The organism is Roseateles sp. PN1 (assembly GCF_038419725.1).
Lineage (GTDB): Bacteria > Pseudomonadota > Gammaproteobacteria > Burkholderiales > Burkholderiaceae_C > Paucibacter_A.
The window spans coordinates 228716-688023 of sequence record NZ_JBCARA010000001.1; the positions used below are offsets into that span (position 1 = coordinate 228716).

General features: G+C 64.6%; 369 protein-coding genes, 2 tRNA genes and 2 riboswitches (2 of these 373 running past the window's edge). Of the genes, 201 read left to right on the forward strand and 170 right to left on the reverse strand.

Annotated features, from left to right (window positions below):
- The 3 genes from AABB87_RS00820 to AABB87_RS00830 form a co-directional block, all read left to right on the forward strand.
- On the forward strand, window positions 1-81 hold the 3' end of the coding sequence (locus tag AABB87_RS00820; RefSeq protein ID WP_341969222.1) for a hypothetical protein. The gene continues 480 nt to the left of window position 1, outside the view; 81 of the gene's 561 nt are visible here — the last part of the coding sequence; the start codon falls outside the window, past its left edge; the stop codon is at window positions 79-81.
- A 187-nt stretch (window positions 82-268) separates the two neighbouring features.
- Window positions 269-2848 (forward strand): zinc-dependent metalloprotease, encoded by a 2580-nt coding sequence (locus AABB87_RS00825; protein WP_341969223.1) that lies wholly within the window; start codon window positions 269-271, stop codon window positions 2846-2848.
- Window positions 2849-3054: 206 nt separating this feature from the next.
- Window positions 3055-4326 carry a Glu/Leu/Phe/Val family dehydrogenase gene (locus tag AABB87_RS00830; RefSeq protein ID WP_058721241.1) on the forward strand — a complete coding sequence of 424 codons (1272 nt, stop codon included), beginning with the start codon at window positions 3055-3057 and terminating at the stop codon, window positions 4324-4326.
- Window positions 4327-4431: 105 nt separating this feature from the next.
- Here the strand turns inward: AABB87_RS00830 and AABB87_RS00835 are convergent, their stop codons facing one another.
- On the reverse strand, window positions 4432-5151 hold the full coding sequence (locus AABB87_RS00835; RefSeq protein ID WP_341969224.1) for a substrate-binding periplasmic protein: 720 nt from the start codon (window positions 5149-5151) through the stop codon (window positions 4432-4434).
- Between the two features lie 248 nt (window positions 5152-5399).
- Between AABB87_RS00835 and AABB87_RS00840 the strand changes: the two genes are divergently transcribed.
- The 5 genes from AABB87_RS00840 (at window position 5400) to AABB87_RS00860 (ending at window position 11072) form a co-directional block, all read left to right on the forward strand.
- Window positions 5400-6389, forward strand: coding sequence for a KpsF/GutQ family sugar-phosphate isomerase (locus AABB87_RS00840; protein WP_341969225.1), 990 nt, complete (start codon window positions 5400-5402; stop codon window positions 6387-6389).
- Window positions 6389-6973 (forward strand): KdsC family phosphatase, encoded by a 585-nt coding sequence (locus tag AABB87_RS00845; RefSeq protein WP_058721238.1) that lies wholly within the window; start codon window positions 6389-6391, stop codon window positions 6971-6973. The genes AABB87_RS00840 and AABB87_RS00845 overlap by 1 nt, the downstream gene beginning before the upstream one ends.
- Window positions 6973-7680: an LPS export ABC transporter periplasmic protein LptC gene (gene lptC, locus AABB87_RS00850; protein WP_341969227.1), complete on the forward strand. Its 708-nt coding sequence runs from the start codon at window positions 6973-6975 to the stop codon at window positions 7678-7680. Before AABB87_RS00845 ends, lptC begins: the two co-directional genes overlap by 1 nt.
- Window positions 7677-8456, forward strand: a complete 780-nt coding sequence (locus AABB87_RS00855; RefSeq protein WP_341969228.1) for an SDR family oxidoreductase — start codon at window positions 7677-7679, stop codon at window positions 8454-8456. The genes lptC and AABB87_RS00855 overlap by 4 nt, the downstream gene beginning before the upstream one ends.
- A gap of 282 nt (window positions 8457-8738) precedes the next feature.
- On the forward strand, window positions 8739-11072 hold the full coding sequence (locus AABB87_RS00860) for a carbohydrate binding family 9 domain-containing protein (RefSeq protein ID WP_341969229.1): 2334 nt from the start codon (window positions 8739-8741) through the stop codon (window positions 11070-11072).
- A gap of 169 nt (window positions 11073-11241) precedes the next feature.
- On the opposite strand, the gene AABB87_RS00865 is transcribed toward AABB87_RS00860, so the two are convergent.
- Window positions 11242-11730, reverse strand: a complete 489-nt coding sequence (locus AABB87_RS00865; RefSeq protein ID WP_058721234.1) for an RNA recognition motif domain-containing protein — start codon at window positions 11728-11730, stop codon at window positions 11242-11244.
- A 244-nt stretch (window positions 11731-11974) separates the two neighbouring features.
- On the opposite strand from AABB87_RS00865, the gene AABB87_RS00870 reads away from it, so the two are divergent.
- From AABB87_RS00870 to AABB87_RS00885, 4 genes are all read left to right on the forward strand, one after another.
- Entirely contained in the window at window positions 11975-12922 is a 948-nt protein-coding gene (locus AABB87_RS00870) for a hypothetical protein (protein WP_341969230.1), read from the forward strand.
- Between the two features lie 14 nt (window positions 12923-12936).
- Window positions 12937-13716, forward strand: a complete 780-nt coding sequence (locus AABB87_RS00875) for a helical backbone metal receptor (RefSeq protein WP_341969231.1) — start codon at window positions 12937-12939, stop codon at window positions 13714-13716.
- Window positions 13717-13769: 53 nt separating this feature from the next.
- Window positions 13770-14408 carry a MarC family protein gene (locus AABB87_RS00880; protein ID WP_058722430.1) on the forward strand — a complete coding sequence of 213 codons (639 nt, stop codon included), beginning with the start codon at window positions 13770-13772 and terminating at the stop codon, window positions 14406-14408.
- 89 nt (window positions 14409-14497) lie between these two features.
- A complete protein-coding gene (locus tag AABB87_RS00885) occupies window positions 14498-16171 on the forward strand; it encodes a GMC family oxidoreductase (RefSeq protein WP_341969233.1) in 1674 nt (557 codons plus the stop codon).
- 36 nt (window positions 16172-16207) lie between these two features.
- Here the strand turns inward: AABB87_RS00885 and AABB87_RS00890 are convergent, their stop codons facing one another.
- Together AABB87_RS00890 and AABB87_RS00895 are read right to left on the reverse strand one after the other, a co-directional pair.
- Window positions 16208-17605, reverse strand: a complete 1398-nt coding sequence (locus AABB87_RS00890) for a leucyl aminopeptidase family protein (RefSeq protein WP_341969234.1) — start codon at window positions 17603-17605, stop codon at window positions 16208-16210.
- Window positions 17606-17726: 121 nt separating this feature from the next.
- Window positions 17727-18104 carry a thioredoxin family protein gene (locus tag AABB87_RS00895; protein WP_341969235.1) on the reverse strand — a complete coding sequence of 126 codons (378 nt, stop codon included), beginning with the start codon at window positions 18102-18104 and terminating at the stop codon, window positions 17727-17729.
- 151 nt (window positions 18105-18255) lie between these two features.
- Between AABB87_RS00895 and AABB87_RS00900 the strand changes: the two genes are divergently transcribed.
- Window positions 18256-18429, forward strand: a complete 174-nt coding sequence (locus AABB87_RS00900; protein WP_156422087.1) for a hypothetical protein — start codon at window positions 18256-18258, stop codon at window positions 18427-18429.
- A 105-nt stretch (window positions 18430-18534) separates the two neighbouring features.
- On the opposite strand, the gene AABB87_RS00905 is transcribed toward AABB87_RS00900, so the two are convergent.
- Window positions 18535-21435 carry a DEAD/DEAH box helicase gene (locus AABB87_RS00905; RefSeq protein WP_341969237.1) on the reverse strand — a complete coding sequence of 967 codons (2901 nt, stop codon included), beginning with the start codon at window positions 21433-21435 and terminating at the stop codon, window positions 18535-18537.
- A 71-nt stretch (window positions 21436-21506) separates the two neighbouring features.
- Between AABB87_RS00905 and AABB87_RS00910 the strand changes: the two genes are divergently transcribed.
- Both AABB87_RS00910 and AABB87_RS00915 read left to right on the forward strand, forming a co-directional pair.
- Entirely contained in the window at window positions 21507-22748 is a 1242-nt protein-coding gene (locus AABB87_RS00910) for a hypothetical protein (protein WP_341969238.1), read from the forward strand.
- A gap of 11 nt (window positions 22749-22759) precedes the next feature.
- On the forward strand, window positions 22760-23419 hold the full coding sequence (locus tag AABB87_RS00915) for a tRNA-uridine aminocarboxypropyltransferase (RefSeq protein WP_341969239.1): 660 nt from the start codon (window positions 22760-22762) through the stop codon (window positions 23417-23419).
- 14 nt (window positions 23420-23433) lie between these two features.
- Here AABB87_RS00915 and AABB87_RS00920 read toward each other — a convergent pair whose 3' ends face one another.
- Entirely contained in the window at window positions 23434-25296 is a 1863-nt protein-coding gene (locus AABB87_RS00920) for a B12-binding domain-containing radical SAM protein (RefSeq protein ID WP_341969670.1), read from the reverse strand.
- Window positions 25297-25452: 156 nt separating this feature from the next.
- Window positions 25453-26868, reverse strand: coding sequence for a TIGR03790 family protein (locus AABB87_RS00925; protein ID WP_341969240.1), 1416 nt, complete (start codon window positions 26866-26868; stop codon window positions 25453-25455).
- Between the two features lie 537 nt (window positions 26869-27405).
- On the opposite strand from AABB87_RS00925, the gene AABB87_RS00930 reads away from it, so the two are divergent.
- Window positions 27406-28167, forward strand: coding sequence for a sulfite exporter TauE/SafE family protein (locus AABB87_RS00930; RefSeq protein ID WP_341969241.1), 762 nt, complete (start codon window positions 27406-27408; stop codon window positions 28165-28167).
- A 169-nt stretch (window positions 28168-28336) separates the two neighbouring features.
- Window positions 28337-29155 carry an HDOD domain-containing protein gene (locus tag AABB87_RS00935; RefSeq protein ID WP_058721225.1) on the forward strand — a complete coding sequence of 273 codons (819 nt, stop codon included), beginning with the start codon at window positions 28337-28339 and terminating at the stop codon, window positions 29153-29155.
- A 93-nt stretch (window positions 29156-29248) separates the two neighbouring features.
- Here the strand turns inward: AABB87_RS00935 and AABB87_RS00940 are convergent, their stop codons facing one another.
- The 11 genes from AABB87_RS00940 to recA form a co-directional block, all read right to left on the reverse strand.
- Window positions 29249-30358, reverse strand: coding sequence for a GGDEF domain-containing protein (locus tag AABB87_RS00940; RefSeq protein WP_341969242.1), 1110 nt, complete (start codon window positions 30356-30358; stop codon window positions 29249-29251).
- A 154-nt stretch (window positions 30359-30512) separates the two neighbouring features.
- On the reverse strand, window positions 30513-31172 hold the full coding sequence (locus tag AABB87_RS00945) for an FHA domain-containing protein (RefSeq protein ID WP_058721223.1): 660 nt from the start codon (window positions 31170-31172) through the stop codon (window positions 30513-30515).
- Between the two features lie 187 nt (window positions 31173-31359).
- Complete coding sequence (locus AABB87_RS00950) at window positions 31360-32148, reverse strand: Stp1/IreP family PP2C-type Ser/Thr phosphatase (protein WP_341969244.1); 789 nt, start codon at window positions 32146-32148, stop codon at window positions 31360-31362.
- Entirely contained in the window at window positions 32145-33230 is a 1086-nt protein-coding gene (locus tag AABB87_RS00955) for a serine/threonine-protein kinase (RefSeq protein ID WP_341969246.1), read from the reverse strand. The genes AABB87_RS00950 and AABB87_RS00955 overlap by 4 nt, the downstream gene beginning before the upstream one ends.
- Before the next feature lie 14 nt (window positions 33231-33244).
- The gene (locus AABB87_RS00960) at window positions 33245-33988 is read right to left on the reverse strand and encodes a TerC family protein (protein ID WP_341969247.1); all 744 of its coding nucleotides are present in this window, start codon (window positions 33986-33988) and stop codon (window positions 33245-33247) included.
- 137 nt (window positions 33989-34125) lie between these two features.
- Entirely contained in the window at window positions 34126-35019 is an 894-nt protein-coding gene (gene sucD, locus AABB87_RS00965; RefSeq protein ID WP_058721219.1) for a succinate--CoA ligase subunit alpha, read from the reverse strand.
- 73 nt (window positions 35020-35092) lie between these two features.
- Window positions 35093-36253: an ADP-forming succinate--CoA ligase subunit beta gene (gene sucC, locus AABB87_RS00970; protein WP_058721218.1), complete on the reverse strand. Its 1161-nt coding sequence runs from the start codon at window positions 36251-36253 to the stop codon at window positions 35093-35095.
- 25 nt (window positions 36254-36278) lie between these two features.
- The gene (locus AABB87_RS00975; RefSeq protein ID WP_341969248.1) at window positions 36279-36884 is read right to left on the reverse strand and encodes a DUF2889 domain-containing protein; all 606 of its coding nucleotides are present in this window, start codon (window positions 36882-36884) and stop codon (window positions 36279-36281) included.
- Window positions 36885-37056: 172 nt separating this feature from the next.
- Entirely contained in the window at window positions 37057-37626 is a 570-nt protein-coding gene (locus AABB87_RS00980) for a regulatory protein RecX (protein WP_341969249.1), read from the reverse strand.
- A gap of 95 nt (window positions 37627-37721) precedes the next feature.
- Window positions 37722-38096, reverse strand: a complete 375-nt coding sequence (locus AABB87_RS00985; protein WP_341969250.1) for a nuclear transport factor 2 family protein — start codon at window positions 38094-38096, stop codon at window positions 37722-37724.
- A gap of 51 nt (window positions 38097-38147) precedes the next feature.
- On the reverse strand, window positions 38148-39188 hold the full coding sequence (gene recA, locus AABB87_RS00990) for a recombinase RecA (protein ID WP_341969251.1): 1041 nt from the start codon (window positions 39186-39188) through the stop codon (window positions 38148-38150).
- A gap of 151 nt (window positions 39189-39339) precedes the next feature.
- Between recA and AABB87_RS00995 the strand changes: the two genes are divergently transcribed.
- Together AABB87_RS00995 and AABB87_RS01000 are read left to right on the forward strand one after the other, a co-directional pair.
- Window positions 39340-40011: a response regulator transcription factor gene (locus AABB87_RS00995; protein ID WP_058721213.1), complete on the forward strand. Its 672-nt coding sequence runs from the start codon at window positions 39340-39342 to the stop codon at window positions 40009-40011.
- Between the two features lie 30 nt (window positions 40012-40041).
- Entirely contained in the window at window positions 40042-41550 is a 1509-nt protein-coding gene (locus tag AABB87_RS01000; protein ID WP_341969252.1) for a sensor histidine kinase, read from the forward strand.
- Window positions 41551-41577: 27 nt separating this feature from the next.
- Here AABB87_RS01000 and rodA read toward each other — a convergent pair whose 3' ends face one another.
- From rodA to AABB87_RS01025, 5 genes are all read right to left on the reverse strand, one after another.
- Window positions 41578-42732 carry a rod shape-determining protein RodA gene (gene rodA / locus AABB87_RS01005; RefSeq protein ID WP_341969253.1) on the reverse strand — a complete coding sequence of 385 codons (1155 nt, stop codon included), beginning with the start codon at window positions 42730-42732 and terminating at the stop codon, window positions 41578-41580.
- Window positions 42729-44855: a penicillin-binding protein 2 gene (mrdA, locus tag AABB87_RS01010; RefSeq protein ID WP_341969254.1), complete on the reverse strand. Its 2127-nt coding sequence runs from the start codon at window positions 44853-44855 to the stop codon at window positions 42729-42731. Before mrdA ends, rodA begins: the two co-directional genes overlap by 4 nt.
- Window positions 44855-45376, reverse strand: a complete 522-nt coding sequence (mreD, locus tag AABB87_RS01015; RefSeq protein WP_341969255.1) for a rod shape-determining protein MreD — start codon at window positions 45374-45376, stop codon at window positions 44855-44857. Before mreD ends, mrdA begins: the two co-directional genes overlap by 1 nt.
- Window positions 45373-46425 (reverse strand): rod shape-determining protein MreC, encoded by a 1053-nt coding sequence (gene mreC, locus AABB87_RS01020; protein WP_341969256.1) that lies wholly within the window; start codon window positions 46423-46425, stop codon window positions 45373-45375. The genes mreD and mreC overlap by 4 nt, the downstream gene beginning before the upstream one ends.
- A gap of 136 nt (window positions 46426-46561) precedes the next feature.
- A complete protein-coding gene (locus AABB87_RS01025) occupies window positions 46562-47605 on the reverse strand; it encodes a rod shape-determining protein (protein ID WP_058722426.1) in 1044 nt (347 codons plus the stop codon).
- A gap of 356 nt (window positions 47606-47961) precedes the next feature.
- On the opposite strand from AABB87_RS01025, the gene gatC reads away from it, so the two are divergent.
- From gatC to gatB, 3 genes are read left to right on the forward strand one after another with little or no spacing between them, the layout of a single operon-like run.
- Window positions 47962-48261, forward strand: a complete 300-nt coding sequence (gatC, locus tag AABB87_RS01030; protein WP_058721208.1) for an Asp-tRNA(Asn)/Glu-tRNA(Gln) amidotransferase subunit GatC — start codon at window positions 47962-47964, stop codon at window positions 48259-48261.
- Window positions 48261-49760, forward strand: coding sequence for an Asp-tRNA(Asn)/Glu-tRNA(Gln) amidotransferase subunit GatA (gene gatA, locus AABB87_RS01035; RefSeq protein ID WP_341969257.1), 1500 nt, complete (start codon window positions 48261-48263; stop codon window positions 49758-49760). The genes gatC and gatA overlap by 1 nt, the downstream gene beginning before the upstream one ends.
- 1 nt (window position 49761) lies before the next feature.
- Window positions 49762-51222, forward strand: a complete 1461-nt coding sequence (gene gatB / locus AABB87_RS01040) for an Asp-tRNA(Asn)/Glu-tRNA(Gln) amidotransferase subunit GatB (protein ID WP_341969258.1) — start codon at window positions 49762-49764, stop codon at window positions 51220-51222.
- A 57-nt stretch (window positions 51223-51279) separates the two neighbouring features.
- Here gatB and AABB87_RS01045 read toward each other — a convergent pair whose 3' ends face one another.
- The 3 genes from AABB87_RS01045 to AABB87_RS01055 form a co-directional block, all read right to left on the reverse strand.
- Entirely contained in the window at window positions 51280-52071 is a 792-nt protein-coding gene (locus AABB87_RS01045) for a hypothetical protein (RefSeq protein WP_341969259.1), read from the reverse strand.
- Window positions 52071-52748: an orotate phosphoribosyltransferase gene (gene pyrE, locus AABB87_RS01050; RefSeq protein WP_156422084.1), complete on the reverse strand. Its 678-nt coding sequence runs from the start codon at window positions 52746-52748 to the stop codon at window positions 52071-52073. The genes AABB87_RS01045 and pyrE overlap by 1 nt, the downstream gene beginning before the upstream one ends.
- A gap of 265 nt (window positions 52749-53013) precedes the next feature.
- Window positions 53014-55254: a TonB-dependent receptor gene (locus tag AABB87_RS01055; protein ID WP_341969260.1), complete on the reverse strand. Its 2241-nt coding sequence runs from the start codon at window positions 55252-55254 to the stop codon at window positions 53014-53016.
- Between the two features lie 332 nt (window positions 55255-55586).
- Between AABB87_RS01055 and AABB87_RS01060 the strand changes: the two genes are divergently transcribed.
- From AABB87_RS01060 to AABB87_RS01075, 4 genes are all read left to right on the forward strand, one after another.
- Window positions 55587-56387, forward strand: a complete 801-nt coding sequence (locus tag AABB87_RS01060; RefSeq protein WP_341969671.1) for an exodeoxyribonuclease III — start codon at window positions 55587-55589, stop codon at window positions 56385-56387.
- Window positions 56388-56467: 80 nt separating this feature from the next.
- Entirely contained in the window at window positions 56468-57730 is a 1263-nt protein-coding gene (locus AABB87_RS01065; protein WP_341969261.1) for an efflux RND transporter periplasmic adaptor subunit, read from the forward strand.
- Between the two features lie 64 nt (window positions 57731-57794).
- Window positions 57795-58964 carry an ABC transporter permease gene (locus AABB87_RS01070; protein WP_341969262.1) on the forward strand — a complete coding sequence of 390 codons (1170 nt, stop codon included), beginning with the start codon at window positions 57795-57797 and terminating at the stop codon, window positions 58962-58964.
- Window positions 58961-59695 carry an ABC transporter ATP-binding protein gene (locus tag AABB87_RS01075; protein WP_341969263.1) on the forward strand — a complete coding sequence of 245 codons (735 nt, stop codon included), beginning with the start codon at window positions 58961-58963 and terminating at the stop codon, window positions 59693-59695. The genes AABB87_RS01070 and AABB87_RS01075 overlap by 4 nt, the downstream gene beginning before the upstream one ends.
- A gap of 78 nt (window positions 59696-59773) precedes the next feature.
- Here AABB87_RS01075 and AABB87_RS01080 read toward each other — a convergent pair whose 3' ends face one another.
- Complete coding sequence (locus AABB87_RS01080) at window positions 59774-60457, reverse strand: TetR/AcrR family transcriptional regulator (RefSeq protein WP_341969264.1); 684 nt, start codon at window positions 60455-60457, stop codon at window positions 59774-59776.
- A gap of 94 nt (window positions 60458-60551) precedes the next feature.
- On the opposite strand from AABB87_RS01080, the gene AABB87_RS01085 reads away from it, so the two are divergent.
- From AABB87_RS01085 to AABB87_RS01120, 8 genes are read left to right on the forward strand one after another with little or no spacing between them, the layout of a single operon-like run.
- A complete protein-coding gene (locus AABB87_RS01085; RefSeq protein WP_341969265.1) occupies window positions 60552-61895 on the forward strand; it encodes an NAD(P)/FAD-dependent oxidoreductase in 1344 nt (447 codons plus the stop codon).
- On the forward strand, window positions 61892-62752 hold the full coding sequence (locus tag AABB87_RS01090; protein WP_341969266.1) for a DUF1365 domain-containing protein: 861 nt from the start codon (window positions 61892-61894) through the stop codon (window positions 62750-62752). Before AABB87_RS01085 ends, AABB87_RS01090 begins: the two co-directional genes overlap by 4 nt.
- Before the next feature lie 12 nt (window positions 62753-62764).
- On the forward strand, window positions 62765-64024 hold the full coding sequence (locus tag AABB87_RS01095) for a cyclopropane-fatty-acyl-phospholipid synthase family protein (RefSeq protein ID WP_341969267.1): 1260 nt from the start codon (window positions 62765-62767) through the stop codon (window positions 64022-64024).
- Window positions 64021-64581 (forward strand): chalcone isomerase family protein, encoded by a 561-nt coding sequence (locus tag AABB87_RS01100; RefSeq protein WP_341969269.1) that lies wholly within the window; start codon window positions 64021-64023, stop codon window positions 64579-64581. Before AABB87_RS01095 ends, AABB87_RS01100 begins: the two co-directional genes overlap by 4 nt.
- Entirely contained in the window at window positions 64578-65831 is a 1254-nt protein-coding gene (locus tag AABB87_RS01105; protein WP_341969270.1) for an MFS transporter, read from the forward strand. The genes AABB87_RS01100 and AABB87_RS01105 overlap by 4 nt, the downstream gene beginning before the upstream one ends.
- A gap of 12 nt (window positions 65832-65843) precedes the next feature.
- Window positions 65844-66377, forward strand: a complete 534-nt coding sequence (locus AABB87_RS01110; protein WP_058721197.1) for a DUF3833 domain-containing protein — start codon at window positions 65844-65846, stop codon at window positions 66375-66377.
- 20 nt (window positions 66378-66397) lie between these two features.
- Window positions 66398-67189 carry an SDR family NAD(P)-dependent oxidoreductase gene (locus AABB87_RS01115; RefSeq protein ID WP_341969271.1) on the forward strand — a complete coding sequence of 264 codons (792 nt, stop codon included), beginning with the start codon at window positions 66398-66400 and terminating at the stop codon, window positions 67187-67189.
- Window positions 67190-67199: 10 nt separating this feature from the next.
- The gene (locus AABB87_RS01120; protein ID WP_341969272.1) at window positions 67200-67679 is read left to right on the forward strand and encodes a nuclear transport factor 2 family protein; all 480 of its coding nucleotides are present in this window, start codon (window positions 67200-67202) and stop codon (window positions 67677-67679) included.
- Window positions 67680-67694: 15 nt separating this feature from the next.
- Here the strand turns inward: AABB87_RS01120 and AABB87_RS01125 are convergent, their stop codons facing one another.
- The gene (locus tag AABB87_RS01125) at window positions 67695-68828 is read right to left on the reverse strand and encodes an HD-GYP domain-containing protein (protein ID WP_341969273.1); all 1134 of its coding nucleotides are present in this window, start codon (window positions 68826-68828) and stop codon (window positions 67695-67697) included.
- Between the two features lie 375 nt (window positions 68829-69203).
- Between AABB87_RS01125 and arsC the strand changes: the two genes are divergently transcribed.
- A complete protein-coding gene (gene arsC, locus AABB87_RS01130) occupies window positions 69204-69632 on the forward strand; it encodes an arsenate reductase (glutaredoxin) (RefSeq protein ID WP_341969274.1) in 429 nt (142 codons plus the stop codon).
- Here arsC and AABB87_RS01135 read toward each other — a convergent pair.
- The gene (locus AABB87_RS01135) at window positions 69606-71378 is read right to left on the reverse strand and encodes an N-acyl-D-amino-acid deacylase family protein (protein WP_341969275.1); all 1773 of its coding nucleotides are present in this window, start codon (window positions 71376-71378) and stop codon (window positions 69606-69608) included. The genes arsC and AABB87_RS01135 overlap by 27 nt on opposite strands.
- A gap of 128 nt (window positions 71379-71506) precedes the next feature.
- Here AABB87_RS01135 and AABB87_RS01140 point away from each other — a divergent pair, with 128 nt between their 5' ends.
- Window positions 71507-72559 carry an AraC family transcriptional regulator gene (locus AABB87_RS01140; protein WP_341969276.1) on the forward strand — a complete coding sequence of 351 codons (1053 nt, stop codon included), beginning with the start codon at window positions 71507-71509 and terminating at the stop codon, window positions 72557-72559.
- On the opposite strand, the gene AABB87_RS01145 is transcribed toward AABB87_RS01140, so the two are convergent.
- Window positions 72514-73956 carry a coniferyl aldehyde dehydrogenase gene (locus AABB87_RS01145; RefSeq protein ID WP_341969277.1) on the reverse strand — a complete coding sequence of 481 codons (1443 nt, stop codon included), beginning with the start codon at window positions 73954-73956 and terminating at the stop codon, window positions 72514-72516. The two genes, AABB87_RS01140 and AABB87_RS01145, sit on opposite strands and share 46 nt — an antisense overlap.
- A 300-nt stretch (window positions 73957-74256) precedes the next feature.
- Here AABB87_RS01145 and AABB87_RS01150 point away from each other — a divergent pair, with 300 nt between their 5' ends.
- The 5 genes from AABB87_RS01150 to AABB87_RS01170 all read left to right on the forward strand — a co-directional run bounded on the left by AABB87_RS01150 (window position 74257) and on the right by AABB87_RS01170 (window position 79438).
- Window positions 74257-74847: an HD domain-containing protein gene (locus AABB87_RS01150; RefSeq protein ID WP_341969278.1), complete on the forward strand. Its 591-nt coding sequence runs from the start codon at window positions 74257-74259 to the stop codon at window positions 74845-74847.
- Window positions 74848-74927: 80 nt separating this feature from the next.
- Window positions 74928-75701 carry a class II aldolase/adducin family protein gene (locus AABB87_RS01155; RefSeq protein ID WP_341969279.1) on the forward strand — a complete coding sequence of 258 codons (774 nt, stop codon included), beginning with the start codon at window positions 74928-74930 and terminating at the stop codon, window positions 75699-75701.
- Window positions 75702-75950: 249 nt separating this feature from the next.
- On the forward strand, window positions 75951-77492 hold the full coding sequence (locus AABB87_RS01160; protein ID WP_341969280.1) for a peptide MFS transporter: 1542 nt from the start codon (window positions 75951-75953) through the stop codon (window positions 77490-77492).
- A 420-nt stretch (window positions 77493-77912) separates the two neighbouring features.
- Entirely contained in the window at window positions 77913-78578 is a 666-nt protein-coding gene (locus tag AABB87_RS01165; RefSeq protein ID WP_082680131.1) for a helix-turn-helix transcriptional regulator, read from the forward strand.
- A gap of 218 nt (window positions 78579-78796) precedes the next feature.
- Complete coding sequence (locus tag AABB87_RS01170) at window positions 78797-79438, forward strand: Crp/Fnr family transcriptional regulator (RefSeq protein ID WP_341969281.1); 642 nt, start codon at window positions 78797-78799, stop codon at window positions 79436-79438.
- A 27-nt stretch (window positions 79439-79465) separates the two neighbouring features.
- On the opposite strand, the gene AABB87_RS01175 is transcribed toward AABB87_RS01170, so the two are convergent.
- On the reverse strand, window positions 79466-80404 hold the full coding sequence (locus tag AABB87_RS01175; protein ID WP_341969282.1) for a M48 family metallopeptidase: 939 nt from the start codon (window positions 80402-80404) through the stop codon (window positions 79466-79468).
- A gap of 92 nt (window positions 80405-80496) precedes the next feature.
- Here AABB87_RS01175 and AABB87_RS01180 point away from each other — a divergent pair, with 92 nt between their 5' ends.
- A complete protein-coding gene (locus tag AABB87_RS01180; protein WP_058721186.1) occupies window positions 80497-81003 on the forward strand; it encodes a flavin reductase family protein in 507 nt (168 codons plus the stop codon).
- Between the two features lie 25 nt (window positions 81004-81028).
- Here the strand turns inward: AABB87_RS01180 and AABB87_RS01185 are convergent, their stop codons facing one another.
- Genes AABB87_RS01185 through AABB87_RS01195 form a run of 3 tightly spaced genes read right to left on the reverse strand, consistent with a single transcriptional unit; the run spans window position 81029 to window position 83801 of the window.
- Entirely contained in the window at window positions 81029-82513 is a 1485-nt protein-coding gene (locus AABB87_RS01185) for a hypothetical protein (RefSeq protein ID WP_341969283.1), read from the reverse strand.
- 2 nt (window positions 82514-82515) lie between these two features.
- Window positions 82516-83403 carry an ABC transporter ATP-binding protein gene (locus tag AABB87_RS01190; protein WP_341969284.1) on the reverse strand — a complete coding sequence of 296 codons (888 nt, stop codon included), beginning with the start codon at window positions 83401-83403 and terminating at the stop codon, window positions 82516-82518.
- Complete coding sequence (locus AABB87_RS01195; protein WP_341969285.1) at window positions 83400-83801, reverse strand: GntR family transcriptional regulator; 402 nt, start codon at window positions 83799-83801, stop codon at window positions 83400-83402. Before AABB87_RS01195 ends, AABB87_RS01190 begins: the two co-directional genes overlap by 4 nt.
- 168 nt (window positions 83802-83969) lie before the next feature.
- Here AABB87_RS01195 and AABB87_RS01200 point away from each other — a divergent pair, with 168 nt between their 5' ends.
- Window positions 83970-85712: a PglL family O-oligosaccharyltransferase gene (locus AABB87_RS01200; protein ID WP_341969286.1), complete on the forward strand. Its 1743-nt coding sequence runs from the start codon at window positions 83970-83972 to the stop codon at window positions 85710-85712.
- Between the two features lie 3 nt (window positions 85713-85715).
- Here AABB87_RS01200 and moaC read toward each other — a convergent pair whose 3' ends face one another.
- The gene (gene moaC / locus AABB87_RS01205; RefSeq protein WP_341969287.1) at window positions 85716-86198 is read right to left on the reverse strand and encodes a cyclic pyranopterin monophosphate synthase MoaC; all 483 of its coding nucleotides are present in this window, start codon (window positions 86196-86198) and stop codon (window positions 85716-85718) included.
- 103 nt (window positions 86199-86301) lie between these two features.
- On the opposite strand from moaC, the gene AABB87_RS01210 reads away from it, so the two are divergent.
- A complete protein-coding gene (locus AABB87_RS01210) occupies window positions 86302-87936 on the forward strand; it encodes a M48 family metalloprotease (protein WP_341969288.1) in 1635 nt (544 codons plus the stop codon).
- A 16-nt stretch (window positions 87937-87952) separates the two neighbouring features.
- On the opposite strand, the gene AABB87_RS01215 is transcribed toward AABB87_RS01210, so the two are convergent.
- Window positions 87953-88309: a phage holin family protein gene (locus tag AABB87_RS01215; RefSeq protein ID WP_058721180.1), complete on the reverse strand. Its 357-nt coding sequence runs from the start codon at window positions 88307-88309 to the stop codon at window positions 87953-87955.
- 472 nt (window positions 88310-88781) lie between these two features.
- Here AABB87_RS01215 and AABB87_RS01220 point away from each other — a divergent pair, with 472 nt between their 5' ends.
- From AABB87_RS01220 to AABB87_RS01255, 8 genes are all read left to right on the forward strand, one after another.
- A complete protein-coding gene (locus AABB87_RS01220; RefSeq protein ID WP_341969290.1) occupies window positions 88782-89747 on the forward strand; it encodes a TerC family protein in 966 nt (321 codons plus the stop codon).
- A gap of 248 nt (window positions 89748-89995) precedes the next feature.
- On the forward strand, window positions 89996-90829 hold the full coding sequence (locus tag AABB87_RS01225; protein ID WP_341969291.1) for an energy transducer TonB: 834 nt from the start codon (window positions 89996-89998) through the stop codon (window positions 90827-90829).
- A 58-nt stretch (window positions 90830-90887) separates the two neighbouring features.
- The gene (locus AABB87_RS01230; RefSeq protein WP_341969293.1) at window positions 90888-91664 is read left to right on the forward strand and encodes a MotA/TolQ/ExbB proton channel family protein; all 777 of its coding nucleotides are present in this window, start codon (window positions 90888-90890) and stop codon (window positions 91662-91664) included.
- Window positions 91665-91668: 4 nt separating this feature from the next.
- Window positions 91669-92088 (forward strand): ExbD/TolR family protein, encoded by a 420-nt coding sequence (locus AABB87_RS01235; RefSeq protein WP_341969294.1) that lies wholly within the window; start codon window positions 91669-91671, stop codon window positions 92086-92088.
- A gap of 134 nt (window positions 92089-92222) precedes the next feature.
- Window positions 92223-94457, forward strand: a complete 2235-nt coding sequence (locus AABB87_RS01240) for a TonB-dependent receptor (RefSeq protein WP_341969295.1) — start codon at window positions 92223-92225, stop codon at window positions 94455-94457.
- Window positions 94458-94543: 86 nt separating this feature from the next.
- Window positions 94544-95227 (forward strand): Fe2+-dependent dioxygenase, encoded by a 684-nt coding sequence (locus tag AABB87_RS01245; RefSeq protein WP_341969297.1) that lies wholly within the window; start codon window positions 94544-94546, stop codon window positions 95225-95227.
- A gap of 14 nt (window positions 95228-95241) precedes the next feature.
- Window positions 95242-96357 (forward strand): alpha-hydroxy acid oxidase, encoded by a 1116-nt coding sequence (locus tag AABB87_RS01250; RefSeq protein ID WP_341969298.1) that lies wholly within the window; start codon window positions 95242-95244, stop codon window positions 96355-96357.
- A gap of 216 nt (window positions 96358-96573) precedes the next feature.
- On the forward strand, window positions 96574-97005 hold the full coding sequence (locus AABB87_RS01255; RefSeq protein ID WP_058722418.1) for an SWIB/MDM2 domain-containing protein: 432 nt from the start codon (window positions 96574-96576) through the stop codon (window positions 97003-97005).
- Window positions 97006-97131: 126 nt separating this feature from the next.
- Here AABB87_RS01255 and AABB87_RS01260 read toward each other — a convergent pair whose 3' ends face one another.
- Window positions 97132-97527 (reverse strand): response regulator, encoded by a 396-nt coding sequence (locus tag AABB87_RS01260; RefSeq protein ID WP_341969299.1) that lies wholly within the window; start codon window positions 97525-97527, stop codon window positions 97132-97134.
- A 344-nt stretch (window positions 97528-97871) separates the two neighbouring features.
- On the opposite strand from AABB87_RS01260, the gene AABB87_RS01265 reads away from it, so the two are divergent.
- The gene (locus AABB87_RS01265; protein ID WP_341969300.1) at window positions 97872-98639 is read left to right on the forward strand and encodes an MHFG family PEP-CTERM protein; all 768 of its coding nucleotides are present in this window, start codon (window positions 97872-97874) and stop codon (window positions 98637-98639) included.
- Window positions 98640-98714: 75 nt separating this feature from the next.
- Here the strand turns inward: AABB87_RS01265 and uvrA are convergent, their stop codons facing one another.
- Complete coding sequence (uvrA, locus tag AABB87_RS01270; RefSeq protein WP_058721171.1) at window positions 98715-101654, reverse strand: excinuclease ABC subunit UvrA; 2940 nt, start codon at window positions 101652-101654, stop codon at window positions 98715-98717.
- A 289-nt stretch (window positions 101655-101943) separates the two neighbouring features.
- Between uvrA and AABB87_RS01275 the strand changes: the two genes are divergently transcribed.
- The 3 genes from AABB87_RS01275 to AABB87_RS01285 all read left to right on the forward strand — a co-directional run bounded on the left by AABB87_RS01275 (window position 101944) and on the right by AABB87_RS01285 (window position 108550).
- On the forward strand, window positions 101944-103947 hold the full coding sequence (locus AABB87_RS01275; protein ID WP_341969301.1) for an ATP-binding protein: 2004 nt from the start codon (window positions 101944-101946) through the stop codon (window positions 103945-103947).
- Window positions 103948-104049: 102 nt separating this feature from the next.
- Window positions 104050-105276, forward strand: coding sequence for a hypothetical protein (locus AABB87_RS01280; protein ID WP_341969302.1), 1227 nt, complete (start codon window positions 104050-104052; stop codon window positions 105274-105276).
- Window positions 105277-105442: 166 nt separating this feature from the next.
- A complete protein-coding gene (locus tag AABB87_RS01285) occupies window positions 105443-108550 on the forward strand; it encodes an ATP-binding protein (protein ID WP_341969304.1) in 3108 nt (1035 codons plus the stop codon).
- A 19-nt stretch (window positions 108551-108569) separates the two neighbouring features.
- Here AABB87_RS01285 and AABB87_RS01290 read toward each other — a convergent pair whose 3' ends face one another.
- Window positions 108570-112127: a hypothetical protein gene (locus tag AABB87_RS01290; protein ID WP_341969305.1), complete on the reverse strand. Its 3558-nt coding sequence runs from the start codon at window positions 112125-112127 to the stop codon at window positions 108570-108572.
- Window positions 112128-112426: 299 nt separating this feature from the next.
- On the opposite strand from AABB87_RS01290, the gene AABB87_RS01295 reads away from it, so the two are divergent.
- The 7 genes from AABB87_RS01295 (at window position 112427) to AABB87_RS01325 (ending at window position 121203) form a co-directional block, all read left to right on the forward strand.
- Window positions 112427-112645, forward strand: a complete 219-nt coding sequence (locus AABB87_RS01295; protein WP_341969306.1) for a hypothetical protein — start codon at window positions 112427-112429, stop codon at window positions 112643-112645.
- 102 nt (window positions 112646-112747) lie between these two features.
- Window positions 112748-114730, forward strand: a complete 1983-nt coding sequence (locus AABB87_RS01300; protein ID WP_341969307.1) for a hypothetical protein — start codon at window positions 112748-112750, stop codon at window positions 114728-114730.
- Window positions 114731-114936: 206 nt separating this feature from the next.
- On the forward strand, window positions 114937-115233 hold the full coding sequence (locus AABB87_RS01305) for a hypothetical protein (protein WP_341969308.1): 297 nt from the start codon (window positions 114937-114939) through the stop codon (window positions 115231-115233).
- A gap of 120 nt (window positions 115234-115353) precedes the next feature.
- Complete coding sequence (locus AABB87_RS01310; protein WP_341969309.1) at window positions 115354-116292, forward strand: ABC transporter ATP-binding protein; 939 nt, start codon at window positions 115354-115356, stop codon at window positions 116290-116292.
- 16 nt (window positions 116293-116308) lie between these two features.
- Complete coding sequence (locus AABB87_RS01315) at window positions 116309-117619, forward strand: ABC transporter permease (protein ID WP_341969310.1); 1311 nt, start codon at window positions 116309-116311, stop codon at window positions 117617-117619.
- 185 nt (window positions 117620-117804) lie between these two features.
- Entirely contained in the window at window positions 117805-119658 is a 1854-nt protein-coding gene (locus AABB87_RS01320) for a DUF1800 domain-containing protein (RefSeq protein ID WP_341969311.1), read from the forward strand.
- A 6-nt stretch (window positions 119659-119664) separates the two neighbouring features.
- Complete coding sequence (locus AABB87_RS01325; protein WP_341969312.1) at window positions 119665-121203, forward strand: DUF1501 domain-containing protein; 1539 nt, start codon at window positions 119665-119667, stop codon at window positions 121201-121203.
- Window positions 121204-121275: 72 nt separating this feature from the next.
- On the opposite strand, the gene recQ is transcribed toward AABB87_RS01325, so the two are convergent.
- Window positions 121276-123156: a DNA helicase RecQ gene (gene recQ, locus AABB87_RS01330; RefSeq protein ID WP_341969313.1), complete on the reverse strand. Its 1881-nt coding sequence runs from the start codon at window positions 123154-123156 to the stop codon at window positions 121276-121278.
- 29 nt (window positions 123157-123185) lie between these two features.
- Between recQ and AABB87_RS01335 the strand changes: the two genes are divergently transcribed.
- The 17 genes from AABB87_RS01335 (at window position 123186) to AABB87_RS01415 (ending at window position 143064) form a co-directional block, all read left to right on the forward strand.
- Window positions 123186-123677 carry a cupin domain-containing protein gene (locus tag AABB87_RS01335; RefSeq protein WP_341969314.1) on the forward strand — a complete coding sequence of 164 codons (492 nt, stop codon included), beginning with the start codon at window positions 123186-123188 and terminating at the stop codon, window positions 123675-123677.
- A gap of 69 nt (window positions 123678-123746) precedes the next feature.
- Window positions 123747-124313, forward strand: a complete 567-nt coding sequence (gene ssb, locus AABB87_RS01340; RefSeq protein WP_341969316.1) for a single-stranded DNA-binding protein — start codon at window positions 123747-123749, stop codon at window positions 124311-124313.
- A gap of 474 nt (window positions 124314-124787) precedes the next feature.
- Window positions 124788-126110, forward strand: a complete 1323-nt coding sequence (locus tag AABB87_RS01345; RefSeq protein WP_341969317.1) for a serine/threonine protein kinase — start codon at window positions 124788-124790, stop codon at window positions 126108-126110.
- Between the two features lie 15 nt (window positions 126111-126125).
- Window positions 126126-127250 carry an AAA family ATPase gene (locus AABB87_RS01350; RefSeq protein WP_341969318.1) on the forward strand — a complete coding sequence of 375 codons (1125 nt, stop codon included), beginning with the start codon at window positions 126126-126128 and terminating at the stop codon, window positions 127248-127250.
- Window positions 127247-128593, forward strand: a complete 1347-nt coding sequence (locus AABB87_RS01355; protein WP_341969319.1) for a hypothetical protein — start codon at window positions 127247-127249, stop codon at window positions 128591-128593. The genes AABB87_RS01350 and AABB87_RS01355 overlap by 4 nt, the downstream gene beginning before the upstream one ends.
- A 7-nt stretch (window positions 128594-128600) precedes the next feature.
- A complete protein-coding gene (locus AABB87_RS01360; RefSeq protein ID WP_341969320.1) occupies window positions 128601-129113 on the forward strand; it encodes a hypothetical protein in 513 nt (170 codons plus the stop codon).
- 365 nt (window positions 129114-129478) lie between these two features.
- Entirely contained in the window at window positions 129479-133267 is a 3789-nt protein-coding gene (locus tag AABB87_RS01365; protein ID WP_341969321.1) for a hydantoinase B/oxoprolinase family protein, read from the forward strand.
- Window positions 133268-133463: 196 nt separating this feature from the next.
- Window positions 133464-133925 carry a type II secretion system major pseudopilin GspG gene (gene gspG / locus AABB87_RS01370; RefSeq protein WP_341969322.1) on the forward strand — a complete coding sequence of 154 codons (462 nt, stop codon included), beginning with the start codon at window positions 133464-133466 and terminating at the stop codon, window positions 133923-133925.
- Between the two features lie 67 nt (window positions 133926-133992).
- A complete protein-coding gene (locus AABB87_RS01375; RefSeq protein WP_341969324.1) occupies window positions 133993-135207 on the forward strand; it encodes a type II secretion system F family protein in 1215 nt (404 codons plus the stop codon).
- Window positions 135204-136736, forward strand: a complete 1533-nt coding sequence (locus AABB87_RS01380; RefSeq protein WP_058721155.1) for a GspE/PulE family protein — start codon at window positions 135204-135206, stop codon at window positions 136734-136736. The genes AABB87_RS01375 and AABB87_RS01380 overlap by 4 nt, the downstream gene beginning before the upstream one ends.
- The gene (locus AABB87_RS01385) at window positions 136717-138195 is read left to right on the forward strand and encodes a hypothetical protein (RefSeq protein ID WP_341969325.1); all 1479 of its coding nucleotides are present in this window, start codon (window positions 136717-136719) and stop codon (window positions 138193-138195) included. Before AABB87_RS01380 ends, AABB87_RS01385 begins: the two co-directional genes overlap by 20 nt.
- The gene (locus AABB87_RS01390; RefSeq protein ID WP_341969326.1) at window positions 138192-138803 is read left to right on the forward strand and encodes a hypothetical protein; all 612 of its coding nucleotides are present in this window, start codon (window positions 138192-138194) and stop codon (window positions 138801-138803) included. The genes AABB87_RS01385 and AABB87_RS01390 overlap by 4 nt, the downstream gene beginning before the upstream one ends.
- Window positions 138800-139351 (forward strand): hypothetical protein, encoded by a 552-nt coding sequence (locus AABB87_RS01395; protein WP_341969327.1) that lies wholly within the window; start codon window positions 138800-138802, stop codon window positions 139349-139351. The genes AABB87_RS01390 and AABB87_RS01395 overlap by 4 nt, the downstream gene beginning before the upstream one ends.
- Entirely contained in the window at window positions 139348-141534 is a 2187-nt protein-coding gene (locus AABB87_RS01400; protein ID WP_341969328.1) for a secretin N-terminal domain-containing protein, read from the forward strand. The genes AABB87_RS01395 and AABB87_RS01400 overlap by 4 nt, the downstream gene beginning before the upstream one ends.
- Before the next feature lie 32 nt (window positions 141535-141566).
- Window positions 141567-142040, forward strand: a complete 474-nt coding sequence (locus tag AABB87_RS01405; protein ID WP_156422077.1) for a type II secretion system protein — start codon at window positions 141567-141569, stop codon at window positions 142038-142040.
- Between the two features lie 5 nt (window positions 142041-142045).
- Entirely contained in the window at window positions 142046-142435 is a 390-nt protein-coding gene (locus tag AABB87_RS01410) for a type II secretion system protein (protein WP_341969330.1), read from the forward strand.
- Window positions 142436-142437: 2 nt separating this feature from the next.
- Entirely contained in the window at window positions 142438-143064 is a 627-nt protein-coding gene (locus tag AABB87_RS01415; protein WP_341969331.1) for a hypothetical protein, read from the forward strand.
- A gap of 102 nt (window positions 143065-143166) precedes the next feature.
- On the opposite strand, the gene AABB87_RS01420 is transcribed toward AABB87_RS01415, so the two are convergent.
- The 8 genes from AABB87_RS01420 to AABB87_RS01455 form a co-directional block, all read right to left on the reverse strand.
- On the reverse strand, window positions 143167-144657 hold the full coding sequence (locus AABB87_RS01420) for a PA domain-containing protein (RefSeq protein WP_341969332.1): 1491 nt from the start codon (window positions 144655-144657) through the stop codon (window positions 143167-143169).
- A gap of 8 nt (window positions 144658-144665) precedes the next feature.
- Window positions 144666-145103: a post-PEP-CTERM-1 domain-containing protein gene (locus AABB87_RS01425; RefSeq protein ID WP_341969333.1), complete on the reverse strand. Its 438-nt coding sequence runs from the start codon at window positions 145101-145103 to the stop codon at window positions 144666-144668.
- Window positions 145104-145206: 103 nt separating this feature from the next.
- The gene (locus AABB87_RS01430; protein WP_341969334.1) at window positions 145207-145848 is read right to left on the reverse strand and encodes a choice-of-anchor J family PEP-CTERM protein; all 642 of its coding nucleotides are present in this window, start codon (window positions 145846-145848) and stop codon (window positions 145207-145209) included.
- Between the two features lie 585 nt (window positions 145849-146433).
- A complete protein-coding gene (locus AABB87_RS01435; RefSeq protein ID WP_341969335.1) occupies window positions 146434-146910 on the reverse strand; it encodes a hypothetical protein in 477 nt (158 codons plus the stop codon).
- A gap of 91 nt (window positions 146911-147001) precedes the next feature.
- A complete protein-coding gene (locus AABB87_RS01440) occupies window positions 147002-148171 on the reverse strand; it encodes an ABC transporter permease (RefSeq protein WP_341969336.1) in 1170 nt (389 codons plus the stop codon).
- Between the two features lie 160 nt (window positions 148172-148331).
- Window positions 148332-149489 carry an ABC transporter permease gene (locus AABB87_RS01445; protein ID WP_341969337.1) on the reverse strand — a complete coding sequence of 386 codons (1158 nt, stop codon included), beginning with the start codon at window positions 149487-149489 and terminating at the stop codon, window positions 148332-148334.
- A gap of 44 nt (window positions 149490-149533) precedes the next feature.
- A complete protein-coding gene (locus AABB87_RS01450; protein ID WP_341969338.1) occupies window positions 149534-150244 on the reverse strand; it encodes an ABC transporter ATP-binding protein in 711 nt (236 codons plus the stop codon).
- A gap of 15 nt (window positions 150245-150259) precedes the next feature.
- Entirely contained in the window at window positions 150260-151576 is a 1317-nt protein-coding gene (locus AABB87_RS01455) for an efflux RND transporter periplasmic adaptor subunit (RefSeq protein WP_341969339.1), read from the reverse strand.
- Between the two features lie 202 nt (window positions 151577-151778).
- On the opposite strand from AABB87_RS01455, the gene AABB87_RS01460 reads away from it, so the two are divergent.
- On the forward strand, window positions 151779-152306 hold the full coding sequence (locus tag AABB87_RS01460) for a CAP domain-containing protein (protein WP_341969340.1): 528 nt from the start codon (window positions 151779-151781) through the stop codon (window positions 152304-152306).
- 50 nt (window positions 152307-152356) lie between these two features.
- Here AABB87_RS01460 and AABB87_RS01465 read toward each other — a convergent pair whose 3' ends face one another.
- The 4 genes from AABB87_RS01465 to AABB87_RS01480 form a co-directional block, all read right to left on the reverse strand.
- The gene (locus tag AABB87_RS01465) at window positions 152357-153055 is read right to left on the reverse strand and encodes a response regulator transcription factor (protein ID WP_341969341.1); all 699 of its coding nucleotides are present in this window, start codon (window positions 153053-153055) and stop codon (window positions 152357-152359) included.
- Entirely contained in the window at window positions 153052-154332 is a 1281-nt protein-coding gene (locus tag AABB87_RS01470) for a sensor histidine kinase (RefSeq protein ID WP_341969342.1), read from the reverse strand. Before AABB87_RS01470 ends, AABB87_RS01465 begins: the two co-directional genes overlap by 4 nt.
- A gap of 11 nt (window positions 154333-154343) precedes the next feature.
- On the reverse strand, window positions 154344-155480 hold the full coding sequence (gene mnmA, locus AABB87_RS01475) for a tRNA 2-thiouridine(34) synthase MnmA (RefSeq protein ID WP_341969343.1): 1137 nt from the start codon (window positions 155478-155480) through the stop codon (window positions 154344-154346).
- A gap of 76 nt (window positions 155481-155556) precedes the next feature.
- A complete protein-coding gene (locus tag AABB87_RS01480; protein ID WP_341969345.1) occupies window positions 155557-156057 on the reverse strand; it encodes an NUDIX hydrolase in 501 nt (166 codons plus the stop codon).
- 150 nt (window positions 156058-156207) lie between these two features.
- Between AABB87_RS01480 and AABB87_RS01485 the strand changes: the two genes are divergently transcribed.
- From AABB87_RS01485 to AABB87_RS01510, 6 genes are all read left to right on the forward strand, one after another.
- Window positions 156208-157350, forward strand: coding sequence for a Re/Si-specific NAD(P)(+) transhydrogenase subunit alpha (locus AABB87_RS01485; RefSeq protein WP_341969346.1), 1143 nt, complete (start codon window positions 156208-156210; stop codon window positions 157348-157350).
- Between the two features lie 9 nt (window positions 157351-157359).
- Window positions 157360-157677 (forward strand): NAD(P) transhydrogenase subunit alpha, encoded by a 318-nt coding sequence (locus tag AABB87_RS01490; protein ID WP_058721135.1) that lies wholly within the window; start codon window positions 157360-157362, stop codon window positions 157675-157677.
- Entirely contained in the window at window positions 157674-159101 is a 1428-nt protein-coding gene (locus AABB87_RS01495) for an NAD(P)(+) transhydrogenase (Re/Si-specific) subunit beta (protein ID WP_341969347.1), read from the forward strand. The genes AABB87_RS01490 and AABB87_RS01495 overlap by 4 nt, the downstream gene beginning before the upstream one ends.
- 163 nt (window positions 159102-159264) lie before the next feature.
- A complete protein-coding gene (locus tag AABB87_RS01500; protein WP_341969348.1) occupies window positions 159265-160941 on the forward strand; it encodes a long-chain-fatty-acid--CoA ligase in 1677 nt (558 codons plus the stop codon).
- Between the two features lie 221 nt (window positions 160942-161162).
- On the forward strand, window positions 161163-161699 hold the full coding sequence (locus AABB87_RS01505) for a hypothetical protein (RefSeq protein WP_341969349.1): 537 nt from the start codon (window positions 161163-161165) through the stop codon (window positions 161697-161699).
- A 127-nt stretch (window positions 161700-161826) separates the two neighbouring features.
- Window positions 161827-162597 carry a 16S rRNA (uracil(1498)-N(3))-methyltransferase gene (locus AABB87_RS01510; protein ID WP_341969350.1) on the forward strand — a complete coding sequence of 257 codons (771 nt, stop codon included), beginning with the start codon at window positions 161827-161829 and terminating at the stop codon, window positions 162595-162597.
- On the opposite strand, the gene AABB87_RS01515 is transcribed toward AABB87_RS01510, so the two are convergent.
- From AABB87_RS01515 to argS, 8 genes are all read right to left on the reverse strand, one after another.
- A complete protein-coding gene (locus tag AABB87_RS01515) occupies window positions 162589-163899 on the reverse strand; it encodes a THUMP domain-containing class I SAM-dependent RNA methyltransferase (protein WP_341969351.1) in 1311 nt (436 codons plus the stop codon). The genes AABB87_RS01510 and AABB87_RS01515 overlap by 9 nt on opposite strands.
- 157 nt (window positions 163900-164056) lie before the next feature.
- The gene (locus AABB87_RS01520; protein WP_341969352.1) at window positions 164057-166873 is read right to left on the reverse strand and encodes a bifunctional diguanylate cyclase/phosphodiesterase; all 2817 of its coding nucleotides are present in this window, start codon (window positions 166871-166873) and stop codon (window positions 164057-164059) included.
- A gap of 65 nt (window positions 166874-166938) precedes the next feature.
- Window positions 166939-168459, reverse strand: coding sequence for an RNA polymerase factor sigma-54 (locus tag AABB87_RS01525; RefSeq protein WP_341969353.1), 1521 nt, complete (start codon window positions 168457-168459; stop codon window positions 166939-166941).
- On the reverse strand, window positions 168459-169238 hold the full coding sequence (lptB, locus tag AABB87_RS01530) for an LPS export ABC transporter ATP-binding protein (RefSeq protein WP_058721129.1): 780 nt from the start codon (window positions 169236-169238) through the stop codon (window positions 168459-168461). Before lptB ends, AABB87_RS01525 begins: the two co-directional genes overlap by 1 nt.
- Window positions 169235-169909 carry a lipopolysaccharide transport periplasmic protein LptA gene (lptA, locus tag AABB87_RS01535; RefSeq protein ID WP_341969354.1) on the reverse strand — a complete coding sequence of 225 codons (675 nt, stop codon included), beginning with the start codon at window positions 169907-169909 and terminating at the stop codon, window positions 169235-169237. Before lptA ends, lptB begins: the two co-directional genes overlap by 4 nt.
- A gap of 139 nt (window positions 169910-170048) precedes the next feature.
- A complete protein-coding gene (locus AABB87_RS01540; protein ID WP_341969355.1) occupies window positions 170049-170714 on the reverse strand; it encodes a thiol:disulfide interchange protein DsbA/DsbL in 666 nt (221 codons plus the stop codon).
- 54 nt (window positions 170715-170768) lie between these two features.
- The gene (locus AABB87_RS01545; RefSeq protein WP_341969356.1) at window positions 170769-171488 is read right to left on the reverse strand and encodes an SPOR domain-containing protein; all 720 of its coding nucleotides are present in this window, start codon (window positions 171486-171488) and stop codon (window positions 170769-170771) included.
- Window positions 171485-173206 carry an arginine--tRNA ligase gene (gene argS, locus AABB87_RS01550; RefSeq protein WP_341969357.1) on the reverse strand — a complete coding sequence of 574 codons (1722 nt, stop codon included), beginning with the start codon at window positions 173204-173206 and terminating at the stop codon, window positions 171485-171487. The genes AABB87_RS01545 and argS overlap by 4 nt, the downstream gene beginning before the upstream one ends.
- A gap of 66 nt (window positions 173207-173272) precedes the next feature.
- Here argS and AABB87_RS01555 point away from each other — a divergent pair, with 66 nt between their 5' ends.
- From AABB87_RS01555 to AABB87_RS01570, 4 genes are all read left to right on the forward strand, one after another.
- Window positions 173273-174637: a serine/threonine-protein kinase gene (locus tag AABB87_RS01555; protein WP_341969359.1), complete on the forward strand. Its 1365-nt coding sequence runs from the start codon at window positions 173273-173275 to the stop codon at window positions 174635-174637.
- A gap of 115 nt (window positions 174638-174752) precedes the next feature.
- A complete protein-coding gene (locus AABB87_RS01560; RefSeq protein WP_341969360.1) occupies window positions 174753-175127 on the forward strand; it encodes a hypothetical protein in 375 nt (124 codons plus the stop codon).
- A gap of 159 nt (window positions 175128-175286) precedes the next feature.
- Entirely contained in the window at window positions 175287-178382 is a 3096-nt protein-coding gene (locus tag AABB87_RS01565; RefSeq protein ID WP_341969361.1) for a chemotaxis protein CheB, read from the forward strand.
- 7 nt (window positions 178383-178389) lie between these two features.
- Window positions 178390-180735: a putative bifunctional diguanylate cyclase/phosphodiesterase gene (locus AABB87_RS01570; protein ID WP_341969362.1), complete on the forward strand. Its 2346-nt coding sequence runs from the start codon at window positions 178390-178392 to the stop codon at window positions 180733-180735.
- Between the two features lie 3 nt (window positions 180736-180738).
- Here the strand turns inward: AABB87_RS01570 and AABB87_RS01575 are convergent, their stop codons facing one another.
- Window positions 180739-181659 carry a LysR family transcriptional regulator gene (locus AABB87_RS01575; RefSeq protein WP_341969364.1) on the reverse strand — a complete coding sequence of 307 codons (921 nt, stop codon included), beginning with the start codon at window positions 181657-181659 and terminating at the stop codon, window positions 180739-180741.
- 167 nt (window positions 181660-181826) lie between these two features.
- Between AABB87_RS01575 and AABB87_RS01580 the strand changes: the two genes are divergently transcribed.
- The 9 genes from AABB87_RS01580 (at window position 181827) to AABB87_RS01620 (ending at window position 198197) form a co-directional block, all read left to right on the forward strand.
- The gene (locus AABB87_RS01580; protein WP_341969365.1) at window positions 181827-184010 is read left to right on the forward strand and encodes a malate synthase G; all 2184 of its coding nucleotides are present in this window, start codon (window positions 181827-181829) and stop codon (window positions 184008-184010) included.
- A 650-nt stretch (window positions 184011-184660) separates the two neighbouring features.
- The gene (locus AABB87_RS01585; protein WP_341969366.1) at window positions 184661-187462 is read left to right on the forward strand and encodes a TonB-dependent receptor; all 2802 of its coding nucleotides are present in this window, start codon (window positions 184661-184663) and stop codon (window positions 187460-187462) included.
- 517 nt (window positions 187463-187979) lie between these two features.
- Entirely contained in the window at window positions 187980-190949 is a 2970-nt protein-coding gene (locus tag AABB87_RS01590; RefSeq protein WP_341969367.1) for a TonB-dependent receptor plug domain-containing protein, read from the forward strand.
- 223 nt (window positions 190950-191172) lie between these two features.
- A complete protein-coding gene (locus AABB87_RS01595) occupies window positions 191173-192387 on the forward strand; it encodes an NAD(P)/FAD-dependent oxidoreductase (protein ID WP_341969368.1) in 1215 nt (404 codons plus the stop codon).
- A gap of 14 nt (window positions 192388-192401) precedes the next feature.
- On the forward strand, window positions 192402-193157 hold the full coding sequence (locus AABB87_RS01600) for a class II glutamine amidotransferase (RefSeq protein ID WP_341969370.1): 756 nt from the start codon (window positions 192402-192404) through the stop codon (window positions 193155-193157).
- Between the two features lie 119 nt (window positions 193158-193276).
- Window positions 193277-194380 carry a sensor histidine kinase gene (locus tag AABB87_RS01605; protein WP_341969372.1) on the forward strand — a complete coding sequence of 368 codons (1104 nt, stop codon included), beginning with the start codon at window positions 193277-193279 and terminating at the stop codon, window positions 194378-194380.
- Window positions 194381-194428: 48 nt separating this feature from the next.
- Entirely contained in the window at window positions 194429-195595 is a 1167-nt protein-coding gene (locus AABB87_RS01610) for a sensor histidine kinase (RefSeq protein ID WP_341969373.1), read from the forward strand.
- A 14-nt stretch (window positions 195596-195609) separates the two neighbouring features.
- Window positions 195610-196413, forward strand: coding sequence for a LytR/AlgR family response regulator transcription factor (locus AABB87_RS01615; RefSeq protein ID WP_341969375.1), 804 nt, complete (start codon window positions 195610-195612; stop codon window positions 196411-196413).
- Window positions 196414-196493: 80 nt separating this feature from the next.
- Entirely contained in the window at window positions 196494-198197 is a 1704-nt protein-coding gene (locus AABB87_RS01620; protein WP_341969376.1) for a M14 family zinc carboxypeptidase, read from the forward strand.
- A 388-nt stretch (window positions 198198-198585) separates the two neighbouring features.
- Here AABB87_RS01620 and AABB87_RS01625 read toward each other — a convergent pair whose 3' ends face one another.
- Complete coding sequence (locus tag AABB87_RS01625; RefSeq protein WP_341969377.1) at window positions 198586-199290, reverse strand: PEP-CTERM sorting domain-containing protein; 705 nt, start codon at window positions 199288-199290, stop codon at window positions 198586-198588.
- 320 nt (window positions 199291-199610) lie between these two features.
- Here AABB87_RS01625 and AABB87_RS01630 point away from each other — a divergent pair, with 320 nt between their 5' ends.
- Window positions 199611-201992: a winged helix-turn-helix domain-containing protein gene (locus AABB87_RS01630; RefSeq protein ID WP_341969378.1), complete on the forward strand. Its 2382-nt coding sequence runs from the start codon at window positions 199611-199613 to the stop codon at window positions 201990-201992.
- 72 nt (window positions 201993-202064) lie between these two features.
- Here the strand turns inward: AABB87_RS01630 and AABB87_RS01635 are convergent, their stop codons facing one another.
- Together AABB87_RS01635 and ypfH are read right to left on the reverse strand one after the other, a co-directional pair.
- Window positions 202065-204833 (reverse strand): ImpA family metalloprotease, encoded by a 2769-nt coding sequence (locus tag AABB87_RS01635; protein WP_341969380.1) that lies wholly within the window; start codon window positions 204831-204833, stop codon window positions 202065-202067.
- 234 nt (window positions 204834-205067) lie between these two features.
- Window positions 205068-205820: an esterase gene (gene ypfH, locus AABB87_RS01640; RefSeq protein ID WP_341969382.1), complete on the reverse strand. Its 753-nt coding sequence runs from the start codon at window positions 205818-205820 to the stop codon at window positions 205068-205070.
- Window positions 205821-205897: 77 nt separating this feature from the next.
- Between ypfH and AABB87_RS01645 the strand changes: the two genes are divergently transcribed.
- The 5 genes from AABB87_RS01645 to AABB87_RS01665 all read left to right on the forward strand — a co-directional run bounded on the left by AABB87_RS01645 (window position 205898) and on the right by AABB87_RS01665 (window position 210041).
- Entirely contained in the window at window positions 205898-206371 is a 474-nt protein-coding gene (locus tag AABB87_RS01645; protein WP_341969383.1) for a (2Fe-2S)-binding protein, read from the forward strand.
- On the forward strand, window positions 206368-208662 hold the full coding sequence (locus AABB87_RS01650) for a xanthine dehydrogenase family protein molybdopterin-binding subunit (protein WP_341969384.1): 2295 nt from the start codon (window positions 206368-206370) through the stop codon (window positions 208660-208662). Before AABB87_RS01645 ends, AABB87_RS01650 begins: the two co-directional genes overlap by 4 nt.
- Window positions 208659-209024 (forward strand): nuclear transport factor 2 family protein, encoded by a 366-nt coding sequence (locus tag AABB87_RS01655; protein WP_341969385.1) that lies wholly within the window; start codon window positions 208659-208661, stop codon window positions 209022-209024. Before AABB87_RS01650 ends, AABB87_RS01655 begins: the two co-directional genes overlap by 4 nt.
- 76 nt (window positions 209025-209100) lie before the next feature.
- Window positions 209101-209478: a SirB2 family protein gene (locus tag AABB87_RS01660; protein ID WP_341969386.1), complete on the forward strand. Its 378-nt coding sequence runs from the start codon at window positions 209101-209103 to the stop codon at window positions 209476-209478.
- Window positions 209479-209588: 110 nt separating this feature from the next.
- Window positions 209589-210041 carry a hypothetical protein gene (locus AABB87_RS01665; protein WP_341969387.1) on the forward strand — a complete coding sequence of 151 codons (453 nt, stop codon included), beginning with the start codon at window positions 209589-209591 and terminating at the stop codon, window positions 210039-210041.
- A gap of 53 nt (window positions 210042-210094) precedes the next feature.
- Here the strand turns inward: AABB87_RS01665 and AABB87_RS01670 are convergent, their stop codons facing one another.
- The 5 genes from AABB87_RS01670 to pyrF form a co-directional block, all read right to left on the reverse strand.
- Window positions 210095-211639, reverse strand: coding sequence for a methyl-accepting chemotaxis protein (locus AABB87_RS01670; RefSeq protein ID WP_341969388.1), 1545 nt, complete (start codon window positions 211637-211639; stop codon window positions 210095-210097).
- A 117-nt stretch (window positions 211640-211756) separates the two neighbouring features.
- The gene (locus tag AABB87_RS01675; protein ID WP_341969389.1) at window positions 211757-212236 is read right to left on the reverse strand and encodes a cache domain-containing protein; all 480 of its coding nucleotides are present in this window, start codon (window positions 212234-212236) and stop codon (window positions 211757-211759) included.
- Between the two features lie 129 nt (window positions 212237-212365).
- Window positions 212366-212836: a cache domain-containing protein gene (locus AABB87_RS01680; RefSeq protein ID WP_341969390.1), complete on the reverse strand. Its 471-nt coding sequence runs from the start codon at window positions 212834-212836 to the stop codon at window positions 212366-212368.
- A gap of 421 nt (window positions 212837-213257) precedes the next feature.
- Window positions 213258-216545, reverse strand: a complete 3288-nt coding sequence (locus AABB87_RS01685; protein WP_341969391.1) for a PAS domain-containing hybrid sensor histidine kinase/response regulator — start codon at window positions 216543-216545, stop codon at window positions 213258-213260.
- A 247-nt stretch (window positions 216546-216792) separates the two neighbouring features.
- Window positions 216793-217644 (reverse strand): orotidine-5'-phosphate decarboxylase, encoded by an 852-nt coding sequence (gene pyrF, locus AABB87_RS01690; protein ID WP_341969392.1) that lies wholly within the window; start codon window positions 217642-217644, stop codon window positions 216793-216795.
- A 65-nt stretch (window positions 217645-217709) separates the two neighbouring features.
- Between pyrF and AABB87_RS01695 the strand changes: the two genes are divergently transcribed.
- The 4 genes from AABB87_RS01695 to AABB87_RS01710 are packed head-to-tail and all read left to right on the forward strand — an operon-like array spanning window position 217710 to window position 221512.
- A complete protein-coding gene (locus tag AABB87_RS01695; RefSeq protein WP_341969393.1) occupies window positions 217710-218663 on the forward strand; it encodes a GNAT family N-acetyltransferase in 954 nt (317 codons plus the stop codon).
- A gap of 51 nt (window positions 218664-218714) precedes the next feature.
- Window positions 218715-219422, forward strand: a complete 708-nt coding sequence (locus tag AABB87_RS01700; RefSeq protein ID WP_341969394.1) for a response regulator transcription factor — start codon at window positions 218715-218717, stop codon at window positions 219420-219422.
- Between the two features lie 10 nt (window positions 219423-219432).
- Window positions 219433-220809 carry an ATP-binding protein gene (locus AABB87_RS01705; RefSeq protein ID WP_341969395.1) on the forward strand — a complete coding sequence of 459 codons (1377 nt, stop codon included), beginning with the start codon at window positions 219433-219435 and terminating at the stop codon, window positions 220807-220809.
- 34 nt (window positions 220810-220843) lie between these two features.
- On the forward strand, window positions 220844-221512 hold the full coding sequence (locus AABB87_RS01710) for a hypothetical protein (RefSeq protein WP_341969397.1): 669 nt from the start codon (window positions 220844-220846) through the stop codon (window positions 221510-221512).
- A gap of 282 nt (window positions 221513-221794) precedes the next feature.
- Here the strand turns inward: AABB87_RS01710 and purB are convergent, their stop codons facing one another.
- Entirely contained in the window at window positions 221795-223174 is a 1380-nt protein-coding gene (purB, locus tag AABB87_RS01715) for an adenylosuccinate lyase (RefSeq protein ID WP_341969399.1), read from the reverse strand.
- Between the two features lie 233 nt (window positions 223175-223407).
- On the opposite strand from purB, the gene AABB87_RS01720 reads away from it, so the two are divergent.
- Window positions 223408-223800, forward strand: a complete 393-nt coding sequence (locus AABB87_RS01720) for a DUF6500 family protein (RefSeq protein ID WP_341969401.1) — start codon at window positions 223408-223410, stop codon at window positions 223798-223800.
- A 162-nt stretch (window positions 223801-223962) separates the two neighbouring features.
- On the opposite strand, the gene AABB87_RS01725 is transcribed toward AABB87_RS01720, so the two are convergent.
- Complete coding sequence (locus AABB87_RS01725; RefSeq protein ID WP_341969403.1) at window positions 223963-224277, reverse strand: EthD family reductase; 315 nt, start codon at window positions 224275-224277, stop codon at window positions 223963-223965.
- Between the two features lie 97 nt (window positions 224278-224374).
- Window positions 224375-224953 carry a GNAT family N-acetyltransferase gene (locus AABB87_RS01730; protein ID WP_341969404.1) on the reverse strand — a complete coding sequence of 193 codons (579 nt, stop codon included), beginning with the start codon at window positions 224951-224953 and terminating at the stop codon, window positions 224375-224377.
- A 210-nt stretch (window positions 224954-225163) separates the two neighbouring features.
- Here AABB87_RS01730 and AABB87_RS01735 point away from each other — a divergent pair, with 210 nt between their 5' ends.
- Window positions 225164-225793, forward strand: a complete 630-nt coding sequence (locus AABB87_RS01735) for a glutathione S-transferase family protein (protein ID WP_341969405.1) — start codon at window positions 225164-225166, stop codon at window positions 225791-225793.
- Window positions 225794-225818: 25 nt separating this feature from the next.
- Here the strand turns inward: AABB87_RS01735 and AABB87_RS01740 are convergent, their stop codons facing one another.
- On the reverse strand, window positions 225819-226484 hold the full coding sequence (locus AABB87_RS01740; RefSeq protein ID WP_341969407.1) for a hypothetical protein: 666 nt from the start codon (window positions 226482-226484) through the stop codon (window positions 225819-225821).
- A 212-nt stretch (window positions 226485-226696) separates the two neighbouring features.
- Between AABB87_RS01740 and AABB87_RS01745 the strand changes: the two genes are divergently transcribed.
- The gene (locus AABB87_RS01745) at window positions 226697-227335 is read left to right on the forward strand and encodes a glutathione S-transferase (protein WP_341969408.1); all 639 of its coding nucleotides are present in this window, start codon (window positions 226697-226699) and stop codon (window positions 227333-227335) included.
- Here AABB87_RS01745 and AABB87_RS01750 read toward each other — a convergent pair.
- The gene (locus tag AABB87_RS01750) at window positions 227318-228973 is read right to left on the reverse strand and encodes an FMN-binding glutamate synthase family protein (protein WP_341969409.1); all 1656 of its coding nucleotides are present in this window, start codon (window positions 228971-228973) and stop codon (window positions 227318-227320) included. The genes AABB87_RS01745 and AABB87_RS01750 overlap by 18 nt on opposite strands.
- Before the next feature lie 157 nt (window positions 228974-229130).
- Between AABB87_RS01750 and sppA the strand changes: the two genes are divergently transcribed.
- From sppA to metW, 4 genes are all read left to right on the forward strand, one after another.
- On the forward strand, window positions 229131-230990 hold the full coding sequence (sppA, locus tag AABB87_RS01755; protein ID WP_341969411.1) for a signal peptide peptidase SppA: 1860 nt from the start codon (window positions 229131-229133) through the stop codon (window positions 230988-230990).
- Window positions 230991-231054: 64 nt separating this feature from the next.
- On the forward strand, window positions 231055-231927 hold the full coding sequence (locus tag AABB87_RS01760; protein WP_341969414.1) for a substrate-binding periplasmic protein: 873 nt from the start codon (window positions 231055-231057) through the stop codon (window positions 231925-231927).
- A 270-nt stretch (window positions 231928-232197) separates the two neighbouring features.
- A complete protein-coding gene (gene metX, locus AABB87_RS01765) occupies window positions 232198-233310 on the forward strand; it encodes a homoserine O-succinyltransferase MetX (RefSeq protein WP_445944825.1) in 1113 nt (370 codons plus the stop codon).
- A complete protein-coding gene (metW, locus tag AABB87_RS01770) occupies window positions 233307-233894 on the forward strand; it encodes a methionine biosynthesis protein MetW (RefSeq protein WP_058721087.1) in 588 nt (195 codons plus the stop codon). The genes metX and metW overlap by 4 nt, the downstream gene beginning before the upstream one ends.
- Window positions 233895-233966: 72 nt before the next feature.
- On the opposite strand, the gene AABB87_RS01775 is transcribed toward metW, so the two are convergent.
- The gene (locus tag AABB87_RS01775) at window positions 233967-235355 is read right to left on the reverse strand and encodes an acyl-CoA thioester hydrolase/BAAT C-terminal domain-containing protein (protein ID WP_341969417.1); all 1389 of its coding nucleotides are present in this window, start codon (window positions 235353-235355) and stop codon (window positions 233967-233969) included.
- Window positions 235356-235543: 188 nt separating this feature from the next.
- Here AABB87_RS01775 and AABB87_RS01780 point away from each other — a divergent pair, with 188 nt between their 5' ends.
- Both AABB87_RS01780 and AABB87_RS01785 read left to right on the forward strand, forming a co-directional pair.
- Window positions 235544-235912 carry a VOC family protein gene (locus AABB87_RS01780; protein WP_341969419.1) on the forward strand — a complete coding sequence of 123 codons (369 nt, stop codon included), beginning with the start codon at window positions 235544-235546 and terminating at the stop codon, window positions 235910-235912.
- A gap of 206 nt (window positions 235913-236118) precedes the next feature.
- Window positions 236119-236979, forward strand: a complete 861-nt coding sequence (locus AABB87_RS01785) for a substrate-binding periplasmic protein (RefSeq protein ID WP_341969421.1) — start codon at window positions 236119-236121, stop codon at window positions 236977-236979.
- Window positions 236980-236996: 17 nt separating this feature from the next.
- Here AABB87_RS01785 and AABB87_RS01790 read toward each other — a convergent pair whose 3' ends face one another.
- Entirely contained in the window at window positions 236997-237965 is a 969-nt protein-coding gene (locus AABB87_RS01790; RefSeq protein ID WP_341969422.1) for a succinylglutamate desuccinylase/aspartoacylase domain-containing protein, read from the reverse strand.
- A gap of 164 nt (window positions 237966-238129) precedes the next feature.
- Between AABB87_RS01790 and AABB87_RS01795 the strand changes: the two genes are divergently transcribed.
- Both AABB87_RS01795 and AABB87_RS01800 read left to right on the forward strand, forming a co-directional pair.
- The gene (locus AABB87_RS01795) at window positions 238130-238465 is read left to right on the forward strand and encodes a hypothetical protein (RefSeq protein ID WP_341969423.1); all 336 of its coding nucleotides are present in this window, start codon (window positions 238130-238132) and stop codon (window positions 238463-238465) included.
- Between the two features lie 149 nt (window positions 238466-238614).
- The gene (locus AABB87_RS01800) at window positions 238615-239034 is read left to right on the forward strand and encodes a carboxymuconolactone decarboxylase family protein (RefSeq protein ID WP_341969424.1); all 420 of its coding nucleotides are present in this window, start codon (window positions 238615-238617) and stop codon (window positions 239032-239034) included.
- Between the two features lie 44 nt (window positions 239035-239078).
- Here AABB87_RS01800 and AABB87_RS01805 read toward each other — a convergent pair whose 3' ends face one another.
- From AABB87_RS01805 to AABB87_RS01825, 5 genes are all read right to left on the reverse strand, one after another.
- Window positions 239079-239714, reverse strand: coding sequence for a glutathione S-transferase family protein (locus tag AABB87_RS01805; protein ID WP_341969426.1), 636 nt, complete (start codon window positions 239712-239714; stop codon window positions 239079-239081).
- A gap of 61 nt (window positions 239715-239775) precedes the next feature.
- On the reverse strand, window positions 239776-240678 hold the full coding sequence (gene yghU / locus AABB87_RS01810; RefSeq protein WP_341969427.1) for a glutathione-dependent disulfide-bond oxidoreductase: 903 nt from the start codon (window positions 240676-240678) through the stop codon (window positions 239776-239778).
- An 89-nt stretch (window positions 240679-240767) separates the two neighbouring features.
- Window positions 240768-242600: an MORN repeat-containing protein gene (locus AABB87_RS01815; RefSeq protein WP_341969428.1), complete on the reverse strand. Its 1833-nt coding sequence runs from the start codon at window positions 242598-242600 to the stop codon at window positions 240768-240770.
- Between the two features lie 44 nt (window positions 242601-242644).
- On the reverse strand, window positions 242645-243973 hold the full coding sequence (locus AABB87_RS01820; protein ID WP_341969430.1) for a hypothetical protein: 1329 nt from the start codon (window positions 243971-243973) through the stop codon (window positions 242645-242647).
- Window positions 243974-244013: 40 nt separating this feature from the next.
- Entirely contained in the window at window positions 244014-244847 is an 834-nt protein-coding gene (locus tag AABB87_RS01825) for an enoyl-CoA hydratase-related protein (RefSeq protein ID WP_341969431.1), read from the reverse strand.
- Between the two features lie 171 nt (window positions 244848-245018).
- On the opposite strand from AABB87_RS01825, the gene AABB87_RS01830 reads away from it, so the two are divergent.
- Entirely contained in the window at window positions 245019-245888 is an 870-nt protein-coding gene (locus AABB87_RS01830; RefSeq protein ID WP_341969432.1) for an alpha/beta hydrolase, read from the forward strand.
- A 62-nt stretch (window positions 245889-245950) separates the two neighbouring features.
- Window positions 245951-247432, forward strand: a complete 1482-nt coding sequence (locus tag AABB87_RS01835; protein WP_341969434.1) for a M20 family metallopeptidase — start codon at window positions 245951-245953, stop codon at window positions 247430-247432.
- Between the two features lie 145 nt (window positions 247433-247577).
- On the opposite strand, the gene AABB87_RS01840 is transcribed toward AABB87_RS01835, so the two are convergent.
- Window positions 247578-248639 carry an aminoglycoside phosphotransferase family protein gene (locus AABB87_RS01840; protein ID WP_341969436.1) on the reverse strand — a complete coding sequence of 354 codons (1062 nt, stop codon included), beginning with the start codon at window positions 248637-248639 and terminating at the stop codon, window positions 247578-247580.
- Window positions 248640-248882: 243 nt separating this feature from the next.
- Here AABB87_RS01840 and AABB87_RS01845 point away from each other — a divergent pair, with 243 nt between their 5' ends.
- From AABB87_RS01845 to rsmA, 3 genes are read left to right on the forward strand one after another with little or no spacing between them, the layout of a single operon-like run.
- Window positions 248883-251276 (forward strand): LPS-assembly protein LptD, encoded by a 2394-nt coding sequence (locus AABB87_RS01845; RefSeq protein ID WP_341969437.1) that lies wholly within the window; start codon window positions 248883-248885, stop codon window positions 251274-251276.
- A gap of 1 nt (window position 251277) precedes the next feature.
- Entirely contained in the window at window positions 251278-252597 is a 1320-nt protein-coding gene (locus tag AABB87_RS01850; RefSeq protein ID WP_341969439.1) for a peptidylprolyl isomerase, read from the forward strand.
- Complete coding sequence (rsmA, locus tag AABB87_RS01855; RefSeq protein ID WP_341969440.1) at window positions 252597-253364, forward strand: 16S rRNA (adenine(1518)-N(6)/adenine(1519)-N(6))-dimethyltransferase RsmA; 768 nt, start codon at window positions 252597-252599, stop codon at window positions 253362-253364. Before AABB87_RS01850 ends, rsmA begins: the two co-directional genes overlap by 1 nt.
- 253 nt (window positions 253365-253617) lie before the next feature.
- Here rsmA and AABB87_RS01860 read toward each other — a convergent pair whose 3' ends face one another.
- The 3 genes from AABB87_RS01860 to AABB87_RS01870 all read right to left on the reverse strand — a co-directional run bounded on the left by AABB87_RS01860 (window position 253618) and on the right by AABB87_RS01870 (window position 257079).
- Window positions 253618-254013: a barstar family protein gene (locus AABB87_RS01860; RefSeq protein ID WP_058722401.1), complete on the reverse strand. Its 396-nt coding sequence runs from the start codon at window positions 254011-254013 to the stop codon at window positions 253618-253620.
- A gap of 72 nt (window positions 254014-254085) precedes the next feature.
- On the reverse strand, window positions 254086-254436 hold the full coding sequence (locus tag AABB87_RS01865) for a ribonuclease (protein ID WP_341969675.1): 351 nt from the start codon (window positions 254434-254436) through the stop codon (window positions 254086-254088).
- A gap of 318 nt (window positions 254437-254754) precedes the next feature.
- Entirely contained in the window at window positions 254755-257079 is a 2325-nt protein-coding gene (locus AABB87_RS01870; RefSeq protein WP_058721069.1) for an NADP-dependent malic enzyme, read from the reverse strand.
- Window positions 257080-257265: 186 nt separating this feature from the next.
- Here AABB87_RS01870 and AABB87_RS01875 point away from each other — a divergent pair, with 186 nt between their 5' ends.
- The 7 genes from AABB87_RS01875 (at window position 257266) to AABB87_RS01905 (ending at window position 263732) form a co-directional block, all read left to right on the forward strand.
- The gene (locus AABB87_RS01875) at window positions 257266-259317 is read left to right on the forward strand and encodes a sensor histidine kinase (RefSeq protein ID WP_341969444.1); all 2052 of its coding nucleotides are present in this window, start codon (window positions 257266-257268) and stop codon (window positions 259315-259317) included.
- A gap of 38 nt (window positions 259318-259355) precedes the next feature.
- The gene (locus AABB87_RS01880; protein WP_058722399.1) at window positions 259356-259973 is read left to right on the forward strand and encodes a response regulator transcription factor; all 618 of its coding nucleotides are present in this window, start codon (window positions 259356-259358) and stop codon (window positions 259971-259973) included.
- A 55-nt stretch (window positions 259974-260028) separates the two neighbouring features.
- The gene (locus AABB87_RS01885; RefSeq protein ID WP_341969445.1) at window positions 260029-260607 is read left to right on the forward strand and encodes an NnrU family protein; all 579 of its coding nucleotides are present in this window, start codon (window positions 260029-260031) and stop codon (window positions 260605-260607) included.
- Window positions 260608-260667: 60 nt separating this feature from the next.
- A complete protein-coding gene (gene thiL / locus AABB87_RS01890; protein ID WP_341969447.1) occupies window positions 260668-261630 on the forward strand; it encodes a thiamine-phosphate kinase in 963 nt (320 codons plus the stop codon).
- On the forward strand, window positions 261627-262175 hold the full coding sequence (locus AABB87_RS01895) for a phosphatidylglycerophosphatase A family protein (protein ID WP_341969448.1): 549 nt from the start codon (window positions 261627-261629) through the stop codon (window positions 262173-262175). Before thiL ends, AABB87_RS01895 begins: the two co-directional genes overlap by 4 nt.
- Window positions 262176-262269: 94 nt before the next feature.
- Window positions 262270-262770 carry a CinA family protein gene (locus AABB87_RS01900; protein ID WP_341969449.1) on the forward strand — a complete coding sequence of 167 codons (501 nt, stop codon included), beginning with the start codon at window positions 262270-262272 and terminating at the stop codon, window positions 262768-262770.
- On the forward strand, window positions 262767-263732 hold the full coding sequence (locus AABB87_RS01905; protein WP_341969450.1) for a 2-hydroxyacid dehydrogenase: 966 nt from the start codon (window positions 262767-262769) through the stop codon (window positions 263730-263732). Before AABB87_RS01900 ends, AABB87_RS01905 begins: the two co-directional genes overlap by 4 nt.
- 67 nt (window positions 263733-263799) lie before the next feature.
- Here AABB87_RS01905 and AABB87_RS01910 read toward each other — a convergent pair whose 3' ends face one another.
- From AABB87_RS01910 to AABB87_RS01945, 8 genes are all read right to left on the reverse strand, one after another.
- Window positions 263800-266253, reverse strand: coding sequence for a putative bifunctional diguanylate cyclase/phosphodiesterase (locus tag AABB87_RS01910; protein ID WP_341969451.1), 2454 nt, complete (start codon window positions 266251-266253; stop codon window positions 263800-263802).
- A 93-nt stretch (window positions 266254-266346) separates the two neighbouring features.
- Window positions 266347-267429 carry a DNA polymerase III subunit delta gene (holA, locus tag AABB87_RS01915; RefSeq protein ID WP_341969452.1) on the reverse strand — a complete coding sequence of 361 codons (1083 nt, stop codon included), beginning with the start codon at window positions 267427-267429 and terminating at the stop codon, window positions 266347-266349.
- Window positions 267430-267446: 17 nt separating this feature from the next.
- Window positions 267447-267944: an LPS-assembly lipoprotein LptE gene (locus AABB87_RS01920; RefSeq protein ID WP_231741444.1), complete on the reverse strand. Its 498-nt coding sequence runs from the start codon at window positions 267942-267944 to the stop codon at window positions 267447-267449.
- Window positions 267945-267946: 2 nt separating this feature from the next.
- A complete protein-coding gene (gene leuS / locus AABB87_RS01925; RefSeq protein WP_341969456.1) occupies window positions 267947-270592 on the reverse strand; it encodes a leucine--tRNA ligase in 2646 nt (881 codons plus the stop codon).
- 169 nt (window positions 270593-270761) lie between these two features.
- Window positions 270762-271187, reverse strand: coding sequence for an ExbD/TolR family protein (locus AABB87_RS01930; protein WP_341969458.1), 426 nt, complete (start codon window positions 271185-271187; stop codon window positions 270762-270764).
- A gap of 163 nt (window positions 271188-271350) precedes the next feature.
- Window positions 271351-272007: a MotA/TolQ/ExbB proton channel family protein gene (locus tag AABB87_RS01935; protein WP_341969459.1), complete on the reverse strand. Its 657-nt coding sequence runs from the start codon at window positions 272005-272007 to the stop codon at window positions 271351-271353.
- A complete protein-coding gene (dapB, locus tag AABB87_RS01940; RefSeq protein WP_341969460.1) occupies window positions 272007-272810 on the reverse strand; it encodes a 4-hydroxy-tetrahydrodipicolinate reductase in 804 nt (267 codons plus the stop codon). The genes AABB87_RS01935 and dapB overlap by 1 nt, the downstream gene beginning before the upstream one ends.
- Before the next feature lies 1 nt (window position 272811).
- A complete protein-coding gene (locus AABB87_RS01945) occupies window positions 272812-273381 on the reverse strand; it encodes an outer membrane protein assembly factor BamE (protein WP_341969462.1) in 570 nt (189 codons plus the stop codon).
- A gap of 104 nt (window positions 273382-273485) precedes the next feature.
- On the opposite strand from AABB87_RS01945, the gene fur reads away from it, so the two are divergent.
- Window positions 273486-273914: a ferric iron uptake transcriptional regulator gene (gene fur / locus AABB87_RS01950; protein ID WP_341969463.1), complete on the forward strand. Its 429-nt coding sequence runs from the start codon at window positions 273486-273488 to the stop codon at window positions 273912-273914.
- 66 nt (window positions 273915-273980) lie between these two features.
- On the opposite strand, the gene hprK is transcribed toward fur, so the two are convergent.
- From hprK to hpf, 3 genes are all read right to left on the reverse strand, one after another.
- Window positions 273981-274943: an HPr(Ser) kinase/phosphatase gene (gene hprK / locus AABB87_RS01955; RefSeq protein WP_058721056.1), complete on the reverse strand. Its 963-nt coding sequence runs from the start codon at window positions 274941-274943 to the stop codon at window positions 273981-273983.
- Window positions 274944-274988: 45 nt separating this feature from the next.
- Complete coding sequence (locus tag AABB87_RS01960; protein ID WP_058721055.1) at window positions 274989-275459, reverse strand: PTS sugar transporter subunit IIA; 471 nt, start codon at window positions 275457-275459, stop codon at window positions 274989-274991.
- A 252-nt stretch (window positions 275460-275711) separates the two neighbouring features.
- The gene (gene hpf / locus AABB87_RS01965) at window positions 275712-276053 is read right to left on the reverse strand and encodes a ribosome hibernation-promoting factor, HPF/YfiA family (RefSeq protein ID WP_058721054.1); all 342 of its coding nucleotides are present in this window, start codon (window positions 276051-276053) and stop codon (window positions 275712-275714) included.
- Between the two features lie 475 nt (window positions 276054-276528).
- Here hpf and corA point away from each other — a divergent pair, with 475 nt between their 5' ends.
- The gene (gene corA, locus AABB87_RS01970) at window positions 276529-277503 is read left to right on the forward strand and encodes a magnesium/cobalt transporter CorA (RefSeq protein ID WP_058722396.1); all 975 of its coding nucleotides are present in this window, start codon (window positions 276529-276531) and stop codon (window positions 277501-277503) included.
- Window positions 277504-277527: 24 nt separating this feature from the next.
- On the opposite strand, the gene AABB87_RS01975 is transcribed toward corA, so the two are convergent.
- The 5 genes from AABB87_RS01975 to AABB87_RS01995 all read right to left on the reverse strand — a co-directional run bounded on the left by AABB87_RS01975 (window position 277528) and on the right by AABB87_RS01995 (window position 283796).
- Window positions 277528-279033 carry an ArnT family glycosyltransferase gene (locus AABB87_RS01975; RefSeq protein ID WP_341969471.1) on the reverse strand — a complete coding sequence of 502 codons (1506 nt, stop codon included), beginning with the start codon at window positions 279031-279033 and terminating at the stop codon, window positions 277528-277530.
- Between the two features lie 761 nt (window positions 279034-279794).
- Entirely contained in the window at window positions 279795-281342 is a 1548-nt protein-coding gene (locus AABB87_RS01980; protein WP_341969473.1) for a methyl-accepting chemotaxis protein, read from the reverse strand.
- A gap of 288 nt (window positions 281343-281630) precedes the next feature.
- Complete coding sequence (locus AABB87_RS01985; protein ID WP_341969474.1) at window positions 281631-282518, reverse strand: hypothetical protein; 888 nt, start codon at window positions 282516-282518, stop codon at window positions 281631-281633.
- A 40-nt stretch (window positions 282519-282558) separates the two neighbouring features.
- Entirely contained in the window at window positions 282559-283443 is an 885-nt protein-coding gene (locus tag AABB87_RS01990; protein WP_058721050.1) for an ABC transporter ATP-binding protein, read from the reverse strand.
- Window positions 283440-283796 carry a GntR family transcriptional regulator gene (locus AABB87_RS01995; RefSeq protein ID WP_295077404.1) on the reverse strand — a complete coding sequence of 119 codons (357 nt, stop codon included), beginning with the start codon at window positions 283794-283796 and terminating at the stop codon, window positions 283440-283442. The genes AABB87_RS01990 and AABB87_RS01995 overlap by 4 nt, the downstream gene beginning before the upstream one ends.
- Window positions 283797-284151: 355 nt before the next feature.
- Between AABB87_RS01995 and AABB87_RS02000 the strand changes: the two genes are divergently transcribed.
- The gene (locus AABB87_RS02000; protein WP_341969478.1) at window positions 284152-284946 is read left to right on the forward strand and encodes a substrate-binding periplasmic protein; all 795 of its coding nucleotides are present in this window, start codon (window positions 284152-284154) and stop codon (window positions 284944-284946) included.
- Window positions 284947-284991: 45 nt separating this feature from the next.
- On the opposite strand, the gene AABB87_RS02005 is transcribed toward AABB87_RS02000, so the two are convergent.
- The 6 genes from AABB87_RS02005 to glnE form a co-directional block, all read right to left on the reverse strand.
- Complete coding sequence (locus AABB87_RS02005; protein WP_341969480.1) at window positions 284992-286218, reverse strand: hypothetical protein; 1227 nt, start codon at window positions 286216-286218, stop codon at window positions 284992-284994.
- A 319-nt stretch (window positions 286219-286537) separates the two neighbouring features.
- A riboswitch (cyclic di-GMP riboswitch) is annotated at window positions 286538-286636 on the reverse strand.
- Window positions 286637-286885: 249 nt separating this feature from the next.
- Window positions 286886-287554, reverse strand: a complete 669-nt coding sequence (locus AABB87_RS02010; RefSeq protein ID WP_341969481.1) for a glutathione S-transferase family protein — start codon at window positions 287552-287554, stop codon at window positions 286886-286888.
- 102 nt (window positions 287555-287656) lie between these two features.
- Window positions 287657-288523: a hypothetical protein gene (locus tag AABB87_RS02015; protein WP_341969482.1), complete on the reverse strand. Its 867-nt coding sequence runs from the start codon at window positions 288521-288523 to the stop codon at window positions 287657-287659.
- Window positions 288524-288689: 166 nt separating this feature from the next.
- The gene (locus tag AABB87_RS02020; protein ID WP_341969483.1) at window positions 288690-289601 is read right to left on the reverse strand and encodes a DMT family transporter; all 912 of its coding nucleotides are present in this window, start codon (window positions 289599-289601) and stop codon (window positions 288690-288692) included.
- The gene (rrtA, locus tag AABB87_RS02025) at window positions 289591-290196 is read right to left on the reverse strand and encodes a rhombosortase (RefSeq protein WP_341969485.1); all 606 of its coding nucleotides are present in this window, start codon (window positions 290194-290196) and stop codon (window positions 289591-289593) included. The genes AABB87_RS02020 and rrtA overlap by 11 nt, the downstream gene beginning before the upstream one ends.
- Window positions 290193-292940 carry a bifunctional [glutamate--ammonia ligase]-adenylyl-L-tyrosine phosphorylase/[glutamate--ammonia-ligase] adenylyltransferase gene (glnE, locus tag AABB87_RS02030; RefSeq protein ID WP_341969487.1) on the reverse strand — a complete coding sequence of 916 codons (2748 nt, stop codon included), beginning with the start codon at window positions 292938-292940 and terminating at the stop codon, window positions 290193-290195. The genes rrtA and glnE overlap by 4 nt, the downstream gene beginning before the upstream one ends.
- A gap of 164 nt (window positions 292941-293104) precedes the next feature.
- Here glnE and AABB87_RS02035 point away from each other — a divergent pair, with 164 nt between their 5' ends.
- The 4 genes from AABB87_RS02035 (at window position 293105) to AABB87_RS02050 (ending at window position 299308) form a co-directional block, all read left to right on the forward strand.
- Window positions 293105-297325, forward strand: a complete 4221-nt coding sequence (locus AABB87_RS02035; RefSeq protein WP_341969488.1) for a YhdP family protein — start codon at window positions 293105-293107, stop codon at window positions 297323-297325.
- Between the two features lie 24 nt (window positions 297326-297349).
- Entirely contained in the window at window positions 297350-298195 is an 846-nt protein-coding gene (locus tag AABB87_RS02040) for a carbon-nitrogen hydrolase family protein (protein ID WP_341969490.1), read from the forward strand.
- Window positions 298196-298230: 35 nt separating this feature from the next.
- On the forward strand, window positions 298231-298797 hold the full coding sequence (locus AABB87_RS02045; RefSeq protein ID WP_341969491.1) for a hypothetical protein: 567 nt from the start codon (window positions 298231-298233) through the stop codon (window positions 298795-298797).
- A 172-nt stretch (window positions 298798-298969) separates the two neighbouring features.
- Window positions 298970-299308 carry a DUF2185 domain-containing protein gene (locus AABB87_RS02050; RefSeq protein WP_341969492.1) on the forward strand — a complete coding sequence of 113 codons (339 nt, stop codon included), beginning with the start codon at window positions 298970-298972 and terminating at the stop codon, window positions 299306-299308.
- A gap of 2 nt (window positions 299309-299310) precedes the next feature.
- Here the strand turns inward: AABB87_RS02050 and AABB87_RS02055 are convergent, their stop codons facing one another.
- The 3 genes from AABB87_RS02055 to AABB87_RS02065 form a co-directional block, all read right to left on the reverse strand.
- The gene (locus tag AABB87_RS02055) at window positions 299311-300606 is read right to left on the reverse strand and encodes an FAD-dependent monooxygenase (RefSeq protein ID WP_341969495.1); all 1296 of its coding nucleotides are present in this window, start codon (window positions 300604-300606) and stop codon (window positions 299311-299313) included.
- Window positions 300607-300713: 107 nt separating this feature from the next.
- Window positions 300714-302246, reverse strand: a complete 1533-nt coding sequence (locus tag AABB87_RS02060) for a hypothetical protein (protein WP_341969496.1) — start codon at window positions 302244-302246, stop codon at window positions 300714-300716.
- Window positions 302247-302393: 147 nt separating this feature from the next.
- Window positions 302394-304154 (reverse strand): alkaline phosphatase D family protein, encoded by a 1761-nt coding sequence (locus tag AABB87_RS02065; protein WP_445944820.1) that lies wholly within the window; start codon window positions 304152-304154, stop codon window positions 302394-302396.
- A gap of 245 nt (window positions 304155-304399) precedes the next feature.
- Here AABB87_RS02065 and AABB87_RS02070 point away from each other — a divergent pair, with 245 nt between their 5' ends.
- Window positions 304400-305380 carry a potassium channel beta subunit family protein gene (locus tag AABB87_RS02070; RefSeq protein ID WP_341969498.1) on the forward strand — a complete coding sequence of 327 codons (981 nt, stop codon included), beginning with the start codon at window positions 304400-304402 and terminating at the stop codon, window positions 305378-305380.
- A 77-nt stretch (window positions 305381-305457) separates the two neighbouring features.
- Window positions 305458-308766, forward strand: a complete 3309-nt coding sequence (locus AABB87_RS02075; protein ID WP_341969499.1) for a two-component regulator propeller domain-containing protein — start codon at window positions 305458-305460, stop codon at window positions 308764-308766.
- 10 nt (window positions 308767-308776) lie between these two features.
- Here AABB87_RS02075 and AABB87_RS02080 read toward each other — a convergent pair whose 3' ends face one another.
- From AABB87_RS02080 to AABB87_RS02100, 5 genes are all read right to left on the reverse strand, one after another.
- The gene (locus tag AABB87_RS02080; protein ID WP_341969500.1) at window positions 308777-310690 is read right to left on the reverse strand and encodes a sensor domain-containing diguanylate cyclase; all 1914 of its coding nucleotides are present in this window, start codon (window positions 310688-310690) and stop codon (window positions 308777-308779) included.
- A gap of 87 nt (window positions 310691-310777) precedes the next feature.
- Window positions 310778-311503: a nucleotidyltransferase family protein gene (locus AABB87_RS02085; protein WP_341969501.1), complete on the reverse strand. Its 726-nt coding sequence runs from the start codon at window positions 311501-311503 to the stop codon at window positions 310778-310780.
- Window positions 311504-311543: 40 nt separating this feature from the next.
- On the reverse strand, window positions 311544-313730 hold the full coding sequence (locus AABB87_RS02090) for an ATP-binding protein (RefSeq protein WP_341969502.1): 2187 nt from the start codon (window positions 313728-313730) through the stop codon (window positions 311544-311546).
- Complete coding sequence (locus AABB87_RS02095) at window positions 313723-315222, reverse strand: HD domain-containing phosphohydrolase (protein WP_341969503.1); 1500 nt, start codon at window positions 315220-315222, stop codon at window positions 313723-313725. The genes AABB87_RS02090 and AABB87_RS02095 overlap by 8 nt, the downstream gene beginning before the upstream one ends.
- A gap of 180 nt (window positions 315223-315402) precedes the next feature.
- Window positions 315403-316011 carry a hemerythrin domain-containing protein gene (locus AABB87_RS02100; RefSeq protein WP_341969504.1) on the reverse strand — a complete coding sequence of 203 codons (609 nt, stop codon included), beginning with the start codon at window positions 316009-316011 and terminating at the stop codon, window positions 315403-315405.
- 178 nt (window positions 316012-316189) lie between these two features.
- Between AABB87_RS02100 and tkt the strand changes: the two genes are divergently transcribed.
- From tkt to AABB87_RS02120, 4 genes are all read left to right on the forward strand, one after another.
- Complete coding sequence (gene tkt / locus AABB87_RS02105) at window positions 316190-318241, forward strand: transketolase (protein ID WP_341969505.1); 2052 nt, start codon at window positions 316190-316192, stop codon at window positions 318239-318241.
- A gap of 288 nt (window positions 318242-318529) precedes the next feature.
- A complete protein-coding gene (locus AABB87_RS02110) occupies window positions 318530-319552 on the forward strand; it encodes a hypothetical protein (protein ID WP_341969506.1) in 1023 nt (340 codons plus the stop codon).
- 103 nt (window positions 319553-319655) lie between these two features.
- On the forward strand, window positions 319656-320654 hold the full coding sequence (gene gap / locus AABB87_RS02115) for a type I glyceraldehyde-3-phosphate dehydrogenase (RefSeq protein ID WP_058721027.1): 999 nt from the start codon (window positions 319656-319658) through the stop codon (window positions 320652-320654).
- Window positions 320655-320857: 203 nt separating this feature from the next.
- Complete coding sequence (locus tag AABB87_RS02120; protein WP_341969508.1) at window positions 320858-323002, forward strand: S8 family peptidase; 2145 nt, start codon at window positions 320858-320860, stop codon at window positions 323000-323002.
- 40 nt (window positions 323003-323042) lie between these two features.
- Here the strand turns inward: AABB87_RS02120 and AABB87_RS02125 are convergent, their stop codons facing one another.
- The 3 genes from AABB87_RS02125 to AABB87_RS02135 are packed head-to-tail and all read right to left on the reverse strand — an operon-like array spanning window position 323043 to window position 325272.
- Window positions 323043-323852, reverse strand: a complete 810-nt coding sequence (locus tag AABB87_RS02125; RefSeq protein ID WP_341969511.1) for a hypothetical protein — start codon at window positions 323850-323852, stop codon at window positions 323043-323045.
- A 2-nt stretch (window positions 323853-323854) separates the two neighbouring features.
- Entirely contained in the window at window positions 323855-324739 is an 885-nt protein-coding gene (locus tag AABB87_RS02130) for a biotin--[acetyl-CoA-carboxylase] ligase (RefSeq protein WP_341969513.1), read from the reverse strand.
- Between the two features lie 17 nt (window positions 324740-324756).
- The gene (locus AABB87_RS02135; protein ID WP_341969514.1) at window positions 324757-325272 is read right to left on the reverse strand and encodes an SET domain-containing protein; all 516 of its coding nucleotides are present in this window, start codon (window positions 325270-325272) and stop codon (window positions 324757-324759) included.
- A 136-nt stretch (window positions 325273-325408) separates the two neighbouring features.
- Between AABB87_RS02135 and AABB87_RS02140 the strand changes: the two genes are divergently transcribed.
- The 9 genes from AABB87_RS02140 to AABB87_RS02180 all read left to right on the forward strand — a co-directional run bounded on the left by AABB87_RS02140 (window position 325409) and on the right by AABB87_RS02180 (window position 339717).
- Window positions 325409-328120 (forward strand): DNA topoisomerase III, encoded by a 2712-nt coding sequence (locus AABB87_RS02140; protein WP_341969515.1) that lies wholly within the window; start codon window positions 325409-325411, stop codon window positions 328118-328120.
- Window positions 328121-328256: 136 nt separating this feature from the next.
- The gene (locus AABB87_RS02145; RefSeq protein WP_341969516.1) at window positions 328257-330083 is read left to right on the forward strand and encodes an ATP-binding protein; all 1827 of its coding nucleotides are present in this window, start codon (window positions 328257-328259) and stop codon (window positions 330081-330083) included.
- Between the two features lie 192 nt (window positions 330084-330275).
- Entirely contained in the window at window positions 330276-330992 is a 717-nt protein-coding gene (locus AABB87_RS02150; protein ID WP_341969518.1) for a hypothetical protein, read from the forward strand.
- On the forward strand, window positions 330993-332168 hold the full coding sequence (locus tag AABB87_RS02155) for a M48 family metallopeptidase (RefSeq protein WP_341969519.1): 1176 nt from the start codon (window positions 330993-330995) through the stop codon (window positions 332166-332168).
- Complete coding sequence (locus AABB87_RS02160; RefSeq protein ID WP_341969520.1) at window positions 332165-332773, forward strand: hypothetical protein; 609 nt, start codon at window positions 332165-332167, stop codon at window positions 332771-332773. Before AABB87_RS02155 ends, AABB87_RS02160 begins: the two co-directional genes overlap by 4 nt.
- A gap of 107 nt (window positions 332774-332880) precedes the next feature.
- Window positions 332881-335736 carry a M16 family metallopeptidase gene (locus AABB87_RS02165; RefSeq protein WP_341969521.1) on the forward strand — a complete coding sequence of 952 codons (2856 nt, stop codon included), beginning with the start codon at window positions 332881-332883 and terminating at the stop codon, window positions 335734-335736.
- A 128-nt stretch (window positions 335737-335864) separates the two neighbouring features.
- Window positions 335865-336860 carry an AEC family transporter gene (locus tag AABB87_RS02170; protein WP_341969523.1) on the forward strand — a complete coding sequence of 332 codons (996 nt, stop codon included), beginning with the start codon at window positions 335865-335867 and terminating at the stop codon, window positions 336858-336860.
- The gene (locus AABB87_RS02175; protein ID WP_341969524.1) at window positions 336853-337404 is read left to right on the forward strand and encodes a GNAT family N-acetyltransferase; all 552 of its coding nucleotides are present in this window, start codon (window positions 336853-336855) and stop codon (window positions 337402-337404) included. The genes AABB87_RS02170 and AABB87_RS02175 overlap by 8 nt, the downstream gene beginning before the upstream one ends.
- Window positions 337405-337794: 390 nt before the next feature.
- Entirely contained in the window at window positions 337795-339717 is a 1923-nt protein-coding gene (locus tag AABB87_RS02180) for an ABC transporter substrate-binding protein (protein WP_341969525.1), read from the forward strand.
- 520 nt (window positions 339718-340237) lie between these two features.
- Here AABB87_RS02180 and AABB87_RS02185 read toward each other — a convergent pair.
- Window positions 340238-340666 (reverse strand): CBS domain-containing protein, encoded by a 429-nt coding sequence (locus AABB87_RS02185; RefSeq protein WP_341969526.1) that lies wholly within the window; start codon window positions 340664-340666, stop codon window positions 340238-340240.
- Window positions 340667-340969: 303 nt separating this feature from the next.
- Here AABB87_RS02185 and AABB87_RS02190 point away from each other — a divergent pair, with 303 nt between their 5' ends.
- Window positions 340970-342283: a glutamate-5-semialdehyde dehydrogenase gene (locus AABB87_RS02190; protein WP_341969528.1), complete on the forward strand. Its 1314-nt coding sequence runs from the start codon at window positions 340970-340972 to the stop codon at window positions 342281-342283.
- An 88-nt stretch (window positions 342284-342371) separates the two neighbouring features.
- Here AABB87_RS02190 and AABB87_RS02195 read toward each other — a convergent pair whose 3' ends face one another.
- Window positions 342372-343076, reverse strand: coding sequence for a hypothetical protein (locus AABB87_RS02195; protein WP_341969530.1), 705 nt, complete (start codon window positions 343074-343076; stop codon window positions 342372-342374).
- A gap of 312 nt (window positions 343077-343388) precedes the next feature.
- On the opposite strand from AABB87_RS02195, the gene queC reads away from it, so the two are divergent.
- Together queC and AABB87_RS02205 are read left to right on the forward strand one after the other, a co-directional pair.
- Window positions 343389-344120 (forward strand): 7-cyano-7-deazaguanine synthase QueC, encoded by a 732-nt coding sequence (queC, locus tag AABB87_RS02200; protein WP_341969678.1) that lies wholly within the window; start codon window positions 343389-343391, stop codon window positions 344118-344120.
- Window positions 344117-344662 carry a LemA family protein gene (locus tag AABB87_RS02205; RefSeq protein WP_341969532.1) on the forward strand — a complete coding sequence of 182 codons (546 nt, stop codon included), beginning with the start codon at window positions 344117-344119 and terminating at the stop codon, window positions 344660-344662. The genes queC and AABB87_RS02205 overlap by 4 nt, the downstream gene beginning before the upstream one ends.
- Before the next feature lie 18 nt (window positions 344663-344680).
- Here the strand turns inward: AABB87_RS02205 and AABB87_RS02210 are convergent, their stop codons facing one another.
- Together AABB87_RS02210 and folE are read right to left on the reverse strand one after the other, a co-directional pair.
- On the reverse strand, window positions 344681-345103 hold the full coding sequence (locus AABB87_RS02210) for a BLUF domain-containing protein (RefSeq protein WP_058721010.1): 423 nt from the start codon (window positions 345101-345103) through the stop codon (window positions 344681-344683).
- 23 nt (window positions 345104-345126) lie between these two features.
- Window positions 345127-345849, reverse strand: coding sequence for a GTP cyclohydrolase I (folE, locus tag AABB87_RS02215; protein ID WP_058721009.1), 723 nt, complete (start codon window positions 345847-345849; stop codon window positions 345127-345129).
- 207 nt (window positions 345850-346056) lie between these two features.
- Between folE and rsmB the strand changes: the two genes are divergently transcribed.
- The 5 genes from rsmB (at window position 346057) to AABB87_RS02240 (ending at window position 351233) form a co-directional block, all read left to right on the forward strand.
- A complete protein-coding gene (gene rsmB / locus AABB87_RS02220) occupies window positions 346057-347397 on the forward strand; it encodes a 16S rRNA (cytosine(967)-C(5))-methyltransferase RsmB (protein ID WP_341969536.1) in 1341 nt (446 codons plus the stop codon).
- Between the two features lie 118 nt (window positions 347398-347515).
- Entirely contained in the window at window positions 347516-348091 is a 576-nt protein-coding gene (locus AABB87_RS02225) for a DUF4390 domain-containing protein (protein ID WP_082680101.1), read from the forward strand.
- A 3-nt stretch (window positions 348092-348094) separates the two neighbouring features.
- Window positions 348095-350362: a sensor histidine kinase gene (locus AABB87_RS02230; RefSeq protein WP_341969537.1), complete on the forward strand. Its 2268-nt coding sequence runs from the start codon at window positions 348095-348097 to the stop codon at window positions 350360-350362.
- 11 nt (window positions 350363-350373) lie between these two features.
- Complete coding sequence (locus AABB87_RS02235; RefSeq protein WP_341969538.1) at window positions 350374-351087, forward strand: response regulator; 714 nt, start codon at window positions 350374-350376, stop codon at window positions 351085-351087.
- Between the two features lie 70 nt (window positions 351088-351157).
- Window positions 351158-351233: transfer RNA gene (locus AABB87_RS02240), tRNA-Phe, on the forward strand.
- Window positions 351234-352038: 805 nt separating this feature from the next.
- On the opposite strand, the gene truD is transcribed toward AABB87_RS02240, so the two are convergent.
- A complete protein-coding gene (gene truD / locus AABB87_RS02245; protein ID WP_341969539.1) occupies window positions 352039-353058 on the reverse strand; it encodes a tRNA pseudouridine(13) synthase TruD in 1020 nt (339 codons plus the stop codon).
- A gap of 319 nt (window positions 353059-353377) precedes the next feature.
- On the reverse strand, window positions 353378-353794 hold the full coding sequence (locus AABB87_RS02250; RefSeq protein ID WP_341969540.1) for a tellurite resistance TerB family protein: 417 nt from the start codon (window positions 353792-353794) through the stop codon (window positions 353378-353380).
- 381 nt (window positions 353795-354175) lie between these two features.
- Between AABB87_RS02250 and AABB87_RS02255 the strand changes: the two genes are divergently transcribed.
- From AABB87_RS02255 to AABB87_RS02265, 3 genes are read left to right on the forward strand one after another with little or no spacing between them, the layout of a single operon-like run.
- Window positions 354176-355264, forward strand: a complete 1089-nt coding sequence (locus AABB87_RS02255) for a DUF3616 domain-containing protein (protein ID WP_341969542.1) — start codon at window positions 354176-354178, stop codon at window positions 355262-355264.
- Window positions 355265-355299: 35 nt separating this feature from the next.
- Entirely contained in the window at window positions 355300-356310 is a 1011-nt protein-coding gene (locus tag AABB87_RS02260) for a diacylglycerol/lipid kinase family protein (RefSeq protein WP_341969544.1), read from the forward strand.
- Complete coding sequence (locus AABB87_RS02265) at window positions 356307-357104, forward strand: metallophosphoesterase family protein (protein WP_341969545.1); 798 nt, start codon at window positions 356307-356309, stop codon at window positions 357102-357104. Before AABB87_RS02260 ends, AABB87_RS02265 begins: the two co-directional genes overlap by 4 nt.
- 78 nt (window positions 357105-357182) lie before the next feature.
- On the opposite strand, the gene AABB87_RS02270 is transcribed toward AABB87_RS02265, so the two are convergent.
- A complete protein-coding gene (locus tag AABB87_RS02270) occupies window positions 357183-359816 on the reverse strand; it encodes a cation-translocating P-type ATPase (protein ID WP_341969547.1) in 2634 nt (877 codons plus the stop codon).
- A 325-nt stretch (window positions 359817-360141) separates the two neighbouring features.
- Between AABB87_RS02270 and AABB87_RS02275 the strand changes: the two genes are divergently transcribed.
- Both AABB87_RS02275 and AABB87_RS02280 read left to right on the forward strand, forming a co-directional pair.
- Window positions 360142-362097, forward strand: coding sequence for an ATP-dependent helicase (locus tag AABB87_RS02275; protein ID WP_341969548.1), 1956 nt, complete (start codon window positions 360142-360144; stop codon window positions 362095-362097).
- A gap of 45 nt (window positions 362098-362142) precedes the next feature.
- Entirely contained in the window at window positions 362143-363198 is a 1056-nt protein-coding gene (locus AABB87_RS02280) for a DMT family transporter (protein WP_341969549.1), read from the forward strand.
- An 18-nt stretch (window positions 363199-363216) separates the two neighbouring features.
- On the opposite strand, the gene AABB87_RS02285 is transcribed toward AABB87_RS02280, so the two are convergent.
- Window positions 363217-363771 carry a thermonuclease family protein gene (locus AABB87_RS02285; RefSeq protein WP_341969550.1) on the reverse strand — a complete coding sequence of 185 codons (555 nt, stop codon included), beginning with the start codon at window positions 363769-363771 and terminating at the stop codon, window positions 363217-363219.
- Window positions 363772-364118: 347 nt separating this feature from the next.
- Between AABB87_RS02285 and AABB87_RS02290 the strand changes: the two genes are divergently transcribed.
- Both AABB87_RS02290 and pepF read left to right on the forward strand, forming a co-directional pair.
- Entirely contained in the window at window positions 364119-364469 is a 351-nt protein-coding gene (locus AABB87_RS02290) for a hypothetical protein (RefSeq protein WP_341969551.1), read from the forward strand.
- 280 nt (window positions 364470-364749) lie between these two features.
- Window positions 364750-366666 (forward strand): oligoendopeptidase F, encoded by a 1917-nt coding sequence (gene pepF, locus AABB87_RS02295; RefSeq protein WP_341969553.1) that lies wholly within the window; start codon window positions 364750-364752, stop codon window positions 366664-366666.
- An 87-nt stretch (window positions 366667-366753) separates the two neighbouring features.
- Here pepF and AABB87_RS02300 read toward each other — a convergent pair whose 3' ends face one another.
- The 5 genes from AABB87_RS02300 to AABB87_RS02320 form a co-directional block, all read right to left on the reverse strand.
- Window positions 366754-367200, reverse strand: a complete 447-nt coding sequence (locus AABB87_RS02300) for a VOC family protein (protein WP_341969555.1) — start codon at window positions 367198-367200, stop codon at window positions 366754-366756.
- Window positions 367197-368510 (reverse strand): acyltransferase family protein, encoded by a 1314-nt coding sequence (locus AABB87_RS02305; RefSeq protein WP_341969556.1) that lies wholly within the window; start codon window positions 368508-368510, stop codon window positions 367197-367199. The genes AABB87_RS02300 and AABB87_RS02305 overlap by 4 nt, the downstream gene beginning before the upstream one ends.
- Before the next feature lie 68 nt (window positions 368511-368578).
- On the reverse strand, window positions 368579-369049 hold the full coding sequence (locus AABB87_RS02310) for a RidA family protein (RefSeq protein WP_341969557.1): 471 nt from the start codon (window positions 369047-369049) through the stop codon (window positions 368579-368581).
- Window positions 369050-369062: 13 nt separating this feature from the next.
- The gene (locus tag AABB87_RS02315; protein ID WP_341969558.1) at window positions 369063-369830 is read right to left on the reverse strand and encodes a LytR/AlgR family response regulator transcription factor; all 768 of its coding nucleotides are present in this window, start codon (window positions 369828-369830) and stop codon (window positions 369063-369065) included.
- Window positions 369827-370981: a sensor histidine kinase gene (locus AABB87_RS02320; protein WP_341969559.1), complete on the reverse strand. Its 1155-nt coding sequence runs from the start codon at window positions 370979-370981 to the stop codon at window positions 369827-369829. Before AABB87_RS02320 ends, AABB87_RS02315 begins: the two co-directional genes overlap by 4 nt.
- A 231-nt stretch (window positions 370982-371212) precedes the next feature.
- Here AABB87_RS02320 and AABB87_RS02325 point away from each other — a divergent pair, with 231 nt between their 5' ends.
- Entirely contained in the window at window positions 371213-372133 is a 921-nt protein-coding gene (locus AABB87_RS02325; RefSeq protein WP_341969560.1) for an alpha/beta fold hydrolase, read from the forward strand.
- Here the strand turns inward: AABB87_RS02325 and AABB87_RS02330 are convergent.
- A complete protein-coding gene (locus tag AABB87_RS02330) occupies window positions 372102-373346 on the reverse strand; it encodes a CaiB/BaiF CoA transferase family protein (protein WP_341969562.1) in 1245 nt (414 codons plus the stop codon). The genes AABB87_RS02325 and AABB87_RS02330 overlap by 32 nt on opposite strands.
- A gap of 90 nt (window positions 373347-373436) precedes the next feature.
- Between AABB87_RS02330 and AABB87_RS02335 the strand changes: the two genes are divergently transcribed.
- Window positions 373437-374429: a 2-dehydropantoate 2-reductase gene (locus AABB87_RS02335; RefSeq protein ID WP_341969563.1), complete on the forward strand. Its 993-nt coding sequence runs from the start codon at window positions 373437-373439 to the stop codon at window positions 374427-374429.
- A 1-nt stretch (window position 374430) separates the two neighbouring features.
- Here AABB87_RS02335 and AABB87_RS02340 read toward each other — a convergent pair whose 3' ends face one another.
- From AABB87_RS02340 to AABB87_RS02360, 5 genes are all read right to left on the reverse strand, one after another.
- On the reverse strand, window positions 374431-374919 hold the full coding sequence (locus tag AABB87_RS02340; protein WP_445944821.1) for an LEA type 2 family protein: 489 nt from the start codon (window positions 374917-374919) through the stop codon (window positions 374431-374433).
- 69 nt (window positions 374920-374988) lie between these two features.
- Window positions 374989-375651, reverse strand: a complete 663-nt coding sequence (locus tag AABB87_RS02345) for an alpha/beta hydrolase (protein WP_341969564.1) — start codon at window positions 375649-375651, stop codon at window positions 374989-374991.
- A 171-nt stretch (window positions 375652-375822) separates the two neighbouring features.
- The gene (locus AABB87_RS02350; protein ID WP_341969565.1) at window positions 375823-376380 is read right to left on the reverse strand and encodes a 6,7-dimethyl-8-ribityllumazine synthase; all 558 of its coding nucleotides are present in this window, start codon (window positions 376378-376380) and stop codon (window positions 375823-375825) included.
- Window positions 376381-376466: 86 nt separating this feature from the next.
- A riboswitch (FMN riboswitch) is annotated at window positions 376467-376625 on the reverse strand.
- A 75-nt stretch (window positions 376626-376700) separates the two neighbouring features.
- A complete protein-coding gene (locus tag AABB87_RS02355; protein ID WP_341969566.1) occupies window positions 376701-376916 on the reverse strand; it encodes a hypothetical protein in 216 nt (71 codons plus the stop codon).
- A 105-nt stretch (window positions 376917-377021) separates the two neighbouring features.
- On the reverse strand, window positions 377022-377540 hold the full coding sequence (locus AABB87_RS02360; RefSeq protein ID WP_341969567.1) for an Lrp/AsnC family transcriptional regulator: 519 nt from the start codon (window positions 377538-377540) through the stop codon (window positions 377022-377024).
- Between the two features lie 159 nt (window positions 377541-377699).
- Here AABB87_RS02360 and AABB87_RS02365 point away from each other — a divergent pair, with 159 nt between their 5' ends.
- From AABB87_RS02365 to AABB87_RS02375, 3 genes are all read left to right on the forward strand, one after another.
- Window positions 377700-378794 (forward strand): saccharopine dehydrogenase family protein, encoded by a 1095-nt coding sequence (locus AABB87_RS02365; RefSeq protein WP_341969569.1) that lies wholly within the window; start codon window positions 377700-377702, stop codon window positions 378792-378794.
- Between the two features lie 58 nt (window positions 378795-378852).
- Window positions 378853-380355 carry an L-piperidine-6-carboxylate dehydrogenase gene (amaB, locus tag AABB87_RS02370; RefSeq protein WP_341969571.1) on the forward strand — a complete coding sequence of 501 codons (1503 nt, stop codon included), beginning with the start codon at window positions 378853-378855 and terminating at the stop codon, window positions 380353-380355.
- A 95-nt stretch (window positions 380356-380450) separates the two neighbouring features.
- Window positions 380451-380535 (forward strand) — tRNA-Leu (locus AABB87_RS02375).
- A 128-nt stretch (window positions 380536-380663) separates the two neighbouring features.
- Here AABB87_RS02375 and AABB87_RS02380 read toward each other — a convergent pair.
- Entirely contained in the window at window positions 380664-382766 is a 2103-nt protein-coding gene (locus AABB87_RS02380) for a putative bifunctional diguanylate cyclase/phosphodiesterase (protein WP_341969572.1), read from the reverse strand.
- 288 nt (window positions 382767-383054) lie between these two features.
- On the opposite strand from AABB87_RS02380, the gene AABB87_RS02385 reads away from it, so the two are divergent.
- On the forward strand, window positions 383055-383414 hold the full coding sequence (locus AABB87_RS02385; protein WP_058720982.1) for an HU family DNA-binding protein: 360 nt from the start codon (window positions 383055-383057) through the stop codon (window positions 383412-383414).
- Between the two features lie 89 nt (window positions 383415-383503).
- Here the strand turns inward: AABB87_RS02385 and AABB87_RS02390 are convergent, their stop codons facing one another.
- Together AABB87_RS02390 and AABB87_RS02395 are read right to left on the reverse strand one after the other, a co-directional pair.
- A complete protein-coding gene (locus AABB87_RS02390; RefSeq protein ID WP_341969573.1) occupies window positions 383504-384370 on the reverse strand; it encodes a hypothetical protein in 867 nt (288 codons plus the stop codon).
- 76 nt (window positions 384371-384446) lie between these two features.
- The gene (locus AABB87_RS02395) at window positions 384447-385391 is read right to left on the reverse strand and encodes a helix-turn-helix transcriptional regulator (RefSeq protein WP_341969575.1); all 945 of its coding nucleotides are present in this window, start codon (window positions 385389-385391) and stop codon (window positions 384447-384449) included.
- A 67-nt stretch (window positions 385392-385458) separates the two neighbouring features.
- Between AABB87_RS02395 and AABB87_RS02400 the strand changes: the two genes are divergently transcribed.
- Window positions 385459-386430 (forward strand): DMT family transporter, encoded by a 972-nt coding sequence (locus tag AABB87_RS02400; protein ID WP_445944822.1) that lies wholly within the window; start codon window positions 385459-385461, stop codon window positions 386428-386430.
- 61 nt (window positions 386431-386491) lie between these two features.
- Here AABB87_RS02400 and AABB87_RS02405 read toward each other — a convergent pair whose 3' ends face one another.
- Complete coding sequence (locus tag AABB87_RS02405) at window positions 386492-386785, reverse strand: antibiotic biosynthesis monooxygenase family protein (protein WP_341969578.1); 294 nt, start codon at window positions 386783-386785, stop codon at window positions 386492-386494.
- A gap of 360 nt (window positions 386786-387145) precedes the next feature.
- Here AABB87_RS02405 and AABB87_RS02410 point away from each other — a divergent pair, with 360 nt between their 5' ends.
- The 3 genes from AABB87_RS02410 (at window position 387146) to AABB87_RS02420 (ending at window position 391200) form a co-directional block, all read left to right on the forward strand.
- Window positions 387146-387874 carry a tetratricopeptide repeat protein gene (locus AABB87_RS02410; protein ID WP_341969580.1) on the forward strand — a complete coding sequence of 243 codons (729 nt, stop codon included), beginning with the start codon at window positions 387146-387148 and terminating at the stop codon, window positions 387872-387874.
- A 453-nt stretch (window positions 387875-388327) separates the two neighbouring features.
- Complete coding sequence (locus tag AABB87_RS02415; RefSeq protein WP_341969581.1) at window positions 388328-390526, forward strand: PhoX family protein; 2199 nt, start codon at window positions 388328-388330, stop codon at window positions 390524-390526.
- Window positions 390527-390570: 44 nt separating this feature from the next.
- Window positions 390571-391200 carry a PEP-CTERM sorting domain-containing protein gene (locus AABB87_RS02420; protein ID WP_341969582.1) on the forward strand — a complete coding sequence of 210 codons (630 nt, stop codon included), beginning with the start codon at window positions 390571-390573 and terminating at the stop codon, window positions 391198-391200.
- Between the two features lie 141 nt (window positions 391201-391341).
- On the opposite strand, the gene fdhF is transcribed toward AABB87_RS02420, so the two are convergent.
- Window positions 391342-394134 carry a formate dehydrogenase subunit alpha gene (gene fdhF / locus AABB87_RS02425; protein WP_341969583.1) on the reverse strand — a complete coding sequence of 931 codons (2793 nt, stop codon included), beginning with the start codon at window positions 394132-394134 and terminating at the stop codon, window positions 391342-391344.
- Window positions 394127-395908 (reverse strand): NAD(P)H-dependent oxidoreductase subunit E, encoded by a 1782-nt coding sequence (locus AABB87_RS02430; protein WP_341969584.1) that lies wholly within the window; start codon window positions 395906-395908, stop codon window positions 394127-394129. Before AABB87_RS02430 ends, fdhF begins: the two co-directional genes overlap by 8 nt.
- 130 nt (window positions 395909-396038) lie before the next feature.
- On the opposite strand from AABB87_RS02430, the gene AABB87_RS02435 reads away from it, so the two are divergent.
- Both AABB87_RS02435 and AABB87_RS02440 read left to right on the forward strand, forming a co-directional pair.
- Window positions 396039-396845, forward strand: coding sequence for an enoyl-CoA hydratase-related protein (locus tag AABB87_RS02435; protein ID WP_341969585.1), 807 nt, complete (start codon window positions 396039-396041; stop codon window positions 396843-396845).
- 11 nt (window positions 396846-396856) lie between these two features.
- Window positions 396857-398401, forward strand: coding sequence for a 3-hydroxyacyl-CoA dehydrogenase (locus tag AABB87_RS02440; RefSeq protein WP_341969586.1), 1545 nt, complete (start codon window positions 396857-396859; stop codon window positions 398399-398401).
- Window positions 398402-398535: 134 nt separating this feature from the next.
- Here the strand turns inward: AABB87_RS02440 and AABB87_RS02445 are convergent, their stop codons facing one another.
- Window positions 398536-399384 carry an IclR family transcriptional regulator domain-containing protein gene (locus AABB87_RS02445; protein ID WP_341969587.1) on the reverse strand — a complete coding sequence of 283 codons (849 nt, stop codon included), beginning with the start codon at window positions 399382-399384 and terminating at the stop codon, window positions 398536-398538.
- Window positions 399385-399544: 160 nt separating this feature from the next.
- Window positions 399545-400747 carry a 3-oxoadipyl-CoA thiolase gene (pcaF, locus tag AABB87_RS02450; RefSeq protein WP_341969589.1) on the reverse strand — a complete coding sequence of 401 codons (1203 nt, stop codon included), beginning with the start codon at window positions 400745-400747 and terminating at the stop codon, window positions 399545-399547.
- Window positions 400748-401060: 313 nt separating this feature from the next.
- On the opposite strand from pcaF, the gene AABB87_RS02455 reads away from it, so the two are divergent.
- The 7 genes from AABB87_RS02455 to AABB87_RS02485 all read left to right on the forward strand — a co-directional run bounded on the left by AABB87_RS02455 (window position 401061) and on the right by AABB87_RS02485 (window position 412847).
- Window positions 401061-402347, forward strand: a complete 1287-nt coding sequence (locus AABB87_RS02455; RefSeq protein WP_341969590.1) for an HD-GYP domain-containing protein — start codon at window positions 401061-401063, stop codon at window positions 402345-402347.
- Window positions 402344-404497 (forward strand): putative bifunctional diguanylate cyclase/phosphodiesterase, encoded by a 2154-nt coding sequence (locus AABB87_RS02460; protein WP_341969593.1) that lies wholly within the window; start codon window positions 402344-402346, stop codon window positions 404495-404497. Before AABB87_RS02455 ends, AABB87_RS02460 begins: the two co-directional genes overlap by 4 nt.
- A gap of 152 nt (window positions 404498-404649) precedes the next feature.
- Window positions 404650-404973, forward strand: a complete 324-nt coding sequence (locus AABB87_RS02465; protein ID WP_341969594.1) for a DUF1840 domain-containing protein — start codon at window positions 404650-404652, stop codon at window positions 404971-404973.
- A gap of 65 nt (window positions 404974-405038) precedes the next feature.
- Entirely contained in the window at window positions 405039-405680 is a 642-nt protein-coding gene (locus tag AABB87_RS02470) for a histidine phosphatase family protein (RefSeq protein WP_341969595.1), read from the forward strand.
- Between the two features lie 76 nt (window positions 405681-405756).
- Window positions 405757-406866 (forward strand): sterol desaturase family protein, encoded by a 1110-nt coding sequence (locus AABB87_RS02475; protein WP_341969596.1) that lies wholly within the window; start codon window positions 405757-405759, stop codon window positions 406864-406866.
- 148 nt (window positions 406867-407014) lie between these two features.
- A complete protein-coding gene (locus tag AABB87_RS02480) occupies window positions 407015-407950 on the forward strand; it encodes a porin (RefSeq protein WP_058720967.1) in 936 nt (311 codons plus the stop codon).
- A gap of 400 nt (window positions 407951-408350) precedes the next feature.
- Window positions 408351-412847 carry a PAS domain S-box protein gene (locus AABB87_RS02485; RefSeq protein WP_341969597.1) on the forward strand — a complete coding sequence of 1499 codons (4497 nt, stop codon included), beginning with the start codon at window positions 408351-408353 and terminating at the stop codon, window positions 412845-412847.
- Between the two features lie 46 nt (window positions 412848-412893).
- On the opposite strand, the gene AABB87_RS02490 is transcribed toward AABB87_RS02485, so the two are convergent.
- The 7 genes from AABB87_RS02490 to AABB87_RS02520 all read right to left on the reverse strand — a co-directional run bounded on the left by AABB87_RS02490 (window position 412894) and on the right by AABB87_RS02520 (window position 420095).
- The gene (locus tag AABB87_RS02490; protein ID WP_341969598.1) at window positions 412894-413559 is read right to left on the reverse strand and encodes a GNAT family N-acetyltransferase; all 666 of its coding nucleotides are present in this window, start codon (window positions 413557-413559) and stop codon (window positions 412894-412896) included.
- Window positions 413560-413638: 79 nt separating this feature from the next.
- Complete coding sequence (locus tag AABB87_RS02495; RefSeq protein WP_341969599.1) at window positions 413639-414841, reverse strand: GGDEF domain-containing protein; 1203 nt, start codon at window positions 414839-414841, stop codon at window positions 413639-413641.
- Between the two features lie 30 nt (window positions 414842-414871).
- Window positions 414872-416392, reverse strand: a complete 1521-nt coding sequence (locus tag AABB87_RS02500) for an AMP nucleosidase (RefSeq protein WP_341969600.1) — start codon at window positions 416390-416392, stop codon at window positions 414872-414874.
- 111 nt (window positions 416393-416503) lie between these two features.
- Window positions 416504-417142 (reverse strand): YdeI/OmpD-associated family protein, encoded by a 639-nt coding sequence (locus AABB87_RS02505; RefSeq protein WP_341969601.1) that lies wholly within the window; start codon window positions 417140-417142, stop codon window positions 416504-416506.
- Window positions 417143-417232: 90 nt separating this feature from the next.
- Window positions 417233-417844 carry a class I SAM-dependent methyltransferase gene (locus AABB87_RS02510; protein WP_341969602.1) on the reverse strand — a complete coding sequence of 204 codons (612 nt, stop codon included), beginning with the start codon at window positions 417842-417844 and terminating at the stop codon, window positions 417233-417235.
- A gap of 200 nt (window positions 417845-418044) precedes the next feature.
- Entirely contained in the window at window positions 418045-419433 is a 1389-nt protein-coding gene (locus AABB87_RS02515; protein ID WP_341969604.1) for a sensor histidine kinase, read from the reverse strand.
- Complete coding sequence (locus AABB87_RS02520; protein WP_341969605.1) at window positions 419430-420095, reverse strand: response regulator transcription factor; 666 nt, start codon at window positions 420093-420095, stop codon at window positions 419430-419432. The genes AABB87_RS02515 and AABB87_RS02520 overlap by 4 nt, the downstream gene beginning before the upstream one ends.
- A 242-nt stretch (window positions 420096-420337) precedes the next feature.
- Between AABB87_RS02520 and AABB87_RS02525 the strand changes: the two genes are divergently transcribed.
- Genes AABB87_RS02525 through AABB87_RS02540 form a run of 4 tightly spaced genes read left to right on the forward strand, consistent with a single transcriptional unit; the run spans window position 420338 to window position 426096 of the window.
- Entirely contained in the window at window positions 420338-420979 is a 642-nt protein-coding gene (locus AABB87_RS02525; RefSeq protein ID WP_341969606.1) for a chitinase, read from the forward strand.
- A 32-nt stretch (window positions 420980-421011) separates the two neighbouring features.
- Window positions 421012-423696, forward strand: coding sequence for a TonB-dependent receptor (locus tag AABB87_RS02530; RefSeq protein ID WP_341969608.1), 2685 nt, complete (start codon window positions 421012-421014; stop codon window positions 423694-423696).
- On the forward strand, window positions 423696-424910 hold the full coding sequence (locus AABB87_RS02535) for a DUF5009 domain-containing protein (protein ID WP_341969610.1): 1215 nt from the start codon (window positions 423696-423698) through the stop codon (window positions 424908-424910). Before AABB87_RS02530 ends, AABB87_RS02535 begins: the two co-directional genes overlap by 1 nt.
- Window positions 424911-424944: 34 nt before the next feature.
- The gene (locus AABB87_RS02540; protein WP_341969611.1) at window positions 424945-426096 is read left to right on the forward strand and encodes a lactonase family protein; all 1152 of its coding nucleotides are present in this window, start codon (window positions 424945-424947) and stop codon (window positions 426094-426096) included.
- A gap of 37 nt (window positions 426097-426133) precedes the next feature.
- Here AABB87_RS02540 and AABB87_RS02545 read toward each other — a convergent pair whose 3' ends face one another.
- The 6 genes from AABB87_RS02545 to AABB87_RS02570 all read right to left on the reverse strand — a co-directional run bounded on the left by AABB87_RS02545 (window position 426134) and on the right by AABB87_RS02570 (window position 430100).
- Window positions 426134-426733 (reverse strand): phage tail protein, encoded by a 600-nt coding sequence (locus tag AABB87_RS02545; protein ID WP_341969613.1) that lies wholly within the window; start codon window positions 426731-426733, stop codon window positions 426134-426136.
- Between the two features lie 60 nt (window positions 426734-426793).
- Window positions 426794-427393 (reverse strand): phage tail protein, encoded by a 600-nt coding sequence (locus tag AABB87_RS02550; RefSeq protein ID WP_341969680.1) that lies wholly within the window; start codon window positions 427391-427393, stop codon window positions 426794-426796.
- A gap of 52 nt (window positions 427394-427445) precedes the next feature.
- Complete coding sequence (locus AABB87_RS02555) at window positions 427446-428060, reverse strand: phage tail protein (protein WP_341969614.1); 615 nt, start codon at window positions 428058-428060, stop codon at window positions 427446-427448.
- On the reverse strand, window positions 428057-428776 hold the full coding sequence (locus tag AABB87_RS02560; RefSeq protein WP_341969616.1) for a PEP-CTERM sorting domain-containing protein: 720 nt from the start codon (window positions 428774-428776) through the stop codon (window positions 428057-428059). The genes AABB87_RS02555 and AABB87_RS02560 overlap by 4 nt, the downstream gene beginning before the upstream one ends.
- A gap of 76 nt (window positions 428777-428852) precedes the next feature.
- Window positions 428853-429458 (reverse strand): hypothetical protein, encoded by a 606-nt coding sequence (locus AABB87_RS02565; protein ID WP_341969618.1) that lies wholly within the window; start codon window positions 429456-429458, stop codon window positions 428853-428855.
- A 249-nt stretch (window positions 429459-429707) separates the two neighbouring features.
- Entirely contained in the window at window positions 429708-430100 is a 393-nt protein-coding gene (locus tag AABB87_RS02570; protein WP_341969619.1) for a rhodanese-like domain-containing protein, read from the reverse strand.
- A gap of 363 nt (window positions 430101-430463) precedes the next feature.
- Between AABB87_RS02570 and AABB87_RS02575 the strand changes: the two genes are divergently transcribed.
- The 3 genes from AABB87_RS02575 to AABB87_RS02585 all read left to right on the forward strand — a co-directional run bounded on the left by AABB87_RS02575 (window position 430464) and on the right by AABB87_RS02585 (window position 433838).
- Complete coding sequence (locus AABB87_RS02575; RefSeq protein WP_341969621.1) at window positions 430464-431036, forward strand: Crp/Fnr family transcriptional regulator; 573 nt, start codon at window positions 430464-430466, stop codon at window positions 431034-431036.
- A gap of 173 nt (window positions 431037-431209) precedes the next feature.
- A complete protein-coding gene (locus AABB87_RS02580; RefSeq protein ID WP_341969623.1) occupies window positions 431210-432805 on the forward strand; it encodes an oleate hydratase in 1596 nt (531 codons plus the stop codon).
- 142 nt (window positions 432806-432947) lie between these two features.
- Window positions 432948-433838, forward strand: a complete 891-nt coding sequence (locus tag AABB87_RS02585; protein WP_341969625.1) for a substrate-binding periplasmic protein — start codon at window positions 432948-432950, stop codon at window positions 433836-433838.
- A 127-nt stretch (window positions 433839-433965) separates the two neighbouring features.
- Here AABB87_RS02585 and icmF read toward each other — a convergent pair whose 3' ends face one another.
- Window positions 433966-437256, reverse strand: a complete 3291-nt coding sequence (icmF, locus tag AABB87_RS02590) for a fused isobutyryl-CoA mutase/GTPase IcmF (protein WP_341969626.1) — start codon at window positions 437254-437256, stop codon at window positions 433966-433968.
- Window positions 437257-437430: 174 nt separating this feature from the next.
- A complete protein-coding gene (locus AABB87_RS02595; protein WP_341969628.1) occupies window positions 437431-438087 on the reverse strand; it encodes a substrate-binding periplasmic protein in 657 nt (218 codons plus the stop codon).
- Window positions 438088-438607: 520 nt separating this feature from the next.
- On the opposite strand from AABB87_RS02595, the gene AABB87_RS02600 reads away from it, so the two are divergent.
- Entirely contained in the window at window positions 438608-439267 is a 660-nt protein-coding gene (locus AABB87_RS02600) for a histidine phosphatase family protein (protein WP_341969630.1), read from the forward strand.
- A gap of 53 nt (window positions 439268-439320) precedes the next feature.
- Here AABB87_RS02600 and AABB87_RS02605 read toward each other — a convergent pair whose 3' ends face one another.
- Both AABB87_RS02605 and AABB87_RS02610 read right to left on the reverse strand, forming a co-directional pair.
- Complete coding sequence (locus AABB87_RS02605; protein WP_341969631.1) at window positions 439321-439929, reverse strand: response regulator transcription factor; 609 nt, start codon at window positions 439927-439929, stop codon at window positions 439321-439323.
- Window position 439930: 1 nt separating this feature from the next.
- Window positions 439931-442099, reverse strand: coding sequence for a two-component system sensor histidine kinase NtrB (locus tag AABB87_RS02610; protein ID WP_341969632.1), 2169 nt, complete (start codon window positions 442097-442099; stop codon window positions 439931-439933).
- 235 nt (window positions 442100-442334) lie between these two features.
- Between AABB87_RS02610 and AABB87_RS02615 the strand changes: the two genes are divergently transcribed.
- Together AABB87_RS02615 and AABB87_RS02620 are read left to right on the forward strand one after the other, a co-directional pair.
- Complete coding sequence (locus tag AABB87_RS02615; protein WP_341969634.1) at window positions 442335-443375, forward strand: TRAP transporter substrate-binding protein; 1041 nt, start codon at window positions 442335-442337, stop codon at window positions 443373-443375.
- A gap of 314 nt (window positions 443376-443689) precedes the next feature.
- Complete coding sequence (locus AABB87_RS02620; RefSeq protein ID WP_341969635.1) at window positions 443690-445927, forward strand: ATP-binding protein; 2238 nt, start codon at window positions 443690-443692, stop codon at window positions 445925-445927.
- A gap of 43 nt (window positions 445928-445970) precedes the next feature.
- Here AABB87_RS02620 and AABB87_RS02625 read toward each other — a convergent pair whose 3' ends face one another.
- Window positions 445971-447776 carry a DUF885 domain-containing protein gene (locus AABB87_RS02625; RefSeq protein ID WP_341969636.1) on the reverse strand — a complete coding sequence of 602 codons (1806 nt, stop codon included), beginning with the start codon at window positions 447774-447776 and terminating at the stop codon, window positions 445971-445973.
- 506 nt (window positions 447777-448282) lie between these two features.
- On the opposite strand from AABB87_RS02625, the gene AABB87_RS02630 reads away from it, so the two are divergent.
- Entirely contained in the window at window positions 448283-449989 is a 1707-nt protein-coding gene (locus AABB87_RS02630; RefSeq protein ID WP_341969638.1) for a SulP family inorganic anion transporter, read from the forward strand.
- A gap of 35 nt (window positions 449990-450024) precedes the next feature.
- On the opposite strand, the gene AABB87_RS02635 is transcribed toward AABB87_RS02630, so the two are convergent.
- Window positions 450025-451566: a methyl-accepting chemotaxis protein gene (locus tag AABB87_RS02635; protein WP_341969639.1), complete on the reverse strand. Its 1542-nt coding sequence runs from the start codon at window positions 451564-451566 to the stop codon at window positions 450025-450027.
- Window positions 451567-451758: 192 nt separating this feature from the next.
- On the opposite strand from AABB87_RS02635, the gene AABB87_RS02640 reads away from it, so the two are divergent.
- The gene (locus AABB87_RS02640) at window positions 451759-452538 is read left to right on the forward strand and encodes a type III pantothenate kinase (protein ID WP_341969640.1); all 780 of its coding nucleotides are present in this window, start codon (window positions 451759-451761) and stop codon (window positions 452536-452538) included.
- A gap of 39 nt (window positions 452539-452577) precedes the next feature.
- Here AABB87_RS02640 and AABB87_RS02645 read toward each other — a convergent pair whose 3' ends face one another.
- The 6 genes from AABB87_RS02645 to AABB87_RS02670 form a co-directional block, all read right to left on the reverse strand.
- Window positions 452578-453369 (reverse strand): potassium channel family protein, encoded by a 792-nt coding sequence (locus AABB87_RS02645; protein ID WP_341969641.1) that lies wholly within the window; start codon window positions 453367-453369, stop codon window positions 452578-452580.
- 167 nt (window positions 453370-453536) lie between these two features.
- Entirely contained in the window at window positions 453537-454895 is a 1359-nt protein-coding gene (gene hslU / locus AABB87_RS02650; RefSeq protein WP_341969642.1) for an ATP-dependent protease ATPase subunit HslU, read from the reverse strand.
- Complete coding sequence (hslV, locus tag AABB87_RS02655) at window positions 454892-455455, reverse strand: ATP-dependent protease subunit HslV (RefSeq protein ID WP_058720931.1); 564 nt, start codon at window positions 455453-455455, stop codon at window positions 454892-454894. Before hslV ends, hslU begins: the two co-directional genes overlap by 4 nt.
- A gap of 52 nt (window positions 455456-455507) precedes the next feature.
- Complete coding sequence (locus AABB87_RS02660) at window positions 455508-457325, reverse strand: hypothetical protein (RefSeq protein WP_341969643.1); 1818 nt, start codon at window positions 457323-457325, stop codon at window positions 455508-455510.
- A gap of 124 nt (window positions 457326-457449) precedes the next feature.
- Window positions 457450-458154 (reverse strand): RNA polymerase-binding protein DksA, encoded by a 705-nt coding sequence (dksA, locus tag AABB87_RS02665; RefSeq protein ID WP_231741438.1) that lies wholly within the window; start codon window positions 458152-458154, stop codon window positions 457450-457452.
- 177 nt (window positions 458155-458331) lie between these two features.
- Window positions 458332-459308, reverse strand: the 3' portion of a protein-coding gene (locus AABB87_RS02670; protein WP_058720927.1) for a CobW family GTP-binding protein. Its footprint extends 76 nt past the window's final position; 977 of the gene's 1053 nt are visible here — the last part of the coding sequence; the start codon falls outside the window, past its right edge; its stop codon occupies window positions 458332-458334.

The following is a 459308-nucleotide window of genomic DNA, read 5'->3' on the forward strand; positions in this document are numbered from 1 at the left end:
CAAGGCGACCGCCGCCTCAAGGGCGAAGACACCTGGACCGACAGCGATGCTGGCACCAAGGGACAGATCGTCAGCGAATAAGGCCACATGCAAGGCCGCGAATATGGCCGAGCGCAAGGCCAGGCCGAGGTAGATGTCGAAGTAAATCGGGTGGCGTAAGCCCCCGCAATTCGCACTGCACTGCACCGGCCACCGCCATACCTATTGCAAGACCCACCGGAATGCGGCGCCGTTGCTGCCGCGACCAGCCCCATACAGGAGTGAGCTCATGCCTCTCACCTCGAAGCTGATTGCCGCTGCTGCGGCCACCGCCGCCATCACCGCGCTGGTCTTTGACCCTGGCGCCGCATTCGCCCAAGCCGTGCCGCAGCCTGTGGCCAGCGCCGCAGCGCAGCCGGCCGATCCGGCCGCGGTGCTGCAGGGCGCGCAGCGCATTGGCGCCGCACGCTTCAGTGCTTATCGCAAGGGTGCCAGCACTTTGGTCGTGCTGCCGCCTGGGGCTGTTGGCAAGCCGCTGCTCTGGTACACGGAGCTGGTGCGGGTGCCGGCCGGTGCGGTCACTGCTGACAAGGGCTTGCAAGTCAGCAGCTTGCTGGCCCGCTTCGAGCGCGTGGGCAACATCATCCATGTGCGGGACCTGAGCACGACGCAAAAGCGCCGCGCCGGTGTTTCGCCGGGCGGCCCCACTTTGCCCGGCGCGCAAGCTAATGACCCGCCTGGCGCGGCCAGCGCAGACCCCAAGGTCCGCCCGATCGATGTGGCCCTGAGCAGTTCGGAAACCGGCGCGCTGATCGCCAGCTTTCCCGTGGTGGGCAGCTTGCCCGATGGCAGCACGGTGCTGGATGTGACGGCCACCTTCTCCAACGATATTGGGGCCGCCACAGGCCGCAGCATCCTGGCCAAGGTGGGCGCGGTGCCGGCGGCGGTCGATCCGAGCAAGTCGTACATCGACGGCGTGCGCGTGCGTGGCGACGCGCTGACGGTGCGCTCGCACATCACCTTTCTGGCCGGGCTGAAGTCAGAGCCGATGGCGGGGCCGCAGCCGGTGTCGGTGGTGCTGGGCCATTCCATCGTGTTCTTGCCCGAGCAGCCGATGGCTGGCCGCCCGGCCAACCCGCGGGTGGGCTTCTTCCAGAACGACTACACCGAGTTTGAGTCCGAGCGCGGCAGCGCCCAAGACAAGCAAGCGTTGATCGGCCGCTTCCGCCTGGAAAAGGCCGACCCCGCAGCGCCGCTCAGCGACCCCATCAAGCCCATCACTTACTACCTGGGGCGCGGCATGCCGGAGCGCTGGAAGCCTTACGTCAAAGCTGGCGTGCTGCAGTGGCTGCCGGCCTTCGAGGCGGCGGGCTTCAGCAATGCCATTCGCGTGCTGGATGCGCCCACGCCCGAGCAAGACCCGGAATGGTCGCCGGAAGATGTCACCATCAACGTCATCCGTTGGGTGCCCCAAGAGAACATCAATGCCATGGGCCCGCGTGTCACCGACCCGCGCTCGGGTGAGACGCTGTCGGCCCATATCCAAATCTGGCCGGCGGTGATTGAAGGCTTCGGCCAGTACTACTGGGCGCTGTTCAGCAGCGTGGATGCCGGCGCGCGCACGCTGCCGCTGTCTACCGAAAAGTCGGGCGCCTTGCTGAGCTATATCGTCGCCCATGAGGTCGGCCACACCTTGGGCCTGATGCATAACCAGATTGCGTCCACCGCCCACACGGTGGCGCAGATGCGCCAGCCCGAGTTCGCCAACCGCTATGGCCCGAACAGCTCGATCATGGCCTACGGGCGCTTCAATCAGGTGGCGCAGCCGGGCGATGGCATCACCCAGTTGTGGAGCGTGATCGGCCCCTACGATTTCGCCGCCATCAAGTTCGGCTACGGCCGCTTCGGCAGTGACCCGGCCAGCGAGCGGCGCGAACTGGCTGCTTTTGCCGAGACCTTCGCGCGTGACCGCCGCTTGTTCTGGGCCAGCGAAGAGTCGGCCGAGCTGATCAGCCGCTTCCACCTCGACCCCCGCGTGCTGACCGAGAACACCGGCGCCGAACGGGTGCAAGCCACCCGCCTGGGGGTGGCCAATCTGCGGCGCTCCTTGGATCAACTGGACGCCGCGACCGGTGGCGATGCCAAGCTCTATGCCTCCACTTACGGCGTGATGCTGTCGCGCCATGTCGGCTTGCTGAAGTCCGTCAATCGCCTGCTGGCTGGGGTGATGCCGGCCATGGACGATGGCAAGAGCCGCTTGCCCACGCAGGTGTCAGCGGCCGAGCAAAAGCAGGCCTTGCAATATCTCTTGGGCGAGGGGGCGGCCTCGCTGGAGCCCTATGCGGCCCCGGCGGTGGTGGAGCGGGTGTCGGTCTACGGTGGCTACGCCGCCATCGACCGGCTGCAGGCGGGCATGGTCAGCGATTTGATGGCCGGCTCCACCGTGGCCTTGCTGGAGAGCCAGCGCCGCAGCAATCCGGCGGCCTACTCCTCGCTGGACTTGGGCAAAGACATCAACGCCGCGGTCTGGGGTGATCTCAAGAGCAGCAGCCCGACCCGGCGCGCTTTGCAGCGCGGCTATATCGACGCGGCCAAGGACTTGCTGAACGCCTGGGCCAAGGGCGGCGCTGACGAGAAGAAGATGGCCGAGGCCTTGCGGGCCGAGTTGCCGCTGACACCGGCCGCCGCCCAGGCCATGGTCGAGACCGGTGACGACACCGTCTTCATCCCCTGGCTACACGCCAGCCTGCCGGCGATGAAGACCCGACTGGAGGCCGCCTCGCGCAGCGCCGCGGTCGAGGCCGACCGCCTGCACTTCGCCGATATGGCGCTGCAAGTGGGGCGGCTGCAGAAGATCGGCATGCCCTGAGCGCAGCGGCGCTGTTTGCGTTGATTGGCGCTCCGAGCATGCCGTTGGCATGCTCGGGGCCGTGCCGCCTCAGGCCAGCAATGCTCGCTGAACGCACGCCCTATGCGCAAGCCGCATAGCGGCATGTGCACTCGGCTTCGGACTTTAGGGACGGATGGGGTCAAGTCTTGATACCGTTCGGGCCACCAAAAGTTACGGAGCATTACATGCCCAACCTGTCCTTTGTCTCGCCCACTCGCAACAGCCCTTGGGGCACTTATCTCTCGCAGATCGATGCGGTGGAGCCCTACCTGGGCAATCTGGCGCGCTGGGTCGAGACCCTGCGTCGCCCCAAGCGTGCGCTGATCGTGGACGTGCCGATCGAATTGGATAACGGCACCATCGCCCACTATGAAGGCTACCGCGTGCAGCACAGCCTGACCCGCGGCCCGGGCAAGGGCGGCGTGCGCTATCACCCCGATGTGACGCTGGAAGAAGTGATGGCCTTGTCGGCCTGGATGACGATCAAGAACGCGGCCGTGAACTTGCCTTACGGCGGCGCCAAGGGCGGCATTCGCCTCGACCCCAAGGCCTTGTCGAAGAAAGAGCTGGAAAAAGTAACGCGCCGTTACACCAGCGAGATCGGCATCATCATCGGCCCGCAGCAAGACATTCCCGCGCCCGACGTCAACACCAACGGCCAGATCATGGCCTGGATGATGGACACCTATTCGATGAACGTGGGCGCTACCGCCACCGGCGTCGTCACCGGCAAGCCCATCGCCCTGGGCGGTTCGCTGGGCCGTGTGCAGGCCACCGGCCGCGGTGTGTTCGTGATCGGCCGTGAAGCCATGCGCCGCCTGGGCATCGAGATGGAAGGTGCGCGCATCGCCGTGCAGGGCTTCGGCAATGTGGGCTCCATCGCGGCCAAGTTGTTCGCGGCCAGCGGTGCGCGCATCGTGTGCGTGCAAGACCATACCGGCACCATCCTGAACGAGCGCGGTTTTGATATGCAAAACCTGCTGGACCATGTGGCCAAGACCGGCGGCGTGGGCGGCTTCAGCGGCGGTGACAAGATCGCCAACGAAGACTTCTGGAAGGTCAAGAGCGATGTCCTGATCCCGGCTGCGCTGGAAGGCCAGATCAGCAAAGAGCGCGCCGAAGGCCTGCAGACCCGCCTGGTGCTGGAAGGCGCCAACGGCCCGACCACGCCTGATGGCGACGCCGTGCTGGCCGATCGCGGCATCGTGGTGGTGCCGGACGTGATCGCCAACTCGGGTGGCGTGACCGTGTCCTACTTTGAGTGGGTGCAAGACTTCAGCAGCTTCTTCTGGACCGAAGACGAGATCAATGTCCGTCTGGACAAGATCATCACCGGCGCCTTCAAGCACATCTGGGATGTGTCGGAGCAGCACCGCATCACTCTGCGCACCGCCGCCTTCGTGGTGGCTTGCACGCGGGTGCTGGAAGCGCGTGAAGAGCGCGGCCTCTACCCCTGATATCGAACCGGCGCCCCGGCGCCTTCGTGCACAAAAAAGGCCACCCTCGGGTGGCCTTTCTCATTGCTTCCGGCGGGCCGGTGGGGCTGATGGCGGACCGGTCAATCAAGGATGCTTGCACGCCGCCGCAGGCACGGCGTAGGGCTTGAGCAAGGCGGCGGTGCGGCCACTGCTGCACAAGGTGGCCAGTGCGGCGTTGAACTGCCGGGCATCTGCCGTGGTCAAGCGCGCCCGGCTCAGGCCAAAGGCATAACTGAACTGCTTGACGGTGCCAGCGGCTTGCAGACCGGACAGTTTTTCCGAGCGAATCAAATCCAGGCCCACGGCCTCGTTGATCAAGACCAAGCCCTGCGGGCCATAGCGCCCGGCAGCCAGCTTGCGCAGCACGCTGATGTTGTCGTACTCCAGCACCTTGCTCACGTCTGCCACACCTTCGACCAACTGGTCCAAGGCATAGGAGGTGCCGGACGGGCCGTAGACGCCGATGGTGCGCCCCTTGAGGGCCTGGCGGTCGCCATCAAAACGGAAGTCTGCGCCGGCTTGGGCGAATAGGCTGTAGCGGGCATCGATCACGGGCAAGCTGATGTGGAAGACGGCGCGCCGCTCCGGCGTGTCGAGAATCGTGAAGATGCCGTCAACCGCCCCCCGCTGGGCCAGGCTCAGCGCCCGGCGCCAGGGTAGTACCTCGATCTTGCAACTGCGCTTGAGCAATTCGCACACCGCCTGCAGCACATCGACCATGGGGCCGGCGGCTTTGTCCTTCACGGCGTAGGTGTAGGGCGGAAAGGGCTCGGTGACGAAGCGCAGGGCAACATCCTCGGCCAAGGCGGGCGCACTGGCGAACCCGGCCAGAAGCCAGACAAGTACCCCCGAGACCCTGCTGCGCATTGAACCCCTCATTGGCAAGAAAGCGAGGCGAGCATAGCAGGCGCTAGGCCGTGCTTTGAGCCGGTCGCAAGCTGTGCGGCGGTCCGCGGCGCTGTCGTCGGCCCTGTTCTTGGCCCGAGGCCGAGCGGCCAATCACTGCTTCCATACCGACTCAGCGAGCACCCCCCCTCGATATACTTCCACCCATGACCCAAGCTCCCACATTTGACGCCGCGCGTGCGGTTGGCGCCGCGCGCAAAGCCCTGGCCATCGAGGCACAGGCATTGACCGATCTCGGCCCCCGGCTGGGTGAAGCCTTCGCGCAGGCGGTGCAGGCGGTGTTGAACTGCAGCGGCCGCGTGGCTGTGATGGGCATGGGCAAGAGCGGCCATGTGGGCCGCAAGATTGTGGCCACGCTGGCGTCGACCGGCACGCCCGCTTTGTTTGTGCATCCGGGCGAAGCCAGCCATGGTGACCTTGGCATGGTTACAGCCGATGACGTGGTGCTGGCGCTGTCCAACTCCGGCGAAAGCGATGAATTGAATGTGGTGCTGCCGGTGCTCAAGCGCCTGGGCGTCACCATTGTGGCCATGACCGGCCGGGCCGAGTCCAGCCTGGCCCGTCATGCCAGCATCGTGTTGGACAGCGCCGTGGCCGAAGAGGCTTGCCCGCTGAACCTGGCGCCCACCGCTAGCACCACCGCGCAAATGGCCCTGGGCGACGCCCTGGCCGTGGCCTTGCTGGACGCGCGGGGCTTCAAGCCCGAGGACTTTGCCCGCTCGCACCCCGGCGGCGCGCTGGGCCGCAAGCTTTTGACCCATGTGCGCGACCTGATGCGCAGCGGCGCTGATCTGCCGCGCGTGGCGCTGGACACACCGTTTACCGAACTGATGCGCGAGATGTCGGCCAAGAGCCTGGGCGTGGCCATCGTGGTGGATGCGGCGGATCGCGTGCAAGGCATCTTCACCGACGGTGACCTGCGCCGCTTGGTGGAAAAGGGTCAGGACTTGCGCGGGCTGAATGCCGCGCAGGTGATGCACGCCAAGCCCCGCACCGTGGCCGCCGAAGCCTTGGCTGTGGATGCCGCCGCGCTGATGGAAGCCGCACGCATCACCGTGGTGCTGGTGGTGGACGAGCAGCAGACGCTGCAAGGCGCCATCACCATCAATGATTTGATGCGCGCCAAGGTGATCTGATGCTGAGCCCCGCACTGAAATTCTCTACCGACTTGCTCGTCAAGGCGCAAGGCCAGGGCCTGGGCTTGAAGGCCGCCATCTTCGATGTGGACGGTGTGCTGACCGATGGCCGCATCTATATCGGCGAGCAGGGCGAAAGCTTCAAAGCCTTCTCCACGCTGGACGGCCACGGCCTCAAGCTGCTGGATCAAGCCGGCATCACGCCCATCATCATCACCGGCCGCGATTCGCCTGCTGTGCGCCGCCGTGTGGCGGATCTGGGCCTGCGCCATGCCAGCTATGGCGCCAAAGACAAATTGGCCGTGGCCCAACCGCTGCTGGACAGCCTGGGCCTGAGCTGGGGCGAGGTGGCCGCCATGGGCGACGACTGGCCCGACCTGCCCTTGCTGACCCGGGCCGGCTTTGCCTGCGCGCCGGCGCAAGCCCATGCGGAGGTCAAGGCGGTGGCGCATTACGTCACCAGCGCGGCCGGTGGCCACGGTGCGGCGCGCGAGTGCTGCGACCTGATGCTGCAGGCCTGTGGCCGCTATGCTGATTTGCTCAATGGCCACCTCGATACGCTGGACGGCGGGAGGCTGGCCTAATGCCCACGCGGCCGACTTCGGCCGTACCCGCCCGGCCGCTGCCGGCCGTCACAGTTTTGAGGCCACCGCGTCAGGTGCAGCCGCTGATCTGGCGCCTCCAGGCCTTGCTCTCGGCCTATCTGCCGTTGATCCTGATGGCCTTGCTTGCGGCGGGCAGTTGGTGGCTGCTCAAGCACACGCCGAGGCCCGATGAGCCCAGCGAAGCCAAGCCGGTTCGCCATGTGTTTGACTACCGCATGCGCAATTTCGATCTGCAGAAAGTGGCGGCCGACGGCAAGCTGCGGGTGCGTATCGAAGGTGCCGAGATGCGCCATTTCGCCGATGACGACACGCTGGAGATCGACGGCATCCGCCTGCGTGCCATCGGCGGCGACGGCAGCCTGACCCTGGCCAGCGCCACCCGCGCGCTCAGCAATGGCGACGGCAGCGAGGTGCAGCTGATGGGGGATGTGCATGTGCAGCGCTTTGAGCGAGACAGCCAAGGCGAAGTGGCCGCCGCGCCCAAGCTAGAGATACGCGGTGAGTTCTTGCACGCCTTCGTCAACACCGAGTTGCTGCGCTCTCATGTGCCCGTGCGCATCAGCTATGCCAATGGCGTGATCCAGGCGCAGAGCTTTGAGTACGACAACCTCAGCGGCCGCCTGAGCTTCAGCGGCCGCAGCACGGCGCAGTTCACCCCCGTGGCCAAACCCGGAAGCAAGCGATGACGACGACAGGTCTTGCCTACATCACCGGCGCCTCCAGCGGCCTGGGCCAAGCGCTGGCGCTGGAGTATTACCGCCAAGGCTGGCGTCTGGCCCTGGTGGCGCGGCGCACGGCCGAGTTGCAGGCATGGGCGCAAACGCAGGGCCTGAGCCCGGAGCGCTTTCGCATCTACGGCGCCGATGTCAGCGTGGTCGAGTCCATCGTCGCGGCCGGGCGCGACTGCATCGCCGCCCAGGGCCTGCCCGATGTGGTGATCGCCAATGCCGGCATCAGCGTGGGCATAGACAGCGCGATTTACGAAGACTTGGCCGTGATGCAACGCGTCTACGCCACCAACAATATCGGCCTGGCTGCGACCTTTCATCCCTTCATCAAGGCCATGACCCAGCGCGGCAGCGGCACGCTGGTGGGCGTGGCCAGCGTGGCCGGCATTCGCGGCCTGCCCGGCCATGCGGCCTATTGCTCCAGCAAGGCGGCAGTGATCAGCTATTGCGAAAGCCTGCGCGGTGAGTGCCGGCCTTTTGGCGTCAAGGTGGTGACGATTGCGCCGGGTTATATCGACACGCCGCTGACCCGCGAGAACCGCTACCGCATGCCCTTCTTGATGCCTGCGCAAGACTTCGCGGCCAAGGCTTTTGCGGCCATCGGGCAGGGCGTGGGTTTTCGGGTCATTCCCTGGCAAATGGGCTGGGTGGCGCGGCTCTTGCGCTTGCTGCCTAACTTCATTTTTGACCGGGCTTTGGTCGGCCGGCCGCGCAAACATCGCCAGGGCGAGTAGCGAGCCTGTTGCTTTGCGCTGACTTGCGTGGGCGCCTGCCGCTGCCTACACTGCGGCACCCGATCAAAAGCGGTGCACCCTGGGAGCCAGGGTCATCAGGAGGCAAGCATGATGATGAAAGTACTTCACCCCTGCTAGGGCTGCTCGCTGGGGCTTTGCGCCCCGGCCATGTGCCTTTCTCGACCCTGTGCCCCGGCCTGCGCCGGCGCGCTAGGCGTCGCACCATGACTCGACTGCCGCGAGGCGAGCCTCGCTGTCGTCATGCCTTGATCTGTTTGCCGCATGAAATCAATTCTTTCTGGTCTGGCCCTCGTGGTCACGATGGCCATGACTTGGGCTGCGCCTGCATGGGCGGCTGAGCCGGCCGCGCTGGAGGGCCCGCGCGCCCTGCGCCTCAAAAGCACGGAGACGCCGCCGGTGATCGACGGTCGGCTCGACGAAGCGCTGTGGCAGCGCGCCCCCATTTACGACCGCTTTGTGCAGTTCCAGCCCGAGGACAAAAAGCCCGCGCCCTGGCGCACCACGGTACAGGTGGTGGCGAGTGCTGATGCCTTGATCTTCGGCATCCGCGCCTACGACCCCGCGCCGGACTTGATCCGCGCGCCGCTGACCCGGCGTGACCGGGTGCGCCGCGACCAGGACTTTGTCTCGGTGGTGATCGACCCGGTGGGCCAGCGCCGCTCGGCCCAGTTTGTGCGCATCAGCGCGTCCGGCGTGCTGGCCGATGGGCTGTTCACCGCCGACGACGATGTGGAGGACTTTTCGCCCGACTTCGAGCTTGAAGCCGCCGCGCAGCGCCTGCCCGATGGCTACAGCATCGAGCTGCGCTGGCCACTGGCCTCGCTGCGTTTCCCGCACAGCGAGGGCCTGCCCTGGCGTGTGATGGTGGTGCGCAATATGCCGCGCGATGAGGCCGCCAGCTTGATGCTCAGCGCCCCGCTCACCAAAGAGGATTTGAGCTTTATTGCCGAGTTGCAGGTGCTGGGTGGCTTGGATGATCTGGTGGAGCAAGTGCGCGAGCGCAGCTTCATCAGCATCCGCCCCGAGCTGACGGCGCGCCGCTTGCAAGTCACTGAGCCGGGTCAGCCGAACAGCCGCAGCCAAAGCCTGAACCTGGGCGGTGAGCTGAAATGGCGGCCGCGCGCCGACTGGGTGATTGATGCCACCCTGAACCCGGACTTCTCGCAGGTCGAGCTGGACGCGCCACAGCTGGCGGGCAATACCCGCTTCGCGCTTAGCCAGCAGGAAAAGCGCCCCTTCTTTCTGGAAAGCACCGATGTGGTGGGCCAAAGCCAGCCGGATGACGAAGGCCAGAACCGCGGCCTGGCGGCGTTCTACTCACGTGCCGTCACTGACCCCGACTGGGGCTTGCGTGCCACCTGGCGCGGCGCTTTGGCGGAAGCCACGGCGCTGAGTCTGCGCGATGCCGGTGGGGGTCAGGTCTTGCGCGCCAATGCCTTTGGCACGGCCAGTTTCGCGCAGCCGGGCGTTTCGCAAGCCAGCTTTATGCGCGGGCGTATGCAGCTGGCGCCGGTCACCTTGGGCGGCCTGATTTCATCGCGTGACTATGGCCAGGGCCGCCGCAACGAGGTGCTGGGCAGCGACTTCGCCTGGGCCCCCGGCGCCGGTGATGCGGTGCGCGGCCATCTGCTGTGGTCACGCACCAGCGTGGCCTTCGACGCCCAAGGCCAGGCCCAGAGCGGGCCGGCCGCATCCGGCCATCACCTGTGGCTGGCCTGGCGCCACCGCAGCGAGGACTGGAGCAATCAGCTGCATCTGGAAGATGTGAGTCCACGCTTTGCTAACGACAACGGCTTTGTCAGCCAGGCGGGCTTTCGGCGTGTCACTTTGAATTTGCACCAGAAGGCAGGCTCGCAGAGCTTGGCGCCGCTGGGGGAGTGGTCGCGTTTTCAGGCTTACGAGTTGGACTGGCAACTCAAGCTGGTGCAGGCTCAAACGCTGGCGGATGCGGAGCTGGGCGTGCCGGGCAATCGCTTGATCGAGCGGCGCTTGCAGCCCGGCTTTTGGCTGGCGAGCGAGCGCAACACCGGCGTTTGGGCGCATCTGGGCCTGGATCAGCAGCGCGCCAAGTCCGACGGGCCTGTGCATGCGCCGCGCACCGTGCTGCTGGGCTTTGAGTCCAGCCCCAATGCCTGGCTGACCTTTGTGAATGCTGAACTTGAATGGGGCCGGCGCCTGGATGTGGAGGCCGATCGCTTAGGCAGGGGCGCCAGTCTCTGGCTGGAGGCGCGCCTGCGTTTGCCCAGCCCCAAAGGCTTCGGGCTGGAGTTGGAGCAGCAAATGGGTCAAAGCTATGTGAATAATCCGCAGGGTCAGCGTGGCTTCACCGACAGCAATTGGCAGACCCTGCTGGTGCTGCATGTGAGCCCGCACGATTCCCTGCGCGCCATTGCCCAGCACAGCCAGTTTCAGCGCCGCGCCGAATTGGGTTTGAACGCGGCGCAGGACAGCAGCAACCATCTCTCGCTGGTCTACACCCACCGCCAGGGTTTGAACCGGGTGTTCAGCCTGGGCCTGAGCCAGGCCGACGAGCGCCCCTCACGCCAGCGCAGCACCGAAGTCTTTGCCAAGGCTCAGGTGGGTTGGCAGCGTTGATGCGCTGGGCTAGGCGAGCCCAGCCATCCATTGGAAATTGCGCTTGCCCGGTCCTGGCCTAGGCCAGCGCTAGACCCGATCAAGAGCCAGGGCCGAGCAAACGTAGCGCAGAAATAGAAAAAGGCACCCGAGGGTGCCTTTTCATTGCAGGTCGAGAGACCGGGGCTAATTAATAGCCGCCGCCACCCGAACGGCCGCCGCCGTAGCCGCCGCCACCGCCGGAACGGCCACCGCCGCCACCGCCGTAGCCGCCACCACCGCCGCCGAAGCCGCCGCCACCGGAACGGCCACCGCCGCCACCACCGTAGCCGCCACCACCGCCGCCGCCGAAGCCGCCGCCACCCGAACGACCGCCGCCGAAGCCGCCGCCACCCGAACGACCGCCGCCGCCGAAGCCGCCCGGACGCTCTTCACGAGGACGAGCCTCGTTCACGACGATGGCGCGACCGTCGAGGTCTTGGCCATTCATGCCGTTGATGGCCGTTTGTGCTTCTGCATCAGAGCCCATTTCCACGAAGCCGAAGCCCTTGGAACGACCTGTGTCACGGTCCATCATGACCTTTGCGGAGGTCACAGAACCAAATTGCGAGAACGCTTCTTGCAGCGACTCGTCACGCACGCTATAGGCAAGATTGCCGACGTAAAGCTTGTTTCCCATGGGGAAGCCCTTTCAATACCAAGAAAAACCATGTGGAGCTTCAGCCCATCGTGAACCATTCAAGCGAAGGTGCGGCTTCCAAACACAGGTAAAACATTATGGGCGAAGGGTCTAGCCGGAGGTCATGCCCACACTGCCAAGTGTTGTTTTTCGGTAGCTAGAAAAAACCCTGGTGATGAATCCGTGCGAACTGTGAATTAGTTTGGCAAAACGGCTTGCAAAAGAGGCTGGCTATGATCCAGCCATGTCGAGAAAAATCAGTTTGCAGGATTTGAACCGGGTGCTGGCCAGCCTGGATGCCCCGCGTAACGGCCAGGCTTTGTACGCCTTGCTGGCAACCTTTTGCATGGCCGGCTTGATGCTGGCCTCGGCCGAATCGGCCCTGGCCAAGGCGGACAACTTGACCGGTTGGCTTTGGGCGGCTGGCGCTGTGGTGAGCGCTTTTCTAGGCCTCAACACCACCGGCCTCTTGCTGATGGACCAGGCGCGTGGCCGCCCGGTTCGTGATGTGGCCGATGCCTTTCGCGCCGCCCTGCGTACCGCGCCGCGTGTTTTGCTGTGCTTGTTCATCCTGCTGATGGCGGTGGCCTTGGGCGTGGGAGCCTTGCTGACGCTGCTGTGGGCGGCGCGCCTGCCCTGGGTGGGCGTGGCCTTGTTTGCTTTGCTGGTGCCGGTGGGCGTGGTGTTCCTGGGCGTGGTGGCTTTCAGCGGCATCGTGCTGGTGGGGCCGCTGACGGGGCCTTCCATCTGGGCCGGCAATAGCGTGCAGGAGACCGTGCGCATGTTGTGGCGCCAGCTGCGCCATGGACCTTTGGAAGCGGCGGGGCTGATGGCTGCGGCCTTGGCCGTGTCCGGCTTGGTGAGCGCCTTGGTCAGCCTGGTGGTGATGAGCGGCGGGCGCGCCTGGGCCTTGCTGGTGGTGTGGCTGACCGGCATTGATGTGCCGGCCCAGCAATTGATGGCCGGCCTGTTCGGCTACGGCTTGCGCAGCCTGGGCGCTGCCGGAGCGCCGCTGGCGGCCACACCGCTGGGCATGGCAGCCTTGGTCGGTGGCGGCACCGTGTTCGCCGTGGCCTTGGTGTTGCCCACGCTGGTTTATTTGCGCGGCTGCTGCGCCGTCTTTCTGGTTTTGCAGGATGCGGCGCAGGCGGAAGAGCGTGCCGCCGGTGGCGCCGAAAGCCGCTTGGTGTGAGCGCGGCCACAGCATTGGATTCGGCGCCCCGCATTGCCAGCTTGGTGCCCAGCGTCACCGAGTTGCTAATCGCCCTTGGCTTGCGGCCCTATCTGGTGGCACGCACCGGTTTTTGCATTCATCCGGCCGAAGCGGTGAGCGATGTGCCCAAGGTCGGCGGCACCAAGGACGTGAATTTGGCCAAACTGCGCGCCCTGCGGCCCAGCCATGTGATCGTCAATGTGGACGAGAACCGGGCCGAGACTGCTGAGGCGCTGCGCGAGTTTGTGCCGCAGCTCATCGTTACCCATCCGCAGGGCCCGCAAGACAACCTCGAACTGCTGGCGCAAATGCTCGCCGCCTTCGGCCATTTGCCTGGCGTGGCGCAGCGCTGCGCCGAGCTGCAGCAGGACTTGCACGCCGCGCTGGCACGTTGCCGCAGCCAGGTCTGGCCGGCGCAGCGGGTGCTTTACCTGATCTGGCGTGAGCCCTGGATGACGGTGGCGCGTGACACTTACATCGCCCGCATGCTGGCCGAAGTGGGCTGGCAGAGCTGGCCCGAGGTCTGGGGCGGCGAATCCGGCGCCGCGCGCTACCCGGTCTTGCAGTGCAACGAGTCTTGGCTGGCGCAGATCGACCGGGTGCTGCTCAGCTCGGAGCCCTATCGCTTCGACACCAGCCATCTGGCCGAGGCGCAAGCCTTGTGCCCGCAAGCCCGCGTGCAACTGGTGGATGGTGAACTGCTGAGCTGGTACGGCCCGCGCGCGGCCGCAGGGCTGGACTATTTGTGCGGCCTGGCGCAAACAGCGGGCTGATTTCGGGGTTTGCGCCAGCCTGAGGGGGCTGCAGTGCGCAGACAATGCGGGCCATGGATATCTACAAACCGCTGGTGGCCTTGCTGACCATCGTCAACCCGATCGGGGTGCTGCCCTTTTTCATTCACTTCACCAGCCACCTGACCAAAGAACAGCGCAAGCACACCATTGTGGTGAGCTGCTTCACGGCTTTCTTGGTGATTGCCCTGAGCTCGCTGCTGGGCCTGAAACTGCTGGAGTTCTTCAATATTTCGCTGGCCAGCTTCCAGGTGGGCGGCGGCACCCTGCTTTTGATCAGCGCGATTCAAATGCTCAGCGCCAAGCCGGCCGAATCGAGTGGTGAGGAACTCAACGCGGCCGAGAGCAAGGCTGATGCCGGCGCCAGCATCGCCGTCGTGCCCCTGACCATCCCCCTGCTGACCGGCCCGGCCACCATCTCCACCATGGTGATTTACGCCGAGAAAACCCGCCACTGGTGGGAGCTGGCCGTGCTGGTGGGTTATGGCGTGGTGGTGGCCTTGTTCACCTATGCCGTGTTCACCGCTTCCGGCCGCATTGCCAAGGTGCTGGGCCAGACCGGCATCAGCATCATGACCCGCTTGATGGGTTTGATCCTCGCCGCACTGGCGGTGGAGTTGCTGGCTGACGGCTTGATGAAGCTGTTCCCGGTGCTGGGCTCGCATCTGGGTTAAAAAATCAGCGGGCCAGGCGTCCTGCCCGGCCACGATTTTTTCGGCTCTCAGTAGCAACGCCCTTGTTCGTGTAAGCCTGCTGCGTCAGCATGGCCGCCATGAGTTTTGACTACATCATTGTGGGCGCCGGCACGGCCGGCTGTTTATTGGCCAATCGCCTCTCGGCCGACCCGGCAAAGCGGGTCTTGTTGCTGGAGGCGGGCGGGCGGGATGACTATCACTGGATCCACATCCCGGTCGGTTATCTGCACTGCATCGGCAATCCGCGCACCGACTGGCTTTACCAGACCGAGCCCGATGCGGGCTTGAACGGCCGCAGCCTGCGCTACCCGCGCGGCAAGGTGCTGGGCGGTTGCTCCAGCATCAACGGCATGATCTATATGCGCGGCCAGGCGCGTGATTACGACGGCTGGGCCGAGGCAACATCTGACCCCGCCTGGCGCTGGGACGCCAGCCTGCCCTTCTTCAAGCAGCACGAGAACCACTGGCGCCTGGACGGCGAAGCGCGTGGCGGCAGTAGCGGTGCCAGCGCCGCCTTCAAGGCCGCACACGGCCATGGCGGCGAGTGGCGGGTCGAGAAGCAGCGCCTGCGCTGGGACATTCTGGACGCCTTCGCCAGCGCCGCCGTGCAGGCCGGCATCCCGGCCACTGAGGACTTCAATAGCGGCAGCAACGAGGGCGTGGGCTATTTCGAGGTCAATCAAAAGTCCGGCCTGCGCTGGAACACGGCCAAAGCCTTTTTGCGCCCGACCTGCTATGCCCGCCCCAACTTCGAGATGTGGACAGGCGCCCAGGTGCAGCGCTTGCAATTGTTGCCGGCCGAGGGTGGCGGTTTGCGCTGCGCGGGGGCCGAGGTTTTGACGCCGCGCGGCCTGCAGCAAGTGGCGCTGAATCCGGGCGGTGAGTTGCTGCTGGCGGCCGGGGCCATCGGGTCACCGCAGATCTTGCAGCTCTCAGGCATTGGCCCGGCCGATTTGCTGGGCCGGCTTGGCATCGCCGTGCAGCAAGCGCTGCCGGGCGTGGGTGCTAATTTGCAAGACCATTTGCAGATCCGCAGCGTCTTTAAGGTCAATGACACCAAGACGCTCAACACCATGGCGGGCAGCCTGTGGGGCAAGGCCTTGATCGGCCTGGAATACGCCCTGCGGCGCAGCGGGCCGATGAGCATGGCGCCTTCGCAGCTGGGCGCCTTCACGCGCAGCTCGCCGGACAAGCACTGGCCCGATCTGGAATATCACGTCCAGCCCCTGTCGCTGGATGCCTTTGGCGAGCCGCTGCACGACTTCAATGCCATCACCGCCAGCGTCTGTAACCTCAACCCGACGAGTCGGGGCACGGTGCAGATCCGCAGCAAGGATCCGGCAGCGGCGCCCGCCATCGCGCCCAACTATCTCAGCACCGAAGAAGACCGCCGCATCGCCGCCGCCAGCCTGCGGCTGACCCGCCACATCGTTGGCCAAGCGGCCCTGGCCGCCTATGAGCCCGAAGAGTTCAAGCCTGGCCTGCAGTTCCAGAGCGATGAAGAGCTGGCCCGCTTGGCCGGCGACATTGCCACCACCATCTTCCATCCCGTGGGCACCTGCAAGATGGGCCGGGCGGATGATGCGCAGGCGGTGGTGGACAGCCGCTTGCGCGTGCGCGGCGTGGCCGGCCTGCGGGTGGTGGACGCCAGCATCATGCCCACCATCACCAGCGGCAATACCAATTCTCCGACGCTGATGATTGCCGAGCGCGCTGCGGCCTGGCTGAAGGCGGGCGAGTAGCCTGCCCGCGCCTGCTCGGCCCGCTCGATCGCTCGCTTAAGCCGCGTAGCGCTGTTCCAGATAGCCCAGCAAGGTGCGGATGGTCTGCGCCTCGCCGCCCACGGGGCGACCCGGGCGGGCCACATCGTTCCAGGCGAACAGGTCGATGTGCAGCCAGTCCTGGTTCTCGGCCACGAAGTACTCCAGGAACAGCGCGGCGTTGATGGCGCCGGCCAGGGCGCTCTTGCCGGTGTTGACGATGTCGCCAATCGTGCTTTCGATGCCGGCCTTGTAGGGCGCCCACAGCGGCATATGCCACATCGGGTCGTCCAGCTTCAGGCCGAGGTCGACAAGGTCGCGGGCGGTGTCGAAATGCTTGCTGAACAGGGCTGGCAGCTGCGCGCCCAGGGCCACGCGAGCGGCGCCGGTCAGGGTGGCTAGGTCGATGATCAGGTCGGGGCTGCCTTCCGCGGCATAGGCCAGGGCATCGCTCAGCACCACGCGGCCTTCGGCATCGGTATTGCCGATCTCGATGTGCAGGCCCTTGCGGGTGGGCACCACATCGCCGGGGCGGTAGGCATTGCCGGAGATGGCGTTTTCCACCGCCGGAATCAGCACTTGCAGGCGCACCGGCAGCTTCATCGCCATCACCAGGGCCGCCAAGCCCAGGGCATTGGCGGCGCCGCCCATGTCCTTCTTCATCTGGCGCATGCCTTCGCCGCCCTTGATGTTCAGGCCGCCGGTATCGAAGCAAACGCCCTTGCCGACGATGCTCAGCAGCGGCGCCTTGGCGCTGGCCTTGGCGGGCACGCCCGACCAGTTCAGTTCAATCAACCGGGGCGCGCGGTGGCTGGCGCGGCCTACGGCGTGGATGGCCGGGAAGTTCTGCTTCAGCAGCTCATCACCGACGACTTGCTTGAATTTGGCGCCATGCTGCTTGGCCACCAGGGCAGCGGCCTTGGCCAGTTCTTCCGGGCCCATGTGCTCGGCGGGGGTGTTGACCAGATCGCGGGTGGCGGCCATGACGGTGGCAATCGCCATGCCACGCTGGGCCTCGGCGCAAGGCGGCAGCACCAGCTGGGCCGGGGCGCGGCGGCGCGGCTTGTAGAGGTCAAACTGATAAGCGCCCAGCTCCCACGACAGGGCCGCTTGCTCGGGCGCCACCTGAATACCGGCCTCGCTCAGGGTGTAAACGCCTTCGGGCAGGGCTTGCGGCAGGGCCGCCAGGGCAAAGGGGTGGGCGCCATGCGCCACGCCCGCAAACACCTGGGCCAGCTTGCCGTCTTTGCCGGGCAGCAGGGCATGGGTGTCGGCGGCGCCGGTGAAGCCCACGGCGGCCAGCCAGTTGCGGGTGGCGGCAGGCAATTTGGGTGCGATGGCCTGGAAGGCGGCGCGGTCCACCACGGTGATGGCGATGGCGCCGGCGGGGGCGGATTTCTTCAAATGGACGGTCATTGGGCTGGCCCGGCTAGGTTTTTTGAAGGCGTGATTGTCGCCCGCCCGGCCAAGACCCTGCACATGACCGCGCACAAGACCACGGACATGGCCGCCCGCCGGTCCTCCGATCAGACCTCGCTCAGCAACTGCTTTGCAAGCGCACCAGCAAGGCTTGCGCCGCGGGGTCGGCCGTGCCGGCTTTGGGGCTTTGCACCGCGCTTTCCAGCAGGCGCTGTGCGGTGGCCAGCTGCGGCGTCACCGGGCCGATGAAGCGCAGCTGCTCGCCCACGCCGATCAGCAGGGTCGGGAAGGTTTCTACATCCAGGTCGCCGATCAGTTCTTCGTCGTCCTCGGTGTCGACCCAGATGAAACGGTAGTCGGGGAACTGCTGGCGCAGCTGGGCGAAGGTGTCGTGATAGCTGTCGCAGGTGCGGCACCAGGCCGCGCACAAGCAGGCCACCAGGGTGGTCTGGGCATGGCGTTGATGGGCGTCGGTGGGGAGGGTGGCGGAACTCATGGCGGCAGCTTAGCGCTTTGTGACAGGTGACGAAAAAAACTTCGCCCCGGATTGTCAACCGGGCTGCGAGCGCCTGCGTTGACATCAGCAGACGGACAGGAAGCTCATGTGGATGAGCCCCAGAACCCGTCAGGAGCAAAGGCATAAAGCCATGAAAACCCAGCAGCATCAAGACCAACAGCAAACCCGTCGCGTTCCCTGCACCGAGTGGCAGCTCGGTTCGCTCGACAAGGGTCGCAAGCACGAAGCCTTTGAAGCCGGTTTCGCCGGTGGCGACCGCCGCAACTTGGTGCGCGCCGCCCTGCGCTTCGACCGCAAGCGTTGATTGCCGCTCGGCTGACAGTGGCCTTGATCTTCATCAAGGCGCTGCTCAGCCAAAAGCAGTTTTTGCAGTGCAGCCGCCCCGGGCCGACCATGCCAAGCATGGCGATCAGGCCAGCGGCGCCAGCAGCAAATCCAGATCCTGAGCCGTGAACTTGATGGCATCCGCCGCGTCACTGCCCAGCACCCCTTCCGCCAGCTTGAGCTTGCGTGCCTGCAAATCCAGCATGCGCTCCTCGATGCTGCCGGCCACCACCAGTTTGTAGACAAACACCGGCTTGTCCTGCCCGATGCGGTGGGCGCGCGCGCTGGCTTGTGCCTCCACGGCCGGGTTCCACCAGGGGTCGACGTGGATCACCGTGTCGGCCGCCGTCAGGTTGAGCCCGACGCCGCCGGCCTTCAGGCTGACCAACATCACCGGCACTTCTAGGGCCTGAAAACGCCGCACCAAGGCGCCGCGGGCCGACACCGGGGTGGCGCCGGTCAGGCTTAAAAACGGCAAATCCAGGCGCTCCAGTTCCGCCTCGATCAGGCCCAGCATCTCGGCAAACTGCGAAAACACCAGCACCCGCCGCCCCTCGGCCACCAGCTCGGGCAGCATCTCGCCCAGCAGTTCCAGCTTGGCGCGCTCCATGCCCGGCGCGATGGCCGTGCCCTTGACCAGCCAGGGGTCGCAGCAGACTTGCCGCAGTTTGAGCAGCGCATCCAGCACCGACATCAGCGCCGCGCCAAAGCCATGTTTGGCCAGCTCGCGGCGCACCTGCTTGTCGGCCGCCACACGCACGCTTTCGTACAAATCACGCTGCGCACCGTAGAGCTGCACACGCCGGGTGACCGTGCTCAGCGCCGGCAGCTCGGTGGCCACCTCTTCCTTGCGGCGCCGCAAGATGAAGGGGCGCACCCGCTGCGCCAGCAATTGCGCGCGCAGGTTTTCACCGCCCACCTCGATGGGCTTGCGCCACAGGCGCTGGAAGCTGCGCGAGTCGCCCAGGAAGCCCGGCATCAGAAAGTCAAACTGCGCCCACAGCTCACCCAAATGGTTTTCCAACGGTGTGCCGGTCAGGCAAAGCCGATGGCGGGCATTGAGCTTGCGCACCGAGCGGGCCGCACGGCTGCTGGCGTTCTTGACCGTTTGCGCCTCGTCCAGAATCAGCAAATGCCAGGGCTGCGCCGCCAGTGGCGTGATGTCGCGCCAGAGCAGTGGGTAGGTGCTGAGCACCAGATCAAATTCATGCAGATGTGCAAAGTGCTGGGCGCGATCCGGCCCTTGCAGCAGAAGCACGCGCAACTGCGGCGCGATGCGCGCGGCCTCGGCCTGCCAGTTGAACAGCAGCGAGGTGGGCAGCACGGCCAGCGCCGGGCGGTCCAGCCGGCCGGCCTGCTTTTCCAGCAGCACATGGGCCAGAGCCTGGGCTGTTTTGCCCAAGCCCATGTCATCGGCCAGAATGCCCGCCAGGCCTTGTTCGCGCAGGTATTGCAGCCAGGCCAGGCCTTGCAATTGATAGGCACGCAAGCTCAGGCCCAGGCCGGTGGGCGGCGCCACGGGTTGGGGCGAGCCGGCGGCCTGCAGCTTTTTGGCCATGGCCCGCAGGCCCGCATCGCCGCTGATCTGCCAACGCGTGCGGGAGTCGATGTCCAGCAGCGCCAGGCGGGTGGCGTCCCAGTCGCTCAGCGGGATCGGCCCGTCGGCGCGTTTGGGGTCGGTGAGCAGGTCCACCATCGCGCCGATGATGGTTTTGAGGGTCAGCGCCGGCGCCTCGATGCGGCGCCCGCCGGGGGCATGCAGCACGACGATGGCATCGTCCTCGATCTCGGCCAGCTCTTCGTGCTGCAGCCAGCGGCCGTCGCGCTTGATCAGGTCGGCAATCATGGGCGCCAGATCCAGTGCCTCGCCTTCCACTTCGACGCCCAGGCTCAAGAGCCAGGAGCCCTCGCGCTTGGACAGCGTCAGCCGGTCGATCTTGATGGTCCAGGCCTCCGGCTGCAGCGGCCGGTGCGCAAAGCCGGGCAGCACCTCTATCGCCCAGCCTTGCGCCTGCAGCCGCGGCACTTGCTCCAGCCAGAAGGCGGCAAAAAACTCTTCCTGCGCCAGCGTCCACATGCCCTCGGGCACATTGGCGCCTGCCTTGGGGTCACGCCACTGCAGGCGCTTGCTTTCCAGCGGAATCAGGTCCAGCGCCCAGAGCTGGTCGCGCGCCTCGGCCTCGCGGATCAGGTCGCGTTGCAGCAGTTGCTGATCGTCGAGTTGCACGCTGGCCGCGGGGCGGCTGTTCAGCAGCGAGCGCGGCGCGGGGGTTTCCCAGCGCTGGCCTTGTGGCGTTTGATAGGTCCAGTCCACCCAGACCACGGTGACTTGGTCGCCGCGTGGGCCGAGCCGACCAGCGCGTGAGCCAGGGGCCAGGCCGAGCAGACCATCGCCCCGGCCCAGGCTGCGCAAGGTCAGGCGCGGGCGGAAGCGGGCCGGCGTGCCTGCCGGTTGGGTCGTGGGGCTGGCTGGCGCGTCTGCTGTTGGCGCTGGCGCAGGTGTGTGAGGCGGCGGCTCGTCCGCCATCAACAGATCCATCAGCTTGGCCGCATCCACCTCGGGCAGGCGGGGCAAGCTCTTCAACTCATCTCGCCCGGCCTTGCGGCGCAGCGCCTCCACCCAGCTTTGCAGCAAGGCATTGCGCTGCGGCAGCTCAGCCGCCAGCTGCAGCTTGGTCAGCAGCGCGGCGGCATGTTCGCAAAAGCGCTGGGTCTTGCAGCTGCACAGGGCGGCGTAATGCGGGCGCCCTTGCGCATCGGCCAGGCCTTGCACCGAGAGTTCGAACACCGTGTCGCCGCCGCCCGAAAAGCGCGCGCTGGCGTGGCCGGCGGCGTCTTCCTTGATATCAAAAAGCTGGCCCTGCAGGCTGCGCCCGCGCTGCAGGCGCTGGCGCTCGAACAGGCGGCCCAGGGTGGGGGCGTCGGGCGGCCACAGGCGTGCGGGTGAATCTGCAGATTCTGGAGAGGGCGGCGAAAGGTCAGGCATTGAGCGGATTGTCTCTGCAGGCCCGCTGCCCGCCACAAATTGCTGGCAGACTGCGCGCCATGAGCTTGACGATGAAACGAATTCTGCTCGGCAGCGTGCTGGGCCTGCTGCTGGCCACCGTGCTGGCGCTGGCCCTGGCCTTGCAGGGGCAGGCCTTGCTGCCGCCGGCCGCCGAGGTGCAAAGCGGCGATGTGGCGCGCGCCAAGGAATTTCTCAAACGCAATGATCCGCGCCGCGTTGCTGGCAATCCGCAGCGCCTGGTGACCATCAGCGAGGCCGACCTGAACCTGCTGCTGGGCCAGGCCGCACTCTATTCGCACGCCGGCGCGGCCCAGTTGCGCTTGCACCCCGGCCTGGCCGATTTGCGCCTGAGCTTGCTGGTGCCCAAGCTGGGCCTGTGGCTGAATGTGCAAGCCCGCCTGCGCGAGACCGGCCGCCTGCCCGAGTTTGAGCATGTGAAGGTGGGGCGGCTGCCGCTGCCGGCTTGGTTGGCGAATTGGGTATTGCGCGCCGCCCTGCTGCGTCTGCCGGCAGAGCAAGACGTGCAATTCGCCAAGGACCTGATTCGCCACATCGGCTTCGGCGAGCAGTACGCGCAAGTCAAATACCAGTGGCAGGCTGACAGCATGGCGCGGGTGATGGCCCTGGTTTGGCCCGCACCCGAGCAGCAGCGCGCCCTGGCTTATCACCAGGCCTTGGCGCAGGTGGCTGCGGCCTATCCGGTTTACGCCCAAGTGTCTTTGGCGCGGCTTTTGCCACCGCTGTTCGACCTGGCCCGCCAGCGCGCCAAGGGGGATGTGACGCTGATGGCGGCCGAGAACCGCGCCGCCATTCTGACCCTGGCCCTGCATGCCAGCGGCAAGAGCTGGGCCATCCTGATGCCGGCCGCGCGAACCTGGGAGCCGGTGCGGCCGCTGGTGGTGACGCTGGCGGGGCGAGATGACTTCCCGCAGCATTTTCTGATCTCCGCCGTGCTGGCGATCGAGGGTGGCGGGCCGCTCAGCGATGCCATCGGCGTCTACAAGGAAGTGGCCGATTCGCGCGGCGGCAGCGGCTTCAGCTTCAACGACATCGCCGCCGACCGCGCCGGCACCCGCTTCGGCCTGTTGGCCAAGAACAGCCCGGCCAAGTTGCAAGTAGCGATGAGCACCGGCCTGCAGGAGCGCGACTTCATGCCTGATGTGGCCGACTTACCCGAGTTTTTGAGCGCGGCCCAGTTCGCGCAGCGCTACGGCACGGTGGAGTCCGGGGGCTACAAAGCGCAGATGGCTGAGATCGAGGCCCGGCTGGACGGCCTCAAGCTCTGGCGCTGATGGCGCAAGCCATGAGCGGCAGCGATAGCCCCGCCAGCCCTCGCACCCTGTGCGCCGCCTGCGCGCTACCCCTGCCCGCCTGCTTGTGCGAATGGGTGCGGCCGGTGGTCAACCGGGTCGAGTTGATCGTGCTGCAGCACCCGCAAGAGCAGCACCAGGCCAAGGGCACGGTGCGCTTGTTGAGCCGCTGCCTGCAGCGCTGCCGGGTCTTGGTGGGCGAGCAATTCGATCCCGCTGATCTGCTGGCGCTGGGCTTGCATGAGGCCGGCACGGCCCTGCTTTATCCCCTGGATGAGTCGGCCGACGCAGGCGCTTGGCCGCAGGGGAAGGAGCCCGCGCGCCTGGTGCTGCTGGATGCCACCTGGCGCAAGAGCCGCAAACTGCTGCACCTCAATCCGCTTTTGCAGCAGCTACCGCGCCTGGCCTTGGCTGCGAGTGCGCTGCCGCCCTCGCGCTACGCCATCCGCAAAGCACAGCGCCCCGAGCAGCAACGCTCCAGCCTGGAAGCCGCGGTGCTGGCCTTGCAGCAAGTGGAGTCGCAGGGCCAGACCCTGGCAGCGGCTGAAGCAGTTGCCGCCAAGTACGCGCCCTTATGGGCCGGCTTCGAGGGCTTTGTGGTGCAGCGGCAGGGCTTAATGTCAGCGCGGTCTCAGTCTGAGTCTGAAGGCTGATCCCGGAATACGGATCAGCCGCGCTGATCCAGCGCGCGCGCAATGCGGTGCCGCGCCACCGTCGTCTTCGGCACCTTGACGGTGAACCAGCTGCGCACGTCTTCGTCCAGGCCGATGCCGTGCATATAGTTGTAAATGGCTTTCTTCAGGCCCAGGCCGAGTCGGTCATGGTCCACGCCGGTGGGGTCGACAAAGCCCACATCGTTTTGCGCAAAGCCGCCGGGCGGCAGCGGCAAAAGGCTAACGCCGTAATCCTGCGGGCTCTTGCCCACAGGTGAATGCACGGTGCAGGCGAAGCGGTGGAAGAAACCGCTGTGGATGCAGCCTTGCTCGAAGAGCTGGCGCACGTACTCCAGCGCATCGACCGTGTCTTGCGCGGTCTGCGTCGGGAAGCCGTACATCAGATAGGCGTGCACCAAGATGCCGGCGTCGGCAAAGCCCTTGGTCACGCGTGCGACTTGGTCGACCGAGACGCCTTTTTTCATCAGCGTCAGCAAGCGGTCGGAGGCCACTTCCAGCCCGCCGGAGATGGCGATGCAGCCGCTGTCGGCCAGCTGCTGGCATAGCTCCGGGCTGAAGGATTTTTCGAAACGGATATTGCCCCACCAGGAAATGTCCAGCTGGCGCGCTTTCAGCTCGGCGGCCAGGGCTTTCAATGCCTTGGGCGGCGCGGCCTCGTCGACAAAGTGGAAGCCGGTCTGGCCGGTTTCATTGACGATGGTTTCGATGCGGTCCACCAGGGTGGCGGCGGAGGCTCCCTCGTAGCGGGAGATGTAGTCCAGGCTGACATCGCAGAAGCTGCACTTCTTCCAGTAACAGCCATGTGCCACCGTGAGCTTGTTCCAGCGCCCGTCGGACCACAAGCGGTTCATCGGGTTGAGCATGTCCAGCAACGAGAGGTAGCGGTCCAGCGGCAGGCCGTCCCAGGTCGGCGTGCCCACCTCGGCAAAGGCCACGTCGGCCTCGGCGAAGTTCAGATAACGCACTGTCCCCTCGTCATCGCGCACAAAGCAGCGCACCAGGCGCTCACGCGGGCGCTGGCCTCGCAGATGTTCCAGCAGCGCGAGCAGCGGGCGCTCGCCGGCATCCAAGGTGAGGAAGTCGAAATAGTCGAACACGCGCGGCTCGGTCAGCTCGCGCAGCTCTGTGTTGACGAAGCCGCCGCCCAAGGCCAGGGTGATGTCGGGGAAGCGCGCCTTGATGGTTTGGGCGATGCGGAAGGCCGCATACACCGCGCCGGGAAAGGGCACCGAGATCAGCACCAGCTGCGGCTGGTGCTTGGCAATCGCGGCAAGGGTCAGGTCTTGCAGCGTGGTGTCGACCAGATTCAGCGGTGCGGCCAGGGCCTGGGCCAGCGGCTCGAAACTGGGCTGGCTGGTGGCCAGGGACTCGGCGTAACGCACGAATTCGAAGCGCGGGTCGACCGCTTCGCGCAGCACATCGGCCAGATCGTTGAGGTAAAGCGTGGCCAGGTGGCGGGCGCGGTCTTGCAGGCCCAGCGCGCCAAAAGCCCAGGCCAGCGGGTCGCCGCCTTCCTCGTCCACATACACATCCAGCGTGGCGAAGCGCGTGCCCTCGGGCAGGAATTGGCGGGTGTTGATGCGGTGCGCCAGCGTGGGGTCACGGCCTTGTAAAAAGGCGATGGTGGGGCTGATGGTGGAGAGGTAGCGATCAAACAGCTCGAGAAAGCCTTGCACCTGGGGCGTTGGCTTGGCCATGGCTTGCGCGCAGTCGCGCAGTGCCAGCAAGCCCTGGCGCGAGAACAGCGTGAGCATCAAGGCCAGGGCCAGGTCTTCTTGCACGGCGTCGACGCCGCGCGAGCGCAGAAAGCCGGTCAGGTAGGCGGTGGAGGGGTAAGGCGTGTTGAGCTGCGTCATCGGCGGGATGATGGACAGCACACGCAGGGCGGGCACGGCGGCACCATCGGCGGGCCGGGCGGGCGGGAAAAAGGACAAGGGGGAGGTCATGGGGGCGCTGTATTGCGCTGGGGCGGCGCGGTGCGCTATTTTGCCTGCCCCGCTATACCCTGGGATTTAGCTGCTGCTCAAGGTGCAGAGCTGCTTGGCATCACTAGGGCAAGGGCCCAGCCAGCGCAGCTGGGTGGCGTCTGCGGGCGGCAGCGGCGCGCTGAGGTTTTGGGTGGGCACCGCGCCGGTGCTGAAGCTGGCCAGCCGCACCCAGCTACCGGCCGTGCCGACGCGATAGTCCAGCGCATAGCTGCTATTGGGCCGCAGGGCGCGTGTGCTGATCTGGTATTGATTGCCTTGCAGCACAAAGCTGGGGCTGTCGGGGAAGGGGCGGGCCAGGGGCTCACCGACGAACAGGCCTTGGCCGGGCCACTCCACGGCCTTCCAGTAGGCCTCGATCAGGCTGGCGCCGCGGTAGTACTGATCGATCAAGGTCGATACCTTGGGGAACTTATTGCTGAAGTTGCAGGGTTCTTCCACTGTGCCGTAGCTGGCGGTGGCGCCAGCATCCAACCAAGCCAGGGCGGACATCTGTCCGCTCGTCGGCAAGAGGCCGGCGTAGGAGGTGAGGTGATCCGCCGCCGCGCCGGGGCGGAAGCTGTTGCTGCTGAGATTGGGTACGCTGGCCAAGCCGGTGAAATAGAACAGCAGGCCGGTCTTGCCGCTGATGCTGTTGCCGCTGTCTGGCCCTAGGCTGTTGTTGATGTAATTGAGCGTCAGGCGTCCGGCCCAGGACGCAGACAAGGGGCTGAAATCGCTGGAGCGGATGCTGCGCGCCGCATCGTTGGTGTTGATCAGATAGCCATCGCCGCTGGGCAGGCTGCCATCGGCTTGCACGCCGCGGTCGATCAGGGCCTTGGCGGCGGTCAGCGTGGTGGCGCCCAGCATCATGGCCGGGCGTATGCGCAAATCGGTCCAGGGCTGGCGCGACTCCGAATCAAAGTAGGCGGAGCTGGCCGTGCTGGCGCAGCCGCCGCAGTATTTGCTGTTGTAGCCAAAGGCCAGGGCGCTGGTGATGCTCATGGCGCAGCTGTCCACCACGCGGGAGGGCGCCGTCCAGGTCACCAAGCTGGCCTGCACGCCGGCTGGCAATTTTGCGTCCACATCGGCCTTCAGGCTGGCAAAAGCTGTGGCGGAAATAGTCGGGCTGCTGGTGTCGACCTTGACGCGGATGATGTTGGCCGCAGGCACGCCTCGTGCCGCTTGGTAGTAGGCCGCAATGGCTTCTGACAGCGCATCGCCCTCGGCCACGATCACGCCCAGTTCGCTGGCATTCAGGCCTTGGCGGGGCAAGCTCAGGCCCAGGGTGCTGGTGGCACTGGCCGTTGGCGCCGGGGTCGGCGCTGCCACGGGGGCTGGCGTGCTGACGGACGTGGCGCTGCTGCTGTTGCCGCCACCGCCGCCGCCGCAGGCGAGCAAGCTCAGGCACAGCAGGCCGGCCCACACGCGGGTACGCAGCGAAGAATGAAGAGGGAACAACATGCTTGCTAGTTTTGCATCCGCCGTCAGGCTCAATGTACCGAGTTGGCCCGGCTTATGGGCTGTACTTGTCCTATGCGGGCAGAAAAAAGCGCTTGCCGCCCGGCCGAATGAGGTCTAGAACAAGCGACTAAGTTTGCCAAAACACAACAAATATCAAGCCCAAAGCGGCTCAATCCGCGTTTGAACCCTACTTGGCTAATCCCAAAAAAGTGCATTGCTTAGAAGAATAAGTGCTTGATTTATTGGAGATATCGGACAAGTAAGTGCACGCCAACCACCCATAAAGGTGCAAATTGCCCGTAAAAACCCCAAGTGCGTGCATGGGGGTTGGCCGCCTACATTTGCACCCACGTAATGTCCTTACCGCGCAAGCGGCATCGACAAAGGCGGGCTGAGGAGACAACTCAAGCAGTAATTCAAGACGAAAAAAGTGACACTGTCACAATCACGAGCGCCTGGAGTGATCCAGGCGCTCGTTTTATTTTTGCCCGGGGCTTTTGCGCCCGGCTCTGTTGTCCATGCCCCCGTTTCCCGCCCATGTTTGAGTTGTCGATTCTTGCCCTGGCCTCTTTGCTGGCCGGTTTTGTGGATGCGGTGGTGGGGGGTGGCGGGCTGATTCTGGTGCCGGCCTTGTTCGGTGTGTTTCCGCAGGCGGCGCCAGCCACCTTGTTTGGCACCAATAAGGGTGCCTCGGTGTGGGGCACCGCTTGGGCCACGGCGCAATACGCCAAGCGCGTCAGCTTGAACTGGCGCGCCCTGCTGCCGGCCGCTGGGATCGCCTTGCTGGGCAGTTTTGCCGGCGCCTGGACGGTCACTTTGGTCGATGCCGGCTTCTTGCGGCGTGCCCTGCCGCTGATCTTGTTAGCGGTATTGATCTACACCCTGGCTCGCAAGGATCTGGGGCGCCAACATGCGCCGCGCTTTGCGGGCCGGGCGGAAACCTGGGTGGCCGCTGCGATTGGCCTGGTGATTGGTTTTTACGACGGCTTCTTTGGCCCGGGCACAGGCAGCTTCTTTGTCTTTTTGTTCGTGCGCGTGCTGGGCTACGACTTTTTGCACGCCTCGGCCACCGCCAAGCTGATGAATGTGGCCACCAATGTGGCGGCCATCTCCTTGTTTGCTTCCAAGGGGCATATCTGGTGGCAGGTGGCCCTGGTGATGGCGGTGGCCAATGTGCTGGGCAGCTTGGTGGGCACGCGCATGGCCCTGGCGCGCGGGGCGGGTTTTGTACGCAGCATGTTTGTGTTGGTGGTCGGCGCGCTGATTCTGAAGACGGGTTACGACGCCTTTTTGCGTTGAGCCAGGGCTTGCGTGCAGAGGCGCCGTACCCTGCAATGCTGCTCACTATTCACCACCGTGAGCAGGTGTCGCGAAAAGCCGGTTCAATAGCTGCTGCAATAGGCGCAATGCCCAAGCTAAGAAGCCCAGCGCAGGCGCTAACATCAAGAACAATTCGAGGAATCTGACCATGTCTGTTGATCCGCAGCTTCGTACGCTTGAAATAGAAATTCCGACCCAGCCGGAAGTGCTGGTGAAGTTGTCGCTGCTGATGGCAGCCGAAGACATTGATTTGCTGGCCATGTCCGCCCTGGTGGAAACCGATATGGCCCTGGCTGCGGCGGTGTTGAAGGCGGTCAATTCCTCGCTCTACGGTTTGCGCGGCAAGGTGCAGACGGTGCATCAGGCCCTGACCTATCTGGGCATGCGCGAGGTCTCGGGCATCACCTTCGAGATGGGTTTACGCGCGGCCTTCCCGCCGGCGGCTGAGTTGGATCCAGTCTGGCGCCGTGCCTCCGAGCGCGGCGTGATGATGGGCCGCATGGGCCAGATGCTGGGTGTCGATCCCTGGGCCGCGCATTCTGCCGGCCTGTTTGAGGAATGCGGCAAGGCGGTGCTGTATCGCCATGCGCCAGCGCATTACCCGGCCATGCTGCGCGCGGCCACGCGGGACGTTGAATTGGTGGAGTTGGAGCGCCGCGCCTTTGGCGTCACGCATGACGCGCTGGGCGCCGCCTTGTGCGAGAGCTGGGGCCTGGCGCCCGCCGCGGTGGCCAGCGTGCGCCATCACGTTGAGGTGCAAGACAGCCTGGTGATGCCCGATGCGCTGCAGCGACGTGGTGTCAGTGCCATCTCCACCGTGGCTTGGGCCTTGTTGATGGAGCCGGCCAAGCTGGAACAGGTGGCGCATGAGATTTCGCCCCAGGCCTCGCTGGATGAAACCCTGGTGCTGCGCGCCGCGCGCCGCGTCAGCGAGCAGCTGCAGCAGGCGCAGGAACACGGCCGCTAAACCCGCTAAGTCCGCTATATACGGCCGTTAGGTGTTGCCCTTGAGCGCTGCGGGCAGGTGCCGCCGCGGCGCTTGCTCCAAGGCTTGATCGGTTCAGACTTTACGGCCCGCCATATCTGCCTGAGCTGACCGAGGCGAGGCAGCTGAAATCGCCGCACGGCTGAGGCGGTCGCGCCCCGTGTGTTTGGCCAGGTAGAGCGCCTCATCGGCAGCCTGCATCAGCGCTTGTGAGCTCAGATAGGGTTGCTGGGGGCTGTAGGCCGCCAGGCCCACGCTGACGCTCAGGGTTAGGCTCTCGTTGACGCCGCCGGCATGCGCAATCTGCAAGGCGCGCAGATCCTCGCGCAACTGCTCCAGCAACTGCTGGCAGGCTTGCGGCTCAAAGCCCGGCAGCAAGGCCACAAACTCCTCGCCACCCAGGCGGGCGACCAGATCGGTATCGCGTTTGAAGCGCTCGGCCAGCAAGCTGGCGAAGCGCTGCAAGGCAGCATCTCCGGCGGCCTGGCCGTAACGCTCGTTGAAGTTCTTGAAGCGGTCCAGATCCAGCACCGCCAAAGCAAGGCAACCGCGCTGGCGCTGGGCGCGCTTGAACTCACGCCGCAGGGCTTCCTCGAACTCGCGCCGGTTGGGCAGGCCGGTCAACGCATCCACGCGGCTGAGTTCGCTCAGCTCACGCGTCGTGGCGGCGTGTGCCTGCCGCGCTTGCAGCAGCGCATCATGCTGCTGCTCGGTCTGTTGGCGCAGCATCGCGCTGCGCTGCCGCTCGGCCAGCAAATCCTGGCTCAGGCTGCGAGCCAGGCCGTCCAGCGCCTGCATGGGCCGCAGCAGCATCCTTCTGAGTACCCCATGCAGGGCCAGGCTCAGCAGCAGGATCAGGCCCAGGTCACGCGCCAGCCATTGGAGCGATGGCTGCGGGGGTGGCGCAGCTTGCAGATCAACGGCGCCGGCACTGCTGGGCTCGAACAGCAGTTCTTGCGCACCGGCACGGGCCTGGCCCGGCAAGGCTTGAGGTGCGGGTGGCTGCGCTTGCGTCCAGCCCATGGCATGGCCAGCGGGCAGATTCAGCCATTCGGTCAGTCCAACGGCCAAGCTGCACGTCAGCAACACGACAAGACCTAAGCGCCAACCCAGCGCGCGCACCGGCTTGGCCGGCGGCAGCGGGGCGTCAAGAGGGGTGTCGGATTGAATGCTGGAACTACTCACGTGGGATCAATGCTGCACGGCGCGCCCCAAGCGCGCCCGGTGTGCATTGATTCTGCATGGCAAGTGCCACTTTGCGGGCCCGATCTTGCCAGGGTATATCCCTGGCTGAGCCCTCGGCGCAGCGTTGCTGCGCCGTCAAACCGGTGAGGCTGACTCAGCCGTGCACAAACTGCATCTGTGTGCCGGCCAACTCGATCACGTCGCCATTCTTCAGGGCCACCGATTCACCGGTCAGCGGGCTGCCGTTGACGCTGGGGCGCGCCAGGCCTTCCACATGGGCAAACACATAGCCGCTGGGCCGCTTGGTGATGGAGGCCACCTGCACGCCGGGCTTGCCCACGGTGGTGACGACCTTGGTCAGGCTGACTTCGCGGCCGGCGGCGGCGCCGGTCAGCACCTTGATGGTGGCCGGCAAGGCGGTGGCGGCCGTCGGCAGTGAGGCAAAGGCCGAAGGCAGGCCGAAGCCGCTGGGCGTGGCCCCGGCAGCGCCCGACTTCAGGATCATGGTCTTCTCGTAGTCGCCGTTGTCTTCCAGCAAGAACTTGATCTTGTACTTGCCGATCTCGACCGTGTCATTGTTGGCCAGCAACTGCTTCTTGATGGCCTTGCCGTTGATGTAGGTGCCGTTGGTGGAGTTGAGGTCTTCGATGAAGACGTCGGCCCCCACCATCTGCAGCACGGCATGCTCGCCGCTCACCGCCAGGTTGTCGATGACGATGTCGTTGTAAGGTCGGCGCCCGAGCGTGGTTTTGTCCTTTGTAATCTGGACATCCTTGATCACCACACCATCGAGCGAAACCACCAGCTTGCCCATCTTTGACCTCAAATTCTGTTGTTGCATGCCACGAGTGCGGCGCGCCCGCTCAAGCCGTGGCAGATCCGAGCGTGAAATCTTGCCGGCCGGCGCGCCTGGTTCGCAGAGCGTCTACGGCAGCGATGATAGCCGCCCCGAATGTCGCTTCGCAGCGCTTTGACTTCTCGGCAACCCTTGTTGACGCCTCTTAGCGACGCCCAAACGGCCACCAAGTACGACCTTCGGGCTTGAGGCGGCCTTCGACGCGCACCAAAACCAGGGCAATATTGTCCCGGCCGCCCATGTCGTTGGCCGCGTCGATCAGGGCTTGCGCGGCTTCCGGCAAGGTGGGATGCGCCAGCAGCAACTGGCGCATGGCCTCGTCTTCCAGCATGTCCGACAGGCCGTCGGAGCAAAACAGGTAAACATCACCAGGCTGCACCTCGTGTTGGTGCAATTCCAACATCACGGTGTCTTCGACGCCCACGGCGCGCGTGACCAGATTCTTGTTGCTGGAGTAGGCCGCTTCTTCCGGGGTCAGCAAGCCAGCGTCCAATTGCTCTTGCAGCAGGGAATGGTCGCGGGTGATTTGGATGAGCTGGCCGCCCCGCAGGCGGTAGCCACGCGAGTCACCGACATGGCCGAGCAGCAACCCGTCCTCACGGAACACGCCCAAGACCAGCGTGGTGCCCATGCCGGCATAGCGCGGATTGGTGTTGGCGGCGTTGAAGATGGCGCGGTTGGCGTTGTCCACGCAGATGTCCATGGCGCGGCGCAGATCAACATGGGTCGCCTCGGCGCTGGATTCTTTCAGCCAGCGGCCCAATTCGGCGCGGATGAAGCTGGTCAGCATCTGGCTGGCCACTTCACCGGCGTTATAGCCGCCCATGCCGTCGGCCAGCACGGCCAGGCCCACGTTCTCGTCCAAAGCCACCGAGTCTTCGTTGTTGTTGCGCGCGCGCCCGACATCGGTGGCGCTGAAAAACTCCAAACTCATGGCAATTCTGTGTGGTTAGCTGGTGGGGGATTCTGCCCTGCTTCCTTCAGCTGAAGGCGCACAGTTTGGGCGAATCCGGGGTCCAATTTGGCAGATTCGGCGCTGGCAGCCTGGCCTTGCAGCTTGGCGGCACTGGCATCGCCGAGTTCGCCGGTTTGTTCCAGCACGGCGCCTAGGTCCTGCGCCATTTGCTGGCCGCTGGCATAACGCAGCTCGGGGCGCTTTTCCAGCGCCAGGGCCAGCACCAGGGCCAGGCTTTCCGGCAGGTCGGGCCGGTAGTGGCGCACATCGGCCGGCGGCTCGTTGGCGATCTGGTACATCAGCTGGGCCATCGAGTCGGTCTGGTGTGGCAGACGGCCGGTCAGCAGTTGATACAGCATGGCGCCCAGCGAATAGAGATCGCTGCGCCCGTCGACCTTGAGCCCGGCCAATTGCTCGGGCGACATGAAGGACGGCGTGCCCAGCACCAAGCCTGTGCGGGTGCGGCTGCCATCGGCAATGCGGGCAATGCCGAAATCCATGATCTTGAGCACGCCGTGGCCGCGGTCCAGCATCACATTGGCGGGTTTGATGTCGCGATGCACCACGCCTTGCTGGTGCGCATAGTCCAGCGCCAGGGCCAGGCGTTGCCCCAGGCGCAGCACCTCGTTGATGGGCAGCAAGGTGCCGGAGCGGGTGAAGTGGCTGAGGTCCTGGCCCTGCACATACTCCATCGCAATCCAGGTGTCCTGCCCGTCCACGCCGGCGTCCAGCACTTGCAGGATGTCCGGGTGTTGCAGGTGGCGGGCTGCTTTGGCTTCGCGCATAAAGCGCTGGCGCACATCGGCCAGATCCTCGGCCGCGAATTCGCGCTGCAAGGCCAGGCGTTTGATGGCCAGGGTACGGCCGCTTTTGCGCTCGACCGCCAGATTCACCACTGCCATCGCGCCACGCCCCAGTTCCCCCTGCAGCTCGTAGGCGGCCAGCCCTTCGCCGGCGGCGGGTGCCTGCACTTGCGCTTCGGCGGGGGCTGGGGTCAGGTCTTGACCGGCGGCCTCACCGGAGTGAGGCCGACCGAGCAAGCGCTGCCAGAAGCCGCTCATCGTTATGCCGCGTGTCAGCCGGCTGACGCAGGTGCGGCCTGGCGAGCCGCCAGCCATTTGCCCAAGGCCAGCACCGCCAAAGCGCCCACCACGCCGCAGCCGTAGTGCCACAGCGGCAGCACATGAGCGGGTGCGCCTGCTTGGTCAGCGGCTTGAGTGGGTACCCAGGCTGCCAGCGCAGGGTCGCCCACCATCATGGTGCCGGCAATCCAACCCAGCAGCATGGCGCCCACAGTGATGACCGCAGGGAAGCGGTCCATCAGCTTGATCACCAACTGGCTGCCCCAGACGATGATGGGGATCGACACCAGCAGGCCGAAGATCACCAAGGGCATTTGGTGTTCGCCGCCTGCGGCTTGTGCCGCACCGGCGATAGCGATGACGTTGTCCAGGCTCATCACAAAGTCGGCCACGATGACGGTTTTGACGGCGGCCCAGAGCTTGTCGCTGGCCTGGATGCCGTCGTGCTCGTCCTCGTCTTCGGGCATCAGCAGCTTGACGCCAATCCACAGCAGCAAGAGGCCGCCGACCAATTTCAGATAAGGCAGTTGCAGCAGCGTCAGGGCAAAGAAGATCAGTACGACGCGCAGCACGATGGCACCTGCTGTGCCCCACAGAATGCCCTTGGTGCGCTGTGCATCGGGCAGTTTGCGGCAAGCCAGTGCGATCACAACGGCGTTATCGCCACCCAAAAGGATGTCGATCATGATGATCTGGCCGACGGCCAGCCAGAACTCGGGGCTGAGGAAATTGTCCATTGGTTTTTCTAAATGGCTGCCCGGCCACTATACCGACAGGCGTGGCGGCGCGGACGCAATGAAAAAAGGGGCCTGAGCCCCTTTGGTGTTCCGGATCGAGCCGGGCCGCTGCGGCCCGGCTTTGCAGCGGAAGAGGTTTACAGCAGAGCCTTTAGCAGCTTGGCCATTTCGGAAGGATTGCGGGTCACGGTGAAACCGCACTCCTCCATGATTGCCAGCTTGGCATCGGCCGTGTCGGCGCCGCCAGAGATCAGGGCACCTGCGTGGCCCATGCGCTTGCCGGGAGGGGCAGTCACACCAGCGATGAAGCCAACGACGGGCTTCTTCATGTTCAGCTTGCACCAGCGAGCGGCTTCGGCTTCGTCCGGGCCACCGATCTCACCGATCATGATGACGGCGTCGGTATCCGGGTCGTCGTTGAAGGCTTGCATCACGTCGATGTGCTTCAGACCGTTGATCGGGTCGCCACCGATGCCAACTGCTGAGGACTGGCCAAGACCGATTTCGGTCAGCTGTGCCACGGCTTCATACGTCAACGTGCCGGAGCGCGAGACCACGCCGATGCGGCCCTTGCGGTGGATGTGACCGGGCATGATGCCGATCTTGATTTCTTCGGGCGTGATCAGGCCGGGGCAGTTGGGGCCCAGCAGCAGCGTCTTCTTGCCGCCGGCGGCTTCCTTGGCCTTCATCTTGTTGCGGATTTCCAGCATGTCACGGACGGGGATGCCTTCCGTGATGCAGATGGCCAGATCCAGATCGGCTTCCACAGCTTCCCAGATGGCAGCAGCGGCACCGGCGGGCGGCACATAGATCACCGACACGGTGGCGCCGGTCTGGTGAGCAGCTTCCTTGACGGTGGCGTAGATTGGGATGTCCGAGAACTTCTCGCCAGCCTTCTTGGGGTTCACGCCAGCGACGAAGGCGTTCTTGCCGTTCGCGTAAGCCTGGCAGCCCAGAGTGTGGAACTGACCGGTCTTGCCCGTGATGCCTTGGGTGATGACCTTGGTGTCTTTGTTGATGTAAATGCTCATTGCGAATTCTTCCTAGTCAGTTGGGGACAGAGCGACTCGCCAGTACGCTCGGTCGGTCTGTCCCGCAAGGTCTTTAAGCGACGGCGGCAACGATCTTCGTTGCGGCTTCGGCCATCGAATCGGCGGCGATGATGGGCAGGCCGGATTCGGCCAGCATCTTCTTGCCCAGCTCTTCGTTGGTGCCCTTCATGCGCACCACCAGCGGCACGGACAGGTTCACGGCCTTGCAAGCGGTGATCACGCCTTCGGCGATGGTGTCGCACTTCATGATGCCGCCGAAGATGTTGACCAGAATGCCCTTGACGTCAGGGTTCTTCAACATGATCTTGAAGGCTTCGGTGACCTTCTCGGCCGTGGCGCCACCGCCAACGTCCAGGAAGTTGGCCGGCTCGCCGCCGAACAGCTTGATGGTGTCCATGGTGGCCATGGCCAGACCGGCGCCGTTCACCAGGCAGCCGATATTGCCGTCCAGCGAGATGTAGGCCAGGTCGAACTTGGAGGCTTCCACTTCGGCCGGATCTTCTTCGTCCAGATCGCGGTAAGCCACGATTTCTGGGTGACGGAACAGGGCGTTGGCGTCGAAGTTGAATTTGGCGTCCAGGGCGATCAGATTGCCCTTGGAATCGCAGTTCAGCGGGTTGATTTCAACCAGCGACGCGTCGGTGTCCATGTAGCACTTGTAGAGCTTGGCGAACAGGTCGACGGCTTGGTCGATCGAGGCACCGCTCAGGCCGATGGTCGCAGCGATCTTGCGCGACTGGGCTTCGGTCAGGCCGACCAGGGGGTCGATCATCTCGGTGATGATCTTCTCGGGGGTGGAGTGAGCCACTTCCTCGATGTCCATGCCGCCTTCGCTCGAAGCGATGAAGGCAACGCTTTGCGTGCCGCGGTCGGTCACCAGGGAGATGTACAGCTCCTTGTTGATGTCAGCGCCGTCTTCGATGTAGAGGCGGCGAACCTTCTGGCCTTCGGGGCCAGTCTGGTGTGTGACCAGCTGCATGCCGAGGATTTCTTCGGACAGCTTCTTGACGTCTTCCAGCGAACGGCCCAGCTTGACGCCGCCGCCCTTGCCACGGCCACCGGCGTGGATTTGCGCCTTCACGACCCAGACCGGGCCGCCCAGCTTCTGTGCGGCTTCAACCGCTTCTTGCACTGTGAAAGCCGCATGGCCACGCGGCACCGGCACTCCGAATTGGCGCAGGATTTCCTTGGCCTGGTACTCGTGAATCTTCATAGGGGTCTCGCTTTTCTGGAGGAAGTCAGGAAGAGGAAGCAGGCAGCGCTCGCGGCTCGGCGGCTTGCGCCGCTTCTGCCATCTTGCGATACCAGCGAGGGTAGTGAGTTTCGACGACCGAGCCGTCACTGCGCAAGGCATGGCAACGGTCGATCTGGAACGGCGGGTGACCTTCGGCCGAGCCTTCGCGGGTGTCGATCACCGTGCCGGCAAAGGCTTGGATCACCGCGGTAGGCAAGACCTGGCACAACTCGGTCAAATGGGTGCAACCTTTGACACCGCTGAGGCGGTCTTTGACGCCGAGGCGGAAGCCCCGCATCAAGTTCAGGCCGACCAGCTTGGCGTAGGCGTCACCATGCGACTCGCAAGCGCCGGGATAAGGCATCCAGCGCGTCACCGAACTGGCTTGGCGAATCGTCATTTGACGGTCAATGACCAAGCTCAGGGTCATATCGTGGATTGGATCACCGGCATGACGGATGCCGTCAGCCAGGGGAATGTCCTGCGTCTTGCTGTCGACCAGCCCGGCTTCAACCTCAAACAACTCATCATCGCGTGCAAAAACTTGCACATCGATGGCGCGGCGGTGGATCAGTCGGCGCGGAGAGTTGGGGATGGGTGAGGAGGACATGGGCAAAAAACAGCTGAGCGCAGGGACGAAACCCGGATGAAATAAGTCGACGGGCCGTTCGCTGCGCAGACGGCAATGTAGCATGTTGCGCTGCCGCAAGGCTTTCACGGAACTGTCAGCGGCCCAGCAAACGCCCCAAAATGGGCGGGTTTCAAGGCGTTTCAGGCGAATTTCAGTCCTCGCCCGCGCTGACACCACGCAAGACTTGGCGTATCACCTCCGGCGCGAAGCCGCGCTGCACCAGGAAGCGGCCTTGCTTGGCACGCATCGCGGCCAGCTCGGCGCCGCTTGGTGCGGCGGCATCGGATTCAGCATCAAGCTCGGCATCAATGTCAGCAGAGAGGCCGAACTTGCGCCGCCAGACTTGCCGGGCGCGCTCTAGTTCGCTCGCTTTCAGGGTTTGCCATTGCTCCGCGCTCAAGCTCAGGCGGTGCTGGGCTAACTCCTGCTTGATGCGGCTATTGCCAAAACGACTGGCGCGGGCATGCAGGCGTGACTCCACGAAGCGGCTTTCGTCTAAATAGCCCTGCGTCTGCAGCCAGCTCAGCAACTCGTCGACGAGTTCCGGCGCCGCGCTTGTGCTGTCGTCATCAACTGATGCCTTGCCTTCGCGCATGCTTTCCTGGCGGCGCCGTTCGTTCTCGATGCGCAGCAGCTTGCGGCGCAACTCGCTCGGGCTGTGCTCGCGTTGGGCCAGCAAGGCGATGGCGCGAGCCTTCAGGGAAAGGGGTTTGTGATTCATGGGCGCTTTGCGCACAAGTGGGCGATGGTTCGTGGCTGTAAGTCGCTTTCGGCCACCGTGACACGCTGTGACTTGCTTTGAGCCGTGCTGCGGCGTCAATACCGCTCGATGCAGTCGCAGGCGCGCGCGGGCGGCGCGTACGGCACCGGCCAGTGGTCGGTGATGCGAGCAATGCGGCCGTCACCATCAAATTCGAATACCGAAATTCCGGTCTCGGTCGTGCCGTCGACATGAAAGGCGATCACCGAGACGGCTTGGTGATCGTCCGCCACCAGTTGCTGGATATCGGCGCGCCAAAGGCCTGGCCAAGTGCGGTTGAACTCGACGTAATTGGCGCGGCCGCGCACCCGTTCCCGGGTTTGCGGCACTTCGTAAACGATCTGCTCGGCCAGCAACTCGGCGAATGTCTGCCATTCACGGTCGTTAGCGGCCTGCCAGTAGCGCAGCACCCGTTCGCGTGGTGTGTTCATGGGGCAGGCTCCAGCGGCGGGACGGTGCGCTGATCCGGGCGATAGCCCGAATTACTCGCCTTGGGCCGCCGCCAGCAGCGGAACGCCCAGCGAATCACGCACCTTGTTCTCGATTTCGCGGGCGATGTCACTGTTCTCGCGCAGGAATTCGCGAGCGTTGTCCTTGCCCTGACCGATCTTCTCGCCGTTATAGGCGTACCAGGAGCCGGACTTTTCGACCACCTTGGCTACCACGCCCATGTCGATGATCTCGCCTTCACGGCTGATGCCTTCGCCGTAAAGGATGTCGAACTCGGCGGTCTTGAAGGGTGAGGCCACCTTGTTCTTGACCACCTTGACCTTGGTTTCGCTGCCGATGACTTCGTCGCCCTTCTTGATCGAGCCGATGCGGCGGATGTCCAGGCGCACCGAGGCGTAGAACTTCAGCGCATTGCCGCCGGTGGTGGTTTCGGGGCTGCCGAACATCACGCCGATCTTCATGCGGATCTGGTTGATGAAGATGACCATGCAATTGGTCTTCTTGATGGTGGCCGTCAGCTTGCGCAGGGCCTGGCTCATCAAGCGGGCTTGCAAACCCGGCAATGAATCGCCCATTTCGCCTTCCAGCTCGGCCTTAGGTGTCAGCGCTGCCACCGAGTCGACGACGATCAGGTCCACGGAGCCGGAGCGCACCAGCGCATCAACGATTTCCAGGGCTTGCTCGCCGGTGTCGGGCTGGCTGATCAAGAGGTCTTGCAGATTGACGCCCAGCTTTTGCGCGTACTGGATGTCCAGAGCGTGCTCGGCGTCGATGAAGGCGCAGACGCCGTTGACCTTTTGCATCTCGGCGATGACTTGCAGGGTCAGGGTGGTCTTGCCCGAGGACTCAGGGCCATAGATTTCGACCACGCGGCCGCGCGGCAGGCCGCCAACGCCCAGGGCAATGTCCAGACCCAGCGAACCGGTGGACACCACCTGGATGTCTTCAATCACCTCGCCCTCGCCCAGGCGCATGATGGAACCCTTGCCGAATTGCTTTTCGATCTGCGACAGGGCGGCCTGCAAGGCCTTGGCTTTTTCAGCACTGATGGTGGGTTTGACTGGGGCGTCCATGAATTTCTCCTCAATGAGCTGGGCGGATTATGGCGCAATCTGTATGTTTGTACAGTGGTTTTGAAAATTCTTGCGAGGGATTGTCTTCACAGCCGGGCTCGGCGGCAAACCTAGAATGCGCTCACAACAAATCGCCCTGCCGGAGACCGCCATGCGTATTTTGATCGCCGAAGACGACCAGGTTTTGGCGGACGCCCTGCTGCGTTCGCTGCGGGCCTCGGGCTATGCGGTGGACCAGGTGGGTACTGGCACCGAGGCCGATGCGGCCCTGGCTTCCCATGAGTTTGATCTGGTTATTCTTGACTTGGGCCTGCCACGCCTGCACGGCCTGGAAGTGCTGCGCAAGCTGCGCGCGCGCGGTTCTTCGATGCCCGTGCTGATCTTGACTGCCGCTGACAGCGTGGAGCAGCGCGTCAAGGGCCTGGATTTGGGCGCCGACGACTATATGGCCAAGCCCTTCTCGCTGCAGGAGTTGGAGGCGCGGGTGCGCGCCCTGACGCGCCGCGGCCTGGGCACGGCCTCCAGCGTCATCAAGCATGGGCCGCTGTCCTTCGATGCCACCGGGCGGGTGGCCTATATCAATGAGCAGATGGTTGAGTTGTCGGCGCGTGAGCTGAGCTTGCTCGAAGTGCTGCTGCAGCGCGCCGGCCGCTTGGTCAGCAAGGACCAGTTGGTGGAGCGCCTGTGTGAGTGGGGCGAGGAAGTTAGCAATAACGCCATCGAGGTCTACATCCATCGCCTACGCAAGAAGATCGAGCAGGGGCCGATCCGCATCGCCACGGTGCGTGGCCTGGGCTATTGCCTCGAGAAAATTCCCGGCTGATGCTCAAGCGCTCGGCAGTGAGGGATCGCCATGGCTGCTGAGTCCGGCCAACGCTCGCTGTTCGGCGAGATCCTGGATTGGATGCTGGCGCCGCTGCTGCTTATTTGGCCCATCAGCGTGGCGTTGACCTGGCTGGTGGCGCAAGGCATTGCGGCCAAGCCCTATGACCGCGAGCTGGGCGAGATGGCCCGCACGTTAGGCCTGCAAGTGGCGTCTACCTCGGCGGCTCTGGCCGCTGGGCGAACCGGCCGGGCGCAATACGCGCTGGCGCCCGAGGCCGCCGCCTTGCTGCGCGCGGACGAGAGCGACACGGTGTTCTACCAAGTGTTGGGCCTGCGCGGCGAGCTGCTCAACGGCGACGCCAAGCTGCCGGTGCCGACCGATGACGAGCTGATCGTGCCCTGGGAGCTGCACTTCCGCGACGATGAAGTGGGCAATGAGCGGGTGCGGGTGGCGTACTTGTGGGTCTCGCCCGAGGGCATGGCTGGCAGCAGCAAGACCATGCTGGTGCAGGTGGCCGAGACCTTGGGCAAGCGTGGCAAGCTGACCAACGAGATCATCAAGGGCGTGATCCTGCCGCAGTTCGTCATTCTGCCGCTGGCCGTGCTGCTGGTGTGGCTGGCTTTGGCGCGCGGCATCGCGCCGCTCAACGAGTTGCAGCGTCGCATCCGCTCGCGCGATAGCTCCGACCTCAGTCCCATCGACGAGCGCCGCATTCCCGAGGAAGTGGCGCCGCTGGTGGGTGCCATCAATGACTTGCTGGCGCGCTTGGATCAGTCGATCAGCAGCCAAAAACACTTTCTGGCCGACGCCGCCCATCAGCTGAAAACGCCGCTGGCGGGCCTGCGCGCGCAAGCTGAGTTCGTGCAGCGGGAAATTGACGAGGGCCGCAGCGAGCCGGCCGATTTGAAGCGCTCGCTGCAGCAAATCTCGCTCAGCAGCCAGCGTGCCGCGCACATGGTCAACCAGTTGCTGGCGATGGCCCGGGCCGAAGATCAGGAACATGCGGCGCGGCGGGAGCTGGTCAATCTGCCCGAGCTGGCGATCGAGACGGTGCGCGACTTCGTGCCACGTGCTTTTGATAAACGCATCGACCTCGGCTTTGAAGGGCCCGACCAAGAGCAAAGTGGCTTGCGCGTGCTGGGCCACCCGCTCTTGATCCGCGAGCTGATTCGCAATTTGGTGGACAACGCCCTGCTCTACACCCCGGCGGGTGGCACGGTGACGGTGCGGGTGGTGGAAGACCCCTTCGGCCAGGTCAGCGTCTTGCAGGTGGAAGACTCCGGCCCTGGTGTGCCCGAGGCCGAGCGCGAAAAGGTGTTTCAGCCCTTCTATCGCGCGCTGGGCACCAATGTGGATGGCTCCGGCTTAGGGCTGGCCATCGTGCGCGAAATTGCGCAGCAGCATGAGGCGGATCTGACTTTGGATGAAACCCGGCCCAAGCGCTCAGTGCCGCTGGAGGCCGACAGCGGTGGCCCGGGCGCACGCTTCACGGTGCGCTTCCATGCCCAGGCGGCCGAGCCGGTGGACCAGGCCTGAGCGGCCTTGTTGGTGCCGGTTCGAGCGTCAGTAACGCACGCGCCGCGTCTTGGCGATGGACATCAAAAGCCCGAGGCCAATGCCCAGCGTCACCATCGCGGTGCCGCCGTAGCTGATGTAGGGCAAGGGCACGCCCACCACCGGCAAGATGCCGCTGACCATGCCCATATTGACAAACACGTAGGTGAAGAAAGACATCGTCACCGCCCCCGCCATCAGGCGTGAGAACAGGGTCGGCGCGTCCGAGGCGATCATCAGCCCGCGCAGGATCAGGGCGGTGAAACCGCCCAACAGGGCCAAGGCGCCGGCTAGGCCGAACTCCTCGCCGAAGGCGGCGAAGATGAAGTCGGTGGTGCGCTCGGGGATGAACTCCAGATGGGTTTGCGTGCCCTTCATAAAGCCCTTGCCGGTGATGCCGCCGCTGCCGATGGCGATCTCGCCCTGAATGATGTGGAAGCCCTTGCCCAGCGGGTCCTTGGTCGGGTCCAGCAGGGTGCAGACGCGGTTCTTTTGATATTCGCGCAGCACCGGCCACTCCACATCCGGCTGGCAGATTTTTTCCTCGCTCATCACCAAGGTGGTGATGCTGGCCGCGCCGATGATGAAGGCTGGGATGATCAGCTTCCACGACAAGCCGGCAAAGAAGATCACATACAGGCCGGCCGACGCCACCAAGATGGAAGTGCCCAAGTCAGGCTGCTTGGCCACCAACAGCGTCGGGATGGCCAGCAACACAAAGGCGGCAATGAAGTCCGGCAGGCGCAGCAAGCCTTCGCGCTTCTGGAACCACCAGGCCAGCATCAAGGGGGTGGCGATCTTGAGCAGCTCGGACGGCTGGATCTGCGTCACGCCGATATTGAGCCAGCGCGTGGCGCCCTTCTTGGTGATACCGAACAGCGCCGTGGCCAGCAACAGCACGATGCCGATGGTGTAGAGCGGAATCGCCAGCTGCATGATGCGCTGCGGCGGAATCTGCGCGATCAGGAAGATCAGGGCGATGGAGATCAGCATATTGCGGCTGTGATCCACAAAGCGAGTGCCGTGGTCGTAGCCGGCCGAATACATGCTGAGCAGGCCCAAGCCCATCATCCAGCCAATTGCCAGTAGCAGGGGCAGATCGAAGCCGCTGAACATGGGCTTGAGGCGTTGCCACAAGCTGGGTTTGTTGAACACGGCGTTCATGGTGTGGAGGCTCCTCGCTGCGGGGCGGAGGCCCGGCTGGCCGCAGGCGCAACTGGGCGGGCCGCGGCAGGTGTCGGGGCGGCTTGGCCGGCCGTGTTTGTGGTGGCCGGTGCTGACGCCGCTGCAGAGGCAGCCGCCGAAGCTGCGGAAGCCGCAGCGGCCGCCGTGGTGGGAGCGCCCGGCAAAGGCACTTCGGCGATGGGGCGCGGCTTGCCAACCGGCAAGGTGCTCTTGCCGATTTGGGTCAGGGCAATGTCTTCCTCGCTGGGGTAGACGCCGGTGAGCAGATAGTCGAAGACCCGGCGCGCAATGGGCGCGGCCGAGGTGGAGCCGAAGCCGGAGTTCTCCACAATCACCGCCAGGGCCACGGTGGGGGCTTCCAGCGGCGCGAAGGCGACGTAGAGCGAATGGTCGCGCTTGCGCTCGTCGGCCTTGATGTCCTTGTACTTCTCGCCCAACTTCAGGCCAATGGCCTGGGCCGTGCCGGTCTTGCCGCCGCTTTGGTAGGCGGCACCCGCGAACACAGCGCGCGAGGTGCCCTCCAGCGTCACACCATGCATGGCGTTACGGATCACTGCCACATCGGCGGGCTTGAGCGGCAGCGACGGCAGCGCGTCGTTGGACAACTGGCGCTGCTCGTGCTTGACCACGTCCTCGATTTGCCGCACCAGCCGTGGCTTGTAGCGCTGGCCGCCAGTCGACAGGGTGGACATGGCGGTGGCCAGCTGCAACATGGTGAAGTTGTTATAGCCCTGGCCGATGCCCAGCGAAATGGTCTCGCCGGCGAACCACTTCTGGTTCGCCGGGTTCTTGGCAAAGTAGCGGCGCTTCCACTCGGTGCTGGGCAGCAAGCCGCTGACCTCGCCTTGCACGTCGATGCCGGTGCGGCGGCCAAAGCCAAAGGGCTCCAGCTCGTCGTGAATCAGATCCACCCCCATTTCATTGGCGAGGGTATAGAAGTACACATTGCTGGACTGCACGATGGCCAGGCGCATGTCCTTGGGCCCGGGGCGGTCGGTCTCGGGGCTGCCGAAGGTGCGGCCACCGAAGCTGAAGGTCAGGTTGTCTTGGACGATGGTGCCCGGCGCGCGCTTGCCCGAGTCCAGCGCTGCCATGGCCATGAAGGGCTTGAAGGTCGAGCCCGGGGGGTAGGTGCCACGCAGGGCTCGGTTCAGCAGCGGCTTGTCGAGGTTGTCGTTGAGCTCGCGCCAGCTATCGGCATCGATGCCATCGACGAACAGATTGGGGTCAAAGGTCGGCTTGGACACAAAGGCCAGCACCTCGCCATTGCGCGGGTCAATCGCCACCAGGGCGCCGCGGCGGTCTTTGTACAGCTCTTCCACCAGGGCTTGCAGGCGGATGTCGATCGAGAGCTGCAAGGTATTGCCCGGCGTGGGCGGCCGGTAGGCCAGGCGGCGCACGGCGCGGCCGGCGGCGCTGGTTTCCATCTCTTCAAAGCCGGTCAGACCGTGCAGCTCTTTCTCGTAGCTTTGTTCGATGCCCAGCTTGCCGATGTATTCGGTGCCGCGGTAGTTGGCGATGTCTTCCTCTTCCCACTCATCCATGGCCTTTTTCTCGGCCTGGTTGATGCGGCCGATATAGCCCAGCAAATGCGCGCCGACTTCGCCCAGCGGGTAGTTGCGGAACAGGCGCGCCTTGATCTCCACGCCAGGGAAGCGAAAGCGCTGGGCGGTGAAGCGCGACACCTCCGCCTCGTTGAGCTTGGTGCGGATGGGCAGGGACTCGAAGTTCTTGCTCTCATCCATCAGGCGCTTGAAGCGGCGACGGTCGCGCGGCTGGATCTCGATGACCTGAGCCAACTGGTCGATGGTGGCGTCCAGATCAGGCACCTTGGAGGGCGTGATCTCCAAGGTGTAGGCCGAGTAATTGCTGGCCAGCACAATGCCGTTGCGGTCTTTGATCAGGCCGCGGTTGGGCACGATGGGCACTACGCTGACGCGATTGCTCTCGGCGCGGTCCAGCAGGCTGTCGTGCTGAATCACCTGCAAAAAAATCAGCCGCGCCACCAGCAGGCCGAAGCAGAACAGCACAAAGCCGGCGGCCGCGATCAGGCGCAGGCGAAAGCGTGACAGCTCCTGTTCGACGTTTTTGAGAACGGTCATTACAGCGGGCGATTGGCGTCGCGATCAGGCGCGCGGCGTTGCGGGGCCAACAAGAAGATGGTGGCCAGCGGCCACAGCGCCGCCTCAAACAGCGGCGCCCAGGCCAGGGTCCAACCCGGCCACATGCCGCCCACCAGCATGCGCACCAGCAGCGACACCGCGTGCGCGGCGGCAAACAGCGGCAAGACATGCAAGGCTTGACCGATCAGGCCAAAGGCCGGAATGCGGCGATGCAGGCTCACCGCGCCATAAACCAAGGTGCTGTAGGCCAGGGCGTGCTGACCCAGCAGCGAGCCGTGGTGCACATCGATCAAGAGGCCGAAGGCAAAGGCCCAGCCCACGCCGACGCGGCGCGGCTGATGCACGCCCCAGAACACCAGCACCACGGCCAGCAGGTCCGGCATCATCGGTGAGCGGCCAATCGGCACCATATCGGCCACCAGGGCCAGGATCAGCGTCAGGGCAATGAAGAGTGGATTGGCCGGCAGCAAGAGCTGGCCGGAGCCGCGCGGCATGATCATGGCTTGGCTCCGGAGGCGGGTTTGGCTGCGGGCTTGCTGGCCGGCTTGGCGGCTGCCTTGGGTGCCGCGCTGGCGCCATGGCCGGCGCTCGATGCGGCTGCGGCTGAGCTAGCGGCAGCTTTGCGGGCCGACTTCACACTGGCGGCGGCCGCTGCCGCGGAGGCCGCGGCTTCGGCGGCTTCGGCCTGCGCGGCTTCATGCTGTGCCAGTGGTTGCAGCACCAGCACATGGCGCACGCTGTCCAGCCGCGCCACCGGTTGCAGGCTGACGCGGGCAAAGCTGCTGTCACCGCGCCGCTCCACCACGGTCACCTTGGCCACCGGCAAGCCGGGCGGGTAGACGCCGTCCAGCCCCGAGGTCGTCAAGGCATCGCCTTCTTTGACGTCCGCGTTGGCGGCCAGAAAGCGCAGCTCCATGCCGCTGCCGTCGCTATTGCCGAAGGCGGCGTTGCGCTGTTCGGTGCGGGTGTTGAGCACGGGAATGGCGGCGTCCTTGTCGTTCAGCAGCGTGACCTCGGCCGACAGCTTGTACAGCCGCGTCACTTGGCCGAGCACGCCCTCTTCATTGATCACCGGCGCGCCCAGCTGCACACCGTTGAAGCTGCCGCGGTCGATTACGACGCGGCGCGAATAAGGATCGGGCGCCTCGTACAGCACCTCGGCCGAAAGTGAACTCACCTGCAAGGCCGGGCGCAAATCCAGCAAGGCCCGCAGACGCTGGTTTTCCTGTTGCAGCTGCTCGGCGCGGGAGAGCCTCTCCGCCTGCCGCACCAGTTGTTGGCGGGCTTGGTTCTCTGCAACCATGGCGCGTTCGGTGCCGCGCAGATAGTCCTGGAAGGCTTCCCAGGCGTCAACCGGCGTTAGCAACAGCCGCTGTACCGGATGCAGGGCCAGGGCCAGGGTCTGGCGGGCGGGCTCCACCACCTTGAAACGCGCATCCGCCACCATCAGAAAAACGGCGGCGGCGGCGCACAGCAGCAGCTTGGTCAGGGCCGAGGGGCCTTGACGGAAGATGGGCGGTGTCGTGCGATCTGGTGGGCCGAGAGGCATGGCGAAGTCGTGCGCCGAAAGAATGTCCGCCTAGCAGGCCGCTGCGAGCGGCCGCGAGCTTGGGTGTTTGCCGCTGCTGCTGCCGCCGCGGCGCTGCTCAGCAGCGCATCGGGGCCGCGCAGCAGGCCACATGGCTTTACTCGTAAGTGAAGATGCTGCCCAGGCGCTCCATGCGCTCGAGTGCCATGCCGCAACCGCGCACCACGCAGGTCAGCGGGTCTTCGGCCACCAGCACCGGCAGGCCGGTTTCTTCGGCCAGCAAGCGGTCCAGGTCACGCAGCAAGGCGCCGCCGCCGGTCAGCATCATGCCGCGCTCGGCGATGTCGGCGCCCAGCTCGGGCGGGGTCTGTTCCAGCGCGTTCTTCACGGCGGAGACGATTTGGTTCAGCGGGTCGGTCAGGGCTTCCAGGATCTCGTTGGACGAGATGGTGAAGCTGCGCGGCACGCCTTCGGCCAGATTGCGGCCCTTGACTTCGATTTCCTTGACTTCGGAGCCGGGGAAGGCGCTGCCGATGTTCTTCTTGATCGCTTCGGCGGTGGGCTCGCCGATCAACATGCCGTAGTTGCGGCGGATGTAGTTGATGATGGCTTCGTCGAACTTGTCGCCGCCGACGCGGACCGAGCCCTTGTAGACCATGCCACCCAGCGAGATCACGCCGACTTCCGTCGTGCCGCCGCCGATGTCCACGACCATCGAACCCGACGCTTCCGACACCGGCAGACCGGCGCCAATCGCGGCGGCCATCGGCTCTTCAATCAGGTAGACCTCGGAGGCGCCAGCGCCCAGAGCGGACTCACGAATCGCGCGGCGCTCAACCTGGGTCGAACCGCAGGGCACGCAGATGATGATGCGCGGGCTGGGGCGCAGCATCTTGGAATCGTGCACCATCTTGATGAACTGCTTGAGCATCTGCTCAGTCACCGTGAAGTCGGCGATCACGCCGTCTTTCATCGGGCGGATGGCTTCGATATTGCCCGGCACCTTGCCCAGCATGGCCTTGGCTTCATGGCCGACGGCTTGAATGGTTTTCTTGCCGTTGGGGCCACCTTCGTGGCGGATCGAGACGACCGAGGGCTCATCCAGCACGATGCCCTTGCCGCGGACATAAATCAGCGTATTGGCGGTGCCCAGATCGATGGCGAGGTCGGTAGAGAAATAGCGGCGCAGGGAGGCGAACATCATGTTTTTGGCGGGCGCGGGGCCGAGCATCTGAGCCTGGGGCTGCAAATCGCTGTGGCCGCTGCGCGTGGTTCGGGCAGTGTTTGGTTCTTTGGGGCAGGGTGGCCGAAAAAAGCGCCAACCGAGCCTTCGGGGCAATGGTGTACTTGGGGCATCGCCATATGCAACGAGGCTGCGCGTACCTGTAAAGGACACGCAGCCCCGGTGCTATAGAGATAAGCGGAGATAATAACTGATCACCCCCTAAATTCTCTACCGCAAAAGCCTTATGTTTGCTATTAGCTGAGCCTAGCTTCAGCTGAGATGTGCGAAATCATCGGCCTTTGAATCCTCCCGACCCTCGGACAAGACTTGCCATGGCTCTGACCCCTCAAGACGTAAGCCGCATCGCCCATCTGGCGCGGCTGGAATTGCAGCCCGCCGAAAGCGCCGAACTGCTGACCCAGTTGAACGGGTTTTTCAAGATCGTTGAACAGATGAGTGCGGTGGACACCAGCGGTGTCGAACCGCTCTACACGCCTCTGTCGGCGGTGCAGGAAGTGTCCCTGCGCCTGCGCGAAGACGCGGTCACGGAAAGCAATCAACGCGAACTCAATCAACGCAGCGCGCCGGCGATTGAAGACGGTTTGTTCCTGGTTCCCAAGGTCATCGAATAATGACAAAGACTTCTACATCCCTGCATGACTTGGGCGTGGCCCAACTCAGCCGCGCCCTCGCGGCCAAAGAGGTTTCCAGCCTCGAAGTGACGCAACATCTGCTTGCGCGTGTTACCGCTGCTGACGCATTGGGCGCTTTTTTGCATGTGGACGAGGCGCAGGCCTTGGCCGCCGCCCAAGCCGCCGACGCGCGCCGCGCCGCCGGTGAAACCGGTGCCCTGATCGGCGTGCCCCTGGCGCACAAGGACATCTTCGTCACCCGCGATATGCCCACCACGGCCGGCTCCAAGATCCTGAGCGGCTATCTGAGCCCCTTCGACGCGACCGTGGTGTCGCGCCTGAATGCGGCCGGCACGGTCAGCCTGGGCAAGCTCAACTGCGACGAGTTTGCGATGGGCTCGGCGAATGAGAACTCGGCCTATCGCCCTGTGATGAACCCCTGGGACCACGAGCGCGTGCCTGGCGGCTCCTCCGGTGGCTCGGCCGCGGCCGTGGCGGCCCGCTTGGTGCCCGGCGCTACGGGTACCGACACGGGCGGCTCCATCCGCCAACCGGCCAGCTTCACCGGCATCACTGGTATCAAGCCGACCTACGGCGTGTGCTCGCGCTACGGCATGATCGCTTTTGCCTCCAGCCTGGACCAAGCCGGCCCCATGGCCCGCTCGGCCGAGGACTGCGCCCTGCTGCTCTCGGCCATGAGCGGCTTTGATGAGCGCGATGCCACCAGCATCCAGCAGGCTCCGCAGGACTTCCATGCGCAGATGCTGCAAGCACGCGAAGGCGCCACCGCCGCCCAGCCCTTGAAGGGCTTGCGCATCGGTCTGCCGCGGGAGTTCTTCCCCGAGGCGCTGGCGGCCGACGTCAACAGCGCCGTGCGCCAAGGCCTGGCCGAGCTGGAAAAGCTCGGCGCCACCCTGGTGGATGTGAGCCTGCCGCGTACCGAGCTGGCAATTCCCGTCTACTACATCATTGCCCCGGCCGAGGCCAGCTCGAATTTGAGCCGCTTCGATGGCGTGCGTTTCGGTCATCGCGCGGCTCAGTACGACGATTTGCTGGACATGTACAAAAAGACCCGCGCCGAAGGCTTTGGCGCGGAGGTCAAGCGCCGCATCATGATCGGCAGCTATGTGCTCAGCCATGGCTATTACGACGCCTACTATCTGCAAGCGCAAAAGCTGCGCCGCATGATTGCCGACGACTTCCAACAAGCCTTCACCCAGTGCGATCTGATCGCCGGCCCGGTGGCACCCACCGTGGCCTGGAAGCATGGCGAAGGCAAGGACGATCCGGTCAAGGCTTATCTGGCCGACATCTTCACCCTGCCCGGCTCGCTGGCCGGCCTGCCCGGCATGAGCGTGCCGGTCGGTGTGGGCGAAGGCGGCATGCCCGTGGGCCTGCAATTGCTGGGCAACTATTTCAAGGAAGGCCAGCTGCTGCACGCAGCCCACGCCTTGCAACAAGCGACAGCCTGGCACGCCTCGGCGCCGGGAGGCATCTGATATGAGCAATACCGCAAGCAGCAAACTCGTCCGTGGCTATGAGGTCGTGATCGGCCTGGAAAACCACGTCCAGCTTTCCACCCAGTCCAAGATCTTCAGCGGCTCGTCCACCGCCTTCGGGGCCGAGCCGAATACGCAAGCCTCGCCGGTTGATTTGGCCTTGCCGGGCACCCTGCCGGTGTTGAACCGCGGTGCCGTCGAGCGCGCCATCCGCTTCGGCCTGGCCGTGGGCGCCAAGGTGGCGCCGCTGTCCATCTTCGCGCGCAAGAACTACTTCTACCCCGATCTGCCCAAGGGCTACCAGATCAGCCAGTTCGAGATCCCGGTGGTGCAAGGCGGCCAGGTCGAGTTCTACGTCGGCGAGACCAAGCATGTGGTGCAGCTGACCCGTGCCCACCTCGAAGAAGACGCGGGCAAGAGCTTGCACGAGGACTACCACGGCCTTACCGGTATCGACCTGAACCGGGCCGGCACGCCGCTGCTGGAAATCGTTAGCGAGCCCGATATGCGCTCCGGCGCCGAGGCCTGCGAGTACGCCAAGACCCTGCACGCCCTGGTGATGTGGCTGGGTATTTGCGACGGCAATATGCAAGAAGGCTCCTTCCGTTGCGACGTCAACGTTTCGGTGCGCAAGCCCGGCAACCCCTACGGCACACGGCGTGAAATCAAGAACCTGAACAGCTTCCGCAACCTGATTCAGGCGGTGGACTTTGAGGTGAACTGGCAGATCGACGAGATCGAGGACGGCCGCACGATTCAACAAGCCACCGTGCTGTTCAACCCCGACACGGGCGAGACCCGCGCCATGCGCAGCAAGGAAGATTCGGCCGACTACCGCTACTTCCCCGACCCCGATCTGCCGCCGCTGGTGGTGTCGGCCGAATGGGTGGAGCGGGTGCGCGGCGAAATGCCCGAGCTGCCGGCCGTGATGGCGGCACGCTTCGAGAGCGTTGACGGCCTGCCTGCCTACGACGCCGCGCTGATGACGCAAAGCCTGGCCACGGCACGCTTCTACGAAGCCGCCCGCGACGGCTGCAAGGCACCCAAGCTGGTGGCCAACTGGCTGCAGGGCGAGTTCTCGCGTCGTTTGAACGCCGAAGAGCGCAGCATCGAATCCAGCCCGGTGTCGGCCGCGACACTCGCCGCGCTGATTGGCCGCATTCAGGACGGCACCATTTCCAACAACGCCGCACGCCAGGTTTTTGAGGCGCTGTGGACCGGCGAAGGCCAGGACGTCGATGCTTTGATCGAGGCCAAGGGCCTGAAGCAGATGAGCGACAGCGGTGAGCTCGAGCGCATCCTCGACGAGGTGCTGGCCGCCAATGCCAAGTCGGTGGAAGAGTTCCGCTCTGGCAAGGAAAAGGCCTTCAACGCCCTGGTCGGTCAGGCCATGAAAGCCACCAAGGGCAAGGCCAATCCGAGCGCGGTGAACGAGCTGCTGAAGAAGAAGCTGGCGGGCTAAGGCCTGCAACGGCCGGGCGTTGACGTTCGGCTGCTGAGCTCGGCTCGGCCGCTGAGGTCAGCGGCCGCTGGCCGCAGCGGCGGCCGCTTCGCTGCCATTGCTACCGTTAGCGGCCTTGCCATCGCCCCCCGGCCCCAGCGTGCCGGGGGCGGCGCCGCCCCAGAGCTTCTTCAGCCGCGCCAATTCGGCGTCAAAGCGGCTGTTGATGCGCACCAGCTCGGCTTTTTGGTTCTCAATCAGCTGCTGTTGGGCCTCGACGGCGGCGTCGTTGGCGTCCATTTGCTGCTTGAGCTTGGCGGGCAGCGGCCGGCCCTTGTAGAACTCGGCCTCGTCCAGCAGCGGCTTGCGCTCTTGCGCCAATTCCTTGATGCGGCGTTCTGAGCTCAGGCGCGCCTTGTTGGCATCGTCCAAGGCCTGGCTGCGGCCATGCTGATGGGCTGCTTCGTTCGGGAAGCGCAGCATCAGCGTGCGGTCGCGCCGAATGGCGTCGCGCAAGGTGGCGCGTTCAGCGGCCAGGTGGCGTTCGTGCGCCTCTTGCCGCACCTTTTCTTCCGGTGAAAGTGCCGGTGGCAAGGTCGCGCGCTGCGAGCCGTCGGGGTTCAGGATGCGCTGCTCCCGCGTATTGCATTCGGCAATCGGGCGGTCGGAGGTTAGCCGGCGGCCATCAGCAGTGGTGCAGCTGTAAATGCCCTTCTTGCTATCGGTCGGCGGGGTTTGCGCCTGCGCCAGCGTTGCCGTCAAGGCCGCGCCGCTCAGGCAGGCGCCCGCGAGCGCACTGCCGCCGGCCAGCGAGGCCTGGCGCCGCAGCAATTTGGCAATCGACGAAAACGCGGCGCGAAGATGGCGCATCAGACCCCGTAGCTGTCTCGGTAAGCTTGAACTGCCGCCGCATGGGCGGTCACGGCACTATCGTCCGCCGAGCTCAAATACTGAAGCAAATCGGCCAGGCCAGCGATGGCCACCACCGGCATTTGCAGCTCTTGTGTGACGTACTGCACCGCTGAGTGGGGCAGGTCGACGCCGTTCTCGGCCGCCTTTTCCTGGCGGTCCAGCGCAATCGTGACACCGCAAGGCGTGGCACCCGCGGCCTTGATCATGGCGATGGACTCGCGCACCGAGGTGCCGGCAGAGATCACGTCGTCAATGATCAGCACGCGGCCTTGCACCGGTGCGCCCACCAGGGTGCCACCTTCGCCGTGGTCCTTGGCTTCTTTGCGGTTGTAGGCGAAGGGCTTGTTGTGGCCCAGGCGCGCCAGCTCGATCGACAGCGCCGCGGCCAGGGTGATGCCCTTGTAGGCGGGGCCGAAGATCATGTCGAATTCGAGGCCCGAGGCGATCAGGCGCTGGGCATAGAACTGCGCCAGGCGACCGAGTTTGGCGCCGTCATCGAACAGGCCGGCGTTGAAGAAATAGGGGCTCAGGCGACCGGCCTTGGTCTTGAATTGGCCGAAGCGCAACACGCCGGATTCGACTGCGAAAGCAACGAATTCCTGGGCCAGCTGATCGGGGGTTGGTGCAGTGCTCATGGGCATAGGGGCTGAATCGTGTGTCTCATTGTAGGGGTGCAAAAAAGCCCAATCCCCCAAAAGGAGGATCGGGCTTGGGCCCTACGCGTCAAGCGGGATTGGCTAAGAACTTATCCCCAAATAGCTGGGGTCGGCTGGCGGCCGATTTGCACCCATGGCTGCGTTGCAAATCCTCGCAATACCTTCGGGTATTGCTGTGGTTTGCGCCTTGCCCTGGTCACAAATCGCCGCCCCATCCTCCGCCCCGCTATTGGCAGACAAGTTCTTAGAACAAGGCCTTGAATTGCATGCCGTAAGTGCGTGGGTCGTTGATGAAGCCGGTCAGATTGTTGAAGTCGATGGCACCGGTGACGCGCACCTGGTTGGTGATGTTGCGCACAAAACCGGCCGCTTCATACTTGCCTTGGCTCCAGATGTAGCCAGCGCGCAGGCCGCCTTCGGTCAGGGCCTTGCCGGTGAACTCCACCGATTCCTGCAGGAAGAAGTTGACCTTGCTGCGGTAAGCCCAGTCGGTGTAGACGTAGAACTCATTGCCGTCCTTGGTCGGGATGCCGTAGCGAGCCGTCAGGTTGGCGATCCACTTGGGCGCGTTGGGCAGCGGGTTGTCATAGATGCTGTAGTTGCCGCTGGCATTGACCGGGTCCAGCACGGTCGGGTTGCTGCCGGAGCGTGGCAGGGCCAGGCTGCGGTCCTTGATGGCGGTGTCGTTGTAGCTGCCGCCCAGGGTCAGCAAGAGGTTGTCGACGGGGATCAGGTCCAGGTTGAACTCAAAGCCACGGCCCTCGCCTTTGCTGGCGTTGAGCAAGGTGTTGGAGTTGTTGGTGCCACCGACGGCGGTGAGTTGCTGGTCCTTGACCGTGTAGGCGAACACATTGGCGGATAGGCGCGCGCGGCGATCCCAGAACTCCGACTTCACACCCATCTCGTAGGAGGTGGTGTTTTCCGGGCGAGCCTTGGACTGCGGGCCGAAGCCGCTGGCCGGGTAGATCGAAGCGGCGCGGAAGCCGGTGGCCACGCGGGCGTACAGATTGGTTTCCGGGGTCAAGATATAGGTGGCCGAGGCATCCCAGTTGACCTTGCTGTCGTCCGTGCTGTCGCTGGTGCCGGCGCTGGCGTTGACCTTGCCGACCGTGGCCAAGGTCTTCTTGTCCTGGGTGTAACGCAGGCCGCCGCGCAGTTTCAGATTGGGGCTGACTTCGTAGTTGACCGAGCCGAACAAGGCCCAGGCGCGGTTGGTCTGGTGGGTGGACACCAGCGCGTCGGCGGGGGCGGCCAGATAGTCGACGCTCTCCATGTCGTAGCGCTCATCGAACAGGTAGAGGCCGGCTTGCCAACGCAGCGGGCCCGCAGCGGTCGACTCAGCGCGGAACTCTTGCGAGAGCTGGCGGTGGTTCTTCAGCGCGTCAGAGGTCTCGGCGCTCCAGAACACATTGCCTTCGGCGCCGAATGGTGGCGGCTTGACGAAGTTGTTGATGTAGCCGCCATCGACGTCGGCGCGGCTGAAAGGCTCAACCGTTTCGATGCCGGTGATGGAGTGCAGGGTGATGCCGCTCAGGGCCCACTTCAGGCGCATGCTGCCACCGGTGGCCTTGAGGGTCTGCTCGTTGGTGGCGTCGATATACATCTTGGCCGGATCGAAGCCGTCCACCAGTTCATTGGTGCCGGGCTTGATGATGCTGGAGCGGAACAGGCGCGGGCTGCCCTTCAGATCGCGGTTGTGGATATTGAACAGGGCGCTGAAGTCCTTGCTCGGCTCGTACTGGGCCTGCAGGCGCACCGCGCGGTCGTCGTAGCCTTCGGTGTCTTGGGTGCCCTTGGTGTTGACGTTCTTGACCCAGTTGTCACGGTGCTGCACTTGCGCCGAGATGCGCGCGGCCCAGTCGCCGCCCAGGGGCAGATTGAAGGCGCCTTCGATATTGCTGGTGCCGTAGGTGCCGTAGGACAGGTTGACATAGCCTTCTTGCGTCTTGCCGGGCTTGACCGAGTCAAACTTCACCACGCCGGCCGGTGTGTTGCGGCCAAACAGCGTGCCTTGCGGGCCGGCGATCACTTCGACAGCCTTCATGTCGAACACCGGGAAGCCCTTCAGGATCGGGTTCTCTTGCACCACATCGTCGTAAATCAGCGAGACGGGCTGCGAGGCATTCAGGCGGAAGTCGGTATTGCCGTAGCCGCGAATGTAAAAGCGCGGGAAGGCGCGGCCGAAGGAAGACTCGATGTTCAGGCTGGGCACGCGGCCGGACAGGAAACGCACGTCCTGGCCACCGGAGTTCAGCACATCGAGCTTCTCGCCGCTGATGCTGGTGACGGCGGTGGGCACTTCCTTGATGTTCTCAGTGCGGCGCTCGGCCGTGATGGTGACGGTCTCCAGCTGAGTCTTATCGGCCGTTTTTTCTTGGGCCACGGCTTGTGCCGCCGGCCAAGCGGCCAGGGCCATGGCGATGGACAGGGCCAGGTGTTGAGGGCGCCGAGCGGCGGCAGAGGGCGATGAGTGGAAGAGGCTCATGCGAGGGCTCCGGAATGAGTGGAAAAGGGGAGGAGGAAGGAAAAAGGGGCTTGGGTGACGCGCGTGGGCGCTGGATTCGCTTTGGGCGATGGGTGATCCAATGCAAGGTCTCCACGGCACGCATTTGGGCAAGGCTTCGAATCTAGCAAGTCGCGTGCCGGAAAGTTAGAGCTAGGGCTTCGATCTGGGGCCTTCTTGCCTTGATTGTTGTCAAAAAACAGCGGCCGAGGCGGGCCTGCGCGGGTTTGTGTCATCGCCTTGCGCTGTGGCGATGGGGCGCCCTGCTGCGATACTGCGCAGCCCCAGTGACCAGCAAGAACGGCTTCTCCACCATGCGCTTCATCACCGCCAATCTGAACGGCATTCGCTCCGCCGCTACCAAAGGTTTTTTTGAATGGTTGCCCGCGCAGCAGGCCGATGCCCTGGGCGTGCAAGAGGTCAAGGCCCAGGACGAGCATGTGGCCGGCACCTTCTGCAGCTCGAATGACTTGAAGGGTCACTTCCACTACGCGCAGAAAAAGGGCTACTCCGGCGTGGGCCTCTACACCCGCGAGGAGCCCAGCGAAATCATCACCGGCATCGGCGTGCAAGAGTTTGACGATGAAGGCCGCTACATCGAAAAACGCTTCGACAAGCCCGGCCGCAAGCTCAGCCTGATCAGCTGCTACTTCCCCAGCGGCAGCAGCGGCCCCGAGCGCCAAGAAGCCAAGTACCGATTCCTCGACGCCATGCGCCCCCACCTGGCCGCTTTGAAGGGCGAGCGCGAGTTCATCTTGGTGGCTGACGTCAACATCGCCCACAAGCCCGCCGACCTGAAGAACTGGAAGGGCAATCTGAAGAACAGCGGCTTCTTGCCCGAGGAACGCGCCTGGCTGGATCATCTCTTCGGCAGCGGCCCTGAGCACGGCGGCCTGATCGATGTGTACCGCCAACTCCATCCCGACACCACCGACGAGAGCTACACCTGGTGGAGCAACCGCGGCCAGGCCTATGCCAAGAACGTGGGCTGGCGCTTGGACTACCACTTCGCGACCCCGAAGCTCGCGGCCCTGGCCAAGAGTGCCTCCATCTACAAAGCGCAAAAGTTCAGCGACCATGCGCCGCTGACGATTGACTACGCATTCGAGCTTTGATGAGCGACTCGGCGCATCCCATCCCGGCCGGGCCTGACAAGGCTGGGTGGCGGCATTGGCTGAGCTCCAGACGCCTCCTCATGGCTGCGGCGCTGCTAGGCGCGGTTCTTTTCGCCGCTTGGTGGGGCATGCGGGCGCCCGCGGTGGCGGCAGTCAGCGCCCACCAGGCACCGCTGCTGCGCACCTTGCAGTTTTCGGCCCGGGTGGCCACGGCGTCGCGGGTCGAGGTAGGCAGCACGATCACCGGGCGGGTGCTTCAGGTCGCCGTGGCCGAAGGCGCACAGGTCAAGTCGGGTGAGGTCTTGCTGCGGCTGGAAAGTGATGAGTTGCAGGCCGCGCTGGCGCAAAGCCAGGCCAGTGAGCGACAGGCTGCCGCCCGCTTGGCAGGCTTGCGCAGCACCGGGCGATCCGCGCTGCAGGCGAGCGTGATGCAGGCTGAATCTGTGCTGGTGGCCACTCAGGCCGAACTGCGCCGGACGCTGGATCTCGTGGCCAAAGGCTTCGTCAGCGAGGCGCGCCTCGATGAAGCCCGGCGTGCGCTTGCGGTGGCGCAAGCGCAGCTGGACGGCGCCCAGGCTCAGCGCGCGGCTGTCGCAGAGTCGGGAACCGACGTTACCCAGGCCCAGGCGGCGCTGGCGCTGGCCAGTGGCGCCCGCGCGGCGGCCGAGGCGCGGCTGGCCGCGGCTGTGTTGACTGCGCCTGCGGATGCACGGGTGCTCTCCCGTTTGGTCGAGCCCGGTCAGATCGTGCAGCCCGGTCGGGCCCTGCTCGGCTTGGCGCTGGTCGGGCCGCTGCAATTGGTGGCGCAGGTGGATGAGCGCTATCTGGGCCAACTGCAGATCGGGCAACTGGCCAATGTGCTGGCAGACGCCTACCCCAACCAGCGCTTCCGGGCGCGCGTGCTGTCCATCTCGCCCTTGGTGGATGCGCAGCGTGGTGCCGTCGAGGTCAAATTTTCCTTGCCCGAAGGCCGGCCGGCATTCTTGCGCGAGGACATGACGTTGTCGGTCGAAGTGGAGACGGCACGGCGCGCTCAGGCATTGGTGCTGCCGGTCGCCGCGCTGCGTGGTGATGACAGCAGCCCCAGCGTGTGGTGCGTGCGCGATGGGCGAGTCGAGGCGCGCCAGGTGCGCCTGGGGCTGCGCACACTGGATGCGGTCGAAATTCTTGACGGCCTGCGCGAGGGGGAGCCGGTGCTCATCGGGCCAGCGCCCGCACCGGGCGGGCGCGTGCGCGTCGACACCCGTGCCCCGAGCCTGGCTTCAGCCGACAAGAGTGGCAAGAGTAGCAAGGGCAGCCAAGACAGCGGCGGCGCGGCGATCAGCAACGCCATGGGCCGCTGAGGGCGGGCAGCAGATGCTTGGATTCGAGACCCGTGTTGCGACGCGCTTTCTTCGTGAAGGACGTATGCAGACCTTGCTGATCATCGTCGGCGTGGCTGCGGGCGTGGCTGTCGTGGCCTATATCTCGGCCCTGATCACCGGCTTGCAGAGCAACACCATTGAGAAGACCCTGGGCGCGCAGGCGCACATCACGGTGAGCCCGCGCGATGACACGGTCATGGCCGCTCGCGAGCCGGCCAGTGGCCCGACGCACGAGTTGGTGCAAACGCAAACGCGCGCGCAGCGGCCTCGATCAATTGGCAACTGGCAGCTGTTGCTGCCTCTGCTTGAGGCCATGCCGCAGGTGGCCGCGGTCTCTCCGATGGTCTCGGCTGCGGGCCTGGCCCAGCGCGGTGAGGCCAGCAAATCCATCGCCCTGGTGGGTGTGGAGTTAGAGCGTTATGACCGCATCGTCGGCCTGCGCGCCAAGGTGGTGGCGGGCACGGCCCGGCTCGGCCCGGGTGAGGGCATTCTGGGCCGCGATCTGGCCGCTGATTTGAGCGTGCGTGTGGGTGATCGGGTGAGCATCGTCACCGGTGGCGTCAGCGACTCCTTACGCGTCACGGCGCTGGTGGACTTAGGTGTGCGGGATGTCAACCGGCGCACCGTGATCGTGCCGCTGCGCACCGCGCAAAGTCTGGTGGGGCTGCCCGGCGGTGCCACCAGCCTGGATCTCACGCTGGTCGATATCTGGTCGGCCCAGGTGCTCGCCGCTGATCTTGCCGAGCGCTGGCCCTACAAGGTCGAGAGCTGGCAGCAGGCGAATGCGCAACTGGTGTCGGCGCTGAACGCGCAATCGGTCAGCACGACGGTGATTCGCGGCGTGGTGATGATTGTGGTGGTGCTGGGTATCGCCAGCGTGCTGGTGGTTTCGGTGGTGCAAAAGCGCCGCGAGATCGGCATCCTGCGTGCCATGGGCGCCACCCAGGGTCAGGTGCTGCGCATCTTCTTGCTGCAAGGTGGCATCGTCGGCGCGGTGGGGTCGGTGCTCGGGGTCTTGCTGGCGGTGCTGTTGATCTGGGCCTTCACCCATTTCGTGCGCGGCTCTGACGGGCTGCCGCTGTTCAACATCACCTTGGCGCCGATGTTGGCCTTGCAGGTGGCCGTCATCGCTACGGTGTGCGGCGTGTTGGCCGCCGTGGCGCCGGCCCGGCGGGCAGCTCAGCTGGATCCGGCGCAGGCGATCCGCTTATGACGCTGCCGGCACATCCCACGCCGCCAGCTGACTTGCTGGTGCTGGAAGGCGTTCGCAAGCGCTACAACATCGGCCTTCCGAACGAAGCCGAGGTGCTGCACGGCCTGTCGCTGAGCATAGGCCGGGGCGAGTTCGTGGCGCTGATCGGCCCGTCGGGTTCGGGCAAGAGCACGCTGCTCAATATCGTGGGCCTGCTTGAGCGCATGACGAGCGGCAGTTACCGCATTGAAGGTGAGGAAATGTTTGGCCTGGACGACGCGGCGCTGACGCAGCGCCGCCGCGCCTCGCTGGGCTTTGTGTTCCAGTTTCATCATCTGCTGCCGGCCTTCAATGCACTTGAAAACGTCACGCTGCCGGCGTTGATGCGCGAGGGGCGTGTGAGCCCGGCCCAGCGCGAACGCGCGCGGGCCGTGCTTGCCGCGGTTGGCCTAGGTGATGCGATGAATAAACGCCCGGGCGAGTTGTCGGGTGGCATGCAGCAGCGTGTGGCCATTGCGCGTGCGCTGGTGCTTGAGCCCCCATTGGTGCTTGCCGACGAACCTACCGGCAACCTGGATACGGCCTCGTCCAACGAAGTTTTTGCGCTGATGCGGCGCATGCACGCCGAGCTCAATACCTCGTTCCTGGTGGTGACTCATGACCCGCGTCTGGCGGCGCGCTGCGACCGCGTGCTCGAACTCGTCGACGGGCAACTGGTATCTGATGGGCCACCGAAGGCTGCATCGGCCTAGGCCGCGGCTTAGCTTAAAACGGCGATGGCCATGGGCCTTCGATCAGGGCTTGATGCTTGATGCTTGATGCTTGATGCGCTAGGCCGCAGCCTTGCTCTTGCGTTTGCTGCTGCCTTTTGCAGCTGCTGCTGCTGATGCGCCGTCCGTGCGTGCGCTCAGGCCATCAAAACAGGTGCTGAGCACCAGCTCGATGATTTCCTCGTCGCTGTACTGGCCGCCCATTTTCAGGAATTCCAGCACGGGGTCGCAGGCCCGCGCGAACAAGGTGTAGAGCACGGCAATCGGTGGCAGCTTGGGGTTCAGGCTGCCCTCGGCTTGCGCCGCTTCGATCCATTCGCCCAGGCGCTCGCTCACTTCCATCAGCCCGTCCATGTACGGGCGGCAGCCCATCAAGGCGGTGCGCAAGCTGGAGTTCTGGCTCGGCAAGGCCGGCATTTCGCCCACCAATTTCAGACCCATGGTCCAGGCCACCACGGCGCGCAACTGCGCCATCGGCGCGGCATCGGGTGGCAGCTCGGCCAGAAAGGTCTGTGCCCGCTGCATCACCGAGGCCATGGCCGCCGCGGCCAGGTCTTCTTTGCTGGCGAAGTGTTTGTACAAGCTGGCCTTGGCGATGCCGACCTCGGCCGCCACTTCATCCACCGTCATGGCTTCGAAGCCTTTTTCCGCCAATAGGCGGTTGACCACCTGAATGATGGCGCCCTCCCGGGCTTGCAGCATCTGCGCTTTGAAAGAGAGTTTGGGGGCGAGGCGGGTAAGCATGGCTAAATTGTAGTCGAGCAGGTAAAGAATTGAATGCAACGGCTGTAAAAATACTATACAGTTCACAAAAGACTGATTAGTAACAAATTCAACTATGCCGCTCAAAGTCGCCATCATTGGTTCAGGAATCTCAGGCCTGGCCGCCGCGCATGCGCTGTCGGCCCAAGGCGGCGCGGTACAGCTGACGCTGCTGGAGGCCGGGGCTTACTACGGTGGCCACGCCAATACGGTGGACATCACCTTGCCCACACCCCAGGGTCCGGTCACCCACGGGGTGGATACCGGATTTCTGGTGCTCAATGAGCGCACTTACCCGAACTTGATCGGTTTGTTGAAGCAACTGGGCGTGGCCAGCGCCAAGTCTGAGATGTCCTTCTCGGTGCAATCCGAGCGCGCGGCCGGCCAGGCGCCGTTGGAATGGGGTGGCAGCAATTTGGCCTCCTTGTTTGCTCAGCGCAGCAATCTGTTCAGCCCGCGCTTCTGGGGCATGTTGAAGGACTTGCTGCGCTTCAATGCCCTGTGCACCCACATCGCCGAACAAGGCACCGAGCAGCAGCTGAGCCAGACCCTGGGCGACTTTTTGTGTGAGCAGCGTTTTGGCGACGCCTTCTGCGAGGACTATCTGCTGCCCATGATGGCCTGCATCTGGAGTTGCCCGACCCGTCAAATGCTGGCCTTCCCGGTGGCCACCATGCTGCGCTTTTGCCATAACCACGGCCTGCTGCAGATCACCGGCCGGCCGCAGTGGTACACGGTGCAGGGCGGCTCCAAGCACTATGTCGAGAAGATCGTGGCGGGCATCGCCGACAAGCGCCTGAACACCCCGGTGCACCGCATCAACCGACTGAGCGGGCCAAGCGGCGGGGTGATGCTAAGCCTGGACAGTGGCACCGAGCGCTTTGACAAAGTCATCATCGCCACCCATTCCGATCAGGCCTTGGCCTTGCTGGCCGAACCCACCGCCGCGGAACGCTCCACCTTGGGCAAGATCCGCTACCAAAGCAATAAGGCCGTTTTGCACACCGACGCCAGCGTGCTGCCGCGCCACCAAGCGGCCTGGGCGGCTTGGAACTACGAGCGCAGCGCCGTGCAAACCGAGGGTGCAAAGGGTGCTGAAGCGACCGAGCAGCGCGTCTGCCTGCACTACTACCTCAACCGCCTGCAGCCGCTGCCCTGGACGCAGCCGGTGCTGGTGTCGCTCAACCCCCTGCGCCCCATCGACCCGACCAAGGTCTTGGGCGAGTTTGACTACGCCCACCCCGTGCTGGACCTGGCTGCCGTCGCCGCGCAGGCCCGCATGCCGCATTTGCAGGGCTGGGAGCATTGCTACTTTGCCGGCGCCTGGATGGGCTACGGCTTCCACGAAGACGGGCTCAAGGCCGGCCAGGCCGCAGCCAAGCAATTGCTGCACGATTGCGCCGTGGCGGTGTACGCATGAACACCGGCAGCCCTGTCGCCATGTTGGGCTTTGGCCAAGTGCGCCACACCCGCCTGCGGCCGGTGCTGCATGCCTTTGCCTATCCCAGCTACTTCATGATGCTGCCGCTGCGCAGCTTGAAGCGTGAAGCTGCCCAAGCCGAGGGCGAAGGCCGGAAGGGCTGGCGCATCAACCAGCCCGGGCTGCTGAGTTTCTTTGAGGCTGACCATGGCGATGGTCGCCCTGTTGCACAAGGCGGTGCCCTGGCCTGGCTGGACGAATTGCTGCAGCGCGAAGGCATTCACGACGCCACCGGCGAAGCCTGGCTGCACTGCTTCCCGCGCGTGCTGGGCTATACCTTCAAGCCGGTGAGCTTCTGGTACTGCCACCGCGCCGCCGACGACCAGGGCGGCGCGCTGCGCGCCATCGTGGTGGAGGTGAACAACACCTTCGGCGAGCGCCACTGCTATTTGCTCGACGCCCCGCGCTGGGGTGCGGAGCTGAGGGCGGACAAGGTCTTCCATGTCTCGCCCTTCTTCAAGGTTGAGGGCCACTACCGCTTTCGCTTCATGCGCAGCCAGGATCGCTGCATTGCCCGCATCGACCTGTGCGAGGGTGATGGCGAAGGGGTAGGCGCTGACGAGCAGCCCGTGCTGCTGCAGACCAGCCTGAGTGGCCGGCTGGAAGCGCTTAACGCTCAGACCCTGCGTCGCGCCTTCTGGCGCTACCCCGTCATGACTCTGGGTGTGCTCGTGCGCATCCATCTGCATGCCTGGCAGCTGTGGCGCAAGAAGAAGCTGCCTTTTTTCAGCAAGCCCGCACCGCCCCAAGCCTTTGTATCGCGCCAGCTCTCGCCCAACCCTGCCGAACCCAGTTGAACCTTGCCGAGCATGAACACCACCACCCTCCCCACACGCACCCACGCCCTGCCTAGCGATGCTCCCGCTGCCGCCCGCAGCGCCCTGCGTCTGCTGCAGAAAATTCAACATGGCGAGCTGAGCATGCAGCTGCCCGATGGCACGCTGCGGCGCTTCGGCGAGCACCCGCAGCAAAACGCCCTGGCCGGCCACCACTACCCCTGCGCCCACCTGGTGCTGCACAACTGGCGGGTGTTTGGCGCCGCGCTGAAGTCGGGTGATATCGGCTTTGCCGAGTCCTATATCGCCGGCGACTGGAGCACGCCAGACCTGACCGAGCTGATCAAGCTCTTCTCGGTCAACCGCCAGGCGATTGATGCGGTGATCTTCGGCAGCTGGGTCGGCCGCTTGTTCTACCGCGTCAAGCATCTGTTGCAGCACAACAGCCGCGCCAATAGCCGCAAGAACATCCACGCGCATTACGACCTGGGCAATGCCTTCTACCGCCTGTGGCTGGACGAAAGCATGAACTACTCCAGCGCCTGGTTCGAGGGCGACCTGAGCCGGCCGCTGCGCCAAGCCCAAGACGCCAAGGTGCGCCGCGCCCTGCGCATGGCCCAGGTCAAGCCGGGTGACCGGGTGCTGGAAATCGGCTGCGGCTGGGGTGCCCTGGCCGAGGCGGCCACCCAGGAATTTGACGCCACCGTGGTGGGCGTGACGCTGAGCACCGAGCAACTCAAATACGCCCAAGCCCGCGTGCCAGATCGGGCCGATTTGCGCCTGCAGGACTATCGCGATATTCGCGACGAACCCTTCGACGCCATCTGCTCCATCGAAATGGTTGAGGCCGTGGGTCAGCGCTACTGGCCGGTCTATTTCCAAACCGTGGCCCGTTTGCTCAAGCCCGGCGGCCACGCTTGCGTGCAGAGCATCGTCATTGATGACAAGCTTTTTGAGCGTTATCTCAGCTCCACGGACTTCATCCAGCAATACATCTTCCCCGGCGGCTGCCTGCCCAGCCCGAGCGAGTTCCGTCGTCAAGCCGAGGCCGCGGGCCTGGAGGTGGTGGACGAGTTTTCCTTCGGCCCGGACTATGCCGAGACCCTGCGGCGCTGGCGTGATGCCTTCCATGCGCGTCAGGCCGAAGTCGCGGCGCTGGGCTTTGACGAGCGCTTCATGCGCATCTGGGAGTTCTATCTGGCCTATTGCGAGGCCGCCTTCGATACCGGCGACATCAGCCTGACCCAGTTCACCTTGCGCAAGCCCGCTGCGCCTGCAAAGGCCCGGTCATGAAACGCCGGGATGCTGCTGCGCTAATGCTGGCGGCCGTGGCCATGCCCTTGCGCGCCAGCGAGGGCGCTGCGGCCCTGACGCCTGAGCTGCGGGCCGCCTTGCCGCAAGCCGAGCTGGCCGGCCAGGCCACTTTGAGCTTCTGGGGCTTCGAGGTCTACCGCGCCCGCCTGTGGGTGGCGCCTGGTTTCAAAAGCAGTGACTACGCCAAACATAACTTCGCGCTGGAGCTGATCTATTTGCGCGACTTCAGCGGTGCCGACATCGCCAGCCGCTCGATCAAAGAGATGCGCCGCCAGGGCCCGATGGCCGCCGGACAGGAAGCCGGCTGGGAAACGCAGATGCGCACGCTGTTTCCCGATGTGAAGACCAACCAGCGCATCACCGGCATCCATCAAGTCGGCCGCGGCGCGGTGTTTCTGTACAACGGCCAGCCCTTGGGCGAGATCCGCGACCCGACCTTTGCCAAGCTCTTCTTCGGCATCTGGCTGGCGCCGCAAACGTCGGAGCCCCGCATGCGCAGCAGCCTGCTGGGCGCAGCCGCCGCAGAGGCACCATGAACCACGCGGGCTTGAGCTGGCGGGACGGCCTGCGCTACGGCTTGCTGGGCCTGCCCTTGGCGTTTTGCGCCCTGCCGCTCTATATGCTGATGCCCAATCTGTATGCGCGTGAATGGGGCGTGCCCCTGGGCGCGCTGGGTGTGCTGCTCCTGGCTACGCGCTTGCTCGATGCCCTGGTGGACCCGTGGCTGGGTCGCTGGAGCGACCGGCTGTTCGGGCGCTCGCGCCGTGCCGTGCTTGGCTTTGGCGCGGCGGCTGCCGCCTTGTTGGCGCTGAGTTTTGGCCTGCTGTTCTTGCCGCAGGTGCGCGGCGCTACTGCGCTGCTGGTCTGGGCCGGGGCTTGCTTGCTGGGCACCTATCTGGCCTATAGCGCGCTGACGGTGGCGCACCAATCTTGGGGCGCGCGCCTGGGCGGTGGCGAGGGCCAGCAAGGCCATATCGTGGCTTGGCGTGAAGGCCTGGGCCTGCTGGGTGTGTTGCTGGCGGCGGCCACCCCGGCGCTGCTGGGGGAGCCGGCCTTGGTGGCCCTGCTGGTGGCCGGGCTGGCCTTGGGTTTTTGGGCCTGGACGCGGGCGCCTTACCCCACGGCACAGGTCCATCCTGAGCCACTGGCGACGGATGCCTGGCGGCCTTGGCGCCAAGCCGCCTTCCGCCGCTTGCTGCTGGTCTATTTGCTCAACGGCATTGCCAGCGCCATTCCGGCCACCTTGGTGCTGTTCTTTGTGCAAGATCGATTGCAGGGTAGCGCGGGCTGGCAGTCGGCCAGCTTGGGCCTCTACTTTGTGTGCGCGGCGATTTCCATGCCGCTGTGGCTGCGCTTGGTGGGGCGGCTGGGCCTGCGGCGCAGCTGGCTGCTCGGCATGCTCTTGTCGATCGCGGTCTTCCTCGGTGCGGCGCAGCTGGGTGCCGGAGACATGCCGGCGTTCTTGCTGGTCTGCGCCTTGTCCGGCCTGGCCTTGGGCAGCGACCTCACCATGCCCAGCGCCTTGTTGGCCGGCGTGATCCATGCGGCCGGCGAGCGCGGGCGCTCGGAGGGCAGCTACTTCGGCTGGTGGAACTTCGCCAGCAAGCTCAATCTGGCCCTGGCCGCGGGCCTGACGCTGCCCCTGCTGGCCTGGCTGGGCTATCAGCCCGGCACGCGCGACCCCGAGGCTTTGCAGATGCTCAGCCTGGCCTATTGCCTGCTGCCTTGTGTGCTCAAGGCGCTGGCGGCGCTGGCGCTGCGCTTTTCATTCACGTCCAACTCTTAAGGCTTGCCCATCATGAAACGACGCCATTGGCTCACGCTGCTGCTCACCGCCAGCTTGCTGCAAGGCTGCGGCAGCCCGCCGCCGGTCACCCACTACGCGCAGGAAAAGCCGCGCCTGGAATTGCGCGAGTACTTCAACGGCACGCTGGATGCCTACGGCATCTTCACCGACCGCTCGGGCCAGGTGGTCAAGCGCTTCACGGTGGTGATGAACTGCAGCTGGAATGGCGACCAAGGCGTGCTGGACGAGTTGTTCACTTACTCCGACGGCAGCACCCAGCGCCGCGTCTGGCGCCTGCAGCGCCTGGCCGATGGCCGCTACACCGGCAGCGCCGACGATGTCATCGGCACCGCCCAGGGCCAGCAAAGTGGCAACGCCTTCCAGTGGGCCTACACCCTGGCCTTGCCGGTGGACGGCCGGGTGATCGAGGTGCAGTTCGATGACTGGATGTATCTGATGGATCAGCGGGTGATGCTGAACAAGGCCGCCATGAGCAAATGGGGTGTCCATCTGGGCGAGGTCACGCTGTCCTTCGTCAAACGCTGAACGCCAAGCAGCGCAGAGCGATGTCAAGCAACCCTCAAATCCACGATTGGGCCGGCCGCCGGGTCTGGCTGGTGGGCGCCTCCACCGGCATTGGCCGCGCCACTGCCTCGGCCCTGCACGCCGCTGGCGCGCGGGTGATAGTGTCGGCGCGGGGTGCTGGCGCGCTGGCTGAATTCGTCAGTGCCCATCCAGGGGCTGAGGCACTGGCGCTGGATGTGACCGACCCGCAAGCCATGCAGGCGACCGTGGCCCAAGTGCTGGCCGGTGGCCCGCTGGACTGGGTGGTTTACTGCGCTGGTCACTACCGGGCGATGGAGGCCGACCAGCTCGATCTGCCCGATCTGCTGCGCCATAACGAGGTCAACTACCTCGGCGCGCTCTACCTGCTGGATGCCTTGCTGCCGCAACTGCTGGCGCAGCCCTTCAACCCCGCCACCGGCCAGCGCGCCCACATCAGCCTGATGGCCAGCGTGGCCGGTTACCGCGGCCTGCCCAAAAGCCTGGCCTACGGGCCCACCAAGGCGGCCTTGATCAATCTCTCCGAAACGCTTTACCTGGATTTGCATCGCCAGGGTGTGGCGGTGTCGGTGATCAACCCTGGCTTTGTCGACACCCCGTTGACGGCGCAGAATGATTTCAAAATGCCCGCGCTGATCAGCCCGGCCCAGGCCGCCAGTGCGATATTGCGAGGCTGGGCGCGAGGCGCGTTTGAGATTCACTTCCCGCGCCGCTTCACCGTTTGGCTCAAGCTGCTGCAGCTCTTGCCCTATCCCGCTTACTTCGCCATCACCCGGCGTTTGAATCGCCCTTGAGAATTCAGCCATGACGAGCGCAAACGTATCTACTGCCAACGCCACAGCCACCGCGACGGCCAACACCGCGGCCATCGACGCCATCGTGCAGTTCTTTGAAACCCTCAGCCCCGCGCAAGTCGAGCAGCTGGGCACGATCTACGCGCCTAACGCCGAATTCAAAGACCCCTTCAACAGCGTGCGCGGGGTGCCGGCGATCCAGGCGATTTTTCGCCATATGTTCGTCAATCTGGAGTCGCCGCGCTTTGTCATCACCGAGCGCATCGTCGACGGCGCGCAGTGCTTTCTGGCCTGGGAGTTCCGCTTCCGATTCAAGAGCTTCCGCCGCGATCAGGAGCAGTGCATCATCGGCGGCTCGCAGCTGCGCCTCGATGAACAAGGCCGCATCACCGTGCACCGCGACTACTGGGACGCGGCCGAAGAGCTTTACGAAAAAATCCCTGTGCTGGGCGGCCTGATGCGCTGGCTCAGGCAGCGGGTCAATTCCTGACCTATTCGCTGCCAATCATTCGCCGCCGATCAGGCTGACGATGCGCTCATCGCTCAAGCGCATGGGCAAGGATTGGGCCGACAGCAGCGCCACCACCGTGTGCTCGCTGCGGGCGCTGTCGCGGGTCAGCGGCTGCTTGCGCGACTCACCCTGCGCATTGGTCAGGGCGGCCACCACCGGGTGATAGGCCTTGGCGCCATTGCGCAGCACCACGCCAATCTCGCCCGAGGCCAGCTTGACCATGCAGCCCGGCGGGAAGATGCCAAAGGCCTTGATCAGCGCCGCGGCCAGCGGGCTGGAGGCGGCCATTTGCAAAATCTCGCGGCCGGCTTGTTGGGCGCTCATGGCGGGGCGATTGCTGCGTGCGCTCAGGCGGGCGGTGTAGACATCGGCAAAGCGCAGCAATTCCGCCAGCTCACCAATATCGCTGCTGCCGCGCGGGTAGCCTGAGCCATCGCTCAGCTCATGGTGCTGCAGCACCGCTTCGAGCCAATCCGCATCGTCGATGCCGGCTTGGCTGAGCATCTCCGCACCCTTCTCGGGGTGCTCGCGGATGGTCTCGCGCTGCAAATTGGTGAGGGCCGACACCTGATGCGCCAGGCGCGCTTGCAGGTCTAGCATGGCCACATTCATGGTCAGTGCGGCTTGGAAGGCACGGCGCTGTTCTGCGTCGTTCCAGCCCAGATAGCGGGCGGAGGCCAGGCAGGCGGTGGCAGCGTGGATGGAATGGTTGACGCCGTAATGCCCGGCGCCGCCTTCGGGCTGGCGCACCACTTGGGACAAAGCCACATCGGGCGAGAGTTCGATCAGGCTGAGCAGATGGTCGGTGCAGCCATCAACCGATGCGGCCAGCTCGGCCACCGGCGCGCTGAGGGCCTGGCGCACCTGCTGCTTGCTATTGTCCCAATCGCTCGGCAAACGAGTCAGGCGCTGCGCTTTGGAGACCTGACGCGGCGTTTGCGCTGACACGGCCAGCTCTTCAATCTCCACCAAGGCGCCGCGCTGGAATAACTCGGTCAGCTGCGCTTCATCGGCAATTACCTGGCCGCGCGCCAGCAAGAGCATATGGGCCGCGTCGCGCACGCTGAAAGGCAAGGGCGCGCCGAGCACGATGCGATTTTTGACCGACGACAGTGAGCAGACACGCATGGCACGCAAGAACCGACAAAGAAGGGTTGGTGACAGAGCGATGCGTTCGCAGGGCTGAACGCACTCTCAGGCAGTCTGTCACGCCAACTTTTCGGGCAACAGGCCAAGTCCACCCGCAGACTGCGGCGGTAACACGCTGCACATCGGCGGGAAATGCGCCTAACTTAAGGGTTAGGCGCGAGGCGAGTGTACGCGAGGGCGATGACCGCACGAAGTCGCCCTGGGGTGGCGAAATTAGGGGGGTGTGGCACTGGAGGAAAATGGCGCGCACAAAGAAGCTGCCTCATTGAGTTCACTGCGGCGTGTGGCCTCGGCCGCCGCCCGGATTTACTGCTGCATTGACCCCTCTCTTCCCCTCACGCTCCTGCTCACCCCATGTCCTCCATCACGATTTATCACAACCCGGCCTGCGGCACCTCGCGCAATACCTTGGCCCTGATCCGTCATGCCGGCATTGAGCCGGTGGTGGTGGAGTATCTGAAGACGCCTTTGACGGCGGCCCAACTGGCCGAGCTGGTGGCGGCCCTGGGCATTCCGGTGCGTGATTTGCTGCGCGAAAAGGGTACGCCGTTCACCGAACTGGGCTTGGCCGATGCCAAGTGGAGCGAGGCCGAACTGCTGGGCGTCATCGAGCAGCACCCGATTTTGATGAACCGCCCTGTGGTGGTGACGCCGCTGGGTGCCAAGCTCTGCCGGCCCTCGGAAGAGGTGCTGGAGTTGCTGCCCGTGGGCCCGCTGCCGCCCTTCACCAAGTCGGATGGTGAGCAGGTGATCGATTCAGGCCAGCGCCGGGCTCGTGCCTAGCCCTGGCTTGCGTCGCAAGAATCGCCCGAAGCCTGGCGCCCGGCCTAGCTCGGGGTGCGGTTTGTCGTCCTCAAAGGCGATGTGGCCATTGATCACCGTGACTTTGATGATGCCGTCATTGCGGTTGACCATGCGCTGCATGCCACCCATCACTTCAAAGCTGGCTTCGGCATAGGCATCCAGCTTGGCGCGGCGCAAGGCCTTGGGGTCCAGCACCACCAAGTCACCTTGCGCGCCGACGCGCAGGCGGCCGGCGTCGATCTCATACCAGTCAGCAATCTCGCCGCTCAAGCGCCACACGGCCTTCTCGGGCGATAGGGTGGGGCGTGGCAACAGGCTTTGCTGCAACATGGCCAAGCCGAAGTTGTAGAACGCCATATTGCGCAGATGCGCACCGGCGTCGGAGAAACCGACCAGGCTGCAAGGCTCGCGCAGATTGCTGGCCATGCGCTCAGGCCGGTGGTTAGCGATGACGGTGGACCAGCGCAGGGCGCGGCCGTGGTCGATGATCAGGTCCAGAAAGGTGTCGACCTCGTGCTGACCGCGCTCGGCCGCAATCTGTTGCACCGACTTGCCCACCAGGCTGGGCTCGGGGCAGGCGATCACATGGGCGTCGCTGAAGTCACGGTGCCAGACCTTGCCGCCCCATTTGCGCCGGTACTCGGCCTTGAACTGGCTGCGGTAGGCAGGGTCGGCAAAGAGCTTGTTGCGGTCGAAGTCGTGCTTGAGGTGCAGGGCCGCTTCACCGGCCGGGAACTCCTCGAAGATGATGAAGTCAATGCCATCGGCATAGACCTGGAAGGGCTGGGGCAAAGCCTGCCAGCGGAAGTTGGCGCCCAGGCGGCGATTGAAGAAATTGGTGCCCAGGGCGACCAAGCGGTCCAGGCCCGGCTTGGCCTTCACGTCCATCAAGGTGATCAAGGTGGTTTTGAGCGTCTTGCGCAGGCCCAGGCTGGCGGAGCTGAAGAGGTAGAAGACCGCGTTGACGGGATTGTTCAAGTTGGGCGCGCTTTGCAGAATCGCGCCGCGGCGGCGCAGCAGTTTGTGCAGGCGGCGGTACTCGCTCCAGCGCGCGTAGACTGAGGGCAGCGCGCTGGAGCGGTAGCGCTCGCCGTCCACCTTGTCCCAGGGGTTGGTCATGCCCGACATGCCCAGCAGCCCTTGGCTGATGCCTTCGTCCAGATGGCGCTCCATGGTCTGCATCTCGGCCTCGCTGGGGCGGGCCTTGGGGTCCACCGCGCGAGCCAGACCCATCACGGCGGTGCGCAGATCGGAGTGGCCCATATAGCTGCAGATATTCGGCCCCAGGGGCAGGGACTCCAGTTTGGCGATATAGCCGGCGGCGTCCTTCCAGGTCTTGTCTTTTTTCAGCGTGGGCAGCACGTATTCGCGCGGGATGGACTCGACCCGCGTGAAGATGTCCGAGGCGTCTTCGGCCTCGGTGTAAATCATGCTGATGGAGCAGCTGCCGATGAAGGCGGTGGTCACGCCGTGCCGCACCGACTCGGGCAGGCCGGGCGCCATCAGCACCTCGGCGTCGTAATGGGTGTGAATGTCAATAAAGCCCGGCGTGACCCACAGCCCTTGCGCGGGCAGCACGCGCGCCGCGCACTCGGTGGGCAGGGGCGCGCGGCTGATCTCCACCACCTTGCCCTGTCGCAGGGCCACATCGGCCACAAAGGCCGGCGCGCCGCTGCCGTCCATCACGGTGCCGCCTTGAATGAGCAGGTCGTAGCTGGTGTCCATGGCCGCTGTCTCGCTTTGCTTTTTGAGTGTGGGCGGATTGTTTCTCGGGTGGGTCTGGGCCGATTGACTTGCGACCTCAAACTTTTAACATTTCGCATCACCCGTGGAAGCCCTAGTCCTCAGCCCTTATGACCGCACTTGTCCGCGCCGCCAGCCTGAGTTCTTATGAAAATCTGGCCGCCAGCCTGGGTCTGGACGTGGCACGCGAGCTGCGGCGGGTTGGCCTTTCGCGCCGAAGCCTGTCCCAGCCCGAGGCCTTGATCCCCTATCTCTCCCTGATTCATTTGTTGGAGCATTCGGCGGCGGCAGCCGCCTGCCCGGACTTTGGCCAGCGTCTGGCCCGTCTGCAAAACCTGGGCGTACTGGGGCCGCTGGCGGTCTTGCTGCGTCATGCCGCCACGGTGGGCGAGGCGCTGAGCCTGGCCTCCAGCTATATCTTTGTCCACAGCCCGGCCGTGCGCTTTGTGCTGCAGGACGTGGCCGGGCGGCCCACTCAGGTGGACCTGTGCTTTGCGATTGACATGCCCACGCTGCCACCCCATGCGCAGACCTTGGAGTTGTCCCTGGGGGTGATGCTGCAAGGCTTGCGCATGGTGTGTCCGGGCGAGGCCCAGCCCTTGCTGGCGTTGTTCCCCCATGCCTGCCAGGGGCCGCTGGCCAGCTATGCCGAGAGCTATGGCTGCGACTGCCGTTTTGGCGCCGATCGCTGCGCCCTGCGCCTATGGCGGCGCGATCTGGCGCGCCCCATCCTGAGCCACGACCCCCATGTGCGCGCCATGGCCGAGACCTATCTGGCCCAGCAGTTCCCGGCGCCCGCGCAAGCGGTGGCCGATCGGGTGCGGGCGCTGCTGCGGCATCTACTGGATGCCGGCCAGGCCAGCCAGCGGCATGTGGCCGAGGCCATGTCCATCCACCCCAGCACCTTGCAGCGCCGCTTGGCGGCCGAGGGCTGGCATTTCGAGCAGATCCTGGACGAGCTGCGGCGCGACAAGCTGCTTGACTTGCTGCGCCCTGTCGCCCGCCTGAGCCTGACCCAGATCGCCCTGATGCTGGGCTACTCCGAGCAGGCCGCGTTGACGCGCAGCTGCAAGCGCTGGTATGGCTGCACGCCCAGCGCCTTGCGCAAGGACGAGGCTTACTTGGTCAAGAACGCCAGCATGCGGTCGGCAAACTTGCCGTAGGGCGGCATCATGAACTTGAGGCTGGAGAAGCGCGCCTGGTAGAAGACCGGGCGCAGCTTGGAGAAGGTGTCGAAGCCCTCACGGCCGTGGTAATGGCCCATGCCCGAATCGCCCACGCCGCCGAAGGGCAGGTCGTGCTGGCCCACGTGGAAGAGCGCGTCGTTGACCGACACGCCGCCCGACATCACCCGGTCCAGCAAGGTCTGCACCTGGCTGCCGTCGTAGCTGAAGGGGTAGAGCGCCAGCGGGCGCGGGCCGCTGTTGATGGCGTTGATGACTTGCTCCAGCGTCGCGTAGCTGTGGATGGGCAAGATGGGGCCGAAGATCTCGCGCTGGTTCAGCGCGCAATCGGGCGGTGCATTCAGCACGATGTGAGGCGCGATCTTGCGGCTGGCTTCGTCAAAAGCGGGGCCGGGGATCAGCTGGATCAGCTCTGCGCCCGCAGCACGCGCCTCCTCCATGGCGGCGAGCAGGCGGCGGAAGGCGCGCTCGTCGATGATGGCGGTGTAGTCCGGCGAGTCCAGGCTGGGGTAACGCTTGCTGACGATCTCGCGCGCGGCCTGCACAAAGTCAGCTACCCGCGGCTGGCTCATCCACAGATGGTCAACCGTGGTGCAGATCTGCCCGGCGTTGAGGCATTTGACGAACATGATGCGTTCGGTCGCCAGGCGCAGCGGAAAGTCGTCCAGCAGCACGGCCGGGGCCTTGCCGCCTAACTCCAAGGTCACGGGGCAGAGGTTTTTGGCCGCGGCGGCCATCACGGCGCGGCCGGTCTGGCCCGAGCCGGTGAACAGCAGGTGGTCGAAGTGCAGCTGGGAGAACTCAACGCCGACGCCACCGGTCTCGTCAAACACCTGCAGTTTTTCGGGCGGGAAGTAGGCCGGCAAGCGCTCGATCAGCAAGGCGGCCAGGTGGCGCGAGTTCTCGCTCATCTTCACCATGGCGCGATTGCCGGCGGCGAAGATGAAGCTCAGCGGCACCAGGCTGAGGTTGATGGGGAAGTTCCAGGGCACGATCACGCCCACCACGCCCAGGGGCTGCGGAATCACGCGGTTGCGCGCGCCGAGGAAGTTGCGGATGTCGACGCTGCGGCGCTGCGGCTTCATCCAGCTCTTGAGGTGCTTGAGGATTTGGTCGATGCCGTCGATGGCCGGGAAGATTTCGGCCAGCAGGGTTTCGTGCTTGGAGCGGTGGCCGTAGTCGGCGCTCACCGCCTCGCACAGCGCGTCCTTGTTTTCACGGATGAAGCGCTGCAGGGTTTTCAGGTCGCTGCGGCGTTGCTCTAGCGTGGGCACCGGGTCGGTGTGATAGGCCTGGCGCTGCTTGGCCAGGCAGGCTTGCAACTGGGCCTGGACCACGTCGGCGGGAATCGCAAAGTTCTGAAGATTGGGGCTCATGGGGAGTTCCTGGCTGGCGCGCACGCAGTGGCGGGCGCTCTTGATCTTAAGGATCGTCTTTTGCCGCGCGGATTGCACGGGCTTTGCCGGACAAACTATTGTCATTTGGCGACAGACCGGGAAAGTCCCAGGGTGTGCGCATTCAGCCCCGGCATTCCCCTGCAAACGCGGCGCTTCGCCAGCACAGCACAGCGCGCAATGGGATTGTCACGGTTTGCATGCTCAAGGCCTGGCACCTAGATGACATGTGATGTCGGCCCCGGCCGCGCAGAATGGGTGCACAACACCGGAGACAAAGCCATGAGCCAGCGTGCCAGTTTCACCCGCATGGAAGACAGCGTGGCCGCCGATTGGCGCCTGATCGGTGCCGAGTTCATGCAGTTCGCGGGCCAGCTGCCGGATCGCCTGATGACCCACCTCAAGCTGCTGGAGAACGACTACGGCGGCTTTCCCATCGACCGCTACACCCACTGCCTGCAAACCGCCACCCGCGCCCTGCGCGATGGCCGTGACGAGGAATATGTGGTGTGTGCCCTGCTGCACGATATGGGTGACACCCTGGGCAGCTTCAATCATGCCGATATTGCCGCGGCCATCCTCAAGCCCTTTGTCAGCGAAGAGAACCACTGGATGGTGGCGCAGCACGCGATCTTTCAGGGCCACTACTTTTTTCATCATCTGGGCATGGACCGCGATATGCGCGAGCAGTTCAAGGACCACCCGGCTTACGCACGCACGGCCGAGTTCTGCGAGCTGTACGACAACCCCTCCTTCGACCCCGCTGCGGAGACTTTGCCGATCAGCGCCTTTGAGCCCATGCTGCGCCGCGTCCTGGCCCAGCCCAAGCAGTCGCTTTACAAGGCGGCGCTGACGCAGCGTCAATCGGCCTGAGGCCGGCAAACCCTGGCGCGATGCGGGCAGATCGGTTTCCTGCCTGCGGCCCATCCACATGACAACAAGAGGACGCCACCATGAGCATCAATGAATCCCTCAACATCCCCTCGCTGCAAGGCAAGGTCAGCCCGGCGGAATGGCAGTTGCGTTGCGACCTGGCCGCCGCCTACCGCCTGGTGGCCTTGTACGGCTGGAGCGACCTGGTGTTCACCCACATCAGCGCGCGCATCCCTGGGCCCGAGCATCACTTCCTGATCAATCCCTACGGCCTGATGTTCGACGAGATCACCGCCTCCAGCCTGATCAAGGTGGACCAGGCCTGCAACAAGCTCAGCGCGTCGCCCTTCCCGGTCAACCCGGCCGGCTTCACCATTCACAGCTGCGTGCATCAGGCGCGTGAGGATGCTGGCTGCGTTTTGCACACCCACAGCCGCGCCGGTGTGGCGGTCTCGGCGCAAAAATGTGGCGTGCTGCCGATCAGTCAGCAGTCCACCTTTGTGCTGGGCTCGCTGGCCTATCACGACTATGAAGGCGTGGCCCTGCGCGAGGACGAACAGCCGCGCTTGCAGGCCGACCTAGGCGACAAACGCTTTCTGATGCTGCGCAATCACGGCCTGCTGACCGTGGGCAAGAGCATCCCGGATGCGTTCTTGAATATGTATATCTTCGAGTCCACCTGCCGCATCCAGCTCGACGCGCAGGCCGGCGGCGAGTTGCATCAGGTGAACCCGCAAATCCTGCAAGGCATGGCGACGGTGATGAAGACGGTGACCGTGGGCATGGGCTCCGACCTGGCCTGGCCGGCGCTGCTGCGCAAGCTGGAGCGCCTGGACCCCAGCTACCGGAGCTGAGCCGGGGCCGCTCGCCGGGCTTGCTGAGCTAGGTTTTCCTCGGGAAAACCCCAGCTCACCCCGGCCGAAATCGCAGCAGTGCAGCGGTGACAATGCGCCCTCGCTGCGTGGCCACAAGCCAGGCTGTTGCGTGCTCAACATCAGGGAATTCGGCTTTGCCGCGATGAGTGAACGCTGCGCCATCACGCAAACCGCAGGCGCGGGCACACCCAGGCCCGGCCACCTTTCAGACCAAGCACGGAGAATCGCTTGAGCACCAACAACCAAGTTCAAACCGCGGGTGGGCACACCATCCTGGGTCATCCGAACAGCCTGTTTGTCCTGTTCTTCACAGAAATGTGGGAACGCTTTTCCTACTACGGCATGCGCGCCCTGCTGGTGCTGTTCCTGATCTCGGAAACCACCAAGGGCGGCTGGGGCTGGAGCCGCGCCGACGCCACTTCGCTGTACGCCTGGTACACCATGCTGGTGTACTTCACCCCCATCCTGGGCGGCTACTTGGCCGATCGTTATTTGGGCACGCGTCGCGCTGTTCTGCTCGGCGGCTTCATCATTGCGGCCGGTCACGTTTCGCTGTTCTTTGAAACCATTCCCTCCTTCTACCTCGGCCTGGGCCTGGTGATTGCGGGTACGGGCCTGTTCAAGCCGAACATCTCGGCCATCGTGGGCCAGCTTTACGGCAAGGACAACGAAGGCGGCCGTGACGGTGGCTACACGCTGTTCTATATGGGCGTGAACGCCGGTGCCTTCTTCGGCATCTCGCTGTGCGGCTATATCGGTGAAAAAGTGTCTTGGAACCTGGGCTTCGGTCTGGCCGGTGTCTTCATGATTTTGGGCGCCTTGCAGTTCTTCTTCAGCCAGAAGGTGTTCGGCGACATCGGCACCGCGCCGAGCAAGGAAAAGACCGCCGCCGCCCATGCGGCTGACGACACGCCCGCCCATGTGGTGGCTGATCGCCTGAAGGCCGTCTTTGTGTTTGCCTTCTTCACCATCTTCTTCTGGTTTGCTTTCGAGCAGGCCGGCGGTTCCATGACCATCTTCGCGGCCGATTACACCGACCGTACCCTCGTCGGCACCAGCGGCTTGGTCTTCAAGATCATCAACACGCTGATGACGGTGATCCCAGCGGCGGTGCTGACCTGGCTGTTGTTCCAACTGCACCGCGCCACCGGCAAGAGCCAGTGGCTGGGCAATCTGCTGCTGGTGCTGGCCTTTGCCCTGATCTGGGGCTTGGTGATCTGGATGCTGGGCCGCGAGTTCGCCATGGACCAAAGCGAAGTGCCGGCCACCTGGTTCGGTGTGCTGAACTCCTTCTTCATCGTGATCCTGGCGCCCGCTTTCTCCAAGATGTGGGAAAAGCACTGGAACCCGAGCGGCCCGGTCAAGTTCGGCGTCGGTCTGGTGCTGCTGGGCCTGGGCTTTGCCGCCCTGGCCTTCGGTGCGGCCGGTATCCCTTCGGGTGCCAAGACCGCTCAGGTCAGCATGCTTTTCCTGTGCCTGGCTTATCTGCTGCACACCATGGGTGAGCTCTGCGTGTCGCCGGTGGGCCTGTCCTACATCTCCAAGCTGGCGCCCGCGCGCCTGCTGGGCCTGATGTTCGGCGTCTGGTTCCTGAACTCGGCCATCGCCAACTTCATCGGCGGCAAGACGGGTGCCTACATCGACTACATCTCGGCCACGTATTCGATGTCCACCTTCTTCCTGATCTTCACCCTGATCCCCATGGGCGCGGGTGTGGTCTTGATGCTGCTGACGCCTTGGATGAAGAAAAAGATGCACGGCGTGCATTGATGGCTGCGGTCTGCTGACGCAGCCAGCCAAAACCGGTGCGCAAGCCCTTGCCTAACGCGCTTGCTCCCCGCCAAGAAGGCCCCGCGATGCGGGGCTTTTTTTTGGTCTGGCTAGGCAGGCCAGTGGCTCGGCCGAATGAAAAGAGCCCGAAGCAGCCGCAGTCTTGCCGCCCGCTGATCAAGTTTTTCAAATCAGGCCTAACGCAACAAAGGAGCGGATGGGGGCGCAGCAGCTGGCCGCCAGTTGATTCAACTTGCGTGGATCTTGTCGCCTACTTGAGTGAAAAAGAGGGCAAAAGTCTCAGAAAGACCAGTGAATTGCTCACAAAGTGCCGCTTGAAGATTTACGGCTGCGCGTGCGATTAGCGCCCTAATCTGTGCCGGCGTTGTGTGAGTCCAAACGCGCACTGAGGAGATCGGTATGGAAGTAGCAATCGGGTCCATGGTGAGTGCCTTCACTCCCGCAGCGGGCAAAACGGAAAGACGGCAGGCTGATTCGCTCAGCAGCCACTGGCTGAGTTTGGTTCTGGAGGAGCTGGACTACGGCGTGTTGCTGCTGAATGCCTCTGGCCGCGTGCTGCACTGCAATCTCTCGGCGCGGCGCGGCCTGGATGAATCTCATCCTTTGGAAATCAGCGCCAACCACCTGCGTTGCCGCGACCCGCGTGATGCCGCGCCCTTGGCCGAAGCCTTGCAGAATGCCGAGCGCGACGGCCGACGCTGCCTCTTGCGCCTGGGTGAAGGCGAGCGCCGCAGCAATGTCGTGGTGGTGCCTCTGAATCGCGATGTGTCGCGCGCCGCCGTTTTGCTGGTGCTCGAGCGAGGTCAGCTCTGCGGCGAATTGGCGGCCCAATGGTTCGCGCTGCGCTATGGCCTGACGCCCACTGAAACCGAGGTGCTCAAAGCCCTCAGCGCTGGTGTGCGGCCCAATTTTGTGGCCGAGCAGCAGGGTGTGGCCATCTCCACGGTGCGCACCCAGATTCAAAGCATCCGCGCCAAGTCCGGTGCCGACAGCATCGGTGAGCTGATGCGCCAGCTGGCGGTGCTGCCACCGCTGATGTCGGCCTTGCGCATGGAGTTCAATTAAGACTTTGCGTGACTGACCGCATGAGGCTGCGCCCAAGTTGCGCTGACGCTAACCGACAGGGCTTCCCGCGCCATCCCTAGCCCAAATTCGCCATCAACAGGCCCTATACCCACCGAATGGGGATAGGGCCTGTTTGTCGTATCAGCGCGACGAGAACGGCTACGTCTGTCTCGTAATATGCGGTCGCGACCACGGCTGTCTTCCGTGGCGCCTCTCGTATGGAAACTGATGCATTGCTGGCTACGGCCTCGGATTACACGGAATTGCCTGCTAGCTTGCGCGCCCTGGCCGCGCGAGGCGTGGCGCGCAATTACCGTCGCGGCACCCTGCTGATCGAAGAAGGCTCGCAGGGCGATGCCATTTATCTGGTGCTCTCGGGCAGCCTGCGGGTCTACGGCTGCGACGCGCGTGGCCGCGAAGTCACCTACGGCATTTACGGTGTCGGCGAGTATGTCGGTGAGATGAGTCTGGACGGCGGCGCGCGCTCGGCCAGCGTCATCACCGAACAGAATTCACGCTGCGTGATGCTGACCCGTGCCAGCTTGCTGGCGCATATCAGCGAACACCCGGAGTTCGCGTTTGAGTTGTTGACCAAAGTGATCCGCCGCGCCCGCGCCGCCACTTTGTCGACCAAGCAGCTGGCACTCAACGATGTGTACGGCCGCCTCAAGGCCTTGCTGGAAACGGCCACGCTAACCACCGACGAAGTGCAGCTGACCCATCAGGCGATGGCTCAGCGCTTGGGTTGCTCGCGCGAGATGGTCTCCAAGCTGGTGAAGGACCTGGAGCTGGGCGGCTATCTGATGCGCGTCTCCAACGGCCGCTACCGCAAGCTGCGCGCCTTGCCGGCGCGCTGGTAAGCCGCTGAACAACGCCTCGGCTCAGCCCTAGCGGCTGGGCTGCGCCACCTCAAAGCGCTGCTTGGGCTTGTCGGCGCGCTCGTACAGCGGCTCCACCTTGGGCAGATTGGCCTGAATGTCCTTGATGCGGGTCGGGCCCGCCGGGTGGGTGGACAGCCACTGTGGCGGCGCACCCTTGGCTGCCGCGCCCATCTTCTGCCACAGCGTGACGCCGGCCTCCGGGTCATAGCCGGCGCGTGCTGCCAGCTCCATGCCGACCAGATCGGCCTCGCTTTCATCCTCGCGGCTGAAGGTTAGGGTGAGCAATTGCCCGCCCATATTCAGCAAGGTGTCACCCACGCCGCCCAGGCCGAACAGGCTGGAGATCAGGCTGGCACCCAGGCGCGTGGCCTGCGTCTTGGCCATGCGCTCGCGGGCATGTTCGCGCAGGGCGTGCGCCACCTCGTGGCCCATGATGGTGGCGACCTCGTCGTCGCTGAGCTTGAGCTTTTCGAGAATGCCGGAGTAGAAGGCGATCTTGCCGCCCGGCATGCAAAAGGCATTGAGCTGCGGGCTGGCGATCAGATTGACCTCCCAGCGCCATTGCTTGGCACGCGGGTTCCAGGGTTCCGATTGCGGAATGATGCGTTTGGCGATCTCGCGCAAGCGGATCAGCTGCGGGTGATTGGCCGGCGCCAGGGCGCGCTGGTTGGCGGCCTCGCGCATCATCTGCAGATACTGCTGTGCGCCGGCGGCCTCCACCTGCTCGGCCGGTACCAGCTTGGCCAGGCCGCTTGTGCCGCCCACCTCCACGCCTTCGCGGGCGCTGGCCGGGGTCGACAAGGCGGGCGACAGGGCGACTGCGCCCAGCAGGCCGGTGAACAGGCGCCGCGAGGGCTGGTGCGTGTGGCAGGCGCAGCGGCCGAAGCCATGCAGGGGCGCGCTGGGCAGGATGGGGTCGGCGTTGGGGTCAAATCTTGCGGTCATGGCCTAGAGCTTAATGCCTCGGTGGGCTCCTCTAAATGGGGTTAATTTCTCCCGCTGCAAGACGAGATCCGCTTCAGCCCCGACAATGCGCCATGCTTCAAACGTCCAACCCCAGCCCAGCCGAACAGCAGCAAGAATTCCGTGCTGCGCTGGGCATGTTTGCCACCGGGGTGACCATCGTCACCGCCCGCGCGCCTGACGGCAGCCTGGTCGGCCTGACTGCCAATTCTTTCAACTCCGTGTCGCTGTCACCGCGCCTGGTGCTGTGGAGCCTGGCGCAGCGCGCCGGTTCCATGCCCGTGTTCAGCCGTGGCTCGCACTACGCCATCAATATCCTGGCGGCCGATCAGAAAGAGCTGGCCCAGCGCTTCGCCACCCGCGACATTGACCGCTTTGCCGGCGTGTCCTGGCGTGAGGGCGCCGGTGGCGCGCCGGTGCTGGACGGCGTGGCCGCCGTGTTCGAGTGCGCCAACCGCAGCCAGTACGAAGAAGGCGACCACGTCATCTTTGTCGGTGAAGTGGAAAGCTGCGCCTGGCGCGCCGGTGCCCAGCCGCTGATCTTCCACGGCGGGCGCTATTTCACCGAACTGCCGATCTGAGCGTTTGATCTGACATCGCGCCAGGCTAGCCCCAGCGGCCCACCGGCATGGCCGTCGGGCTCTTGAGGATCAGACTCTGCCAACGCCAGCGCAGCAGGGCCAGGCTGAGCAGCACGGCGGCCGCGGCCATCAGCCACAAGCTCAGCCCCAGCCATTGCAGCCCGGCCATGGCTCCTGCCAACACCACCACGCCGAAGAAAACCAGCACGGCCGGGCCTTGACCCGGTGAGGGCAGGCTGGACCAGTCCCGGAGCAGCATGGTGCCCGCTGGCAGGCAGGCCAGCAGCAGATGCAGGCCGGAGAAGCGCATGGCGACCAGGGCCTCGGGCCCACCCGCCACCAGCAGCAAGGCGCCAAGCGCGATCAGCCACTGCGCCAGAAACTGGATGGCAGTGCGGCGCGCCATCAGCGTGTTCAGCGCGCGGCCGCGCGGCATGCCCGGCAGCAGCATCAGCAAGGCTTGCTCGCGGCGCGTGCGGTAGAGGTTGGCGGCCAGGCCGAACAAAGGGTTCATGGCCATGCTGACGATGCCGATCTGCAGGCCCAGATTGCTACCTTGGCGTGCATGTTGCCAATTGATCGGTTCAAGCCAGATCAGCATCGCCAGCAGGCTCAAGACTGCAACACCGGCGACCATGCTGAGCGCGCCCAGCATGGCCATCCAATGCACATTGCCCAGGGTCACCAACTCGACGCGGGCGATAGCGCTGCTCGCTGTGAGGCGCGCCTGGCGCAGCAAATGGCGGGTCCACAGCGGCACCGGCCAAGTGAACAAGCCCCACAACCAGAACCCCGCGGGGCCGAAGTGTTTGGGGGTGTACTTGGCACCCGTCATTTGTTCGCGGAACGTCTGGCGCGCCTGTTCGCGGCGCCGATAGTTGGCGGCGTGGCGGCTGCCGCCTGCTTGCAGCAAACGGCTGGCGCACCAGGGCAGCACCAAGCCCGCCGCCAGCGCCAGAGTGGCCGGCTGAACGGTGTACCAAGCCAGCAAGGCCTGCAGGGGTGCTCGTACCAGGGGGCTTTGTTGCCGCTCGACCAGCACCATAAAGCCCAGCCACACCAGCACACTCATCTGCCACCAGCGCACACAAGCGGCAATCACCAGCATCAACAAGCCCGCACCCAGGCCCCAGGCCAGCGCATGGCCCTGGCTCAGGCCCATCAGCAGGGCGATGGCGGCTGAAAGCGTCAGCTGGCTGACCGCCAAGGTGGCGCGCAAGCTTGGCAATTGCAGCGGCAGCAGACGGGCGTGGTGTGGGTGGTTCTGCCGGCACAGATTGGCAAACAGTGCGGTCCATAGCCCCAGTAGGCCGGCGCTGGCCAGGGCGGCTGCGGTTTGCAGGGCCGCACTCCAACTGGCCGTCAAGCCAATGGCCAGCAGCAGCAGGGTCGACAAGCCGACCACCAGTGGCACAAAGTAGCGCGAGCGGCCATTGCGGTGCTGCTGCCAGGCGGCGAGCAGTACCGGGCGATAGTGCAGGGCGTGGGCCTGGTGAATGGAGGTGGCCATTTTCAAGTCAACTCCATGAACAGGTCTTCCAGGTTGACGGCTTGCAGGCGCTCGTCCAGCGCGGCGGTGGCGGCAGCAGCGTCAGCGGGCAGGCGAATCAGGCGGCGCTCTTGGCCGCCGTCCAGCGCATGGCTGCGCAGCACTTGGGCGCCGCAAGCCTGCGTCAGTGCCTGCACCTCGGCTGCTGAACCCTGCACGCTGCGCACTTGCTCGATTAACTCGTCCAGCGGCGCTTGCACCGCAATGCGGCCAGCTTGCAAAAACGCCAGGTTGAAGGCGACCCGCTCCAGATCCGAGAGGATGTGGGTGCTGAACACCACGGTGGTGCCGCGGTCCAACACCTGGTCCACCAGCTCGCGCAGAAAGTCGCGCCGGCCGGCGGGGTCAAGGCTTGCCACCGGTTCGTCCAGCACCAGCAGGTCGGGCTCATGCGCCAAGGCGCGGATGATGCTCAGGCGCTGCTGTTGGCCGCCGGAGAGCTTGGCGATGGGTTTGTCGCGGGCAATGTCCCAGCGTGACATCAGCCCTTCCACCTTGGCCTCGTTCCAGCGCGGGTAGAAGCTCTTGAAGTAACTCAGCAGCTGGGCGGGGGTGAAGCCCTCGAACAAATCGCTTTGCTGCGGCACATAGCCGATGCGGGCGCGGGTGGCGTCGTCGATCTCGGCAGCCGCCTGGCCGAACAGGCGCACCTGGCCGGCTTGCGGTTCGCGCAGACCCAGCAGGGCTTCCAGCAGCGTGGTCTTGCCCGCGCCGTTGCGGCCCAGCAAGCCCACCACCTGGCCGGGCAGCAGCTGCCAGCTCAAGCCCCGCAGCACCGGCGCTTGGCCCGGGTAGTTGAGTTCAAGCTGATCCAAGGTGGCCGTGGGCTGCGGCAAAGTGGCGGTGCTCATTCCGGGTCTCCCTCTTTGAGAATTTGTTCAAACAGATGCAGGGCCTGGGCAGGCTTGAGTTCGAGCTCGCGCGTCTGCGCGGCAGCGCGCTCCAGGCTGGGGCGCAGCAGGTCGATGCGGGAGGCGGTGGGTTGGGCCTTGCTGTGCTGAGGAGCGATGCGCATGGCCAGGCCGCGGCGGCGTTCCAGCAAGCCTTCGGCCTCCAGCAAGCTATAGGCCTTGGAAATGGTCATGGGGTGCACGGCCAGCACCTGGGCCAGTTCGCGCACCGAAGGAATCTCCTGGCCGGCGCTCAAGCTGCCGCTGGCCACGCGCCGGCGCAGCTGCTCCATCAGCTGGCGGTAGATCGGCTCGGTGGAGCCGGTGTTGATGCGAAAGAAGAACGCGTCGCTATTCAAAGTGATCCCCTTGGTGTATTGGTATCGTAGTACACCTATTCGCTAGGGGTCAACAAGTTCTCGGTGTGTGGGAGGGTGGCCAGTCCTTGTGTGCACGTGGTGGGCCCAGCCGTGCAGGTGGGACGAGGACGATTTCGGCCCGGCTTCCGCCATGTGATGATTCGGCCCATGACACGTTTGAACTCCCCCCACTTTTCTTTGCCGCCCGTGGCGGTGCTGGCCATGTTGCTGGCCTGCATCGTGGCGCCACTGCTGGCCTACAACCTGACGCCTTCGGCCACCTTGTTCAACCAGTTGGCGGCTTTGGCGGCTTGGGGTGGTGTGCTGGCGCTGCTGGCTGCCGTCCAGCCGCAGCTGCGCATGACGGCGGCGCTGGGCGCCATGCTTTTGCTGCTGCTGGCGCCGCTGGTCTCGCATTTTTGGGCGGGCCTGCCGCTGTCGCTGGCACTGTCGAATACGGCCTTGATTGGCGCGGCGACCTTGCTGTTGCTCGCCGCCCAGGGCTTGCATGCCGAGGCGCGTTCGGCCTGGTTCGAGGTGTTTTGCTGGGGCTTATTGCTCGCCGGCCTGCTGAGCGTGGTCGTTAGCGTGGTGCAGGTGTTCGCGCCGCAGTGGGCGGACGGCAGCGTGATCGCACGCAGCGGCGTGCCGGGCCGGGCGGTGGGCAATATGCGGCAGCCCAATCATCTGGCCAGCTTGCTGATGTGGTCCTGCGTGGCGGCGGTCTACCTGGCGGAGTCGGGGCGGCCTTGGTCCTTGCGCTCGGTCTGGGCATTGCCGGCGCTGCTGTTCGCCTTGGTCTTCGCGGTGATGCTGAGCGGCTCGCGCACCGGCGTGATCGGCGTGCTCATTCTGGCGGTGTGGGGCTTGCTGGACCGGCGCCTGAGCCGTGCCACCAAGTTCTCACTGTTGGCCACGCCCGTCATGCTGGGCCTTTGCGCTTGGTTGCTGGCGATCTGGTCGGCCAACAGTGGTCACGCGGTGGGGGTGGAGTCGCGCCTGGCCGAGGGCGCGGGCTCGCCCTCGCGGCTGGCGATTCTGGCCAATAGCTGGGCCTTGCTCAAGCAGAGCCCCTGGACGGGCGTGGGCTGGGGTGAGTTCAATCTGGCCTGGACCATGAGCGAATTCCCGCAGCGCCCGGTGGCCTTCTTCGACCATTGCCACAACCTGCCGATGCAGCTGGCGGTGGAGCTGGGCCTGCCTTGGAGCTTGAGCATTCTGGCCCTGCTCAGCTGGTCCTTGTGGCGTGCTTTCCGGCTCAGCATGCAAGAAGCGGATGCGGGGCAGGCCGTGGTGCGCCGCAGCGCTTTCATGCTGGTGCTGATGATCGGCCTGCACAGCTTGTTGGAATACCCGCTTTGGTATGCCTACTTCCTTCTGCCCACTGCTTTTGCCTTCGGGCTGGCGCTGGGTGCGCCGCAGCGTGAGGCGGCGTTTGTGCCGGCCAAGGCCGCGCTAGCGCCGGCTCTGCGCGTGGCCGGCCTGGCCCTGATGGTGGGCGTGGTGTTTGCGGTGTGGGACTATCACCGCGTGGTGGTGATTTACGCGCCCGGTGAGAATGCCGGCCCTCTGGCGACGCGCATTGCCGCCGGGCAGCATTCGGTGTTCTTTGCCACGCAAGCCGACTACGCGGCGGCCACCAGCTTGGAGCCGTCGCCGCAGACGCTGGCGGCGGCGCAGCGCAGCGCGCATCAGCTCATCGACGCGCGCCTGATGATGGCATGGGCCAAGTCGCTGCACCGTGTGGGTGACGATGAAAAAGCCCGTTATGTCGTGGCGCGCCTGCGTGAATTTCACAATGCCAGTGCGGCAAGCTTCCTCAGCGAATGCGACGAAACCGATTTGGGCGCCTTCAAGTTCTTCCAGTGCGAGCCGCCTAAGCAGATGTTCGAGTGGCGCGAGCTGCGCTAAGGCTCAAGCCGCGGACCAGTCGCCGCTCTTGCCGCCCTTTTTCTCCAGCACGCGGATGGCGCCCATCACCATGCCGCGGTCCACGGCCTTACACATGTCGTAAATCGTCAGCAGGCCGATTTGCACGGCGGTCAGGGCTTCCATCTCAACGCCGGTCTGGCCCAGGGTTTCGACCTGGGCCATGCAACTGACGCGGTTAGTTGCGGCGTCGATCTCGAAGTCCACCGTCACCCGCGTTAGGGGCAGGGGGTGGCAGAGCGGAATCAAGTCGGACGTGCGCTTGGCGGCCTGAATGGCGGCGATGCGGGCGATGCCCAGCACATCGCCTTTTTTGGCGGTGCCGCCGCTGATCATGGCCAGCGTGGCAGGCAGCATTTCGATGTGGCCGGCGGCGCGCGCCACGCGATGGGTGACGGCTTTGGCCGCCACGTCGACCATATGGGCTTGGCCCTGGGCGTCAAAATGGGTCAGATGTGCGCTGGTCATGGTGCGAGTCTTCAAAGTGCAGCAACAATTGAGTTGCATGTGGGGACGATACTGGCCTCATCATAGTGAGTGTGCTCATGGCGGCGCCCTTGGAGATTCTTTCTTGTTGAAGCAAACACCTCGCCTTTTTTCGCGCCGCGGCAGCGCGCCGCGCAGCGTCTTGCCGCGCAAATTGGCGCTGAGCGTGCTGGCAGCCTTGTTGCTCGTCGGTGGGCCGCGGCCCGGCGTGGCGCAAGTGAATCTGCCGACCCTGGGCGATTCGGTTTCGGCCGATTTGGATGTGGGCGCCGAGCGGCGTTTCGGCGACCAAATCATGCGCCAGATCCGCCCCGACCCCGACCTGCTGGACGACCCCATCTTGCTGGAGTATGTGCAGGGCGTTTGGGCACCGCTGGTGGCGGCCGGGATTCGGCTGGGCAATATCGGTGACGAAACCAAGGATCACTTCGCCTGGGAAATCTTTCTGGTCCGCGACAAAAGCGTCAACGCTTTTGCACTGCCGGGCGGTTTTGTGGGCGTGCACCTGGGCTTGATCGCGATGACGGTGTCGCGCGATGAGTTGGCTTCCGTGTTGGGCCACGAGTTGTCGCACGTGACGCAGCGGCATATCGCCCGCCGCATCGTCGGTGACTCGCGCAATAGCTTGCTGGCCACGGCGGCGATGGTGGCCGGCCTGATCATCGCGGCGCGCAGCGGCAGCGTGGACGGCGCCAACGCGGCCATCGTCGGCAGCCAGGCGGCAGCCGCAGCGGCCTCGCTGGCCTTCTCGCGCGATATGGAGCGCGAGGCCGATCGGGTGGGCTTCCAGGTGATGACGCAGGCGGGCTATGCACCGGCCGGCATGTTCAGCATGTTCGAGCGCATGGAGCAAACCTATCATCTGATGGATGCGGGCAACTACCCCTATCTGCGCTCTCACCCGCTGACCAGCGAGCGCATCGGGGACGCCCGCACTCGCATGGGCACCGACGCCTTTGTGCGTCCGCAAGGCATGGCCGAACATGCTTTGATGGCGGCGCGGGCCAAGGTCTTGATGGATCCGCGTGCGGAAGCCTGGGCCGCGCTGCAAAACCTCGACGCCGGCGTGCGCGACACTAGCAGCAAGGACGGTGGCAAGGGCTACGAGCAACTCGGCGCACGCTATGCCAGTGCCCTGGCTTCCATCAAGATGCGTGATTTCACGCGCGCCGAGAACGCCCTGCGCAGTGCTGAGCTGACCCTGCAGCTGCTGGGCACTGACGAGCGCGCTAGTCGTGATCTGCGCTATCTGCGCGCCGAGTTGGCCGCTGCCAAGGGCCAGGCGGGCGATGGTTTTGCGGCGCTGGCTGGGCTGGCGGGTGAGCGCTCCCGGCCCATGCTGATGCAGCGCGCCCAGCTGGCCATGGTGGACAGCAGCGGCACCGCCTCGGCCCGTCAGGCGGCCGATGATTTGCAAACTTATGTGAGCCTCAATCCGCATGACCCCGGCGCTTGGGCGCAGCTGGCCCAGCTGTGGGAGCGCTTGAACCAGCCCTTGCGCGCGCTGCGGGCGCAAGGCGAGGTGCGCGCGGCCATGGGGGATTTGAATGGGGCGATTGACCGCCTGCGCTCAGGTCTGCGGCAGTCGCGCGGCCGTGATGCCGATCAAATCGAGGCGGCGGTGATCGACTCGCGTTTGCGTGCGCTCACCTACGAGCGCCGCCAATTGCTGGCCGAGATGTACCCGCGTGGCGTTCCGCCTGGCGCTGAACTGCCTTAACTGCCTTAATTGCGGCTTAGTCCAGCGAAGGGAATAGCCGCTCCATCACCACATCGATCAACATGCCACACAGGCTGTAGATCAGTGAACCGATCAGCGCGGCGGTGAAGTTGGCCACCACAAAGCCATTGAGCAAGTAAGCGGCGGCCCAGAACATCAGCGCGTTGATGACGAACAGGAACAGGCCCATGCTGATCACCGTCACCGGCAGGGTCAGCAGCACCAGAATGGGTCGCAGCAAGGTGTTGAGCAAGCCCAGCACCAGCGCGGCGATCAGCGCCGAGGTGAAGCTGGTGACCATCACGCCCGAATAGAGGTGGGCCACCAAGAGCAGGGCTCCGGCCAGCAAAAGCCAGCGTATCAGTATCTTCATAGGCCTCCAGCCTGTTTGTTGGGTGCGCATGGCGCAGGTGGCCTAGCGCGCAATGCAGGGTACGTATTGCATGGTCCGTATTGCATGGCGCAGTCAGCGCCGTGTTGCTAAGCGTACTTCATCTGCCGCCTTGATTCAGGCATCAGGCCCTGACTTGTGGCAAGCGTCACGCAGCGTGCTGGCGCGATGCCCTCACGCGGGGCCAGGTCTTGCGCGGGCTCAGGCATAATCCGCTTTTCCGAAAGGGGAGTAGCTACGCGGCATGGGCCCAATCCATGTCGTGGCGGTGGTCCGTCAACACGGCGTCTGTGAAGATGCCCGGGCGCCGCAGCTGGTGAGTGGATGGCAGGCGCCGTCCACGCCCTGTCCCGCAAGACCTTTCGACCTTGGCCTTTTGAGTGCCTTCAGTCAGACTCTGCCTGAAGCACTCTGATGGCATGTCTGGTCGTTTTGTTTTTGCAGGAGATTCTTGATGGATACAGTCGCGCCGCTCTGGCTTTGGTACTTTTTCGTGGGCTCGGTCATCGTGGCCCTGTTTGTGGACTTTGTCGTGCTGCGCAAGCAGGGCGCACATGAAGTCTCGGTCAAGGAGGCCATCAACTGGTCTTTGGTATGGGTGGGGCTGAGCCTGGCCTTCAACGGCCTGTTCTGGTGGGCCGTCAAAGACAGCACGGGTGATGTGGCGCTGGCCAATACCAAGGCGCTGGAATTCCTGACCGGTTACCTGATTGAGAAGTCACTCGCGGTCGACAATATTTTTGTCTTCCTGATGATCTTCACCTACTTCTCGGTGCCTGCGGCGTACCAGAAGCGGGTGCTGATGTACGGCATCATCGGCGCCATCATTCTGCGTACCGTGATGATTCTGGTGGGCAGCTGGCTGATCGAAGAGTTCCACTGGGTTCTGTACATCTTCGGTGCCTTCTTGCTGCTGACGGGTATCAAGATGTGGTGGGCGTCGGGCAAAGAGCCTGATCTGGAATCCAACCCGGCTCTCAAGCTGCTGCGCAAGACCATGCCGGTGAGCAAGAACTTCGACGGTGAGAAGTTCCTGACGATGGAGAACGGCAAGCGCGTGGCCACGCCGCTGCTGCTGGTGATTGCCTTGGTGGGCATGACCGACGTGATCTTCGCGGTGGATTCGATCCCGGCCATCTTCGCCATCACCAAGGACCCCTTCATCGTGCTGACCTCGAACATCTTCGCGATCCTGGGTCTGCGTGCCATGTACTTCCTGCTGGCGGCGATGGCTTCCAAGTTCCATTTGCTGAGCTACGGCCTGGCGGTGGTGTTGGCCTTCATCGGCACCAAGATGATGTTGATCGACATCTACAAGATCCCGGTCTTGGTGTCCCTGGGTGTGGTGGTTGTGGTTCTGGCCATCACCATGGTCTGGAGCTTGAAGACCGCCCCGAAGATCGCCACCGACAAGTCCTGATCGGGGTAAGCGGGGCAGCAGCGCCATCGCGCTGTTGCCGCTGGCGCCCCGCCCAGCAACTCATCGCTAAAAACCCATCCGCACACCGCGGGTGGGTTTTTTTTCGTCCCTGCGTCCCAGTGCTTTGCTGCCAAGAGCTACAGCCCGACTGAATACCAAGCGCCCTCAGTTTATGTAATGAGAATCGTTCTTGTTTGTGTTAAGATTTGTTTATTGATGACCTTGGCAGCGCGCTGCCCCTTCTGCTCGTGAAACCCCTTCTCGCCTTGCCTGACACCACGCCGCTTGCGGCTTGCGATCTTGTGCCGACGCAGGCCACGGGTGAGCGGCGTCGCGCGGCCGCTCAAGCGCCGGCGGTGTCGCCCCGCGCCAAGGTGCAGCCCTTGCATCTGACGCCCCGTCATGACGGGCTGGATCCGGTGGCGCGCCGCAGCCTGGCCATCGTCGTCGTCCTCTTGCACGGTCTGGCCGGCTGGGCGCTGCTGCAGGTGCAGGGGGTGCGCGAGGCGGTCGTGGAAGCCGCGCCCATCATGGTCAGCTTGTTGGCGCCGGTGCGGCCGAATGAGCCGGTCAAGCCCCAGCCGGCGCCGCCGCAGCTAAAACCCCAGCCTAGCCAGCCGGTCGCCCGCCCCACCAATTTGCTGGCGGCAGCATCTCAGTTGTCGCAGCCGACCGACTTTGTCGCCGCCCGTGCTGAGCCGATTGAGGCCTTGCCAGTGCCGGCCAGCAGCAGCGTGCCGACGACCTTGTCGACCCCGCCTGCGCCAGCAGCCACCACCGTCGAGCCGCCGGCAGCGAAGAAGATCGCCCCCAATGCCTTGCGCTATCTGACCGAACCGCGGGTGAACGTGCCTCTGCTGTCGCGCCGCTTGGGCGAAAGCGGCATGGTGCATCTGCGCATCGTGGTCGATGCCAAGGGCAATCTCAAAGAAGCCAGCGTGAAGAAGTCTTCGGGCTTTGAGCGCCTGGACAAACAAGCCTTGGAAGACATCCGCAGCGCCCGTTTTGTCGCGCATATGGAAAACGGCCAAGCGCTGCAGGTGGAAAGCATCGCCGTGCTGTCCTACGAGCTGGAGCGCTGAGATCCTCCGCTCCGCTCTCATCATCAAATAAATCGACTCTGACCCCAATAAAGAAGATATGGAACCTACTTCCACGGTTGGCTTTGGCCACTTCATTGCGCAGTCCGACTTTGTCGGCAAGTTCTTGTTCGGCGTGCTGGTGCTGATGTCGGTGGCGTCTTGGGTGCTGATCGCATCCAAAGGCCTAACGCAGTATTTGCGCGGCAAGCGCAGCAGCGTGTTTTTGGACTTTTTCTGGAACGCCGGCTCGCTCGATGCGGTCCAGGCCGAACTCAGCGCACATGGCGCGCGTGACCCCTTCGCGCATCTGAGCGCCCAGGCCTTGCATGCCCAGGCTCACCATGCCCGCCACGGCGCGGCGCGCCTGGCCGAGGCAGGCAGCAGCAATGACTTCATCACCCGCACGATCAAGAAAGTGTTGGACGAAGAGACGACGCGCTTGGAATCCGGCCTGACCACCCTGGCCACCATCGGCGCGACTGCACCGTTCGTGGGTCTGTTCGGCACCGTCTGGGGTGTGTATCACGCGCTGGTGGCCATCGGCATGAGCGGCTCGGGCACGCTGGACAAAGTGGCCGGCCCGGTGGGTGAGGCCTTGATCATGACCGGCGTCGGCCTGGCCGTGGCGATTCCTGCCGTGATGGCTTACAACGCGTTCAGCCGCAGCAACCGCGTGCTCGGCGGCCGCCTCGATGCCTTTGCCTACGAGTTGCACAGCTTTTTGACCCTGGGCGAAGCGCCCGGTGCCAGCGCTGCGGCGCAAGCCCCGAGCGCCGCACCGGCCGCTGCACCGGTGCGCAATCTGCGCGCCGCTTCCAATAGCGCAGCGGTCTGAGGCCATGGCTTTCGCGTCTTTTGACAATAAGCGCTCGGCCGGCCCGGTGGCCGAGATCAATATGGTGCCGCTGATCGATGTGATGCTGGTGCTGCTGGTGATCTTCATCGTCACCGCCCCGCTCTTGAGTCACTCGGTCAAGCTGGACCTGCCCAAGGTCAGCAGCACGCTCAATCAGGCCGTGCCCGACAAGGTCGAGCTGGCCATCGATGCCACGGGTCAGCGCTTCTGGAACGGCGAGGCGCTGAACCGCGCCGAGGCCGCCGCGCGCTTTGCTGCCGAAGGTCTCAAGCCCCAGCAGCCCGAAGTGCATTTGCGCGCCGACCAAGCCGTGCCCTATCGCTATGTGGCCGAGACCCTGGCCGATGCCAGCAAGGCCGGCCTCAGCAAGGTCGGCTTCGTCAGCGAGCCCGAGCGGCCCTGAGGCGCGCTGCCGCCGTCTTCCTTTCATCTTCGCCAGCCTTCAGCCAGCCCTGTCTTCGAACCCAAGTCCGCCCTCTTGAACGGGTGGCTTCAGGCATCGCCATGCCTGCACTCTTCTCCTGGAGTACCAAGAATATGCAACCCCGCAATCGCCGCCTAGCTACTTCCGCCTTGCTGCCCTTGGGCGCTTTGGCCGCCGGTTTTGGCCTGGCCACTGCCGCTTTGGCGCAGGCCGCGCCCGCCACTGAGCCGGTCGAAAGCTCGCTGCCCATCGTGCGCGGCAAAGCCAGCGCCGAGCGCTCGGGCAAAGAGTCCTATCAAGCGGTGGACACCCGCATCGGCAAGGGCAAGCAAGAGTTGCGCGACATCCCCCAGTCCGTCACCGTGGTGACCGAGAAGCTGATGGATGACCGCAATTTGGACACCATGAAGGAGGCGCTGAAGAACACCGCCGGCATCAGCTTCATGGCCGCCGAGGGCGGTGAAGAAGACATCCGCCTGCGCGGCTTCTCCCTGCAAGCCACGGGTGACATCTTCTCTGACGGCATGCGCGACCCTGCTTTCTACGAGCGCGACACCTTCAACTACGACCGTCTGGAAGTGCTGCGTGGTTCGGCTTCCATGTTGTTCGGTCGTGGCTCCACGGGCGGCGCCGTCAACCAGGTCAGCAAGCAGCCTCTGCTGATGACTCAGGGCGAGGTGGCTGCCACCTTGGGCTCGGGCGACTATCTGCGCCTGACGGCCGACGCCAATCTGCGCACGGGTGAAGAGTCGGCCCTGCGCGTCAATGCCATGGTGACCGACGCCAAGAACTTCGGTAACAAGATTGACAAAAAGGGTGTGGCGGCAGCCTACCGCTTTGGTATTGGCAATGTGGATGAGGTGCTGATCAGCGCCTACTACCTCGACAATAACAACGGCATCAATTACGGCCTGCCCTGGATTGCCAAGTCCAAGACCGACTCGACCCGGGTGATGTTGCCCATCGATGCGCGCAACTATTACGGGGCCGCCAGCGACTACAACGCCGGCTCCGTCACCCAAGGCACCTTGAGCCACACGCATCGCTTCAGCAGCAGCAATGAAATCAAGACCACCCTGCGCTTGGCGAGCTATGACCGCGACCAACGCGCCAGCGCCATTCGCTTCACCACCGCGGTGACGGCCGATACGCTGAATGACAAGACCGTGCTGACGCGTTCCGGCGGCGGCGTGCATGCCAAGATCATGGACATGAACACGGCTTATCTGCAGAGCGACTACAGCGGCAAGCACCAGTGGTTCGGCTTCACGCACAACGTTCAGGCCGGCGTGGATCTGGCGCATGAGACTTTCAACAACTACGGCATTTCGCCCCTGAGCCCGGTCATGCTCAAGCCCAGCACCACCATCGGCACGCCCAACGATGGCGCTGCGGTGGACGAGTCGCGCCGCATCACCCGCCTGACCAGCGATTTCGACGCCAAGGCGGTCGGCGTCTACGCCCAAGACCTGCTGCAACTGAACCCGCATTGGAAGCTGCTGGGCGGCTTGCGTTGGGACCGCTTCGACGGCACTTACGGTCAGCCCGAGTTGCGCAACGCGGCAGGAACGATCACGCAGGCGCAAGCAACTCGCGCCCGTGTTGATTCGCTGTGGAGCAAGCGCGCCGGCGTGCTGTATCAGCCCAGCGCCACGCAGTCTTATCACCTGTCGTACAGCACCTCCTTCAACACCTCGGGTGACACTTATCGTTTCGATGCGCTGGGCAGCAATACCCCGCCCGAAGGCAGCCGCAATACCGAGTTGGGCGCCAAGCTGGACTTCTTTGACGGCCGCATGAGCACGCGCGTGGCCTTGTTCTATACAGACAAGTACAACGAGCGCAACCGTGACGAACTGACGGTTAATGCAACCAACTATGTCTTGTCTGGCGCACGTCATGCGGCGGGTCTGGAACTGGATATCTCCGGCCGCATCACGCCGCAATGGGAGGTCTACGGCTCCTACGCCTACATCCCCGACGCCAAGGTGGACAAGGGCTCGGCCGTTAACGGGACCAGCCTGCAAGGCGAGGCCGTGGGTTCGCGCCCTGGCCTGACACCTCGCCACAGCGGCACGATTTGGACGACTTACAAGCTGAATGATGCTTGGCGCATTGGTGGTGGTTTGAATGCCCGCAGCAGCGACAGCCCGCAACTCGCGCCGACCATTGTTGCGCCGCGCTTTGTGACGGCAGACTTGATGGCCGAGTACACCCAGGGCAATCTGTCCTTCAAGTTCAACGCCACCAATATCACCGACGAGCTGTATGCCGACGTGCTCTACCGCGGTCACTATGTGCCGGGCAAGCCGCGCACCTTCCAGGTGACCATGGCGCACAAGTTCTGATGAACCTGCTGCGTTAAGGGGTTCAAGGCCGCGGCGTCTAAGCTGCGGCCTTGAACTTGCTGATGTAAAAAAGACTAGCCCACGCCATGTTGATTCGAATCCCCCAAGTGCTGAGCCCGCAAGCCCTGGCGCAAGTGCAGGCAGCTTTGGCTGACGCCGAGTGGCAGGATGGCCGCTTGACGGCCGGCCCGCAGGCCTCACAGGTCAAGAACAACGAGCAGCTCGCGCCGCTGGCTGAGCTCTCTCGCCAGCTGCAAGGGCTGGTGCTGGGCGCGCTGGAGCGCAACACCACCTTCTTCTCGGCAGCCCTGCCCAAGCGGGTGCTGCCGCCCATGTTCAACCGCTACAGCGGCGCGGCGAATACCTACGGCAATCATGTCGATCAGGCGATTCGCTACACGCCGGGCAGCGGTCAGCGGGTGCGTACCGATCTCTCTTGCACCTTGTTCCTGGCCGAGCCGGCCGACTACGAGGGCGGTGAGCTGGTGATTGCCGACACTTACGGCGAGCAGCGCGTCAAGCTGGCGGCGGGCGATATGGTTTTGTATCCCGGCACCAGCGTGCACCGGGTCGAGCCGGTCACGCGCGGCGCGCGCCTGGCCAGCTTCTTCTGGATCGAAAGCATGGTGCGCAGCGATGAGCAGCGCCGCTTGCTGTTCGAGATGGACCAAGCCTTGATGCGCTTGCGCGCCGAGCAGGGCGAGTGTGAGGCGGCGGTCGCCCTGACCGGCACCTATCACAACCTCTTGCGCATGTGGGCGGACACATGAGTGGCGAGGCGCCCATGAGCTTGAGCGCGCTGCAACCCATTCCGCCCGGCGTCGCCAATCTGGCGGATTTCGAAGCCCATGCGCAAGCGGCGATGAACGCCGAGGCCTGGGCCTATCTGAATGGCGGTGCGGCCGACGAGATCACCTTGCGCGCCAATCGCAGCGCCTGGGATGCCATCCAGTTGCAGCCACGCGTGCTGCGCGATTTGAGCGGTGGCCATTCCCGCGTGAACTTGCTGGGCACCGAACTGGCCCATCCTGTTTTGCTGGCGCCGATTGCTTATCAACGCCTGGCCCATGCCGATGGCGAGCTGGCCTCGGCCTATGCGGCCGCGGCGCAAGGCGCGGGCATGGTGCTGAGCGCGCAGGCCTCGGTGGCGATGGAGGCGGTGGCGCAGGCTTTCGCGACCGAGCCGCAAGGCGGGCCGCTGTGGTTTCAGCTGTATTGGCGCGATGACCGCGGCTTCATGCTGGAACTCTTGCAGCGGGTTGAGCGAGCCGGCTTTACCGCTTTGGTGCTGACGGTGGATGCGCCGGTGCATGGCGCCCGCGACCGCGAGCGCCGGGCCGGCTTCAAATTGCCCGCGGATGTGCGCGCCGTCAATTTGGGTGGCCTCAAAAAGCCGCTGGACTTGCAGCCCGGGCAGAGCGCCTTGTTTGACGGCCTGATGCCGCGTGCCGCCACCTGGGCCGAGGTCGACTGGCTGCGCGCCAACAGCCGCCTGCCGCTGCTGCTCAAAGGCGTGACGCATGCCGACGATGCGCTTGAGGCTCGCAAGCGCGGCGCAAGTGGTGTGATCGTGTCCAACCACGGCGGCCGCACCCTGGACACCGTGCCCGCCAGCGCCGACTTGCTGCCGCGCCTGCGTGATGGCGTCGGCGCTGAGTTCTGTGTCTTGGTCGATGGCGGCATCCGCCGCGGCACCGATGTGCTGAAGGCCATGGCCCTCGGTGCTAACGCGGTCTTGCTGGGGCGGCCCTATGTGCATGCTTTGGCGGCAGCGGGCGCGCATGGCGTGGCCCATGCGCTGCGACTTTTGCGCGATGAACTCGAGATTGCGATGGCCTTGAGCGGCTGCAAAACCTTGGCCGAGGCCGGCCCACATTTGCTGTGGTCAGCGCGGAAATAGCCTGCGGGCAGCCATTGAGTGATGCGGGTGCGCGACACCCAGGGTAAACAAGGGTCATTTCCGTGTGCGATTGAGCCGCGCTCTCCTATGAAAGCCTTCTCAATGCAGGAGGCGCGCAGTACCATTGCCCTCGCTAGGTGCTAGAGAGAATTGAAGGCTTATGCGGTCTTCACCCGGACCCGGCACATCAACAACACTTTGATGGAGAGAATTGAAATGGCAACTGCGAAGAAGGCCGCGCCCGCAAAGAAGGCGGCAGCGGCAACCAAGGCCCCTGCGGCTAAAAAAGTGGCCGTGAAGGCTGCTGCACCGGCAAAGAAAGCAGCCCCCGCTAAGAAGGCTGCTCCCGCTGCTAAGAAGGCTCCTGCTGCGAAGAAGGCTGCTGCTCCTGCGAAGAAGCGCACCCCCAACGCTGCCTTCATGAAGGCCTTGACCCCCAGCGCCGCTTTGGCCGCCATCGTCGGCGCAGCTCCGCTGCCACGCACCGATGTGACCAAGAAGGTGTGGGAGTACATCAAGAAGCACAAGCTGCAGGACGAAGTGCAAAAGCGCATCATCGTTGCCGACGCCGCCCTGAAGGAAATCTTCGGCAAGGCCAAGGCCGATATGTTCGAGATGACCAAGCTGATCAACAGCCACCTGAAGTAATGCGTCATGGCGCCGCCGGGCTTCATGCTCAGCGGCGGCTTGCAAGAAGGCCCGGGTTGACCGGGCCTTTTTCTTTGTCTGTTGAGTTTGAATGTCGGGTGGCTGGCGCCAGCGACTCAGCCGAACCTAGGCTGTCTGTAAAGCCAGGCTGGCTTGCAGTTGCGCCGCGAAGCGCGGCACGGCAATTGGCTTGATCCAGTAATTGCCAAAACCGGCCGCCAGCGCGGCGTCGACTTGGCGCCGGTCGTCGTCGGCCGACAGCGCGGCGCAGCGCAAGCCCGCCAAGCATGGATCGGCCTGCAAGCGGGCAAACAAGTCCATGCCATTGGTGTCGGGCAGGTTCATATCGATCAGCAGCAAGTCCGGGCGCAAGCCCTCGTGCAGCAAGGCCATGGCCTCTGCGCCGGTCTCGGCGCAGATCAATTCCCAGCCGGGCAGGCGTCGAAACACTTCTTCCATCAAGACGATGTTGATGCGGTCGTCTTCGACGTAGAGCACTTGGGCGGCTGAATCCTGCTGCATGGCTGAGTGTGCGATGGGCGGTTGGACGGGACGGCGCAGAGCGTAGCAGTGAAATTGCTGGCGCCAACGCTGTTTAAGCTGCAAAACCTAGAAATTTGCGATTCATCAAAATGTGAATTTCGTCACATTTGTGCGATTAAAAACTCAAGAGCGTGAAATTGCGCACCTCCCGGGCATTCACCTGTTGTATCTGGACGTAAATCGACAGGGTGCATTCTTTACACTAGCGATATGGCCGATGGCGGCGCTTCGGCGGCGTTTTTTGCCACTATCGAACACCAAATGGCAGTAGTTTTGCCGATCAATTTCAGCATTTTTGCCGATTGAGATAACCAGGAATCATCATGTCTTTGCTCGCTACTCTCGCACTTGCGGCCTCCGGCGCGGCGTCTGGCGCCGTGCTGCCGCATTGTTCGTGGGACAAGCCGGGCGTGAACCCCTTCATGGGTGATGTGGTGGCCGCAGTCGACCGCTACACCGATATTCCTGCGCCGACCCGAGCCAAGTTGAAGGAGCGCATGAAGAAGCGCGACTACGACGAGTTGGTCAGCATTCAGCGCGACGGCATCAAGGGCAATGCCCAGTACGGCAGCGAAATTCGAGACATGCACTTCGGTGCCAACAATGTTTGCAAGACGGTCAGCCGCGCCAAGTGGTCGGCCAAGCTCGAAGAGCGCGGCCTGGTTTACTGCGAAGACGGCCAGTGCATCTTGGTGCCCACCGTGTGCCGCAACGTCAGCCGTATTGATCGCATGCCGACCAAGGCCGCAGCGCCCGGTGGCGCCAACTCGGCGACCGGCGACTCGCAAGCACCGCTGGAACTGGAACCAACATCGGCCGGTCCTTTGGCAGCGCCGGGCTCCTTCGCAGCCGGTGCGGGTGGCGGTTCGGATGTCGCGCCTCTGGTGCCAGGGTCGACCTTTACTTCCGCTGCACCAGCAACGACGCCGCTGGCCTTCGGCCCGGGTGGTGGTGCGAATCCGATCGCGCCTCCCGGCGTGCCTTCCTTGCCGCCAGCACCGCCGCCGGTCGTGCCTGAGCCGGGCACTTGGGCTCTGCTCTTGGCTGGCTTGGCCGCACTGGGCTTCATCGCCCGCCGCCGCCAGCACTGATCTCAGATCCGGCGGGCCAGCGTTCGCCGTGATCCTGCCGAACTGAAAACGGGGCCTTGCGGCCCCGTTTGTCATTCAGCGCAGCAATTGCTTCAAGTAGCGCCCGGTGTGGCTGGCCTCGCAGGCCGCCAGCTGTTCTGGCGTGCCGGCCAGCAAGAGCTGACCCCCGCCCGAGCCGCCCTCGGGGCCCATATCGATCAACCAATCGGCCGTCTTGATGACGTCGAGGTTGTGTTCGATGACGACGATGGTGTTGCCCGCATCGCGCAGCTGATGCAGCACCTTGAGCAGCAGGGCGATGTCGGCGAAGTGCAGGCCGGTGGTGGGCTCGTCCAGGATGTAGAGCGTGCGGCCGGTGTCGCGCTTGCTCAGCTCAAGCGCCAGCTTGACGCGCTGCGCCTCGCCGCCCGACAGCGTAGTGGCGCTCTGCCCCAGCTTCACATAACCCAGGCCCACATCCAGCAAGGTCTGCAGCTTGCGCGCTAGCGTCGGCACGGCATTGAAGAACTGGTGGGCGTCCTCAATGGTCATGCCCAGCACCTGGGTGATGTTCTTGCCCTTGTAGAGCACCTCCAGCGTCTCGCGGTTGTAGCGCGCGCCGTGGCAGGTGTCGCAAGGCACGTAGACATCGGGCAGGAAGTGCATCTCCACCTTCAGCACGCCGTCGCCCTGGCAGGCCTCGCAGCGGCCGCCGGCCACGTTGAAGCTGAAGCGGCCGGGGCCATAACCGCGTTCGCGCGCGGTATTCATCTCGGCGAACAATTCGCGGATGGGGGTGAACAGGCCGGTGTAGGTGGCGGGGTTGGAGCGCGGCGTGCGACCAATGGGCGACTGGTCCACATTGATGACCTTGTCGAAGGCGTCCAGGCCTTCGATCTCGTCATGCGGCGCCGGGTCGGCGTGGCTTTGGTAGAGCTTCTTGGCCACGGCGGTGTAGAGCGTGTCGTTGACCAAGGTGCTCTTGCCCGAGCCGGACACGCCGGTCACGCAGGTCAGCAGGCCGACGGGAATCTCCACCGTCACGCCCTTCAAATTATTGCCGCGCGCATTGACGATCTTGAGCGAATGCGGCTCCTTCATGTCAGCGAGCTTGTGGCGCTCCTTGGGTACCTCGATGCAGGCCGTGCCAGACAGATAGCGCCCGGTCAGCGAGGCCGGGTTGTTCGCCACCTCGTCGGGCGTGCCCTGCGCAATGATGTGGCCGCCGTGCACACCGGCGCCTGGCCCCAGGTCCAGCACATAGTCGGCGGCGCGGATGGCGTCTTCGTCATGCTCCACCACGATCACGGTGTTGCCGAGGTCGCGCAGGCGGCGCAGGGTGGCGATCAGGCGATCGTTATCGCGTTGATGCAGGCCGATGGACGGTTCGTCCAGCACATACATCACGCCGGTCAGGCCCGAGCCGATCTGCGAGGCCAGGCGGATGCGCTGGGCTTCGCCGCCCGAGAGCGTGTCGGCGCTGCGGTCCAGGCTCAGATAGTTCAGCCCCACATCGTTGAGGAAGCGCAGGCGCGAGGTGATTTCGCGCACCACCTTGTCGCCGATCTCGGCCTTGGAGCCCTTGAGCTTGAGGCCTTCGAAGTAGTGCAGGCAATCGCGCAAGGTGGAATGCTCCACCTCGTAAATGGGCCGGCCTTTGCTGCCTTCGGGGGCGTCCACCGCTTGCAGCACCACATTGCGGGCTTCGCGGCGCAGGCGCGAGCCTTCGCAATGCGGGCAGGGTTTGGCGGCCATATAACGCGCCAAGTCCTCGCGCACGGCGCTGGAATCGGTTTCTTTGAAACGGCGCTGCAGATTGGGCAAGATGCCTTCAAACGGGTGGCTGCGTTTGACCGCGCGCTTGCGGGTCGCGCCGCTGGATTCGGCCTGGTAGACAAAGGCGATCTCTTCGCTGCCCGAGCCGTGCAGCAAGGCGTGGCGGGCTTGTTCGGGCAGCTGCTCGAAGGGCAGTTCGATGTCGAACTGGTAATGCGCGGCCACCGCCTCCAGCATCGAGAAGGTGTAGGCATTGCGCCGGTCCCAGCCCTTGACCGCGCCGCTGCCCAGGCTGAGGGAGGGGAAAGCCACCACGCGCTCGGGGTCGAACAGCGTCATCTGGCCTAGGCCTTCACAGGACGGGCAGGCGCCCACCGGTGAATTGAAGGAGAACAGGCGCGGCTCCAACTCCGACAGCGAATAGCTGCAGATCGGGCAGGCAAACTTGCTGGAGAAGATTTGCTCCACGCCGGTGTCCATATTCAGGACCAGGGCGCGGCCTTCGGCTAAGCGCAGCGCGGCCTCAAAGCTTTCGGCCAGGCGTTGGCGCAGATCATGGGCGCTGGCATCACCCTCGGGCCCGGCCGTGCGAATCTTGACGCGGTCCACCACCACGTCGATGTCATGCTTCTCGGCTTTTTTGAGCGCGGGGAAGTCGGGCGCATCCACCGTCACGCCGTCAACCCGGAAGCGCACATAGCCCTGGGCCTGCAACTGTTCAAACAGGTCGATGAACTCGCCCTTGCGGTCGCGCACCACGGGTGCCAGCAACATCAGCTTGGCGCCTTCGGGCATGGCCAGCACGGCGTCCACCATCTGGGCGATGCTTTGGGCCTCCAGCGGCAGGTGGTGGTCGGGGCAGAACGGTGTGCCGGCGCGGGCGTAGAGCAGGCGCAGGTAATCGTGGATTTCGGTCACCGTGCCGACGGTGGAGCGCGGGTTGTGGCTGGTGGCTTTTTGTTCGATGGAGATGGCGGGCGAGAGGCCCTCAATCACATCCACATCGGGCTTGTCCATCAGCTGCAGAAACTGCCGGGCATAGGCCGACAGGCTTTCGACATAACGGCGCTGGCCCTCGGCATACAAGGTGTCAAAGGCAAGACTGGACTTGCCCGAGCCGCTCAGCCCGGTGATGACGACCAGCTTGTTGCGCGGCAGGTCGACATCAATGTTCTTCAGATTGTGGGTTCGCGCACCCCGCACGCGGATCATCGGCACATCCGCAAGAGGAGAGGCCGGGCGGGTTTCGATGTCGGACATGATGGTGGGGAGCTACTGCAGGCCAAGGAAAAACAACTGAGCATCATAGGCCGCTTGCCTTCTGAATGTCTGTTTGCAGCACCGCAAGTACTGGAAAAGAGGGCATATCGGCGCTCATCTGCCCGGCGGGGCTATCTTGCCGTGTCAATTCAAGCCTAGGATCGGGCCGAGGCGGGATTAAAGTCGTTCGCAAGAGCGCCGATGACGGCGTTGCAGACCATCATGCGGGTGCTGGCGTGCGCATTCCCGGTCGGGGTGCCTTCAGCCAATCAAATGAGGAGAGCCATTTATGGGCGTTGTGAAGGGTGCAGGGATGGACCTCGGCCATGTGCCTGATCCGCGCCTGCTGCAAATCGCGGCCACATTCTCCGAGTTGGGCGCCTGGCGTCAGGACTGTGGCGTTGCGGGGGTGCTTCATGCCTGCGGCACGAGCTATCAAATCCTGCGCGCGCCACCGGACAGCCTGCACACCCTTGCTGACTGCTGGGCGCTTTTGCAGGACGCTGACCGGGATAGCGTCATCGCCGCCCAGGCGCGCTGCGAGTTTCAGGGCCTGGCCTATGCCCTGGACCTGCGATTAAAACAGCGGGCTACCGTGCCTTTGTGGGTTCGCGTGCAGGCCGAGCCGGTGCTGGATGAGCAAGGGCGTGTCACCGCCACCCAAGGCGTGTTTCGCGATATCAGTGCGGCCAAGCTGGCTGAGGCCTCGCTGCAAGAAAGCGAGATGCGCTTTCGCGCCCTGATTGAAGGGGTGGAGCGCGTTTCGGTGCAAGGTTATGACAGCCAGCGCCGGGTGATTTTCTGGAACAAGGCCAGTGAGCGGCTTTATGGCTTCAGCGCCGAGGAGGCGATCGGGAAAAAGCTGGAGGATTTGATCATCCCGCCCGAGATGCGTGAGCTGGTGATCGCCGGCACGCAGCAATGGTTGCAGTCCGGCGTGGTGTCGGTGCCGGCCGAGGAGCTGGTTTTGCGCCACAAGAACGGCTCGCCGGTGCCGGTGTTTTCCAGCCATTCCATGCAGCGCAGCGGCAGCGGCGAAGCCTTGCTGTACTGCGTGGATGTGGATTTGAGTGAGCGGGTGCAGGCTGAGGCGGTGCGCCATCAGCTGGAATTGCGCCTGCGTGAAGCTCAAAAGCTGGAGGCCTTGGGCACCATGGCCGGCGGCATTGCGCACGACTTCAACAATGTGCTGGGCGCCATTCTGGCCAATGTCAGCCTGGCCAGCGCCTTGCTGGCCGAGGATCACCCGGCACGCCAGCCGCTGCGCCTGATCAGCCGCGGCGGTGAGCGCGCCCGCAGCATGGTGCAGAAGATGTTGGCCTTCAGCCGCCACGCGCCGCACAGCCTGGAAGTTATTCCTCTGGCCGAGCAGGTCAAGGACAACCTGGCGCTGCTGCAAGCCAGCCTGCCGCCACGGGTGAGCCTGCGCATCATCGAGGCGGACGAGTCCTTGCGAGTCGAGGCCGATGCCAGCGAGCTGCAGCAGGTTTTGTTCAACCTCTGCACCAATGCCTGGCAGGCGCTGCCGGTCCAGGGCGGCAAGATTGAAGTCGGCCTGCGCGCCTGCCACTTGCCCGAGGACCGTCCCGAGCTGGATTTGCCGGCCGGCGACTATGCCCATCTTTTCGTGCGTGATGACGGCAGCGGCATGAGTGAGGAGACCCGCGCGCGCATCTTCGAGCCCTTTTTTACCACCAAGCCGGTGGAGCAGGGCACGGGCTTGGGTTTGTCGGTGGTGCATGGCATCGTGCGCAGCCATCGCGGCGCCGTGGCGCTGGAGAGCCAGCTCGGCGTGGGCAGCTGCTTCAGCGTCTATCTGCCCAGTTACACCGGCGCGGCGGTGCAGGCGCCATCGCCCGGGACCCAAGCTCATGGCCCTGCGGCGGTGCCGGCTCAAATTGCCGTGCGCCCGCAGGTTTTGTACGTGGATGACGACGAGGTGATGCGCCTGACCGTCGAAGGCCTGCTGCTGCGGGCCGGCTACCGGGTGCTTTTGTGCGCCTCGGTGGACGAGGCGCTGGCCAGCCTGGCGGAACATGGCCAGGACATCGCCGTCGTGGTGAGCGACTACAACATGCCCGGGCGTGATGGCCTGGGCCTCGCTAAGGCGATGCAGAGCAGCCACCCGCAGCTGCCGCTGTTTCTATCTACCGGCTATGTCAGTGAGCATCTGCAGCAGCAGGTGCAGGCGATGGGGCTGGCGCGGCTGATCAAGAAAGAGCATTTGCTCGATGAGCTGATCCCCAGCATTACGCAGTTATTGGCCGGTGGCAGCGCGCCGCGCAGCTGGTGAGTGCCGACGCCCGGCCACTCCCGAGAATCCAGGCCAAGCAGCCCAAGCCGCCCCGGCTGACCGACAATGCGCGGCATTGAGAGTCGCCAAGGAGTGTTGGGATTGAACGAAGTGTTACGCCGCCGCAAGTCATGGCTGGACGGCTTCATGGCCTACGACTGGCCAGCGCAATTGAGCGAGGCCGAGGTGCGCGAGCACATCATGCTGCTCGACCAACGCCTCTACGAATTGTGGGACCTGGGCCAGAACCTGGTTTACGGCTGGGCGCCCAGCGCGAAGGGTTTGCGCCTGCTGCTGGCCCCGCACCCGATGTTGACCGAGTTCGTACAGGCGGCGCAAGCCGCCAATGATGAGGCTGAGGGCGAGCGCCGCAGCCGCTTGCTCGACGAGGTGCTGGCCCAACCCGGCCAGCTGCCCGACGCCCAGTTAGACGCCCTGGCGGCCGAATTCGGTATCGCGCCCCAGCATGTGGATCTGCCCTTTGAGCCCAAGCTGGGCCTGGGTCTGGAGTTGGTGGCAGCCATCGTGGCGCGCTACAGCATCCGGCTGGTGGAAGATCGCGCCGTGATTTTGCTCGACACGGTGGGCTTCTCCCTGCTCAAGCCGCTGCAGCAAGTGGTGCAGCTGGGCAGCTTGTCTTGCTCGGTCAATGCGGCTTACGCCAAGCTGCTGGATCGCGAGATCAATATCAATTTCGCCCGCACCACCACCGGCGACGGCTTCTACATCTGGAACCGCATGCGCGGCATCGAAGCCAATGTGGAGCTCTACCAGCTGCTGCAATTCATCCTGGCCGATAACGCCCTGGCGCGTGAGCGGGCCTTGCGGCCGGAGTCGGTGCCGCGCCTGCGCGCCGCTTTCCATGTCGGTTCGCACTATGAGTTCTATCAGTCCGAAGGCCTGAACCCGACCTCCTTCAGCTATTTGGTGGGCCAGGTCACGATCGAGCTGGCGCGCATGTTGGACCGCGCCTTGCCTGGCCAGATCTTGGTGGGCAAATTCAGCACCCTGATGCACGACAGCCAGGGCGGCAATAGCCAGCGCATCGACAGCAAAGACTTTGTGGAGCGTGCCCGCTCTCCGCTCAAGCAACTCGACGGCCTGGCCTTGGGTGGCTCGGAAATCGATGAAATCGCCTGCTACCTGACCGGGCGGCGCGATGAAGAGAGTCAGTTCGACATCAGCGAATTCGCCATCCGCGACAAGCATGGCCTGGAGCACCGGGTCTACAACGCCAAGATCAATATCCACCGCCGCCAGGGTGAATCCATCTACCTGGGCTTGCGTGAAGAGGATCTGGCGGACTTCGGCACTCCCCTAGAAAGGTAGTAATTCCTTTTTTCCATCCCCAAGCGGTACGATACGGCCCAGAACGTTGGCCGAAGAGCCGCGAGTAATCAAAAAAAGGGTTGGCGCAAGACCGTCTTTCGCAACAGGCCATTGGCTTGCTGGGCGAAGGCGGTGTTCCTCAGCCCGAAAAAATGAGAACAGGGGCATGAGCGAGCAGTCCGATTTAGCGCCGGCACTGAGGGCATCCGGTCACAGGCGCAACCTGACCATCTTGTTTGCTGATTTGTCGGAATCGACACGGCTGGCGGGAGCCATGGAGGCCGAAGACTATGCCTTGATGTTGGCCGAGTTGCGCGGCCTCTACCAAGGCCTGGTGGCCAAACACGGCGGCACGGTGGTGCGCATCCAGGGTGACGGCATGCTGGCCATTTTTGGCCACCCGCAGCCGGATGAGGAAGCCGGCCGCCACGCCACCATGGCAGCCCTGGAGTTGCACGCGGCGGTGCGCGAAATGCGCCCGGCCTCGGGCCAGCCCTGCTGGCCGCACAGGCAAGTCCTGACCCTGCATTCCGGCATTCATGCCGGCATGGTGCTGATGGAAGCCGGCGACGAGGTGCGTGGCAAGTTCGAGCTGCTGGGCAATGTGCCCAATATCGCGGCGCGCCTGTGTGAGTCCGCCGGCCCCGATGAGATCCTGGTCAGCGAAGCCAGCCTGGGCCTGCAATGCCATTACTTCCAGACCGATGAGCGCCGGCCCTTGCTGGTCAAGGGGCGCGCGACGCCTTTGTCGGTCTACCGCATCTTCGGCACCTCGGCCATCAAGCGTCGCTTTGAGGCCAGCCAGTTACGCGGCCTCAGCCCCTTCGTCGGGCGTGGCGCCGAGCTGAACCTGCTGGAGCAGGCCTTGGCCGCCGCCAGCCGCGGCCGGCCGCGCTGGATCAATGTGCAGGCCGAGCCGGGCCTGGGCAAGACTCGCCTGACCGAAGAGTTTTTGTATCGTTCTGCCGATGAGGATTGCCAGATCCACCGCGGCTATTGCGAAAGCCATTTGAGCGCCGAGCCCTTGCAGCCCTATCTGCAGATGCTGCGCAGCCAACGCGCCTTGGGCAGCCATAAAGCGGCCGACATCATGCAGTTACCGGTCAAGGCGCGCGCCGAGGCCATACTGACTTACTTCCTGGAACTGGCGCAGCAACTGCCGCAGCTGATCTTCATCGACGACCTGCATTGGGCCGACGATGCCAGCATTGCCCTCTTGCACCGCTTGCGCGCCACGGCCGCGCAAGCGCAGCTGCCGCTGATGTTGCTGACCGCCAGCCGGCCGCAGGCGCAATGTGGGCTGAACGCGGTTCCCGACTTGCTCAGCGGCGCTCCCGAGCCTTGGCACGACCCGGTGCAGGTGCATGAGTTGCAGCCCTTCAGTGCCCAAGAGGCGCAAGCCGCCACGGCCCAGCTGCTGCCGCGGGTGGACCCGTTCTGGGCCGTCGAGATTCAGCGTCATGCCGGCGGCAACCCGCTCTTCATCGAAGAGCTGTGCCATGCCCTGGCGCATGAGGGCGGCGCGGAAGATGCCTTGCGAAATTTCGGCGCCTTTGTGTCGCAGGTGTCGCCGGCGGGTGCGATGGCGGCTAACCCCTTGGGGAATGGCAGTGCCTGGCTGTCGGCCCTGGTTGAGTCGCGCATGGCGCGCTTGGCGGCCGATGAGGCCGAGTTGCTGCGGGTGACCGCCGTGATCGGCAATGTGATTCCCAGCTGGCTGCTGCAGCGCTTGACCGGCTGCGATGAGTCGCACCCGGCGGTGCGTAATCTCGCGGCGCAGGATTTTGTTTTTCCGGCGCAGCGTCCGGGCTATTTGCGTTTCAAGCACGGCATGGCCCGCGATGTGGTCTATGAGGCCATCGGCATGCAGGCCCGCCAAACCCTGCACCGCCGCATCCTGACCGAGCTGCACGAGCGTATGGCCCAGCCGGGCCATGCGCCGGTGCATGAGCTGCTGGCCTATCACAGCCGCGCCGCCCGCCAGTGGGAAGCCGCCGCCCAGCATGCCGAACAAGCGGGTGACCAGGCGCTGGCCGGTTCCGCCCTGGACCGCGCCAAGCAGCAGTACCGCGCGGTGCTGGAGGCGCTGGAGCATTTGCCGCCCAGCGACGAGATTGCCCTGCGCTGGATCTCCATCGCCCAGCGCTTCGGCATGGCGTGCGTGTTTGACGCCTCGGCGGCCGACCTGCGGGTCTTGAAGCATGCGGCCAAGCTGGCGCAAATTAGCGGCAAGCAGGATCTGATCGCCCGCGCCGAGTATTGGCTGGGTTATGTGCACTACGCGCTCGGCCAGGCGCATGTGGGTGCCCAGCATTGTGAGCAGGGCCTAGCCGCTGCACAGCAAGGCACGGACGAAGGCCTGGTGGCCCAGTTGCGCGGCGTGCTGGGCCAGATCCGCGCGGCGGCGGGCCAGTATGAGCCGGCCCTGGCGCTGCTGGGCCAGGCGATTGCGTACCAACGTCCGCGTCATCGCCCCGGGCGGGTCAATGTGGGCCTTGCCTACTCCTTGGCCGTGCAGGCCTATGTGCTGGGCGACCAAGGCCATTTCTCGGAGGCCCACAGTGTTTTTGAGGAAGCGCTGACCGATGTGCGCGGCAGCAACCATGCGGTGGAAGCCTCCATCCAGGGTTGGCGCGCCGCTGTGCTGCTGTGGCAAGGGCGTTGGGATGAAGCCCAGGTCTGCGCGGCGGAAGCGCACCGCATTGGCACCCAGGTGCGCAGCCTGTTCACCTGTGCGATGGGCCATGCGGCGCAGGCCTACGCGGCCTGGAAGAGCACACGCTCGGTGGCTGCCAGCCAGGTCTTGCTGAATGCCACGCATTGGCTGGCGCCACGCGGCGGTGGTTTGTTCAATTCCTTCAACCACGGCTGGTTGGCCGAAATCATGGCCGAGCAGGGGCAGGTCGAGGCGGCCCGCCATCACATCGCCGTTGCGCTCAACCGCGCCCGCCGCAATGATTTGATCGGTGTGGCCATGGCTTACCGGGTCGCCGCACGGCTGGCGGCCGCTGATGCGGTGGCGGCGACTGATGCAAGCCAGGCCGCAGCAGCCGCCGCGCGCGTGGATCACTATTTGACGCGCGCCTTCGGCGTGGCCGAGCGGCGCGGCTCGGCCCATGAGCGCGCCGTGACGCTCCTGTGCGCGGCCGAGCTGGCCCCCGCGCTGGGGCGCAGCGGCGGGCCTGAGCTCGATCAGGCCGAGCCCTTGTTCGCCCGCATGGGCATGGACTGGCATTTGGCCGAAGTGACGCGGCTGCGCGCCGCCGCGGCCTGAAGGCCCGCAGCGCGCTCGCTTAAACCTGCACGCCCAGCACCGTGGGCGAGCCGGTGAAGCGCAGCGTGCCGGCCTCCAGCACGGCGGCGGCTACGCCCATCATCACGCCCATGGCCATGGCATAGCCGGGGCAGGCGTGCAGCGGCGCGGGCTTGACGGCGTCGCGGCGGTCGCCGCCAAACATCGTGTAATGCTCGCGCGGGTTTTGCTGCGTGGCCGAGGCAATGCCCACGATCAGCGTTTCGCCCTGCTGCACCTCCACCAGTCCTAACTGATGGGCTTTGCGGGCTGTGCGCCAAACCATATTCGGCACCGGCCGCCCCACCATGGTGGCCAGCAGGGTGGGCCGCAGGGCCGATACGGCGCGGCTGTAAAGCTGGGCCGGCGGCGTGGTGGCGGGCGCGACGGGCCAGTCCTGCTGCACATCCCAGAGCTTTTTGCTCATCACCCACGCGCCCAGGCAGGCCAGAGTGTTGCCATGCACGGTGGGCGGGAAGCCCAGCATGATGCCGGTGAGGGTTCGCGGGATGATGTCGGGGTCTTGCTGGCTCAGCGGCGCCAGGGCTTCGGCAATCGCCTGGCTCAAGGGCGGCAGCTTGGCGCCGGGCGTTTGCGCGGCCAGCCATTGGCGCACGGCGGCCTGCAAGGCCTGACCCTTTTTGCTGGCTGTCTTCTCCACCACCGGGCTGGGGTGGGGGCCGAACACATAGCGAGACACGGCGATGAAGTCGCGCGGGCAGCGCGGCGCGGGTGTGTCGCTGGCGGCATGCCATTCGGTGCCCCACATCAGGCGCTGGTCGGGCAGGCCGAACCATTGCTGGCACAGGGCGGCCAGCACATGTTCGGACAGCTGCTCCACGTCCAGCAAGGCTTCTTTGAGTTGCAGCTGGCGGGCGCCGCCCAAGGTCTGCTTGATCACCTCGTTAGCCTTTGCACGCGCGGCACCGAAAGCACTGGCTTCGTCGATGCGCTCGATGGCGGCGTTGATCAGGGGCGCCTGCTCGCGGTGGCCGCTGTCTTCGTCCATGCCGAGGTAGCCGCGCCCTACCGATTGCGCCATGCGGCTGCCGTAGCCGCTGACCGAGTAGCGCGAATCCACGTCGCGGAACACATCGCAGACCCGCGCGGCCTCGCCCACCAGCACGCCGTAGGCGGTACGCAAAACGCCGCCCGGCTGGCTGCGCACATAGGCCCAGGCGGCGTCGCGGCTATTGCTGTCTTCCAGCCATTCCTGCCAGGCTTTGGCGTCGGCCACATCGGGGGCGCGAGCCGGCACGGCAATCGGCGTGGGGAAGGCCGGCAGCTCCACCAGCATGGGCAGCTGGCGCAGGGCGGTGATGGCGGGCACGAAGAAGTAAGCGCCCCATTGCAGCTCCACCAACGGTTGCTCGCCCAGATTGAGGCTCAGTGCGCGGCCCTCATGCTCAAAGCGGAACACCCGCGGCGTGGTGCTGGGCAGGCGCTCAGCGGCAGCGGTCTTGGGCACGGCCACGCCCAAAAAGGGGTCGGACTGGCCGGCATAGCCGCCGCTGCTATTGCCGCCGGAGATCCAGCGCTGCACGGTCTCGAACTGCTCGGCCAAGCTGGCGTTATAGGCCATGAAGATCAGGCCGCGTTCGTCCTTGTCCATGTCGGCCGGGGCCTGGCCCGGCTGCAGCGGCGGGCCGTAGGACATGCCGCGGCGCAGCATGCGTGGCACCGGTGTGGCCAGGGTTGGGTCGGTGCGCGGGTTGGCGCGGCGGATGTGGGCGTGGAAGGGGCAGGCCTTGCCTTGCGCGTCCTGGCTGTAATTGAAGTTATTGCCGGCGCCGATGGCGGGCGCAGCCAGGGGCACGCCGTCGGGCCAGCGGCCCATCATCTTGGCCAGCAAGGTCTTGCGGTCCAGGCCCAGTTCGGTGACTTGGCTGTCCAGGGTCTGCTGCAAGCGGCCGGGAAACTGGCGCAGCTTGCGCACCACCAAGAAAGTGCCTTTGTCCAGCAAGGCGTCGGCCTGCTCGGGCACGGCGTAGCGTTCGCGGTCGGTGCGATAGCCCAGCAGCAGCTCGCCGCGCTGCACCGCGTCTGACCAGGGCTGCGCTGGCGTCGGGCCGCTGGGCTCGCCCACCACCGGCTGGCTGATGCCGTCGACAAAGCCAAAGCTCTCCACCGTCTGCTTGGGCTTGCCGGGCGCGCTATTGCGACGCATGGCTTGCACCGACAGCACTTGCAAGCCGCTGCCTTGCTCCAGTTGTTGGATGGCGGCTTGGCGCGCCGCCTCGCTGACTTTGGCGCCATGGCGCAGCTGAATCAGCACATGCACCGCGTTCAGACCAACCCGGCCACTTTCGGCGTTAGCGCTTGCGGCAGGCCAGTTGCGCTGCGGCAGTTTCCAGTAGCGCGGGTGGTTGTGGCGCAGATCACCCAGCACGCCGGCGCGCGCTTCCATGCCTTCCACAAAGGGCTGGGGCATGCGCTCCAGCCGGCTGCTGCTGACGCCCAGCGCGCGCAGGCCGGCCAGGCTCAGCGCCACATTGCGGTAGATGCCGTCGGCCGGCTTGTTGCCCTTCACCGTGTCGTCCTCGTTGCTGGCCGGGAAGGCGGCCAGCCAGGCCACTGCCTGCGGCGCTTGCACCACGCGCAGCAAGACCATGGCGCCGCCGCTCAAGTCGGGGTAGGCCGTCAGCATGCCGCCTTGGATGTCGCTGGGCTGGTAGTCCAGCTGGCGGGTGCTGATCTCGGCCACGCGGGCGGGCTTTTCAAACCAGTCCAGCATGCGGTAGTAGGCGGCGCGCAGGGGGCTGCCCGGCGGGAACAGTTTGGCGGTGTCGAGTTGCACCAGCTCGAACAAGATGTCGCGGGCGGCGCGGATCAGGCATTGGCCGTCCGCCACGCTGGGGTCATCGCGCATGAAGTAGCGGTCCAGCGTGTACAGCGTGGCCAGGGCCGGCAGGGCGCGCACGGCCATGGCGGCGCGGGCGGGCAGGCCATCGGGCAAGGGCGCGGTTTCGCCGGGCACGGGCGTGCGTATGCGGGTGGCGGCCAGCGCCGCATCGGTCTCGGGGTGCTCGCGTTCCTGCCACTCCAGGGCGGCCAGATAGTCGTGGTCGGCGCTGCTGCGGCCGGATTCGAAGTAGAGGAAATCGCTGGCGATCTCATGCTCGCGCACCCAGTCTTTGTAGCGCTCGAAGCTGGTTTCCTTGGCCAGGCGATAGCCCTCGGCGTGGCACAGAATCAGGTCCAGCATGCTGCCGAGCTGGTCCCAGATCACCCGCATATAGGGCTCCCAGCCGCCGTCGAAGCAAACATTGAGCAGCAGCTTATGCGGCGTGCCGGGTGCGGCATCAGCCGGCGGGGCGATGATGGCCCAGCGGAAGGAGTGGACGATGTGGAAGCGGCTCACCACATCGGTGAACAAGCCCGGCGCATCGCTGGACTCGCGCGCCCCCAGGCGCAAGGCATTGAGCGACTTCAGCACCCGGCGCAGCCGGTCCACATAAGTGATGGTCTCGAAGGCGGTGACGAAGCCGGGCTTGATCGGCGTGATCAGCACCAGATCGGTGATGCCTTGCAGCTGGGTTTCGAAGGCTGGCTTGCTCATAGTGCTCCCTGATTTCTTGTATGTGGGCCTGGCGGACCGTGCGCACGATAGGCGGCTTGGCCGCTCTTGTCGTGGCAAATAATAGGGATTGAGTGTGTCAAGCGCTTCGGCTAGAAGAGGCAGGCCCGCGCTGCCCTGCGCCGTGCCAAGCCCTGTTCATGGCTGCCATTCATCGCCGCCCCACGCCGTTCACGCAGCCTATTTGCGCCTTCGTCTCGCGGCGCTGGTACGCGGCCCCGCCTTTGCCGACACTGTGTTCACTGTCAAAAATTGGCAGGCAACACCGAAAGGCCCTCGTCATGAAATCCCAACTCGCTTTGCGCACTTTGTTGACCGCTCTGATCGCAGTCGCCGCCGCGGCGCTGTTGGGGCTGAACCTGGCCGCCTTGTCTGAGCCGCCGCCGGCCGCCGCGCCCCGTGTGGTGCAGCTGGAACGTGTGGTGGTGGAGTCACCCCGCAGCACGCTGGCACCGCGCTCGGCTCAGGCCAGCAGCTTGCAGTCGGCTCCTCAAAGTTGATCTGCTGAGATGTGCGGCGGCCGCCCCTAGGCCGCTGCGCGCCTGATCCTGCCGCCTTGTAATATGGCCGCCCGCATGGCGGGACCGGACCGAGACAAGGCGATGAAAAAGAACAAAGCATTCAATATGGGCGCGCAAGCATGGAGCTTGGCGCTCTTGCTCTTTTTGGCGGCCTGCGGTGGTGGTGGTGGCGGTGCTGCCGGCAATGAGACGCCCACACCCACGCCACCGCCCGTCCCCGCGCTCAGCAGCCAATGTGAAGCTGGCTCGGTGGCTCGCTTGGCACTTGAGGCCGCACCGCTGGCCGGCCGCAACACCGAGTTGGCTCTGCTCGCCTGCGAGGGCGCCACGCTCAGCGCCCTGCAGTGGACGCAAACCGCCGGGCCTGCCCTGAATGCCATGTCCAGCCGCTCGCAGGCGCTCAGTGTCGAGCCCACGGCAGCGGGGGCTTATCAGTTTGAGCTGCGCTATGTCGATGCCAAAGGGCGCTCTTTTCAAGCGCCGGTGCAGTTCAACAGCAGCAGTGCGGCGGCTGCTACTCCGGCCCTGGTGGTGCGCGGTGAGCCCTCGGTGCTGGCTGGCGGGCAGACTTCGCTGCGCGCTTGGGCTCCCGGCTTCAGCGAGGCCGAATTGGCCGGCGCACAAGTGGCCTGGAGCCAGAGCGGCGACGCCAGTGCCACGCTGAGCGGCGCCGATGGCTGGCGCGTCATCATCAAAGCGCCAGCGGTGCAGCGCGACAGCAGCCTGAGCTTGAGCGTGCGGCTCACCCTGGCCGATGGCCGTACGGCCATGGGGCAGTTCAGCCTGCTGGTGCAAGCCGTGCCGGGTCTGCCGGCCGACCCTTTGTTCACCAGCAGCAATCCGGTCAGCCGCACCTACCCCTATCTGGCCCAAGGCCCTTATGCGGCGGCCTTGCGCGACTGTGTCTTCAGCCCTTACTTGAGCCGCAGCAATCCCAACAACACCTGCACCCTGGGCCAGTTGCCCAGCCTCGGCCAGACCAGCGGCGGGGCGGCGCCGACGGTGGAGCAGGTGATGCAGCGCGTCGTCGTCTCCAACGACTGGATGGCCGAGGTGTTCGAGCGCTTTTTGCGCGAGCAAGATGTCAACGGCGACTTCCGCCGCATGCTGGCGGCCGTCACCGCCGTGGTGATCGGCGGCCAGGTGCGGCCGGCTTTTTACTGGAGCACGACTGGCGCCATTTATCTGGACGCCAGCTATCTGTGGCTCACCCCCGCCCAGCGCGACAGCATCAGCGAAGCCGTTGACCCACGCTCCGCCAACGGCAGCACGCTGGCCTTCGCCACGCCCTGGCGTTATGTGCTGAATAACCAGCATGCCGTCACCAGCTATGCCATCAGCGCGCGCCAAAGCCGCAGCCTGAATGAGCTGCCTTATGACCTGGGGCGCTTGCTGTATCACGAGCTGACGCATGCCAATGACTTCCTGCCGCCCCGCGTGCATGCCAGCCTGGACAGCAGCAAACGGGTCTACCAGGCCAGCCCGGCCAACACCGCCTCGCAGCAGCTGGCGCAAACCTTGCCCTTCTTCTCGCAAGAGATGCAGGGCCTGGCCTCGGTGCTGTCCTTCGGCGCCACACCCACGCCGGTGCAAGACGCCTACCGCCCCGAGGACATCACCCGCTTCTTCAGCCAGGACCGGGTCAACGACGATTACAGCTATTCGGTACCCAGCGGCGCCAGCGTGCCGCGTGAGGACGCCGCCATGCTGGTGGAGGAGGGCATGATGCAGCTGCGCTACGGCGTGCTGCGTGACTTTGCTGTGACGAATCAGCTGCAGCCCGGCAGCAGCAGCGCCGATCTGGTGTTGAACTGGGGCCAGCGCGGGCGCATCGGCGAGCCCAGCATCCGGCCGCGCTTGCAACTGGTGCTGAACGATTTGCTGCCCTGGTTGCCGGCCAACTTCAGCGCCGGGCTGGCCGCACCGCTGGCCTTGCGGGCCGGGCAGACCTGGGGCGCCAATCTCGATCAGGCCGCGTTGGCAGCGGCGCGGGTCAAACCTTTGACGGCGCAGCAGCGCCTCAATGAGCAGGAGCAGACGACCCGCGTGCTGCGCGCCCGCTGAAGTGCGAGCAAGCCCTTGTTGCAGGCGCTTGATGCTGCCGAGACCAGGGGTTTTCCAGTAGCCGGAAGTGCGTTCATCCGGCTCTGCTGCAACTCAATCGCCTCTCCTGTCGCTTGATCGCCTGGGCCTGGAAAGCACCGCGCTCAAAGCCGAAACTGCATTCATGGGTAGCGCATCTGCTACTCGCAGCAGCAGGAGTTAGTGCCATGATTGCCAGCCCCAAGAATCTCTTCGTTACCGTGTTCACCGCTGTCGGCCTGATCGCCGGCGCCGCCACCGCCTGGGTCGTGCAGGCAAAGCCTGAGGCGTCCATGCGCGTCGTCAAGCTTGAGCGTGTGGTCATCGAAGGCAAGCGCCCCGTGGCCCCCGCCATCGTGGCCCAGCAGCAGCCAGTCGAGAAGCTGCCCCGCGTGGTCATCGAAGCCCGCCGCACGCCTGCCGCTGCCGACACCACCGTGCTGGTGGCCAAGGCCAAGGTCTGCAACAACCCCGTGCAATGCTGAAGCCCGCCTGCGTCGGCGCCTGTCGTTTGGCGCCGCTTGGCACACCGTTCGTCGTAATGCCTTTTTGACTTTTCGCCCACCTCTCTAAGATCGCGCCACACCAGTTGAGGAGGGCGGTCGATGACAGAGATCTTGCAAGTTCAGGGCTTGAAGAAAGCCTTTGGCGCCAGGCAGGCGGTGCGTGAAGTTTCCTTCCAGGTGCGTGCCGGCGAGTTGCTCGGCTTCCTCGGCCCCAACGGCGCGGGCAAGTCCACCACGCTCGCGATGATGGCCGGCCTGATCCCCGCAGACAGTGGTTCGGTCCATGTGGCCGGCATCAGCTTGGCGGAGCAAGCGAACGCGTTCAAGTGCCGCATCGGCTTGGTGCCCCAGGACATTGCGCTGTTCGAGGATTTGCCGGCCCAGGCCAATATCGAATTGTTCGGCGCGCTCTACGGCATGTCCGGCCACGCCCTGCGGCAGCGCGCACGCGAGGTGTTGGATTGGGTTGGCCTAGCCGAGCGTGCACAAGACAAGCCCGCCAGCTTCAGCGGCGGCATGAAGCGCCGCCTCAATATCGCCTGCGCCCTGGTCCATGACCCCGACGTGCTCTTGCTGGACGAGCCCACCGCCGGGGTTGACCCGCAAAGCCGTAACGCCATCTTCGATCAGCTCGAACGGCTCAAACGCGCCGGCAAAGCCCTGGTCTACACCACCCACTACATGGAAGAAGTGGAGCGCCTGGCCGACCGGGTGCTGATCATGGACCACGGCGAGGTGCTGGCCAGCGGCACCCTACCCGAGCTTTACCGCCGCTTGCCCGCCGCGCAAACCCTGCAGCTGGAATTGGAGGATGGCGCGCCGCTGGATCTGGCCGCCTTGCAGGCCCTGGCTGGCGTCAGGCAAGTCGAGTTGCACGGCAGCCAACTCAAGCTGGGCGTGCAAGACCTGACCCTGGCCACCCCGCTTGTCTTGCAGGCCCTGGCCGCGCAAGGCCAGCAGCTGCGCCACATCAGCTCAGGCCGGGCCAATCTGGAAGATGTGTTCCTGGCCCTGACCGGCCGCCAGCTGCGCGATTGAGAGTAAGGACACCACCATGCACGCTTTTTTCGCGCTTCTTCGCAAGGACTTGGTCCTGCATTTCTCCAACCGCCGCGCGGTGTTGATGAGCATTGCCGCGCCGATTCTGATCGCGGCGTTTTTCGGCAGCCTCTTCGGCGGCTCGGGCAACAAGCCCGCCCATGTGCCGGTGGCCATCACGGATCTGGACCGCAGCGCCTTGTCGCAAAAGCTGGTGGCGGCGTTGCGCGCTGACCCCAGCCTGGCCCTCAGCGAATTGCCGGCCGAAGAGGCTCAGGCGCAGGTCAGGGCCGGCAAGCTGCGCGCTGCGATTGAGCTGCCGGCAGGCTTTGCCGCGCAAGCCGGCCGTGCCATGTTTGGCGGCCAGAACAAGCCGGAGGTGGGCGTGGTCTACGACCCCTCGCAAGCCATGGCCCTGCCGTTGGTGCGCGGCCTGCTGACCCAGCATGCGATGGCCTTGGTGGCGCAGCAGACCTTCGGCGCCAACAGCCCGGTCCTCAAGGATGCGCGGTCCGAGGTGGCCGCCGACACGCAGATGCCCGCCGCCCAGCGCCAGGACTTGCTGCAGATGTTCGACAGCATCAAGCGCGTGCAGGCGCAAACCGCGACACCTTCGGCTTCAGCGCCGACATCCGCAGCCTCCGCCGCTTCTGGCGCATTGACCGGGCCCAGCTTCAGCCCACCCTTCAACACCCGCGAAACCGAGGCCAGCGCGCGGCCCGAGCTGCACTACAACAGCTATGCCCATTCCTTCGCCGGCATGGGGGTGCAATTCATTTTGATGATGGGGGTGGACATCGGCGTGGGCTTGCTGCTGCTGCGCCGCCAAGGCCTGTGGCTGCGCCTGCGTGCCGCGCCGCTGTCGCGTGCCACCTTGCTGGGCAGCCGCATGGCCAGCTGCGCGCTGATCGCCTTGCTGGTGTTCGCGGCCATTTATGCCGTGGCCATGGCCGCTTTTGGGGTGCGGGTGGAAGGCAGCTGGCTGGGCTTTGCGGCGGTGCTGCTGGCCTTCTCTGCGCTGACATCGAGCTTTGGCTTGTTGATTGCCGCGCTGGGCAAAACGCCCGAGGCCACGCGTGGGCTGGCGATTCTGGCGACCTTGCTGATGGTCATGCTCGGCGGCGCCTGGGTGCCGTCCTTCATCTTCCCGGAGTGGCTGCAAACCTTGTCGATGTTTGTGCCCACGCGCTGGGCGGTGGATGGGCTGGATGCCATGACCTGGCGTGCCCAAGGCTTGCAGGAAGCGCTGCTGCCGGTGGCGGTGATGCTGGGCTTTACCTTGTTGTTCGCGGCCCTGGCTTTGGCGCGTTTCAAATGGGAGGAGTGATCGGCCTCGGCTTTGGCCACGACTTGGCCTAATGCGGCACAAAGTCACAGCAAGCGCATAAGCGCTGCCAAAGCGTTACCTCGGCTTACATACTGCTGGCCGCGGCCGCCCTGCGGTTCGCTCGGGCTGACTAGAGTTCCGACCTTGGCGCCGCCATTTGTTTTGGCGCCGCGTGTGGGAGCGAAATGAGAGTCGAATTTGATCCGATGGCCCTGCGACAGGCGCCGCAGCCGCAGCTGATGCAGCCAGATCGGGCGCGTCGGGCCCTGGCCAGCCTGTTGGTGTCGCTGGCGGTGGCTGGCTTGACGGCCTGCGGCGGCGGTGGTGCCGGTGGCAGCAGCAGTACGGGCGACACCGGGGCCACGCCGAATGCAGGCGCTCCCGCGCCCAGCCCCACGCCCGAGCCCGCACCCGCCAAGCCCAGCCGTGACGAAGCGCGCCGCTTCCTGCTGCAAGCCAGTTTCGGCCCCACCGAGGCCAGCATCCAGGCGGTGATGGATCAAGGCTATGCGGCCTGGATCGATCAACAACTGGCCCTGCCCGCCAGCTCACACCGCGCCAACTGGGAAGCCTCAGACGCCAGCCTCAAGGCCGCCAAGGCGACGGCCAGCGCCGGTACGGGCGAGGTGCTGGATTCGTTTTACAAAGCAGCCATCAGCGGTGAGGACCAGCTGCGCCAGCGAATGGCCTATGCCTTGTCGCAGATCTTTGTGATTTCGCTGGCCCATGGCACGGTGGACGATCAGCCGCGCGGCGCCGCCAGCTATCTGGACATGTTGGCCGCCCAAGGCCTGGGCAGCTATCGCAATCTGCTGGAGCAGGTGGCGCGCCATCCGATGATGGGCTTGTACCTCTCGCATCTGAAGAACCAGAAAGAAGACCCCGCCACCGGCCGCGTTGCGGATGAGAACTTCGCCCGCGAGGTGATGCAGCTGTTTTCCATCGGCCTGGTCGCGCTCAACCCTGATGGCAGCGCCAAGTTGTCCGCTGGTGTGGCAACACCCACCTACGGCCCCGACGACATCGCCGGCATGGCCAAGGTCTTCACCGGCTGGAGCTGGGACGGCCCCGACACCGACAACGGCCGCTTCTTCGGCTGGTGCCCGAGTTTTTGCTCGGCAGACCGCGCCATCATGCCGATGCAGGGCTATGGCCAATACCACTCGCTGGCGGAGAAGCGCTTTCTCGGCCAGGTGCTGCCGGCGCAAACCCGCGCTGACCCGAACGCCAGCCTCAAGCTGGCGCTCGACACCCTGGCCAGCCACCCCAATGTGGGCCCCTTCATTGGCCGCCAGCTGATTCAACGCCTGGTCACCAGCCATCCCAGCCCGGCCTATGTGGCGCGGGTGAGCGCGGCCTTTGGTGCTAGCGGCGATATGCGCGCCATGCTCAAGGCGGTGCTGCTGGATCCCGAAGCGCGCAACACGCCTGCCGCTGATGCGAACAGTTATGGCAAGCTGCGCGAGCCGGTGCTGCGCCTGACCCAGGCTCTGCGTGCCCTGGGCGCCAGCAGCGATTCGGGCGCCTGGCTGATCCGCAGCACCGACGACCCCGGCTCGCAGCTGGGCCAGTCGCCGCTGCGTTCGCCCTCGGTGTTCAATTTCTACCGCCCCGGCTATGTGGCGGCGGGCAGCGAAACCGGCGCCGCCCAGCTCACCATGCCCGAGCTGGCGCTGGTGAACGAGACCTCGGTGGCCGGCTACTCGGTCTATATGCGCAACGGCCTGGGCAATGGCTTCGGCATGTCCGGGGCCGACTGGAAGGCCGCGCGCCCCGATGTGCAGCTCAATCTCAGCGCCGAGATCGCCCTGGCCGACAAGCCCGCCGAGCTGGTGGGCGCTGTGGTCACCAAACTGCTGGGGGCGCGCAGCAATGCCGCCCTGCAGGCGGAGATCGTGGCAGCGGTGGAAAGCGTCAAGCTCGACGCCCTGAAGGCCGACGCCAGCAACCAGAAAACTGTCGACGAGCAGCGCCGCAACCGCGCCCGCATGGCGGTCTATCTGAGCTTGATGGCTCCCGAATACCTGGTGCAGAAGTAAATCATCATGAGCCAAGCCACTTTTCACTCCGCGGCCTCGCGCCGTGCCTTTCTGCGCCAAGCCTCGGCCTTTGCCGGCCTGGGCGTGGCCGCCCCGCTGGGCCTGAATCTGGCCGCCATGGGCAGCGCCAGTGCCCAAACGGCCGGTGACTACAAAGCCATCGTCTGCCTGTTCATGAACGGCGGCAACGACGGCCTGAACATGGTCTTGCCCACCGACGCTGACAGCTGGGCCGCCTACACCGCCACCCGCAACCAGGCACCGGACTCCATCGCGCTGCTGGCGCCGGGGGCGCCGCCCACAGCGAGCGCAGCGGCCGGCTCACCGACGCGCTTGGGCGGTGTTTTGCCGATCAGCCCGATCTCGAGCCAAGGCCGCAGCTTTGCCCTGCACCCCAGCATGGCGGCGGCGCGTGATCTGTTCGCCGCCGGCCGCTTGGCGGTCTTGCCTAATATCGGCACCCTGGTCAAACCCACCAGCAAAGCTGATTTGAAGTTGGTCAGCTTCCCGCGGCCGGCCGCGCTGTTCTCGCACAACGACCAGCAATCCACCTGGCAAGCCCTCAGCCCCGAGGGCGCTTCGCTGGGCTGGGGTGGGCGCATTGCCGACATGCTGCTGGCCAATAACAGCCAGCCCATCTTCAGCGCCGTCTCGGCCGGCGGCAACGCGGTGTTCCTGACTGGGCGCCAGGTCTTGCCTTATCAAATCGGCAGCCGCGGCGCGGTGCGGGTGGGTGGCAGCGGCAGCAGCCTGTTCGGCTCCACCACGGCGACCGAGCGCTTGCGCAATGTCATGCGCGGTGGCCGTAGCACTGACCTGATCGGCCGCGACCACGCCGCCGTGGTGGCCCGCGCGCTCAGCGCCGAAAGCCTGATCGTGCCGGCCTTGCCCGACATTGTTCCCGCGCCCTATGGCTCCGGCGGCCTGGTGGCCGGCGCGGCTGACCCACTGCTGCAGTACGACAACCCGCTCACCGGCGCCAAAGCCAATAACTCGCTGGCTCAGCAGCTGCAGGTGGTGGCGCGCACCATCGGCGCGCGCGGCAGCCTGGGCGTGGGGCGGCAGGTGTTCTTCGTCAGCGTCGGTGGCTTCGACACCCATGACGACCAGAACCGCGCCCATGCCGATCTGATGGCCAAGCTGTCGCACGCACTGAGCTACTTTGACGCCACCCTGGGCGCCATGGGCATGCGCAATCAAGTCACCACCTTCACCGCCAGTGACTTTGGCCGTAGCTTCACCAGCAATGGCGATGGCACCGACCACGGCTGGGGCAGCCATCATCTGGTGATGGGCGGCGCGGTGCGCGGGCGCGAGTTCTACGGCAAGTTCCCGCAGCTGGGCCTGAAGAATGCCGGCAACAACCAGTTCGACAGCAGCCCCAATCAGCTCGCCAACGGCGTGCTGCTGCCCGAGACCTCGGTGGAACAGCTGGGCGCCACGCTGGGCCGCTGGATGGGTGTGTCAGACGGCGGCCTGGCCGACATCTTCCCGAACTTGAAGAACTTTGATGCCGGCGTGCGCGACTTGAAGTTCTTCGGCTGACGGCTTGTTGTTGGCTGAGCGGTGAGCTGAGCAGGCTTGCTCGCTGCTCAGCTCACATCACTTCATTCCAACTCAGGCCTGATCCAGCACCCGCAGAATCTCAGCCCCGTAGGCTTCGAGCTTTTTCGCGCCCACGCCGCTGATGCCGGCCAGCTCATCGAGCGTGCCGGGCCGGCGCCGGGCCATCTCGGCCAGGGTCACGTTCTGGAAGATCACATAGGCCGGCAGGCTGTGTTCCTTGGCCACCTCCGCGCGCCAGGCTTTGAGCTGCTCAAACGCGGCTTGCGCCTGTTCGTCCATATCGCCCAGATCACGCGCCGCACTGCTGCCTCCGCCTGGCTTCTTGCCACTGCCCGAACTTTGTTTGCCGCGTTTGCTGGCCACCGAAGGCACGCGAAGAAGCAGTTGCACCTCGCCCTTCAGCACCGAGCGGGCCGAGTCCGCCAGCACCAGGGTCATGTATTCGCCCTCGGTCTGCACATGGCCCAGGGCGATCAGCTGGCGCAGCACGGCGCGCCACTGCGTCTCGGGCAGGTCGGCGCCCACGCCCCAGGTGCTCAGGGTCTGGTGGCCGTATTGCGTGACCTTGTCGGTGACCTTGCCGCGCAGCACATCGATCAAATGCCCGGCGCCAAAGCGCTGGCCGCCGTTCTGGTGAAAGCGGTAGATGCAGCTGAGCAGCTTGCGGGCGGCCTCGGTGCCGTCCCAGGTGGCCGGGGGAAACAAGCAGTTGTCACAGTTTCCGCAGGCCGAGCTGGCCTCACCGAAATAGCCTAACAAGCGAACCCGACGGCAATCGGTCGCCTCGGCCAGGGCCAGCAAGGCATCGAGCTTGCCGCGCTGGCCTTTCTTGAATTCTTCCTCGGCCGGGCTTTCGTCAATCATGCGGCGTTGGTTCACCACATCGGCCAGGCCATAAGCCATCCAGGCGTCGGCAGGGGCACCGTCGCGGCCGGCACGGCCGGTTTCCTGGTAATAGCTTTCGATGTTTTTGGGCAGGTCCAGGTGGGCGACGAAGCGCACATCGGGCTTGTCGATGCCCATGCCGAAGGCGATGGTGGCCACCATCACCACACTGTCTTCGCGCAAGAAGCGGTCTTGATGCTTTTGGCGCAGGGCTGCGTCAAGGCCGGCATGGTAGGGCAGGGCCTTGATGCCCTCGGCCACCAACCAGTCAGCGGTTTCTTCCACCTTCTTGCGGCTTTGGCAGTACACCACGCCGGCATCGTCTTCATGCTCGTCACGGATCAGGCGCAGCAGCTGCTCGCGCGGCTTGTCCTTTTCGACAATCGTGTAGCGGATATTGGGCCGGTCGAAAGAGGAGATGAAGACGCGTGCCTCTTCCAAGCGCAGGCGGCTGATGATGTCGGCGCGGGTCAGGTCGTCGGCGGTGGCGGTCAGCGCGATGCGCGGCACGTTCGGGAAACGCTCGTGCAGCAGGCTCAGCGCCAGGTACTCGCTGCGGAAGTCATGCCCCCATTGGCTGACGCAATGCGCCTCGTCAATGGCGAACAGGCTCAGCAGGCCGCGCTCGTACAGTGAATCCAGCTGGGCCAGAAAGCGTGGGTTGGTGATGCGCTCGGGCGCGGCGTAAAGCATCACCAGGCGGCCGCTCATCATCTCGCGCTCGACATGGGCGGCTTGCTCGCCGCTCAGCGTCGAGTTCAAAAAGGCCGCGTGCACGCCGGCTTCTTCCAGCGCACCCACCTGGTCATGCATCAGCGCGATCAGGGGGCTCACCACCACCGTGACGCCCTGGCCCGCGCGGTGGCGGGCAATCGCCGGGATCTGGTAGCACAGGCTTTTGCCGCCGCCCGTGGGCATCAGCACCAGCGCGTCACCGCTGTCGCCCACATGCTGGATGATGGCTTCTTGCGCGCCGCGGAAGGCGCCGTAGCCAAACACCTCTTGCAGGATGTTCAACAGGACGGGATGATGGTTTGGCTGGCTCATGGTGGCCCGCATTGTCGAGGAGAACCACTTTGGACGAAAAAAGCCAGGCCTTGCGTGCCAAGCTGATCCGCAATCATCTCGACTTGCCGCGTGAGCGCTTTGTGCGCGCGCCGCGCTACGACAGCATGATTGGCGCCCTGTCCGACGGCACCCTGGCGCGCAAACTGGGCTGCGGCGTCGACACCGTGGCGCCGGGCCAGCAAAGCTGCCCCTATCACTTCCACCACACGCAAGAAGAGATGTTCGTCGTGCTGGCGGGCGAGGGCACGCTGCGGGTGGCCGGTGAGATGCTGCCGATCAAGACGGGCGATGTGATCTTCATCCCCTGCGGCCCCGACTATCCGCATCAAATCCTCAACACCTCGAACGCGCCGCTGAGCTATTTGTCCATCAGCACCCAGGAGCGCCCCGAGGTTTGCGAGTACCCTGACTCCGGCAAGATCGGCGTTTTCGCCGCCCGGGGCCGCAGCTTTGTGCAGCGCCCGGAGAACGGGCTGGACTATTGGGAGGGCGAGCCCTAATCTGGCTTTGTGGCTGGGGCGGCATAATCCGCCCTTTGGTTTTCTCCTTCTCTGCGGAGCGCACGCATCATGGCCTCGGTCAATAAAGTCATTCTCATCGGCAATCTGGGGCGCGACCCCGAGTTGCGCTACAACCCCAGCGGCGTTGCCTTCTGCACCATCAGCTTGGCGACCACCCGCAACTGGAAGAACCGCGAGTCCGGCGAGAAGCAGGAAGAGACCGAATGGCACCGTGTCGTGTTCAACGACAAGCTGGCCGAAATCGTCGGCCAGTACTGCAAGAAGGGCAAGCCGCTCTACGTTGAAGGCCGTCTGCGCACCCGCAAGTGGCAAGACAAAGAAGGCCGCGACACCTACACCACCGAAATCATCGCCGACCAGATGCAATTGCTGGGCGGCCGTGACAGCGGTGGCGACGAAGGCGGTGGCGGCGGTGGTGGCTACAGCGCCCGTGGTGGTGCCGGTGGCGGCAGCAGCTACGGTGGCGGTGGCGACGACTACGGCGACCAACCCGCCGCTCGCGCCCCGGCAGCCCGCCCGGCAGCAGCCCCTCGCGCCCCGGCTCCGCGCGCACCTGCGCCAGCACCGCGTGCGGCGACGGGGTTTGACGATATGGACGACGACATCCCGTTCTGAAAAGTGCCTGGCAGTTAGTTGTCAACAAAAAGCCCGCGGCCTAATAGCTGCGGGCTTTTTTTATTGTTTACATCGCATCTCTTGTTCTTTGTCGGGGTTGGGTATCGCCTACCCCCCAAGATGCGCAAACAACAGAACCCAGACCGGATTCGCTTGCTCGTTCTTGCTTTAGGCGAGCGCTTTCCGTTCTAGGCTGAGAGCGGTCGCGCGCACGAAGCACCTACATGTCCGCTCAGGCGCGTCCGCAGACGTTCATCCAATGGGCTCAGTTCAGCGAAGGGGGTGCGATGACAAACGTGTTTCGACTCGACAGGCCCCACAGCTATTGATATGCCGCACGTGTCGATAGTCAGCGAACGCTGTTGCGACGGAGACCCTGTCCGGGGACAGCTTGCCTACAACAAGTGCTTTAGGCCACACTGGCAGCAGAACTCATGGCGATTAATCGTCCAGAGAAGACCCAGGGAGGGAGAGATGGCAGACGTGAGTCAGCTTGCAGGGGCTGAGATAGATGGATGGAAGCTTGAAAAGTCGATTGGTCAGGGCGCTGACGGGATCGTCTATGCGGCCAGCGGCGTGGACGGACGTCTAGCAGCAGTCAAGCTTTTTTTTCCAGATGCTCTGCAAAAGAATGGGCTAACTGAAGCTCGGCAGCGGCTTGATATTCAGCTTTCGCTCGCGGGAAAGAAGCATCACCCGCATCTCGTGGAGGTTTATGGCGGCGGTGAGTGCCCCGAGCACGAATCCTTGTTTCTTGCCATGGAGCTTGTTCCTGGAACCTCGCTTGACAAGCTAACTGGCAAGGTGCCTGCGCAGCACGTGCCAGAGCTGCTAAAGCAGCTAGCAGGCGCAGCTAGGTATTTGGAGGAAGAACTTGAGCTGTTTCATCGAGACATAAAACCAGCAAATATAGTTGTTAGCGATGATTTCAGCATGTTGACGCTTTTGGATCTCGGCGTGGTGTACAGACTCCCCGATGATGACGATGGGGGGAGGCTGTCTGGGGCTGAGTTTGTTGCGACGCTCAGATATAGCCCGCCAGAGTTTGTTTGGAGGACGGAAGAGGGCAGCGAGGATGGGGCTTGGCGAGCAATCACGTTCTATCAGATTGGTGCGACACTTCACGATTTGATTGTTGGCAAGCGCTTATTTGATGGCGAGGACCAGCCTAGGGCCCGCCTATATGATTGCGTCAAAGAAAAAACTCCCAATATCCCATCGACTGGTATTGAGCCTTGGCTTGGTCAGTTGACGCAAGCTTGCTTATTGAAAGATTGGCGGCAGAGACTTCATTTTCTGAACTGGGAAAGCTTCAATGGTCCGCTGCAGGATAATGGAATTGCAGTTCGTGAGCGTCAAATCCAATTGATGCAGGCAACAAAGGAAGAGGCAAAGTTGGCCGCGGCCCGGAAAATGTCTTCAGTTACTACAAAATCTAGGGAGCAAGAATTGTGGTTGCTGAATTCTGGGGTTTTTCTGGAAATTCGGAATTATCTGTTGGATTCTTCGATTTTCCCGAGATTCAGGGTCGCGGAGGAATTTGTATCTGAACAGGAGTATCACTCGACGTTTGAATTCGAGGCGGATGCGAACAAGCAATTCCAAAGACCCTGGAGCGTGAAAATAAAAATCATGATCTCACCTGTTGCGCTCGAGGCTACGGACGTCAGATTTGAGGCCGTATGTGGGGACGCAAGAATCGCTGAGGCAACGTGGACGGAGATGTTCACCGTTCAGTCAGCTTTCTCGAATTGTCAGCGGGTGTTGCTAGACGCGGCCTTCGTGCTGCTGTCTTAGTTAGGGAGGACGAAAATGACAGGCATGTTCTGGATTACCGGCGATGACCTCGATGCAGATCAGGCAAAGGCCGTTGAAGGTATACCCGAAGCGCAGAGCTTTCTTCTTTACGGCCCCGCAGGTTCGGGCAAGACAAACATCTTGCTGCTGAGAGCTAAGTGGCTCACCTATCGCAAAAAAACGAATTTCAAAATCATCGCTTTTACTGCAAGCCTAAAGCGCTTTATAGCGCAGGGATGCACGCACTACGGATTTGACCCTGCTTCGGCAGTCACTCAGATGACCTTTTTTAAAGAGATTCTAGATGAATTTGGCGTGCATTATGAATTGACGAGGAGCTTTGAGCCCGACAGGACAATGCTCGCAGGCAAGGTCTTGTCTTTGATTGAATCAAAGGGGATCGACGGGACATACTGCGAAACATTGCTCGTTGACGAAGCGCAGGACTATACAGACACGGAATTGCTTGTATTCAGGCGTCTCGCGAAGACGCTTGTCCTTGCAATGGACTCGCGGCAAAGTATTTACCGCACGACCCATACACCCGATCTGCCCGAGAAGCTCGTCGGTGGTCAAGTCATCACGCTTCAGTACCACTATAGAAGCGGATTGAAACTCTGTAAGGTTGCCGATGCCATTCTTTCGGATGCCGCGGCCTTTCCTAAAATTCAAGGTGAATGCAAGTACCCGGAAAGTACAAGACCTTCTCAGGTGGTTTCGGCTACTTATCCTTCGTTGGATGCTCAACTTTCCGCAATCGCTGCAAATGTGGCCATGCAGATTGACCTTTATCCCGAAGAGAAGATCGGAATTCTGTTTCCAAAGAAAGATCAATCAACTGCGTTTGAAGACTACCTGTCAGCCAATCCGATCGCAGGAGCCAACGAGGTAGTGTATATCGACACGCTCCACGGCTCAAAGGGCTGGGAATTTCGGGCCGTGCACATCGCGGGACTTGAAGCACTCTACAAGATGGGAGCTACGCAGAAGCGTTTGATTTACACCGGATTGCTGCGCGGGAAAACAAGCGCGCACATCTATTTCAGTGGGCATTTACCAGGTTATTTGGATTCGGCGCTTGGGAAGCTTGAGCCTCCGAGGCCGATGCCCACACTAAGCGATCTATTTAAATCAACATGAATTTTCAATTCGGCCGAGAGGCAATCAACGAAATGCTGGGATCTGATTCCCATGCAAAGGGCAGGCCGTCAACCGAAGATCTGTTCACGACAACTTTGACTAACGCTCCCCGCGTTCACAAGACTTATCGAAATGGATACGACCGTCAGCAATTGCCGCTAGTGGTCGTGCCAAGTGACTCAGACTTTGATGAGTTTTTTGCCACCGTTGCTACTTATTATTCTGGTCAAGTTCCAATAACTGCATATATGCATGTTATCGGCGAGGAGTTGGAGCGTTTCATTGACGAAGATCGCGCGACACCGGTATTCGATGACGGCTCTTCGACCTTGCTGTTGTCGCTCATCGGGGCAAGTTTGGGTGAAACGACACTTGCAGCTTTGCACGGAGGTGATAACGCCCCGGTTACTTCCTACTCGAGCTGCCGTCGATCTTTGTCCTATGTGATGGCTCGGACCACCGCGCTATATCCAAAACTTGAACCAAGAAATGTCGCTGACCGTTGGCAAAGGCTGCGCAGGCTCACTGGCCTTCCTGTATCTCAGATAGCCGTTGAGGCAGTGGTCACAACACATGCCATCGCGGTAAATTCCAAAAATTTCGACCGGCAGGCTTCTCTGCCCAAGATGCTACGAAGTCCGCTGGGTAAACAACTCCGGGGTGCGGATCGCGGGGAGGCGTTGCGGGACATACTGGTCGACACCTATCCTCGACTGACTGAAGCGTTTACGAGCATGTCGGGCCCGTTCGACAGTCGTATGGCTGCGTTCCTAAGCGGAGTGCGAGAGATTCAGTCCTTGTCACACGGGCCTGAAGTGGACAGCGTGGCGGTTGCATTTCTCTGCAATAGCATATTGCCGGGCTCATTCGCGCATAGCAAGGTGCTAACTCGTCTTGTTGAATTCTTCCCCTCAGCACTTGTTTGGTATGGTGTGTTTTCGGCGACTTCCTCGGAGTTCGATGTCCGAAATTTCGGGAATGGGATAGCATTTAAACTAATGCGTGATCTCGCTCAGCCGTTTTCATTTTCTGATAGGCCGCAGTGTGATTTATCGCTGGACGAGTTTGAGGTTTTGGCGCGTGGCGCAATAAAGCCTGAAGCAATAAAGCCTAGTCAAGTGAAGACGGCTGTTGTAGCACTACTGCCAGGCGTAGATGTTCTATCTAGGGTTATGCCCGAGGACGAAGTGGTTCGATATACCGAACGGGACGACGTGGGGGCAGAGCGTTTGGAACATGCCACGAGACTCGTTGAGGAAGCATCTTCGCTTTTGCGCGAGATTGCCTACGAGAGGGACCGGAAGATTTCCGGCCCTTCGTTTGCGAAGCGCAGGAAGAGATAAGGTTGCGATGAGTTTTGAGATATTCCCTTTCTGGCGCGGCGTCTCAAGCAAATATGACTTGAAAGCGCCGACGGTCAATGTCACCCGTTTGGATCGCAAACCGAAGAACAGTGGGCAAAGTTTCCACAAGTTGGCGGATGCATGGTTTGAAAAGCGTTTTGGTATTCCATTTAGAAGCCAGGCATTGCACGTTACGTCAAGATTGTTGACTGCTAGGACATACGGTGCAACCCCTGCTCACGTGATGAGAATAATTCCTTTATCTGACTACCAATACTGCTGGTCCGAAAAAACGCAAGATCTGCTGTTTGGTGCGAATGCACTGGCTAATTGCGGCAAAGAAGAAGTTGAACAGTATCTTGAGTCGATGGAATATCGGACCGACGGTCTCGAAGAGGCACATGCCTCTGGCCATGAAGTTATGCTCAGGTGCGGTACCTACATCGCGATCCCCATGCACATGCTGGAACACGAAGAACCAAAAGAACCGAAGTCCTTGATAGTTCTGAGCGGAGGCTAGGGCCCCTCTCTCCGCTGACTCGGCGTCGCACGGGCACTCGACCAGGAGTTCGAGCGTCGCTGCCTGCCCACTAGCCGACGGTTGCTTGGGTCGCAGCTAAGGGCTGCAAGCGCTGCAAAGCCGCCGGCCTCTTTAGTTCCGTGGGCTATGCAACAGGTAGTTGCTCGCCCTGCTCTCTATGTGGCGAGCTGATGTTGAAACTCCATAGGTCAGCGTTCCCGTTCTAAACCGAACCAACAGCTGCCCTGCCAACATCAGGCCCGTACCCCAAAGGCGACAGGCCCTTTTTATGGCCAGCGGCGCTCACGCGGCTACAGTGGTCAGCCCTGTAGCTCAGCCGGGCCAATGCCCGGGCCCGCCCCGCCATGACTAGCGCCGCTTCCTCGTCCTGCGTCCCTCCAGTCGACCGCTGGCAATTCTGGATCGACCGGGGCGGTACCTTCACCGATCTGGTGGGGCGTGCGCCGGGCGGTGAATTGCATACGCTCAAGCTGCTGTCGGAAAACCCCGAGCAGTACCGCGACGCGGCGGTGGAAGGCATGCGCCGCTTGCTGGGCTTGCAGGCTGGGGAGCTGATCACGCCCGAGCGAGTGGAGTGCGTGAAGATGGGCACTACGGTGGCGACCAATGCCTTGCTGGAGCGCAAGGGCGAGCCCACCTTGCTGGTGACGACTCGGGGCTTTCGCGATGCGCTGCGCATTGCCACCCAGGCACGGCCCAAGCTGTTTGAACGCCATATCGTGCTGCCCGAGCTGCTGTACAGCCGCGTGATCGAGGCGCAAGAGCGCCTGGGCGCGGCGGGCGAGTTGGTGACGCCGCTGGATGAGGCTGCGCTGCGTGCTGAGCTGCAAGCGGCGTTCGACGCCGGCCTGCGTGCCTGCGCCATCGTCTTCATGCATGCCTACCGCTTCCCGGCGCATGAATTACGCGCTGAGGCCTTGGCGCGGCAGATCGGCTTCACGCAGATTTCGGTGTCGCACCGGGTCAGCCCTTTGATGAAGTTGGTGCCGCGTGGCGACACCACGGTGGTGGACGCCTACCTGTCGCCCATCCTGCGCCGCTATGTGGAGCAGGTGGCGGCGCAAATGCCTGGGGTGCCGCTGTTCTTCATGCAAAGCTCAGGTGGCTTGACGGAGGCCAGCCGCTTCCAGGGCAAGGACGCAATTTTGTCCGGCCCGGCGGGCGGCATTGTCGGCATGGTGCGCACCGCGCAATTGGCGGGTTATGACAAGGTGATTGGCTTCGATATGGGCGGCACCTCCACCGATGTCAGCCACTTCGCGGCCGACCCTGCCGCGCCACCCGGCGCCAGCCCCAGCTACGAGCGCGCTTTCGACACCGAGGTGGCGGGCGTGCGCATGCGCGCGCCGATGATGAGCATCCACACCGTTGCGGCGGGTGGCGGCTCCATCGTGCGTTTTGACGGGGCGCGCCTGCGCGTGGGGCCGGAGTCCGCGGGCGCCAAGCCCGGCCCGGCTTGCTACCGGCGCGGTGGGCCGCTCACCACCACCGATGCGAATGTGCTGCTGGGGCGCATTCAGCCCGAGTTCTTCCCGCATCTGTTCGGGCCGCAGGGCGATCAGCCGCTGGATCTGGCCGCCGCGCAGGCCGGTTTTGCCGAGCTGGCGCAGCGCATGAGTGTGGCGGCGGCCAAGCCCATCAGCGCCGAAGAAGTGGCCAGCGGCGCCTTGCAGATTGCCGTGGGCAGCATGGCCGATGCGATCAAGAAGATTTCGGTGGCGCGTGGTTACGACGTGACTCAGTACACCTTGCAGTCCTTCGGTGGTGCCGGCGGCCAAGCGGCTTGCCGGGTGGCCGATGCGCTGGGCGTCAGCCGTGTCTTGGCGCATCCGCTGGCCGGTGTGTTGAGCGCCTACGGCATGGGCCTGGCCGATCAGCTGGCCCTGCGCGAGGCCTCGCTGGAGCTGGCGCTGGACGCACCGGGCCTGCGCGCCGCGCGGGCCTTGGGCCAGCAGCTGGTGGCCGCTGCTGCGGCCGAGCTGCAAGCGCAAGGCATTGCCGCCAGCGCCTTGCAAAGCCAGGTCCGGCTGCAAGTGCGCTACCAGGGCACCGACACGGCGCTGGCTTGCGCGCTGCCACCCGAGCCAGCGCTGGGTGATGCCGGCGACGATAGCGATGCCGATGCCCTGGCGAAAATCCGCGCTACTTTTGAGCAAGCCTATGCCCAGCGCTTTGCCTTCCTGATGGCCGGGCGGGCGCTGGTGATTGAAGCGGTGGCGGTGGAATGTGTGGCCGCCGGTGCATCGGTGGTCGGCGCGCCGACTGATTCGGCCTCATTGCCGCCGAGCGAACATCAGCCCGAGCCCAGCGCCCAGCTGCGCATGTATTGCCCGGCCGATGATGCCGGGCCGGCGGGCTGGCGCGCCGCCGCGCTCTACCGGCGCGAGCTGCTGCAGCCGGGGGCTTGCATCGCCGGCCCGGCCATCTTGGCCGAGCGCAATGCCACCACGGTGGTGGACCCCGGCTGGCAGGCGCGGCTGAAAGCCGATGGCTGCATCGAACTGCTGCGCGTTTTGCCGCGCCCCAGCCGCCATGCTCTGGGCACCCAGGTGGACCCGGTGCTGCTGGAAGTGTTCAACAACCTGTTCATGAATATCGCCGAGCAGATGGGGCTGCGCCTGCAGAACACCGCTTACTCGGTCAATATCAAGGAGCGGCTGGATTTCTCTTGCGCGCTCTTCAATGCCGAGGGCGAGCTGATTGCCAATGCCCCGCATATGCCGGTGCATCTGGGCTCGATGAGCGAGTCCATCCGCAGCGTGATCGAGCGCAACCCGCAGATGCAGGCGGGCGATGTTTATGTGCTCAACGACCCCTATCACGGCGGCACCCATTTGCCGGACATCACCGTGGTCACGCCGGTGTTCCTGGCGCAGCGCGAGCGGCCTGATTTTTATGTCGCCTCGCGCGGCCACCATGCCGATATCGGTGGCATCAGCCCGGGCTCGATGCCGCCGTTTTCGCGCCGCATTGATGAAGAAGGCGTGTTGATCGACAACTTCAAGCTGGTGGCGGCTGGGGTTTTGCGGGAAGTGGAGATGCTGGCGCTGCTGGGCAGCGGCAGCCACCCGGCGCGCAATCCCGCCCAAAACATGGCCGATCTGCGGGCTCAGATCGCCGCCAACGAGAAGGGCGCGCAAGAACTCAAGGCCATGGTGGCGCAGTACGGCCAGGCCACCGTGGCCGCCTATATGCAACATGTGCAAGACAATGCCGAGGCCTCGGTGCGCCGCGCCATTGGCTCGCTCAAGGACGGCAGCTTCTGCCTGGCCTTGGACAACGGCGCGCAGATCCAGGTGGCGCTGCGGGTGGATGCGCAGGCGCGCAGCGCGGTGATCGATTTCACCGGCACCAGCCCCCAGCAGTTAACGAATAACTTCAACGCACCCAAGGCCATCACCATGGCCGCGGTGCTTTATGTGTTCCGCACCTTGGTGGACGACCAGATTCCACTCAATGCCGGTTGCCTCAAGCCTTTGCAAGTGATCGTGCCGGCGGGTTGCATGCTGAACCCGAACCCGCCCGCTGCCGTGGTGGCCGGCAATGTGGAAACCTCCTCATGCGTCACCAACGCGCTGTACGGCGCCTTGGGCGTGATGGCGGCCAGCCAATGCACGATGAATAACTTCACCTTTGGTGATGCCACCCATCAGTATTACGAAACCATCTCGGGCGGCTCTGGCGCAGGTTGGCTCAGCGGCGCCGCTCAAGCTGGCCAAGAGGGCGGCCGCGCAGGCTTTGTTGGCACCAGCGTCGTGCAAACCCATATGACCAACTCGCGCCTCACCGACCCCGAGGTGCTGGAGTTCCGCTTCCCGGTGCGGCTGGAGTCTTACGAGATCGTCCCTGGCACAGGCGGCGCCGGGCGCTGGCCGGGTGGTAACGGCGGCCTGCGCCGGGTGCGCTTCTTGGCGCCCATGACGGCCTCCATCCTCAGCAACGGCCGCCTGGCAGGTGCTTTCGGCATCGCCGGCGGCGCGGCCGGCAGCGTGGGTGCCAACTGGGTGGAGCGGGGCGACGGCAGCATCGAGCCCCTGGGTCACCTCGGCCAAGTGGCGATGCAGCCGGGCGATGTGTTTGCGATTCAGACGCCGGGTGGCGGTGGCTGCGGTGCCGTCGAGCAGCCGGCCTGATTCAGGCCACCTACCCAGCTCGGGGGGGTGCTGAACAGCCTGCGCTGAATTGTCATGATGGCTGGTTAAAGTGTCATATTCCCTGGGTTCGGGGGCGGTGAATCCACTATGGCTGCGGCGAATCGCTGTGACATAGTGGTCGCTCGCTCCGCTTCTGCCAATGCGCAGCCCGGACCCGCCAGATCATCAAAGCCCTATGGATTCACGTCGCCACTTCGCCGCACTTTCTTTACTCGCCCAGCCCCGCGCCGCTCGCCGTTTGGGCGGCTTCACCTTGCTGGAGTTGTTGGTGGTGATGGTCATCATCGGCCTGCTGGCGGGCTATGTGGGGCCGAAGTTTTTTGGCCAGATCGGCAAGTCCGAGGTCAAGGCGACGCGAGCGCAGATTGATGGCTTGCAGAAGTCACTCGACCAGTACCGGCTCGATGTGGGCCGCTACCCCACGACCGAGCAAGGCTTGGCCGTGCTGGTCGATAAGCCGGCCGATGAGCCGCGCTGGGCCGGCCCCTATCTGAGCAAGGCCTTGCCCAAAGACCCCTGGCGCAACGACTACCAGTACCGCTCGCCGGGTGAGCATGGCGACTACGACTTGTATTCCTTCGGCCGCGACGGCCGGCCGGGCGGCGAGGGCGAAGACGCCGATGTGACGAGCTGGTAGGCCACCGGCCCCGCTTCAGTCACTCGCTGCCTTTCTCCCCATCGCCCGTCGTCGGTTCTCGCCCCTCATGCCCAGCTATCTGACCCGTGTCTTTGACGCCCAGGCCGGCGTGCGGACGCAGCGCGTCGATGCACCCGACCGCCAATCGGTGGCGGCCGTCTTGGGCGTGGCGCCCCAGCATGTGCTGGAGGTGCAGGAGCTGGGCGCTGAAGCCGACGCTGGCGTTACCGGTGCCGCCGCGTCGGCACGCGGCCGCAAACGATTCCCCCTGCAGTTGTTCAGCCAGGAATTGGCTGTTTTGCTGGACGCTGGCATTGCGCTGCTGGAAGCCCTCAACACCTTGCGCGAAAAAGAGGCCAGCGAGTCGGTGCGCCAGGCACTCAATGGGGTGATCGCCAGCGTTGAGCAGGGCCAGCCCCTGTCCACCGCCATGCGCGCCCAACCGCAGGCTTTTGATGAATTGGTGTGCGCCATCGTGGCCGCCAATGAACGCACCGGCCAGCTCAGTGCCGCCCTGGCCCAGCATGCCAAATACTTGGCTTGGGTGGATGGCTTGCGGGCGCGATTGATCGCGGCTTGCGTCTATCCGGTGATGCTGCTCAGCGTGGGCGGCGCCGTGATCATGTTCTTGCTGCTCTTCGTGCTGCCGCGCTTTGCCGGCATTCTGGACGGCTTGAACAGCGATCTGCCCTGGGCCTCCAAGGTCTTAATCCAGTTCGGCAGCACCGCCGGCAAGCATCCCGGCCTGGTGCTGGGGGGCATGGCGCTGCTGCTGTTGGCGGGTTATGCCTTGTGGATGAATGCGGCTTTGCGCCTGCGTGTGCAGGCCGCCTTGTGGACCATGCCGGGCCTGGGCCCGAAGCTGCGGGTGCTGGCGCTGGCGCGGCTTTACCGCAGCCTGGCCATGCTGCTGGCCTCGGGTGTGCCGGTGCTGGCGGCCTTGCGCATCGTGCAAGACGTGGTGGCCGCGCCCTGGCGCCCGGCCGTGGCGGCGGCGGCTGCACAGATCGAAAACGGCCAGCGCCTGTCCGAAGCGCTGGAGTCGCAAGACCTCGCCACCCCCGTGGCGCGCCGCATGGTGCGGGTGGGTGAGCGCAGCGGCGAGGTGCCGGCCATGCTGGAACGCGCCGCGGCCTTTCACGACGAAGAAGCCGCCCGCCTGACGGAGCTGCTGACGCGCGCCATCAACCCGGCGCTGATGTTGATCATGGGGGTGTTGATTGGCGGAATCATTGTGTTGATGTACTTGCCGATTTTTCAGTTGGTGGAGCAGGTGCAATGAGCGAACAAATTTCATTGCAGGATTGGTTGCCTCACGAACAAGGCCCCTGGCATCTGGACTTCGAAGCCTGGCCGCAAGCCCAGGCGCAGCGCTGGCGCGCCGTGTTGGCCGTGGGCGCGAATGGCCGCAAGATGCTCTTGGGTGAACGTGAGCAAGACGCCATGCTGCTGCAAACGGTGGAAGCGCGCCTGCAAAGCCCCGTGCGCTGGCTGCGCTGCGACGCGGCCGCCGTCACGCATTGGCTGGGCGCGGGCGAGGCGGATTTCCGCGCTCTGTCTGATGTGGAAGAAGCGGTGGTGGCTGGCGATGCCGCTGGCGGCGCCGAGGAGCTCTCTGCCCTGGTGATGTCCGAACAGGCCAGCCCGGTGGTGCGTCTGCTCAACGCCACGCTCTACGACGCTTTGCAAGACGGCGCCAGCGATGTGCACATCGAATGCACCTTGCGCGGCGCGGCCATCCGCTTTCGGGTGGACGGTGTGATGTCCATGGTGCGCACGGTGGAAGGCGCGGCAGTGGCCGAGCAACTGGTGTCGCGCCTGAAGGTGATGTCGGAGCTGGACATCGGCGAGCGCCGCCTGCCGCAAGACGGCCGTTTCAAGCTACGCGTGCAGGGGCGCGAGGTGGACTTCCGCCTGTCCATCATGCCCAGCGTCTTCGGTGAAGACGCGGTGGTTCGGGTGCTGGACCGTGCCCGCATCGAGCAGACCGGTGGCGCGCTGACCCTGGATGCCCTGGGCTTCCAGCCCGATGAACGCGCCGCCATACGCGCCCAGGCGCGCCAGCCCCACGGCATGTTGCTGGTCACCGGCCCTACCGGCAGCGGCAAGACGACCACGCTCTACGCCACCCTGGCCGAGATCCACACCGGCACCGACAAAATCATCACCATCGAAGACCCGGTGGAATACCAGCTAGCTGGGGTGGTGCAAATCCCCGTCAACGAGAAGAAGGGCCTGACCTTCTCGCGCGGCCTGCGCTCCATCTTGCGCCACGACCCTGACCGGGTGATGGTGGGCGAGATCCGTGACGCCGAAACCGCGCAGATTGCGGTGCAGGCGGCTTTGACCGGCCACTTGGTTTTTTCCACCGTGCATGCCAATAACGCCTTCGATGTGATTGGCCGTTTCATGCACATGGGCCTGGACCTCTACAACGTGGTGTCGGCCCTGAACGCCGTGCTGGCGCAGCGCCTGGTGCGCCTGACCTGCAAGCATTGCGCGCAGCCGCATTTCCCGGATGCTGCCGTGCTGGCGCGTTATGGCCTGGCTGAGGGCGAGCACAGCTTTTTGAAGGGCGAGGGCTGCGGCCATTGCCGTGGCACCGGCTATCGCGGCCGCCGCGCCGTGGCGGAGCTGCTGAAACTCGACGATGGCCTGCGCGACCTGATCGCTGCGCGGGCCCCGATGTCGCAAATCAAGGAGGCCGCGCGCTCACGCGGCATGAAGCCATTGCGTGTGATGACCTTGCAAGCCGTTTGCCGTGGTGAAACCACTTTCGAGGAGCTGGAACGTGTCACCCTCGATGAGTAGCCCGCAGAACCTTGGCGCCGGCTGGTCGCAATGGCGATTGCGCCTCACCGCCCGCCTGCAGCGCCAAGCCCAGCCGCTCTTCCTGACGGCCGAGGGCTTGCGCCCTTTGCTGGACGGCGCCAATAGCCCACAGCGCACGGCGCAGGAATGGGCCGAGGCCCATCGCGGCACAGCCGCGCGCTTGATCGTGTCGGCCCGCCTGCTGCATGAGCTGGTCTGCGAGCCCGGCCTGCCCTTGGCACAAGAGGCTGATCTGCAAGCCTATGGCCGCCAGCAGTTCAGCCATTACTTCGGTGCGGCGGCTAAGCAATGGCCTCTGGCGAGCTGGCGCTTGGGCGCCTCGCCCGCGCAAGGTGTGGAGCAAAGCGCTGAGCAATGCGGCTTGTCGGCCCTGCATGGCCTGGACTGGTCCGCCCTGCGCCTAGTTTTTGAGGCCAATGCGGTGCAGCTGCGCCAGGTGCAACCGGCCTGGGCGCCGGTGCTGGCGCATGTGTTGGCCAGCGAGCCGATCTGGGCGGCCGCGCCGCAAGCTGGCCTGGCGTGGGTGGAGGGTCAGGTCTTGACCTGGCTGCAGCTGCGCGCCGGCAGAGTGCAGGCCCTGCGCCAACTGCGCTTGCCCGAAGCCAGCCTGGCGGCTTTGCACGAGACCTTGGCCGAGCTGCGCAGCGGCTTTGCCGGCCCGGTGCTGGCGCTGGGCTTTGGCTTGAGCGTAGAGCCCAGCCAGACCGATGCCGGCGCGAGCGAGGGCGTGCGCCTGCTGGGCCGCTTGACCGGTACCGCGCCGCAGGCCGAATGGTTTGCGCCGCCGCGCCAAGCCAGTAACTCCGCCCCGACCCCTGATTTTCTGGGCCCGCGCCAGGTCTATTCCCGCCTGGCCTGGGGCCTGGCGGCGACGGCTGCCGTGGTGCTGGTAACGGCTGCTGTGGGTCTGCAGCAAAGCCAACAAGCCCGTGCTGAGGCCCAAGCCCAACAACGCCGCCTGGCGACGGAATACAGCCGTTTGCGAGGAACCAATGTTGCCCCAGTGACCAAGCCCGTGGCGCGTGGCGCTGAGCAGGCTCAGCCCCTGCGCGCCGCGGCCGAAGTGCAAAAGTTGCTGCAGCTGGATTGGGAGCCTCTGCTGGCCAATGTGGAGCAAGCTGGCTTGAGCGGAGGCGCCACGGCAAATGCTTCAGCCCAAGCAGCGCTGAGCTGGCTGGCCCTGGACATCAATGCCACGCGAGGTGATTTGCGCCTTGAAGGCTTGGCCGCCGACAAGCTCTTGCCGCTGCAAGTGGCCGACCGACTGAATGCCGCACCGGGTTGGCGCGAGGTGATGTTGAGCCGCTTCCAGACCGCCGAACAAGGCATGAGCGGCCAGCGCTTTGAGCTGAGTGCCAAGCTTCAGCCTGCATCGCTGCAGCGTGAGCTGCCGCCCTTGCCGACGCCAGCTGCAGTCGCTGAGGGCAAGACGCCATGAGTCGCTTGCAGAACTTCACATTTGCCGATCTGCAGCGTGAGTTGCGCAGCCTCGGTGTGCCTGGCCTGCTGGCCGGGCTGGCCTTGCTGCTGGCACTTGGTCTGGCTCTCTTGGCGCAGCGCTGGGATGCCCAGGCCGCGCAAGCCCAGGCCGATGCCGATCAGCTGCGCGGTCAGATCCGCCTGCTGCGCGCGGCCGGCCAGGCCCAAGCCGCAGCGCCTGCCACCAGCGCGCAGTGGCTGGCCGCCTTGCCGCCTGCGGCCGAGCGTCAGCAGCGCCTGGCCGATCTGCTGGAAATGGGCTTGCGCCTTGGCTTGGTGAGCGCCCGCACCGAACACCGCCTCAGCGTGGATGCGGCCTCGGGCCTGGAGCGCCTGCGCGTCACCATGCCGCTCAGCGGCGGCTATGCCCAGCTGCGCCAGTACGTCGGTGCCGCCTTGCTGCATGACCCTGCCCTCAGCCTGGACGGGCTCAAGCTGCGCCGCGCCTCGCCGCAGGCTGCCGAGGTGGAGGCGGAGCTGCAATGGTCGCTGCACGGCCGTGCGGCCTTGCCGGCGCAAGCGGCTGATGCTGCCGGTACGCCACCGCGCGAAGGGGCCCGGCCATGACTGCTGTGAAAAAAAGACGTTATGGATTGCTGGCCGCTTTGTTGCTAACCCTGTTCGCCACCTGGTGGGTGGCGGGCGAAGACGAGGAACAAGAGAGCGCACTCGCGCAGCCCATGGCCGGCCAGCGCCGCGCCGCGCCGGCAGCAGTTGCCGCCACCACCAAGGCCCAAGCCGCCACAACGAAGCAGACAGCCACAGCGGCTTTGGATTGGACCCCGGTGGCGCGCCAGCCTTGGGCCGAGACCAAGGACGCGCAGTTCGCCGCCTGGGCGCCGCCCCCACCGCCGCCGCCTCCTCCTGTCGCCAAGGGGCCCGCTGTGGCAGCGCCACCGATGGCACCGGCCTTCCCCTATCAGCTGATCGGCCGCCTGGTCGACGGTGGTCAGGCGCGGGGCTTCTTGTCCGGCCCCAACCGCAGCCTGGCCGTCAAGGCCGGCGATGTGGTGGACGGGCAGTGGCGCATCGATCAAGTCACCGAGCAGGGCCTCAAGCTCACCTGGCTGCCGTCCCAGCTCACTCAAACCATTGCCTTTCGCCCCGCCTCATGAAAAAGAACGCATTGCTATTGCTGTCCCTGGCTGCGGCCATGCTGCTGGCCGGCTGCGCCAACCCGGCGTTGCGCCAGGCCGATGAGCTGAACCGCAACAACCAGGCGGCCGAGGCCTATACCTTGCTGACCGAGGCCCTGCGCCTGGCGCCGGCTGACCACGCCGTGCGCGCCGCCCAGCTGCGCACCCAGCAGCAGCTGGTGTCGCGCTTGCTGATTCAGATTGAAGGCCTGCGCGGCGCCGGCCGTTGGGAGGAAATGGGCGAGGCCATGGCCCAGCTGCGCAAGCTTGATGCGCACCACCCGCGCCTGGACTATTTCGACGCCGAGCTGCTGCGCGGCCCGCGCCAGGAGACCAAGCTGCAAAGCGCCCGCGCCGAGCTGCGCGAAGGCAAGGTGGACCGCGCCGAGGCGCTGGCACGCGAGATCATTGCCGAGTCGCCCAATCACCCGGGTGCGCGTTTGCTGCTGAGCCAGGCCGCGCAGGCGCGGCCCTTGGAAGCGCAGAGCAATGAGATGGGCCCGGCCTTCCAGAAGCCGGTGACGCTGGAGTTCCGCGACGCGCCGCTGCGCCAGGTGTTTGAAGCGCTGGCGCGCAGCAGCAGCATCAATTTCGTTTTCGACAAAGACGTGCGGGCCGACGCCAAGATCACCGTTTTCCTGCGCAATGTCACGCTGGACGAAGCCATGCGCGTGGTGCTGTCGACCCAGCAGCTCGATCGCAAGCTGCTCAACGACAGCTCGGTGCTGATCTTCCCCAACACCGCCGGCAAGCAGCGCGAGCATCAAGAGCTGATCACCCGCACGCTTTACCTGACTAACGCCGACGTCAAGCAGGTTCAGGCCATGGTGCGCACGATCGCCAAGGTGCGTGATATTCATGTGGACGAGCGCCTGAACCTGATGGTGGTGCGCGACACGCCCGAGGTGATGCGCTTGGTGGAAAAGCTGATCGCGTCGGTGGACCTGCCCGAGCCCGAGGTGATGCTGGAGCTGGAGGTGATGGAGATGAGCACCGACCGCGCCAATGCCCTGGGGCTCAAGTTCCCCGACACGGTGCAGTACGGCCTGACCGGCGTTACCGGCCAGGTGGATCTGAGCCGGCGCGGCAGCTTCACCGCCTCGGTGGCCAACCCGGCCGTGGTGGCCACGCTGCGCGGTGTGGCGGGCGATGTGAACATCCTCGCCAATCCGCGCATCCGCGTGCGCAATCACGAAAAAGCCAAGGTGCATATCGGCGAGAAGCTGCCGGTGTTCACCACCACCTCGTCCATCAATGTGGGCGTGGCGGCTTCGGTGTCCTATCTGGATGTGGGGCTGAAGCTCGATGTGGAGCCGACGATTCAGCTCGACAACGATGTCAGCATCAAGGTCGGCCTGGAGGTCAGCAATCTGATCAGCGAGGTCAGCGGCCCGAACGGCTCCAGCGCCTACCGCATCGGTACCCGCGTCACCTCCACCACGCTGCGCCTCAACGATGGCGAGACGCAAGTGCTGGCCGGCCTGATCAATGATGAGGACCGCCGCACCGCCAACGGCATTCCGGTGCTGTCGACCCTGCCGGTGCTGGGCCGCTTGTTCGGGGTCACGCAAGACAACCACACCAAGACCGAGATCGTGCTGCTGATCACCCCGCGCATCGTGCGCAATCTGGCCCTGCCGGAGTTGAGCACCACGCGCATGGCCGGCGGCACCGATGCCTCGCCGGGCGCTTACAGCAGCTTGCTCAAGGCCAATGCCAAAGCGGGCGTGGGCTTGGCTGGTGCAGGTGCTGCGCGCAGCCCTGGCGTGCTCAACGCTCCGGCAGCCAATGCGGCACCCGCCGCACCCGCCGCCGAAGCCGCGCCCAGCGAAGCCGTGCTGCGCTTTGAGGTCACGCCCCAGGTGGCGGCCGGTGGCACGGCGACGGTGTCTTTGCGCAATGACAGCGGCGCCACCGTGCGTGCCGAGGTGGAATACGACCCGGCCAAGCTGGCTTCCGCCCAAGGCGGCCCGGCTGGCCGCCAGCCGGTGGAGTTGCCACCGCGAGGCGAGCGGGTGGTGGTGTTGCGCGCCTTGCCGGCTGCGGCCGGCCAGGTGATCAGCATCAACGTCAGCGGCGCGCAGGGCACGGCGGCCAACGGCGACAGCGTGCCGGTGCGCCTGGACGGCACCGGGATGTTGACGGTGGAAGCGGCGCGCTAAGGCTTGGCGCCAAGCTAGGTATGAGCAAGGGCATGAGTAAGAAGGGCCTGGGCTTCACGCTGATCGAGATGCTGGTGGTCTTGGCCATCATGGCCATGCTCGCCGGTGCAGCGCGCCCCTTGCTGGAGCTGACGGTGCAGCGCACCCAAGAGCATGAGCTGCGCGCCGGCCTGCGCCAGATCCGCGGCGCGCTGGATGCCTACAAAAAGGCGGCCGAGGCCGGCCAGATCAAGCTCAGCCCCGAGGACAGCGGCTACCCGCCGACCCTGCAAGCCCTGGTGCAAGGCGTGCCCGATATCAAGTCCGCCGAAGGCCGCAAGCTTTACTTCCTGCGCCGCCTGCCGCGTGACCCCTTTGCCGAAACCAGCTTGCCCGCAGCCGAGAGCTGGGCCACCCGCGCGGCCGATAGCCCGCCCGATGACCCGCAGCCCGGCCGCGATGTGTTCGATGTGTTCTCGCGCTCCGAGCGCCGCGCGCTGGACGGCACGCGCTACAAGGATTGGTGAGCCGTATGCGCAGCAAATCCACTTCACGCGGCTTTACCCTGATCGAGTTGATCGTGGTGATGGCCATCGTTGCCCTGCTGGCTTCCATCGTGGCACCGCGTTACTTCAACAGCTTGCAGAAATCGCGCGAGACGGCGCTGCGCACTTCGCTGAACGTGATGCGCGACGCCATCGATCAATACGCCGCCGACAAAGGCCATTACCCCGATTCACTGGAAACCCTGGCCACGGCGCGCTATATCCGCGAAGTGCCGGAGGATTCACTGACCGGCAGCCGCGAGACCTGGGTCACGCTCAGCCCGCCGCCCGAGGCGCAGCTCAGTGGTGAGCTCTACGATGTGCGCAGCGGCGCGGCCGGGCGCGCCAGCGACGGCCGCTTGTTTGCCGACTGGTGAGCATGGCCATCCGCTCCCCGGCCAGCCCGCCGGCCCGCCAAACGGGCTTCACCTATCTGGGCCTGCTGTTTTTTGTTGCCCTGTCGTCGGCCGGACTGGCGGCGTTGGGCAGTAGCTGGCAGATGGCCGCGCAGCGCGAGCGGGAGCGCGAGCTGGAGTTCCGTGGCAACGAGATTGCTAAGGCGATTGCCAGTTATGTGAAGGCCAGCCCGGTGCAGCCGGGCCAGTACCCGCAGCGCTTCGAGGACTTGCTGGTGGACCGCCGCGCCGCTAAGCCGCGCCATCATCTGCGCCGCCTCTACCTTGATCCCTTCACCGGCAAACCCGATTGGGTGCTGGTGGAAGACGGCGCCAACCAGGCGCCTGCTTTTGGTGCCATGCCCGCTGCGCCCAGTGCCCAGGCCTGGCCCAGCAGCAGCTCGCTGACGGCGGCCACCTTCAGTGCCGTGCGCAGCCGCTCTGACCAGACCATGCAGCGGCATTCACAAGCCAATGGTGAGCCACTGCGCCGCGCCAGTGATTGGCTGTTCAGCGCGCGCCAGTTTGAAGAACAGCAACAGCAGCAGACCCCGACGCCTGCGCCTCCTCCGCTCCCCCTGCCCATCGAGCCCGGCACCGGCCGGCCCTGAGCTTTGCAGTCATAAAAAAAGGCGCGCTGCCTTTGCTTGCAGCGCGCCTTTGCTTCAATCAGCAGGCGTCGGTGGACGCCTGTTTTGTTTCACCGCAGCCGATTACCAGCCCAGATCCTTCAGCAGGGGCACGGTCAGGTCCTTAGGCGCCACCATGATGTTGGTCAGGTCGGAGTTGATGAAGGGTTCCATCAGCAGATTCGGCGAGGCAGACACATCCCAATGCGAGACCGAGGAGCCACCGGCCAGCACAGCGGGTGTGTACAGCAGCGGGCGGCCCAGGGCGTCAGCACCGGCAACACGGCTGGCGTCGGTCGACCAAGCGCCCAGCACCGTACCGGGCTTGCCGCGCGAGCCATAGGCCGGTGCGCGCGCCACGGCGTCCTTCAGCTTGGTGCCTGCGGCCTTGGTGATGCGAACAGCGGGGATGGTGATGGTGCCGTCGCTGCCGCCCAGGCCGGAAATCGCGGCGTCAGCGTTGTCAGCAATCAGCACGCCCACGGCGCCGGCGATTTGCGCGTTCTTCACCTTGATGGTGAAGCTGCAGACGCCACGGTCGATGATGGCGACCTTGCCTGCGACGGCAGCTGTTTGGGCGGCGTCCAGTGCATTGCAAGCCAGCGGATTGTTGCTGGTGCCAGCAGGCAGGGTAGCCAAGGTGCCCAGGGTGGCAGCAACCGGAATGGCCGGGCCGAAGCTGGCGGTGCCGATGTCATACAGGCCGGAAGCGCCAGGCACCGGCGTGTTGATCTTCACCACCGGGGTGGCCTTGAGCGTCTGAGCCGCGCCGACCACCGCGTTATTGCCGGTCCAGGCCAGCTTCAGCGGGTTGATGGCAGAAGCCTTGCGCTCGGCGCTGTTCATGGCCAACCAGGTCTTGCCGACCGTGTTGTCGTACATGAAGCTCTCCCAGACGCTGGGCAGGCCGTTTTCCGCGTAGGCGGTGAAGTCGGCGTTAACGCGCAGGCCGGTGGAGGTGCTGGTCAGACCCAGGGCAAAGCCCAGGCCATGGCCCAGTTCATGCAGCAGGGTGGTGGCGAAGTTGACCTTGCTGCCGGCATTGCCGTCCAGGCCCAGGTAGAAGCCCGAGCCAGTCAGGCAGCCTTCATTGCCGAGGTTGACGTTGAACTGCGTCTTGATGTCCACATTGCCGTAGCCCGTGCCGTCATCTGGTGTGTCGGCCGACAGGTTCACGCCGGCGATCTTGTTGGCCAGGGCTTGCGGATACCAGGTGCCGGGGGTGGAACCGCTGAAGTCGCGCCAGAAGTTCCAGGCACCGGCGCTGCCCAGCACGGCTGAGCCGGCGTCGCAGGTCAGGGCTTCCCAAGCGGCGCTGACGTTGATGTTGACATTGCTGGTCAGGGCTTGTTCCCAGATATTGGCAACATGACGGTAGACGTTCATGCGCTGCTCGCCCAGCGTGGTGCCGGGGTTGCCGCCGACCGGGGCAACCGGAGTCGTGTCATTGAAGCCCACGCCCGGCTTGTCGCGGCTGCTGATGTTGATGGTGGCGGCTTGAGTGGCGCTGCTCAGGCAAAGCAGGGCGGTAGCCAGGGCCAGGGCGGAGAACTGTTTGTTGTGCTTGATGCTCATGATGGTGCTTACTCCGTGGCCAGCTTGTTGGCGATCTTGGCTTGGGCGGCGGCGGACTTGAGCGCGGCCTGGGCTTCTTCAGGGGACTCGAAGCACTCTTGGGCGACGCTACCGTCGGCCTTCTTCACGGCAACCGACATGCTGATGAAGGCATCGGTCACGCGGGCACCGCGGGCGCCAGAGGCGTGGCTCTTTTGCATCGGTGCTTGCACGGCACCGAGGCTGCTGCGCAGGCTTTGGTTGCGGCTGGCTTGCAGTTCCAGCTTGCTCAGCTCTGCGGGTGTGGCGGCACGCAGTTGGCCGCTTTCGGCGTCGCGCACCACGACCAGGCTGCTGCCGGCTGCGGCGGCGCTGGGGGCTGCAGCGTGGTCGCCGTGGGCAAAAGCGGGTTGGGCCAGGGCGGCCAAGGCCAGGCCGGTGGCGGCGGCAAAGGAAATCTTGTTCATGAGGAATGACTCCTGATGTGAATCAAAAAGGGTGACGCTGTCGATGCCGCTCGGGCATTGACAGCTCAACAGTGCGGCTATTCAGCGGCTATTCAGCTGCGAATTAGCGCGCAGCTTTGCGCTTGCGCAGCAGGCCCAGGCCACCCAGGCCAGCGGCCAGCATCAGCCAGCTCGATGGCTCGGGCACGGCGTTGACCGACAAGGTGTCGACGCCCACGAAGTTGGATGCGTCGGCAGCGCCGGTGTAGTTGATGGCGAAGCGTGCCACGCTGCCGGCGCCATGGGCGGCGAAGGTGATGGTGTACTTGGTCCAGTCGCCACTCGGCACGGTGACTACCGAGCCCATGCTGAAATCAGCGATATTGCTGCCACCGGTGCTCGCGCCGAAGCTGATCAATTCCGAGAAGCCGATCTCGTCGGCGGCTCGGGCGTAGAAGCTCAATTGCAGAGCCGTCGCGTTGGAGAAGGTGGGGGTGATCAGCCAATTGCTGAGTTGACCACCGGCGGCGGCATTGTTGAAGTTGCCGGAGATAAAGGACTCGGCATCACCGGCGTGGGCAGCAAACACATTGCTGCCGCCTTGGCCCCAGCCGGCGGTGCCCACTGGGTTGCTGGCATTGTTCAGAATCCAGCCGGCGCTTGCCAGCGTGGAGATATTGTCAAAGCCCTCGTTGATCAGGACTTCGGAATGTGCGCTTGCAATCGCCGCGCTCAGGGCCAACGCCGTCATGGCTTTCTTGAACATAGGAACTTCCTCAAAAAGACAAAAAACCCTGCCGATAAGCTGGGCCTGCACGGTCCCGGTTTTCAAATGCGGGATCGGAGAATTCCCTTGGCTGGTGCGGCGACAAAAGTCTTGTTGAGCTAGGGTCGCTTTGGGGCCTGGGGTGACTTGATTCTGCGTGCCCTGAAAGTCTTGTCTAGGCCGAAACCCGGTTTCGCCCCCTAGGCTGCAGGGTGGGCATTTCCCCTAGGGGTAAGACCCTGCTCACAGCGCTTCTTGCCTGTGCATTCGTGACATTGTTGGCGCTGGCTCTACCCTATTTCGGCCTGTCGCGAAACCGTCATATGGCCGATGGATAGGGGATTGTGAGGTTTTTACCTAACGCCGCAGGCTGCCCTGATCAGGGTCGGGCGGATGCTTGTTGGCTATGCCTGTGGCGAAATATATGTGCGCTATGCAGATCAATGCGCGGCAGCAGAGCGACAGGCTGTTGGTCTGTAAATACGGGTTCGGCAAGACCTGACCCTGCTGGGCCTATTGAATCGGGCACTTCGAACTTGAGTTGAGCGAGTTCGGCTCAGCTCAGCGCAGGACTTACCCGCACATTCACTCGGCTGATTTCGGCGCCGCGCCAGCACCCTGCGGCTGCAGCACGCAGCGCCCGGCCTGGCAGCTGGCGCCGGGGTCGGTGACCATGCGGCAATCCGACACCATGCCGCTGCTGGCGTTCTCGTCCTTGCGGGCCTGGGCGTGGGCGGCGACCAGGGCGCGCAACTTGGCCTCATTGCTGCGCTTGCTGGACCAGGCCAGATAAGCATCCGGCCCGCCGCAAGCCTTGGCACCCACGGCAATGCTGTGGCAATGCTGCGGGCCGTCGCAGGCGGCGTCGCCAATCTCGGCCTGAATTTGCTGCCAAAGCGCTTGGCTGCTGTTCTTGCCACTGCTGTTGTTGGACATGGGCTTGGCCTCCGGTGCTGCTGCGGCTGGGGCGCTGCCGCAGGCGCTGGTGGCTAAGGCCAGCAGCGCGGCGATCACGGCGGCACTCAGGGGGGATGGGCGATTGACCGGGCGAGGGGTGTTCATGCCTGCATCGTGAGGCTTGCGGGCCGGGCTGGCAAGCGCGGTGCTCAGCGCGGTGTTCGGCGTGGTTCTTTGCGCGCTTCCCAGCGCGACATCAGGCCGCGCGCAGGCAATCCACAATCTTCATCCGCGCCGCGCCCCAGGCCGGGATGAAGCCGCCCACAAAGCCCATGAAGAGCGCGAACAGCAGGGTTTGCCAGACGATGGCCGAGGTCAGCTTGAACTGAAAAGCGATTTCGGAAAAGGTCTGGAAATTGGTGGTGGAGATGTTCACCGTCTGCATCAGCGAGGCCGCCGCCAAACCGATCAGCCCGCCCACCAGCGAGAGCAGCAGGGATTCACCCAGAAAGGCGATCAGCACCGCGCCACGGCGGAAGCCCAGGGCGCGCAAGGTGCCAATCTCACCCGTGCGCGAGGCCACCGCCGCGAACATGGTGATCATGGCGCCGACGATGGCGCCGATGGAGAAGATCACCGACAGCGCCGTGCCCAGGATGCTGATGAACTTGGCCAGGGCTTCACTCTGTTCGGCGTAGAACTGCATCTCGGGTTTGAGCTCCACCGTCATGCGCGGGTCGGCCTCGATCTGCGCCTTGATGGCCTCGAACTGGCTGGCGTCAGCGATGCGGAACACCACGCTGGAAAAAGCATTGCGGCGGAAGGCCTGCAGCATCTGCTCAGCGTCGCCCCAGATTTCAGAATCGAAGCCGCTGCGCTGGGCGTCGAACACGCCCACCACGGTCCAGTCGCGGCCAGCAAAGCGCAGCGTCTCACCCAGGCCCGCGCCCTGAAAGCCGCTGGCAATGGCGCGGCCGGTGACGATCTCCGAAGTGCCGGGGCGGAACATGCGGCCCTCTACCAGCTGCACCTGCGGGCGCATCTGCAAGGCTTGCGGCGAGGTGCCGCGCACCGTCACATTGCTGGGCTTGCCGCTGCCGCGCTTGGGCAGATTGTTCAGCACCACCGGTTCCTTGGTCAGCAGTGGTTTGCCGCTGGCATCGGTGGCGATGCCGGGCAGGCTTTCCAGAATGGCGGCCTGGCCGCGGTCCACGGCGCTGTTGATCTCGGCCCCGGCGCCTTTGCGCAGCGCGATCACGTTATCGGGCTGGCCGGTGGCCACCAGGGTGGCGCGTATGCCCTCGCTCATCATCAGCACGGTGGCAAACACATACACCACCAAGGCCATGCCGCCAGCGGTGAGCAAGGTAGTGACGCGCCGCACCCAGAGGTTGCGGGCGATGTAGGAAATCGGAATTGCCTTCATCTTGGTTCAGGCCACATGCCGCAAGCCCTGCACGATATCGATCCGACTCATCTTCCAGGCGGGCAGAACGCTAACCCCTCGGCTGCCGGGTACGGCCGCCGATCCCCCGAGGGGATTAGCGGGCCGGCTTGGGAGCGGCCCGGCGCTCGGCCCGAAAAGCTTATGCCACATGCCGCAGCCCCTGCACGATATCGATCCGACTCATCTTCCACGCGGGCCAGGCCGCAGCCACCGCGCCGACGACGACGGCGGCCAGCAACTGCAAGCTCATGGTCAGGGTGGATACGTGAAACACCGGGAACAAGGTGCCCGCCGCCTGCGCAAAGCCCGCCGCCAGCGGCAGGGTCAGGGCCAGGCCGGCGAGGCCGCCGATCAGGGCGATCAGCAGGCTCTCGCCGAACAACAGCTTGACCACAAAGCTGGGCGCAAAGCCCAGGGCTTTGAGCGTGGCGTATTCGGCCAGGCGCTCGCGTGCCGTCATGGTCATGGTGTTGGCCATCACGGCCATGATGATGACCACGATGATCAGGCTCACCGCATTGATGGCCACCAGAATCGCCTCGCTCATGGACACAAAGCTGAGCTGGAAGGCGGACTCGGTTTCGGTCAGCGTTTCGGCCAGGGAGTTCTTGAACTGCTCATCCACCCGCTGCGAGATCAGCGCGGCGTTCTGAGGCTCGTTGATGCCCAGGATGTAAACGCCCACGGCATCGGCTCGCTTGGGGTAGAGCTTGCGGATGGACTCGTTCAAATAGGACCAGTGCATCAGCAACTGGCTCTCGTCCGTCTTGGCCTCGGCGCCGTCCCAGATGCCGCGCAGATTGAAGGTCCAGGTGCCGGGGTAGATGGTGCCGCGCAGAGGGATTTGGTCGCCCACCTTCCAGCCGAATTTATCGGCCAGCTTGCGGCCCACAATCACGCCCTGGCGGTCGCGCAGCCAGGCGATACGCTCGGCGTCCTTGAGCCGGTACTCGGGGTAGAGCGCCAGATAACTGACCGGTTCGACGGCGAACTGCGGGAAGAAATTGCGCTCGCTGATGTAGATGCCGCCGAACCAGTTGGACCAGGAAATGCCCGCCACGCCCTCAACCGACTTGAGCCGCTGCGCGTAGTTCATCGGCAGCGGGAAGGTCAGCGAGATGGCGCTGCGCGTCACCAGCCGGGTGCTGCTGGAGCCCTCCACGCCGGCATACCAGGCATCGATGATGGTGCGCAGCAGACCGAAGGCGCAGATCGCCACCACCAAGCCCACCATGGTTAAGCTGGTGCGCAGCTTGTGGCGGAAGGCGTTCTTGAGCAGCAGCTTGAGGATGAACATGGTGGCGCGAGTTTGGCTGGCGGGCGGGCTGTCGGGCTTGCGATTCAGCGGCCAGGGCCGAGCGGATCTTCATCCACCAGCACGCCTTTTTCCAGGTGCACCATGCGCCGCGCCCGGGCCGCGGCCTTGGGGTCGTGGGTGACCATCACAATGGTCTTGCCGAGTTCGCGGTTGAGCTCGTCCAGCAGGCCCAACACCTCTTCGCCGGTGTGGCGATCCAGGTCGCCGGTGGGCTCGTCGGCCACGATCAGGGTGGGGTCGCTGACCAGGGCGCGCGCAATCGCCACGCGCTGCTGCTGGCCGCCAGAGAGTTCATTGGGGTAGTGGTCCATGCGGTCATCCAGCTTGACCATGGCCAGTGCCGCCAAGGTGTGCTCGCGCCGCTGCTTGGCCGACAAGTCGGTCAGCAGCAGGGGCAGCTCCACGTTCTCAAACGCGGTCAGCACAGGTAATAAGTTATAGAACTGGAAAATGAAGCCGACATTGCGGGCGCGCCAATCGGCCAGCTGGCCTTCGCTGAGGGTGGCGATGTCAACGCCGCCAATTTCGATGCGGCCGCTGCTGGGCTGGTCGATGCCGGCAATCAGGTTCAGCAAGGTGCTTTTGCCCGAGCCGCTGGGGCCCATCAGGGCAACGAAATCGCCGGGCATCACATCGAGCTGAATGTCCAGCAGCACGGGAATATCTTGCCCACCGCGCTGGTAGGACTTGCTGAGGTCGCGGATGCGGATCAGGGCGTCGTTCGGGCTGCTCATGGTCTGCTTTGGCACTTACTTCGTAGCGAGCTTGACCTGGCCGCCGTCCTTGAGCTGGGCCGTGGGTGAGAGCACCAGGCGCTCGCCCGATTTGAGTGTGCCGCCGCCCAGCGCCGTCACCTCCACCACATCGCCGAGCTTGCGGCCGGGCTTGACCTGCACAGCCTGCAGCAGCTCTTTGTCGCCCTCACGCTTGATGCGCATCAGCCAGGTTTGGCCGTCGCGCTCCAGCAGGGTTTTGGGGTTGACGGCCAGCACGGGCTGCTGCTCGGCAGTCGTTGGCGCTTGCGACAAGAAGCTGACCTTGGCGCTCATCTCGGGCAGGATGCGCGGGTCCAGCTTGTCGAACTGGATCTTGCTGATCACCGTGGCCTTGGCGCGGTCAACGGTGGGCACCAAGCCCACCACATGGCCGCTGAAGCGCATCTCGGGCAAGGCATCGAGGGTGATCTCGACAGGCTGGCCCTTCTTCGCCTTGGCCAGGCTGCTTTCCGAGACATCAGCCTCCACTTCCAGCGTGGACATATCGGCCATGGTGACCACCGCGCCCTGCGAGCCGGCGGCGTTGGAGAAGGGCGTGATGATGTCGCCCACATTGGCGTTTTTGTTCAGCACCACGCCGTCAAACGGGGCGCGGATCTCGGTGTAATCGCGGTTCACCAACTGGGCATTCACCTGCGCCTGAGCTTGCGCCACGCTGGCCTGGGCTTGGCCCACGCTGGCCAGCGCGGCGGCTTGGCCGGCGCGGGCGGCGTCGAAGCGGCGCTGGGCGGCGTCGAGCGCTTGCTCGGACAAAAAGCCCTGGGTTTGCAGGCTGCGGTTGCGGCGCAGCTCGGCCTCGGCATTGGCCAGTTCCACCTCGGCTTGGCGTTGCTGGGCTTGCGCCTGGCGCACCCCGGCCTCGCCCTGGCGCACGCCGGCCTGGGCGGTGGCTATTGCCGCCTGCACATCGCTGGCGTCCAGCTTGGCAATCAAGTCGCCCTTTTTGAGCACCGTGCCTTCGCGCACATTGAGCTCCAGCAAGCGGCCTGTCGCTTTGGAGGCCACCGCCGCGCGGCGCTGCGCCACCACATAGCCAGATGCGGTGAGCTGCAGATACTGCTGGGACGGCGTGCTTTGCAGCACCGAGCTGGTTTGCACCTCAGGTTTAGACGGCATGGCCAGCATGGCGACCACGGCCAAAGCCAGCACGCCCCCAGCGATCAAGGGCCAGCGCTTGCGCCGGCGCGGCTGTTGCTTGGCGCCGCCAGCGGCCTGGCGATCGATCTTCAACTGCCCCAGCGGCTTGGCGTTGGAGGCTGCGCTGGAGGGGGTGCTTGTCGTCTCAGCCATGGTCGGAAAACGTCTCAGCGTGAATGCGATGGCGCGATTGTGCACGTTCACTGTGAGGCCTTGATGGCAGAGTGATATCTCCTCTTGCTTGGGTTTGCTGTGACACAAGCTGCGGGGCTGGCCGGCCCATTAGAATGCGCCGCTTCCTCAGGTTTGGGTGCGCATGCGCGGCATCTTCTTTTTCCCACTTTCGTTCGCTGTTTTGCTCTCGCTTGCCGGCCCTAGCCGGGCGGGCGCTGGCGCGGCCCCGGCGCATAGCCAAGCGCGGCCCCAGGCCCAGCCGCTGCCGCAGGTGGATGACTGCGCCAAGGGCGTGTCGGCGGAGCAGGTGCTGGCGCGCGTCAATGCAATGCGGGCGCAGCGTCAGTACTGCGGCCCCAAGCCTTTTGCGGCCGTTGCGCCGCTGAGCTGGGATGCGCGCTTGCAGGCCTCCGCCCAAGCCTATGCCGATGAGTTGTCGCTGCTGGACAAGCTCACCCACATTGATCAGCGGGGTCAGGGCTTGCGTGAGCGTGTCTTAGAGCGCGGCTATGTGTTCCGCCAAGTGGCCGAGAACCTGGCCGGCGGGCCGCAATACCTGGACGAGGTGATGGCCGGCTGGCTGGGTAGCGAGGGCCATTGCGAGAACCTGATGGAGCCGCGTTTTCAGGACATTGGCATGGCCTGCGTGGCCGGGCCCGGTGAGCTGGAGCGCTACTGGGTGATGCACCTGGGGCGCAAGGCCAAGTAGCCCGCCCTCAGCCCAGCCAGCCCGATGAGGCTGCGCTGCCGCGACAGCGCCTAGATCCAACCCAGATCGATGGCCCGCAACACGGCTTGCGTGCGGTCGCGCACACCCATCTTGGAGAAGATGGCCGAGCAGTGGTTTTTGATCACGCCTTCGCTATTGCCCAGCAGGGCGGCGATTTCTGTATTGCTGCGGCCGCTGGCCACCAGGCGCAGCACTTGCAACTCCTTGGGTGAAAGCGGGTCGGGCTGCTCGGTGGCTTGAAACGCGCGCTCGCCCCGGCCGCCGGTTTGCGCCATGCGGGTGGTCAGCGAGGGGCGCAGCGCGGTGCCGCCGGCTTGCACATCGCGCAGAGCTTGAATCAGCGTGTCGGGGCTGATGGCCTTGAGCAAAAAGCCGCGTGCGCCGGCGCGCACCGCTTCGTCAAAAGCGGAGGCGTCGTCAAAGGTGGTCAGCAGCACCACGGGAATGGTCAGCGCGCGGGCGGCCAGGGCGCGGATCAGGCCCAGGCCGTCCAGGCGCGGCATGCGCATATCGGACAAGATGAGGTCGGGCATGCCCGGGCCGCTGGGCGCTTCGAGCAGGGTCAGTGCCTCGGCGCCGTCGCTGGCCTCGGCAATGATGTCCACATCCTCATACAAGGCCAGCAAGCCCTTGAGCCCTTCGCGCACCAATTGCTGGTCTTCCACCAGCATCAGTTTGAGGGGGCTGCCTGCGGGCGTGTGATTGTCTTTATCTGTCGTCATCGTCATGCGGACCTTGGCACTTGCAGTTCAATTCGGAAACCCGGGCTCTTGGCGTCGATCTGCATTGTGCCGCCCAGTTCGCTGACGCGTTCTTGCATACCTTGCAGGCCATTGCCGGGCCGCAGTGCGGGTGCGCCCAGGCCATCATCGGCGATCTTGACATGAACCAGCGGGCCGTCCACCCACAGCTCGATCTGAATGCTGCGCGCCCGCGCATGGCGCACGCTATTGGTGACGGCCTCCTGCACGCAGCGCAGCAACGCATGCGCCAGGCGCGGCCCGAGGTCGCGTGCGGCGGGGGCGATGCGCAGCTCGATGCGAGTGCTGGCTACGCCTTCGGCCAGGGCTTGCAGGGCGCTGCTCAGGTCGATGCGCTGTGAGCTGCGCTGCTGCGACACGGCTTCGCGCACATCGGCCAGCAGCTGCGCCGCGCTGCTCTGGGCGCGGTCCACCGCGGCGGCGGCGCCGCTGGCATCTTGACGTTGCAGCAAGGCGCTGCTGAGCTGCAGCTGCAGATTGAGGGCGGTGAGGTGGTGGCCGACGACATCGTGCAACTCGCGCGCCATCAGGGTGCGTTCGCTATAGCGCATTTGCTCGGCTTGCAGCTGTTCGGCGCTCATGCGTTCGGCCAGCATCACTTGCAGCCAGCGGCGTTTGTCGGCTTCCACCGCGGCCATGCGGCCCAGCCCCAGGGCCATGCCGTGCAGTGCCACCATGGCCAGCAGCAGGCCCACGCTGTCCAGCCAGGCCGGCACCTCAGAGCGGGCTTGCTGCAGCTCGGCCAAAGGCAAGAGCCAGTACAGCATCAGATTGAGCACCACCTGGCCCAGGGCGAACAAAAAGGCCGGCCGCGCCCGCAGCAAAACGGCCGCTAGCGCCGTCACCAAAAAGGGCAGACCCGGCGTCACCGCCACGGCCAATAAGTCCACCAGCACAATGCGCCGCAGCAGATGGGGCAGGGCTTGGTCGGCGCGCGCGTCTTGCGCCAGGCGCCAGTATTGATAGGCGAATACCAACACCAAGCTGAAGCAGGCCAGAAGCAGCAGCGGGTCATTGCTATTGCCGCCCAGGCGCAGATAGAGCGCGGCCAGGGCGCCGTCGTAAGGCTCGGTACGGTAGCCGGCCAGGCCGGCCACGGCGGCGGCCAACTCCAGCACGCACATGGTCAGCGCGGCCACCTGCAGCACCACGCCAGGTTGGGCGAAGCGGGCCAGCCAGCGATCCAGCTTGGGCAGGGGCGAGGGGCTGCTGTGGCCCCTCTCGTTCAATGCGGCGCGCGGCAAGACCTGACCCTTCAGGATTGGTCAGTGGCAGCAGTGGCGGAAGCGATCACCCCCCCGCCCAGGCAGACTTCGCCGTCGTACAGCACCAGGCTTTGGCCTGGCGTGACCGCCCATTGGGCTTGGGCGAAATCCACCCGGCATTGGCCGGCGGCCGGGGTGTCGGGATGCAGGGCGCAGGCCGCGTCGGCCTGGCGGTAGCGGGTCTTGGCGCCATAGCCGCCGAACTTGGGCGCGTCGCCGGTCCAGCTCAGGTCATCGGCCACCAGGCTGCTGCTGAGCAGCCAGGGGTGGTTGTGACCCTGCACCACGTACAGCGTATTGGTCTGCATGTCTTTGCGGGCCACGAACCAAGGCTCGTGCTCACCACCGCCGCGCGGCGCGCCCTTTTCCTTCACGCCGCCAATCCCTAGGCCCTGGCGCTGACCCAGGGTGTAAAAGGACAGGCCCAGATGCTCGCCGAGCTTGCGGCCGCGTGCATCCTTGATGGGGCCGGGCTTGTGGGCCAGATAGCGGTTGAGGAATTCGCGGAAGGGGCGCTCGCCGATGAAGCAGATGCCGGTCGAGTCCTTCTTCTTGGCATTGGGCAGGCCGATCTCTTCGGCGATGCGGCGCACCTCGGTCTTGTGCAACTCGCCCACCGGGAACAAGGTCTTGGCCAGCTGCGCCTGGTTGAGGCGGTGCAAGAAGTAGCTTTGGTCCTTGCTGTTGTCGATGCCTTTGAGCAACTGGGTCTGGCCTTCATGCTCTCGCACGCGGGCGTAGTGACCGGTGGCGATCTTCTCGGCGCCCAGGCGCATGGCATGGTCGAGGAAAGCCTTGAACTTGATCTCGGCATTGCACAGCACATCGGGGTTGGGCGTGCGGCCAGCCTGGTACTCGCGCAAAAAGGCGGCGAAGACGCGGTCTTTGTAATCGGCGGCGAAGTTAACGTGTTCGATCTCGATGCCGATCACATCGGCCACCGCGGCGGCGTCGACGAAGTCGATATTGGACGAACAGTATTCGCTGTCGTCGTCATCTTCCCAGTTCTTCATGAAGATGCCGACCACCTCGTGGCCTTGCTGCTTCAAAAGATGGGCCGTGACGGCCGAATCCACACCGCCGGACAGGCCGACGACGATGCGTTGTTTCTTGCTACTCGAACTCATGCTCGCAATTGTCCCGCATGTGCCCTGGCTCCGCGTTTGCCCGGGTTTTGGCTGGGCTGCTTGATCAAGCGCTGGTTCAGGCTTTGCGCTGCGGCGTGAGCAAGCTGGGGTCGATATGGAAGGCGCTCAGCGGCAGGCGTTTGCCAGCCAGGTGGTCTTCCACACATTGCAGCACCAGGGGGCTGCGGTGGCGCTCGGCGCTGGCGCGCAACTCATCCATGCTCATCCACAGCGTGCGCACAATGCCTTTGTCTAGCACCCAGCCCGGCACAGGCTCACTCACCGAGCCAGTAAATGCCAGCCGAAGATAGGTGACATCCTCTAATGTTTTGGGCCGCACAAAGCGCGCCATATAAATGCCCAGCAGGGCTTCGGGCTTGAAGTGGCGGCCGGTTTCTTCCAGCGCTTCGCGCACCACGCCTTGCTCCGGAGACTCGGCAGGATCGAGGTGGCCGGCCGGATTGTTGAGCTGCAAGCCCTCCGGCGTTTCTTCTTCAACCATCAAAAAGCGGCCGTCTTTTTCGATGATGGCGGCCACGGTGACGGACGGTTTCCAGCGTTCTGTGTTGTTGGACATCTGCAATCCCTGGGCATGTAGGGGTGACATAGAAGGGCTCTATTGTGTAAGCTGAATTGAGACAGAGCCTGTCTGCCAGGCTGTGCAAGTCAAGTCATAAGTTCTTTTGGCCAAGTCGCTGAAGCGGCAATGGCCCTGGAGGGATGATTCATGCTGATAGGTGTTCCGCGCGAGAGTGCGGCCGGGGAAACGCGTGTGGCCGCCACACCGGAAACGGTCAAGAAGCTCAAGGCTCAGGGTCATGTCTTGCGCATCGAGCAGGGCGCGGGCTTGAAGGCCAGCGTCACCGATGAAGCCTACGCTGCGGCGGGGGCGGAAATCGTCGATCGCGCCGCTGCGTTTGGCGCCGACTTGCTGCTCAAGGTGCGCAGCCCCAATGCTGAGGAGCTGGCCCTGGTGAAGCCGGGTGCCACCTTGGTCGGCATGCTCAATCCTTTCGACAAAGACGGCTTGCAGGCCCTGGCCGCCGCGCAGCTGACCAGCTTCGCGCTGGAAGCCGCGCCGCGTACCTCCCGGGCCCAAAGCATGGACGTGCTGAGCTCGCAAGCCAATATCGCCGGCTACAAGGCCGTGATGATGGCGGCCGACCGCTATCAGCGCTTCTTCCCCATGCTGATGACGGCGGCGGGCACCGTCAAGGCCGCGCGGGTGGTGATTCTGGGCGTGGGTGTGGCGGGCTTGCAGGCCATCGCCACGGCCAAGCGCCTGGGCGCGGTGATTGAGGCGTCTGACGTGCGCCCGGCCGTCAAGGAACAAGTGGAGTCGCTGGGCGCCAAGTTCATCGACGTCAGCTACGACACGCCGGAGGAGCAAGAAGCTGCCGTGGGCGTGGGCGGTTATGCCAAGCCCATGCCGGCCAGCTGGCTGGAGCGCCAAAAGGTGGAAGTGGCCAAGCGCGTGGCGCAGGCCGATGTCGTCATCACCACCGCCTTGATTCCTGGCCGCGCCGCGCCGGTGCTGGTCACCGAAGAAATGGTGCGCAGCATGAAGCCCGGCTCGGTGATCGTGGACCTGGCCGCCGGCAAGGGTCAAACGGCAGCTGACGGCTCCGTGGGCGGCAATTGCCCGCTGACCGAGGCGGACAAAGAGGTGCTCAAGCATGGCGTGACCCTGATCGGTTGGACCAATCTGCCGGCCCTGGTGGCGGCCGATGCCTCGGCCTTGTATGCCCGCAATCTGCTCGACTTCATGAAGCTGATCGTCAGCAAAGAGGGTGCGTTGCACGTGCCCATGGACGACGACATCGTGGCGGCCTGCCTGATGACGCAGGCCGGTGAAGTCAAACGAAAGTAAGAGTTAGCCATGGAACATATCGTCAATCCCACCGTCACCAATCTGATCATCTTTGTGCTGGCCATCTATGTGGGCTACCACGTGGTCTGGACCGTGACGCCGGCCCTGCACACACCGCTGATGGCCGTCACCAACGCGATCTCGGCCATCGTCATCGTCGGCGCCATGCTGGCCGCGGCGCTGACCGAAACCGATCTGGGCAAATTTATGGGCACGCTGGCCGTGGCGCTGGCCGCCGTGAATGTGTTCGGCGGCTTCCTCGTCACGCGGCGCATGCTGGAGATGTTCAAGAAGAAGGATAAGAAGGCGGAGGGAGCCAAGCCATGAGTTTGAATCTCGTCACCCTTCTGTATCTGCTCGCCAGCGTCTGCTTCATCCAGGCGCTCAAGGGCTTGTCGCATCCCACCACCTCCATCCGCGGCAATTTGTTCGGCATGGTGGGCATGGGCATTGCCACCGTGACCACGGCGGCGCTGATTCTCAAGCTGGCTGATGGCCATTCGATTGGCCTGGCCTATGTGCTGGCTGGTCTGGTGGTCGGCGGCGGCATCGGCGCCTATATGGCGCAAAAGGTCGAGATGACCAAGATGCCCGAGCTGGTCGCCTTCATGCACAGCATGATCGGCTTGGCGGCGGTGTTTATTGCCGCCACCGCCGTGTTGGAGCCGGCCGCCTTCGGCATTGCCGACAAGGGCAGCACGCTGATCCCTGGCGGCAACCGCATCGAGCTGGCGCTGGGCGCCTTCATCGGCGCGGTGACCTTCTCGGGCTCGGTGATCGCCTTCGGCAAGCTCTCGGGCAAGTACAAGTTCCGCTTGTTCCAGGGTGCGCCGGTGTCTTTTGCTGGTCAACACAAGCTCAATCTGGCCCTGGGCCTGGCGGCGGTGTTCTTCTGCTATGGCTTTTTTGCCTCGCAGAGCTGGATGGACTTTTGCCTGATTCTGGCGCTGGGCTTTGCGCTGGGCGTGCTGCTGATCATTCCGATTGGCGGCGCCGATATGCCGGTGGTGGTATCCATGCTGAACAGCTACTCGGGCTGGGCGGCGGCGGGCATTGGCTTCTCGCTGAATAACTCGATGCTGATCATTGCCGGTTCGCTGGTGGGCTCCTCGGGTGCCATCCTGAGCTACATCATGTGCAAGGCCATGAACCGCTCCTTCTTCAATGTGATCGGCGGCGGCTTTGGCGGTGATGCCACGGCGGCCGCCGCAGGCAGCGCGGTGCAGCGGCCGGTCAAGACGGGCAGCGCCGATGACGCCGCCTTTGTGCTGGGCAATGCCGAGACCGTGATCATCGTCCCCGGCTACGGCCTGGCGGTGGCGCGTGCCCAGCATGCGGTGAAGGAGCTGGCGCAAAAGCTCACCGACAAGGGCATCACCGTGAAGTACGCCATCCACCCGGTGGCGGGCCGCATGCCTGGCCATATGAATGTGCTGCTGGCCGAGGCCGAAGTGCCTTACGACCAGGTCTTCGAGATGGAAGACATCAACGCCGAATTCGGCCAGGCCGATGTCGCCATCATTCTGGGCGCCAACGACGTGGTGAACCCCGCCGCGCACACCAAGGGCAGCCCCATCTACGGCATGCCCATTCTGGAGGCCTACAAGGCCAAGACCATCATCGTCAACAAGCGCTCCATGGCTGCGGGCTATGCCGGCCTGGACAACGAGTTGTTCTATATGGACAAGACCATGATGGTGTTCGGCGACGCCAAGAAGGTGGTGGAAGACATGGTCAAGGCTGTGGAGTGAGGCCGCAGCGGCCGCGCTAATGCGCACCATCAACGGGCCTTCGGGCCCGTTTTTCATGCGTAATGCGCAATCTTTGTTCGCATTAGGTGCGTCTATCGAATCCCCTGACGAATCCGTCGTCAGCAATAGGTCAGAATTGCGGGATAGCTAGGAGACAGAAAAGATGGAGAAGATTTGGCTCAAGAACTACTCTGAGGGAGTTCCGGCGGAGATCGATACAGGGCTTTATCCGTCCCTCGTGGACCTGATGGAGTCGGCGTTCAAGAAGTACCCCAGCCAGCCTGCCTACAAGATGATGGGCCGGCAGATCACTTTTGCGCAGCTGGATGAAGCCTCGCGTGCGCTGGCGGCTTATTTCCAGAGCCTGGGCCTGGAAAAGGGCGACCGCGTCGCCCTGATGATGCCCAATGTGATGCAGTACCCGGTGGCGGTGGCGGCAGTGTTGCGCGCCGGCCTGGTGGTGGTGAACGTCAACCCGCTCTACACCCCGCGCGAGCTGGAGCATCAACTCAAGGACGCTGGCGCCAAGGCCATCGTGATCCTGGAGAACTTCGCCTACACCTTGCAGCAAGTCATCAAGTCGGTGCCCACCAAGCATGTGGTGCTGGCCTCCATGGGCGAGATGCTGGGCTTCCCCAAGGGCCTGATCGTCAACTACGTGGTGCGCAAGGTCAAAAAACTGGTGCCCGCCTTCGAGTTGCCCGGCGCGGTCAGCTTCAACAATGCCGTGGCCAAGGGCCGTGGCCTGAACTATCAGCAGCCCAAGGTCGGCCCCAACGACATCGCGGTGCTGCAGTACACCGGCGGCACCACCGGCGTGTCCAAGGGCGCCGTGCTCTTGCACCGCAATCTGGTGGCCAATACCTTGCAGGCCGAGGCCTGGTATCAGCCTGCCCTGAAAAAGGTTCCGGCTGGCGAGCAGTTGCTGAGCATCTGCGCCTTGCCGCTGTATCACATCTTCGGTTTCACCACGAACATGATGCTGTCCATGCATGTGGGCGGCGCGAACGTTTTGATCCCCAACCCGCGTGATCTGCCCGCCGTGTTCAAGGAGCTGAGCCAGCATCGCTTCCACAGCCTGCCGGCGGTCAACACCTTGTTCATGGCCATGGCCAATCATCCCCAGTTCAATACCGTGGATTGGAGCCATTTGGTGATCGCCGTGGGCGGCGGTATGGCGGTGCAGCAAGCGACCGCCAAGCTGTGGCTGGACAAGACCGGCTGCCCGATCTGCGAAGGCTACGGCTTGTCCGAGACCTCGCCCGTGGCCAGCTGCAACCCGACCGACAGCAAGGCCTACACCGGCAGCATCGGCCTGCCCATGCCCAGCACCGAGATGTGCTTGCTGGATGATGCCGGCCGTGAAGTGGCGCCGGGCGCCTCCGGCGAGATTGCCATCCGCGGCCCGCAGGTGATGGCCGGCTACTGGCAGCGCCCCGACGAAACCGCTCAGGTGATGACACCCGATGGCTTCTTCCGCACCGGTGATATCGGCATGGTGGACGAGCGCGGCTTCTTCCGCATCGTCGACCGCAAGAAGGACATGATTCTGGTCAGCGGCTTCAACGTCTACCCGAACGAGATCGAAGACCTCATTACCCAGATGCCTGGCGTGATGGAGTGCGCTTCGGTGGGCGTGCCGGACGAGAAGGCCGGCGAGGCCGTCAAGGTGGTGATCGTCAAACGCGACCCCGACCTCACCGAGGCCGATGTGCGCGCCTATTGCGAAGCCAATCTGACCGGCTACAAGCGGCCCAAGATCATTGAGTTCCGTCAGGACCTGCCTAAGACCCCGGTCGGCAAGGTGCTGCGCCGTGAATTGCGGGATTTGAAGAAGTAAAGCCGATTCCGCAAAGGCCGAGTTTGACTGGCGCAGGTTTGTCACGACCCACAGCGTGACAAATCCTCGCGATACCCGGCTATCACGGAGGTCTGCGCCCCGTGCCGCGGCCAATATGCGGCACTATGCCGAGATTGGCTGAACTTGGCTGAACTCGCTTCATGGCGGGCAAGTTCCAAGTCCGGCGTCCCGTCGGTTCATCCTTCTACAAAGTGCCCGCCTTGCTGACTCATTCCTATCACCGCACCGAGGCCGGTCGGGCCGAGGTCAAGGCGCGCTTGCTGGGCTTGTCGCGCAGCGCACGCAATCTCTTGTTGGTGCTGGACGCCTCTCGCCCGGCGAGTGCCTGGCTGGGCCTGGTGCAAGGCGCCAGCGCGGCCGATCTGGAGCAATTGCTTGAGCATGGCCTGGTGGCCGATGTGAGTGCGCCTGCTGAGGCGCCCGTCACAGTTGCCGTGGCTGCCCCATCCGCCGCACCCGCTGCAGCCGAGGCCATGACGACAAGCTCAAGCGAAGCGGCCGGCGTCTCCGCCCAGTCGCCGCTGGCACATGCCGAGCTTTACGACTTTATGACCCGCCACGCCAAGCAGCATCTGGGCCTGATCAAGGGCTACAAGCTGGTGCTGGAGGTGGAGCGCTGCGCCGATTTGGCAGCCTTGCGTACCCTGGCCGACCGCTTCGTGCAGGACGTGCAGCAGGCGCAGGGCGAGATGGCCGCCGAGCAAGTGCGGCGCGCCTTGGGCATCATCAAGCCGTAAGCCGGCACAGGCCTGGAGTAAGCGCGCCCGGCGCGGCTTAACTTGCGGCACACTGGCGGCATCTCAGGCCGCTGGCATGGCCCAGCCGTCGCGCCGCTGCGCTTTAACTTCTTCGCCTTCATTCATCATGCTGCCCCGTCTTTTTGTTGACACCCCGCTCGCCGAGCTGCACCCGCATTCAGACACGGACGTCGCCGGCCCCATCGAGCTGGTGCTGCCCGCCGGCGCTGCCCGCCATGTGCAAGTGCTGCGTCTGCAGCCCGGTGCGGCGCTGAATCTCTTCGATGGCAGCGGTTTTGACTGGCAGGCCGAGGTGCTGCGCATGGGCCGCAGCGAGGTGGTGGTGCAGCTGCATTCGCGCCAGCTGGTGCATCGCGAGCTGGCTCATGCGGTGCGCTTGTGCGTGGTGATGCCGGCCAATGACCGCATGGACGGCGTGATTGAAAAAGCAACCGAACTGGGCGCTGCCGCCGTGCAGCCTTTGATGAGCGAGCGCTCGGTGCTGCGCCTGGCCGGCGAGCGGGCCGAGAAAAAGCAAGCCCATTGGCAAGGCGTGGCGGTGGCGGCTTGCGAGCAGAGTGGCCGCAGCGTGCTGCCGCGCGTTGAAGCTGTCAGCCCCCTGCAGCAATGGCTCAAGAGCCTGCCGCCCGTGACGGCGCAACAACGCCGCTGGCTGCTCAGCCCAACGGCGGCACGGCCCTTGCGCGAGCTGGCAGCGGCGCAGCCGGAAGCGACGTCAACCCTGGTTTTGTCCGGCCCCGAGGGTGGCTTGAGCCCGGCCGAAGAGCAGGCCGCGCGCGATCACGGCTTTGAGGCCGTGCAACTCGGCCCGCGCATTCTGCGTGCCGACACGGCCCCACTGGCCGTGCTGGGCTGGCTGGCCCTGCAATCAGTTTGAGTCGGCGGCGGCGTTATCGCCGTTGCTTTCGCCTTCGCGCCCCGGTTTGGGCGTGCGCGCCGAACCCTTGATCAAGTCGAACTTGAACATCCGGCATTCGATCGGGCCGTTCCACATCGGGATCTTGCGCGACTCTTTGAGGCGCATCTTGCTGGGCAGCTTCATGTCCGGGCACAGCAGCCAGGCGGTCCAGCCGGCCGGGTTCTCGGTGTAGGCGCGCTTCCAGTGCGCCGCCAGGCGCGGGAAGAAGTCGTCGCCAGCATCGCGGGCTTCTGAACCGCCCGCATCCCGGCTCATCTGGAAGTTGCCGGCCTTGCCGCGCACCTCGATACGCTCGCCGTAGGGCGGGTTCATCATGATGGTGCCTGGCATGCCTTCGGGCAGCTCGGGCGCCGGGCGCTCCAGCGCATCACCGCCGTTGAATTGGATGTACTGGGCCACACCGGCGCGCTCGGCATTGCGGCGTGCAAAGTCAACCATGCGGAAGGCCACATCGCTGCAGTAGATCGGCACGGCGGGCGCATGCTCGCGGTCTTTGGCGGCTTGCTTGATGGCTTGCCAGCGGCCGCGCAGCGGCACAAAAGGCAGTTGGCGCTCAAAGGCGAAGCGGCGCTGCATGCCGGCGGCCATGCCGCAGGCGATTTGCGCGGCTTCCACCGCAATGGTGCCCGAGCCGCAGCAGGGGTCGTGCAGGGCGCCGCCGGCTTCGGGCGTGCCCTTCCAGCCGGCCGCAGCCAGCATGGCGGCAGCCAGGGTTTCCTTCAGCGGGGCGTCGCCCTTGTCCTCGCGCCAGCCGCGCTTGAACAGTGGCTCGCCGGAGCTGTCGATGTAGAGCGTGGCATCGGTTTCGCTCAGGTGCAGCATCACCGGCAGATCGGGGTAGCGGGTGTCCACGCTGGGGCGCTCGCCGGTGGCGTCGCGCAGCACATCGCAGATGGCGTCCTTGACGCGCAGGGTGGCGAAGTTGAGGCTGCGCAGCGGGCTGCGCTGGGCAATGGTGTCCACGCGGATGGTTTCGGCCGGGGTGATCCACTGTGTCCAGTCGATTTTGCAGGCCAGGGCGTAGATATCGTCCTCGTGGCGGTAGCCGCCGCCGATCAACTCGATCAGCACGCGCTGGGCCAGCCGGCTTTCGAGGTTGAGCTTCATCACGGCTTCCAGATCGCCCTTCAGCGCGATGCCGCCGCGCAGCACCTCGATATGGGTTTTGGGCAGGATGCCCCGCACCTCTTCATCGAGCAGGCGCTCCACGCCGGAGGCACAGGAGACAAAGAGATGGAGCTTATCGGTGGGGGAAAACATGGGGCAGAGGCGTTGCGATTGCGGCCGCAAGCAAAAAGTTCAAAGGGCAAAAGCACATGGGCTTTGGGGCTGATTGTCCCAGTTCGCGGCCAGGCTTGGCCAGAGGGCGCGGAATTCAGGCCCGTGCCAGTGCCGCAGGCCTGGCCTGAGCTGGCCTTTAGGCCGGCAGCGGCGCGTCGGCAGGCCTGTCTTCGCTTGTGGCTTGAGCCTTTGCGGGCTCGGCAGTTTGCGTCTGCCCGGCCATGGGCTTGGGCCATTGCAAGGCCTCGGCGACGAAGGCCTCGATGGGCGTGGGCCGGCCGAACAAATAGCCTTGGTAGGCATGGCAACCCAGCTGCGCCAGCAGATCGCGCTGCGCCTCGGTTTCCACCCCTTCGGCGATGACGTGCAGGCCCAGGCTGTCACCCAACTGCACAATCGCATGGGCAATGGCATGGGCATTGGGCTCGCTGATCAGGTCGCGCACAAAGGATTGGTCGATCTTGAGTTGCTTGAGCGGCAGGCGCTTCAGGTAGGCCAGCGAGGAATAGCCGGTGCCGAAATCATCCAACGACAGGCCCACGCCCAGGCGGCCCAGCTCCGTCATCAGGCGGATCACGCCCTCCACATCGTCCACCAAGGCGCTCTCGGTCAGCTCGATCTTGAGGCGCTCGGTGGGGGCGTTGCTGCGCGCCAGGATTTGCTGCAAGGTGGACAAAAAGCCCTTGTGGCGGAACTGGACGGCACTGACGTTGACGGCCAGGCTCAAGCCCTCCAGCCGCGGCTGACCGGCCCACAAGGCCAGCAGCGCGCAGGCCTGCTGCATCACCCAGGCGCCCAGTGGCACGATCAGGCCGGTCTGCTCAGCCAGGGGGATGAACTGTGCGGGCGAGACCCAGCCGCGCTGCGGGTGTTGCCAGCGCAGCAGCACTTCGGCGCCGGTCAACTGGCCGTGCTGATTGACCTGGGCTTGCAGATAGAGCGCGAACTGGTCGTTCTGCAAGGCGCCGCGCAGGTCCGCCTCCAGCGTGGCGCGCTCGGCCATGGCGGCCTGAGTGACCGGGTCGAAGAAGCACAGCTGGTTGCGGCCGCCCGCCTTGGCTTGGTACATGGCGTGGTCGGCATGCTTGAGCAGGTCTTCGCTGCTGCTGCCGTCGCCCGCGCCCCAGACCTTGATGCCGATGCTGGGCGTGCTGTGGTGCAGATGGTCTTTGAGCTGGTAGGGCTGGCCCAGCACGCGCAGGATCTTTTCGGCCGCCGCTTCGGCATGCTGGGCAGCCTCGGCGTAGTCCTGGCCCAAGTCCTGCAGCAGCACCACAAACTCATCGCCACCCCAGCGCGCCACCGAGTCCTGCGCCCGCACCGTGCCCAGCAGGCGCTGCGCGATGCTTTGCAGCAGCAGATCGCCCATGCCGTGGCCCAAGGTGTCGTTGAGCGACTTGAAGTTGTCTAGGTCGATGAAGAGCACGGCGCCGTGGCGGCCCTGGCGCTGCGCCGAGGCCAGGGTTTGGTTCAAGCGGTCCAGCAGCAGGCGGCGGTTGGGCAGGCCGGTGAGCGGGTCGTTGAAGGCCAGCTTCTCGATCGCGGCTTCGGCACGCTTGCGTTCGGTGATGTCGCGCGTCAGGCCGATGAACAGGGGCTCGCCATCGCGCTCGATGCTGGACACGGCCAGGCTCATCGGGAAGTTGCTGCCGCTCTTGCGCCGGCCGGTGACGTCGCGGCCGACCCCGATCACGCGTGCTTGATTGCCGCCCAGGTAGTTGCGCAGATAGCCATCGTGCTGGCTGGCCTCAGGCTCGGGCATCAGCAGGCTGACATTGCGCCCGATCACTTCCTCGGCGCTGTAGCCGAACATGCGGCAGGCCGAGGCGTTGAAGCTCAGGATCAGGCCGCGCGCGTCGATGGTGATGACGCCGTCCACCATATTGTCCAGAACCGCCTGGGTGTGCTGGGCTTTGTCGTGGTCGCTGCGCCGCTGAGCTTCGCGCAACGCGGCGATGCTGCGCAAGCGACGTTGGCGCAGCCACAGCGCCAGGCCGCTGACCATGGCCAGCAGCAAGCCGGCCCCCAGGGTCTGCTGCCATTGGCGCTGCCAAGGCGCTTCCAGGGCGGTGATCTGGCGACCCACGGCAACGATCAAGGCGCGGTTGGTTTGCAGGCCCGGGGTGCGCACGGTTTGCAAGGCCGTCAGGCGCTCATCCCGGCTGACTAGGGCCAGGCCTTGCTGAACGCTGGCGTCTTGGCCGCTGGCCAGATGGCGGGCCAGTAGCGAGCCCGGCCGGTCCAGCAGCCGGCGGCCCATCCAGGCATTGTTCTGCGGGCGCAGGCTGTAGAGCATGCCGTCGGCGTGAACCAGGGCGCTCCAGGTGTCATCCGAGGTTTGCGCCGCACCCAGCACCAGCTTGAAGTAGTCGGGGTCTAGCGTCACCATGGCCACGCCAGCGAATTGCCCGCGCGCATCGAACAGCGCTCGCGACAAGCTCATGGTGTATTCGCCCAGCGCATTGCTGTAGGGCGGTGAGACATAGAGCATGCCGTACTGCGGCGCCGCTTTCGGCATCAGAAAGTAGTCGCGCGTGCTGGCGTCGAAATTGGGGAGCTCGGCCAGCGAGGTGGCTCGCATGCGCCCGCGGGCATCGATGATGGCGGCCATGCGCACACCGGGCATGGCCTGGGCCAAGGCGCTCAAGAGTGGGCGGGCATCTTGCTGCATCTGGCTGTTGCGCCATTTGCCGTGGGAATCGTCGATGGTCTGCAGCGCCGCCTGAATGCCATGCAGCTGCTGCGCCACGATGCCGTCCAGCACTTGCACTAGGCCTTGCAGGCGCTGGCTTTCTTGCTGCTGCAACTCGGCGCGTTCATGCCTGAGCCCGATGACGGCACACAGCGCGGCGATCATGCAGGCCAGGGCGAACACCAGCCATTGCGCGTGAAATTGCTGAATGCAGAAGACCGAACCGGGGCGGTTCGCCGAATGGGGGGCTGGGCTGGACATGGTGGGCGAGGTGAGGGAGCGTCACCTTAGCGAGTCGCCCCTGCCTCAGCCTTGATGCAGATCAATCAGCAGGGTTTGCGCAAATTGGCCGGGGCGATCTTCAGCGCTTCGCGGTATTTCGCCACGGTGCGCCGCGCTACCTGGATGCCTTGCTCTTCCAGCATGCTGGCCAAGGCGCTGTCAGACAGCGGCTTGTTCGGCGCTTCCGCCTCAACGAATTGCTTGATCAGCGCGCGCACGGCGGTGCTGGAGGCATTGCCGCCGGCCTCGGTGCTCAGGCCCGAGCCGAAGAAGTACTTCAGCTCAAAGGTGCCAAAGGTGGTGGCCATGTATTTGGCCGTGGTGACGCGTGAGATGGTCGATTCGTGCAAGCCCAGCTCGTCGGCAATCTCGCGCAGCACCAGGGGCTTCATGGCCAGGGCGCCGTGGGTGAAGAAGCCTTTTTGCCGCTCCACGATGGCTTTGGAGACACGCAAAATGGTGTCGAAGCGCTGCTGGATGTTTTTAATGAACCAACGCGCTTCCTGCAGCTGGCCACCCAGCGCACTATTGCTGATGCCGCCGCGGGTTTGCCGCAGGGCGTTGGCATACATCTCATTGATGCGCAGCTTGGGGGCGACTTCGGGGTTGAGCATCACCCGCAGCTCGCGGCCGACCTTGCGCACGATCACATCCGGGATCACCGCCTGCGACTGGCCTTGCGCGAAACGCCGCCCCGGTTTGGGGTCGAGGGCGCGGATCAGGGCTTGCGCTTCGCGCAGCAAGGGCTCGTCGGCGCCGGTCAGCGCCATCAGCTTTTTGCTATCGCGCTTGGCCAGCAGTTCCAGGTGCGATTTGCAGATCAGGATGGCGATCACCTGCGCCGGGCTGCGCGGCAACGCGCGCAACTGCAGCGTTAGGCATTCGGCCAGGTCGCGTGCGCCGACACCGCCGGGGTCCATGTTCTGCAGCCACTTCAGGGCGATGCGCAGATGGTCCAGCAGCTCTTCTTGCTCCTCGGCATCGCTGGTCAGTGCCTGGGCGATGTCTTCCAGCGTGTCTTCCAGATAGCCGTCTTCGCCCAGCGACTCGATCAGTACTTGCAAGGCCATGCGGTCGGCCTGGCTGAGGTGCATGCCGGCCAGCTGCTGATTCAAATGCTCTTGCAGGCTGATCTCGGCGAACTCCTGCTCGCTGCGATCGTCGTCGCCGTCATTGCTGGCGCTGCCGCTGTTGTGGTTGCTGGGTAGTTCGCGGATGCCGTCGAAGTCATCGCGCTCGGTGCCGTTCTCCCAATCGTCGCGCTCGGTGCTGCCGAAGTCTTCGGCCCGCAACTCCGGCGTGCTCTCGGCGTCGGCGTCGGCGCCGCCGCCCAACTCGGTGTCGGCGCTGCTGTCGTCGGAGGCGCTGGCGCGTGGCGGCTCGCTGATCTCGGGCGCGGCCACGCTGATGTCATCCTCGGTATCCAGCAGCGGGTTCTGCGCCATCATCTGCTCGATTTCCTGGTTCAACTCCAGGGTCGAGAGTTGCAGCAGCCGGATCGATTGCTGCAATTGCGGGGTCAGCGAGAGATGCTGGCTCAGGCGCAGCTGAAGCGACTGTTTCATCACATGCGGAAGTTTTCGCCGAGATAGACCTTGCGCACATCGGCGTTGTCCACAATCTCGGCGGGCGTGCCTTCGGCCAAAACGGCGCCTTCGCTGATGATGTAGGCGCGGTCGCAAATGCCGAGGGTTTCGCGCACATTGTGGTCGGTGATCAAGACCCCGATGCCGCGCGCCTTCAGGAAGCTGATGATGCGCTGGATCTCCAGCACCGCGATCGGGTCGACGCCGGCAAAGGGCTCGTCCAGCAAGATGAAGCGCGGCTGGGTGGCCAGGGCGCGCGCGATCTCAACACGACGGCGCTCGCCACCCGAAAGCGCGGGGGCGGGGCTGTCTCGCAGCTTTTCGATGCTGAGGTCGTGCAGCAGGTTTTCCAGCAATTCATTGATGCGCGCCTTGCTCAGCGGCCGGCCATTGGCATCGAGTTGCAATTCCAGCACCGCGCGGATGTTTTCTTCCACGGTGAGCTTGCGGAAGATCGAAGCTTCCTGCGGCAGATAGCTCAGGCCCAGGCGGGCGCGCTGGTGGATGGGTAGGTGCTGGACCTCTTTGCCGTCGATGTGGATCTCACCAGCATCGGCGCGCACCAGGCCCACGATCATGTAAAAGCTGGTCGTCTTGCCGGCACCGTTGGGGCCCAGCAGACCCACCACCTCGCCGCTGTCCACGCCCAGGTGCACGTTCTTGACCACTTTGCGCACGCCGTAGCTCTTGGCCAAACCGGTGGCGTCAAGGCGGCTGCGCGGCGCGCTGCTGCCGCTGATCGGGGGCGCGCTGCTCATGGCGCCTTTTTACTGCTGGGCAGCTGGGTGCTGGGTTGCAGGGTCAGGCCAGAACTGGCGGCGGGCTCGGCGCTTGCTGCCGAGCCTCGCGGCATGATCACCACGCGGACGCGGCCGGTGGGGTGGGGCGAGGTCTTGCCGCCGTCCAGGGTGAACACTTCGCTGCGGTTGTCGTAGACGATCACGGCGCCGCTGACCTCGTCGGCCACCGAGCTGCCCATGGTGCGATGCACCACCGCATTGCCGATGAAGCGCACGGTGTCGCTGCGGGTGTCGTACTCGACCTGATCGGCAAAGCCTTCGATGGCCTCGCCGGGAATATCACGGGCCTGGCGGAAGGACACCTGCTTGCCGGTCTGGCCATTGGCATAGGCTTGAAAGTAGCCGTCACCGGTTTCGCGCACATCAATGCGCTCGGCCTTTAGCAGCAAGCTGCCCTTGCTGAGCACCACATTGCCGTTGAACTCGGTGCGCTGGCGCGCCATATCGACCCGGCCACCCTGGTCGGAGGCGATGTTCAGTGGTTTGAACTGGTCGGCCTTTTCGGCGCGGGCGATGGTTGCGGCGCCGAGCATCAGCGCCACGGCCAAGGCGACACGGCCAGCGTTGGCGATGTCTTGGGCGACGGCTCTGGCGCTAGGGCGGGATGGGCGAAGGCAGGGTGTTTTCATGGCGGCACAATTCTTGCAGACCATTCTAGCCCTGCATCTTCAAGCGCAGCCCGGCGCCACCCCAAATTGCAGGAGCGGCACCTAGGCTGAAGAGATCGACCTGCCGCGCGCGCGGCACGGCAGGTTTTGCAAGCGGGCCTCAGCCCTTGCTTGAGCGTGCCAGCTTGATCAGATAGTCGGTCACCGCCAGTGCTTGCTGGCCATTGACGACTTCACCGGCACCGCGAACGCCGGCAATGCCGGGCGAGGTCAGGAAGCGGCCGGCGATGCCGATGGCGGGCACGCCGTCGATGCGGTAGTCCTCCGACAGCTTGCTGGCTTGTGCGCACTTGGTCTGCACGCCGAAGGAGTTGTAGGCGGCGGTGAACTTGGCCATGTCCAGGCCCAGGCGGCCGGCCAGAGCCATCACGGCCTTATCGTCCTCGGGCATATCGCGCTGGAAGGCGTTGAACACGGCGGTGTGCACTTCGGCTTCCTTGCCCATCGCTTCGAGAGCGAAGAACAACTTCTGGTGCGATTTGATGTTGGCACGGAAGCCCACATGCACGCGGCGGAAGTTGACGTCGGCGGGCAGCTGCTTGCTCCAGGCCTCGATGATGGGATCAAAGGTGAAGCAGTGCGGGCAGCCGTACCAGAAGAACTCCAGCACATCGATCTTGCCCGGTGTGGAGGGCAGCACCTGGGACAGTTTCAGGTATTGCTTGCCTTCCACCGGCGTGCCTTGTGCCAAGGCCAGGCCTGGCAGGCTGCCGGCACCTAGAACGCTCAGGCCCAGAGTGGCGGAGAAATCGCGACGCTTGATCATCGGTGAGATCCTTGGAAATAAAGGGGAGTGAGAGGGGGTGAACTCAAGCCGCCATCAGCGCTTGACGGTGACCAAATTGGCTTCCATGCCGGCGCCTTCAACCTTGCGCTGCTGCGCTTCGGCTTCGTCGCGGGCGTCGAAGGGACCCAGGCGCACACGGTACACGGTGCGGCCGGATTGTTCGCGCTCGGTGATCTTGGCGCTCAGGCCCTGCATGGCCAGCTTGGCGCGCTGGGCCTCGGCGTCGTCGGACTTGGTGAAGGCACCGGCCTGCACGAAGTAGACGTTCGGGTCTGCGGCGGGTGCGGCGGCGGCTGCCTTGGACTCAGGCTTCTTCTCGCTGCTGGCCTTTTCGGTGGCCTTGTCGCTCGATTTTTCAGCCGCCTTGCTTGGCGCCGAAGCCGGCGCATGGCTTGGTGCGTGGGCGGGCACGGCAGTAGGGGCGGGCTCAATAGCGGTGGCGGCGGCAGGCGCCGTGCTCTGCACCGGTGCAGGCATCGTCACCGGCGCGGGGCTGACCACGCCGCTGGCGGCCTTGGCGCCGGCCTTGCCGGCCAAGGGGGCGTTGGGGTCCCAGTTCTTATTGCGCAGGGCCTCTTCGGCGTCTTGCTCCGCCGTGCGCTGCGGCACCTTGTTGATGAAGGGGATGGGCACCTTGGTGATGTAGAGCGCCACGCCCAGCGCGACGGCCAAGCCGACCAGCAGGCCAACGATCAGGCCGAGGACGAAGCCCCCCTTTTGTCCCGCTTTTTGATTCTTGGCCCCAACGCTCATGTGTTCTCCGATGTTGTCGTCACCACGGCTTCACGCGCCATCACCTCAGGGGCGCTGACACCCAGCACGGTCAGCGCGTTGGCGATGACCTGGCGGGTGGCCGCCAGCAGGGCGACCCGGGCCAGGCTCAGCTCGGGCGTCTGATCCAGCACGCGCTCGGCGGCATAGTAGCTGTGATAGCTGCTGGACAGCTCGCGCAGGTAGAAGGTCAGGTCATGCGGGGCCAGGCCTTCGGCGGCGCGGGTCAGCATGGCGGGGTAGTCGGCCAGCTTGAGCATCAGGGCGGCTTCGGTCGGGGCCGTCAGCAGGCTGAGATCGGCGCTGGCCAGCGCGGCGGCATCACCACCACGCGAGACCCAGTTGCGGATCACCGAGCAGATGCGCGCATGGGCGTACTGCACATAGAACACCGGGTTCTCATCGTTCTGCTTCAGGGCCAGATCGATGTCGAAGGTGAACTCGGTGTCGGCCTTGCGGCTGATCAGGAAGAAGCGCACGGCGTCGCGGCTGGTCCAGTCGATCAGGTCGCGCATGGTCACATAGCTGCCGGCCCGCTTGGACAGCTTGACTTCCACGCCGCCCTTCATCACCAGCACCATCTTGTGCAGCACATAGTCGGGGAAGCCTTGCGGGATGCCCACGCCGGCCGCTTGCAAGCCGCCGCGCACACGGGCGATGGTGCCGTGGTGGTCGGTGCCCTGCACATTGATGCACTTGGTGAAGCCGCGCTGGAATTTGTTGATGTGATAGGCCACATCCGGCAGGAAGTAGGTGTAGCTGCCGTCGGACTTGCGCATCACGCGGTCCTTGTCGTCACCGTAGTCGGTGCTGCGCAGCCACAGCGCGCCGCCTTCTTCAAAGGTCTTACCCGAAGCCAGCAACTTGGCCACGGTGCTTTCCACCGCGCCGCTGGAATACAGGCTGGACTCGAGGAAGTAGTTGTCGAAGCGCACGCCCACGGCTTGCAGGTCCAGGTCTTGCTCGTGGCGCAGATAGGCCACGGCGAACTGGCGGATGCTGTCGAGGTCGTTGATATCGCCGGAGGCGGTGAACTCGCGGTCATCGGCTTTGACGGTCTTCTTGGCCAGGAAGTCGTCGGCGATGTCCTGAATGTAGTCGCCGTTATAGGCCGATTCCGGCCAGCCCGCATCGCCGGGCTTCAGCCCTTTCAGGCGGCATTGGGTGGAGTTGGCCAGGGTGGCGATTTGCACGCCGGCGTCGTTGTAATAGAACTCGCGGGTGACTTGCGAGCCTTGGGTCTGGAACAGGCTGCAGATGGCGTCGCCCAGGGCGGCTTGGCGGGCGTGGCCCAGGTGCAGCGGGCCGGTGGGGTTGGCGGAGACGAATTCCACCATCACATGCTGCTCGTTGGCGGGCTGTTTGCCGAAGTCGGCGGCGGCGCTCAGCACCTCGGCCACCACGGCTTGCTTGGCGGCGGGCTTGAGGCGGATATTGATGAAACCGGGGCCGGCAATTTCCATCGCTTCGACCCAGCGCTCGAAGGCTGGGCGGCGCTGCAGGGCCTCAATCAAGGCCTGCGCCAACTCGCGCGGGTTCTTCTTGAGCGGTCGCGCCAATTGCATGGCGGCCGTGCAGGCATAGTCGCCCAGGGCGGCTTGCTTGGGGGATTCGAAGGCGGCTGCCAGGTCGGCGCCGGGACTGAGTTCTTGAATCGCTTCGGCCAGGGCGGCGAGCAGTTCTTGCTTGGCTTGGATCATGGCGCGATTCTAAGTCGGCGCACCGCCAGCGGATTCGTCGGCCCCACAGGTTCTATGATGCCGGGCATGTCTGACGACGACACCTCTTTGCCGATCGAGCCCAAGCTGGATTTGCCCGCCTACATCGGCCGCTACAAGATCTTGCGGCGCTTGGGCGAGGGCGCGACCAGCGATGTCTTCCTGGCTTTGGACGAATTCAAGGGCGGCGAGGTGGCCATCAAGCGCATGCGCGCTTGGGCGGTCACCAGCCGCAGCGGCGAGGGCAGTGATTACGGCAGCCGCTTCTATGCAGCCGAGGCGGCCCTGGCCGGCCGCTTGCAGCATCCCAATGTGGTGCAAATCCTCGACGCCGTGCCGGAGCAAGACGCGCCCTATCTGGTGATGGAGTTTGTGCCCGGCCTCACGCTCAAGCATTTCTGCCGCAGCGACCGCTTGTTGCCGTTGGACCAGATCGTCGAGCTGGGTTTCAAGTGCGCCATGGCTTTGTCCTATGTGTTCCGCCAAGGCGTGATTCACCGCGATGTGAAGCCCGCCAATTTGCTGGCCGTGCTGGATGCGCAAGGCCAGGTCACGGATGTGAAGGTGAGCGATTTCGGTAGCGCCCTGAATCTGCGCTCCGATGCCACCCAGGTGCACCGCGTGGGCTCCTTGGCCTATATGCCGCCGGAGCAGATCGAGGGCGGCGATGTGGATTGCCGCGCCGATATTTACGCCCTGGGTGCCGTGCTCTACCACCTGATTTCTGGCCGCCCGCCTTTTGATGCGCCCAGCCAGATGGCGCTGATGCACCAGATTTATCACCAGGCTCCGGCCACGCTGGTGGGCCAGCGCAGCGGCGTGACGGCGGAGTTGGACAGCGTCATCATGCGCGCCCTGGCCAAGCACCCCGAAAGCCGCTACGCCAACTGGGAAGAATTTGGCCGCGGCTTGTCCGAGCTGGTGGCCAAGCAGTTGGTGCCGCTGGCCAGGCTTTATGAAGTGAAAGATTCCGAGCGCTTCAATATGCTGCGCGAGCTGGAGTTCTTTGCCGACTTCGGCGATGTTGAACTGTGGGAAGTGGTGCACCGCGGGCGCTGGCGGCGTTTTCCCGAAGGCCATGCGCTCTACAAACGCGGGCAGGAGGGCAATACCTTTCACATCATTTCGCAAGGCGCGGTGGAGGTCTACCGCGAAGGCACCATGGTGGCCGCGCTGGGCAAAGGCACTTCGGTGGGCGAGATGGCCTATCTGGCCCCCAACCCGGCGCTGCGTCAGCACAGCGCGGATGTGAAGGTCAGCGAGCTGTGCACCACCATCTCCTTCACGCCCGAGTCGCTGGGCCTGCTCAGCCCCGAATGCCAGCATCGCTTTGACCGCGCCTTCATTCAGGTGTTGGTGCGGCGCTTGCATGCGGCGCATGAGTCTTTGGCGCATCCACGACGGATTCTGTAAACCCTTCTTGAGCCTGTCGCGTTGGCATGCTTGAATGGCTCGGCACGCTGGGTCATTCAAGTTTGCTGCAATGACCTTCGTTCTCACCTTTCATTCAATCGCCAAGGATTTCTCAATGAAGAAGATGATCAGCCTGTTGACCTTTGCCGCCCTCGCATTTGCCGGCAGCGCCCACGCTGTGCTGCCAGCCGCTAGCTGCGATGCTCAGGCCGCCGAGAAGAAGCTGGCTGGCGCGGCCAAGACCAGCTTCGTCAAGAAGTGCAATGCCGACAATCCGGCCAATGCTGCTTGTGATGCCAAGGCTGCTGAGAAGAAGTTGGCCGGCGCCGCCAAAACCAGCTTTGTGAAGAAGTGCGTGGCCGATGCCGACGCACCTGCCGCCGCCGCTGTCGACCCGCAAGCTGTGTGCGACAGCCAGGCCGCTGAGAAAAAGCTGGCCGGTGCCGCCAAGACCAGCTTTGTGAAGAAGTGCGTGGCCGACGCCAAGTAAGGCTTATTCCTCACTGAATGAGCGAGCCGAAGCCCTCGATGTGAGGGCTTCGTCGTTTTCGCTTCGCCGGCCCTTGTCCTTGCTTTGTCCGCGCTCTTTTTGAGGCGAGAATCGGCCGCCGCATCATCAAGATTTGGTGCCGCCCAAGCAAAGGACCCCATGAACGAAGGCAGCGCGCCGCGCGCGTCGATATTCAGCGCAGACTCAGAGTCAGGTTCAGCGGCGGGCGCGCCGGCGCCGCAGGGCATGCCCGTGGTGGCCTTGGGTGCTTCGGCCGGTGGCCTGGCGGCCTTTGAGAGTTTCTTTGCCAGCCTGCCGCAGGGCTGCGAGCCGGGCATGGCTTTTGTGCTGGTGCAGCACCTAGCGCCAGATTTCAGCAGCATGCTGAGCGAATTGGTCCAGCGCTATACCGACCTGCCGGTGCGAGAGGTGGAAGATGGCATGCCTCTGCAGGCCAACCATGTGTATGTGATTCCGCCTGACCGAGACATGGCATGCCTGAACGGCAGGCTGCAGTTGCTGGAGCCTGCGGCCAAACGAGGCCATCGGCTGCCGATCGATTTCTTCTTCCGCTCGCTGGCGTTGGACCAGGGCGAGCGGGCCGTCGCGGTGGTGCTCTCGGGCACCGGCAGCGACGGCAGCCAGGGCTTGCGCGACATCAAGGCCCATGGCGGTTTGATCCTGGCGCAAAGCTTGGTAACGGCCGAATTTGACGGCATGCCGCGAGCCGCCATCGCCACCGGCCTGGTGGACTTCGAGCTGGCGACGGCTGACATGGTCCCCAAGCTGCTGGCCTATATGGGGCAGGGCGACAAGAGCCTGAGGGCCGCCGAGGCGGGGCAAAAAAGCGAAGCGCAATTGCGCAAGATTTATGCCCAGCTGCGCGCCCAGACCGGCCATGATTTTTCCAATTACAAGCCGACGACGATCTGCCGGCGAATCGACCGGCGCATGGCCGTGCATCAGATCGACACGGTGGAGGCTTATGCGCGCTACCTGCAGCAATCGCCGCCCGAGGTGGAAGCCTTGTTTCGCGATTTGCTGATCGGCGTGACCAACTTCTTCCGTGACCCGGATGCCTTTCATGTGCTGGCGCAACAAGGCATTCCCAGTTTGTTCGAGGGCCAGCCCGTCGGTGCGGTCATCCGCGTGTGGGTGGCTGGCTGCTCCACCGGTGAAGAGGCCTATTCAATCGCCATGCTCTTGCTCGAGCATATGCAGACGCTGCCGGGTACTTACCGTTTGCAGGTCTTTGCCTCTGATATCGACAGCCGAGCGATTGCCTTTGCACGCGAGGGCCGTTACCCGAGCAGCATCTCCGCCCATGTTTCACCCGAGCGCTTGGCGCGCTTCTTTGTTGCCGAGGCCGATGGTGCCAGCTACCGCGTGCGCAAAAGCCTGCGCGATCAGCTGGTGTTCTCCGAGCATGATTTGATCAAGGACCCCCCTTTTTCAAAGCTGGACATGGTCAGCTGCCGCAATCTGCTGATCTACCTCGGCAGCGATTTGCAAAAGCGCCTGATCCCTTTGTTCCACTACGCGATCAAGCCGGGTGGCTGCTTGTTTCTCGGCTCCAGCGAGGGGGTCGGTGAGTTCGATACCTTGTTCAGTGCGACCGATCGCAAGGCCAAGCTGTACCGCCGCCGCCCCGATGTGCCGGGGCAGCTGAGGCCGGGCAGCGGTCGAGTCTCCGTTTCATTGCCCCAGCTTTCGGCGTTGCGCCTGGCCGCACTTGGGGTAGGTCTTGCCGCCGCGCCAGTGCGCGGAGGCGCTCAGTCAGCGAGTGTTATGAAGCCATCATTGCGAGAAATTACTGAACAGGCCTTGCTGCTGCAAGTGGTGCCGGCAGGTGCTTTGGTGAATGCGCAGGGCGACATCCTTTACCTGCACGGCCGCACCGGCATGTTTTTGGAGCCGGCGCCTGGCGAGGCCGGTGTCAACAATATTCTGAAGATGGCCCGTGAGGGCTTGCGCCATGAGTTGAGCATGGCTCTGCACAAGGCCGCCGTGTTGAAGGACACGGTGCGGGTGACTGGCTTGCGGGTCCGCAGCAATGGGCATTTCACGCGCGCCAATTTGACGGTGCGTGCGGTGCTGCCGCTGGCCGCCCCGGCGAATGAGGTGCAGGCGGCAAGTCTGTTCCTGGTCATCTTGGAGGAGGTGAATGCCGGCATGGCCGAAGGTGGTTCAGCCTCATCCGCCGCACCGGCGGGCGTGGAGGCCTTGCCTGATCTCGCCAGTACCCCAAGTGCCGAGGCAGAGCCCGCCGATGTGGTGGCCTTGCGTGTGCGCATCGAGCAGCTGGAGCGGGAGCTGCGCGCCAAAGACGAGTATTTGCAAAGCACGCAGGAAGAGCTGGAAAGCGCCAACGAAGAGCTGAAGTCGGCCAACGAGGAAATGCAGTCGGTCAACGAAGAGCTGCAGTCCGCTAACGAAGAGCTGGAAACCTCGAAGGAAGAGTTGCAGTCGGTCAATGAAGAGCTGGCCACGGTCAATACCGAGTTGAACACCAAGGTGGTGGACCTCTCGCGCGCCAATAACGATATGAACAATCTGCTGGCCGGGACCGGCATTGGCACGGTCTTTGTCGACCACCAATTGCGCATCTTGCGATTCACGCCGGCAGCGACGCAGTTCATTCACCTGATCCAGAGCGACACCGGGCGGCCGGTGGGTCATCTGGTGTCCAAGCTGGTGGGCTACGACCGGCTGGTGCCCGATGTGCAGGCAGTGCTGGACAGCCTGGTGTCCAAGTCCATCGAGGTTGAGACCAGTGAAGGCCGCTGGTGCACCATGCGCATCCAGCCCTACCGCACGCTCGACAATGTGATCGAAGGCGCGGTGATCTCCTTTGTGGATATCAGCGATATGGTGCGGGCGCGCCAGCAACTGCACGATGCCAACGATTTGCTGCGCCTGGCCGTGGTGGTGCGTGATGCTTCGGATGCGATCACCGTGCAAGACCTGAATGGGCGCACCTTGGCTTGGAACCCGGCCGCGACGCGCTTGTATGGCTGGAGTGAGGCCGAGGCGCTGGCGCTGAACGTGCGGGAGCGGGTGCCGGTGGCGCTGCGCGACCGGGCGCTGGACGAGTTGGCTCAGGCCGATATGCAGCAACCCCTGCGGACCCAGCGTCTCACCAAGTCCGGGGCAATACTTGAGGTGGTGGTGGTGTCTTCGTCCTTGCGCGATAGCGAGGGGCGGCACTATGCTGTGGCCACCACCGAACGGGCGCTAGCTGGAAATCAGGGTTAAGACACCGATGAGTGTTGAAGACGGCTCCACTCCCACGGCACGTGCCACGCTGCAGCGCTTGCGCGAGCGTGCGGAGACGCGTTTTCGCAGCTTGCACGCGCTAGCGCTGTCACCGCGTGACGCCGTCGGCGCTGCGCCGATTCAAGCGCCAGAGTCGCTGCTGCACGAATTGCGGGTGCAGCAGATTGAGCTGGAGATGCAAAACGAGGAATTGCGCAGCTCGCAGCTGGACTTGGAAACCTCGCGCGCCCGCTATTTCGATCTCTATGACTTGGCGCCGGTAGGCTACTGCAGCCTCGGTGAGGCGGGCACGATCGAGCAGATCAATCTGGCTCTGGCTTCACTCTTGGGTCCGCCGCGTAGTCATTTGCTACGCCACCGTTTCGCGGCTTTTATCTGCCCTGAGGATCAAGACATTTTTTATCGCCACCGCCTGCTCTTGCAGCGCAGTGGCGAGCCGCAGTCCTTTGAGTTGCGGCTGCGCAGCCAAGCCGGTGGGCAAGAAGGCTCGCCAAAGGGAACAGAAAAGGGCGGGCAAGACGGCGGGACGCGCTGGGTGCAGATCCAGGCCTCATGCGCGCAGGTGGAGGGGGGCGAGTCGCTGATGCACTTGGCGGTGATGGACGTCGATGCGCGCAAGCAGGCTGAACAAGCCAATTCCTTGGCGGCCAAAGTCTTCACCCATGCCCGCGAGGGCATCATGATCACCGCGCCTGACGGCACCATTCTGGCGGTCAACGAGGCCTTCTGCCGCATTACCGGCTACTCAGTGGAGGAGATCGTCGGTTGCAATCCGCGGCTGTTTGGCAGTGGTCGCCAGAACGCCGACTTCTACCGCACTATGTTTGCCGAACTGCGCAGCCACGGTCATGTGCAGATTGATATTTGGAATCGGCGCAAAACGGGTGAGTTGTTCGCCTCGATGCAGACCATCACCGCGGTCTTGGACGCTGCGGGCAACACGGTCAACTACGGCTCGCTGTTCTCCGACGTCACGGTGCAACGCGAGCAAGAAGCGCAGCTGCGCCACCTGGCCCACTTTGATGCGTTGACCCATCTGCCCAATCGCCTGCTCTTGGCCGACCGCCTGCAGCAGGCCATGCTGCAAGCGCAGCGCCGCGGCAACCAATTGGCGGTCGCGTTCTTGGATTTGGACGGCTTCAAGGCGATCAATGACCAGCATGGTCATGAGGTCGGGGACCTGATGCTGATCGCTTTGGCGGAGCATATGAAAAATGCGCTGCGCGAGGGGGACACGCTGGCGCGCTTGGGTGGTGATGAGTTTGTGGCCGTGCTGGTGGATCTGGACGATGTGCCGGCCAGCCTGCCCATGCTGACCCGCCTGCTGGCTGCCGCCGCCCAGCCTTTGCAAGTGCGCGGCACAACGCTGCAGGTCTCGGGCAGCCTGGGCGTGACCTTTTATCCGCAAGGCATTGAGATCGACGCCGATCAGCTCTTGCGGCAAGCCGATCAAGCCATGTACCAGGCCAAGCTGGCGGGCAAGAACCGCTATCACGTCTTCGATGCCGAGCAGGACCGCAGCGTGCGCGGTCACCATGAAAGCCTGCAGCGCATTCGCCAGGCGCTCCATCAGGGCGAGTTCTTGCTCTACTTCCAACCCAAGGTCGATATGCGGGCTGGCCTTGTGCTGGGCGCCGAGGCCTTGATCCGCTGGCAGCACCCGGAGCGTGGCTTGCTCGCCCCGGCTGAGTTTTTGCCCGTGATTGAAGATCACCCGCTGGCGGTGGAGGTGGGGGAGTGGGTGATTGACGCCACCTTGCGGCAGCAGGAACTCTGGTTGCAGCAGGGCTTGGCAATGTCAGTCAGTGTGAATATCGGGGCACGGCAGCTGCAGCAAGTCGATTTTGTTGCTCGACTGCGGCTGCTGTTGGCGGCTCATCCGGCGGTCAACCCGGCAAGCTTGGAGCTGGAGGTTTTGGAAACCTCGGCCCTGGAGGACATGAGCCATGTCGTTCGGGTGATGAACGAATGCAAGACCATGGGCGTGCGCTTCGCGCTGGATGACTTTGGCACCGGCTATTCCTCGCTGACTTATCTGAAGCGCTTGCCGGTGGCTGAGCTGAAGATCGATCAGAGCTTTGTGCGCGATATGTTGGACAACCCTGTCGATATTGCCATCCTCAAGAGCGTCATCGGCATGGCGCAAGCCTTTGGTTGCGAGGTGATTGCCGAAGGTGTGGAGACGGCTCAGCACGGCGCCCTGCTGATCGGCTTGGGCTGCGATCTGGCACAGGGCTATGGCATCGCGAGGCCGATGCCGGCGGCAGATCTGCCCGGCTGGGTCCAGCAGTGGCAGCCGCATTTCAGCTGGACAGAACAGCGATTGCCCTGAGCCTCAGGCCGACTTGGCGCTGCTGCGCCAGTATTCTGGCTTGGCATAGTGTTGCTTGAGAAAGTCCACCCATAGCCGCACCCGCAGTGGCAAATGCTTGCGCTGCGGCAGCAGGGCGTAAATGCCATTGGGTGGCGCGGCGAAGTCGTCCAGCACGGTTTGCAGGCGCCCGGCCGCAATGTCTTGCTCCACCTCCCAGGTGCTGCGCCAGGCCAGGCCCAGGCCGCGCAAGCACCAGTCGTGCAGTACCTGGCCGTCGCTGCAGTCGAGCCGGCCGCTGGGGCGCAAGTAGCTCAATTCCCCGTCAATGCGAAAGGCCCAGCCGCGCGTCTGGCTGGCGTCGGAGCTGAGCATCAGGCAAGCGTGGCGAGCCAACTCGGACGGATGTTTGGGCGCGCCGGCACGCTTCAAATAGGCCGGCGCGCCCACGCACAGGCGCCGGTTGTCGGCCAGGCGCTGGCTGACCAGGCTGGAGTCGGGCAGGTCGCCCAGGCGCACGGCGCAGTCATAGCCTTCGCCGGCAATGTCCACCACCCGGTCGCTCAAATTGAGCGAAACGCTCACATCCGGATGCAGGGCCAAAAAGTCGGGCACCAGGGGTGCCACATGGCGGCGGCCGAAGCCGGCCGGTGCGGTCAGGCGCAGCAAGCCGCTGGCCTTCACGCCACCGGCGCTGACGCTGGATTCCGCATTGGCAAACTCCACCAGCAGGCGCTGGCAGTCTTCCAGGAAGGCGCTGCCCTCGTGGGTGAGGGTGATGCGCCGCGTGGTGCGCAGCAGCAGCTTGACGCCCAGCCGCGCCTCCAGCGCATCGATGCGCCGCCCCATCACCGCAGGGGCCACGCCCTCGACGGCGGCGGCGGCCGTCAAGCTGCCGCGGGTGGCCACGCTGACAAAGGATTCAATCTGTTTGAGGCGATCCATGCGCCTGATTCTCCTGCTGATCGCAATGAAAAAGTAGAACTTTCGACGGATTAGCTCGTTTTGCTTATGTATTCAATGCACGCGGCGTCATGAATCGCATCGTCAAACTGGCATAAATTGGGGGCCTTGATTCGTCGCCTTACGCAATAAAACCCGAGGATTCCGCCATGAGCACCGCACGCACCACCCATCACGGCCTGCAAGTCGCCACCGAACTGGCGCAATTCATCGAGCAAGAGGTCTTGCCGGGCACGGGTGTTGACGCCGCCAAGTTCTGGGCCGGCTTTGACGCCATCGTGCAAGATCTGGCCCCAAAGAACATCGCCTTGCTGGCCGAGCGTGATCGCCTGCAGACCGAGTTGGACAGCTGGCACAGCGCCCACCCCGGCCCGATCGCCGACATGCCCGCCTACCGCGCGTTTCTGGAGCAAATCGGCTATCTGGTGCCCGCGCCCGGCGCGGTGCAAATCAGCACCGCCAATGTCGATGCCGAGTTGGCCACCCAAGCCGGCCCGCAGCTGGTGGTGCCCATCTTGAATGCGCGTTATGCCTTGAACGCGGCCAATGCGCGCTGGGGCTCGCTGTACGACGCGCTCTACGGCACCGATGCCATCTCTGAAGCCGATGGCGCTGAAAAGGCCGGCCGCTACAACCCGGTGCGCGGCGCCAAGGTGATTGCCTATGCCCGCCAGGTGCTGGACCAGGCCGCGCCGCTGGCGCAGGGCTCGCACAAGGATGCCACCGGCTACCGCATCGAAGGCGGCCAACTGCAGGTGAGCCTGGCCGGTGCTGCCGTGACGGGCCTGGCCGATGCCGCGCAATTCGTGGGTTATCAAGGTGAGGCCAGCGCGCCGCACTCGGTGCTTTTGCGCCATAACGGCCTGCATCTGGACATTCAAATCGACCGTAGCACCGCCATCGGTGCCAGCGATGCCGCGGGGGTCAGCGATGTGGTGATGGAAGCCGCGCTGTCCACCATTCTGGATCTGGAAGATTCGGTTGCTGCTGTGGATGCCGAGGACAAGGTTCTGGCCTATCGCAACTGGCTGGGCATTCTGAAAGGCACCCTGACCGAAGAATTGGAAAAGGGCGGCAAGACCATCACCCGCCGCCTCAATGCCGACCGCACTTACACGGCGGCCAATGGCCAGGGTCAGGTCGTGCTGCACGGCCGCTCGCTGATGTTTGTGCGCAATGTGGGTCACCTGATGACCAACCCGGCTGTGCTGTATGCCAATGGCACGAAGGAAATTCCGGAAGGCATCTTGGACGCCGTGGTCACCACCACCATCGCGATTCATGATTTGCAGCGCAAGGGCAATAGCCGCACTGGCTCGGTCTACATCGTCAAGCCCAAGATGCACGGCCCGGCCGAGGTGGCTTTTGCCAGCGAGATCTTCGGCCGCGTCGAAGCCTTGCTGGGCCTGCCCGCCAATACCGTCAAGCTGGGCATCATGGACGAAGAGCGCCGCACCAGCGTCAATCTGAAGGCTTGCATCGCTGCAGCCGCCAGCCGCGTGGCCTTCATCAACACCGGCTTCCTGGATCGCACCGGCGACGAGATGCACACCGCCATGCAGGCCGGCGCGATGTTCCGCAAGGGCGACATGAAGACCAGCGCCTGGATCGCCGCCTACGAGCGCAGCAATGTGCTGACCGGCTTGAGCTGCGGCCTGCGCGGCCGCGCCCAGATCGGCAAAGGCATGTGGGCCATGCCCGATCTGATGGCCGCCATGCTGGAGCAAAAAATCGCTCACCCCAAGGCCGGTGCCAACACCGCCTGGGTGCCGTCGCCCACTGCGGCCACCTTGCACGCCTTGCATTACCACCAGGTCAATGTGGCGGCGGTGCAGCAGGAGTTGGAAAAGATTGATGCCGACGCTGAGCGCCACGCCATTCTGAACAATTTGCTGCAGATCCCCGTGGTGGCCAAGGCCGAATGGTCGGCCGCCGAGGTTCAGCAAGAGTTGGACAACAACGCCCAGGGCATCCTCGGCTATGTGGTGCGCTGGGTTGACCAGGGCGTGGGTTGCTCCAAGGTGCCTGATATCCACAATATCGGCCTGATGGAGGACCGCGCCACCTTGCGCATCTCCAGCCAGCACATCGCCAACTGGCTGCACCACGGCGTCACCAACGCCGCGCAAGTCAACGCCACCTTCGAGCGCATGGCCGCTGTGGTGGACGCCCAGAACGCGGGCGACGCGGCCTACCAGCCGATGGCCGGCCACTTCAAAACTTCAGCCGCTTATCAAGCTGCGCTGGATCTGGTGTTCAAGGGTCTGGCGCAGCCCAGCGGCTACACCGAGCCGCTGCTGCATGCCTGGCGCTTGAAAGTGAAGGCCGCCTGAGCGAAAAGTGATGCTGGAAAGGCTCGGCATGCCGAGCCTTTTCCTCTAAGCCGCTGAGGCGGTTTTACAAAGGCCCCGCAGCTGTGTTGCGGGGCCTTTTTGCGCTTTGTGCGCTTTGTGCGTTTAGTCGGCGCATTTTTCTGGTGTGTTTGCTTTAGGTGACAATGCGGGCGCATCCTTGCGCCCTTGGCTGTTTTTTTGGCAAGAGAAGGCCAAACGCCCAGCCTTCGTATGTCGATAAGCAGCCCCTCGCGGGGTGGCGCTCGACTTTTGTTGTGCGACATCCGCACGGAAGTGGCGTGCGAGCTGCGCGCGGGACCGCCTGTGGCCAAGTTCTGGCATCCAGCGCCGCTGCAGACGATCAAGGTCGCAAGTGGCGATCTCGCCCTGCCCATCGAGCGTGTAAGCCGATTGCCGTGAAGTTTTGGCGTTATGCCACGTTCTCCGTTGGCAAAATTCCCTGCCATAACTTGCGACGATTTTTACTTCCGCGTTGCACCTGAAACACAGGTGTTGCTGCTGTGTAAAGCGGCCGGACTTCAAGTTAAAGTTTTGTGAAGAAGTGCCGCTAGCCTCCACTAGCCATCTCATCAAGATCGCATCCAGGAGGCGAGTGGCTTTTTTTGTCCACCACTCCCAAAAGGATGCTCATGTTGAGGAATTGCAAGTTCAGCGCAGTCAGTGCGGCCGTGTTCACCGTTGTTGCTTTGTCGGCTCAGGCTCAGACAGCTCCTGCTCAGCAACTCGAACGCGTCGAAGTGACCGGCTCGAACATCAAACGTTTGGCTGCCGAAACCGCGTCGCCTGTGACCGTGGTGACCCGTAGCGAGATCAAGCAAACGGGCGCGAACACTGTTCGCCAAGTGCTGGATACCATCACCTCCACCACCACGAACGAGCTGACCGATAACGGCAACTCCAGCAGCTTCGCCGCTGGCGCCACCGGCGCATCCCTGCGCGGTCTGGGCAAGGGCGCGACTCTGGTGCTGTTGAACGGCCGCCGCGTTGCCTACTACGCCCTGGCCGACGGCGCCAAGGAAACTTTCGTCAACGTTGACTCCATCCCGGCCGACGCAATTGAGCGCGTTGAAGTGCTGAAGGACGGCGCATCGGCTGTTTATGGCTCTGACGCCATGGCTGGTGTGATCAACATCATCACCCGCAAGGATTTCGAAGGCGTTGGCGTCAGCGCCAACTACCAGACCGGTGTCAGCCCATCGCTGCAGAAGCAAGCCACGGCCAGCGTCGTGGCTGGCTTTGGTAACCTGGCCAAGGATCGCTTCAACGTTTTGGTGAACGCCGAGTTCTACAAGCGTGAAGGCTATACCCTGGCTGACGCGCTGAGCTCCTACGACCCCTATCACAAGCAAATCGTCAACCCAGCACTGGGTGACCCGAGCTTGGTTTCCTACCCTGGTAATTTGATCAAGGGTAAGGTCACCAATGGTTCCTTCGTGCAAGCCACCAGCGGCGCACGTGTCCCTGTGGCTAGCTGCCCGGCCTCGCAGAAGAACGCGGCTGGTGCTTGCACTACCGACGTCAATGCCCTGAACCAGATCTACGACCCGGCCAAGCGCATGAACTTGTTCGCTTCCGGTCGTTATCTGGTGTCGGACACCATCGAAGCTTTCGGCGAAGCGTCTTATTCCAAGACCACGACCGACTACCTGGCACTGCCCTTCGGTATCAATGCACCTGGCACGCAGTACAAGTGGTTTGACGGCAATAGCAAGAAGGTTCAGCTGGTCAACAAGCCCCTGCTGGCGGCCAACAATCCTGCCAACAACACCGGTGGCGTTGCTGGTCTGGAATACCGCTTCATGGACGATCTGGGCATGTGGTCCACGCCGGCCGATGCCAGCCAGTACCGCGTTCAAGCCGGCTTGAAGGGCACTTTCGGCACTTGGGACTGGGAAACCGTGATCGGCCGTATCGGCGCCGACGGTGAGAAGAATGGCGTCGGCGCACATCGCACCGATTTCATCAATGCCGTCAGCAGTGGCGAGTACAAGGTCGGTGGCGCCAACAGCTCTGAGCTGCTGGGCCGCATGTTCCGCAAGCACGGTATGGAAGGTTCGAACAGCACGAACTACATCGACGCGAAGTTGAGTGGCGAGTTGTTCAAGCTGCCGGCCGGCATGGTGATGGGCGCCTTCGGTCTTGAGCACCGTGAGGAGAGCGTCAAGATCAAGTCCACCGAGAATCTGCTGAACGCCGAAATCATCGGCAACGGCTCGGTCTGGATCGAAGGCGATCGCAAGCTGGACGCAGCATTCGCCGAAGTTGAAGCGCCGGTGTTCAAGGGCTTCACCGCCAATGCTGCTGTGCGTTACGACAAGGCTACCGGCTTTGACGGTCACTTCTCGCCCAAGCTGGGTGCCCGCTTCGAAGTGCTGCCGCAAATGCTGATGCTGCGCGGCACGCTGTCGGAAGGCTTCCGCGCTCCGAACATTCCGGAAACGCTGGGCAAGGTTGGTCTGACCGGCTTCTTCAACAACACGGTTGACCCGAAGCGCTGCGATACCGCCACCAAGATCCGCGACATCCTGAAGAACGGTGATGCCAACGACAAGCAAGACGCAACAGCCGCCTTCAACTCGGGCTGCTTGGTGTCGGTGCCGGCCATGATTTCGTCCAACCCGAGCGTCAAGCCTGAGCTGTCGCGCAGCGCGACCGTCGGTTTCGTCTTCGATCCGACCAAGAACCTGTCGATCGCTGTCGATTACTACAAGATCGAGCGCCGTGACGAAATCGCCTACCGTGATCCGGACTATGTGCTGGCCCGCGAAGCCGACGCCGGCTACAAGGACTTGATCGCTCGCGTGCCCGTCAGCGGTACCGATCTGGCCCGTGCAGCGCGCGCTAACCAGCTTGACCCCAAGGCCAATGTGTCCTGGGGCGCTGGCGAGTTGGTGACCTTGTTGCTGCAATACGAGAACTTCGGTAAGACCGAGTCCTCCGGTATTGACCTCGATGTCAAGGGTCGCGTCAGCAGCCCTGAGTTCGGTACCCTGAATCTGGGCCTGACTGCTACTTACGCATTGACCATGCGCGAGTGGGATATCGACGCCAATGAGTTCCGTCCGAACCGCGTCGGCAATCGCAATGCTCCGCGTCTGCGCAGCATCTTCAGCGTGGCCTGGAGCAAGAACGACTGGACCGGTGGCCTGCGTTTCAACTACACCTCGGCCACCAAGCTGAACAACGACGAAACCGACGAAGCCAGCTGGGGCGAAGCTGCCTGCCAGACGCGTCTGAAGCCAGGTGCCTATCCTTGCAACATCGACAGCTATCTGCGTACCGACCTGAACGTCAGCTACCGCGGTTTCAAGGGTCTGACCCTTGGCTTGAACATCGGCAACCTGATGAACAACCCCGCGCCGGTCAATCTGCGTGACGGTTTTGCTCTGCGTCCGCGTACCGTCAAGGTGGGTGCTGAGTACCGCTTCTAAAGCAGTTCTCTCACCAGACTTGTGAAAAGCCCGGCCTTTTGGCCGGGCTTTTTTTATGCATTTGAAATCATGAGTCCCTGACTTTTGGGACTTTGAGCCGGGGCGCCTCGGTGCAGGAACTTTGTCTTCGGCGGGGCTAGAAAGTCACATTGTGCGAATAGCGAATCAAATGTGGCCTATTGCCAGTCGGAATGTCCTGCCCCGCCAAAGCACAAATTCAGCGGCTTGCTATGGGTTTGTAGGCTTTGATTCGCGCAAACAGCAACAAATTGCCTGCGAATTTTTGCTCTACATATATTTATTTGGGCGCTGTGCGCCCTTTGGGCCATTGGGGTGCCGCTTGGCTTTGTCCGCCGCTCTGTGGCGTTAGCCCCATAGGTATTGACCCTTGATCACTCTGAGCGGCACTGCTCCTAGACTCACCGAGCACCATTCTGCTGGGGCCAGCGATGTCTATTCGATATCTGCGCGACCGCGGCAATCGCTTGGCAATCCGCCAAATCTACGGAGAGAAATCGTGTTGTTGAAGAAACCAAAAATCAGCGTGGTCGGCGCCGCCGTCTATTTGTCCCTCGGCGCATTTGCCGCCCCGGCCTTCGCCCAGCAGGCCGCCGGCCAGCAGCTGGAGCGTGTTGAGGTCACCGGCAGCCGCATTCTGTCGATGAATGCCGAATCGGCCGCGCCGATTCAGGTGATGACCTCGGCGGACATCGCCGCTTCGGGCGTGGCCAATGTGCAGGAACTGCTGCTGAAAAGCCCGGTGTTCGGAACACCCGGTATCAGCCGAAACAATTCCAACTTCTCCACTTCAAGTGCAGGCGTTTCGACCATTGACCTGCGCAATCTCGGATCCAATCGGACACTGGTGTTGGTCAATGGCCGACGCTATGTGACCGGCGTTCCGGGTGATAGCTCGGTCGACTTGAACAGCATTCCTGCCGACTTTATCGAGCGGGTTGAGGTCATGACTGGCGGCGCTTCGTCGACCTACGGCTCTGACGCCGTGGCCGGTGTGGTCAACATCATTCTGAAGCGTAATTTTGAAGGCATGAAGCTGGACGCTCAGATGGGTCGCAGCGAAAAGGGCGACGACGACAAGAAGAAGTTCAGTGCCACTTTCGGCATGAACTCCGGCAATGGCCGCGGCAATCTGATGTTCAATCTGTCGGGTAGCCAGCAAGGTGCCGTGTATTCACGTGACCGCGACTTTGCTGCGATTGACCAATACTCCCTGGGTGCCGGCTTCACCGGCGAGGCAGCTGACATCTTCACGGCGCAGAAGCCCTTCTACTCCAGCTTCGCGCCTCAGGGTACCTTCACGTACCAAGACGGTACTCTCAATAGCAAGGGTGCGCTGGTCAACAAGAGCTTCACCTATGACGCGAATGGCAAGCAAATCCCTTCGTCGACCAATGGCCCCAATGGTGATGGCGTGGGCGCAACCGGCTTCAACCGCTCGGCCTATCGCACGATTGCTGTGCCTACCGATCGTCTGATGCTCGCAAGCAAGGGTGAGTTCCATCTGAACGACCAGCATACGGTGTTCTTCGAAGGCAACTACGCCTCTACCAAGACCCAAACGCGCCTGGAACCCTATCCCCTGTCTTCGGCTGACATCTTCAAGCCCACAGGCTTTGTGCCGGCTGAGTTCATGGTGGGTGGCGTCAAGACCCGCAACCCATTGGTCCCCGACACCATTTACAACAACGCTATCGATCGTGATGGCGATGGCCTGAAGGACTACAACTTCACCCGTCGGATGTCCGACATCGACGTCCGAGGCAGCAAGGCAGAGCGCGACACTCTGCGCATTGCGGGCGGCGTCAAGGGTGAGTTGACCTCGACTTGGAGCTACGACACTTACTTGGCCTACGGCTTCACCAAGGAAGGCCAAACCGGTACCGGCCAGGTCAATGTGTTGAACTTCCGCAATGCCTTGCAAGCCATTCAAGACGTCAACGACGTGAACAACAATGGCAGCAAGACCGACGCTATCTGTATGGACGCCATTGCACGTGCGCAAGGTTGCGTGCCTGCCAATGTGTTCGGTGCCAATACCTTGGATGCGGCGGCGGCAAAGTACCTTCACGCGCCCAGCTCGCTCAACACGAAGATGACGCAGGCTTTGGCCGGCTTCACCATCACTGGTGAGCCCTTCAGCCTGCCGGCCGGCCCTGTTGGTATTGCCTTTGGTGGTGAGTACCGCAAGGAAACTTCCAGCACCGAGTTCGACGCGTTGACCCAAACCGGTCTCAACGCCGGCAACGCGCTGCCCAACACCAAGGGTGACTTCAATGTGAAGGAAGCGTTCATTGAAACGCGTCTGCCCTTGCTGAAGAACCTGCCTTTGGTGAAGTCTCTGGATGCGACCGCAGCTGTTCGCTACGGCAAGTACTCCAGCGTCGGTGGCACCACCAGCTGGAACGGTGGCTTGGATTGGGCCGCTAACTCCACAGTCCGCCTGCGTGCTAACTACGCAGTTTCGACGCGTGCCCCCAATATTGGCGAGCTGTATCAAGCGCCTGCGCAAACTTTCCCGACAGGCTTGGTTGACCCCTGCAAGGACGTGAAGGCGACGGACACCACGACCTTGGCTAAGAACTGCCTTGCTGACGCTGGCGTGGCCGCCAACGTGGCTGCTAACGGCAAGTTCACCTTGAACCAGTCAGATTTGCAAGGCGTGAGCGGCTTCAACAGCGGCAATCCAAACCTGAAGGCAGAGCAAGGCAGCTCGGCAACCCTGGGCTTTGTCATTACGCCCAAGACCGTGCCAGCACTGCGTGATGTCACCTTCACTGCAGACTACTACCGCATCAAGATCAAGGACGCGATCAACACCCCCGGACGCCAGTACGCTCTGGACAAGTGCTACAGCGGTGAGGACACCTCCTTCTGCCAGTACATCACCCGTCGTGCGACTCCGCTGGGTTCTAACAGCGCAGGCTCCTTGCAATACATCAATGAAACCTCGGCAAACACCGGCGGCGACTTGGTTGAAGGTGTGGACGTGACTGCTAGCTACGCGACCAAGCTGGCAGGTGGTGCTTTCAATTCGCGCTTGGCCTACACGCGTCTGTTGAAGTCCTACAACCAGCCGACTCCTGATGCTGATCAGAATCGCTTTGATGGTGAAGTCGGCGCGCCGACAAATCGCTGGTTGCTGAACCTGGGCTACAACATTGGTGCCTGGGGTGTGACGGCGACGACGACCTATATTGGCGAGTCTTACCTGGACGACCAGTTCATGAACAGCAATGGCTGGACAAAGGCCGACGGCAAGATTTCGTCGCGCACTTATCTGGACTTGCAAGGCACGTACTCCTTCGGTAAGGCTCAGATCTATCTGGGCGTGGACAATGCGCTGGCGACCAAGGCTCCTCCGATCATCTCTGGCTTGCCTGGCAACACCACCGGTGCAGAGACCAACGCCAGCATGTATGACCCCATCGGCCGCCGCTACTACGTTGGTATCCGCTACAGCATGTAAGTTGGCCTGACGCGCTGATTGCAAGATCAGCGCTGTGAACGCCTGAACCGGCACATTGCTTGCGATGTGCCGGTTTTTTTTGCCTGTTTGACGGCGCAAATGCCTGCAGGCTTGTTACTCAAGCATTGCCTAGAATGCCCGCTCGTTCAGAGGAAGACAGAAAGATAGAACAATGACAGCAGACCAGCCCCGTCAAGCCGACTCAAGCGGCGCGAACGCCGCCGTGCCAGATCGTTGCGATGTGCTCATCGTCGGTGCCGGCCCAGCAGGCAATGCCTGCGCGCGAGTGCTGGCCCAGGCCGGGCTGGATGTGCTTTTGGTGGATCAGCATCCGCAGGGGCGCGACAAGATTTGTGGCGACGGTTTGATCCCCGATGCCCACGCGGCGCTCAAGCGTCTGGGCCTGCTGGATCAGGTGATGAGCCAGTCCCAGCATGTCACGCATGTGGGTTGCATCGGGCCGCGTGGCGGGCGCATCGATGTGCCGGGCTCGCTGGCCGTGTTGCCGCGCCGCCAGCTCGATAATTTGATGTGCCAGGCCGCGCAAGACGCCGGCGCCAGATTCCTGGCTCCGGCCCGTTTCGAGAAGCCGCTGGAAGACGCGCAGGGCCGCGTCAACGGCGCCTTGCTCAAGCTGGGTGATGCGCTGGTGGAAGTGCAGGCCCAGTGGCTGATTCTGGCCACCGGCGCGGTGCCCAAGGCGCTGCAGGCCGCCGGCATGTGCGAACGCCACACGCCCAGCGGCGTGGCCTTGCGGGGCTATGTGCGTGCCCCCGAGATGGTGGGCAAAATCAAGGCGCTGGAAATCGTCTGGGGTGAGGCGGTGCGGCCCGGCTATGCCTGGATCTTCCCCGCGCCCGACAACTGCTTCAATATCGGCGTCGGCGTGACCGACAGCCATTCCGCCGTGGGCGGCAAGGGCAGCAAGAAAGAGCTGAATCTGCGCAACATCCTCGACGCCTTCGTCGCCAGCTATGCGCCTGCCGCCGAGTTGATGCGCGTGGGCGAGGTGGTGGGCGACTTCAAGGGCGCGCCGCTGCGCTGCAGCTTGAATGGCGCGCGCTGGAGCCGCCCCGGTTTGATGGTCACCGGCGAAGCCGCTGGCAGCACTTATTCCTTCACCGGCGAAGGCATTGGCAAGGCGATGGAAACCGGCATGCTGGTGGCCGACGCGATCCTGGCCGGCCGCGCCAAGAGTCAAACCGAAGGCGAAGTGCGTCAAGCCTATGAGCTCAGCCTCAAGGCCTTGAAGCCCAAGTTCGACCTCTACCACCGCGCCAACCGCGTCAATGCCTTCCCCTTGCTGGCCGACATCCTGATCTGGCGTGCCCAGCGCAGCCCGCGCCTGCTGCAGCGCATGAGCGGTGTGCTCAATGAGACCAGCAACCCGGGCAATCTGGTCAGCCTCAAGGGCTTCTCGCGGCTCTTTCTCGAATAAGGGGCGCGCCTGCCATGTGTCAACTCCTGGGCATGAATGCCAACACGCCGACCGATGTGATGTTCAGCTTCACCGGCCTGGCCACGCGCGCGGAGGAGCACAAAGACGGCTTCGGCATCGCCTTCTTCGAAGGCCGTGGTCTGCGTCACTTTGTTGACCACCACAGCGCCCGCGTCTCACCGCTGGCCAAGCTGGTGCAGGACTATCCGATCAAGAGCGATAACGTCATCGCCCATATCCGCAAGGCCACGCAGGGCCAGGTGGCCTTGGAAAACACCCACCCCTTCCAGCGCGAGCTGTGGGGGCGCTACTGGGTGTTTGCGCACAACGGCAACTTGAAGGATTTCCATCCCCGCCTGCACGCGGCGTTCCGCCCGGTGGGTGACACCGACAGCGAGCGCGCGTTCTGCTGGCTGATGCAAGAGCTGGCCAAAGCGCATTGCGCCGTGCCCAGCATCGAGGAGTTGACCCATACCCTGCGTGAGCTCTGCCCGCAGCTCAATGCCTTCGGCACCTTCAATATGCTTTTGTCCAACGGCCAGGCGCTGTGGGCGCATGGCTCAACCCATCTGCATTACCTTTTGCGCCGCCACCCTTTTGGCCGGGTGCATTTGCAGGATGAAGACCTCAGCATGGACTTCGCCCCCCACACCACGACGCAAGACCGCGTGGCCATCATCGCCACCGAGCCGCTGACCCGTGACGAGCCCTGGGTGGCATTTGCGCCGGGCGAATTGAAGGTGTTTGTGGACGGGGTTGTGCACGCCTGAGCGCGCTTTTCTAGCCGCTTGCCTCAAGTGCCACCCCGGGAACAGGCCATTCAACGCCGCAATCCGCAGCCCGCCGCATCAGCCGCCGTCGCGCGACACGCCTGGCCTAGACTGCCCCCATGACACAGGACAACAAGTTCATCATGCATTGGAGCCAGTGGTTTTGCCCCGGCCCGCGGCGCAAGTTCAGTGCCGATGAAATGGCGCGTGCCGGTCAGCAACCCTGGCCCAAGGCGCTTGACGGCTATGTGATGGGCAATGTGGTGGTGCTGCTGGCACTCAATTACATGGCGATGTCGCGCCATTGGGCCTTGGCAATCTGCCTGGGCGTGCTGGCGGCGAGCTATGCCGTGTTGGCCGTGGCACGGGTCTTGTGGCGCGCGCCGACGCGGCTGAACCTGAACCTCAGCTCGTTCGTGCTGGCACTCGGCTGCGTTGGGCTGATCTTGCTGTTCAAGTTCTGGCCGCCTCTGCAGTTGGAGCAAAGGGCCAGGTTGGTCACCAGCACGGCCTTGCTGGGCGGCATGGTGATGGTCTCGCTGGCCTGGTGGTTCTTGATCATCCTGCGGGTGCAGCAGATCGAGGCTCGTCTGCGCGAGCTGGATGAGCAAGCACGCAGCGTGCAGCTGGCGCGCCGCCTGGCCACGGCGCAGATTCAGCCGCATTTCCTCTTCAACACCCTGGCCTCGGTGCAGCATTGGGTGGACACCCAAGACGCCCGTGCAGGCAGCACGCTGCGTGCCTTCACGGCCTATTTGCGCGCCACCTTGCCCATGTTCGAGCGTGAGGCGCTGAGCCTGGATGAAGAGTTGCAGATCGTGCGCAACTACCTGCTGGTGATGCAGGCCCGCTTGGGTGAACGCCTGCAGTGGTCGATTCAAGCGGACCCGGCGCTTGCCTCGCTGCAACTACCGCCCGGCCTGCTGCTGACGCTGGCGGAGAACGCCATCGGCCACGGCATCGAGCCCTCGCTGAGTGGCGGCCGCGTGCAGCTGCGGGCGCGCCTGAGCCCGGATTTGATCCTGCTGGAGGTCGAGAACAACGGCGCAGGACTCGGCGCTGAGACCCGCGAGCGCGTGGGCTTGAGCAATACCCGCGCGCGTTTGCAGCAGCGCTTTGGGCCGCAGGCGAGCTTGAGCCTAGTCGCTTGCGCAGCGGGCGAGCCCACCACCTTGGCGCAGATCGCGCTACCGCTGAGCGTCCTGCAGGCGCCGGCGGCCTGATCCGGCGCCCTTTGGTGCGCCGCCTTGCGAACCGAACCCATGGAATCTATGCGTATATTTTTTCGCCAAGTGGACTGGCGTGTGGCCTTGATGATGGGGCCGCGCCACCGCTTCAGTCCCGCGCAGTGGCAACGTCTGACCCCCTTGGCCGAGATCTCGCCCAATGTCAAAGTGGCGGCGCTCATCAATGCCTTGCTGCTGTCCCTGGTGCTGGTTTGGGGCTTGCCCAATCCGTTGATGCTGGAGGCCTATGTTGTGGCCCTGTGTTTGAGTCTGGGCGCGCTAGGCCTGGGCGTGCTGGTCTGGCGCAGGCCCACCATGAAGCGGCTCTACCTAGCCTATGGGCTCAGCAGCTTCCCCCTCGGCCTGCTTGCGGGTGTGGCCACGGTCCTCCTGCGCGGCCGCCCCGACCTGCAACCTTTGGCGCATGACTTGTTGTTGCGAGGCGCAGGCCTGGCCTTTGTATGCGCCATGGGCATCTGGGTGCTGGCCATGTGGCGCAACGAGTTCATGGCCGCCTGGCTGCATGAAGAGGACGAGCGCGCGCACAAGCAAGAGCTGGCGCAGCGCCTGTCCAGCGCGCAGATTCAGCCACACTTCTTGTTCAACTCCCTGGCCTCGCTGCAGCATTGGGTCAGCAGCAAGGACGATAGGGCCGCGCCGCTATTGGCGTCCCTAACCGCCTATCTGCGTGCCACCTTGCCCCTGTTTGATCGCCAGCGGCTGGCCATCGGCGAAGAGGCCGAGGCGGTGCAGCGCTATCTGGAGGTGATGCAGGCCCGCTTGGGTGCGCGCCTGCGCTTCAGCCTGGCGCTGGACCCGCTGGCGGCCCAGCAAAGCCTGCCGCCAGGCGTGCTGCTGACCCTGGTGGAGAACGCGGTGGAGCATGGCGTGCAAGCTCAGCTCAGCGGTGGCGAGGTAAGGCTGCAAGCCCAGATGGCGGCCGATGGCAGCTTGATCGTGCTGGTGCTAGACGACGGCCCTGGCCTGCCGGCCGATTGGCCCGGCGAGGCTCAAACGGCTTCGAACATGACGCAGCCGCTGAGTCACGCGCAAGGCAGCTTGGGCCTGCTTAACTCTCGGCTGCGCCTGCAGCAAGCCTTTGGTGCGCGCGCCAGCCTGTGCTTGAGCAATCGCGCGCAGGGCGGCTGCCAAGCTGAGCTTCGGGTCCGGCCCGAGGCCAGCGCCCTGACCACATCAACGATCAAAACCTGAGGAGGCATCACGATATGAGGAAAAACGAGACAGGCAGCATCCGCGCCCTGATTGCCGATGACGAAGAAGGCCCGCGCGAACAACTGCGTGCCGCACTGCAGCGCCTGTGGCCCGAGCTGGACATCGTTGCCGCCAGCACGCATGGCGTTGACGCCTGGGACGATTTTCTGGCCCATGAGCCCGCACTGTGCTTTCTGGACATTCGCATGCCCGGCCTCAGTGGCATTGAGGTGGCACGCCGCATGGCCGCCACGGCAACGCCACCGCAGGTGATCTTTGTCACCGCTTACGGCGACCACGCAGTCTCGGCCTTCGATGCCGGTGCGGTTGACTATGTGATGAAGCCGGTGGACGACGCCCGCCTGAGCCAGGCGATTGAGCGGGTCAAGAGCCGCTTGCAGTCGGCCCAGGCCACGGCCGCACCAGGCCCCGATTTGCAGGCTTTGCTCAAGCAACTGCTGCCCGCGACGACGCCCAAGTCGCGCCCCATCCAGGCCAGCCTGGGGCGTGAGATCAAGCTGATCGCGCCTGCGGATGTGATCTATTTTGAGAGCGACAATCGCTACACCCGGGTGGTCTACCGGGAGCCCGGCGCCGATAAGGACGGCGAGGCCTTGATCCGCACCCCCCTCAAGGAGCTGCTGGCTCAGCTCGACATCAATGATTTCTGGCAAGTGCACCGCTCGGTGCTGGTGAACAGCCGCTGCATCGCCAGCGCCCTGCGCATCGACGAAAACAGCATGGTGATCACGCTGCGCGGGCGCGAAGAAAAGCTGCCGGTATCGCGCCAGTTCCAGGGCTTGTTCAAGGGTCAGTGAGGGCGCGCTGGGGCATTCGCTCTGGCGGGGTCACGCGCTTTGTGCACAATGGGCCGCGACACCGCTTTCAGTGAGCTTCCATGGCCGCCTTGCCAACTCCCCGCTTCGATGAGTTCTACCGTTACGAGCCGCTGACCGAGCTGCTATTCGCCTTCGCCGAGGCGCGGCCCAATCTGGTTTCGGTACGCTCCATCGGCAAGAGTTTTGAGGGCCGCGACATCTGGGTGCTGGTGCTCACCAATACCGCCACCGGCGCCGATGTGGACAAGCCCGCCTTCTGGCTGGACGGCAATATCCACGCCGCTGAGTTGACCGCGTCCACCACCTGTCTCTACTACCTCAACCACCTGGTCACCGGCTACGGCGTCAATCCCGAGGTGACGAAGCTGCTGGACACGCGGGCCGTCTATATGGTGCCGCGCCTCAACCCTGATGGCGCCGAGCTGGCGCTGGCGGATCGGCCGCGCCATATCCGCTCCTCCACCCGGCCTTACCCCTTTGACGAAGCGCCTGTTGACGGCTTGAGCGCCGAGGATGTGGACGGCGATGGCCGCATCCTCACCATGCGCATTCGCGACCCGCATGGCGGCTACAAAAAACATGCGGAGGAGCCGCGCCTGATGGTGGCGCGCGAGCCGGGCGAATTCGGCGGCGAGTATTACCGCCTGATCCCTGAGGGCTTCATCAAGAACCACGACGGTCTGACCGTCACGGTCAACAAGGACCGCGAGGGCCTGGACCTGAACCGTAACTTCCCCAGCGAATGGCGCCAGGAGTACAAACAGGTCGGCGCCGGCCCATACCCCACCAGCGAACCCGAGGTGCGGGCGATGGTGGACTTCATCATCGCCCACCCCAATATCGGCGCGGCCATCAGCTATCACACCCACAGCGGCGTGATCCTGCGGCCCATGGGCGGCTGCAGCGATGAGGACATGATTCCCGAGGACTTGTGGAGCTACAAACGCTTCTCTGCCCTGGGCGAAAAGCTCAGCGGCTATCCCGCCATCAGCATCTGGCACGACTTCAAATACCATCCCAAGGAAATCATCACCGGCACGCAGGACTGGGTCTATGAGCAGCTGGGCGCGCTGTTCTGGGTGGTGGAGCTGTGGTCACCCAATAAGGAAGCCGGCATCGAGGGCTATAAGTGGATCGACTGGTACCGTGAGCATCCGGTCGAAGACGATCTCAAGCTGCTGAAGTGGAGCGACGAGCAATGCGGCGGCCAGGCCCATGTGGACTGGCGGGAGTTCCATCACCCGCAGCTGGGTGACGTCGAGATTGGCGGTTGGGACAAGATGAACTTCTGGCGCAATCCGCCGCCGGCGCTGCGCGAACGCGAGGCGGCGCGCTTTCCGGCCTGGATGGATCAGATTGCGCTTTCCCTGCCCAAGCTGGAAATCCTGCGCACCGAGGTCCGTGCCCTGGGCCCCGACACCTGGCGCATTCGCCTGGCCGTGGCCAATAGCGGCTATCTGCCGGCCTATGTGACCAAGCGGGCGCTGGAGCGCAAGGTGGTGCGCGGCGTGATGTTTGAAATCCATCTGCCACTCAATCAGCCCGAGGTCAGCCTGGTCAGCGGCAAAGAGCGCATGGAAGGACCGCAGCTGGAGGGCCATGCGCCTAAGTCCAGCCAACAAGCCTTTCTGCCCAGCCGCGAGGTCACCGCCGACCGCGCCGTGGGCGAGTGGGTGGTGCGCGCGCCGCAGGGCACCCGGCTGGCGTTGACGGCCTGCGCCGACCGCGCCGGCACGGTGCGCACGGAAGTCGTGCTTGATTGACATCGTCCGGCGGCTAACTGATTGACTGGCCGGGTGGTTGGGGCTTGGGCTCAGCGTGCCGCTGGTCTGGCTGATGGCTGAGGTGTTTGTGTGAGGTGGCAACGGATCGCCACTTCGCGATTGGCTCTTGCGTTGATGAGGCCGACCACGCCAAAGCCAGACTGGAAGAACACCCGGAGCAAAAAGCTAGGCCAACGCCGGCTCTGGTGCTGCGCTTACGCGCAGATGACCAAATTGCAAAGCCGAGCTGATGGCTTGCTTCCCTGCGTGAATCGAACACTCGACAAGTTTGTGAATGAGCTTGCCGAGCGCAAAGTGCTGGTGACGCTGGCGTCTCGCCGCCTGAGTTGATGTCAGCGCTGGCGGTCAGGGCGCCAGTTGCGCAGCATCAGTTGCTGCTGCTAGTGGACTTGCGGCGCCACAGCCAAGCCAAGCCGGCCAAGCCCCCTGCCATCAGCGCCCAACTGCCCGGCTCGGGCACCGGGGACGGGTTCAGGCTGGCGGCGTAAGCCATGTTGTCGATGGCGAAGTTCCAACGGCAGCAGCCGTTCCCAAGAAAAATGATGCGGTTGAAGGTCTGGTCCGAGGTGAAGCCGATGAACTGCAGTTCCTCCGCTGTGGGGCTCAGTTCAGCGACGTGGCGGTAGGAGCCGAAGCCATCCAGGCTGTCGCCATCCACCCTGATGGCTGTGGGCGCGCCGCGGAACCAGGCGCCGAAGGCCTTGATGGGGTCAGCAAAACGCAGCTCGGTCCCGCCGCCCCAGGCCAAGTCGATGAGCACATGGGTGCTGCCGTCGATGGTCCGCAGCGGGTCTGTGCCGGGGTCTGGGGCATCGACGTTCCAGGCCCCCCTCAGCGCAAAGCCGCTCAGATTGAGCGTTTGGGGGGTACCAAACAGGTCGTTGTTGGTGTCCGTGGTGAAGGCGTTGAAGGTCTCGGAACTTGCCGTGCCTACTGCTGCCAGGAAACTGGCTTCGCTGGTGTAGGTCATGTTCGCGGCCTGGGCATTGGCCGCCGTGCACAGGGCGGCCAGCAGGGCGAGGCAGCTCAGCTTGGGCTTCACGGCCGCCGCGCTCAAGGCTTGATGAACCATGGTGGCGGGCCACCGACTCCAGCGCAATCCGGCGACGGCCCCGGGTCGAGACAGACAGTGTCCGTGCCTCATCAAGTTAGGGGGGCGACCGTCCTGGGTGAAGAGCCGTGCTCCCGCACAATCTCCTGGCGCGCTGCCCGGGTCCTGCGAGTGGCTCTGACACTGTGCTTGAGGCTGCTTGCTGCGCATTGGGGGCTCCCTGGCGTGATGTCGATGTGGCGCCATGGTCGGCGGCCACGCGCGGCAAGTCCTGATGGAACTCTTAGGTTTCTCTGAAGGTTTTATTCGCCAATGAAATCAACGGTTTACGGGAATTTCTCATGAGCGGGGGCGGGTCTCCGACCCCGGGCGCAGAGGCCGACCTCCTGGCCGCGCGAGCCCTGCAGATTGGTGAATGGCAGGCCGATCCGGTCTTGGACGAGCTGCGCCGGGGTGAGCAGCTGCTCAAGCTGGAGCCGCGCAAGATGCGCTTGCTGATGGCATTAGCGCGCCGACCGCAGCAACTGGTGACCCTGGATCAGCTGCTGGACGAGGTCTGGGGGGACGTGGTCGTCACTCCGAGTTCGGTGTACCAGTCGATCTCGCAGCTGCGCCAGGTTTTGGGTGACGATGCCAGCCAGCCGCGCTACATCGTCACCGTGCCGCGCAAGGGCTATCGCCTGGTGGCGGAGGTCAGCGAGGTGGTGGCCGCAGCCACCCCAGCCCCGCTAGCAGGGCCGACACCGACACCGACACCGGCGCCGTTACCGCCTGAGTCTGAGCCAAAGCGGCGTGCGACCGATCAGGGCATGGCGCCACCCGTTCTTTCCGCCTCCACCATTCCTCCTGCCCCAAGCCGGCGCCTGCTGCTCGGCGGCTCGGCGGCAGCAGCGGCGGCCTTGCTCGGCGCAGGCGGCTGGTGGGCCTGGCAGCGCGCCGCGCGCATGCCGGCCGGTGATATCACCCTGGCCGTCCTTCCTTTTGATGACGTCTCGCCCAAGGCGCTGGAGCAGCCGCTGGCCGACGGCTTGGCCGAAAGCGTGATTGGCGCACTCTCGCGCCATCAGCAGATTCGGGTGGCGTCCCGCTCCACCTCCTTCCAGTTTCGCAGTGCCCAGGCCTTGGCGCCGCAGGCCAAGCAGCTGGCCGTGACCCATGTGCTGTGGGGCGAGTTGCAGCGCTGGCAGCAGGGCTTGCAACTCAAACTCAGCCTGTACCGCGCGGCGGACAGCGAAGTGCTCTGGCATCAGGTGCTGGAGTCGCCGGCCGCAGCGCTGGGCCGCCTGGCTTTCAGCGCCGCCAACGCCGCCTTGCAGGCCCTCGGCGTGGCGCCGCTGCCGGCCAGCGCGTCACCTATGCCCCAGGCCGATGCCTATGAGCTCTATCTGCTCGGGCTGCACCATCAGCGCAGCGGTCAGATCGAGGGCATCTTGAAGGCGCGGGCCTACTTCCAGCGCGCCATCGATGCTGACCCCGGCTTTGCCCTGGCCTATGTGGGTCATGCCGCCACCTGGATTGCTGAGTACCACTACGGCAGCGGCCTGAGCTTTCGCGCCATGGATGCGCGCGCGCAGCCACTGATCGATCGCGCCCTGCAACTGGACCCCGAAGCTCCGCTGGCCCTGGGACTGCAAGGCCACTTGAAGGCCAACCTCAGCCAGCACGAAGAGGCGCGGCGCTGGTTGACTCGGGCGGTGGAAAAGGCGCCCAGTGACGCCAGTCTCTTGAACTGGTCCGGCAGCAATGAGAGCGATGACGGCTGGCCGGCACGCGCCCAGCCGTTTTTCACCAAGGCGGCGCAGCTGAGCCCTTTGACGGCGCAGATCCAGCACCGCGCAGGCTTGGCGGCCATCCATGCCGGGCAATACGAAGCCGCGCAGGCGGCGTATCAGCGCGCCATCGCCCTGGCGCCGCAGCATGCCAATGGGCATTGGGGCCTGGGCATTCTTGGCTATGCGCGTGGCCGCCTGGCGGATGCGGTGCTGGGCTATCGCAAGGCGCTCTTGCTGGACCCCAAGCGCGAACAGCTCTGGAAGCAATTGGCCTGGCTATATCTGGATCTGGGCTTGAGCGAGGAAGCGCAGAAGGCATTTGCCCAGTTCCAGGCTTTGAGCGCTACGCCGGTCGCCGCGCGGATGCAGGCAGCCATGCAGTGGGTGCAAGCCAATGACTCGGTGGCCTTGGCCGAGGCTTTGCGGATCCTGCCCTTGAAGCCGGCGCAGTTGACGGCCGAACGCGATGCCGTGATCGACGCCTCGTTGTTGCACTTGTTATTGGGCCAAAAGGAGGCTGCGCTGAAGACGCTGGAGTCGGTGCTCGGGCTGGTTTTGGCTGACCCGGTGCCGCTCTACAACAACTGGCTTTGCTTCCAAGGCCAGCACATCTGGCTCGACGTGGCCACCATCTACAGTGCCGCGGGGCAGCGGGACAAGGCCGAGCCCTTCATCGAGCAAGCCTCCGGCTTCATCGAACGTTATGCCCGCCAAGGCAATGTTTGGCATGCCACGGGCTACCACCGCGCCCGCATCGAAGCCTTGCGCGGCCGACCGGAACCGGCCTTGGCTGCGCTGGAGGAGGCCTATCAATTGGGCTGGCGGCGCGGCTGGTGGCTGGCCCAGGACCCGGCACTGCAAAGCCTGCGTGAACTGCCGCGCTTCAAGGCGGTGCTGGCCCGGATTGAGCAGGCCAAGCAGGCGCAGCGCGACAAGCTTTTGGTGGCTTGAGGCGCTGGCCATGCAGGGTCAGGGGGTCAGGTCTTGCCTGCTGGCCCCTGGCGGCCGCGCTCAGCGTATCAATCAGAAGGGATAAGCCGGCGAGCTGGCGTCGATGTCCAGCCACTTGCCGGTGCCAGGCTGGTTGTACTTGCCCGCAGGGATGGCGTAGTACTGCAGCGGCGCCACCGGCAGGCCCAGGTCGGCCACCGAGCCCAGGGCGGTGGCGCTGAGCGGCATGCCGTACATGGCGAAGAACTTGCGCAGGTCGCGGCCGATGATTTTGGAGCTCAGTACATAGAGCAGCTCGTGGTTGCTGATCTTGTTGTCGGCATAGCGGCCCATGGCGTAGCGGCCTTTGTTGGCCGGGTCCCAGGCCTTGTCCACCAGGCGGTCGCCCTTGGTCAGCAGGGTCAGGAACTCCAGGGTGCGGTCGGTGTCGGGCTGCGCCAGGCCGCTGCGGTACTGGGTGTAGAGAAAGGCGAGCTGGAAGTGCACGCCGCGCATCAGGTCTTGGGAGCTCTGGCTCCACAGGCGCACCGTCATCTCGGCTTCGCGCTGGGCATCGGTGCCTCCGGTGGCGCGGTTGGCGAGGATGGCGGCGTACAGGCTGGGGTAGTCGAGGGTGTGGCCGCCCAGATCAGTGCCCAGCACGCGGGTGCCCCGCAGCATGGTGGCGCTGGCCAGGATGTTGTTATCGCATTCGACCACGCAGCCATTGCTGCCGTCGGGGGTGATGTGCATCACCCGCTGCACCGTGTTGTGGCCCAGCTCATGGGCCCAGCCCCAGCCGACGTCGACGCCAGCAAAGCCGTCTGACGGGTTGCCTGAGCAGAGATAGCCGCAAGTGGCGATCCAGCCGACAAAATGCTGCACGCCCGGGGCGCGGTGCAGATTGCCGTCGCAGGTCCAGCCGAATTGGCTGCACAGGGCTTGCACGCCGCTGGCCATGGGCATATTGCTGTATCCGTTGGCGATGTGATTGCTGTCGAACAGAACGCCCTTGAGCTGATCGACCACATAGGCCTTGGGATCCTTGTTGCCGATCACCGACTGCGCGTATTTGATGGTCTGCTGGATCTCGCCACCGACAAACTTATTGGTCTGCCAGCCGAAGTCGGCGCGCTTGAGGGCGGCCACGGCGTCGGCGATGTCGGCATCGCTCATGCTGCCGCGGCTGAAGTCAAAGTGCGCGTATTTGGCGCTGCCCTTGATGCGCAGCTTGACCACGCTGCCCGGCGTGGCACCGCTATAGCTCAGCATCAAGGGGCCGCCGAAGGGGCTGACGAAGTCCAGGCTGCTGCCGACTGCCGGCAAGGGCAGGTTGAAGGAATGCGGCCGGCGCGGGCGCGGGTAGTTCTTGTCGCTCAGCGGATTGCCCCAGGCGCGCAGATAGCTGGTTTGCAGGCCCAGCTTGGCGCCGGCGGCATCCATCACCTGCACCTGCAGGCCTTTGGCGGGCACCGCGCCGCGGCCAATCAGGGTGTTGCCGCTGCCTTGTGCAATCGTCACCTCGATGTCCTCCCAGTCGCTGGCCACGGCCAGGGCTTGGGCGGCGGCGGGCATGTAGTCGCCCTGGCCGGCCGTGGCGGTGGTGGTAGTGCTGCGGTTGTAGACCACCCAGGAGTCCGAGGCGTAGGTGCGCAAGAAGGTGGCCGGTGCGGCCGCTTTGTCGATGCTGCCGTAGCTGATGCTGGGACGCAGCAGGTCGGCGTAGAGGGTCAACAAGCCATACAGCTCCAAGCCCGGGGTCTGGAACACATTGACGCCGCGCGACTGGTAGCTAGCCAGCTCGTTATGCACACGGGTGATGGCGTCGGTGGGGGCGGTGTTGGCGCTGAAGTCCAGCTGCAGCGCGTCATTGCCCAGCATGGCCAGGGTGTCGCTCAGGGCTTGCAGGGAGCTGGCGTTGGCCAAGCTCTGCGCTGCTGTTCGGCCCGCGCCCACCGCCACGCCGGCGCTGGGTGCAAAGTAGTTGCCGGGGTAGCCGCCCATCTCCATCTTCATCGCCGCCAGCACCGCGCGGCCGGGGTCGGAGTTGATCCAGTTCGGGTGCATATAAATCACCGGCTTGCCCGCGGCCAGATAGCTGGCCACGCGGGCTTGCAAGCGCCCGTCATCGGCCACGCCGGCGCCGAAAACCAGCAGGTCGGCGCCTTGCCAGCAGCTGTTGTCGGTGGCAATAGTGCAGGCCGTGTCTTGCGCGGTCTTGCCCAGGCGGGTAATGAAGGACTTGACCGTGGCGCTGTTGTAGCCGGCCACCGCGTACTTCAGCGTGGCGGGCAGGCTGCCCTCGGCCGCGCCGGTGACGGTCCAGGTGAAGGCGCGGGTGAACAGGGGCAGGTGTTGCTGCTCGCGTGTGCTGCCCGCCATCCAGGCCAGCACATCGGCGCCATAAGCCATGGCGCGACCCGGGCCGACCTCGACCAGCGCGGCCATGCCGCTGCCGTTGTCCGAGACGATGTAGGGCATGGCCTCAACCCGGCTGATCGGGCTAATGGTGATGCTGTCGCTACTGTGGTTGAGCGTGAGATCCAAGGCCTTGCCGCCGGCGCTGTACAGGCTGCCCAGCACTGCTGCCGGGCGCGTGGTCAGGCGTTGGCTGATGGCGCTGGCCTGGGCCAGCAGGGTGGCGCGGTGCTCGCTCTGTAGCCCGGCCGCGCTGCCATCCTTGAGGGCTTGGGCCACCCGGGCCTCGGCGCTTGTTGGTGCGGGGGGAGTTGGGCTTGTTGGTGTGCCGCTGCCGGAACCGCTGTCCGTGGTGCCGCCACCGCCGCTGCCACCGCAGGCCGCGAGCAGCAGCGCTGCAGCCAGGGCCGCGAGGCCTCCCGTCGTCTTTTTGATTTTCAACATTACGCCTGTTCCAAGGAATCTCACCCGGGGAAGCGGGTGAGCGGCCTGCTGCGCACCAGGCCGGACGCGGACTGGATTTTGGCGGGCCGGGAATTCTGGCGTGGCGGATGTTGGCGCTTGCTAGCCGTGCCGGCGGCCTTGCGGCTCAAGCGTGCGGTATTTCATGGAAGGCGCAAATTTCGCAGGCGACCACACCCCTTAAATGAGGGGGGTATGCCGACAAGTGGTCTGAAATCAGGCTTGCGGCTTGGTGCCGTCGGCCTGCGTCTGTTCCTCTTCTTGGTCCTTCTGCGCCTGCGCTGCCTCCATGGCGCTGCGCCATACGCGGGCCGGCACAAAAGTGCGCAGCTGTTCCATGCCACGCGCCACCAGCTTGGGGTGCAGGGCATGGCCGACCTCGGGCAGCACATCAGCTGTCACGTCGGCTCCCAGGGCCACCAGGGTGCGGGCCATGGCCACCACCGGCTGGTAGGGCACCAATTCATCCGCCAAGCCGTGCAGCAAATGCAGGCTGACTTCCTTGGGGGCGTGTTGCGGTGCGCGTGCATGGCCGCCCGAGAAGGCCAGCACCCGGCCCGCCAACTGGTCTTGCGCCTGCACCGCTTCCAGCGCCATGGTGGCGCCCTGCGAGAAACCGGCCAGGGCCACCCGCTCCCAGCTCAGTTCGAAATGCTGGCCCCAGGCCTGGATGCGTTGCACCAGCGCCGGCAGGGCGGCGTCCAGGCGCTGCAGCAGCGTGTCGGCATCCAGCCCTTGCACATCGAACCAGGCCTGGCCGCCATCGGTCAAGGCCTCGGGGCCGTTGAGTGACACCAGCGCGGCCTGCGGATACTGCTCCCTCAAGGCTTCACGCAGCGGCGCCATGCTGGCCGCATCGCCGCCCACGCCGTGCAGCAGCACAAAGCACAGATCAACGGCGCCGCTGGCCGGCAGATGGACGATGGCCGGCGGGGTTGGCGTGGCGTTGGCGGGGTGATCAATACTCATGGTGAAGGCTTTTCTGGGGGAGTCAGGGGTCGAATTGTCGCTCCGCTATGCTGCACAGCCCTGGAGGAGAAAAACGCATGGACTTGAACGTCAATGGTCAGCCGCATACCTTGCCCGAGCACGCTCGTGATCCGGCCATGCCGCTGCTCTGGGCCTTGCGCGATGGGCTCAACCTCACCGGCACCAAGTTCGGCTGCGGCATCGCGGCTTGCGGCGCTTGCACCGTGCATGTGGATGGCGTGGCCACGCGATCTTGCGTCACACCACTGGCCTCGGTGCAAGGCAAGGCCATCACCACCATCGAAGCCTTGGGCAGCGAGGCCCAGCCCCATGCCTTGCAACTGGCCTGGTTGGCCGAGCAAGTGCCGCAATGCGGCTACTGCCAAAGCGGCATGTTGATGGCCGCCGCCGCCCTGCTGGCCAAGAATCGCCGGCCCAGCGATGCTGATATCGATGCCGCCATCAGCAATCTCTGCCGCTGCGGCACTTATCCCCGTGTGCGCGCCGCCATCCATCAGGCCGCAGAAAAAATGGCCGGAGGCAAGAAGTGAAGCGCCGCACCCTTTTGATCAGCGGCCTCAGCGGCGCGGCGGCCTTGTTGGTGGGCTGGGGCGCCATGCCGCCGCGCAGCCGCCTGGGCAATGCCAACACCCTGGCCGGCGTGGCGGGCGGCATCGGTTTGAATGGCTGGATCAAGATCGCCGCCAATGGCGATGTCTTGCTGGCCATGCACCGCAGCGAAATGGGCCAGGGCGTGCACACCGCCCTGGCGCAGCTGGTGGCTCAGGAGCTGAGCCTGCCCTTGGCGCGGGTGACTTTGATTGCGGCCGGCCATGAGTCGCTGTACGGCAATGTGAGCATGTTGGTCGACAGCCTGCCCCTGAGTGCCCGCAGCACAGAGCCGGGCCAGCAAACGCGGCCGGTGCGCCTGGCGCAGTGGAGCATGGCCAAGCTGGCGCGCGAGCTGGGCATCAACGCGACGGGCGGCAGCTCCAGCGTGGCCGATGCCTGGGAGCCCTTGCGCTGGGCCGCGGCCACGGCGCGCCAGCAATTGCTGGGCGCGGCCTCGCTGCGCTGGAAGCTGCCTTTGGCAGAGCTGCAGCTGCAAGACGGCTTGATCAGCCACCCCTCGGGGCCACAAGCCGGCTTTGCCGAACTGGCCAAGGAGGCTGCGGCCACGCCGCCCGGCGAGGTCAAGCTCAGCGAGCCGGCGCAGTGGCGCTTGATTGGCCAGGCCGCGCCGCGCCTGGACCTGCCGGCCAAGGTCAATGGCAGCGCGCAATTCGGCATCGATGTGCGCCAGCCCGGCCAGGTTTTTGCCGCCGTGATGCATGCGCCCATGCTGGGCGGTGCGCCCGGCGCCATTCCCGTCAATGCCTTGCTGCAGCAGCCCGGCGTGCTGCGCGTGGTGCAGCTGGGGCCTATCGCCGGTGGGCAGGCGGCAGTGGCGGTGGTGGCGCACAACAGCTGGCAGGCCTTGCGCGCCTTGCAAGCTGTTGAGATGAACTGGCAGCAGCGCCCGGCTGGCGCTTTGAACTCCGCCGCCATTGCCGTCACGCTGGCAGCCGAAGCCCGCAATGCCTTTAGCCAAGGCTTTGTGTTCAGCGCGCAGGGCGACGCTGCACAGGCCCTGGCCGCCGCGCCAAAGAAGATTGAAGCGCTGTATGAAGCGCCCTATCTGGCCCACGCCACCATGGAGCCGATGAACTGCACGGCGCAGGTGCGGGATGGCAAGGTCGAGATCTGGGTCGGCACCCAGGTGCCAGGTCTTGCCCGTGCCTTGGCCGCGCGGGTGGCCGGCGTGCCGGAGGAGGCCGTCACCGTGCATGTGCAGTATCTGGGCGGCGGTTTCGGGCGCCGTCTGGATGTGGATCATGTGGGCCAGGCCGTGCGCGTGGCCATGGACATGGGCGGCTTGCCGGTGCAGCTGCTGTGGTCGCGTGAGGAGGACATGCGGCATGACTTCTACCGCCCCGCCGCGGCCGCCTACATGCAAGCCACCTTGGCGGAGGATGGCAAGCCGCTGGCCTTGGGCCTGGGCAGCGCCGGCGACGCGATCACGCCGCGCTGGATGGAGCGGGTCTTGCCTGCGCTCAGCGGCCCCATCGACCCGCCCGACAAAACCGCCAGCGAGGGCTTGTTCGACCAGCCCTACGCCGTGCCGCATCAACGCATCGCCCATCTCGCCACCCACAGCGGCGTGCCCATCGGCATGTGGCGGGCGGTGGGGCATTCGCATAACGCATTCTTCACCGAGAGCTTTGTGGATGAGCTGGCCCACGCCGCCGGGGCCGACCCGCTGGCTTACCGCCTGAGCTTGCTGGGCGATCTGCCGCGCCATGCCGCCGTGCTCAGCAAGGCGGCGGAGCTGGCCGGCTGGGGTCAGGCCTTGCCCGCAGGGCGGGCTCGCGGCCTGGCTTTGCACAAGAGTTTTGGCAGCATCGTGGCGCAGGTCGTGGAGGTTTCGCTGCAAGAGGGCAAGCCACGCGTGCACCGGGTGGTGTGCGCGATGGACTGCGGCGTGGTGGTCAACCCGGCCATCGTGACAAGGCAGATCGAGAGCGCGGTGATTTTCGGCCTGACGGCGGCGCTGTACGGTCGCATCGATATTCAGGACGGCGTGGTGCAGCAGACCAGCTTCACCGACTACCCGCTGCTGAGCCTGGCGCAAACGCCGCAGATCGACACCCATCTGATGCCCAGCACCCTGCCGCCCACCGGCGTGGGCGAACCCGGCTTGCCGCCGGTGGCACCGGCGCTGGCTAATGCCTTATTTGCATTGACCGGTCAGCGCTTGCGGCGCTTGCCACTGAATATGCCCTCGACCTTGCCAGCCAGATGAATGCATTGACCCCCGAAGCCATTGTTCAAGCCCAGCTAGATGCCTATAACGCCAAGGACATCGAGCGACTGCTGAGCATCTATGCCGACGATGCGCAGCATTTCGACCAAGTCAGCGGCGCGCTGCTGGCCCAAGGATCGGCTCAGCTGCGCGAGCGCTTTGCGCTGCGTTTTGCTGACCCGCTGCTGCACGCCGCGCTGCTGAACCGCATCTGCGCGGGCGAGATCGTCATCGACCACGAACGCATCCGCCGCACTTTCCCCGAGGGCCCGGGCAGCATGGAACTGGTGGCCTGCTATCAGGTGCAAGCGGGTCGAATTCCGCGGGCCTGGTTTGTGTTTGGCGCCATCACGCTGGACTGAGTGAGAGCAGCGCTGCGGCTGCGCTTGACAGCGCCCGCCGCCATGGCCAAGCTGAAGGGAAAGGGAGAGCAAGCGAATGGATTGGTTTTATATGGGCATGCGTGACACCCACGCTGCACTGGCTTGGTTCAGCATGACGCTGTTCATGGTGCGCGGCCTGGCCGTGCAGTTCGGTGCCGAGTGGCCGCTGGACAGCCGGTGGAGCGTGCTGGTCTTCGGCGCCGATACCTTGCTGACCGTCTCGGGTCTGAGTCTGTGGGCCTTGCTGTACTTTTCGCCATTTCGGGATGCTTGGCTCGCGCTCAAGTTGCTGTCGCTGGTGGGCTACACCGTCTGCGCCTACCTGGCCATGGGCCGGGGTGAGTTCCGCAGCCTGGCCTATCTGGGCGCGCTGCTGATGTTGGCCTACATGATGGGTTTGTCTTACACCCGCGAGCCCTTGCTGGGCCTGTAAAGGGCGGGGTCCTGCAGAGCCGCGCTGAAGCGGCTTCGGCACCCCAGGCGTGAACAAGGGACAATCCAGCGCTTTGCCAATCTCGAAACGCCCTGCCTCGTCGGGGCGCGATGCCCATGCTCACAGATCTGATTGCCGCCTCTCCCGATGACGCTTCGGCGATTCTTGTCACCCAAGGTCATGCCAATGTCTGGTCGACACTGGAGTTGCCCGCCATCACGCCCGCCCAATGGGCCAGCCTGCGATTTGTGCTGATGCGCCAGCCCGCCGAGGTGCGCGCGCTGGCCGACTACCTGAAGGGTTTTGAGCGCCTGGGCGCTTCGCCCGACAGCGTGGAGGGCGACCCCTGGCTGGTGGCTTTGCCGGAAGATTTAAGCCTGCTGATGGCCCAGATGTCGCTCGAAGAGATTGCCGAGCACGCCAGCAACTGGCAGGCGCTGGAAACCTCGCGCGGCCAGCCGGTGCTGGCGTTGGACCTGGAGGCTTTGCTGGCCGAGTTGGCGGCGTTCGCGGCCTCGGCCCTGGCACAGGGGCAACGCTTGCTGCTGTGGATCTGCCCCTGAGCCTAGGCGCTCACTGCGGGGCAGTCGGGTGAAGCCTGCCGCCGCAGCGAAGCTCAGTGCAGCTTGAAGACGCTGACGACTTCCACCATGCGCGCGGCCTGGCCATTGAGGCTCTCGGCCGCAGCAGCGGCTTCTTCGACCAGCGCCGCGTTTTGCTGCGTCACATGGTCGAGCTGGGTGATGGCCTGATTGATCTGGCTGATGCCGCTGGTCTGCTCATGCGCTGAGCTGCTGATCTCGCTGATCAGGGTCGCCACATGCTTGACCTGGCTGACGATATCGCCCATCGACTCGCCGGCCGCGCCGACCAGGCGGCTGCCAACTTCGACCCGCTCGACGCTGGCGCCGATCAAGGTCTTGATCTCGCGCGCGGCTTCGGCCGAGCGACCGGCCAGGCTGCGCACCTCGCTGGCAACGACGGCAAAGCCGCGTCCCTGCTCACCGGCACGCGCGGCTTCGACGGCGGCATTCAGGGCCAGGATATTGGTCTGGAAAGCGATGCCATCGATGACGCCGATGATGTCGGAGATCTTCTTCGACGAGGCGCTGATTTCCTGCATCGTCGCCACCACCTGGCCCACCACCTCACCGCCCTTGACGGCCGCAGTGCTGGCGGAGCTGGCCATGCCATTGGCTTGACGCGCGGTTTCGGCATTGTTCTTGACGGTGGCGCTGAGTTGCTCGACCGAGGCGGCGGTTTCTTCCAGATTGCTGGCCTGGCTTTCGGTGCGTTGCGATAGATCGGCATTGCCTGCGGCAATCTCGTTCGCCCCGGTGGAAATATTCTCGGCGCCGCTGCGCACCTCGCTCACCATGCGGGCCAGGCCGTCGCGCATCTCCAGCAGGCCGCCCAGCAGTTGTGCGGCTTCGTCCTTGCCGCTGATCTCAATCGGGCTGACCAGGTCGCCATTGGCCACCCGTGCGGTCGCCGCCAGTGCGGTTTGCAGGGGCTGGGTGATGCTGACGGTCAAGCGCCAGGCCATCAGTGCGGCCATGGCCAGCACCAGGGCGCCGGCCATGCTGATCACGCCGACAGTGGTGCTGTTGTTTGCATTGGCTTGCTCGGTGGCTTGCTCGCCGTGCTGCTTCTGCAGGGCGATGAAGGCCAGCAGTTCGGCCACGGCCTTGTTGAGCAAGGGGTCGATCTTGCTGGTGATGACTTTGGCGGCTTGCTCGGTGTTGAACTGGGCGGCGAGGTCGACGGCGTCTTTGAACTGCGCGTCCATCTGGCTATCAATATCGGCCAGGCGGGCGAAGATGGCTTTCTCTTCCGCGCCCAGATCGGTGGTTTCCAATTTGGCTTTGGCAGCGAGGTAGGTGGCGCGCTGCTTCTTCGCTTCGGCCTCATCTTTTTGCACCCCGCTGACTTCCGTCTGCAGGCCCATATTGCGCACCGCCACCGCGCTGCTGAGCAGGGCGTTGTGCATTTGGACCGCCATGTCCTGCTGGGCGGCGGAGCGCTGCAGGGTGTCGAGCAAGGCCGCTCGGCTGCTGCCGTTGCTGAGCATGGCGCCCACCAGCATGGCAATGGCGGCCAACAAAATGGCGCCAAAGCCGAGGCCCAGGCGCGGTCCGATTTTCATATCGCGTAAATTCATCAGCGGGCTCCGGCAGTGGCGGAAGTCAAATGGAAGCGCTGCGGGCCTTGAGCGGCGGCAGCGGCGGCAGCGGGACAGTGCTCAGCAAGGGTTGCGGAGCACTCGTCACAGCGGGACTCAGTTCTTGTAGATGCCGCAGCCAATCAAGGTGTCGCCGAGGCGTTCGACGTAAACCACTTTGGGCTCCAGCTTCTGGCTGACCGGGTTGCGGAATTTGAATTCCTCGGTCCAGCCCTTGCCCTTGCCTTTGGCCACCTCGAAGAGCAGAGGCAAGACCAGCTTGCCGTCGGGATCCTTCAGGGCGCTGAGGTCCTTGCCCACCAGCTTGGCATTGGCGCCGTGTGCCAGGTTCTTGCCCGTCATGTCGTAGACGAAGACGTAAAGGTCACGGTCCTTGAAGGACGTGCCATTGGTGAATTCTTCGTAGGCCTTGTCCGCACCGTTGGCCTTGATCAGGGCCACGGCCTTCTTGACCATGGCCTCTGCTTCGGCGGCGCTACCGCGCTCGGCGGCCGGTGCGGCAAGGGCTGCACCGCTCATCAAGAGTGCCGTCAGGCCAGCACTCATCAGGCGCTTCAGGATTGCAATCGTGTTCATGGCTTGTCTCCGAATATTGTTTGGCTTGGGGTTCGCTGCCATTGCGCCGCTCTTCGGCGGGCTCGGGGCAGCTGGGGGCGACTTGTGTCATCGGCGGCGCAGGCTTCATCGCGCCACGATGCGCAGGCCTCAGTTCTTGTAGATGCCGCAGCCGACCAGGGTGTCGCCCACGCGTTCGAGATACATGGCCTTGCCCTCAATCTTTTGCGACACCGGGTTGAGGAATTTGTAGCCATCCACCCAGCCCTTGCCCTTGGTCTTGGCCAGGTCGATGAACATCTGGATCAGCGGCTTGCCGTCCGGATCCTTCAGGCCGATCAAGTCCTTGCCGACCAGCTTGGGATTGGCGCCTTGGGCCAGGTTCTTGCCGTTCAGGTCGTAGACGATGATGTAGAGGTCGCGGTCCTTGAAGGACTTGCCGTTGGTGAATTCCTCGTAGGCCTTTTCTGCGCCATTGGTTTTGATATAGGCCACGGCCTTCTTCACCATGGCCTCGGCTTCGGCCGCAGTGCCTTGGTCGGCCGCCTGGGCGGCGCCTGCCATCACCAGACTTGCCAGCATCAAATGCAGAGTTTTCTTGAACGCGCTGAAGAATGTCATCGGTGTCTCCTGTTTGAGTTTGAGCGCCAGGTGGAGCGGGTCTCAGACTGCCGGCTGCAACTTTCGTCATCAGCCATGCCGACATCGGCCCGGCGTGCACGGCCGGCGCAATTGATAGTAGGCCGATTGGCGCGCCGGGGCATGCCGTACATCAATATTTGATGCAGCAGTTCACGCCGTCGGCGCTTTGCATCTCACCTGTCACCGAGCCATCTTCGGCCGAGTTCGCCGCGCTCAAGCTGGCCTGTTGGCCCTGAAGTGGGCCTATTTCTCCGGCTCAGGCCGCTGCCTTTGTGCCAAGGCGCTGGCGTTTGGCCGCCGCGCCTTGGCCAATGAAGGGTGCAAGGGCGGGGTTATAGGGGGCTATCAAGAGGGCAGGCGCCAAGCTGCAGTGAGGCAGCTGGCACCCTGCATGCAGGCTTCAGCGACGCGTCTGGTCGTTGTCCCGGTGCCCGATCAGCCGCACCAAGGTGGCGCGCAGCTTCGGGGCATCAATCGGCTTGGTCAGGAACTCGTTCATGCCGGCGGCCAGGGCTTCGTCGCGCTCGGATACCAGGGCGGCAGCCGTCAGGGCGACGATGGGCAATTCCTCGGCATTGAAGCGTTTGCGCAGTTCGCGGGTGGCTTCGTGGCCGCTCATCACCGGCATTTGCACGTCCATCAAGATGGCGTCAAAAGGCTTGCCCATGCTGGCGGCGGCGTGCACCGCCTCGACGGCCTGGCTGCCGTCATTGGCTTGCGAGACTTCCAGCCCCCACTGCTGCAACTGGGCCACGGCAATCATCATATTGACCGGGTGGTCTTCCACCATCAACACGCGCAGGCCTTGCAGGTCGCGGTTGTCGGTGGCCTCGCGGGGGCGGCTGCTGATGGGCGTGGCGGCGGCCGGTAGCGGCAGCTCGGCCCAGAAAGTGGAGCCCTCGCCGGGCTGGCTTTGCAGGCCGACTTCGCCGCCCATCAAGGTGGCCAGTTCGCGGCAGATGGACAGGCCCAAGCCGGTCCCGCCAAAACGCCGGGTGGTGGACTCGTCTGCCTGCGTGAAGGGCTGGAACAGATGCTCGAACAGTTCCGGCGCAATGCCGGGGCCGGTGTCGGTGACCTCGATGCGGATGCGCTCGCTGGCCTTGGCGCGTACCTGCACCGCGATCGAGCCGCTGGCCGTGAACTTGAGGGCGTTGCTGAGGTAGTTGCTGAGGATCTGGCGGATGCGCGTTTGATCGCCCATCACCCAGGCGGGCACGGCGGCTTCGATATTGATGTCGAAGCTCAGGCCCCGCGCATTGGCCAGCGTCAGATAGGCCATGCGCATGGTGGCCAGCATCTCGCGCAGGCCAAAGGGGGCGGCTTCCAGCGTGAGCCGGCCGGCTTCGATCTTGGAGAGATCGAGGATGTCGGAGATCAGGCCCGACAGGCTTTCGGCGCTGTCCAGCATCTGGTCCAGGTATTCACGCCGGGTGGGCTCGGCCAGATCGGGCTTTTGCAGCATGCGCGCTAGGCCCAGCAGGCCGTTGAGCGGCGTGCGCAGCTCGTGGCTGGTGTTGGCCAGGAAAGCGCTCTTGGCCCGGTTGGCGGCCTGGGCATCGTCCTTGGCCTGGGCCAGCGCAGCCTCGACGCGGCGGCGCTCGGTGACGTCTTCCATGATCCAGATGGTGCCGCCACGGCTCGGGTGGGTGGGGTCCACAGCCTTGACCAACAGCCGGCACAAAAAGGTGCTGCCGTCGCGTCGCCGCATGGGTCGCTCGATTTCGACTTGCTCGCCTTGCGCCAGGCGCGGGCCGATTTCTTCGCCGATGGCGGCGTGCTCCGCGTCGCTGGGCCAGACCTCGCGGCTGTTCTGGCCGACCATGCCGCCCTGGGGCCAGCCGAACATATTCTCGACCCAGCGATTGGCGAGAACAAAGCGCTGGTCGCGGGTCAGGGCGATGCCGATGGATGCGTTCTCCAGAATCGCCTGGTGAACCAGGCGTGAGCGTTCTGTGTCGGTGACGTCACGGGCGTTGATGACGAGGTAATGCTCGCCGTCCATTTCGAAGGGCGCGGCCGACATGACCATGGAGATCGGCTCGCCGGCCTTGTTGCGGAAGGTCACCGGGTGCTCGGAGACGCGGCCATGGGCACGAATCGCGTCCAGCACGCGTTCGCGCTCTTGCAGGTCAAACCAGACATTGAGCTCTTCGGCGGTGCGGCCCAGTACTTCCTCGATGGCGTGTCCCGACAAGCGCTCAAAGGTCTTGTTGACCATGGCGTAGCGGCCGGTGGCCAGCTCGGTCAGGGTGATCACATCGGGGCTGGTGGCCACCAGATGCGAGAGCAGGGCCTCGGAGCGGCGCAGCGCCTCCTGGGCGCGCGACTGCTCGGTCTGGTCAATGAAAAAGCTCAGCGTGGCCGGGCCGTTGACGGCGTCCACCCGCACGCTGGTGGCGCTGACCAGGCGGCGGCGGCGTGACAGGGTGCGCAGGCGGAATTCGGCCATCGGCAGCATGGCGCCAACGGCCATGCCTTCCATCTTGGCGGCGCGTTGGCGGGCGCGTTCGTCGTCGCCCGGCTCGTAATGCGAGTACAAATCCTGGCCCACCATGGAGCTGCGCTGGGTGTAGCCGAACATGGCCATGGCGGCGGGGTTGGCGTCAATGACCCGACCCCAACGGTGCAGCACCAGCGGCGAGGGCGAGCGGCGGAACAACTCGCGGTAGCGGGTCTCGGTGGCCTGGATGGCTTGCTCGGCATTGACCTCATCGGTGACGTCGCGGCCCACGCCCCAGTAGCCCCGGAAGTTGCCGTGCGCATCGAAGCGCGGCTCGCCGCTGATCGAGACGTAGCGCGGCTCTCCGTCCAAGCCCAGGCGCTTTGCCACCACGCCGTGGAAAGGCCGGTGCGATTCCAGATCGGCGCGGTGCGCATCGATATCGTCATCCTGCGCCGCCAGTTCGCCCAATTCCCAGGGGGTTTTGCCCAGGCGAGCCTGCAGGTCCAGGCCGGAGCGGCCGGGCTTTTCTTCGGCCAGATGGGTGAAGCGGAACTCGCGGTCCATCTCCCAGTACCAATCGGCCGCCATGCTGAGCAGGCCGCGAAAGCGCGCGCTGCGCTCCATCGCCTCACGCGAGCCGCGTTCAACGATGCGCAAGAGCCCCACGCCGATCAGCAAGCCGGTGAGCAGATTGATGAGTTGGGCGGCAGCGCGCACGCCCAGGGTGTGATTGGCGGATTGGCTGGTGACCCAGCCCAGGGCCTCGGCCCAGCTCAGGCCGGCGAGCGACAGCCCCGCCAGCAGCGCCAGGCCCAAGCCAGCGCGCAGGCCCAGCATGCCAGTGGCCATGGCGATCAAGAGGCCCGTGATGGCCAGGGTGATGGAATGGGTGCCGAGGTCACGCGACACCGAGATGCTGACGGTCACCAACAAGATGCCGGCCATCAGCAGAATCATGGCCTGCCGCCCGTAGCGGCGCGGCATGCGCCAGTAGCACAGGGCGCAACCCAGGGCCAGGGTGCCCGCCAGGGCAGGCGGCAACCAGCCCCCCAGGTGTTCATTTGGCGAGCGGCTGAGTAGCAACATCACGGTGCTGAGGCTCAAGATCAGCGAGCCGACGCTCAGGAACAGCCGGATCGAGCGCCAGCGCACACCATGCTCAAGGCGCGCTTGTTGATCCGCCGGTGTCAGGTCTTGCCCGACCAGGCTGCTCAAATCATCCTGGGAATCTGCTCTACTCACTCCGCCCTCGTCGACTGAATCGCCCGATAGTGAGCGGCTTCCTGGTTCATTGAGCGAGCAATGAGCCCGTTCGGGGCGGAGTTTCCCCTGACTTAGGCCGGCGCGACCATCGGTAGAGCACCTGAAATCGGGGGTAATTCAGCAATCGCTAGGGATTTGCGCATTAGTTCTCACCCGCCTGAGGGGGGCAGGCTCAGGGCTGGCGCGGCGTTTGGACTGGCCGCGCCGCGCCGTGGCTTTGGGTCGCTTAGGCGCGACGAGCCTGGTTCAGCAACTCGCGGGTGTCCAACGCAACGCGGCGGGCGGCGGCAGCAAAGTCATTGCCGCTGCTGGCGTATAGCACCGCGCGGGAGGAGCTGACCATCACCGGCCCGCCTTGGCCTTGCTGGCCGCCAATTCCTGCGCGCCAGCCGGCCTTGACCGTGGCGGTGGCATCGCCGCCTTGCGCGCCTACGCCTGGGATCAGCAGGGGCAGGGTGGGGGCGAGTTCACGCACCCGGGCGATCTCGGCCGGGAAGGTGGCGCCCACCACCAGGCCGAGCTGGCCGTTCTTGTTCCAGTCGGTCTGAGCCAAGCGGGCCAGGTGTTCGTAGAGCTTGGGCGTGCCGGGCACATCGGCCAGACGCTGGTTCTGCCAGTCGCTGCCGCCCGGGTTGGAGGTGCGGCACAGCAAGATGGCGCCCTTGTCGGGGTAGCGCAGATAGGGCTCAATCGAGTCAAAGCCCATGAAGGGCGAGAGCGTCACCGCATCGGCCTGATAGCGCTCAAACGCTTCCTTGGCGTATTGCTCGGCGGTGGAGCCGATGTCGCCGCGCTTGGCGTCCAGAATCACCGGCACGCTGGGTGCCACGCGTTTGATGTGGGCCATCAGGCGTTCCAGCTGATCTTCAGCGCGGTGGGCGGCGAAGTAGGCGATCTGCGGCTTGAAGGCCAGGGCCAGATCCTTGGTCGCGTCAACGATGGCGGCGCAGAAGTCGTAGATGCGCCCGGCGTCACCCTTCCAGGCGCCAGGGAACTTGGCGGGTTCGGGGTCCAGGCCCACGCACAGCAGCGAGTCGTTGAGAGTTTCGGCCTGGTGGAGTTGCTGGATGAAATTCATGGGCGATGATGGGCGCAGTTGAAGTGCCATATTGTCCGGGTTTTTGACAGGGGTTTGCCTTCTCGATGCTGGTATTGACGACCGAACGCCTGCGCCTGCGCTGGTTTGAGAGCAGTGACGCGCCCTATGTGCTGGCGCAGTTGCTGGAGCCCTCGTGGATCAAGAACATCCGCGACCCCGGTGTGCACGACCTAGCTGCGGCGCAAAGCTGGATGGAGGAAAAGCTCTTTGCCGGCTACTGGGCCAGCGGCCTGGGGCTGTGGGCGGTGGAGCGCGCCAGCGATGGCCAGGTGCTGGGCATGTGCGGTTTGTTGCAGCGCGACTATCTGCCCGCGCCCGATATCGGCTATGCCTTCTTGCCGCGTTTTTGGGGCCAGGGCTATGCGCGTGAGGCGGCTGCGGCTTGCTTGGCTTATGCGCGGGACGTGCTGGGGCAGCAGCGCCTGTTCGCCAGCACCGCGCTGGACAACGCGCCCTCACAGAAAGTGCTGCAGAGCATAGGCTTTCGCCATCAGGAGGATGTGGCGCTGGAGGGCAATCCAGGCCTGAGCCGGCTCTTCATCTGGGAGGACACCAGCACAGCGACCAACCCAGAGGGCAGCGCAGATGGCCGCGCTGAGGACGCCCAGATTCAGGCCTTGCTGCAGCGCTTCAGCAGCGCATTCAACAATGGCCAGGGACGGGTGCCCCAGGTCTCGGCCTTGCCTTTTTGGATGCTGGGCCGGGCCGCCATCAGCCTGGGTGAGGGGGAGGCCTCGGGCTGCATCAGCCTGCGCGAATTCATGCGTCAGCGGGCTGAGCTGTTGGGGCCGGGTGGGCCCTGGACCGAGTATGAGCAGCACATCAGCAGCCTGCGCCTGGAACGGCATGGCCAACTCGCTCACGCCTGGTTGAACGTGCAGATCAGCGGCTGTGACGCCGGGCAAGCTTTTGCGAGCGAGGGCTTGCAGTCGATTCAATTGCTGCGCCAGGGCAGGGCTTGGAAGATTGCTGCGCTGGCCGGCGCGCACGGGCGTTGAGGCAGGCCCGGACAGGCACAATAGTTGACAGGTTTTGATGGGACACAAGTGATGAATACGGAAGACACTGCAGCCGCACGGATCTTGTTGGTCGAGGACGATGAACGTCTGGCCCAGCTGGTGGCCGAGGCCTTGCGCAAGAGCGGCTATGCCGTGACGCACTGCGTCAACGGACTGGACGGCGAGGCCTTGATGCGTGCCGAGGCTTTTGACGTGGTCTTGCTGGACGGTCATCTGCCGGGCAAGGACGGCTTCGACGTGCTGCGCGATACGCGCGCCCAGTTCGCCGGCCGCATCGTCATGCTGACCGCGCGGGACGACGATATCGACCAGGTGCTGGGCCTGGAAGGCGGCGCGGACGACTACATCACCAAGCCCGTGGCACCGCGCGTGCTGCTGGCCCGTATCAAGGCCTTGCTGCGCCGCGACGCGCCCAGCGCTTCCGCTGCCGACACGGACGAGCTGCGCTTTGGCGCGCTGGTGATCAAACCTTCGGCCCGCGATGTGCGTGTGGCCGGCGCGCCGGTGGAATTGACCACGGCCGAGTACGACTTGCTGCTCTTCCTGGCCGAACGCGCCGGCAGCACCGTGACCCGCGAAGACATCATGCAAGGCCTGCGCGGCATCGAATTCGACGGCCTGGACCGCGCCATCGACGCGCGCGTTTCGCGCCTGCGCAAGAAGATCGGCGACGACGCGCAAGCCGCCGAGCGTATCAAGACCGTGCGAGGGCAAGGTTATCTTTTCGCCAAGGATTGAGGCTGCGGCCATGCCGATGAAGATACGCTCGCCCATGACCCGGGTCGCGCTGGGCTTGGGGCTGGCGGCGTTGGCTTTGGTCTGGCTGATCCAAGGCCTGATGAGCCTGGCGGTGAATGGCGTCACCGACAACTATGTACGCCGCTTCATGCGCGGCACGGTGGACATCTTGGTGGCCGAGCTGGGGCCTTTGTCGACCGAGCAGCGCCGGGCTCGAGTGCAGGTGCTGGACGATCAGTTCTCGTATCCGGTGACCATCGTCTCCGGCGCCGAGTTGAATCCGGCCCACCGCGCCGCCCTGGCGCGTGGCGAGTTGGTGGTGCTCGGCTTCAATCGCCGCATCTACGCGGCCCTGCCGAATACGGCCAAGGCCGAGGCTGACTTTCAGGTGCTGCGCCTCGGGCCGCTGAATGTGGAGGCGAGGGCTAACGAGACCATCGTCAGCCTGCCGCGCGAGGTCTGGATGCAACTGCTCGCGGGCTTGGGCCTGGCGCTGGCGGTGTTCGCCTTGGCGGCCTGGATTCTGCGCCCGATCTGGCGCGATATCCGCCGCCTGCAAATGGCGGCCGATGCCATGACCGAGGGCCGCTTCGAGCTGGCGATTGCCGAGCCCGAAAGCCGCTTGTTTGCCCCAATTGCGGCAGGCGCGCGTGCCACGCTGGAGCGCCTGGCTGCCGCCCTGGCAACCCAGCGCGAGCTGACCGGTGCGGTCTCCCACGAGCTGCGCACCCCGCTGGCGCGCCTGCGCTTCGCCATCGACGCCTTGGTCGAGGAAGAGGACATGGGCAAGCGCGAGCTGGCCGTGCAAGCCTGCGAGCGCGATCTGGACGAGCTCGACACTTTGATCGACGCCAGCCTTACCATCGCCCGCCTGGACATGGGTGCCTTGCAGCCCAGCTGCGAGCCCGGCGACCTGCAAGCCTTGCTGAGCCATGAGGCCGCCAGTCTGGTGCCCCTGCTCGAAGGTAAGCAGCTCAGCACCAATCTCCGCCTGGATCGCCCGGTGCGTTTCGACGCGCGTCTGCTGCCCTATGCCTTGCGCAATGCGCTGCGCAATGCGGCGCGCCATGGCCGGGCGCGCATCGCGCTGTCTGCCTGGGTGGAGGACGGGCAGGTCTTTCTGGTGGTGGAAGACGATGGCGAGGGCGTGCCCGAGAATATGCGCGAGGCCGTGTTCGTGCCCTTCAAGCGGCTGGACCGCGAGAAAGAGCGCGGCAGCCGCGGTTTCGGACTGGGCCTGGCCATCGTGCGCCGGGTGGCCGAGGTGCATGGCGGCAAGGCTCGCATGGGCGCATCGCCATTGCTGGGCGGGGCGCGCTTGCAAATGAGTTGGCCCTTGCTGCCTCCGCCCGAGCCCGAAGTCTTGTTGGATCCCGACTCAGTCTGAGTCCGTGCGAACGTCCCTGCCGAGGAGACTGATCATGATGCGACGACGCGATGTTCTTGTGGGCTTGAGCAGCCTGCCGCTGGCGGCTTGGGCGCAGCCAGCGGCTCGGATACCTGAGTTGCTGTGGTTCATTTTTCTTGAGCGCGGTCGGCCAACGCCGGACGACAAGGCCGCCGTGGCCGCCATGCAGCGCGGCCATATCGACAATTTCAAGCGCCTGTTTGGCCTGGGTCTGCTCTTGGCCGCCGGCCCGCTGCGCGACCCGAGCGGGATCAAGCGCGGCATCGTGCTCGTCCGTGCGACTAGCCGGGAGCAGTTGCAAAGCTATTTCGAGCCGGACGAATATGTGCGCGAGGGCTATATGACCGTCAACGCCACGCCCTGCGGTGCCCGCCGCGGCTTGAACACCGAGGGAATTGACCCGAATGGCATTGAGGAGTCGCGCATTGTGCTGCTGGGGCGCAGCAGTCAGGCCGCCGCGTCTTCCAACGCGCTGGCCGACAAGCTGGAAGCCTTGCTCAAGGCTGAGCTGATCGGCGCCTGGTACCGCCTGAGTGAAGGCCCTGTCGCCGAGATATTGTTTGCCCGCAGCGGTAACAGTGCCGCGGTGCAAGCTGCACTGGTCGAAGATCCCGGCGTGGCGGATGGTTCGGTCAGCCTGGCCATGTGGCCGCAGTGGCTGGGCAAGGGCGTGTTGCGCTGAGGTACACCTAATCAGTTGGTGACAGCCTTGCCGCTTGTATCGCGGCAAGTCCTTCGTCAGCCGAGCCAAGCCTGCCGGCTTGGCTGTGCAGACTCAGAGCTCCTCACTCGCTTTGCTCGTTCGATCGGTCTGTCACTCAAGACATCTAATCAGTTGGTCACAGCCTTGCCGCTTGTATCGCGGCAAGTCCTTCGTCAGCCGAGCCAAGCCTTCCGGCTTGACTGTGCATACTCAGAGCTACTCACTTGCTTCGCAAGTTCGATCGGTCTGTCACTCAAATCGTTAGATATTCTTCGCCAACTCCGCAGCCTTGCCGGTGTAGCTGCCCGGTGTCATGGCCAGCAGACGGGTTTTCTCGGCTTCGGGCAATTCCAGGCCGGTGATGAATTCGCGGATGGATTCGGCGGTGATGCTCTTGCCGCGGGTCAGCTCTTTCAGACGCTCGTAGGGGTTGGGCAAGGCGTAGCGGCGCATCACGGTCTGGATCGGCTCGGCCAGCACTTCCCAGGCGCTGTCCAGGTCCTCGGCCAAGCCGGCTTCGTTGACTTCCAGCTTGTCCAGGCCCTTCAACAGGCTCTCGTAACCCAGCACCGCATAGCCCAGGGCCACGCCCATATTGCGCAGCACGGTGGAGTCGGTCAGGTCACGCTGCCAGCGGCTGATCGGCAGCTTTTGGCTCAGATGGGTCAGCAAGGCATTGGCCAGGCCGAAGTTGCCTTCGGCGTTTTCGAAGTCAATCGGGTTGACCTTGTGCGGCATGGTCGAAGAACCAATTTCACCGGCCTTGGTGCGCTGCTTGAAGTAGCCCAGCGAAACATAACCCCAAACATCGCGTGACCAGTCGATCAGGATGGTGTTGACGCGGGTGACGGCGTCGAACAGCTCGGCCATATAGTCGTGCGGCTCGATCTGGATGGTGTAGGGGTTGAAGCTCAGGCCCAGTTGCTGCTCGATCACGCGCTGGCTGAAGGCTTCCCAGTCGTACTCGGGCCAGGCGCTCAGGTGCGCGTTGTAGTTGCCGACAGCGCCGTTCATCTTGGCCAGCAGCTTCACATCATGGATGCGGGCGCGGGCATTGCGCAGGCGCGCCACCACGTTCGCGATTTCCTTGCCCACGGTGGTCGGGCTGGCGGTCTGGCCGTGGGTGCGGCTGAGCATGGGCACGGCGGCCAGGGTGTGGGCCATTTCGGCCAGCTTGGTGGTGATGCGGTCCAGCGTGGGCAGCAGCACCTCGGCGCGCGCGGCTTTGAGCATCAGGCCATGGCTGGTGTTGTTGATGTCTTCGCTGGTGCAGGCAAAGTGCACGAACTCACCGGCCGCCTTCAGCTCGGGCGAGGCGTCGAAGCGAGCCTTGAGCCAGTATTCAACCGCCTTGACGTCGTGGTTGGTGGTCTTCTCGATGTCTTTGATGGCCAGTGCGTCAGCTTCGGAGAAGCGCGTCACCAGGCCGCGCAGCAGGCCACGGGCGGCTTCGCTGAGCGGCTTGAATTCGGCAAAGCCGGCGTCCGACAGGGCGATGAACCATTCCACCTCGACCTGCACGCGGCGGTGCATCAGGCCGTATTCCGACAGCAGCGGGCGCAGGGCGGCCACGCGGGAGGCGTAGCGGCCATCCAGGGGCGATAGGGCGCTGATCGAGAAGGAGGCGGCGGCATTGTTCATGGCGGTGTGCGGCGCAAGGCCACTGAGCTGGGGTGAGGGGATGCGAAGCCTGTGGCGGCGCCGTGGCGCGGCGGCGGCTTCGGAAAAACCCGCGAATTTTAACCGCCTACCCGCGCGGGACGGGAACTGGCCTCAGAGCTGGCGCGAGGACAGTGACGTCATTCTGGTGCGGGCATGGCAATTCCCAGTGCGGCAAAGCCTGCCCGCAGGCTTTAGTGAGCGTTTGCCGCGCCGTGCGTATAGCAACCGTGTTTTCGTCTGTCCGGATCGCCAATCCGAGGGAAGCGCTGCGGCACAATTCTAAAGGCAATGGCCTGATCGGCACGCTGATGTGCCAGGGCAAGTTCGGTCGCCGCTCTTGGTCGGCCGCCGACACCGCGAGTGAAAGACTGTCAATGCGAGCCACCCTGAGAAGCAAGATTCTGCAAGTCTGCGCGGACAAAATCGCCAAGAAGGGGCCGGGTGTCGGCCTGTCTTTTTATGCCTTCTTTGCCAACCGCAACGATGATCCGGCCTTGCTGATGGAAGCGGCGACTTGGTGGATTCAGGACATGCAGCTGGACCACTTTGAGAAGGCCGAAAAAATCTTCGCCTTGGTGGCAGCGCAAGCGACGTCGCAGTCCTAGGGAAGCGCTGCACAAATCAGGCCGGCCCATGCGGGCGCGGCATCGGTCGGTCTGCAGCGTTGCACTTCTCGCCAATAGCGACGGCTATTGGCTTCAAGCTGCGCCTTGCAGCTCATCCCGACCCGCACGACAAGGTCTCGCCCCGGGTTATGCAGAGCATCCCTAGCCCACCAGCACCTCGTTGATCTGCAGCACCGGGCTCAGATCGGTGTAGTTGACGATGTCGGCCATGATGGCTTTGGCATGGGGGGCGAAAGCGGCCTGAAAGCTCTCCACTGAGGGGCACAACATCTGGCAAAGCGTGATGTAGCTCGGTGGCGAGCCCGGCGCGCCGCCGGCCAGGCCCTTGTCCACGGTGTAGCTCAGACAGGCCTCGCCCATCAGGCTCTTGACCATGGGCATGTGCTTGTGGAGGTAGTAATGGTGATCAAAACGCGCCTCGGCGGCGTAGGGGTACATCACGCTGACCTTGATCATGGCGGGGCTCCCTTGAGTTGCTGCGCAGTCCTGGTGCCGGGCTATGGGCTGCAGGCTGCGGGGCAATGCTGCTGCCGAACAAGCCTGGGCGCAAGCCCTAGTCTGAGGCTTTGGCCTCTTGCGCACGTGCGGCTTGCCATTCCTCCCGCAGCAGGCCAAACATCTCGCCGTCGGCATGGCGGCCGCGCAGAAACAGCACGCCGCGCAGGCGGCCTTCGTAGCTGAAGCCGACTTTCTCGGCGATTCGGCGCGAGGCCAGATTGGCGGGGTCCATGCCGCAGCTCAAGCGGTTGATGTCAAAGTTCTCGAACACATAGTCCACCAAGGCGCGTGCGGCGGCTGTGCCCCAGCCTTGGCCGCGCAGCGCGGGGTCGTCAATCTTCCAGCCGATCTCGCGCGCGCTGGAATAGCGGTGCGCAAGGAAATGCGAGACGCTGCCGATGACGGCGCCGCTGCTCGCGTCGCACACCATCAGGCGCTCCGCCGCTTCGCTGGAAAAGCCGTCCTCGGCGAAGCGCTTGCGCATGAATTGCGGGCTGCGCATCAAGGTGGACTCGAACTCACCGCGCCAATTCAGGTCGCTGGCCATGCGGCACAGCAGTGGCAGGTCTTCTTCTCGCACATGGCGCAGGCTGACCTGCTTGGGCTGATCACTGGTTTTGTCGGCGGCTTGCATGGGATTGAACGCTCCTCGATGAGTCAGCTTATCAAAGCAGCGCGGCGCTCAGCTGGCGCTGAGGTGGCCGTAACTGATGCTTCAGCTGGTAATTTCCACTGCGCGGCGGGCATTCGTCTGCCCTACAACGCCCGCTTTGTATAGCCCAATCTGCAACAGTCGCGTGGCTAGAATGCGCCCAATTGGGATGACGCGTCAGCAGCGCAATATATGAAGTTAATCGGATCACTCGCCAGCCCTTACGTGCGCAAGGTACGCGTCGTCATGGCCGAGAAAAAGCTCGACTACCAGTTTGTGCTGGAAGATGTCTGGGCCAGTGATGCCATCTTGAAGGTGAATCCGCTGGGCAAAGTGCCTTGCTTGGTGATGGAGGGGCAAGACTCCATCACGGGCGCGGTGTTCGACTCACGAGTGATCGTGGAGTATGTGGACACGCTGTCGCCCGTGGGCAAGCTGATCCCCGAGCGCGGCCGTGAACGCACCGAGGTGCGCACCTGGGAGGCCCTGGCCGATGGCGTCATGGACGCCGGTGTCTCGCTGCGTTTGGAGCAAACCTGGTCCGGCCGCGAAGAAGCGCAGCGCAGCCAGGCCTGGATGGATCGCCAGATGAGCAAGGTGCAGGCCGGGCTGACGGCGATGAACCAAGGCCTGGGCGAGAAAGCCTGGTGCTCGGGCAGCCATTTCTCGCTGGCCGATATCGCCGTGGGTTGCGCCCTGGGCTGGCTGGATTTCCGCTTCCCCGCCATCGACTGGCGCAGCGATTGCCCCAATCTGGCGCGTCATTTCGAAAAGCTTAGCGCTCGCCAAAGTTTTATCGACACTGCACCGCGCCTGGCCTGAGGCCAAGCACCTAAAGTCTCACGCCTCAAGCCGAGGCAAGCGCTAGCCGCTGCGTGCCATGCAGGCGGCGGTAAATGGCGTAGAGCTGTTGCTCGATGGCTTCTACCCCGCATTGCCACAGCCGCGCGATCTCATCGCTGAGCAGGCCGAGGCACACCAGACTCAATAACTGGCCCTCACGGCCGCCTGAGGCGCCGGCAGACCCGCTGGCCTCGGCCACCGCGGCCGGCTGGCTGGCGCTGGCCCAGGAGCTGCGGCTCAGGCCCAGGGCTTGCAGGCATTCACGTGCGATGCGCGGCGACATGCTGGCTCGGCCGGCCCACAAGGCGTGCAGGCCTTGTGTCAGCGGTGGGGCCTGGGGGCTGTGGACTTGCTGAACTTCGCCCACCTCGGGCAGCGCTGGGCTGGCCGGGTTGACGTCCAGGCAATAGGCGCTGGCGCCGTCCCGCAGGGTCTGGAACAGCAACAAATCGTCGGCCGTGGGGGTCAGCAGCAGCAGCCGAGGGCGCTGCGGCCAGCTTTGCATCTGGCGGGCCAGGCGGCTGGCGTGGCCGTCCAGCAGGCGCAGGTCGCAGGCCACCACATCGGGCGCCAGGGCCTGAATCTCCTGCTCCGCACTGCGCATCTGCTCGCTCATGCCGCACAAACGCCAAGCCGGCAGCTGGGTCAGCTGAGCTTGGGCCTTGCGCAAAGAGGGTTGGCAGCGGCGAAGCAGGAAAAGAGATGGCATTCGGCAAGGGGAGAAAGACAATGGCAGTTTTGCGGCTTTGAGGGCCGACGCCAACCCCTTGACCCGATGGCGCAGCCCCCTTGAACGTGGGACTTGAAGCCCGCAAGCCGCTCCTTTTTTAACCGTCCGTTCGCCAAGCGCCCGATCTGTACGATTCGCCCCGATCCATCCCAATGAGCTTGCCCATTCTCTACACCTTCCGCCGCTGCCCTTATGCCATGCGTGCCAGGCTGGCTTTGCGTTATGCCGCTGCAGAAGTGGAAATGCGTGAGGTGGCTTTGCGCGCCAAGCCGGCCGAGTTGCTGGCCGCCTCCAGCAAGGGCACGGTGCCGGTGCTGGTCTTGCCCAGCGGCGCGGTGCTGGCGCAAAGCCTGGACATCATGTTGTGGGCCTTGGCCCAGGCCGACCCGGATGGCTGGCTGCAGGCCGCGCCCTGGGCGGCCCAAGCCGAGTGGATCCAGCGCAATGACCTCGAATTCAAGCCCTTGCTGGACCGCTACAAATACCCGCAACGCTTTCCCGAGGCCAGTGTCGAGCAGCATCGCGAGGCGGGCATGGAATTGATGCTGCGGCCACTGGAGCAAGCCTTGAGCGGGCAGGCCTGGCTGTTTGGCGCTCAGCCCAGCGTGGCCGATATGGCGCTGCTGCCCTTCATCCGCCAGTTCGCGGCCGTGGATGCGGCCTGGTTTGAGGCCGCGCCACTGCCCGCGCTGCAAGCCTGGTTGCGCGCTTTTGTGGCTAGCGAGTTGTTTCAGGCGGTGATGCGTGATCGGCCTGCGCCCTGGGTAGCGCCCTCAGTCAGCGACGCCTAGGTCACCCTGCGCCGCAAAGCTGTGCGCCGAGGCCATCGGCCAGTAGAGCTTGAAAACATTGCCCGGCAGTTCGCTGCCGAGCAGGGCGCCCGGCCGGGTGAAGGGCAGCAAGCTGGAGAGCAGGCGCACCTCATGCTGATTGATGCGGTGCACGATGTGGGCTGCGCTGATTTCGCTGGGGTGCTGCAAGCCGGCGGCCTGCACCAGTTCTTGCAAGGCCCGCAAGGTGTTGTCGTGGAAGTTGAATACGCGCTCGGCCTTGTCCGGCACCACCAGGGCTTGCTGGCGCAGCGGGTCTTGGGTGGTGACGCCGGTCGGGCAGTGTCCGGTGTGGCAGCCTTGCGCCTGGATGCAGCCCAGCGCGAACATGAAGCCGCGTGCTGAATTGCACCAGTCCGCGCCCAACGCCATCATGCGGGCGATGTCGAAGGCGCTGGTCACCTTGCCGGCGCAGCCGAGCTTGATCTGGCCGCGCAGGTTCAGGCCGACCAGGGTGTTGTGCACCAGCAGCAGGCCTTCTTGCAGCGGCGCGCCGACATGGTCGGCAAATTCAAGCGGCGCCGCGCCGGTGCCGCCCTCGGCGCCGTCGATGACGATGAAATCCGGTGTTATGCCTGTCTCCAACATGGCCTTGCAGATCGCGAACCATTCCCAGGGGTGGCCGATACAGAGCTTGAAGCCGGTTGGCTTGTCGCCCGAGAGTTCGCGCAGTCGCTGGATGAAGCGCAACATTTCCACCGGCGTGCTGAAGGCGCTGTGGGCGGCGGGGGAGACGCAGTCCTGGCCGATGGGCACACCGCGCGCCGCGGCGATTTCTGCCGTCACCTTGGGGCCGGGCAAGACGCCGCCATGGCCGGGCTTGGCGCCCTGGCTGAGCTTGAGTTCGATCAGCTTGACCTGCGGGTCACGCGCATTGGCCTGGAAGCGCTCGGGGTTGAAGCTGCCGTTGTCATTGCGGCAGCCGAAGTAGCCCGAGCCGATTTCCCAGATCAGGTCGCCGCCATGCTGGCGGTGGTGGGCGCTGATCGAGCCCTCGCCGGTGTCGTGTGCAAAGCCGCCGCGTTTGGCGCCGGCGTTGAGGGCCAGAATGGCATTGGCGCTGAGCGCGCCGAAGCTCATGGCCGAGATATTGAACACGCTGGCCTCGTAGGGCTGGGCGCGCTGCGCGCCGATGGTGATGCGGAAATCGTGCGAGGCGAGCTGGGTCGGTGCCAGCGAGTGATTGATCCACTCATAGCCCTGCGTGCCCACATCCAGCTGGGTGCCGAAGGGGCGCTTGTCGGGGTCGCCCTTGGCGCGCTGGTAGACGAGTGAGCGTTGCTGGCGCGAGAAGGGCGCGGCTTCGTTATCGGCTTCCAGAAAGTATTGGCGGATCTCGGGCCGGATGTACTCGAGCAAAAAGCGGATGTGGCCGATGACGGGGTAGTTGCGCAGCACGGCGCGTTTGGTTTGCTGCACATCGCGCCAGCCCTGCAGGCTCAGCAGGCCGAACACCAGCATCTGCAGGAACTCGGCGCTGGCGAAGCGGCGATTCAACAGCCAGGCGATGGCGTTGATGGCGGTGGCCAAGATGCAGAACAGCCAGGCGCTGTAGCGGATCGGGAATTGCTCGTTCACTCGGTTCAACCAGCTCGGCATGCGCTCACTCCTTGGCGTTTTGGCGCATGGTATGCGCTGTGGCCCTGCGCTCGCCTTGCCGGAACTTGGTGCAAACCCCAGCCATGTCTTCCGGCTGGGCCGCTGCGATCCTGCACAATCAGCCCGCATCAAACTATTCGGATTAGGTAGGGGCGATATGGGCGTCAAAAGCGTGTTTTCGGGTCTGTGGTGGGCTGTCTGTCAGTTCTGGCGGGCGCTGGACGCCACGCGGCGGGCCATCCTTAACCTCTTGCTCTTGCTGATCTTGGTGGCGCTGGTGGTGGGGCTGTTCAACCGTGGCCCCAAGCCTTTGCAAGACAAGACGGCCCTGGTGCTGAATCTGCAAGGCCCGCTGGTGGAGCAGTACTCCGGCTCGCCGCGTGATACGGCGATGGCGCAGCTGCGCGGATCCAAGCAAAAGCAAACGCGCTTGCGCGATGTGCTGGCCACGTTGGAAGCGGGCGCCAAAGATCCCAAGATCAGCCATGTGCTGCTGGACCTGGATGAGTTCGGTGGCGCCGGCATGGCCGGGCTGAACGAAGTGGCGGCCGCGCTGGACCGCTTCAAAGCCAGCGGCAAGCCGGTGCTGGCTTATGGCGACAACTTCGATCAGCGCAGCTACTTCCTGGCCGCGCGCGCCAACGAGGTTTATGTGAACCCCATGGGCATGGTGATGATTGAGGGCTTCGGTCGCTATCGCACCTATTACAAGGATGCGCTGGACCGCCTGGGCGTCAGCGCCAATGTCTTGCGCGTGGGTGCCTTCAAGAACGCCGCTGAACCCTATTTCGCCAACGCGCCCTCCAAGGCCGCGCTGGAGGCGGAAGCCTATCTGTACGGCGACCTGTGGGCGCGCTACACCGGCGCGGTGGAAACCGCCCGCAAGCTGCCCAAGGGTGCCATCGTCGCAGGCATCGAGGCCTTGCCGGAAACGCTGGCGCAGCTCAAGGGCGACAGCGCCAAGCTGGCCTTGCAGGCCAAGCTGGTGGACGGCATCAAGACCCGCGACGAGATGCGTGAACTCTTGATCGCGCGCGGCGCCAAGGACGAGAAGGGCAAGAGCTTCCGCCGCATCTCGCTGGACGAATACCAGGCTTATCTGAAGCCGGCCGCGCAACACGGCCCGGCCGTGGGCGTGGTGGTGGCCGAAGGTGAAATCGTCGACGGCGACGCCGCTGCCGGCCGCATCGGCGGTGACAGCACCGCGCGCCAGATCCGCCAAGCGCGTGAGGACGATCAAATCAAGGCCGTGGTGCTGCGCGTCAACTCGCCCGGCGGCAGCGCTTTTGCGTCCGAGATCATCCGCCGTGAGCTGGAGCTGACGCAAAAAGCCGGCAAGCCGGTGGTGATTTCCATGGGCGATGTGGCGGCCTCGGGCGGCTACTGGATCTCGATGTCCTCCAAGGAGGTGATTGCCGACCCGGCCACCGTGACCGGCTCGATCGGCGTCTTCGGCATGCTTCCCACCGCCGACAAGCTGCTGGAGAAACTCAGCATCCACACCGGCGGCTACACCAGCACCTGGCTGACCGGCGGCTTTGACCCGCGCCGCCCGCTGGACCCGCGTATGCAGGCCAGCGTGCAGCAGGGCATCAACCACATCTACGACGAGTTCACGTCCAAGGCCGCGGCCGCCCGCAACAAGCCGGTGGCTGACATTGATGCCGTGGCCCAAGGCCGCGTCTGGACCGGCGCGCAGGCCAAGGAGCGCGGCCTGATTGACCGCCTGGGCAGTTTTGACGACGCTATCAAGTCCGCCGCCAAACTGGCCAAGCTGGAAGGCACGCCGCGCGTCAGCTATGTGGAGCGCGAGATGGGCCGCTTGGAGCGTGTGCTGAGCAGCCTGGATGAAGTGGTGGCCCCGGCCATCGCCGCCAGCGTGCGTGCCGAACTGGGCCTGCCCGTGCCGCCCAAGGCCTTGCTGCAAGCGCAAGGCGAGTTGGCCTTTTTGGCCGAGCTGAGCGAGGGCAAGAAGCCATTCACGGCGGTGGTGCACTGCCTGTGCTTGGCGCCGTGATGCCTTGAAGCCTGCCGCATAATCGTGGCGCGGTGTCGCCCTGTCGGCGCTGTCGGAGGCGCAGATGTCGGTGCGGTTCGCAAGCACGGGTTTCCAGGTCGGCCAGCTGCGCAGCAGCATGGCTTGCCTGTTCACCGCTCTGGCGCTGGCCAGTGGCCTGAGCCAGGCGGCTGAACCGGAGCCTGATCGCGCCGCGCCGAAAGCCGAGCGGCCGGCCTCAGTCGGGGCCTCTGAACCCTCGCCGTCCGAGCCTGTCAACTGGCCTGCGGGCTTTCAGTTTGTCAGTTCCGAATTCCCGCCCTTGATTTACGCCAAAGGCGCGGGGGCGCCGGGTGCGCTGGGCGAATTGCTGGCCGAACTGGGCCATGAACTCAGGCACGACCTGCGCCCAAGCTTTTACCCCTTCGCCCGCGCCGCTGCGCTGGTGCGGCGTGGCCCCTCGGTGCTGATGGCGCCCTTGGTGCGTTCGCCCGAACGGGAGGCCTCGGTGAAGTGGCTGGCGGTGCTGTATCGGCAGCGCTATTGCCTCTACGGCAAGAAAGAAGTCGAGGCCCGGCTGTTGAGCGACGACCAAGCCTTGCGCCAATCTCGGGTGGCGGTCTTGCGCGGCGCGGTCAGTCGCGAACGCCTGCGCAGCCTGGGTTTCCGAAACATCATCGAAGAGGCCGATTACCCGCGCATCCTGCGTCGCCTGGATGAGGGCACGGTCGATCTCGTCTACGCCGCTGAGCCTGCTTTCATGGGTGCTTTGCAAGCGGGCGGGCGCGAAGTGCGGGCCTATGCGGAGGGGCCATCGTTTGATACCTCTGATGTGTGGTTGGTCGGTTCAAAGGACTTCAGCGAGGCGCAGGCGGGGCAGGTGCGCGCCGCGCTGGAACGGCTCAAGGCCGACGGCCGCTATGCCAAGTTTTTGCAAAAGGCGCGCCTCAAATCCTGAAGCGAGGCAGCAATTCGTCAGGCTTGCGCTCAGGTCCAAACACCACCCGCTCGGGCATGCTCGAAGCCTTCTCTGCCACGCAGTCGATGCTGGGCGCTCGCTATAATTGCCCTCACAGCGCTGATTTGTTCCGAATTGCGGGCGCTTAACAAATGCAGCTAAAGAGGGACTCCGATCAACCGGCGTCCGCTTTTGCGGAGCCGGTTTTTTGCTTTTTGGAGGATTCTTCCTGTGACCTACGGACACATCGGGCATGTCAGCCCGCAGCGCATGCGCTTCGCCAAGCCGCTGCCCCTGCGCAGCGGCGCCAGCCTCAGCGACTACGAACTCGTTTATGAGACCTATGGCCAGCTGAACGAGCGGCGCGACAACGCGGTGCTGGTCTGCCATGCACTCAATGCCAGCCATCACGTCGCCGGCAGCTACGCGGGCGAAGAGAAAAGCGAAGGCTGGTGGGACAACCTGATCGGCCCCGGCAAACCGCTGGACACCGACAAGTTCTTCGTCATCGGCATCAACAATCTGGGCTCGTGTTTTGGCTCCACCGGGCCCATGCACATCAACCCCGCAAGCGGGAAAATCTACGGGGCGGACTTCCCCGTCGTCACGGTGCAAGACTGGGTTGACGCCCAGGCTTTGCTGCTGGACCAATTGGGCATCACCCAACTGGCGGCGGTGCTGGGCGGCTCGCTCGGTGGCATGCAGGCGCTGGACTGGTCACTGCGCTATCCGGATCGCATGCGCCATTGCATCGCCATCGCCACGGCGCCGGCCTTGTCGGCGCAGAACATTGCCTTCAACGAGGTGGCGCGGCGCGCCATCATCACCGACCCTGATTTCCACGGCGGCCATTTCTACGCCCACGGCGTGGTGCCCAAGCGCGGCCTGCGGGTGGCGCGCATGATCGGCCACATCACCTATCTCTCGGACGATGTGATGGAGCAGAAGTTCGGCCGCCAAATGCGAGCAGCGGACTTGGGCTACAGCACGCAAGACATCGAGTTTGAGATCGAGAGCTATCTGCGCTATCAAGGCGACAAGTTCAGCGACTACTTCGATGCCAATACCTATTTGCTGATCACCCGCGCGCTGGACTATTTCGACCCCGCGCGTGAGCATGGTGGCGACCTCAGCCGCACCTTTGCCAGCGCGCGCTGCAAGTTCTTGCTGGCCAGCTTCACCACCGACTGGCGCTTCTCACCCGCACGCTCACGCGAGGTGGTCAAGGCCTTGCTGGACAACAAGCTCGATGTCTCCTACGCGGAGATCGACGCGCCCCACGGACATGACGCCTTTTTGCTGGAGGACCCGCGCTATCACGGCCTGCTGCGCGCCTACTTTCAACGCATTGCCAAAGAACAGTCGCAAGGAGCCGCAGCATGAGCAGCAGTGAAAGCGTTTTGAAGCAGATCGCTGCGCTGGTTCCTGCCGGATCTCGGGTCTTGGACCTGGGCTGCGGCACCGGCGCATTGCTGGACATGCTGCAAAAAGAAAAGGGCTGCACCGGCTACGGGGTGGAGCTGGATGACGCCAACCTGCTGGCTTGCGCGCAGCGCGGCGTCAATGTGATTCAGCTCAATCTGGAAGACGGCCTGTCCATCTTCGAGGACCAAAGCTTTGATGTGGTCTTGCAGCTGGAGACCCTGCAGCATCTGCGCAATACCGAGTTGATGCTGCGCGAGACCGCGCGCGTTGGCCGCATCGGCATCGTCAGCTTCCCTAATTTTGCGCATTGGCCGAACCGCTTGCAGGTGATGCTGGGCCGCATGCCGGTGACGCGGGTACTGCCTTACGAGTGGTACGACACGCCCAATATCCGCGTCGGCACCTATGCCGATTTCGAGGTGCTGGCGCGCAAGAACCGCCTGCGCGTGCTGGACAGCTTTGGCATCCAGGACGGCCAATCGGTGCGTACCTTCCCGAACCTGCTTTCCAGCATGGCCGTGTTCAAGTTCGACCGCGGCTAAGAACGCGGGTGCTTGAATCGGGAGGCTTGAGTAAGACACGGGCGGGGAGCCATTCGACTTTGCCCGCCCCGCTCAGCGCAACACCTCTCGCAAGAAGCTCACCGTGCGTGCCCAGCCTTGCCGCTGGGCCTGCGCATCGGCTGCGGGCTGGCCACCCATCTTCATCGGGCCGGCATTGTTCAGCGTGGTGGGCATGGTGCCCAGGCCGGTGATGCCGTGGCCGGCGTCTTCGAACAGCAGCAGCTCGGTGGGCAACTGGGCGGCAGCTCGGCGTGCGGCGATGGCGCGAGCCATGCCGCCGGAATCCCAGACCTGATCGTCGCTGCCAGCAATCAAGAGCAGCGGCGCGCTGATCTTCTCGACCTCGATGCGCGCTGCGTTGGCGCGTTCGGGCTGTGCCGCGCGACCCGCGTCATGGGCGCGACGCAGGCGCACCGGTTGGCCGCTCATGAAGCCGGCCACTTCTTCCTGGTAACCCTTGTAGGGCACGAAGGGCAGGGCTTCGCCATGCCAGCTGAATGAGGGCTGGGCCATGGCGCCCTGCATCAGGTCGAAGCCCTCCCAGATCACATCGCTGGGCACCACGGCCACTACGCCTTTGAAGCCGGCGATGCGGCTGGCGCCGGCCAGCACGAATTCAGCGCCTTTGGATGCACCCCAGAGCGCGATGCGACTCGCATCCACTTCAGCTTGCTGGCCCAGCCACGCGCGCGCCGTTTCAAGCTGGCCCAGTTCGATCCGTGCCAAGCTGGTTGGCAGGATGGGTAGTTCCGGTGCCATCGGGCCTTGGGCGCCCCAGCGCGGTGGCGAGAAATAGGGCAGGGCGAGGGCGGCGAAGCCGCGCGCCGCCAAGGCCTCGGCCAAGCGGCGCGAGGTGATGGATCCGCCTTCCGATCCGCCCAAGACGATCACCACCGGTAGCTTCCCCGCGCGTTCCAGCGGCAGCAGCAGCTGCGCGCCGGGCAGGGCGGCGGCGGCACGGGCCTCGACTAGCGCCCTGGCGGGTAGCCAGCGCAGCGTTTGCTCGGCCAAAGGCTTGGGCGCGCCGGCTGTGTCCTGACCCCAGGCCTCCAGTTGCAAGCGGGCTTCGCCTGTTTCGGCTGCGGCGGGCGCCGGCTCGCCGCGTACCGGCAAGGCTGACCAAAACAGTCCGCTGGCGTCAATGCCACTGTAGCTGCCCGAGAGTGGGGCCTGGCGGCTGGTGTCGATGCGGCCCTGTGCATCGGCCTGGAACACCGCCTCGGCGCGCAGCAGCGATGGGCCCATGCCGGGCAGATCGGCGCGTCGACTCAGGCGCAGGGTGATTTGCTCGCCCGGCTTGCCGCCGCTGAGTGAAAGCGTTTGGGCTTCACCTTGCAACACCTCGGCCGCCGGCGCCGCTGCAAGTTGGTAGGCCGCCGCCAGCGAAGCCGTGAGGCTCAAGGCCAGTGCCAGAGAGAACCGGTTCAGGGAGTTACGCATATGAAGCTCCATCGGAATGGGTGGGTGATGGAGCCAGTCTCGCCAGCGCAGACCGACAGTGCCGGCAGCGCGCGACGGATCGACATAATGGGCGACGAATCAACCGCATGGCCTGAATAGCGCTCGTCAACATGAGGCGATGCGCGCGCGGTGCATGCTTCATCACCCCACTCATTCAAGAGGCACACATGATCGGCTACACCACGCTAGGTACCAATGACCTGCCCCGCGCCAGCGCCTTCTACGACGAGCTGTTCGGCGTCTTGGGCATCAAGCGCATCATGGACTTTGGCCGCGGCTATGCCTGGGGCACGGGCATGGACAAGCCCGGCTTCGGCGTGATGACGCCCTTCAACAAGGAGCCCGCCACGGTGGGCAATGGCGTGATGATTGCCCTGGTGGTGGACAGCCGCGCCAAGGTGGACGCGGTGCATGCCAAGGCCCTGGCCCTGGGCGGCCAGGACGAAGGCGCGGTGGGCCTGCGCGGCGAAGGTTTTTACGCCGGTTATTTCCGCGACCTCGACGGCAACAAGCTCAATGTGTTTTGCATGGGTTGAGCTGAGCCCAGGTTCGCCAAGGCGCGCCAGCCGCGCCCGTTCCAGGCGTTTCGATTCACTCAAGCAGGTGGTGTCGCGAACCCCGCTGTTCGGCCATTCCTGCTAATCTGAGCCCAGCATCCAACGCAGGGAAGCCAAGGGCCACGCAGAGGGCCGTTGACAGGACGATTTTGGGGATGAAGTGCAGCAGGGCTTGGGTCCGGTGCATGCGGCAGTCCTGCCTGGGATGGGCCCTGCTGTTGGCCGCTGGCGCTGCGGCGTTTGCGGATTGCGCCAAGCCAATTCGCGTGCCGGTGGCGCCCACCGGCTTCAATGTGCTGGTGCTGAACGAAGGCGCCAGGGTCGAGGGGGTCTACCCCGAGCTGCTGCGCCAGTTGAGCGCCGGCCTGCGCTGCGAGTTTCAGTTCCCGGTCGTGCCGCGCGCACGCGTGACCTTGATGTTTTTCGAAACGCAGGAGGCCGACGTCTTTGTGCCCGCCTCGCGCACCGCGGAGCGGGAAGCGCGCGCGGACTTCGTGCCCATGCTCAAACTCACGCCGACCTTGATCACGCTGGGCACTGCGCGTGAGCTGGCCTCGGTCAGGGATGTGGGCACCTTGCTGGCCAAAAAGTCTTGGCGCGGCGCCATGGTGCGCAGCTACAGCTGGGGCGATGAGTATGAAGGCCTGCTCAAGGCCTTGCAGGCCGACAAGCGCATCGACTTCGTCAACGACCTGCGTACCGTCGGCCAGATGCTGCGAAGCGGCCGGGTGGACTTCACCATTCTGCCGCCCAGTCTTTTGTACTCCGCGCTGACCTTGGCGCCCGATGGCAGCCTGCCGGCAGCTGCTGCGCAAGCTTCCCCCGACAGCCGAGGCGCCTTCGGCCGGGAGTTTCAATTCACGCCCTTGCAGGGCTTGCCGCGCTCGGAGGTGGGCGCCTATCTATCGCGCCAAACCCTGAGCCCGACGGAGCGCCAGCGCCTGCGCGAGGCCATGCAGCGCGCCGCCCAAGACGGCAGCTTGCTGCGCCAGCTGCAACGCTATTACCCAGCGGAGGTCTTGCGGCAAGACGTGCAGATCAACTGAGCGTCGACCTCACGGCTTTAGGCCTCCTCAAAACGACCCAGGCGCACCATGGTGTTACCGCGCTTGCCATGCTTGGTGCTGGGCATGACCAGCACGGTGTTGTCGTGCTGGGTGCGGAAGACCGTATCGCCGTCTTGCGCGAAGGCTGTGCCGGCGGCTGCAATCACGTCCAGCCCGTGCACCGGGAAGAGGAAGTGGAAGTCGGGGCTCAGCGCCGTCACCGCCTCGTTGACGCGAATCAGCTGCTGGCGCTCGGGCAGGGCCAGGCGCAGGCGCTGTTCGGCCCAGGCTGGCGGCACCATGCCGGTCAGGCGCAAAAAGCGCAGCAGGCCGTCGATGGCCACATCCACGGAGGAGGCTTCCCAGTGCTGGCCGCATTCGATCAGCAGGGCATTCTTGGGGCTGTTGGGGTCGCCAAAACCCCCGCGATCACGCATGCGCAGGCCGGAGGGGTGGCCGGTGTCGATCAGCAAATCGCCGGGCATGCCCAGCTGGCGGGCGAAGGCGGCGCCCTTGTCCAGCAGGCCGCACACCATCAGCGGCCGGCAAGCGTCTTGCATCGAATGGATGTCGAACAGCAGGTCGGCGCTGTCCACAAAAGGCTGCAACTGGCGCGCACGCCGCAGCTCCAGTGAGTCGCCCGGGCCGAACAAGACCTCATCGGCCCAGACCCGGTTCAGGTCTTCGTCGATGCAACGCGAGGCATTGGGGTCTTGCTCGTCGAAACGCTCGAAGGCCGCCACATTGGCGAAGCTGAGAATCAGTTTGCCCATCAGCGGCTGGACGCTGCGCCCCATGCCTTGCTTGAACAACCAGTCCAGCGCAATCGCGCCGCACAGCTCGTTGCCGTGGGTGAGGGCTTGCACCATCACGGTGGGGCCGGGCAGGCCGGAGTCCAGCACATGCACATAGTCCGTGCCACTGGCGCTATGGCGGTAGGGCTGGATATCGGGCGGGCGAAGCATCAGGGCAGGGGCGGCGTTCATGGGCTGATTGTGAACCGGCTACTGGCCCAAGGCTTTGCTGCGGCGCAAGACTTCGACCCAGTGCGCCGCCCCTGCAATTGCGGGTGGCGCAGCCGCCCGACTGGTTTTAAGCTACGCCGGTGTCATCTTTCCGTCACGCGCAACTTCTTCATCAAGGTCCAAACATGAAAAACAAACTGCTCATCGCATTGCTGCTTTCCGCTGGCTTGACATCGCTGGCCCAGGCAGCCACTTCCGCCGCTGCTGAAGAGCTGGCCTTGCGTTCGGAATGCGCCGCCGCCAGCAACAGCAAGCTGGGTGCCGCGCCGGCACAAGGCAATGAGTACCACTTCGTCTACTACAAGGGCGATTTCAAGGGTGAGCGCCAAGCGGGCAAGAAGCTGGCTTGCAGCGAGCCGCAGTACGCCGCCTATCTGGACAAGGCTGACCCGGTGCGCGTGATGTCGGCTTACCCGACGGCTGCTGGCCGCCCGAGCGCCAAGCCGTCCGAAGCCAAGTAAAAAGCGCTGTAGCAAAGGGCGCTGGCGAATTTGCCGGTACCCCTTGGCCAAATCGAAGGCCGCACCCGACTTCATTCATGAGTTCGCCGGGCGCGGCCTTTAGTTTTTTTCGCGCCCACTATGCTTGATGCTTTTTGGGGGAGCACAGCATGAGTGACGCGCAATTCGAGCAAGGGCTTGCCATGCGCAAGCAGGTGATGGGTGAGGACTTTGTGGCGGCCGCCTTTGCCGCGCAGACCGACTTCACCGCCCCGCTGCAACAGCACATCACCCGCAATGCCTGGGGCGAAACCTGGCTGCGGCCGGGCCTGGACTTGAAGACGCGCAGCCTGGTCACGGTTGCCATGCTGACGGCGCTGGGCCGCCAACATGAGCTCAAAGGCCATGTGCGCGGCGCCCTCAACAACGGCGCCACGGTGCAGGAGATTCAGGAAGTGCTGCTGCACGCCACCATTTACTGCGGTGTGCCCATGGCCGTAGAAGCCTTCCGCAGCGCGGCGGAGGTGGTGCAGGCCGTGGCCTCAACGCCTGCGCCAATGCCCGCACCCACTCAGCCGCCAGCCGTCTGAGCGGCCCTTAAGTCTTCTTCAGGCCGCGTCAGTGCGCGCCGCGGCTACAGCGCCATGGCTGGCCGCTCTGCCATCGCGGCGCGCCAGCGCAGCAAATGCGGATGCGCTTCGCCGGGCTTGAGCTTGACGATGCGCGCAAAGTCCACCGCCACCACGGCCGTGATGTCGGCAACGCTGAAGCGCTCGCTGGCGATGAAGTCGCGGCCAGCCAGGCGTTCGTTGAGCGTGTCGAAAAACTGCTGCACCCGCAGCAAGCCACGCTGCGCCAGTTCCGGGATCTGCGCATAGCCCACCGGCCCCGGCAGGGCACGCCCGGCCATGGCGGGGGCGCTATTGCGCAAGGCCTCGGCAATCGCCATCAGGCCCTCGAATTCGATGCGCCACTGCCAGCTGGCAATCTCGGCCTTCTCCGACGGGCTGCGGCCCAGCAAGGGGGGCTCGGGGTAGGCGGCTTCGAGGTAGGCCGTGATGGCCGCGTTATCGCTCAGCAGCAGGCCGTCCTCGGTGATCAGGGCCGGCACGGTGCATTGCGGATTGATGCGGCGGTAGGCCTCGCTGAGTTGCTCGCCCTGGCGCAGATCCACTTGCACGGTGGCATGGGAAATGCCTTTTTCGGCCAACAGAATCCGGGCGCGGCGCGGGCTTGGGGCGGTGGCGCAGTCGTAGAGGGTGATGCTCATCGGTGTGGCCTTGCTGCTGAAGTGGGGCGTGGAGGGAGGGGCGGGTGGCGGAGCTGCGGACTCAGCCCGGCGTCGCCAGCTTGTCCTGCGTTTTGGTGTCGAAGTCCGAGGCCTCATGGCGCTCGTGCAACTGGCTGGATGGCTCGCCCCAAAAGCGGTTGACCTTGCGGCCGCGCTGCACCGCTGGCCGCGCGGCGATCTCGTCTGCCCAGCGGATCACATGGCGATAGTCCTGCACTTGCAGGAACTCGCCTGCTTCGTAAAGCTGGCCTTTGACCAAGGCGCCATACCAGGGCCAAACGGCCATGTCTGCGATGGTGTATTGCGCGCCGGCCAGATAGGCGTTCTCCGCCAGGTGGCGGTCCAGCACATCGAGCTGGCGCTTGACCTCCATGGCGTAGCGGTTGATCGGGTACTCGAATTTCTCTGGCGCGTAGGCGAAGAAGTGGCCAAAGCCACCGCCCAGAAAGGGCGCGCTGCCCATTTGCCAGAACAACCACGAGAGACATTCGGCCCGCGCCGCGCCCTCAGCGGGAAGAAAGGCACCGCCGAATTTCTCGGCCAGGTATTGCAGGATCGCGCCCGACTCAAACACCCGCACCGGCTGCGACCCGCTGCGGTCCACCAGCGCTGGAATCTTGGAGTTAGGGTTGATGGCGACGAAGCCGCTGCCGAATTGCTCGCCGGCGCTGATATTGATCGGCCAGGCGTCGTACTCGGCGCCGCTGTGGCCCAGTTCCAGCAACTCTTCCAGCATCACCGTCACCTTGACGCCGTTGGGTGTGGCCATCGAATGCAGCTGCAAAGGGTGGCGGCCGACGGGCAGCGCCTTGTCATGCGTGGCGCCGGCGATGGGCCGGTTGATGCTGGCGAACTTGCCGCCATTGTCTTTGTCCCAGGTCCAGACCTTGGGTGGGGTGTAGGTGGCGGTTTGTTGGGCTTGCTGCTTCTGCTCGTCGTTCATTCCATTTGCTCCGATTCGGTGTGGGTCTATGCGTGCACGCTAGCAGCTTGGGCAAAGGCCGGGGGCTGGCGGGGCTTCAGGTCTGGCGACTACTCTTTGCGGATGATCGTGCCCTTGTCATCCACGGTTTCGTCGTTCTTGAACTCGCCTTCCCAGCGGTCGCCGTTGGCCCAGTAGTAAATGCCTTGGCCGTGTTTGAGGCCCTCGACCCAGGCGCCCGCGAAACGTTCGCCCGACTTCCATGCATAGCTGCCTTGGCCGTGCGGTTTTCCCTGCTTGAAGTCACCTTCGTAGCGGTCGCCCGACGCATGCACCAGCACGCCCTTGCCATGCGGTTGGCCGGCCGACACCGCGCCTTCGTAGCGGTTGCCGTTGGCAAAGCGCAGCACGCCCTTGCCCTGAGGCTGCTCATTCACCCAGTCGCCGTCAAACACCTGGCCATTGGTCCAGCGGAACAGGCCGCGCCCATGGGGGATGCCGCGGCTGACCTGACCCTTGTAGCTGTCGCCATTGGCGAACACCAGCTGGCCTTCGCCGTCAGGCACGCCGTCGATCACCGGGCCATCCCACTGGTTGCCGTTGGCAAAGCGCATCTGCCCCTTGCCGGTGGGCTTGTCGTCCAGCCAATCGCCCACATAGCGCTGGCCGCTGGCCCAGATGAACTCGCCCCGGCCCTGGCGCACGCTGCGAATCAGCGGGCCGATGTAGACATCGCCGTTGGACCATTCCACCCGGCCGGTGCCGCTGACGACCTGGCCGGTCTCGCGCACGAAGCGGCCGAGGTAGCGGGTGTCGCCGCTGCGGATGTCCATCTCCGGCGCGGTCTCGGCGGCCGCCGGCATGGTCTTGCTGGTGCTTGCTGCCGGGCCGGCGGGTGCTGATGGCGAAGGTGGCGAGGTGAGGGCGGTGGTGGCGGCAAGCGTCACTGCCGCAGCGCCGCTCAGCACGGGCGAGGCGGGGGCTGGCGCGGGTACTGCAGCAGTTGCGACTGCCTTGCCCGCTGAGGCCGTAGAGGCCGTAGAGGCCACCGAGGCCGCAGCTTTCGGCGCGGGCGTTGCCGCCGCCGCTGCGACCGGCGCTGGCGCTGTGCTCACCCACGGCGTGCCGCGTTCACGCGCCAAAGCCTGGGCATTGTTGCCGGCCAATTCCTGCGCGCTGCCCTTGCACTGGGCCACGGCTTGGCGCCACAGGGTTTCGGCCACTTGAGACTGTTGCTGGCGCTCCGGCGGGTTCAGGCCAGCGGCGGCATTGCGGAACTTTTGCGTGCTGTCGCGAGCGCGGTCAAACAGGGGCGCGCAATGCTCGGCATTGTGGGCATCGGTCTCGGCTTGCTCGCGCTTCTTGGCGGCCAGCTGCTGCTGGGTGCCGGTGCAATGTTCGGCCGCCAAGTCCCACATGGTCTCAGCCTTGGCATAGAGGTTGGCAGCGTCGGCCCAGCGGCGTTCGCCAAAGGCCTGGCGAGCCAGTTCTTGCAGGGCATTGCCGTCTTGGTGCGACAGCTCACATTGCGAGCCGGCGGCCTGGCGCTCGGCCACGCTGGCGAGCTGCTTTTGGTTGTCGGCCAAATTGCGCTGGGCGCGATCGCGGGCGCGGCCCTCGCAGCCTTCCAGGCCCTGGGTCCACAGCGCGATCGCTTCGACCAGCAGCTTGGCTTGGCTGTCGAGGTCTTTATTGGTGGATCGGGCCAGGGCTGCGCGCAAATCGGCCGACATGGCCTTGGCCGTCAACATCGAGCAGCTGACGATGCTGGGCGCGCCCGTGGCTGCAGAGGCGGCCGATGCTGCTGGAGTCGCGGCCTCCGCCGCAGCCGGCGCATTGGCGCTGGCCGTCGCCACTTCCGGCAAAGGCGCGGCGCTTTGCGCGTTGGCGCCCCCACTCAAGAGCCAGGCCAGGCCGGCGACACAAACCACTCGACTGCTCATCAACGGGATCCGCTGGGACATCTTCTTCATCGTCACTTTCATCATCATTTGCGCGCGTCCGACTCCATCGGAATGTCCAGCATGGCGTTGATCAGGCCGCGGGCATAGCGGCCGCTGCCGGGGTCGTTGACATTTTCGTAAGCGAAGGCTTCCGGCGCGGAGGCCAGCGGCATGCTGTCCATCGCCAGCATCAGCTCATCGGGTTTGATGCCGCGCAGGATCGCTTGCACCTCGTAGCCCAGGCCTTTGGCCTCGGCGATCTTGTTGATGGCGGCCAGGCGCTCGGCGTCGAAGGCCAGGCCGTTGCTGACCAAGCTGCGCTCGATCAGTTTTTGGTGCAGGGTGAAGCCGGCCAGCGGGTTGGCGCCCAGCTTCAGCGCATGCTCAAACGCCCATTGATCGGCGCGGTCAAACACGGTGGCGCCGACCCGCGCTACGCCCCACAGGCTGGAGCGGTTGGAGGCCACGGCCTGCATGGCATTGATCACCTGCTGCTTGGTGAGCTGTTGCGCGGCTTCGCTCAGGCCGTCGCGGATGCGCTGGGCGGCCAGGGCTTTGCCTTGCTCGATGATTTGCTGCTTGACGACTTCGCTGGCCACCGTGCTGGCGGCATTCTTGGCCGCGTTGATGGCTGCTTCCGCTGCCAGCGCCGCACCGCGCAGGCCCGTAGCCAGGGTGGCCAGGTTATAGAGCGTGCCGACGATTTGCGAGCCGTAGTGATAGGTCTTCATGCGCGCGCCGCCTTCTTCCGACAGGCCTTGCGTCCACAGCACCGTCCACAGGGCCTCGTCTTCGGTCAGATTGGCGCGGGTGATCTCCAGGGCGTGCAGGCTCAACAGCCAGTGGTAGTCCTGCATCTCCGGCGTGTTGGGTGGGGCCAGGCGGGTGTAGCCGCGGCAGACCTCGAAGGGCGTGACGGTGAGCGTTTTGCCGTTGCTCAGGCTCAGCGCAAAGGGCTTGCCGGTGTCGCGGGCCTCGGCCAGGGTGGCCAGCAGGCGTTCGCTGTCATTGTCTTTTTGGCCGCGCACGGCCAGCAGCTTGTCGCCCAGGGTCAGCGGCGAGCCGGGCGCTGTGGCCACCACGGTCAATCGCTCATCCACCCCCAGGCCGCGCACCCAGGCCACCCGGTCGGTCTCGGCCCAGCCGTAGGCGGTGGCCACGGCAAAGGGCAGCTCCCACTGCTTGTCGCACTCCGGGTCGCGCAAGGCGGCGCTGCGTGCAATGGCCGGGCGAATGGCTTGCTCGCCCGTGCCGTAGGCGCGGATGTTGGACAGCAGGGTCTCATTGACCTTGCGGCCGTCATCGACCGTGTATTTCGGGCCGGCACAAGCGGCCAGCAGCAGGCTCAACAACAGGACGAAAAGCGATCTCATGGCGCGGGCGGCAGTCGACAAGCCGCACAGTGTATGGGGCTCAATCCTGCGGCAGCGCGGGTGCCAGTGGTTTAAATTCCCCCGGCTTCTTGAGCTTCCAGGCCATGATGGCGCGGCCCATTTCTTCCACATCGAAGATGGCGCTTTGCAGCAAGCTCATCTGTTGCAGCGAGGCGGCCACGCCGTGGTCACGCGCGTAGTTGAGCGCCAGCTTGCTGCCGGCCATGGCCAGCGGCGACTTGCCGGCGATCTGGCGCGCCACACCCATCACATGGGCCAGCAAGGCCTCGGCATCGGGCAGCACGGCATTGACCAGGCCGGCGGCCAGGGCGCGTTCGGCGCCCAGGCGTTCGCCGGTATAGGCCATCTCGCGCGCCAGGCCGGCGGGCATGATGCCCTGCAGGCGCTGCAGCACGCCCAAATCAGCCGTCATGCCGATCTGAATTTCTTGCACGCTGAAGAACGCGTCGGCCGTGGCATAACGCATATCGCAAGCGGCAGCCAGATCCAGGGCGCCGCCGATGCAGCCGCCCTGCACGGCGCACAGCACCGGGAAGCGCGCTTCGTCCAGCGCGCTGAAGCAGGCCATCAGCTCACGCAACATGGTTTGGAAGCCAAGCCGGGCGCGGGCGGAGCCGGTGTCCAGCATGCTGTCTTGCGAGCCAAAGGTCTCCAGCGCCATGCCGGCGCTGAAATGCTTGCCGGTGGACGAAATCACCAACGCCCGGGTCTTGCCGGCCGCATCCAGCGCGCGCACCGCGTCACGCAGGGCGGGGAAGAAGTCCGGCGCCATGGTGTTGAGGCGTTCGGGGCGATTGAGTTGCAGATGGGCAATCGCCTGGTCGTCGCTGCTGAGGCTGAAAAAGTCGTTCACTTGGGGCTCCAGGGTGTTTTTTTGTGATGGGTCTTGCCAAGCCTACCCGGCAATTGCGTGAGTGTTATTCACATTCGCCATTTATCGGCGACAAGTTGGTGACAGCGCCGGGTCGTTTCTGCGGGCAAGCCCTTGCTTGCGGGGGGGCGGCCACTGTCTACACTCGCCCGCATGCGAACCCTCAAAACCGATGACGGCCTGCCCTTGCACTGGCGGCAATGGAGTAGTAATCAGCCCGACCAAGGGCCGGCGCGCGGCACCGTCTTGATCGTGCATGGCCTGGGTGAGCATATTGGCCGCTACGAGGAAGTGGCGGAGCATCTGAATGCCTGGGGCTGGCATGTGGTGGGCTATGACCAGCGCGGCCACGGCGCCTCGGGTGGTGCGCGCGGCGACGTGCCTACGCCTGAGCGCCTGTTGCAAGACCTGGCCCTGGTGATGGACGAGTTGCGCGCCGACCCGCTGCTGGGGGCGGGCACGCAGATTCTGCTGGGCCACAGCATGGGCGGGCTGGTGGCTGCGCGCTTTGTGGCGGGTGGTTTGGCCGCCAGCAGTGCCGGGGACTTGCCGGCCTGGTTTCGACCGGTGGACGGCCTGGTGCTGAGCAGCCCGGCGCTGGACCCGGGCATGAATTGGTTCAAGCGCTTGCAGCTGGCGCTGGGCGTCAGCCTGGCGCCGCACCTGGCTGTTGGCAATGGCTTGAAGACGAACTGGATTTCACGCGACGTGGCGGTGGTCCAAGCCTATGTGGATGACCCGCTGGTGCATGACCGCATCAGCCCCAGTCTGGCGAACATGATTGTGGAAGCCGGCGAAATGGTGCGCCAGCATGCCGAAACCTGGGCCGTGCCGACGCTGCTCTTGTGGGCCGGCAGCGACCGCTGCGTGGCGCCCTCGGGCAGCGCCGAATTCGCTGAGGCCGCGCCGGCCGCATTGCTACGTGCGCATTGCTTTGAGGCCTTGGCGCATGAGATCTTCAACGAGCCGGAGAAGGAATTGGTCTTCGCCGAGCTGCGGGATTGGTTGGCGCAGAAGTTTTAAGATGTGGGGTTGAAGCTGGCCACACCCCGGCCGGCCACTTGCCATCAGCGAGGACCCCCACCATGAACGCACGCCACCCCGCCCTGCCGCCTCTGCAGGCTGAACAGACCACGGCCCTGGGCGAATTCGCCGGCCGCGTGTGGGACGAAGAGATCGTCCCGGCCCTGACCCAGTACATCGCCATCCCGGCCAAGAGCCCCATGTTCGATGCCGACTGGGCCGCCAACGGCCATATCGAAAAAGTGCTGCGCGATGCCGCTGCCTGGGTCGAAAGCAAAAAAGTGGCGGGTCTCAAGCTGGAAGTGATTCGCCTGCCCGGCCGCACGCCGGTGATCTTTTTCGAAGTGCCCGCCACCAAGGCGGACAGCACAGACACCATCCTGCTCTACGGCCACCTCGACAAGCAGCCCGAGTTCAGCGGCTGGCGCAGCGACCTGGGCCCTTGGACGCCCAAGTACGAGGACGGCAAGCTCTATGGCCGCGGCGGCGCGGATGATGGCTATGCCATCTACGCCTCGCTGACCGCCATCATGGCGCTGGACAAGCAAGGCATTCCGCGCCCGCGCTGCGTCGGCCTGATCGAAACCTGCGAGGAAAGCGGCTCTTACGACTTGCCTGCCTATATCGAGGTGCTGAAGAAGGACAAGCTGGGCGAAGTCTCGCTGGTGGTTTGCCTGGACTCCGGCGCGGGTGACTACGAGCAGCTGTGGCTCACCACCAGCTTGCGCGGCATGGTCAGTGGCGTGCTGAAGGTGGAGGTGCTGACCGAAGGCATTCACTCGGGCGATGCCTCGGGCGTGGTGCCCTCAAGCTTCCGCATCTTGCGTCAGGTGCTGGACCGCCTGGAAGACTCCAAAACCGGCCGCCTCTTGCCCGAGAGCTTCCACTGCGAGATTCCCGGCAATCGCATCGAACAAGCCCAAGCCACGGCGGCGATTCTGAAGGACGAGGTCTATAAGCGCCTGCCCTGGGCCTGCGGCGGCGACGGCGGCCCGGTGCTGCCCATGACCGACCAGCCGGTGGAGGTGCTGCTGAATCGCACCTGGCGCCCCACTTTGTCGGTGACCGGCGTGGACGGCTTCCCTGAGATGAAGAGCGCCGGCAATGTGCTGCGCCCCTTCACCGCCTTCAAGCTGTCGCTGCGCCTGCCACCCTTGATCGACGGCAACGAAGCCGCGCTGCGCCTGAAGGCCTTGCTAGAAGACAACGCGCCCTATAACGCCAAGGTCACTTTTGTGCCCGATGGCCGCGCCGGCGCTTACGGCGCCACGGGCTGGAACACGCCCGATCTGTCTGCCTGGCTCAGCCAAGCGGTCAATGACGCCAGCCTGGCGCATTTCGGCGCGCCGGTGGGCTATATCGGCCAGGGCGGCACGATTCCCTTGATGAGCATGTTGCAAAAGGGCTTCCCGGCCGCGCAGATGGTGGTCTGCGGTGTGTTGGGCCCCAAGAGCAATGCCCACGGCCCTAACGAGTTCCTGCATGTGCCCTACGGCAAGCGCCTGACGGCGGCAGTGGCGCAGATCATGGCCGCGCATCCTTGAAAATTGCGGGCCTCAGACGGGCCGTCCCAAGCCGGCCCGTCTGAGGCCGTTTGCGGCTCAATGCCGCCAACGGCCTCGTCCCCCCAGTGGGACCGACCGGGCTCGCCCGCGTTCAGCGAGGCGAGACTGGGCGAGGGGCTTAAGCTCAGCGCAAGGTGAAGCCCGTTTCCACCAAGGTGCCCTGCAAGTCCTGCAGCAGATGCGTCAGCGGTGACAGCTGCACATAACGGGTCGAGACCTTGATGGCGTAGGCAAACAGGCGCGGCAGGTCGGCGACGTAGGCGGGGCGATGGTCGCGATGCTTGAGGCGGCAGAAGATGCCCAGAATCTTCAGGTGGCGCTGCAGGCCGGTCCATTCCAGCTGTTGCCAGAAGGCGCCAAAGTCTTCGTTGACGGGCAGGCCGGCCTTGCGGGCTTGTTCCCAGTAACGGATGGCCCAGTCGAGTTCCTGCTCTTCCTCCCAGGAGATGAAGGCGTCGCGCAGCAGGGAGGCCATGTCGTAGCTGATCGGGCCCAAGACGGCGTCTTGGAAGTCCAGCACACCGGGGTTGCCCGATTCGGGCGGGCAGACCATCAGATTGCGCACCATGAAGTCGCGGTGCATGGGCACCAGGGCTTGGCCGGCGATGTTGTCCACCAGCACCTGGCAGCTATGCGCCCACCATTTCAGCTGGGTCTCGCTCCATTGCCGGCCGAATTCGCGCTCCACGCACCATTCTTTGAAGATGTGCAACTCGCGGCGCACAAAGGCTTCGTCGTAGGGGGGCAAGCTCTTGGCCACGCCTTTTTGCTGCCAGGCCAGCAAGGCCTGGGTGGCATCGCGCATCAGGCGATTGGCCTCGGCGTGATTGCCCTCGGCCTGCGTGGCCAGCAAGGCCTGCAGATAGGGCAGGGTGCCCAGATCGCTGAGCAGCAAAAAGCCCTTGGCTTCATCCACCGCAAAGATCTCCGGCACGTGCAGGCCACAGGCCTTCATCTGGGCGGCCACCGCGACAAAGGGCCGCGAGTCATTGCTCTCGGGCGGCGCGTCCATCACGATATAGCTGGCGCCATGGCTGGCCTGCACGCGCAGATAGCGGCGGCTGCTGGCGTCGGCATTGGCTTCTTGCACCGTGTCGGGCAGCAGCTCAAAGCGTGCTGGCAGGGCGAGCAGCCAGGCTTGGAAATCTTGTTGGCGTTGTGGGCTGGGCCAGGCTATAGGCGTCATATTTTTGCTGTTCTTCTTGAGGGAGGACTGGCGAGGATGCGGCCTTTGACGGCCTCATGGATAATGGATTTTACAAACCGTGAGCCCTGCGCTCGGCACCGGGTCCATCTGCGTTGGCCATGCCAGCGTTTTGGCTGCCTGCCCTACCAAACCGAGAAGTCGCCTGCCCCCGCTGTGCCGCGCCCCATCATCGCTCCCTCTTCTGTTCTTGCCACCGAACTTGTTCGTCGGCCTCGCCCGCGGGTGCTTGCCAGCCTGAGCGTGCTTGCGGCCGTGGGCAGCCTGCTGCTGGCCGACGCGGCGGCTGCCCAGCCCGTGGCGCCCGAGCAAGGCCCGCGCTTGCGGCCGTCCAAAAAAATCGGCAAGCCCGGGGCGGACGACAAGCCGGCCTTGGTCATCAGCGCCAACAAGCTCAGCACCCAGGTGGATCAAAGCTCGCAGGCCGAGGGCGATGTGGAGTTGCGCTATGGTGAATTGCTGCTGCGCTCGCAAAAGCTCAGCTATGGCCAGGTGGATGATTTGGCGCATGCCAGCGGCGCGGTCGAGGTCAGCAAAGGCGGCACGCTGTTTCGCGGGCCTGAGCTCAAGCTCTACGTCAATCGCTTCGAGGGTGAATTCCTCAGCCCCAGCTATTTCTTCGCCCTGACCGGCGGCAGCGGCCGCGCCGACAGCGTCAGCTTCAGTGACGCCAAGCATTTGACTGCCGTCAACGGCAGCTACAGCAGCTGCCCCATCACCGAAGACAAGCCGCAGCAGGACTGGCAGATCACCGCCGACAAGCTGGCCATGGACTTCGACGCCAACGAGGGTGTGGCCACCGGCGCCGTGCTGCGCTTTTACGGTGTGCCCATTCTCGGCGCGCCCTCGCTGAGCTTCCCGCTGGGCCTGGCCCGCAAATCGGGCTGGTTGCCGCCCAATATCAGCTTCGATAGCCGCAGCGGCCTGGAGCTGGGCGTGCCCTACTACTGGAATATCGCCCCTCAACGCGATGCGACTCTAACGCCCTTCATGATGACGCGGCGGGGTGCCGGGCTGGACTCCGAATTCCGCTATCTGGAGCCCGAGCATCGCGGCCAAGTCAACTGGGCGCTGCTGCCCAATGATCGTTCTACCCACAGCAGCCGCTGGGCGCTGAATCTGGCGCAAGACGGCGAACTGGCGATGGACTGGCGCTACCGCGTGCGGGCCGAGCGGGTGTCGGACGACGATTACTGGAAGGACCTGCCCAAACGCATGCAGAGCCCCACCCAGCGCCTGCTGCTCAACGATGTGCAATTGGCGCGCGGCCATGCCTTGCCCTGGGGTGAGGCCAATGCCTATGCGCGGGTACAGCGTTGGCAAATTCTGCAGGGCACGGATCCGCTGGCCAATATCGATTCGCCCTATCAGCGCTCGCCCCAGGTGGGGCTGCGTCTGAACACCGCTGCCGACGATGCGGTCTTGGATGGCTTTGTGCCCTGGGTGCGGCGCGCCCGACTGGAGGGCGCGGTGGAGCTGGAATACAACCGCTTCGACCTGCCGCCCGATGGTCAGCTGAGCCCGACTCAGTTGAAGAATCAGGCCGCCGGCTTGCTCTACACCGGCCAGCGTGCGCATGCCCTGGCCCATGTCAGCGCGCCCATGGGTGGCGCGGCTTGGTGGTTGATTCCGCGCTTGGCGCTGAATGCCGCGAAGTATTCGCTGGATCAGCCCTTGCAAGACGGGCGCCGGTCCATGGGCCGCAGCATTCCCAGCTTCAGCCTAGACCATGGCTGGGTGTTGGAGCGGGACAGCAGCTTGTTCGGTCGCCCCACGCTGCAAACCCTGGAGCCGCGACTGCTCTACGTCAAAACGCCTTATCGCGCGCAGAGCAACCTGCCCAATTTCGATTCGGCCCCCAAGGATTTCAATTTCGACTCGATCTACACCGAGAACCAGTTCTCCGGCGTCGACCGCGTCAATGACGCCAACCAGCTGACCCTGGGCCTGTCCAGCCGCTGGATTGAGTCGGGCCAGGGCGAGGAAATTCTGCGCTTGGGTGCGGTGCAACGCTTCTTGTTCAGCGATCAGCGCATCACGCCCGACGGCACGCCGGCGAATCAGCGCCTGTCTGATCTGCTTTTGCTGGCCAGCGCCCACGTCACCGAGCAATGGTGGGCCGACGGCCAGGTGCAATTCAACCCCGAGGCGGGCCGCTCGGTGCGCACCGTCGTGCGGGCGCGTTATTCGCCCGGCCCTTTTCGCACCGTCAGCACGGCCTACCGCCTGGCGCGCGGCCAGAGCGAGCAGTTGGAACTGGCTTGGCAATGGCCGTTATACGGTCATGACGAACGCTTGGCCGCCAAGCGTAGTGGCGGTGGTACTTGCTCGGGGGCTTGGTATAGCGCCGGGCGGATTCAGTACAGCCTGAGTGACCGGCGCCTGACCGATTCGGTGCTGGGCCTGGAGTACGACGCCGGCTGCTGGATTTTGCGTATCGGGGCCGAGCGGCAGTCCACCGGCCTGAGTGAAGCAAGCACACGTTTGATGCTGCAAATGGAGCTGGTGGGCCTGTCCCAGCTGGGCTCCAATGCGCTCAATGTCTTGAGGGACAATATCCCTGGTTACCGATCGCTGAGCGGCTCTCGCTCGGCAAGCCAACAAGCCTCCTATGACTGACATGTCTCATCGTTCCCTGACCCTTGCTGCGGCCGCATTTGTGCTGACCCTGGCGGCCAGCTCGCCCGCGCATGCCCAACGCAAAGCGTCTGATCTGCAGCCAGGGGACTACATTGCCGCCGTGGTGAACCAGGACGTGGTGGCCGCCAGCGAGGTGGTGCAACGCACCGAGCGGCTGCGCCAAGAGGCCCGCCAAAAGGGCGAGGCCATGCCCGACAGCACCTTGCTGCACAAGCAGGCCATGGAAGCCCTGATCGAGGATCGCGTGCTGGTGACCTATGCGCGTGAAGGCGGCGCCAAGGTCGACGAGGCCGAACTCGACCGTGTGGTCGCCAACGTGGCGGCGCAGAACAAGCTGAGCATGGATCAGCTCAAAGAGCGGCTCAAGCAAGACGGCATGGACTACCGCACCTTCCGCGAGAACATGCGCGACCAGCTCATGACCGAGCGGGTGCGTGAACGCGAGGTGCAAGGTCGCATCCGCATCACCGACGGCGACATCGACAAATACCTGGACGAAAAGCGCGAGAAGCTCAGCCAGGCGGACCAGATCAATCTGGCGCAAGTCCTTGTCAGCGTGCCTGACGGCGCCGCCGAGTCTGTGGTGGCCGAGCGCAAGGCGCGTGCTGAAAGCGCTTTGGCGCGCATCAAGGCCGGCGAAGACTTTGGCGTGGTGGCCAAGGAACTCTCCGAGGACGCCAACAAGGACAAGGGCGGCGAGATCGGCCTGCGCACAGCCAGCCGTCTGCCGGACGTGTTTGTGGAGGCCGTCAAAGGCCTGAGCAGCGGCCAACTCGCGCCCCAGCTCTTGCGCACCGGTGCGGGCTTCCATGTGCTGAAGGTTGTGGAGCGCAAGGGCGGTTCACTGACCACGGTGGTGCAAACCCATTCGCGCCATGTCTTGCTGCGCCCCTCGGCCCAGCTGACCGCCGAAGTGGCTGCGCGCCGCTTGGCCGAGTTCAAACGGGCGATTGAGTCCGGCGCCACTACCTTCGAGAAGGTGGCGCGTGAGAATTCCGAGGACGGCAGCGCGCCCGAAGGTGGCGATCTGGGTTGGATGTCGCCCGGCGCCTTCGTGCCTGAGTTCGAGCAGGCCATGGACGCCTTGCCCCTGGGTGGCATTTCCGCCCCCATCCCATCGCGCTTTGGCGTGCACTTGATTCAGGTGCTGGAGCGCCGCAATACCGAGATTGAGACCAAGGCGCTGCGCGAGCAAGCCCGTGGTGCCATTCGCGAGAAGAAGTACGACGAGGCTTATCAAGAGTGGGTGAAGGATTTGCGCGCCCGCGCCTTTGTTGAACTGCGTGAGTGGCAAGACTGATGGCCGCGCATATTGCCCGTAAGCGCTTCGGTCAGCACTTTTTGACCGATGTGCACATCATCGAATCGATCTGCGACGCCATCGACCCGCAGGCCGGCGAAGCGCTGGTGGAAATTGGCCCCGGCTTGGGCGCCATGACCCTCCCGCTGCTGAACCGCATGCCGTCCTTCAGCGTCATCGAATTGGACCGTGATCTGGCCGCCAAGCTGCGCAAGCGCGAAAACCTAGACGTCATCGAAAGCGATGTGCTGAAGGTGGACTTCGCCGCGCTGGCTGCCGCCAAGGGTCAGAAGCTGCGCGTGGTGGGCAATCTGCCCTACAACATCTCCACGCCGATCCTGTTCCATTTGCTGGGCTTTGTGGACCATGTAGTGGACCAGCATTTCATGCTTCAAAAAGAGGTGGTGGACCGCATGGCCGCCTCACCCGGCTGCAAAGACTATGGCCGCCTGACGGTGATGCTGCAGTGGCGCTATGCCATCGAGTCGGTGTTTGATGTGCCGCCCGAGGCCTTTGATCCACCGCCACGGGTGATGTCGGCCATTGTGCGCATGCAGCCTTTTGCCAAGCCGCCGGAACTCGATGTGAAGTTGCTGGGCGAAATGGTGGCGGCGGCTTTCTCGCAGCGCCGCAAGCTGTTGCGTCACAGCCTGGGCGTGTGGCTGACGGCGCGTGGCTTCAGTGGGCATTTCGATCTGCAGCGTCGCGCCGAAGAGGTGCCCGTGGCGGAATATGTGGCCTTGGCCCAGGCCTTGAGCGCGGCTTAACCTACGGGCCACGTTCACAGCGAGCAATAAAAAAGGGACCTCGCGGTCCCTTTTTGTTGCCTGAGCAAGTCTGAAAACTCAGATCAGGCGGCGTTGAGCCACATGGCAGTGTCAAAGGCGCTGCTCATCATGGGCATATTCATTCCGAAATTGGCATTGGCTGCCGCTTTGGAATTTTTTGCTGCTGGCTTGACCGGTGCAGCTGCGGCTTCTTCGGTAGCCCGCTCCCAAGACGCATTGTCTTGTGAGCGGGCTACTGAAAAGAATAGAAGCACCTGAACTGAACTTTGCGGTCACCCCAATAGTCGGCGGCCTCACGGAAGACATCGAGCAATTGCTCGCGCGCTTCGCGGTCGAACTTGATGTTGTCGGGCAATTGCTCCAGCACCACCACAAAGCCAGGCTGGGCGCCGGACTTGTGAACCAGATCGGTCATGCAATCGTGGAGCGCATCCAGATTTTTGCCAAAGTGGGCCGGAAAGAGGAATGCCTGGGCAATCGCTTCCAGCACGTCCTGCTTGGACTGTGCCTCGGTCAAATTGGCATACAGAAAATGCTGGCCAGCATCTTGTGCTGCCTGCATCAAGTCCTCTACGCGGTAGGCCCTTATGGCCTGCACGATATTGGGACGGACGGTCTGCAATAGCATGGTCACGATCCTCCTATATAGTCACAGAACTTTATGGTCTTCGAATGCTGACTGCGCTCGGCTTCACGGCCATCATTGGTGCTCGATGCGGCTGAAGCTGGCGTAGTGATCACCGGAGTAATAACAAACATCAGGAGTTGTCGGGGGTTTACCTCCGCAGACCAAACGCCTAGCGCCGCGATTGCGGGCACCCGGCGTGGTGACTGTGTACTCGTGGTAGTAGCCTCTAGCTTTGCGCGGCAGCAAGCGTTCACGATTGCCAAAAACCGTACCGTCTTTGTCGTAGGGGAAAGGCCCTCCGGCAAGAACGAGTCGGTATGTGGATTGAGCTTCGCGAGGCAGTGCCGATAGGCTCACCGTTGCCGGTGTGGCGACCGATTCCCTGTTCTCCTTGGCTTGCACTTGGACGCCAACCGCTGCCATCGCCACAACAAAAGTGGCCAAAGCTGACTGGATCCAAATGGCCCGCGAGGGAGGCCGAGAGAGCAAAGACACGGGTTTACCCTGTTCCTGAAAGCATAATGGTATCTAAACCACCGGAAAACCTCAAGCGGCGGCGCATCAACCCGTGCGGACTATCTGGCATGTAAGTGTGCGCACACAATCGACGAGCGGCCGAGCTAGCCTACGCCATCGGCCGTGGCGCGGCTCCTGTTAGCCCTTACAAACTTTTGTAAATACTCGGAAGCAAGGCAAATTCATGCACTGGCTTGGTGCCTGACCGGCCAGTGCATCGCTGCTTCAGGTCCGCAAGGCGTTGGCGTCTGCCACGGTCAGCGCGGTCATGTTGACGATGCGGCGCACGGTGGCCGAAGGCGTCAACACATGCACCGGCTTGGCGGCACCCAGCAGCACCGGGCCAATGGCGATGCCGCCGCCGGCCGCTGTTTTGAGCAGGTTGTAGGAGATATTGGCGGCGTCAATATTGGGCAGGACCAGCAAATTGGCTTCACCGTGAAGGGTGGAGCTGGGCATGATCTTGCTGCGGCTGGCGCCGTCCAGGGCCACGTCGCCGTGCATCTCGCCGTCCACTTCCAGCCAAGGTGCCTGCTCGCGCAGCAGCGCCAGGGTGCGGCGCATTTTCAGCGCGCTGGGGTGGTCGGTGGTGCCGAAGTTGGAGTGCGAGAGCAGGGCCGCCTTGGGCTGGACGCCGAATCGCAGCATTTCCTCTGCCGCCATCACGGTGATCTCGGCCAACTGCTCGGCCGTGGGGTCGTAATTGACATGGGTGTCGACCAGGAAGACCTGGCGGCCCGGCAGCATCAGACCGTTCATGCAGGCATAGACCGGCACATCCTGCGGCGTGCTGGGGCTGCCGCCCACATGCTTGCCGATGACTTGATCGATGTAGTGCAGGTGATTGGCGGTGGTGCCCCAGGTGCCGCACAACATGCCGTCCACTTCGCCCTTGTGCAGCAGCATGGCGCCGATCAGGGTTAGGCGGCGGCGCATTTCGATCTTGGCGACCTGCACCGTCACGCCCTTGCGCTCGGTCATCTGGTGATAGGTCTGCCAGAAGTCGCGGTAGCGATGGTCGTTCTCGACGTTGACCACATCGTAGTCGCGCCCCTCTTGCAGGCGCAGGCCGAAGCGTTCGCAGCGCTGGGCGATGACGGCCGGGCGGCCAATCAGCGTGGGCCGTGCCAGGCCTTCGTCCACCACCACTTGCACGGCGCGCAGCACGCGCTCTTCTTCACCCTCGGCGTAGGCAACGCGCTTGTTCAGCGCACGCTTGGCCACGTTGAAGATCGGCTTCATGGTCGTGCCCGAGGCGTAGACAAAGCTCTGCAGCTTTTCCACATAGGCCGCCATGTCGGTGATCGGGCGCGAGGCCACGCCGGACTCTTGCGCGGCGCGCGCCACGGCCGGCGCGATCTTCATCATCAGGCGCGGGTCGAAGGGCTTGGGGATCAGGTACTCGGGGCCGAAGCTCAGTGTGGCGCCAGCGTAGGCGGCGGCGACCACCTCGCTCTGTTCGGCTTGCGCCAGTTCCGCAATCGCGTGCACCGCGGCGATTTCCATCTCATCGGTGATGGTGGTGGCGCCGCAATCCAGCGCGCCGCGGAAGATGTAGGGGAAGCACAGGACGTTGTTGACCTGGTTCGGGTAGTCAGTGCGGCCGGTCGCGATGACGGCGTCGCTGCGCACCTTCTGCACTTCTTCGGGCGAGATCTCGGGCGTGGGATTGGCCAGCGCGAAGATCATCGGCCGCGCGGCCATTTTGGCCACCATCTCGGGTTTGAGCACGCCGCCAGCGGACAAGCCCAGGAAAATGTCGGCGCCGTCAATCGCTTCGCTGAGCGTGCGCTGCTCGGTCTTTTGTGCGAAGGCGGCCTTGTCCGGATCCATCAGCTCCACCCGGCCTTCGTAGACCAAGCCCGCCAGATCGGTGACCCAGATGTTCTCGCGCGGCAGGCCCAGTTTGACCAGCAGCCCCAGGCAGGCCAGGGCCGCAGCGCCCGCGCCCGAGGTCACCAGCTTGACCTGCTTGATGTCCTTGCCCAGCACCTTGATGCCGTTCAAAAACGCGGCGCCCACGACGATGGCCGTGCCATGTTGGTCGTCGTGGAAGACCGGGATATTCATGCGCTCGCGCAGCTTGCGCTCGACGTAGAAGCAGTCCGGCGCCTTGATGTCTTCGAGGTTGATACCGCCGAAGGTGGGCTCCAGCGAAGCGATCACATCGACCAGCTTGTCGAGATCGTTCTCGGCGATTTCCAGGTCGAACACATCGATGCCGGCGAACTTCTTGAACAGCACGCCCTTGCCTTCCATCACCGGCTTGGATGCCAGTGGGCCGATATTGCCCAGGCCCAGCACGGCGGTGCCGTTGGTGACCACGGCGACCAAATTGCCGCGCGAGGTGTAGCGGAAGGCATTGGCCGGGTCGGCCACGATTTCTTCACAGGCGAACGCCACGCCGGGCGAATAGGCCAGGGCCAGATCGCGCTGATTGACCAACTGCTTGGTGGCGGCGATGGCGATCTTGCCTGGCGTCGGGAACTCGTGATACTCCAAGGCGGCTTGGCGCAACTGAGCTTTTTTTTCTTCGGAGGAGGAGATCATGTTGGGTTCCCGAAACAAGGCAAGAGGGGTCGGCGATTGTAGGAGGCAAGATTTGAGTGTCCGCCGAACTCGGGCGCCAGCCGTACGCGGTAACGCGCATCCGGGCGCCGCCGGGGCAAAGGATACTTGTTCCTGTATTGCTCGCCCATCAAGCCTGTGCCCAATCCTTTATCCACCCTCCCGCTGATGCGTCCCTGGAACTGGCGGCGGGCGCTGCTGTGGGCGGCGTTGACGTTGCTGCTGCTGGTGGCGCAAACCCTGCTGGTGGCGTTGACCCTGCGCTACGAAGCCGCGCGCGGGCAGGAGCGGGTGGATCAAGTGGCGGTCGCGGTTGCGGCCCGGCTCAAGCAGATTGCCGACCGCGATCTGCAAGGCCTGCAGGGTTTGTTGTGGGTCGACCCGCAATTGGATCAGGGCCCGCGCTGGGCCCAGGATGCCTCTGTACTGCTGCGCAGCACCCGGCCAATTCTGCGGCTTGAGTACCGCAATGCCCAGCGCCTAGTGGCGCGCAGCACCGACTCGCCCTATGTCTCGCCCATCTATCTGCAAGCCTCGCGCGAGGAGATGGAAATCGAAACCCAGCTGGCTTGCGCGGCCGCCTTGCGGCAGGGCTCGCAGCAATTCTCGCGCAGCTATTTCATCGTGCTGGCCGGCGGGGAAGGGCTGGAGGTGGTGGACCTTTGCCTGCCTCAGCTGCACACCGGGCAGCCGCCCAATTTTGTCGTCGCCACACTAGCCTTGCGCTATTTGCTAGAAGAAGCGGTTTCCGAGGATTTGGCGCGCGAGGCCGAGTTCAGCTTTGTGGAGAGTGATGGCACCCGCCTGGCACGCGCCGGCCTGACCCGCGGCGCCGGCTTCTACTTGGCCGAGCGCCTGGTGGACGTCAGCGGCCTGACCTTGCAGCTGAAGGTGGACAGCGCCGCCGGCCAACCCAAGCTGATCCCCAACCTCACCACGGCCCTGGTGCTGGGCTTGTCGCTGGCGCTGTTTGTGCTGGTTTACCTCTTGGCGCGCGATGGCCGCCGCCGCGCCTTCGCCGAGCATGCGCTGGCCGAGGCCTTGGCCTTTCGCCATGCGATGGAGAACTCCCTGGTCACCGGCCTGCGTGCGCGCGATATGGCCGGCACCATCACCTACGTCAACCCGGCCTTCTGTGCCATGGTGGGCTTCAAGGCCGAGGAGTTGCTGGGCCAGGCCGCGCCGCCCTACTGGCCGCCCGAATTCGTGGACAGCTACCGGCGCCGCCACATGAGCCGCAGCGCGCGCTGGAATGCCGGGGAAGACCCGCGCCAGGGCTTTGAGACCGTGTTCATGCGCGCCGGCGGCGAGCGCTTTCCGGTGCTGATTTTCGAAGCGCCCTTGCTGGACGCTCAGGGCCAGCAAACCGGCTGGATGAGCGCGGTGCTGGATGTGAGCGACCAGCGCCGGGTCGAGGAGCTGTCGCGCCAGCAGCAAGACCGGCTGCAGGCCACGGCCCGGCTGGCCACGGTCGGCGAAATGGCCTCGCTGCTGAGCCATGAGCTGAATCAGCCGCTGGCGGCGATCGCCAGCTACTCGGCCGCATCGCTGAATCTGCTCAAGCTTGAAGCGGCTGATCCGGAAACACCTGAATTGGTGCGCCAGGCCATCACCCGCATCGCCGAACAGGCCGAGCGCGCAGGCCGTGTGATCAAGAGCGTGCACGACTTTGTGCGCCGCCGCGACCAATCGCGCGAGACCATTGCCGTTGACCAACTGATTGACGCCGTCCTGCCTTTGGTGCGCTTGCAGGCGCGCAAGAGCGGCACCCGGATTGAGCTTGATTTGCCCCAGCCCATGCCGCGGGTGCGCTGCGACCGCACCATGGTCGAACAAGTGCTGCTGAACCTGACGCGCAATGCCATCCAGGCCATGGACGGCGATATGCCGCTGGACGCACGGGTGCTGACGCTGCGGGCGCGCCAGACCGCTGCCAGTTGGGTCAGCATTGCCGTTCTTGATCGTGGGCCGGGCATTTCCCCTGAGGTGGCCAAGCAGCTCTACACCCCCTTCTTCACCACCCGCGCCGAGGGCATGGGCCTGGGCCTGAGCTTGTGCCGCACGGTGATCGAGCAGCATGGCGGCGCCCTGGACTTCTTCAGCCGCGAAGATGGGCCCGGCACCGAATTTCGGTTTACCCTGGCCGCTGCGGCCAGCCCCGCCAAACCGGAGGCGGCACAGCGCCTGAGCACCGACGATGTAGCAGGAGAGTCGACTTGAGTTTTTTGATCAATCCCAGCAACTCGCGCAAATTGCCCATGGTCTATCTGGTGGACGACGAAGAAGTCATTCGTGAGTCCCTGTCCTGGTTGCTGCGTTCGCGTCGGCTCTTGTCCGAAGGCTTCGCCAGCGCCGAGGCCTTCGAGGCCATGCTCGATGCCCGGCCCGATCACGCGCGCGACTGGCCCGACGCGCCTTCATGCCTGCTGCTGGACGTGCGCATGCCGGGCATGAGCGGCCTGGCCTTGTTCGAGCGTTTGACGCAGCGCGGCCTGGGGCCCGCCTTGCCAGTGATCTTCCTGACCGGCCATGGCGATGTGCCCACCGCGGTGGCCGCCGTCAAGCGCGGTGCCTTTGACTTCGTCGAGAAGCCTTTTTCGGACAACAGCCTGGTCGACCGGATTGAAGAGGCCTTGCTCGTCAGCGACCGCGCCATCGCCGCGCGCCAGCAAACCGGCCGCCTGGCCCAGCGCATGGCCGAGCTGACCGAGCGCGAACGTGAAGTGATGGGCCTGGTGGTTCAGGCCTTGCCCAATAAGCTGATTGCCGACCAATTGCACATCAGCGTGCGCACGGTGGAGGTGCACCGCGCCCGGGTGTTCGAGAAGATGAATGTGAAGTCGGCGGTAGAGTTGTCGAATCTGCTCAAGGAGTAACTAAGGAGCGGACTGTTTTTCAGACAAAGGGCCAGCGGCCCAAGGACGCAAAAGCATGACGATCTTGATACTCGGCCTGGTGCTTTTTCTGGGCATTCATTCCACCCGCATCTTTGCCGACGATGCCCGCAGCAGCTTCATCGCCGCGCGCGGTGTGGGCGCCTGGAAGGGCTTGTATGCCTTGGTCTCGGCCGTCGGCTTGGCGGCCATCATCTGGGGCTTTGCGGCGGCCCGCAGTCAGCCTTTGGTGCTATGGCCCCGCCTGCCGGGCATGGCCCATCTGGCCGCCTTGCTGACCCTGTTTGCTTTCATGCTGATGGTGGCGGCCTATGTGCCCGGCAATCTGCTGAAGGCGCGCTTGCATCACCCCATGGTCTTGTCGGTGAAGCTGTGGGCGGCAGCCCATCTGCTGGCCAATAACACCTTGGCCGATCTGCTGCTGTTTGGCGGCTTCCTGGTCTGGGCCATTCTGTGCTTCCGCGCCGCGCGTCAGCGCGACCGAGTGGCCGGCACCGTCTACCCGCCTGGCCGTTTTTGGCCCACGCTGATTACGCTCGTGCTCGGGGCCTTGGCCTGGGCCGGCTTTGCCTTGGTGGTGCATGCGGCCTGGCTAGGTGTGCGGCCCTTGGGCTGAAACGTGCGGCCTCGGCCATTGACGGGACAATTGGTCCGCCTGGCCTGAGACAATCCCCGCATGGGTGAATTCGATCTGATCAAGCAGTTTTTCGTGCGCGGCGCGGCCGCCAACAGCGCGGTGGCGCTGGGCATTGGGGATGACTGCGCCGTGCTCAATCCGGCGGCGGGCGCGCAGTGGCTGGTGTCCAGCGACATGCTGGTCGAAGGCCGGCACTTCCTCTCCACCGTGGCGCCCGAGCGCCTGGGCCACAAGGCCTTGGCCGTCAACCTGAGCGATCTAGCTGCCTGCGGCGCTACACCACGTGTCTTTACCCTGGCGCTGGCCCTGCCGCGCGCCGATGCGACTTGGCTAGCCGGCTTCGCTAAGGGTCTGTTCGCCCTGGCCGATGCCCATGGCATTGCGCTGGTGGGAGGCGACACGACCCAGGGCCCGCTGAATATCTGCATCACGGTGATGGGCGAAGCGCCGGCCGGCCAGGCCTTGCTGCGCAGCGGCGCGCGGGTTGGGGACGATATTTATGTGTCCGGCACCCTGGGCGATGCACGGCTGGCGTTGGAACTCTTCCGCGGCACGCTGAACTTGGGCGGCAGTGACTTCGAGACCGTGCGCCAAGCGATGGAATGCCCGCAACCCCGGGTCGCCCTGGGCCAGGCTTTGCGCGGGGTGGCCAGCAGCGCCATCGATGTGTCGGATGGCCTGATTGGCGACCTCGGCCATATCCTGCAAGCCAGCGGCGTTGGCGCCAGCCTGGAGGCAGATGCCTTGCCGCGCAGCGCCATTTTGGCCGCGCAAACCTTGGCCGTGCAGCGCGAATGCGGCCTGGCTGGTGGGGACGATTACGAATTGGTGTTCACCGCAGCGCCCACGGCGCAGGCGGCGGTGCTGCAAGCGGCGCAGGCCAGCGCAACGCCCGTGACCCGCATCGGTCGCATCGAGGCCCAGCCGGGCTTGCGCCTGCTGGACCGTCAAGGCCAAGCCCTGGCAGCCAGCTTCAGCAGCTTTGATCATTTCAAATCATGAGTGAAGCCTCTACTGCAGCGGACACCGCACCGCGCCGCGCCACCGCCCGCTTCATGTTGGCCCATCCGGCGCGCTGGATCGCGCTGGGCTTTGGCAGCGGCTTGTCGCCCAAGGCACCGGGCACGGTGGGCACGCTGTGGGCCTGGGCGTCCTTCCTGGCCTTGCATCCGCATATGACGGATGCGCGCTGGGCCGTCTTGCTGCTGGGCGGCACGCTGGTGGGCTGGTGGGCCTGCACGGCCACGGCGCGCGCCATGGCAACGCCTGACCCCGGCGCCATTGTTTGGGACGAGGTGCTGGCCTTTTGGCTGGTGCTGTGGCTGGTCATGCCTACCGGCTTGTTGGGCCAGGCGATTGCCTTCGGGCTGTTCCGTTACTTCGACGCCGCCAAGCCGGGGCCGGTGCGCTGGGCCGACCAGTTGTTCAAGGGCGAGCGTGGTCAGCCAGTCACGTGGGCGCAAGGTTTCGGCATTTTGTTTGATGATTTTGTGGCAGCAGGATGTACGCTCTTGGTGATCGCTGTGTGGCGATTCCTGTTCTATTGACGAGGTGTGGCGGCGCGCAAGAGCGCGCCAGCGAGGCAAGTGCGCTGGCCCTGTGAAACGGCGCGCAGACACCATCTGATCGAGAGGAAAAAGCATGCATTTCCCGGAAGAGCAAGAGTTGATCGATCGCATCGGCCTAGCCCTGATGCAGCGGCGCGAAAAAGTCGGCACGGCCGAGTCCTGCACCGGCGGGCTGATCGCCGCGGCCTGCACCAGCTTGTCGGGTTCTAGCCAGTGGTTTGAGCGCGGCGTGGTCAGCTACAGCAATGAATCCAAGACCGAGTTGCTGGGCGTGCCTGCGGCCCTGATTGACCTGCATGGCTCGGTCAGCGGCGAGGTGGCGCTGCACATGGCGCGCGGCCTGCTGGCGCACGCGCCGATTGATTGGGCCCTGGCCGTCACCGGCATTGCCGGGCCTACCGGCGGCAGCGCGGACAAGCCGGTCGGCACGGTCTGGCTGGCCCTGTTGCATGGCTGTGGCGAGCCCAAGGTTTGGCAGGAGTTGTTCACCGGCGACCGCCATGCCGTGCGCACTGCGACGCTGCGCTCTGGCTTGATGGCTTTGTGCGAGGCCTTGGAAGACAAAGACCGATGAGTTTGCTCTTGCTGGGCAGTTGGACGGCTGCCGAACGCGAGCGCTGGCTGGCGCTCTTGCAAAACGAATTGCCGGGCGAACAGTTTGAACTGGCGCCTCCTGCCGAATCCGCTGATGCAGCCGCTGCTGCGGCGGTCGAGGTAGCCATCGTGGCCAACCCCGTGCATGGCAGCCTTCGTGGCTTGCCCAATCTTCGCCTCATCCAATCGGTTTGGGCCGGGGTGGACAAGCTCTTGGCCGATCCTGATTTGCCGACTGGCGTGCCAGTGGCCCGCATGGTCGACCCCGCCATGAATGAGGCCATGGTGCAGACCGCTTTGTGGGCTGTGCTGTCCTTGCATCGTGGCTTCTTCCGGCTGGCAAAACAGCAGGCGCTGGCGCTGTGGTGCCAGCCCGCGCAGCCGCGGGCCAGCGAGTGGCAGGTCTTGGTATTGGGTCAGGGCGAGTTGGGCGGACGGGTGGCGCGCGCGCTGGCGGCGCAAGGCTATGCGGTCAGCGGCTGGCGCACGCAGGCTGGCGCTGCTGGCGGGGTTGATGACACCCAGGTGCGCGGCTTGTGCGGCGAGGCCGCGCTGGCGGCGGCTTTGGCCGAGGCCGACACGGTGATCAATTTATTACCCCTGACCGATGCGACGCGCGGCTTTTTCAATACCCGCCGTTTCGCGCAAATGAAGCGCGGCGCCGGCCTGGTCAATTTGGCGCGTGGCGCCCACGTGCGCGAAGGCGACTTGCTGCTGGCGCTGGAACAAGGCCAGCTGGGACACGCAGTGCTGGATGTGTTCGCTCAAGAGCCGCTGGACCCGGCACATGCGTTTTGGCATCACCCCAGGGTGACCGTGCTGCCGCATTGTGCGGCCCAGACCGATGCCCGCAGCGCCGCGGCCGTGGTGCTGGCTAATTTGCGAGCGCTGCGCGAGGGTCGGCCGTTGGCCCATCTGGTGCAGGTGGCGCGGGGCTACTGAGCTTGCGTTCTCAATACTGAAGGCCTCTGGGCCTGACGAGGAGTGACTGGCCCTGCTTAGAGCCGGCTTAGATCAAGGGATCCGTTTTGAGCTGTTCCAGCACCGTGGCGGTGGAGTCGCCGCTCAGGTCGGGTGCTTGCCAGCCCTTGGCCCAGTTGAAGAAGTGGGCCTCAGGCATGGGTCTGGCGATGAAGAAACCCTGACCTTCGTCGCAACCCAGGGCCGCCAGAATACTCCAGGCCTTGGCGGATTCCACCCCTTCGGCCACCACCGTCAGGCCCAGGTTGTGGGCTAGCTCGACGGTGGAGCGCACGATTTTGGCGTCGCCCAGATCGTGCTCCATGTTCAGCACGAAGCTCTTGTCGATCTTGAGTTCATTGACCGGCAAAATTTTCAGATAAGCCAGCGAGGAGTAGCCGGTGCCGAAGTCGTCGATCGAGAGCTTGAAGCCCAGCTCGCTGAGCTGCGCCAAGGTGCCCATGGCGCGCTGCGGGTCGTCCATGATGGCGCTTTCGGTGATCTCCAGGCACAGGGCCTGACTGGTCGCGCCATGGGCTTGCAGCAAGCGCATGATCTTGTCCGGGAGGTCTTGATCGAGCAGATCGCGGGTCGAGAGATTGACGCTGATGCGCATGTTCAAGCCCTGGGCCTGTGCCATCGCCCAGGCGCGAATCGAGGCGGCAATCACCCAGGTGGTGAGCGTGCGGATGAAGCCGGTCTGCTCGGCAAAGGGAATGAAGTGCAGGGGCGGCACTAGGCCGCGCACCGGATGCTGCCAGCGCACCAAGGCCTCGGCGCCCAGCACTTGGCTGCGTCCCAGGTCGACCTTGGGTTGCAGATACAAGCGCAGCTCGCCGGCCTCGACCGCATGGCGCAACTCGCCCAGCAGCGAGAGCGACTCCTGGCTGGCCACGTCCATGCCGGGGGTGTAGATCAGGCTGCCGCTCTGGCGCTTCTTGGCTTCCATCATGGCCAGGCCGGCGCGGGTCAGCAGCAGCTTGCCGTCAACGCCATGTTGCGGTGCCAGGCTGATGCCGATGCCGGCGCTGAGGTCCACGGTCTGTTCGCCGAGCTGCATGGGGCGCTCGAAATTGCGGCGAATGGCGTCTGCCAAACCCAGCGCCGCCGCCTCATCGCCCAGATTGAGCAGCAGCGCGAACTCGTCGCCGTTCAGGCGGGCCAGCACATCGTCATCGCCTTGCAGCAGGGGGCCTAGGCGCTCCGCCACCTTGCGCAGCAGCAGGTCACCGAATTCATGGCCCTGCACATCGTTGACATGCTTGAAGCGGTCCAGGCCCAGCACCAGCACGGCGCAATGGCCCCCGGGCCGCGCCAGCAAGCGGGTGGCCAAGCGGCTGAAGCCGGCGCGATTGGTCAGGCCGGTCAGCGCATCTTTGAAGGCCAACTCATTGAGCGCGGCGTCGCGCTGCCGGATGCCCTGGCGCATGGACTCCAGCGAGCGCGCCAGATCGCTGACTTCGGCGGCGCCGCTGAGCGCCTGCACGGGTGTGTCGTAGTCGCCGTGGCCCAGGCGGTCTGCCGTGTTGGCCAGCGAACGGATGGGCGTACTGATGCGTCGCGCCATCAGCAAGCTGGCCAGCGCAAAGGTCAGCAAGCCCAGCAAGGTCAGCGCGGCCAGGGTCAGGCGCAGGCGGTCAAAGGTTTCGAAGGCGCGATCGAAATTGCGCAGCAAGAGCACGGCCAATTCCTGCTCGCCGTCGCGCACCAGCGGCCGCAGCATGCCGCGCATATCGTCGGCGCCGAGCTTGAATTTGATGGCGCCGGCCTCGTGCAGGTTTTGCTGGTCCAGCGCATCGGTTTGCGCCTTGTTCAAAACCGAGCCCTGGGTATGCCAGGCTTCATCCGGGTGCAGACGCAGCATGAAGGAGCTCTTGACCTGCGAGAGCATACGCAGCTCCTGCAGCGGCCCGGCGCCCAATTCATCGGCCATCAGCAGCCAACCGCCTGGCTCCACGGCTTTCACCTGCACGGCCACAATCAGGTAGGCGCGGCCTTGCCGCAGCAGCAGGTGCGACTGCCAGGGTGTGGGTGTGCCGTCTTGCTTGGCCATGGACAAGACTAGCGCTGGCAGACGGGCAGTGAAATCACCCGCCTCGGGGGCGGTGGCGGCGACCAGTTTGAATTGGCTATCGGTGTAGGCAATCAGGCCGGCCTTGAGCAGGCGCTGGTTCTTGGATTCGAGCTCACGGGTCAGGCTGAGCTCAAGTTCGGTCTTGCTCAGCTTGTCGGCGTTGGCCAGCAATTGGCGGATCGCATGGCTGTGCTCGAAGTCCCGCAGTATGGCGGCGCGCTGCTCGACCTGCTGTGTGAGTAGATGCTCCAGCACGCGTTGGCTGGTTTGCAACTCGGCTCTGACGGTTTGCTCGGTGTTGGCGCGGATGCTGGCGTCAGTGATGGTCCAACTGCTCACCTGCACAACGGCCAGCAGGGCCAAGAAGGGCACCACCATGCGGCCTTCGAGACGGCGCAGGTTGAGGAAGGCCGGCAGGCGCAATGTCATAAGGGCTTCAAGAGGCGGGCTTGAAAAGAATGCAGCATGTCCAGCGTTGTCGGCGCAAATCGAGGTGGACTTAAACCGGCAGCTGTGCGGGCCTTAACCCGCTTGCAGGGCCAAGGTGTGTGCCCGCTGGCCACGGCCGGCGGTGGTTTCCACCAGCATCAGGGCCAGGCGGCGCAGGCCGGCCCAGGCGTCACTGGGCCAGTTGGGGTGGCGCAGGCCTTTGACCAGGCCGTCGCAGACCTGGGCGGCCGCCACCAGGCGGGTCAGATCGGCGCTGTTCAGGCCGGGCACGATGCGCTCGAATAATCGTTCTTTGGGGCCCCAGACGCGCGACTCGCGCAGCGCCATCGGCAGCGGCTTGCCGCCGTCCACCGCATCGCGCACCCGCTTGAGCGCGCGGATGTCTTCGGCCAAGCTCCAGTGCACCAGCACCGCGGCCTCGCCCTCAGCCTCCAGGCCGTCGAGCATGCGCAGCACTCGGCCGACCTGGCCGCCCAACACCGCTTCGCTGAGCTTGAAGACGTCGTAGCGGGCCACGTTCAACACGGCCGCCTCGATCTGCGCCAGGCTCAGTTCACCTTGCGGATGCAGCAGGGCCAGTTTTTGAAGCTCTTGGTGCGCGGCCAGCAAATTACCTTCCACCCGGTCGGCGAAAAAGGACAGCGCGCGCTGCCCTTCCTCGCCCTCGGGCACGCGCTGGCCTTGGGCGACCAGGCGTTGGGCAATCCATTGGGGCAGGCCGCGGCGTTCCACCGGTTCCACCTTGACGGTGGCGCCGGCGCCGTCCAGCGCCAGGAACCAGGCGCTGTTCAGCTGTGTGCGGTCCAGCTTGGGCAGGGTGACCAGGGTCAGCACATCCTCGGGCAGGCGTTCGCAGTAACGCTGCAAAGCCTCGGAGCCTTCCTTGCCGGGCTTGCCAGAGGGAATGCGGATCTCGATCAGCTGGCGCTCGGCAAACAAGCTCATGGCCTGTGCCGCGCCCAGCACCGGCGCCCAATCGAAATAGGCCCCCGCCACGGTGAAGACCTTGCGCTCGCCATAGCCTTGCGCGCGCGCGGCGGCGCGCACCGCATCGGCCGCCTCCTGGGCCAGCAGCGGCTCGTCACCGAACACGGTGTAGATGGGGCGCAGGTTCTTGGCGAGTTGCTGCGGCAGGGCGTCGGCGCGGATCTGCATGGTTGTCTCGGTCGGGCTTAGCCGGGCAGGCGCACGGCGGCAAGCCGGCGCATCAGCTGGTTCACCACATCGGAATTCATCGAGCGGTAGAGCTGCGCTTCTTCCTGCTCTTTGGCCAGCGCATGCGTCTCGGTGTAGTTGAGGTCGCGTGACATGCGCAGCTCGGTGCGCGGCAGCAGCAGCTCACCTGCGCTGGTGCGCAGCAGATAGTCCAGCTTGACCCGCAGCTGCCATTCCCGCACCTGGCCGGCGCTGGTGGACACGACCGAGCTCTTGTCGCGCGTGTCCAGCAAAACCTCCAGCACCAGCTCGGCCTTGTTGGCGTCTTCCATCACCTTGACCGGGGTGCGCGCCAGTTGGCGGCGCAACTCCAGGGCCAGCGAGGAGCCGGGCGCAAAGCCGGTCAGGGCGATGCTTTGAAACAGCAATTCAGGCTCGCGCCGCGGTGCAAAGCCGCAGGCCGTCAGGCCCGTGGCCATGGCCATCAACAAGAACGAGCGGCGCGGCGCAGTCACGCTCAGGCGACCACGTTGACCAAGCGGCCCGGCACCACGATGACCTTCTTGGGAGCGCGGCCTTCGCAGAACTTGATGCACTCCTCATTGGCCAGGGCGGTGGCTTCGATGGTGGCCTTGTCTGCCGTGGCCGCCACCTTGATGGCGCCACGCAGCTTGCCGTTGACCTGCAACATCAGCTCGATCTCGTCTTGCACCAGGGCGGCTTCGTCCACCTTGGGCCAAGGCGCGTCGAGCAGATCACCCAGCTCAGCGGCAAAGCCCAGGTCTTGCCAGAGCTGATGGGTGATGTGCGGGCAGGCCGGGTAGAGCAGGCGCAGCAGCACCGAGAAGCCTTCGCGCAGCGCGGCGTCCTGGCCTTGGGCCTTGAAGGACTCCAGGGCATTGAGCAGCTTCATGCCGCCCGACACCACGGTGTTGTACTGCATGCGCTCGTAGTCGTAGCTGACTTGCTTGAGCACCAGATGCACCTCGCGGCGCAGGGCCTTACCGTCGCCATTCAGGGCGGCGAAGTCAGGGCCGCCTTGCGCGATGGCAGCGGCGTGTTTGACGCCAAAGGCCCAGACGCGCTTGAGGAAGCGGTGCGCGCCTTCCACGCCGGCGTCATTCCACTCCAGGGTCTGCTCCGGCGGCGAGGCGAACATGACGAACAGGCGGGCCGTGTCGGCGCCGTATTGGTCGATCAGAGCTTGCGGGTCCACGCCATTGTTCTTGGACTTGGACATGGTGGTCATTTCGTATTCCAGCGGCAGGCCATCGGCCTTCAGCGTGCCGCCGGTGATCTGACCATGCTCATTGGTCTGGACGTTGACCTCATGCTCCCAGTAATAGTTCTTGCCCGCGTCGGCCGGCTTGCGGAAGAAGGCGCCCTTGAGCACCATGCCCTGGGTGAGCAGCTTGGTGAAAGGCTCGTCCATCTTGACCAGGCCGAGGTCGCGCATGACCTTGGTCCAGAAGCGGGCGTACAGCAGGTGCAGGATGGCGTGCTCGATGCCGCCGATGTACTGATCCATGGCCGCGCCCTGGCGCATCCAGTAGTCGGTGCCGGCGCCCACCATGGCGTCCTTGTTCTGCGCATCGCAATAGCGCATGAAGTACCAGGACGAGTCCACAAAGGTGTCCATGGTGTCGGTTTCGCGCTGCGCCGGCTTGCCGCACTTGGGGCAGGCGACGTTCAGGAAACCGGCATGCTTTTTCAGCGGGTTGCCGCTGCCATCGGGAATGCATTCCTCGGGCAGCACCACGGGCAAGTCCTGCGCCGGCACGGGCACCGGGCCGCAGTCATCGCAGTGGATGATGGGGATGGGGGTGCCCCAGTAGCGTTGACGGCTGATGCCCCAGTCGCGCAAGCGCCAGGTGGTTTTCTTCTCGCCCAGATCTTTGGCGCCGACCAGCTCGGCCACCTTGCTAACGGCTTGCTTGTGCGTCAGGCCGTTCAGCTCGCCGGAGTTGACGCAGACAGCGCGCTGCTTGTCGCCATACCAGTCGGCCCAGGCTTCGAGCGAGAAGGTCTCGCCTTCGGCTTGCACCACTTGCTGGATCGCGATGCCGTATTTCTTGGCGAAGGCGAAGTCGCGTTCGTCGTGGGCGGGCACGCCCATCACGGCGCCGTCGCCATAGCTCATCAGCACATAGTTGCCGACCCAGACTTCCACTTGCGCGCCGGTCAGCGGATGGGTGACGAACAGGCCAGTGGCCAGGCCTTTCTTCTCCTGCGTGGCCAGTTCGGCTTCCGTCGAACCTCCGCGTTTGCATTCTTCGATGAAGGCAGCCAGGGCGGGCGAGGACGCAGCGGCATGCGCGGCCAAGGGGTGCTCGGGCGCCACGGCGCAGAAGGTCACGCCCATGATGGTGTCGGCGCGCGTCGTGAAGACGTAGAGCTTGCCGTCTTGAATCAGCTCGCCTGCGGCGTTAGCAATCGTGTGCGGGAAGGCGAAGCGCACGCCCTCGCTCTTGCCGATCCAGTTTTCCTGCATCAGGCGCACACGCTCCGGCCAGCCGTGCAGGTATTGCGGGCTGCTGGGGTCGGCCACTGCGGCCAGCAGCTCGTCGGCGTATTTGGTGATGTTGAGGTAGTAGCCGGGGATCTCGCGCTTCTCGACTAAGGCGCCGGAGCGCCAGCCGCGACCATCGATCACCTGCTCATTGGCCAGCACGGTCTGGTCCACCGGATCCCAGTTGACGACTTGGGTGCGGCGCTCGGCAATGCCGGCTTCCAGCATCTTCAGGAACAGCCACTGGTTCCATTGGTAGTAGGCGGGCGTGCAGGTGGCGATTTCGCGCGACCAGTCAATCGCCAAGCCCATCGCCTGCATCTGGCTCTTCATGTAGGCGATGTTGTCGTAGGTCCACTGCGCCGGCGGCAGCTTGCCCTTCATGGCCGCATTCTCGGCCGGCAGGCCGAAGGCATCCCAGCCCATGGGCATCAAAACGTTGTAGCCCTGCATGCGCAGCTGACGCGCCAGCATGTCGTTGATCGTGTAGTTGCGCACATGGCCCATGTGCAGCTTGCCGCTGGGGTAGGGCAGCATGGAGCAGGCGTAGAACTTGGGCTTGTTCTCGTCCTCGGTGACGCGGTAGGCGTCACGCTCGTTCCAATACTGGCGCGCAGCGGCTTCGATCTCGTTGGGGGCGTACTTTTCGTTCATGCGTCAAATTGTAGAGGCTGCGCTTGGGCGAGCCGCTGGCGCGGCCGGCCCGATTGCCGGGATTTCGAAGGGTGTGGCTGGCTGCTGTGGCCAGACGGCGAAAAGGGTCAGGGTGTCAGGTGTACGCGGTGCGAAGCATCACGATGCTGGCGGCGCGGGCCATACCGGATCACTCGCTCTTGGCGGGGGAATTGGTCACGAAAGCGATGCGGCTCAAACCGGCGGCCTGGCACCAGCCGATCAGCTCGGCCACTTGGCCGTAGGGCACGGCTTGGTCGGCGCGCAGCTGCACTTCCTGCTCGGGGTTGGCGCGGCCGAGTTCGCTCAGGCGCTTTTGAAAGGCGGCACGGTCGAGCTTTTGCTCGCCGAGGTAGAGCGCGCCATCGGGCTGCAGCGCGACCTGGATGAAGGCGGGCGCCTCCGAGGGGCTGGCCGCTTCGCTCTTGGGCAGATCCAGGCGCAGCGAGGAGGCCATCAAGGGCGCGGCGATCATGAAGATCACCAGCAGCACCAGCATGACGTCGATCAGCGGCGTCATATTGATCTCGCCCATCGGTTTGGGCAACTCGCTACGTTCGAGGCGGCCGAATGCCATGGTTAGTGACCTGTGACGTTGAAATGGGAGTGGAAGGGCTTGCGAGATGGGTTGCCTGGCAAGGCGCAAAGCACAGCGATGCCCTGTGGCATCGCGAGCATTTGTAACGCAGATAGGCGGCGCATATCGTGAGCCAGGGCACTTCCGATTTCAGCGTTGCAGGTCACTGGGTCGCCTCGGTGCTGTCCAGCATTTCGCGCAGGTCATGCGCAAAGCCTTCCAACTCCGCCTCGCACACGCCGATGCGTTTGCCGAAGATGTTGTAGGCCAGCACGGCAGGGATGGCTACGGCCAGGCCGGCGGCGGTCATGATCAGGGCCTCGCCCACCGGGCCGGCGATCTTTTCGATGCTGAGGCTGCCGCCTGCCGTCATCGTCACCAGCGCGTGGTAGATGCCCCAGACGGTGCCAAACAAGCCCACAAAGGGCGCCACGCTGCCAATCGAGGCCAGCAGCACCTGCCCGAATTGCAGGCGCTGCAGCACCGCATGCAGGGCATCGCGCAGGCGGCGGGTCAGGCGCGATTCGCGTCGGCCCGAGGCTTCCAAGGTATTGCTGGCGGCGCTGGCCGTGGCGGCATCGAGCAGGGGCAGCACGACGTCATCCTGGTCGAAATTTTGCAGCGCTGCGCGGCCCTCTTCCAGATTGGCGGCCGACCAGAAGGCCGGCACGGCGCGGGCGATGCTGCGGCGGGCGCGCGCAAGCAGCCAGCCCTTCCACAAAATCACCACCCAGGCGCTGACGGACATCAGAAGCAGCAGCAAGGCCACGCTGCGCGTGACCGCATCGCCCACTTGCCAAAGCTCTGCAAATCCCGTCATCAGTTCAATCCCAGCACGTCATTCATGTCGTAGAGGCCCGGCTGGCTGGCGGCCAGAAAGCGCGCCGCGCGCAGGGCACCTTGTGCGAAGGTGCTGCGGTTGCTGGCCTTGTGGGTGATCTCGATGCGCTCGCCGATGCCGGCGAACAGCACCGTGTGGTCGCCCACCACATCGCCGCCGCGCACGGTGGCAAAGCCGATGGTGGAGGGGTCACGCTCACCCGTCACGCCTTCGCGGCCGTAAACGGCGCAGGTTTTCAGGTCGCGTCCCAAGGCTTTTGCCAGCACTTCGCCGAGTTGCAAGGCAGTGCCGCTGGGAGCGTCGACCTTGTGGCGATGGTGGGCTTCGATGATCTCGATGTCGTAGCCTTCATTGAGCGCGCGCGCGGCCTGGTCGAGCAGGCGCAGCACCACGTTCACGCCCACGCTCATATTCGGCGCCAGCATGACGCCGATGTGCTGGGCGAAGGCGCCGATCTGGGCTTTTTGCGCGGCATCAAAACCAGTGGTGCCGATGACGACCTTGACGCCCAGCTCCTGGCACGCGGCCAAATGGGCCAAGGTGCCTTCGGGGCGGGTGAAGTCGATCAGCACGTCAGCGTTAGCCAAGCCTTCGTGCAGGTCGGCGGTGATTTTGACGCCGCTGGTCTGGCCCAGAAAAGCCGCCGGGTCCTGGCCCAGGGCCGGGCTGCTGGCTTGGTCCAGCGCGCCGGCGAGTTCGCAGTCGGGGCTGTTCAGCACTGCTTCGATCAGGATGCGGCCCATGCGGCCGGAGCAGCCGGCAATAGCAATCTTCACGCTCACTTTACTTGCCCTCCAGTGGCGGATAGCTGCGCACGGCGCCGACCGCTTCCGTGGCGGCCGTAGGCGTGTCGCGCTTGGCCGGCGGTGGCAGGGCCTTGCGTTCGGCCTCGGTCAATTCGAGCTTGGGCATATTGCCGGACTTGCCGCGCGTGTTGATGGAGGCGACGAATTCATCCTCTGTCGGCAGGTCAGGCGGCACGTCCAGTGTCTTCAGGCGGCCACCTTCATCGAACCAGGCCACGACCTGGCGCTTCTGCGGTTCGGCGCCCTGGCGGCGGATGGTGAAGACATAGTCCCAGCGCTCGTCATGGAAGATGTCGGTCAGCAGCGGCGAGCCAAGCAGGTCACGCACCTGTGCCTTGGGCATGCCGAGCTTGACCTTGGCGACCAGTTCTTTGGTCAGCACATTGCCTTGCACAACTTCGAGTCGGTATGGGCGCACCAGGCCCAAGACTTTTTCATCGCTGATCGACGGGATGTAGGAGCAGGCTGACAACAGGCCAATGGCGGCTGTCGTGAGGCTGAGCAAGCACAGCCGGGCCGTAGGTGCAAATTGAAGAGGAAGGCGCATGAGGGGCTTGTAGGGGGCTGGGCTCGTAAAAGCGCCAAGCTGGCTATGATCGGACCATTCTAGCGGTTGGCCCATGGTGGGCCGCGCCGCCGCGAATCATGCCAATGAACCGTACCGAAGAGATCAAAAACAGCGGCCTCAAGGCCACCTTGCCGCGCATCAAGATTCTGGAGATTTTCCAGAAGACGGCGCAGCGCCACATGACGGCCGAAGACGTCTACAAGGCCTTGCTGACGGAAGATGCCGATATCGGCCTGGCCACCGTCTACCGCGTGCTGACGCAGTTCGAGCAGGCGGGCTTGCTGTCGCGCAATCACTTCGAGTCGGGCAAGTCGGTGTTCGAGTTGAACGAGGGCGCGCACCACGACCATCTCGTGTGCCTGACTTGTGGCCGGGTCGAAGAGTTTTTCGACCCCGAGATTGAGGCGCGCCAGCACGCCATTGCCCTGCAGCGCGGCTTTGACTTGCAGGAGCATTCGCTGGCGCTCTACGCCTCTTGCGTCAAGAAAGACTGCGAGCACCGCAACAAGTAAGCGGCGCCCGCCGTCTGCACTTAGAGCTTGGCCGCTAGGCGAGCCCGGCTATTTGCGGATCGGTTCTTAATCGGCGTTGTGATCGCCGGCTTCGATGGCGCGCTGATGGCGCTCCACAAATTCGCGGTAGGTATCGATGCCGCGCAGTTGCAAAACGGTGTTGCGCACGGCGGCTTCCACCAGCACAGCCAAGTTGCGGCCGGCATCCACGGCGATGATGACCTTGCGCACCGGCATGCCCAGCACTTCTTCGAACAGCGGTTCGTAGGGCAGGCGCTCGAAGTCGCGCTCCAGGGTTTCTTTACGAACCAGATGCACGATTAGTTTGAGGCGCATCTTGCGGCGCACTGCCGTCTCGCCAAAGATGGCCTTGATGTCCAGCAGGCCGATGCCGCGCACTTCCAGCAGATTCAGTAGCAGCTCGGGGCAGCGGCCTTCGATCGAGGTTTGCGAGATGCGGAACAGGTCCACCGCATCGTCGGCAACCAAGCCGTGGCCGCGTGAAATTAATTCCAGCCCCAGCTCGCTCTTGCCTAGGCCGGATTCACCGGTCAGCAGCACGCCCAGCCCCAGAATGTCCATGAACACGCCGTGGCGGGTGGTGCGGTTGGCGAAAAGATGCGCCAGATAGGCGCGCACCACGTCGATCACATGGCCGGCTGATTCGGTCGTGACGAAGAGCGGGATCTCGGCACGGTCGCACATGGCCACCAAGCGGTCCGGCGGCACCTGATCATCGGCCACGATGATGACCGGCGGCTCCAGCGTGACGATGCGGGCGATGCGGTTGTCCAGCACCTCACCGGCGGCCTGGCTCAGATAGGCGACCTCGCGGCGGCCCACGATCTGCACGCGGTAAGGGTGGATGTAGTTGAGGTAGCCCACCAAGTCGGCGGCGGACTGCGCGTCGCGCACGGCCGCCTCGTCAAAGCGGCGCTCGGGGTGGGCATGCCCGGCGATCCACTCCCATCGCATGGCCTCCCGGTGTTCTTCAAAAAGCCGGTCGGCGCTGATGGAGGTGGGTTTCACAGGTGGGCGGGCCTGGCTGAGTTGAGAGGGCGGAGGGCGCGGAAATCAGGCGACCGACTTGAGCGGTTCCCAGCTGGCGATCAAGCGATGCAGTTCGCTGGCCTCGGGGTCGGTCTTGAGGCGCTCGCGCAGATCGCGGTCAGACAGCATTTCGGCGATTTCCGAGAGGATTTCGAGGTGTCTTTGCGTCGCCGCCTCGGGCACCAGCAAGAAGATCAGCAGGCTGACGGCTTCGTCATCCGGCGCATCAAAGCCAATGGCTTGCTGCACACGCAAAACAGCCGCCAGCGGGTTCTTCAAACCCTTGATGCGGCCGTGCGGGATGGCCACGCCATGGCCCAGTCCGGTGGAGCCCAGGCGCTCGCGGGCAAACAAGTTGTCCGCCACGATGGCGCGCGAAATGGCATGGTTGTTTTCGAACAGCAAACCGGCCTGCTCAAAGATGCGCTTTTTGCTGGACGCGTCCACGTTCACCAGCACATTGCTGGCAGGAAGGATGGCGGCGAGACGGTTCATGATGTCTAAGCGCTGAGTACGGCAGGGGAGCCTTGGCCAATGCGCTCGTTCGATGTTTAAGAAAGCGATTATAGAAACGCTGGGCAAGCCCGCAGGCACCCTGGTTGTGCCTTCAGCGCACTATTGCGCACGATGCTGCGGTGCAGCACGGTCAGTATTGCACAGCTTTGTCCAGTCAGCAAAAAGGCGACCACGGGGGGTCGCCTTGAGCTGCGCAAGACAGGCTGGGCCTGTCATTGCAAGGGGCTGGGGCTAGGGCGCCGGAGTTTCCAGGCGCTTGGCCGCCACATGGTGATGGTTTTGCAAGCGGTCTTTGTGGCGGCAGACTTGCCGGTCCAGCTTGTCCATCAACTGGTCAATTGCCGCGTACAAGTCTTCGCTGGCATGCTCCACAAAAATATCGCGTCCTTTGACATGCAGGGTCACTTCAGCCTTCTGTCTGCGATCCTTTTCCTTTTGCTTTTCCACGGTGAGCAAGACGTTGACGTCAACAACTTGATCAAAATGGCGCGTCACTCGATCCAACTTTGTAAGCACATACTCACGCAGAGACGGCGTAACTTCCAAATGGTGGCCACTGATTGTCAGGTTCATAAAGCCTCCTTTCACAAGGGAGAACTGGAGAAATGGAAAACCGGTTTCAAAGAACGATGTGAAGCTGATGGCTGGTTCTCGGACGACGTGCCTTGGTCGGGTTGGGGTCGATCCAGTTTGCTCCCGTTGCCGCTTTGTGACAAGTGTTTTACGGTCACGACTGGGCGATAGGCCGATCGGATGAGCGCGAGCGTGACTTTGGTCCGGCGAGCACGCGACAGATGATCGCGCGAGGCCTGCTGCGGCGAGGTGATAATCACGGCTTCCCCGCTACGGAGATTTTCTTGGACAGCGATCACCCTCGGTGACCGTCCGCTCCCGTGTCAAAGGTGCAGGCCGTGAATCGGCGCTTATCGTGTACCCGATTGTCCGGCAGTGAGACGGTTTCCCCAACCCACTATCCACTCCCGGACCTGCCAGGTTTTTGGCAGCCGTCCAGACTCAAGCAATCGGCGCATTGGCGCTGGAGATCTGCATGCTGAACGTGTTCACGCTGGATAACGGCCGCCTGAAGGGCGGGCTGTTCCAGGAAGAAATTGAAACCGCCGAAGACCTGGCCCAGTCGCGGCCCGTGTGGGTTGATCTGGAAGATCCCAGCGCGGAAGAAAAGGGCTGGATCCGCGACCGCTTCGGCCTGGTGATTCCCGAAGACATCGTGGACGAAGACTTGGAGGAGTCCGCGCGTTTTTATGAGGAAGACAACGGCGAGTTGCACATTCGCTCCGACTTCTTGATTGACGACGACGAAGCGCCGCGCAATGTGCGGGTGGCTTTCATCCTCTACAACAATGTGCTGTTCTCCATCCACCGGGAAGACTTGCCGGTGTTCCGCTTGCTGCGCCTGCGCGCGCGCCGCATCCCGGCGCTGATCGAAGACGCCAAGGATGTGCTGCTCAAGCTTTACGACGCCGACGCCGAGTATTCCGCCGATGTGCTCGAGGGCATTTACGACAAGCTCGAAAAAGTCAGTGCCCGGGTGCTGAAGAAGGACGTCAACGACACCGAAGCGGGTGAGGTGCTGTCGGCCATCGCGCGCGAGGAAGACTTGAACGGCCGCATCCGCCGTAACGTCATGGATACACGGCGCGCGCTCAGCTTCATGATGCGCAGCCGCATGCTCAATGCCGAGCAGTTCGAGGAATCGCGGCAGATTCTGCGCGACATCGATTCGCTCGACTCGCACACTGCCTTCTTGTTCGACAAGGTCAACTTCTTGATGGACGCCACCGTGGGTTTCATCAACATCAATCAGAACAAGATCATCAAGATCTTCTCGGTGGCCAGCGTGGCCTTGCTGCCACCGACCTTGATTGCCAGCATCTACGGCATGAACTTCAAGTACATGCCGGAGCTGGAGCAGCCCTGGGGCTACCCCTTTGCGCTGGCGCTGATGGCGGCCTCGGTGGCCGCGCCCTTCATCTATTTCAGGCGCAAAGGCTGGCTCAGATAAACCAAGCCAGCCCGGCGCGCTGACTTACTTTGCCGGGCAATGCTCGGCCGCCACCCACAGATAGGCATTCAGGCGTGGGCTAGCGGCCTTCACTGGCAGGCCGCGGCGCTCTTCGATGAGCACAAGGTCGCTCTTGCGTAGCGAGACGATCCAGGTGCGTGGCGCTGCACAGCGAAGCTGTTCCCAGGCCGAGGGCGGCAGCAGAATTTTCTCGGCCTTGGGTCGATTGAATTCGCCGGCCTCGACGATTTCGCGCCGCCAGCTGTCGCTGTTCTGGGGCTTGAACGGGTCGTCCATGATGACGGGTACGGGCTCGCCGCGGCGCAGCAGCAAGGGCACATCGAAGGTGAATTGATCTTCAAACACCAGCGCGTCACCCGCTTGCCACTGGGCCTGCATGGCGGCGACCATCTTCTCGTTGCTCTTGGTGTCGACCTGGATGATGCCGATGAACATGCCGATGGTCGTCACCATCCCCATGATGGCAAGGCCAGTCGGCAGGCGCTGCAGCCAGCCGCTGGCATATCGATGCCACTGCGCCAGTTGTGGTGCGATCAGCAAGGCCAGGGCCGGGCCCACGGGCAAGATGTAGCCCAGCAACTTCGACGAGGGCAGCGTGAAGAACAAGGTGATGCCCAGCAGCCAAACCAGGCCCAGCTGACCCAGCGGATTGCTGCGCGTTTCCTTCTTGGTCATCAGCCACAGCCAGACCGGCGACCAGGGCAGGGTCATGATGGCCAATACACCGGGGTAGAACCAGGCCGGCATCACATTGTTGAAGCCTTCAGCCGCATAACGCTGGAAGTGGTGCACCACGAAGAAGTAGTGCAAGAAGCCCGGGTTGCTGCGTTCCATCAACAAGAACCAGGGCAGGCAGATTGCCGCGAAAGCGAGCCAGCCGCGCCACCAGGCGAGTTGCAGCACCGAGCGCCAGCCCTGGGCCCAGAACAGCCAGACCGTTAGCACTAGCAGGGGCAGCACCACGCCAATCAAGCCCTTGGCCAGCACCCCCAAGCCCATGGCCACAAAGCCGAGCAGGCGCAAGCCGTTGTGCGCCTTCAGCGCATGGCTGGCCAAGGAGCAAATGGCGATGCCGATGCAGCTCGCGACCAGCATGTCCAGGTTGGCGAACTGTGAGCCCAGATGCCAGAAGGGCTGGGCCACCATGAAAATCAGTGCCCAGGCGGCCACCATGGGGGCTTGATTAGCATCCAGATGGCGGCGCATCAGCTGAGTCAGGCTGAACATCGCGGCCAGCGCCGCCAGCAGGGGCACCAGGCGCGCGCCGATGGCGGACTCACCCGTCAGGCCAAAGCTCAGACCGGCCAGCCAGTAAAACAGTGGCGGCTTGTGGAAATAGGGCAGGCCGTTCATCTGCGGCGTTAGCCAATCGCCGCTGAACCACATTTGCGAAGCCACGCCGACGTAGCGACCTTCGTCCGGCAAGGCCACAGGCCGCCAGGGCAAGGTGATCAAAAAGACCAGCGCGGCCAGCGCCAGGCCCCACCATTTGTGCTGCAGCAATCTCATAAAACCCCGAATGATTGGAGTGCGCATCCTAAGGGGTGGCGCGGCACTTTCGTTAACTCTTGTGCGGCCGTTGGCTTGCCAGGCGTGAAGTTCGGCTTAGCCGGGCGATTGGCGTCACTCAACTTGGCGCCGCACAAACACAAAGGGCTTCCGCAATGTGCGGAAGCCCTGGGAATAAAAATAGCCGCAAGACGCCTCGAAGCCAACGAGGGAGGGAGGGAGGAGGAGGAAAACGGCTTGGAGATTTCACCCCTATCGCTAGGGAGATCTTGCGGCTGTAACTGACTTTAATGCTAACGGAAATTCGCCATTTGTGAAAGATTTCTGGCACTTTTCAAAACCTTGCCAAGTGGCTAAAAAGTGACGTCCCCTTCGCTGCGATTGCATACAAATGTATCAATTTGATATTTGAATGCTGGCGCCGCCCACTGCCTCGGCAAGCGGCATGATTGCTGGGTTTTGTTGAATTGTTTGAGGCAAATTTCGTCTCCAAGCCCGGTTTCATTTTTGCAAAAATAGCTAATATTACTTAGTATCTTTTTGGTGACTTTTGCTGGGTTTCGGCGACGCCAAACCCCCCCAAGAATTAGATGGGTTTTGTGCGAGTTGTAGCGTGGCAATATTTGCCTATTTTGGGAGTTTCGGGGCGTGCCGATGGGTGTGCCATCGAGCCGCCATCAGCCCGGCTTTTGAGGCCTAAACGTCGCTGTTTTGCAGGCTGTTTGGTGCGAGCCTGCGGCGCTTGCAGCGGGCCTATCGACTCAGCGTGCCAGCTTGAACACCGAGACGACTTCCACCATTTGCGCGGCCTGGGTGCGCAGGCTCTCCGCAGCGGCGGCGCTTTGTTCCACCAGTGCGGCGTTTTGCTGGGTGGTCTGATCCATCTGAGTGACGGCCTCGCCGACCTGGGCCACGCCCGAGCTTTGCTCGGTGCTGGCGCTGCTGATCTCGCCCATGATGTCGGTGACGCGGCGGATGGCGCTGACCACTTCTTGCATCGTGGCGCCGGCCTGATCGACCAGGGCTGTGCCGCTCTCCACGCGCTCAACACTGGTGGAGATCAGGCTCTTGATTTCCTTGGCCGCCTCGGCCGAGCGTTGTGCCAGATTGCGCACCTCCGCCGCCACCACCGCAAAGCCACGCCCTTGCTCGCCCGCGCGGGCAGCCTCCACGGCCGCGTTCAGCGCCAGGATATTGGTCTGGAAGGCGATGCCATCGATGACGCTGATGATGTCGACGATCTTGCGCGAGCTTTCATTGATGCCCTTCATGGTCTCCACGACCCTGCCGACCACCTCGCCACCTTGAGCCGCCACGGTAGAAGCGCCGATGGCGAGTTGATTGCCCTGCCGGGCGTTGTCGGCGTTCTGCATCACGGTGGAGCCCAGTTGCTCCATCGAGGCCGCTGTTTCCTCCAGGGCGCTGGCTTGCTGTTCGGTGCGCTGGCTGAGGTCGTGATTGCCTTGCGCGATCTCGGCGCTGGCTGTTGCCACGCTATCGGCGTTATTGCGTACCGTGCCGACGATGGCGGCAAGCTTGACCTTCATATTGCCCAGGGCGTTGATCAGCTGAGCAGTTTCATCCCGGCCGTCGGCGTGCAAATCGTGCGTTAGGTCGCCATCGGCGATGCGTTCGGCAGCCTGTACGGCCTGCGCCATTGGCTTGGTGATCATGCGCGTCACCCAGACGGCCAAGCATGCCGCCGCGGCGATGGAGCCGAGCAAAGCAATGATCACCCAGGTGCGTGCCCAGCTGTAGGTGAGCTGCGATTCCTGGTAGTCCCGGACGGAGCCTTTGTCGTTGATGTCGACCAGCCGGTTGATGCTAGTGGCCAGAGCACGGAAGCTGGTTCGAGATTCACCCCGAAAAAAAGCCTGTGCGTCCGCATTCTCTCCGCCGCGCGACAGGGGGATCAATTTGGCGTTGCTAGCCCAATATTGATCGAGCAGCGGCCTGAACGCGTCATAGGCTTGACGCTCCTCGCCGGCTGAGATCAGGGATTCATAGTGCTTGCGAATGGTCTCGAACTCGGCTTTGAGGTCGGCCATGTTCTTTTCTATGTCGGCCATCTGCTTGTCGTCCAAGGCCATCACATGATCGGCTTCGGCGCTGCGAAACGAGTTGATGGTGTCCTGCATTTGCCCCAATGTCTTGATGCTGGGCAGCCAGTTGGTGGCGATGTCTTCGACATTGGCATTGATGTGGGCCAATTTCGTGATCGAGAAGATCCCGACAAACAGGTTGAGCGAGACGACCAGGAAGAAGGCGACGCCCAGCTTGGCGCCGAGCTTGTAGTTGCTGAGCTGCATGAAAAGAACCCTTTCAATGCGGGTCGCAGCGCGGCGACCTTGATAGACACAGAACAAACCTTGGCTGCAAAAAAGCATACTCCAAAGCCCTGCCGATAGGGGGCCTTATGAGGCGCTTGGCTTGCGCTCAGCTGTGCTGCGATGAAAGGGGTGCTGGTCGGTGCTGCGTTAGGGCCGCATACCTCCCCGCGCTGCGCCATGGCCTTGATGGCCGAGAGGGTGGGGGCGGCGTGCGCCACCCCCGGGCCCGCGCTGGCGTGTGGCGCCAGGCGGGCCTGCTGAGTTGGCTCAGTGGCTTTGGCTGCGCTTGTAAACCAGCAGGGCGAAGCAGCCGGCCGCGACGATCAAGCCGCCGATGAAGTGCACGGAGGCCAGGTCTTGCAAAGCACGCAAGCCATCATGCCAAGCCATAGCAGCGACGTTGAGCGGCAGCTGCGGTTGATGGGCCAGGGTCTGCACCTGGCGGCCCACGGTGTCAGGGTCGGCCACAAAGGCGGCGCTGGCGCCGGTCGTTTGGGCGTGCAACAAGTCCCAGACAATCGTCAGGCCGTAGACCTTGTCCAGCACCAAGCCGCCCACGCCGACCACCAGCGCCACCGCCGGAATGCCCCAGCGCTTCAACCAAGCAGAGGCCACCATGGTGATCAGCAGCAGGGGCGCCAACCACAAGCTCATCAGCACCACGCCCAGCAGGCCGCGCAAGACCACCGGAACCACCGCCGCCAGGGCCGTGCCCCAGGGCACCGCCGCGAAGGCGGAGAAGCCGGCCAGCTTCAGCATCAAACCTGCCGCAACCAGTGGGCCGAAGCAGGCGCCCACCAACAGGCCTGCGATGGGCACCAGCAGGCCGTGAGCCAACAAGGGCGCAGCGATGCTTTCGGCGTGGCTGGCCGGCAGCGAGAGCCAGAACTCGATGGAGCGATCTTGTACATCGCGGCGGGCCAGGCCAGGCAGCTGAAACATGGCACTGATCCAGGCGATGCTGAAGACGCCCAGGCTTGTGAAGGCCATCATTGCCAGTGCCACTTCCAGCGGGTTGCCGTCGGGGTTGCCGTCGACCTGGCCGAAGGGCAGCAAGACCAGAAACAGCCCGATGGGCAGAAACAGGGTGATCAGCCAACCGCGCTTGTGCTGCATCCATTCGCGCAGCAGCAGCGTTTGAAAACGTGAGTTCATGAGGTTTCTCCGTCGCGTTATGGCGCTATGAGTGATGGCGTTATGCGTTCTTGGCCTGCAGGGCCGGATTGCGCGTCAGTGCCATGAAGAGGTCCACCAGGCTGGGGCGGATGCGTTCGCCCAGTGCAGCAATTTCGGCCGGCGGCGCGCCATCAAAAATCGCGGCGGCGCGGCCGCCCTGCTGGCGGTAGCGCAGTAGCGGATGGGCGCTGGCAATCGCGTCGGCTGTGGTGGGGTCGTGGCTCAGGGCGACAAAGCGCTTGTCCATATCTTCCAGGCTGATGTTGAGCACCAGCTTGCCTTCGTCGAGCATCATCACGTCCGAGAGCAGCGACTCCACTTCCTCCACCTGGTGGGTGGAGATCAGCACGGTGCGCTCGCCATCGCACCATTCGTCGATCAGCATGCCGTAGAAGTTCTTGCGTGAGATCACGTCCAGGCCCAAGGTCGGCTCGTCAAGAATCATCAGCTTGGCATCGATGGCGGCGACCAGTGCCAGATGCACTTGCGTCACCATGCCCTTGGAGAGGCTCTTGATCTTGTCCGATTCACTCACGCTGGTGCGCTTGAGCAAAGCGCGAGCGCGCTCGGCGGAGAAGCGCGGCTGCAGCCCGCTCATCAGTGTGATCAGCTCATCCACCCGCGCCCAGCGTGGCAGCACCGCCACGTCGGGGATGTAGCAAAGCTGCTCCAGCAGTTCGCCGCGCTGATGGCGTGGCGACAGGCCCAGCACATTCAGCGATCCTTCGGCGGGCAGCAGGCCCACCAGGGCCTTCATCAGCGAGGTCTTGCCCGCGCCGTTGTGGCCCAACAAGCCGACGACGCGGCCCTTGGGGATGTTGAAGGTGGCGCGCTCCAGTGCGGTTTTACGGCCGTAGCGCAGGGTCAGGTCTTGCGCGCTGATCAGGTTGTCGTTATTGCTCATGGCTGGTTCTCCCAGTTCAGGTCCTTGGCGCTGAGGCCCAGGCGTTTGAGTTTGGCGCGCAGGGCAGGCCAGTCTTTTTGCAGAAACTGCTCGCGCTCCAGGCGCAGCAATTGCTGCCTGGCACCGGGCCGCACATACATGCCCATGCCGCGCCGTGGCTCGATCAGCTGCTGGTCCACCAAGGCCTGCAAGGCCCGGCCGACGGTCAGCGGGTTGATCACATACTGGCTAGCCAGGGCTCGCACCGAGGGCAGTGCTTCGCCTTCGGGCGGTGCGCCGTCCAGGAGTTGCACGGCCAGGCGGTCGGCCAGCTGCTGGTAGATGGGGGAGGAGTCATTCCAGGTGGGGTTCATATCAACTCTGGCGCTGAGCCACTGTGTTGCTGATGTAGCACACCATAACAAGCCTGCCGCCTGGCGACCAAGGCTCATCTGACGAACTGCAGCGGGACGGGGATGAAACGGCTTGGTCGCCGCTCGGCCGGTTGTGTAGTTTTCGGTATGTGCTGAGTTCGGCGCTATTGGCCCTCAACTTGGACGGCGCAGTTTCTGCGCAGTGGACGCTGTGCTGAGTCAGCAGTATTTCGATCGGGTCGCCGTGGATTGAGAAGAATCGACACCCTCATGGGGGCTTGGCGGTGTAATCTCCCGCCTGTCTTGCTCGTTAGCCCCGCTAAATACGACTTGCCCACGACTTGCCCACAGCCCCATGCGGTCAACAAAAGTCAAATGGCTCATCGCCCTCACGCTGGCCGTGGTTGCGCTTGCCTGCCAGGCGAACGGCTGCACCGAGCTCAGCTATGCGGCCAACGCGAACTACCCGCCCTATAGCTGGACCAGCGATGGGGCCAGTTATCGCGGGGCCAGCAAGGACTTGCTGGAAATGCTGGTGCCGGCGGGCATCGCGCTCAAGCCCGTGGTCGTGCCCTGGGTGCGCACCCTGGCCATGGCTGAACGCGGCCAGATTGACTTGCTCTTGAGCCTTCGCGTGACGCCGGAGCGCGAGAAGTACCTCAATTTCTTCGCCGCACCGGCCTTCGCGAACAACATCGTGGTGTTCGTTTTGAAGGACAGCCCGCTCAAGACGGCGGACTGGGCCTTGATGAAAGGCTTTCGCGGCGGCGTCAGCCGGGGCGACTCTTTCGGCAATGGCTTTGACGAATACCTGAAGCAACACCTTTCCGTTGAAGAGGCCGTCAATATGGTCAACAACTTCAAGAAGTTGTCTTTGGGCCGCATCGACTATTTCGTCACCGGCGAGTATCTGGGCCGCGCGTACTTGTCGAATAGCCCGGACAAGGACTTGACCGGCATCGTGGCGCTGCAGCCCCCGATTAGCACGGGCAGCATTCATTTCGCCTTCAGCAAGGATTCGCCCTGCAACAGCTTGGCGGCGCCAATGAATGCCAAGCTGGCCGAACTCATCCGCCAGGGCGTGCCAGCGAAGCTGCTGAACGAGGCGCTCAAGCGCTTCGCCGCGGAACAGCAGTACCGCTGGCAGTAGAAGGGCGGGCGCAGCTCGCGGCTCTTCACGGCTGCGCCTCGCGAATCAACGCGCCGAGACCACCTCGTTGAACAACTGCGCCACATCGTCGCGGGTGGCGATTTCGAAACCGAGCTTGGCCTTGACCTGCACACGGCCATCCGGTGTCTGCTTGGCGGACCAGTCGCCGATGCCGAGCGCGCGTTCGAACACGACAAGCTGGCGATCGCTTGTGAGGTCGATGGCCTCGATCTTGCCGATGCCGTCCTGCATCACCACGGCCATCGGGCCGGTGGGCGTGCGGTACCAAGACACACGCCAGAAGTAGTGGCCCCGGTTGGGCGTGCCGCTCTGCGACCAGACCGATTCCACCGACTCCATGCGGTCGCAGATATTGACGAAGTTGTTCTTGCGATGGCACTGGCTGAGTATCTGAGCCTCTTTCTCGCCCAGCGAAATGCCGACCGGCCGCAGCTTGCTGGTAGCCAGCTCAAAGAGCGCGTAGTCGCTGTCGGACTTGGTCACGCCTGCGGCTGCGCCCAGCGCCTTGACGGCACTGAATAGACCGCCCAGAGAGGTGTTGGCCAAAACGCCGTCTTCCTGGGCCTTGGTGTCCTGGCGCTTTTCCAGCAGCACCCAGCCGGTGGCGGCGATGTCGCCGTTCTGCATGGCGGCCAGTGTGTGGGTTTCGGGCAGGGCGCTGCTGCTCAAGCCGCGGCCGGCGTCGTAGCGGAACAAGGCGTTGTCGCGCGCAACGATGAAGCCACGGCCGCTCAGCGTCAGGCGCGCGCCCGAGACACGTACCCCGGTCACCGTCTCGACGATCCACTGGCCGCCCTGCTTGCTCGCTGAGGCGATGACCACCGGCTGAGTCACGCCCTGGCGAGTCAGCTTGATTTGATATTGGTTCGGGCCCATTTCAATCGAATAGGCGATGTCGCCACTGGCGCCGTCCAGTGAGTATTGAATGATGCGGCCTTCGGGATCGAGTACACGCTGGCCATTGACCGCGAAGCCGTCACGGAAGCGGTCCATCGAGAACGGCCCCTGCACTGCGGGCCAGGCCGAAACACGGGATGCCAGATCCGCCTCGGACAGGCGTGGCTGTTGCTGCTGCAATTGCTGAGGGTTGAGGCCGGGCTGTGCGTTCAGCTGAGTCGACGCGCGCTGCTGCATCAGCAGCAGTTGTTGCAGCAACTGTTGCTGCTGGGGGTCGAGGCCTTGGCTGTGGGCCGTGCTCATGGCGATGCCTGCGACAAGGCTCAACAGGGCGGGCTTGAATTTGCTGATCATGAGGAACCCTCTCTCGAACTGGTGGTTTGTTTGTTTTTTGAGCTTGACGTCCTGCTCGGCTATGCGCCGCCTGCGTCAAATGCGAATTGATGGGTGAAGCGGTGAGTCACTGGCGTGCAGGAGGTGGGCGCTATGCGGCCAAGGGCAAGGCGCGCCTGCACCGGGCTGATGGGCGGTTCATGTGATAGCTGCAAATGGATTTCCCCCTCTTTCTGGCTGGCCCATCCCGGGCGCCTGAGCAGGGTGCAAGTGCCAAGCGATCTGCCGACGGGCGGGGGATTGCAGGGCTCTTCTCGGAGCAAGAGGCGTGAGAGCCTCTCGGTGCAACCCCGCTGTCGTTGCGGCTGAACCAGGTTCAGCCGCTGAAGACCGGAAGCTTTGCGACCCCGGCTTTCGCGCGGGTGTGCCAATCACGATTTGTTACGTGTTGTGAGTTGGAGCGTATCAAGCCGAGCTAACGTCGGCGATGAACTGACCGCGGCGCGCGTGAAGTAGTTCTCGGCGAAGGCCACGCCATGGCTTGGGCTTGCGGTGGGTCAGCAACAAGCCCTTGGGGCCAGGGACACCGATGTTTGGCGGCCTCTCCCGAGGCCTTGGCGGGGCTGGCGCCAGGTGTTTGCCCTGGGCGCCAGCCGGCACAACTCAATTCAGCTGAATTCGGTTCAGCTCAGCTTGCCTGTGCCTTCAGCGCCGCAATGCGTTCCTGATCCGCTTTGCGGTCGGCCGCCACTTTTTGCGCCATGGGGCGCTCGCCAACCAGCTTGGCATAGCTCTTCCAGTCCACGCCGGCGGCGGCCAGCATGTCTTCGCCCAGCACCAGCTTGCTGGCTTGTGCGACCAGGGGCAGGCTGACCCAGGCGGCGCAGTCGGCCATGCCAAAGCTGTCGCCACCCACATAGGGTGCGAACTTGGCCAGGCGCTTGAAGCCGGCGATGTTCTTGCTGAGTTGCTTGCGCACGCGGGCTTGCGTGCCTTCGCTGACCGTGCCACCGAAGAAGGCTTGCGCGTAAAGCTCGCGCGCCACCAGTTCCAGATGCAATTCAATGAAGCTAATCAGCTCGCGCTGCTTGGCGGCCTGAAACGGGTCGGCAGGCAGCAGGGCGGGCTGCGGGTAAGCGGCTTCTAGGTAGTCCAGAATCACCTGGCTCTCGCACAAAGCGCCTTGCGGCGTGCGGATGAAGGGCACCTTGCCCAGCGGCGAGCAGCTCAGCACGGCCTCGTCGTGCGAATGCGTCATCACCAGCTCTTCCTCGAAGGGAATGCCCTTCTCCAGCAAGACCAGCTTGACCTTGTTGTAGTAGTTGCTGAGCGAAAAGCCGCAGAGTTTGATCGTCATGATGAATGCGCCGCAAGGTGGAAAGCTCGCAGTCTACGGCGCGCTTGCGCGCCAGGCTGGCGCGCGGGTGACAAGCCTCTCGGGTTGCCGAAATTGGCCGGCTCAGAGCTTTTGCCAGCCTCGCACCTTGGGATTGAAGAAGCCCGACTGCTGATAGGCGCTGTGAATCACGCCCTGGGCGCGCAACTGCTGCAATCCGTTGTTGAGTGCGCCCAGCAGGGCCATGCCTTGCGGATGCTTGCGTGCGACCAGGTAGTGCCGCGTGCCCTGCAAGCTGATCTTGAAGCCCGGGATGGGCAGCAGCCGCACACCGTTCACCTGCAGGGACAGATCCGCGCTGTTCTGGAACGGCGCCAGCAGAAAGTCAGCCCGCCCGGCCGCCACCATGCGCGGCATCAGCTCCCAACTGGTGACATGGTGGCGCTGCTGAAAGCCGAGTGCCGCCAGCGTTTGCCAATCGACGGCCCAGTTGCGGTTGGACACCACGCTCAAGGCCCGCACATCGGCGGCACTTTTGGCTGCCAGCGCATGCGTATTGCTGGGCGCCGTGTACAGGCCGGCCTCAAACTCGCCCACGCCGATCATGGGCAAGCTCAGCAGCGTGCCGTCTTCCGCGCCGGCGATGTCTTGGCTCCAGTAGGTGGTGGCGCTGCAGATCAGTTTGCCGCTGCTGATTTCGCGCAGCAGGCGCTCACCCGAGGGCATGTCCTGGAACTGCAGCGCTTGCGTCCAGCCGCCACGGTGCAGCGCTTGGTGTAGCAACACCGCTTCGACCACATCGCGGCGGGAGAAGGGGCCGCCGAAGTCCTGAATGTCCAAGGGACTGCGCGACCCGAGAAAGCGCTGCAGGTCGGCCATCACGTCGGCCGGGCCAGCGGCCTGAACGGGCTCGGCCGCGCAGCTTGGCCAGACCTGGGCCAAGCCCAGTGCACCACCCAAGCAGCCACGCAGGTAGCTGCGGCGCGTCAATGCCTGAGTGGCAGAGCTGGGGCAAAGGGCGGCAGCAGTGTCGAGGGCGCGGGTCAAAATCGGGAAAGGATGTGTGCGGAATTCGGGTCGGCAAACGCGACCTGGGCATCCTACTAGTCTGCCCGTCCAAACCGTCATTCAGCTGACACAAATCTCTCGTCGCACCTCAGGCCTTGGTGTCGCTCCTGCGCCCATTGACCAGGGCCACGCCCGCCGCCAAGGCCAGCAAAGCCAGCCACAGCCGCGGCGTGATGGGCTCGCCCAGCAACCAAGCGCCGGCCAGCAAACCGAACAGCGGCGTAGCCAGGGTGAAGCTGGCTAGGCGGGTGGCGGGGTAATGGCGAATCATCCAAAACCACAGCAAATAGCTGAAGGCGCTGACGATCACGGTCTGGAAGAACATCAAGCCACCCAGCCGCGCCGACCAGGCCAATGGCAGGGCCTCACCCATCAGCAGCGCGCCGGCACACAGACCCAGGCCCGACACGCCCAGTTGGTAGAGCAGGGTTTTTTCAGCGCTGGCGCTGGACAAGCGGCTGGCGCGTATGCACAGCGTGGTGCCGGCCCAAAACACCGCCGCCAGCACGCTCAAGCCATCGCCCAGCCACTGCAGGGGCGCGCCGCTGCGCTGGCCAAAGCCTTCGGCAAAAGCCCAGGCCACGGCCGCAAAGGCCAGCAGCAGGCCGCCGATCTGGCGCAGATTCAGGCGCTCGCTGCGGGCGATGAAGGGCATGCCCAGGGCCACCACAAAGGGGCTGAGGTAGAGGAAGACCACCATGCGCGAGGCGCTGGTGTATTGCAGGCCCAGGAAGATGCAGGCGAACTCCAGGCCGAACAAGGTGCCGGTCAGCAAGCCGCCAGGCAGCGTGCCGTCACGGCCAAACAGCGGTATGCCGCGCCACAGCGCCCACAGCCCCACCAGCGCGGCCGCGCCGAGCGAGCGCAGTCCTGCCTGCCACAGCGGGCCGATCTCGCTCAGGCCCGCTTTGGCGGCCACCTGATTCAAACCCCACAACATGCAGCACAGCAGCAGGCAAGTGACGGCAAAGCGATCTAGTTCTGTTTTTCTATCGGGCACGGCGGCTTTGCTTGGCTTGAGTGAAAAGGAGGAGCAGGCCCGCACACAGGCCGCCCGCGACGGCGCCGCTGAGGTGGGCAAAGGGCGCCACGGCAATATCCCAGTCGGCCAGCTGACGCAGCGGCGGGCCCCAGGGATCTTCGGAAATCAGCTTGATGATCAGGCCCAGGGTGACGGCCAGGCCAACCCGGCGCTGCCGGGTGCTGGCGCCGGGGCCGCACACCAGCTCCACCAGCACCACCGCCACACCGGCATGCAAAAAGCCCGACAAGCCGCCGTAATGCAGCAGGCCCGGCTGCATGAGCAAGCCCCATTGCGTCAGCGGCCAGGCCAGTGCATAGGCCAGCAGGGCACGCGGTGGCACGCGCGCGGCCCAGCCAAACCAGGCCACCACGGCGCAAGCGCCCAGATTGGCCAGCAGATGCTGGCGGCTCCAGTGCACGAACACGGCGGTGCAGGCGCGCCAGGGTTCTTGCCAAAGCAGGGCTGGTTGCCAGTCCCAGCGCTCAGTGGCTTGGGTCCAGACCAGCAGAGAGCCCAGCGCCAGGATGGCGCTCAAGCCCAGCCAGCCCCAAGCGCCATGACTGCTTTTCAAGGAAACACGGCGCGCCACAGCGCCAGCACCGCATCACGCTGCGGCAGCAGGCCGCTGGTGGCCAGGGCTTCGGCATCCACGGCGGTGGGCTGCTCGTCCAGGCGGGCACGGTGTTGGGCGCGGCGCAGTTCGCGGTAGGCATCGGCCGCGCGCTTGCCGACCTCGGCGGGCAGCAGGCCGGCGGCCTCGGCGCGCTGCAGGAGTGCGATCACGCCCAGGTTGGGAATCAAGTCGGGGTGCTCGCCGGCATGCGCCAGGATCAGGTATTGGAGCGCGAACTCTGCATCCATCATGCCGCCGGGGCTGTGCTTCAAGTCCCATTTGCCGGCCCGCACGGGGTGGCCGGCGCGCACCTTCTCGCGCATGGCTTGCACTTCCTCGCGCAGTGCGGCGTGGTCGCGCGGGGCGGTCAGCACCTGGCGGCGCACCTCGTCAAAGCCGGCCAGCAGCTGCGGGTCGCCGGCACACCAGCGGGCGCGGGTGATGGCTTGGTGCTCCCAGGTCCAGGCGGTATTGCTGCCGCGCCCGGTTTGGTACTTGCTGAAGCTGGCCAGCGATGTGACCAGCAGGCCCGAATTGCCATTGGGCCGCAGCGCGGTGTCGATGTCGAACAGGCCGCCGGCCGAGGTGCGCACGGTCAGCCAGGTGATCAGCTTGCGCACAAAGGCGCCGTACACGTCGGGCGCACTCTCGTCCTCGTCGTCGAACAAGAACACGACGTCGAGGTCGCCGCCATAGCCCAGCTCCTTGCCGCCCAGCTTGCCATAGGCAATGACGGCAAAGCGTGGCTCGGGCCGGTGCGCCTGCTTGTGGCGCAGCCAGGCCCAGCGGATGGTGCATTGCAGAATCGCGTCGGCCAGGGCCGAGAGTTCATCGGCCACTTGCTCGACCGTGATTGTCTGCTCCACATCGCGCACCAGGGTGCGGAACACCTCGCTCTGGTGGGCGCGGCGCAGGCTGTCCAGCAAGGCTTCTTCATCGGCCTCGCCGCTGCGGCCCCAGGCCTCGAAGCGCTCTTGCATCTCGCTCACAAAGGTGGCGCCGTCGAAGCGCTCGCCCAGCAGGCGGTTGTCGGCCAGCTCGTCGATCACACCGGGGTGCAGCATCAAATAGCGCATTGGCCAGCGTGCCAGCCCCAGCAGGCGCAGCAAGCGGGTTTGAACCGCCGGCCGCTCCACCAGCAGGGCCAGATAGCTTTCGCGCCGCAGCAGGGGCTCCATCCAATCGATGAAGCGCAGGGCAGCGTCCAGGGTGCAGCCCTCGTCGCGCACCGCCAGGGCGGCGCGGCCCACCAGCTTGGCCAGGCGTTGGCGCGATTCTTCGCGCAGGTTTTGCACCCGGTCTTGCGCGGCCCACCGGCGCACGGCGCTGGCCAGCTCGGGCTGCAGCTTGGCCAGGAAGTCTTCGCTGTCCACGCTCAGCGGCGGGCCGCCGCAGCCTTTGCAGCCGCCTGGGCCACCGGGGGTATTGCCGTCGTGCAGGAGTGAGTCGAACTCGGTGGCGACGATCTCGCGCACCTCGCAGAGCCGATCAAGTAACTCGCAAGCTTCACGGCTGCAGACGAGACCCATGCTGCGGGCAATCCAGGCCAGGTCTTCGTCGCCGCCCGGCAGGCAGTGGGTTTGCTGGTCGTCCAGGAATTGAATGCGGTGCTCGACGCGGCGCAGGAAGATATAGGCCTCGGCCAGCTTGGCGGCGGTCTCGGCCTTCATCAGCCCGCCGGCGGCCAGCTTCTCCAGTGCTTTCAGGGTGGAGCGGGTGCGGATCTCGGGGAAATGCCCGCCGCGCACCACTTGCAGCAGCTGCACTGTGAACTCGATTTCACGGATGCCGCCACGCGACAGCTTCACATCGTTGGCGCGTTCGGGCCGGCCCGCGGCGCGGCGCTGCGCTTCTTCGCGGATTTTGCGATGCAATTGCCGCAGGCCTTCGAACACGCCGTAATCGAGGTAGCGGCGGTAGACGAAAGGCGTCACCAGTGAGCGCAGCGCCAGGGCGCGGCCGTTTTGTACGCTTTCCAGCGGTGCCACCACCCGGCTCTTCAGCCAGGCGAAGCGCTCCCATTCGCGGCCCTGGATCAGGAAATACTCTTCCAGCATCGCCATGCTGACGGCGGCCGGGCCGGAATTGCCATTGGGCCGCAGCGCCAGGTCCACGCGGAAGACTTGGCCGTCATCGGTGACTTCACCGATCAGCGCGTACAAGCGCTTGGCTACCTGGCCGAAGTATTCGTGCGCGCTGACGGGGCGCGGGCCGTCGGTGTGGCCTTCGTCCTCGTAAACGTAAATCAGGTCGATGTCGGAGGACACATTGAGTTCGCGCGCGCCCAGCTTGCCCATGCCCAGCACCCAGAACTCGATCACCTCGCCTTGCTCGTTGCGGGGCGCGCCGTTGATGGCGTCTTGCTCGGCGCGGGCCGCCGTCAGCGCCAGGCAGAGCGTCACTTCGGCCAGATGGGTCATGGCCTCGGTGATGACATGCATCGGCGCTTGCTCTTCCACGTCCAGCACGGCCAGACGCTCCAGCACCAAGTGGCGGGCCACCCGCAGGCTGCTGGCCAGCGGCCGGCCCTGGTTTACCAGGGTTTCTACCAGGGTGGCGATGGCTGCGCGGTCCGGCTGGCCGGCGGGCAGCAGGGCTAACTCGTTTGCATAGCGGCGCCGCACGCGCTGAACAAAGCGGCTATGCGCCGCACTGGCGGGAAGGGCGGGCGCGGGAGAGGCAGGAAATTGACAATCGGTCATGGCGAAATGGCGGCGGCTATCGGGCTTTTTGTCACGCCAGCCCAGGGGCTGCGGGGGGTGGGCTGTGCTAGATTCCCCAGGGTATGGCCTTGCCGTGCAGGCGCCAGCCCCAGCTCAGCGGATTCATCATCACGACAACTCTCCACGGTGAGCGCTCCTCTTCAATGTCTTTTCTTGCAACGCTGAGCGCCAAACGGGGCCACTGGATCAAAAAACCCATGCGCTTAGGCCTGCGGCTGGCGCGTTGGGCCCTGATCCTGACCCTGTTTTTGTGGAGCTTGTTGCTGGCGGCGTGGCTGGTCTTGCATTGGGCGATTCTGCCGCACATCGATGACTGGCGTGGCGCGCTGGAGCGAAAGGCCTCGGCGCAGCTGGGGGTGCAATTGCGCATCGGCCAGATCAGCGTCACTTCGGGTGGCTGGATCCCGGCCGTGGAAATGCGCCAGGTGGTCTTGCTGGACCCGCAGGGGCGCGAGGCGCTGCGCCTGCCCAAGGTGGCAGCGGCGCTGTCGGCGCGCTCGCTGCTGGCGTTGGAATTGCGCTTCGAACAACTGCTGATCGACGCGCCGCAAATGGTGGTGCGCCGCGACGCGCAAGGCCATATCTTTGTGGCCGGCCTGAGCCTCAGCGATGCGGTGCAAAGCCCCGAGACGGCCGACCTAGCCGGCGCCTGGGCCGATTGGTTGCTGGTGCAACACGAGTTTGTGATTCTGAACGGCCGGGTGCGCTGGATTGACGAGCGCCGCGCCGCGCCGCCGCTGGAGCTTTCCGCCCTGAACCTGGTGCTGCGCAACGGCTTGCACCAACACCAGATGCGCCTGGACGCCACACCGCCGGCCGATTGGGGTCAGCGTTTCAGCCTGCAGGGCAAGTTCAACCGGCCCTTGCTGAAGCGGCCGGGTGATTTCAAAGCCTGGAGCGGCCAGCTCTATATCGACCTGCCGCAGGCCGATATGCGCCAGCTGCGCCAGCATGTGAACCTGCCTTTTGAGCTGAGCGAGGGCGACGGCGCCTTGCGCGCCTGGGTGGACATCAAGGCTGGCCTGCCGCAAGCCGTCACTGCCGACCTCGGCCTGAACAGTGTCAAGCTGCGCCTGGGCGCCCAGGCGCCGATGCTGGAGTTGGCGCAGGTGCAGGGTCGCTTGCAATTGCAGCGGCAGAAGAACGAGCTGTCGCTGAGCGCCAAGCAGTTGGGCTTTATCAGCGGTGATGGGGTCAGCTGGCCTCGCTCTGACTGGCGCATCGCCTTGCAGCTGCCCGCCCCGAATCTGGGCCGGGCCGCCCAAGTGGGTCACGCCGAACCCGCCGATCTCGCGGACAGCAGCCCCTTCAGCACCGAGCTGAGCGCGCCCCTGGGTGGCGAGTTGAGCGCTGAGCGCCTGGATTTGGCCCTGATGGCCCAGCTTGCCGGCAGCTTGCCGGTGGGCGAGGCGGCGCGGCAATGGCTGGCCGAGGTGGCACCGCAAGGCGTGCTGAGCCAGCTCAACGCGCGCTGGCAAGGGCCGCTGGAAGCGCCGCGCAGCTACCGCGTCAAAGGCCAGATCGATGGCCTGAGCCTGAGTGCGGGGCCGGTTCAGGGCGAGGGCGGCCACCCCGTGGGCCGGCCGGGCTTGCGCGGGGCCAGCCTGCAAGTCGACGCCAACGAGCGCGGCGGCAAAGCCAAGCTGAGTTTTGACGAGGGCGAGCTGGACTTGCCCGGCGTGCTGCCCGAGCGAGTCGTTTCGCTCAAGCGCCTGAGCACCGCGCTGGACTGGCGCATCGACAGCAGCGCGCCGGGGCAGTTCGAGCAAATTGAAGTCAAGCTGGGCGGCCTGAAGCTGCAGACCCCCGACGCCAAGGGCGAGTTCAATGCCACTTGGCGCAGCGGCAAGAGCAATGCCGAGCCGCGCTTCCCGGGCCATCTGGATCTGAGCGGCTTCATCGAGCGCATCGATGCCACCCGGGTGCGCGCCTATCTGCCGCTGTCGGCGGGCGAGCACACCCACAGCTATTTACAGCGCGCTTTGCGTGGCGGCGAAGCCCGCAATGTGCAGTTCCGCGTGCGCGGCGCGCTGGACGAGTTCCCCTTTGACAAGGGCCGCAACGGTCTGTTCCGCGTCAGCGCGCAGGCCCGCGATGTCGAGCTGGACTATGCCCCCGCCGACCCGCTGCCCGAGGGCGCGCCGGCCCCGGCGCATGCCTGGCCGCCGATTCTGCATGCGCAGGCCGAGTTGCTGTTTGACCGCGGCGGCATGCAGATCCGCGGCGGCCGCGGCCAGATCCTGGGTTACGAACTCAATAGCGTGAACGGCGCCATCAAGGACCTGGCCCATGCCCGCGTGCTCGAGCTGGACGGCAACGGCCGTGGCCCGGCCAGTGAGCTGCTGCGCTATATGCGCCAGACCTCGCTGGAGGACTGGACCGGCGCGGCCCTGAGCCCCTCCCAGGCCAGCGGGCCCAGCAGCCTGAAGCTGGCGCTCAAGCTGCCCCTGCTCGACCTGGGCCATAACCAGGTCAAGGGCACGGTGCAGCTCTTGGGCAATGAGCTGCGCATCCGCCCGGATATCCCGCTGCTCAGCAATGCCCGTGGCCGCATCGAGTTCGACCAGCACAGCGTCAAGCTGATTGGCGCGCGGGCCCAGGCGCTGGGGGGGGAAATCAACCTCGAAGGCGGCAGCGTGCCTGGCGCGGCCAATGCCGGCGCCCTGGCTTTCAGCGCCCAGGGTCAGGCCAGCGCCGAGGGCTTGCGCCGTGCGCCTGAGTTGGGCAGCCTGGCGCGCCTGGCGCAGGCCGCCAGCGGCCAGATGGGCTACCGCCTGGCGGTGGCGATTCAGCATGGCCATGCCGACGTCAAGCTCAGCAGCTCCTTGCAAGGCCTGGCCTTGAACCTGCCCGCGCCGCTGCGCAAAGAGGCCGAGGCCAGCTTGCCGCTGCGCTTTGAAACCATCACTAACGCTCAAGGTCAGCGGGATGAATTGCGCCTGGAGCTGGGCAATACCGTGCAAGCCCTGTACCAGCGCGACATCAGCGCGCAGCCCGCCCGCGTGTTGCGCGGCGCGCTCAGCCTGCAAGACAAGCTGCCCGCCTTGCCCGCCAGCGGCGTGTTGATGACGGGCACGCTGGACAGCCTCAATCTCGATGCCTGGAGCGCGCTGCAGCAGCGCTTGCTGGGCGGCAATGCCACCGGTGCTGTCGGCGCTTCAGGCACTTCGGGCGGAGCGACTGAGGGCGCGGCCACGGCCGACAGCGGCTACCTGCCCAAGCAAGCCAGCTTGCGGGTGCAGAACCTGCAAGTGGCCGGGCGCACGCTGAACAAGGTGGCGGCCGGCATTGCCAAGCTGGACGGCGAGGGCTGGCGCTTTGCGCTGGACGCCGAGCAGCTCAGCGGCGTGATCGAGTTGCGCGGCGCCCAGGCCAGCAGTCAGGTGTTCGCACGGCTCAGCCGTTTGTCCTTGCCTAAGCAGGCGGCCGATTCGGTCACCCAGCTGCTGGAGAAAGCGCCGGCAGAGAGCAAGGCCGGCAGCAGCGCCCCACCGGCGCTGGACATCGTGGTGGAGGACTTTGAGCTGCGCGGCAAGCGCCTGGGCCGCCTGGAAGTGCTGGCTCAGGCCAGTGGCCCGCAGCGTGATTGGCGCCTCACCAAACTGCAGCTCAAGTCGCCTGATGCGGTGCTCAACGCCACCGGCCACTGGTTGGCCGAACCCAGTGCTGCGCAGCGCCGCACCCAGCTCGACTGGCAGCTCGATATTGCCGATGCCGGCGGGGTGCTCGAGCGCATGGGTGAGGGTCAGGTCTTGCGCGGCGGCAAGGGGCAAATGGCCGGCCAGCTGGGCTGGCTGGGTTCGCCCTTGTCCCCTGATTTCGCCAGCATGAACGGCCAGCTCAAGCTGACCCTGGCTTCCGGCCAGTTCCTCAATGCCGAGCCGGGCGTGGGCCGCCTGCTGGGTGTGTTGAGCCTGCAATCGCTGCCGCGCCGCTTTTTGCTGGACTTCCGCGATGTGTTTTCCGAGGGTTTCACCTTTGACGGCGTGAGCGGCGACGTCAGCATCGACAAGGGCGTGGCCAGCAGCAGCAATCTGCGCATGCGTGGTTTGCAAGCCACCGTGGCGGTGGAAGGCCGCGCCGATCTGGCGGCTGAGACGCAAAATCTACGCGTGCTGGTGGTGCCCGAGGTGAGCATGGGCGGCGCCTCGCTGGCTTACGCGGCCATCAATCCGGCCATTGGCCTGGGGGCCTTTCTGGCCCAATTGATTCTGAGCCGGCCGATGGAAGCGGCGGGCACGCGGGAGTTCCACATCACCGGCAGCTGGGATGCCCCCAAGGTGGACAAAATGGAGCGCATAGCCGTTCCCGTCCAACCAGCCGCTGCGGCCAGTGCGCCGGCCTCGGCACCAGCCGGCAAGTGAGCCATGAATTCGAAGGAGTAGCTGATGAGCAAGACGATCAAGGTGGCGGCCATTCAGATGGTGTCCACCCCCGATGTGGCCCACAACTTGGCGCGCGCCCGTCACTGGCTGCAGGCCGCCGCCGCGCAAGGCGCGCAGCTGGCCGCGCTGCCGGAATACTTCTGCCTGATGGGTTTGCAGGACAGCGACAAGCTCGGCATTGCCGAAACCTTTCAGGATGCCGCCGCACCGATCCAAGCCATGCTCAGCCAGACCGCGGCCGAGCTCGGCCTGTGGCTGATCGGCGGCACCTTGCCCGTGCATGCCGCCACGCCTGCGCGGGTGCGCAATGCCAGCTGCGTCTACGCGCCTGACGGCAAGCTGGCCGCCCGCTACGACAAGATTCACCTGTTCCGCTTCGACAACGGCAGCGAGAGCTATGACGAAGGCCGCGTGCTGGAAGCCGGCGAGCAGCCCACGACTTTTGTGGCCGACATTGGCGGCCAAGCCCTCAAAGTGGGCCTGAGCGTTTGCTACGACCTGCGCTTCCCTGAGCTGTATCGGGCCATGAGTTTTGCCGACCCCGCGCAGCCGCCTTGCGACTTGTTCGCTGTGCCCGCCGCCTTCACCTACATCACCGGCCAGGCGCATTGGGAGCTGCTGCTGCGCGCGCGAGCGGTCGAAAACCAGGCCTTTGTCATCGCACCGGCCCAGGGTGGCACGCATCAAAATGGCCGCAGAACCTGGGGTCACAGCATGGTGATCGACCCCTGGGGCGAGGTGCTAGCCTGCCTGCCCGAGGGCGAAGGCCTGGCCATGGCCACGCTGGATCTGGAGCGCCTGCGCAGCGTGCGCCAGCAACTGCCGGCCCTGACACACCGGCGCCTGTAGGCCTTGAGTTCTGCTCATTGAGGAGTGAAGCGGTAATGCAGTTCAAAACCTGGCTTGGTGCTTTTCTGTTGGCGCTGCTCCCTCTATTGATGCTCGCCGGCTGCGGCACCCCGGCCGATGCACCGGGCATGCGCATCACTCCGGCCGATGTGCTGCAAATGCGCTCCTGGATTCCGCCTGGCCTGAAAGGGCAGATGGTGCTGGCCCCGGTCACCGGTGGTGAGCCCACCGGGCGCTTCTGGGGCTCGCGCATCAGCAACAGCATGCTGGAGCAAAGCATCGACGAGTCGCTGCGCGCTCTGGGCCTGCTCACCAATGTGCCCGGCGGCGGCCGCTACACCTTGACGGCCAAGCTGATCGAACTGGATCAGCCCATGGTGGCGCTGACGATGAAGGTCTCAGTCACCATCGAATACAGCCTGATCGACCGCCAGGTCGACGACAAAGTGGTCTACCAGCACCGCCTGCGCACGGTGCATATGGTGAACTTCACCGAAAGCATGCTCGACATCAACGACCGCACCCGCCTCGCCAGCGAAGGCGCGGTGCGCCGCAATGTGGAAGCCATGGTGCGGGAGTTGATGGAGATCGGCTGGAATTGAGCGCCTGGGCTCACAGCGCTATCGTTGCGGCCAGATTGTTTGGCGGCGGGGGCGCTAGCCCCTGATCAGCTTCAGTTCAGCCCGCCATCCAGTCAACTAGCCTTCTGCGCCAGCCACATCACGAACACCCATCAGGCATTCACGCCAAATCATCAGTAGGTCAAAAAAACGTATGTCCAACAAGTCATTCAAGATTCCCGCCGAGAACATCAAGCCGCTGGCCCCCGGCCGCGGCGCCTGCGTTGCCACCGACATGATCACGGTGCAAGGCCTGCCGGTGCGCTTCATGTACCGCGAGGCCCCGCGCGATGCGAACGACAGCGGCTGGGCTTTTTTCTCCGGCGAGGAAACGGACGACTATGTCGATGACGCCAAAAACCTGGGTGTCTACGACGTCAACACCATCGCCAACTACGACCCCAGCATCGTGGATTTCCTCGACGCTCCGGTCGGCAGCGCCTTTGAAAAGCCCGCAGGCAGCAAGAAGTTTGTGATCGCGGAAGAGGACTAGGCCTAGCGCCGCCCGAACATCATGCTCCGCGCCACGGTGCGTTTCAGCGGTGGCAGCGCTTGCAGCGCAGCCAGGGCCAGGCCGCGAGCCAGGGGCAGGCCGGGCCAGCGCCAGGCAAAGGTTTTGGCCAGGAAGTCGGTGGCGGCGATGGTGGTCCAGCGGTCGGGCGCGCGGTTCCATTCCACTTGTCTGAGTGCCGTTTGCACCAGGCTGGCCCAGTTGCTGGTTTGGCTGTCGCCGGACGAGCTGTTGGTGGCGCTGCGCAGCGCCTCCACCAAGGCATAGGCATCGCGCAGGCCCAGGTTGAGGCCTTGGCCGGCCACCGGGTGCAGGGTCTGCGCGGCATTGCCGATGCGCACAGTGCAGCCGTCCACCAAGGTGCGTTCGGCATTCAAGCCGAGCGCAAAACACTTCAGGGGGCTGATGGCTTGCAACTGGCCCACCGAGGCGGGCAAGAGGTGTTGGATCACCAGCAGGCGCTGCGCGTCGCTCAGGCCCGCCACCTCATCTTCGGACTTGGGCATGCACCACACCAAGGCCGCGCGCCGCTGGCTTTGTCCGTTAGTGGTGAGCGGCTTCAGCGGCAGCAAGGCCAGTGGGCCATTGCGGGTGAAGCGCTCGTAGGCGACGCCGGCGGGGCTGTCGTCGGCCAGGGTCACGGTGCCGACCCAGGCGTTTTGTTGATAGTCGTGGGTGATGGCCTTGCGGGCCTGGTCAGAAAACACGCCGCCCTCGGCGACCACGGCCAGGTCGAAGCGTTCGGCAATGCCGGCATCCACTTCTACACCGGCATCAGCCAGGGGCTTGATGCCTTGCACCGGCGCGCCGAAATGGCTGAACAAGCGCTGAGGCTCGCGCTCCACGCGGGCCTGCCAGGCGGCTTGCATGGGCGCCACCAGCTGGCCGTAGCTGAGCACGGCGCCCAGCTGGGCCACGCCTTGCTCGGCCGCGCTGATCAGCACTTCAGGCTCTTGCGAGCTGCCGAAGACGGGGTGTTGCAAGGTCGGTGGCGCTTGGCTGACCCGCACTTGGGCAATCGCCTGTGCGTGAGCGGCATCCCAGACCCCCAGCCTTTGCAGCAGCTGCACGCTGCCCAGGGCCAGCGCCAGGGTGCGTGGGTCGCCCGAAACGTCGCGATCCAGCGGCCGGGCATCGAACAGGCTGATGCGCGCTTGCGGCAGCAGTTGCGCGGCCAGCAAGGCCAGGGCCAAGCCGGCGGGGCCGGCGCCAACGATGGCGAGGCTCAGCGGTGTTGACGTGGGCGATGAGTTGACCGAGACGGGGTTGGGCTTGGGCATGGTGCTGCTAGGGCGTGCGAGTGCTGAGTGCGAGAACTATAGCGAGCAGCGTCACGCGCAAAAAAATGCCCCGCGCTTGGGCGGGGCTGTGAGCGCAGTGCCCGGGCTCAGCTGCCGCAGCTGCCCCAGGTCTTGCCGCTGTCGCTGCTGCATTCCTTGAGGTGGGTGCCGTCGGCGCGGGCGCTGCTGCGGGTCCAGCTGCCGATGTCCGATTTCTCGATGGTGACGCGCAGTCCCGTGTCGTCCTCGGAGCGTTTGTACCAGCTGCTGAAGGGCGTGAGTTTCACTTCTTCGTCAAAGCGGATGCCGCTGCCCGCGATGCGCGAGATCACGCTGGCGAAGTCCAGCTGACTACTCTTGGCTTTCAGGTTGAACCAATCCTTGAGCGCGATGTGCTCGGGCTGCTGCGGGTCGAAGCGCAGATTGTTGGTGTAGCTCACTTGGCCAACGCGATAGTTGGCGTAGTACTGGCGCTGTCCGATTTCGCTCGGCAGGGCACGGCTCTCCTGCAAGCAGGCCGTCGGGTCATCCTCGCGTTTCGGGTCGTTGTAGTCGACCACCAACACGTAGGTGATGCCATCCTTGACCTGCTCGATCGCCTCGTCGGTCACGCAGCGGAAGCTGCTCACATTCGTTTCGAAGTTGTAGCCCGTGCGCGTGGTCTTCAGCTTGGCCGAGCCCCAGGCTTGCTCTGTCTGACTGCGCAGGTTCAGCACCCGCAGGGTTTTGCTCAGGTCTTCGCTCAAGACCACCGACTCGTTCTGATAGCCTGACGGGCGCCAGACCGAGCTATTGCGGTACCAAAGCCCGGCCACATCGCTATAGCTGTTGCTGCCGCGTCCCCGGTAGACCTCGGCGCGGATGTAGCTGGCGTCGGGGTACTGGGCGTGCAGCTTTTGCTTGTAGGCATAGCCGGCTTTCAGGCCTTTGACGATGTCCTGAGCCACGGTGTAGCTCTGTGTGTCCTTGGACTTGATGAAGTCGTCATGGATGCGTGCTTCCGACAGGTTATGTCGGCGCACCAAGTCGCCCATCACGGTCTTGATTTCGTTGATCATGCCCTCGCGCAGGCTTTGGTTCTGGCGCAGCTGATCGCAGCTGCTGATCTTGGGGTCGCTGGCGGTGAGGCGGGTGCGGACCTGGTCCCAGATGGCGGTGGTCAGGGGTGAGATATTCAGCACCTGGTCCACGCTGATGGGCTGGAACTGCGGGGCAATGGCCATCTGGTAGGCCTCTTTGACCGGCCCTGTGTCTTCGTCCACCGCGCCCACGGGCACATCGACGTAGAGCGTGGCGTAGGGCAGGCAGGCGCGCTGGGCTTCGCTCAAGGCCAGCTGGTAGGTGCCGGTGGCCTTGGAGAGGGTGGAGGGCTCGTCGGCATCCTTGATGTGGTTGCCGTTGATGTCGAGCCAGACGGTGGCGCCGTTGACGTAGCCGTCGATGACCTTGCCGCTTTGCACAGAGGCAGGGGCGGGCGCCGGGGCAGGAGCTGGTGCAGGTGCAGGTGCAGGTGCAGGTGCTGGAGTGGGGGCAGCAGGGCTGCCGCCGCTGCCTCCGCCGCCGCAGCCGGCGCAGGCCAAGGCCAGCAGGCCAGAGGCACAGATTGCGGGCCAAGGCCGCACCGCTATCGCTTTCTCCATCTTCCCTCCCTCAGCTTTCTTCTTGAGAAAAAGTGGGCGAGTTTAGGTAGGGCAGTGCAGGTGCGCATCCGGGTTCCCCCGGGTGCGGCACCCTTGCAACAAGCCGGCCGCAGCGGGGCGGCCGGGCCAGCGGCGGTCGGACGGTGATTAGACGGCGGTCAGCTTGCGCTGGCCCGCGCCCGGCAAGACCTTCAACGACTTGTCGACGCTGGCGGTGTAGCTGCGGCTGCTGATGGTGCTGACGTAGACCCAGTCGGCGCGGCACTCGCTGGCGCTGGCCGTCAAGACCATGAAGCCGCGGCGTGAGGTGTCGCAGTACTGCAGCGGGCCGATCAACTCGGTGAGTGCGGCGGCCAGCACTTTGGGGTTTTCCTTGGGCAGGTATTCCTCAAAGCCGGGCGAGGTGACGCTGGAGGTGGCGAACTCCACGCCAACCTGATTGCCGGCCAGGTCTTGCAGATCATTGGCCCAGGCGTTGTGGGTGTCGCCGGCCAGCACGACCAGGTTTTTACCCAGTTGGCGGGCGGTGGCCAGCACGGTCTCGCGGGCCACGGCATAGCCGTCCCAGGCGTCCAGGTTGTAGGGAATGCTGGGCTGGGCCAGCACGGCCTGCTCGGCGGCGGTCAGGGTGGCGGGCGCTGTCTTGGCCTTGGTGACGATCTCGATGTAGCGCGACACCGTTACGCCGGTGGCCGGGTTGCTGGCGCCGAACAGAATCGGCGCGGGGATGTTCATGCGGCCCATCACCACTTGCTGGCCCAAGACCTGCCAGGTGGCGGTGGAGCTGGCCAGCTGGCCTTGCAGCCAGGCGGTTTGCGTGCTGCCCAGCAGCTGGCGCTTGGCGTCGGCCATATCGGCGCCAAATTTGGTGGCGTTGAAGCCGCCGGCCGTGGTGTAGTTGACGTAGTCGAGGGGCTCGTCCCGGCCGACCAGGCGGGTGTCCAGCATATGCAGGTCCAGCAGCTTGCCGAAGCTGAAGCTGCGGTAGATCAGGGCTTGCGAAGCTTGCGGGCGGATCGGCATCCACTCGTGATAAACGCGCTGGGCAATCGCCTTGCGGACCTGGTAGTCGCCTTCGGTGGCGGCTTGGTGGTTCTCGGCACCATTGGCCCAGGAGTCGTTGCAAAGCTCATGGTCGTCCCAGACGGCGATCATGGGCATGGCGGCGTGCAGGGCTTGCAGATCGGCGTCGCTGCGGTATTGGGCGTAGCGCTGGCGGTAGTCGGCCAGGGCGATGATCTCGCCGGCCGGCAGTACCTCGCGACCCATGGCCGCAGCCTGCGTGCTGGCATAGCCGCCACGGCCGTATTCGTAGATGTAGTCGCCCAGGAAGACGGCGGCGTCGAGCTCGGCGTTCTTGGCGGCTTCGGCGTAGACGTTGAAGTAGCCGGCCGGGTAATTGGCGCAGCTGAACACGGCCAGCTTGACCTGGCTGACATCGGCGCCGGGCAGGGTCTTGCTGCGGCCAACGGCCGAGGTCTGGCCGTTGGACGTGAAGCGGTACCAGTAGCGCTGGCCGGGCTTGAGGCCGGTGGCGTCGACCTTGACGGTGTAGTCGCTGGCCGCGCTGGCGCTGGCGTCGCCGCTATTGACCACGGTTTTGAAGTCGGCGTCGCTGGCGATTTCCCAGCGCAGGGCGACATCGGATTTGTCCGTGCTGTCTTGCGGCTGCACGCGGGTCCACAAGATGATGCGGTCGCTCAGCGGGTCGCCGCTGGCCACGCCGTGGGTGAAGGTGACCGGGGTCATGACATCGCCGCCGCCGCCGCAGCCGCTCAGGCCGACGCCGGCCGACATCAACACGGTGCCGCGTACGAAGTTGCGGCGGCCCAGGGCAGCAGCGCCGCTGCGATTGGGCTTCAACAAGTTTTGGCCAGTGGCCAACGAAGACAGGGAATTCTTTTTCATCGGGGAGCGCGAGGGCTTTGCAAGGGTGCGTCATTCTGCGGAGCGACTGTGACAAGCCGATGGCAAAGGCACGGGTAAAAGCACGGGAAAAGGCCCGGGCAAAGTTGAGCAGCAGGATTTGCGCAGGTGACAGTGCCGCGCCTCAGGCTCGGTTACGCTTGTCGCTTGTCAAATCAATCTCTGGCAGACGCACGGGCGGCACTTTTGCTCGCGGCGCGCGGCTGCCAAGCGAAGGAGCTTCTTCCATGCAATACCGTCGTCTGGGCCGTAGCGGCCTGCAAGTCTCTGAGCTGTCGCTGGGCTCTTGGATCACTTATCACAACCAAGTTGGCACCAAGGCGGCCACCGAGATGCTGGCGCAAGCCTTCGATGCCGGCGTGAACTTCTTCGACAACGCCGAGGTCTATGCCTCCGGCCAGAGCGAGGTGGTGATGGGCGAGGCCTTCAAGGCGCTGAATTGGCCGCGCCTGAACTACATCGTTTCGACCAAGTTCTACTGGGGCCTGTCCCGCGAAGGCAATACGGTCAATCGCAAGGACACGCTCAATCGCAAGTACCTGATGCAGGCGATTGATGGCTCGCTCAAACGCTTGCAGCTGGACTTTGTGGACCTGGTCTACTGCCATCGCCCCGACCCGCACACGCCGATCGAGGAAACCGTGCGCGCCATGCACGACATGATCACCCAGGGCAAGGCGCTCTACTGGGGTACCAGCGAATGGTCGGCTTCCGACATCCGCGCTGCCTGGGAAATTGCCGAGCGCCACCACCTGCACAAGCCGGTGATGGAGCAGCCGCAATACAACCTCTTCCACCGCAAGCGGGTCGAGACCGAGTACGCCCGCCTGTACGAAGACCTGGGCCTGGGCCTGACCACCTGGAGCCCGCTGGCCTCCGGCTTGCTGACCGGCAAATACAAGGCCGGTGTGCCCGAGGGCAGCCGCGGCGCGCTGGAAAACATGAGCTGGATGCGTGAAGGCCTGACCGACCCGGTCAAGAACGCCGCCGTGGCGCAGCTCGAAGCCATCGCGGCCGAGCTGGGCGGCAATGTGGCCCAGTTGGCGATTGCCTGGGTCAACAAGAACCCGCATGTCTCCACCGTGATCCTGGGCGCCAGCAAGGCCAGCCAGCTGACGGACAACCTCGGCGCCCTGGCGCTGACGCCAAAGCTCACGCCCGAGGTGATGGCGCGCATCGACGAGATCAGCAAGCCACTGGCGCAGTGAGCTTGGCGCGTTGAGCCTCATGGCAAGGTGCGGCAAGGCGTCAGAGCCTCTGCCCGCCTTGCCCTAATATCCGCCCAATGGCTTTGACTGCACGCTTTTCCTTGCTTCGATCGACCCCTGTTCTGAACCTCCCTGGCGCGGCCCGGCATCGTTTGCTGGCCCTGCAGCAGTGGGTTTGGCGTTGCGGCGTGCTGCTGGCCTTTTGCTGCCTCGCTTTGCCGAGCGTGGCGCAAGGGCTGTCGCCGTCCGAGATGGCGCCGCGCCTGGAGTCCTTGGGTCGCATGCCCAATAGCGTGGTGTCCGCTTTGGCGCAAGACCAGGCGGGCTTTGTCTGGGTGGGTTCGGCGGCCGGGCTGATGCGCTTTGATGGTTACAGCTTCCGGCCGCTGCTGCTGCCGGGCGAGGGCGGGGCGGACAAACGCAGCCTGGGCTTTGTGCGCAGCTTGCTGGTGGCGAAGGACGGGCGGCTGTGGGTCGGCACCGACAGCGGCGGCGTGATTGTTCATGACCCGGTCAGCGAGGCCATCAAGGTGCTGACCAGTGACACGCCAGGCCAGCCCGGCGGGGTGCCGGGCGGCACCATCCTGACCCTGGCCGAAGACCGCGATGGCGGCATCTGGGTTGGCAGCGGCTTGTATGGCCTTGCGCGCATTGATCCTGCCGATCAGTCGCTGCGCAGCTATCGGCACAGTGATCGCGCGGGCAGTCTGCCGGATGATCGGGTGCAGGCGGCTCTGGTGGACCGTCAGGGGGATTTGTGGGTCGGCAGCTTCACCGGCCTGGCGCGCAAGCGCGCCGGCAGCGAGCACTTCGAGAACGTGCCCTTGCCAGGCCTCAGCCGTTTGGATTCGCCGCCCCTGGTCTTGCGGCTGATGGAGGCCGAGGATGGGCAGATTTGGGTGGCCACCCAGCAAGGGGATTTGCTGCTTCTGAGCGCGGGCAGCCGCGAAGCTCGGTTGGTTGAACGGCGCGGCAGCCGCGGCGCGATCTATGCCTTGATGAACGCCAACGCCCAGCAGGTTTGGGTGGGCCGGGCCAGCGGTGTCGAGCTACGCGCAGCCGCTGATGGCCGTGTGGAGCAGCTGCTGCGCCACAACCCGCGCAACCCGGCCACCTTGAGCGGCAATGAGGTACGCAGCCTTTTGCGCGACCGGGCGGGCTCGGTCTGGGTGGGTGGCTTTGGCAGCGGTTTGCAGCGCTATAACGCGGACAACAAGAGCATCGGCGTGCGCAGGCTCGATGACAGGGATGACGCCGTGTTTGAAGACCCCAGCGCACGTGCTTTGCTGGAGTTGAGCAATGGCGATATCTGGGTCGGCACCACGGCCAATGGCATCGGTATTTTGGATGCGCAGCTCAACCTGAAACGTCAGTTGCAGCTGGATACCCGGCCGGCGGCCCATCGAAGCTCGGGCACCATGCCGCCGATGCGCGTGGCGGCGATGGCGCAGATCCGCGACGGCTCGATCTGGATTGGCTCGGAGTCACGCCTTTTGCGCGTCAATGAAGGCGGGCAGTTATTGCAGTCACTGACGGTGGGTCAAGGCCGCGTGCGCCGCATCGTCTTGGGTCGTGACGGCGTGCTGTGGGTGGGCACCCAAGATGGTTTGCAGAAGCTCGATCCTGGCCAAGCCGAGTTGCAGCGCATGAGCCAGGCCGCCGGCGAGCCACTGCGCGGCGATATCAATGCCATCGTCGAGGCGCCGGACGGCACTTTGTGGGTGGGCGGCGAGACGGGTTTGTACCGCTTGAGCGCCGGGGCGCAAGCGCTGGAGAAAGTTCGCAGTCCCGCCGGCCGAGGTTTGGCTCATGCCACCATCACCGGGCTCCTGCTGGACCGCCGTCAGCAGCTGTGGGTGGACACCGCCGTCGGGCTGCACAAGCTGGCGGCCTGGGACGGAAAAATGGCTGCCTTCGATCGCATCAGCGAGCGCCACGGCATCGCCGGGCGTGCCTTTGGTGCCAATTTGCTGGAGGACGGGTTTGGCCGCATCTGGAGTCAGGTCTATGTTTATGACCCGAGCCGAGATCACCTGCATGAGTTGACGCCGGCCGATGGGGCCGATGCCGGCACGACCTGGTTTCGCTCTTACACCCAGTTGCGCAACGGGCGTTTTTTGTTTGGCTCCGGCAAGGGCTTGATGCTGGTGGATGCGGATCAGTTCCAGACCTGGACTTATCACCCGCCTGTGGTGGCGACCGAATTGCGCATCGATGGCGAACGCGTCAATGTGGGGCGCTTGCAGCAAGGCTTGACGCTCGCGCCCAGCCAACGGGGTTTCAGCCTTGAGTTTGCGGCCCTGGACTACAGCGACCCGACTCGCTGCCGCTATGCCTATTGGCTGGAAGGCTTTGATAGCGGCTGGATCGAGACGGGCGCGGCGGTGCGCGTGGCCAGTTACAGCAATCTCGCTCCAGGCCACTACCGTCTGCGCGTCAAGGCGAGCAACCGCAGTGGCTTGTGGAGCACGCATGAGCTGAGCATTCCTGTGCAGGTCTTGCCAGCGTGGTGGCAGTCTTGGTGGGCCCTGTTGCTGTTTGGCCTTACGGCCGTGTCTGTGCTGCTGGCTCTGGTGCGCTGGCGTACCGCTGTGTTGGTGCGGCGCCAGCATGCTTTGGAGGAGCGCGTGCGCGAGCGGACCGCGGAGCTGGAGCAACTGTCCAAAGCCTTGCATGAGAAAACGCTGGCGCTGGAGGAGCAAAGCCTCTCGGACCCCCTCACCGGCCTGCGCAACCGGCGCTTTGTGACTCAGCATATCGAGGCCGACGTCGCCATGAGCTTGCGGCGGCACGAGGACTCGGTACGCCAGGGCGTGTCGGCACCGGATGACGCCGATCTGGTGTTCTTCCTGCTCGACATTGACCATTTCAAGGACATCAACGACCGCTTCGGCCACGCGGCCGGCGACGTGGTCTTGCAGCAGATGCGCGACCGGCTGCGCCTGGTGTTCCGCGAGAGCGACTATCTGGTGCGCTGGGGCGGTGAGGAGTTCCTGATCGTGGCGCGTGAAAGCTCACGCGCCCATGCGGCCGAGCTGGCTGCGCGCGCTTGCGCGGCGGTGGCGGCGCAGCCCTTCCGCCTGGACGATGGGCGCTTGCTCAGCAAGACCTGCTCGCTGGGCTTTGCCTGCTTCCCGCTCGCGCCGGCTGCGCCGACGGCGCTGGACTGGACCCAGGTGATCGATCTGGCCGATGCCGCGCTCTACCAGGTCAAGCGCGGCGGCCGCAATGGCTGGCTGGGCGCGATCAGTTGCGGTGGAGGGGATGCCATTGCGGTGAAGGCCTCCGCGCGCCAAGCCTGGGCGCATTGGGTGGACAGTGGCGACTTGCGGGTGGCGGGCTCGATCGTGCCAGGCCAAGCGCCCGAAATTTCCGGGCGAGCCTGAGTAGCAGGCTTCAACTGCTCACGACGGGCTGTGCAGCCACGGCCCGGTCGCGGCCCTCGGCCTTGGCTTGATACAGGGCCTGATCGGCCTGTGCCAGCCATTGCCCGATATGGCTGCCCGGTTTGGGCACTTGGGTGACCAGCCCGATGCTGAAGGTCAGCAGCCCGCCTTGGGGGGAATTGGCATGGCTGATATTGGCCGCGCGCAGCAGCTCCCGGCAGCGCGTGGCCACGGCCAGGGCGCCGTCGGCATCGGTCTGGGCCAGCAGGATGACGAATTCCTCGCCGCCATAGCGGGCCACCAGATCGGCCGGCCGGCTGGCGCTCTTGCGCAGCACCTCGGCCACACGCGCCAGGCATTGATCGCCGGCCTGGTGGCCGTAGTGGTCGTTGTAGAGCTTGAAATGGTCCACATCAATCAGCGCCAGGCTCAGCGGCTGGCCGCTGCGCAGGCCGCGCCGCCATTCATCGTCCAGCCTGTCCATCAGCAGGCGTCGGTTGGCCAGATCGGTCAGTGAATCGGTGGTGGACAGGCGCAGCAGCCGGGCATTGGCAACCTGCAGTTCTTGCTCGAACTGTTTGCGCTGCGTGATGTCGGACAAGACGGCAACGAATAAGTCGTCGTCCTGATCCGGTACGGCGGCCAGCGCCAGTTGCACCGTCAGCATCTGACCGCTTTTGTGCCGCGCCGCCACCTCACAAGCCGTGCCAAACACCTCGCCGCTTTGATCCGGAATCAGCAGGGATATGGCGTGGCCCACCATCTCCGCTCGCGCGTAGCCAAACAAGCGCTCCACCGCCGGGTTGCAGCTCAGGATCACACCGTCGTCATTGAGCGTCAGGATGGAGACGCCGGCCGTGCCGATGATGGCTTTGAGCTGGGCTTGGCTGGCTTTAAGCGCCTGCTCCTTGTGGATCAGGTCGCTGACGTCTTGCCGCACCGTCAACACAAAGCCCTCGGGCGTGCGGGTCTCGGTGGTCTTGAGCCACAGGCCGCCGGGCGTCTGGTTCAGCAGGGTCAGATCTTGCTGGCCGCGCAAGGTTTTGCGATTGAGCTGGCGGGCTTGCTTGCGCGCCTCGGGCTCTTCTGGCAGCAGGTCGTCAAACCAGCTGGACTGGGCCAGCGCTTCGTAGTCCTTGCCCAAGGCCTGCGCATTATTGCGATGCGGCAGCCAGTTGACCATGCGCTGGTTGACCAGCACCAGGCGGTCTTGCTCATCGTAGATTTCAATGCCGGCGGGCATGGCATCGATGGCGCGTTCCATCAGTTGGCGGTCATGATGGGCCTGTGCCTGGGTGGTGGCCAGGGCTTGCTGGGCTTGAATCAGCTCGGTCACATCCAGGCGCAGGCCCACCACATAACCCGAAGGCGTGCGCTGCTCGTAGACATGGAACCAGCGTTCTGCGTACTGCTGCAAAAGCGGTTCGCTGCGGCTGCCGCGCTCGGCCAGGCGCTGCTCCAGCCAGCGCGTTTCATTGCCGACGGCGTCTTGAATCGCGCCACTTTGCAGCGCTTTTTGCAGCACGGTTTGCAGCGACACGCCAGGCTGCAACTCGGCGGCCACACTGGGGTAGAGCCGGCGCAAGGCTTGATTGCACAGCAGCAGCCGGTCGCGGCGGTCCCACAGCTCAAAGCCCGCCGGCATGGCCTCAATGGCTTCGTTGATGATTTGCTGCCAGTCTTGCTCGCGCGCCATCTGGGCCGCCAGGCTGCGTTGCCAGGCCCGCCAAGCGCCGAACAAGCAGGCCAGCAGGGCGCACAGGCTGAGCGTTTGCAGCAACGCCGGCCATGGCGGGGTGAGTTGCGGGGCAAGTTGCGGAGTGAGTCGCAGGGCCAGTGCCGCCAGCGCCGATGCTGCTGCCGCACCTAGCCATCGCGGCAGAGCGCGCAAATCTTCCTTGCACTGTAGGAATACGTCTGCCATGGGCGCCCAAGCTTGTGCGGGGCCCCTTGCTTTTCTTGAACCCCGACCGGCCTATTCTGGCCGACTTGTCCCTGCACCCAATGGGGGCTAATCCGAATGCCTTTCAGACTGTGGCCGCAGCGCTTCCCAGCGTTGCGGCGTGCCGACATCGACCCAGGTGCCCCGGTACAACTCGGCGCCCAGGGCCTGGCGCGCAATGGCGTCCTCCAGACTGGGGCGCAGGGCGGCTTTTTGGCCCAGCGGCAGGCTCGCGAACAGGCGGCGCTTGAACAGGCCCACGCTCGCCCAGGTGTAGCGCGGCAGCACGTCGTTGCTGGCCAGGCCTTGGGGGCTGATGCCGAAATCACCTTTCGGGTGATGCGGGCTGTTGGGCGCCAGCCAGAGGTGGGCGTCCAGCGGGCCTTGGGCGAAAGTTTGGGCAAAGCCGGCATCGAACTGGAAATCGGGCAGGTAGACGTCACCCGAGACGACCCAGAAGGCCTCGTCCCCGTCGGCACATAACAAGTCCAGTGCCCGGCGGATGCCGCCGGCCGTTTCCAGCGCGCCGCCGGGCTCGGCCGATTCGTCGCTGTAATGCAGGCGCAGGCCGGGGAACTGGGCGGCGAAGCGCGCCCCGTCACCCAGCAGCTGGGGGAACTGGGGGCTGAGCCAGGCGGTATTAATGATGATGTCGCGCACGCCAGCGCGGGCCAAGGCTTCGATATGCCATTCGATCAGGGGTCGGCCCATCACGGGCAGCAGGGGTTTGGGGCAGTGGTCGGTGAGCGGCCGCATGCGCTCACCGCGCCCGGCCGCGAGGATGATGGCTCGCATGGCCGGGAGTGTAGGGCCAGCCTCAATCCAGGCAGGCCGTTCAGGCCAGACCGGGCGACTCAGCGGCGTTGAGGTCGGGACCGCTGACGGGAATCCAGACCTGGAAGCAAGTGCCCTTGCCGGGGGTGGACTCCACCTCGATGCGCCCGCCATGTTTTTGAATGATGGAGAAGGACAGCGACAGGCCCAAGCCCGTGCCCTGACCCACCGATTTGGTGGTGAAGAAGGGGTCGAAGATGCGCCGCAGCACCTCGGGCGGCATGCCCGAGCCGTTGTCGATCACCTTGATGCAGACCCAGTCGTCCACGCAGCGGGTGCTGAGCTGAATTTCGCCGCGCGTTTCAATCGCATGGCTGGCGTTGACGATCAGGTTCATGAAGACCTGATTGAGCTGGGCGGCCAGGCAGCGCACGGCGGGCAGCGTGCCGTAGTCCTTCTTGATCTCGGCCTTGTACTTGATTTCGTTCATCACCACATTGAGTGTGGAGTCCAGGCCTTTGTTGATGTCGGCGTCTTGCCAGTCGGACTGGTCGACCCGGGAAAAGTCCTTCAGGTCCTGCACGATCTTCTTGACCCGGTTCAGGCCTTCTTCGCTTTCTTGCAGCAGCAGGGGCAGGTCTTCGTGGATGAAGTCGAAGTCCGCCGCTTTGCGCAGCTGGGTGATCTGGGCATGCACGGCGGCGGGCAGATGTTCGATGCCGACGCATTCGAACAGGCCGATCAGCTGCAGCATCGACTCCATATAGCGCCGCATCGTGCCGAGGTTGGAGGACACAAAGCCCACCGGGTTGTTGATCTCATGTGCCACGCCGGCCGCCAACTGGCCGATGGAGGCCAGCTTCTCGGATTGCAGCAGCTGGCTTTGCGCTTCGGCCAGGCGCGCATTGGTCTCTTTCATTTCGCCGTAATTGCGCACCAGCTCGCGCTGCGCGCGCATCACATCGCTGCGGTCCTGCAGCAGCCACCAGACGCTGGCGCTGGGGTTGTGAGCGTCCGAGCTGTAGGCAATCATCTGCACCCAGATCTGATTGCCCGCCGCGGTGATCATGGTCATCTCGTGCGCCAGAGATTCGCCGCGGGCCAGCACCGGAATGGCTTTGCGAACCAGGTCGGTGTAGGCCTGAGGGTTGGCGAAGAAACGCCGGCTGTACTCGCCTTCCGCACTGGCGTCGGCCAGCTCAAAAATTTCGGAGAACTTTTTGTTGGCGCGCAGGATGCGGTGCCCGCTGGTGCAAAGAATTCCGACCGAGGCGTTCTCCATGAAGGCGTCCAGCTCCAGATGGCTTTTCAAGGCGTCGGCGGTGCGCATGGCTACCAGTCGTTCCAGCTCTTGCTGGTGGCGCTTGAGGGCGTCTTCGGCCAGCCGCCGCTCGGTCACATCCTGCATGGTGGCGATGGCGCCCACCGTTTTCCCTTGCACGTCAAACAGCGGCACGGCGGTGCAGAAAATCCAGCGGCCGCTGCCCAGCAGATGGGGATAGAACTGCTCGATCTCCACCGCATTGGGCACCAGGCTGGATGGGCGCAAGGCCGCGCCGTAGAGCTGCTCCAGCTGCGGCCGCAACTCGGGCTGAATCAGCATCTGCGCCAGCAGGGGGCGCGGCTCCGGGTAAAAGGCCCGCCAGGCGTCGGCGCTGCCGATGATGTCGAAGGCCTCGATGCCGGTCAGCTGCGCGCAGCCCGAGTTCCAGTGGCTGACGCGGCTATTGGCGTCCAGCACCAAGGTCGGTACCGGGTTGTTTTCCAGGATCTGCTGCATCACCCTGCCGACGTCCAGCAGGGTCATCTGCACATGGCGCATATCGCTCAAATCCATGCAGGTCAGCAATGCCAGCTTGCCTGCAGCGCTGCTGCAGTGGCGGGCCGTCACTTCGAGGTAACGAATCGAGCCATTGGCCGTCATCGCTTCGCACTCTAGGGCCGGCAGCTGCTCGCTCTCGCTCAGGCAGCGTTCGCCATAGGCCTTCAAGGGCGCGATGAAGTCCTGCGTCGCCCAGGCGTAATGCGGCATGGCTTGCAAGTCCGCCAGGCCGTAGCCCAGCAGGCGTTGCATGGCCGAGTTGGCAAACAAGATCGACTGTCCGCCATGCACCAGTACCGGCGCGCTGACGGCCTCCAGAGTGGCGGTCTGCAAATCGTCCAGCACCGACTCGAACGCGGCGCTTGAGGGGCGCTGCAGCGGGGTGGGGAGCGGGGCGCTGCTGCTGGTGCTGTGAAATTCAAGCATGTTGCACCTTCGGGCTGGCACTTGGGGCTGCGGCGGGCGGCTTGGCCTTGGAGGCCCCTGACGCTGCGGCTTGCTTGACGAAGAAGCTCAGGTTCAGGCCATCGCGCGCTTCCAGTTCACGCACCTGCTTGATCACCGGCACGGAGAAGCTGAAGCCTACCGGCAGCAGCACGCTGCCATGCGGGCTGAGCAAGGGGCGCGACAGTTTCATGCCGGGGCGCAAGCCTTCGGAATTCACCTCGGTGTCGGCATCGGCTTCCTGCGCCATCTCCAGCAGCACCTCGTCGAAGGCCTTCAACACCTCGGGGTCGTAGCGGGCTGGCGCGCCTTCGCGGATGGCGGCCACGGCCTCGACCGTGGAGAACTCTTTTTCGGCCAGCTTGCCGCTGATGAGCGACTCGTAGGTGCTGGCGATATTGATGATTTGCGAACCCAGCGGCACCTCATAACCCGTCAAACCATCGGGGTAGCCATTGCCGTCAATGCGCTCTTGTTGCGAGCGAATGATGACGGCGGTTTGGCGCAGGCGCCCCAGTGGCGTCAGTGCCGCTTGCGCCATGATGGGGTGTTGCTTGTAGGCGCTGAACTCCTGGCCGTCCATCAGGGAGACGGTCTTGTTGAGCAAGTTGTCAGGCAGGCCGATCTTGCCCACTTCATGCAGCAGGCCGGCGTTGTAGATGTCCAGCGCTTCCTTGTCGTCCAGCGCCATATGTTCGGCAATGCGCCTGGCCAGGGTGGCCACCCGGTGGCCGTGGCCGGCCACGCTGCCGTCGCGCAATTCCAGCAAGCCCGCGAACACGCTGATGGACAGGGCGAAGTTCTCCTCCAGCTGCACATTGAGCTGCTCCAGCCTTTGGTTGCTGGCCGCAATTTCTTGCAGATTGGCTTCGAGCTTGTTGTTGGCCTGGGCCAACTCGTTGGTGCGCTCGCTGACGCGGCGCTCCAGTTCGCCGTTGACATTGCTGAGGCTGTCATTGGCCTGCTGCAGCTGGCTGTTGGCGTCTTGCAGCTGTGTATTGGCCTGCGCGAGTTGTTGGTTGAGGTCTTGAAGTTCCTGGGTTTGGGCCTGGTTCAGCTGCGCCAGGCGCCGGTTCTCGCGCTCCAGCTGCTGGCGCCGCAGGCCGTCTTGCACCGCCAGCACAATTTCCTGATCGTCCCAGGGCTTGCTGATGTAGCGGTTGATCTCGCCGCGGTTGATCGCGCCAATGGTGGAGGTGATGTCGGCATAGCCGGTCAGCAAGATGCGCACGACCTCGGGCCAGCCTTGCCGCACCTGTTCAAGGAATTGCACGCCGTCCATCTCCGGCATGCGCATGTCTGAGACGACCAGATCCACATGCTGGGCTTGCAGCAGGGCCAAGCCGGCCGCCCCGCCCTCGGCCAACAGCACCTGGTAGCCCAGGGGGCGGAACAAGCGCCGCAGGGCACTGAGGATGGAAGGCTCGTCATCGACAAACAAGATGACGGCCGGTTCAACAGTTTGGTCGCTCATGAGCGCCCTCCTTGCTGCAGCGGATGTTTACCTCGACAAGGTAGCTAGAGTTCCGCCGCGCTTGAAGGGTATGCCTTTGCGTCCGTTCATGGTGCGCCGGCCGCATTCCCCGCCGTGAACAATGGCACGGCAGGCCCTGGCTTGTGGGTATGGGTACCGGCGCAGGCGGGCGCCGGCCCGTCAGGCCAGGCTGGGCCCCAGGCCTAGCGGGGCGGGCAGGGCGGCCAGCACCTTCTGGAACAGCTGCACATAGTCTTGCGACGGTGCATGGCCGGCCAGCGGGTCCTGGTTGGCGGCAAAGGCATCGTCAAGCTCTGCCCAGTCGGCGTTGTTGAGCATCTTCAAGGCCAGCGGCAGCACCTCGCGCTCTTCGATCTCCATATGCTGCAAATAGCATTTGACGTAGTGCTGAGCCTTTTCCTCGAAGGCGGCACGGCGCGCTTCCCCCATCATCTCGTAGGCCAGCAGGGCGTGTTCCAGCTCGCGGATGGCGTGCTCGCCGCGGCGGTGGTCTTCATCGAGCTTGTCCAGCACACCGCGGACCTCCGGCGCGCGGGCGCGCAGCTTGGGGAAGAGCAGCAGGCTTTCCTTGGGGTGGTGCAGGCGCTCGGGGAATTCGTCGACGTAGAACAACATGGCCCGCAGGGCGCCAAAGTCCGGCAGCACGCCGTGCCGGCGCTGCTCGGCCAGCAGCAGCGGGATAGTGCGCAGCATCGCGGCCAGCGCGCTGTGCTCGTCTTGAATGACTTTGAGGGTCAGCGGCGTGGCCCGGCTTGAACTCTGGCTCATGACATGTCTCCATCGGCTGTTTTTGTCTGCCAAAGGGTGCCAGAACATGGCCGGCCAGCCTTGTTTTAAGTCAATACTTGGCACGCTGTCAGCGCGCGAAGTTGCAGGCGCTGGCGGCAAAGTCGCGTCTGCCACGTAAAATCACGGGTTACCCCCTAACTCCTCACCTGCGAAGCTCATGGCTAATACCGCTGCAAGCAACACCACCCTGATGGCCAACGCCATCCGCGCACTGGCCATGGACGCCGTGCAGCAAGCCAATTCCGGCCATCCCGGCGCGCCCATGGGCATGGCCGATATCGCCGTGGCCCTGTGGAGCCGCCATCTGCGCCACAACCCGACGAACCCCCAGTGGGCTGATCGTGACCGCTTCGTGCTGTCCAACGGCCACGGCTCCATGCTGATTTACGCGCTGCTGCATCTGACGGGCTATGACCTGCCGATCGAAGAGCTGAAGGCCTTCCGCCAGCTGCACAGCAAGACCCCCGGCCACCCCGAAGTGGGCATCACCCCCGGCGTTGAGACCACCACCGGCCCGCTGGGTCAAGGCATCACCAATGCCGTGGGTCTGGCCCTGGCCGAGAAGATGCTGGCCAAGGAATTCAATATCGACGCGCACAAGATCGTCGACCACCACACCTACGTTTTCCTGGGTGATGGCTGCCTGATGGAAGGCATCAGCCACGAAGCCGCCTCGCTGGCTGGCGCCTGGAAGCTGAACAAGCTGATCGCCATCTACGACGACAACGGCATCTCCATTGACGGCCAGGTCGCCCCTTGGTTCGCCGACAACACCGCCCAGCGTTTCGAAGCCTATGGCTGGAACGTGGTCGGCCCGGTGGACGGCCATGATGTCGACGCTGTTGACGCCGCCATTGCCAAGGCCAAGCTGAGCACAGACAAGCCGACCCTGGTGATCGCCAAGACGCATATCGGCAAGGGCTCGCCCAACCGCGCCAACACCGCCAAGGCGCACGGCGAGCCGCTGGGTGTTGAAGAAATCAAGCTGACTCGCGAGTCCATCGGCTGGGCGCATGAGCCCTTCGTGATCCCGCAAGAGGTCTATGCCGACTGGGACGCCAAGGCCGCCGGCGCCAGCCAGGAAGCCGCCTGGGACGAGCGTTTTGAAGCCTACGCCACCGCTCACCCCGAGCTGGCCGCCGAGTTCTTGCGCCGCATGGCCGGCGTGCTGCCTGCCGACTTCGCGCAAACCGCTGTGGACGCCGTTGTGGCCGCCCACACCAAGGGCGAAACTGTGGCCAGCCGCAAGGCCAGCCAGATCGCGCTGGAAGCCTTCACCGCCGCAGTGCCTGAGCTGCTGGGCGGCTCGGCCGACCTGACCGGCTCCAACCTGACCAACACCAAGTCGACCCCGGCCTTCCGCGTCGAAGCCGACGGTTCGTCCAACGGCGGCCGCCACATCAACTATGGCGTGCGCGAGTTCGGCATGGCCGCCATCATGAACGGCGTGGCCCTGCACGGTGGCTACATCCCCTACGGTGGCACCTTCCTGACCTTCAGCGACTACAGCCGCAACGCCATCCGCATGGCCGCGCTGATGAAGCAGCGCGTCATCCATGTGTTCACGCACGACTCCATCGGCCTGGGCGAAGACGGTCCGACCCACCAGTCCATCGAGCATGTCGCTTCGCTGCGCCTGATCCCTGGCCTGGACGTGTGGCGCCCCGCCGACACGACCGAAACCGCTGTGGCCTGGACCATGGCCATCGCCAGCGCCACCCGCCCCAGCGTGCTCGCCCTGAGCCGCCAGAACCTGCCTTACGCGCCCAAGACGGCCGTGGAAGACATCAGCAAGGGCGGCTATGTGCTGAGCGAGCCGGCCGACGCTGGCCTGAAGAAGAAGGCCCGCGGCGTCATCATCGCCACCGGCTCCGAAGTGCAACTGGCCCTGCACGCCCAAGCCAGCCTGGCTGCGCAAGGCATCCCGGTGCGCGTGGTCTCCATGCCTTGCACCAGCGTGTTCGATCGCCAAGACGCCAAGTACAAGCAAAGCGTGCTGCCGGCCGGTCTGCCGCGCGTGGCCGTTGAAATGGGCGTGACGGACGGCTGGTGGAAGTACGGCTGCGCCGCCGTGGTGGGCATCGACAGTTACGGCGAGTCGGCACCCGCACCGGTGCTGTTCAAGCACTTTGGCTTCACCACCGAAAACGTGGTCGACACCGTCAAGGTCGCGCTGGGCGTCGCCAAGCTCAAGGGCGGCAAGCGCTGAGTCTGCGCACAAACGCCGGAAGGCGTTTGCTGGCTGACGAAGGCCCAGCGGCGATACCAGCAGCTGGGCTGAGTATGTGAATCCAGCGGTAGCGGCTTAATGCGGCTCCCAAGAAGGATCCCGAGAGGGGCAAGGCTTTTGATGAGCCTTGCCCTTTTTTCATGTCTGTTTCATCTTGAAGCGGGTCATATCAACAATTTTCCTAGCCTGCCGGCCAGTGATACTTGCGGCCGAAATCAAAAGACGGGGCGCCCCAGGGCAGCCCCAGTTCAATCAGGGAAGGGAGTGATGATGGTGACGAGCGTGAACGTGCGAGCCTGGTTCTTTGCGGGCTTGCTGGCCTGTTTGGGTACCGCGCCGCTGCAGGCGCAGACCGTGCTGCCCGACGAGCAGGCGCGTGAATGGATGCAATGCCTCAGCAGGGGCACGGAAAGTTTGGCCTACCCGGAGCAGCACCGCGCCATCAAGTCAGGCGGCTTTGTGCGGGTCAAGCTGAGTTTCGAGCGTGCCGATGGCCCGCCGCAGGTGGAGGTGCTGTCCCGTGCGATTCCCGAAGGCCTGCTGGACGCCGTGCAGGCCTATCTGCGTCAATACCGAGTGCCTTGCTTGCCGGCCGGCAAGACGGTGCTGGCGGTGCAGGAATTCAGCTTTACGCCGCAGTCGGCCACGGAGGTGAATTGGAGCGATGTGCGCGGCGTCAGCAATATGCGCTCAGAAAAGGTGAGGCAGTGCATGCGCACGCCGCCCGACACGGTGCGGCTGAACTCGACCTACGCCCTGGCTTCCCGCCTCAAGCAAAAAGACTATGGCAACCTCGTGCTGAAGATGCGTTTTGAGGCGGCCGATCGCTCGCCGCAGATCACGGTGGTTTATGACAGCGTGCCGCCCGACTTCCGCCAGCCGGTGCTGGACTATGTGGCGCAGTACCGCATGCCCTGCGTGGACGAAGGTGGTGAGCCCATCACCGTGCAACAGCAATTCCACGTCAACAACTCGGGCTCTGGCAAGCTCATGACCTTGAAGGACTTGGACTTGGCCACCTTCCTCCGTGCGGTCAAGGGAATCGATCAGCAAAAGGTGAACTTCGATCTGGGCACCATGGACTGCCCGTTTCAACTCATGTGGCGCGTGGGCATGCCGATCCAAAAGAATGAGGTGGGCGAGGTGGGTGCACGCAATCTCAACCGCACCGAATTCATGGCCTGGCTGGCGGAACTGAGCCTCAATGTGCCCCCCGAGGCGCTGGAGCAATTGCTGGGGCAGTCCATGGTGATCAGCGTGCCTTGCGGGGCCGTCAAGCTGGGCGATTGAGGGCGATGGGCGCAGGCCGGACGGAGCGCAGGGCCGCAAGCAACTAAACTTGCGTCAGTTCCGGATTCCAATCATCGCTTCCACATCAAAGGAGAACTCTTCCATGACGATCAAAATCGGTATCAACGGCTTCGGCCGCATCGGCCGTATGGTGTTCCGTGCTGCCATCGCGAACTTCAAGGACATTGAAGTCGTTGGCATCAATGACTTGCTGGAGCCGGACTACCTGGCTTACATGCTCAAGTACGACAGCGTGCACGGCAAGTTCGACGGTGAAGTCTCGGTCGAGGGCAACACCCTGGTCGTCAATGGCAAGAAGATCCGCCTGACCCAAGAGCGCGATCCCGCCAACCTGAAGTGGAACGAAGTCGGCGCCGACATCGTCATCGAAGCCACCGGCCTGTTCCTGGACAAGGCCTCGGGCGAGAAGCATCTGGCCGCTGGCGCCAAGAAGGTGGTGTTCTCCGCCCCTTCGAAGGACGACACCCCGATGTTCGTCTACGGCGTCAACCACAAGACCTACGCCGGCCAAGCCATCATCTCCAACGCTTCGTGCACCACCAACTGCCTGGCTCCGCTGGCCAAGGTGCTGAACGACAAGTGGGGCATCAAGCGCGGCCTGATGACCACCGTGCACGCTGCCACCGCCACGCAAAAGACCGTGGACGGCCCGTCCAACAAAGACTGGCGCGGCGGCCGCGGCATTCTGGAAAACATCATTCCTTCGAGCACTGGCGCTGCCAAGGCCGTGGGCGTGGTGATTCCCGAGCTGAACAAGAAGCTGACCGGCATGAGCTTCCGCGTGCCCACCTCCGACGTGTCGGTGGTTGACCTGACCGTGGAGCTGAACAGCGAAGCCACGTACAAGGAAATCTGCGCCGAGTTCAAGGCCCAGTCGGAAGGCGCGCTCAAGGGTGTGCTGGGTTACACGGAAGACAAGGTCGTCGCGACCGACTTCCGCGGCGATGCCCGCACCTCCATCTTCGACGCCGATGCCGGCATCGCGCTGGACAGCACCTTCGTCAAGCTGGTGGCTTGGTACGACAACGAGTGGGGCTACTCGAACAAGGTGCTGGAAATGGTCAAGGTCGTTTCCGCCTGATAGAACGCCGCAGATGCTTGGCCGGTGAGTTTTCCGAGCCAAGCTCGCACGGCACCGAGCCCCGCCCTTTGGCGGGGCTTTTTTTCGCCTGTATCAAATTGAAAAGAGCCGCATGCTTCGCTTTTCTTCACAGACGCTGCTGGGAGCCGCGCCTAAACTCTGAGGCGGCATTCCCCTTCGCCCGTACCCAAGAGGCCAGCACCATGCAGACCCCCAACAACTCGACGGCCTTTTTCCGCCTTTTCGGCCTGAGCCTGCTGGGCGCCGCCCTGGCTCTGGCTTTGCCGCAGCGGCCGGTGCAGTCCGCGGCCCTGGCCGTCTCGGCCGACACGCAAGCCCGTGTCATCGTGCGCTTCAAACCGCAAGCGGCTAGCGTGCGCGCCAAGATCATGTCGACCCGCATGGACGCCGCCAACGCCCGCGATGTGGCGCAGACCCGCGCCACCGCCCTGGGCTTGCGTACGGGGCTGAACAGCCGCAACGCGCAAGGCTTGCGGGCCCATCTGAGCCTGGATGAGCGCACCCACGTCATCACCGCCAGCGGCATGAGTTCCGCCGACTTGGCGCGCAGCTTGGCCGCTGACAGCGAGGTGGAACTGGCCGTGGTGGATCAACGCCGCCGCCATACCTCGGTCACCCCCAGTGACGCCCTGTACGCGGGCAATGGCGGCATCGCGCCCAGCGGCGGCAATGGCTCGGCCAATGGCCAGTGGTATTTGAAGGCGCCGGCGGGCGAGGTGGTGTCCAGCGTCAATGCCCCGGCAGCCTGGGACATCACAACCGGCAACCCGGCCGTCGTCGTGGCGGTCCTCGACACCGGCGTGCGCTTTGACCACCCGGATCTGAGCGGCCAGTTCGTGGCCAGCAGCGCGTTTTCCACCGGCAAGGTGGGCTACGACATGATTGGCTACAGCAATGCCAGCGCGGTGGGCACGGCCAATGACGGCAATCGCAATGATGATGACCCTTCAGATCCCGGTGACTGGGTCAGCCAGGCCGACATCACCGGCGGCACCCTGGGCTCGGGTTGCGACAGCAATGACATCACCAATAGCTCCTGGCATGGCACCCGCACAGCCGGCCTGATCGGCGCGGCCAGCAATAACGCACAAGGCATTGCCGGCGTGGGCTGGGGCATCAAGCTGCTGCCCATCCGCGTGCTGGGCAAATGCGGCGGTTACGACTCCGACATCATGGCTGGCATGAAATGGGCCGCCGGCATCGCCGTGGCCGGCCTGCCGACCAACCCCAGCCCGGCCAAGGTCTTGAATATGAGCTTGGGCGGCACGGCCTCTTGCACCGGCGGAACAGGCACGCTGTACCGCGACACCATCAGCCAGGTCACGTCCGCAGGCGCAACAATCGTGGCGGCGGCCGGCAATAGTGAGGGCCAGGCCGTTGGCATCCCCGGCAACTGCCCCGGCGTGATCGCGGTGGCCGCCCTGCGCCATGTGGGCAGCAAGGTCGGCTTTTCCAGCATCGGCCCGGAGGTGACGATTGCGGCGCCTGGTGGCAATTGCGTCAACCTCAGCGGCGCCTGTCTCTTCCCCATGCTGAGCACCACCAATAGCGGCAGCACCAGCCCGGTGGCCAATGACGGCAGCTACACCAATAACAGCGCCTCCGTAGGCACCAGCTTTTCCGCGCCCATCGTAGCGGGCACGGTGGCATTGATGCTGTCGGCACGACCCAGTTTGTCAGCCGCTGATGTCACGGCGCTGCTAAAGAGCACGGCGCGACCTTTCGTCACCAAGGGCGGTACGGCCGGCATTCCGCAATGCACGGCCCCGTCCAGTACTGTGCAAGACGAGTGCTACTGCACCATCAGCACCTGCGGCGCCGGCATGCTGGACGCTGGCGCGGCGGTGGCTGCGGCGCAAGCCGCCAATGCGGTGACGGTCCAGATCAGCAGCGCCCCGGCCATCCCCACTGCCACACAAGCGGTGACCTTGACGGGGAGCAGTGCTGGATTGGCGGCCGGGCGCACGATTGCCAGTTCAGTCTGGAGCATCGTCAACGGCGGTGGCATCGTTGCGGCCTTTGACTCGGGCGCCAACAGCATGACGGCCGCGCTGACACCCAGCGCTGCTGGCAGCTTCACCGTCAAGCTGACGCTCACCGATGATCAAGGCCTGAACTACAGCAATACCAGCACCGTCACGGTGGCTGCGACGCCTGCGCCTGCACCGGCGCCCACGCCTACGCCTACGCCTACGCCTACGCCTACGCCTACGCCCATTTCCTCCGACGGCGGTAGCGGCGGCGGTGGCGGCGGTGCCGCCGGTGGCTGGTGGGTTGTTCTGCTGGGCTTGGCCAGCTGGGTGTTGCGGCGCCGGGTTCAGGCCTGAGCTTGAGCTCCAACGCAGGCGCTTAGCGCGCCCGCAAGCCTCAGCGGCTGGCGTTCGGCAAGGCCGTTGGCTTGGCGGCTGCTGCTGAGGCGGCAGCAGGGCCGCTAGCTGCTGCCGAGGCCGCAGATGCGGCTGCAGAAGAAGCGGGAGCAGAAGAAGATGCTGCCGCTGCCCCCACATTGGGCACCGCCAGACAAGGCTTGAAACCGGGGGCCAGGGCCGGGTCGCGGCTCAGCTCGGTCAGCTTGGCGCGCAAAGCGGGGCTGGCTTGTGGCACTTGCAAGGTGTGCAGATTGACGGGGGCCTGCAGTTGCAGCACGCGCAGGCCCTTGAGTGCGCGGCGGTCCAGCGCAGCCAACTGTGCGGCGGCGGCCTTCTCGCTGGCGTGACGGCTGAGGATCATGCTGGGCATCTCGGCCGGCATGCCTTGCAGATACTCAAAGTCGATCTTCATCTTGCGATAAGTGTCTTCCTTGCGTTCCTGGAAGTCCTTGCTGGGCAGCTTGATGCTGGCCACGGCCCACACGCCGGGCTGCTCGCTGTGCTGGGGCTGGAAGTCGGTGGGCGTGATGCCCGCGCGGGCCAGCACGCTTTGCACGGCCTGCAGGGCGGCGTCGCCTTGCAGCGGGCCAAGCTCCAGGCAACTTGGCGCTTGCTGGGCCTTGGCGGCGGCCAAGCCTTGCGGGCTGAAAACCTGCACCAGGTCGGGCTTGAGCTGGCGTGCGGCGCGTTCGGGTTCGCTGTCCCCGCGGGCCTTGATGCCGACGGCTTCATCGAGCCAGCCGCGCGTCCAGGCGAAAAACAAGGTGTTGATCAGCAGCAGAAAGACCAGCAGGGCACGCAAGAACATGGTCAGTTGGCTCCGCCCGTGTCGTCATCAAAAAAGCGCAGGCTGACTTCGCCGCCGGTGACGGCTTGCAGGCCTTGATCGGCGGTTTCCAGCATCAGCTCGCCGCTGGCGCTGATGCCCCGTGAAATGCCGTGCAGAGGGCCGGCGCTGACCTGTCGGCCCAGGGTCAGGTCTCGTCGCGCGTAAGCGGCTTGGCCGGCCGCGAAGCCCTGGGCCTGGAAGTCCAGCAGGGCGCGTGCCATGGCGGGGGCAATCAGGGCCAGGGCTGCCGGGGCGCTTAAGCCCGGGTGCAGCTCGGACAGCGTCGCAAAGCCGGTTTGATACTGGCTGGGCGAGGCTTCAAAGTCGGCGCTGACCGGCTTGATGTTCAGGCCCACGCCGATGATGACCATGCGCTGCGCGCCGGCCGGCACGGTTTCAATCAGGATGCCGCCGAGCTTGCGGCCGTCCAGCCAGATGTCGTTGGGCCACTTCAGCATCAGCTGCGGGCTTTGGCCCGGCGCCAAGTCGGGCTCCAGCGCATCGGCAATGGCGGCGCCGACCGCCAGCGACAGGCCTGACCAATCCTTCACCGCCATCGGCAAGCCCAGCGAAAAGGTCAGCGAGCTGCCCTCGATGCCTGAGAGCCAAGCCCGGCCGAGGCGGCCGCGGCCATGCGTTTGCTGTTCCGCCACCAGCAAGCAGGGCTGCATATCGTGGGAGCGCCGGCCGTAGGGCAGAGGCGTGCCGCTGTGCGGATCGCTGCGCACGCGTTCCAGCAGGGTGGTGTTGGTGGATTCAGTGCGGGCCAGCACCTCGATGCTGATGTCGGGCAGCAGCGGGGTCATTGCCAGCCACAAGGCTTCGGCGTGCCAGTCTTGGTAATGGGGGGCTTCTGTACCGGGCATGGTGGGCGGCGCTTGCGCTAGCGTTTTGGCGCCAGCATGGTGCCACGGCAATGCGGGCTACCGCAGTAGCAGGCGAATTCTTTTTTCAGCTTAGGCGTGTAGCGCTCGTCAATGGTCAGGCCGTAGTCGTAGAACAGCTCTTCGCCGGGGCTCAGGTCCACCAGAGCCTTGATGAAGACGCGACCGTCCACTTCGTCGGTCTCGCAATTGGGTTCGCAGCTGTGGTTGATCCAGCGCGAGCTATTGCCGCCGACCAGGGCATCGATGACGCGGCCGTCCTCGATGTGGAAGTAGAAGGTGTGGTTGGGCTGGCTGGGGTCGTGGGGGTGGCGGTCCATGGCCTCGTCCCAGCTGATGCGCTCACCGGTGTACTCGATGATGGTGTCGCCCGCCGCGATGGGTGCGACGACATAGACTCCGCGTCCATGCACACCCGAACTGCGCACCACAATACGGCGGCCCTTGGCGGCGGCGGCTTTGACCGGAACCTGCTTGGCGGCGACCGGGGACTTTTTACGAGCGGCTTGCGTCATCGAGTTTGTGGTTACAGTGAATTCATGGGTGTGCGCGTGCGCGTACACATGCGTAGGCGCATGCGCGAGGCCGGATTGTAGGCAGAGCGGACCGTGATGCACCTGAGCTGAACAAGAAAACATCATTAGCGAAACCATGAGCAAAACACTGATCATTGCCGAGAAGCCCTCCGTGGCGCAGGACATCGTGCGGGCGCTCACGCCCAGCGCGGGCAAGTTCGACAAACATGACGAGTACTTCGAGAGCGAGCAATACGTGGTCAGCTCGGCCGTCGGCCACTTGGTGGAGATCAAGGCGCCGGAGGAGTTCGACGTCAAGCGCGGGAAGTGGAGCTTTGCCAATCTGCCGGTGATCCCGCCGCACTTCGACCTCAACCCGATCGACAAGGTCAAGGGCCGCCTGAACGCCCTGGTCAAGCTGATCCGCCGCAAGGATGTAACCCATCTGATCAACGCCTGTGACGCGGGCCGCGAAGGTGAGCTGATCTTTCGCTTGATCGTGCAATACGCCGGCACCGCCAAGACGGCCATTGCCAAGCCGGTGGAGCGCCTGTGGCTGCAGTCGATGACGCCGCAAGCCATTCGCGAGGGCTTTGAGAAGCTGCGCAGCGATGCGCAGATGCTGCCCCTGGCCGATGCGGCACGCTGCCGCTCGGAGGCTGACTGGCTGGTCGGTATCAACGGCACGCGGGCCATGACGGCCTTCAACTCGCGTGACGGCGGCTTCTTCCTGACTACCGTCGGCCGGGTGCAGACGCCCACGCTGTCCATCGTGGTGGAGCGTGAAGAAAAGATCCGCAAGCACGTCGCGCGCGACTATTGGGAAGTGCGCGGCCAGTTCGACGCTCAAGCCGGCCAGTACGAAGGCAAGTGGTTTGACCCCAGCTGGAAGAAGGACGAAGACCTGGAGCGCCGCGCCGACCGCGTGTGGGACCGCGCCACGGCCGACGCCATTGCCAAGGCTTGCCTGCACCAGCCCGCCACCGTCACCGAGGAAAGCAAGCCCAGCAACAGCAGCTGCGGCGGCTTGTACGACCTGACCACCTTGCAGCGCGAGGCCAACTCGCGTTTCGGCTTCTCGGCCAAGACCACGCTGAGCCTGGCGCAGGCCTTGTACGAAAAACACAAGGTGCTGACCTACCCGCGTACCGACTCGCGCTATCTGCCCGAGGACTATCTGAACGTGGCCAAGCAAACGGCCGAGATGATCGCCAGCGAAGACATGCCCGGCCCGCTGCGCGAGTTGGCCACGCATGCCCGCAAGGCCTTGAAGGAAGGCTATATCAAGCCGACCAAGAAGGTGTTTGATAACAGCAAGGTCTCGGATCACTTTGCCATCATCCCGACGCTGCAAGCCCCCAAGAGCCTGACCGACATCGAGGCCAAGCTCTACGACATGGTGGTCAAGCGCTTCCTGGCGGTGTTCTTCCCGCCGGCCGAGTTCATGGTCACCACCCGCATCAGCACCGTCAAGGCTGAGGGTCAGCAATACAACTTCCAAACCAACGGCAAGGTGCTGGTCAAGCCGGGCTGGTTGGCCGTCTACGGCAAGGAAGCGCAGGAAGACGATGCCAATCTGGTGGCCGTGGCCCCTGGCGAAGTGGTGCGTACCGAAGGCGTGGACGTGAAGTCCCTGGCCACCAAGCCGCCGGCTCGTTACACCGAAGCCACGCTGCTGTCGGCCATGGAAGGCGCGGGCAAGCTGATCGAAGACGAAGAGCTACGCGCCGCCATGACCGAGAAAGGCCTGGGTACGCCAGCCACCCGCGCGGCCACCATCGAAGGTTTGCTGACCGAGAAATACATGGTGCGCGACGGCCGCGAGCTGATCCCTACCGCCAAGGCCTTCCAGCTGATGACGCTGCTGCGCGGCCTGCAGGTGGACAACCTGACCAATCCGCAGCTCACCGGCGAATGGGAGTTCAAGCTCTCCGAGATGGAGAAGGGCCGCCTGAACCGCGACACCTTCATGGCCGAGATCGCGGCCATGACCGAGCGCGTGGTGCAAAAAGCCAAGGAATACGACCGTGACACCATTCCCGGCGACTACGCCACGCTGAAGGCCCCGTGCCCCAAATGCGGAGGCGTCGTCAAAGAAAACTATCGCCGCTTCACCTGCACCGGCAAGGACGGCGCTGCGGAGGGCTGCGGCTTCTCCATCGGCAAGATTCCCGGCAGCCGCAGCTTCGAGTTGCATGAGGTCGAGAAGTTCTTGGTCGACAAAAAGATCGGCCCGCTGGAAGGCTTCCGCTCCAAGGCGGGTTGGCCCTTCACGGCCGAGCTGGCGCTGGTGTTCGACGATGAGTTGCAGAACTGGAAGCTGGAATTCGACTTCGGTGAAGACGCCAAGAAGGCCGAGGCCGATGGCGAGCCGGTGGACTTCAGCGCCCAGACCAGCTTGGGCCACTGCCCCAAATGCGGTGGCGGCGTGTTCGAGCATGGCAGCAACTATGTCTGCCAGAACGCCGTGGGCGCGGGCAGCAGCTGCGATTTCAAGAGCGGCAAGATCATCCTGCAGCAGCCCATCGAGTTGGGTCAGATGCAAAAGCTGCTGAGCACCGGCAAGACCGACTTGCTGGAGAACTTTGTCTCCAACAAGACCCGCCGTAAGTTCAAGGCCTTCCTGGCCTTTGACAAGAAGGAGGGCAAGGTGATGTTCGAGTTTGAGCCGCGTGCGGCCAAGCCGGGCGCCAAGACGGCGGCGAAGCCGGCAGCCAAATCAAGCGCCAAAGCCACCGCTGCCGCCACCGAGGCAGACGACACCGCATCCGCAGCGCCGGCCAAAAAGCCCGCTGCTAAAAAGGCGGCCGCTAAGAAAGTGGCGGCCAAGAAGACCAGCAAGGCTTGAGCCAGCACCCTGAGCGTTAAAAGCCGAAAAAGGATAGACGCTCAGGTGCTTTGTCGTATGGGAGGGGGGAAGCGATTCCCCGGGGAAGGATTGCATGGCGAAAAGGCGTAAGGCCTTGGGGCTACAAGCACGTCTGATGCTTGGCATAGCCGGCGTGGCCACCGCCTTGGTGGCGGTGGTGGGATGGGCTTGGAACCATCAAGTGGAGCAGCAGCTTGAGAGCGCTTTGCAAGCGCGCATGGCTCGCAGCATTCAGTTGGTCAAGAGCAATCTGGCCGCGCCGCTTTGGAATGTTGATCACGATGCGGTGAACCACCTGCTCGACGCGGTGATGGCCGATCCTGAGGTCTACGCCATCGAGTTGAGCAGCGAGCTGTCTGAGAAGCCCATCCTGCGCCGCCGCGCGCAAGAGGCGGTGGCGCCGCAGCGCCATGAATTCGTGCTGGACTATCCCGGCGATGAGCCCGGCCGCGTGCCCCAAGTCAAGCGCACCATGGCCAAGGCGGTGCTGGTGTTCAGCAGCGAGCAGGTGCGTGCGCAGATGGCAAAAGCCAATCGCTTCGTGCTGACCTTGGCCCTGGGCGTTTTGGCGGCCGTGATGCTGAGCTCCTTCTTCCTGGTGCGGCGCTTTGTCCAGCAGCCGGTGAAGCGTTTAGGTGAGCTGGCCCAGCGCGTGGCCGCCGGTGATCTGGGCGCACAGGCCGAGGTGGCGAATGATGATGAGATCGGCCAGCTAACGCGCCAATTCAATAGCATGAGCGCGCAGCTGAAGGCATCGTCCGATGGGCTCAAGCGCAGCGAAGCGCGCTACCGCAGCTTGTACGAGAACGCGCCCGAGGGCATTTTTCAGGCCGACGGACGTGGCCGCCTGCTGCGCCTGAATGTGGCGATGGCGCGCTTGTTGGGATTTGCCACACCGGCGCAGGCGCTGGAGGCTCATGGGCAGCTGCGCCGCCTGGTGGTGCTGGAGCGGCTGGACTATCTCAATCTGGCCCGCGCCTTATGGCGCGACGGCCGCGTGCAGCAGGTGCAGCTGGAACTGCAGCGCGAGGGCCGGCCCGTGTGGGTGGCGCTGACGGCGCATCGCACGCTCAGCGCCGATGGGCGCCAGCCCTTGATTGAAGGCATGGTCAGCGACATCACCCAACGCCGCTTGGCCGAGCAGGAGCTCATGCTGCACCGCGACCATCTGGAAGAGCTGGTGGCCGAGCGCACACGCGCGCTGCGCCAGGCCAGCACGCGGGCGGAAGTGTCGGGGCAGGCCAAGAGCCGCTTCCTCGCCACCATGAGCCATGAGTTCCGCACCCCCCTCAATGCCATCCTGGGTTTTTCGCAATTGCTGCAGATGGATACCCGCCTGAGCCCCGAGCAGATGAGCCGGGTGGATTCGATCCGCAACTCCGGCGAGCATCTGCTGAGCCTGATCTCCGATGTGCTGGACATGGCCAGCATCGAGGCCGGCAAGGTGCGCCTCAACCCCGGCCCGGTCGATCTGCGCGCCTTGCTGGACATGGCCGCCGACACGGTGCGGCTGCGCGCCATCGAGAAAGGCCTGAGCCTGGTGGTCGACCTGGGCCCACAGCTGCCGCAGCGCGTCGTGGTGGACGGTCAGCGCCTGCGCCAGGTGCTGCTCAATCTGCTCTCCAACGCGGTTAAGTTCACAGATGCCGGCGAGGTGCGGCTGCGCGTGGCACTGCTGGCTTGGCAAGGCGCCGCCGCAAGGCTCAGCTTCACCGTTAGCGACACCGGCATCGGCATTGCCGAAGAGCATCTGTCGCAGCTGTTTCAGCCCTTCGCGCAAGTAGCAGACGACGCCCGCTGCCTGGGCGGCACCGGCCTGGGCCTGTCCATCAGCCAGGAGCTGCTGGAACAAATGGGCAGTGAGATTCAGCTGCGCAGCCAGCCGGGGCAGGGTAGTGAGTTTGAATTCGAGTTGAGCCTGGAGATGCCGCAGAGTCACTGAGCGGCTGCGTCAAACGTGGGCGCGGTAATTTTCTCTTTTTGAAAAAATAGGGCTTACCTTAGTAGGACCTTCACAGCTTTTGCCTATCATCGGCCGCCTCGGTGCGCGGTCCCTTGTTGTCGAACTTGGCGCCGCCGCAGAACCATTCAAAAAGAGAGATTCGAGGGTGCCATGCTGCAGGATTTGACGTTGATGCGATTCGGACGAGTTGCAGGGTTTTGCCTTGCCGTGCTCGCCATGGTCGCGGGGCCCAACACCGCCGTAGCGGCCGAAGCCTCGCGCTTCCTGGCACCGGGCTTCACAAGCCTGGAGAAGAACGCCAATGTGGTGATCATGCCGGTGGACGTGGAGCTGTTTGAGCTGTCGGCCGGCGGTGTGGCTGAGCCCAAGGCCGACTGGACCAGCTCCGCCCAACAGCATATGAAGTCCGAGCTGGCCCGCAAGACCAAGATGCTGGGTCTGACCGGGGGTCATGTCTTGCCTGATTCTGAAGCCGATGAGTTTGCCGAGGAGATCGGCCTGCAAGCGGCGGTGGCACGCTCGATCAATTTGCATCACGCCATCGGTGGCATGTGGGCGCTGCCCAGCAAGAACGGCCAACTGGACTGGAATCTGGGTGATGCCATGAAGGGCATTCAAACCAAGACGCAAGCGCGTTACGGCCTCTTCGTTTGGGTGCGAGACAGCTACGCCAGCGCTGCGCGCAAGGCCACCATGGTGGCCATGGCCTTGTTCGGCGTTGGTCTGACCGGCGGCTCGCAAGTGGGCTACGCCTCCTTGGTTGATCTGCAAACCGGCCAGGTGCTGTGGTTCAACCGCTTGGCACGCGGCTCCGGCGACCTGCGTGAAAGCGCCGCAGCGGCCGAAACGATTGACATCTTGCTGACGAGCTTCCCGGCCGGCAAGTAAATGCGCCGCCGCCGTTTTATCGCCGCAGCTTGCGGCGCTGCGGCCTTGCCGCTTTCTGCCCGCGCAGCGGATGTCTCGATGGAGGGCTGGGCCTTGCCGGAGCGCTTCTCGCGGCCCGATGTGAGCACGGACGAGGGCGGCCTGTGGGCCATGATGGACCGGGAAGAAACCCGCATCCGGCGCAGCCCCTTTCTGTTCAAAGAGGCCGCGCTGCGCGAGTATCTGCAGGGCCTGGTGTGCAAGCTGGCGCAGGGCCACTGCCCGGATGTGCGCGTGTACCTGATGCGCACCCCCTTCTTCAACGCCAGCATGGCGCCCAATGGCGCGATCCAGATCTGGAGCGGCTTGTTGCTGCGGGTGGATAACGAGGCGCAACTGGCGGCCGTGCTCGGCCATGAGTTGGGCCACTACTTCCAGCGCCATAGCTTGATGCGCTTGCGCGACATCAAAGACCGGGCGGCCGTGGCCTCCTACATCGGCCTGCTAGGCCCCGTCGGCCTGTTGGGTCAGTTGGCGGTGTTTGCGGGCGCGGCGGGGTTCTCGCGCGACCATGAGCGCGAGGCCGATGCCATCGGCCTGAGCCTGATGCGCCAGGCCGGCTATGACATGCGCGAGGCCAGCAAGATTTGGGTGAATTTGCAGGCCGAGCTGGCCGCCTCTTTTGGGGGCGATCCCAGCAAGTCCAACATCATGTTCGCCACTCATCCGCACAGCAAGGAGCGCAGCGAGACCTTGGCCCGCTTGGCCGAATCCAGCGAGGGCGGCTTTGTGGGCGAGGCGGAATTGGCCAAGGCGCTTCGGGGCGTGCAGTACGACTTGCTGGAGGACGAACTCGGCCGCGGGCAATACGGACAGTCCTTGGTGCTTTTGGATCGCAAGATTGCCGCCAAACCTCAGCGCTCGGACTTCCACTACTTCCGCGCCGAACTGCGCCGCCTGCGTGCCGCCGAGGGCGATGCGCAACTGGCGCTGAATGATTTGCAGACCGCCATCAACAGTGGTCAAGAACCGCCGCAAACCTACCGCAGCCTGGGCTATTTGCTGCGCAAGCAAGACGGCGCCGGCGCGCGCGAGGCCTTTGCCAAGTATTTGGAGCGCTTGCCGCAAGCGCCGGATGCCGGCTTGATCCGCAGCTACCTCGAACCGATTGACGCAAAAGACAAGGAAACATCATGAACATCAAACAGACTCAAGTTGGGCGGGGACGCGGTGTGCTGGTCGCGCTGCTGGCGGTTTTCTTGGCCGCCTGTGCGGCCAAGCTGACCAAGGTGGAAACCGGCGAGGTCACCATCAAAGAGCGCTTGATGGTGAAGACGGATTCCGCCTGGAATCAGTTTGACGAGGGCCTGGTCAGCAAGGTACCGACCTGGACCAAGGAAGGTGTGACGATTGACTCCCTTTCCTTCTTCGTCGGCATCAAGGACGGCGAGGCCTTGCTGCCGCTGGCCAGCAGTGACAAAGGCATTGCGCCGCCCATCTTCAAGGCCGCGATGCAGCCCGAGGAGCTGGTCTCGCTGTACCAAAGCGTGCTGACGCGCGATGGCTCCACCTTCGTCGTCAAGCGCATCGAGCCGGCCGATTTCCTCGGTGGCAGGGGCTTTCGGGTGGAGTTTGTGCTGACGCGCAAGCTCGATGATGTGCGCCTGCAAGGCCTGGCCTACGGCGCCGTCAAAGCCGGCCAGTTCCACATGATCAGCTTTGTGGCTCCCCGCCTGCGCTTCTTCGACCAGTACGCGCCCCAGGCCGAAGCCATCGCGAAAAGCGCGCGTCTGCGCGGCTAAGCCACACACCCCTTCACGCCTGACCTAGGGCACTTGCGGTCGGCGACTCAACTGGCTATCTTGGGCCGCCTCGGTCTTAGGCCCCATTTACTCTGTTGAGTTCGACTATGCCTTTTAAACTTCTTGTTGTTGCCGCCGCCTGCCTTTCGCTCGGAAGCTTGGGGCTGAGCCCCGCTTGGGCCGCGGACTCGCCAGCCGGCGCAGGTGCGGTGATTTCGGCCGAGGGCCGCCTCGCGGTCAAGCATGAAAAGATTCGCCTGGCCAATGGCTTCGAGGTGATTCTGGTGGAAGACCACCGCCTGCCGCTGGTGGCCTTCAATCTTTGGGTGCATGCCGGGCCGCGCAATGAAGCGCCGGGCCAGACCGGTTTTGCGCATCTATTCGAGCACCTGCTGTTTGCCGGCACCAAGCACATCCCGCGCGGCGCGGCCGACCAGATCGTCGAAGCCATTGGCGGCACCGATGCCAACGGTTCCACCAACTTCGACCGCACCAATTACTTCTTCACCCTGCCAGCTAATCAGCTGGAAACCGGCTTGTGGCTGAAGGCCGATATGTTGGGCTATATGCTCGACAAGGTCGATGCCGTGGCCCTGGCCAACCAGCAAGACGTGGTGCGCAACGAGCGCCGCCAGTCGGTGGAGAACCGGCCCTACGGCATTGTTGAAGAGGCCGTCTACCAGGCTCTGTTCCCCGAAGGCCATCCTTACCGCGCCACGGTGATCGGCTCGCATGCCGACATCCAGAGCATCAAGCTCGACGATGTGAAGGCCTTCTCGCGCACCTACTACCGCCCCAATAACGCCACCCTGGTGCTGGCCGGCGACTTCAATCCGGCCGAGGCCAAGAAGCTGGTGCAGAAGTACTTCGGCACGCTCAAGGCCGGCGCGCCGGTGCCCGAGGCCAAAGCGGCCCAGCCCGTCATCAGTGCCGAGCGCCGCGTGCGGGTGACCGACCGCGTTGAGCTGCCCCGCCTGAATCTGGCTTGGCATACGCCGGCGATGTTCCAGGCTGGCGACGCCGATCTGGACGTGGCCAGCCACATTCTGGGCGGCGGCAAGGCCAGCCGCCTGCACAAGAAACTGGTCTACGAAGGCCAGCTGGCGCAGACCGTGCAAGTCGCGCAGGAGTCGCTGTCGCTGGGCTCGGTGTTCGGCATCGAGGTGGTGGCGCGGGCCGGCAAATCGCTGGACGAGATTGAAGGCCTGGTGGATACCGAACTCGCCGCACTGGCCAAGACCCCGCCCAGCGAGGCCGAGCTGCAGCGCGCGCTGGCCAGCATTGAGACGCAATTGCTCTCGCGCGTGGAAAAGGTCGGCAGCCTGGCCGATTTGATGAACCACTACAACCAGATGGCCGGCGACCCCGACTTTGTCGGCAAGGACCTGGCGCGCTACCGCGCCGTCACGCCCGCCTCGGTGCAGGCCGCCGTGGCCAAGTACCTGGCCAAGAACAGCCGCGTGGTGGTGCAGGCCATGCCGGGTGAAAAAGTGCTGGCCGCCGAAGTGGCCACGCCGCCCATGCCTACCGGCAAACAGCCCGCCTTGAGCAAAGCCGAGCTGGCGCAGCTGAACGCGGCCGAGCCCTGGCGCATGAAGCAGCCCAAGGCTGGCAAGGCCCTGGCCCTGAGCCTGCCCGAGGGCAAGCGCTTCACTCTGCCCAATGGCCTGGCCGTGGTGCATGTGGCCAAGCCGGGCTTGCCCCTGGTCAGCGCCAGCCTGGTGTTGCGCGCCGGTCAGCTGAGCAACCCGGCCGAACAGCCGGGCTTGGCCAGCTTCACCGCCGCCATGCTGCAAGAAGGCACGACGACGCGCAGTGCCGGCGACGTGGCCGATGAGATCGCCAATCTGGGCGCGGTGTTGACGACGACTTCCGGCAGTGAGTCCACCAGCCTTGAGCTCAGCAGCCTGAAGTCCAAGTTCAAGCAAGGCCTGACCCTGCTGGCTGACCTGGCCTTGAACCCGGCCTTCAGTGAGGCTGAGATTCAGCGCAAGCAAGCCGAGCGCCTGGGCGCCTTGGCGCAGCAGCGCGAGCAAGCGCCGGCCGTCGCCGGCATGCTGGCCGCGCAGGCGGTTTACGGCGCCGGCCACCCCTTGGCTGCCAATGCCTTGGGTGACGACGCCGCCATCCGCGCCACCAACGCCGCCGCGCTGCGCCAGTTCTGGCGCCAGCAGTACCGCCCCGATCAGGCGGCGCTGGTGATCGCTGGTGACGTCAGCGAGGCCGAAGTGCGCAGCCTGGCCCAGAGCCTGTTCGGCGCCTGGCAGGGTGATGCCAGCGTGGCGGCCAGCAAGCCTCAAGCCTTGCCGCCGGTGCGCAGCAGCGCGGCACGCGTCATCTTGGTGGACAAGCCCGCCGCTCCGCAAACAGCCCTGGCTGTGGTGCAAGCCGGCCCGCGCGCGGCCGACCCCGCAGCGGCCGCCATCAAGGTGATGAACACCGCCCTGGGCGGCAGCTTCACCTCGCGCATCAATCACGAGCTGCGTGAGGTCAAGGGCTATACCTACGGCATCTACTCCAACTTCAGCATGGGGCGCGAGGTCGGCATGTTCGGCATCCGCGGCAGCGTGCGCACCGATGTGACGGGCGCCGCGCTGAAGGATATGTTTGCCGAGATCAAGTCCATGCGCGCCAAGCCCATGAGCACCGAGGAGCTCTCACGTGCTCGCAATGCCCAGCTTTTGAGCTTGCCCGGCATGCTGGACACCAATCGCGTGGTGGCCGCCACCTTCGCTGGTTTCTGGTCCCTGGGCCTGCCCGACAGCTATGTCGCCAACCTGCCGGCCCAGTTCGCTGCCGTCACCTCGGCCAGCGCCTATCAGGCTGTCAAAACGCATGTGGACGACGCCAAGCTGATCGTCGTGGCCGTGGGTGACCGCGCCAAGGTCTTGCCGCAGCTGCAAAGCTGGGGTCGCCAGCCCCTGGAGCTGCGCGATGCCAGTGGGCAGTTGATTAAGCCTTGATGCCTTGATGGCGTGACGCTTTGAACCACCGCTAACGCCACGCGCTAGCGGTGCCGCAGCAAGCCCTGCCCAGGCGGGCGGGTCAGCGACCCGCCGGGCAGTGGCTGCGCTTGCGGCACACTCTGGTCATGTCCTGGATCGTTTTCTACAAATTACTGGCCATCTTCATCGTGGTGGCCATCGGCTGGTTCGTCGGCCGCATGCGCTGGTTGGGTGAGGCGACAGCGGGCGGCAGTGGCGGCGACCCCGCCAAGGTCTTGTCGGCGGCGGCCTTCTACATCTTTGTGCCGGCCCTGCTGTTCCGCACCACGGCGCGGGTGGACTTTGCCACGCTGCCCTGGCTGACGCTGATGGGCTTCTTCATCCCGGTGCTGGGCCTGATGGTGCTGGTCTATGCCCTGCAGCGCCGGCGCGGCGCTGGGCGGGCAGGGGCCGCAGTGCCCAGCGTGCAAGCCATCACTGCCGTTTTCGGCAACACCTTGCAAGTGGGCGTGCCGCTGGCCGCCGGCGTGTTTGGCGAGGCCGGCCTGGCCATCCACATCACCGTGGTCAGCCTGCACGCCCTGTGCATCCTGACACTGCTCACCGCCCTGGTGGAGTTGGACCTGGCCCGCGAACGCGCCGCCGGCCAGGGCCAGCAAAGCCTGGGGGAGATTCTGCTGAGCACGGCCCGCAACACGGTGATCCACCCTGTCGTGCTGCCGGTGCTGGCGGGCCTGAGTTGGAATGCGCTGGGCCTGCGTTTGCCCGCCGTGCTGGACGAGGTACTGCAACTGCTGGGCACGGCCGTGGTGCCCTTGTGCCTGACGCTGATCGGCATGTCGCTGGCCTATTACGGCTGGCCCAAGAACTGGCGCGCTGTGCTGGGCCCGGTGGCGGCCAAGCTCTTGCTGCTGCCCGCCCTGGTGCTGCTGATCGCGCATTGGGGCCTGGGCTTGAGCGGCCTGCCGCTGGGCGTGATCGTGATGATGGGCGCCTTGCCGGTGGGCTCCAACGCCCTGATCTTCTCCCAGCGCTACCGCTGCATGGAGAGCGAAACCACCGCCGCCATCGTGCTTTCCACCGTGCTCTTCGCGGGCACCGCGCCGCTGTGGCTGGGTGCTTTGGCGCTCTTGCATGGCTGAGCCAACCATGCCGAGCATTGCGCCCTTGGCCGCGCAGGATTTCGAGGCTTTTGCCCGCTACCTCGATGATCATTTGCGCGACAACGGTAGTGCGCTGACGGGCTACTTCCAGCCCCAGTCGCGCCATCAGAGTGGCCTGCCGCCCGAGCGCCTGCTGGCCTTTCGCCAGGCCTTGTCAGTGCCGCTGGATGATCCCGGCTGGCGGCGCGCCTGGGTGGCTCGCACGGCGGATGGCCGCATCATCGGCCATGTGGATTTGCGTGCCCACCCGCAAGCGCATACAGCGCACCGCTGCCTGCTGGGCATGGGGGTTGACCGCATGCACCGGCGCCAAGCGCTTGGCCAGGCGCTGCTGCGCCATGCCACACAATGGGCACGCGAGGAGGCGGGCCTGGCGTGGATAGACCTGCAAGTGCTCAGCCACAACCTGGCCGCCAAGGGCTTGTATCAACGCGAAGGCTTTGTGCAGATCGGCGAGATCGCGGCCATGTTTCGCATCGATGGCCAGGAGATGGACTACAGCTGGATGGCTAAGCGCTTGTGACTTCTTTTGCCTGCTTGGCATCCGGGAGGCTAGCCGAGCGGAGGTTCGCTGTAGCGCCCCTGGGTTTAGGTGCGGTCAGCCTTCAAGATGCTGCCTGAGGAGCGCCGCGCCACGCGTACTGGTCTTGGGAAAACTCCACACGGTCAGGCCACGACGACTTGAAGATGGGGATTTCGCCGCCGCCAAGCCACTAGATTTTGAATACGGGCGCGTGGCGAAGGATGGCGGCATATGGCCGCCCGCGCAAAGTTATCCCTAAGGGGCTATTACGATGGCGTCCTTGATCTTCATTAGTTTTCCGTCCAGCCAGCCAGCCAGCTAAGCTTTATGCGTTTTCTCATCCTCGCTTTCGCCGTCGTGCTTTGCGGGCCACTGGGCTTGACCACAGCCATGGCAGAGGAGCCGGTGCGCCTGCAGTTGAAATGGCGGCATGCCTTTCAATTCGCCGGCTACTACGCCGCAAAGGAGCTTGGCTATTACGCGCAGGCGGGCCTGGATGTCAACATCAGTGAAGCCAGGCCTGGTATCGATCCGCTCGACGAAGTCCTGTCTGGTCGGGCGGATTTTGGCGTCGGCACCAGCAGCCTGTTGCTGGCGAGGAAGGCCGGTCGGCCGGTCGTGGTGCTGGCCGTGGTGTTCCAGCATTCACCACAGGTGCTGATTGCCAGCCGCTTGACGGCAGGGCAAACCATCCATGATTTGGTCGGCAAACGCATCATGCTGGAGCCCCAGTCAGAGGAGTTATTGGCCTATCTGAAACGGGAGGGCATTGCCTCCGGCAATATCAAGCTGATCGAGCACAACTTCTCGTCAAAGAGTCTGCTCGATGGCAGCGCTGAGGCAGTTTCCGCCTATTCGACCGTCGAGCCCTATCAGCTGGATTTGGCCGGTTTTGCCTATCAGATCTACACGCCGCGCTCGGCTGGCATCGATTTCTATGGTGACAACCTGTTCACCTCGGAGGAGCAGTTGCAGCTACATCCGGCGCGCGTCAAGGCCTTCCGGGCCGCCAGCCTGCGCGGTTGGCAATATGCAATGGCGCATCCGGATGAAATCATCGAGCTGATTCTGCGCAAGTACGCCAGCGCGGGGCAGACCGCGGATTCAAACTCCCATTTGCGCTCCCAACTGCAGTTCGAAGCCAGGCAGATGGCCGCGCTCATGCGCACCGACCTGATCGAGGTCGGCTATATGAACCCGGGCCGCTGGCGCCATATCGCCGACACCTATACCGAGATCGGCATGCTGCCCGCCAATTTCAGCCTGGAAGGTTTTTTGTATGAAACCAACCTTGAGACCGACCTGCTCCGGCTGCGCAGCCAGTTGCTCGCCGCAGTGGCGCTGGTCGGTGTGCTTTCGGGACTGGCGGTCTACATCCATCGCATCAACCGGCAACTCAAACTCGGTCTGGCCCGTTCCAAACAGGCCGATTTGCAACTCAAGGTCTTGTCCACCGCCATCGACCAGAGTCCGACCTCGGTACTGATCACCGGGCCCGACGCCATCATCCAGTATGTCAACCCGCAGTTCAGCAAGGAAACCGGCTACTCATCCGCCGAAGCCTTGGGCCAGACCCCCCGGTTCTTGCAGTCCGGCGTGACGGACCCTTCGATCTACCGCACGATGTGGGCTGCGCTCAGGCGTGGCGAACTGTGGAGTGGGGAGCTGATCAACCGCCGCAAATCGGGCGAAATCTATTGGGAAGAGGCCCATATCGCGCCGGTCAGGGATGCTGACGGGACGACGATCAACTATGTCGCGGTCAAACTCGACATCACCGAGCGCAAACGAGCCCATGACAGACTGGCCCAACTGGCGCATTACGATGGCCTGACGCAACTGCCCAACCGTGCCTTGTTCTTCGAACTCGTCACCAAGGGCCTGGCGCTGGCCAAGCGCAATATGAACAAGCCCGCGCTGATGTTCATTGACCTGGACGGATTCAAACCCGTCAACGACATCCATGGTCACGCTGCCGGTGATCTGGTGCTGAAAGAAGTGGCTCGCCGGATGGCGGCCTGTCTGCGCGATTCGGACGCCGTGGGCCGCATCGGCGGGGATGAATTCGTCGTATTTCTGCCCGAGGCCGTCAATGCTGAGAATGCAATCCGGGTGGCCGAGAAAATCCGTGAGGCCTTGAACCAGCCCTTCGCCCTCGCCGAACATGTGGTGAGCATCAGCTCCAGCATCGGCATCGCGCTCTATCCGGAGCATGGCAGCGACGATATCGAGTTGGCGAAGAATGCCGACTTTGCGATGTACCAGGCCAAGGCGGAGGGCCGCAACCGGGTCCAGGTCTTCCAGATGCAATGAGCCAGGCCAGATGGTCTGGACCTTGATGCATGGAGTCACCCCACAACGAAGTGGCACAAGCTCCGGCCGGGCTGATGAGGCCATTGTCGATTTGTAGCCGGCGTTTGGCCGCCCAGCACTCAATCTGCGGTCGAGAACGGTGACGCTTCATAGCGCTGCGTCAAGCCAGCGACCTTGAACGTCAAAGGGGCGGGGAATACTTCCTTGGCGATGCCGGGTTTGGGCACTGTGTTGCCACGCATGGCCTGCTCTCGATATGTCCCGGCCTGCGCCAGGCCGACCGTTCGAACAAGCCCCGCGTAGTTGACGTTCGGGTCCCGACCTTTTTGGTCAACGGCGGCTTACTGGCGGAGTTGCGGCCTCACGCTCCCGGCCAAAACCGACCGCTGGTGATCCGCTCAGAATCTCCCCTGCTGGCCCAGCTTGGATGGCTGCTTGACGGCGGCCAACTTGAACTCCGCTTTGGCTCGTCCCAACCACGAGTGGACGTTTGGCGACGGCCGATCCGCAGTCGCTCTGCTCAAGACCGAATGTAGTTCTCCAGGTGGGAGATCGTGGTCTCATGCTCGGCAATGATGAGTTCCATCAGGTCGCGGATCGAGATCATGCCCAACACGGTGTCGCCGTCCACCACCGGCAGGTGGCGGATGCGCATGTCCCGCATCAGGGACATGCATGCGTGTGTGCGTGTGCTCGGCGTGACGGTGATGACGTTGGTCGTCATGATCTCGCCGACCGTCGTGTCCTTGGAGCCCCGTCCTTGCAGCGCGATCTTGCGCGTGTAGTCGCGCTCGCTGAATACACCCACCAGGCGGCCGCCTTCCATGACCATGAGCGCGCCCACGTCAAAGCGTGCCAACAATTCCAGCGCTGTGTACACCGAGTCTTCGCGGCGCAACTGCCACAAAGTACCCTCGCGTGGCTTCAATAGTTCGGACACAGGTTTCATCGGCAGCTCCTCGGGGAAGTCAGGCTTACAGACTAACCGAAATTTGGCGTCCGCGCAGGCTGCGAGCTCGCCTCTAGCCAGCTTCTTGTACACAGCCGCAAGGGCGGCGTGGGGTGCGCCAAGTGCCTTCGGCCTGGTGGCCAATGGGCGTTCTTGGTGGTAGTTCTCCGGCATGCTGCTTTCGCGCAAGTACCGCGAAGTCTTGGCTCCGTGCCCGCGCTTGCGAGCTTGGGCAAGCTGGCAGTTCCTGGCGCCCCGGCGGCAGATCGATGGTCGCCCCGCAGATCGCGGAGAATCGCAGCCATGAAATCTTCTGTCGCCACCTCCACCGCCAAAACGTCCCCCGACCAACTCGCCGCCTATATGCATCAGGTGGGCGAAGCCGCCCGCACTGCTTCGGCCCTGATGGCTGCTGCGCCCACTGCGGCCAAAAACCAGGCCTTGCTGGCGCTGGCGCGGCGCTTGCGGGCGGCTGGGCCGGCCTTGGCCAAGGCCAATGCCAAGGATGTGGCAGCGGCCGTTAAGGCGGGTTTGGAGGCGCCCATGGTGGACCGCCTCAAGCTCAAGCCCGAGATCATCGAGACGGTGGCGCTGGGCTGTGAGCAGATCGCGGCCATGCCCGACCCGGTGGGTGAGATCAGCGGGCTCAAGCGCCGGCCGAGCGGCATCAGCGTGGGCCAGATGCGGGTGCCGCTGGGTGTGTTCGGCATGATTTACGAGAGCCGGCCCAATGTCACCATCGAGGCCGCCTCGCTGGCGATCAAGAGCGGCAATGCCTGCATCTTGCGCGGCGGCTCGGAGGCTTTGCATTCGAATCTGGCGCTGGCCAAGTTGGTGGCAGCGGCGCTGCAAGAAGCCGGACTGCCGGCCGAGGCGGTGCAGCTGATCAACACCACCGACCGCGCCGCCGTGGGCCACTTGATCACCGCGCCGCAGCATGTGGATGTGATCATCCCGCGAGGCGGCAAGAGCTTGATTGAGCGCATCAGCGCCGAGTCCAAAGTGCCTGTCATCAAGCACCTGGACGGCAACTGCCACAGCTATGTCGATGCTGAGGTGGATTTCGACCTGGCCTTGCGCGTGCTGATCAATGCCAAGACGCAAAAGGTCAGCCCCTGCAATGCCACCGAGTCCTTGCTGGTGCATGCGGAAAGCGCGGCGGACTTTTTGCCCATCGCTGGCGCCTTGCTGGCCGACAAGGGCGTGGAGTTGCGCGGCTGCCCGCGCACGCTGGCCTTGCTGGGGCCGATTCCGGGCGCCAAGATCCGCGCCGCCTCGGAGCAGGACTGGAGCGAGGAGTACCTGGCCCTGATCCTCAGCATCAAGGTGGTGGACAGCCTGGATGAGGCGATTGCCCACATCAACCGTTATGGCTCGCACCACACCGATGCCATCCTGACCACCAATCACGCCAATGCCATGCGCTTCTTGCGCGAGGTGGATTCGGCCAGCGTGATGGTCAACACCAGCACTCGTTTTGCCGATGGTTTTGAATACGGCCTGGGCGCCGAGATCGGCATTTCCACCGACAAGCTGCATGCCCGCGGCCCGGTCGGCCTGGAAGGCTTGACCTCGCTGAAATGGGTGGTGCTGGGGCAGGGCGAAGTGCGCGTTTGAGCGCCTGAGCGTCCGCGGGGCGGTGCCTGTGTGGCTCTGCCCTTAGCTTGATCGTGCTGCTGCTGATGAACCAGCGCTGAGCCAGGCCTCAGTGGCGCGTGCTGATCGTGATGGTGGTGCCGCGCAAGTCGATATTGCTGAACTGAATGCTGCCGAAGCTGGCGCCGTTGGTGTCGCCGTGCACGCGGATATTGTTGATGTTCAACTCGCCGATGGTGCTGGGCAGGCTGAGCGTGACCGAGCCGTCTTTGTTGATCCGGGTCTTGGCGTTTTCGGCGTCGTAGACCACGTTCTTCATCGAGGTGTCGGCGTCAAACATCTGCAGCACCGGGTTCAGCAGCTTGACCAAATCCTTGAGAGTCTCGTCTTTCGAATTCTTGGCCAGGGCCAGCAAGCTGTTGTGATCGATGCCGCGGGCTGACACGCCGCCCATCTCCTCATCGTTGAGTGGCTGCAGGCCGCGCGCCAGGCGTGGGTTGCTGGAACTGGCTTGTTCTTCACTACTGCGGCTGATCTCGGTGGGCGCTGCCGGCGCGGCCGCAAAGGCTTGCAGCGGGCCCATCAGGGTGGTGACCACGGCGGCCAGCAGGCGCAGCTTCTTCTGCTTGCGCAGCACGCTGTTGATCTGACGCTGGCTGGCCAGATTCCATTCAGTCAGGATCTCACCCAGGCGTTGGCCGGACTGCTGCTGTTGGGCAATCGCCTTGCTCAGCTGGGCGTCTGAAATGATGCCTTTTTCGACCAGCAACTGGCCGAGCCGGGAGCGGTCACGCACGGTTTGAATAGTGGCCATGGCGGTTTTGTTGTGCAGCAGGGGTGGGAAATCAGCGGGCTAGCTTACTCTGCGGGGCTGTGGGCGCGTAGCCCGGGGCAGGGTGGCTGCCACTATCTTTCGGATAGTTGACGTGACTTGCGCTGGCGCGGTGTGCCGTAATGCCGCTGCGCCAAGCGGCAGCGACCCTGGCACACTTCAGGGCAAGCGCGAAAGGCTGATGCTTTTGCTTTGCTGGTGATGGCGCTGCTGCGCAGGCCCGGCCCGCCTGATCCTCATTCGCCCCCGCTGCACCTTCTTTTGTTTCGTTTTGTTCGCCCTATCACCATGACCATGCCTCCCCCGCAAGCCAACTCTCAACGCAAAGCCCTGGTGCTGTTTTCCGGCGGCCAGGACTCCACCGCCTGCCTGGCTTGGGCGCTGGACCGCTTCGCCCAGGTGGAGACCTTGGGTTTCGACTACGGCCAGCGCCACCGCGTCGAGCTGGACTGCCGCCAGGTGGTGCGGCGCGAGTTGATGGCGCAGTTCCCGCAATGGGCGGCCAAGCTGGGCGAAGACCATCTGTTGGACCTGAGCCTGCTGGGGCAGATCTCAGACACCGCGCTGACCGAGTCGCGCGCCATCGAGATGCAGGCCAATGGCCTGCCCAACACCTTTGTGCCGGGGCGCAATCTGCTGTTCCTGAGCTTTGCCGCCACCTTGGCTTACCGGCGCGGCGCCTCGGTGCTGGTGGGCGGCATGTGTGAGACCGACTATTCCGGCTACCCGGACTGCCGCGACAACACGCTCAAAAGCCTGCAAGTCGCGCTGAGCCTGGGGCTGGACACGCCCATGACCATCGAAACGCCGCTGATGTTCCTGACCAAGGCGCAGACCTGGGCGCTGAGTGAGCAACTCGGCGGCGCCGCGCTCAACGAGCTGATCGTGGACCACACCCACACCTGCTATTTGGGCGAGCGCACCCAGCGCCACGCTTGGGGCTACGGTTGTGGCAGCTGCCCGGCTTGTGAGCTGCGGGCGCGCGGCCATGCCGAGTTCATCAGCAGCGGGAGTGCCGGCGCATGAGCAACTGGGCGTGGTTCGGCTGGGGCTTGGCGGCCATGCTGCTGTTCTGGGGCATTGGCGCTTACAACCGGGTGATGAGCTTGCGCAACGGCATCGCCACCGCTTTTGCGCAGTTGGATTTGCACCTGGCCGAGCGCGCCCGCTTGTGCGCCAAGTTATTGGAGCTGTTGCCACCCTTGTTGCCGAACGAGCAAGCCACGTTTGCGGCCCTGGAAACGGCGCAGAGCGAGACGCAGGCCTTGACGCAGGCCGTGCGCAACAAACCCTATGCCAGTGACCCGGTGGCCAGCCTGGCGGTGGCCAATGCGGTGCATGCGGCGGCGCTGACCCGGCTGATGTCCTTGCTGGATCACCATGCCGAGTTGCGCGAGCATATCGAGCTGTACGAGCTGGTGGATGAACTCAAGCTGGTGGAACGCCAGCGCAGCTTTGCGCGCCAGCTTTTCAACCAGGCTGTGGGGCTTTACAACCAAGCGGTGTCGCAGTTCCCGACCCGCATCTTGGCCAGCCTTTACGGCTTTGGCGAGGCTCGCTCGCTCTAGCCGCAGGTTTGGTTTGGCTCAGGAGCAGACGATGGCGCCTGAGCTGACCAACTCGTGGAACAGCGAGACCAGCGTCTTGCCGCTCATGCGGTAAGGGTCGAGCTTGGCGTTTTCCGAGTACTTCAGCACCAGCCCGGGGTTGAGTCGATGCAGGTTCACGCTGCCCATGGACCAGCCGGCGAACTGGCGTTCGCTGACTTCTTCGTAGCTGAGCAGAATCACATCGTGATGGCGGGTGTCGCTGACGATGGCTTTGTAGCGCGCATTGATGGCGTCACGCCCACCTTCGAGCACCTGGATGAAGATGCCGTCGGCATAGCAGAGCAGGCCGGTGATGCCTTCGCTGGGATTGTGTTCGCGCGATTGCTTGAGGATGGTGGACAGCGCGGCCTCGTCCATCGGGGTGTTGGCGCGGCTGGCGTAAAGAAGGCGGACTAGCATCTTGGGGGCTCCGGAAAAAGGCTTCAGGTCTTGACCAGTGACAGGAACTCGCGGCGCAAATTGGGGTCCTTCAAGAAGGCGCCGCGCATCACGCTATTGATCATTTTCGTTTCGGTGTCCTTGACGCCGCGCCAATGCATACAGAAATGGTCGGCCTCCATCACCACACCCAGGCCGTCGGGCTGCACGCGTTCTTGCAGCTCGTTGGCCAGCATGGTGACGGCTTCTTCCTGGATTTGCGGCCGGCTCATGATCCATTCGCAGATACGCGAGTATTTGGACAAGCCGATCAGATTGGAATGCTCGTTCGGCAGCAGGCCGATCCAGACCCGGCCCATGATGGGGCAGAGGTGGTGCGAGCAAGCGCTGCGCACGGTGATGGGGCCAACGATCATCAGCTCATTCAAGCGCGAGACATTGGGAAACTCGGTCACCGCCGGTGCGGCCTTGTAGCGGCCGGCGAAGACTTCGCGCACAAACATCTTGGCCACGCGCTTGGCGGTGTCCTGGGTGTTGTGGTCGCTGTCGGTGTCGATCACCAGGGCGCGCAAGACTTCTTGCATCTTGGCCTGCACCTCGGCCTGCAACGCGTCGAGTTCGCCCTCTTCGATGAAGGCGGCGATATTGTCATTGGCGTGATGGCGGCAGCCGGCGGCCAGCAGGCGATAGCGCACCCGCTCTGACGCCGGCAGGGCGGCCAGTTCGGCTTGGCTGAGGGTGGGCTTAGGTGTGGAGGCGCCAGTCATGGTGTGTGTCTTTATGAGTCGAGGCTGTGAAGAGGCATTGTGGCCGCATTGCAAAGCCCGTGCATTTGCCGGGTAAGTGACAAATTGGGTGGGGGTGGCGCGGTGGCGTTTGCTGCCTTTGCCACGCCAAGGCTCAGGCCTCGGGTGTGACTTGGATTTTGGCGCTGCCCTACACTGCCGGGCGTGTCTGCACCTACTTCCTCCTCATTGTCGTCCCAAGCTACCTTGGCGCCCCCGCTGCAACGCCTGTTGGCCGAGGTGGCCCAGGCCATTCAAGCCGTGCGCGCGGGCCGCTCGCTCACCGAGGTGCTGGCGCGCTGCCCCACCGAGCTGCGCCCCGGCACCCAAGCCCTGAGTTTTTATGTGCTGCGCCTGCTCGCCAGTGCGGAGGGCGCACGCAAGCTGCTGGCGCCCAAGGCCCCGCCGCCCAAGGTGGAGGGCTTGCTGCTGTGTGCCCTGGCCTTGCTGTGGCCCAGCGATGCGGCACCTTACGACGCGCACACGGTGGTGGACCAGGCCGTCAGCGCCGTGCGCAAGCGCCTGCCGGCCAGCGCCGGCTTCGTCAACGCGGTCTTGCGGCGCTTTTTGCGCGAGCGTGAGGCCATCGTCAGCGCCGTCTGCGCCGACCCGGTGGCGGCTTTCAATCACCCGGCCTGGTGGATCGCCCGCCTGCAGCAAGACTGGCCCGAGCAATGGCAAGCCATTCTGGCCGCCAATAATGAACATCCGCCGATGAGCTTGCGGGTCAATGCCCATCACGGTACGGCGGCCGACTATGTGCAGCGCCTGGCCGATGTGGGCATTGCTGCCCGCGTACTAGGTCCCTTGGCGCCACAGGCCGTGGTGCTGGCGCGGGCCGTGCCGGTGACGGCCTTGCCGGGCTTTGCGGCCGGCGAAGTCTCGGTGCAAGACGCCGCCGCACAGGTGGCCGCCGCCTTGCTGGTGCAGCCCCACGGTGAGCTGGCGGCGCTGCCTGCGCATGCGCGGGTGCTGGACGCCTGCTCGGCCCCCGGCGGCAAGACCGCCCATGTGCTGGAGCTGGGTGACTTTGACCTGATGGCGCTCGACAGCGATGCCAAGCGCCTGCAGCGGGTGCAAGAGAACCTCAACCGCCTGGGCCAGCGCGCTACCCTGAAGGCCGCTGACGCCCGCCTGCCTGAGAGTTGGTGGCACGGCCAAGCCTTTGACGCCATCTTGCTGGACGCGCCCTGCAGCGCCTCCGGCATCGTGCGCCGCCACCCCGATGTGCGTTGGCTGCGCCGCGAGTCCGACATTGCCCAGCTGGCCCTCATCCAAAGCGAATTGCTGGATGCTTTGTGGCCCTTGCTCAAGCCGGGCGGGCGCTTGGTCTACGCCACCTGCTCGATCTTCAAGGCCGAAGGTCAGCAGCAAATCGACGCATTTTTGCAACGCCAGCCCAGCGCCAAGGCCCATGATGTGGCCGGGGTGACCGGCCACCTGCTGCCCCTCGCTCACAATGGGGCCGATGCTCAAGCAGGCCCCGCGGTGTTGGATGGTTTCTACTACGCGCTGCTGAGCAAGTCCTGAGGGCGCACTTGGCGCCTGTTCATAAATTTTCGGTTCCTGCCCATTGAGATCGCTCGGCCTGTCATTCGCCACTACCGCCTCTTGCCCCCGGGTGCTCCGGCCCTGGGTGAGCGCTGGCATGGCTGTGCTGCTGGCGCTATTGATGCTGTTCTTGCTGGTGCTGCCGGCCCAGGCTGCGCAGGCCCAGGGCGTGGAGCTGAGCCAGATCAGCACGACAAAGTCGGAAGACGGGCTGGAGCTGAGCTTCAGCACCCGCTTCACGCTCTCGGCGGCGGTGGAAGACGCCTTGATGAAGGGCGTGCCTGTCTACTTCGCGGCCGATGTGACGGTGCTGCGGAGCCGCTGGTACTGGCGCGATGTGCGCGCCGCGCGGGCTTCGCGCAGCTGGCGGCTGGAATGGAAATCGCTGACGCGCCAATTCCGCGTCAGCACCGAAGGCCTGAACCGCAATTACGCCAGCCTCAGTGAGGCCTTGAGTTCGCTGCGCGGCGCCGCCAGCTGGCATGTGGCCGACCTCAAAGACATTGAGGACGATGGCCGCTACTACCTCGAATTCAGTTACCGGCTGGACACCAGCCAACTGCCCAAGCCCATGCAAATCGGGCTGGGTTCGCCCCAGGGCTGGGGTTTGAATGTGGAGCACACCTTCACCCTCAACCCTGACTTCAGCCTGCGCACTGCTGCCGGTTCCTGATCAATGAGCAAAGCCGCGCGGTGGGCATGGGTCATCTCGATGGTGGCCGTGACGGGGGTTTGCGGTGTGCTGGCCTTCTTGCTGTCCATCGGCGCCACCTCGCAGCGCGGCTTTCTGGAGCGGCATTCGGTCTGGCTGTTCTGGGTCAATGCCGTGGTCGCCACGGTGCTGGTGCTGGTCATCGGCGGAGCGGCCATCCGTCTGGCCCTGCGGGTACGCAGCGGCAAGTTCGGCAGCCGCTTGTTGATGAAGCTGGCCGGCATCTTTGCCCTGGTGGGTGTGGTGCCAGGGGTGCTGATCTACGGCGTGTCCTACCAATTCGTCAATCGCAGCATCGACAGCTGGTTCGATGTGCGCTTGGCCAGCGCCCTGGACGCCGGCCTGAATCTCGGCCGCGGCACCTTGGACGAGCTGGCCAGCGACCTGGGCAAGAAGACCCGCGAGGCGGCCGACCATCTGGCCGAACGCGATGGCGGCTTGCCGCATCCATTGGCTCTGGATCGCCTGCGCGAGCAGATGGGTCTGCGCACCGTGGCCCTGGTGGGCAGCAATGGGCAGATCATTCTTTCGGCCGGCGGCGACGCCAGCGTACTGAGCCCGGAGCGGCCGTCGGAGAGCATGCTGCGCCAGGCACGCAGCAGCCTGGCATTCAGCCAGCTGGAGGGGCTGGAAGACGAAGCCCTGGCCCTGCAAGGCCAGGCGCAGATCCGCGCCCTGGCGCTGCTGCCCAGCACTGATCTGCGCCTGGGTGACAGCAGCGGGGCCGAGCGCTATTTGATGATGGTGCGGCGCATCCCGCCGACCGTGCTGCGCAATGCTCTGGCCGTGCAGGCCGCCAGCAGCGAGTATCAGCAGCGCGCCCTGGAGCGTGACGGCCTGCGCCGCATGTATCTGGGCACCTTGACCCTGGCCCTGGTGCTGGCCGTGTTTGCTGCGCTGCTGCTGGCCGTCACGCTGGGCAATCAGCTGGCGCGGCCCTTGCTGCTTTTGGCCGAAGGCGTGCGCCAGGTGGCTCGCGGCGACTTGAGCCGCAAACCGATGCTGAGTTCGCGCGACGAGCTGAGCGGCCTGACCCGATCTTTTGCCGACATGACCGAGCAGCTTTCGGACGCCCGCGCGATGGTGGAACGCAGCGTGGCCGAGTTGGAAGGCGCCCGCACCAATCTGCAAACCATTCTGGACAACCTCACCGCCGGCGTGATCGTGTTCGACGCGCAGCAGCACATCGACACCGTCAACCCCGGCGCCACCCGCATCCTGCGCCTGCCGCTGTCGGCCTACCGCGGCCGCCGCCTGGATGAAGTGCCGCAGCTGCAGGCCTTTGCCCAATCGGTGTGGCAGCGCTTTGACCAATACAACCCCGAGGCCGGCGAGCGCGACCATTGGCAAGACGCCTTCGAGCTGCAGGTCGAAGCCGGCCAGGACGTGCTGACCCTCTTGGTTCGCGGCGCCCAACTGCCGCAAGGCGCGCGGCTGATGGTGTTCGACGATATCTCCGAAGTGGTGTCGGCCCAGCGCTCGGCCGCCTGGAGCGAGGTGGCGCGGCGCCTGGCGCATGAGATCAAGAATCCGCTCACGCCGATTCAGCTCTCCGCCGAGCGTTTGCAGCACAAGCTCGAGGCCAAGCTGGAAGGGGCGGATCAGGCCATGCTGGTGCGCTCGGTGGCGACCATCGTCAACCAAGTGCAGTCGATGAAGCAGCTGGTCAACGAGTTCCGCGACTACGCCCGCCTGCCTTCGGCCAATCTGAAAAACCTGGACCTCAATGCCCTGGTGAGCGAGGTGCTAACCCTGTACTCACAGGCCCAGGAAGCCGGCCGCTTGCGCGCCGAATTGGCCCTGGCACCGATGCAAATCAAGGGCGACGCCAGCCAATTACGGCAAGTCATTCACAACTTGGTACAGAATGCGCTTGATGCCGTGCAAGACCGCGCCGACGGACAGGTGCTGGTGCGAACCCAGCAAGCCTTTACCGAGGCCGGTGAGCCACGCGCCCTGCGCCTGCTGATCAGCGATAACGGCGCGGGTTTTGCCGAAAAAGTGTTGAAACGCGCCTTCGAACCTTATGTCACAACCAAGACCAAAGGCACCGGCTTGGGGCTGGCGGTGGTGAAAAAAATCGCCGATGAACACGGTGCGCGCATCCGTCTGGCCAACCTTCATTTAGAGGGTGACGAGACGGCGGCCGTGATAGGTGCACAAGTTTCGTTATCATTTTCAAAACTCGCGACTGCAGCGGCCGACGGCGGCACTGCCCAAAAACAAGAGTGAACTAGGACTCCATGGCAACAATTCTTGTAGTCGACGACGAACTGGGCATACGCGCCCTCTTGTCTGAAATCCTCACCGATGAGGGCCACACGATCGAACTGGCCGAGAACGCAGCGCAGGCGCGCGCCGCCCGCGAGCGCGCTCGCCCTGACCTCGTGCTGCTGGACATCTGGATGCCCGACGTTGACGGCGTCACCCTGCTCAAAGAATGGGGTGGGGCCGGCCTGCTGACCATGCCCGTCATCATGATGAGCGGCCACGGCACCATCGACACCGCGGTGGAAGCCACCAAGGTCGGCGCCATCGCCTTCCTTGAAAAGCCCATCACGCTGCAAAAGCTGCTGCGCGCCGTCGAGCAAGCCCTGGTCAAGGTGGCCCCGCGCCCCGCGCCCGCCCCGATGGGCGCGCCGCTGAGCTACACCCGCAGCGACAGCATCAGCCCGGTCTACCCGGTGGCAGCACCCGTGCATGGCTCCACCATCAACTCCATGCCCTCGGCGCCGCAAATGGGCATCGCCTCCGAGCAAATCTTCGAGCTGGACCGCCCCCTGCGCGAAGCCCGCGATGCTTTCGAGAAGAGCTACTTCGAGTTTCATCTCGCCAAGGAAAACGGCTCCATGACCCGTGTGGCCGAGAAAACCGGCCTGGAGCGCACCCATCTGTACCGCAAGCTCAAGCAGCTCGGTGTCGATTTGAGTAGAAATAAACGCGGATCTGGTGTTTGACTGAAAAAATGGTGCTATAGTTGCGGTCTTCGCTGAGTTGCAGCGAAGAAGATCTGAAGAAGATCAAGTTGGCCTGGTAGCTCAGTTGGTAGAGCAGCGGATTGAAAATCCGCGTGTCGGTGGTTCGATTCCGCCCCAGGCCACCAAGAATACGCAATGAAATCAAGCACTTAGCGCTGCTGGCTCTAAGTGCTTTTTTCTTGCCCGCTCAGGATGTAACGGCGGATGTAAGCAGTTTTTCCCTATCGAGCAAGTGCCCGGCGTTTGCCATATTCGTTCTCGGATGTTTGGAAAGAGGCGAAAGGCAACGAGTCGGCGTACGGGCCTAGTTGCCCTGTGGTCTAGCCGCAGAAGGAGCGCTTCATGGAAAACCGTCCCGATGACAGCCGCTTCGGTCCCGCGCCCCTCCGCGAAGGCGAATATCTCCTCGGGCCCTTTGCTTCCGATAGGGCCAACAGGGTCCCCTACCCAAATGTGGGCGGGCGTATGCCGCGTTCGTTGCGCTACCTGATAGACAAAGCCCAGGCTCTTTATGATTTTGTCGACGACATGCTGGGCCGTGTGAGGCGGAAACGGAATCGGCGTTGATGAAGGGTGAGTTGGCCCATTGTGGTTTGGTGGTTTTGCTGCCCAACTCCTGCGCAGTTAGGCGCGCACATGGCGCTGCTTGATGGCATCGATCATCACCCGGCCGAAGATGGCGCGCAGGCGCTCAAGCTCTTTCAGGTTGTCGCTCTGTGTTCGCCTGGCCTTGGTCGAAATCACTTCTCGCTCATATCGCAGCGACACCACATCAAAGGTCTTAATGCTCGGGTCGGGTTCACTGCCTTCCAGCTTCGCCCATGCAAGCAGGGCTTGCGAGCGATCACGGCCGAGCGGGGGCCACTTGCGTGAGGCAACCGTGATCACATGGCAGTAAGGGCCACCCTTCAACCCGAGCTGAGGACACCGTTACTCGACAACCTCAGGCTCGTTGTTCTCTGTGTGCCGCTCAGGCTCCGTGGTGCGGAGGATTTCGTTGAGAACGGAGGTGGCGTAGTTCCCGGCGGGCAAAGAGAAGGTGAGCACCAGTTGAGCGGCTTGCGGCCATTCCCATGACATCTCCCCCGGGCTCGCCACCAGGGCCCGGCGCTGCTGATCCAGACCGGCGTGCTCCATGCCGTCGCACAAGGTGGCGTTGCGTTCGGCCACGCCCATTTCCAGCGCCTGCGCTTCGTCGGTGCTGCTCACACGGCCCCGCCCCCAGAGTGGTCCGGTGGGGCGGCCTGTCTCGTCCATCACGTCACCGGGCAAGGTCTTGCCCCAGAGCCCCTGCTGAATGCGCAGGGCCAGCACTTCATTGAAGACGAAGGAGCGCACCGCCGACAGGTAGATGCCCTTCTTCTTCGGGTTGCGCACGCGGATTTCGCGCGCCAGCATGGCCCGGCCCTGCTCGACGTTGCCGCCGTCATGGCCGAAACGCTGAGCGCCGAAATAATTGGGCGCGCCGAGTGAGGCGATGGCCTTCAGATTGGTCTCGATCATGTCGCGGTCGCCGCTCACGTCGCGCAGCACGATGTGGAATCGGTTGCCTTGCAGATCACCGGGGCGCAGCTTTTTCACGTGGCGGCTCTGACTCAGCACCTTGAACTCCGGGTGCTGAAGCAGGGTCAGGTCGGGCGTCTCGCCTTTGGGCAGATAGATGCTGAACCATTGACGCGTGATGGCGTAGCGGTCCTTGAGGCCGGCATAGCCCACGTCCCATTCCTGCACGCCGGCGGCCAGGGCCAGTTGCTGAGCGACGAAGGCGGTGTTGGCGCCGTTCTTCTCGATGTCCAGCCAGATGTGTTCGCCTGCACCTGAGGGCAGTTGCAGCGGCAGTTCGGTCACGATGAAATCCTCGTTGAGGCGTTTCAGGGTGGCGCAGGCGCCGCTGGCCGGATAAGCGTTGGGCCACTGCGGCAAGGTCGTGTATTGAGAAGCGTCGGTCATGAGCGGTCTGAGGGCACCAAGTGCAAAAAAAGGGGACAGGCTGTCTAGCCGACCAGTGGCAGTCCAGACCGCGATTGTCGCCCTAGGGAAGCTCTGCACAAATCAGGTCGCTCCGCGCTAGCGCGGACTCGGGCGGTCTGCCGCCTTGCACTTTTTGCCAAGCGCTTGAGTTATTGGCTTCAACGCGCGCCTTGCAGCCCATGCCGATCCGCACTTCACGGCCTCGCCCCGCTTCGTTCAGAGCTTCCCTGGCCGCATGCCAGCCTGCCCGCCGCCTCGCCCGAGCCGCAGTACGAAAGAGCCGGGGGCGTCGTGGCGATCAGTTCCGGGCCGACGGCCGAAACATCTCGCGGTGCAGGCCCCAGTGCTCGACGGCAGCGACAAGCACGGCCGATTCGCCGTCATCGACATGCGCGTCGGCTTCAGCAAGTTCGACACACAAGCGCAGCACCTTCAGCCGCAGCGTGAAATCCTCGATTTCACTCATCAGGTCTGCCAGGGTGCGCTCGTCTACCGGGCAAACGTCGGCCCAGTTCAACTGGCCGCTCGACAGCAAGTCTTCGCAAAAGTGGTCCAGCAGCGTGAGCAATTCATGGCGAGTCAGGCCGAGCTGCTCATGCACGGCGAGACGGTCGAGGCACTCGATCTCTGAGGCTGCGATGTCGCCGTCGGCGACCACCGTCAAGGCGACGATGCGGGCCGCTGCCTGCGGGCTGTTCACGGGATAGTGGCGCATGGGAAGTCCTCTTGGGTGATTGATGATGGGCATAGATCAGTCGAGGTTGTGCCTTAGCACTGCATAGCTTTCGCGCAGCACAGGGCGCGACACCCGCAAAATCGGAGGGCGTTCGGTGCTCCGTCAGGCCGCACAGTTCGGCGGTTGGCGGGTGGCTAGACTTGACGAGCGTTTGCAACACGAATCTCCGTCGGTGGGTGGCAAGCGGAATGTGGGGGACCTAGCGCTTGCGACAAAGCAGCTTTTTGAGAACTCCAACATCGGACAAAGCTGAACACCCGCCGGGGTTTCGACCTCACACTTCAGCGTTCGCTGCATGCCGCGTGCATGCCTTGCATCGCGCCCGCCTTTTTGGCGCCTCACCCTCTGGAGACCGATCTGATGCCGAAAACTCGCACCGCCAACGCCGCCCGTCTGGAGTTCGCTCCCGGCTCCCTGGTTCAATCCAATCTGTCGGGGGCCGCCTTCACCGGTGACTGGCTTTGGGTGGCTGGCGACGAAGCCTGCGGCCTGGATCGTTTGCGCCGGCTCGAACCCGTCGGGCGCGAAGCCTTGCGCTTTGGCGAGGCACGCGATTTCCCACTCGCTGATCTGCTGGACTTGCCCGGCACGGCCGAGGAAGAGGCCGATCTGGAAGGCATGGCCGTGGCCGATGGCTACCTGTGGGTGGTCGGCTCGCATGGCCTGAAGCGCAAGAACGCCAAGCCAGACCGGGGCCATGCTGAGAACGCCAAGCGCCTGGCCAAGGTCTCGCTCGACAGCAACCGGCGCTTGCTGGCCTGCCTGCCGATCGAGGCTGATGCCAAGGGCGAGCCCTGCCTGGTGCGGCAGGCCCAGGACGGCCGCAAGGCGCTGCGCCTGAAGGGGAATGCCGAGTCAAATCTGCTGACGCGCGTGCTGGCCGACGACCCCCACTTTGGCCCCTATATGGCCATCCCGGGCAAGGACAACGGCTTTGACATCGAAGGCCTGGCCGTCGACGGCCGGCGTTTGTTGCTTGGCCTGCGCGGCCCGGTGCTGAGGGGCTGGTCGGCGCTGATTGAGATCGAGGTCGAGGCCCGCGCTGACGATCTGCGATTGCTGCCGCTGGACGAGCGTGGCACGCTGATCCGCAAGCATTTCCTGCAGCTTGACGGGCTGGGTATTCGCGATCTGCACTTCTCGGGCGATGACCTCTACATCCTGGCCGGCCCGACGATGGTGCTGAACGGTGACATCCGCGTTTTCAAATGGCCCGCTGCCCGCTCCTTGCTGGCCGCCAACCGCGAGCCCGTTCGTTTCGAGGATGCATTGACCGAGTCGGTGCCCCTGCCGCATGGACGCGGAAGCAACCGGGCTGAAGCGATCTGCGATTTGCCGCCGGCGCTGTCGGGAGGCAAGGCGCGTTGGCTCGTTCTGTACGACGCGCCTGGTGCCGATCGCAAGGATGGTGAACACGCCGTCTTCGGCGACCTGCTGAGCCGCGACTGAGGGCATTCACCGCGAGCCCCTTGAGTCAATCCATCATGGCCGAAGCCTCTGAGCTCGATCCTGCCGCACCGATCCAGTTCGTCATCAATGCCGCTGCCGGCAGCAGCGATGCGGACATGAAGCGCGAAGTCATCGAGTCGGTGCTGCGGGCAGAAGGACGCAGCGGCCACTTGCACTTCTGCACGCCCCAAGATTTGGCGAGCGTGGCGCGTGAAGCGGCGCAGCGGGCCTTATCGACCCGCGCGGCCGTGGTCGCCGTCGGTGGCGACGGCACGCTCAACACGGTGGCGCAGGCCGCTCACGCTGCGGGCTGCGCCATGGGTGTGGTGCCGCAGGGCACGTTCAACTACTTTGCCCGCACGCATGGCATTCCCGCCGATCCGGCCGAAGCGGTCCGCCAGCTGCTGCATGCAGCGCCGGAGCCCGTTCAGGTGGCCGGCATCAACGAGCGTGTGTTCCTCGTCAACGCCAGCCTGGGGCTCTACCCTGATTTGTTGGAAGACCGAGAAGCCTACAAGGCCCGCTTCGGCCGCAGCCGCTGGGTGGCGTTTGTGGCGGCCTGCGCGACGCTGCTGCGCGCGCAGCGCCGGCTGCGGCTGCATATCGAAACAGGCGGCACGGTTCGCGATATGCAAACCTTGACGCTGTTTGTGGGTAATAACCGCCTGCAACTCCAGCAGTTCGGTGCGGAGCCGGAAGATACCCTGGCCGGCACGCCGGGCGATGGCAGCATGGCCGCCTTGGTGCTGCGGCCCATCGGAACGCTGTCGATGATGGGCTTGATGTTGCATGGCGCCATGGGCAGGCTGGGTGAGGCCGCCGGCGTTGATCGCTTCGAGTTTGATCACCTGGTGGTCAGGCCCACGCTGGCGCAGGGCCGTCGCGGGGTGAAGGTGGCCTTCGACGGCGAGGTGGCGATGATGCGCGCGCCGCTCGACATTCGCGTGCTCGCCAAACCGCTCTATCTGCTGAGGCCGCAGCCAATAACGCAGCCCACGGCTGCCGTCACTGCCGCCGCATCCCCGACGGACGGGGCCAGCCTGTGAGCCTCCTGCTGCAGATCTCCGACACGCATTTCGGCACCGAGCAGGCACCGGTCGTCGAAGCCTTGACCAAGCTGGCCCGCCAGCAGCGGCCCGATCTGATCGTGCTGTCCGGCGACATCACCCAGCGCGCACGCCCGGCGCAGTTCAGGGCCGCACGCGCGTTTGTGGACAGCCTCGGCGCGCCGGTGCTCGCCGTTCCCGGCAATCACGACATCGCGCTGCTCGACCTCTGGGCGCGCTTGCGCCGCCCCTATGCGCGCTACAGCGCTGCCTTCGGCGTGGACCTAGAACCCATACATCGCTCGCCCGATTTGCTGGTGCTAGGCGTCAACACCACTCGGCCGTGGCGGCACAAGCATGGCGAGATCTCCGGGCAGCAGGTCGACCATGTGGCGCAACTTTTGGCGGGCGCCGAAGCCACTCAGCTACGGGTGGTGGTGGTGCATCAGCCCGTGGCCGTGACGCGTGCCGAGGATCTGACCAACCGTCTGCGCGGGCATGCGGCCGCGCTCGAGCGCTGGGCTGAGGCCGGGGCCGACCTCATCATGGGTGGGCACATTCACCTGCCTTACGTGATGCCGCTGCAAGGCCTGGCGCGTCCGCTGTGGGCCGTGCAGGCGGGCACGGCCGTCTCGTCTCGGCTGCGCATGGGTGTGCCCAACTCGGTGAACCTGCTGCGCTGGGGCGCAGACTCGGCGCCTGGCTGCTGCCGCATCGAGCAGTGGGATTTCTCGCTTGAGACTCAAGCCTTCTTGCGCGCCAAGCTCACCGAGGTCCGGCCGGCCAGGGCTTGAGTGGGCTGCCACGCTGCGCTGGCCAACCCCGCGGTACAGCAAGATGGGCGCCGCGCTGAAGACCGTCGCTGAGCGGAATCAAGCCGCCGCGCCCGCGCGCGGCCGCAATCTCCATTTGACGGCTTCGAACCAAACCAGGCTCAGTAGCGCGGCGCCGCAGCCGGCCAGCAGCAGCTGCGGCGAGGGCTGGGCAAAGGAAAACAGGGCGCGGACGGCGGGTACGGCCAGGACGATGGCCAGCAAGCTCAGGGTGGCCAGCGCCATCCACAGGAAGGTGGGGTTCAGGCCACCAAATTTGGGGCCTGTTCCCGGTACGCCAGTTCCCCCAGGCGCGCCGGTGCCGCCGACCAGCAGGGCGGGCCGATTCCAGGACCGGTTGGCGTAGATCAGGCCCAGATTGGACAGTACCAGCACCGAGAAGGTCAGTGCACGCGCCACTTCGTCCGAACCGGAGAAGGTGCGCGTCAACGCGAAAACGCCGAGCAGCAGGGCCAGCAAGCCCGCACCTTGCCAGAGGCCGCGTACCAGCACGGCGCGGTCGAACAGGCGGGCATCTGGGCGGCGCGGAGGCTGGCGCATCGCGTCCGGCTCCAGCGGCTCGGCCTCGAAGACGACCGAGCAGGCCGGGTCGATGATCAGTTGCAGGAACAAGATGTGCACCGGCATCAGCAGCATGGGCCAGCCCAGCAGCACAGGCAGGATGGACAGGCCGACGATGGGCACATGCACCGCGATCACGAAGACGATGGCCTTGCGCAGATTGGCGAAGACGCGGCGCCCGTAGCGCACCGCCGTCACCAGGGCGGTGAAGTCGTCGTTCAGCAGCACCAGCGCGGCGGCCTCGCGGGCCACGTCGGTGCCGCGCGCGCCCATGGCCACGCCGATGTGCGCGGCCTTCAGCGCCGGCGCGTCGTTGACGCCGTCGCCCGTCATCGCCACCACTTCGCCGCGCGCGCGGAAGGCCTGCACCAGGCGCAGCTTTTGCTCGGGCTGGACGCGGCAGAAGATGTGCGTGTCGGCAAGGCGCTTGTCTAGCTCGGCCTCGCTCAAGGTCGCCAATTCGGTGCCGGTAATAGGCGGGCCGCTCTCGGTGTTCAGCCCGGCCTGGCGCGCGATGGAGCTGGCGGTGGCCGGGTGGTCGCCGGTGATCATCACCACGCGGATACCTGCGGCCTTGCATTCGGCAATCGCTTGCGGCACCTCGGGGCGGACCGGGTCTTCCAGCGCGATGAGGCCGAGGAACTCGAAGTCGAAATCATGTTGCTCGGCGGGCAGCTCTGGCGCGGCCAAGCTGGCCCGGGCCACGCCCAACACGCGCAGCCCCGCGGAAGCCATCAGCGCGACTTGCGTCGCGACGGCGGCATGGCGGGTGGCGTCCATATGGCAGAGGTCGACGATGGCCTCCGGCGCCCCTTTGGCCGCGATCATCCGGGCTTGCAGATCGGGCGACTGCCAGACCCGGGACATCGCCAGCATCTCGGGCGATAAGGGGTAATCGTCCACCAGCGTCCAGTCGGCATGCAGGTGTTCTGTGTGGGCCAGCAGGCGCTGGCCGGCGGCGCCGATGGCGGCTTCCATCGGGTCGAAGGCGCGCCGGTGGCTGGCCAGCACGGCGAATTCGAGCACTTCGTGCAGGTCTTCGCCCAGCGGCTTGTCGGCGGCTTGCGCGCTGTCGTAGCTGGCCGCCGGCGTCCAGAGCCTGCGCACGGCCATGCGGTTGGCGGTGAGGGTGCCGGTCTTGTCGACACACAAGACCGTGGTCGCCCCCAGCAATTCCACTGCCGGGATGCTGCGTGCCAAGACTTGCTCGCGCGCCAGGCGCCAAGCGCCCAAGCCCAGGAACAGGGTCAGCACCACCGGCAGTTCTTCGGGCAGGATGGCCATGGCCAGCGTCAGGCCCGCCAGCAGGCCGTGCAACCAGTCCCCGGTGCTAACACCGTAAGCCAGGGCCAGGCCGGCCGCCAACAAGAGCCCGATGATGGCCACGCGTTTGACCACCTTGCGGGTCTCGTTCTGGATCGGCGTGTCCTCGCCCCCGAGGCCTTCCAGTGACTTGCCGATCCGCCCCAGGGCGCTGCGCTCGCCAGTGGCCACCACGCGGCCCTGGGCCGTGCCCTGGGTCACCAGCGTGCCGGAGAAGACCCGGCCGGCGTTGTCGCTGCTGGCTTCTTGTTCGTCGTGCTTGCCATCCACCGGCGCCGGGCTGGCCGCAGCGCTTGTGTCGGTGGCCGCTGTCAGCTGCTTGCTCACCGGCACCGATTCCCCGCTGAGCATGGACTCATCCACGGTGAGATTCGCGGCTTCCAGCAAGTCCATATCGGCCGGCACGCGGTCGCCTTCGGCCAGCAAGACGATGTCGCCACACACCAACTCACGGCCAGGCACTTTGCGCGTTTTGCCCTCACGCAAGACCAAGGCCTGCGGGCTGGACATATCGCGCAGCGCTTCCAGCGAGCGCTCGGTGCGCCTTTGCTGCACAAAGGTGATGCCCATGACGACGAACACAAAGCCCAGCAGCATCAGCGCGTCATTGCGATTGCCCAGCACGAGGTAGATCGCTCCGCAGGCCACCAGAAGCAGGAACATCGGCTCCCGCGCGATGTCTGCCAACAGCCGCAGCACGCTGCGCGGGCGCGACACCGGCAACTCATTGGGCCCCTCGCGCGCCAGTTGCTCGCGGGCTTGGGTCTCGGTCAGGCCGGTGGCTTGCATATCGTGATGCTAACTTTTCAATGGGAAGGGGTGGTGGCGCGGTTGCCGCGCTCGGCATAGTCGGCACAGCCTAGGCTTTGTGCTTGACGCCGGCATGAAAAAATGCGCCCAAGGGCAACGCACGGCTTTACCCAGGCGTCTGGGCTGCGAATGGCGCCAGGCCGAGATTAGGCGCACATTCAGCCGCGCTCTGTGCGCTGTCGAACGCAGCGACTTCGCTTAGCGAAGCGCAATCGCCGAAGTGATCGCGCTGCGCGCCCTGTTTGCAGCCACTTTTGCCCGACACTGGCGGCTACGTCCCGCCGAACGCCCAAGCTCTCAATCAATGTCAGATTCAGTTTTCGTCCCGCAGCGCATCCAGCCCAGTGCCGAGCAGTTGCTCATTCAAACCACGCGGGCTCGCCATGTGCTGATCGAGGCCAATGCCGGCGCCGCCAAGACCACCACCTTAGCCTTGCGCATCGCCCAGGCGCTGACGCGCGGCGCTCGGCCGGATATGGTGCTGGCGCTGACCTATACCGCCCCGGCGGTGCAGGCCTTGCGAACGCAGCTGCGCATGATCGGCCTGGCGGCCGAGCAGATCGAGCAGATGCATATCCACAGCTTCGAGTCCTTCAGTGCTGCCTTGCTGGCCGAACGTGAAGGGCCGGGCACGGAGCTGCTGGCCACGCCCACGCTGGTGAAGCCCTTTGTCGTGCGCGCCATCGAGCGGGCGCAGACCCTGCCCGAGGAGCGCTACCCCGACGAGTTGACGCTGGGGATGCCGCCCGGCGCCTTGGTGGAAGGTTTGCTGCGCTCGTTTGACGTGATCAAGGGCCGCATGCTGATCGAGCAATTGGACGAGGGCGCCCGCATCACGCCCGACCTGGCCGAAACCTTGGGCTTTGACTATCTGACCCTGCGCGTGCGTTCGGCCTACGAGCTGATCCGGCGCGGCGGCCACCCGGACCATCCGGCCTTTCGCTTCGAGGGCGATGCCACCTACGATCTGGCCCACGCCATCATGGCGGAGGAGTTCAGCGCCGAGGACACGCCCTTTGCACTCGGCCTGGCGCTGATCGTGGTGGATGAGATGCACGACACCAACCGCGCCATGTTCACCATTCTGAAGGCCTTGCTGGGCGCGAACCGCCGCGCCGCCTTCGTGGGCGTGGGTGACCGCGACCAAGTGATTCACTCGCAGACCGGCGCCGAGGCCGGCTTCATGGCCGAGCATTTTGAGCATGAGATTGGCGCGCCCCTGCGCCTGCCCCTGACGGCCAGCCACCGCTTCGGCCCCGCGCTGGCACAGGCCGTGGGCGCGCTGGCGGGCAAGCCTTATGCGGCAGTTGAGCAGCAGGCGACGCAGATCGTCAGCCTGCCTTGTGAATCCACCCGCGTGATGGCGCGCCTGATCGCGCAAGTGGCGCGCGAGCATATGGGTCAGAGCCAGCAAGATGAGTTGCGCATCTTGCTGCGCCAGCCCGCCTATTCCATCCCGATCGAGCGCGAGCTGTTGCAGCTGGGCCTGGACTATGCCTGCGCCGGCGTGCAACCCTTTTTGCAACGTCCGGAGATTTTGTTGGTGCGCGGCCTGCAGGCTTTTTGCATCGACGACTTCAGCGGCTTCAAGACCAAGGCGCAGCGCGCCGCCGTGCTGGCCGCGCTGATGCAGTTTGCCGGCGCCTTGATCGACAGCATCGAGTTGCGCCATGTCGATGCCCTGACCGCGCAGCGCCGCGCCATCGACGAGGCCGCCAGCGATCCCGACGGCATGAGAACCTTCATCGAGGGTCAGGTCTTGCGCAATGCCTCGGCCACCGCCTTGCCGCTGCTGCGTGATGCCATCAGCCTGCTCAAGATGAATGATTTGCCGGCTTTTGTGGATGGCTTCATGGCCGCACTCAAGCCGCAGCGCCTGGCCCAAGCGGTGCTGGTGCGCAAAGATGACATCGAGCAGGTGCGCGCCAATGTGGCGCAACTGCTGCAGCTGGCGCAGCAAGAAGGTGGCGAGCTGGCCGATGTGTTCCGCGTGCTGCATCAGCTGGAAGCGCAGCAGCTGCGCATGCGGGCCAATCGCCGCATCACCTTGTCCAGCATCGAGGCGGCCAAGGGTCTGGAGTTCGACCATGTGCTAATCCCCCACCTCTCACGCGGCGAGTTCAGCGGCGACGTCAGCGCCGCGGAGAACCGCAATCTGCTTTATGTGGCGATGACGCGCGCCCGGCAACGCCTGACCCTGGCTTTTAATCCCGCCAGCCCTTCTCGCTATCTGCTCGACGCGGGCTTGCTGAGCGCTTAGGCGCGCTCGCCCGGCCGGTGGCCCATCCAATTCCAAGGACTCCAGATGAACTCGCTTCGCCCTCACCGTCCTGCGCTTGAAGGCGGGCTCTTGGCTCTGCTGGCCGCCGGCCTGTTTGGCGCCAGCACACCCTTGCTGCAGGTTTTCGGTCGGGGCTTGGGTCCGTTCAGCACGGCGGCCTTGCTCTATGTGGGCGCGGCCTTGGTCGGCTTGTTGCTACGTCAGTCGCCCAAGCGGGAGGCCGCTTTGCGCCGCGGCGATTTGCCTCGTCTGCTGGCCGTGGCCGGCTTTGGTGCCGCCTTGGGGCCGGTGGCCCTGGCCTGGGGCTTGCAGCGCAGCAGTGCCACCGGTGCTTCGCTGATGTTGACCTTGGAAGCCTTGTTCACCGCCTTGCTGGCCTGGCGCTTGTATGGCGAGACCATGGACCGCCGCGTGGTCCTGGGCCTGCTGGCTTTGCTGGGCGGCGGGGTGCTGCTGGTGCTGGATCAAGGCTTGCACGGCAGCAGCCAGCTCTTGGGCCTCTTGGCCGTTTTGCTGGCGACGGCAGCCTGGGGCATGGACAACAGCTTGTCGCGGGCGCTGGCCGAGCGTGACCCCGGCCAGGTGGTGCTGGCCAAAGCCGCGCTGGGCTCGACCGCCACCGCCTTCCTGGCCTGGCTCAGCGGCGAGGCCTTGCCTGCTCCCCTGGCCGCGCTGGGCTTGTTGGCGGTGGGCGCCACAGGCTATGGCCTGAGCCTGCGCTTTTACTTACTGGCGCAACGCGCTTTTGGCGCGGCGCGTACCGGCTCAGTCTTCGCCTTCGCGCCCTTCATCGGCGCAGCGATTGCATTTGCCCTGGGGGATCGCTCTGCCGGTTGGGGCATGGTGGCGGGCGGCGGCTTGATGCTGGTGGGGGTGATCCTGCACTTGGCGGAATCGCACGCGCATGAGCATCAGCATGAAGCGCTGGCGCATGAGCACGCACACCGGCATGACGACGGCCATCACGACCATCACCACGACCCCATGCCCACAGGCCCGCACAGCCACCCGCATGCGCATCAGCCCACGCGGCACAGCCATGCGCATGTGCCGGACGCGCATCACACCCATTCACATTGAAGGGCGTCACCGCGGGCTTCAGCGCCTTCTGAAGTCCCAGGGCGCGGTGGGCTGTTCCTCATGCCAGAGGCCCAGCTCACGCTGGCGGGCTAGCTGCTCGGCAGCTGCATAACTGCGCCGTTCGGCGGCAGGCTGATCCTTCTCGTACTGCTTGTAGTGCCAGGCCATGCCTTGTGAGAGTTGCGTCAGGCAGGCGTCCACCGGCCCCACCATCACCTTGCCGATGATGCGGCCGTAGCGGTCCTTCTTGCGCCACACCACGCTGACGTTTTTGCCGTAGACCAAGTCGGACAAGTTCTGCTTGGCACGCTGGCCAAAGGCCTGGTGCTTCTCCGGCGCGTCAATGCCGGCCAGGCGGATCTTGTGCGGCTGGGTAGTTTGGTCAAGCACGGTGATGGTGTCGCCATCGGCCACGCCGACCACACGGCCATCGAGCTGTTTGTCGATCGTGCTGGCCGGGCAAGTGCCGGCCAGCAGCGCCAGGCTCAGCCCCAGCAAGAACCGGCGGCAGGAAGCGACGAGGGGTTGGAGCGTGGAGGTGTTGCGCGAGGCCTTGGTGTAGCTAGCGTTCAAGAGCGACTGACTCCGGCTGAGTCAGCTTGTGCCGCGTGACTTGCTGCTGCTGCTGCGGCGTGCGTAGAGGATGGGTTCAACATGCGATAGGGGTGGGGCATTGCGGCGCTGGCGCGGCTTGTACAAAAGGCCCGCATCATCCCATCAGCGGGCAGTGCCTGCGTGTGGCTGCGCGGCCCTGGTGTGACGGATGGCGCGCCAGATGGCCCGGCGGAGGAACGAACAATTCGTTACGCATTGAGGGTCAACCGTTGCGAGGGGGCGCTCGTTGAGATCACAAGCCGGCAAATGCCAGGCTCGCTTGAGAAACCCGAAGCAAATCGGGTTCATTTAGAAGGCTTTTAATCATGTCCAAGATCACGTCTTTCATCGCTGCAGCAGCTTTGTCTACCCTGGCCGTGGCGTCCTTCGCCCAAGCACCGGCCGCCACTGCGACGGCGCCTGCCAAGACCACGGCAACTGCCGCGCCAGCCGTGACCACTGCTGCCCCTGCTGCCGCCACGAACACCACCGCTGCTGCACCTGCGGCAACCACCGCGGCAGCCGCCACCACGGGCACCGCCAAGCCGGCCGCCGCTGCGGACGCGGCTCACGGCCACAAGCATGAGAAGAAGCATGCCCATCCAAAGGCTGCTACTCCTGCTGCAGCAGCAACAACGACGGCCGCCCCGGCTGCCGCAGCCTCCGCTGCCAAGTAAAGTCGCCAATCAGCTGCACGGCCCGGGCTAGTCCCGAGGCCCGTGCCAGCAAGACCAGCCCCGGTGGACAAGCAAAGTCCACCGGGGCTGTTTGTTTTTGGCGCTGGCCAGGACTTGTGGCACGGGCCGCGTGCGCCGGCTGGGTTGACAATAGCCGCGCTGGCAAACGAGCTTCAGGCGATTTCACCCGACTGGTTTGCGCGCACAGGACCACAAGTTTTCACTTCCTTATCCACCCGATTCGCTACCCGCGAATTCCTAGCGAAGCCCCCTCATCACCATGCTGAAACCCACCGTGATTGCCCTGGCAGCGACCCTGGCGCTGCTCTCCACCACCGCTGAACCGGCGCTGGCCGCCGCTGCAGTCGCCAAGCCGGCCTCGGCCAGCGCGGCAACGGCCGCCGTGCCGGCCGGGCAGGGCGTGTGGGATTTGACGCCGCTGTACGCCAATGAGGCGGCCTGGGAAACCGAGCGCTTGGCCATCCTGGCCGAGCTGCCCAAGCTCAAGGCCTTGCAGGGCACGCTGGGCACCAGCAGCAAGAGCATGGCCGACGGCCTGGACCAAATCTCCACCGTGCGCCGCCGCCTGGGCCGCTTGGTGACTTACTCTGGCCTGCTGGCCGACGAGAACACCCAGATCACCGCCAACCAGGCACGCAATCAGTTGGCCTACTCGGCCTACAACCAGTTCGGTGAGGCGGTGTCTTTTGTCACTGCCGAAGTTACGGCCACGGGCCGCGACAAGGTTGAATCCTATCTGGCCGCCGAGCCACGCCTGGCCAAGCACAAGCAGGGTTTGAAGACGATTCTGCGCCTGGCCGCTCACACCCTGAGCCTGAAGGAAGAAGCGCTGCTGGCCTCCGCCGCCGAACCCATGCAGCAGCCGCAAAGTATTTACGGCCTGCTGACCAATGCCGATCTGCCCTGGCCCACCATCACCGTGCGTGGCAAGAAGGTGGTGCTGGATCAAGAGCAATACGTGGCCTTCCGCGGCGACGCTGATCCCAAGGTGCGTGAGCAAGTCTTCAAGTCTTTCTGGCCCGTGTACAAGGCCTACGAGCGCACCCTGGGCGCCATCTACGCCGCCAATCTGCGCGGCACCGTGTTCAATGCCAAGGTGCGCCAGTACCCCAGCAGCGTGGCCATGGCTCAGGGTAATGACAACATTCCCGAGGCCGTCTACCGCAGCCTGGTGCAAGAGGCCAATGCCGGCCTGCCCACGCTGCACCGTTACCTGAAGCTGCGCAGCAAGATGCTGGGCCTGAAGAACCCCGGTTATCAAGACGGTTATGTGGCGCTGGCCAAGACCAACCGCAGCTACACCCTGGCCGAGGCCGAGCAACTGACCCTGGCCGCCCTGGCGCCGCTGGGCAGCGACTACACCACCAAGCTGGATCAAGCCTTCAAGGGCAACTGGATGCATGCCGTGCCGCAGCGCGGCAAACGCTCGGGCGCTTACATGAACCCGGCCGCCTACGATGTGCACCCCTATTTGCTGATGAGCTTCAACGGCGAGTATCAAAGCGTCTCGACCCTGGCGCATGAGTGGGGTCACGCCATGCACTCGGTGTTGTCCAATGCGGCGCAGCCTTTTGAGACGGCTGACTACTCGACCTTCATTGCCGAGATCCCCTCAACGGCCAATGAGCTGTTCTTGGTCGATCACATGGTCGAGAAGGCCGCCACACGGGAGGAGAAAATCTTCGCGCTGAGCCAGGAGCTGGAAAGCATCCGCAGCACCTTCTTCCGCCAGGCCATGTTTGCCGAGTTTGAGCTGAAGTCGCACGAGGCGGTGGAGAAGGGCGAAGCCGTAACCGGCGAATGGTTCACCAAGACCTACCTCGACCTGCTCAAGCGCTATCACGGCGACGCGCAAGGCGTGGTCAAGATCGATGACCTCTACGGCATCGAGTGGGCCTACATCCCGCATTTCTACAACGACTTCTACGTCTACCAGTACGCCACCTGCGTCAGCGCCGCGGCCTTCTTCGCCGAAGGCATCCGCAAGGGCGACACCGCCTTGCGTGACAAGTACTTCGCCATGCTCAAGGCCGGCAGCTCGGCTGATGCCTATCCGCTGACGCTGGCAGCCGGTGTGGACCTGGCCTCGCCCGAGCCCTATCGCGCGCTGATGCGCCGCATGAATGCGACCATGGACAAGCTGGAAAAGCTAAATGCTGAGAAGGCCAGCAAGTAAGCACGGCCAGTTTCATCGCCAAGCAAAAGGGCCCGAGTAATCGGGCCCTTTTTTCATGACGACGAAGCCGTGTCGCGGCGCCGTTTTTTACCAGCTGCCAGTATTGGCCATCGAAGCCCAGGGCTCGGCCGGGGCCAGCGCCGGGCCGTCTTGCAGCAGCTCCACCGAGATGCCATCGGGCGAGCGCACAAACGCCATGCGGCCGTCGCGCGGTGGGCGCAGCACGGTCACGCCGTGGTCGGCCAGGCGCTGGCAGGCGGCGTAGATGTCGGGCACGGCAAAAGCCAGGTGGCCGAAATTGCGCCCACCGGTGTACTGCTCGCTCTTGCCGTCGGCATCGGGCCAGTTATAGGTCAGCTCCACTTGTGGCTGGTAGGGGCCCGCTGCGTCGCTCGGGGCGGCGAGATAGAGCAGGGTGAAGCGGCCGGCCTCGTACTCGTTGCGGCGCACTTCCACCATCCCAAGCGCATCGCGGTAAAACTTCAGCGAGGCTTCAAGATCGGTGACGCGAACCATGGTGTGCAGGTATTTCATGATTTCTTCTCGGCAGTGAGGACTGAGCAGGATTGTCGCGGCTGCCGGCCGCTGGCGCTGTTGGAAGGATATTGCGGGGGATATTGCAGCGCGTTTTTGCGCTCCACCCCCAGCAGCAGGGCCAAGGGCGCCGGCAGCCGGCGTGCCAAGGCATAGCCCAGGGCGCACAACGCTGCGGTGAGCGCGATCAAGGCCAAGCCCTCCGCCAAGGGCGGCAAGTGCCAGGGCTTGATGGCCTGGCTCAGCACGACGATGAGGGTTTGGTGCAGGATGTAGACGCAGAACACCGCGGCGCTGAGGCGCTGGCGCAGGGGGCTGTCCTGGTTCAGCCACTGCCGCGCAAAGCCGCACACCGCCACCAAGGCCCACCACTGCATGCCGCCCCACAGCAGGCGCATGGCGTAGCGCAGCGCGTCGGGCGGTGGGCTGTCGGCATAGGCCTGGAAGTAAAGCATCAGCACAGCCCAGCTGCACAGGGCCGCCACCAAAGCCAGCCAACGCAGGCGGCGCAGGCCTAGCCACAGCTTGTCGCCGGCGCCAGCCATCAGGTAGCCGAGCACAAACAAGCCGAGGTATTGCGCATGGGCGTACCAATCCCAGACGAGGTTGTGCGTTACCTCGAATTGAATCAGCGTGACGCGTGCGACCATCAGTGGCAGCGCGCCCAGCAGCATCAGGAACAGGGTGGAGCCGCTCCGTGCAGCGATGGCTCCGCTGCTCCAGGCCAGCAGGCGCGGCGCCCAGCGCGCCAGCAGCAGGGCCAGGCCCGTGTAGGCCCACAGATAGGGCAAGAACCACAGATGATTCCAGGTCGGCAGGCTGAGGCAGTGCCGGCGGCCTTCTTCGAGCCGGCAAAAGTCGGCATTGCCACGCAGATAGTCGGGCATGAAGTCCAGATAGCTACCGCTGTAGCCGAACTTGGCGATCACCTCAAAGTAGGACTGCGGCGGCACGATGATCAACATGCCGAACAACAAAGGCCACAGCAGCCGGCTGCTGCGGCGGCGGAAGAAGGCGCCTGCGGGCTGTGGCTTGGCGGCCAGGGCATGCATCAGGGCGGCGCCCGAGATCAGGAAGAGCAGGCCCATGCGCCAGGGCGAGCTGAGCAGCATCAGCGGCTCGATCGTCGAGCTGGCCGCCGGGCTTTTGACATGCCAGCCCCAAGTCACGTAATACATGCCGACGTGATAGAGCACCAGCAAGCCGAAGGCGAGGATGCGCAGCCAGTCGAGGAAGAAGAGGCGCTGCGACGATGTTTGTGATTCGTGCGCAGCGCTGCCGATATGCAGTGGAAGTGATGTGTGTGCCATGGCGGCCAGCATCGCCCGCCGGGCCGCTGCGGCCAAGCGTTCTGGGGCGAGTTGGCTTTGGCCTGGGGTCAGTGCGCGGCGGCGCGGATCTGCAGCGTGGCCTTGACCGTCAAAGGCACGCCTTTGCGCAGCGAGGCCACACCGATCACCGAGCGTGCATGCACACCGGCGGGGCCGAACACGGCCACCAGCAGATCGGAGGCGCCGTCCAGCACCTCGGCGTGTTCCTCGAACTCCGGCGTGCTGTTGATGGAGCCGTGCAATTCCACGACACGCAGCACCCGGTCCAGCGAACCCAGCTCGGCCTTGATGGCCGCTATCAGCGCCAGGCAGGCGGAGCGTGCCAGGGCATAGCCCTGCTCGGCGTCGTATTGCTCGCCCAAACGGCCCTTGGAGCTTTCGCCCGCGATGGCCAGCGGCGCCTTGCCGGAGAGAAAGAGCAAGTCGCCGGCTTGCACAGCGGCCGCATAGTTGCCGGCCGGCGCGCCGCCGCTGGGGAGTTCCAGGCCCAGGGCCTGCAGTCTTTGTTCGGGTGTCATGCCTGAGGGTTTCCTAAATGAGTTGTTCACGATAACCGCGCGAGACGCGCAGCTTGGCGCCCGAGCTGAGCGTCAACTCGGCCTCGCCGCGCGCCAGGCTGGCGATGCAGTGGATATGCGCCGGGTTGACCGCATGGCTGCGGTGCACCCGCACAAAGCCAGCCTGCTGCGCGGCAGCATGGGCCAGAAAATCGGCCAGGGTGTGGCGGTCCAGATGCTGGGCGGGCGGGGCATGCAGCGCGATGTAGTTGTCCGCCGCAGCCACCCATTCCACCTGGGCCAAGGCCAGCTTCATCAAGCCGCCGCCGCGCTGCGGCACCAGCCAGTGGCCGCTGACCGGCTGCAATTGCTGCAAAGCGCTGAGCAGGGCGGCACGGGGCCGCTCTCTGTCGATTCGATCTTCACTGTTGTTGCTGGCCTGGATGCGCTGGCGCAGCCGGGCCAGGGTCTGGTCCAGACGCTCCGCGCTGAAAGGCTTGAGCAAATAGTCCACCGCATTGAGCTCAAAGGCGCGCAAGGCGTGTTGCTCAAACGCGGTGCAGAATGCGCAATGGGTGGCGGGCGGCAAGGCCAGGGCCAGCTCGAGGCCGTTCATGCCGGGCATCTGAATGTCCAGCAAGGCCAGGTCGGGTTGCAAGGCCTCGGCTAAACGCAAGGCCTCCAGGGCATCGCCCGCCTCGCCCACCACTTGCACGGCTGGCGCATGGGCCAGCAGCAGGCGGCGCAACTTGGCGCGGGCCGGGGCTTCGTCGTCAACGATCAAGACCTTGAGGGGCGTCATCTGGGCGTGTCCGCAGCGGTGAGTGTGGCCTTGGGGTTAGCCGAGAGATTGGTGGCCTCTGCCATTTGCGCCGGCAGGCTCAAGCTCAGGCGGCTGCCGCTGCCTAGGCTTTCCAGCTTGACGCTGGCCCGCGCGCCGTAGCTGGCTTGCAGGCGCTCGCGGGTATTGGCCATGCCGATGGCGCCGGCACGGGTGTCGCGGCTGGGGGCGGTGCCGCTGTTGTCCACCGTGATTTGCAGCTGCCCCGCGGCAACTTCAGCGCATAGCCGCAGCTGCACAGGGCCTAGATGCTGGGCCACATCGTGGGTGATGGCGTTTTCAATCGGCGCGATCAAGAGCAGGCTTGGCAATAGGCAGCCTTGTGCCGCCGTGCTGGCGTTCAGGCTGACTTGCAGGCGCTCACCGAAGCGGGCCTGCATCAGCGTCAGATAGGGCTGCACCAGTTGCAACTCCTGCGCCAGGGTGTGGCGTTCGCTGTGCTGGGCGTTGAGCGCTTGGCGCAAGAGCGTGGCCAGCTCGCACAGCAGCCGGTCGGCGCGCTGCACGTCCTCATACATCACCGAGGAAATCAGGTTCAGGGTGTTGAACAGAAAGTGCGGCTGGATCTGATCGCTCAAGCGCTGCAAACGCGCCTCGGCCAACTCGCTGCGCAAGCGCTCCAGCTCATGGCGGCGCGCTTGCTCGGCATTGGCCAGGCGCAGGCCTTCGCTGATGAAGACGAAGAGCAGGTAGCTGATGCTGTCCTTGGCGCCCTCGTAGGCGAACATGGTGGGCAGTTCATCGCGCTGATAGGGCAGACCCATCAAGGCATAGACGCTGGCGCGCAGCAGCAGCAAGCCAGCCACGTGCAGCAGTACAAAGAGCCCCAAGCCAAGCAGATGCCCCAGCAACAGGCGCCAGAGTGGTGCGCCTTGGTCGCGCAGCCGCGCATGCCAGCGAAACAGGGCAATGGCCAGCAAGCCCACGATGAGCACGCTGCTGAGTTCCCACAAAAAGGGCTCCCAGGGGTGGGGCCCGCCACGCGCTTGGTAGTGCTGCAGCTCGGCCACGCTCAGCAGCAGGCCCACGCCCAGCACCAGGGCGGCGTAAGCCCACCAGAGCAGGCGGCGCTGCGGCGGCGGCGGGGTAGTGTTTGGGGTTGTGGCCGTCATGGGCCTCACGCTATCACGCAGGCTGCGCGTGCTGAGGCTTTGCCTGGCCATTCACCCCGGCATAAGCGCGCTTCGCCCCAAAACTCAAGAGTTCTCGGCCCGGCGCGCCACCATTCGCCGCTCGTTGCTGGCGATTCGTCGCTTGCGCTGTTCGTGCGTCGCTCGGGACAAGGTTTGGCCGCGATGGCCGCAGAGACTGCAGCCATTGAAACCACTAACTGGAGTTCACACATGTTTTCCAAGCCCGTCCTCTCGCGCCTGTTGGCACCCGCAAGCCTGGCATTGGCCGCCGTGCTTGCGCCTGTTGCCGCGGCCCATGCTGCGAACGAACCTGGCCAGATCAGTATCACCGTGCGTGGCAGCGGTGCACCCGTCTTGATGATTCCCGGCCTCAGCAGCTCGGCCCAGGTCTGGGACGAAACCTGCGCGGCACTGCAGCCCCAGGTGCAATGCCAGATTGCTCAGCTGCCGGGCTTTGCCGGTGCGGCGGCAGGCCCGCGGCAGGAACAACAGTATCTGGCGGCCATGCGCGATCAGTTGCAGGCCGTGTTGAAGGCCCAGGCGCCCAAGCGGGTGACGGTGATGGGCCACAGCCTGGGCGGCACGCTGGCGCTGATGCTGGCAGCTCAGCCCGATGCTGCGCAGATTGAGCGTTTGATCATTGTTGACAGCCTGCCTTTCCTGCCAGGGGTCCAAAACCCGAATGCAACGGTGGAGAGCGTGCGCCCCCAGATGGCCGCCATGCGGGATGCCATGTCCAAGGGCAAGCCGCAGGCGGCCCAGCTCAAGCCCATGATGGCCAGCATGTCGAACAGCCCTGCGCGTGTGGATCAGCTGGTGCAGTGGGGCCTGGACTCCGACCCCGCCTCGGTGGCCCAGGCCATGTATGAGTTGTGGACCACCGATCTGCGCCCCCTGCTGCCCAAGATCAAAGTGCCCACCTTGGTGTTCGGCGCCTGGGCCGCTTACGCGCCTATGGGTTCCAGCCAGGACATCGTCACTCGTCTGTACCAGAGCCAGTACGCCGGTCTGGAGGGTGTCCAGCTCAAGATCAGCACTGCCGGCTATCACTTCCTGATGTGGGATGACCCGGCGCTGGTGCAGCAGTCCACCCGCGAGTTCATGGGCCTGGCGCCGCGTCCTGCCCAATAACGCCTTCGGCCAACAGCTCGGCGATCTGCGCGGTGCTGTAGCCCAGCTCTGTCAACAAGGCCTGGCTGTGCTCACCCAGTCGCGGCGGGTCCAGGCGCAGGGGCAGGCGTTCGCCGTCCAGGGTGAGCGGCAGCAAGGGCACGCGGGTGGCGCGACCATCGGGCAGGGTCATGGGGGCCAGGCCGCCGGTGGCCAGCAGATGGGGGTCGTCCATCAGCTGCTCGGGCCGGGTGATGGGGGCGAAGGGCAGGCCCTCGCGCTCGAACACGGCGCTGATCTCGGCCACCGGCTGTGCGGCCAAGCGGCTGCGCAGCTCGGGCAGCAGCCACTCGCGCGCCAGCACGCGCTGCTTATTGCTGGCCACGCGAGCGTCTTGCGCTAAATCGGCAAAGCCGAAGGCTTGGCAAAAAATCTGCCACTGCGTATCGCTGACCACGGCCAGGAAAATCTGCGCTCCGTCCTTGACGCTGAAAACGTCGTAAATGCCCCAGGGCGAGATGCGGTTGGGCATGGGGTCGGGCGCTTTGCCGGAGATGGCGAACTGCATCATGTGCTGCGCCACCAGAAAGATATTGTTTTCGAACAGGGCCGACTGCACCTGCTGGCCGCGCCCGGTTTGATGGCGCGCCTGCAGCGCCGCCAGCACGCCGATGGCGCCGAACATGCCGCCCATGATGTCGTTGACGCTGCTGCCGGCGCGCAGCGGGTCGCCGGGCCGGCCGGTCATATAGGCCAGGCCGCCCATCATCTGCACCACCTCATCCAGGGCGGTGCGGTGCTCGTAAGGGCCGGGCAGAAAGCCTTTGTGGCTGACGTAAATCAGCCGCGGGTTCAGCGCGCTCAAGGCCTCATAGCCCAGGCCGAGCCGTTCCATGCTGCCGCTCTTGAAGTTCTCGCTGAACACATCGGCACTGGCCAGCAGCTTGAGCACGATCTCCAGCCCGCGCGGGTGTTTGATGTCCAGCGCCAGGCTCTTTTTATTGCGGTTGAACAGCGGATAAAAACCCGTGCCCGCGCCCAGTAGTTGGCGGGTGTTGTCGCCCGTCAGCGGTTCGACCTTGATGACTTCGGCGCCCAGATCGGCCAGCACCATGCCGCAGGTGGGCCCCATGACCATATGGGTGAACTCGATGACGCGCAGGCCGGCCAGGGGCAGGGCTTGCGCAGTGGGTGACGGGTTTGGCGTTGCGCTGGGCGTATCAGGCGTATTCATGCTTGCATTGTGGCGTGTTCAAGTTGCTCGTCTCGCCCTGCGCCGGCTATGCGAGACTGCCGCCATCTGTTCAAGCGTGGGTGTGCGGTCATGAAAATTTGCATTGTTGGCGCGGGTGCCATTGGCGGTTGGTTTGGCGCCTTTCTGGGGGCGAAACTGGGCGCGGAAGTCGAGCTGAGTGTGCTGGCGCGTGGCGCCACCCTGGCCGCGCTGCGCCAGCACGGCTTGCGCATGGACACGGGCGGCGAACGCATCAGCGTCACCCCGGCCCGGCTCAGCGATGACCCGGCCGAGCTTGGTGTGCAAGACCTGATCATCCTGGCCGTCAAAGGCCCGGCCCTGGCCGCCGTGGCGCCGGCCGTCAAGGCCATGCTGGGGGCGCAGACCCGTGTGCTGGTGGCCATGAATGGTGTGCCCTGGTGGTTCTTTGAGGGCCTGGGCGGCGAGTTGGAAGGTCAGCATCTGGACAGCGTGGATCCTGGCGGCGTGGTGGCTGCCCTGATCCCGGCCGAGCAGGTGATCGGCTGCGTGGTGCACGCCAGCTGCGCGACGCCCGAGCCGAGCCTGGTGCGGCATGTGATGGGCATGGGCTTGATCATCGGCGCGCCCTCGGGCGGGCGGCCCGAGTCGGTCTTGCAATTGGCCGAAGTCTTAGGCCGAGCGGGCTTCAAGGTCAGCGTGTCCGAGCGCATCCAGCGCGATATTTGGTACAAGCTCTGGGGCAATATGACGACCAACCCCATGTCCGCCCTGACCGGCGCCACCTGCGACCGCATCCTCGACGACGACTTGGTGCGCGGCCTGATGACCCGCATCATGCTGGAGGCCGCCGAGATCGGCGCGCGCATGGGTTGTGCGGTGGACCAAACGCCCGAACAGCGTCATGCCATCACCCGATCGCTGGGTGCCTTCAAAACCTCGATGTTGCAAGACGCCGAGGCGGGCCGCCCGCTGGAGTACAGCGCCCTGATCGGCGCGGCGCGCGAAATCGGGCAGAAGCTGGGGATGGAGACGCCGTTCACCGATGCCTTGCTCGGCCTGGTGCGCTTGATGGCGCAGAGCAAGGGCTTGAATCCTCAGTGAACTATTTGGGCAGCTTCAACAAACCCTTGTCGCTGAAGCGCACCGTGCCGAACATGCCGCCGGCCAGTTTGCCGGTCAGCACATAGGGCAGCTCGCCCTGTTCGGCCACGCTGCCAAAGCTCACCGCTTGGCGCAGGGCCGCGAAGGCGGAGATGGTCAGCGGGATCTGCAAAATGCTTTCGCCATAGCGCGGCACCGTGCCTTTTTGGTCGCTGACGCCGCTGGCGAAGTTCTTGCCGTTGAGCTCCAGCTCAATCGCCGCGCCGTCGAATTCGACCGGCGTTTCATTCGGGTTCTGAACGCGCAGCTTGACCAACAAGCGCAGCTCCAAGCCCTCGCCGCTGAGCGGCTCGACGCCCACCACATTCACGCGCAAGGCCTCGCGCTGACCCAGCGCGGCGCAGCCGCCCAGCAGCATGAGCGCGGCGGCGGGCGCGGCGGCAGTGAGGGTGCGGTGCAGAAATTGACGGCGGGCGTTGGCAGCGTTCATGCGGCGGTTCCTTCTTGAGTCGGATGCGTCTTGAATTTCAGTTAGGCGCTTGGCTGGCCCACAGGCCAGTTAGGCCAGCACTTGCAGCAACCACTGGTTAAGGTCTTGCACCTCTTCCATGCACAGCGAGTGTTCCATCGGGTATTCATGCCACTCCGGCGCATAGCCCAGGGTCTGCAGCTTGTCCCGTGCCGCTGCGCCGCGGGCCAGGGCCACAACGGGGTCGCGCGTGCCGTGGGCCAGGAAGATGGGGGTGTTGTGATTGGCACTGTGGCGTTCCGCCGCGGTGGCCTCTGCCAGCGGCAGATAGCCGGACATGCCCACCAGCCCGGCCAGGCGCTGTGGGTAGCGCAGACCGGCCAGCAGGGTCATGGCGCAGCCTTGCGAGAAGCCGGCCAGCACGATGCGCTCGGCCGGCATGCCATTGGCGATTTCGCGGTCCAGCAAGGCGTGGATTTGTTGGGTGGACAGGCGCAGGCCGGCTTCGTCCTCACGGCGCTGCAGATCGCTGCCGGCAATGTCGTACCAAGCCCGCATGCGGTAGCCGTTGTTGATGGTGACGGCCCGTTCGGGCGCACGCGGCATGACGCAGCGCACGGGGCCAACGGCGTCCAGATCGAGGGCGTCAAACATCTGGATGAAGTCGGCGCCATCGGCGCCCAGGCCATGCAAGACGATCAAGGTGGCGCGCGGGGCGCTGGCGGGGTTCAGTTCAATCGTGACGAGGGACATGGTGCGGGCCAGGGTGTTCGGATGAGCCCGATGGTAGCGGGCTGGCGTGGCAGCGCTGAAGGTCACGGCGGATGGCAGAGCCCGCGGCCGGTCCCATGAGCGCGCAATGGGCTTGGCAGACGGCACAGCACGCCGCGCCGTCTGCCGCATCACTACAGACGCGTCGCCCGCTTAGGCGAGTTCAAGCTCGCCAATGGGCTGGTGCTGCAAGTGCCGCAAACGCTCCAAGCTGCTCACGGTGTCCAGGCAGGCCTGGGCAAGTTCGCGGCCTTTTTCGACAAAGTGCTGGCGGAAGAACTGCTGGTGCACCTCATGTTCGTGAAAGTCGTGCGGCGTCAGCACGGCGGAGAACACCGGCACATCGCAGTCCAGTTGCACGCGCATCAGGCCGTCGATGACGGCACCGGCCACAAACTCATGCCGGTAAATGCCGCCGTTGACGACCAGGGCGCAGGCCACGATGGCCTCGTACCGGCCGCTCAGCGCCAGGCGTTTGGCATGCAGCGGGATTTCGAACGCCCCCGGCACCTCGAAGTGGTCGATTTCGTCGGCGCATTTGCCGCGCCGTCGGCACTCGGCCTTGAAGGCTTCGGTGGCGCAGCTGACGATGCCTTTGTGCCAGCTGGCGCTGATGATGGCCAGGCGTTTGCCCTGGTGGGCGCGGCCGGCAGGCGGTGCCGAGCCTGGGGTGGCGGGTTGGGATTGCTTCAGTCCTTGGGTCTGATTCATGGTGGTCCTCAATAGGATGGTTGCCAGAATCAGGGCGCAGGCACGCAAGCGCGGCGCCAGCCTCCGCGGAAGCTGTCGCCGACACCACGCGTTTCTCTTTCATCCGGACTATGACCGTCGGCTCTGGCATCGCACCAGATCTGCTGACCCCGCAGACGGCCGAAGCCAGCTGCGGGCGCTCGCGGGCTCCCGTGCAGAACACGGATACCGCCGGTGGGGAATTTCACCCCGCCCTGAGAACGCTGCCAGACCCATATGGGCCTGGCGCGGCGATTCTAGTAGGGCAGGAAGCCGAAGCAGTTGAGGCGGAGTCTCGCCCTTCAGTTCGGCAGCAAGCTGTTCAAACCCCACATCAGGCCGGGATAGACCAGGCCCCAGCTCGCCAAGACCAGGCCGGCACACTTCAGCGCAATCAAAGCGTGGCTCTTGCCGCGCTGCGCGTGTGCGGGTTGCGCAGCCGCGTCTCGCCAAGCGCCACGTGGCGGGATCAGTTGCTGGGTGGCGGCACGGCGGTCTTTCAGTTGGGCGCTTCTCATGATGGCCTCCTCGGGGCGATGTCCAACAAACAAGTGGCAAACCGATGCAAGCCGCGTGCCAGCTGGCGTCGGTGCTGCGCAATGCCGCTTTTGCGGGCCGTACTTTCAGCCGCTGCTGCGGTCCACACGCAGGGCCAGCACCACCGAGCTGGTGGTCTTGATCACGCCGTCGATTTCACCGATTTCGTCCAGCAGCGCATCCAGTCGCATGGTGGAGTCCGCGCGCAGCAAGGCCATGTAGTCGAACTCACCGCTGACCGAGGCGAGCTGGCGCAACTCGGGCAATTGGCTCAGGCGCTTGACCACCTCGCGCCCGGCCTTGGGCTGCACGGTGATGCCCACAAAAGCCTGCACGCCACGGTCGGCTGCGTCGGCGCCTAGGCGCGCGGTGTAACCCACGATGGTGCCATTGCCCTCCAAACGGGCCAGACGAGCCACCACCGTGGTGCGCGCCACGCTCAGCTTGCGTGCCAGTTCGGCGGTGCTGGCGCGCGCATTGGCCTGCAACTGGGTGATGAGTTGACGGTCCAGCGCGTCGAGGCTGCTTGGCACGGGCGCCGGGCCCGCTGGGGCCGAACTGGCGGGTGAGCTGGCGGCGGAGGGGGGCTGTGAGGGGCTATTCATGACAAACCCTTGCTTGATTCGATGTGACGAAGTGCTTCGTCGAAACGACGAATCAACCCGATTATTCGTCGAACTCATGCTTTCTTTCGTCCGGACTCATCCCTAGACTGCGGCGAAACAAGCCTTAGGCCCATCCACCTCAATCCTCAGGAGATCCCCATGAAAGTCGCTCTGCTCGGCGCCGGACACATCGGCCAAACCATCGCCCGCCTGCTTCACGCCAGTGGTGACTACCAAGTGACGGTGATCGACAAGAACGCCCAAGCCCTGGCCAAGCTGCAAGCCGAGGGCATTGCCACCCGGGCGGTGGACACCGAGGACAAGGTGGCGCTGGCCGTGGCTTTGCGGGGCCAGGAGACGGTGGTCAATGCCTTGCCCTACCACCTGGCCATCACCGCCGCCCATCTGGCGCTCGAAGCGGGCTGCCATTACTTCGACCTGACCGAGGACGTGGCGGCCACCAAGGAAATCAAGCGCATTGCCGAAGGCGCCCGCACCGCCTTCATGCCGCAGTGCGGCCTAGCGCCCGGTTTCATCGGCATCGTTGCCCATCATCTGGCCAAGAGTTTCGACACGCTGCAGGATGTGAAGATGCGCGTCGGCGCGCTGCCGGCCTTCCCGACCAATGCGCTGAAGTACAACCTAACGTGGAGTGTGGACGGGCTGATCAACGAGTACTGCCACCCTTGTGAGTCCATCCACGACGGCGAGCTGATTGCCGCGCTGCCGCTTGAAGGCCTGGAGCATTTCTCCCTCGACGGTACCGAGTACGAAGCCTTCAACACCTCGGGCGGCCTGGGTACTTTGTGCGAGACCCTGCAAGGGCGGGTGCGCAACCTCGACTACAAAACCGTGCGCTACCCCGGCCACCGCGATTTGATGCAAATGCTGCTGGATGACCTGCAGCTCAAGAACGATCAGGAGACGCTGAAGAACATCATGCGCAAGAGCATGCCCGCCACCATGCAAGACGTGGTGCTGGTCTTCGTGACGGTGTCGGGCATGCGTGGCGGCGCCCTGGTGCAAGAGGTGTTTGCGCGCAAGATCTTTGCCGAGCGGGATGGCGCCGCGCCCCTGTCCGCGATTCAGATCACCACGGCCGCCGGCATCTGCGCGGCGGTGGACTTGTTCCGCGAGGGCAAATTGCCCGCCTCAGGCTTTATCCGCCAAGAGCAGGTGGCGTTGCCCGATTTCCTGGCCAACCGCTTCGGCAAGGCCTATCAGCAGTCGCGTCAGGTCGAGTCGATTGGCTGATCGTTCGATTGATTGCTTGGGCTGAACCCGGCGGCAGAAAAAACCTGAGAATCCCCTCATGAACGAAATCAAAACCCTTCTGAATTCCCTTGGCCTGGCCGACAGCGCCTTCACCGGCGGCACGCTGGCCGTGCGCTCACCCATCGATGGCGCGGCCATCGGTGCGGTGCATGAGGCCTCGGCCGACGAGATGCGCGCAGCCGTGGCGCGTGCCCACAGCGCCTTTTTGGCCTGGCGCGTGGTGCCGGCGCCGCGCCGTGGCGAGCTGGTGCGCTTGTTCGGCGAGGAGCTGCGCTTGCACAAAGCGGCCCTGGCCCGCCTGGTGTCGCTGGAGGCCGGCAAGGTCACCAGCGAGGGCGAGGGCGAGGTGCAGGAGATGATCGACATCTGCGACTTCGCCGTTGGCCTGTCGCGCCAGCTGCACGGCCTGACCATCGCCTCCGAGCGCCCCGGCCACCGCATGATGGAGCAATGGCTGCCGCTGGGCGTGGTGGGCATCATCTCGGCCTTCAACTTCCCCGTGGCCGTGTGGGCCTGGAATTCGGCCCTGGCCCTGGTGTGCGGCAATGCCTGCGTGTGGAAGCCCTCGGAGAAAACGCCATTGACGGCCTTGGTTACGCAAGCCTTGTTCGACAAGGCCTTGGCTCGTTTTGACGGCGCGCCGGCGCATTTGTCCCAGGTGCTCAATGGCGGCGCTGCCGTGGGCGAGGCCCTGGTGGACGATTCCCATGTGGCCCTGGTGTCGGCCACCGGCTCGACCCGCATGGGCCGCGCGGTCGGCCCCAAGGTGGCGGCGCGCTTTGGCCGCTGCTTGCTGGAGCTGGGCGGCAATAACGCCATCATCGTCAGCCCTTCGGCCGACCTGGAGCTGGCGGTGCGCGGCATTCTGTTCGGCGCTTACGGCACGGCCGGTCAGCGTTGCACCACCACCCGCCGCGTCATCATTCACGCCAGCATTCACGACGAGCTGGTGGCGCGCCTGGACCGTGCGCGCGCCACGTTGGCGATTGGCAGCCCGCTGGAAGCAGGCAATCTGATCGGCCCACTGATCGACCAAGCTGCCTTCGATGCGATGCAAAAGGCGCTGGCTCAGGCGCGCGAGCAGGGCGGTGTGGTCAGCGGTGGTGAACGCGCCCTGGCCGATGTTTATCCGCAGGCTTGGTATGCCACGCCGGCCTTGGTGCGCATGCCCGCGCAAACGGCCGTGGTCAAGCACGAGACCTTCGCGCCCATCCTCTACACCCTCAAGTACGAGACGCTGGACCAAGCCATCGCGCTGCAGAACGAGGTGCCGCAAGGCTTGTCCTCTGCCATCTTCACCAATGACTTGCGCGAGGCGGAACTCTTCCTCTCGGCCAGCGGTTCGGACTGCGGCATTGCCAACGTCAATATCGGCACCTCGGGCGCCGAGATCGGCGGCGCATTCGGTGGTGAAAAAGAAACCGGCGGCGGCCGCGAATCGGGCTCCGATGCCTGGCGCGCCTATATGCGCCGCGCCACCAATACGATCAATTACTCCGGCGCGCTGCCCCTGGCCCAAGGCGTTAAATTCGACTTCTGAGATAGAAAAGTTAGAAAGTCTTGCCAAGACCAAAAAATTAATGCTATAGTTCGGCCTCTTCGCTGCAGACAACAAGTCAGCAGCAATGAAGAAAAGCCCAGGTGGCGGAATTGGTAGACGCACTAGTTTCAGGTACTAGCGGGTAACTCCGTGGAGGTTCGAGTCCTCTCCTGGGCACCAAACAATGAGGGCCAGCACGCAAGTGCTGGCCCTTTGCGTTTTTCCGAAACTGTTTATGCAAACGGTTTGTGTGAACGCGTTATGCAAACGGGTTTATGCAATCAGTTTGTGCGTACGCGTCGTGGGGGTCAGGTCTTGCCGTCTTCCCGCAGCATGCGCTCAAACGCTTCGGCGGATACCGGGCGCGAAATCAAATAGCCCTGCACAAAGTCGCAACCCGCTGCGCGCAGCAGCTCGCGCTGTTCGACCGTTTCCACGCCCTCGGCCACCACTTGCATGTCCAGCGCCTGGGCCATCGTGATGATGGCTTTGCACAAGGCCAGGTTCTTGCTGCCGGGCCGCAGATCTTGCACAAAGCTGCGGTCGATCTTGAGCACATCGATGGCCAGGCTTTGCAGATAAGACAGGGAGCTGAAGCCAGTGCCGAAGTCGTCCAGCGAAATCTGCATGCCGGCCATGCGCAGCGCGCTCAGGCGCTCGGTGACGGCTGAATCGGCTTCCAGCAGCAGGCCCTCGGTGATTTCGACAGCCAGGGCCTGGCCGGGTAGGCCCAGTTCGCGCAGGCGGGCAGGCCAATCCGGCGCGGTGGCGTAGCTTCTGCCTGCCTCGCCGGCTACGCCAGTCTCACGCGCATTGGCGATGCGGAACTGCACTGGCGACTTGTTCAGGCAAAGCTGCAGATGCGGCGCAATGCTCTCGCGCCAGCGTTTGGCCTGCGCGGCCACTTGCTCGAATACCCAATCTCCAATTTCGATGATCAGGCCGCTGGCCTCGGCCAGTGGCACAAACTCTGCCGGCCCCAGCAGGCCGCGTGTCGGGTGCTGCCAGCGCAGCAGGGCTTCGGCCTTGCAGATGCGGCCGTCGCTGAGGCGGATGATGGGTTGGTAGACCAGGCTGAACTGCTGGCCGGCCATGGCGTCGTGCAAATCGTTGCTGAGCCGCGCGCGCGCCAGGGCGGCGGCTTGCAGTTCGGGCGTGAAGCGGCGCTGGCAGTTGCGGCCTGCGCCCTTGGCGAGGTAGAGCGCCTGATCGGCATGTTTGAACAGCGTTTCGGCCTGTTCGCCATCGCTCGGGTAAAGGCTCAGGCCGATGCTGGCCGAGACAAATACCCGCTCGCCTTGCAGCTCGAAGGAGGTGGACAAGCTTTGCAGGATTTGCTGCGCCAAGGCCTCCGCTTGCGCGGGCGCGCTGACGTCTTCCAGCAGCACCGTGAACTCGTCGCCGCCCATGCGTGCCACGGTGCTGGGCCTGCCATCGCAGGCCTGCCGGATGCGCCCCGCGGCCTGTATCAGCAAGAGGTCGCCCATGGCATGGCCCAGCATGTCATTGACTTCTTTGAACTGGTCGAGGTCGATGAAGAGCACGGCCACCGACAGGCCACTGCGCTGAGCGCGCAGCTTGGCTTGCTCCAGCCGGTCGCGCAGCAGGCTGCGATTGGGCAGGCCGGTCAGGGCATCAAAGTGCGCTTGCTGCCAGATCAGGGCATCGTTCGAGCGGCGTGTGGTGATGTCGGTGTGGGTGCCCACCATGCGCAGGGGGCGGCCGTCTTCGTCGCGGCTGATCACCATGCCGCGGCTGAGAATCCATTTCCAGCTGCCGTCCTTGCACAGCACGCGGTGCTCATTGCTGTAGAGCGGTGCAGCGCCGCTGAAATGGGCTTCGCGGTCGGCGGTCATTTGCGCCACATCGTCCGGGTGGGTGCGGGCGTCGAACTCGGCCGGGCTGGGCTGGATCTCGTCTTCGCCATAGCCGTACATCTGCAGATAGCGCGGCGAGTAAGTCTCCACGCCGGTCTGCACATACCAGTCCCACACACCGTCGCCATTGCTCTCGAGGGCCAGCTTCCACAAATCGTCGGACTCGCGCAGTCGGGTCTCGGCGTTTTTGCGTTCGTTGATGTCGGTGTGGCTGCCCAGCCAGCGACCGTCGGGCAGGGCCCGGGCTTGCGCCAGTTGCCAGCGCAGGCTGCCGTCTGCCGCGCGCAGGCGGTAGTCCATCACCCATTCGCCGCTGTTCTGTGCGGCGGCCCAGCGCTTCTCGAACTCGGCCCGCTCATCGGGCAGCAGTAGCTCGGGCCAGCGCAAGCGCTGCAACTCGGTTTGATCGAGGCCCAGATAGCTCAGCAAATGAGGGTTGCCGAACAGGGGGCGCAAGTCGGCGTCCATGAGCCAGACCTGATGGGCCGCGAATTGCAGCCAGGCTTGGTCGGATAGTTCCGCGTGCATGCTCATGTATGACGTTGGCTGATTTAGCTTGAACTCATGCGCAAGGTGGGCCCGGGATAGGCTGGACTAGGCGCCACCATGCTAACGCGATTGCCAAACGGCCTATCAAAAAATGCATGCCGGCCAAAGGTAATTCATCACGCCGCGCAGGCCGCCGGGCGGAGTGGTGGTCGTGAGCATCTATGATGGCTAGGCGCATCGGCGCGATTCGCGCGAGGTGGGTCATGCCGATTCAGCGAAAATAGCGTCGCCCGAGCTTGTCGGGCTTCAATGAGAGATGAGAAAGAGCCTGGAATGAATAAGACCGAACTGATTGAACACCTGGCAGCCAAGCACTCGCTGACCAAGGCCGAAGCCGGCCGTATCCTGGAAACCCTGCTGGACGCCGTGGTCACCACCGTCAAAAAGGGCGGCGCCGTGTCGATTCCCGGCTTTGGCTCGTTCAAGCAGCACGCACGTGCCGCCCGCACTGGCGTGAACCCCAGTACCGGCGACAAGATCAAGATCGCCGCAGCCAAGCTGCCTAAGTTCACGCCTGGCGCTGGCTTCAAGGCCGCCGTGGACCCCAAGGCTGCCGCTCGCAAGGCCGCCAAGGCTGCTGAAACAGCCGCCAAGACTGCGGCCAAGCCCGCTGCCAAGAAGGCCAAGAAGTAATTTGGACTTTGACCCGGCGGGCCTGAGCCCTAGGCAAAGCTTGCTGGGAAAGTAAAAGAAAAGGCGCTCTTTGGAGCGCCTTTTTTTGTTTAGTTGCGCCCGGTTTCGGCGCGCCAGCAAGTGCCGTCTTCTTCGCTGCAGAAGGAGGCCAGCAGGGCGGTGTCCAGCGCTTGGCCCGGCAGGGGCAGCTCCTCGTTGGGCCAGCGCTTGACCAGATGGCCGTTGGCCACGCCGCCGGCGTGCAGTTCTTGGTAGGCGCGGCGGTGCTGCATGGTCACGCCGGCATTGGCATTGCTGACGATGCGGCTTTCACCCAGCTGCCAGGGTTCGAAATAGGCATCGGCCAATTGATCGACCTGGCGGAAGTAGGCGCGCGCGCCCTCGGCATCGAGCTTGCGGCGCACGGTGCGGGTGATCTGGCCTTGCAGCTGATCCAGCGCTTGATAGCTCATGCCCTGCACCGCAGCACCGGACAGATCCTGTCCTTGCAGCAGCGGCTGCAGCGCCGGCGCGGCGGCCAGCTCCGCAGGCAGGGCCTGCACCATGGCCGCCACCACGGCGTGATGCGGGGCTACGGCCGTGGCAATCGAGCGGGTCTGCGGCTGGTAAGGGCAGCGGATCTCGACAAAGCGCGGCTTGGTCGGGCCGGAGCAGCCATCGTGGTGGTAGTACTCGCCCTGGCTCAGCCGGCCCTTGCTGGAGCGGCCGCGCACATCGCGGTAGCTCTCGTGCTGGCTGTCCAGATTCAGGCAGACCACTAGGCCGGTGGCATCGGCCAGCTGGAAAAAGGGCTCGCGCCATTCGGGCTGCAGCAAGATGTCGTGCAGATAGTCGCTGGGCACGATCGCGGCGCCGGGCTCACTGGGCTGCTCGCCCTCAATCACCAGCACAAAGGGTTTGGGCCGGCGCACGCGCCAAAGGCGGCCGGCGAAGTCGAGGGTGCTGGAAGTGGGCATGGGCAGGGGGAAAAGTGGATGTCGCGCGGCAACTGCAGGCTGCCGCGAGCCCTCGATTTTAGTGGGCGGCTGCGCCTCAGCCCGCCCGCCGCCACTCGCCCGGCGTGGCGCCCAAATCTGCCTTGAGGCTGCGGCTCAGGTGGCTGGCGCTGGCGTAGCCGCAGTCAGCAGCCACCTGGGCCAGGCTGAGCACGGGGCGGCGCTGCTGCAGCAGGGTGCGGGCGCGGGCGGCGCGCCGCTGGCTGATCCAGCCATGGGGGCTGCAGCCCAGGCTGTTGCGGAACATGCGCGCGAAATGGAACTCCGACAGATTGGCCAAGGCCGCCAGCGCGGCCAGGCTCAGGCCCTCGCTCAGGCCCGCTTCCAACTGGGCCTCGATGGTCGCCAGCACGCGGCGCCGTGCCGCCGGCGCGAGGCCGCCCTTGGCCAGTTGCAGGGCGCGGTCGCGCGCATGTGGCCGCGCGGCCAGCAGCACCAAGCGGTCCAGCACGGCCTCGCTGAGCTGGTGCGCTTGCAGGCGCTGCACGGTGTTGTTCCAGTCCAGGCCTGCGACTTGCTGCGCCCAGCCGGCCAGCACCGGGTCTTGGCCGAAGATGCGCGGCGCCAGGGTGTAGGCGCGCGGCTCGGCATCCAGCAGCTGCACGATGCGCTGGGCCCAGGCGCCGTCAGACAAATAAAGGTGCACAAAGCGCAGGTCGCCCGCAATCTGCCATTGCGATTCATGATCGGCCGGCAAGACGCAAAAGCTGCCGGGCTGGCCGTGCGCTGCGTCCTGTGAGCTGCGTTCGCCCAGCACGCGCACATCTTGCCCGCCTTGCAGATAGACCGACAAGGTGTGGTGCCCGGGCCGGCTGTAGCCGGTGCGGTCTTCGCGGTTATGCCACTGGGCCAGGCGCAGGGAATTGCCCAGCTCGGCTTGGCGCTCCAGGCGCGCGCGCGACTGGCTCAGCACCGCAAACACATGGGACTGTGGCGCAGTGTCGGTGGCGCTGCTAGGTGCAAGCGTGGCATTGGTAGGCATGCCGTGATTTTCGGTTGCATCGGCGCGCCGCGCCCGCGCCCGCGCGCAAAAAGCGCAGGAATGTGCAATGCCAGCCCGCCCAGGGACTGCATGCTCAGGCCTCGCTTTTGAGGAGTTTGCTTTGAATGCAGCTTTGTACGTCCTGGTGGTGTTGATCTGGGGCACGACCTGGATCGCCCTGAAGTGGCAGCTGGGCGTGGTGCCCATCCCCATGTCCATTGCCTACCGCTTCGGGCTGGCGGCGCTAATCCTGTTCGCCTGGCTGGCCTGGCGTGGCCAGCTGCAGCGGCCGCGTGGCCGTGCCGCGCTATGGGTGCTGGGTCAGGCCCTGTGCCTGTTCTGCTTCAACTTCGTTTGCTTCCTCAAGGCCAGTGCCTTGATTCAAAGCGGCTTGGTCGCCGTAGTTTTTTCCAGCGCCACGCTTTGGAATGCGCTGCTGGCGCGTCTGGTGCATGGCCGCAAGCTGGCGCCTCAAGTGCTGGCCGGCGGCGCGCTGGGCCTGGGCGGCTTGCTGCTGCTGTTCTGGCCCGAGATCAGCGCCCATGGCGCCAGCGCCAGTACTTTGCAAGGCCTGGCCTGGGCGCTGGGCGGCACGCTGTGCTTTTCCACTGGCAACCTGCTCTCGGCCGCCCTGCAGCGCCAAGGCTGGAAGCCCGCGCAGACCAATGCCTGGGGCATGTTGACCGGCACCCTGCTGCTGCTGAGCTATTGCCTGCTGCAAGGCCTGCCCTTCACCTTTGAGCCGGGCTGGCGCTATGCCAGCGCGCTGCTCTATTTGGCGATCCCCGGCTCGGTGATTGGCTTCACCGCCTACCTGACCCTGGTCGGCCGCCTGGGGCCGGAGCGCGCGGCCTACAGCACCGTGCTGTTCCCGGTTGTGGCACTCAATGCCTCTGCCCTGTTTGAGGGCTATCGCTGGACTCTGCCGGCCGTGCTGGGCCTGGCCTGTGTGATGGCGGGCAATGTGCTGGTGTTCCGCAACAAGCCGCTGCGCGGGTGGTGGCGCAGGCCGTCAGAAGAAGGGCGCGCCACGGCTTAGCGCTTATCGGCAAATACGCAGTGCTGCGCCCTCAGCGCGGCAACTCTGCGCGAGTTAGCGCTCAAAAGCGCGCGGTGAAATGCTCCACCTTGGGTGGCTCGGCAAAGAAGGGCCCAACGATGGCGCGCCAGGCCGGGAACAGCGGCCCGCCCCGAAAGCCTTCGGTGTGGTCTTCCAGCGTGGCCCATTGAATTTGCAGCACATAGCGCTCGGGCGACTCGATGCCCTGGTGCACCTGCGCTTTGATAAAACCCTTGGCCTTGGACGCCACGGTGTTCAAGCCCAACTCAATCGCCGCCTCAAAAGCCGCTTGCTGGCCGGGGTGGATGCGGATGTCGGCAATTTCCAAAATCATGATGTGCTGCTCGCGGTGGAGTGAGGGTGAAAGAAATCGGGCGGCTGCCCCTGGGTGATTCGTGTTGATTCTAGGAGCCGGGGCCGAGCTGGGCCGGCCCTGGACTTGTAGGCAAGGAAGAAGCCGTCCGAGAAAGATATCGCTAAATCGCGACGTACCATGTGCTTGCCGAGCCTTGCCGGCCGGCGCCGCCTTCAGCGGAACTGTGATGGGGCATGGATAGCGTCGATGAAACCAACTTCGCTGATTGATCAATCAAACACTTGCCGCCGGCTTTTAGGCTTGGATTGGTCTGTACGCTTCGGGCATAGCTGGCAATGTTTGTCGCCGCAGAGCACGTCAGGATTTGCAAAACACACCATGCGCAGCACCGCCCAACTCCTCGCTCTTGTGACGCTCGCTGTAGCCTGCGCCAGCCCCATCAGAGCCGCCGAGTCCTCGCCCGAAGCGATGTTCAAGCGTTTGAGCGCGCTCAGTGAGAGCGGCAATGCCGACGTCAAGTACAACCTCGGCATGTTTCTCAATAACGGTATTGGGACCCAACGAGACAACAAAGCCGCGTTCCGCTACTTCTCCGAGGCGGCGGACGCCGGAAGCGTGCTGGCCTCGTACAAGGTTGGCTGCTATTACGTGGGGCAGTTCCCCGATGTCGTTCCTCTAGACGAACAGGCCGCGCTGAAGTTCAAACTTCAGGCTGCCGAAGCCGGATATGACCTCGCCCAGCTCGACGTTGCCATCCACTTTGGCAAGAAGGGCGACATTGCCGGCGCATTGACGTGGTGGGAGAAGGCGTCTCGTCAGGCCAATATGCCCGCCACCGCCTACTTGGCCAGTTATCTGACGCGCCCCGATTCGACGCACAAGGCAAAGGGTCTGGCCTTGATGCTCATCTTGAAGGAGCGGATGCCGAACACGAGCAAGGAGCTGTCGGACCGACTCGCCGCCTTACAAGCCGAGCTAACTGACGAGCAAAAGCAGGAAGCTGCCAATATCCGCGCCTCATGGTTGACTGGGCCGACGCCAGTCACCGTTTCGGCGCAGGCCGGAATGTCCGCAGTGCCAGCCTTGCTCGGCGCCATCGAAAAATAGAGCGGGGCGCAAACATCGCGCTAGCCCCCCCGGCAAATGCCGTCGCGCGCCGCGAGGCGAAAAAGCCAAGGCATAGCCCCGCAGTGGCCTTGCCTCGCGGCGATTGGCGCCAGCGCCGCCACCCGCACCGCCGTCCCCTTGGCGCCGGAATTCTTGCCGCTTGGATCGAGGGCGCTGCCGTCAGCACATCGGCGGCGGCTTCTTGCAGGCACAGCCCGACTATCGGGGTTGAGTTGAAGCGCATTCACCGAAGCGCCAGTGCGGGTGCCCCGTTGACCCGAGCGGCTCGTTTTTCTGGTGCCCCCCTAGATGAGCGGTGTGATCGCGCCTAGGCATGGGCCTTTCGGACTATCGGCGTCATGCCGTCGACTTGCGCGGCAGGCACATTCCTGCCAGCGGTCGCGTTGCGGCCTCACTTCCCACGACATTCACCGATTCAGTCAGGAGCCAGGCATGAAGGGCATCAAGCACCCCCGCAATGACGAGACGATCAACCCGTCCGGCAACGCATCCATTTACGACATCATCGACGGCATCGACAGCAGCCGCCGCACCTTTATCAAGGGCTCGGTCGGTACGACCGCTCTGGCCGCTGCTGGTGGCCTGACCCTGTCGGGTCTGGTGAACACCGTGCAAGCCGGCCCTGTGCCTGCGGGCCTGGGCTTCCCCGGCATTGGCTTTGAAAGCGTGCCTGCCAGCGTGTCCATCACCTCGGCGCCTGCAGCCGCTGCTGTGGCCGACAAGATCACCGTGCCCGCCGGCTACACCGCTGAGCTGTTTGTGGCTTGGGGCGATGCGATCATGCCCGGTGGCGTGCCCTTCGCCTCCGACGCCAGCAACACCGCCGCTGAGCAGGCCAAGCAATTCGGCGCTCACAACGACGGCATGGCCTTCTTCCCCTTCACCGGCGCTGACGGCAAGCCCACCTCGGACCGTGGCATTCTGGCCATCAACAACGAGTACACGCCTGAAGAAATCTTGACCACTGCCGGTGTTGCAGGTGCCAACCTCGCTGCGGTGCGCAAGTCGCAAGCCGCCCATGGCGTGTCCATCCTCGAAGCCCGCCGCCGCAACGGCAAGTGGGCCGTGGTCAAGAACTCGCCCTATGGCCGCCGCCTGACCGCCAACACCAAGACCCGCATCTCCGGCCCGGCCGCCGGCCATGCCTTGATGAAGGCCAATGAATACACCATCAACGAGAACGGCAGCTTCGCCACCGGCAAGCAGACCGATGGCTTCACCGCCTACGGCACCATCAACAATTGCGCCAACGGTGTGACGCCCTGGGGCACTTACCTGACTTGCGAAGAGAACTTCAACGGCAACTTCGGTGCCAATGCCGCAGTGCCTGCGCCGACTTCCGGCGAAGTCGGCAAGATGTTCAACCGTTACGGCCTGACCAAGGACGGCTTCAACTACAAGTGGCACACCCAAGACCCGCGCTTTGACCTGAATGGCAACCCCAACGAAGCCAATTTGTTTGGCTGGGTGGTGGAAGTGGACCCCTACGATCCGAAGAGCGTGCCGGTCAAGCGCACCGCCCTGGGCCGCATCAAGCACGAAAGCGCCCAGTATGTGGTGGACAAGGACGGTCATCTGGCCGTCTATATGGGCGACGACGAGCGCAACGAGTACATCTACAAATTCGTCAGCGCCGGCAAGTACAACCCGGCCAACCGCGCCGCCAACCGTGAGTTGCTGGACGCCGGCACCTTGTACGTCGCCAAGTTCGCCTCGGACCTGAGCGGTCAGTGGATCGCCTTGGTGCCCGGCACCATCGGCGTGGACGGCAAGGCCTTGCGTGACAACGCGAACTTTGCCGGCGCCGATGACGCTGAAGTGCAGGCCAAGATCCTGATCAAGACCCGTATGGCCGCCGACGCCGTCGGCGCCACCATGATGGACCGCCCCGAGTGGACCGGTGCCCGCCCACGCATTGGCGGCTTCAGCAAGATCGAGGTCTATTGCACGCTGACCAATAACAACCGCCGCGGCAGCAGCGCCACGCCTTCGTCGAACAAGGCTGATGGTTCCACCACGGCCGCCTCGGCCCGCCCTGCCGTCGACGCCGCCAACCCGCGCGAAGACAATATCTACGGCCATATCATCCGTTGGCAAGAAGATGCCGACACCGTCAAGGCCACCAGCTTCACTTGGAACCTGTTCCTGCAAGCCGGCGACACCAAGACCACCAAGGCGCCTAAGCCCACCAATAACTACAAGGGCAATATCGCGGCCGACCCCTTCGGCAGCGCCGACTTCGGCGCACCGGACGGCCTGTGGTTCGACCACTTCGGCCGCCTGTGGGTGCAAACCGACCAGATCGGTGATGCTTCTGGCGACTGGAAGAACATCGGTGCCAACTGCATGGTCTGCGCCGACCCCAATACCGGCATGGCCCGTCGCTTCCTGACCGGCCCGAACGGCTGCGAAGTGACTGGCATCGCCATGAGCCCGGACGGCAAGACCATGTGGGTGGGCGTGCAGCATCCTGGCGAAGACGCCAGCCCAAGCAATCCGGAGATGAAGTCGCGCTGGCCTGCAAACCAGTGGGGCGTGGAGTCTGACGGTGTCACCTCGGTGCCGTTTGGCCGCCCACGTTCGAGCGTGGTGGTGATCACCAAGGACGACGGCGGCATCATCGGCAGCTGAGTCTTGACTTCATAGCAAACACGAAACAACAGGACTAAATATTCATGAACAAGCAAATTTTTGCAGCCCTGGGTTTGGCCGTGGCCGCTTTGGCACCTGCTCAGGCTGCCTTGGTGACCGACGCCTCCGCCTTGACCCTGTCTACGGCCTTGGTGGATTTCGAGAACTTTGACGGTCTGCTGACCACCGGCCCCGTGGCCGTGGCCCCCGGCGTGATCTTCACCGGCGATGTGGGTTCCGAGCTCGGCGCCAACAACCGTGTCCTGGGCGAGAACGGCATGTGGGGCGCGAACGGCGCTTTCGCTGCGGGCGCGGGCATTGGTGAGTTGCGCTTCAGCTTTGCGGCCTTGACCGCCGGCGTTGGCGCCTTCGTCAATCATTACGCCATTGCCAGCTTCCCGCTGAATATGGTGGTGTCGGTCTATGGTGACAACAACCAGATCATCGAAACCCATAACTTCAGCGTTGTGACCGATCCGGACGGCTACAACGAAGGCCAGTTCTTGGGCATCAGCCGCGCCAGCGCCGACATCCGCTCGATCTCCTTCAAGGGTGTCGGTGTGGTGGTCGACAACCTCCAGTTCACCACCGCTGTTCCCGAGCCGCAAAGCTACGCCCTGATGGCGCTGGGCTTGGGTCTGCTGGCCGCAGTGGCGAAGCGCCGCCGCGCTTGAACACGAGCAGGCGCGCTTGAGGGCGTGCCTGGCTGATGGCAGGATGAAAAGAAAAGGCCCGTGCGACAGCGTCGCGCGGGCCTTTCGTTTTGCTGGCTGTAAGGCCTGAACCTGGCGCCATCACAGCGCCGGCCTGCCTGGCTATTGCGCCAGCGCCTCCACCCGCACCGCCGTCACCTTGAAGCCGGGGATCTTGCCGGCGGGGTCCAGCGCGCTGCCGGTCAGCACATTGGCGGCGGCTTCCCAGTAGCAGAAGGGCAGAAAGAGCTGGCCCAGCCTAACTTCGGGGCTGAGCTGCACTTGGGCTTGCAGGCTGCCGTGGCGTGAGCTCATGCGCACGACCTGACCCTCGTCCAAGTACAGCGCGGCGGCGTCTTCTGGGTGCATGCTGATGAGCGGCGTGGGGGACAAGGCCTCCAGCGCGCTGGCGCGGCGCGTCATCGCGCCGGTGTGCCAATGCTCCAGCACGCGGCCGGTGGACAGCACCAGGGGGTAGTCGCGATCGGGTTGTTCGGGGCCTGGCATGAAGCGGGCAGGCACGAGTTGGGCGCGGCCGTCGGCGGTGGGGAAGTGGTCGGTGAAGACCACCGCTTGGCCGGGTTCGTCTTCATGCGGCGCGGGGGTCACCACCGCTTCTTCACGTTTGAGGCGCGCCCAGCTCACACCGGCCAGCGGCGCCATCAGCGTGCGCATTTCTTCGAACACGCGGGCCACCGGTGCTTCGCTCGCCAACTGGCCTGCGCCGTCGTCAGCCTGCCAGTACTGCCAGGGCAGGCCGATGCGGCGGCCGAGTTGCTCGATGATCCAGAGGTCTTGGCGGGCCGCGCCGGGCGGCGTGAGCGCCGGGCGGCCGAGCTGGATCAAGCGGTCGGTGTTGGTGTAGCTGCCCCATTTCTCGGGGTGGGCCGAGGCGGGCAAGATCACATCGGCCAGCAAAGCGGTTTCGGTGGCGAAGATGTCTTGCACCACCAGATGATCAAGCTTGGCCAGGGCGGCGCGGGCGTGGTCCAGGTCGGGGTCAGACATCGCCGGGTTTTCGCCCTCCACGAACATGGCTTTGATGCGGCCCTCAAAGGCGGCGTGAATAATCTCCACCACCGTCATGCCGGGCTGGGCGCCCATGGCTTCGCTCATGCCCCAGAGGGCTTCGAACTGCTGGCGCAGCTCGGTGTGGATGACGCGCTGGTAATTGGGCAGCATCATCGGGATCAGGCCAGCGTCCGAGGCGCCTTGCACATTGTTCTGGCCGCGCAGCGGGTGCAGGCCGGTGCCGGCGCGGCCGATCTGGCCGGTGATCATGGCCAGCGCGATCAGGCAGCGCGCGTTGTCGGTGCCGTGCACATGCTGGCTGATGCCCATGCCCCAGAAAATCATCGACGCCTTGGACGTGGCATACAGCCGCGCCACGGTGCGCAGCTCTTGCGGCGCAATGCCGCAGAGCTCGCTCATGCGCTCGGGCGTGCAGTCGGCCACCGAGGCTTTCAAAGCCTCATAACCATTCACTCGCGCGGCAATGAAGTCGGGGTCGGTCAGGCCTTCCTCGATGATGATGTGCAGCAAGGCGTTGAGCAGGGCCACATCGCTGTCGGGCCGGAAGGCCAGATGGTGTTTGGCGAATCGGGCCATGGGCGCGCGGCGCGGGTCGGCCACGATCAGGGTGGCGCCGCGCTTGACCGCGTTCTTGATGAAGCTGGCCGCCACCGGGTGGTTGCTGCTGGGGTTGGCGCCGATCAGAAAAATCAGGTCGGCGTATTGCGCGTCCGACACCGGGTTGCTGACCGAGCCCGAGCCCAGGCCTTCCAGCAAGGCCGCGACCGAGCTGGCGTGGCACAGCCGCGTGCAGTGGTCGACGTTGTGGGTGCCAAAGCCCTGGCGGATCAGCTTCTGGAACAAATAGGCTTCTTCATTGCTGCCCTTGGCCGAGCCGAAGCCGGCCAGCGGGCTTTGCGCGCCGTGCGGATGGCTGGCGAGCAGCTTGTTGAAGCCGGCGGCGGCAAGGTCCAGCGCCTCGTCCCAGCTGGCTTCGCGGAACAGCGCGCTCAGCGGCAGGGCGCCGCTGCGCACGCGGGCGATGTCGGCGGGGTCTTTGGTCGCATCGGCGCGGCGGACCAGCGGCGTGCGCAGGCGCTCATCGCTCATCACATAGTCGTAACCGTAGCGGCCTTTGACGCACAGGCGGCCGTGGTTGGCGGGGCCATCGCGGCCGGTGGCCTCCAAGATTTTTTTGCCCTTGACCCGGTAAGTGAGTTGGCAGCCCACGCCGCAGTAGGGGCAGACGGAATCCACCTCGGCATCGGCCAGCTGCAGCGCGGCGCCGTTGGCGGGCGTGAGTGCGCCGGTGGGGCAGGCTTGCACGCATTCGCCGCAGGCCACGCAGCTGCTATTGCCCAGGGTGTCGTCGGCATCGAAGCTGATGCGGGTGCTGGCGCCGGAGCCGGCAATGCCCAGCACATCGTTGACTTGCTCGTCCCGGCAGGCGCGCACGCAGCGCATGCACTGGATGCACGCGTCCAGCTGCACATGGATGGCGGGGTGGGAGTGGTCGGGTGCGGGCTGCTCGCGCGGCGCGAAGCGGGGCTGGCTCACGCTTAAAGCTTCGCACCACTGCGTCAGCTCGGAGCTGCGGCTGTGGGCGGTGGCGGGCGCGTTGGCCAGCAGCAGCTCCAGCACCATCTTCTGGCTGCGCTGCACGCGCTCGTTCTGCAGGCTGACTTGCATGCCTTCGCGCGGCGTGCGGCAGCAGGAGGCGGCCAGCACGCGTTCGCCGGCGATCTCCACCACGCAGGCGCGGCAGTTGCCGGCGGGGGCCAGGCCTTGCGTGTGGCACAGATGCGGGATGCTGATGCCGGCGCGCTGGGCGGCTTGCCAGAGGGTTTCGCCCGGCTGGGCTTGGAGGGCCTGGCCGTCGAGCTGGAAGTTGATGGCGTCAGACATGGCTCTTGAACTCCTGCGGGAAGTAGCGCAGGGCGCAGCGCATGGGGTTGGGGGCGGCTTGGCCGAGGCCGCAGATGGAGGCATCGCTCATCACCTGCGCCAGCTCTTCCAGCAAGGGCGCGTTCCAGTCGGGCGCGCGCATCAGCTGCACGGCGCGCTGCGTGCCTTCGCGGCAGGGTACGCATTGGCCGCAGCTTTCGTGCTCGAAGAATTCCATCGCATTCAAGGCCAGGGCGCGGGCGCCGTCGGCCTGCGAGAACACGATCACTGCCGCTGAGCCGATGAAGCCGCCGTGCGGCTGCAAGGTGTCGAAGTCCAGCGGCTCATCCGCCAGGCTGGCCGGAAAAATGCCGCCCGAGGCGCCGCCGGGGAAGAAGCCGTAAAGCGTGTGGCCGGCTTGCATGCCGCCACCGTACTCTTCCACCAACTCGCGCAGCGAGATGCCGGCCGGGGCCAGATGCACGCCGGGCGTGTTGACCCGGCCCGAGAGCGAGAAGGAACGCAAGCCCTTGCGGCCGCGCCGCCCATGGCCGAGGAACCAGGCCGCGCCTTGCTCAAGAATGTCGCGCACCCAGTAGAGCGTTTCCATATTGTGTTCAAGCGTGGGGCGGTCGAACAAGCCGCACTCGGCCACATAGGGCGGGCGCTGGCGCGGCCAGCCGCGCTTGCCCTCGATGGACTCGATCATGGCCGACTCTTCGCCGCAGATGTAAGCGCCGGCGCCGCGCCGCAAATGAATGGGGGGCAGGTCTTGCCCTTGCTTTTGCGCATGGGCTTGCAGCAGGGCGATTTCGTCGGCCAGCACTTGGCGCAAGGCGTGATACTCGTCGCGCACATAGATGTAGATGGCGGCCACGTCCACGCAATGGGCGGCGATCAGCATGCCTTCCAGAAAGCGATGCGGGTCGCGTTCCAGATAGACCCGGTCTTTGAAGGTACCGGGTTCGCCTTCGTCGATATTGACCGCCAGCAGGCGCGGCGCCGCGTGCGAACGAACCACGCTCCATTTGCGGCCGAGCGGAAAACCCGCGCCACCCAGGCCGCGCAGGCCGGCGGCGCTGAGGGTGTGGATGCAGGCATCCACGTCGCGTTCCCCCTGGCGCAGCTGATCCAGCACGGCGTAGCCACCGCCGGCCAGGTAGTCGGCCAGGCCTTGGTACTGCGGGGCCGGGTCTTGCCAGCCCGACGCTGGGGGCGTTTGCAGCAGGCTCAGCAGGCTTGCGGCATCGGCTTTTTCAACCGGCTGCTGGCCAATCACGGCCACCGGTGCTTTGTCGCAGCGGCCCAAGCATGAGACCTCTTGCACGCGCACACCTTGCTGCTCGGCCAGCAGGGCGCGCATCTCGGCGCTCAAGGCCGCGCTGCCCTGCATGGCACAGCTCAGCGAGGCGCAGATGCGCAGGGTCAAGGGGGCCGGGGCGGTGGCGCCCTCGGCGACGATGTCGAAGTGGTGATAGAAGCTTGCCACCTCATGCACCTCGGCCTGTGACAGGCCCAACTCCGCCGCCAAGGCGGCCAGGATGTCCACGCTCAAATGGCCATGGCGGTCTTGGAACAGGTGCAGGTATTCGATCAGCAAGCTGCGCTCGCGCGGCGCCTCGCCCAAGGTGGCCTGCACCTCGGCCGTGGCGGCAGCGCTGGGCTGGCGCCCGCGCAGGCCACCACCACGGGCAGCGCCGCCGGTCTTGCTGCCCTGCGAACGCTTGGCACTCTCCGAAGGCTTGACGGGCTGCAGCGCAATCACTCGGCGGCCGGGCGGCTGGTGGGGGGGCATGGCGGGTGTCTCCGATTCTTTTCAGGCTTGCATTGTCAAGCGGTTTGCGCAGCACGCCGGGATGCTGAAAGCACTGATTCGACCGATCGGTCGAGACTGCGATACTGCGGCAACAACAAGGAGTTTGCTGGTGGAGACATTGCAGATTGCGGTGGACGCGCAAGGTGTGGCGCGCCTGACCATGAACCGCCCGGAGGTGTTCAACGCCTTCAATGAAGCCATGATTGCCGAGCTGGGCGCCGCCTTCGATCAGCTGGCCGCTGACCCGGCCGTGCGGCTGATCGTGCTGGCCGGCGCCGGCAAGGCTTTCAGTGCTGGCGCGGACATCCAGTGGATGAAGCGCGCCTCGGAAGCGACGCAGGACTGGAACCTGCAGGACGCACGCGGTTTTGCCGAGATGCTGGCGCGCATCGCGAATTGCCCCAAGCCCACCATTGCCCGCGTGCAAGGCTTGGCGCTGGGCGGTGGCTTCGGCCTGGTGGCGGCTTGCGACATCGCGCTGGCGACCGAGGACGCCAAGTTCGCCGTCAGCGAGGCGCGCTTTGGCATCTTGCCGGCCGTCATCGGCCCTTATGTGATCAACGCCGTCGGGCCGCGTCAGGCGCGCCGCTTGGCGCTCACGGCCAGCCGCATCGGCGCTGCCGAAGCGCTGGGCATGGGCTTGCTGCATGAGGTGGTGCCGGCAGCTGAGCTGGACGCCGCCGTGCAGCGCTGGGTGGATGAGTTGTTGATGAACGGCCCGCAGGCGCAGGGCGAGATCAAGCGCCTTTTCGCGCAGCTGGCGCTGGGGCCGGTGACGCCCGAGGTGCGTGAGCTGACGGCGCAAACTATTTCTCGGGTGCGCATGAGCGATGAAGCCCGCGAAGGCTTCGGCGCCTTCCTGGCCAAGCGTCCGGCTGCCTGGGTTCCGGTGGCCAAACAAGACCTTAGCCAGTGAGCGGGAACAGCATGACAGCAGCAACAGTAGAAACAAGCACTTCAACGACGGTCTGGCAGATTGCCACGCTGCCTGCCGAGCAGGCCATGATTGGCGTGGTGGGCGCAGGCGTGATGGGCGCGGGCATTGCCCAGGTTGCCGCACTTGCCGGCCACCCGGTGCGTTTGCTCGATGTGCGGGCGGGCGCGGCCGAGGCAGCGCTGGCGCAAATCGCCAAGGGCCTGGACGGCCTGGTGGCCAAGGGCCGCATGGAGGCCGAGGCGCGCGACGCTTTGCTGGCACGCATCCAGCCGGCCAGTGCCACGGCTGAGTTGGCGGGGGCGGCCTTGGTGGTCGAGGTCATCGTCGAGAAGCTGGAGCCCAAGCAAGCCTTGCTGCGTGAGCTGGACGGCTTGCTGGCACCCGGCGCCATCATCGCCAGCAATACCTCGTCCATCAGCGTGACCGCCTTGGCCAATGGCATGGCCAATCCGGCTCGCTTGGTGGGCATGCACTTCTTCAACCCGGTGCCGCAGATGAAGCTGGTGGAGGTGGTGTCGGGGGCCGAGACCGCGCCCGAGGTGGCGGCGGTGATCGAGGCCTTGTCGCGGCGCTGGGGCAAGACGCCGGTGCATGCCAAGTCCACGCCGGGCTTCATCGTCAACCGCATTGCCCGGCCCTATTACGCCGAGACTCTGGCCTTGCTGCAAGAACAGGCCGGCACGCCCGCCGTGCTGGACCGCGCCCTGCGCGCGGTGGGTTTCCGCATGGGGCCTTGCGAGCTGATGGACCTGATCGGCCACGACACCAATTTCCTCGTCACCCAATCGGTGTTCGAGGCCAATTTTGGTGACAAGCGCTTTGTGCCTTCGCTGGTGCAAAAAGCCTTGGTCGACGGCGGCCGCCTGGGGCGCAAGGTGGGCAAGGGCTTTTTTGAGGGCGCGCCCGCGCCGGCCGCAGCGGTGGCTGCGCCCAGCGCGGCGCTCGCATCCATCTGCCTGGTGGGCCGGGGAGCTTTGGTGGAGCAGCTGGGGCAATGCCTGAGCAATAAGGGCATTGCCTTTACCCGCGGTAAGTCGGCCGACTGGTCGGGGCTGATCGTGGGTGAATTGCATGTGCACCTTTGCGAAGGCGTCAGTGCGGCGCAGCTGGCCAGCGAACTCAAACACCCCGAGTTGGCGGTGATGGACTGGCCGATTGCGCCGGATCGCATCGACGCGCTGGCGCTGGCCTTCGCACCGCGCGCCAGTGAGGCGGCACGCGCGCAGGTCTTGGATGTGTGGCGCGCCTTGGGCTGGGAGCCGCTGCTCTTGCGCGACGCGCCGGGCCTGGTGGTGGCGCGCACCATCGCCATGCTGATCAACGAAGGCGCCGATGCCGTCTGGCAGGGCGTATGCGATGAGCAGGGCGCCGATTTGGCGATGAAGCTGGGCGTCAACTACCCGGCCGGCCCGTTTGAGTGGCTGGCGCTGGTCGGCCCAGAGCTATGCGTGACCGTGCTGGACGGCTTGTTCCAGGCCTATCGCGGTGAGCGTTATCGGGTCAGCCCTTTGCTCAATCAGCGGCGCTGGGCTTAAGGCCTGCTCGGGGCTCAGGCGCATTTGCGGCGCCGAGCCCTCAGCTTGTCGATGGCACAAAAAAGCCCGCCCTGCGTGATGCAGGGCGGGCTTGCTTCATTCTTGACCGAGGGGCCTGAGGGGCTTGATGCGCCTCAGAGCAGCATGCGCAGATGCGCTTGCGCTTGCAGCAGCGGTGGCAGGCAATGCTCCACCAGTTGCTCCATGCTCATGCGCGAGGCGTGCACGCTGATATTCATCGCGGCCACCACTTCACCCTTGTAATTGCGCAGTGGCACGGCCACGGTGCGCAAGCCCATTTCCAGCTCCTGGTCGATGCAGGCATAGCCCAGCGAGCGGGCGCGGGCGATTTCGATACGCAGGCGCTCGGGGTGGGTGATGGTGTTGGGCGTCAGGGCCACCAGGTCTTGGCGCTTGATCCAGGCGTCCACATCTTCCGGCGGCAGGGCGGCCAGCAGCACGCGGCCATTGCCTGAGCAATGCGCGGCCACACGGGTACCCGGCTGCAGAGTGGGCGACACGACGCGGCCCGCGCTGGTGGCGGCGATGCAGATCACATCGTTGCCGTCCAGCACGCCGGCCGAACTGGCTTCCTTCAAGGCATAGGCCAACTTGTGCAGCTCAGGTTCGACGATGCGCGGCAGGCGGGCGCTGTGCATATAGCTCTGACCCAGGCGCAAGACCTTGGGCGTCAGGGCAAACATCTTGCGGTCTTGCGACACAAAGCCCAGATGGGTCAGTGTCAGCAGATAGCGGCGCGCGGCGGCACGGGTCAAGCCGGTGCGCACCGCCACTTCGCTGATGGTCAGCCGTGGGCGCTCCTGATCGAAGGCTTCGATCACGGCCAAGCCTTTTTCCAGACCGGCCACCAAGTCGCGCTTGAGCGGACCCTGATGTTCCAGCTCGGGCGTGACCGTGGAGGGGGTGGCAAGACCCTGCGAAATTGCGGGGGCGAGGTCTTCAAATGCGCGTGCAGCTGACATGGTTGTTTTGCATAAGGCGCCCAAAAAAATGATTGAGCGCAAGCCGAAAAACCCGACTATAGAAGTGACCCCCTAGTCCGTCTGTGTAGATTCCGTAATAAGGGCGACATACGCACGAATATGCACGTTTTTGGTGCGTAAATTCGTGTGCGCAGGCGGCTCACACCCGCTCAAGAATCAACGCAATGCCTTGGCCGACGCCGATGCACATGGTGCACAAGGCATAGCGGCCGCCGTTGTGATGGAGCTGATTGACGGCGGTGGTGACCAGCCGAGCCCCGCTGGCGCCCAGCGGGTGGCCGAGTGCAATGGCGCCGCCATTCGGATTAACGCGGGCATCGTCATCCGCCAGGCCGAGTTGGCGCAGCACGGCCAAGCCTTGGGCAGCAAAGGCCTCGTTAAGCTCAATCACATCCATCTGCGCCAGGCTCAAGCCGGTCAAGGCCAGCACTTTTTGCGTGGCCGGTGCCGGGCCGATGCCCATGATGCGCGGCGCCACGCCAGCTGTGGCCATGCCCACGACGCGGGCGCGCGGTGTCAGGCCATGCTTGGCCGCGGCCGCTTCGCTGGCCAGCAGCAGGGCGCAGGCGCCGTCGTTGACGCCAGAGGCATTGCCGGCCGTGACCGTGCCGCCGGGGCGCACGATGCTTTTGAGCTTGGCCAAGGCCTCGAGGCTGGTGGCGCGGGGGTGCTCATCTTGGCTGACCAAGATGGGATCGCCCTTTTTCTGCGCGATGCTGACCGGCACGATCTCGCGGGCGAAGAAGCCCGAGGCCTGGGCGGCCACGGCGCGCTGCTGGCTGGCCAGGGCCATGCGGTCTTGCGCTTCGCGTTCGATGCCGAAATCGCTGGCCACGTTTTCCGCCGTTTCGGGCATGGAATCGACGCCGTACTGTGCTTTCATCAAGGGGTTGATGAAGCGCCAGCCGATGGTGGTGTCGTAGATCGCGTTGCTGCGCGAGAAGGCGCTGTCGGCCTTGGGCATCACGAAGGGGGCGCGGCTCATACTTTCCACCCCGCCGGCCAGCATCAAGTCGGCTTCGCCGGCGCGGATGGCGCGGGCGGCGGAACCCACGGCGTCTAGGCCGGAGCCGCACAGCCGGTTCAAGGTGGCGCCGGGCACGCTGATCGGCAAACCGGCCAGCAGGGCCGACATGCGCGCCACATTGCGGTTGTCTTCGCCGGCCTGATTGGCACAGCCGTACAGCACATCGCTGACTGCCGCCCAATCGACCTGGGGGTTGCGCTGCATCAGCGCGCGCAGCGGCAAGGCGCCCAGGTCATCCGCGCGCAGAGACGACAAGGCGCCGCCGTAGCGTCCAAATGGGGTGCGGATGGCGTCACAGATATAGGCTTGATGCATGGTGTTTCCGTGGATATTGCTGGGGGATGGCGATGCTTTGTTCAGGTCTGCAGCTTGCCAGTTTTCAGCCTTTCGATGCGGCTTGTGGGCCGGTGCGCGTGGCGAATTTCGTTCTAAGTGAGAACTATTGTTCTTAATGCGAACAAGTTAAATGAATGGTTGAATGACGCCTGGCGTGCGAGGCGTGACAATTTGCACGTCAATTTGAAAAGCGGCGCAGTTTGCTTCTGTTCGCCTGTCAAATCCCTAAGTTTTACGAATCCCCTGCCGAAGCAGGACCCGAGGGCGCCGCAAAGAATGGCGTAGGAAGAATATGAAGGACAGAACAGCCGATCCCCTGATCGATGTAAGTCAGTTGAAAGTGGGCATGTTCATCCACCTGGATTTGGGGTGGATGGCGCACCCCTTTCCGCTCAGCAGCTTCAAGCTGAGCTCGGAAGATCAGTTGCAGATCCTTCGCCGCCTGGGCTTGACGCAGGTGCGCTGGAGCCCGGGTAAGAGTGAGTTGTTCAGTGACTCGACGCCGCTGCCTCCGGTGCCGCCTGTTGCAGAGTCAAGCGCGGCCATGCAGCCTACGGCTGAGGAATTGGCCCGTGAAGCCCATCGCCTGGCTCTGGAGGCGCAGCGCGAGGCCCTGCAATTGTGTGAGCGCCAATATGGCGAGGCAGCACGCGGCTTCCGCGAGGTGATGGAGTTGGTGCCCCGCGAGCCAGTGAGCGCCAAAGATCAGTCGCTGGCCCTGACCAACGCCTTGCTGGACAAGATGCTGGTGGCGGGTGACCTCAATATCCGCTTGCTCAATGAAGGTGCCGGCGACCGCAATACCGCCCATGCCTTGAATGTCTCCATCATCTCCTTGCTGCTGGGCCGCGCCTTTGGCCTGGGGCGTGATGAGCTGCTGGATTTGGGCGTGGGGGCTTTGCTGCACGATGTGGGCAAGACCGAACTGCCCGCGCGCTTGCGCAACCGCGATGAAAGCTTCTCGCTCACCGAGATGCAGATGTATCAAAGCCATGTCGCCAAGGGCGTGGCGATTGCCCAGGCCATGGGTCTGGCGCCCGGCCCCTTGCTGGTCGTGGCTCAGCACCATGAAAATGCGGACGGCAGCGGCTTCCCGCAACGCATCAATATGGACCGGATGAGTGCCGCGGCGCGCATCGTGGCTCTGGTCAATCGTTTTGACGGCTTGTGCAATCCGCTGCTGGCCTCCAAGGCCATGACGCCGCACGAGGCTTTGTCGCTGATGTTTGCGCAGGGGCGCAACCGTTTTGACGCGACGATGCTGAATGCCTTCATCCGCATGATGGGTGTCTATCCGCCAGGGTCGGCGGTGCAACTCACCGATGATCGTTACGCCCTGGTGGTGGCGGTCAACTCCTCGAGGCCGCTCAAGCCCAGGGTGATGGTCCACGATGCCAAGGTGCCACGCGAAGAGGCCTTGATTCTGAATCTGGAGGACCAGCCCGATCTGGGCATCCGGCGCAGCCTCAAGGCCCAGCAGCTGCCGAGGGCCTCGCTGGACTACCTCAGCCCGCGCACCCGGGTGGCTTACTTCTTTGAGGCCTTGGGCGAAGACGGTGGCAGGGATTTAGCGGCGTGAATGTCCTGCCCTTCCAGCCTCAAGCGGGCAACCAGACAAACGCGGCAATTGCATTGCCGCCGGCCGCCTTTTTGGACGGCATGCTGGAAGCTGCTTGGTTGGTGGATGGGGGCAGTCATTGCGTTTTGGCGGTCAATGCCGCGGCGACAACGCTGCTGGGAATGCCGGCAGATGGCTTGGTCGGGCAACGCGTCGATACCTTGGCCCATACGCCCGAGGACGCCATGTTCTGGGTGGAGGCGGCCAGCAACCCGGCGGCGCTGATCGACTCCGAAACCGTCATGCGCCATGCCGACGGCCGCATGTTGTGGGTGCGCCGGCGCATCAGCTTTGTGCCCGGAACGGGGCGTGCTCGTGCGGCGGCCGAGGGCTTTTGGCTGGTGGTGATGCGCGACCAGACCCAGCAGCGCCAAAGTGAAGACGAGCGCGAATCGCTGGTGGCGGAGTTGCAAGCCACGCTGGAGTCCACGGCCGATGGCATTTTGGTCACCGACCTGGCCGGGCGCATGCGCGCCTTCAATCACCGCTTTGCCGCCATGTGGGGTATTCCGGCCGATTTGCTGCGTGAGCGTGATGACGCGGCCGTGCAGCTGTGGATGCGCCGCAGCGTGTTGGACAACGCCGACTACACCACGCGCTTGAGCGCCATTCAGGATGCGCCCTTGATGCAAAGCAGCGACATGCTCAGCTTGGCCGACGGCCGGGTGCTGGAACGCGTGTCCTTGCCGCAGCTCAGTCGCGGCCGGCCGATCGGGCGGGTATTTTCCTTTCGCGATCTGAGCGAAAAGCTGGCCGCCAGCCAGCGCATCGAAGAGCTGGCGCATTCCGACATCCTGACCGGTCTGCCCAACCGCCGCGCCTTGGCCGAGCGCATTGAATACATGAAAGCCGTGGCGCGGCGCGAGAACAGCCTGTTTGCGCTGCTCAATGTCGACCTGGACCGCTTTGCGCAGATCAACGAGACCCTGGGCCATGCCTACGGCGACCGTGTGCTCAAGGAAGTGGCCGAGCGCCTCAAAGACTGCTTGCGCGAGGTCGATTCGGTGGCGCGCTTGGGCGCCGACCAGTTCGCCCTGCTGATTCACCATGCCGATGCGCGTGGCGCCGAGAACGCGGCGCGGCGCATCCAGGATGTGATGTCGCGGCCCTTCAACTTCGACACCCTGAGCTTCACGGTCACCTGCAGCACCGGCATCGCCCTGTTCCCTGGCGATGGCAGCAATGCGGATGAATTGCTGGCCAGCTCCGAGCGCGCCATGCACTGGGTGAAGGAAAGCGGCCGCGGTACCTTCCACTTCCATCGCCCACGCAAGGAGGTGGATCTGCTTTCGCGCATGCGCCTGGATCACGCCATGCGCCAGGCCTTGCAGGAAGGTCAGTTCCGCTTGCACTATCAGCCGCAAATCGCCGTGGACAGCGGCCAGGTGATCGGTGCGGAAGCCCTAATCCGCTGGCGCGACCCGCTGCGCGGCGAGATCTCGCCCGGTGAATTCATCCCGGTGGCCGAGGAGAGCGGCTTTGTGGTCGCCATTGGTGAATGGGTTTTGCACCAGGCCGTGGAGCAAGCGGCCGCATGGCTGCGCAAGGGCTGGCGCATGCCGGTGGCGGTCAACGTCTCGGCGCTGCAGTTTCAGCAAGCGCGTTTCATCGACACTGTGGCTTTTGCCTTGCGCAGCTCCGGCCTGCCGCCCAATTTGCTGGAGCTGGAGTTGACTGAGGGCATCTTGCTCGGCGATGCCGAAGAGGCTTTGCACCGGCTGCAGGCGCTGTCGGCCTTGGGCGTGTGCATGTCGATTGACGACTTCGGCACCGGTTATTCCAGTCTGGCCTATCTGAAACGCTTCCCGATTCAGCGCCTCAAGATCGACCGCAGCTTCATCAAGGGCTTGCCCGGTGACGCCAGCGATGCAGGCATCGTCAATGCCATCATCCAGATGGGCCAGGCGCTACGCCTGCATGTGATCGCCGAAGGGGTCGAGACCGAGGCGCAGCGCGACTTTCTGGCGCGCGCCGGCTGCGATGAATTCCAGGGCTTTTTGTACGCACCGGCACTGGACCCGTTGGCCTTTGAGGAGCGCGTCTGGCGCGGTGGCGGCAAACCTCCGGCCAGCCGTTCGGCCCGACATTTCCTGGGCGGCTTGCTGACCTGAGCGCGGGCGTTGAAGCGGCCGAGGCGGCAAGCGCGGATGGCGAGCTTCTTCCCTCCTGCAATTCAGCACGAGCTTCTGCACGCACAATGGCGTTGGCCTGGGTGGCTGATCACCCAGGAGACCATGCCGCAGCTGCAACAGGGGAGGAAGCGATGCTTTACAAATTCAAGTCCAAGGCCGGTGCCGATGTGATCATGCTGGGGCCGCAGGGCGATCAACTCTTGCGTTTGATCGGCAAACAGCCTGCCGCCCAGGGCATCGTGGCTGAGAGTGACCAAGCGGCCGCCATAGCCGCGCTGCTGCAGGCGGTCGAACTCGACGAGGCACAGTTCGCCGCCGCCCAAGCAGAGGCGCTGGCCGCGGGCGAGGCGCCTGTGCAACGCGCCGAGGTCAGCCTCAAGCAGCGCGCTTGGCCTTTTGTCGAGTTGTTACGCGCGGCTCAGCAAGCGCAAGTGCCGGTGGTCTGGGGCGTCTGAGATGTCGCGATCCGGGTGGCCGGTTCAGCTCACGCGGCGCCAGCGGCGTCAGCAGGGCTGAGCCCATGTCTTTGGACAGCAGCACCCTCGTTTTGGCGGTCAGGCATGGGGAAACCGCCTGGAATCGTGCCGCGCGAATTCAGGGGCAGCTGGACATTCCCCTCAACGAGCAAGGGCTGGCGCAGGCGCAATGCTTGGCGCAGGCCTTGCAGGATGAGGCGGTGGATGTCATCTACAGCAGCGACTTGGCGCGTGCGCGCCAAACCGCCCAGGCCGTGGCCAGCCTCAAGGGCCTGCCACTCATCCTGGATGCGCGGCTGCGTGAGCGCGCCTTCGGTGTGTTCGAGGGCCTGACCTGGAATGAAATTGCGCAGCGCTGGCCTGCGCAAAGCGAGGCCTGGCGAAAGCGCGAGCCGGACTTTGGGGCAGAGGGCGGCGAAACCCTCAGCGACTTCTACCAGCGCAGCGTGGCCGCCATGACGGCGCTGGCTGCCGCTCACCCCGGCCAAACGATCTTGGTCCTCAGCCATGGCGGCGTGCTGGATTGCCTGCACCGGGCCAGCAGGCGCTTGTCGCTGGCCGCGCCGCGCAGCTGGAAGCTCGGCAATGCGGCAATCAACCGATTGCTTTATTCGCCCGAGGGCTTCAATGTGATCGGCTGGAACGACGACTCCCATCTTGAGAATCTGCCGCCGCCGGCCTTGTAGCTGAGGCGGCAAGCGCTGCATGCGCGCAAGCTGGGGCGCGTTTTGAACTCAACCCCAATCCGCTTGCTGTTCAACTATGCAACCCGCGCAAATCATCGTTCTTGCTGCGCCGCTATTTGTGGCCCTGATTGCCCTGGAGTTCTGGCTGGGGCTGCGCCGCGGGCGCAACACCTACCGGCTCAACGATGCGCTCAGCAGCCTCAGCTTGGGGCTTATGAGTCAGTTGGTGGGCGGCTTGACAAAGCTCTTCACGCTCGGCGTGTATCTCTGGGTTTATGAGCATTGGGCTTGGTTTCCGCAGCTGTCGGCGGCCTCTGTCTGGGTCTGGTTTTCCTCATTGTTGCTGTACGACTTTCTGTACTACTGGCATCACCGCTTTGGCCACACCAGCGCTTTGTTCTGGGCTGCCCACGCCGTTCACCATCAAAGCGAGGACTACAACCTGTCCACCGCCCTGCGCCAGACCAGCAGCGGCTGGGTGGCCGGTTGGATCTTCTATCTGCCGATGGCGGTGATTGGCATCCCGCCGTTGGTGTTCGTGAGCGTCGGCCTGATCGATCTGCTCTACCAATACTGGGTGCACACCCAGCAGATCGGCCGGCTCGGCTGGTTCGACCGCTGGTTTTGCTCGCCCTCCAATCACCGGGTCCATCACGCCGTCAATGACGCTTATCTGGACCGCAACTACGGCGGCATCTTCATTTTCTGGGATCGCCTCTTCGGTAGTTTTCAGGAGGAATTGGACGCGCAGCCCTGTGTTTACGGGACACGCGACGCCTTGCGCAGCTGGAATCCCTGGGTCGCCAACTGGCATGTGTATGGCCAACTGCTGCGCAAAACGGCCAGCGTTCCCGGCTTGATCAACAAGCTGCGCGTCTGGTGGGAGCCTGCGCATTGGCAGCCGGCCGGTCAAAAGTCTCGCGCGCATCCGCCCTTTGACCCCTACGCCCAGCAACGCTTCGACCCGCCGCTGCCGCCGCAGCGCGCATGGCTGGCCGTGCTGCTGTTCTTGCTGATGCTGACCGTCACCATGGTGGTCTTGTGGAACAGCCACCTCTTGAGTGTGTGGCAGCAGTTGGCGAGTTTGGCGCTGGTGGGTCTGGGGCTTTGGGCCGTGGCGTGGCTTTGCTCGGCGCCTATCAGCGACAGGATCGATCACTCGCCCGCGGCGCAGCGCAAGTGCTGAAATTCACATCGCCGGGTGTAACAGATAAGTGTTGCGATTTTACGTCGGAGGATTTCGGCGCCGGGAATGCACTTCTATACTCATCGCACATTTGGCGCAAAGACCGAGCAATCAAGCTTGGCACGAACTTAACTCACAAAGGTAAACGATGAAAAAGATCGCACTCGTGGCAGCTCTGGCAGCCGTTGCAGCTCCCGCAGCATTCGCTCAAAGCTCGGTGACCCTGTGGGGCCGTATCAACACTACTGTCGAAAGCCAGAAGGTTGAGAACCAAGACCGCAAGGCCGTTGTGCAGAACAACTCTTCCCGTCTGGGCTTCAAGGGTACTGAAGACCTGGGCGGCGGCCTGAAGGCAAGCTTCCTGTTGGAGCACGGCCTGAATTCCGATAACGGCACCGCAACGAGTACCGCTTTCTGGAACCGTGAAGCGGCTGTGCAGTTGAGCGGCAGCTTCGGTGCCGTCAAGCTGGGCCGTTGGACCAATGGCTCCTACTTCGCCACCGCTGACTATGTGTCCATGCACAACCATGACACAGGCACTTCGTCTGACGCGCTGTACTCTGGCATCGGCTGGACAGAAACCAACAAGGTTGGCTACTTCACCCCCAACGTCGCAGGCTTCACTGGTGAGTTCACCATGCACGCCGGCGAAGGCGTTGACAAGAAGGCCTTCGACGCAGCCCTGAACTACGATATGGGCCCTCTGCACCTGGGTGCTGGCTACAGCAAGCAAGGCGACGGCTCGCAGTACGCGATCCGTGGTTTGTATGAGCTGGGCGCGTTCACTTTCGGCGGTTACTACCAGCGTGAAGATGCTGGCGTTGGCGCCCGCCCCACTCGTAACATCGGCCGCGTTTCCGCCATGTACACCATGGGCGCTTCCGAGTTCCACGTCAACGTGGGTGGCACCGAGTCTGGCGGTACTTTTGGCTCCAATGGCGCCAAGCAGTACACCGTGGGCTACAACTACAACCTGAGCAAGCGCACCAAGGTGTATGGCTTCTACACAGCGGTTGACAACACTGCCGGCAACCACAAGGGTGACTTCGACTCGCTGGCTGTTGGCGTCCGTCACAACTTCTAAATCGAGTTGATGAGGCTGGCTTAAATAAGACGGCCTTGTTTGACTTGTGAACGAACTCGCACTCGGTCTCGTGGAGACTTGATTGCGCAGGAAATGCGACCTTAGGGTCGCATTTTTTTTGCCTGAAAGCAGCTGGCTGGACGAGCAGCGTTGAGTTTTTGATTGTTGGGTGCAGTGGGCTGTAAAGCTTGTGCCGAAGCCTGCGCCTTGTCTCTAAACTAAGCGCAGTGACTGATGAACCCTTGAGTGCCGGCAAGGCAGGGGATCTGCGATGCAAATTCACGGCGGTATGGCATCGGCGCATGCGTCAGCAGGGCATCGCTGGGCCACGCTCCGTTTGTTTTTGCTGTTATGCCTGATGGCCGCGCTGCAAGGTGTCCACGCGCCAGCCGCTGCCGCCGTGAGTCCCGGCCCTGACTTGCCCTCCGCTTGGATCACCTCAATCGCCATCGCGCTGGCCGTGGCGCTGCTGATTGGGGGCCTGCTGCTCCTGCGTCACTACCGCCGAACTGTCGCGATGCTGGCACTTTTTCAGCAATACAGCCAGGTGATCGACGGCAGCAGCAATAGCCTGATCCTGATGGATACAGGCATGCAGATCACGTTGGTGAATGGCGGCTTTTGCCGACTCACGGGCTATACGCAGGACGAGGTGTTGCGGCGCCGGCCGGCTGAATTTCTTGGCTCGGGCGATGGGCCAATGGCCGATCTTGAATCCTTGTTGCGCGGGCGTGAGGTTCACAAAACCGAGTACCTGGTCAGGCGCAAGGACGGCAGCAGCTATTGGACCGCCAGCGAGCTGCGGGCCATGTTTGGTGCAGCGAACGAGCACATTGGCTTTGTCGAAGTTGGGCGTGACATCTCGGCCAGCAAAGAGCGTGAGTTGGCCTTGACCCGCTCCATCATGGTTCATCACTCCCTGCTGGACACCATCCATCGTCATGCGATTGTTTCGGTGGCCGATCCCGCCGGCCTGATCATCGACGCCAATGCTGCTTTCACCGCCATCAGCGGCTACAGCCGCGAAGAGTTGCTGGGGCAGCCGCATCGCATCGTTAACTCAGGGCACCACCCGCCGGAGTTCTGGCGTGCCTTGTGGGCGGCGATCTCGTCGGGCAAGTCCTGGCAGGGCGAGATTTGCAATCGCAATAAGAACGGCCAGCTTTACTGGGTCAAAAGCATCATCGCGCCGATGCTGGATGAGGCCGGCGCGGTGATGCAGTACATCTCAATCCGCACCGACATCACCGCAGCCAAGCGCGCTTGGCAGGATCTGGCCGAGCAGCGTGAGCGCCTGGCCCGCATCATCGATGGCACCCATGCAGGCACTTGGGAGTGGAATGAGCAGACCGGCGAGGCGCACTTCAACGAGCGCTGGGCCGACATCATGGGTCGCCAGCTGGCTGATTTGGGGCCGCTGCACGCTCAGAGCTGGCAAGTTTTTGTGCATGCCGATGATTTGCCTCGGGCGGCCGATTTGTTGGCGCGCCATTGCAGGGGGGAGTCCGACTTTTTTGAATGCGAGTTGCGGCTTTTGCATGCCAGTGAGCAATGGGTATGGGGCCAAATGCATGGCAAGCTGTATCAGCGTGATGCCCAGGGCAACCCCACCTGGATCGCCGGCACGCTGCTGGACATCAGCGCGCGCAAGCGCAGCGAAGAGGCCTTGCTGCGCAAACAGGCGGCCCTGGACCGTTCGGAATTGCTGGCCGCCCTGGGCGGCTGGGAGCTGGACCTGAAGGACGGCGCTGTGCAATGGTCCGAGCAAACCTACCGTTTGCACGAGGTGGCGCCCGGTACGCCTATCAGTTTGGCGCAAGCACTGTCCTACTTCGCCCCGCCCGATCGCGCCAGGCTGCAAGAGGCCATGGACAAGGCCATCCATCCCAATGAGGCTTGGGATATGGAGCTGCCCCTGCACACCGCGCGCGGGCGCATCATCTGGGTACGCTCGGTGGGTGAGGCCTCGATCGACGATGGTGGTGTTCAGCGCATCGTCGGTACCTACCAGGACATCACCGCACACCGCCTGCTGGAGGCACAGAGCCAGCGCAATCACGAGGTGCTGTTGAGCGTGGTGGAGAACATGCCCTGCGCGCTGAGCGTGTTTGACGGCGATCTGAATCTGCGTGCCTACAACCAAAAATTCATTGAGCTGATGGGCTTCCCTCTGGCCTTTTTCGCGCAAGCGCCGATTCGCTTCGAGACCTTGATCCGTTTCAATGCTGCGCGTGGCGAATATGACCACGAGCCCGATGTGGATGCCTATGTGCAGCGCCTGATTGAGCTGGCGCGCCAACCCACGGTGCATCAATTCGAACGCCAATTGACGAGCGGCAAGACGGTCGAGGTTCGTGGCGCGCCGATGCCCGGCGGCGGCTTTGTGACGACCTATGTGGACATCAGCGAACGCAAGCGCGGCGAGGCTGAGTTGCGCCGGGCCGAGGCCATTTTGCGCGGCGCCATCGATGCGGTGAATGAGGCATTTGTGCTCTATGACCCCGATGACCGGCTGGTGTTTTGCAATGAGAAGTACCGGCAGCTCTATGCCTCCTCTGCTGACCTGATCGTGCCCGGCGCACTCTTCGAAGACATCATTCGAGAAGGTGCCAGGCGCGGCCAATACGTGGAGGCGGTGGGGCGTGAAGAGGCCTGGGTGGCGCAGCGCCTAGCCGCGCACCGGCAGGGCAATACCTTGCAGGTACAAAAGCTCGATGACGGCCGCTGGACCCGTTTGATCGAGCACCGGATGGAAGACGGCCACAGCGTGGGCTTTCGCATCGACATCACCGACCTGATGCGCGCCAATGAGGCGGCCGAAGAAGCGGCTCGCTCCAAAGGCCAGTTCCTGGCCAATATGAGCCACGAGATCCGCACGCCCATGAATGCCATTCTGGGCTTGTTGCGCTTGCTGCAAAGAACCGAGCTGAGCCAGCGGCAGCACGATTACGCCAGCAAGACCGAGGCGGCAGCGCGCTCCCTGCTGGGGCTGTTGAATGACATCCTCGATTTTTCCAAGGTCGAGGCCGGCAAGATGAGCCTTGATCCGCAGCCCATGCGCAGCGAGCAGTTATTCCGCGATCTGGCGGTGATTCTCTCGGCCAATGTGGGGACCAAGCCGATCGACATCTTGTTCGATCTGGATCCGGCGCTGCCGCCTGTGGTCGTCGCCGACCAGATGCGGCTGCAGCAGGTGCTGATCAATCTGGGGGGCAATGCCACCAAGTTCACCGCCGAGGGGGAGGTTGTGATCGCCGTGCGGGTGTTGCCCGGGCAGCCGGGGGATGCGCAGGAGACCGTGCGCCTGGCCTTCTCGGTCAGCGATAGCGGCATCGGCATCGCGCCTGAGCATCAGGCCAAGATCTTCAGCGGCTTTTCTCAAGCCGAGGCCTCCACCACCCGCCGCTATGGCGGCACCGGCCTGGGCCTGGCGATCAGCCAGCGCCTGGTGCAATTGATGGGCGGCAGCCTGGCGCTCGACAGCGAGCTGGGGCGCGGCAGCCGCTTCCATTTCAATTTGACTTTGGGCGTGCCAGCGTTTGCGGCGGATGCCAGCCCGCCGCCGCGCGTCGCCGCGGCATTGGCGAATAGGCCTTGCCTGATCCTTGACCAAGCAGGCCCGTCGCGTGACTTGCTGGCACGCATGGCGGAGGACTTGGGCGTAACGACCGTATTGCTGGCCGCCAGCACGACCGAGGCTTTGGCGCGGCTTCAAACCCAGGCCGAGCAGGGCCAGGCGATTGGCCTGGTGCTGAGCGACTGGCGCCGGCCGGCCGGCCCGGACGGCTTTGAGCTGCTGCGGCATTTGCGGCATCTGCGCCAGCAAGGCGCGGCTCTAGCTCAACCCTTGGTCTTGATGGTGAGCGGCCAAAGCCGCGAGGAGCTGATGCAGCGCAGCGCGGAAGAGCAGGCGGAGCTGGACGGCTATCTGGTCAAACCCATCACCCGCGCCATGCTGCTGGAGGCCATCGAGGCGGCGGGCCAAGCGGAGGACCAGCTGGCGTGCAGCACTGAGGCGCCAAGCCGCGGCGCTCATGCCCGGCCTCTGCACGATGTGCGCGTGTTGGTGGTTGAGGACAACCCGAACAATCAGCAAGTGGCCCAGGAACTCTTGGAGGACGCCGGCGCCCGCGTGCAATTGGCGGGCAACGGGCAGGTCGCCGTGGACCTCTTGCGCGCCAGCCCTGCGGCGTTCGACATTGTCCTGATGGATGTGCAAATGCCGGTGATGGACGGTTACAGCGCCACCCGCTTGATCCGGCAAGAGCTGCAACTCACGCGCCTACCCATCATCGCCATGACGGCCAATGTGATGGCCTCAGACCGGGAGCAATGCCTGGTCGCCGGAATGAACGCGCATGTCGGCAAGCCCTTCGACATGAACCATCTGGTGCGTGTGATGTTGCAGCAAATGGCGGGTGCGGAGACGCCGCAAGATGCTGCGCCGCAAGAGCTGAAAGGACCGAACGAGCCGCCGGAGCGCCGCTTCCCCACCCTGACCGTGCCGCCGGCCTTGCAGGAGCGCGCCTTGGCGCAGGGCTTCGAGTTGCAAGCGGCGATGGACCGCTTCATGGGCAAGGCCGAGTTGTTTCAGCGCACGGCCCAGTCCTTCAGCAAGTCCGCCCTGCAGTTGCCCGCCCAGCTCAAGGTCCAGTTGGCGGCGGGCAACTTGGACGAAGCGGTGCAGCTCAGCCACAGCTTCAAGGGCCTGGCGGCAACGCTTGGCGCCGTCAAATTGGCGGCCTTGGGGGCCGAGGCCGAGGCTGCGTTCAAACGCGGCGAACCGCCGGATGCTGCCTGGCTGGATGCCTTGGACGCGCAGATCAGCAGCGGCTGCGGGCATTTGAGCCAGCTCGCTCAGGATTTGCGTTCACTAGCGCCGCAGCTAGCGGGCTAGGACGGGTAAGTGGGTTTTGCCCACTCGGCCGACCCTAGCTAACACCTCAGGTCAGCTCCATCGGCACGCGCAAGTGTTTGAACATCAGCGCCGCGCTGTGCAAACGCCCTTCGGCGCAAGCGGCGTAGGAGGGGATTTCACCGGCGCGCTGCCAGCCCAGATGGGTGTAGACCGCCTCGGCCTGTGAGCCGGCGGGGGTTTCCAGCACCAGCAATTGGCGGCCGCGCTCGAGCGCTGTGCATTCCAGGCGGCTCATCAAACGGCTGGCCACGCCCCGACCGCGGGACTGGCTATGCACCATCAGCCCGCGTACTTCGCCACGATGGTGCGCGTTGAGCTGCGGGCACATGAACAATTGCACGGCGCCGTGCAGGCGTGGGCGCTCGTCGTGGTCGTCGCAGGCGACCCAGAGCTCCTCCTGCGGGCCCAGCCGGGCCAGCACGCCGCGCCAAAAGTCTTGCGCCGCACCCATGGACAAGGGCGCCAGAAAGCCCAGGCAGGCGCCGCGGTGCACGCTGTCGATCAGCAACTCACACAGTTGGGGCAAAAGCTCCTCATCCCTGTTTGAGAGTCTGCGCAGGCGCAGATTCAGGCTGGGCCCGGGTGTAGCTGCTACCCGTGGCACGGTGCGGGCACTGACGGCTGCGGCGCGGGCTGGTGTGGAGGGCAAGAAGCCGCTGATGAAGCGGGAGGGACTGCTGAGCCTGAACATGGGTGTGTTGGGGCAAGGTGTGGGGGTAAACATGCATTGCAAGCCCCGTGCCAGCTCCGTACAGCTCCAGTGCGGCGAGCTAGATTTCCAAGCCCGGTTCGGCCATCAAGCGCCCACGACCGCCGCGCTTGGCTTCGTAGAGCGCGATCTCAGCGCGCCGCATCAGGTCGTCGACATGGCGGTCGCCATGGCGCAGCTTGGCCCAACCGGCACTGAAGTTGAGCTCGAAGCCGAGTTCTTCCTTCGCGCGTTGTGCCAAGGCCTCGCGCAGGCGTTTGTCCAGGGCTTGCGGCCCTTGGCCCTCGCAGCGAGCCATCAGCACACCAAATTCCTCGCCACCCACCCGGCCAGCCAGGTCGCCCAGGCGCATCTGTGCCTGCACGCAGCTGCCAAACAAGGCCAGGGCCTTGTTGCCGGCCTCCAGGCCATGGCTGGCGTTGATGGCGGACAGCTGGTCGATGTCCAGCACCATCAAGGCCAGCGGCTCCTGGTGGCGACGCGCCATCGAAATCATGTCGACCGAGCGGGCCGCAAAGGCGCGGGCGTCGCACAAGCCCGTCAGGCCATCGGTCTGGGCCAGGCGGGTCAGGGCCAGTTCGGTCTCGCCGCGCCAGGCCAGCACCAAGCCCAGCAAGGTGCAGGTGAGCGCCCAATGCAGGCCTAGCGCCAACCAGGTGTTGATGCCCGAAGGGCCCAGCGGGCTGAGCATTTGAAGGTCGCTCAAGGCGATGCCGCCGCGCAGCAGGCTCAGCCCAGTGGCGGGCACGATGGCCGCCAGCAGAAGCGCGCGCCAGCGCCGGTTGTCCAGGCCCGGCGTGGTGTTGGGCCAGGTCTTGGCTTGACGGCGCTGCTGCCCGAGCGCTTTGTCGGGGCGAATCAGGCTCAGCGCCAGCATCACCAATTGCACAGTGAGCCAGGCATGCGCCCAGGCCGTTCGAAAGCCACTGTCTTCAAACTGCAGGGCATAGACCGGCGGCATCAGCAGCGGCGCCAGGATCAGCAAGGCGCGGCCCGGTTGCGGGCCCAGCCATAGGAGCAAGGCCCACCACAGCAGGCTCAGGCTCAGGCTGAAGGCAGCCATCGACAAGCTCAAAAACAGGCGCTCGTGCCCGCCGCCTGAGCTTGCCAGCAAGCTCCAACCGCCGGCTTGCAGCAGCAAAAATCCCACCGCTAGCCGCGCCGCCATGCTGGCATGCCGCCCCACCAGGATCAGCATCAACAAGGCGGCGGCCAAGCCTTGCAGCAAGAGCAGATTGAACAGCGTCGGGTTGTCTAAGGCCATGGTGGGTGGGGTCTGGGTCTGAGGGATTCTCTACTGGAAGGCCACTTCCGCAAAACTGCGCAGCTTGCGGCTGTGCAACTGCCCCAGGGAATTGGCGCGCAGCAAGTCCAGCGCCCGTAGGCCGATGCGCAGATGCTGGTCGACCCGGGCGCGGTAGAACTGATCGGCCATGCCGGGCAATTTGATCTCACCGTGCAGCGGCTTGTCGCTGACGCACAGCAAGGTGCCGTAGGGCACGCGGAAGCGGAAGCCGTTGGCGGCGATGGTGGCGCTCTCCATGTCCAGCGCAATGGCGCGGCTTTGGCTGAAGCGCCGCTCCGGGCCGCCATGCCTGTCATTGGGCAGCAGTTCCCAGTTGCGGTTGTCGGTGGAGGCCACGGTGCCGGTGCGCAGCAGGCGTTTGAGCTCGAAACCGCTGAGCTGGGTCACATCGGCCACCGCTTGCTCCAGCGCCTGCTGCACCTCGGCCAGCGAGGGAATTGGCACCCACAGCGGCAACTCCTCGTCCAACACATGGTCTTCGCGCACATAGCCGTGGGCCAGCACGTAGTCACCCAATTGCTGGCTGTTGCGTAGGCCGGCGCAGTGGCCCAGCATCAGCCAGGCATGCGGGCGCAAGACGGCCACATGGTCGCTCATGGTTTTGGCATTGGCGGGGCCGACGCCGATATTGATCATGCTCACCCCACTGCGGTCGCGCCGCAGCAGGTGGTAGCCGGGCATTTGCGGCAGGCGCGGCGGGATGCTGCCCGCCTCGTCGCCGGGCTCGGCCGCGAGGCCGGCGCGCCGGGTCAGCACATTGCCGGGCTCGACAAAGGCGATGCAGTCATCCCACTCGCTCGGCCGGGCCGGGTCGGGCGGCTGGCTCATCAGCTCGCGGCCCAGTCGGGTGAACTCGTCGATGTAGAACTGGTAGTTGGTGAACAGCACGAAGTTCTGGAAATGCTCGGCCGCCGTGCCGGTGTAATGGCGCAGGCGGTGCAGGGAATAGTCCACCCGCGGGGCGGTGAACAGGGCCAGCGGCTGCGGCGCGCCAGGGCCGGGGTCGTAAGTGCCATTGGCGATGCCGTCGTCCATGGCGGCCAGATCGGGCAGGTCGAACACCTCGCCCAGGCGCCGCCGACGCTCGGCGCTCAGATGGCCTTCGATGTGCTCATGCTCACTCAGCGCGAAATGCAGCGGCACCGGCTGGTGGCTGGTGCCGATCTCCAGCGTCACGCCGTGATTGCGCATCAGCAGCTCGAACTGGGTCTTGAAGTAATCCGCAAACAGATCGGGGCGGGTGAGGGTGGTCTCGAACGTGCCCGGGCCCGCCACAAAGCCGTAGGCCAGGCGCGAGTCGCCATGTGCGCCGGTATTGGTGCGCAGGCGCACAAAGGGGTAGCAGGCGCGCACCCGCTGGGCGCCGAAATCTTCGCCGCCTACAAAGCGTTGCAAGGCCTGGCGCAGATGCCGCAAGCTGGCGGCATAGATTTGCTGGGCCTGCGCCAGGGCCGCGTCGGGGTCACTGAAATGCTGGGGGGCGAAGAAGGGCGGGGTCAACAAGCTCATGCGCAGAGTCTCCTCGGTTTGCAGCCATTGTGGCGCGGCAAAGAGGGCTCTTTTTCGTGGCACTTTGAGCCCGGAGTAGGGCGGGCTCGGTCCAGGCTTTTGGGCCTGGCCTCAGCAGTTGGCGTATTTCCAGTTGCGAGTCTTGCCTTCGCTCAGCCATTCGACCGCCTGGGCCACGCGGCGCGTGCGCGTCTCGGCACGCTTGGCCTCGATGACCCAGTCCAGATACTCGCGCTGCTGGCCCGGCGCCAGGCCGGCGTAGCCGGCTTGCGCAGCGGCATTGGCCTGCAGGGCGGCCGCTAACTCGGCTGGCATCTCGGGCAGCGGCTTGGGCGCTTTGCTGCGGGCCAAAAGCCAGGCGGGTGTGCTGCCGGATTCGATCAAGGCCATGGCGCGTGTGAGCATGGCCTCTTGCTCAGCTTGGGGCGGCAGGTCAGCGGCGCTACGCAGTTTGCCCAGGTCGCCCATGCCGTCCCGACCCGTGCTTCCGCCACTGTCCTTGCTGTCCTCGCTGCCGCTCACCACCTCGCCGAACCAGAAGCCGATGCTGCAATGCGCCTTGAAGGCGGCCATGCGCGACAAAATCTTGCCCCGGAAAATGAAGTGCGGCATGCCCCATTTGATGTCTTCTTCGACCTCAGGGCAGCAGCGCCGAACCAGGGCGCGCCAGTCGCGCAGAATCGGCTGAGCAAAGGGCGCGGCGGCGGCGATGTAAGCGTCGATGCGTCGGTCGCCTGAAGTTTTGCTCATGGTGTGTCGTGCTCCCGGCTTTGCGCTGAACTTTTGGGCTGAACTTCTAAGCTGAACTCTAGCCGGGCCTTGCAGCCTTGCAAGCCGGCTTCAGACCTGACCCTGCAGCAGATAGATGCTGTCCATCCAGTGGCGGCTGATGCGGTGCTGCTGCAGCCGGGCTGCCAGGCCTTGCCAAGGGCAGGCAAGGCCGTCGAGTGAGCTCATCGAGTGCAGCGCTGCGCCCAGCACAAAGGCATTGCTGGCCCATTGCCAGGGCGGTGCCCAGCACAGGCCCAAGGCCACCACCTGCGCGCCGGGGCGCAGCGCGGCGAGGGTACGGTCCAGCGCGGCGGGGCTTTGCAAAACATCGTGGATGAAATGGAACAGGGCGGCATCGGCCGGCGGCAGATCGGCCGGCCACTCGACCTGCGCGGCGGGTGTGAGCAGCACCTCAATATTGCGCCAAGCTTTGCCATGGGCCTGAATCTTGGCCCGCGCCCGCTCGGCCATGGCCGGGCATTGCTCCACGCCGATCACCCGACCCTGTGGGCCCACCGCCTGGCGCAGCAAGCCCAGCGACAAGCCGGTGCCGCAACCCAGATCGAGCACGCATTGCCCCGGCTGCAGGTTCAAGTTATCGATGGCCAGGCGGCGCAGCGGCTCGAAGGCCGCCAGCTCCAGGTCGTAGACCGGCGCCCGCCAGCGATAGAGCGACTGCATGTCTGCGTGCGCCTCGTCCTTGCAGGGTGGCACCGTGGCATCAGCGGCAGATGCAGATGCAGATGCATCTGAACCGGAAGCAGCAGGTCTGGCCTTGGCATTCATACGATCAGCATAGAGCTTGCAGGCTGGGCCGGGCACTCAAATTTTTGCGTTGCCTGTCGCTGGAATCGGGCTGGCGCCAGGCCTGAGACCGGGCTTCAACGGCGCGGCAATATGACCGTGACGCACAGCCCCGGCGCCGCCGGATCGGCCTGCGCCGCGGCCAGGCTGACCGTGGCCTGATGGCGCGCCGCCGCCCGCTCCACGATGGCCAGGCCCAGGCCGCTGCCCGGCTGATTGAGCCCGGGCAGGCGGAAGAAGCGCTCGAACACTTTGGCGTGCATGTCTGCGGCGATGCCCGGCCCCTGGTCGCGCACGCTCAGCGTGACCTTGTCGCCGGCTTCGCTGATGCTCACCTGCACCAAGCTGCCGGGCGGCGAATATTTGACGGCGTTGTCCACCAGGTTGTCGATCAAGGCGCCCAGGCTTTCGCGGTGCATGGGCAGCTCGCAGTGCTCCGGCGCCAGCAGCTCCAGCTCGATGCCTCGGGCCAGCGCCAGTTCGCTGGCCAGCACGATTCGGTCACGCGTTAGGCTGACGAGATCATGGCGGCGCAACTCGGCGCTTTCGGTGTCGGCGCCGCTGCGGGCCAGGGCCAGCAATTGCTGCACTGTGTGATTGGCGCGCTGCACGCCGTCGCCCAGGCGCTGCAGCGACTCTTCGCGGCGCTGCGGGCTGGGCTGGCTTTGCAGCGTCTCGGCATTGAGCTGGATCACGGCCAGCGGCGTCTTCAACTCATGCGCGGCGTCGAGCAGGAATTCGCGCTCGCGCTCCAAGCGCTGCTGCAAGCGCGCCATCAGCTGATTGACGGCCGTGACCACCGGGGCCAACTCCTCGAAAGGCGAGGGCGGCAGCGCGTTCAACTCGGTGGCCGAGCGCTGCGCAATCTGCGCGCCAATGCGACGCAGCGGCGCAAAGCCCGCACGCAACAAAAACCAAGCGATCAGCAGCATCAGCGGCAGGCTGTAGAACAGCGGGCGCGCGTAATAGCTCAGGCCATCGGCGCTGAAATGCCAGTCGCCCGGCACCTCTTGCCAGCGCCGCACGATCAGGTTTTGCTCGGGCGCGCGGACTTCGATGTAGAGCCAGTGCGAGTCGCTGGCGTGTTTTTGCTCGTCCGGCGTGAGGCGGTCGCCCATCTCGGGCGTGCCCATGCGATGCAGCAGGCGTTCGCCCTGCCACACCTGTTGGGCAATGATGGGTGGCTCGTAGCCGATGTCTTGCCACTCCTGCTCGCGCAAATGCTCCAGCTCGGCCAGCGCGGCGTCCAGACGCTCGGCCTGGCCGGCCCATTGCTGGGCCTGCATGCGGGCCTGCTCCGCCCACAGACGATTGGCGGCCTGGCCATTGCGGGAATGCACCACGCTGACCTCGTGGAACTCGCGCACCATCAGCCCGCACCAGCTCAGCAAGGCCACCGCCGCAAAGGCCCCGAAGGTGCGGCGGAATAGCGATTTATGGGCCACCGCGCCGGTCATCGCACTCATTGCCGCTCCAGCACAAAGCCAACGCCGCGCACGGTGCGCACATAGCCCTCGCCGATCTTCTTGCGCAGATTGAAGATATGCACATCGAGTGCATGGCTGTCGGCGTTAGGCATGGCGCGTGCCTCCAGCTCGCGGCGCGTCACCACACGGTCGGGCAGCTTGAGCAAGGTCAGCAGGATGGAGAACTCGGTGGGCGATAAATTGATGGCCTGGCCATGTCGGCTCAGCACCATGCGGCGTTCGTCCAGGCTCAGGTCTTTGAGCCGCCATTCCTGCCCCTCGGCATCGCTGCTGAGCAGGCCGGCGCGCCGCGCCACCGCGCGCAAACGGGCCAGCAGCTCGGGCCCGGCGAAGGGTTTGACCAGATAGTCGTCGGCGCCGCTGTCCAGGCCGTGCAGGCGGTCTTCAATGCCGCTGCGGGCGGTGATCACCACGATGGGCAGCTGCTTATTGCTCTGGCGCATCAGGCGAAGCAACTCCAGGCCATTGCCATCGGGCAGGCCCAGGTCCAGCACCAGGGCGTCAAAGCCTTGTTGCTGCTCCAGCCAGTAGCGGGCCTCGGTCAAGCGCCGCACCCAGACCACGTCATGACCGCCGTCTTGCAACAGGGCCTGCACCGAATGACCCAGCTCGAGGTCGTCTTCCACCAGACAGATTCGCATAGCGAGGGACTCTACCAAGGCCCGCGTTAATGCGGTCTTAAGACGGTATTGGAGAAGATGCGGCAGCCGGACGAAAACCCATGACCAGTCCGATACCAATAATGGCGTCCTTGACCCGCAGGAAAGGTGTTATGTCGCGTTTCACGCATCGTCGCCGTAGGCAAGTCCTTGCTTGGCCTGGGGCGCTGGCCTCTCTGTTGGCCCTGCTGCTGGTTGCTTGCGCCCAGCCCGGAAAGCCCGCGGTGGCAGAGCAAGCGCAATTCCTGCCCAGCGAAGCGCAGTTCGAGCAACTGTTCCCGCAGCGCCTGCCCTTCTACAGCTACGCAGGCTTTGTGGCTGCGGCGCGCTCATTCCCTGGTTTTGCTGCGGAAGGTTCGGCCGAGCTGCGGCGCCAGGAGATGGCGGCCTTTCTAGCCAATATCGCGCACGAGTCCGATTCGCTTCAGGCCGTGCGCGAGTACAACCGCGCCAACTACGACCATTACTGCAGTGTGGAGCGCGGCCAGCGCTGCGCGCCCGGCCAGCAGTATTACGGCCGAGGCCCGATTCAGCTCAGCTGGAACTACCAGTACTTGGCTGCCGGCCAGGCCTTGGGCGAAGACCTGTGGGCCGATCCCGACCGGGTGGCGCGCGAACCCAAGCTGGCCTGGCAAACCGCCATCTGGTACTGGATGAGCCAGCCCGGCCCGGCCACCATTCCGGCCCACCAGGCCCTGGTCGCGGGCGACGGATTTGGCGCCAGCATTCGCGCCATCAACGGTGCGCTGGAATGCGACAAGCCAGCTGACTCCCCAGCGGCTCAGCAAATCGCCCGCCGCATTGATTTCTACCGCCGCGCCGCGGCCTTGTTCAAGATCCCGCCAGGTCCGCGCCTGAGCTGCTGAATTTGCCCTAGAAAACCAGGAGACTACCGACCATGAATGCATCTTCCCGACGCCTTTGCAGTAGCGTGCGCCTCGGCGCCATTGGTTTGGCCATCAGCAGCTTGCTGGCCCCGGCCGCCTGGGCGCAACAACAAGCAGCAGCGACAGCCGATAAAGCTGACAAGGCTGAGAAAGCTGAGAAAGCTGACAAGGCCGAACTGCCCACCGTCACCGTTACGGCCACTCGCATGAGTTCGGGCTTGCTGCAAACGCCGGTGTCGGTGACTGCCATCACGCAGGACAAGCTGACCCGCGAGGGCGTCACCGATGTGCGCGGCCTGGCCGGCACGGTGCCCAATTTGCAGATCTCGACCGGCGCCGATTCAGGCGTGCAGATCGCCATCCGCGGCATCAGCTCCAATAACTTCACCGAGATCGGCGACCCCGCCGTGGGCCTGCATGTGGGCGGCCTTTACTCGCCCCGGCCGCAGGGCGCAATGGCCCTGATGTTCGACCTGGATCAGGTGGAAGTTTTGCGCGGCCCGCAGGGCACGCTGTTCGGCCGCAACTCCACCGCCGGCAGCATCAACATCATTCCCGCCAAGCCCGAGTTTGGTGAGACCTACGGCAGCGCCGAACTGGACTTCGGCAGTTACAACAAGCGCCAACTCAATCTGATTCAGAACATCGGCCTGAGCGACAACTTCGCCCTGCGTGCCACCGTGATGGTGCTCAAGCGCGACAGCTGGCTGAACCAGTCGCAGGACTTCACCGACGTCAATATGCCCGAACACGGTTTTGTGGCCGATGGCATCCCCGATGTGGACCAGCGCTACAACAGCAAGGTTAGCAAGGCCGATGCCTACAACAACAAGAACGAGTGGGCGGCCCGCCTGACCGGGCGCTGGAAGATCAGCCCCGATCTGGAAGCCACGCTGGGCTATGAAAAGTTCAAGAACAATGGCGCCGGCGATATCGGCCTGAAAGACTGCGCCCAGGCCGCCGGCACGCGCTTCGCCTGCCCGGGCGGGCAGTGGGATGTCAGCATCAATGTGCCGGGCAAGATCGATATGTCCATCGACACCGTGCGCGGCGGCTTGAACTGGAACCTCAGCAAGCACAGCAGCCTGGAATACAACTTTGCCTACGCCGACCAGCGCCGCTCGCAGCAGGGGGATGATGATTCCGGCTATCACCGCCTCTCCAGCCAGGTCACGGCCCAATGGCCGGTTGGGCCGGATGGCGACTGGGGCAGCTGGCCGGTGCGGGACGACACCTCGCGCACGCTGAGTTCCAAATATCTCTCGCTGGTGCAGGAGCTGCAATTCAAGCAAAAAACCGAGAACCTGCAGTACGTGCTGGGTGCCTTCTGGATGCGCGAGAAGAACGCCATTGACTATGCGCAGGAGCAACTGGTCAATGCGCCTTACGGTTACCCGATCAGCCAGTACTACCAGCAGCCCAATCGGCAGATCGATGCCAAGGCCATCTTCGGCCAAATGGACCTGAAGTTCGCGAACACATGGACCGCCACCCTGGGCGGGCGCTACAGCCGCGACAGCAAAACCGACAAGGGCGGAAAGGTCTACGGCGGCGAGTGGGACAGCACTTCGCCGGCCTACTTCAACGGTCTGTTTGATCCGGGCGTGCCTGGCGCGTCGGACTTCAAACCACCGAGCAGCAGCAATCTGACGGCCGGCATGGGCCCCTTGGCCGGCACCGGCGCTTACGCGCACTACCAACCACCCGCGCAGAACGACAACTCGATGTCTTGGAGCAAGTTCACCTATCGCCTGGGCCTGATGAATCAGCTCACGCCGCAAGACATGGTCTTCACCTCGCTGTCCACCGGCTACAAAGCGGGTGGGTTCGGCGACAAGGACGACCGCTGCGGCGGCTTCCAATGCGCCGAAGGCCCATCGCCGCAATTCACCTTCTTCCCCTACAAGCCCGAGACGGTCACTAATCTGGAATTTGGCTACAAGGGCTTGATGCTGAACAAGCGTCTGTCGCTGTCGGCAACGGCCTTCTTCAGCCGCTACAAGGACATGCAGGTCACCGACGCTTTCTTCGCTGCCAAGGTTAAGCCCGAGCATGACTGCACGGCCAATACCGTGGGCTGCGACATCGTGCAGAAGTGGCAGACCATCAATGTCGGCACGGTGGAGATCCCTGGCCTGGAGTTGGAGCTGGACTACAAGCCCTGGGCCGGCGCACGCCTGGGCGGCTTCTTCAGCTATATCAACTCCAAGATCAAGGACTACCCCGCCTTCAGCGACACCTGGAACTGCGACTACCGGCAGGAGAACGGCGCACCCGCCTGCCCGCCAGCCTATGCCGGCAACGACCCCACGCTGGTGGGCCGCAATGTTCACGACATCACCGGCAATCACTTGCCCATGTCGCCCAAGTACAGCCTGGGCCTCAACTTTTCGCAGAGCTTCAACTTCGACGGCGGCTATGTGCTGACGCCCTGGGTCGCGCTGAAGTGGCAGGACAAGATGTACTTCACCCTGCGCAATCTGGACAACCCGCACATCTCGGACGCGCAAAAGGCCTTCACCAAGATCGACGCCTCGATCAAGCTGGTCTCGCCCAAAAACTGGCATGTGGAAGCCTATGTCTACAACCTCACCAATCAGTGGACCAAGAACGCCGCGGGTGATGGCGGCGGCTTTGTGAAGGCGATGTGGAATGAGCCGCGCATGCTTGGCCTGCGCGTGGGCATTGACTACTGATGTTCGGACGCCATTTGCGCGCTGGCCGCATTGCCAGCATCGACATCTTTCGCGCCCTGACGGTGCTGGTGATGATCACCGTCAATGAATGGCATCGGGTCAGCGATCTGCCGGTCTGGATGCTGCATATGCCGGCGGATGTGGATGCGATGAGCTTTGTCGACGTGGTCTTCCCGGCCTTTTTGTTCATCGTCGGCATGTCCATTCCCTTCGCGTTGCAGCAGCGCCTGAAGGCGGGCGATACGCCGGGCCAACTCTTGCTGCATGTGTTGCAACGGGGCTTAAGCCTGGTGTTGATTGGCGTCTTCATGGTCAATGCGGAAAGCGGCTTCCACGCCGCGTCTATGCCCATGCCGATTGCTCTGTGGGCGCTGCTGAGCTATGTGGCCGCCTTTGCCCTCTGGGGCTCGCTGCGCGGCGGGCCGGCCTTGGCGGGCGGCTGGCGCTTGGCCGGGGTGGCCTTGTTTGCACTCTTGGCCTGGCTTTATCGCGGTGCGCCAGACGGCGGCGGCATGACGACGCAGTGGTGGGGAATTTTGGGCCTGATCGGCTGGGCTTACTTGCTGGGCTGCATGGCATTCCTACTTTGCCGGGCTCGCGTGGCCGGCCTGCTGCTGGCGCTGGGCTTGTGCATGGCCTACTTCGCCCTGCAGCGCCTGCCGCTGGTGCAAGGCAGCGACTGGCTGCGCCTGCTGTTCAGCCAGGATGCCAATGCCGTGCACGGCGGCTTGGCGATCAGCGGCAGCATCACGGCGCTGATCTTCTTCGACCAGACACGTGCCCGCAGCATGGCGCAGCGCCTGGGCCTGGCCCTGCTGTTTGCTGCCGCGCTCGCTGTGCTGGCGGGGCTGATGCGGCCGGCGTTCAAGATCTCCAAGATCTACGCCACGCCCAGCTGGGCGCTCTACAGCGCGGCGGCTTGCGTGCTGATCTTTGCCGCCTTGCAGCTGTGGCCGGAGTGGCGGCAACGTGCAGCGGCAACTTCCATGGCCGCGCCACGCCTGCCCGGCTTGCTGGATGCGGTGGCCGCCAACCCCTTGCTGGCCTATCTGACACCCTTCGTCGTCGAAGCGCTGATGCAACTGCTGCACTGGGACTGGCCGGCCTTCACCCGCAGCGCACCGCTGGGCGTCGTGTTAGGCATGGCCTATGCCGTGGCGGTGGCCGCTTTCGTCAAGTTCATTGCGGCGCGTGGGGTTCGCCTGCGCATCTAGACTCCCATCTCTCAGTTTTCTGTCCTTCTCGATCGTGAATCTTCTGCCAGTCAGCTCCGGCATCAGTGCCAAGCCTTGCCACGCTTATGTGGGCAGTTATGCCCCGCATGGTCAAGGTATCTACCGCTTCGCCATGAATAGCGCAGAGGCCGATTTGCAAAGCTTGGGCGCGCCGGACCTGGCGCCCAACCCCAGCTTTTTGCTCTTCAATGCCGATCACTCCCGGCTTTATGTGGCCAATGAGCATGAGGATTTTCAAGGCCGCTTGTCCGGCTCGGTGAGCGTTTATCGGCGCGATGCCGCCAGCGGTGCGCTGAGCCTGGCCGGCTGTGTGGCCTCGGGTGGGGCGCGGCCGGTGCACCTGAGCCTGGATGCGCAAGAGCGCTATCTCTTCGTGGCCAACTACGGCTGCGGCAGCTTGTCTGTGCTGGCCTTGGACGCGGCTGGCGGCCTGGGCCAACAGCTGGATCAGCAAAGCCCGGCCCAGTTCAAAACCCTGCAGCCCTACACCGCGCTGGCGCAGCAAGCGCCGCCTGGCAGCTTTGCTCACAGCGACCACGACGGGCCGCATGCCCACCAGGCCAGGCTGGACCCCACGGGCCAGTTCCTGCTGAGCACGGATTTGGGGCTGGATCAAATCATCAGCTGGCAGTTCGATGCGCGCAGTGGCCGCTTGTCGGCGCCGCGCTGCCACCCCAGCTCGGCGGGCGCCGGGCCGCGCCAGCTGTGCTTTCATCCGCGCGATGCCTCGCTGTGTTACGTGCTCAATGAGGAGTCGTCCACCTTGAGTTGGTGGCGCTTCGATGCATCCGCAGGCGGCGTGCTGCGGGCCTTGGGCGAGATCAGCACCTTGCCGGCGGGCTTTGCGGGCTCGAGCTTCGCGTCGGAGCTGCAATTCACGCCCGACGGCAGCCAGCTTCTATGCCTGAATCGCCTGCACGATGCCATCGCCATTTTCGAGATCGACGCCGCCGGCCGCCCGCAGCTGCTGGGCCACGAGTGGACGCGCGGCAGCTATCCCCGCAGCGCCAGCTTCGACCCCAGCGGCCGTTACTTCTTCGTCTGCAACCAGCGCAGCGACCACCTGGCGGTGTTCCGCTTGGCTGAGCGGGGCGCTGGCCTGCAATTCACCGGGCGCTATGTCCCGGTGCCCAGCCCGACGCATCTGGTGTTTGCCAGCGTCTGAGTGGGCGGGCTCAGACGGCTGGCGCCAAGGGCATTGATTAGTTTCTGCTCGGAAAAATCCCTTGCAGGGCAATCACACAGGTCAGCGTCAGTGAGGGCTGCATCACGCTGACGGGCTGATTGCCACCGGCCGAGGCCACCGAGGCCGGGCTCATGTCTACTCCCGGCACGCTGGGCGCGGCGTACAAGGTGCTGCGGCTCTGGCTGGCGGGGGATTTGCCGGCGGGGCTTTGTGTGTCACCTATCGAGGCGCTGCCGGGCAGCGCGACCTCATGGTTGTGCATGGGCATTTGCGCCGTCGTCAAGGTCACCGCCTCGGTGCCGCCGCGATCACCGACTTGGTACTGACCGCCCGCGCCGATGACAACTCGGCCACGCGTGTCGGGCAGGGCAAAGGTCTGGATGCCGTTGCCGCCGTAAGTTGTGCCCAAGAGCGAAAACAAAGCTTGGTTTTGTTGGATGGACAGTAACTGCCCGTTCATCAGCGCCCAACCCTTGGGCGCGAAGTTCCAGATGCCGCAGGCGGTTTCACCCAAAAACGGGGTGTCGGCCCAGGACGCTGTGGCGCCCAAGAGGCAAACGCTCAGGCCAAGCCCACGCAGCTGACGGGCCAGACGATTTGCTTGTTGCAAAGACATGGCAACTCCTTGAATGATTCGGTACGGGTTCAGCCGCAGCCATGGCGGCGGCCGCTCTCATCAGTTTTGCGAGGGGAAGATCCCCCACACGGCGATGACGCACTTGATCGTTTGATACGGTTGCTGCACCTGGAAGGGCTGGCTGCCTCCTGTCACGCTGCTTTGCACGCCTTGCATGGGCACAGTGCCGGGGCCGGGCGCATACAGCGTTGTGCGGGCCTTGTTGGCGGCCACTGCAGCTGCCGGGGACAGCGCTGTGGCATCACCCAAGCTGCCCCGCGGGCGGTAGCCATGGCTGTGCGAAGGCAGCTGGCTGCTCGTCAGGGTCTGGCTTTCGCTGCCCATGGCCTGGCCCAGCACGCGGGTGGACAAGCCCGGCCCTTGGCCTTGGCTCACCATCATGCGGCTGCGTGTGTCTGGCAGGGCAAAGGTCTCCTGCCCGTCACCACCAAATGCGGTGCCGATCAGGGCGAACAGAGGCTCGTACTCCGAGATCGGCAGCAGTCGGCCATCCATCTCCATCCAACCATAGGGCGCGAAGTTCCAGCCGCCGCACATCACTTGGCCGATGAAGGGGTCCAGGCCGGCATGGGCGGACGGCATGCCGGCCAGCGCTAGCCCCATCAATGGGATCGCCAGGGCGCGGCGGCACCGTCGCATGCTCAAGTTCAAAGGGTTTCTTTCGCTCTTACTGATCATGATGAGCCCCTGCTTACGGACGGGAAGGAAAGACACCTTGCGTGGCGATGACACAGCTCATCGCCAGAAAGGGTTGCATGATGTTGATGGGCTGGCCTTGGCCTGCCGAATCGGTTCGGCTCGCCGCTCTTGCGGTCCCTGGCGTGGCAGCGGCGTAGAACTGGCTGCGCGCCTTGCTGGCGGGCACGGCCCCGGCCGGTGACTGCAGGCTGGCGTCTTGCGTGCTGCCCAGTTGCACGACCTGATGGCTATGGGCAGGCAGATTGCTCGCTAGCAGGCTCGTCGTTTCCGCACCGCCTTGCTGCCCCAGCACATATTCACTTAAGCCGGGTCCTTGGCCGGCGTTGATCGCGGCGCGGCCACGCAGGTCGGGCAGCGCAAACGTGCTGCGGCCATCGCCGCCGTACTGTGTGCCGAGCAGCGAAAACAAGGCGGTGTTCTGCGAAATTGAGAGCAGCTGGCCTTGCGCCATCATCCAGCCCCTGGGCGCAAAGTTCCAGGCACCGCAGACGATTTCTCCGAGTATGGGTCCACTGCCCGCAACGGCGGGCGCAGTGGGCAGCAGGCATAGCGCAGCCAAGGCCAGGGCGCCCCGCAGGGTGGAAGATTTGGGTGCTGGCGTATTCATACCGTGGTCTCCTGAACTAGCTTGCCGTGCGGGCGCCGGGCTGTCGCGCAAAGTGCCAGCAGACCTAAGCCCAACAAAGCCAGGCTGGTGGGCTCGGGGATAGTGCCGGTTTGCCCCGGGCCGTAGAGGCTCACATCGTCCACCGTGGCCGTCATGAGAAAGGATCCATCACCAAACTTCATGGTCACACTGCCCAAGTCGGTGTCAGAGATCAGGCCGAAGAAGTAGGCATAGCTGCCGGCGCCGTCGCTGCGGTCGGCGCTGGCGCCATTGCTCATCTGCGTGCTGCCCATCGTCAGCCCAATGTCCCCGGCGATCACATCCGCGCCGGTGATGACGTAAAGGCCGAAGGCCCGCACCGATCCGCTCAGATTGAAGGTCAGGCTGTCGCCGCCCAGAAAGGCGCCGTCGCCATTGTTCAGGCCCAGGTACTGCGAGCCCGAGGTGGTCCAGAAGCCGCCTTTGACATAAGGCGTGGCAGGGCCGGCGGAGTCGGCGCTGAGACTGAAACTCGGGCTGCCGGCGCTGTTGGTGTAAGCGTTGCCCAGCAGGCCTGCACCGTCGAAGTTGCTCAGTTGCGCGGCGCCTAAGCCACTGGTGGCGGTCACGAAAGCCGCTTGGCTCTGGTAGGTCACCACACCCGCCGCCGCCTGCACGCCCCAAGCCAAACCTGTGGCCGCGAGCAATGCGCGACACGCTAAAGAACTCATTCGCATGATCGACTCCTTTTCCTCAGCTAGAACCACACCGCAGGCACGGCATTGCGCTCACATCGCAAGACCCAAGCCGTCCTCAGGCACCAAATTGGCAGCCCAGCTCTTCGAGCTGCCCCTGTTGAACACGTTGATAAACGATCTGCGGCAGCGCGGCCGCGCCGCCGCCCGCGACGGGCTGGCCCGCCCGCAGCGCAATGGTTTCGGTGACGGCCTCGGGCACGGCCGTGAACTGGCTCAGTTGCACGCCCGGCCGCTGCGCATCCAGGTCTGAACTTTCCAGGTTGTGCACGGGCTTGCCATCAGCCGTCTGCGTGACCGTGGCCCAAAGAATCTGCACCTCACGCTGGCCGGCCCGGTAGTTGAAACTCCGCTGGCCGGCATTGATGCGCAGCAGGCAGTCCTCGCCCCTCGCGGTTTGCCCTTGGTAGCTGCCCGCGAGGCAGGCCAGATTGATGTCCCCTTCGGGCGCGGCGGCCTTGAGCTTGCGGCTGAGTTCACCGAGGCATTGGTGCAACTGGGGCAGAGCCGTCAAGGCCAGGGGTTTGGCGGCAGCCTCCTCGGCCTGGCGCATCGCTGCGAGCTGAGCCCGCTCCGCCGCTGCAGCCGCTTCGTCCGCCGCGCCACCGCAGGCCGACAGCAAACCAGCAAGGCCGGCCGTCAGCGCGAAGCGCCAAACTCCCAAGTCACGGCATGCAGATGAGCAGCACATGGCCCCTCCTTTGGGAGGCAAGCATAGGCTTTCCGTGACTGAATGCGCATAGCCCCCCATGAATCAGGGAAGGTGAAAACCCTAGCGACTAAGCGCTTGCGCTGGGGACCTGCGGCAGTTTCGCAGGGCAGTGGCACCACCGGCCGCAAGCTTTGGAATAAGCCCCCAGCCGGGTGTGCAATGGCCTCATTCACCGCTAGGCCAGCGGGAGGGCTTTTGGTTCTACATGCCAGGCTGCAAGCGCGTATGCAACTGTTTGGCCAGGTCGACGGCGCTGCCGCCGTAATGGGCTTGGCGGTAGCCCAGGCGTTGCAACAAGCCCAGGGCCAACTCGGCGCGCGCGCCGGTGGCGCAATAGACGATCAGCGGCGTTTGGGCATCGGTGGCCAGCAGGCGGATCTGCTCTTCCAGGCGCGGCATGGGCAGGCAATGCGCGCCGGGCAGGTGCCCGGCCATGAACTCGGCGTAGCTGCGCACATCGATCAGCAAGGCATCCTGCGGCAGGCTTGGCGCCGCTTGATCCAGCGCGGCAGCGGCGTGATCCGGCGCATGCTCGTGCACCTGCGGGGTCGAGGGGTAGGCCTCCACGGGCAGCAAACTCATATTCCAGTTCATGGTCAAGTCTCCTTCGTGGCGTTTCGCTGTGCGGCCCGGCCGGGCGCTGCTGTACGCGACACCTGCTTTTTACTGCAGACTGCAGCGCCTGGCGAGCCACTTTTGCACGGTGGGGCCACCGCAGAATTTTTCTCAGTCCGGAGGGGATCAGCTGGGCCAAGGACGATCTGAGCTTGCTTTGCTCCAGCGAGTTCGGGTACCTCAATCAGCACCCTGCGCGATACTGAAGGGCGGAGGGCCAAGCCCAAGCGGAGCGTTTGGAACGTCTTCGCCCTTGGCGGATCTTTGCGGCTTTGGGCCGCGTTGGGTGCCGGTATTGACCGGCCAGGCCAAACCTCCGGCGCATTCTTTTTCCCCCGCTTCATGCATCAGACCCGACTTCTTTTTGAACAAGCCGCTGCGGCGCCGCTGCCCGACTGGGAGCAACTTGCCCCCGCCTATCGCCTGGGCCAGTACAAGAAAGGCGCCGACATCTTTGCCGAGGGCGAGTGGCAGCCCTTCGTCTACGTGCTGCGCCAAGGCATGGTCAAGCTCAGCTATATCAACGAGCAAGGCGAGGAGTGGATCAAGTCCTTCATCGGCGAGGGTGATTTCTTTGCCTGCCCGAATGTGCTGGTGGCCGGCCGCAAGACGGACTATTCGGCCATCGCCCTGGAGGACTGCCTGCTGGAGCAGCTGGACTACGCCAGCCTGCGCCGCCTGATGCTGCGCCACGCCGTGTGGCAGGGGGCGGTGCTGCAATTGCTGGAGCGGCATATCGTGCGCAAAGAGCAGCGCGAGCGTGAACTGCTGACCATGCGCCCCGAGGAGCGCTATCAATCCTTTTTGAGCAGCTACCCTGCCATTGCAGAGCGCATTCAGCAGCGCGATATGGCGCACTATTTGGGCGTTACGCCCGAAGCATTGAGCCGGATCCGCAAACGCCTGCGGGCTTGATCTAGCGCAAGTGCGCTGCGGCTGAAATTTGCCGATTGATTTGGATCATTTGAAGCGCGGCTCGCAGCGACGAAGCTGGCGGCACTTTCCCTGTTTCGCAATGCATCGAATTGCGTGAACTGGGCTTTCGCCGAGTTTTGCGGCTTCTTCTTCGCTGATCAATCCAACTCACCATGCTGACCTCTGCATCCAATCGCGCCCCCTCCTCAGTCAAAGCCTTTTTGCTGGGCGGCGGCATCGGCTCCATGGCCGCCGCGGCCTTCATGATTCGGGACGCCAAAGTGCCCGGCGCCAACATCACCATTTTTGAAGCCGCCCCGCTGATGGGCGGCAGCCTGGATGGCGCCGGCGACGCCGAGCGCGGCTACTCGCTGCGTGGCGGCCGCATGCTGACCACCGACAACTACGAGTGCACCTGGGATCTGTTCAAGACCATCCCTTCACTGGAGCATGCCGGCCAAAGCGTGTTTGACGAAACCCTGGCCTTCAATGAGAAGTACAAGGCGCATTCGATGGCTCGCCTGGTCAATCGCCAGCGCGCCAAGATGCCGGTCGAATCCATGGGCTTCTCCATGCACGACCGGGTGGAGCTGCTGCGCCTGAGCAATGCCAGCGAAGAAGAGTTGGGCACTTCGACCATTACCGACTGGCTCTCGCCTGCCTTCTTCGAGACCGAGTTCTGGTTCATGTGGGCCACCACTTTCGCCTTCCAGCCCTGGCACAGCGCCGTTGAATTCAAGCGCTATCTGCATCGCTTCATGCTGGAGTTCTCGCGCATCGAGACGCTGGGCGGCGTCAAGCGCACCGTCTACAACCAGTACGACTCTTTTGTGCGCCCCTTGCAGGCCTGGTTGCAAGCCCAGGGTGTGCAGTTCGTGATGGATGCCAAGGCGACCGACCTGGAGCACCGCGAAGAGGGTGGCAAGTTCGTGGTGACTGCCATTCAGCTGAAGCGCGCGGGCGCCACGGAACGTGTCGAGGTGGGCGCCGATGATCTGGTGTTCTTCCAGAACGCCTCCATGACCGATGCCTCCAGCCTGGGCTCCATGCACAGCGCGCCGCCTGCCTTGAGCAAGCGCGACAGCGGCGGCTGGACCCTGTGGGAAAAGCTGGCCAAGGATCGCCCCGAGTTTGGCAACCCAGCTGCCTTCAACAGCAGCATTGCCGAGTCGATGTGGAACTCCTTCACCGTTACCCTCAAGGACACGGTGTTCTTTGACAAGATGCGCGCCTTCAGCGGCAATGAGCCGGGGACAGGCGGCCTGGTGACCTTCAAGGACTCGAACTGGCTGATGTCCATCGTGCTGGCGCATCAGCCGCACTTTGCCAATCAGCCAGCCGATGTGCAGGTGTTCTGGGGTTATGCCTTGTTCCCCGATCGCATCGGCAATTTCGTTGCCAAGCCCATGGCCGAATGCACCGGTGAAGAGATTCTGCGCGAGCTTTGCGGCCATCTGCGCTTCGACTTGGATGCCGTGGCGCATGCCAACTGCATCCCTTGCCACATGCCCTACATCACCAGCATGTTCATGCCGCGCGCGCTGAGCGATCGGCCCCTGCCGGTGCCCAAGAGCTCGAAGAATCTGGCCTTCATCAGCCAGTTCGTGGAGATCGCCGACGACGTGGTGTTCACCGTCGAGTACTCGGTGCGTGCCGCGCAGATGGCGGTGTACGAGCTGCTGAAGGTGGACCGCGCGGTGCCGGCCATCATCCCGCATGACCATTCGGTGAAGACCAAGTTTGAGGCTTTGCTGAAGGCTTTCAAGTAATCGAGTGACGCGGGCCGATATGGCCTGCACGCCCTTGTGGCGCCAGCTGCTCCGTTCATCAACGGCCGGAACTCCCTGGCCCTGATGACAGGGCCTGCGCCTGGCCGCACAATGTACGCAGCTCTGTCAGCTTGTGGGAACGATGGACCGACGCACCCTTCTGATCAGCCTGGCTTCGCCGGCCGTTCTGCCCTCGCATTCGGCGGTGGCGGGCTCGGCAGCTGAGTTGCGGCAAATCAGCTACCCGGTGTTCGGTGGTCAGGAAGATTCGTTCCGGCACTACTGCATCGAGGTCTTGAAGCTGGCGGTTGAGCATTGCGGGGTCGGCTACCAACTCAAGCCGGTGCTGCAGCCTGTGGGCCAGGGGCGGGCGATCCGGCAGCTGAGTGCGGGCGAGGGGCCGCTGAATATTCTTTGGAGCATGACCAGCGCGGAGCGCGAACGCGATTTGCTGCCGCTGCGCTTCCCCTTGGATCGGGGGCTGATGGGCTGGCGCTTATTGCTAGTGCGCAAGGCGGAGCAGCAACGCTTCGCCCAGATCCGCAGCCTGGAGGCGTTACGCGCCCTGACCGCTGTGCAGATGCATGACTGGCCCGACACGCAGATCCTGCGTGCCAACGGGCTCCAGGTCGGCACCGGCAGTTCCTACGAGAACCTATTCGCCATGCTGCAGCATGGTCGCACCGACTACTTCCCGCGCTCGGTGCTGGAGATCGCGGAGGACATGGCTCGCTATGGCGCCAGCCATGACTTGGCCATCGCGCCGGGCTTGCTTTTGAGCTACCCGACCGCGTTCTACTTCTTTGTCAGCCCGCGCGAACCGGCGTTGGCCAAGGACCTGAGCCTGGGGCTTGAGCGCATCCTCAGCAACGGCAGTTGGCGAGCGCTGTTTCTGCAGCAGATGCGGCGGCAGTCCAAAGCCCTGAAGCTGCATGAGCGGCAGGTGCTGGCGCTGCGCAACCCCTTGCTGCCGGCCGCCACCCCTTTGCAGCGCACCGAGCTTTGGGAGGAGCCGGGGCGTCTGGGTGCTTGAGCTTTCTGTCGTTTGCCTTCCTCAGCGCAAGTCCAGGCAAAGCCACCGCCGCGCCAATAAAAAAGGCCTCCCGAGGAGGCCTTGATTGAATGCCGGGCTGGCTGGCGCAGCCGCCAGCTTCTAGGCATTACATGCTGCGCCGATACTGCCCGCCCACCTCGAACAGGGCCGAGGTGATCTGGCCCAGGGAGCACACGCGCACGGCATCCATCAACACGTCGAAGACGTTCTTGTTATCGATCACCGCCTGCTGCAAGCGCGCCAACATGGGGCCGCTGGCGGCCGCGTGGGTGGCGTGGAACTCGGCCAGGCGGCTCAGCTGCGACTGTTTTTCCTCCTCGGTGCTGCGGGCCAGCTCGATGCTTTCCATCACCTGGTCGCCATGCGGATTGCGGAAGGTATTGACGCCGATGATGGGGTACTCGCCGGTGTGCTTGAGCATCTCGTAATGCATGCTCTCTTCCTGGATCTTGCTGCGCTGGTAGCCGGTTTCCATCGCGCCCAGCACGCCGCCGCGCTCGGCAATCTTTTCGAACTCGCTCAGCACGGCTTCTTCCACCAGCTCGGTCAGCTCTTCGATGATGAAGGCGCCTTGCGAGGGGTTCTCATTCTTGGCCAGGCCCCACTCGCGGTTGATGATCAACTGAATGGCCATGGCACGCCTAACGCTCTCTTCGGTCGGCGTGGTGATGGCCTCGTCAAACGCGTTCGTGTGCAGGCTGTTGCAGTTGTCGTAAATGGCGATCAAGGCCTGCAGCGTGGTGCGGATGTCGTTGAACTGGATCTCCTGCGCGTGCAGGCTGCGGCCCGAAGTCTGGATGTGATATTTCAGCTTTTGGCTGCGCTCATTCGCGCCGTATTTGTCGCGCATGGCCACGGCCCAGATGCGGCGGGCCACGCGGCCCAGTACGGTGTACTCCGGGTCCATGCCGTTGCTGAAGAAGAAGCTCAGGTTGGGCGCGAAGTCATCGATGTGCATGCCGCGCGCCAGATAGGCTTCCACAAAGGTGAAGCCATTGGACAGGGTCAATGCCAGCTGCGACAGCGGGTTGGCACCCGCCTCGGCGATGTGATAACCGCTGATCGAGACGGAGTAGAAATTGCGCACATTGTGGTGCACGAAGAATTCAGCGATGTCGCCCATCACCTTCAGGCTGAACTCGGTCGAGAAGATGCAGGTGTTCTGGCCCTGGTCTTCCTTCAGGATGTCGGCCTGCACCGTGCCGCGCACATTGGCCAGCACCCAGTCCTTGATCTTGGCGGCCTCATCCATCGTGGGTTCGCGGCCGTTGTCGGCTTTGAACTTGGCCAAGTTTTGGTCGATGGCCGTGTTCATGAACATGGCCAGGATCGACGGTGCGGGGCCGTTGATGGTCATGGACACCGACGTTGTCGGGCTGCACAGGTCGAAGCCGTCGTACAGCACCTTCATATCGTCCAGCGTCGCGATGGACACGCCGGAGTTGCCGACCTTGCCGTAGATGTCCGGGCGCGGTGCGGGGTCGGCGCCGTAAAGCGTGACCGAATCGAAGGCGGTGGACAGGCGCTTGGCCGGCATGCCCTCGGACACCAGCTTGAAGCGGCGATTGGTGCGGAAGGCATCGCCCTCACCGGCAAACATGCGGGTGGGGTCCTCGCCCTCGCGCTTGAAGGCGAATACGCCGGCGGTGTAGGGGAAGCTGCCGGGCACGTTCTCCAGCAGCAGCCACTTCAGCAACTCGCCGTGGCACTCGTAGCCGGGCAAAACCACCTTCTTGATCTTGGTGCCGGAAAGGCTGGTGTGGACGAGGTTGGTGCGAATCTCCTTGTCGCGGATCTTCACTACATACTCGTCGCCGGCATAGGCTTTTTGCATGTCCGGCCACTGGGACAGCAGCTTGCGGGCGGCGCCGTCCATTTGCGCTTCGCGGCAATCCACCAGCTCGGCCAAGGCCTCGCGGGCGCGGGTCTTGGCGGCGTTGGCTTCTTCCAGCATGCGTGAGCTGGCCGTCAGCTGCTGGATCTCGCGTGCCAGTGTGGCTTGCTGGCGGGCGCGCTTTTTGTAGCCGCGGACGGTGTCGCTGATCTCGGCCAGGTAGCGCACGCGGGCCGCGGGCACCACCGGGGTTTGGTGCGTGCTGTGGCGGGTGGCGACGACGGGCAGGCGGCCCTCGCTCAAGTGCAGGCCCAGCTCGGCCAGGCGTGGCTTGAGGGCTTGGTAAAGCGCGGTCACGCCGTCATCGTTGAAGCGGCTGGCCATGGTGCCGAACACCGGCATGGCTTCGGGCTTGAGCGTCCAGGCTTCTTTATTGCGTTGCACCTGCTTGGCGACATCGCGCAGCGCGTCCAGCGAGCCCTTGCGGTCGAACTTGTTGATGGCCACGAACTCGGCGAAGTCCAGCATGTCGATCTTCTCGAGCTGGCTGGCAGCGCCGAACTCGGGCGTCATCACATACATGGGCACGTCCACATGCGGGACGATGGCGGCGTCACCCTGTCCGATGCCCGAGGTCTCCACCACGATCAAATCAAAGCCCGCCAGCTTGGTGGCGGCGATCACATCGGGCAAGGCCTTGGAGATTTCGCTGCCGAAGTCGCGGGTGGCGAGGCTGCGCATGAAGACGCGGGAACCCTGCGACCACGGGCCGATGGCATTCATGCGGATGCGGTCGCCCAGCAAGGCGCCGCCGCTCTTGCGACGCGAAGGGTCGATGGAAATGACGGCCACGCGCAAGGCGTCGTTCTGGTCCAGGCGGATGCGTCGGATCAGCTCGTCGGTCAGGCTGCTCTTGCCGGCGCCGCCGGTGCCGGTGATGCCCAGCACAGGCGTTTTGATGTCTTTGGCCGAGGCTTGCAGGCTGGCGACCAGCGCGGGGTCGGCCTTGCCGTTTTCCAGCGCGGTGATCAGCTGGGCCAGGGCGCGCCAAGCGGCTTCGCCATGGCCTTGGATGGCGGCCAGGGTCTTGGGAGCGAGGGCGGCGAAGTCCTGGTCGGCCTTCATCATCATCTCGCCGATCATGCCGGCCAGGCCCATGCGTTGGCCGTCCTCGGGGCTGAAAATGCGCACGCCATGCTCGCGCAGATCGCGAATCTCGGCCGGCACGATCACACCGCCGCCGCCGCCGAAGACCTGGATGTGCTCGCCGCCGCGCGCCTTCAGCAGGTCCACCATGTATTTGAAGTATTCGACATGACCACCCTGGTAGGAGCTGATGGCGATGCCCTGCGCGTCTTCTTGCAGTGCCGCAGTCACCACCTCATCCACCGAACGGTTGTGGCCCAGGTGAATCACCTCGGCGCCCATGCCCTGCAAGATGCGGCGCATGATGTTGATGGCCGCGTCATGGCCATCGAACAGGCTGGCGGCGGTCACAAAGCGCACCTTGTTGGTGGGCCGGTATTCGGCCAGGGCTTTGTATTCGGCGGATAAGTCGGTCATGGCTTGTCTCCAGCAGGCCCGGCGGGGCAGGGCCAATTTTTATCAGCAAAGGTGGGCGGATTCTAGGTCTTGATTGACGTTTACGTAAACGTCATTTGAAGCGACTAAGTACGCGAGAACCGGTCGGGTATGTCGACGCAAGCCGCCTGCCGGGCGCTCAAACCGCTCTTGAATTTATCGATAGGGCGCCATCATGCGCTGCAACTCGCCGGACTTTTCCATCTCGTCCAGTGCTTTTGACAGGCGTTCGGCAGCCAGCTTGTGCTGGGGGCCAAGCCAGATGTGGACATTGACGCTGTCGATCAAGCTGCCGCTGAGTTGCTCGCCAAAGCGTGCCTGCAGGGGCCATTCGGCGCGTGTGTCAGCGCCCAGCACGCACCAGTCCACTCGGCCCAATGCCGCCATGGACAGGCAGGCGGTCTCGCTGCTGACCACCTCGCGCTTGGCTGATGGGGGCATTCTCAACTCGATTGATCGATAGCCGCGCACATAGGCCACTCGCCCGTCCGCCAAGCCGTCCCAGGAGGCAGGCTGTGGGCGCTTGCCGCGGCCCATGGCAAAGAAGAAGCCGCTCTGGATGTGGGGTTCGACCCGAATTGCTTCCGGGTAGATATGGTGAAAGGTGGCAACGCGGTTGATGTCGCCGTCGAAATTTCCCTTGATGAAGGCCTGCAGCGCACGCTCGGCCGGGTTGTAGTCCAGCGTGTACTGCAGACCGGCCCGAGCGAAGGCCAGATCGAGCACGGCACGCTCGGCCACCAAATTGGGCCGATCCAGGGGCTGCAGCGCGACCAGCTTGAGGGCTGTCGACTCCGCCTGCGCCTGATGCATGCCAATGACTCCGGCAATGGCAAGGCCGATCAGACGGTTGATGCAAACCAATTCAAGCTCCGGACAAGGTGAATACTTCACTTTGCATCTTATGGGTAAAGCGCGGGCGGGTATGGGCGTGAAGTCAAGGCAAGCGCAGGGCTTGCGCCACAGCTGCCGGCGCTGAAGGCGCCGTTTTGTGGCCTGAAAAATCGACTCTGACCCCAGTTTTTTGACCCCAGTTTTTGGGGCTGTTGGCTGTCCTGCCTGTGCCTTGGGGCGAAGAGGGACAGGCGGTGGCGGTGTTCCGCCTCGACAGTGCTGATGTTTGGCGCGGCGGGGCTTCTTCATAGTTGCACGGACCGTGCGGAGGGGAGGTGCCGGGCGCAGCGCCGGCGGGTGCCGCTGCTGCTGGGACAATGTCAGCCCTGACGATCCAGCGCTCGCACGCTGATTGGCGGCGCCGCGCAGCATGATTGATGATGCGCGTGGCGACCGCGAGATCGCCCTCCTGCTCTAGTCCCATCGCCGTTAACAAGCCATGCCCGCACCGACCCAGATCTTTGCCATCCGCCACGGCGAAACCGAGTGGAATAGCCTCGGCCGCTACCAAGGCCAAACCGATATTCCCTTGAACGACAAGGGCCGCCAGCAAGCCCAGCAAACCGCCGCGGCGCTGGCGGCGCAGCGCTTCGATGTGATCTACAGCAGCGATCTGTCCCGCGCGGCGCAAACCGCCCAAGCCCTGGCCGATGCCCAAGGCCTGCCGCTACAAATGCTGGCGGGTCTGCGCGAACAACACTTCGGTATCTTCCAAGGCCATACCGCGGCCGAACTGGCTCAGCGCTGGCCCGAGGCCCATGGCCGCTGGGCTCGCCGCGAACCTGAGTTTGGACCTGAGGGCGGTGAAACCCGCGTGGCCTTCAATCAACGCTGCCTCGCGGCGATTGATGAGCTGGCGCGGCGCCATGCCGGACAGCGCATCGCCGTCGTTTGCCACGGCGGCGTGCTGGACTGCCTTTACCGCGCCGCCGTTGGCCTGAGCCTGGATGCGCCACGCACCTGGCTGATTGAAAACGCCGCGGTCAATCACTTTGCCTACAGCGCCCAGCAAGGCTTGGCTTTGCTGCAGTGGGGCCAGTCCGAGCACCTATCTGCCGCCAGCCGGGATGAATTGCCTGAGATCCAGCCCGCCGCCTGAATGTAGCGGTGGCCAAGCGGTTTGGCTAGCTTGCTAAGCTTCTAGTTCGGCCCTCAGCCGAGCGCCAACAGTGTGGCCACTTCTGCCGCCGAGCGCACGCCTAACTTTGAAAACACGCGGGCACGGTGCACCTCCACCGTGCGGACAGAAATGCCCAGCTCATCGGCCACCACTTTGTTGAGTTTGCCTGCGGCCACCAGCTGCATGACCTCGCGTTCGCGCTCGGTCAAGCTGGCCAGACGGGCCTGGCGCTCAGCCGCCTGGGCGCCGTCGGCTTGCATGGCGGCGGCCACGGCCAGGGCTTGCTCCAGGCGGTCAGCCAGGGCGTTATCGCTATAGGGCTTCTCGAGAAAATCAAAAGCGCCTTTCTTGAGCGCTTCCACCACCATGGGGATATCGCCATGGCCGGTCAGGAATAGCACCGGATTGCGCAGACGCCGGGCCAGCAACTCATCATGCAATCGGGTGCCGCTCATCGGCTCCATGCGCACGTCCAGCAGAAACACACCGCGCGGCGGCGCGGCCTTGGGCTGCGCGTCCAGGTGGGCCAGCAAGGCCGGTCCGCCGTCGAAGGGCAAAACCTCCAGGCCGCGCGAGCCGAGCAGAAAGCTCAGCGCGTCGCGTACATCGGGGTCGTCATCAACCAGGTAGATAGCGTTCATCTCAGTCTTCATGCTTGGCGGGGTTGGGGGCGGCGCGCTGGGCGAGGGTGAGCGATTCGGCCGTGGCGTGATCGTCCTCATCCGGCGGACTGTCGGTGCTGCCGCCGGCCAGCGGCCGCAGTGGCAAGGTGAATGAGAACACCGCGCCGCCGCCCGCGGCCTCGCTGGCGTCGAGCACGCCGTGGTGGGCCTCGATGATGGAGCGGCAGATGGCCAGGCCCATGCCCATGCCCTCGGCCTTGGTGCTGAAGAAGGGCGCGCACAAGGCTTCGGCGGTCTTGCCGGCCAAGCCGGGGCCGTTGTCGATCACGTCGACACGTAAAAAGGCTTGCTGTGCTTGGGCGCGGTCATCTTGCAACTCCTCCCGCGAGGTCTGCTCTTGCGAGTCTTGTGGCGGGTTGACCGCATAGCTGCGCAAGATGATGCGTCGGCCCGGGGGCTGCTCGAGCGGGCGCGCTTGCAAGGCATCGCTGGCATTGCGCAGCAAATTGATGATGACTTGCTCGACCAGCACCGCGTCGGCCAGCAAGGGGGGCAGGTCTTGCGCCAGCTGCAGCTGCAAGTCCACCGCGCCGCGTTGCAGTTCGCGCTGCAGCAGTTCCACTGCGGCGCTGATGACCTTGTTGAGCTCGCAGGCCTCATGCTGGGGCTCGCGGCGGGTCAGGAAGTGGCGGATGCGTTGCACCACCCGTCCAGCCTGAGCTGCTTGTGCGCCCAGGCGCTGCAGCGCGCCCAACACGCGCGGCTCGTTCACGCCCAGCTTGGCCAGCGAGTTGATGACGCCTGCGTTGTAGCTGGCGATGGCTGTCAGCGGTTGGTTGAGCTCGTGCGCCAGGGTGGAGGCGACCTCGCCCAGCATGGTCAGGCGGGCATGGTGGGCCAGGGTGTCGATCTGGCGGCGCTCGCGTTCTTCCAGGGTCTTGCGTGTGGTGATGTCGATGATGGAACCCATCCAGCCGATCTGTTTGCCGCTGGCATCCACTAAGGGCGACTCGAACACCATCACGTCCAGCATGCGGCCGTCTTGATGGCGCCAGCGCGCTTCGTAGCCTTCGCGCGGCGCGTGGCCGGCCAAGTTGCGCCGGTTGCGCTGGCTCACGAGCTCGATGGCATCGGGCGGCCAGTAGGGCATGGGCGGGCGCAGCCCGATCAGCGCTTCGGCGCTCATGCCCACCATCTCGCAAAAGGTGCGGTTGACATAGAGCAGACGACCTTCGGCATCGCGTGCGCGCAGGCCCACCAGGGCCGAGTCCTCCATGGCCCGGCGCCAGGCGGCTTCCATGCGCCAGGCGGTTTCGGCACGTGAGATGCGGCGCAGTTGGCGGCGCAGCAGCCAGCTCGCCCCCGCCACCAGGGGCAAGAAGCCGGCGATCAGAATCAAGGCCAAGGGCTTGATGCTGGCGGGCGGCGGCTCGCGCAGGGTTAGCTCCAGCGCGGCGTCGCCGAGGGGCTCTTGGTCGGCCGGAAAAGCGCTCTGCGCATTTGGCCCGTTAGTCAAAGGGCTGGCGCGAAAAGGCCCGGCAAAGTCGACCCGGTAGCTGGGCCGCGCTGCTTGTTGCGCGGCGCGCAAGGGGCTGGCTTCGCTGATGGAGGCGATCACCTGGTCGGCGCTGTCCACCATCTGCACATCGTATTTACGCGCCAGCCACCAGGGCACGCCGCGTTGCAACAGCAGGGCGGGGGAGTAGCGCAGCACCAGCATGCCGTCGCGTCCGCCCGGGCCTATCGGTTCGCTGAGGTGGAGAGACAAGCCCTCGTCCTCGGTTTCGCGCCGACCTTGCATGTCTTGCGGGCTCGGCATCTGAGCCACGATGCGGTGCTGGGCATCCAACCAGATCACCGACAGCCACAGCCGGCGCAGGCCCGCGTTGAGCCCTGGGTGGCGCGCCAGCGCTTCGGCGGAGGGGCGCTGGCCGACCAGGCTATCGGCCAGCTCACGCAGATGGCCGTGCTCTTCGCGCAGTTTCGCGCGCAACTGGGCTTCGGTGCTGAGCGCGTCCGAGATCAGGGTCTGGCGCTGCAACTCGCGCTCTTCCATCTCGTTGTCGCGGGTCCAGGCTAAGACCCCGGCCACGAACAAGAGCGACAACACCAGCGGCAGGCTCCATAAGCCTTGGCGCCACAGGGCGGGCGGGGCGGGGTGTTGGGCGAAGGGGGCTTGTCGTGGCATCGGCTTGGGCGGCTCAGGCGGCAGAGGCGAGCATGGTGCGGCCTTCTCTCCTGTGGCTTTGGGGCGATTATGAAGGGCGCCTGAGCAAGCGCTCCGATGTGTAGCGCAAGGATTGGCGCGGATGTGGAAGTCCACAATTCCCCCTTGGCCGGCGAAGCTTTCACAATGGTTCGCAAGTCCGCAGGCTGGTCCTTGACGCAGCAAAATAGGGACATCAAGCCGGAGGAAAACCATCATGCGCAAAGCCAACCCAGGCATCCGCCGCTTCGCCCTGTCCGCCCTGCTGGCCGCTGCCGGCAGCTTGGCGCTGGGGGCCTTACCCCTGGCAGCGCTAGCGCAAGCCCCCATCATCATCAAGTTCAGCCATGTGGTGACCCCTGACACTCCCAAGGGCAAGGGGGCGCAGCGTTTCAAGGAACTGGCCGAGGCACGCACGGGAGGCAAGGTCAAGGTGGAGCTGTATCCCAACAGCCAGCTCTACAAGGACAAGGAAGAGCTCGAAGCCCTGCAACTCGGTTCGGTGCAGATGCTGGCGCCTTCGCTGGCCAAGTTCGGCTCGCTGGGCGCCAAGGACTTCGAGGTCTTCGACCTGCCCTTTATCTTCAAGGACCAAGCCGCTTTCCGCGCCGTGACCGATGGCCCCGTGGGTGCGGAGCTTTTCAAGAAACTCGAACCCAAGGGCATCAAGGGTCTGGCCTACTGGGACAACGGCTTCCAGGTCATGAGCGCCAACAAGCCGTTGCGCAGCGTGGCTGACTTCAAAGGCATGAAGATGCGCATCCAGTCCAGCAAGGTGCTGGACGCGCAGATGCGCGCGCTGGGGGCGATACCGCAGGTCATGGCTTTCAGCGAGTTGTACCAAGCGCTGCAGTCTGGCATGGTGGATGGCTGCGAGGGCGTGCCGTCTAACTTCTACACCCAGCGCACTTATGAAGTGCAAAAGCACACCACCATCTCCAACCATGGCCATCTAGCCTATGCGGTGATCGTCAACAAGAAGTTCTGGGACGCTTTGCCGGCCGATATCCGAGGCCAGCTCGAAGGCGCCATCAAGGAGGCGTCCACCTACGCCAATGCGATTGCCGCGACCGAGAACGGCCTGGCGCTGGAAAAGATGAAGGCCAGCGGCAAGACCGCCATCTACACCCTGACACCGGCCGAGACCGCCGAGTGGAAGAAGGCCTTGATGCCGGTGCACCAGGCGATGGAGACGCGCGTGGGCAAGGCCACCATCGATGCGGTCTACAAGGCCAGCGGCTTTGTACCGGGCAAGTAAGTCGTCAAGCCAACTGGCCGTCCGTCCGCCTCTCCGTCCGGCTGCCCGCATGTGGGGTGAGCGGCAGCGGCGCTGGCCCCGTATGAGCGAGTGCCTGGCGTTCAAATTCATGGCCGGCCACGTCGGCTTTCATCGGCCGTACGCCCTGTTTCAATTGCCGTGCGCACCTTCTTGTGGCTGAGCAAAGTCCACCGCCCGTTGGCATAGGAAGATGCTCGGCGGATGCTCAATTCAGCGGTGGTATCGTCCGGTCTGTTCAGCAAAGTGAGATTTCGCGCTCTATGAAATTTTGGCGGTTCGCTCGGTTCAAGCAGATGTCGCTCGCACGCCAGCTGACCGTGCAGATCGGCGCCGTCATCGTGCTCTTGCTGCTGTGCCTGGCGCTGATTGCGCAGCTGTCGATTGCCCGGCTGACATCCGCCCAGGTGCCATCCATCCTGATGCGCAATGTGGTGTTGCGGGCCACTCAGCAGGGCCAGTTGTTCGCCCAGGCGCAGGCCAGTGTGGCGCGCCTGCATGCGGCCTGGCTGGAGCGCGCCGAGGCGCTTCCGCCAGCGCAGGCCGAGCGGCGCTTTGCCGAGTTGTTTGAGCGCTCGGCCGATGGCGTCTGGCGTGTCAAGCCGGCGCTGGTTGATGCCAAACGCCGGCCCACTTTTTATTTGCAGAACGGCCAAGGCTTGAGCGCGGATGAGCGTCTGCGCGCCGTGGTCAGCCACGATTTGCTGGCCGAGCAAGGGCCGGCCCTGGTGCCGCCGTTTTTCTCGGCCTATGTGGACTTTGTCGAGAAGGGCCTGATGGTCTATTCCAACGGCATCGACTGGGGTGCCAGCGCCACGCCGGCCACCGACAATTTTGACTACCCCACCATGCAGGGCTCGGACCCGAAGCGCAATCCGCGGCGCGAGCAGTTCTGGACCCCGGTCTATTTCGATGCCGAAGCCAAGACCTGGATGGTCTCGGTGATTGCGCCGTTGGACTGGCGTGGGCGCTGGGTCGGCACGGTCGGACACGACATCAGCGTTGACACACTGCTGAACGTACCGCAAGACGTGGAGAACGGCAGCAAGGCCATCATTCTCAGCCGTGATGGCTACCTGATTGCCCACCCCGATTTGCGCGAGCGCATTGCCCAGGCTAACGGCCAGTTGGCGCTGGCCCAACTCAAGGATCCGGTGCTGGACATGGCTTACGCGATGATTCGCGCGCATGCGCAGAGTCAAGGTGCTGTCGCGGACACAAGCCAGGGGCTGGCCATGCAGTCGCCCGATGGGGGGCATTGGGTGGCCTGGGCGCCGATTGCCGGGCCGAACTGGTGGTCGGTGACCTTGCTGGAGAAAGCGCGCCTCGACCAGCGTGTGCGTGGTGCGGCGTATTGGATTCTGGCCTTTAGCCTGCTGGCCTTGGGGCTGACGCTGTGGATGGTGCGGCGTGTGATCCGGCGCCTGGTCAAGCAGCCCTTGGGGCGGCTCACCGGCGCGGTGGACACCTTGGCCGAGCAGTTGGCGCAGGACCGAGAGATTGAGCCGATGGTGGCTGGCTCGTCCAGCGATTTGCGGCGCCTGAGCTCGGCCTTTGATGCGCTGGGCGCGCAGCTGCTGGCGCGGCAGCGCGAAACTCAGTCGCAGGCGCAAGCCCTGCAGCATGAGGTGACGGAGCGCCGTCAGGCCGAAGGCGAGGTGCGCCAGCTCAATGCCACGCTGGAAGACCGGGTGAAGCAGCGCACCGCCGCGCTGCTGCAAGCGCAGGACGAATTGGTGCGCAAGGAAACGCTGGCCGGCTTGGGCTCCTTGGTGGCCGGCGTGGCGCATGAATTGAACACGCCCATCGGCAATGGCTTGATGGCGGTGGATACCGCGCGCACCGCTGTGGGCGCCGCGCTCACGCAGCTGCAAGAGCAGGCGCAAGGCTTGCCGCTGCGCCGCAGCGCCTTGCTGGCCAATTTGCAGACCGTGGAGCAAGGCCTGGACCTGGCGCTGGGCAATCTGAGCCGCTCGGCCAGCTTGGTGCAAGACTTCAAGCAAGTCTCGGTGGACCGCGCCAGCCTGCAGCGCCGCCTCTTCGATTTGAAGCTGGTGTGTGATGAGGTGCTGCATCTGCTGCCCTACACCCTCAACGCCCGCCCGCAGGGCAAGTCCCTGCACAGCCGCGGGGTCTTGCGGGTGGAGGTGCCGGCGGATGTGCAGCTGGATAGCTACCCCGGCGCTTTTGGTCAAGTGCTGGGCAATCTGGTGGAGAACGCCTTTGTGCACGGACTGGCGAATTGCCAGAGCGAAAGTGGCGGCGAGGTTTTGATCCGCCTGGAGTCGCTGGGCAGCGATCAAATCGTGCTCAGCGTCAGCGACAACGGCGGCGGCATTCCGCCCGCCCATCAGTCACAGGTGTTCAAGCCCTTCTTCACCACCAAGCTGGGCGAAGGCGGTAGCGGCCTGGGCCTGCATCTGGTCCACACCCTCGTGAGCAATGTGCTGGGCGGCAGCATCGAGCTGCGCAGCACGCCAGGTCAGGGCACGGTGTTCACCCTGACTCTGCCCCGGCGTGCGCCGCAAGCTTGAGGCGGCGCGTCCCCATGCGCCCGCGCTGACGGACGCAGCCCGACTACTTGCCCTGGCGCGCCAGCCACTGCTTGAGCTTGACCTCCAGCAAATCCAGCGGCAGGGCGCCATCGCCCAGCACCTGCTCATGGAAGTCGGCATATGAGAAGTTGGCGCCTAGGCGCGCCTGGGCCAGATCGCGCAGTTCACGAATCTTCAGTGCGCCGATCTTGTAGGCCAGGGCTTGGCCGGGCCAGGCCATATAGCGCTCGGTTGAACGGCGGGCGTCGGCCTCGTCAATGCCCTCCGCGTCCATCATGTAGCGCATGCTTTGCTCACGCGTCCAGCCCTTGGCGTGCAGGCCGGTGTCGGTGACCAGTCGCACGGCGCGGTGCAGGTCGGCGCTCAGGTGGCCCAGCAGGGCGTCGGCATCATTGGCGTACAAGCCCATCTCATGGCCCAGCGATTCGGCGTACAGCGCCCAGCCTTCGATGAAGGCATCGTTGCCGCTGTAGCGGCGAAAGCGCGGTAAGGTCGATTCGGCCTGCAGGGCGATCTGGAAATGATGGCCGGGCTGGCCTTCGTGCAGGAACAAGCTGGTCATGCCGGTGGTGGCGATATCGCCCGGCGCGGTGATGACTTCGAAGAACACGCCGGGGCGCGAGCCATCGCTGGCCGCACTCATGTAGTGGGCACTGGCGGTGGCTTTGCTGATCTCGGGTTCGGCGCGAATTTCCAGCGCTGCCTTGGGGCGCAGCTTGAACAGGCGCGGCAGCTGCGTCTCCACTTTTTGGTTGATGGCGGCGTAGGCGGCCAGCACCTCGGCATCGGTCTTGAAGGGGCGCAGAGCGGGGCGCTGGTTGTATTCCGCCAGGAAGGCGCTCAGCGGCCCGCTGCCGCCGAGCTGTGGCTTGAGCTTGTCCATCTCCGCATGGATGCGCGCCACCTCGGCCAGGCCCAGCTGATGGATGGCCTCGGGCGTCAGCGCCGTGGTGGTGGCCTCGCGCACCCGCATGGCGTACCAGGCGGCGCCATTGGGCAGCGCGCCCAAGCCGGCGCTGGTGCGAGCATGCGGCAGATAGTCCTGCTGCATGAAGCGCAGCAAGGCGGCCATGGAGGGCTGCAATTGCTCGCGCCAAGTCTTGCGGTAGGCCTGGCTCAAGCGTTGGCGTTGCGCGGCGCTGAAGTGGGCCGGGAATTGGCGCAGCGGCAGGGTGAAGGCGCTGTGCTCGGCATCCGCCTCGGCCAGTGGGCGCAGGGTTTCGATGGCGCGCTCAGTCAGCGCGCGCGGCTGGACGATGCCGCGGCGCACACCCTCGCGCATATTCGCCATCGCCTGCGCGTTCCAGGCCGGCAAAGCCTGCAGGCGCTTGAGGAAATGGCGGTAATTGGCTTCGCTGCTCAAGACCTGCACGCCCTGGCCGGTACCCAGTTGGGCCAGGGTCACAGGCATGCCGCCGTAGTGGTCGATGGGCAGCAGCTCGCCAGGGAATGCCATGGCGGCCAGTTGGTCCTCGGCCTGGCGCTGCAGCAGCGCCAGGCTCAGGCGCTCGGGCTCTGGCAGTTGGTCCTGCGGCAGGGCTCGCAGCTCGCGTAGCAGTTGTTGCTGCAGCTGGCGATCGCGGCGCAGATGCGCGGGGGCGATATCGATGCTGAGCTTGTCTTCAAAACGGGCTTCGCCCAGCAACTCGCTGGCTCTGAGCGGGTCAAGCTGCAAGCTCGCTTCGAAATAGCGCTCACCGATCTGATGCAGCCGTGCCTGCGCCGAGGCAGGCGGCTTGGCAGGCGCTGCGCTGGTGCCGGCAGGCAGCAGCGCCAGGGCCACAAAGGTGCTCAGGGCGGAGCAAAGGGCGAGGGAACGCTTCAGCATGGCTATCGCAATCGGCGGTGTTGGCGGGCGCCCATACTAGCCCGTATGCACCGTGTGGGCCATGCGCGCCCAATGGGTTCTCGGCGGGCATGGCGAGGTTCGCGTCAAGCTCGGTGTTTGGGTGAAGCCCGGCCTGCCCTCGCAAATTTTTTTGGCCAGCCGCAACAGCCCGCTCGGTCTGGGCGGCAGCACCTGCGCTGGCGGCTATGCTTGGCCGGTGCCCGCCGAGGAGAGCAAGCCCGCGTCATGGATCCGATACACGCCATCCCCCCGTTCCCGCATGGCCTTGTGCCCGAGCTTTTGCCGCTGAAGCGTGCCGTGAGTTGCACCCCCCAAGGTTTGGCTGCGCATCACGCGCTGATCGAGCTTGACCGCAAGACACCGAGCTGCCCGCCACGCCTGTGCCAGGGCGCTGTGGCTGGCGCTAAGCCGCCCCGCGTTGCTGCCCGCCAAGGCAAGCCGGCGTTTGGCGCCGTCTGCCTTCAAACATGGACTGTGAGGTGGGCGTGAACCTGTCGAAATTGCCGCCACCGCGGCCCGCCGCAGTCGCCGCACCGCAGGCGCGGTGGCGTGATCTGGTGGCCGGCCTGTGCGTAGCCGGCCTGCTTTTGCCTGAGGCGGTGGCTTATGCGGGCCTGGCGCGGCTGCCGGTGGCCCATGCCTTGACGGGCATGTTGGTGGGCTTGCTGCTGTACGCCCTGTTCGGCGGCAGCCGTTTCGCCATCGTGTCCCCTACCTCATCCAGCGCCACCTTGGCTGCGGCCGCCGTCTTGACCATGCCCGGCTTTGTGGGCAAGGCTGAGCATGGGCATTATGTGCAGGCCTTGCTGGCGCTGGTGCTGCTGGCGGGGGCGATTCTGTGTCTGCTGGCCTGGGCCAAGCAGGGGGCTTTGTCGGCCTTTGTGTCACGGCCAGTGCTGCGCGGCTTTGCCTTCGCGCTGGCCGTCACCATCGTCATCAAACAATTGCCCGATGCGCTGGGCCTGACCCTGCCCGCCGGCGTTCGCCACGATCCTTTGCAAATTCTGGCCTATGTGTTGAGCCATCCGCAGCAATGGCATGGGCTCAGCGTGTGGGTGGCCTTGGCGGCGGGCGTGGGGCTTGCCCTGCTCAGGCCCTGGCCGCGTGTGCCGGCTGCCTTGGTGGTGATTGTTCTGGCCATCGCGGCTGCCGCCGGGCTGGACCTGCGTGCGCTTGGCGTGGCCGAGGTGGGCGCGGTGGATGCCCTGCGTTTTGCCCCGAGCTTGCCTGATCTGCCGGTTGCTGAATGGCTGCAACTGGCCGAGCTGGCTTTTGGCTTGGTTGTGCTGCTGTTTGCTGAATCCTGGGGCAGCATGCGCACCCTGGCCTTGGCGCATGGCGACCGGCTGGAGCCCAATCGCGAGTTGCTGGTACTGGGTGCTTGCAATATCGGCTCGGCCTTGTTCCAAGGCATGCCGGTGGGCGCGGGTTTCTCGGCCTGCGCCGCCAACGCGGCGGCGGGGGCGACCAGCCGCTGGTCCGGCGTTGCCGCCTTGGGTGCCATCGTGCTGGTGCTGCTGTTCGCGCTGCCGGCCTTGCACTTCCTGCCCCGGCCGGTGCTGGCGGTGGCGGTGATTGGGGCGCTCTTCCATGTCTTGAAGCCCGCGCCTTTGCTGGCCCTGTGGCGCATGAATCGCGACCGAACCTTGATGATCACCGCGGTGGCGGCGGTGATTCTGTTTGGCGTTTTGCACGGCATGTTGGCTGCGATTGCGCTTTCGCTGGTGGATGCCTTGCGTCGCTTCAGCCAGCCGGTGGTGCATGAGTTGGGCGAGCTGGACGACAGCCGCAACTACGTCACCCTGGGCGGCGGCGCCCAGCCCAAAGCCGGCCTGCTGGTGTTGCGCCCCGAGGAGCCGCTCTTCTTTGCCAGTGCCGAGCGCGTGGAGGCCGAGGTGATGGGCCGGGTGGCGCCGGGCGACGGCATACGCACCGTGATCCTAAGCCTGGAGGAAAGCTCGGATCTGGACAGCACGGCGGTCGAATGCCTGCAGGAGCTGGATCAACGCCTGCGGGCCTGCGGCAAGACCCTGGTGCTGTCACGCGTGAAGGAGTCTGTGCGCGAGTTGCTGCAGGGCTGGGACCCGCAAGGCCTGGGCGCGCCCGAGCGCATGTTCTGGAGCGTGGCCGATGCGGTGCAGGCCAGCTTGGTGGCGCAGCCCGCCTTACCTTCTTCCGCCGCGAGCGGCTAAGGCCGCTTGATCGCGCCGAGCAAACACTTCAGGCCTCAGGCCTGAAGCTTGAATCCGCTCACCAGGCCGGCCAATTTCTTGGCCTGCTCGCGCAAGGACTCGGCCGCAGCCGCGCTTTCCTCGACCAAGGCGGCGTTCTGCTGCGTCATCTGATCCAGCTGACCGACCGAGCCGTTGACGGCGCCAATGCCCTCGCTTTGCTCTTCGGTGCTGGCGCGGATCTCGCTGATGATGTCGCTGACCTTGCCGACGCTGGTCACTATTTCGGTCATGGTGCTGCCGGCGGCTTGCACCAGGCGGGCACCGGTTTCGACCCGCTCGACGCTGGCGCCGATCAGGGCCTTGATCTCACGCGCGGCCTCGGCCGAGCGTTGCGCCAGCGAGCGCACCTCGCCTGCCACCACCGCGAAGCCGCGCCCTTGCTCGCCCGCGCGAGCCGCTTCCACGGCCGCATTCAGGGCCAGGATATTGGTCTGAAACGCGATGCCATCGATCACGCCGATGATCTCGCTGATCTTGCGCGAGCTGGTGTTGATCTCGTCCATGGTCGACACGACTTGCCCGACCACCTCGCCGCCGCGCTGCGCCACATTGGCGGCATTGCCGGCCAGTTGCTTGGCGGTGGCGGCGTTGTCAGCGCTGTGGCGCACCGTGCCGGTCAGCTCGGTCATGGCGGTGGCGGCTTGTTGCAGATTGGAGGCGGTCTGCTCGGTGCGCTGGCTCAGGTCCAAGTTGCCGGAGGCAATCTCGGTGCTGGCGGTCTGGATGCTGTCGGCGCTAACGCGCACTTCACTGACCACGCGGTTGAGCCCGTCTTGCATGCTGCTGAGCGAGCGCTGCACCTCGCCGATCTCGTCCTGGCGGTTGACCTCGATATTGCCGCTGAGGTCGCCGCCGCCGATGCGTTCGGCCTGGCGTGCCAGCCGGGTCAGCGGCGTGGTGATGGAGCGGACCATAAAGTAGGTGGAAATCGCCAAGCCGATGACGATGGCGACCATCACCCCCGACACCGTCCAGAGCGTACGCATGCGATCAACCGCGGCGGCATCGCGCACGGCCTGGGAGCGCTCGGTTTCCAATTTGACGAAGGCCTGTTGGGCGTCCAAGTAGGCGCTGACGGCGGGCAGCATGCGTGAGTTCAGCGCCGCGAGGGCCGCCGGCATATCGCCGGCGGCCTTGAGTTTTCCGACCTCGGTTCGCACCTCGATATAGGCGCTACGCCGCTGGGCAATCAAGGCCATCGCGGCCTTTTCGCTGGCGTCATCGGCCATGGCTTCCAGCTGCTTTTGAATCTCGGAGATCGCCGCCGTGGTGCTGGCAATCTCGGGCTTGAAGGTGGCGGCCACATTGGGGTCGCTGCTCAAAATACCGGCCGTGGTGCGGACGGCATTGGTCTCGGTCAAGCCGCGCCAGCGTAGGGCCAACTCAAACACCTGCTGCTGCGAGGCCTGGCCAGTGCTCACCAAGGCCAGCTGCGACTGAGCGCGCGCAAAGGTGGCGGCGATGATCAGGGTCACCACCAGCGCCAGGGCGATGATGGGCAGCCACAGCTTGGTCTTGATGGAGAGTGAGGTCATGACGTGAGCCTTCCAACTGAGACAGAAATGGGTGAGTGCGGCGCGCGCGCGCGGCCACATCCGGCGCTTCGGCATGGCCGCCGCAAGACGACTTCTCTCGCTATCGGCGGCGCGCGCCGAAACTGAACTCGCGTATTCAGCATGCGCTTGCTGTTAGGCTGAGCACCCTTGCCAGCAATTTGACTTGCGACCATGAGCTTTTTGGCCATCGACATCGGTAATACCCGCCTCAAGTGGGCACTGTACGCTTCGCCGCAGCCGGGCGCAGCCTTGCTGGCGCATGGGGCGGTGTTTCTTGAGAACATCGAGCAACTGGCCGACAGTGACTGGCGCAATCTGCCCGCGCCGCACAGCGTGCTGGGCTGCAATGTGGCGGGTGACGCGATGCGCCGGCGGGTCGAGGAGCAGCTGGAGCTCTGGGAGGTGGAGCCCCGCTGGGTGGTGGCCAGCAGCCATGCCGCAGGCGTAAGCAATGGCTATGACTTCCCCGGCCGCCTGGGGGTGGACCGCTTTGTGGCCCTGATCGGCGCGCGCTGGCATGTGCTGAACCGCTGTGGCGCCGAGGTGCCGCCCCGTGCCGCCCTGGTGGTGATGATTGGCACCGCAGTGACGGTGGATGCGCTGGACGAGACCGGACGCTTTCTCGGTGGCCTGATCCTGCCCGGCCACGGCATCATGTTGCGCGCTTTGGAAGGCGGCACCGCCGGCCTGCGTGTACCCACCGGCGAGGTGCGCGACTTCCCCACCAACACCTCGGACGCCCTGACCAGCGGCGGCACTTACGCCATCACCGGCGCGATCGAGCGCATGCACCGCCATCTGCAAAAGCGCGTCGGCCATGTGCCGCTAACGCTGATGACCGGCGGCGCGGGCTGGAAGGTGTCACCGACGCTGGAGATTGCGCATGAGTTGGTGGACTCGCTCATCTTCGAGGGCATGCTGGCCCTGCAGTCGCACCGGCTGGCCTTGTAAGTCGCCACTGCCGCAGCGCTAGCGCTTGCGGCGAGCCGCTTATTTCTTTGTGAGCTCTTCGCGCAGTGCCGCCAATTCTTCGTGCACGGTGCGCAGCTGCGCATGCATATCGCGCAAGATGTCTTGCTCCATATGCCGCTCGGAGCTTTCTACCCACATCGCAGCGATGGCCGCCGTCACCAGCGACAGCACCGCATAACCGAGCAGCACCACGAACACGGCGAAGATCTTGGCCGCGGGTGTGGTCGGCACGATGTCGCCATAGCCCACTGTGGCGGCGGTTGTGAAGGCTAGCCAGAGGCCGTCGCCGAGGTCGTGGGCGCGCGGCTCCAGAGCCCAGAAGCCCACACCGCAAAAGCCCAGCACCAGCAAGGCCAGCGAGAGCAAATAGCCCAGTCCGCCGCGCGTGACCCAGCTTTTCAGCGCCCAGACCATGCGCACCAGGGTCAGCATGGACACAAACAAGCGCACCGCCAGGGCGACGTTGGAGTGCGCGCTGGGCGCGATCAGCGCCGCCGTCAGCAAGCCCAACACCAGCAGCAGATCAAGGCCATTGCTGCGCAGGTACTGGCGCGGGTGGCTGACGTGGCGCCCAACCCGCCACAGCGAAGTGCACATGATGGCCGCTGCCGCAAAATAGATCGCCTGAGCCAGGGGCGTGGGCAGGTTCTCCAGCAGCTCGATGTAGAAGGCCGGAATGGTGGCGAACAAGGCGATCAGCACCGGCCAGCGCCATGCGCGTTCGGCACGCGCCGCCGCTGGGTTCAGCGGCGAAGGTCGGGCCAAGCCCCAGCTGCGGGTGTTGAGAAATGAGGCTTTGCGGTGCGGCATAGCCCGCAGCGTAGCGGGGCGAGCCGAGTTTGGAATTGACCTGAATCAAGCGGGGCTAAGGCGCAGCTGTGCTTGCGGGCGCTGACGCAAGTTGAGCACGGCTTTCTTGGCCTCGCTGAGGGCGCAGGGCGAGCGATTGCGCGCGAGCCCTGCGTTATGCCGCCAGCTTAAAGAATGAAGCGCGACAGGTCTTCGTTCTTGGCCAGTTCGCCCAGCTTGGCGTCCACCTCGGCGCCGCCCAGGGTGAGGGTCTGACCGCCCAAGTTCGGCGCATCGAAGCTGATCTCGTCCAGCAAGCGCTCCATCACCGTGGCCAAGCGACGCGCGCCGATGTTTTCGGTGCGCTCGTTCACCTCGAAGGCGATTTCGGCCAGGCGGCGAATACCCTCGGCGCTGAGCTCCAAGGTGACGCCCTCTGTGGCCAGCAAAGCTTGGTATTGCTTGACCAGGCTGGCATGGGTGCTGCTCAAGATGGCTTCAAAGTCGTTCACCGACAGCGAACCCAGCTCGACCCGGATCGGGAAGCGGCCTTGCAGCTCGGGGATCAAATCGCTGGGCTTGGCCAGGTGAAAGGCGCCCGAGGCAATGAACAAGATGTGGTCGGTCTTGACCATGCCGTACTTGGTGTTGACCGTGGTGCCTTCCACCAGCGGCAGCAGATCGCGCTGCACGCCTTGGCGCGACACTTCGGCTGTGCCGCTATCGGCATGACTGCTGCGCGAGCAAACCTTGTCGATTTCGTCGATGAAGACGATGCCCATCTCCTGCGCGGCGGCCAAGGCGGCGGTCTTGATGTCGTCTTCGTTCAGCAGCTTGGCGGCTTCTTCCTCGATCAGATGCTTGAGCGCGTCTTGCATCTTGAGCTTGCGGGTCTTGCGCTTGCCGGCGCCGAGCTGCGAGAACATGCCTTTGAGCTGCTCGGCCATCTCTTCCATGCCGGGCTGACCCATGGGGCCAAGAATCTCCATGCTGGGCTTGCCCTCGAGCAGATCGACCTCGATCTCCTTATCGTCCAGCAAGCCCTCGCGCAGGCGCTTGCGCATGATTTGCCGGGCCGTGTTGTCCGGTGTGGCTGGGGCAGCCGCAGAGGAAAAGCCGACCTCGCTGCGGGGTGGCGGCACCAGGATGTCGAGCACGCGGTCTTCGGCGGCGTCTTCGGCGCGCAGGCGCTGGCGCTTCATTTGCTGCTCGCGCTCTTGCTTGACGGCGATCTCGACCAGATCACGGATGATGGAATCCACATCCTTGCCCACATAGCCCACTTCGGTGAACTTGGTGGCCTCGACCTTGATGAAGGGCGCACCGGCCAGCTTGGCCAAGCGGCGCGCGATCTCGGTCTTGCCCACGCCGGTGGGGCCAATCATCAAGATGTTCTTGGGCGTGATTTCGGCGCGCAGCTTGTCGTCCACTTGCTGGCGCCGCCAGCGATTGCGCATGGCGATGGCCACGGCGCGTTTGGCCGGGTGCTGGCCGACGATGTGGCGGTCGAGTTCGGAGACGATCTCCTGCGGGGTCATAGAACTCATTCCAGCACCTCGATGGTGTGATTTTGATTGGTGTAGATGCAGATATTGCCGGCGATCTCAAGCGACTGCTTGACGATCTCGGCCGCGCTGAGCGTGCTGTGCTTGAGCAAGGCTTGCGCGGCCGCTTGTGCGTAGGCGCCACCGGAGCCAATCGCCACAATCCCCAGCTCGGGCTCCAGCACATCGCCATTGCCGGTGATGATGAGCGAGGCCGTGCGGTCGGCCACGGCCAGCATGGCCTCCAGGCGGCGCAGTACGCGGTCGGTGCGCCAGTCCCGCGTCAGTTCAACGGCGGCGCGCACCAAGTGACCCTGGTGCTTCTCAAGCTTGGCTTCGAAGCGTTCAAACAGGGTAAAGGCATCGGCCGTGGCGCCGGCAAAGCCAGCCAGCACCTGATCGCGGTGCAGCTTGCGCACCTTGCGCGCGCTGGCTTTGACGACGATGGTGCCCAGCGTGACCTGGCCATCGCCACCAATGGCGACCTGCATGCCGGTGGGCGTTTGGCGGCGCACACTGACAATCGTGGTGCCGTGAAAAACGGGGTGTTGTTGAGAGTCCATGGCTTCACAAATGGATGTGGAAGCCTAATTTTCAACCGCCCGGCGCGAAGTTCTAGGTTTGTTTTACCTTGATGCGCGCATGCTCGTTGATGCCCATGGCGGCGAAGAACAGGGCCACCAGGCGATGCGCGTCAATGAACACCACTTGGCGGTTTTCGCCTTGGCGCGTCAACACCCAGTTGAGCAGATCGCCGGCAGCCATGAAGTCCAGGCGAATCAGCGTGCCGCACATCACGTTGACGAGGGTGGCGCTGCCCAGCTCGTCGGTCATGGACTGCAGCTGCGCGGAAATGTCGCCACTGAGTTGGCCGCTGAGCTCCAGCTCGGTGGGGGGGGTCATGGGATTGAGCTCGCTGATTTGCGATTCCGCAAAGCTGCTGCTCATTTCGGTGGGCGTGATGCTGGTGCTGGGGCCCTGGACCGAATTGACGCCGCTGGCCAGGCGCACCCGGCAGGCGCTGCGCTCCCATGACGGGGGCGAGACTTCGTAGGTGACGCAGTAGTCGATCGCCACTTCGTCGAACTGATCGGGCCGATTCACCAGGCGCAGGGCTTCGAGGCGCAGCATCCACAGCGTCGGGTCGACCTGGGCATCTGCCACCGGCGACAAGCCGCTCAGCACCTGCAGGAAATGGTCGCCGCCGATCCAGCGCATGTCCAGCGGCTGGCTGGCCCAGTTGCGGAACTGGTCGCGCAGCTGCAGGGCTGCGTCGGCATCCACCGCGCGCAAGGCGGACCAGTCCAAGACCCAAGGCATGGGCATCAGCTGGGTGCGGGTTTTGAGCAGCTGCATGGCCTCGGCCGTCAGCACTTCGGGCGCGGCCCAGCTGACATTGCTGGCCTTGGCCATGGGCGCGCGCACCTTGCGGTGGGCTTCGGCCACCAGCTTGGGCATGGAGAACCATTGCGGCGCCGAGCGTCCGAAAATCTGTGCGAACTCCAGCGCCAGGGCCTCGAACTTGGCCTGGTTGCCGGTGGCGCGGTAGAGGTCAAACATGACCAGCCAGGTGTCGCTGTGCAGATTGCGCGCGCCGCCTGGTCGGATATAGGCCGCCAGCATCTGCTCGCAGCCCTCAAAGTCGGCATTGGCGAAGGCGATTACGGCCTCGTCCAGCTCGGCGTCGTGGGCCAATTCCAGGCTGGCCACGGGCGCAGCAGCGTCAGTCGCGGCGTCGGACGTGGCCTCCGCGAAGCTGAAGGTCAGCGGCATGTCCAGTGACATTTCCAGCGGCAGCAGATCGGGTAGGGCAGGCAAAGCCGCAGCTTCGGCTTCCGAAGGCGGTGACATGCCTGCACCCATCACCACGGCGGCGGGTGCGGGGCTGGTTTCTAGGCGCTCGCGCTCGTCGGCCGAGGCGAACTCGCTGACGCGGCTGGCTTCTGGGCTGTCAGGCTTCTCAATCGAGAAGCCCGCCGGTTCCGTCGGGGCGAAATTGACCGGCCGCGTGCTTTGCTCATACAGGGCTTGGCGGCGGCTGGTGGTGAGGCCTTGATTGACGGTGGTGGCAAAGCTGTCGCCCACCATTTGCTGCTCAATCCGGTCGATCTTGGCCTTCACACCCAGATCGATCCTGGAATTGACCTCGCTGCCGCGCTCCATCTCGTCGATGCGCGAGGAGGCCGCGCCCAGGGCGGCCAATTGCTCGGGGCTCAGGCCCTCGCGGCGGATGCGGCGCAGCATGTCCAGCTCGCGCTTGCGCACGAAGTCGTTGCGGCGCTTGCGGTCAACCATGGCGCGCAACTCGGCTTTGGCGAGGTCAGCTTCGGGGTCGTCCTGGCGTGAATTGATCTCGGCCCAATCGGTCGTCGGGTTTGCCACAAAGCGCGCGACCTTGCGTAAAAAGCTCTCGCCGTCTTTCGGTTCTGTCATTCGCCGTGGACCAGGTTTGTGCAGCGCTCTTCAGCAAGGGTGGGGCCGGAGGCGGCCGGCCTGGGCTGGCCGGCTGAACCGGAGCCCGCGAGCACGGCCTGCTGGTTTTTTTAGTGAAAAGGGTTTAATCCCCGAACATCTTTTGCTTCATCTCGCGGCGTTGCTGGGCTTCCAGCGACAGCGAGGCAGTCGGGCGGGCGATCAAACGGCCCAGGCCGATGGGTTCGCCAGTCTCGTCGCAATAGCCGTATTCGCCGTTGTCCAGGCGAGCCAGCGACTGAATGATCTTCTTCAGCAGCTTGCGCTCGCGGTCGCGGGTGCGCAGCTCCAGGGCGTGCTCTTCCTCGATGGTGGCGCGGTCGGCCGGGTCGGGGACGATGGAGGTGTCTTCACGCAGATGCTCGGTGGTCTCGCCGGCATTCGACAGCACGCCATCTTTCAGGGCGGTCAGCTTGGTGCGGAAGAACTCGATCTGCTTGGGGCCCATGTACTCGGCCTCTGGCATGGCCAGCACTTCGGCGTCAGTCAGCTCAGCGCCGGACTTGGTTTTCCATGCGTTGACGAGTTTGGGGTCGGCCTTGGCCGCGGTGCGGGGACTTTCAATCACGGGTGAACTCATTTGTCGCGTTGGCGGCTTGGGTGGTGCAAATCGATCGGCGAAGCGGCTGCTGGCCGTTGGCGCCGGCGTGGGGTCCATCAGAGCAATGTCATCGGCACTGGCCGCGTCTATCTTGGCCGCAGTTTTGGCCTTGGCTGTCTTGACGGCGGGGCGTGCTCCGGGCTCGGCGGGGGCCGAGGTGGTCGGTTTTGGTGCCTGGGTCTTGCTCACGTTTCTCTCCTCGCTCTGACAGTCGTGGATGTCCTGTCAGGCTAGATATCAATCGGGACCAGCTTGTCTTAACTTGCGCGCTTCTTCAATTGAAGTCTGCATTTTGGGCGCCGCGGATTGTAGCCATGCTTCGCGGACGCCCGGTTTGTCAATTTGTAATGAATTTCTGCTTGATGTTTAGACCAAGCAGCCTTCCATGCCTTGCAGCAGGATTTCCTTGGGCAAATCGATGCCGATGAAAACCATTTTGCTCGCCTTTTTCTCGCCCGGCATCCATTTCGGGCCGAGGTCTGAACCCATCAGCTGGTGGACGCCTTGGAAGATCACCTTCTTGTCCGAGCCCTTCATGTAGAGCACGCCCTTGTAGCGCAGCATCTTGGGGCCGTAGACCTGCACGATGGCGCCCAAGAAGTCTTCCAGCTTGGCCGGGTTGAAGGCCCGATCCGAGCGGAAAACGAAGGACTTCACATCATCTTCATGCGCATGGTGGTGCGGGTGGTCGCAGTGCTCGCCATGCTCATGGTCGTGATCGTGGTGATCATGGTCGTGCGGCTCATCGACCTTGAGGAAGTCGGGGTCGATTTCCAGCTTGGCATTCAGGTTGAAGCCGCGCAGATCGAAGATCTGGTTCAGCGGCGCTTCGCCGAAATGGGCCTTGTGCACCGGGGCACGCGGGTTCATGTGCTTGATGCGGTGGGTCAGGGCGGCCACGCTGGCTTCGTCCACCAGGTCGCTCTTGCTGATGAAGATCTGGTCGGCGAAGCCGATCTGGCGACGCGCTTCCTGGCGGTCATTGAGCTGATTCTCGGCGTGCTTGGCGTCGACCAGGGTCAGGATGGAGTCCAGCAGATAGCTCTCAGCGATCTCGTCGTCCATGAAGAAGGTCTGCGCCACCGGGCCAGGGTCGGCCAGGCCGGTGGTTTCGATGATGACACGGTCAAACTGCAACTCGCCCTTGCGGCGCTTGGCGGCCAGGTCGGACAAAGTGGTGCGCAGGTCTTCACGGATGGTGCAGCAGACGCAGCCGTTGTTCATCTGGATGATCTGCTCTTCGGAGTCGACCCGCAGGATGTCGGTGTCGATGGTTTCTTCACCGAATTCGTTCTCGATCACGGCGATCTTCTGGCCGTGGGCCTCGCTCAGCACGCGCTTGA

What these genes read in the sequence shown, in the direction of transcription:
- AABB87_RS02290 (WP_341969551.1), top strand. Translation starts at nt 364,119, where the DNA reads ATGTCCAAGATCACGTCTTTCATCGCTGCAGCAGCTTTGTCTACCCTG.
- arsC (WP_341969274.1), top strand. Translation starts at nt 69,204, where the DNA reads ATGTCCTCCATCACGATTTATCACAACCCGGCCTGCGGCACCTCGCGC.
- AABB87_RS01480 (WP_341969345.1), bottom strand. Translation starts at nt 156,057, where the DNA reads ATGTCCAACAACACAGAACGCTGGAAACCGTCCGTCACCGTGGCCGCC.
- AABB87_RS01110 (WP_058721197.1), top strand. Translation starts at nt 65,844, where the DNA reads ATGAAACGACGCCATTGGCTCACGCTGCTGCTCACCGCCAGCTTGCTG.
- AABB87_RS01295 (WP_341969306.1), top strand. Translation starts at nt 112,427, where the DNA reads ATGAAATCCCAACTCGCTTTGCGCACTTTGTTGACCGCTCTGATCGCA.
- AABB87_RS02125 (WP_341969511.1), bottom strand. Translation starts at nt 323,852, where the DNA reads ATGTTCTTGCGTGCCCTGCTGGTCTTTCTGCTGCTGATCAACACCTTG.
- AABB87_RS01885 (WP_341969445.1), top strand. Translation starts at nt 260,029, where the DNA reads ATGACGATCTTGATACTCGGCCTGGTGCTTTTTCTGGGCATTCATTCC.
- AABB87_RS02135 (WP_341969514.1), bottom strand. Translation starts at nt 325,272, where the DNA reads ATGACGCAAGCCGCTCGTAAAAAGTCCCCGGTCGCCGCCAAGCAGGTT.
- AABB87_RS01400 (WP_341969328.1), top strand. Translation starts at nt 139,348, where the DNA reads ATGAAAAAGAACGCATTGCTATTGCTGTCCCTGGCTGCGGCCATGCTG.
- fur (WP_341969463.1), top strand. Translation starts at nt 273,486, where the DNA reads ATGAACCGTACCGAAGAGATCAAAAACAGCGGCCTCAAGGCCACCTTG.
- AABB87_RS01835 (WP_341969434.1), top strand. Translation starts at nt 245,951, where the DNA reads ATGAACGCACGCCACCCCGCCCTGCCGCCTCTGCAGGCTGAACAGACC.
- AABB87_RS01880 (WP_058722399.1), top strand. Translation starts at nt 259,356, where the DNA reads ATGGTCTATCTGGTGGACGACGAAGAAGTCATTCGTGAGTCCCTGTCC.
- AABB87_RS00880 (WP_058722430.1), top strand. Translation starts at nt 13,770, where the DNA reads ATGGATATCTACAAACCGCTGGTGGCCTTGCTGACCATCGTCAACCCG.
- truD (WP_341969539.1), bottom strand. Translation starts at nt 353,058, where the DNA reads ATGACCGACGCTTCTCAATACACGACCTTGCCGCAGTGGCCCAACGCT.
- AABB87_RS02520 (WP_341969605.1), bottom strand. Translation starts at nt 420,095, where the DNA reads ATGCGAATCTGTCTGGTGGAAGACGACCTCGAGCTGGGTCATTCGGTG.
- AABB87_RS02605 (WP_341969631.1), bottom strand. Translation starts at nt 439,929, where the DNA reads ATGAACGCTATCTACCTGGTTGATGACGACCCCGATGTACGCGACGCG.
- AABB87_RS00870 (WP_341969230.1), top strand. Translation starts at nt 11,975, where the DNA reads ATGTCGAGAAAAATCAGTTTGCAGGATTTGAACCGGGTGCTGGCCAGC.
- AABB87_RS01425 (WP_341969333.1), bottom strand. Translation starts at nt 145,103, where the DNA reads ATGAACAAGATTTCCTTTGCCGCCGCCACCGGCCTGGCCTTGGCCGCC.
- AABB87_RS02600 (WP_341969630.1), top strand. Translation starts at nt 438,608, where the DNA reads ATGCCCGCACCGACCCAGATCTTTGCCATCCGCCACGGCGAAACCGAG.
- AABB87_RS02330 (WP_341969562.1), bottom strand. Translation starts at nt 373,346, where the DNA reads ATGAATACGCCTGATACGCCCAGCGCAACGCCAAACCCGTCACCCACT.
- AABB87_RS02390 (WP_341969573.1), bottom strand. Translation starts at nt 384,370, where the DNA reads ATGCCCACTTCCAGCACCCTCGACTTCGCCGGCCGCCTTTGGCGCGTG.
- AABB87_RS02465 (WP_341969594.1), top strand. Translation starts at nt 404,650, where the DNA reads ATGCTTTACAAATTCAAGTCCAAGGCCGGTGCCGATGTGATCATGCTG.
- hpf (WP_058721054.1), bottom strand. Translation starts at nt 276,053, where the DNA reads ATGAACCTGACAATCAGTGGCCACCATTTGGAAGTTACGCCGTCTCTG.
- AABB87_RS01730 (WP_341969404.1), bottom strand. Translation starts at nt 224,953, where the DNA reads ATGCAAGCCGCCGACAAAACCAGTGATCAGCCCAAGCAGGTCAGCCTG.
- AABB87_RS01840 (WP_341969436.1), bottom strand. Translation starts at nt 248,639, where the DNA reads ATGACGCCTATAGCCTGGCCCAGCCCACAACGCCAACAAGATTTCCAA.
- AABB87_RS01140 (WP_341969276.1), top strand. Translation starts at nt 71,507, where the DNA reads ATGACCGCACTTGTCCGCGCCGCCAGCCTGAGTTCTTATGAAAATCTG.
- AABB87_RS01180 (WP_058721186.1), top strand. Translation starts at nt 80,497, where the DNA reads ATGCTTCAAACGTCCAACCCCAGCCCAGCCGAACAGCAGCAAGAATTC.
- AABB87_RS02405 (WP_341969578.1), bottom strand. Translation starts at nt 386,785, where the DNA reads ATGATTTTGGAAATTGCCGACATCCGCATCCACCCCGGCCAGCAAGCG.
- AABB87_RS02140 (WP_341969515.1), top strand. Translation starts at nt 325,409, where the DNA reads ATGAGCAAAACACTGATCATTGCCGAGAAGCCCTCCGTGGCGCAGGAC.
- AABB87_RS01240 (WP_341969295.1), top strand. Translation starts at nt 92,223, where the DNA reads ATGCAACCCCGCAATCGCCGCCTAGCTACTTCCGCCTTGCTGCCCTTG.
- pyrF (WP_341969392.1), bottom strand. Translation starts at nt 217,644, where the DNA reads ATGAATTTCATCCAGCAACTCCACCAGGCCGAAACTCTCAACGACTCG.
- AABB87_RS02490 (WP_341969598.1), bottom strand. Translation starts at nt 413,559, where the DNA reads ATGTTCAGGCTCAGCAGTCCCTCCCGCTTCATCAGCGGCTTCTTGCCC.
- AABB87_RS02440 (WP_341969586.1), top strand. Translation starts at nt 396,857, where the DNA reads ATGACAGCAGCAACAGTAGAAACAAGCACTTCAACGACGGTCTGGCAG.
- glnE (WP_341969487.1), bottom strand. Translation starts at nt 292,940, where the DNA reads ATGACCGATTGTCAATTTCCTGCCTCTCCCGCGCCCGCCCTTCCCGCC.
- AABB87_RS01100 (WP_341969269.1), top strand. Translation starts at nt 64,021, where the DNA reads ATGAAACGCCGGGATGCTGCTGCGCTAATGCTGGCGGCCGTGGCCATG.
- AABB87_RS02250 (WP_341969540.1), bottom strand. Translation starts at nt 353,794, where the DNA reads ATGCGCCACTATCCCGTGAACAGCCCGCAGGCAGCGGCCCGCATCGTC.
- gatB (WP_341969258.1), top strand. Translation starts at nt 49,762, where the DNA reads ATGAGCAATACCGCAAGCAGCAAACTCGTCCGTGGCTATGAGGTCGTG.
- AABB87_RS01275 (WP_341969301.1), top strand. Translation starts at nt 101,944, where the DNA reads ATGGGCGTTGTGAAGGGTGCAGGGATGGACCTCGGCCATGTGCCTGAT.
- corA (WP_058722396.1), top strand. Translation starts at nt 276,529, where the DNA reads ATGCTGAACGTGTTCACGCTGGATAACGGCCGCCTGAAGGGCGGGCTG.
- AABB87_RS01805 (WP_341969426.1), bottom strand. Translation starts at nt 239,714, where the DNA reads ATGAGCATCACCCTCTACGACTGCGCCACCGCCCCAAGCCCGCGCCGC.
- AABB87_RS01500 (WP_341969348.1), top strand. Translation starts at nt 159,265, where the DNA reads ATGGAGAAGATTTGGCTCAAGAACTACTCTGAGGGAGTTCCGGCGGAG.
- AABB87_RS01380 (WP_058721155.1), top strand. Translation starts at nt 135,204, where the DNA reads ATGAGCGAACAAATTTCATTGCAGGATTGGTTGCCTCACGAACAAGGC.
- AABB87_RS02385 (WP_058720982.1), top strand. Translation starts at nt 383,055, where the DNA reads ATGAATAAGACCGAACTGATTGAACACCTGGCAGCCAAGCACTCGCTG.
- AABB87_RS01115 (WP_341969271.1), top strand. Translation starts at nt 66,398, where the DNA reads ATGTCAAGCAACCCTCAAATCCACGATTGGGCCGGCCGCCGGGTCTGG.
- gatC (WP_058721208.1), top strand. Translation starts at nt 47,962, where the DNA reads ATGGCTCTGACCCCTCAAGACGTAAGCCGCATCGCCCATCTGGCGCGG.
- AABB87_RS01625 (WP_341969377.1), bottom strand. Translation starts at nt 199,290, where the DNA reads ATGGTTCATCAAGCCTTGAGCGCGGCGGCCGTGAAGCCCAAGCTGAGC.
- AABB87_RS01675 (WP_341969389.1), bottom strand. Translation starts at nt 212,236, where the DNA reads ATGAACACGATTGCAATCCTGAAGCGCCTGATGAGTGCTGGCCTGACG.
- AABB87_RS01700 (WP_341969394.1), top strand. Translation starts at nt 218,715, where the DNA reads ATGAATACGGAAGACACTGCAGCCGCACGGATCTTGTTGGTCGAGGAC.
- AABB87_RS02355 (WP_341969566.1), bottom strand. Translation starts at nt 376,916, where the DNA reads ATGAGAAGCGCCCAACTGAAAGACCGCCGTGCCGCCACCCAGCAACTG.
- AABB87_RS01080 (WP_341969264.1), bottom strand. Translation starts at nt 60,457, where the DNA reads ATGCTTACCCGCCTCGCCCCCAAACTCTCTTTCAAAGCGCAGATGCTG.
- uvrA (WP_058721171.1), bottom strand. Translation starts at nt 101,654, where the DNA reads ATGTCCGACATCGAAACCCGCCCGGCCTCTCCTCTTGCGGATGTGCCG.
- AABB87_RS02530 (WP_341969608.1), top strand. Translation starts at nt 421,012, where the DNA reads ATGAATGCATCTTCCCGACGCCTTTGCAGTAGCGTGCGCCTCGGCGCC.
- AABB87_RS01075 (WP_341969263.1), top strand. Translation starts at nt 58,961, where the DNA reads ATGACGCTGCCGGCACATCCCACGCCGCCAGCTGACTTGCTGGTGCTG.
- AABB87_RS02300 (WP_341969555.1), bottom strand. Translation starts at nt 367,200, where the DNA reads ATGAAATACCTGCACACCATGGTTCGCGTCACCGATCTTGAAGCCTCG.
- AABB87_RS01745 (WP_341969408.1), top strand. Translation starts at nt 226,697, where the DNA reads ATGAGCTTGCCCATTCTCTACACCTTCCGCCGCTGCCCTTATGCCATG.
- AABB87_RS02445 (WP_341969587.1), bottom strand. Translation starts at nt 399,384, where the DNA reads ATGTCAGCTGCACGCGCATTTGAAGACCTCGCCCCCGCAATTTCGCAG.
- AABB87_RS01945 (WP_341969462.1), bottom strand. Translation starts at nt 273,381, where the DNA reads ATGCGCCTTCCTCTTCAATTTGCACCTACGGCCCGGCTGTGCTTGCTC.
- AABB87_RS00910 (WP_341969238.1), top strand. Translation starts at nt 21,507, where the DNA reads ATGAAACGAATTCTGCTCGGCAGCGTGCTGGGCCTGCTGCTGGCCACC.
- AABB87_RS00840 (WP_341969225.1), top strand. Translation starts at nt 5,400, where the DNA reads ATGACCCAAGCTCCCACATTTGACGCCGCGCGTGCGGTTGGCGCCGCG.
- AABB87_RS01420 (WP_341969332.1), bottom strand. Translation starts at nt 144,657, where the DNA reads ATGAGCATCAAGCACAACAAACAGTTCTCCGCCCTGGCCCTGGCTACC.
- AABB87_RS00935 (WP_058721225.1), top strand. Translation starts at nt 28,337, where the DNA reads ATGTCTGTTGATCCGCAGCTTCGTACGCTTGAAATAGAAATTCCGACC.
- AABB87_RS01150 (WP_341969278.1), top strand. Translation starts at nt 74,257, where the DNA reads ATGAGCCAGCGTGCCAGTTTCACCCGCATGGAAGACAGCGTGGCCGCC.
- AABB87_RS01620 (WP_341969376.1), top strand. Translation starts at nt 196,494, where the DNA reads ATGGCCGCCTTGCCAACTCCCCGCTTCGATGAGTTCTACCGTTACGAG.
- AABB87_RS01655 (WP_341969385.1), top strand. Translation starts at nt 208,659, where the DNA reads ATGAATGCATTGACCCCCGAAGCCATTGTTCAAGCCCAGCTAGATGCC.
- AABB87_RS01375 (WP_341969324.1), top strand. Translation starts at nt 133,993, where the DNA reads ATGCCCAGCTATCTGACCCGTGTCTTTGACGCCCAGGCCGGCGTGCGG.
- AABB87_RS01870 (WP_058721069.1), bottom strand. Translation starts at nt 257,079, where the DNA reads ATGATCTCCTCCTCCGAAGAAAAAAAAGCTCAGTTGCGCCAAGCCGCC.
- AABB87_RS02335 (WP_341969563.1), top strand. Translation starts at nt 373,437, where the DNA reads ATGAAAATTTGCATTGTTGGCGCGGGTGCCATTGGCGGTTGGTTTGGC.
- AABB87_RS02055 (WP_341969495.1), bottom strand. Translation starts at nt 300,606, where the DNA reads ATGCCCAAGCCCAACCCCGTCTCGGTCAACTCATCGCCCACGTCAACA.
- AABB87_RS02340 (WP_445944821.1), bottom strand. Translation starts at nt 374,919, where the DNA reads ATGAACGCTGCCAACGCCCGCCGTCAATTTCTGCACCGCACCCTCACT.
- AABB87_RS02505 (WP_341969601.1), bottom strand. Translation starts at nt 417,142, where the DNA reads ATGAGCAAAACTTCAGGCGACCGACGCATCGACGCTTACATCGCCGCC.
- AABB87_RS02595 (WP_341969628.1), bottom strand. Translation starts at nt 438,087, where the DNA reads ATGCATCAGGCGCAGGCGGAGTCGACAGCCCTCAAGCTGGTCGCGCTG.
- AABB87_RS01165 (WP_082680131.1), top strand. Translation starts at nt 77,913, where the DNA reads ATGGAAGTAGCAATCGGGTCCATGGTGAGTGCCTTCACTCCCGCAGCG.
- AABB87_RS01985 (WP_341969474.1), bottom strand. Translation starts at nt 282,518, where the DNA reads ATGAACTCACGTTTTCAAACGCTGCTGCTGCGCGAATGGATGCAGCAC.
- AABB87_RS02270 (WP_341969547.1), bottom strand. Translation starts at nt 359,816, where the DNA reads ATGCAAGCCACCGGCCTGACCGAGACCCAAGCCCGCGAGCAACTGGCG.
- AABB87_RS00920 (WP_341969670.1), bottom strand. Translation starts at nt 25,296, where the DNA reads ATGACGCAGCTCAACACGCCTTACCCCTCCACCGCCTACCTGACCGGC.
- AABB87_RS02275 (WP_341969548.1), top strand. Translation starts at nt 360,142, where the DNA reads ATGTCAGATTCAGTTTTCGTCCCGCAGCGCATCCAGCCCAGTGCCGAG.
- AABB87_RS02040 (WP_341969490.1), top strand. Translation starts at nt 297,350, where the DNA reads ATGAGCAAGACGATCAAGGTGGCGGCCATTCAGATGGTGTCCACCCCC.
- AABB87_RS02580 (WP_341969623.1), top strand. Translation starts at nt 431,210, where the DNA reads ATGCTGACCTCTGCATCCAATCGCGCCCCCTCCTCAGTCAAAGCCTTT.
- sppA (WP_341969411.1), top strand. Translation starts at nt 229,131, where the DNA reads ATGGGCGTCAAAAGCGTGTTTTCGGGTCTGTGGTGGGCTGTCTGTCAG.
- AABB87_RS00890 (WP_341969234.1), bottom strand. Translation starts at nt 17,605, where the DNA reads ATGACCGTCCATTTGAAGAAATCCGCCCCCGCCGGCGCCATCGCCATC.
- fdhF (WP_341969583.1), bottom strand. Translation starts at nt 394,134, where the DNA reads ATGTCTGACGCCATCAACTTCCAGCTCGACGGCCAGGCCCTCCAAGCC.
- AABB87_RS02120 (WP_341969508.1), top strand. Translation starts at nt 320,858, where the DNA reads ATGCAGACCCCCAACAACTCGACGGCCTTTTTCCGCCTTTTCGGCCTG.
- AABB87_RS02000 (WP_341969478.1), top strand. Translation starts at nt 284,152, where the DNA reads ATGCGGTCAACAAAAGTCAAATGGCTCATCGCCCTCACGCTGGCCGTG.
- AABB87_RS01850 (WP_341969439.1), top strand. Translation starts at nt 251,278, where the DNA reads ATGTCTCATCGTTCCCTGACCCTTGCTGCGGCCGCATTTGTGCTGACC.
- amaB (WP_341969571.1), top strand. Translation starts at nt 378,853, where the DNA reads ATGAACGAAATCAAAACCCTTCTGAATTCCCTTGGCCTGGCCGACAGC.
- AABB87_RS01285 (WP_341969304.1), top strand. Translation starts at nt 105,443, where the DNA reads ATGAGCGAGCAGTCCGATTTAGCGCCGGCACTGAGGGCATCCGGTCAC.
- AABB87_RS01705 (WP_341969395.1), top strand. Translation starts at nt 219,433, where the DNA reads ATGCCGATGAAGATACGCTCGCCCATGACCCGGGTCGCGCTGGGCTTG.
- AABB87_RS01600 (WP_341969370.1), top strand. Translation starts at nt 192,402, where the DNA reads ATGTGTCAACTCCTGGGCATGAATGCCAACACGCCGACCGATGTGATG.
- AABB87_RS01775 (WP_341969417.1), bottom strand. Translation starts at nt 235,355, where the DNA reads ATGCGTAACTCCCTGAACCGGTTCTCTCTGGCACTGGCCTTGAGCCTC.
- AABB87_RS01995 (WP_295077404.1), bottom strand. Translation starts at nt 283,796, where the DNA reads ATGAACCCCACCTGGAATGACTCCTCCCCCATCTACCAGCAGCTGGCC.
- pcaF (WP_341969589.1), bottom strand. Translation starts at nt 400,747, where the DNA reads ATGCATCAAGCCTATATCTGTGACGCCATCCGCACCCCATTTGGACGC.
- AABB87_RS01750 (WP_341969409.1), bottom strand. Translation starts at nt 228,973, where the DNA reads ATGCCGAGCTGGTTGAACCGAGTGAACGAGCAATTCCCGATCCGCTAC.
- AABB87_RS01345 (WP_341969317.1), top strand. Translation starts at nt 124,788, where the DNA reads ATGGCAGACGTGAGTCAGCTTGCAGGGGCTGAGATAGATGGATGGAAG.
- AABB87_RS01265 (WP_341969300.1), top strand. Translation starts at nt 97,872, where the DNA reads ATGTCTTTGCTCGCTACTCTCGCACTTGCGGCCTCCGGCGCGGCGTCT.
- AABB87_RS01525 (WP_341969353.1), bottom strand. Translation starts at nt 168,459, where the DNA reads ATGAAACAGTCGCTTCAGCTGCGCCTGAGCCAGCATCTCTCGCTGACC.
- AABB87_RS02555 (WP_341969614.1), bottom strand. Translation starts at nt 428,060, where the DNA reads ATGAATACGCCAGCACCCAAATCTTCCACCCTGCGGGGCGCCCTGGCC.
- AABB87_RS02625 (WP_341969636.1), bottom strand. Translation starts at nt 447,776, where the DNA reads ATGCTGAAGCGTTCCCTCGCCCTTTGCTCCGCCCTGAGCACCTTTGTG.
- AABB87_RS02410 (WP_341969580.1), top strand. Translation starts at nt 387,146, where the DNA reads ATGCGCAGCACCGCCCAACTCCTCGCTCTTGTGACGCTCGCTGTAGCC.
- mnmA (WP_341969343.1), bottom strand. Translation starts at nt 155,480, where the DNA reads ATGAGTTCGAGTAGCAAGAAACAACGCATCGTCGTCGGCCTGTCCGGC.
- AABB87_RS01105 (WP_341969270.1), top strand. Translation starts at nt 64,578, where the DNA reads ATGAACCACGCGGGCTTGAGCTGGCGGGACGGCCTGCGCTACGGCTTG.
- AABB87_RS01900 (WP_341969449.1), top strand. Translation starts at nt 262,270, where the DNA reads ATGCATTTCCCGGAAGAGCAAGAGTTGATCGATCGCATCGGCCTAGCC.
- AABB87_RS02570 (WP_341969619.1), bottom strand. Translation starts at nt 430,100, where the DNA reads ATGAACTGGAATATGAGTTTGCTGCCCGTGGAGGCCTACCCCTCGACC.
- AABB87_RS01145 (WP_341969277.1), bottom strand. Translation starts at nt 73,956, where the DNA reads ATGAGCCCCAATCTTCAGAACTTTGCGATTCCCGCCGACGTGGTCCAG.
- AABB87_RS02545 (WP_341969613.1), bottom strand. Translation starts at nt 426,733, where the DNA reads ATGTCTTTGCAACAAGCAAATCGTCTGGCCCGTCAGCTGCGTGGGCTT.
- AABB87_RS00930 (WP_341969241.1), top strand. Translation starts at nt 27,406, where the DNA reads ATGTTTGAGTTGTCGATTCTTGCCCTGGCCTCTTTGCTGGCCGGTTTT.
- AABB87_RS00975 (WP_341969248.1), bottom strand. Translation starts at nt 36,884, where the DNA reads ATGTCCTCCTCACCCATCCCCAACTCTCCGCGCCGACTGATCCACCGC.
- AABB87_RS02195 (WP_341969530.1), bottom strand. Translation starts at nt 343,076, where the DNA reads ATGGCCACTATTCAAACCGTGCGTGACCGCTCCCGGCTCGGCCAGTTG.
- AABB87_RS02315 (WP_341969558.1), bottom strand. Translation starts at nt 369,830, where the DNA reads ATGACGCCCCTCAAGGTCTTGATCGTTGACGACGAAGCCCCGGCCCGC.
- AABB87_RS01495 (WP_341969347.1), top strand. Translation starts at nt 157,674, where the DNA reads ATGAGTTTGAATCTCGTCACCCTTCTGTATCTGCTCGCCAGCGTCTGC.
- AABB87_RS01660 (WP_341969386.1), top strand. Translation starts at nt 209,101, where the DNA reads ATGGATTGGTTTTATATGGGCATGCGTGACACCCACGCTGCACTGGCT.
- recQ (WP_341969313.1), bottom strand. Translation starts at nt 123,156, where the DNA reads ATGAGCCAGCCAAACCATCATCCCGTCCTGTTGAACATCCTGCAAGAG.
- AABB87_RS02395 (WP_341969575.1), bottom strand. Translation starts at nt 385,391, where the DNA reads ATGCCTACCAATGCCACGCTTGCACCTAGCAGCGCCACCGACACTGCG.
- AABB87_RS02575 (WP_341969621.1), top strand. Translation starts at nt 430,464, where the DNA reads ATGCATCAGACCCGACTTCTTTTTGAACAAGCCGCTGCGGCGCCGCTG.
- AABB87_RS01325 (WP_341969312.1), top strand. Translation starts at nt 119,665, where the DNA reads ATGAGCCAAGCCACTTTTCACTCCGCGGCCTCGCGCCGTGCCTTTCTG.
- AABB87_RS02070 (WP_341969498.1), top strand. Translation starts at nt 304,400, where the DNA reads ATGCAATACCGTCGTCTGGGCCGTAGCGGCCTGCAAGTCTCTGAGCTG.
- AABB87_RS01300 (WP_341969307.1), top strand. Translation starts at nt 112,748, where the DNA reads ATGAAAAAGAACAAAGCATTCAATATGGGCGCGCAAGCATGGAGCTTG.
- AABB87_RS01255 (WP_058722418.1), top strand. Translation starts at nt 96,574, where the DNA reads ATGGCAACTGCGAAGAAGGCCGCGCCCGCAAAGAAGGCGGCAGCGGCA.
- rsmA (WP_341969440.1), top strand. Translation starts at nt 252,597, where the DNA reads ATGGCCGCGCATATTGCCCGTAAGCGCTTCGGTCAGCACTTTTTGACC.
- AABB87_RS00845 (WP_058721238.1), top strand. Translation starts at nt 6,389, where the DNA reads ATGCTGAGCCCCGCACTGAAATTCTCTACCGACTTGCTCGTCAAGGCG.
- AABB87_RS01540 (WP_341969355.1), bottom strand. Translation starts at nt 170,714, where the DNA reads ATGATCAAGCGTCGCGATTTCTCCGCCACTCTGGGCCTGAGCGTTCTA.
- AABB87_RS02190 (WP_341969528.1), top strand. Translation starts at nt 340,970, where the DNA reads ATGAAATCTTCTGTCGCCACCTCCACCGCCAAAACGTCCCCCGACCAA.
- lptA (WP_341969354.1), bottom strand. Translation starts at nt 169,909, where the DNA reads ATGAAAACACCCTGCCTTCGCCCATCCCGCCCTAGCGCCAGAGCCGTC.
- AABB87_RS02180 (WP_341969525.1), top strand. Translation starts at nt 337,795, where the DNA reads ATGGCAGAGGAGCCGGTGCGCCTGCAGTTGAAATGGCGGCATGCCTTT.
- AABB87_RS01415 (WP_341969331.1), top strand. Translation starts at nt 142,438, where the DNA reads ATGGCCATCCGCTCCCCGGCCAGCCCGCCGGCCCGCCAAACGGGCTTC.
- AABB87_RS02620 (WP_341969635.1), top strand. Translation starts at nt 443,690, where the DNA reads ATGTCGCTCGCACGCCAGCTGACCGTGCAGATCGGCGCCGTCATCGTG.
- AABB87_RS02060 (WP_341969496.1), bottom strand. Translation starts at nt 302,246, where the DNA reads ATGGAGAAAGCGATAGCGGTGCGGCCTTGGCCCGCAATCTGTGCCTCT.
- AABB87_RS01860 (WP_058722401.1), bottom strand. Translation starts at nt 254,013, where the DNA reads ATGCTATTGCAGACCGTCCGTCCCAATATCGTGCAGGCCATAAGGGCC.
- AABB87_RS01085 (WP_341969265.1), top strand. Translation starts at nt 60,552, where the DNA reads ATGCCGCTCAAAGTCGCCATCATTGGTTCAGGAATCTCAGGCCTGGCC.
- purB (WP_341969399.1), bottom strand. Translation starts at nt 223,174, where the DNA reads ATGAACAATGCCGCCGCCTCCTTCTCGATCAGCGCCCTATCGCCCCTG.
- yghU (WP_341969427.1), bottom strand. Translation starts at nt 240,678, where the DNA reads ATGAACGACGAGCAGAAGCAGCAAGCCCAACAAACCGCCACCTACACC.
- AABB87_RS01090 (WP_341969266.1), top strand. Translation starts at nt 61,892, where the DNA reads ATGAACACCGGCAGCCCTGTCGCCATGTTGGGCTTTGGCCAAGTGCGC.
- AABB87_RS01125 (WP_341969273.1), bottom strand. Translation starts at nt 68,828, where the DNA reads ATGCGTGTCTGCTCACTGTCGTCGGTCAAAAATCGCATCGTGCTCGGC.
- AABB87_RS02610 (WP_341969632.1), bottom strand. Translation starts at nt 442,099, where the DNA reads ATGCCACGACAAGCCCCCTTCGCCCAACACCCCGCCCCGCCCGCCCTG.
- pepF (WP_341969553.1), top strand. Translation starts at nt 364,750, where the DNA reads ATGCTGAAACCCACCGTGATTGCCCTGGCAGCGACCCTGGCGCTGCTC.
- AABB87_RS02110 (WP_341969506.1), top strand. Translation starts at nt 318,530, where the DNA reads ATGATGGTGACGAGCGTGAACGTGCGAGCCTGGTTCTTTGCGGGCTTG.
- argS (WP_341969357.1), bottom strand. Translation starts at nt 173,206, where the DNA reads ATGATCCAAGCCAAGCAAGAACTGCTCGCCGCCCTGGCCGAAGCGATT.
- AABB87_RS02170 (WP_341969523.1), top strand. Translation starts at nt 335,865, where the DNA reads ATGTCCTGGATCGTTTTCTACAAATTACTGGCCATCTTCATCGTGGTG.
- AABB87_RS02075 (WP_341969499.1), top strand. Translation starts at nt 305,458, where the DNA reads ATGGCTTTGACTGCACGCTTTTCCTTGCTTCGATCGACCCCTGTTCTG.
- AABB87_RS01960 (WP_058721055.1), bottom strand. Translation starts at nt 275,459, where the DNA reads ATGAACCGTCTCGCCGCCATCCTTCCTGCCAGCAATGTGCTGGTGAAC.
- AABB87_RS01795 (WP_341969423.1), top strand. Translation starts at nt 238,130, where the DNA reads ATGAAAAACAAACTGCTCATCGCATTGCTGCTTTCCGCTGGCTTGACA.
- AABB87_RS01905 (WP_341969450.1), top strand. Translation starts at nt 262,767, where the DNA reads ATGAGTTTGCTCTTGCTGGGCAGTTGGACGGCTGCCGAACGCGAGCGC.
- mreD (WP_341969255.1), bottom strand. Translation starts at nt 45,376, where the DNA reads ATGATCATGCCGCGCGGCTCCGGCCAGCTCTTGCTGCCGGCCAATCCA.
- AABB87_RS02085 (WP_341969501.1), bottom strand. Translation starts at nt 311,503, where the DNA reads ATGCGAGCCATCATCCTCGCGGCCGGGCGCGGTGAGCGCATGCGGCCG.
- queC (WP_341969678.1), top strand. Translation starts at nt 343,389, where the DNA reads ATGCCTCCCCCGCAAGCCAACTCTCAACGCAAAGCCCTGGTGCTGTTT.
- AABB87_RS01135 (WP_341969275.1), bottom strand. Translation starts at nt 71,378, where the DNA reads ATGGACACCAGCTACGACCTGCTCATTCAAGGCGGCACCGTGATGGAC.
- AABB87_RS01250 (WP_341969298.1), top strand. Translation starts at nt 95,242, where the DNA reads ATGAGCTTGAGCGCGCTGCAACCCATTCCGCCCGGCGTCGCCAATCTG.
- AABB87_RS01605 (WP_341969372.1), top strand. Translation starts at nt 193,277, where the DNA reads ATGACACAGGACAACAAGTTCATCATGCATTGGAGCCAGTGGTTTTGC.
- AABB87_RS01445 (WP_341969337.1), bottom strand. Translation starts at nt 149,489, where the DNA reads ATGTTCATCCTCAAGCTGCTGCTCAAGAACGCCTTCCGCCACAAGCTG.
- AABB87_RS02050 (WP_341969492.1), top strand. Translation starts at nt 298,970, where the DNA reads ATGTCCAACAAGTCATTCAAGATTCCCGCCGAGAACATCAAGCCGCTG.
- AABB87_RS01665 (WP_341969387.1), top strand. Translation starts at nt 209,589, where the DNA reads ATGCCCATGCTCACAGATCTGATTGCCGCCTCTCCCGATGACGCTTCG.
- AABB87_RS02155 (WP_341969519.1), top strand. Translation starts at nt 330,993, where the DNA reads ATGCGCCGCCGCCGTTTTATCGCCGCAGCTTGCGGCGCTGCGGCCTTG.
- AABB87_RS01215 (WP_058721180.1), bottom strand. Translation starts at nt 88,309, where the DNA reads ATGAAGATACTGATACGCTGGCTTTTGCTGGCCGGAGCCCTGCTCTTG.
- AABB87_RS02145 (WP_341969516.1), top strand. Translation starts at nt 328,257, where the DNA reads ATGCTTGGCATAGCCGGCGTGGCCACCGCCTTGGTGGCGGTGGTGGGA.
- AABB87_RS01645 (WP_341969383.1), top strand. Translation starts at nt 205,898, where the DNA reads ATGGACTTGAACGTCAATGGTCAGCCGCATACCTTGCCCGAGCACGCT.
- lptC (WP_341969227.1), top strand. Translation starts at nt 6,973, where the DNA reads ATGCCCACGCGGCCGACTTCGGCCGTACCCGCCCGGCCGCTGCCGGCC.
- AABB87_RS01440 (WP_341969336.1), bottom strand. Translation starts at nt 148,171, where the DNA reads ATGAAGGCAATTCCGATTTCCTACATCGCCCGCAACCTCTGGGTGCGG.
- AABB87_RS01200 (WP_341969286.1), top strand. Translation starts at nt 83,970, where the DNA reads ATGACACGTTTGAACTCCCCCCACTTTTCTTTGCCGCCCGTGGCGGTG.
- AABB87_RS02045 (WP_341969491.1), top strand. Translation starts at nt 298,231, where the DNA reads ATGCAGTTCAAAACCTGGCTTGGTGCTTTTCTGTTGGCGCTGCTCCCT.
- AABB87_RS01935 (WP_341969459.1), bottom strand. Translation starts at nt 272,007, where the DNA reads ATGACGGGATTTGCAGAGCTTTGGCAAGTGGGCGATGCGGTCACGCGC.
- AABB87_RS02635 (WP_341969639.1), bottom strand. Translation starts at nt 451,566, where the DNA reads ATGACCTCACTCTCCATCAAGACCAAGCTGTGGCTGCCCATCATCGCC.
- sucC (WP_058721218.1), bottom strand. Translation starts at nt 36,253, where the DNA reads ATGAAGATTCACGAGTACCAGGCCAAGGAAATCCTGCGCCAATTCGGA.
- AABB87_RS01060 (WP_341969671.1), top strand. Translation starts at nt 55,587, where the DNA reads ATGCGCTTCATCACCGCCAATCTGAACGGCATTCGCTCCGCCGCTACC.
- thiL (WP_341969447.1), top strand. Translation starts at nt 260,668, where the DNA reads ATGGGTGAATTCGATCTGATCAAGCAGTTTTTCGTGCGCGGCGCGGCC.
- AABB87_RS01175 (WP_341969282.1), bottom strand. Translation starts at nt 80,404, where the DNA reads ATGACCGCAAGATTTGACCCCAACGCCGACCCCATCCTGCCCAGCGCG.
- AABB87_RS01630 (WP_341969378.1), top strand. Translation starts at nt 199,611, where the DNA reads ATGAGCGGGGGCGGGTCTCCGACCCCGGGCGCAGAGGCCGACCTCCTG.
- AABB87_RS01875 (WP_341969444.1), top strand. Translation starts at nt 257,266, where the DNA reads ATGCGTCCCTGGAACTGGCGGCGGGCGCTGCTGTGGGCGGCGTTGACG.
- AABB87_RS01780 (WP_341969419.1), top strand. Translation starts at nt 235,544, where the DNA reads ATGATCGGCTACACCACGCTAGGTACCAATGACCTGCCCCGCGCCAGC.
- AABB87_RS02400 (WP_445944822.1), top strand. Translation starts at nt 385,459, where the DNA reads ATGCCAGCCCGCCCAGGGACTGCATGCTCAGGCCTCGCTTTTGAGGAG.
- AABB87_RS01190 (WP_341969284.1), bottom strand. Translation starts at nt 83,403, where the DNA reads ATGAGCACCGCCACTTTGCCGCAGCCCACGGCCACCTTGGATCAGCTT.
- AABB87_RS02380 (WP_341969572.1), bottom strand. Translation starts at nt 382,766, where the DNA reads ATGAGCATGCACGCGGAACTATCCGACCAAGCCTGGCTGCAATTCGCG.
- AABB87_RS01895 (WP_341969448.1), top strand. Translation starts at nt 261,627, where the DNA reads ATGAGTGAAGCCTCTACTGCAGCGGACACCGCACCGCGCCGCGCCACC.
- AABB87_RS00945 (WP_058721223.1), bottom strand. Translation starts at nt 31,172, where the DNA reads ATGGGCAAGCTGGTGGTTTCGCTCGATGGTGTGGTGATCAAGGATGTC.
- leuS (WP_341969456.1), bottom strand. Translation starts at nt 270,592, where the DNA reads ATGAACGAAAAGTACGCCCCCAACGAGATCGAAGCCGCTGCGCGCCAG.
- AABB87_RS01695 (WP_341969393.1), top strand. Translation starts at nt 217,710, where the DNA reads ATGCTGGTATTGACGACCGAACGCCTGCGCCTGCGCTGGTTTGAGAGC.
- AABB87_RS01410 (WP_341969330.1), top strand. Translation starts at nt 142,046, where the DNA reads ATGCGCAGCAAATCCACTTCACGCGGCTTTACCCTGATCGAGTTGATC.
- AABB87_RS02095 (WP_341969503.1), bottom strand. Translation starts at nt 315,222, where the DNA reads ATGAGCGACCAAACTGTTGAACCGGCCGTCATCTTGTTTGTCGATGAC.
- AABB87_RS01395 (WP_341969327.1), top strand. Translation starts at nt 138,800, where the DNA reads ATGACTGCTGTGAAAAAAAGACGTTATGGATTGCTGGCCGCTTTGTTG.
- AABB87_RS00905 (WP_341969237.1), bottom strand. Translation starts at nt 21,435, where the DNA reads ATGCCTGACCTTTCGCCGCCCTCTCCAGAATCTGCAGATTCACCCGCA.
- AABB87_RS00955 (WP_341969246.1), bottom strand. Translation starts at nt 33,230, where the DNA reads ATGAGCGGCTTCTGGCAGCGCTTGCTCGGTCGGCCTCACTCCGGTGAG.
- metW (WP_058721087.1), top strand. Translation starts at nt 233,307, where the DNA reads ATGAGCAGCAGTGAAAGCGTTTTGAAGCAGATCGCTGCGCTGGTTCCT.
- AABB87_RS00985 (WP_341969250.1), bottom strand. Translation starts at nt 38,096, where the DNA reads ATGAACACACCACGCGAACGGGTGCTGCGCTACTGGCAGGCCGCTAAC.
- AABB87_RS01830 (WP_341969432.1), top strand. Translation starts at nt 245,019, where the DNA reads ATGCGAACCCTCAAAACCGATGACGGCCTGCCCTTGCACTGGCGGCAA.
- gatA (WP_341969257.1), top strand. Translation starts at nt 48,261, where the DNA reads ATGACAAAGACTTCTACATCCCTGCATGACTTGGGCGTGGCCCAACTC.
- AABB87_RS02495 (WP_341969599.1), bottom strand. Translation starts at nt 414,841, where the DNA reads ATGGCCTTAGACAACCCGACGCTGTTCAATCTGCTCTTGCTGCAAGGC.
- AABB87_RS02480 (WP_058720967.1), top strand. Translation starts at nt 407,015, where the DNA reads ATGAAAAAGATCGCACTCGTGGCAGCTCTGGCAGCCGTTGCAGCTCCC.
- AABB87_RS01305 (WP_341969308.1), top strand. Translation starts at nt 114,937, where the DNA reads ATGATTGCCAGCCCCAAGAATCTCTTCGTTACCGTGTTCACCGCTGTC.
- AABB87_RS01170 (WP_341969281.1), top strand. Translation starts at nt 78,797, where the DNA reads ATGGAAACTGATGCATTGCTGGCTACGGCCTCGGATTACACGGAATTG.
- AABB87_RS01725 (WP_341969403.1), bottom strand. Translation starts at nt 224,277, where the DNA reads ATGATCAAGGTCAGCGTGATGTACCCCTACGCCGCCGAGGCGCGTTTT.
- AABB87_RS01785 (WP_341969421.1), top strand. Translation starts at nt 236,119, where the DNA reads ATGCGGCAGTCCTGCCTGGGATGGGCCCTGCTGTTGGCCGCTGGCGCT.
- AABB87_RS02645 (WP_341969641.1), bottom strand. Translation starts at nt 453,369, where the DNA reads ATGCCGCACCGCAAAGCCTCATTTCTCAACACCCGCAGCTGGGGCTTG.
- AABB87_RS01390 (WP_341969326.1), top strand. Translation starts at nt 138,192, where the DNA reads ATGAGTCGCTTGCAGAACTTCACATTTGCCGATCTGCAGCGTGAGTTG.
- AABB87_RS01570 (WP_341969362.1), top strand. Translation starts at nt 178,390, where the DNA reads ATGAGTGTTGAAGACGGCTCCACTCCCACGGCACGTGCCACGCTGCAG.
- AABB87_RS02035 (WP_341969488.1), top strand. Translation starts at nt 293,105, where the DNA reads ATGTCTTTTCTTGCAACGCTGAGCGCCAAACGGGGCCACTGGATCAAA.
- tkt (WP_341969505.1), top strand. Translation starts at nt 316,190, where the DNA reads ATGGCTAATACCGCTGCAAGCAACACCACCCTGATGGCCAACGCCATC.
- AABB87_RS02225 (WP_082680101.1), top strand. Translation starts at nt 347,516, where the DNA reads ATGGCTGTGCTGCTGGCGCTATTGATGCTGTTCTTGCTGGTGCTGCCG.
- AABB87_RS01045 (WP_341969259.1), bottom strand. Translation starts at nt 52,071, where the DNA reads ATGCGCCATCTTCGCGCCGCGTTTTCGTCGATTGCCAAATTGCTGCGG.
- AABB87_RS01155 (WP_341969279.1), top strand. Translation starts at nt 74,928, where the DNA reads ATGAGCATCAATGAATCCCTCAACATCCCCTCGCTGCAAGGCAAGGTC.
- AABB87_RS02640 (WP_341969640.1), top strand. Translation starts at nt 451,759, where the DNA reads ATGAGCTTTTTGGCCATCGACATCGGTAATACCCGCCTCAAGTGGGCA.
- AABB87_RS02080 (WP_341969500.1), bottom strand. Translation starts at nt 310,690, where the DNA reads ATGGCAGACGTATTCCTACAGTGCAAGGAAGATTTGCGCGCTCTGCCG.
- AABB87_RS00865 (WP_058721234.1), bottom strand. Translation starts at nt 11,730, where the DNA reads ATGGGAAACAAGCTTTACGTCGGCAATCTTGCCTATAGCGTGCGTGAC.
- AABB87_RS00895 (WP_341969235.1), bottom strand. Translation starts at nt 18,104, where the DNA reads ATGAGTTCCGCCACCCTCCCCACCGACGCCCATCAACGCCATGCCCAG.
- AABB87_RS01320 (WP_341969311.1), top strand. Translation starts at nt 117,805, where the DNA reads ATGAGAGTCGAATTTGATCCGATGGCCCTGCGACAGGCGCCGCAGCCG.
- AABB87_RS02510 (WP_341969602.1), bottom strand. Translation starts at nt 417,844, where the DNA reads ATGCAGTCGCTCTATCGCTGGCGGGCGCCGGTCTACGACCTGGAGCTG.
- AABB87_RS02475 (WP_341969596.1), top strand. Translation starts at nt 405,757, where the DNA reads ATGCAACCCGCGCAAATCATCGTTCTTGCTGCGCCGCTATTTGTGGCC.
- AABB87_RS01455 (WP_341969339.1), bottom strand. Translation starts at nt 151,576, where the DNA reads ATGGCTGAGACGACAAGCACCCCCTCCAGCGCAGCCTCCAACGCCAAG.
- AABB87_RS01095 (WP_341969267.1), top strand. Translation starts at nt 62,765, where the DNA reads ATGAACACCACCACCCTCCCCACACGCACCCACGCCCTGCCTAGCGAT.
- AABB87_RS00925 (WP_341969240.1), bottom strand. Translation starts at nt 26,868, where the DNA reads ATGTTGTTCCCTCTTCATTCTTCGCTGCGTACCCGCGTGTGGGCCGGC.
- AABB87_RS01465 (WP_341969341.1), bottom strand. Translation starts at nt 153,055, where the DNA reads ATGACGATGACGACAGATAAAGACAATCACACGCCCGCAGGCAGCCCC.
- AABB87_RS02230 (WP_341969537.1), top strand. Translation starts at nt 348,095, where the DNA reads ATGAGCAAAGCCGCGCGGTGGGCATGGGTCATCTCGATGGTGGCCGTG.
- AABB87_RS01490 (WP_058721135.1), top strand. Translation starts at nt 157,360, where the DNA reads ATGGAACATATCGTCAATCCCACCGTCACCAATCTGATCATCTTTGTG.
- AABB87_RS00995 (WP_058721213.1), top strand. Translation starts at nt 39,340, where the DNA reads ATGCGTATTTTGATCGCCGAAGACGACCAGGTTTTGGCGGACGCCCTG.
- AABB87_RS02255 (WP_341969542.1), top strand. Translation starts at nt 354,176, where the DNA reads ATGCCGAAAACTCGCACCGCCAACGCCGCCCGTCTGGAGTTCGCTCCC.
- AABB87_RS01355 (WP_341969319.1), top strand. Translation starts at nt 127,247, where the DNA reads ATGAATTTTCAATTCGGCCGAGAGGCAATCAACGAAATGCTGGGATCT.
- AABB87_RS02320 (WP_341969559.1), bottom strand. Translation starts at nt 370,981, where the DNA reads ATGACGGCCACAACCCCAAACACTACCCCGCCGCCGCCGCAGCGCCGC.
- AABB87_RS01405 (WP_156422077.1), top strand. Translation starts at nt 141,567, where the DNA reads ATGAGTAAGAAGGGCCTGGGCTTCACGCTGATCGAGATGCTGGTGGTC.
- AABB87_RS01290 (WP_341969305.1), bottom strand. Translation starts at nt 112,127, where the DNA reads ATGAGCAAGCCAGCCTTCGAAACCCAGCTGCAAGGCATCACCGATCTG.
- AABB87_RS01435 (WP_341969335.1), bottom strand. Translation starts at nt 146,910, where the DNA reads ATGAACACCCCTCGCCCGGTCAATCGCCCATCCCCCCTGAGTGCCGCC.
- AABB87_RS01070 (WP_341969262.1), top strand. Translation starts at nt 57,795, where the DNA reads ATGCAGACCTTGCTGATCATCGTCGGCGTGGCTGCGGGCGTGGCTGTC.
- AABB87_RS01820 (WP_341969430.1), bottom strand. Translation starts at nt 243,973, where the DNA reads ATGAGATCGCTTTTCGTCCTGTTGTTGAGCCTGCTGCTGGCCGCTTGT.
- AABB87_RS02065 (WP_445944820.1), bottom strand. Translation starts at nt 304,154, where the DNA reads ATGAAAAAGAATTCCCTGTCTTCGTTGGCCACTGGCCAAAACTTGTTG.
- AABB87_RS01350 (WP_341969318.1), top strand. Translation starts at nt 126,126, where the DNA reads ATGACAGGCATGTTCTGGATTACCGGCGATGACCTCGATGCAGATCAG.
- AABB87_RS02455 (WP_341969590.1), top strand. Translation starts at nt 401,061, where the DNA reads ATGAAGGACAGAACAGCCGATCCCCTGATCGATGTAAGTCAGTTGAAA.
- AABB87_RS01680 (WP_341969390.1), bottom strand. Translation starts at nt 212,836, where the DNA reads ATGACATTCTTCAGCGCGTTCAAGAAAACTCTGCATTTGATGCTGGCA.
- AABB87_RS02500 (WP_341969600.1), bottom strand. Translation starts at nt 416,392, where the DNA reads ATGAGCTTGTTGACCCCGCCCTTCTTCGCCCCCCAGCATTTCAGTGAC.
- AABB87_RS00860 (WP_341969229.1), top strand. Translation starts at nt 8,739, where the DNA reads ATGAAATCAATTCTTTCTGGTCTGGCCCTCGTGGTCACGATGGCCATG.
- AABB87_RS02235 (WP_341969538.1), top strand. Translation starts at nt 350,374, where the DNA reads ATGGCAACAATTCTTGTAGTCGACGACGAACTGGGCATACGCGCCCTC.
- icmF (WP_341969626.1), bottom strand. Translation starts at nt 437,256, where the DNA reads ATGACCGACTTATCCGCCGAATACAAAGCCCTGGCCGAATACCGGCCC.
- AABB87_RS01365 (WP_341969321.1), top strand. Translation starts at nt 129,479, where the DNA reads ATGACTAGCGCCGCTTCCTCGTCCTGCGTCCCTCCAGTCGACCGCTGG.
- AABB87_RS02185 (WP_341969526.1), bottom strand. Translation starts at nt 340,666, where the DNA reads ATGAAACCTGTGTCCGAACTATTGAAGCCACGCGAGGGTACTTTGTGG.
- AABB87_RS01245 (WP_341969297.1), top strand. Translation starts at nt 94,544, where the DNA reads ATGTTGATTCGAATCCCCCAAGTGCTGAGCCCGCAAGCCCTGGCGCAA.
- gspG (WP_341969322.1), top strand. Translation starts at nt 133,464, where the DNA reads ATGGATTCACGTCGCCACTTCGCCGCACTTTCTTTACTCGCCCAGCCC.
- AABB87_RS01025 (WP_058722426.1), bottom strand. Translation starts at nt 47,605, where the DNA reads ATGTTCGCCTCCCTGCGCCGCTATTTCTCTACCGACCTCGCCATCGAT.
- AABB87_RS02660 (WP_341969643.1), bottom strand. Translation starts at nt 457,325, where the DNA reads ATGACAGAACCGAAAGACGGCGAGAGCTTTTTACGCAAGGTCGCGCGC.
- hslU (WP_341969642.1), bottom strand. Translation starts at nt 454,895, where the DNA reads ATGAGTTCTATGACCCCGCAGGAGATCGTCTCCGAACTCGACCGCCAC.
- gap (WP_058721027.1), top strand. Translation starts at nt 319,656, where the DNA reads ATGACGATCAAAATCGGTATCAACGGCTTCGGCCGCATCGGCCGTATG.
- AABB87_RS01485 (WP_341969346.1), top strand. Translation starts at nt 156,208, where the DNA reads ATGCTGATAGGTGTTCCGCGCGAGAGTGCGGCCGGGGAAACGCGTGTG.
- AABB87_RS00960 (WP_341969247.1), bottom strand. Translation starts at nt 33,988, where the DNA reads ATGGACAATTTCCTCAGCCCCGAGTTCTGGCTGGCCGTCGGCCAGATC.
- AABB87_RS01185 (WP_341969283.1), bottom strand. Translation starts at nt 82,513, where the DNA reads ATGGCCACCTCCATTCACCAGGCCCACGCCCTGCACTATCGCCCGGTA.
- ssb (WP_341969316.1), top strand. Translation starts at nt 123,747, where the DNA reads ATGGCCTCGGTCAATAAAGTCATTCTCATCGGCAATCTGGGGCGCGAC.
- AABB87_RS01230 (WP_341969293.1), top strand. Translation starts at nt 90,888, where the DNA reads ATGGAACCTACTTCCACGGTTGGCTTTGGCCACTTCATTGCGCAGTCC.
- AABB87_RS01800 (WP_341969424.1), top strand. Translation starts at nt 238,615, where the DNA reads ATGAGTGACGCGCAATTCGAGCAAGGGCTTGCCATGCGCAAGCAGGTG.
- holA (WP_341969452.1), bottom strand. Translation starts at nt 267,429, where the DNA reads ATGCAGATCCGCGCCGACGCCCTGCCGCAGCAACTCGCCAAGAACCTG.
- AABB87_RS01430 (WP_341969334.1), bottom strand. Translation starts at nt 145,848, where the DNA reads ATGTTCAAGAAAGCCATGACGGCGTTGGCCCTGAGCGCGGCGATTGCA.
- AABB87_RS01815 (WP_341969428.1), bottom strand. Translation starts at nt 242,600, where the DNA reads ATGAGCAGTCGAGTGGTTTGTGTCGCCGGCCTGGCCTGGCTCTTGAGT.
- AABB87_RS01235 (WP_341969294.1), top strand. Translation starts at nt 91,669, where the DNA reads ATGGCTTTCGCGTCTTTTGACAATAAGCGCTCGGCCGGCCCGGTGGCC.
- mrdA (WP_341969254.1), bottom strand. Translation starts at nt 44,855, where the DNA reads ATGACCGTTCTCAAAAACGTCGAACAGGAGCTGTCACGCTTTCGCCTG.
- AABB87_RS02305 (WP_341969556.1), bottom strand. Translation starts at nt 368,510, where the DNA reads ATGGCACACACATCACTTCCACTGCATATCGGCAGCGCTGCGCACGAA.
- AABB87_RS02010 (WP_341969481.1), bottom strand. Translation starts at nt 287,554, where the DNA reads ATGACGATCAAACTCTGCGGCTTTTCGCTCAGCAACTACTACAACAAG.
- AABB87_RS01220 (WP_341969290.1), top strand. Translation starts at nt 88,782, where the DNA reads ATGGATACAGTCGCGCCGCTCTGGCTTTGGTACTTTTTCGTGGGCTCG.
- AABB87_RS00855 (WP_341969228.1), top strand. Translation starts at nt 7,677, where the DNA reads ATGACGACGACAGGTCTTGCCTACATCACCGGCGCCTCCAGCGGCCTG.
- AABB87_RS02365 (WP_341969569.1), top strand. Translation starts at nt 377,700, where the DNA reads ATGAAAGTCGCTCTGCTCGGCGCCGGACACATCGGCCAAACCATCGCC.
- AABB87_RS01670 (WP_341969388.1), bottom strand. Translation starts at nt 211,639, where the DNA reads ATGAATTTACGCGATATGAAAATCGGACCGCGCCTGGGCCTCGGCTTT.
- AABB87_RS01585 (WP_341969366.1), top strand. Translation starts at nt 184,661, where the DNA reads ATGTTGAGGAATTGCAAGTTCAGCGCAGTCAGTGCGGCCGTGTTCACC.
- AABB87_RS02550 (WP_341969680.1), bottom strand. Translation starts at nt 427,393, where the DNA reads ATGCGACGGTGCCGCCGCGCCCTGGCGATCCCATTGATGGGGCTAGCG.
- AABB87_RS01310 (WP_341969309.1), top strand. Translation starts at nt 115,354, where the DNA reads ATGACAGAGATCTTGCAAGTTCAGGGCTTGAAGAAAGCCTTTGGCGCC.
- hslV (WP_058720931.1), bottom strand. Translation starts at nt 455,455, where the DNA reads ATGGACTCTCAACAACACCCCGTTTTTCACGGCACCACGATTGTCAGT.
- metX (WP_445944825.1), top strand. Translation starts at nt 232,198, where the DNA reads ATGCGCTTCGCCAAGCCGCTGCCCCTGCGCAGCGGCGCCAGCCTCAGC.
- AABB87_RS02615 (WP_341969634.1), top strand. Translation starts at nt 442,335, where the DNA reads ATGCGCAAAGCCAACCCAGGCATCCGCCGCTTCGCCCTGTCCGCCCTG.
- AABB87_RS01865 (WP_341969675.1), bottom strand. Translation starts at nt 254,436, where the DNA reads ATGGCAGCGGTTGGCGTCCAAGTGCAAGCCAAGGAGAACAGGGAATCG.
- AABB87_RS01510 (WP_341969350.1), top strand. Translation starts at nt 161,827, where the DNA reads ATGCTGCCCCGTCTTTTTGTTGACACCCCGCTCGCCGAGCTGCACCCG.
- AABB87_RS00900 (WP_156422087.1), top strand. Translation starts at nt 18,256, where the DNA reads ATGAAAACCCAGCAGCATCAAGACCAACAGCAAACCCGTCGCGTTCCC.
- AABB87_RS01515 (WP_341969351.1), bottom strand. Translation starts at nt 163,899, where the DNA reads ATGTTTTCCCCCACCGATAAGCTCCATCTCTTTGTCTCCTGTGCCTCC.
- AABB87_RS01315 (WP_341969310.1), top strand. Translation starts at nt 116,309, where the DNA reads ATGCACGCTTTTTTCGCGCTTCTTCGCAAGGACTTGGTCCTGCATTTC.
- AABB87_RS02165 (WP_341969521.1), top strand. Translation starts at nt 332,881, where the DNA reads ATGCCTTTTAAACTTCTTGTTGTTGCCGCCGCCTGCCTTTCGCTCGGA.
- AABB87_RS02535 (WP_341969610.1), top strand. Translation starts at nt 423,696, where the DNA reads ATGTTCGGACGCCATTTGCGCGCTGGCCGCATTGCCAGCATCGACATC.
- mreC (WP_341969256.1), bottom strand. Translation starts at nt 46,425, where the DNA reads ATGCCTCTCGGCCCACCAGATCGCACGACACCGCCCATCTTCCGTCAA.
- AABB87_RS01575 (WP_341969364.1), bottom strand. Translation starts at nt 181,659, where the DNA reads ATGGATCGCCTCAAACAGATTGAATCCTTTGTCAGCGTGGCCACCCGC.
- AABB87_RS02560 (WP_341969616.1), bottom strand. Translation starts at nt 428,776, where the DNA reads ATGCGAATGAGTTCTTTAGCGTGTCGCGCATTGCTCGCGGCCACAGGT.
- AABB87_RS02280 (WP_341969549.1), top strand. Translation starts at nt 362,143, where the DNA reads ATGAACTCGCTTCGCCCTCACCGTCCTGCGCTTGAAGGCGGGCTCTTG.
- AABB87_RS01545 (WP_341969356.1), bottom strand. Translation starts at nt 171,488, where the DNA reads ATGAGCGTTGGGGCCAAGAATCAAAAAGCGGGACAAAAGGGGGGCTTC.
- AABB87_RS01980 (WP_341969473.1), bottom strand. Translation starts at nt 281,342, where the DNA reads ATGCAGCTCAGCAACTACAAGCTCGGCGCCAAGCTGGGCGTCGCCTTC.
- AABB87_RS00885 (WP_341969233.1), top strand. Translation starts at nt 14,498, where the DNA reads ATGGCCGCCATGAGTTTTGACTACATCATTGTGGGCGCCGGCACGGCC.
- AABB87_RS01560 (WP_341969360.1), top strand. Translation starts at nt 174,753, where the DNA reads ATGAAGAAGATGATCAGCCTGTTGACCTTTGCCGCCCTCGCATTTGCC.
- AABB87_RS02585 (WP_341969625.1), top strand. Translation starts at nt 432,948, where the DNA reads ATGGACCGACGCACCCTTCTGATCAGCCTGGCTTCGCCGGCCGTTCTG.
- AABB87_RS01735 (WP_341969405.1), top strand. Translation starts at nt 225,164, where the DNA reads ATGAAGTTAATCGGATCACTCGCCAGCCCTTACGTGCGCAAGGTACGC.
- AABB87_RS01520 (WP_341969352.1), bottom strand. Translation starts at nt 166,873, where the DNA reads ATGTCCAGCCCAGCCCCCCATTCGGCGAACCGCCCCGGTTCGGTCTTC.
- lptB (WP_058721129.1), bottom strand. Translation starts at nt 169,238, where the DNA reads ATGAGCAGCGCGCCCCCGATCAGCGGCAGCAGCGCGCCGCGCAGCCGC.
- AABB87_RS01615 (WP_341969375.1), top strand. Translation starts at nt 195,610, where the DNA reads ATGAGGAAAAACGAGACAGGCAGCATCCGCGCCCTGATTGCCGATGAC.
- AABB87_RS01760 (WP_341969414.1), top strand. Translation starts at nt 231,055, where the DNA reads ATGTCGGTGCGGTTCGCAAGCACGGGTTTCCAGGTCGGCCAGCTGCGC.
- AABB87_RS02310 (WP_341969557.1), bottom strand. Translation starts at nt 369,049, where the DNA reads ATGACACCCGAACAAAGACTGCAGGCCCTGGGCCTGGAACTCCCCAGC.
- AABB87_RS01055 (WP_341969260.1), bottom strand. Translation starts at nt 55,254, where the DNA reads ATGAGCCTCTTCCACTCATCGCCCTCTGCCGCCGCTCGGCGCCCTCAA.
- moaC (WP_341969287.1), bottom strand. Translation starts at nt 86,198, where the DNA reads ATGACCAGCGCACATCTGACCCATTTTGACGCCCAGGGCCAAGCCCAT.
- AABB87_RS01360 (WP_341969320.1), top strand. Translation starts at nt 128,601, where the DNA reads ATGAGTTTTGAGATATTCCCTTTCTGGCGCGGCGTCTCAAGCAAATAT.
- AABB87_RS02150 (WP_341969518.1), top strand. Translation starts at nt 330,276, where the DNA reads ATGCGATTCGGACGAGTTGCAGGGTTTTGCCTTGCCGTGCTCGCCATG.
- AABB87_RS01260 (WP_341969299.1), bottom strand. Translation starts at nt 97,527, where the DNA reads ATGCAGCAGGATTCAGCCGCCCAAGTGCTCTACGTCGAAGACGACCGC.
- AABB87_RS00825 (WP_341969223.1), top strand. Translation starts at nt 269, where the DNA reads ATGCCTCTCACCTCGAAGCTGATTGCCGCTGCTGCGGCCACCGCCGCC.
- AABB87_RS02430 (WP_341969584.1), bottom strand. Translation starts at nt 395,908, where the DNA reads ATGCCCCCCCACCAGCCGCCCGGCCGCCGAGTGATTGCGCTGCAGCCC.
- AABB87_RS02350 (WP_341969565.1), bottom strand. Translation starts at nt 376,380, where the DNA reads ATGAATCAGACCCAAGGACTGAAGCAATCCCAACCCGCCACCCCAGGC.
- AABB87_RS00950 (WP_341969244.1), bottom strand. Translation starts at nt 32,148, where the DNA reads ATGAGTTTGGAGTTTTTCAGCGCCACCGATGTCGGGCGCGCGCGCAAC.
- AABB87_RS01990 (WP_058721050.1), bottom strand. Translation starts at nt 283,443, where the DNA reads ATGAGCAATAACGACAACCTGATCAGCGCGCAAGACCTGACCCTGCGC.
- AABB87_RS00980 (WP_341969249.1), bottom strand. Translation starts at nt 37,626, where the DNA reads ATGAATCACAAACCCCTTTCCCTGAAGGCTCGCGCCATCGCCTTGCTG.
- AABB87_RS01930 (WP_341969458.1), bottom strand. Translation starts at nt 271,187, where the DNA reads ATGGCATTCGGCCGCCTCGAACGTAGCGAGTTGCCCAAACCGATGGGC.
- AABB87_RS01910 (WP_341969451.1), bottom strand. Translation starts at nt 266,253, where the DNA reads ATGACATTGCGCCTGCCGGCCTTCCTCAACCTGCGCCGTCTCGAAGGC.
- AABB87_RS01580 (WP_341969365.1), top strand. Translation starts at nt 181,827, where the DNA reads ATGAGCACCGCACGCACCACCCATCACGGCCTGCAAGTCGCCACCGAA.
- AABB87_RS02005 (WP_341969480.1), bottom strand. Translation starts at nt 286,218, where the DNA reads ATGATCAGCAAATTCAAGCCCGCCCTGTTGAGCCTTGTCGCAGGCATC.
- AABB87_RS02470 (WP_341969595.1), top strand. Translation starts at nt 405,039, where the DNA reads ATGTCTTTGGACAGCAGCACCCTCGTTTTGGCGGTCAGGCATGGGGAA.
- AABB87_RS02515 (WP_341969604.1), bottom strand. Translation starts at nt 419,433, where the DNA reads ATGAGTGCGATGACCGGCGCGGTGGCCCATAAATCGCTATTCCGCCGC.
- AABB87_RS02360 (WP_341969567.1), bottom strand. Translation starts at nt 377,540, where the DNA reads ATGAATAGCCCCTCACAGCCCCCCTCCGCCGCCAGCTCACCCGCCAGT.
- AABB87_RS01120 (WP_341969272.1), top strand. Translation starts at nt 67,200, where the DNA reads ATGACGAGCGCAAACGTATCTACTGCCAACGCCACAGCCACCGCGACG.
- folE (WP_058721009.1), bottom strand. Translation starts at nt 345,849, where the DNA reads ATGACTGGCGCCTCCACACCTAAGCCCACCCTCAGCCAAGCCGAACTG.
- AABB87_RS01065 (WP_341969261.1), top strand. Translation starts at nt 56,468, where the DNA reads ATGGCTGCGGCGCTGCTAGGCGCGGTTCTTTTCGCCGCTTGGTGGGGC.
- recA (WP_341969251.1), bottom strand. Translation starts at nt 39,188, where the DNA reads ATGGACGCCCCAGTCAAACCCACCATCAGTGCTGAAAAAGCCAAGGCC.
- AABB87_RS01975 (WP_341969471.1), bottom strand. Translation starts at nt 279,033, where the DNA reads ATGAGATTGCTGCAGCACAAATGGTGGGGCCTGGCGCTGGCCGCGCTG.
- pyrE (WP_156422084.1), bottom strand. Translation starts at nt 52,748, where the DNA reads ATGAGCACTGCACCAACCCCCGATCAGCTGGCCCAGGAATTCGTTGCT.
- AABB87_RS02175 (WP_341969524.1), top strand. Translation starts at nt 336,853, where the DNA reads ATGGCTGAGCCAACCATGCCGAGCATTGCGCCCTTGGCCGCGCAGGAT.
- AABB87_RS02260 (WP_341969544.1), top strand. Translation starts at nt 355,300, where the DNA reads ATGGCCGAAGCCTCTGAGCTCGATCCTGCCGCACCGATCCAGTTCGTC.
- AABB87_RS02090 (WP_341969502.1), bottom strand. Translation starts at nt 313,730, where the DNA reads ATGCTTGAATTTCACAGCACCAGCAGCAGCGCCCCGCTCCCCACCCCG.
- sucD (WP_058721219.1), bottom strand. Translation starts at nt 35,019, where the DNA reads ATGAGCATTTACATCAACAAAGACACCAAGGTCATCACCCAAGGCATC.
- AABB87_RS01565 (WP_341969361.1), top strand. Translation starts at nt 175,287, where the DNA reads ATGAACGAAGGCAGCGCGCCGCGCGCGTCGATATTCAGCGCAGACTCA.
- AABB87_RS01635 (WP_341969380.1), bottom strand. Translation starts at nt 204,833, where the DNA reads ATGTTGAAAATCAAAAAGACGACGGGAGGCCTCGCGGCCCTGGCTGCA.
- AABB87_RS02100 (WP_341969504.1), bottom strand. Translation starts at nt 316,011, where the DNA reads ATGAGCCAGAGTTCAAGCCGGGCCACGCCGCTGACCCTCAAAGTCATT.
- AABB87_RS01610 (WP_341969373.1), top strand. Translation starts at nt 194,429, where the DNA reads ATGCGTATATTTTTTCGCCAAGTGGACTGGCGTGTGGCCTTGATGATG.
- AABB87_RS02210 (WP_058721010.1), bottom strand. Translation starts at nt 345,103, where the DNA reads ATGCTAGTCCGCCTTCTTTACGCCAGCCGCGCCAACACCCCGATGGAC.
- AABB87_RS02415 (WP_341969581.1), top strand. Translation starts at nt 388,328, where the DNA reads ATGAAGGGCATCAAGCACCCCCGCAATGACGAGACGATCAACCCGTCC.
- AABB87_RS02160 (WP_341969520.1), top strand. Translation starts at nt 332,165, where the DNA reads ATGAACATCAAACAGACTCAAGTTGGGCGGGGACGCGGTGTGCTGGTC.
- AABB87_RS02420 (WP_341969582.1), top strand. Translation starts at nt 390,571, where the DNA reads ATGAACAAGCAAATTTTTGCAGCCCTGGGTTTGGCCGTGGCCGCTTTG.
- AABB87_RS00830 (WP_058721241.1), top strand. Translation starts at nt 3,055, where the DNA reads ATGCCCAACCTGTCCTTTGTCTCGCCCACTCGCAACAGCCCTTGGGGC.
- AABB87_RS01790 (WP_341969422.1), bottom strand. Translation starts at nt 237,965, where the DNA reads ATGAACGCCGCCCCTGCCCTGATGCTTCGCCCGCCCGATATCCAGCCC.
- AABB87_RS00915 (WP_341969239.1), top strand. Translation starts at nt 22,760, where the DNA reads ATGAGCGGCAGCGATAGCCCCGCCAGCCCTCGCACCCTGTGCGCCGCC.
- AABB87_RS02325 (WP_341969560.1), top strand. Translation starts at nt 371,213, where the DNA reads ATGTTTTCCAAGCCCGTCCTCTCGCGCCTGTTGGCACCCGCAAGCCTG.
- AABB87_RS01000 (WP_341969252.1), top strand. Translation starts at nt 40,042, where the DNA reads ATGGCTGCTGAGTCCGGCCAACGCTCGCTGTTCGGCGAGATCCTGGAT.
- AABB87_RS01450 (WP_341969338.1), bottom strand. Translation starts at nt 150,244, where the DNA reads ATGAGCAGCCCGAACGACGCCCTGATCCGCATCCGCGACCTCAGCAAG.
- AABB87_RS02345 (WP_341969564.1), bottom strand. Translation starts at nt 375,651, where the DNA reads ATGTCCCTCGTCACGATTGAACTGAACCCCGCCAGCGCCCCGCGCGCC.
- AABB87_RS01710 (WP_341969397.1), top strand. Translation starts at nt 220,844, where the DNA reads ATGATGCGACGACGCGATGTTCTTGTGGGCTTGAGCAGCCTGCCGCTG.
- AABB87_RS02130 (WP_341969513.1), bottom strand. Translation starts at nt 324,739, where the DNA reads ATGCCCGGTACAGAAGCCCCCCATTACCAAGACTGGCACGCCGAAGCC.
- rodA (WP_341969253.1), bottom strand. Translation starts at nt 42,732, where the DNA reads ATGAACGCCGTGTTCAACAAACCCAGCTTGTGGCAACGCCTCAAGCCC.
- AABB87_RS01555 (WP_341969359.1), top strand. Translation starts at nt 173,273, where the DNA reads ATGTCTGACGACGACACCTCTTTGCCGATCGAGCCCAAGCTGGATTTG.
- ypfH (WP_341969382.1), bottom strand. Translation starts at nt 205,820, where the DNA reads ATGAGTATTGATCACCCCGCCAACGCCACGCCAACCCCGCCGGCCATC.
- AABB87_RS02205 (WP_341969532.1), top strand. Translation starts at nt 344,117, where the DNA reads ATGAGCAACTGGGCGTGGTTCGGCTGGGGCTTGGCGGCCATGCTGCTG.